The 336113-nt window shown below is 65.2% G+C and carries 311 protein-coding genes, 1 tRNA gene and 5 pseudogenes (1 of these 317 running past the window's edge); 151 read left to right on the plus strand and 166 right to left on the minus strand.

Annotated features, from left to right (window positions below; all coding sequences use genetic code 11):
- A protein-coding gene (locus VF716_RS15465) for a LysR family transcriptional regulator (RefSeq protein ID WP_011911798.1) crosses the window boundary here: on the minus strand, nucleotides 1-478 show its 5' portion. It extends 422 nt beyond the left edge of the window; 478 of the gene's 900 nt are visible here — the first part of the coding sequence; the start codon lies at nucleotides 476-478; the stop codon falls past the left edge of the window.
- 229 nt (nucleotides 479-707) lie between these two features.
- Between VF716_RS15465 and VF716_RS15470 the strand changes: the two genes are divergently transcribed.
- Nucleotides 708-1934: an MFS transporter gene (locus VF716_RS15470; RefSeq protein ID WP_049326262.1), complete on the plus strand. Its 1227-nt coding sequence runs from the start codon at nucleotides 708-710 to the stop codon at nucleotides 1932-1934.
- A 58-nt stretch (nucleotides 1935-1992) separates the two neighbouring features.
- Here VF716_RS15470 and hemE read toward each other — a convergent pair whose 3' ends face one another.
- The 11 genes from hemE to VF716_RS15525 form a co-directional block, all read right to left on the minus strand.
- The gene (gene hemE / locus VF716_RS15475; protein ID WP_440552789.1) at nucleotides 1993-3057 is read right to left on the minus strand and encodes a uroporphyrinogen decarboxylase; all 1065 of its coding nucleotides are present in this window, start codon (nucleotides 3055-3057) and stop codon (nucleotides 1993-1995) included.
- Nucleotides 3058-3196: 139 nt separating this feature from the next.
- Nucleotides 3197-4615, minus strand: a complete 1419-nt coding sequence (locus VF716_RS15480) for an FAD-dependent oxidoreductase (RefSeq protein ID WP_020307768.1) — start codon at nucleotides 4613-4615, stop codon at nucleotides 3197-3199.
- Between the two features lie 107 nt (nucleotides 4616-4722).
- The gene (gene gltB, locus VF716_RS15485) at nucleotides 4723-9171 is read right to left on the minus strand and encodes a glutamate synthase large subunit (protein ID WP_440552790.1); all 4449 of its coding nucleotides are present in this window, start codon (nucleotides 9169-9171) and stop codon (nucleotides 4723-4725) included.
- Nucleotides 9172-9344: 173 nt separating this feature from the next.
- Nucleotides 9345-10940, minus strand: coding sequence for an AAA family ATPase (locus VF716_RS15490; RefSeq protein ID WP_440552791.1), 1596 nt, complete (start codon nucleotides 10938-10940; stop codon nucleotides 9345-9347).
- A gap of 10 nt (nucleotides 10941-10950) precedes the next feature.
- The gene (aroB, locus tag VF716_RS15495) at nucleotides 10951-12054 is read right to left on the minus strand and encodes a 3-dehydroquinate synthase (RefSeq protein WP_440552792.1); all 1104 of its coding nucleotides are present in this window, start codon (nucleotides 12052-12054) and stop codon (nucleotides 10951-10953) included.
- Between the two features lie 23 nt (nucleotides 12055-12077).
- On the minus strand, nucleotides 12078-12623 hold the full coding sequence (gene aroK, locus VF716_RS15500; protein WP_041755271.1) for a shikimate kinase AroK: 546 nt from the start codon (nucleotides 12621-12623) through the stop codon (nucleotides 12078-12080).
- 6 nt (nucleotides 12624-12629) lie between these two features.
- Entirely contained in the window at nucleotides 12630-14729 is a 2100-nt protein-coding gene (pilQ, locus tag VF716_RS15505; RefSeq protein WP_041755270.1) for a type IV pilus secretin PilQ, read from the minus strand.
- Between the two features lie 53 nt (nucleotides 14730-14782).
- Entirely contained in the window at nucleotides 14783-15310 is a 528-nt protein-coding gene (pilP, locus tag VF716_RS15510) for a type 4a pilus biogenesis lipoprotein PilP (RefSeq protein ID WP_011911789.1), read from the minus strand.
- The gene (gene pilO / locus VF716_RS15515) at nucleotides 15307-15930 is read right to left on the minus strand and encodes a type 4a pilus biogenesis protein PilO (RefSeq protein WP_011911788.1); all 624 of its coding nucleotides are present in this window, start codon (nucleotides 15928-15930) and stop codon (nucleotides 15307-15309) included. Before pilO ends, pilP begins: the two co-directional genes overlap by 4 nt.
- Nucleotides 15927-16499, minus strand: a complete 573-nt coding sequence (gene pilN, locus VF716_RS15520; RefSeq protein WP_011911787.1) for a type 4a pilus biogenesis protein PilN — start codon at nucleotides 16497-16499, stop codon at nucleotides 15927-15929. The genes pilO and pilN overlap by 4 nt, the downstream gene beginning before the upstream one ends.
- Nucleotides 16499-17563: a pilus assembly protein PilM gene (locus VF716_RS15525; protein ID WP_045159370.1), complete on the minus strand. Its 1065-nt coding sequence runs from the start codon at nucleotides 17561-17563 to the stop codon at nucleotides 16499-16501. Before VF716_RS15525 ends, pilN begins: the two co-directional genes overlap by 1 nt.
- Before the next feature lie 179 nt (nucleotides 17564-17742).
- Here VF716_RS15525 and VF716_RS15530 point away from each other — a divergent pair, with 179 nt between their 5' ends.
- The gene (locus VF716_RS15530) at nucleotides 17743-20166 is read left to right on the plus strand and encodes a penicillin-binding protein 1A (RefSeq protein WP_041755269.1); all 2424 of its coding nucleotides are present in this window, start codon (nucleotides 17743-17745) and stop codon (nucleotides 20164-20166) included.
- A gap of 66 nt (nucleotides 20167-20232) precedes the next feature.
- Here the strand turns inward: VF716_RS15530 and VF716_RS15535 are convergent, their stop codons facing one another.
- The 3 genes from VF716_RS15535 to rpmE all read right to left on the minus strand — a co-directional run bounded on the left by VF716_RS15535 (nucleotide 20233) and on the right by rpmE (nucleotide 22670).
- Complete coding sequence (locus VF716_RS15535) at nucleotides 20233-21501, minus strand: malic enzyme-like NAD(P)-binding protein (RefSeq protein WP_011911783.1); 1269 nt, start codon at nucleotides 21499-21501, stop codon at nucleotides 20233-20235.
- 141 nt (nucleotides 21502-21642) lie between these two features.
- Nucleotides 21643-22437 carry a thermonuclease family protein gene (locus VF716_RS15540; protein ID WP_041755268.1) on the minus strand — a complete coding sequence of 265 codons (795 nt, stop codon included), beginning with the start codon at nucleotides 22435-22437 and terminating at the stop codon, nucleotides 21643-21645.
- A 20-nt stretch (nucleotides 22438-22457) separates the two neighbouring features.
- Entirely contained in the window at nucleotides 22458-22670 is a 213-nt protein-coding gene (gene rpmE, locus VF716_RS15545; RefSeq protein ID WP_003301052.1) for a 50S ribosomal protein L31, read from the minus strand.
- Between the two features lie 194 nt (nucleotides 22671-22864).
- Between rpmE and VF716_RS15550 the strand changes: the two genes are divergently transcribed.
- From VF716_RS15550 to VF716_RS15560, 3 genes are all read left to right on the plus strand, one after another.
- Nucleotides 22865-25087 carry a primosomal protein N' gene (locus VF716_RS15550; RefSeq protein ID WP_041755266.1) on the plus strand — a complete coding sequence of 741 codons (2223 nt, stop codon included), beginning with the start codon at nucleotides 22865-22867 and terminating at the stop codon, nucleotides 25085-25087.
- A gap of 114 nt (nucleotides 25088-25201) precedes the next feature.
- Complete coding sequence (gene argS, locus VF716_RS15555; protein ID WP_011911780.1) at nucleotides 25202-26941, plus strand: arginine--tRNA ligase; 1740 nt, start codon at nucleotides 25202-25204, stop codon at nucleotides 26939-26941.
- On the plus strand, nucleotides 26942-27607 hold the full coding sequence (locus tag VF716_RS15560; RefSeq protein ID WP_011911779.1) for an SPOR domain-containing protein: 666 nt from the start codon (nucleotides 26942-26944) through the stop codon (nucleotides 27605-27607).
- A gap of 55 nt (nucleotides 27608-27662) precedes the next feature.
- On the opposite strand, the gene VF716_RS15565 is transcribed toward VF716_RS15560, so the two are convergent.
- From VF716_RS15565 to trxA, 4 genes are all read right to left on the minus strand, one after another.
- Nucleotides 27663-28634, minus strand: a complete 972-nt coding sequence (locus VF716_RS15565; RefSeq protein WP_013981645.1) for a CDP-6-deoxy-delta-3,4-glucoseen reductase — start codon at nucleotides 28632-28634, stop codon at nucleotides 27663-27665.
- 73 nt (nucleotides 28635-28707) lie between these two features.
- Nucleotides 28708-30174, minus strand: coding sequence for a 4-hydroxy-3-polyprenylbenzoate decarboxylase (ubiD, locus tag VF716_RS15570; RefSeq protein ID WP_440552793.1), 1467 nt, complete (start codon nucleotides 30172-30174; stop codon nucleotides 28708-28710).
- A 122-nt stretch (nucleotides 30175-30296) separates the two neighbouring features.
- Nucleotides 30297-31556 carry a transcription termination factor Rho gene (gene rho, locus VF716_RS15575; RefSeq protein ID WP_011911776.1) on the minus strand — a complete coding sequence of 420 codons (1260 nt, stop codon included), beginning with the start codon at nucleotides 31554-31556 and terminating at the stop codon, nucleotides 30297-30299.
- Nucleotides 31557-31789: 233 nt separating this feature from the next.
- On the minus strand, nucleotides 31790-32116 hold the full coding sequence (gene trxA, locus VF716_RS15580) for a thioredoxin TrxA (protein ID WP_013981643.1): 327 nt from the start codon (nucleotides 32114-32116) through the stop codon (nucleotides 31790-31792).
- Nucleotides 32117-32299: 183 nt separating this feature from the next.
- Between trxA and ppx the strand changes: the two genes are divergently transcribed.
- Entirely contained in the window at nucleotides 32300-33802 is a 1503-nt protein-coding gene (gene ppx, locus VF716_RS15585) for an exopolyphosphatase (RefSeq protein ID WP_019405690.1), read from the plus strand.
- A 55-nt stretch (nucleotides 33803-33857) separates the two neighbouring features.
- Here ppx and ppk1 read toward each other — a convergent pair whose 3' ends face one another.
- Nucleotides 33858-36074, minus strand: coding sequence for a polyphosphate kinase 1 (gene ppk1 / locus VF716_RS15590; protein WP_125866319.1), 2217 nt, complete (start codon nucleotides 36072-36074; stop codon nucleotides 33858-33860).
- 20 nt (nucleotides 36075-36094) lie between these two features.
- Nucleotides 36095-37108 (minus strand): porphobilinogen synthase, encoded by a 1014-nt coding sequence (gene hemB, locus VF716_RS15595; protein WP_011911773.1) that lies wholly within the window; start codon nucleotides 37106-37108, stop codon nucleotides 36095-36097.
- Between the two features lie 303 nt (nucleotides 37109-37411).
- Between hemB and elbB the strand changes: the two genes are divergently transcribed.
- The 3 genes from elbB to VF716_RS15610 all read left to right on the plus strand — a co-directional run bounded on the left by elbB (nucleotide 37412) and on the right by VF716_RS15610 (nucleotide 40932).
- On the plus strand, nucleotides 37412-38077 hold the full coding sequence (gene elbB, locus VF716_RS15600; RefSeq protein ID WP_049326248.1) for an isoprenoid biosynthesis glyoxalase ElbB: 666 nt from the start codon (nucleotides 37412-37414) through the stop codon (nucleotides 38075-38077).
- 143 nt (nucleotides 38078-38220) lie between these two features.
- Nucleotides 38221-38688, plus strand: coding sequence for a thioesterase family protein (locus VF716_RS15605; protein WP_013981640.1), 468 nt, complete (start codon nucleotides 38221-38223; stop codon nucleotides 38686-38688).
- Between the two features lie 111 nt (nucleotides 38689-38799).
- Entirely contained in the window at nucleotides 38800-40932 is a 2133-nt protein-coding gene (locus VF716_RS15610) for a putative bifunctional diguanylate cyclase/phosphodiesterase (protein WP_440552794.1), read from the plus strand.
- Here VF716_RS15610 and VF716_RS15615 read toward each other — a convergent pair.
- Genes VF716_RS15615 through VF716_RS15635 form a run of 5 tightly spaced genes read right to left on the minus strand, consistent with a single transcriptional unit; the run spans nucleotide 40907 to nucleotide 45296 of the window.
- Nucleotides 40907-41362 carry a YaiI/YqxD family protein gene (locus tag VF716_RS15615; protein WP_014595692.1) on the minus strand — a complete coding sequence of 152 codons (456 nt, stop codon included), beginning with the start codon at nucleotides 41360-41362 and terminating at the stop codon, nucleotides 40907-40909. The two genes, VF716_RS15610 and VF716_RS15615, sit on opposite strands and share 26 nt — an antisense overlap.
- A 14-nt stretch (nucleotides 41363-41376) precedes the next feature.
- Nucleotides 41377-42009 (minus strand): LysE family transporter, encoded by a 633-nt coding sequence (locus tag VF716_RS15620; protein ID WP_011911768.1) that lies wholly within the window; start codon nucleotides 42007-42009, stop codon nucleotides 41377-41379.
- Between the two features lie 30 nt (nucleotides 42010-42039).
- A complete protein-coding gene (locus tag VF716_RS15625) occupies nucleotides 42040-42798 on the minus strand; it encodes a TerC family protein (RefSeq protein WP_125870550.1) in 759 nt (252 codons plus the stop codon).
- Between the two features lie 9 nt (nucleotides 42799-42807).
- Complete coding sequence (locus VF716_RS15630; RefSeq protein ID WP_045159363.1) at nucleotides 42808-43389, minus strand: mechanosensitive ion channel domain-containing protein; 582 nt, start codon at nucleotides 43387-43389, stop codon at nucleotides 42808-42810.
- Nucleotides 43386-45296, minus strand: coding sequence for an ATP-binding cassette domain-containing protein (locus VF716_RS15635; RefSeq protein WP_049326246.1), 1911 nt, complete (start codon nucleotides 45294-45296; stop codon nucleotides 43386-43388). Before VF716_RS15635 ends, VF716_RS15630 begins: the two co-directional genes overlap by 4 nt.
- Before the next feature lie 69 nt (nucleotides 45297-45365).
- On the opposite strand from VF716_RS15635, the gene VF716_RS15640 reads away from it, so the two are divergent.
- Nucleotides 45366-45842 (plus strand): TIGR02444 family protein, encoded by a 477-nt coding sequence (locus VF716_RS15640; protein WP_011911764.1) that lies wholly within the window; start codon nucleotides 45366-45368, stop codon nucleotides 45840-45842.
- Here VF716_RS15640 and VF716_RS15645 read toward each other — a convergent pair.
- The 9 genes from VF716_RS15645 to VF716_RS15685 form a co-directional block, all read right to left on the minus strand.
- On the minus strand, nucleotides 45818-46663 hold the full coding sequence (locus tag VF716_RS15645) for an AlgP family protein (protein ID WP_045632874.1): 846 nt from the start codon (nucleotides 46661-46663) through the stop codon (nucleotides 45818-45820). The genes VF716_RS15640 and VF716_RS15645 overlap by 25 nt on opposite strands.
- 104 nt (nucleotides 46664-46767) lie before the next feature.
- Nucleotides 46768-47229 (minus strand): Rsd/AlgQ family anti-sigma factor, encoded by a 462-nt coding sequence (locus VF716_RS15650; protein ID WP_011911762.1) that lies wholly within the window; start codon nucleotides 47227-47229, stop codon nucleotides 46768-46770.
- Nucleotides 47230-47492: 263 nt separating this feature from the next.
- Complete coding sequence (locus VF716_RS15655; protein WP_011911761.1) at nucleotides 47493-47984, minus strand: disulfide bond formation protein B; 492 nt, start codon at nucleotides 47982-47984, stop codon at nucleotides 47493-47495.
- A gap of 118 nt (nucleotides 47985-48102) precedes the next feature.
- A complete protein-coding gene (locus VF716_RS15660; protein ID WP_045159360.1) occupies nucleotides 48103-49323 on the minus strand; it encodes a heme biosynthesis HemY N-terminal domain-containing protein in 1221 nt (406 codons plus the stop codon).
- Nucleotides 49320-50504: a uroporphyrinogen-III C-methyltransferase gene (locus VF716_RS15665; RefSeq protein ID WP_125841768.1), complete on the minus strand. Its 1185-nt coding sequence runs from the start codon at nucleotides 50502-50504 to the stop codon at nucleotides 49320-49322. The genes VF716_RS15660 and VF716_RS15665 overlap by 4 nt, the downstream gene beginning before the upstream one ends.
- 16 nt (nucleotides 50505-50520) lie before the next feature.
- Nucleotides 50521-51291, minus strand: a complete 771-nt coding sequence (locus VF716_RS15670; protein ID WP_049326243.1) for a uroporphyrinogen-III synthase — start codon at nucleotides 51289-51291, stop codon at nucleotides 50521-50523.
- Nucleotides 51288-52226, minus strand: coding sequence for a hydroxymethylbilane synthase (gene hemC, locus VF716_RS15675; protein ID WP_049326242.1), 939 nt, complete (start codon nucleotides 52224-52226; stop codon nucleotides 51288-51290). Before hemC ends, VF716_RS15670 begins: the two co-directional genes overlap by 4 nt.
- Nucleotides 52227-52380: 154 nt before the next feature.
- Nucleotides 52381-53127: a LytR/AlgR family response regulator transcription factor gene (locus tag VF716_RS15680; RefSeq protein WP_013981629.1), complete on the minus strand. Its 747-nt coding sequence runs from the start codon at nucleotides 53125-53127 to the stop codon at nucleotides 52381-52383.
- Entirely contained in the window at nucleotides 53124-54182 is a 1059-nt protein-coding gene (locus VF716_RS15685) for a sensor histidine kinase (RefSeq protein ID WP_013981628.1), read from the minus strand. The genes VF716_RS15680 and VF716_RS15685 overlap by 4 nt, the downstream gene beginning before the upstream one ends.
- A gap of 206 nt (nucleotides 54183-54388) precedes the next feature.
- Here VF716_RS15685 and argH point away from each other — a divergent pair, with 206 nt between their 5' ends.
- The 8 genes from argH to VF716_RS15725 all read left to right on the plus strand — a co-directional run bounded on the left by argH (nucleotide 54389) and on the right by VF716_RS15725 (nucleotide 62255).
- Nucleotides 54389-55783: an argininosuccinate lyase gene (argH, locus tag VF716_RS15690; protein ID WP_019405701.1), complete on the plus strand. Its 1395-nt coding sequence runs from the start codon at nucleotides 54389-54391 to the stop codon at nucleotides 55781-55783.
- A gap of 55 nt (nucleotides 55784-55838) precedes the next feature.
- Nucleotides 55839-56987, plus strand: coding sequence for an NnrS family protein (locus VF716_RS15695; protein ID WP_049326241.1), 1149 nt, complete (start codon nucleotides 55839-55841; stop codon nucleotides 56985-56987).
- Nucleotides 56988-57064: 77 nt separating this feature from the next.
- Entirely contained in the window at nucleotides 57065-57592 is a 528-nt protein-coding gene (locus tag VF716_RS15700; RefSeq protein ID WP_011911752.1) for a hypothetical protein, read from the plus strand.
- Nucleotides 57593-57662: 70 nt separating this feature from the next.
- Nucleotides 57663-58103 carry a hypothetical protein gene (locus tag VF716_RS15705; protein ID WP_011911751.1) on the plus strand — a complete coding sequence of 147 codons (441 nt, stop codon included), beginning with the start codon at nucleotides 57663-57665 and terminating at the stop codon, nucleotides 58101-58103.
- Between the two features lie 78 nt (nucleotides 58104-58181).
- Nucleotides 58182-58427 (plus strand): TIGR02647 family protein, encoded by a 246-nt coding sequence (locus VF716_RS15710; protein ID WP_011911750.1) that lies wholly within the window; start codon nucleotides 58182-58184, stop codon nucleotides 58425-58427.
- Between the two features lie 150 nt (nucleotides 58428-58577).
- Nucleotides 58578-61394, plus strand: a complete 2817-nt coding sequence (locus VF716_RS15715; RefSeq protein ID WP_011911749.1) for a class I adenylate cyclase — start codon at nucleotides 58578-58580, stop codon at nucleotides 61392-61394.
- An 85-nt stretch (nucleotides 61395-61479) separates the two neighbouring features.
- Complete coding sequence (locus tag VF716_RS15720; protein WP_014595680.1) at nucleotides 61480-61947, plus strand: sigma factor-like helix-turn-helix DNA-binding protein; 468 nt, start codon at nucleotides 61480-61482, stop codon at nucleotides 61945-61947.
- Between the two features lie 77 nt (nucleotides 61948-62024).
- On the plus strand, nucleotides 62025-62255 hold the full coding sequence (locus VF716_RS15725) for a FecR/PupR family sigma factor regulator (RefSeq protein ID WP_017246181.1): 231 nt from the start codon (nucleotides 62025-62027) through the stop codon (nucleotides 62253-62255).
- An 83-nt stretch (nucleotides 62256-62338) separates the two neighbouring features.
- Here VF716_RS15725 and rnk read toward each other — a convergent pair whose 3' ends face one another.
- Nucleotides 62339-62743, minus strand: coding sequence for a nucleoside diphosphate kinase regulator (gene rnk, locus VF716_RS15730; RefSeq protein ID WP_049326239.1), 405 nt, complete (start codon nucleotides 62741-62743; stop codon nucleotides 62339-62341).
- Nucleotides 62744-62903: 160 nt separating this feature from the next.
- Nucleotides 62904-63236 carry an iron donor protein CyaY gene (cyaY, locus tag VF716_RS15735; protein WP_440552795.1) on the minus strand — a complete coding sequence of 111 codons (333 nt, stop codon included), beginning with the start codon at nucleotides 63234-63236 and terminating at the stop codon, nucleotides 62904-62906.
- 187 nt (nucleotides 63237-63423) lie between these two features.
- On the opposite strand from cyaY, the gene lptM reads away from it, so the two are divergent.
- The 6 genes from lptM to VF716_RS15765 are packed head-to-tail and all read left to right on the plus strand — an operon-like array spanning nucleotide 63424 to nucleotide 68008.
- The gene (gene lptM, locus VF716_RS15740; protein ID WP_003283423.1) at nucleotides 63424-63564 is read left to right on the plus strand and encodes an LPS translocon maturation chaperone LptM; all 141 of its coding nucleotides are present in this window, start codon (nucleotides 63424-63426) and stop codon (nucleotides 63562-63564) included.
- A gap of 12 nt (nucleotides 63565-63576) precedes the next feature.
- The gene (lysA, locus tag VF716_RS15745; RefSeq protein WP_013981624.1) at nucleotides 63577-64824 is read left to right on the plus strand and encodes a diaminopimelate decarboxylase; all 1248 of its coding nucleotides are present in this window, start codon (nucleotides 63577-63579) and stop codon (nucleotides 64822-64824) included.
- A 10-nt stretch (nucleotides 64825-64834) separates the two neighbouring features.
- A complete protein-coding gene (dapF, locus tag VF716_RS15750; protein ID WP_014595678.1) occupies nucleotides 64835-65665 on the plus strand; it encodes a diaminopimelate epimerase in 831 nt (276 codons plus the stop codon).
- Nucleotides 65662-66354, plus strand: coding sequence for a DUF484 family protein (locus VF716_RS15755; RefSeq protein ID WP_197860987.1), 693 nt, complete (start codon nucleotides 65662-65664; stop codon nucleotides 66352-66354). The genes dapF and VF716_RS15755 overlap by 4 nt, the downstream gene beginning before the upstream one ends.
- Before the next feature lie 56 nt (nucleotides 66355-66410).
- The gene (gene xerC, locus VF716_RS15760; protein ID WP_197860986.1) at nucleotides 66411-67310 is read left to right on the plus strand and encodes a tyrosine recombinase XerC; all 900 of its coding nucleotides are present in this window, start codon (nucleotides 66411-66413) and stop codon (nucleotides 67308-67310) included.
- Entirely contained in the window at nucleotides 67307-68008 is a 702-nt protein-coding gene (locus VF716_RS15765; RefSeq protein WP_192475552.1) for an HAD family hydrolase, read from the plus strand. The genes xerC and VF716_RS15765 overlap by 4 nt, the downstream gene beginning before the upstream one ends.
- Before the next feature lie 69 nt (nucleotides 68009-68077).
- On the opposite strand, the gene sutA is transcribed toward VF716_RS15765, so the two are convergent.
- The 5 genes from sutA to glnK all read right to left on the minus strand — a co-directional run bounded on the left by sutA (nucleotide 68078) and on the right by glnK (nucleotide 72071).
- Nucleotides 68078-68407: a transcriptional regulator SutA gene (gene sutA / locus VF716_RS15770; protein ID WP_011911739.1), complete on the minus strand. Its 330-nt coding sequence runs from the start codon at nucleotides 68405-68407 to the stop codon at nucleotides 68078-68080.
- Between the two features lie 77 nt (nucleotides 68408-68484).
- Nucleotides 68485-68910, minus strand: coding sequence for a secondary thiamine-phosphate synthase enzyme YjbQ (locus VF716_RS15775; protein ID WP_011911738.1), 426 nt, complete (start codon nucleotides 68908-68910; stop codon nucleotides 68485-68487).
- Nucleotides 68911-69011: 101 nt separating this feature from the next.
- Nucleotides 69012-70262, minus strand: a complete 1251-nt coding sequence (locus VF716_RS15780; RefSeq protein ID WP_014595677.1) for an ammonium transporter — start codon at nucleotides 70260-70262, stop codon at nucleotides 69012-69014.
- A 116-nt stretch (nucleotides 70263-70378) separates the two neighbouring features.
- Nucleotides 70379-71695 carry an ammonium transporter gene (locus VF716_RS15785; protein WP_011911736.1) on the minus strand — a complete coding sequence of 439 codons (1317 nt, stop codon included), beginning with the start codon at nucleotides 71693-71695 and terminating at the stop codon, nucleotides 70379-70381.
- Between the two features lie 37 nt (nucleotides 71696-71732).
- The gene (gene glnK / locus VF716_RS15790; protein ID WP_003096476.1) at nucleotides 71733-72071 is read right to left on the minus strand and encodes a P-II family nitrogen regulator; all 339 of its coding nucleotides are present in this window, start codon (nucleotides 72069-72071) and stop codon (nucleotides 71733-71735) included.
- 396 nt (nucleotides 72072-72467) lie between these two features.
- Here glnK and VF716_RS15795 point away from each other — a divergent pair, with 396 nt between their 5' ends.
- The 3 genes from VF716_RS15795 to VF716_RS15805 all read left to right on the plus strand — a co-directional run bounded on the left by VF716_RS15795 (nucleotide 72468) and on the right by VF716_RS15805 (nucleotide 76364).
- Entirely contained in the window at nucleotides 72468-72728 is a 261-nt protein-coding gene (locus VF716_RS15795) for an accessory factor UbiK family protein (RefSeq protein ID WP_013981620.1), read from the plus strand.
- A 36-nt stretch (nucleotides 72729-72764) separates the two neighbouring features.
- Nucleotides 72765-74261 carry a YifB family Mg chelatase-like AAA ATPase gene (locus tag VF716_RS15800; protein ID WP_045632861.1) on the plus strand — a complete coding sequence of 499 codons (1497 nt, stop codon included), beginning with the start codon at nucleotides 72765-72767 and terminating at the stop codon, nucleotides 74259-74261.
- A 129-nt stretch (nucleotides 74262-74390) separates the two neighbouring features.
- Complete coding sequence (locus tag VF716_RS15805; protein ID WP_011911733.1) at nucleotides 74391-76364, plus strand: BCCT family transporter; 1974 nt, start codon at nucleotides 74391-74393, stop codon at nucleotides 76362-76364.
- Between the two features lie 39 nt (nucleotides 76365-76403).
- Here the strand turns inward: VF716_RS15805 and VF716_RS15810 are convergent, their stop codons facing one another.
- Entirely contained in the window at nucleotides 76404-78041 is a 1638-nt protein-coding gene (locus VF716_RS15810; protein ID WP_017246172.1) for a putative bifunctional diguanylate cyclase/phosphodiesterase, read from the minus strand.
- Between the two features lie 244 nt (nucleotides 78042-78285).
- Between VF716_RS15810 and rep the strand changes: the two genes are divergently transcribed.
- The gene (gene rep / locus VF716_RS15815) at nucleotides 78286-80295 is read left to right on the plus strand and encodes a DNA helicase Rep (RefSeq protein ID WP_049340584.1); all 2010 of its coding nucleotides are present in this window, start codon (nucleotides 78286-78288) and stop codon (nucleotides 80293-80295) included.
- 95 nt (nucleotides 80296-80390) lie between these two features.
- Complete coding sequence (gene trhA / locus VF716_RS15820) at nucleotides 80391-81008, plus strand: PAQR family membrane homeostasis protein TrhA (RefSeq protein WP_049340586.1); 618 nt, start codon at nucleotides 80391-80393, stop codon at nucleotides 81006-81008.
- Here trhA and VF716_RS15825 read toward each other — a convergent pair.
- The 5 genes from VF716_RS15825 to gap form a co-directional block, all read right to left on the minus strand.
- Complete coding sequence (locus VF716_RS15825; RefSeq protein WP_095460880.1) at nucleotides 80996-81790, minus strand: IclR family transcriptional regulator; 795 nt, start codon at nucleotides 81788-81790, stop codon at nucleotides 80996-80998. The two genes, trhA and VF716_RS15825, sit on opposite strands and share 13 nt — an antisense overlap.
- Before the next feature lie 91 nt (nucleotides 81791-81881).
- Nucleotides 81882-83384: a CoA-acylating methylmalonate-semialdehyde dehydrogenase gene (locus VF716_RS15830; RefSeq protein WP_125866326.1), complete on the minus strand. Its 1503-nt coding sequence runs from the start codon at nucleotides 83382-83384 to the stop codon at nucleotides 81882-81884.
- 4 nt (nucleotides 83385-83388) lie between these two features.
- Nucleotides 83389-84555: an iron-containing alcohol dehydrogenase gene (locus tag VF716_RS15835; RefSeq protein WP_125866327.1), complete on the minus strand. Its 1167-nt coding sequence runs from the start codon at nucleotides 84553-84555 to the stop codon at nucleotides 83389-83391.
- A 159-nt stretch (nucleotides 84556-84714) separates the two neighbouring features.
- Nucleotides 84715-85302 carry a cyclodeaminase/cyclohydrolase family protein gene (locus tag VF716_RS15840; protein WP_256043804.1) on the minus strand — a complete coding sequence of 196 codons (588 nt, stop codon included), beginning with the start codon at nucleotides 85300-85302 and terminating at the stop codon, nucleotides 84715-84717.
- Nucleotides 85299-86309 carry a type I glyceraldehyde-3-phosphate dehydrogenase gene (gene gap / locus VF716_RS15845; protein WP_440552796.1) on the minus strand — a complete coding sequence of 337 codons (1011 nt, stop codon included), beginning with the start codon at nucleotides 86307-86309 and terminating at the stop codon, nucleotides 85299-85301. The genes VF716_RS15840 and gap overlap by 4 nt, the downstream gene beginning before the upstream one ends.
- Before the next feature lie 186 nt (nucleotides 86310-86495).
- On the opposite strand from gap, the gene VF716_RS15850 reads away from it, so the two are divergent.
- From VF716_RS15850 to VF716_RS15865, 4 genes and pseudogenes are all read left to right on the plus strand, one after another.
- Nucleotides 86496-88031 (plus strand): alpha-amylase family glycosyl hydrolase, encoded by a 1536-nt coding sequence (locus tag VF716_RS15850; RefSeq protein WP_017246165.1) that lies wholly within the window; start codon nucleotides 86496-86498, stop codon nucleotides 88029-88031.
- A gap of 2 nt (nucleotides 88032-88033) precedes the next feature.
- A pseudogene (locus tag VF716_RS15855) lies at nucleotides 88034-89658 on the plus strand (alpha-amylase family protein).
- Nucleotides 89659-89667: 9 nt separating this feature from the next.
- Complete coding sequence (locus VF716_RS15860; protein WP_049326231.1) at nucleotides 89668-90252, plus strand: 3-keto-disaccharide hydrolase; 585 nt, start codon at nucleotides 89668-89670, stop codon at nucleotides 90250-90252.
- Nucleotides 90253-90388: 136 nt separating this feature from the next.
- Nucleotides 90389-90961 carry a xanthine phosphoribosyltransferase gene (locus VF716_RS15865; RefSeq protein ID WP_013981607.1) on the plus strand — a complete coding sequence of 191 codons (573 nt, stop codon included), beginning with the start codon at nucleotides 90389-90391 and terminating at the stop codon, nucleotides 90959-90961.
- Nucleotides 90962-90978: 17 nt separating this feature from the next.
- Here the strand turns inward: VF716_RS15865 and VF716_RS15870 are convergent, their stop codons facing one another.
- The 5 genes from VF716_RS15870 to dadA form a co-directional block, all read right to left on the minus strand.
- On the minus strand, nucleotides 90979-91515 hold the full coding sequence (locus VF716_RS15870; RefSeq protein ID WP_049340597.1) for a cupin domain-containing protein: 537 nt from the start codon (nucleotides 91513-91515) through the stop codon (nucleotides 90979-90981).
- A 133-nt stretch (nucleotides 91516-91648) separates the two neighbouring features.
- Nucleotides 91649-92074 (minus strand): c-type cytochrome, encoded by a 426-nt coding sequence (locus tag VF716_RS15875; protein ID WP_011911719.1) that lies wholly within the window; start codon nucleotides 92072-92074, stop codon nucleotides 91649-91651.
- A gap of 159 nt (nucleotides 92075-92233) precedes the next feature.
- Nucleotides 92234-92782: a cupin domain-containing protein gene (locus tag VF716_RS15880; RefSeq protein ID WP_011911718.1), complete on the minus strand. Its 549-nt coding sequence runs from the start codon at nucleotides 92780-92782 to the stop codon at nucleotides 92234-92236.
- 111 nt (nucleotides 92783-92893) lie between these two features.
- Nucleotides 92894-93268, minus strand: a complete 375-nt coding sequence (locus VF716_RS15885) for a RidA family protein (RefSeq protein WP_014595665.1) — start codon at nucleotides 93266-93268, stop codon at nucleotides 92894-92896.
- On the minus strand, nucleotides 93243-94541 hold the full coding sequence (gene dadA, locus VF716_RS15890) for a D-amino acid dehydrogenase (protein WP_197860984.1): 1299 nt from the start codon (nucleotides 94539-94541) through the stop codon (nucleotides 93243-93245). Before dadA ends, VF716_RS15885 begins: the two co-directional genes overlap by 26 nt.
- 147 nt (nucleotides 94542-94688) lie before the next feature.
- On the opposite strand from dadA, the gene VF716_RS15895 reads away from it, so the two are divergent.
- The 4 genes from VF716_RS15895 to VF716_RS15910 all read left to right on the plus strand — a co-directional run bounded on the left by VF716_RS15895 (nucleotide 94689) and on the right by VF716_RS15910 (nucleotide 99163).
- Complete coding sequence (locus VF716_RS15895; protein WP_003295466.1) at nucleotides 94689-95177, plus strand: Lrp/AsnC ligand binding domain-containing protein; 489 nt, start codon at nucleotides 94689-94691, stop codon at nucleotides 95175-95177.
- A 103-nt stretch (nucleotides 95178-95280) separates the two neighbouring features.
- Nucleotides 95281-96615, plus strand: coding sequence for an NAD(P)/FAD-dependent oxidoreductase (locus VF716_RS15900; protein ID WP_049326229.1), 1335 nt, complete (start codon nucleotides 95281-95283; stop codon nucleotides 96613-96615).
- Between the two features lie 60 nt (nucleotides 96616-96675).
- Nucleotides 96676-98223 (plus strand): phospholipase D family protein, encoded by a 1548-nt coding sequence (locus VF716_RS15905; protein WP_041755261.1) that lies wholly within the window; start codon nucleotides 96676-96678, stop codon nucleotides 98221-98223.
- 202 nt (nucleotides 98224-98425) lie between these two features.
- Nucleotides 98426-99163 carry a hypothetical protein gene (locus tag VF716_RS15910; protein WP_011911714.1) on the plus strand — a complete coding sequence of 246 codons (738 nt, stop codon included), beginning with the start codon at nucleotides 98426-98428 and terminating at the stop codon, nucleotides 99161-99163.
- A 6-nt stretch (nucleotides 99164-99169) separates the two neighbouring features.
- Here VF716_RS15910 and VF716_RS15915 read toward each other — a convergent pair whose 3' ends face one another.
- The 3 genes from VF716_RS15915 to VF716_RS15925 form a co-directional block, all read right to left on the minus strand.
- A complete protein-coding gene (locus tag VF716_RS15915) occupies nucleotides 99170-99694 on the minus strand; it encodes an Mpo1 family 2-hydroxy fatty acid dioxygenase (protein ID WP_013981601.1) in 525 nt (174 codons plus the stop codon).
- Nucleotides 99695-99795: 101 nt separating this feature from the next.
- Nucleotides 99796-101208 carry a methyl-accepting chemotaxis protein gene (locus VF716_RS15920; RefSeq protein ID WP_440552797.1) on the minus strand — a complete coding sequence of 471 codons (1413 nt, stop codon included), beginning with the start codon at nucleotides 101206-101208 and terminating at the stop codon, nucleotides 99796-99798.
- Nucleotides 101209-101379: 171 nt separating this feature from the next.
- Nucleotides 101380-102903: a 3-hydroxyacyl-CoA dehydrogenase gene (locus tag VF716_RS15925; RefSeq protein WP_440552798.1), complete on the minus strand. Its 1524-nt coding sequence runs from the start codon at nucleotides 102901-102903 to the stop codon at nucleotides 101380-101382.
- 114 nt (nucleotides 102904-103017) lie between these two features.
- Here VF716_RS15925 and VF716_RS15930 point away from each other — a divergent pair, with 114 nt between their 5' ends.
- Nucleotides 103018-103446, plus strand: coding sequence for a PaaI family thioesterase (locus tag VF716_RS15930; RefSeq protein WP_019405727.1), 429 nt, complete (start codon nucleotides 103018-103020; stop codon nucleotides 103444-103446).
- Between the two features lie 3 nt (nucleotides 103447-103449).
- Nucleotides 103450-104778 carry a hypothetical protein gene (locus VF716_RS15935; protein ID WP_014595660.1) on the plus strand — a complete coding sequence of 443 codons (1329 nt, stop codon included), beginning with the start codon at nucleotides 103450-103452 and terminating at the stop codon, nucleotides 104776-104778.
- Between the two features lie 6 nt (nucleotides 104779-104784).
- Here VF716_RS15935 and radC read toward each other — a convergent pair whose 3' ends face one another.
- Nucleotides 104785-105459 carry a RadC family protein gene (gene radC, locus VF716_RS15940; protein ID WP_011911708.1) on the minus strand — a complete coding sequence of 225 codons (675 nt, stop codon included), beginning with the start codon at nucleotides 105457-105459 and terminating at the stop codon, nucleotides 104785-104787.
- Between the two features lie 137 nt (nucleotides 105460-105596).
- Between radC and coaBC the strand changes: the two genes are divergently transcribed.
- Genes coaBC through argB form a run of 4 tightly spaced genes read left to right on the plus strand, consistent with a single transcriptional unit; the run spans nucleotide 105597 to nucleotide 110798 of the window.
- Entirely contained in the window at nucleotides 105597-106805 is a 1209-nt protein-coding gene (gene coaBC, locus VF716_RS15945) for a bifunctional phosphopantothenoylcysteine decarboxylase/phosphopantothenate--cysteine ligase CoaBC (protein WP_011911707.1), read from the plus strand.
- A gap of 1 nt (nucleotide 106806) precedes the next feature.
- A complete protein-coding gene (gene dut, locus VF716_RS15950) occupies nucleotides 106807-107262 on the plus strand; it encodes a dUTP diphosphatase (protein WP_011911706.1) in 456 nt (151 codons plus the stop codon).
- A gap of 46 nt (nucleotides 107263-107308) precedes the next feature.
- Nucleotides 107309-109879 (plus strand): phosphomannomutase/phosphoglucomutase, encoded by a 2571-nt coding sequence (locus VF716_RS15955; protein ID WP_011911705.1) that lies wholly within the window; start codon nucleotides 107309-107311, stop codon nucleotides 109877-109879.
- A gap of 16 nt (nucleotides 109880-109895) precedes the next feature.
- Nucleotides 109896-110798 (plus strand): acetylglutamate kinase, encoded by a 903-nt coding sequence (gene argB, locus VF716_RS15960; RefSeq protein ID WP_045159331.1) that lies wholly within the window; start codon nucleotides 109896-109898, stop codon nucleotides 110796-110798.
- 56 nt (nucleotides 110799-110854) lie between these two features.
- Here the strand turns inward: argB and VF716_RS15965 are convergent, their stop codons facing one another.
- The 3 genes from VF716_RS15965 to pyrE all read right to left on the minus strand — a co-directional run bounded on the left by VF716_RS15965 (nucleotide 110855) and on the right by pyrE (nucleotide 113789).
- The gene (locus VF716_RS15965) at nucleotides 110855-112330 is read right to left on the minus strand and encodes a DUF3360 family protein (protein ID WP_011911703.1); all 1476 of its coding nucleotides are present in this window, start codon (nucleotides 112328-112330) and stop codon (nucleotides 110855-110857) included.
- A gap of 204 nt (nucleotides 112331-112534) precedes the next feature.
- Nucleotides 112535-113101, minus strand: a complete 567-nt coding sequence (locus VF716_RS15970) for a DUF4124 domain-containing protein (RefSeq protein WP_017246152.1) — start codon at nucleotides 113099-113101, stop codon at nucleotides 112535-112537.
- Nucleotides 113102-113147: 46 nt separating this feature from the next.
- Entirely contained in the window at nucleotides 113148-113789 is a 642-nt protein-coding gene (gene pyrE, locus VF716_RS15975) for an orotate phosphoribosyltransferase (protein WP_013981594.1), read from the minus strand.
- A gap of 85 nt (nucleotides 113790-113874) precedes the next feature.
- Between pyrE and VF716_RS15980 the strand changes: the two genes are divergently transcribed.
- Entirely contained in the window at nucleotides 113875-114654 is a 780-nt protein-coding gene (locus VF716_RS15980; protein WP_011911700.1) for an exodeoxyribonuclease III, read from the plus strand.
- A 73-nt stretch (nucleotides 114655-114727) separates the two neighbouring features.
- Here the strand turns inward: VF716_RS15980 and VF716_RS15985 are convergent, their stop codons facing one another.
- A complete protein-coding gene (locus VF716_RS15985) occupies nucleotides 114728-115096 on the minus strand; it encodes a DUF4870 domain-containing protein (protein WP_011911699.1) in 369 nt (122 codons plus the stop codon).
- A gap of 17 nt (nucleotides 115097-115113) precedes the next feature.
- The gene (rph, locus tag VF716_RS15990; protein ID WP_011911698.1) at nucleotides 115114-115836 is read right to left on the minus strand and encodes a ribonuclease PH; all 723 of its coding nucleotides are present in this window, start codon (nucleotides 115834-115836) and stop codon (nucleotides 115114-115116) included.
- Nucleotides 115837-115985: 149 nt separating this feature from the next.
- Between rph and VF716_RS15995 the strand changes: the two genes are divergently transcribed.
- The 5 genes from VF716_RS15995 to VF716_RS16015 all read left to right on the plus strand — a co-directional run bounded on the left by VF716_RS15995 (nucleotide 115986) and on the right by VF716_RS16015 (nucleotide 120613).
- On the plus strand, nucleotides 115986-116849 hold the full coding sequence (locus VF716_RS15995; RefSeq protein WP_013981589.1) for a YicC/YloC family endoribonuclease: 864 nt from the start codon (nucleotides 115986-115988) through the stop codon (nucleotides 116847-116849).
- A gap of 61 nt (nucleotides 116850-116910) precedes the next feature.
- The gene (gmk, locus tag VF716_RS16000; RefSeq protein ID WP_011911696.1) at nucleotides 116911-117531 is read left to right on the plus strand and encodes a guanylate kinase; all 621 of its coding nucleotides are present in this window, start codon (nucleotides 116911-116913) and stop codon (nucleotides 117529-117531) included.
- A gap of 119 nt (nucleotides 117532-117650) precedes the next feature.
- Complete coding sequence (rpoZ, locus tag VF716_RS16005; protein ID WP_003295433.1) at nucleotides 117651-117914, plus strand: DNA-directed RNA polymerase subunit omega; 264 nt, start codon at nucleotides 117651-117653, stop codon at nucleotides 117912-117914.
- Between the two features lie 60 nt (nucleotides 117915-117974).
- Entirely contained in the window at nucleotides 117975-120083 is a 2109-nt protein-coding gene (gene spoT, locus VF716_RS16010; protein WP_011911695.1) for a bifunctional GTP diphosphokinase/guanosine-3',5'-bis pyrophosphate 3'-pyrophosphohydrolase, read from the plus strand.
- 149 nt (nucleotides 120084-120232) lie between these two features.
- A complete protein-coding gene (locus VF716_RS16015) occupies nucleotides 120233-120613 on the plus strand; it encodes a RidA family protein (protein ID WP_011911694.1) in 381 nt (126 codons plus the stop codon).
- 40 nt (nucleotides 120614-120653) lie between these two features.
- Here VF716_RS16015 and VF716_RS16020 read toward each other — a convergent pair whose 3' ends face one another.
- Together VF716_RS16020 and VF716_RS16025 are read right to left on the minus strand one after the other, a co-directional pair.
- The gene (locus VF716_RS16020; protein ID WP_440552810.1) at nucleotides 120654-121217 is read right to left on the minus strand and encodes an OmpA family protein; all 564 of its coding nucleotides are present in this window, start codon (nucleotides 121215-121217) and stop codon (nucleotides 120654-120656) included.
- A gap of 11 nt (nucleotides 121218-121228) precedes the next feature.
- Complete coding sequence (locus VF716_RS16025) at nucleotides 121229-121687, minus strand: FecR domain-containing protein (protein WP_106442710.1); 459 nt, start codon at nucleotides 121685-121687, stop codon at nucleotides 121229-121231.
- Nucleotides 121688-121951: 264 nt separating this feature from the next.
- On the opposite strand from VF716_RS16025, the gene VF716_RS16030 reads away from it, so the two are divergent.
- From VF716_RS16030 to VF716_RS16040, 3 genes are read left to right on the plus strand one after another with little or no spacing between them, the layout of a single operon-like run.
- A complete protein-coding gene (locus VF716_RS16030) occupies nucleotides 121952-122404 on the plus strand; it encodes a (2Fe-2S)-binding protein (protein WP_011911691.1) in 453 nt (150 codons plus the stop codon).
- Nucleotides 122405-122415: 11 nt separating this feature from the next.
- The gene (locus VF716_RS16035) at nucleotides 122416-124614 is read left to right on the plus strand and encodes a xanthine dehydrogenase family protein molybdopterin-binding subunit (protein ID WP_125852369.1); all 2199 of its coding nucleotides are present in this window, start codon (nucleotides 122416-122418) and stop codon (nucleotides 124612-124614) included.
- A gap of 11 nt (nucleotides 124615-124625) precedes the next feature.
- Nucleotides 124626-125855, plus strand: a complete 1230-nt coding sequence (locus VF716_RS16040) for a c-type cytochrome (protein WP_125852371.1) — start codon at nucleotides 124626-124628, stop codon at nucleotides 125853-125855.
- A gap of 35 nt (nucleotides 125856-125890) precedes the next feature.
- On the opposite strand, the gene VF716_RS16045 is transcribed toward VF716_RS16040, so the two are convergent.
- Together VF716_RS16045 and VF716_RS16050 are read right to left on the minus strand one after the other, a co-directional pair.
- Entirely contained in the window at nucleotides 125891-126457 is a 567-nt protein-coding gene (locus VF716_RS16045) for a substrate-binding periplasmic protein (RefSeq protein WP_260465161.1), read from the minus strand.
- Nucleotides 126415-126633, minus strand: coding sequence for a hypothetical protein (locus VF716_RS16050; RefSeq protein ID WP_260465162.1), 219 nt, complete (start codon nucleotides 126631-126633; stop codon nucleotides 126415-126417). The genes VF716_RS16045 and VF716_RS16050 overlap by 43 nt, the downstream gene beginning before the upstream one ends.
- Before the next feature lie 506 nt (nucleotides 126634-127139).
- On the opposite strand from VF716_RS16050, the gene VF716_RS16055 reads away from it, so the two are divergent.
- Nucleotides 127140-129113: an AAA family ATPase gene (locus tag VF716_RS16055; protein WP_125852373.1), complete on the plus strand. Its 1974-nt coding sequence runs from the start codon at nucleotides 127140-127142 to the stop codon at nucleotides 129111-129113.
- A gap of 26 nt (nucleotides 129114-129139) precedes the next feature.
- On the opposite strand, the gene VF716_RS16060 is transcribed toward VF716_RS16055, so the two are convergent.
- Nucleotides 129140-130219, minus strand: coding sequence for a GlxA family transcriptional regulator (locus VF716_RS16060; protein ID WP_084902286.1), 1080 nt, complete (start codon nucleotides 130217-130219; stop codon nucleotides 129140-129142).
- A 111-nt stretch (nucleotides 130220-130330) separates the two neighbouring features.
- Here VF716_RS16060 and VF716_RS16065 point away from each other — a divergent pair, with 111 nt between their 5' ends.
- Nucleotides 130331-131608 carry a tetratricopeptide repeat protein gene (locus tag VF716_RS16065; protein WP_125856099.1) on the plus strand — a complete coding sequence of 426 codons (1278 nt, stop codon included), beginning with the start codon at nucleotides 130331-130333 and terminating at the stop codon, nucleotides 131606-131608.
- A gap of 50 nt (nucleotides 131609-131658) precedes the next feature.
- Here VF716_RS16065 and VF716_RS16070 read toward each other — a convergent pair whose 3' ends face one another.
- Genes VF716_RS16070 through VF716_RS16085 form a run of 4 tightly spaced genes read right to left on the minus strand, consistent with a single transcriptional unit; the run spans nucleotide 131659 to nucleotide 134661 of the window.
- Nucleotides 131659-132276, minus strand: a complete 618-nt coding sequence (locus VF716_RS16070; RefSeq protein WP_011911684.1) for a TPM domain-containing protein — start codon at nucleotides 132274-132276, stop codon at nucleotides 131659-131661.
- Nucleotides 132277-132294: 18 nt separating this feature from the next.
- On the minus strand, nucleotides 132295-133047 hold the full coding sequence (locus VF716_RS16075; RefSeq protein ID WP_013981578.1) for a TPM domain-containing protein: 753 nt from the start codon (nucleotides 133045-133047) through the stop codon (nucleotides 132295-132297).
- Complete coding sequence (locus VF716_RS16080; RefSeq protein WP_185745885.1) at nucleotides 133044-133667, minus strand: LemA family protein; 624 nt, start codon at nucleotides 133665-133667, stop codon at nucleotides 133044-133046. The genes VF716_RS16075 and VF716_RS16080 overlap by 4 nt, the downstream gene beginning before the upstream one ends.
- 46 nt (nucleotides 133668-133713) lie before the next feature.
- Complete coding sequence (locus VF716_RS16085) at nucleotides 133714-134661, minus strand: LysR family transcriptional regulator (protein WP_125871499.1); 948 nt, start codon at nucleotides 134659-134661, stop codon at nucleotides 133714-133716.
- A gap of 101 nt (nucleotides 134662-134762) precedes the next feature.
- On the opposite strand from VF716_RS16085, the gene VF716_RS16090 reads away from it, so the two are divergent.
- Nucleotides 134763-135776 (plus strand): zinc-binding alcohol dehydrogenase family protein, encoded by a 1014-nt coding sequence (locus tag VF716_RS16090; protein WP_045633266.1) that lies wholly within the window; start codon nucleotides 134763-134765, stop codon nucleotides 135774-135776.
- Between the two features lie 17 nt (nucleotides 135777-135793).
- Here VF716_RS16090 and VF716_RS16095 read toward each other — a convergent pair whose 3' ends face one another.
- Together VF716_RS16095 and VF716_RS16100 are read right to left on the minus strand one after the other, a co-directional pair.
- A complete protein-coding gene (locus VF716_RS16095) occupies nucleotides 135794-137017 on the minus strand; it encodes a CaiB/BaiF CoA transferase family protein (RefSeq protein ID WP_125871562.1) in 1224 nt (407 codons plus the stop codon).
- Nucleotides 137018-137082: 65 nt separating this feature from the next.
- Nucleotides 137083-138264 carry an acyl-CoA dehydrogenase gene (locus VF716_RS16100; RefSeq protein ID WP_013981573.1) on the minus strand — a complete coding sequence of 394 codons (1182 nt, stop codon included), beginning with the start codon at nucleotides 138262-138264 and terminating at the stop codon, nucleotides 137083-137085.
- A 174-nt stretch (nucleotides 138265-138438) separates the two neighbouring features.
- Here VF716_RS16100 and VF716_RS16105 point away from each other — a divergent pair, with 174 nt between their 5' ends.
- Complete coding sequence (locus VF716_RS16105; protein WP_125871500.1) at nucleotides 138439-139341, plus strand: LysR family transcriptional regulator; 903 nt, start codon at nucleotides 138439-138441, stop codon at nucleotides 139339-139341.
- A 147-nt stretch (nucleotides 139342-139488) separates the two neighbouring features.
- Here the strand turns inward: VF716_RS16105 and VF716_RS16110 are convergent, their stop codons facing one another.
- The 10 genes from VF716_RS16110 to glcD all read right to left on the minus strand — a co-directional run bounded on the left by VF716_RS16110 (nucleotide 139489) and on the right by glcD (nucleotide 150313).
- Nucleotides 139489-139863: an SCP2 sterol-binding domain-containing protein gene (locus VF716_RS16110; protein WP_011911676.1), complete on the minus strand. Its 375-nt coding sequence runs from the start codon at nucleotides 139861-139863 to the stop codon at nucleotides 139489-139491.
- A 142-nt stretch (nucleotides 139864-140005) separates the two neighbouring features.
- A complete protein-coding gene (locus tag VF716_RS16115; RefSeq protein WP_003283322.1) occupies nucleotides 140006-140278 on the minus strand; it encodes an HU family DNA-binding protein in 273 nt (90 codons plus the stop codon).
- Nucleotides 140279-140427: 149 nt separating this feature from the next.
- Nucleotides 140428-141612 (minus strand): NAD(P)/FAD-dependent oxidoreductase, encoded by a 1185-nt coding sequence (locus tag VF716_RS16120; RefSeq protein WP_019407572.1) that lies wholly within the window; start codon nucleotides 141610-141612, stop codon nucleotides 140428-140430.
- Between the two features lie 35 nt (nucleotides 141613-141647).
- Nucleotides 141648-141815: a rubredoxin gene (rd, locus tag VF716_RS16125; RefSeq protein ID WP_011911673.1), complete on the minus strand. Its 168-nt coding sequence runs from the start codon at nucleotides 141813-141815 to the stop codon at nucleotides 141648-141650.
- Between the two features lie 114 nt (nucleotides 141816-141929).
- Entirely contained in the window at nucleotides 141930-143633 is a 1704-nt protein-coding gene (locus tag VF716_RS16130) for an L-lactate permease (protein ID WP_014595644.1), read from the minus strand.
- Between the two features lie 216 nt (nucleotides 143634-143849).
- Nucleotides 143850-146030 (minus strand): malate synthase G, encoded by a 2181-nt coding sequence (locus VF716_RS16135; RefSeq protein WP_125865563.1) that lies wholly within the window; start codon nucleotides 146028-146030, stop codon nucleotides 143850-143852.
- A 20-nt stretch (nucleotides 146031-146050) separates the two neighbouring features.
- Nucleotides 146051-146455, minus strand: coding sequence for a heme-binding protein (locus VF716_RS16140; protein WP_011911670.1), 405 nt, complete (start codon nucleotides 146453-146455; stop codon nucleotides 146051-146053).
- A gap of 73 nt (nucleotides 146456-146528) precedes the next feature.
- Entirely contained in the window at nucleotides 146529-147746 is a 1218-nt protein-coding gene (gene glcF / locus VF716_RS16145; RefSeq protein WP_013981567.1) for a glycolate oxidase subunit GlcF, read from the minus strand.
- A 6-nt stretch (nucleotides 147747-147752) separates the two neighbouring features.
- Complete coding sequence (glcE, locus tag VF716_RS16150) at nucleotides 147753-148814, minus strand: glycolate oxidase subunit GlcE (protein WP_125886313.1); 1062 nt, start codon at nucleotides 148812-148814, stop codon at nucleotides 147753-147755.
- Nucleotides 148814-150313, minus strand: coding sequence for a glycolate oxidase subunit GlcD (gene glcD / locus VF716_RS16155; protein ID WP_015278497.1), 1500 nt, complete (start codon nucleotides 150311-150313; stop codon nucleotides 148814-148816). Before glcD ends, glcE begins: the two co-directional genes overlap by 1 nt.
- Before the next feature lie 233 nt (nucleotides 150314-150546).
- On the opposite strand from glcD, the gene glcC reads away from it, so the two are divergent.
- From glcC to VF716_RS16190, 7 genes are all read left to right on the plus strand, one after another.
- Complete coding sequence (gene glcC / locus VF716_RS16160) at nucleotides 150547-151320, plus strand: transcriptional regulator GlcC (protein WP_011911666.1); 774 nt, start codon at nucleotides 150547-150549, stop codon at nucleotides 151318-151320.
- 120 nt (nucleotides 151321-151440) lie between these two features.
- Nucleotides 151441-151980 carry a chorismate--pyruvate lyase family protein gene (locus VF716_RS16165; RefSeq protein WP_125856108.1) on the plus strand — a complete coding sequence of 180 codons (540 nt, stop codon included), beginning with the start codon at nucleotides 151441-151443 and terminating at the stop codon, nucleotides 151978-151980.
- 41 nt (nucleotides 151981-152021) lie between these two features.
- Nucleotides 152022-152915 carry a 4-hydroxybenzoate octaprenyltransferase gene (gene ubiA, locus VF716_RS16170; protein ID WP_125856109.1) on the plus strand — a complete coding sequence of 298 codons (894 nt, stop codon included), beginning with the start codon at nucleotides 152022-152024 and terminating at the stop codon, nucleotides 152913-152915.
- 118 nt (nucleotides 152916-153033) lie between these two features.
- Nucleotides 153034-153723, plus strand: coding sequence for a phosphate regulon transcriptional regulator PhoB (gene phoB / locus VF716_RS16175; RefSeq protein WP_011911663.1), 690 nt, complete (start codon nucleotides 153034-153036; stop codon nucleotides 153721-153723).
- 62 nt (nucleotides 153724-153785) lie between these two features.
- A complete protein-coding gene (phoR, locus tag VF716_RS16180) occupies nucleotides 153786-155087 on the plus strand; it encodes a phosphate regulon sensor histidine kinase PhoR (protein ID WP_013981562.1) in 1302 nt (433 codons plus the stop codon).
- Nucleotides 155088-155187: 100 nt separating this feature from the next.
- Nucleotides 155188-156531 carry a hemolysin family protein gene (locus VF716_RS16185; protein WP_019407567.1) on the plus strand — a complete coding sequence of 448 codons (1344 nt, stop codon included), beginning with the start codon at nucleotides 155188-155190 and terminating at the stop codon, nucleotides 156529-156531.
- A gap of 173 nt (nucleotides 156532-156704) precedes the next feature.
- Nucleotides 156705-157466: an outer membrane protein gene (locus VF716_RS16190; RefSeq protein ID WP_125852390.1), complete on the plus strand. Its 762-nt coding sequence runs from the start codon at nucleotides 156705-156707 to the stop codon at nucleotides 157464-157466.
- Nucleotides 157467-157518: 52 nt separating this feature from the next.
- Here the strand turns inward: VF716_RS16190 and VF716_RS16195 are convergent, their stop codons facing one another.
- Together VF716_RS16195 and VF716_RS16200 are read right to left on the minus strand one after the other, a co-directional pair.
- Nucleotides 157519-158415, minus strand: a complete 897-nt coding sequence (locus VF716_RS16195) for a peptidoglycan DD-metalloendopeptidase family protein (protein ID WP_013981559.1) — start codon at nucleotides 158413-158415, stop codon at nucleotides 157519-157521.
- A gap of 142 nt (nucleotides 158416-158557) precedes the next feature.
- Nucleotides 158558-159472 carry a response regulator gene (locus VF716_RS16200; protein WP_108241377.1) on the minus strand — a complete coding sequence of 305 codons (915 nt, stop codon included), beginning with the start codon at nucleotides 159470-159472 and terminating at the stop codon, nucleotides 158558-158560.
- 198 nt (nucleotides 159473-159670) lie between these two features.
- Between VF716_RS16200 and VF716_RS16205 the strand changes: the two genes are divergently transcribed.
- The 6 genes from VF716_RS16205 (at nucleotide 159671) to VF716_RS16230 (ending at nucleotide 165444) form a co-directional block, all read left to right on the plus strand.
- Nucleotides 159671-160468 (plus strand): universal stress protein, encoded by a 798-nt coding sequence (locus tag VF716_RS16205; protein WP_011911657.1) that lies wholly within the window; start codon nucleotides 159671-159673, stop codon nucleotides 160466-160468.
- Nucleotides 160469-160871: 403 nt separating this feature from the next.
- The gene (locus tag VF716_RS16210; RefSeq protein ID WP_011911656.1) at nucleotides 160872-162077 is read left to right on the plus strand and encodes an ABC transporter substrate-binding protein; all 1206 of its coding nucleotides are present in this window, start codon (nucleotides 160872-160874) and stop codon (nucleotides 162075-162077) included.
- Complete coding sequence (locus VF716_RS16215) at nucleotides 162074-162874, plus strand: ABC transporter ATP-binding protein (protein WP_011911655.1); 801 nt, start codon at nucleotides 162074-162076, stop codon at nucleotides 162872-162874. The genes VF716_RS16210 and VF716_RS16215 overlap by 4 nt, the downstream gene beginning before the upstream one ends.
- The gene (locus VF716_RS16220; RefSeq protein ID WP_011911654.1) at nucleotides 162867-163571 is read left to right on the plus strand and encodes an ABC transporter ATP-binding protein; all 705 of its coding nucleotides are present in this window, start codon (nucleotides 162867-162869) and stop codon (nucleotides 163569-163571) included. Before VF716_RS16215 ends, VF716_RS16220 begins: the two co-directional genes overlap by 8 nt.
- Nucleotides 163571-164458: a branched-chain amino acid ABC transporter permease gene (locus VF716_RS16225; RefSeq protein WP_011911653.1), complete on the plus strand. Its 888-nt coding sequence runs from the start codon at nucleotides 163571-163573 to the stop codon at nucleotides 164456-164458. Before VF716_RS16220 ends, VF716_RS16225 begins: the two co-directional genes overlap by 1 nt.
- Nucleotides 164458-165444, plus strand: a complete 987-nt coding sequence (locus VF716_RS16230) for a branched-chain amino acid ABC transporter permease (RefSeq protein WP_011911652.1) — start codon at nucleotides 164458-164460, stop codon at nucleotides 165442-165444. The genes VF716_RS16225 and VF716_RS16230 overlap by 1 nt, the downstream gene beginning before the upstream one ends.
- 5 nt (nucleotides 165445-165449) lie before the next feature.
- Here the strand turns inward: VF716_RS16230 and VF716_RS16235 are convergent, their stop codons facing one another.
- From VF716_RS16235 to VF716_RS16250, 4 genes are all read right to left on the minus strand, one after another.
- Nucleotides 165450-166223 carry a ParA family protein gene (locus VF716_RS16235; protein WP_011911651.1) on the minus strand — a complete coding sequence of 258 codons (774 nt, stop codon included), beginning with the start codon at nucleotides 166221-166223 and terminating at the stop codon, nucleotides 165450-165452.
- Nucleotides 166224-166453: 230 nt separating this feature from the next.
- Nucleotides 166454-167248, minus strand: a complete 795-nt coding sequence (locus VF716_RS16240) for a thymidylate synthase (RefSeq protein ID WP_014595629.1) — start codon at nucleotides 167246-167248, stop codon at nucleotides 166454-166456.
- Nucleotides 167249-167353: 105 nt separating this feature from the next.
- Nucleotides 167354-168154: a prolipoprotein diacylglyceryl transferase gene (gene lgt, locus VF716_RS16245; RefSeq protein ID WP_011911649.1), complete on the minus strand. Its 801-nt coding sequence runs from the start codon at nucleotides 168152-168154 to the stop codon at nucleotides 167354-167356.
- 10 nt (nucleotides 168155-168164) lie between these two features.
- Complete coding sequence (locus VF716_RS16250; RefSeq protein ID WP_019407553.1) at nucleotides 168165-168947, minus strand: sulfite exporter TauE/SafE family protein; 783 nt, start codon at nucleotides 168945-168947, stop codon at nucleotides 168165-168167.
- 142 nt (nucleotides 168948-169089) lie between these two features.
- Here VF716_RS16250 and VF716_RS16255 point away from each other — a divergent pair, with 142 nt between their 5' ends.
- Nucleotides 169090-169845 carry an NRDE family protein gene (locus VF716_RS16255; protein WP_095460852.1) on the plus strand — a complete coding sequence of 252 codons (756 nt, stop codon included), beginning with the start codon at nucleotides 169090-169092 and terminating at the stop codon, nucleotides 169843-169845.
- Nucleotides 169846-169866: 21 nt separating this feature from the next.
- On the opposite strand, the gene ptsP is transcribed toward VF716_RS16255, so the two are convergent.
- Entirely contained in the window at nucleotides 169867-172140 is a 2274-nt protein-coding gene (gene ptsP / locus VF716_RS16260; protein ID WP_011911646.1) for a phosphoenolpyruvate--protein phosphotransferase, read from the minus strand.
- 25 nt (nucleotides 172141-172165) lie between these two features.
- Nucleotides 172166-172645, minus strand: a complete 480-nt coding sequence (locus tag VF716_RS16265) for an RNA pyrophosphohydrolase (protein ID WP_011911645.1) — start codon at nucleotides 172643-172645, stop codon at nucleotides 172166-172168.
- Nucleotides 172646-172838: 193 nt separating this feature from the next.
- On the opposite strand from VF716_RS16265, the gene VF716_RS16270 reads away from it, so the two are divergent.
- Both VF716_RS16270 and VF716_RS16275 read left to right on the plus strand, forming a co-directional pair.
- Nucleotides 172839-173495, plus strand: a complete 657-nt coding sequence (locus VF716_RS16270; RefSeq protein WP_125459933.1) for an HAD family hydrolase — start codon at nucleotides 172839-172841, stop codon at nucleotides 173493-173495.
- Between the two features lie 114 nt (nucleotides 173496-173609).
- A complete protein-coding gene (locus VF716_RS16275; RefSeq protein WP_011911643.1) occupies nucleotides 173610-174836 on the plus strand; it encodes an MFS transporter in 1227 nt (408 codons plus the stop codon).
- On the opposite strand, the gene VF716_RS16280 is transcribed toward VF716_RS16275, so the two are convergent.
- Both VF716_RS16280 and ilvA read right to left on the minus strand, forming a co-directional pair.
- Nucleotides 174837-175265 carry a DUF2269 family protein gene (locus VF716_RS16280; RefSeq protein ID WP_013981545.1) on the minus strand — a complete coding sequence of 143 codons (429 nt, stop codon included), beginning with the start codon at nucleotides 175263-175265 and terminating at the stop codon, nucleotides 174837-174839. It abuts the gene before it with no gap.
- 20 nt (nucleotides 175266-175285) lie between these two features.
- Entirely contained in the window at nucleotides 175286-176800 is a 1515-nt protein-coding gene (gene ilvA, locus VF716_RS16285; protein WP_014595623.1) for a threonine ammonia-lyase, biosynthetic, read from the minus strand.
- Nucleotides 176801-176965: 165 nt separating this feature from the next.
- On the opposite strand from ilvA, the gene rpiA reads away from it, so the two are divergent.
- Nucleotides 176966-177637 carry a ribose-5-phosphate isomerase RpiA gene (gene rpiA, locus VF716_RS16290; protein ID WP_011911640.1) on the plus strand — a complete coding sequence of 224 codons (672 nt, stop codon included), beginning with the start codon at nucleotides 176966-176968 and terminating at the stop codon, nucleotides 177635-177637.
- Nucleotides 177638-177725: 88 nt separating this feature from the next.
- Nucleotides 177726-178073, plus strand: coding sequence for a YegP family protein (locus tag VF716_RS16295; RefSeq protein WP_014595622.1), 348 nt, complete (start codon nucleotides 177726-177728; stop codon nucleotides 178071-178073).
- A 33-nt stretch (nucleotides 178074-178106) separates the two neighbouring features.
- Here the strand turns inward: VF716_RS16295 and VF716_RS16300 are convergent, their stop codons facing one another.
- The 4 genes from VF716_RS16300 to VF716_RS16315 form a co-directional block, all read right to left on the minus strand.
- Nucleotides 178107-179003, minus strand: a complete 897-nt coding sequence (locus tag VF716_RS16300) for an SdiA-regulated domain-containing protein (RefSeq protein WP_045157933.1) — start codon at nucleotides 179001-179003, stop codon at nucleotides 178107-178109.
- Between the two features lie 77 nt (nucleotides 179004-179080).
- Nucleotides 179081-179983, minus strand: a complete 903-nt coding sequence (locus VF716_RS16305) for an SdiA-regulated domain-containing protein (protein WP_013981540.1) — start codon at nucleotides 179981-179983, stop codon at nucleotides 179081-179083.
- 95 nt (nucleotides 179984-180078) lie between these two features.
- Entirely contained in the window at nucleotides 180079-180744 is a 666-nt protein-coding gene (locus VF716_RS16310; protein WP_011911636.1) for a fumarylacetoacetate hydrolase family protein, read from the minus strand.
- Nucleotides 180745-180771: 27 nt separating this feature from the next.
- On the minus strand, nucleotides 180772-182166 hold the full coding sequence (locus VF716_RS16315) for an FAD-binding oxidoreductase (RefSeq protein ID WP_011911635.1): 1395 nt from the start codon (nucleotides 182164-182166) through the stop codon (nucleotides 180772-180774).
- 199 nt (nucleotides 182167-182365) lie between these two features.
- Between VF716_RS16315 and serA the strand changes: the two genes are divergently transcribed.
- Nucleotides 182366-183595: a phosphoglycerate dehydrogenase gene (serA, locus tag VF716_RS16320; protein WP_020306786.1), complete on the plus strand. Its 1230-nt coding sequence runs from the start codon at nucleotides 182366-182368 to the stop codon at nucleotides 183593-183595.
- Between the two features lie 82 nt (nucleotides 183596-183677).
- Here serA and VF716_RS16325 read toward each other — a convergent pair whose 3' ends face one another.
- The 4 genes from VF716_RS16325 to VF716_RS16340 form a co-directional block, all read right to left on the minus strand.
- A complete protein-coding gene (locus VF716_RS16325; protein WP_013981536.1) occupies nucleotides 183678-183974 on the minus strand; it encodes a hypothetical protein in 297 nt (98 codons plus the stop codon).
- 150 nt (nucleotides 183975-184124) lie between these two features.
- Nucleotides 184125-184478, minus strand: a complete 354-nt coding sequence (locus VF716_RS16330) for a hypothetical protein (protein WP_017244078.1) — start codon at nucleotides 184476-184478, stop codon at nucleotides 184125-184127.
- A gap of 122 nt (nucleotides 184479-184600) precedes the next feature.
- Nucleotides 184601-185671: an AI-2E family transporter gene (locus VF716_RS16335; protein ID WP_125881855.1), complete on the minus strand. Its 1071-nt coding sequence runs from the start codon at nucleotides 185669-185671 to the stop codon at nucleotides 184601-184603.
- A 70-nt stretch (nucleotides 185672-185741) separates the two neighbouring features.
- Entirely contained in the window at nucleotides 185742-187454 is a 1713-nt protein-coding gene (locus VF716_RS16340) for an OPT/YSL family transporter (RefSeq protein WP_125866359.1), read from the minus strand.
- Between the two features lie 262 nt (nucleotides 187455-187716).
- Between VF716_RS16340 and VF716_RS16345 the strand changes: the two genes are divergently transcribed.
- The 8 genes from VF716_RS16345 to VF716_RS16380 all read left to right on the plus strand — a co-directional run bounded on the left by VF716_RS16345 (nucleotide 187717) and on the right by VF716_RS16380 (nucleotide 193747).
- Nucleotides 187717-188301, plus strand: a complete 585-nt coding sequence (locus tag VF716_RS16345) for a helix-turn-helix transcriptional regulator (RefSeq protein ID WP_014595614.1) — start codon at nucleotides 187717-187719, stop codon at nucleotides 188299-188301.
- Between the two features lie 195 nt (nucleotides 188302-188496).
- Complete coding sequence (locus VF716_RS16350) at nucleotides 188497-188988, plus strand: curli production assembly protein CsgB (protein WP_014595613.1); 492 nt, start codon at nucleotides 188497-188499, stop codon at nucleotides 188986-188988.
- A 17-nt stretch (nucleotides 188989-189005) separates the two neighbouring features.
- Entirely contained in the window at nucleotides 189006-189887 is an 882-nt protein-coding gene (locus VF716_RS16355; RefSeq protein ID WP_014595612.1) for a hypothetical protein, read from the plus strand.
- A gap of 44 nt (nucleotides 189888-189931) precedes the next feature.
- Complete coding sequence (locus VF716_RS16360) at nucleotides 189932-190342, plus strand: hypothetical protein (protein WP_014595611.1); 411 nt, start codon at nucleotides 189932-189934, stop codon at nucleotides 190340-190342.
- 133 nt (nucleotides 190343-190475) lie between these two features.
- Entirely contained in the window at nucleotides 190476-191081 is a 606-nt protein-coding gene (locus VF716_RS16365; protein ID WP_013981528.1) for an outer membrane beta-barrel protein, read from the plus strand.
- A gap of 74 nt (nucleotides 191082-191155) precedes the next feature.
- Entirely contained in the window at nucleotides 191156-191833 is a 678-nt protein-coding gene (locus tag VF716_RS16370; RefSeq protein WP_011911625.1) for a response regulator, read from the plus strand.
- A complete protein-coding gene (locus tag VF716_RS16375) occupies nucleotides 191830-193227 on the plus strand; it encodes an ATP-binding protein (RefSeq protein WP_013981527.1) in 1398 nt (465 codons plus the stop codon). Before VF716_RS16370 ends, VF716_RS16375 begins: the two co-directional genes overlap by 4 nt.
- Nucleotides 193228-193303: 76 nt before the next feature.
- The gene (locus VF716_RS16380; RefSeq protein ID WP_014595610.1) at nucleotides 193304-193747 is read left to right on the plus strand and encodes a ketosteroid isomerase-related protein; all 444 of its coding nucleotides are present in this window, start codon (nucleotides 193304-193306) and stop codon (nucleotides 193745-193747) included.
- Here VF716_RS16380 and VF716_RS16385 read toward each other — a convergent pair whose 3' ends face one another.
- From VF716_RS16385 to VF716_RS16420, 8 genes are read right to left on the minus strand one after another with little or no spacing between them, the layout of a single operon-like run.
- On the minus strand, nucleotides 193748-195397 hold the full coding sequence (locus VF716_RS16385) for a complex I subunit 5 family protein (protein ID WP_111481896.1): 1650 nt from the start codon (nucleotides 195395-195397) through the stop codon (nucleotides 193748-193750).
- Nucleotides 195394-196890 carry a complex I subunit 5 family protein gene (locus VF716_RS16390; protein WP_011911620.1) on the minus strand — a complete coding sequence of 499 codons (1497 nt, stop codon included), beginning with the start codon at nucleotides 196888-196890 and terminating at the stop codon, nucleotides 195394-195396. The genes VF716_RS16385 and VF716_RS16390 overlap by 4 nt, the downstream gene beginning before the upstream one ends.
- Entirely contained in the window at nucleotides 196887-198311 is a 1425-nt protein-coding gene (locus VF716_RS16395) for a complex I subunit 5 family protein (protein ID WP_440552799.1), read from the minus strand. The genes VF716_RS16390 and VF716_RS16395 overlap by 4 nt, the downstream gene beginning before the upstream one ends.
- Nucleotides 198308-198589, minus strand: a complete 282-nt coding sequence (locus VF716_RS16400) for an NADH-quinone oxidoreductase subunit K (RefSeq protein ID WP_013981524.1) — start codon at nucleotides 198587-198589, stop codon at nucleotides 198308-198310. Before VF716_RS16400 ends, VF716_RS16395 begins: the two co-directional genes overlap by 4 nt.
- Complete coding sequence (locus VF716_RS16405) at nucleotides 198586-199494, minus strand: Na(+)/H(+) antiporter subunit B (RefSeq protein ID WP_125920636.1); 909 nt, start codon at nucleotides 199492-199494, stop codon at nucleotides 198586-198588. Before VF716_RS16405 ends, VF716_RS16400 begins: the two co-directional genes overlap by 4 nt.
- Nucleotides 199487-199780, minus strand: a complete 294-nt coding sequence (locus tag VF716_RS16410) for a cation:proton antiporter (protein WP_125868687.1) — start codon at nucleotides 199778-199780, stop codon at nucleotides 199487-199489. The genes VF716_RS16405 and VF716_RS16410 overlap by 8 nt, the downstream gene beginning before the upstream one ends.
- Nucleotides 199773-200024: a monovalent cation/H+ antiporter complex subunit F gene (locus VF716_RS16415; protein ID WP_063539478.1), complete on the minus strand. Its 252-nt coding sequence runs from the start codon at nucleotides 200022-200024 to the stop codon at nucleotides 199773-199775. Before VF716_RS16415 ends, VF716_RS16410 begins: the two co-directional genes overlap by 8 nt.
- Entirely contained in the window at nucleotides 200024-200515 is a 492-nt protein-coding gene (locus VF716_RS16420) for a Na+/H+ antiporter subunit E (RefSeq protein WP_440552800.1), read from the minus strand. Before VF716_RS16420 ends, VF716_RS16415 begins: the two co-directional genes overlap by 1 nt.
- Before the next feature lie 263 nt (nucleotides 200516-200778).
- Between VF716_RS16420 and VF716_RS16425 the strand changes: the two genes are divergently transcribed.
- The 4 genes from VF716_RS16425 to VF716_RS16440 all read left to right on the plus strand — a co-directional run bounded on the left by VF716_RS16425 (nucleotide 200779) and on the right by VF716_RS16440 (nucleotide 204802).
- Nucleotides 200779-202455, plus strand: a complete 1677-nt coding sequence (locus VF716_RS16425; protein WP_013981519.1) for a carbon starvation CstA family protein — start codon at nucleotides 200779-200781, stop codon at nucleotides 202453-202455.
- Nucleotides 202452-202718 carry a cory-CC-star protein gene (locus VF716_RS16430; protein ID WP_013981518.1) on the plus strand — a complete coding sequence of 89 codons (267 nt, stop codon included), beginning with the start codon at nucleotides 202452-202454 and terminating at the stop codon, nucleotides 202716-202718. The genes VF716_RS16425 and VF716_RS16430 overlap by 4 nt, the downstream gene beginning before the upstream one ends.
- Nucleotides 202709-203701 carry an ArsA family ATPase gene (locus VF716_RS16435; protein WP_440552801.1) on the plus strand — a complete coding sequence of 331 codons (993 nt, stop codon included), beginning with the start codon at nucleotides 202709-202711 and terminating at the stop codon, nucleotides 203699-203701. Before VF716_RS16430 ends, VF716_RS16435 begins: the two co-directional genes overlap by 10 nt.
- A 93-nt stretch (nucleotides 203702-203794) precedes the next feature.
- Nucleotides 203795-204802 (plus strand): SDR family oxidoreductase, encoded by a 1008-nt coding sequence (locus VF716_RS16440; RefSeq protein ID WP_049325267.1) that lies wholly within the window; start codon nucleotides 203795-203797, stop codon nucleotides 204800-204802.
- Nucleotides 204803-204824: 22 nt separating this feature from the next.
- Here the strand turns inward: VF716_RS16440 and VF716_RS16445 are convergent, their stop codons facing one another.
- Nucleotides 204825-205478 carry a dienelactone hydrolase family protein gene (locus VF716_RS16445; protein WP_013981515.1) on the minus strand — a complete coding sequence of 218 codons (654 nt, stop codon included), beginning with the start codon at nucleotides 205476-205478 and terminating at the stop codon, nucleotides 204825-204827.
- Entirely contained in the window at nucleotides 205475-206143 is a 669-nt protein-coding gene (locus tag VF716_RS16450; protein ID WP_013981514.1) for a phosphoribosyltransferase, read from the minus strand. Before VF716_RS16450 ends, VF716_RS16445 begins: the two co-directional genes overlap by 4 nt.
- A gap of 220 nt (nucleotides 206144-206363) precedes the next feature.
- Here VF716_RS16450 and VF716_RS16455 point away from each other — a divergent pair, with 220 nt between their 5' ends.
- The 3 genes from VF716_RS16455 to VF716_RS16465 all read left to right on the plus strand — a co-directional run bounded on the left by VF716_RS16455 (nucleotide 206364) and on the right by VF716_RS16465 (nucleotide 210408).
- Nucleotides 206364-207449 carry an ABC transporter substrate-binding protein gene (locus VF716_RS16455; RefSeq protein ID WP_017244089.1) on the plus strand — a complete coding sequence of 362 codons (1086 nt, stop codon included), beginning with the start codon at nucleotides 206364-206366 and terminating at the stop codon, nucleotides 207447-207449.
- Nucleotides 207436-209802 (plus strand): putative bifunctional diguanylate cyclase/phosphodiesterase, encoded by a 2367-nt coding sequence (locus VF716_RS16460; RefSeq protein ID WP_017244090.1) that lies wholly within the window; start codon nucleotides 207436-207438, stop codon nucleotides 209800-209802. The genes VF716_RS16455 and VF716_RS16460 overlap by 14 nt, the downstream gene beginning before the upstream one ends.
- A 126-nt stretch (nucleotides 209803-209928) precedes the next feature.
- Entirely contained in the window at nucleotides 209929-210408 is a 480-nt protein-coding gene (locus VF716_RS16465; protein ID WP_014595600.1) for a BCAM0308 family protein, read from the plus strand.
- 16 nt (nucleotides 210409-210424) lie between these two features.
- Here the strand turns inward: VF716_RS16465 and VF716_RS16470 are convergent.
- From VF716_RS16470 to VF716_RS16495, 6 genes and pseudogenes are all read right to left on the minus strand, one after another.
- Nucleotides 210425-211100, minus strand: a pseudogene (locus tag VF716_RS16470) (DUF1028 domain-containing protein).
- A 70-nt stretch (nucleotides 211101-211170) separates the two neighbouring features.
- Entirely contained in the window at nucleotides 211171-211512 is a 342-nt protein-coding gene (locus tag VF716_RS16475; protein WP_011911605.1) for a c-type cytochrome, read from the minus strand.
- A gap of 56 nt (nucleotides 211513-211568) precedes the next feature.
- Nucleotides 211569-212836 (minus strand): annotated as a pseudogene (locus VF716_RS16480) (PQQ-dependent sugar dehydrogenase).
- 152 nt (nucleotides 212837-212988) lie between these two features.
- Nucleotides 212989-213447 carry a DUF1456 family protein gene (locus VF716_RS16485; RefSeq protein ID WP_011911603.1) on the minus strand — a complete coding sequence of 153 codons (459 nt, stop codon included), beginning with the start codon at nucleotides 213445-213447 and terminating at the stop codon, nucleotides 212989-212991.
- 63 nt (nucleotides 213448-213510) lie between these two features.
- Nucleotides 213511-214899, minus strand: a complete 1389-nt coding sequence (locus tag VF716_RS16490) for a sigma-54-dependent transcriptional regulator (RefSeq protein WP_011911602.1) — start codon at nucleotides 214897-214899, stop codon at nucleotides 213511-213513.
- Entirely contained in the window at nucleotides 214892-216370 is a 1479-nt protein-coding gene (locus tag VF716_RS16495; RefSeq protein WP_111481885.1) for a sensor histidine kinase, read from the minus strand. The genes VF716_RS16490 and VF716_RS16495 overlap by 8 nt, the downstream gene beginning before the upstream one ends.
- Nucleotides 216371-216519: 149 nt before the next feature.
- Between VF716_RS16495 and VF716_RS16500 the strand changes: the two genes are divergently transcribed.
- A complete protein-coding gene (locus VF716_RS16500) occupies nucleotides 216520-216909 on the plus strand; it encodes a DUF4168 domain-containing protein (protein WP_013981505.1) in 390 nt (129 codons plus the stop codon).
- A 160-nt stretch (nucleotides 216910-217069) separates the two neighbouring features.
- On the opposite strand, the gene VF716_RS16505 is transcribed toward VF716_RS16500, so the two are convergent.
- Nucleotides 217070-217951 (minus strand): alpha/beta fold hydrolase, encoded by an 882-nt coding sequence (locus VF716_RS16505; RefSeq protein WP_440552802.1) that lies wholly within the window; start codon nucleotides 217949-217951, stop codon nucleotides 217070-217072.
- Nucleotides 217952-218410: 459 nt separating this feature from the next.
- Between VF716_RS16505 and VF716_RS16510 the strand changes: the two genes are divergently transcribed.
- Complete coding sequence (locus VF716_RS16510; RefSeq protein WP_013981503.1) at nucleotides 218411-218857, plus strand: DUF2147 domain-containing protein; 447 nt, start codon at nucleotides 218411-218413, stop codon at nucleotides 218855-218857.
- Nucleotides 218858-218940: 83 nt separating this feature from the next.
- Here the strand turns inward: VF716_RS16510 and VF716_RS16515 are convergent, their stop codons facing one another.
- Both VF716_RS16515 and dcuS read right to left on the minus strand, forming a co-directional pair.
- A complete protein-coding gene (locus tag VF716_RS16515; protein ID WP_014595594.1) occupies nucleotides 218941-219666 on the minus strand; it encodes a response regulator in 726 nt (241 codons plus the stop codon).
- A complete protein-coding gene (dcuS, locus tag VF716_RS16520; protein ID WP_019407522.1) occupies nucleotides 219663-221270 on the minus strand; it encodes a DcuS/MalK family sensor histidine kinase in 1608 nt (535 codons plus the stop codon). The genes VF716_RS16515 and dcuS overlap by 4 nt, the downstream gene beginning before the upstream one ends.
- A 266-nt stretch (nucleotides 221271-221536) precedes the next feature.
- Between dcuS and VF716_RS16525 the strand changes: the two genes are divergently transcribed.
- The gene (locus VF716_RS16525) at nucleotides 221537-222850 is read left to right on the plus strand and encodes a 2-hydroxycarboxylate transporter family protein (RefSeq protein ID WP_440552803.1); all 1314 of its coding nucleotides are present in this window, start codon (nucleotides 221537-221539) and stop codon (nucleotides 222848-222850) included.
- Nucleotides 222851-222926: 76 nt separating this feature from the next.
- Here the strand turns inward: VF716_RS16525 and VF716_RS16530 are convergent, their stop codons facing one another.
- From VF716_RS16530 to thiI, 3 genes are all read right to left on the minus strand, one after another.
- Nucleotides 222927-224564 (minus strand): methyl-accepting chemotaxis protein, encoded by a 1638-nt coding sequence (locus VF716_RS16530; protein ID WP_279641167.1) that lies wholly within the window; start codon nucleotides 224562-224564, stop codon nucleotides 222927-222929.
- 327 nt (nucleotides 224565-224891) lie between these two features.
- Nucleotides 224892-226712: a translational GTPase TypA gene (gene typA, locus VF716_RS16535; RefSeq protein WP_011911593.1), complete on the minus strand. Its 1821-nt coding sequence runs from the start codon at nucleotides 226710-226712 to the stop codon at nucleotides 224892-224894.
- Nucleotides 226713-226879: 167 nt separating this feature from the next.
- Nucleotides 226880-228334: a tRNA uracil 4-sulfurtransferase ThiI gene (gene thiI / locus VF716_RS16540; RefSeq protein ID WP_125856122.1), complete on the minus strand. Its 1455-nt coding sequence runs from the start codon at nucleotides 228332-228334 to the stop codon at nucleotides 226880-226882.
- 340 nt (nucleotides 228335-228674) lie between these two features.
- Here thiI and glnA point away from each other — a divergent pair, with 340 nt between their 5' ends.
- The 5 genes from glnA to ntrC all read left to right on the plus strand — a co-directional run bounded on the left by glnA (nucleotide 228675) and on the right by ntrC (nucleotide 234111).
- The gene (gene glnA, locus VF716_RS16545) at nucleotides 228675-230081 is read left to right on the plus strand and encodes a glutamate--ammonia ligase (protein WP_108241358.1); all 1407 of its coding nucleotides are present in this window, start codon (nucleotides 228675-228677) and stop codon (nucleotides 230079-230081) included.
- A 164-nt stretch (nucleotides 230082-230245) separates the two neighbouring features.
- A complete protein-coding gene (locus VF716_RS16550) occupies nucleotides 230246-230800 on the plus strand; it encodes a DUF4124 domain-containing protein (protein ID WP_108241357.1) in 555 nt (184 codons plus the stop codon).
- Nucleotides 230797-231426 carry a DUF4124 domain-containing protein gene (locus tag VF716_RS16555; RefSeq protein ID WP_125856123.1) on the plus strand — a complete coding sequence of 210 codons (630 nt, stop codon included), beginning with the start codon at nucleotides 230797-230799 and terminating at the stop codon, nucleotides 231424-231426. Before VF716_RS16550 ends, VF716_RS16555 begins: the two co-directional genes overlap by 4 nt.
- 169 nt (nucleotides 231427-231595) lie before the next feature.
- Entirely contained in the window at nucleotides 231596-232678 is a 1083-nt protein-coding gene (gene glnL, locus VF716_RS16560) for a nitrogen regulation protein NR(II) (protein ID WP_125856124.1), read from the plus strand.
- Entirely contained in the window at nucleotides 232675-234111 is a 1437-nt protein-coding gene (ntrC, locus tag VF716_RS16565; RefSeq protein WP_108241354.1) for a nitrogen regulation protein NR(I), read from the plus strand. Before glnL ends, ntrC begins: the two co-directional genes overlap by 4 nt.
- 83 nt (nucleotides 234112-234194) lie before the next feature.
- Here the strand turns inward: ntrC and VF716_RS16570 are convergent, their stop codons facing one another.
- A complete protein-coding gene (locus VF716_RS16570) occupies nucleotides 234195-234641 on the minus strand; it encodes a hypothetical protein (protein WP_043942085.1) in 447 nt (148 codons plus the stop codon).
- Here VF716_RS16570 and VF716_RS16575 point away from each other — a divergent pair.
- The 6 genes from VF716_RS16575 to VF716_RS16600 all read left to right on the plus strand — a co-directional run bounded on the left by VF716_RS16575 (nucleotide 234640) and on the right by VF716_RS16600 (nucleotide 242268).
- Nucleotides 234640-235122 carry a tRNA (cytidine(34)-2'-O)-methyltransferase gene (locus VF716_RS16575; RefSeq protein ID WP_011911585.1) on the plus strand — a complete coding sequence of 161 codons (483 nt, stop codon included), beginning with the start codon at nucleotides 234640-234642 and terminating at the stop codon, nucleotides 235120-235122. The genes VF716_RS16570 and VF716_RS16575 overlap by 2 nt on opposite strands.
- 89 nt (nucleotides 235123-235211) lie before the next feature.
- On the plus strand, nucleotides 235212-237584 hold the full coding sequence (locus VF716_RS16580) for an FdhF/YdeP family oxidoreductase (protein WP_011911584.1): 2373 nt from the start codon (nucleotides 235212-235214) through the stop codon (nucleotides 237582-237584).
- Between the two features lie 120 nt (nucleotides 237585-237704).
- The gene (hslV, locus tag VF716_RS16585; RefSeq protein WP_011911583.1) at nucleotides 237705-238241 is read left to right on the plus strand and encodes an ATP-dependent protease subunit HslV; all 537 of its coding nucleotides are present in this window, start codon (nucleotides 237705-237707) and stop codon (nucleotides 238239-238241) included.
- Between the two features lie 27 nt (nucleotides 238242-238268).
- Nucleotides 238269-239612 carry an ATP-dependent protease ATPase subunit HslU gene (gene hslU / locus VF716_RS16590; RefSeq protein WP_011911582.1) on the plus strand — a complete coding sequence of 448 codons (1344 nt, stop codon included), beginning with the start codon at nucleotides 238269-238271 and terminating at the stop codon, nucleotides 239610-239612.
- A gap of 48 nt (nucleotides 239613-239660) precedes the next feature.
- The gene (locus tag VF716_RS16595) at nucleotides 239661-240035 is read left to right on the plus strand and encodes a gamma-butyrobetaine hydroxylase-like domain-containing protein (RefSeq protein ID WP_011911581.1); all 375 of its coding nucleotides are present in this window, start codon (nucleotides 239661-239663) and stop codon (nucleotides 240033-240035) included.
- Between the two features lie 301 nt (nucleotides 240036-240336).
- The gene (locus VF716_RS16600) at nucleotides 240337-242268 is read left to right on the plus strand and encodes a methyl-accepting chemotaxis protein (RefSeq protein ID WP_125856125.1); all 1932 of its coding nucleotides are present in this window, start codon (nucleotides 240337-240339) and stop codon (nucleotides 242266-242268) included.
- Between the two features lie 37 nt (nucleotides 242269-242305).
- On the opposite strand, the gene VF716_RS16605 is transcribed toward VF716_RS16600, so the two are convergent.
- A complete protein-coding gene (locus tag VF716_RS16605) occupies nucleotides 242306-242581 on the minus strand; it encodes a polyhydroxyalkanoic acid system family protein (protein ID WP_013981490.1) in 276 nt (91 codons plus the stop codon).
- 186 nt (nucleotides 242582-242767) lie between these two features.
- Here VF716_RS16605 and ubiE point away from each other — a divergent pair, with 186 nt between their 5' ends.
- From ubiE to VF716_RS16655, 10 genes are all read left to right on the plus strand, one after another.
- A complete protein-coding gene (gene ubiE / locus VF716_RS16610) occupies nucleotides 242768-243538 on the plus strand; it encodes a bifunctional demethylmenaquinone methyltransferase/2-methoxy-6-polyprenyl-1,4-benzoquinol methylase UbiE (protein WP_017244765.1) in 771 nt (256 codons plus the stop codon).
- The gene (locus VF716_RS16615) at nucleotides 243538-244161 is read left to right on the plus strand and encodes a ubiquinone biosynthesis accessory factor UbiJ (RefSeq protein WP_013981488.1); all 624 of its coding nucleotides are present in this window, start codon (nucleotides 243538-243540) and stop codon (nucleotides 244159-244161) included. Before ubiE ends, VF716_RS16615 begins: the two co-directional genes overlap by 1 nt.
- The gene (ubiB, locus tag VF716_RS16620; RefSeq protein WP_125856126.1) at nucleotides 244158-245765 is read left to right on the plus strand and encodes a ubiquinone biosynthesis regulatory protein kinase UbiB; all 1608 of its coding nucleotides are present in this window, start codon (nucleotides 244158-244160) and stop codon (nucleotides 245763-245765) included. The genes VF716_RS16615 and ubiB overlap by 4 nt, the downstream gene beginning before the upstream one ends.
- A gap of 49 nt (nucleotides 245766-245814) precedes the next feature.
- A complete protein-coding gene (hisI, locus tag VF716_RS16625; protein WP_014595583.1) occupies nucleotides 245815-246210 on the plus strand; it encodes a phosphoribosyl-AMP cyclohydrolase in 396 nt (131 codons plus the stop codon).
- Nucleotides 246203-246535, plus strand: a complete 333-nt coding sequence (locus VF716_RS16630) for a phosphoribosyl-ATP diphosphatase (RefSeq protein ID WP_045157968.1) — start codon at nucleotides 246203-246205, stop codon at nucleotides 246533-246535. The genes hisI and VF716_RS16630 overlap by 8 nt, the downstream gene beginning before the upstream one ends.
- A 20-nt stretch (nucleotides 246536-246555) precedes the next feature.
- Nucleotides 246556-246786: a twin-arginine translocase TatA/TatE family subunit gene (gene tatA / locus VF716_RS16635; RefSeq protein WP_011911573.1), complete on the plus strand. Its 231-nt coding sequence runs from the start codon at nucleotides 246556-246558 to the stop codon at nucleotides 246784-246786.
- A gap of 67 nt (nucleotides 246787-246853) precedes the next feature.
- Nucleotides 246854-247273: a Sec-independent protein translocase protein TatB gene (tatB, locus tag VF716_RS16640; RefSeq protein WP_019407513.1), complete on the plus strand. Its 420-nt coding sequence runs from the start codon at nucleotides 246854-246856 to the stop codon at nucleotides 247271-247273.
- Complete coding sequence (gene tatC / locus VF716_RS16645) at nucleotides 247270-248073, plus strand: twin-arginine translocase subunit TatC (RefSeq protein ID WP_011911571.1); 804 nt, start codon at nucleotides 247270-247272, stop codon at nucleotides 248071-248073. The genes tatB and tatC overlap by 4 nt, the downstream gene beginning before the upstream one ends.
- Nucleotides 248070-248777, plus strand: a complete 708-nt coding sequence (locus VF716_RS16650; protein ID WP_013981485.1) for a 16S rRNA (uracil(1498)-N(3))-methyltransferase — start codon at nucleotides 248070-248072, stop codon at nucleotides 248775-248777. The genes tatC and VF716_RS16650 overlap by 4 nt, the downstream gene beginning before the upstream one ends.
- Nucleotides 248778-248963: 186 nt before the next feature.
- Nucleotides 248964-249383, plus strand: coding sequence for a UPF0158 family protein (locus VF716_RS16655; RefSeq protein ID WP_020306822.1), 420 nt, complete (start codon nucleotides 248964-248966; stop codon nucleotides 249381-249383).
- Between the two features lie 3 nt (nucleotides 249384-249386).
- Here VF716_RS16655 and dtd read toward each other — a convergent pair whose 3' ends face one another.
- Complete coding sequence (gene dtd / locus VF716_RS16660; protein WP_011911568.1) at nucleotides 249387-249824, minus strand: D-aminoacyl-tRNA deacylase; 438 nt, start codon at nucleotides 249822-249824, stop codon at nucleotides 249387-249389.
- Nucleotides 249821-250795 carry a prolyl aminopeptidase gene (gene pip, locus VF716_RS16665; protein WP_125856127.1) on the minus strand — a complete coding sequence of 325 codons (975 nt, stop codon included), beginning with the start codon at nucleotides 250793-250795 and terminating at the stop codon, nucleotides 249821-249823. The genes dtd and pip overlap by 4 nt, the downstream gene beginning before the upstream one ends.
- A 78-nt stretch (nucleotides 250796-250873) precedes the next feature.
- Between pip and VF716_RS16670 the strand changes: the two genes are divergently transcribed.
- Nucleotides 250874-251299, plus strand: a complete 426-nt coding sequence (locus tag VF716_RS16670; protein WP_011911566.1) for a hypothetical protein — start codon at nucleotides 250874-250876, stop codon at nucleotides 251297-251299.
- Between the two features lie 22 nt (nucleotides 251300-251321).
- On the opposite strand, the gene VF716_RS16675 is transcribed toward VF716_RS16670, so the two are convergent.
- The 5 genes from VF716_RS16675 to VF716_RS16695 form a co-directional block, all read right to left on the minus strand.
- Nucleotides 251322-251855, minus strand: coding sequence for a lipocalin family protein (locus tag VF716_RS16675; protein ID WP_125856128.1), 534 nt, complete (start codon nucleotides 251853-251855; stop codon nucleotides 251322-251324).
- Between the two features lie 25 nt (nucleotides 251856-251880).
- On the minus strand, nucleotides 251881-252135 hold the full coding sequence (gene bamE / locus VF716_RS16680) for an outer membrane protein assembly factor BamE domain-containing protein (protein ID WP_011911564.1): 255 nt from the start codon (nucleotides 252133-252135) through the stop codon (nucleotides 251881-251883).
- A gap of 80 nt (nucleotides 252136-252215) precedes the next feature.
- Nucleotides 252216-252818, minus strand: a complete 603-nt coding sequence (locus VF716_RS16685) for a DUF924 family protein (RefSeq protein WP_014595579.1) — start codon at nucleotides 252816-252818, stop codon at nucleotides 252216-252218.
- A gap of 3 nt (nucleotides 252819-252821) precedes the next feature.
- On the minus strand, nucleotides 252822-253832 hold the full coding sequence (locus tag VF716_RS16690; RefSeq protein WP_011911562.1) for a class 1 fructose-bisphosphatase: 1011 nt from the start codon (nucleotides 253830-253832) through the stop codon (nucleotides 252822-252824).
- Nucleotides 253833-254015: 183 nt separating this feature from the next.
- Nucleotides 254016-256466, minus strand: a complete 2451-nt coding sequence (locus VF716_RS16695; protein ID WP_017244758.1) for a glycogen/starch/alpha-glucan phosphorylase — start codon at nucleotides 256464-256466, stop codon at nucleotides 254016-254018.
- A 204-nt stretch (nucleotides 256467-256670) separates the two neighbouring features.
- On the opposite strand from VF716_RS16695, the gene VF716_RS16700 reads away from it, so the two are divergent.
- The gene (locus VF716_RS16700; protein ID WP_125856129.1) at nucleotides 256671-257072 is read left to right on the plus strand and encodes a YkgJ family cysteine cluster protein; all 402 of its coding nucleotides are present in this window, start codon (nucleotides 256671-256673) and stop codon (nucleotides 257070-257072) included.
- A gap of 173 nt (nucleotides 257073-257245) precedes the next feature.
- Entirely contained in the window at nucleotides 257246-257698 is a 453-nt protein-coding gene (locus VF716_RS16705; protein ID WP_013981477.1) for a thioesterase domain-containing protein, read from the plus strand.
- A gap of 58 nt (nucleotides 257699-257756) precedes the next feature.
- Here the strand turns inward: VF716_RS16705 and cysQ are convergent, their stop codons facing one another.
- Nucleotides 257757-258575, minus strand: a complete 819-nt coding sequence (gene cysQ / locus VF716_RS16710) for a 3'(2'),5'-bisphosphate nucleotidase CysQ (protein WP_186415873.1) — start codon at nucleotides 258573-258575, stop codon at nucleotides 257757-257759.
- On the minus strand, nucleotides 258572-259138 hold the full coding sequence (gene nudE / locus VF716_RS16715) for an ADP compounds hydrolase NudE (RefSeq protein WP_011911556.1): 567 nt from the start codon (nucleotides 259136-259138) through the stop codon (nucleotides 258572-258574). The genes cysQ and nudE overlap by 4 nt, the downstream gene beginning before the upstream one ends.
- A 115-nt stretch (nucleotides 259139-259253) precedes the next feature.
- Between nudE and yrfG the strand changes: the two genes are divergently transcribed.
- The 4 genes and pseudogenes from yrfG (at nucleotide 259254) to VF716_RS16735 (ending at nucleotide 264227) form a co-directional block, all read left to right on the plus strand.
- Nucleotides 259254-259934, plus strand: coding sequence for a GMP/IMP nucleotidase (gene yrfG, locus VF716_RS16720; RefSeq protein ID WP_019407507.1), 681 nt, complete (start codon nucleotides 259254-259256; stop codon nucleotides 259932-259934).
- A gap of 166 nt (nucleotides 259935-260100) precedes the next feature.
- The gene (locus tag VF716_RS16725; RefSeq protein WP_125870583.1) at nucleotides 260101-262656 is read left to right on the plus strand and encodes a hybrid sensor histidine kinase/response regulator; all 2556 of its coding nucleotides are present in this window, start codon (nucleotides 260101-260103) and stop codon (nucleotides 262654-262656) included.
- A gap of 98 nt (nucleotides 262657-262754) precedes the next feature.
- Nucleotides 262755-263600, plus strand: coding sequence for a formate dehydrogenase accessory sulfurtransferase FdhD (gene fdhD / locus VF716_RS16730; protein ID WP_017244756.1), 846 nt, complete (start codon nucleotides 262755-262757; stop codon nucleotides 263598-263600).
- A gap of 162 nt (nucleotides 263601-263762) precedes the next feature.
- Nucleotides 263763-264227 (plus strand): annotated as a pseudogene (locus VF716_RS16735) (hypothetical protein).
- 110 nt (nucleotides 264228-264337) lie between these two features.
- On the opposite strand, the gene VF716_RS16740 reads toward VF716_RS16735, so the two are convergent.
- Genes VF716_RS16740 through VF716_RS16755 form a run of 4 tightly spaced genes read right to left on the minus strand, consistent with a single transcriptional unit; the run spans nucleotide 264338 to nucleotide 269027 of the window.
- Nucleotides 264338-264769, minus strand: coding sequence for an acyl-CoA thioesterase (locus VF716_RS16740; RefSeq protein WP_013981471.1), 432 nt, complete (start codon nucleotides 264767-264769; stop codon nucleotides 264338-264340).
- A 38-nt stretch (nucleotides 264770-264807) separates the two neighbouring features.
- Nucleotides 264808-265971 carry an iron-containing alcohol dehydrogenase gene (locus VF716_RS16745; protein ID WP_254162293.1) on the minus strand — a complete coding sequence of 388 codons (1164 nt, stop codon included), beginning with the start codon at nucleotides 265969-265971 and terminating at the stop codon, nucleotides 264808-264810.
- A gap of 24 nt (nucleotides 265972-265995) precedes the next feature.
- Entirely contained in the window at nucleotides 265996-267786 is a 1791-nt protein-coding gene (locus VF716_RS16750; RefSeq protein ID WP_095460822.1) for an acyl-CoA dehydrogenase C-terminal domain-containing protein, read from the minus strand.
- A gap of 2 nt (nucleotides 267787-267788) precedes the next feature.
- Nucleotides 267789-269027, minus strand: coding sequence for a 3-hydroxyacyl-CoA dehydrogenase (locus VF716_RS16755; RefSeq protein WP_011911548.1), 1239 nt, complete (start codon nucleotides 269025-269027; stop codon nucleotides 267789-267791).
- A gap of 100 nt (nucleotides 269028-269127) precedes the next feature.
- On the opposite strand from VF716_RS16755, the gene VF716_RS16760 reads away from it, so the two are divergent.
- From VF716_RS16760 to VF716_RS16790, 7 genes are all read left to right on the plus strand, one after another.
- Nucleotides 269128-270027, plus strand: a complete 900-nt coding sequence (locus VF716_RS16760; protein ID WP_026012604.1) for a LysR family transcriptional regulator — start codon at nucleotides 269128-269130, stop codon at nucleotides 270025-270027.
- Nucleotides 270028-270221: 194 nt separating this feature from the next.
- On the plus strand, nucleotides 270222-271070 hold the full coding sequence (locus VF716_RS16765) for an STAS domain-containing protein (RefSeq protein WP_254162291.1): 849 nt from the start codon (nucleotides 270222-270224) through the stop codon (nucleotides 271068-271070).
- Entirely contained in the window at nucleotides 271070-271432 is a 363-nt protein-coding gene (locus VF716_RS16770) for an STAS domain-containing protein (protein ID WP_041015300.1), read from the plus strand. The genes VF716_RS16765 and VF716_RS16770 overlap by 1 nt, the downstream gene beginning before the upstream one ends.
- Nucleotides 271429-271833 carry an ATP-binding protein gene (locus tag VF716_RS16775; RefSeq protein WP_254162289.1) on the plus strand — a complete coding sequence of 135 codons (405 nt, stop codon included), beginning with the start codon at nucleotides 271429-271431 and terminating at the stop codon, nucleotides 271831-271833. Before VF716_RS16770 ends, VF716_RS16775 begins: the two co-directional genes overlap by 4 nt.
- The gene (locus tag VF716_RS16780; RefSeq protein WP_053527136.1) at nucleotides 271830-272840 is read left to right on the plus strand and encodes an ATP-binding protein; all 1011 of its coding nucleotides are present in this window, start codon (nucleotides 271830-271832) and stop codon (nucleotides 272838-272840) included. Before VF716_RS16775 ends, VF716_RS16780 begins: the two co-directional genes overlap by 4 nt.
- Nucleotides 272833-273705, plus strand: coding sequence for a sensor histidine kinase (locus VF716_RS16785; protein WP_254162287.1), 873 nt, complete (start codon nucleotides 272833-272835; stop codon nucleotides 273703-273705). The genes VF716_RS16780 and VF716_RS16785 overlap by 8 nt, the downstream gene beginning before the upstream one ends.
- A complete protein-coding gene (locus VF716_RS16790) occupies nucleotides 273695-275644 on the plus strand; it encodes a response regulator (RefSeq protein ID WP_019407497.1) in 1950 nt (649 codons plus the stop codon). The genes VF716_RS16785 and VF716_RS16790 overlap by 11 nt, the downstream gene beginning before the upstream one ends.
- A 550-nt stretch (nucleotides 275645-276194) precedes the next feature.
- Here VF716_RS16790 and VF716_RS16795 read toward each other — a convergent pair.
- From VF716_RS16795 to VF716_RS16825, 7 genes are all read right to left on the minus strand, one after another.
- The gene (locus VF716_RS16795) at nucleotides 276195-277406 is read right to left on the minus strand and encodes an aldose 1-epimerase family protein (protein ID WP_125852736.1); all 1212 of its coding nucleotides are present in this window, start codon (nucleotides 277404-277406) and stop codon (nucleotides 276195-276197) included.
- Nucleotides 277407-277531: 125 nt separating this feature from the next.
- Nucleotides 277532-278092 carry a histidine phosphatase family protein gene (locus VF716_RS16800; RefSeq protein ID WP_011911540.1) on the minus strand — a complete coding sequence of 187 codons (561 nt, stop codon included), beginning with the start codon at nucleotides 278090-278092 and terminating at the stop codon, nucleotides 277532-277534.
- Between the two features lie 111 nt (nucleotides 278093-278203).
- Complete coding sequence (locus tag VF716_RS16805; RefSeq protein WP_011911539.1) at nucleotides 278204-278626, minus strand: HPF/RaiA family ribosome-associated protein; 423 nt, start codon at nucleotides 278624-278626, stop codon at nucleotides 278204-278206.
- Nucleotides 278627-278686: 60 nt separating this feature from the next.
- Nucleotides 278687-279997 carry an NTP/NDP exchange transporter gene (locus VF716_RS16810; protein ID WP_125856136.1) on the minus strand — a complete coding sequence of 437 codons (1311 nt, stop codon included), beginning with the start codon at nucleotides 279995-279997 and terminating at the stop codon, nucleotides 278687-278689.
- A 10-nt stretch (nucleotides 279998-280007) separates the two neighbouring features.
- Entirely contained in the window at nucleotides 280008-280925 is a 918-nt protein-coding gene (locus VF716_RS16815; protein ID WP_125884110.1) for an aldo/keto reductase, read from the minus strand.
- A gap of 450 nt (nucleotides 280926-281375) precedes the next feature.
- Nucleotides 281376-283010, minus strand: coding sequence for a methyl-accepting chemotaxis protein (locus VF716_RS16820; RefSeq protein ID WP_239330284.1), 1635 nt, complete (start codon nucleotides 283008-283010; stop codon nucleotides 281376-281378).
- Complete coding sequence (locus tag VF716_RS16825) at nucleotides 282991-283158, minus strand: hypothetical protein (protein WP_013981455.1); 168 nt, start codon at nucleotides 283156-283158, stop codon at nucleotides 282991-282993. The genes VF716_RS16820 and VF716_RS16825 overlap by 20 nt, the downstream gene beginning before the upstream one ends.
- A gap of 192 nt (nucleotides 283159-283350) precedes the next feature.
- Between VF716_RS16825 and VF716_RS16830 the strand changes: the two genes are divergently transcribed.
- Nucleotides 283351-285372, plus strand: a complete 2022-nt coding sequence (locus tag VF716_RS16830; protein ID WP_125865542.1) for an FIST N-terminal domain-containing protein — start codon at nucleotides 283351-283353, stop codon at nucleotides 285370-285372.
- On the opposite strand, the gene VF716_RS16835 is transcribed toward VF716_RS16830, so the two are convergent.
- Nucleotides 285369-287294, minus strand: a complete 1926-nt coding sequence (locus VF716_RS16835; protein WP_125856140.1) for a RecQ family ATP-dependent DNA helicase — start codon at nucleotides 287292-287294, stop codon at nucleotides 285369-285371. The genes VF716_RS16830 and VF716_RS16835 overlap by 4 nt on opposite strands.
- Before the next feature lie 294 nt (nucleotides 287295-287588).
- On the opposite strand from VF716_RS16835, the gene VF716_RS16840 reads away from it, so the two are divergent.
- Nucleotides 287589-287831 (plus strand): DUF2790 domain-containing protein, encoded by a 243-nt coding sequence (locus tag VF716_RS16840; RefSeq protein WP_013981452.1) that lies wholly within the window; start codon nucleotides 287589-287591, stop codon nucleotides 287829-287831.
- Nucleotides 287832-287905: 74 nt separating this feature from the next.
- Here the strand turns inward: VF716_RS16840 and VF716_RS16845 are convergent, their stop codons facing one another.
- The 3 genes from VF716_RS16845 to hslO form a co-directional block, all read right to left on the minus strand.
- Nucleotides 287906-288508 (minus strand): nitroreductase family protein, encoded by a 603-nt coding sequence (locus VF716_RS16845; protein ID WP_013981451.1) that lies wholly within the window; start codon nucleotides 288506-288508, stop codon nucleotides 287906-287908.
- Between the two features lie 162 nt (nucleotides 288509-288670).
- Complete coding sequence (locus VF716_RS16850) at nucleotides 288671-290215, minus strand: phosphoenolpyruvate carboxykinase (protein WP_440552804.1); 1545 nt, start codon at nucleotides 290213-290215, stop codon at nucleotides 288671-288673.
- A 218-nt stretch (nucleotides 290216-290433) separates the two neighbouring features.
- A complete protein-coding gene (gene hslO, locus VF716_RS16855) occupies nucleotides 290434-291321 on the minus strand; it encodes an Hsp33 family molecular chaperone HslO (RefSeq protein ID WP_126189262.1) in 888 nt (295 codons plus the stop codon).
- Nucleotides 291322-291517: 196 nt separating this feature from the next.
- Here hslO and VF716_RS16860 point away from each other — a divergent pair, with 196 nt between their 5' ends.
- Entirely contained in the window at nucleotides 291518-292309 is a 792-nt protein-coding gene (locus tag VF716_RS16860) for a phosphatase PAP2 family protein (protein WP_440552805.1), read from the plus strand.
- Here VF716_RS16860 and VF716_RS16865 read toward each other — a convergent pair.
- On the minus strand, nucleotides 292306-292704 hold the full coding sequence (locus tag VF716_RS16865; RefSeq protein WP_440552806.1) for an RNA-binding S4 domain-containing protein: 399 nt from the start codon (nucleotides 292702-292704) through the stop codon (nucleotides 292306-292308). The genes VF716_RS16860 and VF716_RS16865 overlap by 4 nt on opposite strands.
- 101 nt (nucleotides 292705-292805) lie before the next feature.
- On the opposite strand from VF716_RS16865, the gene rimB reads away from it, so the two are divergent.
- Together rimB and rimK are read left to right on the plus strand one after the other, a co-directional pair.
- On the plus strand, nucleotides 292806-293273 hold the full coding sequence (gene rimB / locus VF716_RS16870; protein WP_014821964.1) for a retropepsin-like aspartic endopeptidase RimB: 468 nt from the start codon (nucleotides 292806-292808) through the stop codon (nucleotides 293271-293273).
- A complete protein-coding gene (rimK, locus tag VF716_RS16875; RefSeq protein WP_011911526.1) occupies nucleotides 293270-294175 on the plus strand; it encodes a 30S ribosomal protein S6--L-glutamate ligase in 906 nt (301 codons plus the stop codon). The genes rimB and rimK overlap by 4 nt, the downstream gene beginning before the upstream one ends.
- Nucleotides 294176-294197: 22 nt before the next feature.
- On the opposite strand, the gene VF716_RS16880 is transcribed toward rimK, so the two are convergent.
- Both VF716_RS16880 and ompR read right to left on the minus strand, forming a co-directional pair.
- Nucleotides 294198-295529 carry an ATP-binding protein gene (locus tag VF716_RS16880; protein WP_011911525.1) on the minus strand — a complete coding sequence of 444 codons (1332 nt, stop codon included), beginning with the start codon at nucleotides 295527-295529 and terminating at the stop codon, nucleotides 294198-294200.
- 76 nt (nucleotides 295530-295605) lie between these two features.
- The gene (ompR, locus tag VF716_RS16885; protein WP_045633100.1) at nucleotides 295606-296340 is read right to left on the minus strand and encodes an osmolarity response regulator transcription factor OmpR; all 735 of its coding nucleotides are present in this window, start codon (nucleotides 296338-296340) and stop codon (nucleotides 295606-295608) included.
- 225 nt (nucleotides 296341-296565) lie between these two features.
- Here ompR and VF716_RS16890 point away from each other — a divergent pair, with 225 nt between their 5' ends.
- From VF716_RS16890 to VF716_RS16905, 4 genes are all read left to right on the plus strand, one after another.
- Nucleotides 296566-298878 (plus strand): Tex family protein, encoded by a 2313-nt coding sequence (locus VF716_RS16890; protein WP_440552807.1) that lies wholly within the window; start codon nucleotides 296566-296568, stop codon nucleotides 298876-298878.
- A gap of 2 nt (nucleotides 298879-298880) precedes the next feature.
- On the plus strand, nucleotides 298881-299270 hold the full coding sequence (locus VF716_RS16895; protein WP_053527124.1) for a PaaI family thioesterase: 390 nt from the start codon (nucleotides 298881-298883) through the stop codon (nucleotides 299268-299270).
- A 126-nt stretch (nucleotides 299271-299396) separates the two neighbouring features.
- The gene (gene gshA / locus VF716_RS16900) at nucleotides 299397-300974 is read left to right on the plus strand and encodes a glutamate--cysteine ligase (RefSeq protein WP_053527123.1); all 1578 of its coding nucleotides are present in this window, start codon (nucleotides 299397-299399) and stop codon (nucleotides 300972-300974) included.
- Between the two features lie 208 nt (nucleotides 300975-301182).
- Nucleotides 301183-302919 (plus strand): alpha/beta hydrolase, encoded by a 1737-nt coding sequence (locus tag VF716_RS16905; RefSeq protein WP_053527122.1) that lies wholly within the window; start codon nucleotides 301183-301185, stop codon nucleotides 302917-302919.
- A gap of 33 nt (nucleotides 302920-302952) precedes the next feature.
- Here VF716_RS16905 and argA read toward each other — a convergent pair whose 3' ends face one another.
- The 4 genes from argA to VF716_RS16925 all read right to left on the minus strand — a co-directional run bounded on the left by argA (nucleotide 302953) and on the right by VF716_RS16925 (nucleotide 307551).
- Nucleotides 302953-304251, minus strand: coding sequence for an amino-acid N-acetyltransferase (gene argA / locus VF716_RS16910; protein ID WP_013981432.1), 1299 nt, complete (start codon nucleotides 304249-304251; stop codon nucleotides 302953-302955).
- A gap of 45 nt (nucleotides 304252-304296) precedes the next feature.
- Complete coding sequence (argE, locus tag VF716_RS16915; RefSeq protein ID WP_053527121.1) at nucleotides 304297-305448, minus strand: acetylornithine deacetylase; 1152 nt, start codon at nucleotides 305446-305448, stop codon at nucleotides 304297-304299.
- 118 nt (nucleotides 305449-305566) lie between these two features.
- Nucleotides 305567-306832 (minus strand): inorganic phosphate transporter, encoded by a 1266-nt coding sequence (locus tag VF716_RS16920; RefSeq protein WP_014595539.1) that lies wholly within the window; start codon nucleotides 306830-306832, stop codon nucleotides 305567-305569.
- A gap of 41 nt (nucleotides 306833-306873) precedes the next feature.
- Nucleotides 306874-307551, minus strand: coding sequence for a TIGR00153 family protein (locus tag VF716_RS16925; protein WP_015278654.1), 678 nt, complete (start codon nucleotides 307549-307551; stop codon nucleotides 306874-306876).
- A 113-nt stretch (nucleotides 307552-307664) separates the two neighbouring features.
- Here VF716_RS16925 and VF716_RS16930 point away from each other — a divergent pair, with 113 nt between their 5' ends.
- Together VF716_RS16930 and VF716_RS16935 are read left to right on the plus strand one after the other, a co-directional pair.
- Nucleotides 307665-309029 carry a CYTH domain-containing protein gene (locus VF716_RS16930; protein WP_053527120.1) on the plus strand — a complete coding sequence of 455 codons (1365 nt, stop codon included), beginning with the start codon at nucleotides 307665-307667 and terminating at the stop codon, nucleotides 309027-309029.
- A gap of 96 nt (nucleotides 309030-309125) precedes the next feature.
- Entirely contained in the window at nucleotides 309126-310910 is a 1785-nt protein-coding gene (locus VF716_RS16935; protein WP_048328270.1) for a GspE/PulE family protein, read from the plus strand.
- Between the two features lie 97 nt (nucleotides 310911-311007).
- Here VF716_RS16935 and VF716_RS16940 read toward each other — a convergent pair whose 3' ends face one another.
- Complete coding sequence (locus tag VF716_RS16940; protein ID WP_011911507.1) at nucleotides 311008-311721, minus strand: murein L,D-transpeptidase catalytic domain family protein; 714 nt, start codon at nucleotides 311719-311721, stop codon at nucleotides 311008-311010.
- Nucleotides 311722-311941: 220 nt separating this feature from the next.
- Here VF716_RS16940 and VF716_RS16945 point away from each other — a divergent pair, with 220 nt between their 5' ends.
- From VF716_RS16945 to VF716_RS16960, 4 genes are all read left to right on the plus strand, one after another.
- Nucleotides 311942-313522: a L,D-transpeptidase family protein gene (locus tag VF716_RS16945; RefSeq protein WP_053527119.1), complete on the plus strand. Its 1581-nt coding sequence runs from the start codon at nucleotides 311942-311944 to the stop codon at nucleotides 313520-313522.
- Between the two features lie 181 nt (nucleotides 313523-313703).
- A complete protein-coding gene (locus tag VF716_RS16950) occupies nucleotides 313704-318398 on the plus strand; it encodes a PAS domain S-box protein (RefSeq protein WP_053527118.1) in 4695 nt (1564 codons plus the stop codon).
- Nucleotides 318399-318467: 69 nt separating this feature from the next.
- On the plus strand, nucleotides 318468-318776 hold the full coding sequence (locus VF716_RS16955; protein ID WP_045158014.1) for a DUF2388 domain-containing protein: 309 nt from the start codon (nucleotides 318468-318470) through the stop codon (nucleotides 318774-318776).
- A 41-nt stretch (nucleotides 318777-318817) separates the two neighbouring features.
- The gene (locus VF716_RS16960) at nucleotides 318818-319243 is read left to right on the plus strand and encodes an OsmC family protein (RefSeq protein WP_013981424.1); all 426 of its coding nucleotides are present in this window, start codon (nucleotides 318818-318820) and stop codon (nucleotides 319241-319243) included.
- A 76-nt stretch (nucleotides 319244-319319) separates the two neighbouring features.
- Here the strand turns inward: VF716_RS16960 and VF716_RS16965 are convergent, their stop codons facing one another.
- Complete coding sequence (locus tag VF716_RS16965; protein ID WP_014595533.1) at nucleotides 319320-320426, minus strand: TRAP transporter substrate-binding protein; 1107 nt, start codon at nucleotides 320424-320426, stop codon at nucleotides 319320-319322.
- Nucleotides 320427-320721: 295 nt separating this feature from the next.
- Between VF716_RS16965 and VF716_RS16970 the strand changes: the two genes are divergently transcribed.
- The 6 genes from VF716_RS16970 (at nucleotide 320722) to VF716_RS16995 (ending at nucleotide 325992) form a co-directional block, all read left to right on the plus strand.
- A complete protein-coding gene (locus VF716_RS16970) occupies nucleotides 320722-321267 on the plus strand; it encodes a TRAP transporter small permease subunit (RefSeq protein ID WP_013981422.1) in 546 nt (181 codons plus the stop codon).
- On the plus strand, nucleotides 321260-322636 hold the full coding sequence (locus VF716_RS16975) for a TRAP transporter large permease (protein WP_013981421.1): 1377 nt from the start codon (nucleotides 321260-321262) through the stop codon (nucleotides 322634-322636). Before VF716_RS16970 ends, VF716_RS16975 begins: the two co-directional genes overlap by 8 nt.
- A 90-nt stretch (nucleotides 322637-322726) precedes the next feature.
- A complete protein-coding gene (locus VF716_RS16980; RefSeq protein WP_440552808.1) occupies nucleotides 322727-323959 on the plus strand; it encodes a methyltransferase in 1233 nt (410 codons plus the stop codon).
- A 70-nt stretch (nucleotides 323960-324029) separates the two neighbouring features.
- Nucleotides 324030-324105 (plus strand) — tRNA-Thr (locus VF716_RS16985).
- 171 nt (nucleotides 324106-324276) lie between these two features.
- Complete coding sequence (locus VF716_RS16990) at nucleotides 324277-325602, plus strand: tyrosine-type recombinase/integrase (protein WP_020306872.1); 1326 nt, start codon at nucleotides 324277-324279, stop codon at nucleotides 325600-325602.
- A gap of 162 nt (nucleotides 325603-325764) precedes the next feature.
- Nucleotides 325765-325992 carry a helix-turn-helix transcriptional regulator gene (locus VF716_RS16995; protein WP_020306873.1) on the plus strand — a complete coding sequence of 76 codons (228 nt, stop codon included), beginning with the start codon at nucleotides 325765-325767 and terminating at the stop codon, nucleotides 325990-325992.
- Between the two features lie 1236 nt (nucleotides 325993-327228).
- Here VF716_RS16995 and VF716_RS17000 read toward each other — a convergent pair.
- The 5 genes and pseudogenes from VF716_RS17000 to VF716_RS17020 all read right to left on the minus strand — a co-directional run.
- Nucleotides 327229-328039, minus strand: a pseudogene (locus VF716_RS17000) (ISL3 family transposase); the annotation flags it as partial.
- A 128-nt stretch (nucleotides 328040-328167) separates the two neighbouring features.
- Nucleotides 328168-328689, minus strand: coding sequence for a signal peptidase II (gene lspA, locus VF716_RS17005; RefSeq protein ID WP_008930575.1), 522 nt, complete (start codon nucleotides 328687-328689; stop codon nucleotides 328168-328170).
- A gap of 53 nt (nucleotides 328690-328742) precedes the next feature.
- A complete protein-coding gene (gene lnt, locus VF716_RS17010; RefSeq protein ID WP_043942082.1) occupies nucleotides 328743-330182 on the minus strand; it encodes an apolipoprotein N-acyltransferase in 1440 nt (479 codons plus the stop codon).
- A 294-nt stretch (nucleotides 330183-330476) separates the two neighbouring features.
- Entirely contained in the window at nucleotides 330477-331235 is a 759-nt protein-coding gene (locus VF716_RS17015) for a ZIP family metal transporter (RefSeq protein ID WP_440552809.1), read from the minus strand.
- A 145-nt stretch (nucleotides 331236-331380) separates the two neighbouring features.
- A complete protein-coding gene (locus VF716_RS17020) occupies nucleotides 331381-332277 on the minus strand; it encodes a cation transporter (protein ID WP_008928737.1) in 897 nt (298 codons plus the stop codon).
- Nucleotides 332278-332375: 98 nt separating this feature from the next.
- Here VF716_RS17020 and cadR (VF716_RS17025) point away from each other — a divergent pair, with 98 nt between their 5' ends.
- Entirely contained in the window at nucleotides 332376-332810 is a 435-nt protein-coding gene (cadR, locus tag VF716_RS17025) for a Cd(II)/Pb(II)-responsive transcriptional regulator (protein WP_008175821.1), read from the plus strand.
- Nucleotides 332811-333078: 268 nt separating this feature from the next.
- Nucleotides 333079-333486, plus strand: a complete 408-nt coding sequence (gene cadR, locus VF716_RS17030) for a Cd(II)/Pb(II)-responsive transcriptional regulator (RefSeq protein ID WP_014595525.1) — start codon at nucleotides 333079-333081, stop codon at nucleotides 333484-333486.
- A gap of 81 nt (nucleotides 333487-333567) precedes the next feature.
- Here cadR (VF716_RS17030) and VF716_RS17035 read toward each other — a convergent pair whose 3' ends face one another.
- The 3 genes from VF716_RS17035 to VF716_RS17045 are packed head-to-tail and all read right to left on the minus strand — an operon-like array spanning nucleotide 333568 to nucleotide 336018.
- A complete protein-coding gene (locus VF716_RS17035) occupies nucleotides 333568-334857 on the minus strand; it encodes a YfjI family protein (protein WP_014595524.1) in 1290 nt (429 codons plus the stop codon).
- Nucleotides 334854-335735: a toprim domain-containing protein gene (locus VF716_RS17040; protein WP_020306875.1), complete on the minus strand. Its 882-nt coding sequence runs from the start codon at nucleotides 335733-335735 to the stop codon at nucleotides 334854-334856. Before VF716_RS17040 ends, VF716_RS17035 begins: the two co-directional genes overlap by 4 nt.
- Nucleotides 335728-336018 (minus strand): hypothetical protein, encoded by a 291-nt coding sequence (locus VF716_RS17045; RefSeq protein ID WP_020306876.1) that lies wholly within the window; start codon nucleotides 336016-336018, stop codon nucleotides 335728-335730. The genes VF716_RS17040 and VF716_RS17045 overlap by 8 nt, the downstream gene beginning before the upstream one ends.
- Between the last annotated feature and the right edge of the window lie 95 nt (nucleotides 336019-336113).

Below are 336113 nucleotides of genomic sequence, written 5' to 3' on the forward strand. Positions count from 1 at the left end.
CGACGGTCTGCAGGCCCGCAGGCAACGCGAACGGGCGAATCATGCCCACTTGCAGCGTCTCGTCCTGGACGGCATCGACCACCTGCTTGCTGGTCATCTCCTGCAAATCCAGATGCACCGCAGGAAAGGTGCGGCGAAAGGCCAGAATCGCCCGCGGCAGGATCGAGGTGAACGGCGCCGATGAGGTGAACCCCACCTTGAGCTCACCGATTTCGCCCTGTTCGGCGCGCCGGGCCACGTCTACCGACTTGTCGACCTGCGCGAGCGTGCGCCGCGTTTCCTCGAGAAACAACCGGCCCGCGTCGGTCAGCGCCACGCGCCGGTTGGTCCGATCGAACAGCCTTACGCCGAGTTCCTGTTCCAGCGCCTGGATCTGCTGGCTCAACGGCGGCTGTGAAATGCGCAGCTGTTCGGCGGCGCGACCGAAGTGCAGTTCCTCGGCGACCGCCACGAAGTAGCGGAGATGACGCAGCTCCATGAGGATTCCTTATGAGTCGCAAAACATATCATTCAGGTCGAATAATATATTGGATAGCTTAAACAAAGCTTCCTATCATTTCGTCCATAAACCCAAACAACAGCAATCGCGCCCGTCGATCGAAAAAGCGATCACAGGCGTAACGGGCCGCTTTTGGCCGGAAAAAGCGAATCGGACAGAGGTCTTCATCGTGAGCAGTACGCACGACGCCAGCGACGCGTCAGCAGAGATACCGGCGCCTGGCGCGCCCATCAGCCATACAGAGAAAGGCACCCCGCGCTTCACGCGCACCGCCCTGGCGCTGTTCGCCGGCGGCTTCGCCACCTTCGCCCTGCTCTACTGCGTGCAGCCGATGATGCCCATGCTGTCGCAGGCATTCGGCATCAACGCAGCGCAGAGCAGCTTGATCCTTTCGCTCTCGACGCTGACCCTGGCCGTCGGCCTGCTGATCACCGGGCCGATCTCCGATGCCATCGGCCGCAAGCAGGTGCTGGTCGCCTCCCTGCTCGCTGCCGCGGTGTTCACCGTCGGTAGTGCGCTGGCGCCCAGCTGGCATGGCGTTCTGCTGATGCGCGCACTGGTCGGCCTGGCGCTCAGCGGCGTGGCTGCAGTGGCCATGACCTACCTGAGCGAGGAGATCCATCCCCACCATCTGGGCCTGGCAATGGGGCTGTACATCGGCGGCAACGCCATCGGCGGCATGAGCGGACGCTTGCTGAGCGGCGTGCTGGTGGACTACCTGTCCTGGCATAGCGTGCTGGGACTGATGGGCGGGCTGGCGCTGCTGGCGGCCCTGCTGCTCTGGCGCTTTCTACCGGAATCGCGGCACTTCCGTCCGCGACCGCTGCGCCCGCAGGGATTGCTGCAGGGCTACCGCCTGCACTTCCGCGATGCCGGCCTGCCCTGGCTGTTCCTGCAGGGCTTTCTGCTGATGGGCAGCTTCGTCACGCTGTACAACTACATCGGCTATCGGCTGATTGCCGAGCCGTTCCACCTCAGCCAGACCATGATCGGTCTGCTGGCGGTGCTCTACCTGTCGGGCATCTACAGCTCGGCTCAAGTCGGCGCACTGGCCGATCGCTTCGGCCGGCGCCGGGTGTTCTGGCTGGTGATCGCCCTGATGCTGGCGGGCGTGGGCCTGACCCTGTTCGACCGGCTGCCGCTGGTGCTGCTGGGCATGCTGCTGTTCACCTTCGGTTTCTTCGGCGCCCACTCGGTCGCCAGCAGCTGGATTGGCCGCCGCGCCCGGCAGGCGCGCGGCCAGGCCTCCTCGCTCTATCTGTTCAGTTACTACCTGGGCTCGAGCATCGCCGGCACGCTGGGTGGGGTCTTCTGGCACGCCGCCGGCTGGGATGGCGTCGGCCTGTTCATCGCCTCGCTGCTGCTGATCGCCTTCGCCGTGGCGCTGCACCTGGCGCGCCTGCGTCCGCTGCCGGAGCCGCAGACGGCACACTGAACCCGCAATGCAAAACGCCCCGCTGATGCGGGGCGTTTCGTTTCGAGCCGTTGAAAAATCAGGCGTGGTATTGCGCGGACAGTTCGTGCACCGACTCGATGAAGGCGCCGGCATGGGCTGGATCGACTTCCGGCGTGATGCCGTGGCCCAGGTTGAACACGTGGCCATTGCCATGACCGAAGCTCGCCAGGATACGCGCGACCTCGGCGCGGATGGCGTCGGGCTTGGCATAGAGCACGCTCGGGTCCATGTTGCCCTGCAGCGCCACCTTGTCGCCGACGCGGCGGCGCGCCTCGCCGATGTCGCAGGTCCAGTCCAGCCCCAGCGCTTCGGCACCGGCGTCGGCCATGGACTCCAGCCACAGCCCGCCACCCTTGGTGAACAGGATCACCGGCACGCGGCGGCCGTCATGTTCGCGGATCAGACCGTCTACGATTTTGCGCATATAGGCCAGGGAGAACTCCTGATAGGCCGCGGCCGACAGGCTGCCACCCCAGGAATCGAAGATCTGCACCGCCTGGGCGCCGGCCAGGATCTGGCCGTTGAGGTAGCTGGTAACCGACTGGGCCAGCTTGTCCAGCAAGGCGTGCATTGCCTGCGGGTTTTCGTAGAGCATCGCCTTGGATTTGCGGAAGTCCTTCGAGGAGCCGCCTTCGACCATGTAGGTCGCCAGGGTCCAAGGGCTTCCGGAGAAACCGATCAGCGGTACGCGGCCGTTGAGTTCGCGGCGAATGGTACGCACCGCGTCCATCACGTAGCCCAGATCCTTCTCCAGATCGGGAATCGGTAGCGCCTCGATGTCCGCCGCACTGCTCACCACCTTCTTGAAGCGCGGACCTTCACCGGTCTCGAAGTACAAGCCGAGCCCCATGGCGTCCGGCACGGTGAGGATATCGGAGAACAGGATAGCGGCATCCAGCGGATAGCGATCCAGCGGCTGCAGGGTTACCTCGCAGGCGAGCTCCGGATTCATGCACAGGCTCATGAAGTCACCGGCCTTGGCGCGGCTGGCCCGGTATTCGGGCAGATAGCGGCCGGCCTGGCGCATCATCCACACAGGGGTGACGTCGACAGGCTGCTTGAGCAGGGCACGAAGGAAGCGGTCGTTCTTCAAGGCAGTCATGGCAGGGTTCCAGCGAAAAAGTGCCGTGCATTGTCGCAAAGCGGAAAAAAAAAGGCACGGCGAGTGCCGTGCCTTTTACCTTTGGGCTTGATTCAAATCAGGCCGTTCCGAGCCCCTGTCGGCGCTCGATCAACACCGATCAGACGCCGAGGTAGTCCATGATGCCTTCGGCAGCCTGGCGCCCTTCGTAGATCGCGGTCACCACCAGATCGGAGCCGCGAACCATATCGCCGCCGGCGAAGATCTTCGGGTTGCTGGTCTGGTGCTTGAACTGACCCCGCTCCGGGGCGACGACGCGGCCCTGGTTATCCAGTTGGATACCCTGGCCCTCGAACCACGGTGCCGGGCTCGGCCGGAAACCGAAGGCGATGACCACCGCATCGGCAGGCAACACCTGCTCGGAGCCCGGGATCGGCTCGGGGCTGCGGCGGCCACGGGCATCCGGCGCGCCGAGACGGGTCTCGACTACCTTCACACCTTCGACCTTGCCTTCGCCGACGATGGCGATGGGCTGGCGATTGAAGAGGAACTTCACGCCCTCTTCCTTGGCGTTCTTCACTTCACGGCGCGAACCCGGCATGTTTGCCGCATCACGACGATAGGCACAGGTCACGCTCTTGGCGCCCTGGCGGATGGAAGTCCGGTTGCAGTCCATCGCGGTATCACCGCCACCCAGAACCACGACCTTCTTGCCCTTCATGTCGATGAAGTCCTCGGCGGACTTTTCGAAGCCGAGGTTGCGGTTGACGTTGGCGATGAGGAAATCCAGCGCATCGTACACGCCCGGCAGATCCTCGCCAGGGAAGCCGCCCTTCATGTAGGTGTAGGTGCCCATGCCCATGAACACGGCATCGTAGTCAGCCAGCAGCTGATCGATGCTGATGTCCTTGCCCACTTCGGTGTTCAGGCGGAACTCGATGCCCATGCCGCTGAAGATCTCGCGGCGGCGGCTGAGCACGGTCTTTTCCAGCTTGAACTCAGGGATGCCGAAGGTCAGCAGGCCACCAATCTCGGGGTTCTTGTCGAACACCACCGGGGTCACGCCGTTGCGCACGAGGATATCCGCGCAACCGAGGCCCGCCGGGCCGGCACCGATGATGGCGACCTTCTTGCCGGTCGGCTTGACCTTGGACATGTCCGGCCGCCAGCCCATGGCGAAGGCGGTGTCGGCGATGTACTTCTCTACCGAGCCGATGGTCACCGCACCGAAACCGTCATTCAGCGTGCAGGCACCTTCGCAGAGGCGATCCTGTGGGCATACGCGGCCACAGACTTCCGGCAGGGTGTTGGTCTGATGAGCCAGCTCGGCAGCGGCGAGGATGTTGCCCTCGGAAACCAGCTTGAGCCAGTTGGGGATGTAGTTGTGGACCGGGCATTTCCACTCGCAATAAGGGTTGCCGCAGCCCAGGCAGCGATGGGCCTGCTCGCAAGCCTGCTGCGGCTTGAAGGGTTCGTAGATTTCGACGAACTCCTTCTTGCGCTGGCGCAGCAGCTTCTTCTTCGGATCCTTGCGCCCGACCTCGATGAACTGGAAGTCGTTATTCAGACGTTCAGTCATTTCATAACCTCTCAACAGCGGCCGTAGACGATACATACGGCTGCAAGACAATCAGGGTGAGCAGCGGCCCCAGCCAAGGCGGGGCCGCTGCCTGAAGCGGCTTCTTGTTATTGCGGGTTGGCCCGGGTGCTCGACAGCAGCGAGGCCAGGTTGGCCGCCTTGGGCTTGACCAGCCAGAAACGACGCAGATAGTCGTCAAGATTATCCAGCAGTTCTGCCCCCCACTCGCTCGCGGTTTCGGCAACGTACTCGCGCAGCACATCCTGCAGATGGCTGCGATGGGCTTCCATCGCCTCGCCGGTGATGCGCTGCAGGTTGACCAGTTCGTTGTTCACGCGGTCGACGAAGCTGTTGTCCATGTCCAATACATAGGCGAAACCACCGGTCATGCCGGAACCGAAGTTGTGCCCGGTCTTGCCCAGCACACAGACGAAACCGCCGGTCATGTACTCGCAGCAGTGGTCACCGGTACCCTCGACGACCGCATGGGCGCCGGAGTTGCGCACGGCGAAACGCTCACCGGCAGTACCGGCGGCGAACAGCTTGCCACCGGTGGCGCCGTACAGGCAGGTATTGCCGATGATGGCCGAATCCTGCGAACGATAGGCAGCGCCCTGCGGCGGGGTGACCACCAGCTTGCCGCCGGTCATACCCTTGCCGACGTAGTCGTTGGCGTCGCCTTCCAGGTACAGGTTCAGGCCGCCGGCGTTCCAGACCCCGAAGCTCTGCCCTGCCGTGCCCTTGAAGCGGAAGGTAATCGGCGCATCCTTCATGCCCTGGTTGCCATGCTGACGGGCGATCTCGCCGGAGACGCGCGCACCGATGGAACGGTCGCAGTTGCAGATCTCCAGTTCGAACTCGCCGCCGCTCTTGGCGTCGATGGCGCTCTTGGCCAGCTTGACCATCTCCTCGGCCAGCAAGCCCTGGTCGAACGGCGGGTTCTTCTCCACTTCGCAGAACTGCGGCTTGTCGGCCGGGATGTTGCTGCCGCCGAGCAGCGGCGTCAGGTCGAGATTGTTCTGCTTGGCGGTGTCGCCCGGCAGCACTTCGAGCAGATCGGTACGGCCGATCAGCTCGCCGAGGCTGCGCACGCCCAGCTTGGCCAGCCACTCGCGGGTTTCCTCGGCGACGAACTGGAAGAAGTTGACCACCATGTCGACGGTGCCGATGAAGTGATCCTTGCGCAGCTGCTCGTTCTGGGTTGCGACGCCGGTGGCGCAGTTGTTCAGGTGGCAGATGCGCAGGTACTTGCAGCCCAGGGCGATCATCGGCGCGGTCCCGAAGCCGAAGCTTTCGGCGCCAAGGATCGCGGCCTTGATCACGTCCAGGCCAGTCTTCAGGCCACCATCGGTCTGCACCCGGACCTTGCCCCGCAGGTCATTGCCGCGCAGAGTCTGGTGGGTTTCCGCCAGGCCCAGCTCCCACGGCGAACCGGCATAGCGGATCGAGGTCAGCGGCGAGGCACCAGTGCCGCCGTCGTAACCGGAGATGGTGATCAGGTCGGCGTAGGCCTTGGCCACGCCGGCGGCGATGGTGCCCACGCCCGGCTCGGCCACCAGTTTGACGGACACCAGCGCCTGCGGATTGACCTGCTTGAGGTCGAAGATCAGCTGCGCGAGGTCCTCGATGGAATAGATGTCATGGTGCGGCGGCGGGGAGATCAGGGTCACGCCGGGCACGGCGTAACGCAGACGCGCGATCAGGCCATTGACCTTGCCACCGGGCAGCTGGCCGCCTTCACCCGGCTTGGCGCCCTGGGCGACCTTGATCTGCAGCACTTCGGCGTTGACCAGGTATTCCGGGGTCACACCGAAGCGGCCGGTTGCGACCTGCTTGATCTTCGAGCTGCGCTCGGTGCCGTAGCGGGCCGGGTCTTCACCGCCCTCACCGGAGTTCGAACGCGCCCCGATGCGGTTCATCGCCGCGGCGATGGCTTCGTGGGCTTCTGGCGACAGTGCGCCCAAGGAAATACCAGCGGAGTCGAAGCGCTTGAGGATGGCATCCAGCGGCTCGACCTCCTCCAGCGCCAGCGGCTGATCGGCCAGCTTGACCTTGAGCAGGTCACGCAGCATCGCCACCGGGCGCTGATCGACCAGCGCCGTGTACTCCTTGAAGCGGCTGTAGTCACCGCTCTGCACGGCGAGCTGCAGCGCGCTGACCACGTCGGGGTTGTAGGCGTGGTACTCGCCGCCGTAGACGAACTTCAGCAGGCCACCCTGCTGGATCGGCTTGCGGCTGCTCCAGGCTTCGACCGCCAGCGCCTTCTGCTCGGCCTCGAGGTCCTCGAAGCGGGCACCCTTGATGCGACTGGCGACGCCGCGGAAGCTGAGCTCCACGACCTCGTCGGACAGGCCGACGGCTTCGAACAGTTGCGCGCCGCGGTAGGACGCGATGGTCGAGATGCCCATCTTGGAGATGATCTTCATCAGCCCCTTGGAGATGCCCTTGCGATAGTGCTTGAACACTTCGTAGAGATCGCCCAGCACCTCGCCGGTACGGATCAGGTCACCCAGCACTTCGTAGGCGAGGAACGGGTAGACAGCTGTCGCACCGAAACCGATGAGCACTGCGAAATGATGCGGATCGCGAGCGGTGGCGGTTTCCACCAGGATGTTGCAGCTGCAGCGCAGCCCGGTCTCGACCAGGCGGTGGTGTACCGCACCGACCGCCAGCGAAGCATGCACCGGCAGTTTGCCCGGAGCGATGCGGCGATCGCTCAGCACCAGCAGCACCTTGCCCCCGCGCACGGCCTCTTCGGCCTGATCGGCGATGTTGCGGATCGCCGCCTCGAGGCCGGTACCTTCCTCGTAGTTGAGGTCGATGACCAGACGCTCGAAGCCGGGCCGCTCGAGGTTCATGATCGTGCGCCATTTGGCGGGCGAGATCACCGGCGTGGTCAGGATCGCCCGATTGGCGTGTTCGGCGGTTTCCTCGAAGACGTTGCGCTCGGCACCCAGACAGGTTTCCAGCGACATCACGATGGCTTCGCGCAGCGGGTCGATCGGCGGGTTGGTCACCTGGGCGAACTGCTGGCGGAAGTAGTCGTAGGGCGAACGCACGCGGCGCGACAGCACGGCCATGGGCGTGTCGTCGCCCATCGATCCGACCGCTTCCTGGCCCTGTTCGGCCAGCGGGCGCAGCACCTGGTCACGCTCCTCGAAGGTGACCTGGTACATCTTCATGTACTGCTTGAGCTGGTCGGCATCGTAGAAAGCCGAACCGTGATCGTTGTCATCCAGCGTCGACTGGATGCGCAGCGCGTTCTGCCGCAGCCACTTCTTGTAAGGCTGCTGCGCCTTCAGGTGGTTGTCGATGTCATCGGTGTGCAGCACCTTGCCGGTGTGGGTGTCCACCGCGAGGATCTGCCCCGGGCCGACACGACCCTTGGCAAGCACATCTTCCGGCTTGTAATCCCAGACGCCGACTTCGGACGCGAGGGTGATATAGCCGTTCTTGGTGGTTACCCAGCGCGCCGGACGCAGCCCGTTGCGGTCGAGCAGACAAACCGCGTGGCGGCCATCGGTCAGCACCACGCCGGCCGGGCCATCCCAGGGCTCCATGTGCATGGAGTTGAATTCGTAGAAGGCACGCAGGTCGGGGTCCATGGTCTCGACGTTCTGCCAGGCCGGCGGAATGATCATGCGCAGGCCACGGAACAGATCCATTCCTCCGGTGACCAAGAGTTCGAGCATGTTGTCCATGCTCGAGGAGTCAGAACCGGTGCGGTTGATCAGCGGCGACAGGCTTTCGAGATCCGGCAGCAATTCGTTGGCGAACTTCAGGCGGCGCGCCTGGGCCCAGTTGCGGTTACCGGTGATGGTGTTGATTTCGCCGTTGTGCGCAAGAAAGCGGAACGGCTGAGCCAGCCGCCACTGCGGCATGGTGTTGGTGGAGAAACGCTGGTGGAACACGCAGATCGCGGTCGCGAGGCGCTCGTCACCCAGGTCCGGGTAGAACTGGGCCAGGTCGGCCGGCATCATCAGGCCTTTGTAGATGATGTCCTTGTCCGAGAGGCTGCAGACATAGAAGGCGCTGTCGTCGGCCAGTGCGACTTCGGCGCGGCGGCGGGCGAAGAACAGCTTGATGCCGAACTGACGCTCATCGAGCCCGTCGCCGGAAACGAACACCTGTTCAATGCGCGGCAGACGCTCGAGCGCCAGCTGCCCGAGAACGCTGGTGTCCACCGGAACCTCACGCCAGCCAACCAGGGTAAGCCCCTGCGCCTGGATTTCCTCGCTCAGCTGAGCACGAGCGCGATCCGCCTTGCTGGCGTCCTGATCGAGGAAGACCATGCCAACCGCATATTGGGCCGGCAGCTCGGCGTTGAAATGCTCCAGGGCCTTCGCGCGCAGAAAGGCGTCAGGCTTCTGCATCAACAGACCGCAGCCGTCGCCGGTCTTGCCATCGGCGTTGATGCCGCCGCGGTGAGTCATGCATGTCAGGGACTGAATGGCAGTCTTTAGCAGGTGATGGCTTGCCTCGCCCTGCATGTGGGCAATCAGACCGAAGCCGCAGTTATCCTTGAACTCTTCAGGACGAAACAGACCTGCTCTCATAGGCACTCCACCAGCTAAATGCGTTGTAAATCAACCCCTTATTGACGGCGCAGCGACTCACCCCGTCATTCACGTGGGCAAAAGGGGGAGCAGTTTACAAAGCCCGCTAGATCGGCACAATTTATTTTTGCAAGCCCCAAAACAGTGCATTGCGCACTTTTTTGGGGCATTTTTTATCGAGCTGGCGCCAATTCCTGCTGGACGCTGGCGAAACTTCGTACCCATGGCTTGCCGGCCTGGAGCGAAGCGGGCAGCGCCTTCACCGCTGCAACCGCTGCCGCTCGGTTGGCAAAATTGCCGTAGGTGACGACGTAGAGCGGCTTGCCTTCGTGCGTCTTGGTGAAGTAGCGATAGCTGGCGCCATGCTGCTGAACGATCGCTTGAGCATTCTTTTCGACACGTGTCCCGAGGATCTGGACCAGATAGTTGCTGCCCGGCTGACTGGCATACCAAGACCGATTGCCTGAAGCGCTGGGCGCAGCAGTAGGCGCTGGCGTACGCTCAGCGACATTCTGCCGCACCTGCGGCGATGCCGGAGCAGGCGCCTGTGTCGGCGCCGGCGTCGGCACCGTTGCAACAGGCGGAGCAGGCTGGACACGCTCCACCGGTGCAGGTGCAGGTGCAGGTGCAGGTGCAGGTGCAGGTGCAGGTGCAGGTGCAGGTGCAGGTGCAGGAATTGTCGATTCGCGCGCACCGGGAAGCGCAACCTCAGCATCGTCTTCGCCACCTGCAGCGGCAGCGAGCGGCTCTCGAATCACCGGCTGCGCATCACCGCCCAGCGGCAGCGACAACGGCCGTTCCTCAGCATCGAACTCGATCGCGGTTTGCCCGCCCTGCTCAGACGAAGCCGCTGATGAGCCCGCCGGAGCATCGAGCGGCAACTGAGTGGCTTGCGGCGCAACCGACCGCTCACCCTCGCCACCACGCAGAACCAGAAAGCCAATCGCGACCACCACAATCACGGCCAGCGCCGCCAACAGATGTTTCTTCGGCAGCGGCAATGCCATTGCGCTGGACTTCCGCCGTCCGCGACTGCTCTGCATCGCCGCGAGAAGTTCGTCACGCGCCACCTGGTTGATCGCTCCAGGCCAGCCGCCCGACTGATCATGGATACGCGCAATCTGCTCCTCGTTCAGGCACTCGATGCCGCTACCCGCACCTTCGAGCCGCAACGCCAGATACTCGCGCGTCTCATCTTCTTCATAAGGTTGCAAGGCGATGGCGTGATGTCGTTCTTCGCCTTCGCTCAGGGCTTCAAGTCGCCCGGCCAGCGCAGGCTCGCCAAACAGAAAGACGTGCGGGCGCGCTTCAGGTGTCCCCGCAGCCAGACGCAGCAGGGTCTCCACCGCAGCGCCAGTCAGGCGCTCGGCATCATCCACCAACAGATAGACTTCCTGCCCCGTCAGAGCCAGCTGGACTACCTGCGCCATGATGCCATCGAAATCGGCGTCCTGACTGTTGAGTGCCTGAGCGATCTGCGCCAGCAGCGCACTGGCGTCCATGGTGCTCTGCGGAGTGACGACTACGCTCTGCACAGCCTGCTTGTTGCTGCTGGCGACAAGCGCCTGGCGTAGCAACGTTTTGCCGCTGCCTTCCGGCCCGGTCACCAACAACAGCAACTGGCTGTAACGGGCCAGGTGGTGCAGCTGCCCAAGCACCGGCTTGCGCTGAGCGGGAAAGAACTTGAACCCCGGAACACGGGCCGCGAAAGGGTCATGGCTGAAGCCATAGTGAGTCAGAAACGCGTCGTCCGCGGACAAACTGTTCATGGAAATTTTCTTACGCTCCCAAGTGTTCCGTCATAGCACCGTAATCGGCGCTCAAGGTGGTTTCGAGCACGCCGCGAGGGAAGTCGCCTGTGACAACCGCCTCCCCCATCTGCCGAAGCAGCACGAGACGGAGACAACCATCCAGGACCTTCTTGTCCACCGCCATGTGCTCAAGGAAATCTTGCGGCTGCATCTCGGCAGGAGGCACCACCGGCAGCCCGGCTCGCTGCAAAAGCCGGATGGCGCGATCACGATCCGCCTGGCCGATCCAGCCGAGCTGAGAGGACATCTCAAGCGCCATCACGGTTCCCGCCGATACCGCCTCACCATGCAGCCAGACCCCATAACCCATATGGGTCTCTATGGCATGACCAAAGGTATGGCCCAGGTTGAGGGTGGCGCGCACACCCGATTCTCGCTCGTCCGCATTGACCACCTTGGCCTTGGCTGCGCAGGAACGGTGGATCGCCTCGGTCAGCGCCAGGGAATCCAGCGAGCGAATCCGATCGATATTGGCTTCAAGCCAGGTCAGGAAGGGCTCGTCGCAGATCAGCCCATACTTGATGACTTCGGCCAGCCCTGCAGACAGCTCGCGAGACGGCAACGTCGCCAACGTGGCGGTATCGATGACCACTGCACGAGGCTGGTAGAACGCGCCGATCATGTTCTTGCCCAGCGGGTGGTTGATGCCGGTTTTGCCACCAACCGAGGAGTCCACTTGCGAGAGAAGCGTGGTCGGCACCTGGATGAAGTCCACACCACGCTGGTAGCTGGCGGCCGCGAATCCCGCCATGTCGCCGATGACGCCGCCGCCCAACGCCACGACCGTTGTATTGCGATCGTGCCGAGCACCGAGCAGTGCGTCGAAAATAAGCTGAAGCGTCTCCCAATTTTTGTGGCTTTCGCCATCAGGCAGGATTATGGGGGTAACGGAATAGCCGGAAAGCGTGCTCGTCAGACGATCGAGGTACAGTGGCGCAACCGTTTCATTGGTCACGATGGCGACTTGGCGGCCGCGAATCTTGCTTGCAAAAAGATCGCTGCGATCGATCAATCGCTCGCCGATATGAATGGGATAGCTACGCTCGCCGAGATCGACCTGAAGAGTCTGCATGGGGCCCCCAACAATAAAGGGGGCTAGGATAGCGCAGATTCATCCTGGCTTTCACGGGGAGGCAATGAAGCGAGCCTATCGAGAATTTCCATGACCACCAGCCGCGGCGGACGCTCGTCTGTCTCGATGATGATATCCGCAATGGAGCGGTACAGCGGGTCGCGAATAGCCATGAGCGCAGCAAGAACGCTACGGGGATCGCTTGCCTGAAGCAACGGACGATTGCGGTCGCGCGACGTGCGCTCGAGCTGCTGATCGACAGAAGTGCAGAGATAGACGACGCGACCACCGGAGCGAAGTGCCTTGCGATTGTCCTCGCGCAACACCGCGCCCCCACCCGTAGCGAGCACCACCCCGTCCTGCTGACAAAGATCGGCAATCACTGCACGTTCACGCTCGCGAAAACCGGCCTCACCCTCTACATCGAAGATCAGAGGAATGCTGGCGCCGGTCCGCTGCTCGATTTCCTTGTCGGAATCCTTGAACGGCAGACGCAGCTCCTTGGCAAGCAAGCGCCCGATGGTGCTTTTACCAGCTCCCATCGGGCCTATGAGGATGAAGTTGTGCATTAACGGTCAATATGAGCGGCTAGCTTGGATTGACTGATTATTCATGATCCTAGGAGTAATGAACACAAGCAGCTCAGATTTTCGATCTTGCACTAGGTCGCGACGGAAAAGGCGTCCAAGATATGGCAAATCCCCAAGGAATGGCACCTTATCGACCGATTTGCTTTGCGTATTAGAGAAGACTCCGCCGATAACAATCGTCTCGCCATCAGTGACAAGCACTTTCGCGTTCACTTCATTCTTGCGGATAGCCGGCACGCCGGTTGTCGCTGCCTGTGAAAAATCCGGCTCATCCTTTGTGACCTTTACTTCCATGATGATTCGGTTATCCGGCGTAATCTGCGGCGTCACCTCTAGCGAAAGCGCAGCCTCTTTAAAGGATGTGCTAGTTGCCCCACTGGAACTAGCTTCCTGATAGGGAACTTCCGAGCCTTTGAGAATTTTTGCAGTTTCCTTATCGGCAGTAACCACTTTAGGCTGAGAAACCACCTCGCCATTTCCCGTCTTCTCCATCGCCGAAAGCTGGAGGTCAAGGATCGCGTTATCCGTTACAAATCCGAGTCCAATGCCAGAAGTAGAACCGACAGCCCCCATATCTACAAACGGCGTATTCATAGGCCATGTAATCTGTTGGCCGCCGTCTTCACCATCCTCAATATCCAGATTGCCGTTCTTTCCCCAAGCGCTCCATTTGTTGCCAGCTCCAAGATTTCCCCCCCAGCGAACGCCGAGACTCTTGTCGTAGTCAACGTTCGCCTCGACGATCCGCGCTTCGATCATGACCTGCCGCACCGGGATATCGAGCTGAGCAACAATACGACGCAACTCATCTAGCCGCTCTTGCGTTTGATAAGCGATGATGTTGTTAGTACGGTCGTCCACCGCAATCGATCCACGCTCTTCCGCCACGCCGCCATTGTTCGTCACCGACTGAAACAGGCGGGCAATGTCCGCAGCCTTGGCATAGTTGACCTGCACAACCTCGCGACGCAACGGTGCAAGCTCGGCAATTTGGCGCTGCGACTCAAGCTCTTGGCGTTCACGTGCCGCGATTTCATCAGCGGGCGCAACGAGCAGTACGTTACCGACTTGCCGCTTATCCAGCCCTTTGGTTTTCAAAACGAGGTCGAGTGCTTGGTCCCAAGGCACGTTCTGCAAACGAAGGGTGATGTTGCCACTGACGGTATCGCTGGCAACCAAGTTCAGGTCAGTAAAATCAGCGATCAACTGGAGTACGGAACGAACATCAATATCTTGGAAGTTCAGCGACAGCTTTTCACCGGAATAGGCAAAACGGTCTGTCTTGCGCTTATCGGCCTCTTCTTCTGTAAGGGGCTTTACGCTGATGGTCAGCTTGTTGTCTGTCTGGTAGGCGAGATAATCGTATCGCCCAGTAGGCTCGATGGCGATACTGGCACCGCCTGCCTGAGCGGTCGAGTCGACAAACTTCACCGGCGTAGCGAAATCCTGGACGTCAAGCCGAACACGCAGCGCTTCAGGCAGCTCCGCCTTGGCGAACACAACGCGGATCTTTCCTCCCTGCTCTTCGATAGTCGAACCTACCGACGGATCGGACAGTGTGATTACCACGTTTCCGGCACCATCTTCACCGCGGCGAAAATCGATATTGTCGATCGCCTTGCCGGCCGCCATCGGCTTTACCGGAGCAGGCTTGGCAATCGGAGCAGTGACCGCGGCGGATGCAGCCGCAGGGCTGGTCGTCCCCGAGCCCTCTCCCAGCACGACAAACAGATTGTTCCCATCCACTCGAGTGGAATACGGAACAAGCGCGGTCAGATTGACGATGAGCCGGGTGCGCCCTTGAGCCTCGACGACCGTTACGCTGCGCGCATTACCAACGCCTAGCTCTCGGTTTTTAGCCCCCAGGTTGTTGGATACACCTGGAAGATCCAGGGCAATGCGCGCGGGCTGATCCAGCGTGTAGCCACGAGGTGACGCGACAGGCTCGTCAAATGCCAGTTTCAACTCAACCCGATCGCCCGGCAAAGCAGCCACATCCAAAGCGTTGAGATTGGCCGCCAGCAGTGCTGGCGAAATAAATACCGCCAGCAGGGATACGCCCAGACGGGAAAGGGTAGTGTTCATAAGTTGCTTCCGTTGTGCAGACCGGTAAAGGTTTTCCATTCTTTTGCCCCGCGCTAGGTGCGCTCTTTCAAGGTCAGACTGCGCGGGCGCTCAAGCCACCCACCCTCTCCATCAGGGACGATTTCAACCACATCCACTGCGGCCTCGCTGATCTCGACGATGCGCCCGTGGTTACGCCCCAGGTAATCGCCAATCTTGACCCGGTGAACACCATCGCCCCCCTTGATTAGCGCATACCGGCCACCTCCATTGGCCAGCGTGCCAACCATGGTGAAATTCTCGATATTGAATCCCTCGAGAAACTGCTTGACCCGCGACTCGTCGGGCTGAATGTCTTTCGACCCCCGCTGCCGCTGCGCCAAGTCAAGTTTTACAGGAGGCTGGAACGGATGACGCAAGGCTGCCGCGCTATAGGTAAACGCCTCGTAGGGGATGAAGGCAGGCAATGGCTCAATTGTACCCTTCGGCCTAGTACGCACCTCATCCATATACATCTGCAAATCGTTGAAGTCTGAGCTGCCACCGCAGCCCGAAATCACCGCCAGGCTCAAGCCTAGCGCAGTGAGCCGCGCCCGTTTCATTTCTGCAGCCCCTTGTCGTTATATCGATAGGTCTTAGCCACGATGCTCATCCGCAGCTTATTCGCAGCGTCGCCCTTCTCCGGTTTTATTTCAAAGTCATGCAGCGTAACAATACGAGGCAGACTCGACACCCCACTAACAAAAGTGGCCAAATCGTGATACCCACCTACTACTTTTATATTGATCGGCAGTTCGATATAGAACTGCTGAGCCACTTCGGGCTGCAACTTGATCTCCTCGAACTCCAACCCGCTACCTAAACCAGTACGAGTGATGTCTTCCAGCAGCCCCGGGACCTCGGTATCGCTTGGCAGCTGTCGAAGCAGCGCACCGAATGATGTTTCCATTTCGGCCATCTGCTCTTTGTAAGCTTCTAGGTTAGCGGCCTGAAACGCCTTGGTTGAAAACTGTTGTTTTAGAGTTACCTCTTGGGCACGGTGCTGCTCGAGTTGCAACTGCAGATCCTGCAAGTGAAAGTAATACCCCAGGCCGAGCACTGCCGCGAGCACTATCACACCAGTAATAAATTTAACCGGCGCTGGCCACGATCCCAGGTTATTCAAATCCAGATCGGCAAGATCAACCTTGCGAAGACTTTCCAACGACTCAGCCAGACTCATGGCTTAGCTCCTTCCGTAGATGCGCCCGGCTGGGTCTGCTGCACTGTCAACTGGAAGACATTTTCCTGATCGACGGCCCCCGCAGTAACCGCCTTCACCTCGTTCAGATTCGGCGCTTCAAGCCAATCGGAGCCGTCGAGATTACGCATGAGGTTTGAAACCCGATTGTTCGACTCGGCAGCACCAACGATCGCGATGTTCTTTCCGGTCATTTTGAGCGACGTAAAATAAACACCGTCCGGCAGCGTTCTAACGAGCTGATCGAATACCCGGCCAATGATGGGGCGATTCCCCTGAAGATCTTGGATAATCTTCATTCGCTCCAGAAGTTGTTGGCGACGCTCCCTCAACTCTTTGATTTCCGCGATCCGAGCATCCAGAACTGCAATTTCTTTTTTGATGAACTCGTTCCTCGCATTCTGCTGTTCGATCGCACCCTGAAAATAGCGATCGCCTAGGAATACCAAGCCGGCAGCGACGACAAGCACGCCCATGAGGGAAGCCAGAAAGCGCTGCTTACGCTCTTCCCGCAGCTGTTCGCGCCACGGAAGTAGGTTGATCTGAGCCATCAGTCAAAGCTCCTCAGCGCCAAACCGCATGCAATCATTAATGCAGGCGCATCACTAGCCAGCGCCCCGGCGTTCACCTTGCCGCTCAAAGCCATATCGGCGAAGGGATTAGCCACTAGAGTTTGCGTTCCGATCTTTTGCTGAATCATGTGATCGAGACCTGGAATGGAGGCCGTCCCGCCCGCGAGCAGAATGCAGTCGACGTCGTGGAACTGCCCTGCAGCGAAGAAGAACTGCAACGAGCGGGATACCTGCTGCACCACCGCCTCCTTGAACGGAAGCAGGACTTCACTGTCGTAGTCATCTGGGAGACCGCCTTGCTTCTTGGCAAGGCCGGCTTCTTCCTGAGACAGACCGTAGCGGCGCTGGATCTCTTCGGTCAGTTGGCGACCACCGAACAGCTGCTCGCGCGTGTAGATGGTACGCCCGTTATGCAGCACGCTCAGGGTTGTCATGGTCGCGCCGATGTCGACGACGGCAACGGTCAGCTCGCCGTGCCCTGTACCCAACTGTGAAGCGAGCAATCCGTAGGAGCGCTCAAGCGCATAGGCCTCGACATCCACCACTTTGGCGGTAAGTCCAGCCAAGGCCAGCGCGGCTTCACGGATCTCGACATTCTCTTTACGGCAAGCGGCGAGGAGAACCTCTACCCTGCCAGGCGCGCGAGGCGCAGGACCTTGCACCTCGAAGTCGATCGCGACTTCCTCCAGTGGGTAGGGGATGTACTGATCTGCCTCGATCTTGAGCTGGTTCTCGAGCTCTTCATCAGAAAGCCCGGCATCCATCTCAATCATCTTTGTGATGACGGCAGACCCGGAGACAGCGACAACAGCGGACTTGCAGCCGGTCTTGGCCTTGGCAACGACTCGCTGCAGGGCCTGACCGACACCCTCAAGTTCGGCGATGTTCTTTTCGACGACGGCATTCGGCGGTAGCGGCTCGACGGCATAAGCCTCGACGCGGTACCGATTACCCGATCGACTTAATTCGAGGAGCTTGACTGAGGTCGAACTGATATCGATCCCAAGCAGCGTGTTCGCTTTCTTAGTGAAGAGCCCTAGCACGACCGATTTCCTATCTTTATCCGCAACTTACGGATTAATTATGTTTATCCACATTAGATAACAGCCTTGACAGAAGCGCAAATGGCTACCCGGCAAAAAAAGCGCATATAATGTGAACGGTTTTCCCTTTCAGCATCGTCGCCGCTCCCCCTCCCAAATCCTGGATTCCAAGAACCCCGATGCGTTTTTTGAAATTTCTTATCTGGTCGTGCTTCGCAGTTTTTTGCGCCCTGTTGCTCAGCATCAGCGGTGCATTTCTCTACCTCAGCCCTAACCTGCCCTCGGTCGATTCCCTTCGCAGCATCCAGCTCCAGATCCCGCTGCGAGTCTACAGCGCCGATGACAAGCTGATCGCGGAGTTTGGCGAGATGCGGCGCTCGCCCATTCGCTTCGACGACATACCGCAAGCCTTCATCCACGCGCTGCTTGCCGCGGAGGATGACAATTTCGCCAATCATTATGGCGTCGACATAACCGGCCTGATGCGCGCTGCCACGCAATTATTGAAAAGCGGGCAGATTCAGACCGGTGGCAGCACCATCACCATGCAGGTTGCAAAGAATTACTTCCTGACCAGTGAGCGGAGCTTTTCACGCAAAATCAACGAAATTTTGCTGGCCCTGCAGATCGAGCGAGAGCTGAGCAAAAACGAGATCCTCGAGCTGTACGTCAACAAGATCTACCTCGGCAATCGCGCCTATGGAATCGAGGCCGCCGCTCAGGTCTATTACGGCAAGCCCATCTCCGAGCTGAGCGTTGCCCAGCTGGCGATGATCGCCGGCCTGCCGAAGGCTCCATCCGCATTCAACCCATTGGTCAATCCGGCGCGCAGCAAGGAGCGACGGGATTGGATCCTCGGTCGCATGTATCGCCTTGGCTCCCTGGATGAGTCAAGCTATCGGCAGGCCCTGGCCGAACCTGAGACCGCTCGGTACCACGGAGCAACGCCGGAGCTCGACGCCTCCTATATCGCCGAGATGGCACGCGCAGAAATGGTCGGCCGCTTCGGCAGCGCCGCCTACACGGATGGCTTCAGGGTCTACACCACGGTTTCCAGCGAGCGCCAGATCGCGGCCAATAATGCGCTGAACAGCGGACTGATCGAGTACGACCAGCGCCATGGCTATCGGGGGCCGGAAGCCAATCTGGCCAACGCGCCCCGCGATACCTGGCTTCAGGAACTTGCCAAGTACCGAAGTCTTTCCGGCCTGCAGCCTGCCGCGGTCACCCAGGTAGAGACCAGTGGAATTCTCGTCATCACCCGCAATGGTCAGGAACACACGGTGAGCTGGGATAGCATGAAGTGGGCTCGGCCGTACCTCGGCATCAATAGCATGGGGCCTCGCCCGCAGCGTCCGGCGGACGTGGTGAAGGTGGGAGACGTGGTGCGCATTCGCTGGCAGGACGAAGCCGCCGTGTTCAGCCAGGTTCCGCAGGCACAAGCGGCACTGGTTTCGCTCGACCCTGAGGATGGTTCGATCGAAGCGCTGGCGGGCGGCTTCTCCTTCGGCCAGAGCAATTACAACCGTGCCATCCAGGCCAAGCGCCAACCTGGTTCCAGCTTCAAGCCGTTCATTTATAGCGCCGCACTGGACGCCGGTTATACCGCGGCGAGCCTGGTCAACGACTCGCCCATCGTGTTCGTCGAGCAGGGCATGGACCGCATCTGGCGGCCGAAGAATGACAACAACACATTCCTGGGGCCGATCCGCATGCGCGAAGCGCTGTACAAGTCCAGGAACCTGGTGTCGATTCGGCTGCTGCAGACCATGGGGGTCGACTACACGATCAACTACATCACCCGCTTCGGCTTCAACGCGCAGGACCTGCCGCGAAATCTTTCCCTGGCGCTAGGCACGGCAACGCTCACGCCAATGGAGATCGCCACCGGCTGGACCACCTTCGCCAACGGCGGCTACAAGATCGAGCCCTACCTGATCCAGCGCATCGAGGATCGCGAGGGCAACCTGCTGTTCGAAGCCAATCCGGCACGCGTCCCGCCGCGAGAAACGCAGACTGCAGATGTCGAGGTCCATCCGGTGCAGAGCAACCCGGTCATTGCGGACGGTGAACAAATGCCAGCCGCGCCGCGCTTTGCCGAACAGGTACTCGACGAACGCACCGCCTACATCATGACCAGCATGCTCCAGGATGTGATCAAACGAGGCACCGGGCGTCGCGCGCTAGCCTTGGGCCGTGACGACATCGCCGGCAAGACGGGCACGACCAACGACTCCATCGACAGCTGGTTCTCCGGCTACAACGCCGATCTGGTCACTACCGTTTGGGCCGGCTTCGATCAACCGCAAAGCCTCGGACGCAACGAGTATGGCGGAACGGTCGCGCTGCCGATCTGGATGAACTACATGGGCGCCGTGCTCAAGGACATGCCTGAGCATCCTCCGGCTGAGCCCGACGGACTGCTCAAGCTGCGGATCGATCCTGTCAGCGGCCGGGCTGCCACGCCTAGCACACCCGATGCGTACTTCGAAGTGTTCAAGAGCGAAGACTCACCACCGCCGATGGGCGAGTTCGATCCTGGCTACCAGGCGCCGGGCAGCCCGCTGCCCGCTGACGAAGCCGCGCCACTCGATCTGTTCTGATCCAGAGGCGGACTTCGCAGCCAAAAAAAACCCCGCCTCGGCGGGGTTTTTCTTTTTCAGAGCGAATCAGCCGTTGAACACATCGCCGACCGACTGCAGCGGATAGTGCGATGGGTATGGCAGCGTGGCCACACCACTCTCGATCGCCGCCTTGGCCACGGCATCCGATACCAACGTGATCAGACGCGGATCCATGGGCTTCGGAATGATGTACTCGCGACCGAACTCCAGGCTGTCCACACCATAGGCAGCGGCAACTTCGGCCGGTACCGGCAGCTTGGCCAGATCACGAAGAGCCAGCGCGGCGGCGATCTTCATCTCTTCGTTGATGCGCTTGGCACGAACGTCCAGCGCACCGCGGAAGATGAACGGGAAGCCGAGGACGTTGTTGACCTGGTTCGGGTAATCGGAACGACCGGTCGCCATTATCACGTCCGAACGGGTCGCATGTGCCAGCTCAGGACTGATCTCCGGATCCGGGTTGGAGCAAGCGAAAACGACCGGATTGGCCGCCATGCGCTTGAGGCCTTCCGGGCTCAGCAGGTTGGCACCCGACAGGCCGACGAAGACATCAGCACCATCCAGCGCGTCATCCAGGGTGCGCTTGTCGGTTTCGTGGGCGAACACGGCCTTGTACTGGTTGAGGTCGTCGCGGCCGGCGTGGATCACGCCCTTGCGGTCGATCATGAAGATGTTTTCGATCTTCGCGCCCATGCTGACCAGCAGCTTCATGCATGAGGTAGCGGCAGCGCCGGCACCAAGGCAGACGATCTTCGCCTGTTCCAGCGTCTTGCCGGCGATCTCCAGTGCGTTGAGCATGCCTGCCGCCGTCACGATGGCGGTGCCGTGCTGGTCGTCGTGGAAGACGGGGATGTCGCACTGCTCGATCAGCGCGCGCTCGATCTCGAAACACTCCGGCGCCTTGATGTCTTCAAGGTTGATGCCACCGAAGGTGATCGAGATGCGCTTGACGGTATCGATGAAGGCCTGCGGGCTCTCGGCGTCGACTTCGATGTCGAACACGTCGACACCCGCGAAGCGCTTGAACAGAACGCCCTTGCCTTCCATTACCGGCTTGGAAGCCAGCGGACCGAGATTACCCAGACCGAGAATAGCGGTGCCATCGGAGATAACCGCCACCAGGTTGCCCTTGCCGGTGTAGCGGTAAGCCAGCTCCGCATCGCGAGCGATTTCGCGAACCGGCTCGGCGACGCCTGGGCTATAGGCCAGAGAAAGGTCACGAGCGGTGGCGGTCGGCTTGGTGAGCTCGACGCTCAACTTTCCCGGACGGGGCTGGGCATGGTATTCGAGCGCGGCAGTTTTCAGGTCAGTCATGTGGCATTTCCGCTTATTTTTACTGGGACAGACAGGCGGTCGAGCATACGCCAAGAACGAGCGCGCTCACAAGCCAACGTGCGGAGCAGGCTGTCAAGCCCAGGCCAATACGACTTTTCGGGTAGAGCACTGACTGCCCGGTCAGCGTGGCAACCCGAGCATTGCGGGATGGGTCACCCGCAACATCCAGCGAGCCTGCCCTGTCCCAGCCCGTCCGCGCCGATCTACCAGCCAACCTCTGGGTTCGAGCGTCTTGCCAGCAAGCCTGGGTAACTGCGCCAGGTCGAAGGCACTGAACGCCTGCGGCGGAATGTGAACCACCAGCGGGCCCTCCATCTCCAGCCAGTAGCCGCCGCGATTATGCTCGACCCGCTCGACCATCCCCTGCAACAAGGCGAACCCACCCTGCCTCACGGCGCGAGTCGAACGCGGCGTCAACTTGCGCCAGACACCCAGGCGAGATTGACGCGCCTGCTGCTCGGCCCGCCGGTGGCAAGCCACCAGCGCCGTATTGGGGGCGATCGCCACCATCAGGCCAAGGCCCTCGGCCAGCAAGGCCGATTCCAGATTACGGCCCTGCTCGTCATAGGCGTGGGCCAGGGTACGACCGTAGCGATCCTTTGACTCGCGCCCGGGGACCAGCCCCACTCGCCCATTGCTGGCCTCGACCAGCGCGCGCAACCGGCGCTGCGCCGCCACGGCGAACGGCTCGGCCTTGCGCCCATCACGCCCCAGTTCCGGCGTGTTGATACCGATCAGGCGCACGCTTCGCCCATCGACCAGACGCAGCGTATCGCCATCGACCACCTTTGCCACGCCCACCAGCGGCAGTGTCCCGGGCGAGGGACAGAACGCAAGGGCCTGCAGGTTGCAGAAGATGGAAACGAAAAAGGCGCCCACGAGGGACGCCTTTTTCATGTACTCGGAAAACCTCATCGGATTCCCGCCGTGTCGGCTTACTTGGCGCCGAACACACCGAAACGCTGCTTGAAGCGATCGATACGACCGCCGGTATCCAGCACCTTCTGCTTGCCGGTGTAGAACGGGTGGCACTCGGAGCAGACGTCGATGTTCAGGTTCTTGCCCAGGGTGGAGCGGGTCTTGATGACGTTGCCACAGCTGCAGGTGGCTTCGATTTCGACGTAGTTCGGATGGATATCGGCTTTCATGGTGAATCCTCTGGGATTGCGTGCCGCCACCCGACCCTATGTCGAGTACCGCACGAAGTAGGGCGCGAATCATACCAGAGCAAAAAGGTGATGCAAGCGCAGGCGACCGGCGTCCCGCCACCCGGATCGCGCTATGGGACGGCGGCGAGCGCCGCGATCGTTTACCATCGTCGCTCAATATCAAGGATCACCGCGTGCCTTCCTGCATCCTCCGTCTGGCGCTGCCTTCGCCGCTGCGCCGCCTGTTCGACTACCTGCCACCGCACGGCGCAACTGCCGGCTCATTGCAGCCGGGCATGCGCCTGCGCGTGCCGTTCGGCCGGCGCGAGGTCATCGGTGTGCTGGTAGAGCTGAGCGATCAGAGCGAAGTGCCGCTGGAAAAGCTCAGACCGGCCATCGAGCTGCTGGACAGCACGCCGCCGCTGCCGCCCTCCCTGTTCAAGCTCTGTCTGTGGACCGCCCAGTACTACCAGCACAGTCTGGGCGACACCCTGAGCTGGGCACTGCCGGTCCTGCTGCGCCAGGGTGAACCGGCCGAAGCCCGTCTGGAGCGCTACTGGCGCCTGGCGGAAGGCGCCAACCCGGACGATCCCCGACTGGCGCGCGCTCCGCGTCAGCGCGAAACCCTGAAGATCATCGCGCAGCATGCCCACGGCCTGCCCCATGCCCTGTTGGGCAAACTGCAGCTGAACAAGGACAGCCTCGATCTGCTGCTGGAAAAAGGCCTGGTGCGAGTCGAATCGCGTCGCTCCAGTCCGCCGCGACAGCACAGCGGCAGCTGGCTGCTGCAGGCCGAGCTGACGCTGAATGCGCAGCAGCGCGCGGCGTTCGAAGCGATCAGCGCCGGCCTTGGTGGTTTTCAGGCCTTCCTGCTGGCCGGCGTCACCGGCAGCGGCAAGACCGAGGTCTATCTGCAGCTGATCCATCGAGTGCTCGCGGCCGGCAAGCAGGCCCTGGTGCTGATTCCGGAAATCAACCTGGGCCCGCAGACACTGGCCCGCTTCGAGCAGCGTTTCAATGCCCGGATCGCGCTGCTGCACTCCAACATCAACGACCGCGAGCGGCTCGATGCCTGGCTCGCGGCCCGCGATGGCGAAGCGGACATCATCATCGGCACCCGCTCAGCCCTATTCACGCCGATGAAGAATCCCGGCCTGATCATCATCGACGAGGAACATGACGCTTCCTATAAACAGCAGGAAGGCCTGCGCTACCACGCTCGCGACCTGGCGCTGGTCCGTGCTCGCCAGGAAAACCTGCCGATCGTGCTCGGCTCGGCGACGCCCTCTCTGGAAAGCCTGCACAACGCCCACAGCGGACGCTATGCGCTACTCAAGCTAAGCCAGCGCGCCGGCAATGCCCAGCAGCCGCGTTTCCTGCGGCTGGATGTGAAAAGTCGCCCCCTGGACGCCGGCATATCCGGCCCGCTGCAACAGGCCATCGGCCAGACACTCGCAGCCGGACAGCAGGTACTGGTCTATCTCAACCGCCGCGGCTTCGCCCCAACCCTGCTCTGCCACGACTGCGGCTGGCTCAGCCAATGCCAACGCTGCGATGCGCGCATGACCCTGCACCAGCGGCACAACGAACTGCGCTGCCACCACTGCGGGCATGTCGAGCGCCCGCCGCGCAACTGCCCCGATTGCGGCAAGGTGGACCTGCGTCCGGTCGGCGCCGGGACCGAGCGCGCCGAAGAGCGGCTCGGCGTCCTGTTCCCCGATTACCCGGTGCTGCGCATCGACCGCGACAGCACGGCGCGCAAGGGCGCGATGGAAAAAATGTTCACCACCATCAACCGTGGCGACCCCTGCCTGCTGGTCGGCACCCAGATGCTCGCCAAGGGCCACCATTTTCCCCGGGTGACCCTGGTGGCAATTCTCGATGCCGACGGCGGGCTGTTTTCCGCCGACTTCCGCGCCAGCGAACGCATGGCTCAGCTGATCGTGCAGGTCGCCGGGCGCGCCGGACGCGCGGAGGAGCCGGGCAAGGTGATCATTCAAACGCACCTGGCCGATCACCCGCTGCTGGTGCAGCTGACCGACCAGGGCTATTTCGCGTTCGCCGAGCAGGCGCTGTCCGAACGGCGCGCGGCCGGCCTGCCGCCCTTCAGCCACCTGGCATTGCTGCGGGCCGAAGCGCAGAAGCCCGGCCAGGCCGAGGCCTTTCTCGACGAAGCCTGCACGCTGGCGGAGCAGACGTTTGGGCAGCTGCAGCTCAGCGGCATCGAGCTGCTCGGTCCGGTGCCGGCGCCGATGGAGCGTCGCGCCGGGCGCTACCGGGCGCAGTTGCTGCTGCAGGGCAACGCCCGTGCAGCCCTGCATCGTCTGATGGATGCCTGGGTGCCGCTGCTTGAGCAGCTGCCCGGCGGTCGCGCCGTGCGCTGGAGCCTGGATGTCGACCCGATCGATCTGTTCTGATTATGCCGTCGGAACCATGACTTTCCGGCAGCGCGAACCACACGGCTTGAAGCCGCCCCCATCACGCCCCGATAATGCCGGGTTTTCGCGCACTTCCTGCGGACCGAGCCGACCATGAAAGACAGCATTCGCCACCTGATCCAGCAAGCCCTTGTCCGCCTGACCAGCGAGGGCGTGCTGCCGGAGGGACTGACGCCTGCGATCCAGGTGGAAAACACCAAGGACAAGAGTCACGGCGACTTCGCCAGCAACATCGCCATGATGCTGGCCAAGCCGGCCGGCATGAAGCCGCGGGAGCTGGCCGAGAAGCTCATCGCCGCATTGCCCCAGGACGCGCAGATCAGCAAGGTCGAGATCGCCGGCCCCGGCTTTCTCAACTTCTTTCAGAACAGCGACGCCCTGGCCCAGCGCCTCGAAACCGCGCTGGCCGATGCGCAACTTGCCGTGCACAAGGCGAGCGCCAAGCAGCGTGTGGTGATCGACCTGTCCTCGCCGAACCTGGCCAAGGAGATGCATGTCGGGCATTTGCGCTCCACCATCATCGGCGATGCGGTGGGCCGGGTGCTGGAGTTCCTCGGCGACGAGGTGATCCGGCAGAACCACGTCGGCGACTGGGGGACCCAGTTCGGCATGCTGCTGGCCTACCTCGAGGAGAAGCCGGCCGCCGCGGAAAGCGAGCTGGCCGACCTCGAGCAGTTCTACCGCGCCGCCAAGCAACGCTTCGACGAGTCGCCCGAGTTCGCCGATCGCGCCCGTGAGCTGGTGGTCAAGCTGCAGGCGGGCGATGCCCAGTGCCTGAGCCTCTGGACGCGCTTCAACGATATCTCGCTGTCGCACTGCCAGAAGATCTATGACCGCCTCAACGTCAAGCTGACCCCGGCTGACGTCAAGGGCGAAAGTGCCTACAACGCCGACCTGGCGGACATCGTCGAGGCCCTGCGCGAGAAAGGCCTGCTGACCGAGGACAATGGCGCCCAGTGCGTCTTCCTCGATGAATTCAAGAACGCCGAAGGCAACCCGCTGCCGGTGATCGTGCAGAAGGCCGGTGGCGGCTATCTCTACGCCACCACCGACCTGGCCGCCATGCGCTATCGCAGCCAGCAACTGCACGCCGATCGCGTGTTGTATTTCGTCGATCAGCGCCAGGCCCTGCATTTCCAAATGGCCTTCGAAGTGGCCCGCCGCGCAGGCTTCGTCCATGAAGGCATGCAGCTGGAGCACATGGGCTTCGGCACCATGAATGGCGCCGACGGCCGCCCGTTCAAGACCCGCGATGGTGGCACGGTCAAGCTGATCGACCTGCTCGACGAAGCCGAGCAGCGCGCCTATACCCTGGTCAAGGGCAAGAACCCCGAACTCGACGAGGCCGAGCTGCGTCAGATCGCCCGTGCGGTGGGCATCAGCGCGGTCAAGTACGCCGACCTATCCAAGCATCGCACCAGCGATTACCGCTTCAACTTCGAACTGATGCTGAGCTTCGAAGGCAACACCGCACCTTACCTGCTCTATGCCTACACCCGCGTAGCCAGTGTGTTCCGCAAGCTGGGCAAGGGTATCGACGAGATCAGCGGACAGATCCAACTGGACGCCGAGCAGGAACTCGCCCTGGCCGCCAAACTCGCCCAGTTCGGCGAGGTGCTCAACAGCGTCGGCGAGAAAGGCGAACCGCATCTGCTATGCGCTTACCTCTACGACCTGGCCGGGCTGTTCTCCAGCTTCTATGAGCACTGTCCGATTCTCGGTGCCGAACAGGAGGCGCAAAAGCAGAGCCGCCTGCGCCTGGCTGCCTTGACCGGCCGTACCCTCAAGCAGGGCTTGGAACTCCTCGGCCTGGAACCACTGGAGCGCATGTAAGTGGCAGCAAGGAAGAAAGCCGCACCCAAGCGGGGCGCCAGCCGTTACCAGGCGCCGGCCAAGCAGCCCGTGCCTGGCTGGATTTGGCTGGTCTGCGGCCTGGTCATCGGCGGATTCATCATGTTCCTGATGAGCCTCGAACCGGGCGGTGAAGAGGTCAAACGCGCCAAGGAAGCACCCAAGACCGCCGTGAAGGAACAGCCCAAGCGCACGCCAGCCACTGAGCAGCCACCCAAGCCGAAGTATGATTTCTACACCCTGCTGCCCGAGTCCGAAGTGATCCTGCCGCCGGAGGCCAAGCAGCCCGAGCCGCCGAGCGCGCCGGTCACACCGGAAGAAGCGGCGAAGATCGACGAGGCTCGCGCCCAGGCCGCGCTCAATGGTCAGGTGCCACCGCCGCCACCGACCGTGGCCAAGGCGCCGGTGACGCAGTTCTTCCTGCAGGCCGGCTCGTTCCGCCAACAGGCGGAGGCCGACCGGGTACGCGCACAGATCATCCTGCTTGGCCAGGATGTGCGGGTGGAAAGCGTCAAGGTACGTGACGAGCCCTGGTACCGGGTGCTGGTCGGCCCGTTCGGCAGCCGCGAGCAGCTAAACGCTGCGCAGAAGACGCTGGCCGCCAGCGGCTACAAGAATCTACTACTGCAGCAACGGCAAGCGCGCTGACAATAAAACGCCGGGCATGTCCCGGCGTTTTTCTAAGTTAGCGGGAAGGCTCCGCTCAGCTTTCCCGGGGCGCATAAGCGAAGACATCGGCTCGCATCTGATGCGGGTCCATCCCCGCGGCCACCAGCGCATCCAGCGTGCCGTACACCATCGACGGCGAGCCACTGGCATAGATATGCAGCGGCTTGAGGTCACTGAAATCCTCGCGAATCGCCTCGTGCAGCATGCCGCAGCGCCCTTCCCAGCCGCAGACGTCGCTAACCACACGGTGCAGGTGCAGATTGCTCATGCCCTGCCACTCTTCCCAATGCGGCAATCGGTAGAAATCCTCCGGCCGCCGCACACCCCAGTACAGATGCACCGGATGCGGGAAACCGGCAGCCCGGCAGTACTCGATCAGGCTGTGCATCTGCGCCATGCCCGTACCGGCGGCGATCAGCACCAGTGGACCCTCCGGCAGCTCGGCCAGGTGCGTGTCGCCGAAGGGCATCTGGATTCGGGCGAAGCCCTGGCGACGCAGGAAGGCCAGCAGTTCGACGGCCGACTCCTCGCGAGCCAGCACGTGCAGTTCCAGCTCGCGGCCACTGCCCGGCGCCGACGCCAGGGAGAAGGCCGACCATTCGCCGTCCTCGCGCTGCAGCAACAGGTACTGTCCGGCGTGGTAGCGCGGCTGACGCCCGGCCGGCAGGCGCAAGCGCAGGCGCACCACGTCGCCACCCACATCCTCGTAGCCGCTGATCTGACAGCTCAGCTCGCGCACCGGCAGCTCGCCGGGTGCCAGCACGCCATCCCAGAGCAACACACAGTCTTCCAGCGGTTCGGCCAGGCAGGCCAGCAGCTCGCCATGATCCCGCACCTCGCCGGCCTGCCGCACGCTGCCCTCGACCAGCAGCGAGGCGCAGATATGACAATTGCCGTTGCGGCAGCTCTGCGGGCATTCGTAGCCCAGCCGCTTGGCTGCATCGAGGAGGCGTTCGCCGGGGCGTACATCGAGCACGGCGCCGGAGGGCTGCAAGGTCACTTTCATCTGCACGTCTTTTCTGTGAACGGGATAACCCGCCAAGGCTTCGGACGGGCTCGGGCCCGCCTCTTCGGTTATGTCAGTCGATACCCAGCTGCAACCAGAGTTCATCGACCCGCCGCTTTACTGCCGGATCCTGGACGATGGCCCGCCCCCACTCACGATTGGTCTCGCCCGGCCACTTGTGTGTCGCATCCAGGCCCATCTTCGAGCCCAGCCCGGAGATCGGTGAAGCGAAATCCAGGTAGTCGATCGGCGTGTTGTCGATCATCACCGTGTCGCGCTTGGGGTCCATGCGCGTGGTGATGGCCCAGATCACGTCGTTCCAGTCGCGGGCATTGATGTCGTCATCGGTGACAATGACGAACTTGGTGTACATGAACTGCCGGAGAAAGCTCCACACGCCGAGCATCACCCGCTTGGCGTGGCCGGGATACTGCTTCTTCATCGTCACCACCGCCATGCGGTAGGAGCAGCCTTCCGGCGGCAGATAGAAGTCGACGATCTCCGGGAACTGCTTTTGCAGGATCGGCACGAACACCTCGTTCAGCGCCACACCGAGAATCGCCGGCTCATCCGGCGGACGCCCGGTATAGGTGCTGTGGTAGATCGGATTCTTGCGGTGGGTGATGCGCTCGACGGTGAACACCGGGAAGCGGTCCACCTCGTTGTAGTAGCCAGTGTGATCGCCGTAGGGCCCCTCATCGGCCATCTCGCCGGGATGGATATGCCCTTCGAGGACGATCTCGGCATAGGCCGGCACCTGCAGTTCGGAGCCGATGGCCTTGACCAGCTCGGTGCGCGAGCCGCGCAGCAGGCCGGCGAAGGCGTACTCGGAGAGCGTATCGGGCACCGGCGTGACCGCGCCGAGAATGGTTGCCGGATCGGCACCCAGCGCCACCGCTACCGGGTAGGGTCGATCAGGGTACTTCTCGCACCACTCGCGGAAATCCAGCGCTCCGCCGCGGTGGCTCAGCCAGCGCATGATGACCTTGTTACGGCCGATCACCTGCTGACGGTAGATGCCGAGGTTCTGCCGTTCCTTGTTCGGCCCCTTGGTGATGGTCAGGCCCCAGGTGATCAGCGGCGCGGCGTCCCCCGGCCAGCAGTGCTGCACCGGAATCTTCGTCAGGTCGACGTCGTCGCCCTCGACGATCACTTCCTGACAGGGCGCATCCTTGAGCACCTTGGGCGCCATGCTGATGACCTTCTTGTAGATCGGCAGCTTGCTCCAGGCGTCCTTCAGCCCCTTCGGCGGCTCCGGCTCCTTGAGAAAGGCCAGCAGTTTGCCGATCTCGCGCAGCTCGGAGACATCCTCGGCGCCCATGCCCAGTGCCACCCGTCCCGGCGTGCCGAACAGATTGCCCAGCACCGGCATATCGAAGCCGGTCGGATTTTCGAAGAGCAGTGCCGGGCCTTGCCTGCGCAAGGTGCGGTCACAGATTTCGGTCATTTCCAGGACGGGAGACACAGCAGCCGTGACGCGCTTGAGCTCACCACGTTTTTCCAGGCCGCTGATAAAGTCGCGCAGATCGCGATACTGCATGCTTGAGCCTCGCATGGGCCGGCAGGTCGGGGCGCAGAGTTTAGCGCCAGCGCCGGGTTTTCCAAAACCTGCAGACAGACAAAGGCCGGGTTTCCCCGGCCTTGTTGGCAACAACGAATCGCTTACTTGCGCTTCATGGACATGAAGAATTCGTCGTTGGTCTTGGTGTCCTTGAGCTTGTCGAGCAGGAACTCGATGGCGGCGATCTCGTCCATCGGATGCAGCAGCTTGCGCAGGATCCAGATGCGCTGCAGCTCGTCCTCGGCGGTCAGCAACTCCTCGCGGCGGGTGCCGGAGCGGTTGATGTTGATGGCCGGGAACACACGCTTTTCAGCGATGCGGCGGTCCAGTTGCAGCTCCAGGTTACCGGTGCCCTTGAATTCCTCGTAGATCACCTCGTCCATCTTCGAGCCGGTTTCCACCAGCGCGGTGGCGAGGATGGTCAGCGAGCCGCCCTCCTCGATGTTGCGCGCGGCGCCGAAGAAACGCTTGGGCTTCTCCAGCGCGTGGGCGTCGACACCACCGGTGAGTACCTTGCCGGAGCTCGGGATCACGGTGTTGTAGGCACGCGCCAGGCGAGTGATGGAGTCGAGCAGGATGACCACATCCTTCTTGTGCTCGACCAGGCGCTTGGCCTTCTCGATCACCATCTCAGCGACCTGCACGTGGCGGGTCGGCGGCTCGTCAAAGGTGGAGGCCACCACTTCGCCGCGCACAGTGCGCTGCATCTCGGTCACTTCTTCCGGGCGCTCGTCGATCAGCAGGACGATCAGGTGGCACTCGGGGTTGTTGCGGGTGATGTTGCTGGCGATGTTCTGCAGCATGATCGTCTTGCCCGCCTTCGGCGGCGCGACGATCAGGCCGCGCTGACCCTTGCCAATCGGTGCGCAGAGGTCGATCACGCGACCGGTGAGGTCTTCGGTGGAGCCGTTGCCGGCCTCCATCTTCAGGCGCTCGTTGGGGAACAGCGGGGTCAGGTTCTCGAAGAGAATCTTGTTCTTCGCGTTTTCCGGCCGATCGTAGTTGATCGAGTCGACCTTGAGCAGGGCGAAGTAGCGCTCGCCTTCCTTCGGCGGGCGGATCTTGCCGACGATGGTGTCGCCGGTACGCAGGTTGAAGCGACGGATCTGGCTGGGCGACACATAGATGTCGTCCGGGCCGGCCAGATAGGAAGAATCCGCGGAGCGCAGGAAGCCGAAACCGTCCTGGAGAATCTCCAGCACGCCGTCACCGGAGATTTCCTCGCCGCTTTTCGCGTGCTTTTTCAGCAGGGAGAAAATCACGTCCTGCTTGCGCGAACGGGCCATGTTGTCGATGCCCATCTGTTCGGCCATTTCCAGCAGTTCGGTGATGGGCTTTTGCTTGAGTTCAGTCAGATTCATAGAAAGAGATCAGGAAGGATGTAGAAAGCGATTAGCTTGAGAAGCCGCGCAGCAGGAGACGAACGAGGTTCGTTGTGCTTTATGAGGCTGAAGTGCGTCGGCGACGGCATGCAGAGGGCGACGGAAGAAAGCGTCGCGTGGCCGAATTTAGCACCGTGCAGGCGAAGCGTCCACCCTGCAGATGAAAAAAGCCCCCGCATCTGCGAAGGCTTTGGAGGCGATCTTCGTCGTACTCAGATGTTGCTGTCGAGGAAGGCGGCCAGCTGCGATTTGGACAGCGCACCGACCTTGGTCGCTTCGACGTTGCCGTTCTTGAACAGCATCAGGGTCGGGATACCGCGCACGCCGTACTTCGGCGGGGTTTCCTGGTTCTCGTCGATGTTCAGCTTGCAGACCTTCAGACGGCCCTCATAGTCCTTGGCGATCTCGTCGAGTACCGGCGCGATCATCTTGCAGGGGCCACACCACTCGGCCCAGTAGTCAACCAGCACGGGACCGTCGGCCTGGAGGACGTCCTGCTCGAAGCTGCTGTCGCTGACATTGTTGATGTAGTCGCTCATGGATTTTCTCCAGGGTCGGAACGGAAAGGTCGCCATCATAGCCCTACTGCGTGCGGACCGAAAGCTGCAGACCGGTCGGCGGCCGACGAGCGCCCGTCCGGAGCAGGCCGCTGCGGCGATGACTGCGTTGGCGGATGGGGTCGATCGTGTCAGGATGTCGGGGTTTTGCATCGAGACCGCCCAATGCGCCAGAACACCGCTGAATCCTTTCCCATGATCGCCGCCCTGGATCTGGGCTCGAACAGTTTTCACATGGTGCTCGCGCGCACCAGCAACGGTGAAATGCGCATCCTCGAACGACTCGGCGAAAAGGTGCAGCTGGCTGCCGGCATCGACGAGAACCGCCTGCTCGACGAGGCCGCCATGCAGCGTGGCCTGGACTGCCTGCGGCGCTTCGCGCAGATGGTCAACCACCTGCCCCAGGGCGCGGTACGCATCGTCGGTACCAATGCCCTGCGCGAGGCGCGCAACCGCGCCACCTTCATTCGCCGCGCCGAAGAGATCATCAACCATCAGGTGGAAGTCATTTCCGGCCGCGAAGAGGCGCGCCTGATCTACCTCGGCGTGTCACATACCGTTCCGGCCAGTCAGGGCCGGCGCCTGGTCGCCGACATCGGCGGCGGCAGCACCGAGTTCATCATCGGCGAAGGCTTCGAGTCGCAGCTGCGTGAAAGCCTGCAGATGGGCTGCGTGAGCTATACCCAGCGCTTCTTCCGCGACGGCAAGATCACCCCGGCGCGCTACGCCCAGGCCTACACGGCGGCACGCGTCGAATTGATGGGTATCGAACACGGCCTGCGCCGGCTTGGCTGGCAGGAATCCATCGGCGCGTCCGGCACCATTCGCGCCGTCGGTCTGGCGATCAAGAGCGGTGGTTTCGGCAACGGTGAGGTCAACGCCGAAGGTATCGGCTGGCTCAAGCGCAAGCTGTTCAAGCTCGGTGACGTGGAGAAGATCGATATCGACGGCGTCAAGCCGGACCGCCGCGGAGTATTCCCGGCGGGCCTGGCGATTCTGGAGGCGATCTTCGATGCCCTCGAGATCAGCAGCATGACCCACTCCGAAGGCGCGCTGCGTGAAGGCGTGCTCTACGACCTGCTGGGCCGCCATCACGACGAGGACATTCGCGATCGCTCGCTGAGCTTCCTGATGGAGCGTTATCACGTCGACATGGAGCAGGCCGCACGGGTCGAAGCCAAGGCGCTGGAGGCCTTCGACCAGGTGGCCGAAGCCTGGAACCTGGATCAGGACTGGCACCGCGAGCTGCTCGCCTGGGCCGCGCGCGTGCATGAAGTGGGTCTGGACATCGCCCACTATCACTACCACAAGCACGGCGCCTATCTGATCGAGCACTCCGACCTGCCCGGCTTCTCGCGGCAGGACCAGCTCATGCTGGCGCTGCTGGTGCGCGGCCACCGGCGCAATATTCCGCAGGACAAGTTCGGTGAAACCGGGGCCGACGCCGACGCCCTGGTTCGTCTGTGCATCCTGTTGCGCTTCGCGATCCTGTTCCACCACATCCGCGGCGCCAATGCCGTCTCCGACGTGCAACTGAAGGCCGACGAGCGCAGCCTGGAACTGATCTTCCCGACCGACTGGCTGAACGCCAACCCGCTGACCCGCGCCGACTTCGAGGCCGAAGCCGCCTGGCTCGCGCGGGTGGGCTACGACCTGCGCATGAAATGAAACAAGGGCCCGCTGGGGCCCTTGTTCATTCAGTCAACCGGCAGCCAGTCCGAACTCAACGCGTCCCGACCTGCGGTCCGGTGAGACGCTCGAGCAAGGTGCTCTGCACGTTGCGCGCGTTCTGGTTGCCGGTCGGGCTGTTGCGCACGTAGCTGCCGTCAGGCTGCAGGATCCAGCTCTGGGTGTTGTCGCTGAGGAAGCCCTCCAGCTCTTTCTTCACCCGCGTCACCAGCTTCTTGCTCTCGACCGGGAAGCAGGTTTCCACCCGCCGATCGAGATTGCGCTCCATCCAGTCCGCACTGGAGAGATAGAGTTTCTCGTCGCCATCGTTCTGGAAGTAGAACACCCGGCTGTGCTCGAGGAAGCGACCGATGATCGAGCGCACATGAATGTTGTGCGAGACCCCGGCGATGCCAGGCCGCAGGCAGCACATGCCGCGCACGATGAGGTCCACACGCACGCCGGTCTGGCTGGCCTTGTATAGCGCCTTGATCATCTTCGGATCGGTCAGTGCGTTGATCTTCAGGATGATGTGCGCCGGCCGGCCCTCGGCCGCATGCTGGGTCTCCTGGGTGATCAGGTCGAGCAGCGTCTTCTTCAGCGTGAAGGGCGCGTGCAGCAGCTTCTTCATGCGCATGGTCTTGCCCATGCCGATCAGCTGGCTGAACAGCTTGGAGACGTCCTCGCAGAGCGCGTCGTCCGAGGTCAGCAGGCTGTAGTCGGTGTACAGCCGCGCGTTGGCCGCGTGGTAGTTGCCGGTGCCCAGGTGCGCGTAGCGGCAAAGCTCGCCGTTCTCGCGACGCAGGATCAGCATCATCTTGGCGTGGGTCTTGTAGCCGACCACGCCGTAGATCACCACCGCGCCGGCCTGCTGCAGGCGGCTGGCCAGCTGCAGGTTGGATTCCTCGTCGAAGCGGGCGCGCAGTTCGATCACCGCAGTGACCTCCTTGCCGCTGCGTGCTGCATCCACCAGCGCGTCGACGATCTCGGAGTTGGCGCCGGAGCGGTACAGCGTCTGCTTGATCGCCAGCACGCAGGGGTCCTTGGCGGCCTCGCGCAGCAGGTCGACCACCGGCGTGAACGACTCGAAGGGGTGCAGCAGCAGGATGTCCTGTTTGTTGATCACGCTGAAGATCTTGTCGCTGTTCTGCAGGAGCTTCGGAATCGACGGGGTGAACGGGCTGTATTGCAGCTCCGGGTGGCTATCCAGGCCGGTGATGCTGAACAGCCGGGTCAGGTTGACCGGGCCGTTGACCCGATACATCTCGCTCTCGCCGAGGCTGAATTGCTTGAGCAGGAAGTCCGCCAGGTGTTGCGGACAGGTGTCGGCCACCTCGAGACGCACGGCGTCGCCGTAACGACGGGAGATCAGCTCGCCACGCAGCGCACGGGCCAGGTCCTCGACGTCCTCGGTGTCCACCGAAAGGTCGGCGTTACGAGTGAGGCGGAACTGGTAGCAGCCCTTGACCCGCATGCCATGGAACAGATCGTCGGCGTGCGCGTGGATCATCGAGGAGAGGAAGACGAAGTTGTCGCCCGCACCGCCGACCGACTCCGGCACGCGGATCACCCGCGGCAACAGACGTGGCGCCGGAATGATCGCCAGACCGGAGTCGCGACCGAAGGCATCGACGCCCTCCAGCTCGACGATGAAGTTCAGGCTCTTGTTCACCAGCAGCGGAAACGGATGGGTCGGGTCAAGCCCGATGGGCGTGACGATCGGTGCGATCTCGTCGCGGAAATAGCGACGCACCCAGGTCTTGAGCTTGGCCGTCCAGTGCCGGCGGCGGATGAAGCGGATCTGATGTTCGGCAAGCGCCGGCAACAGCACGTCGTTGAGGATCGCGTACTGGCGGTCGACCTGTTCATGCACCAGCTCGGAAATGCGTGCCAGCGCCTGATGCGGCTGCAGACCATCGGCGCCGGCCTGCTCGCGGGCGAAGGTGACGCGCTTCTTCAACCCGGCCACGCGAATCTCGAAGAACTCGTCGAGGTTGCTGGAGAAGATCAACAGGAACTTCAGCCGTTCCAGCAGCGGATAGGACTCGTCCAGCGCCTGCTCCAGCACGCGGATATTGAACTGCAGCTGGGAAAGCTCGCGGTGGATGTACAGCGCGCTGTCATCCAGATTGGTCACCGGTGCGACCGGCGCCTCCTCGACGACTTCCGGCGGCGCGGAAGGCACCGCTACCGCTTCCGGCTCGACCACCTCCAGCGCCTCGCTGACGACGGCGTCCTGCAGATCCTTTTCGCTGAGTCCCTGGTTGATCATCGCTTTGCCTCGAAAAGAGCTCACTGGCCCCGTTTTAATTGTTGTGCCGCCTGCTTGGCGAAGTAAGTGAGGATGCCATCGGCCCCGGCGCGCTTGAAGCCGACCAAAGACTCAAGAATGACGGCCTCGCTCAGCCAGCCGTTCTGGATGGCAGCCATGTGCATGGCGTACTCGCCGCTGACCTGATAGACGAAGGTCGGCGCCTTGAAAGCCTCCTTTACCCGCCAGACGATGTCCAAGTACGGCAGGCCGGGCTTGACCATGACCATGTCGGCGCCTTCGGCCAGGTCCGCGCCCACCTCGTGAAGTGCCTCGTCGCCGTTGGCCGGGTCCATCTGGTAGGTGTTCTTGTTGCTCTTGCCGAGATTCGCCGCTGAACCCACCGCATCGCGGAACGGGCCGTAGTAGGCACTGGCGTACTTGGCCGAATAGGCCATGATGCGCACGTTGTGGTGCTCGGCCACTTCCAGCGCCTCGCGGATCGCCTGAATGCGGCCATCCATCATGTCCGACGGCGCGACCACCTGAGCACCGGCCTCGGCATGGGAGAGCGCCTGCTTGACCAGCGCATCGACGGTGACGTCGTTCTGTACGTAGCCGTTGTCGTCGAGGATGCCGTCCTGACCGTGAGTGGTGAACGGATCGAGGGCGACGTCGGTGATGATGCCCAGCTCCGGGAAGCGCGCACGCAGCGCACGGGTGGCACGTTGGGCAATACCGTCCGGATTCCAGGCTTCGGCGGCATCCAGGGATTTCTTCTCCAGCGGTGTCACCGGGAACAGCGCCAGTGCCGGGATGCCCAGCGCCACCAGTTCCTCGGCCTCCTCGAGCAGCAGGTCGATGGACAGCCGCTCGACGCCGGGCATCGACGGCACGGCTTCGCGACGGTTCTCGCCATCGAGCACGAACACCGGGAGGATCAGGTCATCGACCGTCAGCACGTTCTCACGCACTAGGCGGCGGGAAAACTCATCGCGACGGTTGCGACGCAGGCGAGTGGCAGGGAACAACCGGCTGGCAGGAACGAAACTCACAACGGACTCCTGGCCCGCAAAACGGGCGAATATGACGTTTTATAGGCCCGGCGCATGACGAAATGATGACAACGCCATGCCGCCGGACCAGCGAAATTGTCCCATTGTCGCCAGCCCCGCCCACGACTGCCAGTGCTTTGAGCGGGCGCAAAGTCGCGTGCCAGACCTGCGGCAATGAACACCGGCGGGTCAGGCGAATCCAAACCAGCATGCGGGGCTTACCTGGAACCGCCCCAGGTATTAGCATCGAGCCCATCCGCAGCGCCCACCCCAGGGCCGTTGAAACTGACCAGGAGTATCGCTATGAACAAGAAAGTCGCCGTGATCCTATCCGGCTGTGGCGTCTACGACGGCTCGGAGATCTATGAGAGCGTCATCACCCTGCTGCGCCTGGACCAGCGCGGCGTCAAGGTACAGTGCTTCGCACCGAACATTGCGCAGATGCACGTGATCAACCACCTGACTGGCGAGGAAATGCCGGAATCGCGCAACGTACTGACCGAATCGGCACGCCTGGCCCGTGGCGAAATCAAGGATCTGCGCGACGCACGCGCCGAGGATTTCGACGCGCTGATCATGCCTGGCGGCTTCGGTGCCGCGAAGAACCTCTCCACCTTCGCCACCGAAGGTGCGAACAGCAAGGCCCTGCCGGACGTGGTGGCGCTGGTCAAGGCCTTCGCCGAGGCGCGCAAGCCGGTCGGCATGATGTGCATCGCGCCGACCATGGCCGCGGAGATCTTCGGCGCCGGCGTGATCTGCACCCTCGGCAGCGACGACGCCGACGCCGCCAAGGCGGTCGGCCAGATGGGAGCCAGCCACCAGGCCTGCGAGGTCAGCGACATCGTGGTGGACAAGCAGCACCGCCTGGTCACTACTCCGGCCTACATGCTGGCGCAGTCCATCAGTGAAGCGGCGTCCGGCATCTACAAGCTGGTCGACCGAGTGCTGGAGATGACCACCGAGGACTGAGTCTTCGAACAGACCGTAATCCCGGGGCAACCCGGGATTTTTTTGCGCGAAAGTCGCCAAAGCCGCGGGTGCTCTTGCCGTCGACCTGTTCAGCCCGGACGACCTCGGGCAGTTTGGTCCGACCCTTTTCAGGAATGCCGACCATGAACCATGACGATGCGCTGCTCGCCGAGCAGGCCCAGGCGGTACGCCAGATGTTCGAGCGCATCCCCTTCAACCAGGCCCTGGGCATCGAGCTCGATGAGATATCCACGTCGCGGGTGGTGATGCACCTGCCAATGAAGCCCGAGCTGGTCGGCAACTTCGTCCATGGCATCCTCCACGGCGGCGTGATCGCCTCGTTGCTCGACGTCGCCGGTGGCGCCATGGCGATGCTGGGCGCCTTCGACAAGCATCGTCACCTGACCATGCAGGAACGCGCCGCCCGCCTGTCCCGCCTCGGCACCATCGACCTGCGCATCGACTATCTGCGCCCCGGCCGCGGTACGCGCTTCACTGCCAGCGCGACCCTGCTGCGCTCGGGCAACAAGGTCGCGGTGGTGCGTTCGGAGCTGCACAACGAATCGGACACGCTGATCGCCGTGGGCACCGGCACTTATCTTTGCGGCTGAACGGCCGATAGGAGATTGGCGGCCGGGGTGCGCTCTCGTACACTCTGCCGAACATGGCCATGAGCCATCATCTCCACGAGGCAGGACGCCCGACAGTTCGAGTGCCGCCGCGTGTCCAGACTGCTGTTTTCCGACCTGCCCGCCGACCAGGTTGCCCTGCTCGGGCATAGCCACGACCCGATGCTGGTCGTGCTCTCCTATCTGATCGCCAGCGCCGCGGCCTTCACCGCCCTGGCCCTGGCCAAGCGGGTCAGCCGCAGCAGCAGCCCGCGCGGGCGCGAGCTATGGCGCTGGGTCGGCGCCTTCGCCCTGGGAGGCGGTATCTGGTCGATGCATTTCATCGGCATGCTGGCCTTCCGCGCGCCGCTGGACATTCGCTACGAGCACGGCATCACCGCCCTTTCGCTACTGATCGCCGTGGCGGTGTCCTACGTGGTGATGCGCGTGCTCGGCCGCGATCACCTGAGCGTGGCGCAGTATGCCCTGGCCGGAACCGCTGCCGGCATCGGCATTGCGGCGATGCACTACACCGGGATGGCCGCGATCCGTTCGCTGGCCACGCTGTACTACGCGCCGCTGGCGTTTGCCGCCTCGGTGCTGATTGCCATTGGCGCTTCCATCGCCGCGCTGGTACTGGGCTTTCATTTTCGCACCAGCCAGAGCCGCCATCAGCGCTGGCAGCGCCTGCTATGCAGCCTGGTGATGGGTGCGGCAATCGTCTCCATGCACTACACCGGCATGCACGCGCTGACCCTGGCTGTCCCCGCCGGTCTCGTGGAGCACGCCGCGCCATTCGGCAGCCACACCGGCCAGGGCGCCCTCGCCTCGGCGATCGGCTTGGTAGCCCTGCTGGTGATCGTCACCGGCATCGCTGCGAGCTGGGCCGAACAGCGCTTCAGCGAGCAGCGCGAGGCGCTCGATCTGGCCGAGCACCAGCTCAACGCCATGACCCACTACGACCCACTGACCAACCTTTTCAACGGCCGCGCTTTCACCGAGATGGTCACCCAGGTGCTGGCCGCACGCGAGGAGCGCCAGGCACTGGCGGTGCTGGTGGTGGACCTGGACAACTTCAAACGCATCAACGACAGCCTCGGTCACCGCAGCGGCGACCTAGCACTGCAACAGGCGGCGCAACGCATTCGCGCGGTGCTCGGTCAGCACGACATGCTGGCGCGCTTCTCCGGCGACGAGTTCTGCGTGCTCACCCTGGGCGCCTGGGAGCATGCCCAGGCGACCGCCGAGCGGATCCTCGACCAGCTGCGCCCGCCGTTCGTCCTGGGCGACACCCAACTGCGCCTGACAGCCAGCATCGGCATCAGCCAGTACCCCGAGGACGGCCTCAACTTCGATGCCCTGTTCCGTCACGCCGGCCTGGCCGTCGGGCAGTGCAAGGTCAGCGGCCGCAACCGCAGCCTGCGCTTCAATCCGGCACTGGAACTGCGCGCCCAGGAGGACCTGTCGCTGGAGCAGGACCTGCGCCGAGCGCTGAACGAGAACCTGCTCAGCGTGCACTACCAGCCCATCGTCGACGGCCGCAGCGGGCGCCCGGTAAGCCTCGAAGCGCTGGTGCGCTGGCAGCATCCGCAGCAGGGGTTCATCAGTCCGGAGCGTTTCGTCGGGCTGGCCGAACAGCATGGCTTCGTCGCCGAGCTGGACACCTGGGTGGCGCGCCGCGCCTGCGCCGACCTGGTCGGGCTGCTGGAGGGAGGCCACGATCTGCGCATGGCGGTCAACTGCTCGGCGCTCAACCTGTCCAACCCGCAGATGCCCGCGGTGGTTGCGCGGATCCTCGAACGCACGGGGCTGGAGCCCGCGCGGCTGACCGTGGAAGTCACCGAGAACGCCCTGATGAACAGCCTCGGCGCGGCGATCCGCACGCTGGACGCGGTGCGCGAGCTGGGCGTGAAGGTTTCGATCGATGACTTCGGCAGCGGCTATTCCTCGCTGACCTACCTGCGTCAGCTGCCGGTCGATACGCTCAAGGTCGACCGTGCGTTCGTTCGGGAAATTGCCGAGCAGGCCAACGACCGCGCCATCACCGCAGCGATCATCGCCATGGCGCACAAGCTGGGTTTGAAGGTGGTGGCCGAAGGGGTGGAAGAGGCAGTGCAGCTCGATTATCTGCGCGAAAACGGCTGCGACTTCATCCAGGGTTACTACTACAGCCGGCCGCTGCCGTTACCGGCGCTGCGCGACTGGCTGGCCGAGCGGCCACTCACTGCGACCGTGACAACCGCGTAAGCAGTCGGTCCAGCGCATTGGCGAACGTCTGACGGTCACGCTCGCCGTAAGCCGCCTGGCCGCCACCCACCTGCCCCTGATCCCGCAGATCGGTGAACAGGTTGCGCACTGCCAGGCGCTCGCCCATGTTGCGCTCGTCGAACTCGCGCCCGCGCGGGTCGAGCGCGGCGACCCCCTTCTTCACCAGCCGGTCGGCCAGTGGCACGTCGCTGCAGATCACCAGGTCACCGGGCTCGGCATGCTCGACCAGATAGTCGTCCGCGGCATCCGGCCCGCTCGGCACGACGATCAGGCGCACGCAGGCGAATGCCGGCTTGACCTGGCTCTGCCCGGCGACCAGCAGCACCTCGAACTTGCGCTTGAGGGCGAACTTGATCACCTGATCCTTGGCTGCGCGCGGGCAGGCATCGGCGTCGATCCATACGCGCATCGGAACCGCCTCGCTCATGCCGCGGCGCGCCGAACGGTCGCCAGCAGGGCCGCCGCCCCGGCGAACATGGTGGCAAAGCTGCGGTTGACCAGGCGCTGCTGACGCGGCGTACGCAGCAGGCGCAACACCTTGGCGGCAAGCCCGGTGTAGCCGGCCATGACCACCAGATCGACCACCACCATGGTCGCGGCCATCTCGCTGTACTGCAGCAGCAGCGGCCGCTGCGGATCGAGGAACTGCGGCAGCACCGCAAGAATGAAGACGATCGCCTTGGGGTTGCTGGCATTGACCAGGAAGCCACGCAAGACCAGGCTCAGCGGCCGGCCGATGGGCCGCGGCGCCGCCGAATCATCCAGCGCTTCGGGCTGCGCCTGCCATTGCTTCCAGGCCAGCCAGAGCAGGTAGCAGACGCCGAACCACTTGATCAGGCCGAACGCCAGTTCCGAGGTGGCCAGCACCGCGCCGACGCCGGCGGCGACCACGGCAATCTGCAGTACCAGCGCCAGCTGCAAGCCGATGGCGTTCCAGTAGCCGCGCCAGAAGCCGTACTGCAAGCCGCAGGACATCGACGCGATGGCCCCGGCGCCCGGCGACAGGCTGATCACCCAACAGGCGACAAAGAATGCGAGCCAGGTTTCCAGTGTCATCGTGATGCCCTCCGTTTCAGACGCGTGGGTTCAGTCCGGCGAGCCCTTGCCCAGCTTCACCGGTTCCTTGAGCTTGCGCTTCATGGCCTTGCGCATGCGGATGTTCAGCGCCTCGACGCCGAGCGAGAAAGCCATGGCGAAGTAGACGTAGCCCTTGGGCACGTGCACATCGAAGGCTTCGGCGATCAGCAGCGTGCCGACGACGATGAGGAACGACAGCGCGAGAATCTTCAGCGTCGGATGCTTGTCGATGAAATCGGCGATGGTCCCGGCCGAAACCATCATCACCAGCACCGCGATCACGATTGCCGCGACCATCACCGGCACATGCTGCACCAGGCCTACCGCGGTGATCACCGAATCCAGCGAGAAGACGATGTCGATCACTGCGATCTGCAGGATGATGCCAACGAAACCCGCCTTGGCCGCGCCGCCGGCGGTCTGTTCTTCCTCCTCGCCTTCGACGCTGTGCCAGATTTCCAGGGTGCTCTTGAACAGCAGGAACAGGCCGCCGAAGAACAGGATCAGGTCACGCCCCGATACGCCCTCCCCCAGGACCGTGAACAGGTCGTTGGTCAGACGCATCACCCAGGCGATCGACAGCAACAGCAGGATGCGTGTGCCCATCGCCAGCGCCAGGCCGAAGAAGCGCGCCTTGGGCTGCTGTTCCTTGGGCAGGCGGCTGACCAGAATGGAGATGAAGATGATGTTGTCGATGCCCAGGACGATTTCCAGGGCAGTCAGCGTCAGAAACGCGACCCAGATTTCCGGGTTGCCGAGCCATTCCATGATGGTGTTCTACTCGTTGAGATTACGGTTGAAGAGCTGGACGTCGGCACCACGCCAGCGGCGCACGGCTTTCTGGAAGAACAGGCTGTTGGGCACCTGGACGATAGCCCCGGTAACCGGCTCGGCCACTTCTTCCAGGGTGGTATAGAGCAGGTTGATATCGATGACACGCCCTTTGACGATCGGCTTGTCGAACGCCTCGACGATTTCCACCACATCTCCCAGACGGAACGGCCCGACAGTCAGGATCAGCACCGCACACAGCAGGTTGGACAGCACGCTCCAGATGGCGAAGAAGGCGATCGCGGCTACCGCGACGAAACCGGAAATGGCCGTCCAGAGCACCGTGGCGGACACCCCGAAGCGCTCCAGCACCATGATCAGCGCGCCGCCGATGATGAACCAGCGGATGCCGCCGCGCACCGGGATCAGCAACTCCGGCGGCAGCGGATAGCGCGACGAAACCCGCGTCAGACCGCGTACCACCAGCCGTTGCAGCACGTAAGCCACCAGCAGGATCAGCAATACCTGCAAGCCCAGCATCCATTGCAGGCGCCATTCCTCGACCAGGGTCAGCCAGGGTTCGCTCATGCGCTGGCCTCCAGCTGCGCCTGCAAGGCTTCCAGGGTTTCCAGTGCCTCCAGCCAGGCCTCCTCCAGCTCGCCTTCACGAACCTTGAGCTCGGCCTGCTGGGCCAGCAACTGGCGCAGCTCGTCCTTGCGCGCCGCTTCGTAGAGTGCACTGTCGCCGAGTCGCGTTTCCAGGGCGGCCAGCTTTTCGTGCACGCCAGCCAGGTCCTTCTCCAGCTTGTCAGCCTGGCGCTTGTGTGGTGCCAGCTGCTGGCGCAGCGCGGCGGCGGCCTGGCGCTGGGCGCGCTTGTCGGTCTTGTCGGCGATCGCTTCAGCGGCAACAGCCGGCTGCTGCCGCGCACGGTAGTCCACCAGCCAGCGCGCGTAATCCTCGAGATCGCCGTCGAAGTCCTGCACCCGGCCGTCTGCCACCAGCAGGAACTCGTCGGTGGTGCTCTTGAGCAGATGCCGATCGTGGGACACCACCAGCACCGCGCCTTCGAAGTCCTGCAGCGCCAGGGTCAGCGCCAGGCGCATCTCCAGATCCAGATGGTTGGTCGGCTCGTCGAGCAGCAGCAGGTTGGGCTTGCCCCAGGCGATAAGCGCCAGCGCCAGGCGCGCCTTCTCGCCACCGGAGAAGTTCAACACCGGCTCGTCGCAACGATCGCTGCGGAAATCGAAGCCGCCGAGGAAATCGCGCAGGGTCTGCTCGCGCTCGTTGGCGGCGATGCGCTGCAGGTGCAGCAGCGGGCTGGCCTTGGGGTCGAGCGAGTCGAGCTGATGCTGGGCGAAGTAGCCGACCACCAGGTTCTCGCCGCGCTGCAGGCGGCCGCCGAGGGGCGAAAGCTCGCCGGAGAGCGTCTTGATCAAGGTCGACTTGCCGGCACCGTTGGGACCCAGCAGGCCGATCCGCGCGCCAGGCACCAGCTGCAGCTTGACCTTGTCCAGAACCAGCTTGTCGCCATAGCCGAGGCGGCCCTCGGCCAGATCCAGCAACGGACTGGAGACCTTGTCCGCTTCGCGGAAACGAAAGTCGAACGGCGAATCCACGTGCGCCGGGGCCAGCTCTTCCAGCCGCTCCAGCGCCTTGATCCGGCTCTGTGCCTGGCGCGCCTTGGTCGCCTTGGCCTTGAATCGGCGGATGAAGCTTTCCATGTGCGCGCGCTGCGCCTGCTGCTTCTCGTAGGCCTGCTGCTGCTGGGCCAGACGCTCGGCGCGGGTGCGTTCGAACGCCGAGTAGCCGCCGCGATAGAGGGTCAGCTTGCGCTGCTCCAGGTGGATGACGTGGTCGACCACCGCATCGAGAAAGTCGCGGTCGTGGGAAATCAGCAGCAGCGTGCCGGGGTAGCCCTTGAGCCAGTCCTCCAGCCAGAGGATCGCATCCAGATCCAGGTGGTTGGTCGGTTCGTCCAGCAGCAGGAGGTCTGACGGGCACATCAGCGCCTGCGCCAGGTTCAGACGCATGCGCCAGCCGCCGGAAAAGCTGCCGACCGGCAGCACCATCTGCTCATTGGAAAAGCCCAGCCCGGCGAGCAGCTTGCGCGCCCGCGCATCGGCGCTGTAGCCGTCGGCGTTGTCCAGTTCGGTGTGCAGGCGCGCCAGGGCGTTGCCATCATGGGCCTGCTCGGCGGCAGCCAGTTCGGTCTGGATGCGCCGCAGCTCAACATCGCCATCGAGCACATAGTCCACCGCCAGGCGCTCGAGGGTCTCGATCTCCTGGCGCATGTGCGCGATGCGCCAGTCCGGCGGCAGCTGGCAGTCGCCACCATCGGGCACCAGCTCGCCACGCAGCAGGGCGAAGAGTGTGGATTTGCCGGCACCGTTGGCACCGACCAGGCCGGCCTTCTGGCCGGGATGCAGGGTCAGCTCGGCGCCTTCCAGCAGTCGCTGGGGCCCGCGCTGTAGAGTGAGGTTCTGAAGTCGGATCATAATGGCCGCGAGTTTATCAGTTCGCCTGGAAAGCCAGCCGGGCGGTCGACAAAAAAAGGCGCCACTCGAATGCGAACCCCTGACCTTTGGACCTTCGCCCTAGCCTGCTATGCCCGACCAGGTGTCGAAACGGCCTGCCTGGAGCTGCAGAACCAGGGCGCGGACGTGTGCCTGCTGTTGTGTGGCGCCTGGCTGCAGGCACGCGGCGTCGCCTGCAGCCAGGCGCGTCTGCAGGCGTTGACGGCGCTTGCCGCGCCCTGGCGCGGGGACGTGATCGAGCCGCTGCGGGGGTTGCGTCAGGCATGGCGATCGCAGGCCGAACAGGACCTGGCGTTACACAGCCTGCGTGAAGCGTTGAAAACGCTGGAACTGCAAGCCGAGCGCGAACTGCTCGAACGGTTGCAGAAGATCAGCCAGGACTGGCCTTCGAACGGCGCTGCCGACGCCTGGCTGGAAACCCTCGTCCCGGTAGCGCACAACCGCGCCGCGCTGGAAGTCCTGCGCAGCGCGGCGCTGCAGACTCAGCTGGAGCTGGCTGCTGGCTGAGCGGCGGCGCGCTTGGCCGCTGGCTTGCGCGCCACCGGCTTCTTGGCTGTGGCCTTGGTTGCAGGCTTGGCAGCTGCCGCCTTGTCCGGCGCCTCTGCCGACGCGGCAGTCTTTTTCTCCGCCGACGCGGGTGCCTTCGAACCGGCAGCCGCACGTGAACGGGCCGGCGCCTTGCTGGCGCTCGCCCCCGTCGTGGCGGGCTTGGCCGCGGCACTGGCGGGCGCTTTCGCAGCCGGTTTGGCCGCAGTCTTGGCTGGCGATTTTGCCGCAGGCTTGGAGGCAGTCGCGGTCGTGCCGGCTTTTGCTGGGGCACTGTCAGCCTTGGCTGCGGAAGCTCTGGTCGTAGAGGTGCGGGGCTTGGCGGCCGCCGGCGCGGACTTGCCGGCCGCCGGGCGCGCTGCTGCAGGCTTGGGTGGCTGCTGACGACCTTGCAGCGCCTGGTCTGCAGCATCGGCAACCTGACGGATGCCCTGCGCCAGCTTCAGGCTGTGCTCGGCGTCGCGCTTGAGCTCCGCCAGGTAATTCAGCGTTTCGCTCTGACGGGTCTGCAGCAGGATAAGGGATTCTTCCAGTTCGCCGAGTCGGGTACGTGCCTTGGTCTGCGCCTTGGGCTTGCCAGTGCTGCCCGCCTCGTCCAGCTTGGCCCGGGCCTTGGTCAGCTTGTCCTGCGCCTTGCCGCGCTGCTTCTGCAGCTTGGCGAGCGCGCCCTCGGCGTCCTTGATCGCCTGGCTGCAGGCCTTGTCCAGATGTTCGATAAGACTGTGGGAAAGCTGCTGCAACAGATGCAGCGGGGTGGTAACCGACTTCTTCTTCGCGGGCATGAAGGTGCCTCCTGGCAGGAACGGTGCACCCATACTAGACGGCCCGCCAGGTGGCCGCCAGGGGACGCGAAGCGTTGCACCCGCCGCAGCGGGTGGCTCGGTTCTCAGGCCGGAGCAGCCGCTTGCTTGTGCGCCGTATGCAGCACTTCGATCAGGCAGTCTTCCAGTTCGAAACGCTCGTGCAGAAGCTGCCCGAGCTTCTTCAGCTCATCGGCCAGACCGGGGCTGCCGAGGCAGTCACCCTTTTCGCAACGATCGTTGAAGCTCAGCGCCACCTGGGTGATGGTCTCGATGCGCGGGTAGATCTGCTTGGCCAGCTCGATGGCGCGCGCATCGCCGAACGCCTCGGCCTCGGCAAGCAGTTGTTCGTAGATTTCGAAATGGCCGGCCGAGACGTAGTCGACCAGATATTCGCAGAACCTCTGCAGGGCCTGGCGAGCGTCGTCGCGCTCGATATGCAACCGGTCGTAGGCGTTGATCAGCGCATGGCGTTCATGCAGCCAACGGTCGATCAGCAGATGTACACCGCCCCAGCGTTCCTGGGCATTCCGACAGCTCTCGAGCATGATGACCTCACTTCCCTAATCGATGATGCTTGTACGCCATTCCGAGACGTTTTTTTGTCTTTCGGTAGCGGCCTTGGGTGAGTGGCGGCGCGAATGGCAAGAATCCGTCACCGCACGAGCAGACTATGCCGCGCCGCTCGATGCATCAAGCAAAATGCCCAACGAATCGCGCGAGCGCACAGGCAGCCGCAGCTGCGCCGCACGTCCATGAGAAGACCGTGCAAAAGCAGCAGGAGTTCGGCGGGGGAAAGAGAAAAGTCCGATCAGTCTCGGCGCAGCAGCTGCCAGAGGCAGACGATCGCCATGCCGATGAAGCCCAGTAGGCTCCACTCGGGAATGCTCATGCCGAGCATGGTCCAGCTGACCTCGGCGCATTCGGCGGTGCCGTGCAGAACAAGGCGGGCGATTTCCTGGAAGGGCAGCGCCTCCATCATGTATTCCAGGCTTGGCAAGCAGCTCGGCAGCTGATCGGCCGGCACGCTCTGCAGCCAGATCTGGCGGATCGCGGTAGCGGCACCGGCAGCCACGAACAGCGCGGCGATGGCCGCATAGACGCGACGCCCCACCTTCGCCGGCCCATGGATCGCCGCCACCAGGCAGACCAGGCCGAAGCCAATCACGCAGATGCGCTGAACGATGCACAGCGGGCATGGCGCAAGGCCCATCACGTGCTCCATGTAGAGCGCGATGGCGATCAGCAAGGCGCTGCCCAGGAAGGCGATGACGAACAGGGAACGAGGGCTGGCCAGGCGCATGGAGGCTCCGCTAGCAGGAAAAGTTCGCTACGGTAGTGGAAACCCCGTCGTGGTTACAAGCGCTCGCAGGCCTGCAGGAAGCCGTCAAGCCCGCCGCATGGCGGACCTGACGAAACGGTCACAGCGTAGCCGGAAGATTGCGATCGAGCAGACCGACGCCCTGCTGGAACAACCGGTTGCTGCTTTCGGTATCGCCCAGCTGCGCGAGCAGACGTGCCAGCTCGGCGCAGGTTTCCGGACGATGATCGAAACGCAGGCTCGCCTCCAGATAGTCGCGCGCCTTGCCCCACAGCGCATTGCGCAGGCTGAGCCGCCCGAGAGCCAGCAACAGGACGGCATTCTGCGGGTGATCCTTCAGCCAGCCCTCGGCATTGGCCAGCTGGCGCGCCGGATCGCTGCCCTGCACACGCCCATAGCGTTCCACCAGGCGATCGTCGTACTGCCGTTTGATCGCCGCGTAGAGCACCTCTTCGGCCTTCGCCTGCGCACCCAGACGGGCGAGCCCGTCGGCATAGGCACGCACCACCAATGGCTCCCCGCGCTGCGCGCTGGGAACGGTTTGCCAACGCTGATTCAGCGCCTCCAGGCTCGCCTCCGCGGTCAGTTCGGAAGGTTGCCCGGCCTGCTCTACCGCCGCCGTCCACGCCAGTACTTCCAGTTCGCTCAGGCGCGCCGGTGGCAGCACTCGATGCTTGCGCAGCTCCGGCAGCAGGCGGCACAGCGCCGCCCAGTCCTCGAGCTGCACGTAGAGCTGCTGCAACAGTGTCAGCACGTAGGGGTGCCGTGGATGATCGCTTTGCAGTGCGCTGAGAGACGCCCGCGCTTCGACATACTGGCCACGGGCGATCTGCAGCTGCGCCTGGGTCAGGCCGATCGCCAGCGCGGCTTCGGGTTCGCGCTCGCGAGCCTTCTGCAGCAACTCGTCGCTCTGTGCGTACTCGCCCAGCTCGTTGGCTGCCCGTGCCGCGCCCAGGTAGTGGACCAGCGGCTGACGATCCCTTTCCGCAGCCAGCTGCAGATGGCCGAGCGCCGGCCCCCACTGCCCTTCGGCAAGTTCGCGCAGGCCACGTCGAGAGGCCTTCTCGACACGGCGCTCACGATGGCGACGCGACCAGGGATTGATCAGCGCGCCGGACACGTGCAGCAGCCCAAGCACCCAGTGCACCGCCAGCGCCAGCAACCACAGACAGCCAATCAGCGCGAGGAAGACCCAGAAACTCGATTCGTAGCGGAAGCGGTCATAGGTGATCAGCACATAACCGGCGCTCTGGCTGATCGCCCAGCCGAGCAGACCTGCGATCGCGAGCAGCAGAATGAAGACTAGAACCAGACGTCTCATGTGCGCTGGGCCTCCTGCTCCGCGTCCTGCGCCTCGGGCTGAGCGGACGTCTCGCCCGCATCGCTTTCATCGCGGCGCTCACGTTTCTGCACGTAGGCCTGCAGCGCCTGCAGGGCGGGTGCGAGATCGGGCAGGCTCACCTCAACCTCGCGCTGGGTAAGGGCTTCCAGGCGCTCGCGCAGGCCACGGGCCTGGCCGTTATCATCGCTGAAATGATCCTTGAGCAGTGTGCTCGCCTGCTCCAGCGACAGCCGATAGACCCGGGTGTTGCCATTGAGCACGGCCCACTGCGCCTGCTCGATGGCCAGCGACAAAGCCAGGCGCACCTGCCCCAGGGTCTGGCCGGCGAGCAGCGGCTTAACGTCAGCACTGGCATCGAAGTCCACCCGCACGTAGCGCGTCAATTCGTTCAGCCAGCGCTGCCAGCGACTGTCCTGGGCGTTTTCCGGCAGCGCCTCGCCGTTGACGAATTCGGGGGCGAGCGCGCTGAGCTGGCCGGTCTGCCCACGCAACGCCCCCAGCTGCAGGAACAGCCCGGTACGGTCCAGCTCCGGCAGGCTGCGCAGCGCTTCGAGACCTTCGAGCAACTTCTGCCGGGTGCCATAGGCACCGGGATCGTCCTGCTTCTGCAGAATCAGATCGGCTTCGTGAACCAGCATCTCGGCGCTTTTCACGTCCTGCATGGCCGAGAGTCGCAGCATCGCCATGCGCAGCAGGTGCTCGGCTTCGGCCAGGCGCCACTCCTCGCGGCTCGCGCCCAGCACCTGCTCGACCCGCCCGGAAAGGCGCTGCTGATCACTCTGCAGCGCGGCCAGCAGGCGACGGCGCTCCTCCAGCTCGCTGGCCGACGGCAGCTGTTCCAGCCGACCGAGCCGCGCAGCCAGCTGGCGTTCGCGCTCGGCCAGCTGACGCGTCTGCTCGGCAGCCCCCTGCATGGCTTCGAGCCGCTGGTCTTGCTGAGCACCGAGCTGTTGCAGCTGCCAGATGCCATAACCACCGAGCGCCACGCCGCCCAGGCCGACCAGCAGCGCCAAGGCTGCCAGGGACTTGGCGCCGCCGTTGGCGGCAGGCTTGGATGGGACGGGCTTGGCGGGCTTTGCGGGTTTCGCAGGCTCGGTCGCGGGGGCCGGCTCGCTGGCGGGGGGTTGCAGCGGTTCTTTCTTGGAATCTGCTTCGCTCACGTTTCCATCCTTTGCATCAGGAAGCGGCCACCGCGGTTTCCCGCAAGGCCGCCAGCAAGGCCGCAGCTCCTGCGCCACGGCAATCCACAATTCGTTTGGCGCCCAGCTGTCGAGCCATCTCCGCCACCCGCGGACTGGGTACGAACAAGGGTAGCTCACACAATTCGGGCCAGGTATCGGCTGCCAGCTCATGCAGCGACAGCAGACCCTGCCCACTGCTGACCACCAGGCCGTTGAGCCGTTCCGACCGAACGACCTGCGCCAGCGTTCCAGGCGGATAGTCGGGCAGGCTGCGGCGGTATAGCTCGAGAAAGTCTACCTGCACGCCACGCCCGCGAAGCGTCTCGGCGAGGAACTCGCGGCCGCCCTCGCCGCGCATGATCAATACCTTTGGATCGGGCCTGGCCAGCGCCTGCGCCAATCGTGGCAGCGCCAGCAGCGCTTCACTGTCGTCACCCCGCTCGGGCCAGCTGACGTCCAGCCCGTAGGCTTCGAGGATCGCCCCGGTGGCGCCACCGACGCTGAACCAGGCCTGACCGAACGGGGGCTGCAGCCAGTAGCGATCGAGCAGTTCCAGGCCCAGGCGGGCGGCCGGCTTGCTGACCACGACGACAGCGCAATAGCGATCCAGCTCGAGGATCATTGCACGCTGCTCGGCGGACTCCGGCAGCGGCTCGATCGCCAGCAGCGGCAGGCTGGAGCTGTGCACACCAGCCTCGGCGAGAGTCGCGGCCAATGCCTCGCATTCCTCGGCCGGCCGGGTCAGCAGCAGGCGCCAGCCGGTCACGCGTGACCAGCCTCGCCATAGACTGCCTTGAGGATCTGCTCGGCACCCTGGCCCAGCAGTTCCTCGGCGACCTGCACGCCCAGCACCTCGGCTTCTGCGGCCGGCGCACGACCTTCGGCGCGCAATAGCAGAGTACCGTCCGGCTGCCCGACCAGCCCACGCAGCCACAGCTGCTCGCCTTCGAGCACCGCATAACAGGCGATCGGCACCTGGCAGCCGCCGTTCAGGCGCTTGTTCAGCGCGCGCTCGGCGACGACGCGGGTGGCAGTCGGCGCATGGTTGAGGCAGGACAGCAGCGCATGCACTTCGCTATCGCCGGTGCGGCACTCGATGCCCACCGCACCCTGTCCGCCGGCCGGCAGACTTTCATCGACGCCGATGCTGGAACGGATGCGCTCACCGAAACCAAGGCGGATCAACCCGGCGGCAGCGAGGATGATGGCGTCGTATTCGCCGGCGTCGAGCTTGGCCAGCCGAGTGTTGACGTTGCCGCGCAGGAACTGGATTTTCAGGTCAGGTCGGCGCGCCAGCAGCTGGGCCTGGCGACGCAGCGACGAGGTGCCGACCACGCTTCCCGGCGGCAGCGCGTCAAGGCTGTCGAAGCGATTGGAGACGAAGGCATCGCGCGGATCTTCCCGCTCGCAGATGCAATACAGGCCCAGCCCTTCAGGGAATTCCATCGGCACGTCCTTCATGGAGTGCACGGCGATGTCTGCCTCGTTTTCCAGCAGCGCGGTTTCCAGTTCCTTGACGAACAGCCCCTTGCCGCCGATTTTCGCCAGCGGCGCATCGAGCAGCTTGTCACCACGGCTGACCATCGGCACCAGGCTGACCTTCAGCCCTGGGTGCGACGCCTCCAGGCGTGCCTTGACGTATTCGGCCTGCCACAGGGCCAGGGCACTCTTGCGGGTGGCGATGCGAATTTCGCGAGACATGGGCAATTCCAGAACAGTGAATTGCCGGCGATGATAACAGGCCGGACGTCCGGGCTGGGTTGGCCGGAATCAAGGAAAGCGCGGGCGCGACGCAGGTCAGCGCTGGCGCCCGCGACCCTCGGGCCGCGGACGCCAGCGCCACCGGCGGGATGCTTCAGAGGTTCTGCATCAGCTTGCGCACACCGGCCACGTGGCGCCGACTCACGGTCAACGCCTCGCCATCGAGTCCCTTGAGGAACAGCTGGAAGTGCCCGAGCGGCGTGCGCTGCAGACGCTCGATCCGATCGCGGAACACCAGCGCGTTGCGATGGATGCGCACGAAGCGTTCACCGAACTCGTCTTCCAGGGATTTGAGCGGCTCGTCCAGCAGCACCTCACCGCCAACATGGCGCAGGGTGACGTACTTGTGGTCGGCGATGAAGTAGATCACCTGATCCAGCGGAATCAGCTCGATGCCCTTGCGGGTACGTGCGCTGATGTGGCTGCGCGGCCCGGCACCGGAAACGGCGGCCGGTCGGGTCAGCGCCGCCAGCTGCATGCGGTTGGGCCGCTCGGCCTTCTTCAGCGCCTCCGACAGATGCTCCGGGCGCACCGGCTTGACCAGGTAGCCAACCGCGCTGACCTGGAACGCCTCCAGGGCGAATTCATCATGGGCAGTACAAAAGATCACCGCCGGCGGCGCATCCGTCTCGCAGAGCCTGGCTGCGACCTGCAGGCCATCGAGCCCGGGCATGCGGATATCCAGCAGCACGATATCAGGGCGCAGTTCCTCGATCAGCGTCAGTGCTTCTTCGCCATTGCTGGCGGCAGGCTCGAGGACACGATAGCCGTCGAGGTCACCTACCAGTCGGCTCAGGCGCTCGCGGGCTAGAGGTTCGTCATCGACAATCAGGACATTCATATAGATCTGGCTTCCTGCGGTTGTCTCGCACACGGATAGCGTAGACATGTGTAATGGCGGCCTTCACGGCGCTCCACGCTGAGACTCGCTAGCGGACCGAAAAGTGCCGCTAATCGTGCGTCGATGTTCTGCAAACCCTGCCGTGTGCCCCGTGAGGCCTGCGCTTGAGCGGCTTCGTCGAACGGGTTGCTGACCACCAACTGAAACATGCCGTCGACATAATCGGCGGTTACGCTGACCACGCCCCCCTCGATACGTGGCTGAATGCCATAGACCAATGCGTTCTCCAGCAGCGGCTGCAGCGTCAGCTGCGGAATCGGCAAGTCGTCCGGCACGCCATCGACCCGCCAGTCCATCTGCAACCGGTCGCCCAAGCGGTATTGCTCGATCGACAGGTAACGCCGCGACAGCTCCAGCTCATCCCGCCAGGCCACCAGTGTGCCCGGCCGCGCGAGGCTCGCACGGAACAGGTCGGACAGGTCCAGTACAGCCTGCTCCGCCTTGGCCGGATCGCTCGCCACCAGTGCGGCGATGCTGTTGAGGCTGTTGAACAGGAAGTGCGGACGAATGCGCGCCTGCAGCGATTCGATCCGCGCCCGCAGCTCGGCCTGCTCCTGGCGCCGCCACTGGCTCTGCAGATAGAAATAGCGTAGCAGCAGACCCGACATGATCAGGCTGATCAGCGCGTGGCGCAGGTAGAGATTGACCTCGCCGTCGCGCGAGAGCGGCCCCCCGAGCTGGTAGATGTCCGCCACGGCGGTGCAGGCCAGGGTCAGCCCGACCACCAGCGCGCAGCACGCCAGCCCGGCGAATGCCGCTCTGAGCCTCGCCAGCAGAGGACGCAGCAGGCACATGGTGCCGGCGGACAGCAGCACGATCCACTGCACGAACAGCGAGGTCAGCGCCAGGCGCATCCAGTTGAAGCCCGGCTGCATAGGCTCGGCCAGCACCAGCACGAAAACCAGCAGCTCGGCGAGCAGGACGAGGCCGAGCAAGGCCTCGGGCTGGCACAGCTCGGGCACGAAAAAATCATCGGATACGGCAGTGGATTTCACAGGTTCAACCCGGCGGTTCGACTGCCCGGCAGTTTCCGTGCAGGCCCGGACAACGGCAAGCCGCGTGTCGGGCTGCGCGGGCGGAATAATGCGAAAATGCCAGCCAGCTCACCCTTCGCCGACGCCTGCCGCCGTGCCCGCCAAGGGCGCCATCCCTGCTATCATCGCCGCCTTTCCACAGCCTTCGGATTTCAGCGAGCGCATTCATGAGCACCGACAAGACCAACCAGTCCTGGGGCGGCCGTTTCAGCGAGCCCGTCGACGCCTTCGTCGCCCGATTCACCGCCTCCGTCGAGTTCGACAAGCGCCTCTATCGCCACGACATCATGGGCTCCATCGCCCACGCCACCATGCTCGCCAAGGCCGGCGTGCTGACCGATGCCGAGCGCGACCAGATCATCGCCAACCTGAAGGACATCCAGGGCGAGATCGAGGCCGGCACCTTCGACTGGCGCGTGGACCTGGAAGACGTGCACATGAACATCGAGGCGCGTCTGACCGACCGCATCGGCATCGTCGGCAAGAAGCTGCACACCGGACGCAGCCGCAACGACCAGGTCGCCACCGACATCCGCCTGTGGCTGCGCGACGAAATCGACGTGATCCTCGGCGAAATCACTCGTCTGCAGCAGGGTCTGCTGGGTCTCGCCGAGGCCGAAGCCGACACCATCATGCCCGGCTTTACGCACCTGCAGACCGCCCAGCCGGTGACCTTCGGCCATCACCTGCTGGCCTGGTTCGAGATGCTCAGCCGCGACTACGAGCGCCTGGTCGACTGCCGCAAGCGCACCAACCGCATGCCGCTCGGCTCGGCCGCACTGGCCGGCACCACGTACCCGATCCAGCGGGAAATCACCTGCGAGCTGCTGGGTTTCGAAGCGATTTCCGGCAACTCGCTGGACGGCGTCTCCGATCGCGACTTCGCCATCGAGTTCTGCGCCGCCGCCTCCGTGGCGATGATGCACCTATCGCGCTTCTCCGAAGAGCTGGTGCTCTGGACCAGCGCCCAGTTCCAGTTCATCGACCTGCCGGATCGCTTCTGCACCGGCTCCTCCATCATGCCGCAGAAGAAGAACCCGGACGTGCCCGAGCTGGTACGCGGCAAGACCGGCCGCGTGTTCGGCGCGCTGACCGGTCTCCTCGCGCTGATGAAGGGCCAGCCGCTGGCGTACAACAAGGACAACCAGGAAGACAAGGAACCCCTGTTCGACGCCGCCGACACCCTGCGCGACTCGCTGCGGGCCTTCGCCGACATGGTCCCGGCGATCAAGCCCAAGCGCGAAATCATGCGTGAAGCGGCGCTGCGCGGCTTCTCCACCGCCACGGACCTGGCCGACTACCTGGTGCGCAAGGGGCTGCCGTTCCGCGACTGTCACGAGATCGTCGGCCACGCGGTGAAGTACGGCGTGCAGACCGGCAAGGATCTGGCCGAGATGACGCTGGACGAGCTGCGCCAGTTCAGCGGAGAGATCGGCGACGACGTCTTCGCCGTGCTGACCCTGGAGGGCTCGGTCAACGCCCGCGACCACATCGGCGGTACCGCGCCGGCGCAGGTGCGCGCCGCAGTCAAGCGCGGTCAGGCGCTGCTCGCCGGCCGCTGATGGCCATTCGGTGACGGGGCTCAGGCCCCGTCACGCATCCCGCAGGAGGTGCGCAATGCACCCACGCCAACCGCGCCTGCCGTTCGCCAACGCCTGGTTCTTCCCCGTCGCCGCACTCTATGCGGCCTTCATCCTGCCGATCTCGGTATTCGCGCTGCTCGGCCTGATCCCCGCACCGCCCGGCCTGAGCACGCCCAGCGGGCACGCCCACGAAATGCTCTTCGGCTTCGCCCTGGCGGTGGTCGCCGGTTACCTGCTCGGTCCGCAACCACTGCGCCTGATCCTCTCGCTGCTCGGCTGTTGGGCACTGGCGCGCCTGAGCTTCGTGCTCTGGCCGGGCTCCTGGCTGGCGCTGGCGAGCGCCGCGACCTTCGCCGGCGCAGTGGCCTGGAAGGTGCTGCCGCGCTTTTTCGGCGCCGCGAAGAAATGGCGCAACCAGAGCGTCGCGCCACTGCTGGCCGGGCTCGCCCTGCTCAGCGCCATGGCCGGCAGCGGACTGGGGGTGGCCGTTGAGCGGCTGCTGCTGGTCGAAGCCTTGCTGCTGTTCGCCACGCTGATGGCCTTCATGGGCGGCCGGATCATCGCGCCGGCGATGGCCGGTTATGCGCAGAGTGAGGGCCGGCGGCTGGATGCTCGGGTACAGCCTGGCCTGGAAGGCGCCGTCCTGATTCTGCTGGGCCTCGCCTTCGTGCTGAATCCGCTGCCCTGGCCGCTGCTGCGTCAACTCGCGGCCGCGCTGGTGATCAGCACCGGCGTGCTCAGCGCGATCCGCCTGCTGCGCTGGCAGCCGTGGCGTTGCGCGCGCGCGGACCTGCTGATCCTGCTGCTCGGTTACGCCTGGCTGGCGTTCGGCCTGCTGCTGCTCGGGCTGGGCCTGCTGCTGCCAGCGCTGTCGCTGAGCGCAACGCTGCATGCGCTGAGCGTAGGCGCTCTGGGCAGCCTGACCTTCGCGGTGATGGCACGCACGCGTCTGCTCTACCGCTTCCGCGACCCGGCTGCGCGGCCTTGGATCCAGGCCATGGCGCTGCTGATCAGCCTGGCCGCCCTCGCCCGCGTCGTGCCCGCGCTGCTGGCGCTGCCACAGCCGGGTTGGCTGCTGATCGCGGCAGGCTGCTGGTCCCTGGCTTTTCTCAGCCTGGCCTTGCTGCTCTGGCAGTGCCGCGCTGCGCACGTCGACAGCCCACGTGCCCAGCCTGACCGATAGCGCATCGCTCGGAACTCTCGCGCTCCACGCTTGACCTACATGCAGCAACCGCCATTCACCGATGACACGGAACCCGCATGCCCGACCTGCGCACCCTGCTGTTGAATCAGGACACCCAGGGCGGCGAGCTCTTCGAGTCGCCCAAGGAGCGCCTGCTGTTCTACCGCTCCGAAATCCACTTCGAGTCCAGCCTGCTGGCCGAACGCACCAGCGCCTACCTGGCCTCGCAGTCGTTCCTGATGATCGCCTTCGCGTCGTCCATGGCCAACAGCAACCCCGAATGGGGCGACCTGTTCCGCCTGGTGGTGCCGGCCATCCTGTCGCTGCTCGGCCTGCTCACCTCGATCCACGCCATGCCCGGCATCAAGGCCAACTTCGACGTCATCGAGCGCTGGCATCAGAAACAGGCCGAGCTGCTGCAGATCGAAGGCCGGGTCGGCATGCTGCCGAACAACGAATCGGCACTGTTCGGCGAGGGCAACAGCCCGGTCGGCGGGCATCGCTACAAGCGCACGCTGCTGTTCTCTCTACGCACGCCGATCATCTTTTCGCTGGTCTGGGGCGCGTTCGGCCTGCTCTGCCTGGCGCTAAGCTTCATGGATTGAGCCCGCGGCACGGCATGCATTGCTCTCGACGCGTGCGGGTGCTTAGCTGGAAAGAGCCAGGAGGTGCACCATGACCGCCCCAGACCGCCCGCGTTACCGCGTCGATGCCGATCGCCAGGCGGCCCAGCGGCGGGTACGCTACGTCGAAACCAACCGGCCGGACGACGGCAGCTGTACGCTCTGTCAGCTGGACGAGGAAAATCCGGCGCCGCTCGATAGGAATCCCATGACCAACGACACGCATACCAGCGACGAAGACGAAGCCTTCGCCGAAGAAGCCCTGCTCCAGGCCATCGAGAACCAACTGGAGAGCGGCGAGCCGGCGGCCACCCAGGCGACGCTGAACAAACTGACCCTGGTCGGCTACGAGCGCGACGAGTGCCTGCAGATGATGGCGCTGGTGCTGGCGCACGAGATCCGCGCCATGCTGCGCGACGATCGGCCCTTCGACGGCGCCGCCTATGAAACCATGCTGCGCAAGCTGCCGGAATTGCCGGAAGCATCCGAATAGGATCTGGATCAAGGCAGGGGCGCCGACAGCATCTACACTCAGCGAACAGGGCATGAGCCCACCATCCGAGGAGCGAGCATGTCGTACACCCCTGAGTTGGTCGCCGAGCTGGAAGTCCTCTGCCAGTTCAATCTGGAAAACCTGCAGGAAGGGCTGAAGGTGCACCACAACGCCAGCCCCTCCACCATCGCCGCCTTCAGCCGCTTGCATGCCAAGGGCCTGATCACCCAGGCCGACGGCGGCTATCTCACCAGCCTCGGGCGCGACGCCGCCGAACAGGCACAGACGCTGCTGACCATTCTTTCGGAGACCGTTCCGGCCTGATCCGCCACTGCGTTTTGCTTCGCTTGCCCGGGCCGCGGATAATGTGCGGCCGCGGGCAGGGGCAGCCACCGGTCGGCGGGCGCCCTGCCGGGCTCAAGCCCGGCTCATACCGGCCGATCAACAGGGTTAGCCTCGCCTGCACGAAGCCCCATGACCCGTACTCAGCACATCCACCTGGTTCTCGAAGAAGGCATCGACCGCAAGGTGCTGGCCACCCTGCGCACGCGCTTTCTGGCAGTCAACGCTGCACGCCTGGAACGGGCCCTGGCCGCCATGTCGACCCGTCAGCAGCAGGTGCTCAAGCTCCTGCCGCTGCTGTTTCACGTCAATCATCCGATTCTGCCCGGTTACATCTCGGCCACCACGCCGGCCGGTCTCGCCAACTTCGAGCCGGACGCCGAGCAGCTGGCCGAGGCGCAGCGCCTGAGCCGCTCCTTCGCCTACAAGCCCGTGCGCGGCAAGGCACCTCAGCCGATTCTCGGCCTGTTTCTGATGGGCAGCCTAGGCACCGCTGCCCAGGACGAGCACAGCGATCTGGATGTATGGGTCTGCCATGATCCGGAACTCGACGAGCGACAACTCGAGGAACTGCGCCGCAAATGCGAGTCGCTACGGGCCTGGGCGGCGAGCCAGGGCAGCGAGGCGCACTTCTTTCTGGTCGACCCCGAACGTTTCACCCAGGGCCAGCGCGACGCCAAGCTGACCTCCGACGACTGCGGCACCACGCAACATTATCTGTTGCTCGACGAGTTCTACCGCACCGCGCTGTGGCTCGGCGGGCGAACGCCACTGTGGTGGCTGGTGCCCGACTACGAGGAGCATCGCTACGACGATTACGTGGCGACGCTGCTGGCCAAGCGCTTCGTGCGCGCCGACGAGGTGCTCGATCTCGGTCATCTCGGCCAGGTTCCGCCAGGCGAGTTCGTCGGCGCCGGCCTGTGGCAGCTGTACAAGGCCATCGACTCGCCATACAAGTCGCTGTTCAAGCTGCTGCTGGTGGAGGTCTACGCCAGCCGGTACCCGCAGCTGCGTTGCCTGGCGCTGGATTTCAAGCAGGCCATCTATCATGGTCGCACCGACCTGGACGAGCTCGATCCGTATATCGCCGCCTATCACGCCATCGAACGCTACCTGTGCGAGCGCGGTGCTCAGGAGCGGCTGGAGCTCGCCCGACGCTGCCTGTACCTGAAGATCAACCGACCGCTGAGTCGTCCACCGGTCAACCGCAACAAGAGCTGGCAACGCAGCCTGCTCGAACGCCTGACCCGCGACTGGCGCTGGGACGAGCGGCAGTTCGTTCTGCTCGACAATCGCAGCCAGTGGAAGGTGCGCCAGGTCAGTCAGGAACGCCGCGCGCTGGTCAACGAACTGACCTATGGCTATCGCTTCCTCAGCGATTTCACCCGGCGCGTGCAAGCGACCAGCCCGCTCACCAGTCGCGATCTCGGCGTACTAGGCCGCCGCCTGTACGCGGCCATCGAACGCAAGGCTGGCAAGGTGGAGGTGGTCAACCTCGGCATCTCGCCGGACATGTCCGAGGACAGCCTGACGCTGGTGCACGGTTATGACGGTGCGGGCGACGTGCACTGGTCGCTCTACCAGGGCCAGCTCACGGCGCCGGAACTGCCCAATTACGCGCCATTGAAGCGCGCCCGCGAACTGCTGGCGCTACTCGCCTGGGGCCACCGCAACGGCGTGGTGGATACCGGCACCCATCTGTCGCTCTTCCCCGGCGACAGCGGCTTGAGCGAAGCCGAGCTGTTCGCGCTGCTGAGCGACCTGCGCCGTGCGCTGCCCATGCCGCTACCGGCCGTGGACGAGGAGGCGCTGCTCGCACCGAGCAGGGCCAGCCGTGTGTTGCTGCTGGTCAACATCGGGATGGATCCCGCGCTGCATGCCGCCGGACTGGCCAGCAGCGAGTCGATCCTCGCCGGCGCCGTTGAGAATCTGGTGCAGAGCGTGGATCAGGTGACGCTCAACAGCTGGAACGAGATGCTGGTAACGCGCTACGAAGGGCCGAAAGCGCTCGCCCTGTGCCTGCGCGACAACCTCGTCGACCTCGGAGCCAGCGACCAGCCCCCGCAACTGCAGGTGTTCTGCTTTGCCCGCAACCGTGGGCAAGCCATTGCGCGACGCCTCGAGCAGATCTTCGATGACGCTCGACGCAGCCTGGCCGGCGCTACTCACGGCCGCTATCTCTTGCAGATCCGCCAGCACTTTCATGTGCTGCAGCGCGACGGGAGCGACCTGCGGCTGACCAGCCTGGTCGACCGGGCGGCACTGCTGGAATACCTTGGCGAGGCCCATCATCTCTACAGCCCTCTGCAGCTCGATCGCGCGGCGCTGGCCGGCGACGACCTGGCGCTGATCCTGACCCAGGGGCGGCCTGGCTGCATGCAGGTGTTCTACCGTGCGGAGGACGGCATCGCCGAACTCAGTGTGCTCGACGAGTGCAACGCCTTGTGGCGCCAGCAACTGCCCTATCGCGATGAACGCACGCTGCTGCGCCCATTGCTGCGTTTTCTCGAATCACTGATGTTCCGCCGCGCCGCGCAGCAGCCGGGTGAGGGTGTCGCCCCGCTGGATCCGACGATTCTGGTCTACCGCATCCAGCCCGGTCAGGGTCCGCAACCGTCGACGCTGGAGCGGCGTCCAGCCCCCCTGGGCGAGGTCACCGATCCGTTCTATGAGGTGCAGGCGATCGTCGAAGCCGGCGACAACGGTCGTTCGCAGGTCACGCTGTACTGCAACCAGCAGGAGTTCTCCGGCCTTGAATACGGCAACGACCTGTTCGCCGCCGTGACACGTACGATCGTCGCCCGCCGCCGCGACGGCGAACGCTATCCCTGTTACATCACCGATATCGATCTGTCCGGGCTGCACGGCAATGGGCGCAGCCAGACCGTCCAGTACCTGCGCTACAAGTCGCGGCTGGAGGCCGCGCTGAACGCCGCCATGGACGCCTGAATGATAACTATTCTTGCTTGATGTCATTTTGCCTTCAAGCTAGGATGCCCGGGCCATCCGCGCATTTCTTCGAGAGCGCACCATCGTGAACGAGCAAGACAACAAAACCGATCTGTTCGCGGCTGATCACGGCATCCTCGTCGGCTCATTGCCGGCGAACCGAGCGCCGACAAGCCAAACCGCCATGGATGGCCACAAGACGTCGCGCCGGGTCGCTCAAGCCCGCTTCTGGCTGAGCAAGGCCATGAGCATCTTCCTGCATATCGTGACCAAACCCGCGCCCACCAGGGCGGACGACCACGCGCCTCGCGTACGAGAGCATAGGGCCGAGCAGGTATCTGCACAGCCGGACGAGCTCAGGCTGATCGCCGACGCTCTGGCACAGCTGCCGGCGCATACCCGCATGGCCTTCGAACTGCATCGCCTGCGCGGCTACACGCTGGAGCAAGTCGCAAGGGAACTGGACATCACCGCCGGCATGGCCCACCAGGCGATACGCACGGCACTCAGCCGCTGCGCGGCCGCGTTGGACGGAGCGACAAAGCGGCCGTAACAAGCCAAATCTGGGTTTATTCCAACCGCCGGTGAACTCGAATGAGTGAAATTCCCGCACCTCAATGGAATTGCGCCATGGAATGGCTTATCTGGCTGCAGGCTTCGCCCGACGACCAGGAATTGCGTGCTGCCTGCGAGGCCTGGCAGCGGGCCTCGCCTGTCAATGCCAGCGCCTGGCAACGAGCGGAGCAGATATGGCGGCTGACCGGACAGCTTCCGCCGGAAGCCCAACGGCAGCCACGAACTGACGAGAACGCTGGCGCCTGGATCGTCAGAACCTTCTGCCGTCGCGCTCGGCGAGCCTGACGCGCCCACCCTTGCAGCAGGCGCCGCCCCACATCGATGGGAACCGGCGGGACGCCGGTCCTATAGAGCGGACAACCACAGGATCAGAACGGATCGCCGGCTGCTTCGGGCTGATACTCGATGGCCAGCAGGGTGAGCTTGATCATCTTGCCGCCCGGGGCTGGCCAGTCGATGTGCTGACCGACGCTCATGCCCAGCAGCGCGGTGCCGACCGGAGCGAGGACGGACACGGTGCCTTCCTTGCCGGCATCGTGCGGGTAGACGAGCGTCAGGTGGTAGTCCTTGCCGCTGCCCTCGTCGCGGCAGTGCACGCGCGAGTTCATGGTCACGACACCGGCAGGCATCTCGCTGCGTTCCACGACCTGCGCCCGCGACAGTTCCTGCTCGAGCGCTTCGGCGGCCGGACCGTAATCGTCCAGGCTGTCGAGCAGCCGCTCGAGGCGCTGCAGGTCGAGTTTGGTAAGGATGATCGACGGTGCACTGGTCATGGGCTCTGGCTAGCTCCTGGGAAAATGAAATGCTGAAAAAAGCAAAACCCCGCCCGAAGGCGGGGTTTTGCTGACCTGCCGGAGACACTATCACAGCAGCCCGAATAAGCAAGACCCCAGCCCGCAGGCCAGCAAACTCGCGGGCTGCAGACCAGCCGGATCAGATATCCTCGAACTCCAGCGCCTCCCCACCCTGCTCCTGCGTGACCCGCGTCAGGAGTTCGCCGAGGCGCTCGCCGCTGGCATCGCACAGCCACAGCTGGCTGCCTTCGTCATAGTCGAAATGAAAGCCGCCGGAACGTGCCGCCACCCACAGCTGACGCAGCGCCGGCTGCCGACTGAGGATCAGCTGGCTGCCGTTGTCGAAACGCACGGTCAGTACGCCACCGGAGTTCTCCAGGTCGACATCCAGGCGGGTGTCGTCGAACACGTCCTCGACGCTCTCCTGCACGGCATCGACCAGGTCGTGGTAACGGGCTTCGCTCAGGCTCATGCAACTTTCCTCGATGATTCTGCGCGCGACGCAGGTCGCGCTCGACGGCGGCGAGCTTAGCAGGGCGCGGACGGGTCAAGCGAGCCGACCGCCAGGTCAGCCGCCGTGTGACGTGCGGCTCGCATAGGCAATCCGGCGGGTGCTGGGTATACTCCGGCGATTAGATTTTTCAAGGATTCCAGTCCCCATGAAGCGCCTTCTGCTTCCCTTCATCGCTCTCGCCGTCTTCGCCGCCGCGCTCAGCGGCTGCGGCCAGAAAGGTCCGCTGTATCTGCCGGATGACGAGCAGACCGTCAAAGAACGTTCCAAAGACCGTTTCGAACTCTAAAGGAGGCTGTTCATGGAGGCCTTCTCGTACCGCGACGGTCAACTCTTCGCGGAGGGCGTGGCACTGCCCGCACTCGCGCAACGCTTCGGCACGCCGACCTACGTCTATTCCCGCGCCCACATCGAAGCCCAGTACCGGGCTTACGCCGATGCGCTGGAAGGCATGCCGCATCTCGTCTGTTTTGCCGTCAAGGCCAACTCGAACCTCGGTGTACTGAACGTGCTGGCACGTCTCGGCGCGGGCTTCGACATCGTCTCGCGCGGTGAACTGGAGCGCGTGCTCGCCGCCGGCGGCGAGCCGGGCCGCATTGTCTTCTCCGGCGTCGGCAAGACTCGCGACGACATGCGCCGTGCGCTGGAAGTCGGCGTGCACTGCTTCAACGTCGAGTCCACCGACGAGCTGGAGCGTCTGCAGCAGGTCGCCGCCGAACTGGGCATGAAGGCGCCGGTTTCCCTGAGGGTCAATCCAGACGTGGATGCCGGCACCCATCCCTACATCTCCACCGGGTTGAAAGAGAACAAGTTCGGCATCGATATCGACAACGCCGAGGCGGTCTACGCCCGCGCGGCCGAGCTGCCGAACCTGGAAGTGGTCGGCGTCGACTGCCACATCGGCTCGCAGCTGACCAGCCTGCCGCCCTTCCTCGATGCCCTCGACCGCCTGCTGGCGCTGATCGATCGGCTCGCCACGCGCGGCATCCAGATCCGTCACCTGGACCTGGGCGGCGGTCTCGGGGTGCGCTATCGCGACGAACAGCCGCCGCTGGCCGGTGACTACATCCAGGCCGTGCGCCAGCGCATCGAAGGCCGTGGCCTGGCGCTGGTGTTCGAGCCGGGCCGCTCCATCGTCGCCAACGCCGGCCTGCTGCTGACCCGCGTGGAGTATCTCAAGCACACCGCGCACAAGGATTTCGCCATCGTCGATGCGGCGATGAACGACCTGATCCGTCCGGCGCTGTACCAGGCCTGGATGAACGTGGTCGCGGTGCAGCCGCACGAAGGCGATGCGCGCCGCTACGACATCGTCGGGCCGATCTGCGAGACCGGCGACTTCCTCGCCAAGGATCGCGAGCTGGCACTGGCCGAAGGCGACCTGCTTGCGGTGTGTTCGGCCGGCGCCTATGGCTTCGTCATGAGCTCCAACTACAACACCCGCGGCCGCGCCGCCGAGGTGCTGGTGGATGGTGACCAGGCCTTCGAAGTGCGCCGTCGCGAGAGCGTTCAGGAGCTGTACGCCGGCGAAAGCCTGCTGCCCACTTGAGGCCACGATCATGCTTCTGCGCTTTACCAAGATGCACGGTCTGGGCAACGACTTCATGGTCATCGACCTGGTCAGCCAGCACGCGCACATCCAGCCCAAGCACGCCAAGCAATGGGGCGATCGTCACACCGGCGTCGGCTTCGACCAGCTGCTGATCGTCGAGCCGCCGCAGAATCCGGACGTGGATTTTCGCTACCGCATCTTCAACTCCGACGGTTCGGAAGTGGAGCAATGCGGCAACGGCGCGCGCTGCTTCGCCCGCTTCGTGGTCGACAAGCGCCTGACTGTCAAACGCAAGATCAAGGTGGAAACCAAGGGCGGCATCATCGAGCTGGACATCCGCCCCGATGGACAGATCCGCGTCGACATGGGCCCGCCGCGCCTGGTGCCTGCCGAGATACCGTTTCAGGCCGAGCGAGAAGCCCTGAGCTATTCGCTCGAGGTGGACGGGCAGCAGGTCGAACTGGCCGCGGTATCCATGGGCAACCCCCATGCAGTGCTGCGGGTGGACAGTGTCGAGCGTGCGCCGGTGCATGAACTGGGGCCGAAGATCGAGCATCACCCGCGCTTTCCGCAGCGGGTCAACGTCGGCTTCCTGCAGGTGGTTGATCGCCGCCATGCGCGGCTGCGCGTATGGGAGCGCGGCGCCGGTGAGACCCAGGCCTGCGGCACCGGTGCCTGTGCGGCCGCGGTAGCCGCCATTCGCCAGGGCTGGATGGACTCGCCGGTGCAGATCGAACTGCCCGGCGGCCGTCTGTCCATCGAATGGGCAGGTCCGGGGCAGCCGGTTATGATGACCGGCCCCGCCGTTCGCGTTTTTGAAGGACAGGTTCGCCTATGACCGACCAGACCCAGGGCAGCACTCCGCTACCCGACGCCGAAGCCGTCGCCGCCTACCTGCGCGCCCATCCGGAGTTCTTCGTCGACCACGACGAGCTGATCCCGGAATTGCGTATCCCACACCAGCCGGGCACCGCCGTGTCGCTGGTGGAACGCCAGGTCAAGCTGCTGCGCGAGCGCAACATCGAGATGCGCCATCGCCTGTCGCAGCTGATGGACGTGGCCCGCGACAACGATCGCCTGTTCGACAAGACCCGCCGCCTGGTGCTCGACCTGCTCGACGCCGGTAGCCTGGAAGAGGTGGTCAGCGCGGTGGAAGACAGCCTGCGCCATGAGTTTCAGGTGCCCTACGTCAGCCTGATCCTGTTCAGCGAGGGGACATTGCCGGTCGGCCGCTGCGTCAGCACCGCCGAGGCCAAGCAGAACATCGGTGGCCTGCTCGAGGGTGGCAAGACCATCTGCGGCGTGCTGCGTCCCCACGAGCTCAGCTTTCTGTTCGGCGAGGATGGCCCCAGCGTCGGCTCCGCCGCGGTGGTCAGCCTCGACGACCAGCTGGGGGTTCTCGCCATCGGCAGCCGCGACCCGCAGCACTACAAGAGCTCGCTGGGCACCCTGTTCCTCGGTTATATCGCCGAAGTGCTCGCGCGCGTCTTGCCGCGCTTCGGCACCCCGCTGCGCTCGGTACGCTGAGCGCAGCCGCCGGCGTCGGCTGGCGTGGCCGTTCTTTTCGCGAGCGAGGGAGCCCGGTGCAGAACGAACTCGACGCCTACTTCGAATACCTGCGCAGCGCGCGACAGCTGTCCGCCCATTCGCTGGATGCCTATCGTCGCGATCTGGACAAGGTTCTCACCTACTGCGAGCGCGAGCGCATCGCCGGTTGGCGTGACCTGCAGGGCCGCCATCTGCGCCACCTGATCGCCGAACAGCATCGCCAGGGACAGTCCAGCCGCAGCCTGGCACGCCTGTTGTCATCGGTGCGCGGACTGTATCGCTACCTCAACCAGGAAGGGCTCTGCGAGCACGACCCGGCCACCGGCCTGTCCGCCCCCAAGGGCGAACGCCGGTTGCCGCGCCTGCTGGATACCGATCGCGCCATGCAGCTGCTCGATGGCGGTGTCGAGGACGATTTCATCGCCCGTCGCGATCAGGCGATGCTCGAACTGTTCTATTCCTCCGGTCTGCGCCTGTCCGAACTGGTCGGTCTGAACCTCGATCAGCTCGACCTCGCCGCCGGTCTGGTGCGGGTACTGGGCAAGGGCAACAAGGTGCGCGAACTGCCGGTCGGCAGCAAGGCGCGTGAGGCGCTGCAGGCCTGGTTACCGTTGCGAACGCTGGCCGGGCCCGCCGACGGTGCGGTGTTCATCGGCCAGCAAGGGCGTCGCCTCGGCGCCCGTGCCGTGCAGCTGCGGGTGCGCCAGGCCGGTGTGCGCGAACTCGGTCAGCATCTGCACCCGCACATGCTGCGCCACAGTTTCGCCAGCCATCTGCTGGAATCCTCGCAGGACCTGCGCTCGGTGCAGGAGCTGCTCGGCCATGCCGACATCGGCACGACGCAGATCTACACCCACCTGGATTTCCAGCACCTGGCCAAGGTCTACGACCATGCGCATCCGCGCGCCAAGCGCAAGCAGGACACCGACACATGAGCATCCGCCTGATCACCTTCGACCTCGACGACACCTTCTGGGAAACCACGCCAGCCATCCAGAGCGCGGAAACCGCACTGCGCGACTGGCTCGCCACCTATGCACCGCGGCTCGGCGATTTTCCCATCGAGGCGCTGGGTGCAATACGCCGCATGCTGGTGGAGCAGGAGCCGGCGCTGCGCCACCGCATCAGCGAGCTGCGCCGGCGCATTCTGCAACATGCCCTGCAGGATGCCGGCTACCCTGCCGACGAGGCGAACGGCCTGGCCGAGCAGGCGTTCCAGGTGTTCCTCGATGCTCGTCACGAGGTACAGATCTTCCCCGACGTGCAACCCACCCTGGAATTCCTGGCCAATCACTACACCCTCGGCGTGATCACCAACGGCAATGCGGATGTGCGCCGTCTGGGCCTGGCGGACTACTTCCAGTTCACCCTGTGCGCTGAGGATCTGGGCGTCGGCAAACCGGATCCGCATCCATTCCAGCAGGCCCTGCGCCTGGGTGATGCGCGCCCGGAACAGGCGGTGCACATCGGCGACCATGCCCTGGACGACATCGCCGGCGCACAGCAGGCTGGGCTACGCGCGGTGTGGTTCAACCCGAAGCGGATCGCCTGGGCGCACGACTACCAGCCTGACGCCGAGATCCAGCGCCTGGCCGACCTGCCCAAGCTGCTGCTCGCCTGGCGCGACAACTGAGCCACCGCCAGCGCGCCGCTGAAACGAAGAAGCCCGCTCAATAGCGGGCTTCTTCGTGATCCGTGCAGCTCAGATAGGACGGCTGCCGTACTTGCTATCCGGCTTCTTCGGCGGGTCGGCGACCACATTGGGTTCGACCTCCTGAACGCGGCCGCCACGTGCCAGGAACTCTTCCATGGCCCGCGCCAGCGCTTCGCGCTCCTTCTGCTTGGCTTCCAGGCTCGGCAGCTCGTCCGGCTCGGCGGACTTGGCCTTGGCCTTCTTGGTCGGCGTGGCCCGCTCGCTGTCGGTGCCCTCCTCGTCGAGGCTGTCGTCGCCGTCATCGGCAGCGTTCAGCTCCTCCCCTTCCTCCTCGTCGCCCACTTCCAGATCGTCTTGTTCTAGTTCTTCGTCGCTCATGTTCTACCTCATGGCTTGCCAAAGCGGAGTAAGTTATAGCCCAGCGATGCGGAATGACCGACATCACCAAAAAAAATTCAACTTGCCGTCCCGTGCAGCGTTGCCACTATCTGCCGCGCGCCACCCTGGTCGCGGTGCTCTCCGAGATAGACGCCCTGCCAAGTCCCCAGTGCCAGGCGCCCCGCGCTTACCGGCAGGCTCAGCTGGCAGCCGAGCAGGCTGGCCTTGAAGTGTGCCGGCAAGTCGTCCGGCCCTTCGTAGTCATGCTCGTAACCGTCCTCGCCCTGCGGCACCAGACGATTGAAGAACCGTTCGAAATCGCGCCGTACCGCTGAGTCGGCATTCTCGTTGATCGTCAGCGAGGCCGAGGTATGCCGCAGCCACAGGTGTAACAGACCGACCTGACATTGCCGCAGTTCCGGCAGCGCGGCGAGCAGCTCGTCGGTGATCAGATGAAAACCGCGTGGGCGCGCGCGCAAGGTGATCAGGGTCTGTTGCCACATGTGCAGCACTCATGTTCGACGGCTGGTCGCGCGCATTCTAGCGTGGCGCCGGAAAAAACAAAGGGCGCCAAAAGGCGCCCTTGTCATGTATCAGCGAAACATTACTGGCGAGTGAACTCCGGGTACGCCTCCAGGCCGCACTCGACCACGTCCACGCCCTCGTACTCCTCTTCCTCGCTGACGCGCAGGCCCATCACCGCCTTGATGATGCCCCACACGATCAGGCTGGCGATGAACACCCAGAGGAAGATCGACACCAGGCCCAGCAGCTGCGCGCCGAAAGAAGCGTCGGCATTGGTCAGCGGCACGGCCAGCAGGCCCCACATGCCGGCGACACCATGCACGGAGATGGCACCGACCGGGTCATCGAGCTTGAGCTTGTCCAGACCGAGGATGCTGAACACCACCAGCACACCGCCCACACCGCCGATCAGGGTGGCTTGCAGCGCGCTCGGGGTCAGCGGTTCGGCAGTGATCGCCACCAGGCCGGCCAGGGCGCCGTTGAGCACCATGGTCAGGTCGGACTTGCCGAACAGCAGGCGCGCGGTGATCAGGGCCGCGATCAGGCCACCAGCGGCACCCATGTTGGTGTTGACGAAGACCTGGGCCACCGCGTTGGCGTCCTCGATGGTGCTCATTTTCAGCTGCGAGCCGCCGTTGAAGCCGAACCAGCCCATCCACAGGATGAATGCCCCGAGGGTCGCCAGCGGCATGTTGGCACCCGGAATGGCATTGATCTGACCGTTCGGGCCGTACTTGCCCTTGCGCGCCCCGAGCAGCAGGACACCGGCCAGGGCCGCAGCGGCACCGGCCATGTGCACCACACCGGAACCGGCGAAGTCGAGGAAGCCGGCCGCGTCGAGGAAGCCGCCGCCCCATTTCCAGAAGCCCTGGATCGGGTAGATGAAGCCGGTCATCACCACCGCGAAGGCGATGAAGGCCCACAGTTTCATGCGCTCGGCCACCGCACCGGAGACCACCGACATGCAGGTCGCGGCGAAGACGATCTGGAAGAAGAAGTCCGCGCGGGCCGAGTAGTAAGGCGCGTCCTCGCCGCCGGCGGCGACCAGGTCGACCGCATGCTCGTCACCGATGAGGAAGCCCAGGCTCGGGAAAATGCCGCCTTCCGGACTGGAGTACATGATGTAGTAGCCGACCAGCAGGTACATGATCGACGCCAGCGCGTAGAGCACGATGTTCTTGGTCAGAATCTCGGCAGTGTTCTTGGCCCGCACCAGACCGGCCTCGAGCATGGCGAAACCCGCCGCCATCCACATCACCAGCGCTCCGCAGATCACGAAGTAGAAGGTATCGAGTCCGTACTGGACGGGTATCAATGCAGTGCTATCCATGTGTCACCTCTTGCTGTCGCGCTGTGTGCGCTGTTCGGTCCGCAGGCCGCCGCACGCTGCTCCGGCGGGCCTGCCCTGACCCCGGTGTTGGCTCCGGGGTACTGCGCTGAAATGGGTTACAGGTTGTAGCCGCGCTCGTTGTGCAGGCTGAGGTCGAGGCCGATGGTCTCTTGCTCCTCGTTCACCCGCAGGCCCATCACCAGGTCGATCGCCTTGAGGATCAGGTAGGTGACGATGCCGGTGTAGACGACGGTGAAGAGCACGCCCTTGAACTGAATCCACAGCTGCAGGCCGATGTTCTCCACCTCACCGAAACCGCCCAGCATGGGTGCGGCGAAGATGCCGGTGAGCAGCGCACCGACGATGCCGCCCACGCCGTGCACGCCGAAGGCATCCAGCGAATCGTCGTAGCCGAGCTTGCGTTTCAGGCTGGTGGCGCAGAAGAAGCAGACCACCCCCGAGACCAGGCCGATGATCAGCGCGCCCATCGGCCCGACGGTGCCGGCAGCCGGGGTGATGGCGACCAGACCGGCGACCACGCCCGAGGCGATGCCCAGCGCGCTGGGTTTGCCGTGGCCGATCCACTCGGCGAACATCCAGCCCAACGCAGCCGCGGCGGTGGCGATCTGGGTGACCAGCATGGCCATGCCGGCGGTGCCGTTGGCAGCCACGGCCGAACCGGCGTTGAAGCCGAACCAGCCAATCCACAGCATCGCCGCGCCGACCAGGGTCAGCCCCAGGTTGTGCGGTGCCATCGGCGTGGTCGGGAAGCCCTTGCGCTTGCCCAGGACCAGGCAGGCCACCAGACCGGCGATACCGGCATTGATGTGCACCACGGTGCCACCGGCGAAATCCAGCACGCCCCAGTCCCACATCAGGCCACCGTCACCGCCCCAGACCATATGCGCGATCGGCGCATAGACCAGGGTGAACCACACGCCCATGAACACCAGCATCGCCGAGAACTTCATGCGCTCGGCGAAGGCGCCGACGATGAGCGCCGGGGTGATGATGGCGAAGGTCATCTGGAACGTGATGAAGACGCTTTCCGGGAAGGCGCCGACCAGGCTGTCAGGAGTCAGGCCGCTGAGGAACGCACGATCCAGACCACCGACGAAGGAATTGAAGTTGGTGACGCCCGCTTCCATACCGGTGGTATCGAATGCAAGGCTGTAGCCATAGACCATCCAGAGGATGCTCATCAGGCCGGTGATGGCGAAGCACTGCATCATCACCGAGAGGATGTTCTTCGAGCGGACCATGCCGCCGTAGAACAACGCCAGTCCGGGGATGGTCATGAACAGCACCAGCGCAGTGGCCGTCAGCATCCATGCCGTATCGCCTGAATCCAGCGTTGCCTCCTGCGCCATGGCCAGGCCTGGGCTTAACAGAGACAAAAGGGCTCCTAGCCCTGCGAATCTTCGCAGAGTCATGGTTTTACTCCTGGGGCGTGGGGTTCGGAGGTGCTGCTTAAATCGCGTCGGTATCGGTTTCGCCGGTACGGATGCGGATGGCCTGTTCCAGGTTGACCACGAAGATCTTGCCGTCACCGATCTTGCCGGTGTTGGCCGCCTTGGTGATGGCCTCGATCACGCGATCGAGCTGATCGTCGGCGATGGCCACGTCGATCTTCACCTTTGGCAGGAAGTCGACAACGTATTCGGCGCCGCGGTACAGCTCGGTGTGACCCTTCTGACGGCCGAAGCCCTTGACTTCGGTGACGGTGATGCCCTGTACGCCAATCTCCGACAGCGACTCGCGCACGTCGTCCAGCTTGAACGGCTTGATGATGGCAGTGACTAGTTTCATGAAAACTTCTCCCGTTTAGGTGGACTTGCCCCAGAAGTACGAACCCGGCTCAAGTCTAAGCTCAGTGTCTGGCTCTTGTAACGCTCCGGCTTCAGCCGGGCCGCGGACCGACACCACCAATCTCGCCGACGAAGCGTCGCGAATCGCCCATGCACCGCAACGAACCGGTGCGTGCGTCAACGGGGACAAAGCAGAATCGATGCCAGCTTTGCGCGAGCCGCTTGCTGCGGGGGCTCGGCCGCAAACGAAGCGGCCCGACGGACGGTTGAGCACAGCGAACGCACGAAAATGGTGCGCAGCTGCACCATGGCCTGCTCATTTTTTGTGCACCGCAGCCGAGAAAGGCGAAAAAAACGCCGTGCTACACTGCGCCCCGTTCAAAGACAGGTGTTTTCAATGTTGCCGCCAAAAGCTTTCCTAGATGCCATCGGCTCCCAGGCCTCGCGCCTGTTCAACGGTGAAACGCCGCTGCCGCGCGGCGAGTTCGAAGCCCAGCTCAAGGGCGTGGTGCAGGGTGCACTGAACAAGCTCGACGTGGTCAGCCGCGACGAGTTCGACAGCCAGATGGTGGTGCTCGCCCGCACCCGCGCCCGACTCGAGGCGCTCGAAGCCAAGGTCGCCGAACTGGAAGAGAAGCTCACACCGCCCGCGTCCTGACCGACCGGGCCGTGACACGATCAAAGGAGTGATCGCATGTCCCTGGCCATCGTCCATAGCCGCGCTCAGATCGGCGTCGAAGCCCCGGCGGTGACCGTCGAGGCGCATCTGGCCAACGGCCTGCCGGCGTTGACCCTGGTCGGCCTGCCGGAAACCGCCGTCAAGGAGAGCAAGGACCGGGTGCGCAGCGCCATCCTGACCTCCGGTTTCGATTTCCCCGCCCGGCGCATCACGCTCAATCTCGCCCCTGCCGATCTGCCCAAGGACGGTGGTCGCTTCGACCTGGCCATCGCGCTGGGCATCCTCGCCGCCAGCGGACAGCTGCCCGGCGAACGTCTGGAGCAGCTGGAATGCCTGGGCGAACTGGCGTTGTCCGGCGCCTTGCGCCCGGTCCAGGGCGTGCTGCCGGCCGCCCTCGCCGCGCGTGCCGCCGGCCGTGCGCTGCTGGTGCCGCGAGCCAATGCCGAGGAAGCCAGCCTCGCCTCGGGCCTGACCGTGTTTGCCGCCGAGCATCTGCTGGAAGTTGCCGCCCACTTCAACGGCGTTACCCCGCTCGAGCCCTACGTGGCCCAGGGGCTGCTGCGGCAGGTCCAGCCCTACCCCGACCTGGCCGACGTACAGGGCCAGCAGGCGGCCAAACGCGGCCTGCTGATCGCCGCGGCCGGCGCACACAACCTGCTGTTCTCCGGACCGCCCGGCACCGGCAAGACGCTATTGGCCAGCCGTCTGCCCGGCCTGCTGCCGCCGCTGGATGAGCAGGAGGCGCTGGAAGTGGCTGCGATTCATTCGGTGGCCAGCCACAGCCCGCTGCAGCACTGGCCGCAGCGCCCGTTCCGCCAGCCCCATCACAGTGCATCGGGCCCGGCACTGGTGGGTGGCGGCAGCCGGCCGCAACCGGGCGAGATCACCCTGGCGCATCAGGGTGTGCTGTTTCTCGACGAGCTACCGGAGTTCGACCGCAAGGTGCTGGAGGTGCTGCGCGAGCCACTGGAATCGGGCCATATCGTCATCGCCCGGGCGCGGGACAAGGTGCGTTTTCCGGCGCGCTTCCAGCTGGTGGCGGCAATGAACCCCTGCCCGTGCGGCTATCTGGGCGACCCTAATGGTCGCTGCCGCTGCACGCCGGAGCAGATCCAGCGCTACCGCAACAAGCTCTCCGGACCGCTGCTCGACCGCATCGACCTGCATCTGACCGTGGCGCGCGAGGCCACCGCCCTCAACGCAGCGCCACAGACCGGCCAGAGCAGCGCCGTGCTCGCCGCACAGGTGGCCGAGGCGCGGCGACTGCAACTCGCCCGCCAGGGCTGCGCCAACGCCTTTCTCGACCTGGCCGACCTGCGTGAGCACTGCCAGCTGACCGCCGAGGACCAGACCTGGCTGGAGCGCGCCTGCGAGCGTCTCGCACTGTCCCTCCGCGCCGCACACCGGTTGCTCAAGGTCGCACGCACCCTGGCCGACCTGGAGCAGGCCGAACGCATCGGCCGGCAACATCTTGCCGAAGCGCTGCAATATCGCCCCGGCAGCCAGGCCTGAGCCCCTCCGGCCGGGGCATTCGACGTTGCCGGATGCCTGCTGACAAGCGGACGCTTTTGCGGTCTGTGTTAAGTTGCCTGGCTTTCGCCACAGGCGGCCACTCCCCAGACACAACCGAAGGAGCGCAGCATGGAGGCAAAACAGCCCTCGTCTTCTCACCTCAACGCCCCGGTCTTTTACGGCTCGGCAGTCATCATCCTGGCACTGGTGATCTACAGCGTCGCCTTTCAGGAACACGCGCAGGCCCTGTTCGGCGACGCCCAGGCCTGGATCATCGCCAATGTCAGCTGGCTGTACATTCTCGCCGTCGCACTCATCCTGCTGATGGTGGTGCTGCTGGCCTTCAGTCGCTACGGCGACATCAAGCTCGGCCCGGATCACAGCGAACCGGACTACAGCGCCCTGACCTGGTTCGCCATGCTCTTCTCCGCCGGCATGGGCATCGGCCTGATGTTCTTCGGCGTAGCCGAGCCGGTCATGCATTTCCTCTCGCCGCCGGTGGGCGAAGGCGGCACGACGCTCGCCGCCCGCGAAGCAATGAAGATCACCTTCTTTCACTGGGGCCTGCACGCCTGGTCGATCTACGCCATCGTGGCGATGATCCTCGCCTACTTCGCCTACCGTCACGGCCTGCCGCTGACACTGCGCTCGGCGCTCTACCCGCTGATCGGCGAGCGCATCTACGGTCCCATCGGGCACGCGGTGGACATCTTCGCCATCATCGGCACGGTGCTCGGCGTCGCTACCTCGCTGGGCCTGGGTGTCACCCAGATCAACACCGGGCTGAACCACCTCTACGGCCTGCCGGTGACCATTCCGGTGCAGATCGGCCTGATCGTCGCCACCACCCTGCTCGCCACCATTTCGGTGGTGACCGGGCTCGACAAAGGCGTGCGGCGGCTGTCCGAGCTGAATCTGTCGCTGGCCGGCCTGCTGATGCTGATGGTGCTGATCGCGGGGCCGACGGTGTTCATCCTGCAGACCTTCGTGCAGAACATCGGCAGCTACCTGTCGGACATCGTCAACAAGACCTTCAACCTCTACGCCTACGAGCCGAACGACTGGATCGGCGGCTGGACGCTGTTCTACTGGGGCTGGTGGCTGGCCTGGTCGCCCTTTGTCGGCCTGTTCATCGCGCGCATTTCCCGCGGGCGGACCATCCGCGAATTCGTTGCAGGTGTGCTGCTGGTACCCACCGCCTTCACCCTGTTGTGGATGACCGTGTTCGGCGATACCGCCATCCACATGATCCTCTGGGAGCACGTGAGCAGCCTCGGCGAGGCCATCGAACAGGACAGCTCACTGGCACTGTTCGCCTTCTTCGAACATTTTCCGTTCTCGGCACTGATCTCCCTCGTGGCGATCATCATGGTGGTGGTGTTCTTCGTCACCTCCGCCGACTCCGGCGCACTGGTGGTGGACATGCTCGCGTCCGGCGGCAAGCAGGGCACGCCGATCTGGCAGCGCATCTTCTGGGCGGTGTCCATGGGCGGGGTGGCCATCGCGCTGCTGCTGGCCGATGGCCTGACCGCGCTGCAGACAGCGACCATCGCCAGCGCCCTGCCCTTCACCATCGCCCTGCTCTGCTCCATGTGGGGTCTGCTCAAGGCCCTACGCCTTGACGCCACCAAGCAGGGCCTGCGTTATCAGGCGCTGAGCATCTCGCCGAGCGCAGCGCCAACGGCCGGAGGCTGGCAACGGCGCCTGCGCACGTTGATGCTGTTCCCGCGGCGCGCCCATGTGGTGCGCTTCATCGCCGAGGTGGTGCGTCCGGCCTACGAGGCCATCGCCGAAGAAATGCGCAAGCAGGGCTACGAGGTGGAGATCAGCGAAGGCGAAGACCGCCGCCTGCGCTTCGAGATCACCCACGAAGGCGAGCCGGACTTCATCTACGAGGTACGCCCGCGCGCCTACGCCATGCCCAGCTTCGTGGTGACCAGCGAGGACGACGAGCGTGAGGAGCGCAAGTACTTCCGCGCCGAGGTGCATCTCAAGGAAGGCGGCCAGGACTACGACGTGATGGGCTGGAGCCGCGAAGACGTCATTGGCGACATCCTCGGCCAGTACGAGAAGCACATGCACTTCCTGCACATGGTGCGCTGATGGCGGCGCGTCCCGGCCGTAGTGCCGGGGCGCCTCGACTCAGTGCGCCAGGCCGGCGGTCTGGCGCTCGGCGCTCATGAAGCTCAGCAGTTCGGCCAGCGGCAACGGCTGGCTGACCAGATAGCCCTGAACCTGCTGCGCACCAAACTGGCGCAGCAGCTCCAGCTGCTCGGCGGTTTCCACGCCCTCGGCCACCACCTCCAGCCGCAGGTTGTGCGCCAGCCCGACCATCGCCTCCACCAGCTGCCGCTTTTCCGGGCGGGCGCCCATGCTGGCGACGAAGCTCTTGTCGATCTTGAGCAGCGTGATCGGCAGGTTGGACAGGTGGACGAAGGAGGAAAAGCCGGTGCCGAAGTCATCCAGCGAGAAGCGCACGCCCAGCTGGCCAAGCGCCTGCATGGCGGTCTGCACCTGCTCGCTGCGGCGCATGACGGCGGTTTCGGTAAGCTCGAACTCGAGCCAGTGCGGATCGATGGCGCGCTCGTCGATCAGCCGCGTCAGTGTCGGCAGCAACTGGCTGTCCTGGAACTGCCGGAACGACAGGTTGACCGCCATGTGCAGCGAGTCCGCACCCTGCTCGTGCAGGCTCTGCAGGTCGCGCAGGGCGCGGGCGATGACCCAGTAGCCGAGCGGCACGATCAGGCCGCTTTCCTCGGCCATGGGAATGAAGGCGTCCGGCCCGAGCAGACCGCGTTCGGGATGCAGCCAACGCACCAGCGCCTCGATGCCGACCACGCGGCCCGTGTCCAGACACAGCCGCGGCTGGTAGTGCAGCTCCAGCTCACCACGGCGCAGCGCGCGGCGCAGCTCGCCCTCCTGGTCGGCCAGGCTGCGGGCACTGCGGCTGACGTGCTCGTCGTACAGGCACCAGGTGCAGCCCTGGCTGGCCTTGGCCTGACGCATCGCCAGTTGCGCATGCCAGAGCAGCGCATCGGCCGAGGTGCCGGCGCTGGCTCGCGCCAGCCCGAGGCTGCAGCCGAGCATCAGGCTTTCGCCATCCACCCAGTAGGGTTCGGCCAGCGCCTCGACGATGCGATCGGCGATCGCATCGGCGCGCCCGGCATCGTCACGGGTGTCGAGCAGCAAGGCGAACTCGTCGCCACCCAGCCGCGCCAGCAGATCGCCCACTTCCAGCTGCGCCTTGAGCCGGGCGACCACCTGCAGGATCAGGCGATCTCCGGCATCGTGGCCGAGGGCGTCGTTGACGTGGCGGAAATTGTCCAGGTCCAGGTAGCCGAGCTCCAGGCCATGACCGTCGTGCTCGCTCAGGGCGTCGAGCAGCTGCGCCTGGAAGCCCTGACGATTGGCGATGCCGGTGTGCGGGTCGCGCACCGCAAGCTTCTGCAGGGTGCCCTGCAGGTTGCAGCGCTCGCGCACGTAGCGCAGACAACGGCGCAGCACCTCGGCGCTGAGCTGGTCGGCCACCAGCCAGTCGACCGCACCTTCCGGGGTTTCTTCCGGCTCCTCGTCGAGCAGCAGGATCAGCGGCCAGGGAAAGCGCCCCGGTGCGGGTCGGCATTGCGGCGTCGCCAGGACCAGACAGGGAGATTCGAGCTGCTGGCTGACGGTTTGCCAGTCCGTCGCCACGACCAGCTGTTCGGCGTGGGCCGAACCCTGCAGGCAGGCGCGCAGCCGCACCGCCCAGTCTGGGCGATGCGCCAACAGCAACAATGGCATGGGTTGGGCAGGCGCTGGCAAGCGGCCTCCGGACTCTTGAGCTGTTGAAGACACCAAAGGGTCTCCGATCCCACCAGTCCCTGTGCAACCACCCCAGCATCCTGCAGCGCGACAAGACTAATCGATTCTTGCCATTAGCCAAGCCCCACGCGCGACGACCGGCGTTTTATTGCGTCTGTAACGCGCCTGCATCACCCTTTCGGCCTGTTAAACTCGCGCCCCCGTTTCGAACGACCTGAACAACATGTCCCGACTCAATCCTCGGCAGCAGGAAGCCGTGAACTACGTCGGCGGCCCCCTGCTGGTGCTCGCCGGTGCCGGCTCCGGCAAGACCAGCGTGATCACCCGCAAGATCGCCCACCTGGTGCAGAACTGCGGCATCCAGGCCCGTCACATCGTCGCCATGACCTTCACCAACAAGGCGGCCCGGGAGATGAAGGAGCGCGTCGGCACCCTGCTCAAGGGCAGCGAGGCGCGCGGCCTGACGGTGTCCACTTTCCACAACCTGGGCATGAACATCATCCGCAAGGAATACGCGCGCCTGGGCTACAAGCCCGGCTTCTCGATCTTCGATGACGGCGACATCAAGGCGCTGCTCACCGACATCATGCAGAAGGAATACGCCGGCGATGACGGCGCCGACGAGATCAAGAACCTCATCGACAGCTGGAAGAACGACCTGATCCTGCCCGACGAGGCCCTGGCCAAGGCGCGCGGCCCCAAGGAGCAGACCGCCGCCATCGTCTACCTGCACTACCAGCGCACGCTCAAGGCGTACAACGCGGTGGACTTTAACGACCTGATCCTGCTGCCGGTCAAGCTCTTCCAAGAACACCCCGACATCCTCGAGAAGTGGCAGAACCGCATCCGCTACCTGCTGGTGGACGAATACCAGGACACCAACGCCAGCCAGTACCTGCTGGTGAAGATGCTGGTGGGCATGCGCAACCAGTTCACCGTGGTCGGCGACGACGACCAGTCGATCTACGCCTGGCGCGGCGCGCGTCCGGAAAACCTGATGCTGCTGAAGGAGGACTACCCGTCCCTGAAGGTGGTAATGCTGGAGCAGAACTACCGCTCCACCAGCCGCATCCTCAAGTGCGCCAACATCCTCATCGCCAACAACCCCCACGTGTTCGAGAAGCAACTGTGGTCGGAAATGGGCCATGGCGACGAGATCCGCGTGATCCGCACGCGCAACGAAGAGGCCGAGTGCGAGCGGGTGGCACTGGAAATCCTCACCGAGCACCTGCGCACCCAGCGCCCCTACAGCGACTTCGCCATCCTCTACCGCGGCAACTACCAGGCCAAGCTGATGGAGCTGAAGCTGCAGCACCACCAGATTCCCTATCGCCTGTCCGGCGGCACCAGCTTCTTCGCCCGCCAGGAGGTGAAGGACCTGATGAGCTACTTCCGCCTGCTGGTCAACCCGGACGACGACAACGCCTTCCTGCGGGTGATCAACGTGCCGCGACGGGAGATCGGCTCCACCACTCTGGAAAAGCTTGGCAACTACGCCAGCGAGCGCGGCATCAGCATGTACGCCGCCGCCGACGAAATCGGCCTCGGCGCGCATCTGGACAGCCGCTATGCCGAGCGCCTGGCGCGCTTCAAGTACTGGATGGACAACGTGCGCCAGCAGTGCGCGCAGAACGACCCGATCGCCGCCATCCGCAGCATGGTGATGGACATCGACTACGAGAACTGGCTCAGGCAGAACGCCTCCAGCGACAAGGTGGCCGACGCGCGCATGGGCAACGTCTGGTTTCTCGTCGATGCGCTGAAGAACACCCTGGAAAAAGACGAAGACGGCGACATGACCATCGAGGATGCCATCGGCAAGCTGGTGCTGCGCGACATGCTCGAGCGCCAGCAGGAAGAGGAAGAAGGTGCAGAGGGCGTACAGATGATGACCATGCACGCCTCCAAGGGCCTGGAATTCCCTTCGGTGTACATCATCGGTTTCGAGGAGGAAATCCTTCCGCACCGTTCCAGCATCGAGGCCGACACCATCGAGGAAGAGCGGCGCCTGGCCTACGTCGGCATCACCCGCGCCAAGCGCAACCTGGCGCTGACCTTCGCCGCCAAGCGCAAGCAGTATGGCGAGGTGATCGACTGCACGCCGAGCCGCTTCCTCGACGAGCTGCCGCCCGAGGATCTGGTCTGGGAAGGCATGGAAGAAGCGCCGGTGGAGGCCAAGGCCGCGCGCGGCAACGACGCCCTGGCAGCGATGCGGGCGATGCTCAAGCGCTGACGGCTCGCCGCGCCGATCTTTTTTTCGCGGCCGGTTTGAATCCCGTAACGCTGGCGCGGCATGCTGCTGGCATCGTGGTTTTCGGGAGGGTTGGGATGTATCACGGCGAACGCTTCAATGCCTGGACGCACCTGGTCGGTGCTGCGCTGGCGTGTCTCGGCGCGATCTGGCTGCTGGTCCTCGCCGCGCTCGACGGCTCGCCGGTGAAGATCGTCAGCGTGGCGATCTACGGTCTGAGCCTGATCCTGCTGTATAGCATCTCGACGCTGTACCACAGCCTGCGCGGGCGGGCGAAGGTGGTCATGCGCAAGCTCGATCACCTGTCGATCTACCTCTTGATCGCCGGCAGCTACACGCCGTTCTGCCTGGTCACCCTGGCCGGCGTCTGGGGCTGGACGCTGTTCGGCATCGTCTGGGGCCTCGCGGTGATCGGCATGCTGCAGGAGATCAAGCCGCGCTCCGAAGCACGGGTGCTGTCACTGGTGATCTACGCCGTGATGGGCTGGATCGTGCTGGTGGCGGTCAAGCCGCTGTTCGCCGCCCTGGGTGGCGCCGGTTTCAGCTGGTTGCTGGCCGGCGGCATCTGCTACACGGTGGGCATCGTCTTTTTCGTCTTCGACGACCGCTTCCGGCACTGGCACGGCATCTGGCACATCTTCGTGATGGTCGGCAGCCTGCTGCACTTCATCGCCATTCTGTTCTACGTGCTCTGATCGGCCTCCAGCGCCGCCGCGCTGCCGAGCACCGCCTCCAGTTCGCGTGCAGCGGCACGCATCCGTGGCACGAACGCCAGCAGCTGCGCCATCGAACAGCGGATCACCGGCGCGTGGCTGAACAGGCAGGCCAGCAGCTCGCCGTCGGAGGCACGTACCGGCACCGCACAGGCGACCATGCCGTCGATGAACTCCTCGCAGTCGGTTCCCAGCTGTTCCTCGCGCACGCGGGCCAGGTCATCGCGCAGCGCGCTGAGATCGGTAAGGGTGTTGCGCGCCATCCGTTGCAGCGGCAGGTGCGGCAGCACCCGTTCCAATTGCTCCGGCGGCAGCGAGGCCAGATAGAGCTTGCCGCTGGCGGTGCACCAGAGCGGCGTGTGGCTGCCGATCGGCAGGTTGATCTGCAACGGCCAGTTGGTCTGCACTCGATCGAAATAGAGCATGTCCAGCCCGTCCGGGATGGCCAGCCCGCAGGTCTCGCCGATGGCTTCGGAGAGCTGGCGCAGGATCGCCTGGCGCAGCGCCTTGTGCCGGCTGCTGCGCAGAATGTTCAGCGCCGCGACATGCAGGCGCTCGCCCGGCAGCAGCCCGCCGCGCAGGCCGAACTGCAGGAAGCCTTCCTTTTCCAGAGTCTGCACCAGCCGGTGCGCGCTGGCCTTGGGGATGTCCAGGCGCTCGGCCAGCGCGGTCGGGCTGAGCGGCTCCTTCGCCGCCGCCACCGCCTCGATGATTTCCAGCACGCGGGTGATGGAAGAGCCTTTCTCGCGGGAAGTGCTGCGCATCGTCTGCCTTGTCGTTCGATAGAGATGGACGCCCCGCAGGGCGCCCGGGAGTGTAGCGACCGGCACCGCCAGTGCAACGGTACCGCGCGGGCTACTTCATGGTCGGCATGGCGAACTCGGTGCCGGCACGGATACCGGTGGGCCAGCGCCGGGTCACGGTCTTCATCCGGGTGAAGAAACGCACCCCATCCGGGCCGTGCATGTTCAGCGGGCCGAACACCGAGCGCTTCCAGCCGCCGAAGCAATGGAAGGCCATCGGCACCGGAATCGGCACGTTGACGCCAACCATGCCAACCTTGACGTTCTCCTCGAACTGCCGCGCGGTATCGCCGTCACGGGTGAAGATCGAAGTGCCGTTGCCGAACTCGTGGTCGTTGATCAGCTGCAGCGCCTCGTCGAACGACGCAACCCGCACCACGGCCAGCACCGGGCCGAAGATCTCCTCGCGGTAGATGCGCATGCTCGGCGTGACCCGGTCGAACAGCGTCGGGCCGACATAGAAGCCTTTCTCGTAGCCCTCGACCTTGATGCCGCGGCCGTCGCAGACCAGCGTTGCACCTTCCTCCACGCCCAGATCGATGTAGCCGCTGACCTTCTGCTGGTGCTCGCGGGTCACCAGCGGGCCCATGTGCGGCTCGGGCTCGACGCCCAGGCCCGGGCCGGTGCGCATCTGGCTGATTTCGCTTTTGAGCATTTCGACCAGCTTGTCAGCCACCTCGTCGCCGACGCACACCGCTACGGAAATCGCCATGCAGCGCTCGCCGGCAGAGCCGTAGGCCGCGCCCATCAGCGAGCTGACCACCTGCTGCGGATCGGCGTCGGGCATCACCACCATGTGGTTCTTCGCCCCGCCCAGCGCCTGGCAGCGCTTGCCGTGGGCCGAGGCGGTGGCATAGATGTATTCGGCGATGGGCGTCGAGCCGACGAAGCTGACCGATTGCACCCGCTCATCGGTGAGCAGCACGTCCACCGCCTCCTTGTCGCCGTTGACGATGTTCAGCACACCAGCCGGCAGCCCCGCCTCGGCCAGCAGTTCGCCGATCAGCATCGTCGCGCTGGGGTCTTTTTCCGAGGGCTTCAAGACGAAGGTGTTACCGCAGGCGATGGCCACCGGCAGCATCCACAGCGGCACCATGGCCGGGAAGTTGAACGGGGTGATCCCGGCGCAGACACCGAGCGGCTGCATCAGCGAATTCGAATCGATGTCGCGGCCGACGTTGGAAGAAAACTCGCCCTTGAGCAGATGCGGGATGCCGCAGGCAAACTCCACCACTTCCAGCCCGCGGGTCACTTCGCCCTGGGCGTCGGAAAACACCTTGCCGTGCTCGCTGGTGATCAAGCGGGCGACGTCGTCGCGGCGGCGCTCGAGCAGTTCCTTGAAGCGGAACATGACCCGCGCGCGCACCAGCGGCGGCGTCTTCGACCAACCATCGAAGGCGGCCTGGGCAGCGGCAATCGCTTCGCGGGTTTCGTCCGCCGAGGACAGCGAGACATACAGGCGCGGCTCACCGGTGGCCGGGTTGTAGACGGTGGCATGGCGCTCGGAGCGGCCGGCGACGGCCTCGTTGTTGATCAGGTTGCCGAGGGTCTGCATGGCTTCACTCCTGGTTCCAGACGGTTTCGTAGAGGTCGATGATTTCCGCTTCCGTGGGCACGCGCGGGTTGTTGCCAGGCGAGCCGGAGGCCAGCGCCTGCTTGGCCATGGTCGCGCGCAGCTCGAAGAAGCGTTCGCGGGCGATGCCGAATTGTTCCGGGCTCGGCACTTTCAGTTCCTGATTGATCGCCCGCAGCTCGGCGAGCAGCTTGTCGTTCGCCACTTCGACGCTGTCGGTCTGTGCGGCGACGCCCATGGCCCGCGCGCAGTCGGCGTAGCGCTCGGGCGCCGCGGGAATCGAGAAAGCGGTGATCGCCGGCAGCAGCATGGCGTTGGACAGCCCGTGCGGCACGTGGAAGAAGGCACCGATCGGCCGGCTCATGCCGTGCACCAGCGCCACCGAGGCGTTGGAGAAGGCGATTCCGGCCAGGGTCGCGCCGAGCATCATCGCTTCACGCGCGGCGCGGTCGTCCGGCTGGTGGAAGGCTGTGCGCAGGTTCGGCGCCAAGAGGCGCATGGCTTCCAGCGCCTGAGAGTCGCTGTAGAGGCTCGCCTTGCGGCTGACATAGGCTTCGATGGCGTGGGTCAGCGCGTCGATGCCGGTGTCGGCGGTGACCCGCGGCGGCAGCGAGAGGGTCAGCTCGTAGTCGATCAGCGCGGCGATGGGCATGAAGCCGAGGCCCGCGCAGAGCATTTTCTCGTCGCTGGTCTCGTCGGTGATGATGGTGAAACGCGTCGCCTCCGAGCCGGTGCCGGCGGTGGTGGGGATGGCGATCAGCGGCAGGCCGGCTTCGCTGACATCGCGCGGGAAGCGGTAGTCGCGCATCTCGCCGCCGAACTTGCCGAGGATGCCGATGGCCTTGGCCGAATCGATCGGGCTGCCGCCGCCGAGGGCGACGATGGAATCGAAATCGCCCTGGCGGACCATTTCGACGCCGGCGCGAATGGAGGCAGCGGTCGGTTCGGGCAGGGTATCGGCGAAGCACTGGCTGGCGATGCCGGCCTCTTCCAGCTGACCGGCGATGCGCGCGACATAGCCGAGCTCGACCATCATGCGGTCGGTGACGATCAGCGGGCGACTGCAGCCCAGTTCCTGCAACACGCGGGCGAGTTGCCCGCTGGCGCCAGCGCCGACTTCCATCAGGCGCGGCAGGACGATGCGGTGGCTCATGAGCATTCTCCGAGGTGGGCCGCCTGAGGCATGGCGACTTCTTATTCTGAGACTTTATGTCTCACTATCGAGCCTGGAGAGTAGAAAGCGAATGGGTAGACGTCAATAAAAAACGAGACCGACGGTCTCGTTTTATTTGCTGCGCAGTGTGCGCGCTGATCAAACCGAACGTTGCCGATGCCGCTCCACTGCCATGGCCAGCCGCTCGGCCCGCACCTGCACTCGCTCGCGCGCCTGCGCGTCGTCCAGCCCTTGCAGGTCGGCGTCGACATTGAGCAGCACGGCATCGACACAGGCGACCAGCAACAGGACGGCAGCCTCGACGTCGCACCGTAGCGCGGGGTCGACCAGCAGCAAGGCACGCTCGGCAATGCCCAGCGCCTCGATACAGGCATGGGCCGTGGCCAGCGGCACAGCACAGGCCTGGCGCGCCGCCGAGGACGCCAAGCGATCATCGTGCTGATCCTTGAGCACCTCGCGGAACACCGCCACATCGTCGTCGGCAAAGGCACCAGGACGGCCGAGCAGTGCCCGCGCCTCGTCGAGCAACGCGCTGCAGCGGTCATCGTCACGCTGCCCGGCCGTGACCCGCAGCGCCTTGACGATCAGCGCTACGGCGAGGTCCGCGGTCACCGCCGCGACCGCGCCGCAGCCGGGCAGCGCGCGCTCGGCCACGGCATTGCGAAACTGCGCGAGGGGCAGTTGCCAGAGCCCCTGCCCCACACCAGGTCGGTCGGCGTCGGTCATCCGGCGTTGGCGCCTTGCCAGTGCAGCAGCACATCGAGCATGCGGTTGGAGAAGCCCCACTCGTTGTCGTACCAGGCCATCACCTTGACCAGCTCACCCTGCACGCGGGTCTGGCTGAGGTCGGCGACGCAGGAGGCGGGATAGCCGTTGAAGTCGCAGGACACCAGCGCCTCGTCGTTGCACTCCATCACACCGGCCGGCAGCTTCTGCGCACCGTCGCGCAGGATCTGGTTGATCGCCTCGACGCTTGCCGGCGCGTTCTCGGCGATGAAGGTCAGGTCCACCAGCGAGACGTTCGGCGTCGGCACACGCACCGACAGCCCGTCCAGCCGCCCGGCCAGTTCCGGAAGCACCAGGCCGATGGCCTTCGCCGCACCGGTGGTGGACGGAATCATCGACAGCCCGGCGGCGCGGGCTCGATAGAGGTCCTTGTGGGCCTTGTCCAGCAGGTTCTGGTCGTTGGTGTAGGAGTGCACGGTGTTGAGCAGCCCCTGGCGGATGCCGACCGCCTCGTGCAGCACCTTGGCCAGTGGTGCCAGGCAATTGGTGGTGCACGAGGCGTTGGAGATCACCCGCTGATCGGCCAGCAGCTGATGGTTCACGCCGTAGACCACGGTCAGGTCGCCGCCATCCAGCGGATGCGAGGCGAACACCCGGCTGGCACCGGCCTGCAGGTGCTGCTCGATGGCCGCGCGCTGCTTGAACTTGCCGGTGCACTCGAGCACCACATCGACGCCCAGCTCCTTCCACGGCAGTTGGGTGGCGTCGCGTTCGGCCAGCAGGCGGATGGACTGACCGCGTACCACCATCGAGTCGCCCTCGAGCGTCACCGGCTCGGGAAAACGACCGAAGGTCGAGTCGAAACGGGTCAGGTGCACCAGCGTGTTGTGTTCGCTGAGGTCGTTGATGGCGACCACCTGCACCTGATTCTGCAGTCCGCGCTCGAACAACGCGCGCACCACCGCGCGACCGATACGCCCATACCCATTGATGGCAATACGCAGCATGGCAAATCTCCTCGGAGGGGTTGAAAGTCAGTCGTTAGCTTAGGCGCAGTATCCACCCTTGCGTTCTCCATGAACCGACCGGGATCAAGGGAAGTGGCGAACCCGTGTCCCGCTTGCCAGTCGTATGGCTGACGAGGCGGCGTTGCCGAGCCGCCGCGACCTCAGACGAATCAGGGGGTACGCTGCATGAGCGAGACAACGCGAACGCCGTGGTGGATGGGTGCGACCGTTTATCAGATCTACCCGCGATCCTTCGCTGACAGCAACGGCGACGGCATCGGCGACCTCCAGGGCGTACTGCGGCACCTCGACTACCTCAAGCGGCTGGGGGTCGATGCCCTGTGGCTATCGCCGATCTTCCGCTCGCCGATGGCCGATGCCGGCTACGACATCAGCGACTACTGCGACATCGACCCGCTGTTCGGCTCGCTGGCCGACATCGACCGGCTGATCGCAGAGGCCCATGCCCGCGATATTCGCGTGCTGCTGGACTTCGTGCCCAATCACACCTCCGACGAGCATCCCTGGTTCGTCGAGTCGCGCAGCTCGCGGGACAACCCCAAGCGCGACTGGTACATCTGGCGGGACCAGCCGAACAACTGGCGCGCTGCGCTGGGTGCCGGCAGCGCCTGGACCTGGGACGAGCACACCCAGCAGTACTACCTGCACCTGTTCCTGGCCAAGCAGCCGGACCTGAACTGGCGCAACCCCGAAGTGGTCGCGGCAATGCACGACGTGCTGCGCTTCTGGCTCGATCGCGGCATCGATGGCTTTCGCATCGACGTCATTCACTGCACCGGCAAGGATCCGAGCTTCGCCGACGATCCGCGCTGCCAGGCCGGTCAGCCGCTGTCGGATTTCAACGACCAGCCCTACAGCCACGAGGTGCTGCGCGGCCTGCGCAAGCTGGTCGACAGTTATCCCGGTGATCGCATGCTGGTCGGCGAGGTGAACATCCGCTCCACCGAGCGCGTGCTGCAGTACTACGGCGCCGGCGATGAGCTGCACCTGGCCTTCAACTTCAATCCGCTCGATGCGCCCTGGGACCCGGTGCTGTTTCGCACCTGCATCCGTGAGGTCGAGCACTGGCTGCAGCCGGCCGGCGCCTGGCCGACCTGGGTGCTGTCCAACCACGACAATGTGCGCCAGCGCAGCCGCTACCAGGGCTCCGAGCGCGCCGCCCGCGCTGCCGCGGTGCTGTTGCTGACGCTGCGCGGCACACCGTTCATCTACCAGGGCGAGGAACTGGGCCTGGAAGACGCACACATCGCCGACGAGGCGCGCATCGACCCGGGCGGCCGCGACGGCTGTCGTGCTCCCATTCCCTGGCTGGCCGAACCGCCCCATGACTGGAATGGCGCGTCACCCTGGCTGCCCTTTCCGCCCGATGCCGACGAGCTGGCCGCGGAACGGCAGGTCGGCGCGGCGAACTCGATGTTCGCCCTCTATCAGCGCCTGCTCGCAGCGCGCAAGGCCAGCCCGGCGCTGCTGCACGGCGACTTCGAGGAACTGCCCTCGCACCCCGAGGTGCTCGCCTACCGCCGGCAGCTGGGCGATGACCTGCGGCTGGTCTGCATCAATTTCGCCGAAGCGGCGCATGCCTGCCCGCAGAGTGGCGACTGGACGGTGGAAATCGCCAGCGACGGCCTCGGCGAAGGCGAGCCCTATGCCGGTACCCTGAACCCGGGCCAGGCACTCGTACTGCGCCCCACGGAGGCCTGACCATGCGCCCGCTCTGGTACCGCAACGCGGTGATCTATCAGATCGACCCCTCGCTGTTCCGTGACAGCAACGGCGATGGCTGCGGCGATCTGCGCGGCATCACCGAGCGCCTCGACTACATTTTCGCGGCCTCGGTTGCACCGCGATCTGGCTCATGCCCTTCTACCAGTCGCCATTCGAGGATGCCGGCTACGACATCAGCGACCATCTGCAGGTGGCCGAGCGCTTCGGCGACCTGGCCGACATCGTTGCCCTGCTGGAGAAGGCCGAGGAACTGGGTCTGCACGTGATCATCGAGCTGGTCGTGCAGCATACCTCCAGCGAACACCGCTGGTTCCAGGAAGCGCGCCGCGACCGCGATTCGCCCTATCGCGACTACTACATCTGGGCCGACGAGCCGGACGACGCCATCGGGCCGATCTTTCCCACGGTGGAAGACAGCGTCTGGACCTGGGACGAGCAGGCCGGCCAGTACTATCGCCATCTGTTCTACAAGCATGAGCCGGACCTGGACCTGACCAACCCGCGGGTGATCCACGAGATCGAGCGGATCATGTCGTTCTGGCTACGCCTGGGCGTGTCGGGCTTTCGCATCGACGCCGCGGTGCACATGGTGCGCCAGGCCGGCGGTGGCGACCTGCGCCAGGGTTACTGGCTGCTGGAACACATGCGCGACTTCGTCACAATGCGCCGCCCGGAGACTGTATTGCTCGGCGAGATCGATACCGATCCGGAGAAGTACATCGAGTACTTCGGTGACGAGGCCGACCGCGTCACCCTGCTGCTGGATTTCTGGGTCAACAACCATCTGTTCCTCGCCCTCGCCAGGCAGCAGGCCGAGCCGCTCTGTCGCGCGCTGAACAGCCAGCCGCTGCCACCCAGCCATTCGCAATACGCCCTGTGGATTCGCAACCACGACGAGCTGAGCCTGGACCGGCTGGAGGAGGATGAGCGCAACGAGGTGCTGGATACCTTTGCCCCCGACCAGAACATGCGCGCCTACAACCGCGGTATTCGCCGACGCCTGGCGCCCATGCTCGACGGCGACGAGCGACGCATCGCCGCCACCCACGCCCTGCTCTTCTCCCTGCCCGGCACGCCGATCATCCGCTACGGCGAGGAAATCGGCATGGGCGACGATCTCGAGCGCCCGGAACGGCTGGCGGTGCGCACGCCGATGCAGTGGTCCAACGAGCCCAACGCCGGCTTCTCCTGCATCGACGCGCAACGGCTGATCGCCCCGGTGATCGATGAAGGGCCCTTCGCCTTCGACAGGGTCAACGTATTCGCCCAGACCCTGCGCAGCGACTCACTGATGGCGCGCACCGGCAACATGATCCGCACCCGCATCGGCCTGCGCGAGATCGGCATCGGCAAGCGGCGCACGGTGGAGGTGGACGACCCGAGCGTGTTCGCCATTCGCCACGACAACGATTCCACGGTGCTGATGCTGGTGAATCTGGCGGACCGCGAGACCACCGTGACGATCACCGACGACGACCTGCAGGACATGGTCGATGTACTCGCCGACTGCGACTACGGGCAGCCCGAGGGCACCCCGCTCCAGCTGCGGCTGGGGCCGTACGGCTACCGCTGGCTGCGGCGCAAGCAGCAACTGTTCGGATAGGAGCGACGCATGATTCTCGACGCAACACAGTGGCGTGCCTGGCACGGCGCCGATTTTCCCGAGGGCAGCTGGTACCGCGACGAGGAGCAGCTGTGCGCCATCGTCGGTGCGCCGCGGATCGACCTGATATCCCGCGAGCGCTACGCGAACTTCATCCTGCGTTTCGAATACGCGCTGCCGGTCGGCGGCAACTCCGGGGTGTTCTACCGCGTCGACGAGGCCGCCGAACTCGCCTGGCACAGCGGGCCGGAAATGCAGCTGCTGGACGATGCCGTGCATCCTGACGGCGCCGAGCCGACCACACGCAACGGCGCCCTGTACGGCCTGCGGGCAACGCAGCAGGAAACGCCGATCGAACCGGGCAGTTTCATGGAAGGCGCGCTGGTGGTTCGCGACGCGGACGTCGAACACTGGCTGGACAACCGCATGGTGCTTTCTTATCGCCTGGATGACCCGGATCTGCGCATGCAGATTCGGACCAGCAAGTTCGCCGACAAGCCGTTGTATGCACAGGCCACCGCCGGCCACATCGTGCTGCAGCACCATGGCGAGGCCGTGCGCTTTCGCCGCCTGTCGATCGAACCGCTCAGCTGAACGTCGCCCTTGGATCGGCGCCGCGAATTGAGCGAGAATGCGCGGCTTTTCCAGGCTGCGAAACGCAGTGACGGCAGAAGCGCCACCGCGCCGAGCGTCAGGCAAGCCGCGGCCGCCCACGCTTGAGGTAGCGTTCGTGGAACAGCTGAAAGATAAGATTCGCAGTCATGGCATCGTGCTTTCCGACCGGGTTCTCAAGGTCGACGCGTTCCTCAATCACCAGATCGACCCGGTGCTGATGCAGGCCATCGGCCGAGAATTCGCTCGTCGCTTCCGCGATGACGGGATCACCAAGATCGTCACCATCGAGGCCTCGGGCATCGCACCGGCCGTGATGGCCGGCCTGGAGCTGGGCGTACCGGTGATCTTCGCCCGCAAGCATCAGTCGCTGACCCTGCATGACAACCTGCTCACCGCGACCGTCTATTCGTTTACCAAGCAGGTGGAAAGCACCATCGCTGTATCGACGCAGCACCTGTCTGCCAACGATCGCGTGCTGATCATCGACGACTTCCTGGCCAACGGCAAAGCCGCCAAGGGCCTGATCTCGATCATCAACCAGGCCGGTGCCAGCATCGCCGGTCTCGGCATCGTCATCGAGAAATCCTTCCAGACCGGTCGCAAGGAACTGGAAGAGGCTGGCTACCGCGTCGAGTCACTCGCCCGGGTCGCCTCGCTGGCCGATGGCGCGGTGCAGTTCATCGACTGAGCGCGACCGGCGCCGACTCATCGGCTGACAGGCACGGCCTCCCCGCGCCAGAGCGTCACCAGTGCGCCCTGCGTGCCGGCCAGCGGATCGCTGACGGGCACGCCGACGCGGGCGATGCGTGCCCGCGAGGCATCATGGCTGGCCGCATCGGGGCGCTGCATGTCGTACTGCTGGTCCAGCGGATAACCGGCTACCACCTGAAAATCCTCGCTGGCCTCCAGTGCGCAATGGCCAGTGCCGGCAGGCAATACCAGCGCATCGCCGGCACGCAGCTCGACTTCCTCGCCTTTCTCCCCGCCGAGCATCAGCCGCGCCCAGCCGCTGGCCACGCCGAGCACTTCGTGGGCGGTGGAATGGTAATGGTGGTAGTCGTAAACCGTTCCGCGCCAGGCGGAGGGCCACAGATGGCTGTCGAACAATCGCTCGAACGCCTCGGCCGGGCTCGGCCCCGGCAAGGGTAGCTGGCGATAGATCAGCACCGGGTGCGGGCTGTTGGGCGTGCGCCCGTCACTGCAGAGCTGCAGCTGTTCGGGATGCGGTGCGGTACTGGGCATGCGGGGCCTCCTGCTCGGGTCGATGAGTCAGGCCGATCGGCCTATCGGTTTCGACTCGAGGCAGCCGCGCTTTGCTCCCTCCAGAAACGACAAAGCCGCCCGGAGGCGGCTTTGCTGATGACGCGGCGCTCGATCAGAGGCCGGACATGTGCTGGATGGCGGCCTTCAGCTCGTCATCGGAGCAGTCGCCACAGGTGCCCTTCGGCGGCATGGCGTTGATGCCGCTGATGGCGTGCTTGAGCAGGCCGTCCAGACCACCGGCAGCGTCGGCACGGGCGGACCAGGCGGCGCTGTCACCGGTCTTCGGTGCGTTCAACAGACCGGAGCCGTGGCAGGCAGTGCAGAACTTGCCATACACGTCGGAACCGCTGCGAGCTGCACCACCGGCGGCTGCGGCAGCACCGGCACCAGCGGCTGCGCACTCTTCACCTTGGATACATACTTCGCCCACCGGCTTGAGGCGCTCGGCGATTGCTTCGTCGGTCGCAGCCTGAGCGCTCATTGCCCACAGGGCCAATACGGCAGTCTGTGCTACCAGGATCTTCTTAATCAGGTTCACCTTACACCCTCATTGTGGCTAGACACGCCCGCGGCCACGGTATCGCGAGCGGCGGTCAGTATACCGGCAAGCCATGCCGGCTGAAACAATACGAAAGGCCCAGCTATTCCCAGCGACGCTTTGTCGCATCGAACTTTCGAACGAGACGCGCTGCCCGCGTTAGAAATTCGCCGGTGTGGTGGCGCTGATCAGCCGCGCCGGCACATCGAACGGATTGCGGAAACGATGCGGCTTGCTGCTCTCGAAGTAATAGCTGTCGCCGCTTTCCAGCACGTAGACCTGGCCGCTCACCGTCAGCTCCAGGCGCCCCTCGACCAGCATGCCGGCCTCTTCGCCCTGGTGCGACAGCATGTCCATGCCGGTATCGGAGCCCGGCGGATAGGTTTCGTCGAGAAAGGCGATGGCACGACCGGGGTGCGCCTTGCCCACCAGCTTCATGCTCACCGCGCCGTCGGAAATATCGATCAGTTCGCTGCCCTTGTAGACCACCTGGGTATCGCTGTCCTGATCGAAGTCAGGGGAAAAGAATTCCACCAGCGACATCGGAATGCCGCTCAGCACCTTTTTCAGCGAGCTGATGGACGGGCTGACGCTGTTCTTCTCGATCATGGAAATGGTGCTGTTGGTGACGCCGGCGCGCTTGGCGAGTTCGCGCTGGGACAGGCCCTTGAGCTTGCGGATGGTTTGCAGTCGAACACCGACGTCCAATACGGGAGCCCCCTTTCAAGAGCGAAGCGATGAGGGGGCTTATGATGGCAATGGCGTTCAGAATTTACAACACGCGTACCGGCGGCTCGTCGCGCGGCACGCGGCCGATGGTCAGAGTACCGGGCCTGCCAAGTCAGGCATCGCAGCGACGACCGTGATTTCCACCCGCACATCAGGGGCGTACATCAGTGCCTGAACGGTGGTCCGCGCCGGCGCGGTGCCCGAGGGCAGCCAGGCGTCCCATACCTCGTTCATCCCGGCATAGTCGCCCGCGATATCCTTGAGGTGGATGGTCGCCGAGAGCAGGCGGGCCTTGCTGGTGCCCGCCTCGTCCAGCAGGCGTTCGATGCTGGCGAGCGTCTCGCGGGTCTGCTGACGGATGTCTCCGGTCAGGTCATCGGCCAGTTGCCCGGACAGATAGACCGCGCCGTTGTGGATCACCGCCTCGCTGTAGCGCGTCTCAGTGTGCAGCCGCCGGATGGGCATGTTTGTGATTCTCCTTGTGCTTGCCGTAACGGAAAATATCCAGGCCCTCGGTGCTGATCTGCGGGCGCTTGGAGGCGAGCAGATCGGCGAGCACCCGGCCAGAGCCGCAGGCCATGGTCCAGCCCAGTGTGCCGTGACCGGTGTTGAGGAACAGGTTGCGATATGGGGTCGCGCCGATGATCGGTGTGCCATCGGGCGTGGCCGGTCGCAGGCCGCTCCAGAATACCGCGTCGGACGGATCCCCGCCCTGCGGATAGAGGTCGCCCACCACCATTTCGAGGGTCTCCCGCCGACGCGGGTTGAGCGACAGGTCGTGGCCGGCGATCTCCGCCATGCCACCGACGCGGATGCGCTGGTCGAAGCGGGTAATGGCGACCTTATAGGTCTCGTCGAGCACGGTGGACTGCGGCGCCATCGCTGGATCGCTGATCGGCACGGTCAGCGAATAGCCCTTGAGCGGGTAGACCGGCGCGCGGATGCCCAGCGGCTTGAGAATCTGCGGGCTGTAGCTGCCCAAGGCCAGCACGTAGCGATCGGCAGTTTCCAGCTTTCCGTCGATCCACACCCCGGCGATGCGGTCGCCGGCATGTTCCAGACGCTGGATGTTCTGCTCGAAACGGAACTCGACGCCCAGGGCTCGGGCCATCTCCGCCAGGCGGGTGGTGAAGAGCTGGCAGTCACCGGTCTGGTCGTTGGGCAGACGCAGGGCCCCACTGAGCTTGTGCGAGACCTTGGCCAGGGCGGGTTCGACCCGTGCGATACCGGCGCGATCGAGCAGTTCGTACGGCACGCCGGAGCGCTCCAGCACGGCGATGTCCTTGGCCGCTGCATCCAGCTGGGCCTGAGTGCGGAACAGCTGCGTGGTACCGAGCTGGCGCCCTTCGTAGGCGATACCGGTTTCGGCGCGCAGCTCGTCGAGGCAGTCGCGACTGTACTCGGACAATCGCACCATGCGCTCCTTGTTCACCGCATAACGCGCCGCAGTGCAGTTGCGCAGCATCTGCGCCATCCAAAGGTACTGGTCGATATCACCGGTAAGCTTGATGGCCAGCGGCGCATGACGCTGCAGCAGCCACTTCATCGCCTTCAGCGGCACACCCGGTGCGGCCCAGGGAGAGGCATAACCCGGCGACACCTGGCCGGCATTGGCGAAGCTGGTTTCCATTGCCACGGCCGGTTGCCGATCGACCACAACCACCTCGAAACCGGCCCGCGCCAGATAGTAGGCGCTGGCGGTGCCGACGACTCCGCTACCCAGTACCAGTACACGCATTGCAGCCTCCCGCCCGCTCGAACAGGCTTTTCCGGATTCACTATTGATTCGGAGTATAAAAAGGCTGAAGCAGTGTTATTCACCATATAAAAAGCTATCTTTGGCCATAATTCACGCCAGAGCCGCTTTATTTGGAGCGTATTTCCCTTGCGAACTCGCCATCAGACCCGACGCGAACTGGACAAGATCGATCGTCATATCCTGCGCATCCTGCAAGCCGAGGGGCGTCTGCCGTTCACCGAACTGGGCGAGCGCGTCGGCCTGTCCACCACGCCCTGCACCGAGCGGGTCCGGCGCCTTGAGCGCGAGGGCATCATCATGGGCTATTCGGCGCGGCTGAATCCGCAGCATCTGAAGGCCGGTCTGCTGGTGTTCGTCGAGATCAGCCTGGCGTACAAGTCCGGCGACATTTTCGAGGAATTCCGCCGCGCGGTGCTCAAGCTACCCCATGTACTGGAGTGCCATCTGGTGTCCGGTGATTTCGATTACCTGGTCAAAGCGCGCATTTCGGAGATGGCCTCCTACCGCAAGCTGCTTGGCGACATCCTGCTGAAGCTGCCCCACGTGCGGGAATCGAAGAGTTATATCGTGATGGAAGAGATCAAGGAGTCCCTCGACCTGCCGGTCCCGGACTAGAGCCTCCGGGTGCACATCCGGACGTACCGGGACAAGCCAGTCGTGGCACCGTCGGTCCAGCTCGCCTTTGCCCCGCGGCACCGCTCCGGTCTACCCTAGGAAGATGCAGACCTTTCATGACACTTCAGTGAATCATCGTGCATCCGCTTCGAACACCAGCGACCATGCACCTTCCTACTATGCCGCGAGCGTCAACCGCGAGCTGTCCTTCGAGCCCCTGCAGGGCGAACAGCGGGCCGACGTGTGCATCGTCGGTGGCGGCTTCTCCGGCCTCAATACCGCCATCGAACTGGCCGAACGCGGGCTCAGCGTCATCCTGCTGGAAGCGCACTGCATCGGCTGGGGCGCCAGCGGGCGCAACGGCGGCCAGCTGATCCGCGGCGTCGGCCATGATGTCGAGCAGTTCACCAACATCCTCGGCGAAGAGGGTGTGGATGAGCTCAAGCGCATGGGCTTCGAGGCGGTGGAGATCGTTCGCCAGCGCATCGAACGCTATGCCATCGATTGCGACCTGACCTGGGGTTATTGCGACCTGGCAACCAAGCCGCGTCACCTCAAGGGCTTCGACGAGGACTATTCCGACCTGCTGCGCCTGGGTTATCCGCATCCGCTGCAACGGGTATCGCGACCGAACCTGGCCACCGTGATCGGCTCGCAGCGTTACCTCGGCGGCCTGCTGGATATGGGCTCCGGGCACCTGCACCCGCTGAATCTGGCGCTTGGCGAGGCGGCCGCGGCGCAGTCGCTGGGCGTACGCCTGTTCGAGCATTCGAAGGTCGAACGCATCGAGTATGGCCAGCAGGTCAAGGTCCACACGGCCAATGGCGTGGTGCAGGCAGAAACCCTGGTGCTCGCCTGCAACGCCTACCTCAACGGCCTGCAGCCGAAGCTCGCCGGCAAAGTGCTGCCGGCCGGCAGTTACATCATCGCCACCGAGCGCCTGCCCGAACCGCTGTGCCGCGAACTGCTGCCGCAGAATACGGCAGTCTGCGACCAGCGCGTGGCGCTCGACTACTTCCGCCTCTCGGCTGACGGCCGTCTGCTGTTCGGCGGCGCCTGCCACTATTCGGGCCGCGACCCGAAAGACATTGCCGCCTACATGCAGCCGAAGATGCTCGAGGTGTTCCCGCAGCTGATCGGCATCGGCATCGACTACCAGTGGGGCGGCATGATCGGCATCGGCGCCAATCGCCTGCCGCAGATCGGGCGCCTGCCCGAGCAGCCCAACGTGTTCTACGCCCAGGCGTATTCCGGGCACGGGCTGAATGCCACTCATCTGGCTGGTCGCCTGCTGGCCGAAGCCATCACGGCGCAGCAGAGCCATGGCTTCGATCTGTTCGCCAAGGTGCCGCACCCGACCTTTCCCGGTGGCCGCCTGCTGCGCTCGCCGCTGCTGGCCATGGGCATGCTCTGGTATCGGCTGAAGGATCGCTTCTGAATTTTCCGACGAAGCGCAGCGTCCAAGCATGGAACGAATGGATGCAGACCCGGAGAAACCTTGCGCGCCTATCTGACGCTGTTGCTGCTCGTGCTGCTGGCCGGTTGCGCCAGCCATCCAGCCCCGACCGAGTCCTACTCGGTCGCCCCCGACGCCTCTCCCCTCGGCCGGCGGATACAGCAGCTCGCTGCCTCCCAGCCGGACGGCTACTCCGGCTTTCGCCTGCTGGCCGAGAGCACCGAGGCCTTCACGGCCCGCAGCGAAATGATCCGCGCCGCCCAGCTCAGCCTGGACGTGCAGTACTACATCGTCCATGACGGCCTGACCACCCGCGCACTCATCGACGAGCTGCTGCAGGCGGCTGACCGTGGCGTTCGTGTACGCCTGCTGCTGGACGACACCACCAGCGACGGCCAGGACTACCGCATCGGCGCCCTCGCCGCCCATCCCAACGTCCAGATCCGCGTCTTCAACCCGCTGCACCTGGGCCGCAGCAACGCGATTACCCGAACCATGGGCCGCCTGCTGCACCTGTCGTTGCAGCATCGGCGCATGCACAACAAGCTCATGCTGGTCGACGGCAGCCTGGCCATCGTTGGCGGGCGCAACCTGGGGGACGAGTACTTCGAGGCCGACCAGGCGATGAACTTCACCGACATCGACCTGCTTGGCGCCGGCCCGGTGGCCGAGCAGCTGGCGCGGAGTTTCGACGAGTACTGGAACAATCAGCTGAGCGTGCCGATCCAGCGCTTTCTCTGGTGGCAACCGAAGGCCAGCGGCCTGGACAAGGCCCGCCGGCAACTGCGCGACTACCTGCAGCAGGCGCGGCAGGACAACAGCGAGCAGTACCAGCGGTTGATGCAGTACAAACAGGAGCCGCAGCTGCAGCAATGGCTCGATGAGCTCATCTGGGCACCGGGCGAGGCGATGTGGGATGCCCCGGAGAAGCTGCTCGCCGAGGGCATACCGGCCACCTCGCTGCTGCTGACCACTCAGCTGGCACCGACCATGCAAGCGGTGAGCCGCGAGCTGACACTGATATCGGCCTACTTCGTGCCGACCGCCAGTGGCGTGGAGTACCTGGCCGAGCGCGCCGGTGCGGGGGTGACGGTACGCATCCTCACCAATTCGCTGGAGGCGACCGACGTGCCGGCCGTGCACGGTGGTTATGCACCCTACCGCCGCGAACTGCTGGAGCATGGCGTGCGCCTGTTCGAGCTGCGCCGGCAGCCGCAACAGGAGCCGTCCTACAGCTTTCTCGGCGAGTCCGAATCCAGCCTGCACAGCAAGGCGGCAGTGTTCGATCAGGAAAAGGTATTCATCGGCTCGCTGAATTTCGATCCGCGCTCGGTGCTCTGGAACAGCGAAGTCGGCGTGCTGGTGGAAAGCCATGAGCTGGCCCGCGAGGTCCATCGCCTGACCCTGGAGGGCATGTCGCCCGCGCTCAGCTACGAGGTACGCCTGGAGGAGCGCGACGGGCGCCAGCAGCTGGTCTGGATCGCCGAGGACGGCGGTCGCCTGCGCGTGCTGGAGAAGGAGCCCGGCGGGCTCTGGCGACGCTTCAACGCCTGGTTCGCCGACGTGATCGGACTGGAGAAGATGCTCTAGCATCCGCTCTGGACCGCCCTGCCGCCGGTGACTGCACAGCGAGTACCTGCCGGCGCGTCAGCTGCAGCACATCTCCGCCCTTCTGTCCTCCCCCTGCAAATCATTCTTTGGGGTGATACCAGATAGCCAGTGGTCCGTTAGGCTCAGGAATGCTGCTGCCACGCACGCATCGCTTCTATAAAAATAAAAAAGGAGCACGACAATGGACCGTTTCACTCGCTTCTGGTTATTGCTGATCCTCGGCATGCTGCCCGGCCTCACCGAGGCTGCCGAGCCGACCACCCCGCTGCAGAACATGCAGATTCACGCCAACCGCGCCACCAGCAGCCTGCTGCTCTACCGTGGCGAAGGGTTTCAGAAGGCACACCTGCTGCGCTTGGAAGACGATCTGCGGGCGCTGAACGCCGCCCTGATGCAGGTACCCAACCCCACCAGCGCATTACGCGAAAGCCATCAGGAACTGCTGGCCCGGCTTCGCGAAGGTGCGAGCTTCGGCACCGCCGAAGACGACATGCCCTGGGGCTTTCCGCTGCAGATGAGCAAGGCGCTACGCGATTTCCTCACGGCCGTGCGCGCCCAGCAGGGCGCCGACAGCCAGGCCGAACTGCCGGCCAAGGTCGAATACCTTGCCGTGCAATACCTCAGCCGCGCCTATATCGGCTCCTTCGAGATCGCCCGCGAACAGCCGGATACCTACCTCGGCCAGGATGAGCGCCACCTGGTGCCGGCCATCGACGCCCAGCTCGCCGAGCTGGACGGCAAGCGCGACCCGCTGTTGGCCAAGCTCAAGACCCGCTGGGATTTCCTCCGGGTGGCGCTGCAGGACATGAACAGCGCCAGCAACAACCTCACCACCGCCTCGGGCCGCCCGTTCGCGCCGATCATGGTCGACCGCCATACGCGCAGCCTCAGCGACCAGTGGATGGCCGCCAAGCCCTGAGGACCCTCAGCCGTGAGCGGCCGAGTGGCGCAGACGCACCGGCCCGACCCGCGCCTCGATGGCGAGGCGCAGCGGCTCGCGCAACCCGAGCATGAAGCCGAGCTCGGCCGCGACGAACAGCGGCCCGATGATCAGCCCGCTGAGGTCGTCGACGAACGCCGGCTTGCGCCCCTCGAAATAGTGGCCGACGAACTGGATGATCCAGCCCACTACGAACAGCCCCACGCCGATACCCAGCCAGAGCGCCGTGCCCGCTCCGGCGGTCAGCGCACCCAGCCACAGGCAGAGCGCCAGCACGGCGCTCATCAGCATGCCGTAGCGCAGGTCCAGACGCAGATAGAACAGCGCGGCGACAAGCGACACCAGCGCCGCCGGACTGAGCCACAGGCCCGCCCAGGCGATGCCGGGGCGCGACAGCAGCACGGCCACGGCCACCACGATCAGGGGAATGCCAACGAAATGGGTGAGCAGGTTGCGCGGGTCGCGGTGGTAGGCCGCGTATTGCGCGAGGTGATCGGTGAGCGTCTTCATCGGCTGCATCTCCGCAGAACCAGTAGCGAGCAAGCTTAGTCGCTTCCTGGCCCGTGCAGCTGCACAGGGCCAGGGCGATCGCGCCAACCTCGGGATCGGCCTTATTGCTCGGGGCGATAGCCCAGGCGCAGCCCACCCCAGTGGCGCCCGCGAACCATGATCGGCACCGACAGATCATGCATCAGCTCGCCGGTGTCGCGACTGTAGGTCTGCAACAGCAGGCGCCGCTGATGACTGCCGCAGCGGCCGCCGGTGCGATCGTTGAACAGCCGCTTGCTGCGGCTCTTGACCCGATCGATCTCCGGATTGCCCACCGGCGGCTGGCTGAAGGCCCGGTTGTGGGTCGGCACATAGCCTTCCGGGGTCGTCGCGATGGCGTAGACCAGTGCCGGATGCCGCTGCAGCAGCGGCTCCTGGATCGCTGGCAGAACCTCGTCGGCATACTTGTCGAAGCGCGTCTGGTACTTCACCGGGTCGGTATTGGGCAGCGCCCGGTAGTTGCGATCGAAGAGATCATCGAGGCTGACCCTCCCGGCCTGGATGTCCGCCTCGAACCGCTCGGCGATGGCCGCAGCACCCTGCCGCGCCAGGTCGAACATGGCCTGGTGATAGTCGTCCAGCTGCACCTCGGCGAGCTGCTCGCTGGCACTCTCGGCCTGGGCCACCAGCCGCTCGGCGGCCTGCTCCAGCTGGCGGGTCTGTTTCTCGCTGTCCAGTGCGTCGGCGCGCAGCTGGTCGAGGGCGACGAACTGCCCGGTCAGGCGCTGATGGTTGTCGGCGGTGCCGGTGGTGATCTGCTCCACCTGGGACTCGACGCTGCCGGCCAGCCCGGCGATGCCGCTGAGCTGCTCGCCGGTGGTGGCGATCTGCTCGGCGGCGGCGTCCAGCTCGCCGGCGCGGGCGGCCTCGATGGCGGCGTTGAGCGCGAGCAGATTGGTCTGGCTGGCAATGGACTGGATCACGTCGGTGATCCGGCGAATCTCTTCGGTGCGGGCGGACAGGCCGTCGATCAGCTCGCGACTGGCATGGGTCTGCGCGCTGAGCTGCTGCATCCGCTCGATGGCGCGCTGCAACTCGGCCTGACCGGCATCGCTGCGCTGGCGCACCGACTGCGCGGCGTCCAGCGTGTGTCGGGCGCGCTCGGCGCTGTCCTGCTCGGTGGCCGCAATCGCCTCGGCACCGTTGGCGATTTCGCTCACTGCCTTGAGCTGCGACTGCAGGCGGCTGGCGAGCTGCTCGGCGCTGAAGGCGACCTGAGCGGCGGAAAGCGCGTTGTGGCAGGTGTTGCGCGACAGATTCTTGGTCAGCTCACTGAACGCCGGCGGCGTATCGGCAGCCGTCGCGCCGTCGTCTGCCGCGCGCCAGACGGTGAACCAGGGCCATAGAGCCGCGGCGAGCAGCAACAGCGCCGTCAACAGCAGGGGCGGGGCAAGCCAGTAATGCATGAGCAGCAGACCGACGATCAGCGCTACATGGAACACGATGGCCTTGGGGTGGCGGTTGGCGGGGCTCATGGACGGGCCTCTTGTTCTTGTCGGATTGATCCGACGTTGTACCCACAGCCTCCGACAAAGAACAGTAGTGCCTTAGTAGCACCGTGCCGTTATCGAAGGCTCACCCCAGGCTTAACGGCCGCGGCCGGACAAACTGAAGGCGCCGGCGCGCGCCTCCGGTCGCCTCGACAACTAGGGTGCCGACGCCCGCTCCGGCGCGCTCAGGGGCAGCGCGAGCTGTACCCGCCGGCGCAGCCAGGGGCTCGGCCGGTAGCGCGCCTCACCGCCATAGCAGGCCTGCATCGCCTCGAGAATGGCGAGGACGCGCGCCGCACCATAATGCTCGGCGAAACCCAGCGGTCCCTTCGGGTAGCCCAGCGCCAAGGTAATTGCCCGGTCCAGCGTATGCGGATCGGCGATGCCCTTCTGCGCGATCTCGCAGCCCAGGTTGACGATGCTGGCCACGACGCGCTGACTGACGAACCCCGGCGAATCGTTGATCACCTCCACCGGCACGCCGTCGCCACCCAGCGCCTGCCGCGCCTGGGCTTCCAGCGCGGGGTCGAGCGCAGGCGTACGCATCAGCACGTGCCGCCGTTCGCGATCGCTAAACAGGTCGTAGGCGACACAACGCGCCGCCGGCAAACCCAGACGCGCGATCATCGAGCTGGCGTCCTCACCCAAAGGAGTGATCAGGCAGATGGCCCGTTCCGACGGCGTCTCACCCGACTCCAGCTGCGCACCCGTCTGGCCCAGCAAGACTGCCAGCCAACCGCGCAGCTCGGCGTCCTGGCTGTCCAGCCAGAACGGGCGGTCCACCGGGACTGGCTCGACGGCCGGCGCCGGCGTTCGCATCTGCTGGCCATTGTCGTAGCGGTAATAGCCCTGGCCGCTCTTGCGCCCGAGCAGACCGGCGGCGACCCGCTGCGCGGCCTGGTAGGACGGCGTATAGCGTGGGTCCTGGTAGAACTGCTGGTACACCGACTCCATCACGGCGTGAGAGACGTCCAGGCCGGTGAGGTCGAACAGTTCGAACGGCCCCATGCGAAAGCCCGGGCCGTCGCGCAGGATGCGGTCGATCTGCTCGGCATCAGCGATGCCCTCGGCGAGGATGCGCTGCGCCTCGGTGCTGTAGGCGCGACCGGCATGGTTGACCAGAAAACCGGGAGTATCGGGTGTGATCGCAGGGAAATGCCCGGCCTCTTCGGCCAGCTTGACCAGCCGCTCGATCACCTGCGGATCGCTGCGCTCGCCGCGCACCACTTCCACCAGCTTCATCAACGGCACCGGGTTGAAGAAATGAAAACCGGCCACCCGCTGCGGGTGCCGGCAGGCCGCGGCGATCCGCGTGACCGACAGTGACGAAGTATTGGTTGCCAGCACCGCGTCCTCGGCAACCAGCGCCTCCAGCTCGACGAACAGCGCCTGTTTGGCCTCGAGATTCTCGACGATGGCCTCGATCAGCAGGTCGCAACCGGCCAGCTCCTGCAACGTCGACGCCGGCCGCATCCGTGCCAGGGTTGCGTCGAGCGCCTCGGCGCTCAGGCGACCCTTGGCGAGACTGCGCTGCAGCAGATCGCGATTGAAACGCAGCGCCTCGGCGACCGACTCGCCGCGCGCATCGTAGAGCCACACCTGCTTGCCCGCGCTGGCAAACAGCTGAGCGATGCCCCGCCCCATGGCGCCGGCACCGATGATTCCGATACGTCCGAACATCCCAAACCCTCCTCACACACCGCATATTCCGCAGTGCGGAATGGCATTCCGTCAGATTGACCAGCAGGCTAAAGGCTGCCACTCTGCGGCGCAACTTCCTACCGATACGCCCTTATGTCCGAGCATTCACGCCAGCAGGTCGAAGCCTCCATAACCGGCTTCTTTCAGGATCTCGGCTGCCGCCTGACCGAGTACGGCCCCGAGCGGGTGGTGATCGAACTGCTGCTGCAGCCGCGCCACCTGAACAACGCCAGCAACCTGCACGGCGGCGTCAGCGCAACCTTGCTCGACGTGGCGATGGGCCTGTGCGGCACCTGGACCGAGCAGGCGGACCAGCGCCGCGTGGCGACCACCCTGTCGATGAACGTCAACTTCAGCGCACCGGCGCCAGCCGGCAGCCGCATCCGCGCGGTGGCACTCTGCCGCTCCTCCGGGCACAAGGTATTCATGGCCAGCTGCGACCTGCTGGACGAGCAAGATCGCCTGCTGGCCTTTGGTGAAGGCGTCTACCAGCGCGGCAAGCTGCGCAGCGAGCTGCCCTGACCGATGCTGGCCCTGCTGCCACTGGCGCTCGCTTGCGAGCTGTTCGCGCTGGTCTCCCGCCTGCAATGGCCGAGCGTGATCAGCGGCGCCCTGCTGGTACTGTTCTTCCTCTGGCACTGGCGCTCGCTGATGCCCTACCCGCGCCGGCTGGGGCTGGTCACGCTCGGCCTGCTCGCTTACTGGTTGCTGCTTGGCACGCCCAGCTGGGAACAGGCGCAGCGGATGCTGGCTGCCGCTGCCTATTACGGCGCGTTCATCGGCGCGCTGGGGCTCGCGCACTGCGCAGTCAAGCGGCTGCCACAACTGGGCGAGCTGCACCGCTTGCTGCTGCGACAACCGCGCCGGCGCCTCTACCCGAGCTATCTGCTGAGCACCTTCGCCATCAGTTCGGTGCTGAGCTTCGGCATGCTCAACCTGGTCTGCGGCTCGCTGGAACGTCATCTGGACGGCCGCGGCTACAGTCCGACACAGCGGCGCGAGGGCGCCCGCGGGGTGATGGTCACGGCGCTGCGCGGCTTCGCCCTGGTGCCTCTGCTGGCGCCCACCAGCGTTGCCGTGGCGATCCTCACTCGCGAGCTGCCGGGGCTCAGCTGGAGCGCACTGCTGCCGTTCGGGCTGCTCTGTGCGGCAATTCTGCTAGTGGTCGGTTGGACGATGGACAATCACCGGCTGCATCAACTGCAGATGGGCAGCGAACGGCCGCCCGCGCCGGCCGGTGAGCTGCGCAGGCTGCTGTATGGCAGCCTCCTGGGCATTGCGCTGATCGCCCTGCTGGCCAGCCTGACCTGGCTGTCAGCGACCCAGGCAGCGATGCTGCTGGTGCCGCTCGCCGTGATCGGCCTGCTACTGCACCAGGGCGGCTCGCCAACCGCCGTCTATGGCGAGGTACGTGACACCCTTGCCGGAATGCGTAACGAGACCTTCATCTTCGCCTGCTCCGCCTTGCTGGGCGGGCTGACCGCCATCCTGATTCCGGTCGAACGTCTGGCAGGTCATTTCAGCAGTACGCCCCTGGCGCTGTTCGGCCTCGGCGCCATCGGCATGCTCGCCATCATCGCGCTGGCGCTGCTGGGTGTCGCGCCGATCATCTCGCTGAGCCTGTGCGCCGCACTGCTGGCCCAGCTGGCGGGCCACGGCGTCGCGGTGATGCAGCCGGCGGTGGCGCTGCTGGTGGGTTTTTCTCTGGCGATGCTGCTGTCGCCCTATGGGCCGTCGGCGCTGATGCTGGCGCGCCACGCGGGGATCTCCCCGTGGCGCATCGCCTTCGGCTGGAACGGCCGCTTCGTGCTGCTGGTGCTCGGTCCGCTGCTGCTGGTACCGCTGCTGGCGTAGCGACGCTCACATCCAGCCATATTCGGCCATCGACAGCGGCTCGCCGTCACCGACGATGAAATGATCGAGCACCCGCACGTCGATCAGCGCCAGGGCGTCTTTCAGCCGCTGGGTCAGCTGACGGTCGGCCTGGCTCGGCTCGGCCACGCCCGACGGGTGGTTGTGGGTGAGGATCACCGCCGCCGCGTTCTGCGCCAGGGCACGCTTGACCACCTGCCGAGGGTAGACGCTGGCGCCATCGATGGTGCCGTGGAACAACACTTCGAAGGCCAGGACCCGGTGCTTGGCGTCGAGAAACAGGCAGCCGAACAGCTCGTGCGGTTCGTGGCGCAGGCGCGCCTTGAGGTAATCGCGTACCGCCTGCGGCGATTCCAGTGCCGAATCGCGGCGCAGCCGTTCGGCCAGGTGCCGGCGCCCCATCTCCAGCACGGCCTGTAACTGGGCGAACTTGGCCGGTCCAAGCCCCAGGTGTGCGCTGAACTGATCGAGATCCGCCTCCAGCAACGCGCGCAGGCTGCCGAACTCGGCGAGCAGGTAGCGCGCCAGGTCCACCGCGCTCTTTCCGGCGACGCCGGTGCGCAGGAATATCGCCAGCAATTCGGCATCGGAAAGCGCGGCCGCGCCCTGATCGAGAAGCTTCTCCCGCGGCCGCTCCGACGCCGGCCAGTCACGTATGCTCATGTCATCTCCCTGTCGAGCAGGCCCACTTTTCCGCTGTGGGCGCTGTGCTATCTTAGCCCGTCATTTTTCCGGGGCACCGGGCAACTTCAGACCTGGTTCTCACTCCGGACATCCCTACCAGATAACAAGGCAGGCCTATGCAGCGGCTGTATCGTAAACGCATCGTCCTGGGCGTCGGCGGCGGCATCGCCGCCTACAAGAGCGCCGAACTGGTCCGCCGCCTGCGCGACCATGGCGCCGAAGTCCGGGTGGTGATGACCCAGGGCGGGCGCGAGTTCATCACCCCCCTCACCCTGCAGGCGCTCTCCGGCCATCCCGTCCACCTGGACCTGCTCGACCCCGCGGCGGAAGCGGCCATGGGGCACATCGAACTGGCTCGCTGGGCAGACCTCGTGCTGATCGCGCCGGCCACCGCCGACCTCATGGCCCGCCTTGCTCAGGGCGTCGCCAATGATCTGCTGACCACAGTGGTGCTGGCGACCAACGCCCCAGTCGCGCTGGCACCAGCCATGAACCAGGCCATGTGGGCCGACCCCGCTACCCAGGCCAATCGTGAGCAGCTGCTGGCACGTGGCATTCGCCTGTTCGGACCCGGCTCTGGCAGCCAGGCCTGCGGCGACATCGGCATGGGGCGCATGCTCGAAGCCGAGGAGCTGGCGCGCGCCGCCGCCGACTGCTTCGAGACCGGCATGCTGACCGGCAAGCATCTGCTGATCACCGCCGGCCCCACCCAGGAAAACATCGACCCGGTGCGCTACATCACCAACCACAGCTCGGGAAAAATGGGTTTCGCCCTCGCCGAGGCCGCTGCCGAAGCCGGCGCGCGGGTCACCCTGGTGACCGGCCCGGTGTTCCTGCCCACTCCCGATCGTGTGCAGCGCATCGACGTGGTCAGTGCCCGTGACATGCTCGCGGCCTGCGAAGCGGCGATGCCCTGCGACATCCTCATCGCCGCGGCAGCCGTCGCCGATTACCGTCCGGAAGTGGTAGCCCCCCATAAACTGAAGAAAGACCCCAGCACTGGCGATGGCCTGCTGCTGCAGATGGTGCGCAACCCGGACATCCTCGCCACCCTCGCAGGCCGTGCGGATCGCCCGTTCTGCGTCGGCTTCGCCGCGGAGACCGAGAATCTTCTCGAATATGCCGCCCGCAAGCTGCGCGACAAGAACCTCGACCTGATCGTCGCCAACGACGTAGCCAACCCCAGCATCGGCTTCAACAGCGAAGACAACGCGGTCAGCGTGATCGACCGCCAACAGCACGAAACCCGCTTCGGCCAGGCCAGCAAGGGGCATATTGCCCGTGCGCTGGTGGCCTTCATCGCCGAGCGCTACAAAGAGTCCTGACATGCACGCACTCCAAGCCAAGATCCTCGACCCGCGCCTCGGTCGGGACTTCCCACTGCCCGAATACGCCACACCCGGCTCGGCCGGTCTCGACCTGCGCGCCATGCTGCAGCAGGACACCGTCCTGGAACCCGGCCAGACCCTGTTGATCCCCACCGGCCTGGCCATCCACATCGCCGACCCGACCCTGGCCGCGCTGGTCCTGCCGCGTTCGGGCCTCGGCCACAAACACGGCATCGTACTCGGCAACCTGGTCGGGCTGATCGACTCGGACTACCAGGGTGAGCTGATGGTGTCCTGCTGGAACCGCGGCCAGAGCGCATTCACCATCGCCGTCGGGGAGCGCATCGCGCAGCTGATGCTGGTGCCGGTGGTGCAGGCGCGTTTCGAACTGGTCGACAGCTTCGACAGCAGTGATCGCGGCGCCGGCGGATTCGGCCACTCCGGCAGCCACTGAGCGATACCCCCCCGCTTACTTCTTTCAGGATGATCCGAGGAGCTTCATGGCACTCTTCAAGCGCACCGCCAAGGATTCAGGCGTACTGAACCCGGCCGAGACCCGCAGCAAGCGCAGCGGCATCAACATCAAACCCTTGCTCGGCGGCCTGGCGAGCAGCCTGATCGGCCTCGGCGCAGCGGCAGCGCTGCTCTGGCTGGGCCTGCAGAATGCCGAGCAGGAGCAACGGACGCAGCTGGCCAGCGCCTGGGGCCAGAGCCAGGCCAGCGCGCTGCAGCAAGCGCTGCGTCAGCTGCAGGGCGATACCCAGGCGGTGACGGAGCGACTGATGCTGGTCGAAGCGCTGCGCGGCGACGGCGAACGTCGACGCGATGCCGAGCAGCGCCTGCTGGACCTGCCCGGCGTAGTCGACGCGCATCTGAATGTCCGCGGCCGCGCCGTACCCGACACCAGCCGCCCGGGACCGCTGAACTTCGCCGCGCTCGATCTGCTGCAGCGTGCGGAAGCCGGCCACGCGCCCGCCCCCGAAGCGTACAAGGTCGACAACCGCTGGCTGCTGTACAGCGCCGTCGCCCTGCGCGGCGAAGGTCAGCAGGCGATTCGCGGCACGCTGCTGCTGGTGACTGACCTCGAACGCCTCTTCGCCGGCCTCCCGACGCTGCCCGCCGGCGCCGGGCAACTGCGGTTGAGCCAGCAGTTCGCCGGCGCACCGGAGCAAGTGCTGCTGCAGCGCGGCACCCCAGGCAATGCCACAGCCCTGACACTGCCCAGCGGCAATTCCAACTGGACGCTGAGCTACGTTCCGGGCAGCGAAGCCGCGCCGGCCATGCTGACGCCCCTGCACCTGATCGCCGCGGCGCTGCTGGCACTGGCCGGCGTACTGATCGGCCTGCAACTGGTGCTCGGCAGCCAGCAACGCAAGCTGCGCGAAGACGTCCTGCGGATCAGTCGCCTGCTGCAGGAACTCTCCACGGGCAAGACCATCCAAATACCGGCCTTGAGCCTGCCGGTCCTCGACGCACTGGCCAGGAACATGGTCCGACTGCCCGTCCGCCCCGCCGGATCGGCTCCGACTCAGGCACCTGCCGCGGCCCCCGCCGTACGGCCCGCCAAACCTACCGAGTACGTCGCTCCGCCCCTGCCGGAGACCGATATTCTCGACATCGACATTCTCGACGAGGACCAGGACATCTTCGGCCTCGACACCAAGGAGCGAGAAACCGCAATGAGCAGCGCCAAAGCCCCGAACTTGCCCGCCAGTATCTTCCGCGCCTACGACATCCGTGGCGTTGTCGGCGACAGCCTGACCACCGAAACCGCGTACTGGGTCGGCCGCGCCATCGGGTCCGAGAGCCTCGCCAAAGGTGAACCCAACGTCTCCGTCGGCCGCGACGGTCGCCTGTCCGGCCCGGAGCTGGTCCAGCACCTGATCCAGGGCCTGCTCGACAGCGGCTGCGACGTCAGCGACATCGGCATGGTGCCGACGCCGGTGCTCTACTACGCGGCCAACATCCTCGCCGGCAAGTCCGGGGTGATGCTCACCGGTAGCCACAACCCGCCGGACTACAACGGCTTCAAGATCGTCATCGCCGGAGACACCCTGGCCAACGAGCAGATCCAGGTGCTGCGCAAGCGGATCGAGACCAACGACCTGTCCAGCGGTGTCGGCAAGGTCGAACAGGTCGATGTACTGGAGCGTTACTTCGAGCAGATCCGCAGCGACATCGCCATGGCCAAGCCGATGAAGGTGGTGGTCGACTGCGGCAACGGTGTGGCCGGCGTCATCGCGCCCAAGCTGATCGAGGCCCTGGGCTGCACGGTGATCCCGCTGTACTGCGAGGTCGACGGCAACTTCCCCAATCACCACCCCGATCCCGGCAAGCCGGAAAACCTGGTCGACCTGATCGCCAAGGTGAAATCCGAGAAGGCTGATCTTGGTCTGGCCTTCGACGGCGACGGCGATCGCGTCGGCGTGGTAACCAACGCCGGCACCATGATCTACCCGGACCGCCTGCTGATGCTGTTCGCCAAGGACGTGGTTTCGCGCAATCCAGGCGCCGACATCATCTTCGACGTCAAATGCACCCGCCGCCTGACCCCGCTGATCAGCGGCTATGGCGGCCGCCCGGTGATGTGGAAGACCGGCCATTCGCTGATCAAGAAGAAGATGAAGGAATCCGGCGCGCTGCTGGCCGGCGAGATGAGCGGCCACATCTTCTTCAAGGAACGCTGGTTCGGCTTCGACGACGGCATCTACAGTGCTGCGCGCCTGCTGGAAATCCTCAGTCAGGACAAGCGTGACGCCGAACAGGTGTTTGCCGCCTTCCCCTGCGATATCTCGACGCCGGAGATCAACATCACGGTGACAGAGGAAAGCAAATTCACCATCATGGACGCCCTGCAACGCGACGCCAAATGGGGCGAAGCCAACCTGATCACCCTCGACGGTGTGCGGGTCGACTATCCCAAGGGCTGGGGCCTGATCCGCGCCTCCAACACCACCCCGGTGCTGGTACTGCGCTTCGAGGCCGACAGCGAAGAAGAGCTCAGCCGCATCCAGGACGTCTTCCGCGGCCAGCTGCTCAGCGTTGCACCCGACCTCAAACTGCCGTTCTGATTTTGCGGAGTCCTGCATGACCCTCAGCCGTGAAGCTGCCACCCAATTCGCCAAGGTCCTGTCCGAAGCGCTGCCCTACATCCGCCGATTCGTCGGCAAGACGCTGGTCATCAAGTACGGCGGCAACGCGATGGAGAGCGAGGAGCTGAAGACCGGCTTCGCCCGCGACATCGTGCTGATGAAGGCGGTGGGCATCAACCCGGTGGTGGTGCACGGCGGCGGCCCGCAGATCGGCGATCTGCTCAAGCGCCTGAACATCGAAAGCCACTTCATCGACGGCATGCGGGTCACCGACAGCCAGACCATGGATGTGGTGGAGATGGTCCTCGGCGGCCAGGTCAACAAGAGCATCGTCAGCCTGATCAACCAGCATGGCGGCAGCGCCATTGGCCTGACCGGCAAGGATGCCGGCCTGATCCGCGCCAGGAAGCTCAAGGCGACCCGTCAGACGCCGGAGATGACCAAGCCGGAAATCATCGACATCGGCCATGTAGGCGAGGTTACCGGCGTCAACGCCGAGCTGCTGGAAATGCTGGTGCAGGGCAACTTCATCCCGGTCATCGCGCCGATCGGCGTGGGCGAGAACGGCGAGTCGTACAACATCAACGCCGATCTGGTCGCCGGCAAGGTGGCAGAGGCGCTGAAGGCCGAAAAGCTCATGCTGCTGACCAACATCGCCGGCCTGATGGACAAGCAGGGCAACGTGCTGACCGGGCTGTCCACCGCTCAGGTCGACGCGCTGATTGCCGATGGCACCATCTATGGCGGTATGCTGCCGAAGATCCGCTGTGCGCTGGAAGCCGTGCAGGGCGGCGTCAACAGCGCGCATATTATCGACGGCCGCGTGCCCAATGCGGTGTTGCTGGAGATTTTTACTGACGTAGGGGTCGGCACGCTGATCACCAACAATCAGCGCTGATACCCATACATGAAAAAGGGGAGCCCAGGCTCCCCTTTTTCATGTGCGCTAGAACCTCAGAGATCGATGCGGAACGATTCGAGCATCGCCGGAATGCCTGGGAACATGCCGATGCCCAGCATCACGGCGCACAGCACGATGAACACGATCGTCGGAATCACCCAGCGGTGCAGATGGCTCAGCGACTGACCGCGCTCCTTGTCACCGATCAGACCGAGGTTGTCCAGCAGCACGGTGAGTGACCAACCGAACACCGGATTGACCAGCGCCGAAGAGAAAATCACGATGGCTGCCGACTGCGAGGTCTTGCCCTCGCGGGTCATCTGCATGCCGGCTTCCAGCAGCGGCAGGAACACGCCGACCATCAGCGCCACGCTCAGTACCGGTGGCCAGATGGCCAGGTCCATCGGATAGCCCCAGAGCGCGGCGACCACGCAGAGCAGGCCGGTGAGCAGCGCACCTGCGGGGATCGGACGCTTGGCGATGGCCGCCGGGACCATGAAGGTACCCCAGGACGACGCCAGATTGCCCCCGCCCAGCGAAGTGCCGACGATCTGCCGCGCTGCCGCGACGCACATGGTGTCGTCAATGTTCATCAGCACCTTCTTCGCCTTGGGCGGATAGTTGAGCTGCTGGAACACCCGATGACCGAGGAAGTCCGGTGACCACATGGCCACCGCCAGCACGGCGAAAGGCGCGACCGCGATGAAATGATGCAGGTCCGGCAGGCCGATCTGCCAGCCGGTGTCCTCGCCCCACCAATACATTGGATTGAGATTCGGCACGCCGGGCTCGGTGGTGAACTCGAACGGAGCGCCCATCACGAAGGCGATCAGCGCAGCCAGAGCCGAGCCCAGCGGAATCGCCAGCCAGCGCATGCGGATATGCTCGAGATAGGCATACATGACGATGGTCGCGAAGACCACGACAAAGGCGATATAGCCCATGTCGAAGCTGTCGGCCCAGCCGAACAGCTTCTTGATCTGCGAGGTGATGCCGATGAAGCCGAGGTAGAGCAACAGACCGCCGCACACCCCGTCGCTGGTCAGCCGCGCCAGCAGGCTGCCACCCTTGAACACGCCGAGGGTAAAACCGAGCACCCCAACCATGATGCCCAGCGCCATCGGATGGCCGCCCGAGGCGACGATCAGTGGAATCAGCGGGATCAGCGGGCCATGGGTTCCGGCCAGGTTGGCGGTGGGATTGAGGAAGCCGGAAAACAGTACCACGAACAGCAGCGCGGCAATCAGCATCTCGTAGCGCGCGTTCTCGATCACGAACTCGTTGGACAGCCCCATCGGACCGGCGAACGCTGCGACCACTGCGGCCACCATGACAATCTTGCCGATGGTTGCCGCCATGGCTGGCACCCAGTCTTCGTACTCGAAACGGTAGTCACGAAACGGCAGGTTCACGCCCCAGCGTTTCGGCGCCATGATCTCCAATTCGTGTTCAAGGTATTCAGCGCGAGTCGCGAAATTTCCCTTCGGCTTGTGAAGCTCCTGATAACTGCGTAGGTTCCTATCATTCATGCCAGTCAGCCATACCGAAAATTTTGCGCAACGGTACAGACTGACTCCAAGCAACTCATCACGACCTTGAAACTATTGAGTTAGAGCGGTCTTTTGTGATAGTAAGCAAGCTACGCATTCATCCGGAAAAATGGCGAAACGCCATTAATGCGTCGAGATTGCTTTCAGCAGGAAGTTTCGAAGGGGCGCGCCAGGTCGACGCGCTTATGGATTCTGCCCGAGCAGCTCGGCGACTCGCTGCCGATCCTGGGCGAAGCTGACCTCCGCCTCGGCACGCGTCTTCTCGAAACGCGCCAGGTCTCGCAACAGGCTCTGCTCTTCCTTCTCGAGGTTTTCGATCTGCGCCAGCAGGTTCTCAGGGACATTGCGCCCCGCCCGCTCGTGGTTCGCCGCCTGCTTGCGCAGACTGCTGTGCTGACTGCGGATGGATTGCAGGTTGCCCTGAGACAAGCCGATCACGCTATCGAGCTCGGCCAGTTTGCGCGTTTCAGCTCGCTCGACATCCTCTACGCTGGCATAGAGACGCAGCAGCTGTGCATCCGACGCATCGCGCGCCTTCTTCGCCTGCAGCCGGGCGAACTCTTCGGCGGTCGGCGCCGGCGGCACCTCGCGGACCACGCGTCCCTGCTCGTTGAGCACCTGATAACCGCGGGAGATATGCTGCGGCGGCACGCCGTGGCGATCGAGAACCACCACGCCTCGTTCGTCGACATAGCGATAAAGCTCGGCAGCCGAGGCCAATACCGGACAGATGACCCCCAACAGGAGCATCGTTCGAGTGGCTACCGATCTACGCATGTGCAATACCTACCCTGGGTCAGATTCCGTACTGCTCGCGATAAGCCTGAACCGCGGGCAGGTGCTGTTTCAGCTGAACATCATCGGCGAGATATTCCAGCACTTGCTCCAGGGACACAATACTGATCACCGGCATTCGATAATCACGTTCAACTTCTTGAATCGCCGACAGCTCGCCCTGCCCTCTTTCCTGCCGATTCAGAGCAATCAGCACACCTGCCGCCTCGGCATTCTGCGCCCGAATGATCTGCATGACTTCACGGATGGCGGTGCCGGCGGTGATCACATCGTCAACGATCAGCACGCGGCCAGTCAGCGGGGCGCCGACCAAGGTGCCGCCCTCGCCGTGATCCTTGGCTTCCTTGCGGTTGAAGCACCATGGCAGATCACGCTGATGCTGCTCGGCCAGCGCGATGGCCGTGGCTGCGCCGAGCGGGATACCCTTGTAGGCCGGACCGAAGATGACGTCGAAATCCAGGCCGCTCTCGATCACCGCCGAGGCGTAGAACCGCCCGAGCTGTGCCAGCGCGCTGCCGCTGTTGAACAGGCCGGCATTGAAGAAATAGGGACTGGTACGCCCCGACTTGAGGGTGAACTCACCGAAACGCAGAACGCCGCGCTCGATGGCGAAGCGGATGAACTCGCGCTGGTACGCCTGCATGAAGAAATTTCCCGGAAAACCACTGTTTTAGCTAATTGCGAAGAGCTTGGGTTATCATACACGCACGTGTTTTTAGGGGCCATTTATGCGGATCATCAGCGTCAACGTGAATGGCATTCAAGCGGCGGCACAGCGGGGATTGCTCAGCTGGCTGCAAGCGCAGAATGCCGATGTCATCTGCCTGCAGGATACCCGCGCCTCCGCCTTGGAACTCGACGACCCCGCCTACCAACTGGATGGCTACTTCCTCTACGCCTGCGATGCCGAGATTCCGGAGCAGGGAGGCGTGGCGCTCTATTCCAGGCTGCAGCCCAAAGCCGTGATCACCGGTCTGGGCTTCGAGACGGCGGATCGCTACGGGCGTTATCTGCAGGCCGACTTCGACAAGGTCAGTATCGCCAGCCTGCTGGTGCCTTCGGGTCAGGGCGGCGATGCCAACCTGAACCACAAGCTCAAATTCATGGATGACTTCGCCCACTATCTGGACAAGCAGCGCCGCAAGCGCCGCGAGTACATCTACTGCGGCTCGCTGTACGTCGCCCACCAGAAGCTGGACGTGAAGAACTGGCGCGACTGCCAGCAGGATCCGGGCTTCCTCGCGCCCGAGCGCGCCTGGCTGGATGAGATCTTCGGCAACATGGGCTATATCGACGCGCTGCGCGAGGTCAATCGCGAAGGCGACCTGTTCAGCTGGTGGCCGGATACCGAGCAGGCCGAGATGCTCAACCTCGGCTGGCGCTTCGACTACCAGATCCTGACCTCAGGCCTGCGCCGCTTCGTGCGTAGCGCCCGCCTGCCGCGCCAACCGCGCTTCTCCCAGCACGCCCCGCTGATCGTCGATTACGACTGGACGCTGAGCCTGTAATCCCGCGATTCGCAACGGTGGCCGGCACGCGATGTGTCGGCCGCCGTTCAGCTGTCAGGGAATCGAAACCGTCCTATCTGACGATCCGCCAGCAGAAGGGGTAGCGATAGGGCTTGCCTTCGTTGGCACGGATGCCGGCGATCACCACCAGCACCAGCGCCACCACGCTCACCAGCACCATCAGCGGAAAGCCGATGAGGATCCAGGCCAGCACGCCACAGATCATCATCGCAAGGCTGAAGGTCAGCTGGAAATTCAGCGCCTCCTTGCCCTGTTGGTCGACGAAGGGGTCCATGTCCTTCTTCAACTGCCAGACGATCAGCGGGCCGAGCACGTTGCCGATCATCGGCGCCAGGAACCAGAAGAACGCCGAGTAGTGGCAGAACATCGCCCACTGACGCGCTTCGCGGCTGGGCAACGGCACGAGATCCTGATCGCTCATTTCGCCTTACCTCTCGCTCAGTCCGCCAGCGCCGCGCGCTGCAGTTCGAACAGCTGACGCACACCATCGTGTGCCAGCGCCAGCATGGCGTTGAGCTCGTCGGCATGGAACGGCGCGCCCTCGGCCGTGCCCTGAACCTCGATGAAGCCACCGGCGTCGGTCATCACGACGTTCAGATCGGTTTCGGCAGCCGAGTCTTCCAGATAGTCCAGATCGAGCACCGGCTCGCCCTGATAGATGCCGACCGAAACGGCGGCAATCATCTGCTTGACCGGATCGCCGCCCTTCAGACCGCCGCGCTTCTTCAGCACCTTGAGGGCGTCGATCACGGCCACCATGGCGCCGGTGATCGAGGCGGTGCGCGTACCACCGTCTGCCTGGATCACGTCGCAGTCGATGTACAGGGTGTTCTCGCCGAGCTTGCTCATGTCCAGCGCGGCCCGCAGCGAACGGCCGATCAGACGCTGGATTTCCAGGGTACGCCCGCCCTGCTTGCCCCGCGCCGCTTCGCGCTGGTTACGCTCACCCGTGGCGCGCGGCAGCATGCCGTATTCGGCGGTCAGCCAGCCCTGACCCTGCCCCTTGAGGAAGCGCGGTACGCCTGTCTCGATGCTGGCTGTGCAGATCACCTTGGTATCACCGAACTCCACCAGCACCGAGCCTTCGGCATGCTTGGTGTAGTTGCGGGTGATGCGGATCGAGCGCAGCTGGTCGGCGGCACGGCCACTGGGTCGCTTCATGGGTAGGTCCTGCTAGAGAAGAATGTGAGCGGCATTATAGAGCCCCTTGGCCGGGAAAGGGTCGCGACAGTCCGGTCGTCTCTGCAGCGATTGCCGGTTTCCTTTACAATCCTCCGCCTTTCGCAGTCCGCATCCGAGAGGTTAACCCGATGGTCCACAGCATGACGGCCTTTGCCCGCAGCGAGCAGGCCGGCGCCCATGGCACCCTCAGTTGGGAAATCCGCTCGGTCAATCATCGCTATCTGGAGCCGCACCTGCGCCTGCCGGAAGCCTTTCGCGACCTCGAAGGCCAGGTGCGCGATGCCCTGCGCAAAGGACTCTCGCGCGGCAAGGTGGAATGCACCCTGCGCTTCGCGGAGGAAGGCCAGCGCGGCAACCTGCAGGTCGACCAGGAGCGCGCCAGCCAGCTGATCGCCGCCGCTGAAAGCGTTGCCGCGCTGATCCGCCAGCCTGCTGCCATTGATCCGCTGCAGGTGCTCGGCTGGCCTGGTGTGCTGGTCGGCGATGCGCTCGATCCGCAAGCGCTCAACCAGAGCGCACTCGAGCTGTTCCACAAGGCGCTGGAGCAGCTCAAGGAAGGTCGCCGCCGCGAGGGCGAGGAGCTGGCCAAGCTGCTCGGCGAACGCCTGGACAGCATCCTCGAGGAAGTCGCCACGCTGCGTGAGCAAGTGCCACAGATGCTCGCCACCCAGCGGCAGAAGATTCTCGACCGTTTCAGCGAGGTGCGTGCCGAGCTGGATCCGCAGCGCCTCGAGCAGGAAATGGTTCTGCTGGCGCAGAAGAGCGATGTCGCCGAGGAACTCGACCGCCTGAGCACCCACGTCAGCGAAGTGCGGCGGGTGCTCAAGGCCGGCGGTGCCGCCGGGCGCCGCCTCGACTTCCTCATGCAGGAGCTCAACCGCGAGGCCAACACCCTCGGCTCGAAAGCCTTCGACCCGCGCAGCACTCAGGCCGCGGTAAACCTGAAAGTCCTCATCGAGCAGATGCGCGAACAGGTACAGAACCTCGAATAACTGCCAGCAGCCGTTGCGGCTGGTCTATTTTTTGTCCCACAGCGTTTTCCAGGAAGCCGTCATGTCCGCCACCACCGGTACGCTCTATATCGTTTCCGCGCCTTCCGGGGCCGGCAAGACCAGCCTGGTCAAGGCCCTGGTCGATGCACAGCCGCAGGTGCGGGTGTCGGTCTCCCACACGACCCGCGCCATGCGTCCGGGTGAGGTAGACGGGGTCAACTACCACTTCGTCAGCCGCGAGGAATTCCTGGCGCGCCTGGAGCGCAACGAGTTTCTCGAACACGCCGAAGTGTTCGGCAATCTTTACGGCACCTCTCAGCGCTGGCTGGAACAGACGCTGGCCGAGGGCTACGACCTGATCCTCGAGATCGACTGGCAGGGCGCGCAGCAGGTGCGCCGGCTGATGCCCCAGGCGAAATCGATCTTCATCCTGCCGCCGACCCAGGAGGCCCTGCGCCAGCGCCTGAACAACCGCGGCCAGGACAGCGACGAGATCATCGAGAAGCGCATGCGCGAAGCGGTCAGCGAGATGAGCCACTACGTCGAGTACGACTACCTGGTGATCAACGACGACTTCGCCCACGCGCTGATCGATCTGCAGTCGATCTTCCGCGCCAATCAGCTCAAGCAGCAGGCCCAGCAGCAGCGCCATGCGCGCCTGCTCAGCGAATTGCTGGCCTAAGCCGGCACGGCGCTACCGCCTGAGAAACAGCGCTTCCATTACGGCTGGTGATTTTTTAGACTACTCCGTCCGCTCGCCCATCCGGGCATGCTCTACCGTTACTGATCACGAGGAACACCATGGCCCGCGTTACCGTTGAAGACTGCCTGGACAACGTTGATAACCGCTTCGAGCTGGTCATGCTTGCCACCAAGCGCGCACGTCAACTGGCGACCGGCGGCAAGGAGCCGAAAGTGGCCTGGGAAAACGACAAGCCGACCGTTGTCGCGCTGCGCGAGATCGCTTCCGGCCTGGTCGACTACGATGTCATTGCTCAGGACGAAATCGTTGACGATGAACCGCTCTTCACCCAGTACGAGGAAGAGCCGAACGAGGCCATCTGATTAAATGCCAGGTCGAAGTCGAACCGAGAAGATCGAAGTCAGCCGGCAGGGAGTACGACCTTGCCAGCCATAGACGCACTCGCGGATCGCCTGTCGACCTATCTCGTCCCGGACCAGGTCAACCTGGTTCGCCGAGCCTATTTCTATGCCGAGCAGGCCCATGACGGGCAGCGCCGGCGCAGCGGTGAAGCCTACGTCACCCATCCCCTCGCGGTAGCCAATATCCTCGCCGACATGCACATGGACCATCAGAGCCTGATGGCCGCGATGCTGCACGACGTTATCGAGGATACCGGCATTCCCAAGGAAGCTCTGGTCGCCCAGTTCGGCGAAACCGTCGCCGAGCTGGTCGATGGGGTCAGCAAGCTGACCCAGATGAACTTCGAGACCAAGGCCGAGGCCCAGGCCGAGAATTTCCAGAAGATGGCCATGGCCATGGCCCGCGACATCCGCGTGATCCTGGTCAAGCTCGCCGATCGCCTGCACAACATGCGCACCCTGGAGGTGCTGGCCGGCGAGAAACGCCGGCGCATTGCCAAGGAAACCCTGGAAATCTACGCACCGATCGCCAATCGCCTCGGTATGCACACGATGCGCGTGGAGTTCGAGGACCTCGGCTTCAAAGCCATGCACCCGATGCGCTCCGAGCGTATCCGCGCCGCGGTGCGCCGCGCTCGCGGCAACCGCAACGAGATCGTCGAGAAGATCGAGCAGTCGCTGATTCACTGCCTCGAGCGCGATGGTCTGGAAGGCGAGGTGCTGGGTCGCGAGAAGCACCTGTACAGCATCTACAAGAAGATGCGCGGCAAGCGCAAGGCGTTCCACGAGATCATGGACGTCTATGCCTTCCGCATCGTGGTGGACAAGGTCGATACCTGCTACCGCGTGCTCGGCGCAGTGCACAGCCTGTACAAGCCGTTGCCAGGGCGATTCAAGGACTACATCGCGATCCCCAAGGCCAACGGTTACCAGTCGCTGCACACCACCCTGTTCGGCATGCACGGCGTGCCCATCGAGATCCAGATCCGCACCCGCGAAATGGAAGAGATGGCCAACAACGGCATCGCTGCGCACTGGCTGTACAAGTCCAACGAGGATGAAGTGCCCAAGGGCACCCACGCCCGCGCACGGCAATGGGTCAAGGGCGTGCTTGAGCTGCAGCAGCGCGCCGGCAACTCGCTGGAATTCATCGAGAGCGTCAAGATCGACCTGTTCCCGGACGAGGTCTACGTCTTCACGCCCAAGGGCCGCATCATGGAACTGCCCAAGGGTTCCACCGCGGTCGACTTCGCCTACGCGGTGCACACCGATGTCGGCAACACCTGCATCGCCTGCCGCGTCAACCGTCGCCTGGCGCCGCTGTCGCAACCGCTGGAAAGCGGCTCGACGGTGGAGATCGTCACCGCACCGGGGGCTCGGCCGAACCCGGCGTGGCTGAATTTCGTCGTCACCGGCAAGGCGCGCACGCACATTCGCCATGCGCTCAAGCTGCAGCGCCGCTCGGAGTCCATCAATCTCGGCGAGCGGCTGCTGAGCAAGGCCCTCAGCGGTTTCGAGACGAGCCTGGACAAGATCAGCCCCGAGCGCATCCAGCAGGTGCTTGCCGAATACCACATGGAATACGTCGAGGACCTGCTGGAAGACATTGGCCTGGGCAACCGCATGGCCTATGTCATCGCCCGGCGTCTGATTGCCCGGGACGACGAACAGGCACCAGCGCTCGAAGGGCCGCTGGCTATCCGCGGCACCGAAGGGTTGGTACTCAACTACGCCAAGTGCTGCACACCGATCCCCGGCGACCCCATCGTCGGGCACCTGTCGGCCGGCAAGGGCATGGTGGTGCACCTGGAAACCTGCCGGAACATCGCCGACGTCCGCCACAATCCGGACAAGTGCATCCAGCTGTCCTGGTCCAAGGACGTCACCGGCGAGTTCAACGTCGAACTGCGCGTCGAACTGGAGCACCAGCGCGGCCTGATCGCCCTGCTCGCCGGCAGCGTCAATGCCGCCGACGGCAATATCGAGAAGATCGGCATGGACGAGCGCGACGGCCGCATCAGCGTGGTCCAGCTGGTGGTCAGTGTGCATGACCGCGTGCATCTGGCCCGCGTGATCAAGAAGCTGCGCACCATCAAGGGCGTCACCCGCATCACCCGCGTCAAGGCCTGATCGCCTACCCCACTCACGGCGGCGGTGCTGTCGCCCCGCCGCGCCCGCCTGCCCTGATACTTGTCCACCCAGACGGCTGGCGCGGGTGGCCGCTGCCGGCATCAGCCATTATGCTGGCTGCCCGTTGCCCAATTCCCAGAGGAGTTTCCATGAGCAAGACCGTGATCAACACCGACAAGGCCCCGGCCGCCATCGGCACCTACTCCCAGGCCATCAAGGCCGGCAACACCGTCTACCTGTCCGGGCAGATCCCGCTGGACCCCAAGACCATGGAGCTGGTGGAAGGCTTCGAGGCGCAGGCCGTGCAGGTGTTCGAGAACCTCAAGGCGGTGGCCGAAGCGGCTGGCGGCTCGCTGAAGGACATTGCCAAGCTCAACATTTTCCTCACCGACCTCGGCAACTTCGCCACCGTCAACGAGGTGATGAGTCGTTACTGCCAGCAGCCTTATCCGGCGCGCGCCGCCATTGGCGTTGCTGCGCTGCCGAAAGGCGCGCAAGTCGAGATGGACGCGATCCTGGTCATCGACTGACCCGCTCCTGCCGGCGTGGCCCGCGCCGCGCCGGTGCCCTTCAGCGCACCTGCACCTCGACCCGCCGATTGCGCGGTTCGGCGGTGGCATCCGGCGTCGCCACCAGCAGGTTGCGCTCGCCGTGGGACTCCACCCGCAGCTCCATCGCCTCCAGCCCCCGGGCGCGCAGCAGCTCGGCCATGCGCAGGGCTCGGCGCATGCCGACCTGCTCGTTGGCGGCACGGTGGCCCAGGGTGTCGGTATGGCCGATCACGGTGACCACCGGATAATCCCGGCGGCGCGCGGCAAGCAGCACGCTGTCCAGCAGCTGCTCCGCACCGGCATCCAATTCGCCGGAAGGCGCCAGATGGAAGGTGAAACGCTCCGGCAATGCGGGCTGCGCCGAAAGCGCCTTGGCGAAATCGGCCTTGCGCTGCATGTCCGACACCGCAAAGGCCTGCCCGCCAGGAGCAATCGCCATGCCCTGCCCCGGCATGTCCAGCACCCGTTGTTCGTCGCCCAGCACGGCAGCGCCACGCCCGCCAGAATCATCCGCCAGCATCACGTAGGAATGCTGCGCGCAGCCGCCCAGCGCGGCCATTGCCAGCAGCAGCGTGCCGCTCATCAACCGGGCTTTCACGGTTTCACCTTCAGCAGCACCTGCCCGCCACGCACTCCGACTCGGCCCTCCGGGGTCTCGACGGCGATGGCCTGGGGATCGAGCCGAGCCATGTCGCCAGCGATCAGGCTGAGCGTGCCGCGGTTGAGCGTCGCGCGCAGACGCAGCTCATCGCTCGCCGGTGCGAAGCGGTAATCGTCCAGCGTCAGCTCGCTGTCCGGGCCGAACGACAACACGCTGCCGTCGCCCATGATCACCCCCAGCCCACCCTCGGCACCGGTACTCAGGGCAACGCCCGGGATGATCGCCTGGCCGACCTTGGCCGCATTGGTATGGCCGCGGCTGCTGACGAAGGCCGCACCCTCCACACGGGCCACGTGACCGACGGGCTCGGGCAAGGTGCTGCCGGAGGCCGGCACCAGCCAGACGGCCGCCAACGTGCAGAACGCGCGCATGTAATGATCCAGACAGGTCATCGAAGCTCTCGAATCGACAGAATTGCACAAGGGAAGGGTCCCGCTCGACTCCAGAGAACTAAGGCAGTCCAAATCGGCAAAAAATCCCGCAGCGTTCCGTTTTCTGCGCTCCACCGCTGGCAGCGCTTCGCAAATGCCATGGCGTCGGCTGCGCGGAGCAGAAAAATTTCGCGATTTTTGCCGCTCCCGTTGTCTCGATCTAACGCGCGCATCCAACCAGACATAAGCGCGCCGTTTCCGAGCCTGACGTGAGGTCCCCGTTCCATGCTGACGCTTTCCATCAACGGCACCGACCTGCAGGTCGACGTGCCCGAAGACATGCCCCTGCTCTGGGTCCTGCGCGACGTGCTAGGGCTCACCGGCAGCAAGTACGGCTGCGGTATCGCCCAGTGCGGCGCCTGCACCGTGCACCTGGACGGCCAGGCGGCGCGCGCCTGCGTCTTGCCGGTCGGCGAGGTGAAGGGCCGCAAGGTGGTGACCATCGAACGCATCGGCAACACGGAGCTCGGCCGTAAGGTGCAGCAGGCCTGGCTGGAGGATGAGGTGGTGCAGTGCGGCTACTGCCAGTGCGGGCAGATCATGTCCGCCGTTGCCCTGCTGGAGCAAAACCCGCAGCCCGACGACCGCGCCATCGACCAGGGCATGGCCGGCAACCTCTGCCGCTGCTGCACCTATACCCGCATCCGCAGCGCCATCAAGCGCGTCGCCCAGGCATGAGGAGGCGCGAGATGAGCCAACCCGACACGACCCTGCAGTCCCCTTCGCGCCGCACCTTGCTCAAGGTCGGCAGCCTGGCCCTGGGCGGGCTGGTGATCGGCTTCACCCTGCCGTTCGCCGGACGCAGCTTCGCCGAGCAGGTCCTGAACGAAGGCCCGGAAGACCAGCCGATGTCCAACGCCACGGCGCTGGATGCCTTCATCAGCATCGACCGCGACGGCCAGGTCACCTTCACCGTGCCGAAGATCGAGATGGGCCAGGGCGCGCAGAGCGGCCTGGCGGTGATGGTCGCCGAGGAGCTGGAGATCGGCCTCGAGCAGATCACCCTCAAGGAAGCCCCGCCGAACGAGCAGATCTACAACGACAAGCTGCTGAATTTCCAGGCCACCGGCGGCTCGACCTCGATCCGCAGCAACTGGGAGCCGCTGCGCCAGGCCGGCGCGGCGGCGCGCCTGCTGCTGATTCAGGCCGCGGCCCAGCGCTGGCAGCTGGGCGCCGATCAGCTGCGCGCCGAGAACGGCCGCGTACTGGGCCCGGACGGCCAGAGCCTCGGCTATGGCGAGCTGGTCGAGGACGCCGCGAAGTTGCCGGTCCCCGAAGACATTCCGCTCAAGCCGGCCGATCAGTTCAGGCTGATCGGCAAGCCGACCCGGCGCCTGGACACACCGGCCAAGGTCGACGGCACCGCGCGCTTCACCATCGACCTGGTGGTGCCGGGCATGAAGTACGCCTCGATCCGCGCCTGCCCGGTGCTCGGCGGCACCCTGCGCGAGGTCGACGAACGCGCGGCCCGGCAGATCCCGGGGGTGATCGAGGTGGTGCGACTGGACAATGCCGTGGCGGTCATCGGCGAGCACACCTGGGCCGCCTTCGCCGGCGTGCGCGCACTGGAGATCGACTGGGCGCTGGGCGACAACGCCGGCATCGACTCGGCGCAGATGGAGCGCGAGATCAGGGCGGCGCTGGACAAGCCCGGCGCCATCGCCAACGAGCAGGGCGACATCGATGCAGCACTGAAGGACGCGGCCAGGACGTTCGAAGCCGGATACGAAATGCCCTTCCTCGCCCACGCCGCGCTGGAGCCCATGACCTGCGTCGCCGAGGTGCGCGCCGATGCCGTCGAGCTGTGGGTCGGCACCCAGGTGCCGGTGCGCGCGCAGACGGCCGCCGCCGAGGCCGCCGGGCGCCTGGTCGAGCAGGTGATCGTCAACAACCAGCTCATCGGCGGCGCCTTCGGCCGGCGACTGGAGGTGGACTTCATCAGCCAGGCGGTAGCGATCGCGGCCCAGGTCGATTATCCGATCAAGCTGACCTGGACGCGCGAGGAAGACACCACCCACGACATGTACCGCCCGCACTACATCGACCGTTTCGCTGCCGCGCTGGATGCCGAAGGTCGCCTGCAGGGCTGGCGCCACACCATCGCCGGCGCCTCGGTGCTGGCCCGTTTCGCGCCCGAGGCGGTGCCGGAGAACGGCCTCGACGGCGATGCGGTGGAAGTCGCCATGCATCCGATCTACGCGATGCCGAACCTGCGGGTGAACTACGTGCCGGTACCACCCCGGGCACTGCACCAGTCCTGGTGGCGCGGCGTTGGCCCGCTGCGTAGCACCTACATGCTGGAAAGCTTCATCGACGAGGTAGCCCGCAGCGTCGAGCAGGACCCGGTCGACTACCGCATGGCCCTGCTCGGCAGCCATCCCCGTGCCCAGGGCGTTCTGCGTCTGGCGGCGGAAAAGGCCGGCTGGGGCGAACCGCTCGAGGCCGGGCACGGTCGCGGCGTGGCCGTGCAGGAGGTCTTTGGCAGCTTTCTCGCCACCGTGGTCGAGCTGCAGGTCAGCGAGGACAAGGGCATCAGGCTCAAGCGACTGGTGGTGGCCATCGACTGCGGGCAGGTGATGAACCCGGTGTCGGTCAAGTCGCAGATCGAGGGCGGCACCCTGTTCGGTCTGTCGGCCGCGCTGTTCAACGAAATCACCGTGCGCGAGGGCCGCGTCGAGCAGACCAACTTCCACGACTACCGGCAGTTGCGTATCAGTGATGCGCCGCCAGTGGAAACCTACATCGTCGAAAGTCGCGAGGCGCCCGGCGGGGTCGGCGAGGCCGGCACGGCGATGATCGCCCCAGCGCTGGTCAACGCCCTGGCGGCCGCCAACGGCACGCGCATCCGCCGCCTGCCGCTGGCGCGCGCCGGCTACTACGTGATCTGAGGAGCCCCAGCATGAACAATCGATTCACAACCGGCAGCCTGCTGGGCGCTGCCCTGGCCCTGTTCGGCACGGCGGCCTTGGCGCAGCAGGCGGACGACGCCCTGCTCGAACGCGGCGAATACCTGACCCGCGCCGCGGACTGCCTGGCCTGCCACGTCACCGAAGGTGGCAAGCCCTACGCCGGCGGCCTGCCGGTGGAGATGCCGTTCGGCACGCTGTACTCGACCAACATCACGCCGGACAAGGAAACCGGCATCGGCAACTGGACCGACGATGAGTTCGTCGAGGCCATGCAGAAGGGCGTCGGCCCGGATGGCCGCCACTACTACCCGGCCTTTCCTTACACCTCCTACACCCTGATGCCGCGCGAGGACATCCTCGCCATCAAGGCCTACCTGTTCAGCCTGGAACCGGTGAACCAGCCGAACCGGGAGAACGACATCGGCTTTCCGTTCAACCAGCGCTGGGGCATCGCCCTGTGGAACCTGCTGTTTCTCAATGACGAACGCTTCGAGCCGGACCCGCAGCAGTCCGAGCAATGGAACCGCGGCGCCTACCTGGTGGAAGGGCCGGGGCACTGCGGTGAATGCCATACGCCACGCAACTTCATGCAGGCGAAGCAGAGCTCCAAGGCGCTCGGTGGCGCGACCATCCAGGGCTGGGCCGCCTGGAACATCACCGGCGACGAGCAGAGCGGCATCGGCGGCTGGCCGGACGAAGCCCTGGCCGCTTACCTGGCCACCGGCGTCGCACCGGGCTACGGCGTGGCGGGCGGGCCGATGGCCGAGGTGGTCAACCACAGCCTGCGCCACCTCACACCCGAGGATATCCAGGCCATGGTCGTTTATCTCAAATCGGTGCCCGCCCAGCCGGCGGACGTGAAACGCCCCGAAGCCCGCTCACTGGCCAATCAGCCGCCCGCCGAAAGCCAGCACCCGCTGGGGCAGAAGCTCTTCGCCGACGCCTGCGCCAGCTGCCACCAGTGGGACGGCAGCGGCCGCCAGAGCGACTACGCCGCGTTGCGCGGCCTGCGCACGCTGAACGACCCGCAGGGCCTGAATCTGGTCAAGGTCATCCTCGATGGCGACGCCCTGCACGGCCCCAGCGGGCATCACCTGATGCCGGCCTTCAACCGGCACTTCAATGATCGGGAAGTGGCAGAGCTGGCCAACTTCATGCTCGAGCATTTCGGTGCGCAGCCCGGAGCGCTGAGCGCACAGACAATTTCCGAGCGGCGCTGAAGCCCGTCGCGCCGCCCCCGCGGCGCGGGCTGACTTCAGTTCACGTAGCGGCGCGCAGCCTGTTGCAGCAGGCCTTCCTGCTTCATCTGATCGAGGGTGCGCTGCAGCTTCTCGACGACCTCGTCGGGAGTTTCCTTGTTCATCGCCAGGTAGAGGTCGACCCGACTCAGGGTCAGGGCCACCGCCAGCGGGCCGACGCCGGCCTGCTTGGCTTCGTATTCGCCGGAGGGGTTGGTGGTCGCCCAGAGATCGAACTGGCCGGCCTTCAGCTTGGCCGGCGTATCGATCAGCGAACTCTGCACCTCGATACCCCGGCTGATCAGGTACTGGCTGCCGACGCTGCCGTCCTTCGAGCCGATGCGGTACTGCCGGGCCTCCTCCAGGCTGGATATCTGGATCGGGCTGTCGGGGCGCTTGAGCAGCACGATCTGGATCTCGCTGAGCGGGCCGACCCACTTGTATTTCGGCTCACGCTCAGGCGTACGGCTGAGGGAGAACACGGCGAAGCCGGGCGTTTTTTCCGCCAGCTGCTGCAGGCGGCTCCAGGGGAAGCGCAGGGTCAGCGTGTAGGGTATGCCGGCACGCTTGAACAGAGCGGCCACAACCTCGGCGTCGATACCTCCTTCGCGAAGTTCTTGCCGTCATTGGCCATGCTGAACGGCGGGAAGTTCTGCGTGAGCAGGTTGACCGTATCCTGGGCGTTGGCCGAGGCGAACGGGAGTAGTGCGAACAGCGTGCCCAGAACGGCAGAGCGCAGGGTCTTGTTGCGGGTTGGCATGTTGAAGTCTCGGGTCGATCGAACGTTGTTTTTATGAGCGCGCCCGGCATCGTGGCAGGGTCGGCTGTCGGCAGTGTGTCGCATGTCCGCAACGGAGCGTGACGGACGTCCATGCGGCGTCGAACGGTAACAGGCCCTTGCGCGGCAATCTCTGCAGCCGGTCACTTATGTGGCACGTGCCGCTGCGGCGCGTCGACGCAATGCCGCTGCACCAGCAGCCCTGCCGTGCTTGTGCAGCGACGATTTCGTTCCCGGCGCGAACGGTCATTCGTCGAAAACCTGCCGTCCGTTCGTCGCACAGCCGCCCCCATGGTGGCACTTGCCGTATTCTCGCCGGCTATCGGAGTCTGCCGATCCGAGACACAGTCGGGCATATAAATCGCATCCAACACATCCGAACTGTGGCGCGCCATACCTTTGGCGCCGCGGGTTTCCCGCACAACAACTGTGGTCCGCCTGCGGGCGGTGGTTTGTCGAAACATCGGGCCTTCCCGATTGGATGTGAAATGAAAACACCACGTCTGCTACAAGGTCGTCGCGGCCCTGTGCTCTCCGTTTTCCTGCTTCTGCTGATCGCCGCCTGCGTGGCCTATTGGCAGCTGCGCCCAGCCGCGCCGTCGACGCCAGCCACTGGCGCGGCGGCGAGCATGCTCGAAGCCCTGCAGGAGTCCACCGCCCCCTGGCAGGCCAATCGCCGCGATCTCTCGGTTCTGCTGGCCGACCTGCGTGGCGCCAGAATCGCCAGCGCCGCGCTGGGCAAGGATGCGGTCTACGTCAGCTTGCACGACGGCCTGCGCTACTGGGTGCCGGACCAGTCCGGACGCGTGGCTGGATTGCTGCTCGAGCAGTACGCGCAGAGCAACGGCGAGCTGTTCCCGCTGGCGATGTTCCAGACCGACGCGGAAAAGCCCTTCTACACCTACCTGCTGCCCTACTCGCCGATCGCCCTGCTGCTGCTCGGCGCGGCAATCTTCTTCGCCATGAAGACGCGCAGCTTCGAGGTGCAGCGCAAGGGCAGCGGCATCACCTTCGCCGACGTGATCGGCGCCGCCGAGGCCAAGCAGGCGCTCAGCGACGTCACCGCCTACCTGCGTGACCCGGGCGCCTATGCACGTCTCGGCGCCCGTCCGCCCAAGGGCGTGCTGCTGACCGGCGAGCCGGGCACCGGCAAGACCCAGCTGGCCAAGGCGCTGGCGAGTGAATCGAATGCCAGCTTCATCCAGGTCACCGGCAGCGATTTCTCCTCGATGTACTTCGGCGTCGGCATCCAGAAGGTCAAGGCGCTGTTCCGCACCGCGCGCAAGCAGGCACCATGCATCATCTTCATCGACGAGATCGACGGCATCGGCAAGCGCGCCGAGCAGACGCGCTCCAGCGATGCCGAGAGCAACCGCATCATCAACCAGTTCCTCGCCGAGATGGACGGCTTCGACGGCGCCAGCGGCGTGCTGGTGCTCGGTGCCACGAACTTCCCCAACTCGCTCGACCCGGCGCTGGTGCGCGAAGGCCGCTTCGACCGCTCCATCGCCGTCGGCCTGCCGGGACTGGATGACCGCGAGGCGCTGTTCCGCCTCTACGCCGGCAAGCTCAACGCCGCCGACGACCTGGATTTCCCGCAGCTGGCGCGCAATACCGTCGGCCTGACGCCGGCGGCGATCGCCTACATCGCCAACCATGCCGCACTGCTGGCCGCCCGTACCGGCGCGCAGCAGGTGAACATGGCCCACTTCGTCGATGCAGTGGAAACCTGCCGCATCGGTGAGCAGCCGTCCGGCGTGACGCCGATGTCGCCCACCGACCGCAAGCGCATCGCCGTGCACGAGGCCGGCCACGCGTTGGTGGCCGCGGCGTTGAATGTCGGCCGGGTGGAGAAGGTCACCATCCTGCCTCGCGGCCAGGCACTGGGCGTGACCCTGGTGACGCCGGTGGAGGACAAGCGCCTGCACATGTATTCCGAGCTGCGCAACCGCATCCAGATGCTGCTGGCCGGGCGCGGTGCCGAGCAGCTGTATTTCCACGAAGTCTCCTCCGGCGCCGGCCAGGATCTGCAGGAAGCCTCGAAGATCGCGCTGTCGATGGTCGGCGCGCTGGGCATGGGACCGAACGGCTCGCTGCTCAGCCTGCAGGCCGTGCGCGACGCCCATATCGAGTTCGACTCCGGCGAGTCCATCCGCGCCGCCGACCAGTTGCTGCAGCAGCTCTACAGCGACTGCATCGCCTTGCTGCAGCGTCTGAAGCCGGCCCTGGACGAGATCGCCGACAAGCTGCTGGCCGAGGAAACCGTGCCGGGCGAAGACGTGCTGGCGGCCATCGAGCGACTGCCGGCGCAGCATCACGAAGCCAGCGTCAGCTCCATCATCGGCCATGCGCTGAGCAGCATCGACCGCGTCGCCGCCAGCGCCATGGAGGGGGCCGACCGTTTCGAACTGGCTCCGGTGGTCTCACCGGACGAGGACGACGAAGGCCCGACCCGGCTCTGAGCCGGGCATAACCGGGTGCCGGCCGCTCAGTGCAAGGCCGGCGCCCGCTCCTCCTGCAGCGTGGCGATGCCCGCCAGACGCCGCGACAGCACGCCGAAGCGTCGGCGGTACTGTGCCGGGGTCAGGCCGACCTTGCGCCGGAACAGCCGGCCGAAGAAGCCCGCATCCTGATAGCCCACCTCCCAGGCGATCGCCTCCACCGACAGCTCGCCGCTCTCCAGCAATTGCTTGGCCTCCTCCAGACGCAGGGTGTGGATGTAGTCCAGCGGCGTCAGCCCGGTGGCCAGGGCGAAGCGGCGCTGGAAGGTGCGCTCCGGCAGGCCGCTGATGCGCACCATGGCACTCACCGGCGCCTCCTCCTCGTAATGCTGTGCGGCCCATTCCTGGCAGCGGGCGATGATCGGATCGGCCAGCTGACCGGTGCGCATCATCGCCGCGTAGGCCAACGGACTGGTCGCGTCCCAGTCGAACAGGTTCAGCCGCGCCACTTCCATCGCCTCGCGTGCACCGACGAAACGGGCGATGAGAAACAGCCCCAGCGCGTGCCAGCTGCTGCCGCTGCCGGACATCACCAGGCGCTGGCCGATGCCGGTACTGACCAGCGCCTTGTCCGGATGCCAGTGCACGTCCGGATACTCGCGGCGCAGGCAATCGCAGTAACCCCAGTGCGAGGTGCCTTCGCAACCGGCCAGCAGCCCGGTCTGCGCCAGCAGCATCGCCCCCGAGCAGGCCGCGGCCAGCGTCGCCCCGGCCGCGTAGCGCTCGCGTAGCCATTGCGCCTCGGGCGCATAGCGCTCGTCCAGGGGCTCCCAGGGGCTGACGGCTAGATTGCTGACGATCACCACGTCCGCCGGCGGAGCCTCGGCGAGGCTCGCATGGGGCTGGACCGGAATGTCGTTGTATACCCGCAGCAGCCCGCCGTCACGGCTGACGATGAGTGGCCGGAACGGCGACGCCACATCGCAGCGGTGCATCAGCTGCTGCCAGTCGCGACGGGTGCCAAGCAGCAGGTCATAGAGGCCGAAGAGCGTCGAGGCCGTGCTGTCCGGCGTCGCCAGCAGGGCGACGATCAATGGCGGACGTTCGGCGATCTCGGAGCGGGCCATGGCGGAAATAGCCGTTTTGTTTCCAGGATGACTGGGGTGCAAAGCAAGCGTAACCCCGAGTATTGGCGCGTTGGCCGACACCAACGAACCGGACTCATGGAGCATAGAACAATGAAAGACGCACACGGGTACCAACTGACCGGCTGCAACGGCGAGGCGCAGGCCCTGCTCGACCAGGCGCTGGCGCAATTTCGCTGCCTGCACGCCGCCTCGCTGGCAACCACCGAGGCCGCGCTGCAGGCCTCGCCTGAACTGGTGATGGGCCATGTCCTGCACGCCTGGCTCTATCTGCTTGGCACGGAGGCAGCTGCCCTCCCGGTGGCCCGGGCCTCGCGTGACCGCGCCCTGGCCTTGCCGCACAACGAGCGGGAAGCGCGTCACCTGCACGCCCTGGGGCTGCTCATGGATGGCCGCTGGTACGCCGCCGGCCGCGCGCTGGAAGACCTCAGCGTCGACTACCCCCACGACCTGCTCGCCCTGCAGGCCGGCCACCAGATCGACTTCTTCACCGGCGACGCCCGCATGCTGCGCGACCGCATCGCCCGCGTGCTGCCAGACTGGTCGCTGGAAGTGCCGGGCTACCACGCCCTGCTCGGGCTGTACGCGTTCGGCCTCGAGGAAACCGGCGACTACCGCCTTGCCGAGCGCCTGGGCCGTGAAGCGGTGGCACTGCAGCCCGACGATGCCTGGGCCCAGCACGCCGTTGCGCATGTACTGGAAATGCAGGGGCGGCGCGAGGAAGGCATCGCCTGGATGCGCGGCAATCCGGCCTGGCAGCAGGACAGCATGCTCGCCGTGCACAACTGGTGGCACCTGGCGCTGCACCATCTGGAAATGGATGACTTCGACAGCGTCCTGGCCCTGTTCGACGGCCCGCTGAACGGTCACGGCAGCACCCTGGCGCTGGAGCTGATCGACGCCAGCGCGCTGCTGTGGCGCCTGCAGCTGCGCGGGGTGGAGGTCGGCCAGCGCTGGTCCGGCGTGGCCGAGCGCTGGGCGGCGATGGCCGCGGATGGCTGCTACGCCTTCAACGACTTCCATGCGGCGATGGCCTTCGCCTGCGCCGGCCGCGACGACCTGCTCGACCTGTTGCACGACGCACAGCGGCGGGCCCGCGGGCGCGCTGACGACAACGCACGCTTCACCGCCCAGGTCGGCGCTCCGGGAGTCGCGGCGGTCGAAGCCTTCGTCGAGGGCGACCATGCGCGCTGCGTCGAGCGGCTGCGGGGCATCCGCAATCAGGCGCAGCTGTTCGGCGGCAGCCACGCCCAGCGTGACCTGATCGACCAGACGCTGATCGTCGCCGCCCAGCGTGCGGGCCTGCAGGGTCTCGCTCGTGCGTTGCAGCGCGAACGCCAGATGCTGGCCGAGCAGCGGCGCATGCAGTGAAGGAAGGGAGTGAGGGGGAGAGGCAATGCACGCCTCCCCCGTTGCGTGACCTAAGGCAGCAGCACCAGGCGGTTGGGCAGTTCGTTGCGCTCGTGGGTCTTGGGTACATGCTGCGCCAGCAATGCACCGCTGGCTTCGATGCAGCCGAGGAAACCTTCGAGCACCTGTCCCTGCTTCACCCGCTCGGTGAAGCAGCCGACGATGGATTCCCAGGCGGCGTTGTCGATGCGACTTGAGATACCGCGATCCACCAGGATTTCCACATAGCGTTCGGCTTCGGAGACGAAGATCAGCACGCCGGTATCGGCCTCGGTGTGGTGCAGATTGAGTTCGATGAACTGCCGCCGCGCCAGATTGCAGGCGCGCCAGCAGCGCACCGAACGCGGAATCAGTCGGCTGGTCACCCCGGGCAGCCTGAACAGCAGCGCCAGCACGATGAAGGTCGCCCATTGCACCAGCAGCAGCTGCCAGGCGCTCAGCCAGCCGCTGAAGAACAGTAATGCACCAGGCAGCAGCAGCGCGATCAGGCTGGCCCAGAGCAGTGGGATGTAGTGGTAGTCGTCGGCCTGCGCGGCGAGCACCGTCACCAGTTCGGCGTCGGTGCTGCGCTCTACGCGCTCGATCGCCTCGGCCACCTGCCGCAGTTCGCTTTCGCTGAGTAAGGTCATCGTTCGTCCATCGTCCGTTTACCAGCCACCGGAAGCGCCGCCGCCACCGAAGCCACCACCGCCTCCACCGAAGCCTCCGCCGCCGAAACCGCCACCGCCAAAGCCACCTCCGCGCCCCATGCCACCGAGCAGCGCGCCGAGTAGCAGGGCGCGACGTCCACCGCCGCGACCGCCACGGCCACCGCCGAGCACGAAGATCGCCACCAGCATCAGGAAGAACGCCAGCACGCCGAAGCCACCGGGTTCCTGCTGGCCCATCGGCATGACCGGCCGCAGCTCCGCCGGCAGCGGATCGCCACCGAGCACGGTGATGATCGCCTGCGTGCCTTCGGTGATGCCGGCCGTGAAGTCGCCGCGCTGGAAGGCCGGCGCGATGACCCGGTTGATGATCACCGAAGACTGCGCGTCGGTCAGGCGATCCTCCAGCCCGTAGCCGACCTCGATGCGGATCTTGCGGTCGTCACGGGCGACGATCAGCAGTGCGCCGTTGTCCTCGCCCTCCTGCCCGATACCCCAGGTGCGACCCAGCTCCAGGCCGAATTCCTCGATGCTGCGCCCGCCCAGGTCCGGTACGGTGACCACCACCACCTGCTCGCCGGTAGCCTGCTCGTGGGCCGCCAGCATGCTGGTCAGGCGCGCCTCGGCCTGGGTATCGAGCAATTCGGCGCGATCGACCACGCGACCGGTCAGCGCCGGCAGCTCGGCCTGCTGCGCGAACAGGCTGCCGGCCCAGAGCAGCAGGGCCAGCAGCAGCGGAAACCGGCGCGTCATTGAAACTGCACTTGCGGCGCCTGCTCGGCGTTCTCGGCCGTCGCCTCGAAGTTTTCGCGGATCGGCATGTCGCTGTACATCAGCTTGTGCCAGATGCGGCCGGGAAAGGTGCGGATCTCGGTGTTGTAGCGCTCCACCGCTGCGATGAAGTCACGCCGGGCCACCGCGATGCGGTTCTCGGTGCCTTCGAGCTGCGATTGCAGGGCAAGGAAGTTCTGGTTGGATTTGAGCTCCGGGTAGCGCTCGGAGACCGCCATCAGCCGGCTGAGGGCGCCGGTCAGCTGGTTCTGTGCCTGCTGGAACTGTTGCAGCTTCTGCGGATCGTCGAGGGTATTGGCATCGACCTGGATCGAGGTCGCCCGGGCCCGCGCCTCGACCACCGCGGTGAGGGTTTCCTGCTCCTGGCGCGCGAAGCCCTTGACCGTTTCGACCAGGTTGGGAATCAGGTCGGCGCGCCGCTGGTACTGGTTCTCTACCTGCGACCAGGCAGATTTCACCTGCTCGTCGTAACGCGGAATGTTGTTGATGCCGCAGCCGGCCAGCAGCCCGGACATGAGGACCACAACCGCCAGTTGCCAGGTGTTTCGAAAACGCTGCGTCTGCATGATGCGCTTGTCCATTCTGTTAACCAGTACGCAGATAAGAATAGCCAAGGGCCATAAGAGTTCAGGCCGACGATGAAACTCCCTCCGCCGCACGCTGCGCCCACGGTGCCCGCGTCAGCAGGGCTGCACAACGTGCCTGCAGATGCTCGTGGAGCAGCCGTACCGGCTTGCTCAGCTGAGCCCGGTGGGCGCAGAGCAGGCCCAGTGGCGCCGCTTCGCCGAGGCACTCCGGCAACAGCACCCGCAGGCGACCGGCCGTCACGTCATCGGCGATGTCCAGCCAGGACTTGTAGGCCAGCCCGAGGCCGGCCAGGGCCCAGCGTCGCACCACATCGGCATCATCGCTGACGCGGTCGCCACTGACCTGCACGGTGCGCGCGCGGCGCCCTTCCTGAAAGCACCAGCGGTCGTGCACGCGTCCGGCGAGCATGAAGCGCAGGCAGTTGTGCCCGGCCAGTTCGTCCAGCCGCTGCGGCGCGCCATGGCGCTGCAGGTAGGCCGGCGAAGCGCACAGCACCCGGCGATTGCCAGCCGCCACCGGCAGCGCCACCAGGCTGGAATCCTGCGGCTCACCGTAACGCAGGACCAGGTCCACCGGCTGCCGGAACAGGTCGGTCAACCCGTCGCCCAGCAGCAGGCGCAGCTGCAACTGCGGGTGGCGCGCCTGGAATTCGTCGAGCCAGGGCAGCAGGACGTTGCGACCGAAGTCCGATGGTGCCGACAGCTGCAGCACGCCGCGGATCGCCTCGCGCCCGCCAGCGAGGGTCTGGGCGCCCTCGTGCAGGCTGGCCAGTGCCGCCCGGGCATGCAGCAGATACGCCTCACCCTCGGCAGTCAGGCGCAGGCTGCGGGTGGAGCGCACGAACAGTCGCGCCCCCAGGCTCGCCTCCAGGCGCTTCAAGGCCGCACTGGCCACCGCCGGCGACACGTCGAGCCCGCGCGCGGCCGCGGAAAGGCTACCGCTGTCGGCGGTGCGGACGAACAGCTGGAGGTCGTCGATACGCAGCATTTTCAAAATCCTGTTGAAAGAGCCTCGCTTATCACCCCGTTTTTCCGCCGAGTCAAATAGCTGAGCATTCCCTCCCACCCGAATCCATACGGAGCAACAGCATGAAAGCGGTCGCCTACTTCGAATCCCTCGCCATCGACGATCCCCGCGCACTGCAGGACGTGGAACTGCCCGAGCCGGTACCCGGCCCGCGCGATCTGCTGGTGGAGGTGCGCGCCATTTCGGTCAACCCGGTGGATACCAAAGTACGCCGCAACACGCAGCCCGAGGGCGGTCAGCCGAAGGTGCTGGGCTGGGACGTCGCCGGTGTGGTCGTCGGGGTGGGCAGCGAAGTCAGCCTGTTCAAGGTCGGCGACGAGGTGTTCTACGCCGGCTCCATCGCCCGCGCCGGCGGCAACAGCGAACGCCATCTGGTGGACGAGCGCATCGTCGGGCGCAAGCCGCGGAGCCTGAGCTTTGCCGAGGCCGCCGCACTGCCGCTGACTGCCATCACCGCCTGGGAGCTGCTGTTCGAACGCCTGCAACTGGTGGAAGGCCAGGGCGCCGGGCAGCAGTTGCTGATCGTCGGTGCCGCCGGCGGCGTCGGCTCGATCATGCTGCAGCTGGCCCGTCAGCTCACGAAGGTCAGCGTGATCGCCACCGCCTCGCGCCCGGAAACCCAGGCCTGGGCCCGCGAACTCGGCGCCCATCATGTCATCGACCATAGCCAGCCGCTGCACGCCGAGCTGCAGCGCGCCGGTTTCGCCAGCGTCAGCCATGTCGCCAGCCTGACCCAGACCGATCAGCATTTCGACCAGCTGGTCGAGGCACTGACGCCCCAGGGCCGCCTGGCGCTGATCGACGATCCGGCCCAGCCGCTGGACGTGATGAAGCTCAAGCGCAAGAGTCTGTCGCTGCACTGGGAGCTGATGTTCACCCGCTCACTGTTCGAGACGCCGGACATGATCGAGCAGCACCACCTGCTGCAGCGCGTCAGCCAGCTGGTCGATCTGGGCGTGCTGCGCACCACCCTCGGCGAGCACTTCGGCACCATCAATGCGGCCAACCTGCGCCGCGCCCATGCCCTGCTGGAAAGCGGCAAGGCCAAGGGCAAGATCGTGCTGGAAGGCTTCTGAGCTAGATAGCCCCCAGGCTAGACCACTCCGGCCGCGCGTAGGCCGGCGATCTGCTCGTCGTTCATGCCCAGCAGGCGCTGCAACAGCGCCTCGCTGTGCTCGCCGAGCAGCGGCGGCGGGTTGCGGTACGCCACTGGCGAAGCGGACAGCCGCAGCGGGCTGGCCACCTGCGGCACACGGCCGGCCAGCGGATGCGGCATCTCCACGCTCAGCCCGCGATGCTGCACCTGTGGGTCCGCGAACACCTGCGCCAGGTCGTTGATCGGCCCGCAGGGCACGCCGGCCTGCTCCAGCGCACTGACCCATTCGGCCGTGGTGCGGAACACCGTGACCTGGCGGATCAGCGGAATCAGTTCGGCGCGATGGGCAACGCGCGCGCGATTGGTGGCGAAGCGGGCATCAGCCGCCCACTCGGGACGCCCGGCCACCTCGCAGAACTTGCGAAACTGACCGTCGTTGCCGACGGTGAGGATGATGTCGCCGTCGGCAGTGGGGAAATCCTGATAGGGCACGATGTTCGGATGGGCATTGCCCATGCGCCTGGGCGCCACGCCGGTGGTGAGGTAGTTGAGCGCCTGGTTGCCGAGGCAGGCGACCTGCACGTCGAGCAGCGCCGTGTCGATATGCTGGCCCTCGCCGCTGCGTTCGCGATGTGCCAGCGCAGCGAGCACGCCAACGGTGGCGTACAGACCGGTGAGGATATCGGTCAGCGCCACGCCGACCTTCACTGGCCCGGCGCCCTCCTCCGCATCGCTGCGGCCGGTCAGGCTCATCAGCCCGCCGAGTCCCTGGATCATGAAGTCGTAGCCGGCACGTGTGGCGTAGGGGCCGTCCTGGCCGAAACCGGTGATCGAGCAATAGATCAGCCGGGGATTGATCGCCTTCAGGCTTTCGTAATCCAGCCCGTAGGCGGCCAGCCCGCCGACCTTGAAGTTCTCCAGCAGCACATCGCACTGCGCCACCAGCTCGCGGATGACGCGCTGGCCCTCGGGCCGGGTGAAGTCGACGGTCAGCGACTGCTTGTTGCGGTTGGCGGTCAGGTAATAGGCGGCCTCCGAGGTGTTCTCACCGTGCTGGTCCTTGAGATAGGGCGGGCCCCAATGGCGGGTATCGTCGCCCGTGCCAGGGCGCTCGACCTTGATCACCTCGGCGCCGAGATCACCGAGGATCTGCCCGCACCAGGGCCCGGCGAGCACGCGCGACAGGTCGAGAACACGGATATGGGACAGGGCGCCGGGCATGGACGGAACCTCGAAGGCTATTGGACGGAGCAAGCACCCTCTCCTTCTGGGAGAGGGGTGCAGTTTCAGAAGAACGCCTGAATGCCTGTCTGCGCGCGGCCGAGGATCAGTGCATGCACATCGTGGGTACCCTCGTAGGTGTTCACCACCTCCAGGTTGACCAGGTGCCGGGCCACGCCGAACTCGTCGCTGATGCCATTGCCGCCCATCATGTCGCGCGCCATGCGCGCCACGTCGAGCGCCTTGCCGCAGCTGTTGCGCTTCATGATCGAGGTGATTTCCACCGCGGCGGTGCCCTCGTCCTTCATGCGGCCGAGGCGCAGGCAACCCTGCAGGGCCAGGGTGATCTCGGTCTGCATGTCGGCCAGCTTCTTCTGGATCAGCTGGTTGGCCGCCAGCGGCCGGCCGAACTGCTGGCGGTCGAGCACGTACTGGCGCGCGGTGTGCCAGCAGAACTCGGCGGCGCCCAGTGCGCCCCAGCTGATGCCGTAGCGGGCACTGTTCAGGCAGGTGAACGGGCCCTTCAGCCCGCGCACGTCGGGGAAGGCGTTCTCTTCCGGGCAGAACACGTTGTCCATGACGATCTCGCCGGTGATCGAGGCGCGCAGGCCGACTTTTCCGTGAATCGTCGGGGCGGACAACCCTTCCCAGCCCTTTTCCAGCACGAAGCCGCGAATCTCGCCAGCGTCATCCTTGGCCCAGACCACGAAGACATCGGCGATCGGGCTGTTGGTGATCCACATCTTGCTGCCGGACAGGCGATAGCCGCCGTCGACCTTTTTCGCCCGGGTGACCATCGAGCCAGGGTCGGAGCCGTGGTTCGGCTCGGTGAGGCCGAAGCAGCCGATGTATTCGCCGCTGGCCAGCTTGGGCAGGTACTTCTGCCTGGTCGCCTCGTTGCCGAACTCGAAGATCGGCACCATCACCAGCGAGGACTGCACGCTCATCATCGAGCGGTAGCCCGAATCGATGCGCTCGACCTCGCGGGCGATCAGGCCGTAGCACACGTAGTTCAGCCCGCTGCCGCCGTAGGCTTCGGGAATGGTCGCGCCGAGCAGGCCGGTCTCGCCCATCTCGCGAAAGATCGCCGGATCGGTGCGCTCATGGCGGAAGGCTTCCAGCACCCTCGGCGCCAGCTTGTCGGCGGCGAACTGCGCGGCGCTGGCCTGCACCATGCGTTCTTCCTCGGTCAGCTGCTGGTCGAGCAGCAGCGGGTCGATCCAGTTGAAGCTTGCTTTGCCGGCCATTCGGGAGGCTCCTCTTGTTGTCTTCGGCACCGCGGGCGCGGGGCGGGATGAGCTGATCCTAGGCGCCGCAACGGTGCGTCGCAAACGAGGATTTCGCACCAAACTGTGCGTTTCGCTCACTCCGAGATAAGCTGAGGGTCCATTGTCAGGCTTATCCCGTGAGGTCTTTGCATAATGCGCCGCAAGATTCCCAGCACCACCGCGCTGATCGCCTTCGAGGCCGCTGCCCGCCATGAGAGCTTCACCCGCGCGGCCGACGAGCTGGCACTGACCCAGAGCGCCATCTGCCGGCAGATCGGCGGGCTGGAGGAATTCCTCGGCCTGGCGCTGTTCCGCCGTTCGCGGCGCGGCGTGAAGCTCACCGCCGCCGGCCAGTCCTACGCCCGCCGCATCGCAGCGCAGCTGGATGCGGTGGAGCGCGACACGCTGTCGGTGATGGGCCAGCAGGGCGCCATGAGCCTGGAGCTGGCCGTGGTGCCGACCTTCGGCACCCAGTGGCTGGTGCCGCGCCTCAGGCATTTCCAGGCGCTGCATCCGGAAATCACGGTGAACCTGACCAACCGCACCCGGCCCTTTCTCTTTGCCGATACCGAGTTCGATGCTGCCATCTACTTCGGCGATGCCGACTGGTCCGGTACCGAGGCGCACTACCTGATGCCCGAGGACCTGCAGCCAGTCTGCAGCCCCGCCCTGCTGCGCGACGGTCAGCCGTTCACGACCCAAGCCCTGGCCGAACTGCCGTTGCTGCAGCAGACCACCCGACCCTATGCCTGGCGGCAGTGGTTCGATTCGCTGGGGCTGAAAGTCGCCCGCGACATGACCGGCCCGCGGCTGGAGCTGTTCTCCATGCTGGCGCAGGCGGCCGAGCACGGCATGGGGGTAGCGCTGATTCCGCCGTTCCTGATCCAGCGGGAACTGGCCGAGGGGCGGCTGGTGCTGGCGCATCCCCACGCCTATCGCAGCGAGACGCGGGCGTACTACCTGATGATTCCGGAGCGCAAGGTGGAGTCGGCGGGGCTGGTGGCGTTTCGGGACTGGCTGAAGGATGAGGCGAAGGTCTGGCGGGAGGGGGCGTAGGAAGGTGTAGGAATCTGGCACCGGGAAGGCGGCAGGGTGGAAGCCGCGCAGCGTTTTCCACCACAAGTGACCTGCAGGCTTGGGTCTGACGAGCCGGGTGCCGGACATCCAGAAATGAGCGCGCCGAATCGCGGGCTCAGGGCGACACTACTTCTTCTTTTTCGGCTTCAGGTATTTGGTCAGCCCCTGGAACCACATCACCAGCGCCGGGTTCCCCTGGATCTGGATGTCCTTGTTCTGAATCCCCTGCATGAACGCCAGCTGCTTGTTCTTCGCCGTCATGGTGGCGAAGCCATAGGCGGCATCCTTGAACCCCAGGGAGAACGCCGGCTCGCTCGCCGGGCCGCGCTTGCTGGTGACGCGCTGGTCCTTCACCACGAAGTGCCGGGCGACCTTGCCATCCAGGGTGTGCAGCTGGAAGCTCAGGTCCTTGTCGCCCAGCTGCTGCTGGAACTCGGGGTTGGTGCGGCTGGCCTTGGCCATCAGGCGGCCCAGCATCCAAAGCAGAAAGCGGAATTTCATGACGTGTTGTCCCGACCGGTACGAGAGGAAGGCCGCATTGTAGTGGCTTGGTCGGCGGGGGGAAGGACGGGTACGAACGGGTCCGGGGAAGACCAGTCGGTCAGGTTTACCCGGAGCCGATCGGCTCCGGGTCGGCGCAGCGTCAGTTGACGGCGTCTTTGAGCATCTTGCCCGGTTTGAACGCGACGGTATTGCTGGCCTTGATGGTGACCGGTTGCCCGGTCTGCGGGTTTTTCCCGGTGCGGGCGCCACGGTGGCGCTGAACGAAGGTGCCGAAACCGACCAGGGTGACGCTGTCCTTGCGGTTCAGCGCATTGGTGATTTCATCCAGCACGGCGTTGAGTACGCGATTGGCCTGGTCCTTGGACAGATCAGCCTTCTCGGCAATGGCTGCGGCGAGTTCCGGTTTACGCATTGGGAGCCTCTGAGACGTTTTTGTTGTTGTGTCCGTACTGTTCACAAGAACAGCGCTAAAGGCGCTGCAACAGCTCTAGGCTGGGGCAGACCCATGGAGAATGGCACGGCGCTAGCACCTGCGCCAGTCCCCGCGGACGCCCTGCAAGCTCAGTTGGGGGACTTTAGCGACAGAATTTGCGGTAGTTCCGCCAATACCGGTGGCAACTGCTTGTTCAGCGCCAGTCGCTCCTGCACCGCCGCGCCGGTCAACGCGTAGCCGAGCAACTCCCCGCAAGCCCCGAGATAGAGCGCCTTGACGTCGTTGCCCCGGGCCTCGACGGACCAGCTGCCGGCACTGCCCACGGCGGGCATCGAGACCACTACCGGACAGGCCGGGGTCTTCACGGTTACCGGCATGGGGCCATAACTGACAAAGGTCGGATTGCCAAACAGCGTTTTAGCCAAGGCCCGTGCCCCAGCCATCAGCGGCATCACGTAGAGCAGGCTGAGCCCTTCGACTTCGGCGCAATCGCCCAGGGCATAGACGTGTTCCGCCGAGGTCTTGAGCAGGCGATCGACGACGATGCCACGCTTGACCTCGAGCCCCGCCTCGGCGGCCAGCTCGGTACGTGGGCGCAGGCCGACGGCACTGACCACCAGATCGCAGGCCCGCTGCGAGCCGTCGGACAGGGTCGCCTGCAAACCGTCGGTGCTGCGCTGCAGGCGCTCCAGCGTGGCCCCGAGATGAAAGCGCGCGCCGATGCCCTCCAGGCCGCGCTTCACCGCCTCGGCGGCCTGCAGCGGCAGCAGGCCAGGCATGACCTGCTCGCTGGGGGCGACCAGATCCACCTCGTGGCCGCCCTGCAGCAGGTCGTTGGCGAACTCGCAGCCGATCAACCCGGCGCCGAGGATCAGCACGCGGCGTTTGCCGGCGGCAGCGGCACGGAAGCGTCCATAGTCGTGCAGGTCGTTGATCGGATAGACCGCATCCGCCGCATCGCCCTCCACCGGCACACGGATCGTCTGCGCGCCCCAGGCCAGCACCAGATCCCGGTATGGCACCGGCTCGTTGCCGATCCAGACACGGCGGTGCGCCGGGTCCAGACGGGTGACGCGGGTGTGCGTGCGAATCTCCGCGTTCAGCTGCTCGGCCATGGCTCCGGCGGTGGCCATACCCAGGCTGTCGGCGTCCTTGTTGGCGGCAAAACCGGTGGACAGCAGTGGTTTGGAATAGGAACGACCGTCGTCGGCGGTGATCAGCAACAGCGGCGTCTGCGGGTCCAGCTTGCGGAACTCCCGCGCCAGGTTGTAACCGGCCAGGCCGGTGCCGATGATGACTACGGGTGCGCTCACGTCAGGTCCTCATGGGGTAGGTTGGCGAAACGGAATCAGCCGATGGCGATCATCTCGAAGTCCAGCTTGCCGACGCCGCAATCGGGGCAAACCCAGTCTTCCGGCACATCTTCCCAGGCCGTGCCGGGGGCGATGCCCTCTTCCGGCGCGCCCAGCGCTTCGTCATAGATATAGCCGCACACCACACATTGCCATTTCTTCATGGGTAACCTCGATGATCCGTCGACTGCGACGCACGCTATACCAGAACGGCGCGCCGCACCAACTGCGCAAATGAAAACGGGCGGCCTGGGCCGCCCGTCAAACTACCGCCTGGCTTAGCCTGCGGCACCCACCAGCGGATCGCTGATGCCCATCACGTAGAACCCGATCAGGCCGATGGTGCCGGCCAGGATGAGGTAGTACAGGGTTGGCAGCATGGTCTTGCGCAGGGTGATCCCTTCGCGACCGAGCAGGCCGACGGTGGCCGAGGCCGCCACCACGTTGTGGATGGCGATCATGTTGCCCGCCGCCGCACCGACCGACTGCAGCGCCACCATCAGCGCACCGGACAGCCCCAGCAGGCCCGCGGTGTTGAACTGGAACTGCGACAGCATCAGGTTGGACACGGTGTTGGAACCGGCGATGAAGGCGCCCAGCGCACCGACCGCCGGCGCGAAGAACGGATAGACATCACCCACGCTGTTGGCCACCAGCTGCGCCATGGCCACCGGCATGGACACCAGGTCGGAGCCGTTCACGCCCGAGTTGATCAGGATGCGCACCATCGGGATGGTGAAGATCAGCACGAAGCCCGCGCCGAGCAGGGTCTTGCTCGACTCGGAGATCGCCGCGCCCAGTTCCCGCGCGCTCATGCGATGCAGGAAGAAGGTGATCAGCACCACGATGCAGAGAATGCCACCGGGCAGGTACAGCGGCTCCAGCGTGCCGGAGACGCCGGTCTCACCGAGAATGTCCTTCCAGCCGAACGACAGCGACATCAGCAAGGCCTTGAAGTCCGGGAACACCCGCGAGGCCACCAGCAAGCCGGCCAGGATCAGGTACGGCGCCCAGGCCATCGGCACGGAAATCGGCGTCTTGCCGGCGACGTCCTCGATCTTCATCTCGATCTTGCCCATCCACTCGGATGGCCACTCGCTCGCTGGGGCAAAATCCCAGCTGTCCTTCGGCAGCAGGAAACCGGCCTTGGCCGCGGGCACGACGATGGCCAGACCGACCAGCGCACCGATCATCGACGGGAATTCCGGCCCGAGGAACACACCGGCAGCGGCATACGGAATGACGAAGGCCAGGCCGGTGAACACCGCGAACGGTGCGATTGCCAGACCTTCGGTCCAGGATTTGTTGCGGCCGAAGTAGCGGGTCATGATGCTGACCATGATCAGCGGCATGAGGATCCCGCACAGCGCATGAATGATCGCGACGCGCGAGAAGATCAGGTGGAAGAACACCTCCCAGTTACTGCCCACCGCCGCCAGCTGCTCGCTGATGCCGGTCTTGTCCAGACCGGCACCGACACCCACCAGAATCGGCGTGCCCACCGCACCGAAGGACACCGGCGTGGACTGCACCATCATCCCCATCACCACCGCCGCCAACGCCGGGAAGCCCAGCGCTACCATCAGCGGTGCCGCCACCGCCGCTGGCGTACCGAAGCCCGAGGCCCCCTCGATGAAGCAGCCGAACAGCCAGGCGACGATCAGCACCTGGACACGACGGTCAGGGCTGATGTTGGAGAAGCCACGCCGAATCGAACTGATCCCCCCGGAATGTTTCAGCGTGTTGAGCAGCAGGATCGCACCGAAGATGATCCAGAGGATCGCCGCGGTGAGGATCAGGCCCTGGAAGGTCGAGGCGATGACCCGGTTGAGGGTCATGTCCCAGGCCAGCAGGCCGATCAGCGCAGTGAGGACGAAAACCAGCGGCATGGCGTACTTGGCCGGCCAGCGAAAGCCGATCAGCAGCACACCCGCCAGCACCAGCGGCACGAAGGCCAGGATGGACAGTAGTGTTTGACTCATTTGTTGGGTCCCTGCGTTTTTTGTTGTGAACCACTTCTATTGTGTCCGGGCGTGCCCGGTGCTTCGCATGAAGCGCAGCCACGCGGTGCGCTTCCCGACGGCCCGGCCGAAGCCGTGCCGCTCATGCTCGAAAGCCCCGGGCGCCGTTGGACGCCTGGGGCTCCTGTCCTCACCGCGGGGGCCGAACCTCCGGCCGCACGCGGTTCCCCCTGTTCATCAGCCCTGGGCGGCCTTGAAGCGCTGGCGCCACTGGTGCAGCAGCGGCTCGGTATAACCGGACGGCTGCTCGCGGCCCTTGAACACCAGATCGGACGCCGCCTGGAAGGCGATCGACTGAGTGTAGTCGCTGGACATGGCGCGATAGAGCGGATCGCCGGCATTCTGCTGGTCGACCACCTTGGCCATGCGCTCCAGGGTTTCCTGCACCTGCTCGCGGCTGACCACGCCGTGGTGCAGCCAGTTGGCGATGTGCTGACTGGAGATGCGCAGGGTGGCGCGGTCCTCCATCAGGCCGACGTTGTGGATGTCCGGCACCTTGGAGCAACCGACGCCCTGCTCGACCCAGCGCACCACGTAGCCGAGGATGCCCTGGCAGTTGTTGTCCAGCTCCTGCTGCTTCTCCTCCGCGCTCCACTTGTCTTCGGCGACCACCGGGATGGTCAGCAGATCGTTGAGCAGCTGCTCGCGCTCGGCGGCCAGGTCGACCTTTTCCAGCTCGCTCTGCACGGCCTGCACGTTCACCTGGTGGTAATGCAGCGCATGCAGGGTGGCGCCGGTGGGCGACGGCACCCAGGCGGTGTTGGCGCCGGACTTCGGATGGCCGATCTTCTGCTCGAGCATGGCCGCCATCAGGTCCGGCATGGCCCACATGCCCTTGCCGATCTGCGCCTTGCCGCGCAGGCCGCAGGCCAGGCCGACCAGTACGTTGTTGCGCTCGTAGGACTGGATCCACGGGGTGGATTTCATGTCGCCCTTGCGCAGCACCGGTCCGGCTTCCATGCAGGTGTGCATCTCGTCGCCGGTACGGTCGAGGAAGCCCGTGTTGATGAACGCCACGCGGTGCTTGGCCGCGGCGATGCAGGCCTTGAGGTTGGCGCTGGTACGGCGTTCCTCGTCCATGATGCCCATCTTCAGGGTGTAGCGCGGCACACCGATGAGGTCCTCGACGCGACCGAACAATTCGTCGGCGAAGGCGACTTCCTTCGGCCCGTGCATCTTCGGCTTGACGATGTAGACGCTGCCGGTGCGCGAGTTGCCCTTGCGCTTGAGGTCATGCTTGGCGATCAGGCTGGTGAACACGCCGTCCATGATGCCTTCCGGGATCTCGCGGCCGTCTTCCAGCAGGATCGCCGGATTGGTCATCAGGTGACCGACGTTGCGGATGAACAGCAGCGAGCGGCCGTGCAGCTTCAGCTCGCCGCCGTTGGGCGCGCTGTATTCGCGGTCCGGATTCAGGCGGCGGACGAAGCTCGAGCTGCCCTTGGCCACTTCCTCGCTGAGGGTGCCCTGCACGATGCCCAGCCAGTTGCGGTAGGCCAGCACCTTGTCGTCGGCATCCACCGCGGCGACCGAATCTTCGCAGTCGAGAATGGTGGAAACCGCGGACTCGATCAGCAGGTCCTTCACGCCGGCGGCATCGGTCTGGCCGATCGGGCTGTTCGGGTCGATCTGGATCTCGATGTGCAGGCCGTTGTTCTTCAGCAGCACGGCCTTCGGCTCGACCGCTTCGCCCTGGAAGCCGACGAACTTCTCTGGCTGCTCGAGGCCGGTGACACTGCCGTTCTCCAGGGTGACCTTCAGCTGGCCGTCCTGCACGCGATAGGCGGTGGCGTCGGCGTGGCTGCCTTCGGACAGCGGCGCGGCCTGATCGAGGAAGGTGCGCGCATAGGCGATGACCTTGGCGCCACGGACTTCGTTGTAGCCCGGGCCCTTCTGCGCACCGCCCTCTTCGGAGATGGCGTCGGTGCCGTAAAGCGCATCGTACAGCGAGCCCCAGCGGGCATTGGCGGCGTTCAACGCATAGCGCGCATTCATGATCGGCACCACCAGCTGCGGCCCGGCCTGGGTGGCGATCTCGCTGTCGACGTTGGCCGTCTCGATCTTCACCTCACCCGGCACCGGCAGCAGGTAGCCGATGGACTCGAGGAAGGCGCGGTAGGCCGCCATGTCCTTGATCGGGCCCGGGTTGGCCTTGTGCCAGCCGTCCAGTTCGACCTGCATGCGGTCGCGCTCGGCGAGCAGCTCACGGTTCTTCGGCGCCAGGTCGTGGACCAGGGTGTCCAGCCCCTGCCAGAAGGCGGCGGCTTCGATACCGGTGCCCGGCAGGACTTCGTCTTCGATGAATCGCTGCAGATTGGCCGCGACCTGCAGGCGGCCCAGGGTTACACGCTCGGTCATCTGTCGTTCTCCTTGTCTGTTCAGTTGGCCAGGGCGGCGACGCCGGCCTTGGCGATCTGGGCGTCCTGCGCGGCGGTCACGCCGGATACGCCGACCGAACCGATGACGTGGCCGTCGACCACCACCGGCACGCCACCCTCCAGCGAGCAGACCACCGGCGCGGAGAGGAAGGCAGTGCGGCCGTTGTTGACCATGTCTTCATAGCCCTTGGTTTCGCGGCGGCCGAGGGCCGAGCTGCGGGCCTTCTCGGTGGCGATGTAGGAGGCGATCGGCGCGCAGCCGTCCAGACGCTCCAGCGCCAGCGGATGGCCGCCGTCGTCGGCGACGACGATGGTCACGGCCCAGCCGTTGGCCTGCGCTTCGGCACGGGCGGCGGCGAGGATGGTGGCGACTTCGGTCTGGCTCAGTACGGCTTTGCTTTTCATCTCGATTCTCCTGTCTTCGTATTTCGGTTGTTCGTTGGCCGCCCTGTCTGGGCGGCCGAACCATGAGGCATTGCTACTGCATCGATTCCTCGACCACTTCGATCCAGTGCTTGACCGGCGTGCGGCCGGCGCCATCGAGGTGGGTCTGGCAACCGATGTTGGCGGTGACGATCACTTCCGGCTTGCCGCTCTCCAGCGCGTTGAGCTTGTTGTCGCGCAGCTGGTGGGAAATCTCCGGCTGGGTGATCGAATAGCTGCCGGCCGAGCCGCAGCACAGGTGCGCATCGGGCACCGCAGTGAGCTGGTAGCCCAGACGGGTGAGCACGTCTTCGACCGCGCCGCCGAGCTTCTGTGCGTGCTGCAGGGTGCACGGGCAGTGAAAGGCCATGCGCTTGTCGGCACGCACGTCGAGCTTTTCCAGTTCGGCGCTGCGCAGCACTTCGACCAGGTCCTTGGCCAGCTCGCTGACACGGGCGGCCTTGGCCGCGTAGGCCGGGTCGTCCTTGAGCAGATGGCCGTATTCCTTGACGAAGGCGCCGCAGCCGCTGGCCGTCTGCACGATGGCTTCGGCACCGGCCTCGATGGCCGGCCACCAGGCGTCGATATTGCGCCGCGCGCGGTCCAGACCGGCCTCCTGGGCGTTGAGGTGGTAGTCCACCGCACCGCAACAGCCGGCCTCACGCGCCGGGCTGACGCTGATGCCCAGGCGGTCGAGCACCCGTGCAGCGGCGGCGTTGGTGTTCGGCGACAGGCTCGGCTGCACGCAGCCTTCGAGCATCAGCACGCGACGCTGGTGCATGACCTGCGGGCGCGGTTTGGCCGGGCGAATCTCGCGCGGCAGGTGATCCTTCAGCGAGGCCGGCATCAACGGCTTGAGCGCATTGCCGGCACCCAGCAGTGCCTTGAACAGGCCCGGTCGCGGAATCACCGTGCGCAGGCCGCCGCGCACGACGCGCTCGCCCAACGGGCGCTGCACCTGCTGCTCGATGAAGTCGCGGCCGATGTCCAGCAGGTTGTGGTACTTCACCCCGGACGGGCAGGTGGTCTCGCAGTTGCGGCAGGTCAGGCAGCGGTCCAGGTGCAGCTGGGTGCTCTCGGTCACCTCACCGCCCTCGAGCATCTGCTTCATCAGGTAGATCCGCCCGCGCGGGCCGTCCAACTCGTCGCCCAGCAGCTGGTAGGTCGGGCAGGTGGCGTTGCAGAAGCCACAGTGCACGCAGGAGCGCAGGATGCTTTCGGCTTCCTCGGCGCGCGGCAGTTTTTTCGCGGCTTCGCTCAGATTCGTTTGCATACGTCGTCAGACCTCGGAATACATGCGGCCGGGGTTGAAGATCCCCTGCGGATCCAGCGCGGCCTTGAGCTGGCGGTGATAGCGCAACAGCGGCGCCGACAGCGGCTGGAACGGATTGCTCGTGGCGCCTGCGGTAAAGCAGGTGGCGTGGCCGCCGACCTCGATGGCGATGCCGCGGATGGTCACCGCATCGGCGTCGGACTTCAGCCAGCGCTGGGCACCGGCCCAGTCCACCAGCTGGTCGCCCGGCAACGCCACGGCTGGCGTGTTGTTCGGCAGCGACAGGCGCCACAGCGGGCGCGGGTCGGCGAAGAACGCCAGGCGCTGCTCGCGCAGCTCGTTCCAGTAGCCAGGGTCGAGATCCTCGCCGCCGATGCGTTCGCGCGCGGCATTGACCGACCCTTCGCCACCTTCCAGGCGCAGGTAAAGGGCCTTGCCGTCATGGCTGGCGGCGCTGATCGGTACCGGCTGCTGGCCCCATTCGGCGAGCTTGAGCAGCGCACGTTCGAGATCGATTTCCAGACGCAGGCTGGTGCACAGGCGTGGCTTGGGCAGTACCTTGAGCGAGATTTCGGTGAGCACGCCGAGGCAGCCGAAGCTGCCGGCCATCAGGCGCGACAGGTCGTAACCGGCGACGTTCTTCATCACCTCGCCGCCGAAACGCAGGTGCTTGCCCTGGCCGGTGATGACCCGCGAGCCGAGCACGAAATCGCGCACCGAACCGCTCCACGGGCGACGCGGCCCGGACAGCCCGGCGGCGATCATGCCGCCGACGGTGGCGCCTTCGCCAAAGTGCGGCGGCTCGCAAGGCAACATTTGCCCGGCCTCGTCCAGCGTGGCCTCGAGTTCGGCGAGCGGCGTACCGGCACGCGCTGTCACTACCAGCTCGGTGGGATCGTAGCTGACGATGCCGCGGTGCTCGCGCACGTCGAGCAGCTGGCCCTCGGCCGCGCGGCCGAGGAAGGCCTTGCTGCCGCTGCCCTGGATGCGCAGCGGGGTCTTGGCGGCGAGCGCCTGGTTGACCTGGTCCAGCAACAGCGCGCTGGCGTCGTTGGCGATTACGGACATCAGAAACGCTCCAGTTCGGGGAAAGGCAGCTGGCCGTTGTGGATGTGCATGCGGCCGAATTCGGCGCAGCGATGCAGGGTCGGGATGTTCTTGCCGGGGTTGAGCAGGCCGCTCGGATCGAAGGCCGCCTTGACCGCATGGAACAGCGTCAGCTCGTCGGCGTTGAACTGCGAGCACATCTGATTGATTTTCTCGCGGCCGACGCCGTGTTCGCCGGTGATGCTGCCGCCCACCTTCACGCAGAGTTCGAGGATCTTGCCGCCCAGGTCTTCGGCGCGTTCCAGCTCACCGGGCTGGTTGGCATCGAATAGGATCAGCGGGTGCATGTTGCCGTCACCGGCGTGGAACACGTTGGCCACGCGCAGGCCGAACTGCTCGGACAGATCGGAAATGCCCTTGAGCACGCCCGGCAGCTCGCGGCGCGGGATGGTGCCGTCCATGCAGTAGTAATCCGGCGAGATACGTCCAACCGCCGGGAAGGCATTCTTGCGCCCGGCCCAGAAGCGAACGCGCTCGGCTTCGTCCTTGGCCAGGCGCACTTCGGTGGCGCCGGCCAGCTTGAGCACTTCGCTGACGCGCGCGCAGTCGTCGTGCACGTCGGCTTCCACGCCATCCAGCTCGCAGAGCAGGATCGCCTCGGCATCCACCGGGTAGCCGGCGTGGATGAAGTCCTCGGCGGCGCGGATCGACAGGTTGTCCATCATCTCCAGGCCGCCGGGGATGATGCCGGCGGCGATGATGTCGCCGACCGCACGACCGGCCTTCTCCACCGAGTCGAAGGCAGCGAGCAGCACCTTGGCCACCTGCGGCTTGGGCAGCAGCTTGACCGTCACCTCGGTGACGATACCGAGCATGCCCTCGGAGCCGGTGAACAGCGCCAGCAGGTCGAAGCCCGGCGAATCCAGTGCGTCGGAACCGAGCGTCATGCGCTCGCCCTCGACGGTGAGGATGTCCACCTTGAGCAGGTTGTGCACGGTCAGGCCGTACTTCAGACAGTGCACGCCGCCGGCGTTCTCGGCGACGTTGCCGCCAATCGAACAGGCGATCTGCGACGAGGGGTCCGGCGCGTAGTACAGCTCATAGGGGGCCGCGGCCTGGGAGATCGCCAGGTTGCGCACACCGGGCTGGACGCGGGCGAAGCGGCCGGCCGGGTCCACTTCGAGAATCTTGTTGAAGCGCGCCATCACCAGCAGGATGCCCTGCTCCAGCGGCAGCGCACCGCCGGACAACCCGGTACCGGCGCCGCGAGCGACTACCGGAACGCCGCGCTGGTGACACAGTTTGAGCAGCGTCTCGACCTGCTCGATGCGCTCGGGCAGCACCACCAGCAGCGGCGTGGTGCGGTAGGCGGAAAGCCCGTCGCACTCGTAGGGCTTGAGGTCCTCGCTGCGGTGGAGGATGTCCAGATCGGGCAACTGCGCCTGCAGCTCGGCCAGCAGGGCGGCCTTGTCGACCTTGGGCAACGCACCATCGACGCGTTCGTCGTAGAGAATGTTCATGGCAGGTTCCGCTTTCGTGAGTCACCGCCAGCGCGGGCAGCTGCGGTGGAATGACGCATCTTTAGCGCCGATGGCCGCGAGCCGTCCATGCCCGCACCAACTGGTCCTACCAGTTTTTTGTAGTCATCCCGTTCAAAGCACTACCTGAAGCCCCTCCAGACCGCGCCGTTAGGTGCTTTTCAGCATTCGAGGTAAACTGCCCGCCAACTGGTCCTACCAGCTGGAGAAGTGGCATGTCGAACGAACCCAACAATGACCGCCGTCAAGTCGCCGACGTGGTGGCCGAGCGCATCGAACGGCTGATCGTCGACGGCGTGCTCAAGGTCGGCCAGGCGCTGCCCTCCGAGCGCCGCCTGTGCGAGAAGCTCGGCATCTCCCGCTCGGCACTGCGCGAGGGCCTGCGCGTTTTGCGCGGGCGCGGCATCATCGAGACCTCCCAGGGCCGCGGCTCCTTCGTCGCCGAGCTGTCCGGCAACCACGACGCCAGCCCATTGATGCACCTGTTCAACTCGCAGCCGCGCACCCTCTACGACCTGCTGGAAGTGCGCGCGCTGCTGGAAAGCGAATCGGCACGGCTCGCCGCACTGCGCGGCACCGACGCGGATTTCGTCCTGCTGCGTCGGCGCTACGAGGAGATGCTCGCCGCCCACGCCAGCGAGCAGGGTGCCGACCCGCGTGAACACGCGCGCCTGGACCATGCCTTCCACCTGGCCATCTGCGAGGCCTCGCACAACCCGGTACTGGTGCATACGCTGCAGTCGCTGACCGACTTGATGCTCAGCACCGTGTTCGCCTCGGTGAACAACCTCTATCACCGGCCGGCGCAGAAACGACAGATCGACCGCCAGCACTCGCGGCTCTACCACGCGGTGATCGAACGCCTGCCCGAGCAGGCCCAGCGTGCCGCGCGCGACCATATCCACGGCATTCGCGACAATCTCAAGGAGATCGAGCAGGAAGAACAGCGCCTGGTGCGCGCCACCATGCGCCTGGAAGGCTGGACCTGAACCCCTGTAGCATCCCGCCCGCGCCGCTACAGGCCGCGCGCCGGTACAGGGACGCATGCAGCCGCCCGCCAGCCAGGCGCATGCTAGACTCGCCGCTCTTTCCGTCATGCCCGAATCGCCGTGTCCCCGAATCCAGACTGGCTGAGCCCCGACCGCCTGCCCTTCCCGCTCGACCCCGCCCTGCACGACTGGCTTTACGTCGACAAGGGCTCACTGACCCGCCGCCTGACCGAGGTGGCCGATGGCGCCTTCAGTGTGATTCCCCTGCACCAGGCCTGGCAGCCCCTGCGCGCCGACGAGTGCGCCGCGCTCGGCGTGGCCGAGGCGAGCGAGGGATGGGTGCGCGAGGTCTACCTGTGCGGGCATGAACAACCCTGGGTGTTCGCCCGCAGCGTCGCTGCGCGCGCCCAGCTGGACGCCGCCGGGCTGGACCTGCAAAGCCTCGGCAATCGCTCCCTGGGCGAACTGCTGTTCAGCGACCCGGCCTTCGCCCGCGGGCAGCTCGAAGCCTGTCACTACCCGGCGCAATGGCTGCCGCAAGCACAGCGTGTCGACGGCCTCTGGGCGCGGCGCTCGTGCTTCCGCCAGAATCGACTCGGCGTGCTGGTCGCCGAGGTGTTCCTGCCCGCGCTGTGGCAGGCCGCTGCCGTCACACCCTGAGCGAACCGCTGCATGTCCCCCTTCGCCAAGGAGAGCCGCTGATGTATTTGAAGTTGCTGCAATCGTGCAATCGCCTGCACCCGCGCGCCTGGGATTTCATCCAGCTGATGCGCCTGGACAAGCCCATCGGCACCTATCTGCTGCTGTGGCCGACGCTGTGGGCACTGTGGATCGCCGCCGAAGGCGTGCCCAGCGCGAAGAACCTGTTCATCTTCGTCACCGGGGTGATCCTGATGCGCGCCGCCGGCTGCGTGGTCAACGATTTCGCCGACCGCAACTTCGATGGCCACGTGCAGCGCACCCAGGCGCGCCCCATGGCCGCCGGGCGGGTCAGTTCGCGGGAGGCCTGGACGCTGTTCGCCATCCTGGTGGGACTGAGCTTCGTGCTGGTGCTGCTGACCAACGCAACCACTGTCTATCTGTCCTTCGGCGCGCTGGCGCTGGCCGCCTGCTACCCGTTCATGAAGCGCTACACCTTTTACCCTCAGGTGGTGCTCGGCGCGGCATTCTCGTGGGGCATGCCGATGGCCTTCACCGCCGAGACCGGCAGCCTGCCGCCGGAAGCCTGGCTGCTGTTCATCGCCAACCTGCTGTGGACCGTGGCCTACGACACCTACTACGCCATGGCCGATCGCGAAGACGACCTGAAGATCGGCATCAAGTCCACCGCCATCCTCTTCGGTGAAGCGGACCGCATCATCATCGTCACCCTGCAGGGGCTGGCGCTGTTCTGCCTGATCCTCGCCGGAGTGCGTTTCGAGCTGGGCCAGTGGTTCCACCTGGGGCTGGTGGTCGCAGCCGGCTGCTTCGCCTGGGAATACTGGAAGACCGCCTCGCGCAAGCCACAAGCCTGCTTCAAGGCGTTCCTGCACAATCACTGGGCGGGCCTGGCGATTCTCGCCGGCATCGTGCTGGATTACGCGACGAAGGCCTGAGCAAAACGCCACTATCGAAGGCAATCTTTCTTGCTCCGGCTTGCCGTCTGCCTGTCACATGGCTGCAATATTTCCGTTATCTAATGCCGAGCGACAAGAACGGACCCGAGGCGTGACCATGAATGGCAAGAGCATACTGATCGTCGATGACGAGGCGCCGATTCGGGAGATGATCGTCGTCGCCCTGGAAATGGCCGGCTATGACTGTCTCGAAGCGGAGAACACCCAACAGGCCCACGCGCTGATCATCGACCGCAAACCGGACCTGATCCTGCTCGACTGGATGCTGCCCGGCACATCGGGCATCGAACTGGCGCGACGGCTCAAGCGCGACGAGCTGACCGCCGACACGCCGATCATCATGCTCACCGCCAAAGGCGAAGAGGACAACAAGATCCAGGGCCTGGAGGTCGGCGCCGACGACTACATCACCAAGCCCTTTTCGCCACGCGAACTGGTGGCCCGGCTGAAGGCCGTGCTGCGCCGCGCGACGCCGGTGGACAGCGAGGCGCCCATCGAGATCGGCGGCCTGCTGCTCGACCCGGTCAGCCACCGCGTCACCATCGACGGCAAACCGGCCGAGATGGGCCCGACCGAATACCGCCTGCTGCAGTTCTTCATGACCCACCAGGAACGCGCCTACACCCGCAGCCAGCTGCTCGATCAGGTCTGGGGCGGCAATGTCTACGTCGAGGAGCGCACCGTGGATGTACACATCCGCCGGCTGCGCAAGGCCCTCGGCGAGGCCTACGAGAACCTGGTGCAGACCGTACGCGGCACCGGCTATCGTTTCTCCAGCAAGAGCTGAGCGCGCCGCTTTAGCATGCGTTCCCAACCGCGCACCGTCGCGTTCTCTTCGGAGTACATCGCTTGAATCAGGACTGGCAAGGAGCCCTCGTTCGCCGCCTGCTGCTGTTGCTGGGCGGCTGCCTGCTGCTCGGTCTGATCAGTGGCGAATACGCCTGGGCACTGGTGCTCGGCCTGAGCGGTTACCTCATCTGGACCCTGCGCCAGCTGCTGCGCCTGCAGCGCTGGCTGCACCGCAGCGATCCGGACGAACCACCGCCCGATTCGGCCGGCATCTGGGGCGACGTGTTCGACAACCTCTACCAGCTGCAGCGCCGCGACCTGCGCCTGCGAGGCGAGCTGCAGGGCATCATCGATCGCGCCCAGGGGTCCACCGCAGCGCTCAAGGATGCGGTGATCATGCTCGACAGCGATGGCAACCTGGAGTGGTGGAACCCAGCCGCCAACCGCCTGCTCGGGCTGAAGAAGCCCCAGGATGCCGGCCATCCGATCGGCAATCTGGTGCGTCACCCGGCGTTCAAGGAGTACTTCGACAGCGGCAACTACGACCAGCCGCTGGAGCTGGCCTCGCCGGTGGACGATCGCATCCGCCTGCAGTTCAACATCACCCGCTATGGCAATCGCGAGCACCTGCTGCTGGTCCGCGATGTCACCCGGCTGCATCAGCTGGAGCAGATGCGCAAGGATTTCGTTGCCAACGTCTCCCATGAACTGCGCACACCGCTCACCGTCATCGCGGGTTATCTGGAAACCCTGCTGGAGCATGCCGAGGGGGTGAACCCGCGCTGGCTCCGCGCGCTACAGCAGATGAACCAGCAGGCCGGGCGCATGCAGCACCTGCTCAACGACCTGCTGTTGCTGGCGCGACTGGAGACCAGCAGCCGCCCGACCGACAACCAGCCAGTGGCGGTCGGATTGCTGCTGCAGTCGATCATCAGCGATGCTCGCGCGCTCTCCGGAGCCCGCGCCCACCTGATCAGTCTGGATGCCGATCCGCAGCTGCAGCTCAAGGGCAGCGAGACGGAACTGCGCAGCGCTTTCTCCAACCTGGTCTTCAACGCGGTGAAATACACCCCCGACGGCGGCACCATCCATGTGCGCTGGTGGGGCGACGAGGCCGGTGCGCACCTGAGCGTCGAGGACAGCGGCATCGGCATCGAACAGAAGCACCTGCCGCGCCTGACCGAGCGCTTCTACCGCGTCGACTCGAGCCGTGCCAGCAGCACCGGCGGCACGGGCCTTGGCCTGGCCATCGTCAAGCACGTGCTGCTGCGCCATCAGGGCCGTCTGGACATCACCAGCGCGCCGGGCCGGGGCAGCTGCTTTTCCTGCCACTTCCCCACCGCCCAGGTGCCCGGACGCTGACCGATTAGCCGACGGCGAGGCGGGAATTTCCCGCTTCGTCGCTTGAAAAGCCGCTGCGCCGCCGCCATCCTGTCGCGATCATTGGCCACCCGACCCCTTCATGGACCCTTCCCCTAGTTACACCGCCTCCTCCTACTTCGCCGATTTCGGTCTGATTCTCTTTGCCCTGTTCCTCGTGCTGCTCAACGGCTTCTTCGTCGCCGCCGAGTTCGCCATGGTCAAGCTGCGCGCCACCAAGGTGGAAGCCATTGCCAGCCGTCACGGCTGGCGCGGACACATCCTGCGCACCGTGCACCAGCAACTGGACGCCTATCTCTCGGCCTGCCAGCTGGGCATCACCCTGGCCTCGCTGGGGCTTGGCTGGGTCGGCGAGCCGGCCTTCGCCCACCTGCTCGAACCCGTGCTGGCCAGCTTCGGCATCCAGTCGCCGGCACTGGTGCACGGCATCGCCTTCTTCACGGCGTTCTTCATCATTTCCTACCTGCACATCGTCATCGGCGAGCTGGCGCCCAAGTCCTGGGCGATCCGCAAGCCCGAGCTGCTGTCGCTATGGACGGCCGTGCCGCTGTACCTGTTCTACTGGCTGATGTACCCGGCGATCTACCTGCTCAACGCCAGCGCCAATGCCATCCTGCGCATCGCCGGCCAGGGCGAGCCAGGCGCACACCACGACCATCACTACAGCCGCGAGGAGCTCAAGCTGATCCTGCACTCCAACCGCGCCCGCGACCCGAGCAACCCGCAGATCCAGGTGCTGGCCTCGGCGGTAGAGATGAGTGAACTGGAGGTCGTCGACTGGGCCAACTCTCGAGAGGACCTGCTGCAGCTGGAGCACGACGCTCCGCTGAGCGAGATTCTGGAAGTCATCCGCCGCCACAAGTACAGCCGCTACCCGGTCTATGACGGGATCAAGGGCGAGTACGTCGGCCTGCTGCACATCAAGGACCTGCTGCTGGCGCTGGCGGCCGACGATCGCCTGGCCGAGCATTTCTGCCTGGACGAGCTGCTGCGTCCGCTGGAGCGGGTGTCCAAGCACATGCCGCTGGCCAGCCTGCTGGAGCAGTTCCGCCAGGGCGGCGCGCATTTCGTGCTGGTGGAAGAAGGCGACCACAAGGTGATCGGCTTCCTGACCATGGAGGATGTGCTGGAAGTGCTGGTCGGCGACATCCAGGACGAGCACCGCAAGACCGAACGCGGGGTTCTCGCCTACCAGCCCGGCAAGCTGCTGGTGCGTGGCGACACGCCGCTGTTCAAGCTGGAGCGCCTGCTGGACATCGACCTCGATCATGTGGAGGCCGAGACCCTGGCCGGACTCGTCTACGAAACGCTCAAGCGCGTTCCCGACGAAGATGAAGTGTTGCAGGTCGAAGGCCTGCAGATCGTCATCAAGAAGATGCGCGGCCCCAAGATCGTACTGGCCAAGGTGCTGAAATATCAGGGCTAGCGTCGCTGGCCCGATATTTACATTCTGCTTTACATGCCGCTCGCTAATACTTGATTTACAAGAATTTACGACCGCTCATCGTGATCTCGAGAATTTTGCCGCCTCGCCCTGCTCCACGGCATAGGCGCCTCGCCCGGGGCGCCATGGCTTTCAAGTGACGATGGAGCAATCTCATGCGCATCAACGGTTTGACCACCACGGCGGCGCTGGCCCTGTGCCTGGCCGGCACGTCCCACGCCTTCGCCCAGTCCGCTACCGGCCCGATCTCCAACATCGGCGTCATCGGCTCGCACAATCAGTACAAGCTGACCATCGATGACGAGAGTGACAAGGAGCGCCTGAACCAGGGCGGCCTGTACTACAACTTCGGCAACAAGCTCACCGGCCAGGAAGGTTTCATCTACCAGGCCGGCATCGAGGGGCAGTACCGCGACAAGGATGATGTCGAGTTCCTCTCCGCTCGCGCCGATCTCGACCTGGGCCTGCGCGCAGCGTTGAGCACCAACAACTACGTGGATGTGATCGTCGGCGGTGGCTACGACTGGGGCCGCATCGAGCAGGACGACGTTCGGGTCGGTCCGTTCGAGGAAGACGTCAAGCTGACCACGCACTCACCTTTCGCCAAGGCCGGCCTCGGCTACAACTACCTGACGCCCGACTACACCGTGCGCCTGGAGGTCGGAGCCCGCTATTCCATCGAGGCCGACAGCAAGCTCAAGGTCGGCGGTGAAAGCGATACCGTCGACCTGAAGGACAAGGTCAACCCCTACGGCGAGCTGACCGTGCTGTGGAACAAGGGCATCAACAACATGCCGATCAGCACCAGCCTGTACTACACCCAGACCCGCTACGAACTCGACAGCAACAGCGAGCTCGCCGAGAACAGCAAGCTCAAGCAGGAGCAGGTCGGCCTGAAGGTTGGTCTGGCGTTCTAAGCCTCTAGGCGATACCAGCCTGCCGGATCATGCTTTGGGGGGTAGCCAGCGGCTACTCCCCACCCACGGCGAAGTTCGGCAGGCTGTTGACCGGCTGGGAGAAGTCGAACGGGATCGACTCGATGGCCAGGCCCACGTTGCGCTGCACCACGAAGTGCAGGTGCGGGCCGGTGCTGTTGCCGGTGTTGCCGGAGCGCGCGATGCGGGTGCCAGTCTCGACCCGCTGGCCTTCGCGCACGGCCACCGACCCTTTCATCAGGTGCAGATAGACGCCCATGGTGCCGTCGTCGTGCAGGATGCGCACGAAGTTGCCGGCAGGATTGTTGCCGCGGCCGCTCTGCTCGTTCTCGATCTTCACTACCATGCCACCGCGCGCGGCGACGATCGGCGTGCCCTCGGGCATGGCGATATCCACGGCATAGCGGCCCTTGGGTGTGAAGTGGCTGTACTGGCCGTTGGCGCCCTGGGTCAGGCGGAACGGGCCACCGCGCCAGGGCAGCGGGTACTTGTAGGGCTTGGGTATCAGCCGCGGATCGCCCAGCGCATGACGCAGCTTGGGCGTGTACTTGAGCGGCTTGCTGGCGTCACGCGGCGCCAGGGTCGCCAGGCGGATCTGGCTGCGTGGCGGCAGCACCCAGCGGATCGGCTTGGTCGGTGCGCCCACGGCGTTCTCGACGTTCTCCAGCTTCAGCTCGATATCCACCGGCGCGAACAGGTCGTTGCGCACCAGCAGCGTTTCGCCCGCATCGTGCTTGCGGGTTTCCAGCTTTACCTGAGTGTCGAGCTTTTCCACCATGCGGTCGCGGAAGACGAACACCTGCGCACCAGGCGCGGCCTGGTCGCTATAGGTCACGACTCCATTGGCGTCGGTGTATTTGTAGATGGTCAGGGCCAAGGCCGGCGAGGCCAGCAGCGGCAGCCCGAGCAACAGAAGAATGCGCCCCAGCATAACGGCAGATTTCTAGTGATTATGGTGTTGGAGCGCAAAGACTAGCAGTGGCGGTTGGCCTGCGCGAGCCACCGACCGTCGGGGTGTGAAGCTTGTCAGCTTGTCGCGTGGACCAGGCGCCGAACGGTCGCCTGGCCCGCATTCAGGCGCCGGGCGTGAAGTGGCGTTGAGCGGTGCCGCGGGCGATCAGGCGCGACAGGTAGTCGAGCTTCTGCGGATCGCGATCGACGAAGCGGAACGAGAGCTGCAGCCAGTCGCTGTCGGGCTTGGGCTCGAACGCCGCGACGGCATGCAGATAGCCATTGAGCCGCGCGATCTCGCCGCCCTCGCCCTGCTCCAGGTCGAGCACGGCACTTTCCAGCACTTGCGGCAGCGGCTCGCCACGCTTGACCACCAGCAGCGCCTCCTTGAGGCTCAGCGCCTTGATCACACAGGCAACGCTGCCATGGGCCAGCCGCAGCTGGCCCTGGCCGCGCCCGGACGAGGCGGCACCCGGGGCCGCGGCAGGGGCTGCCGATGAGGGCTGGATCAGTGGCGCAGCCTTCGCTTCCGGAGCAGGAGCGGCAGCGGGACGGACGACCTCCGCCTTGCCGCCGGTCAGTGCGGCCAACGAGTCATTGGCCACGCCGGTGGACAGGACCCGTGTCGGTGCGCTGGCAGCCAACGCATCCAGCTTGCCGGCACGGCCGAGGGCCTTGCGCACCTTGCTGGTCAGTTGTTCGTTGGAAAAGGGCTTGCCGATGAAGTCGGATACGCCGGCCTGGATGGCCTGTACCACGTTCTCCTTGTCGCCACGACTGGTCACCATGATGAACGGCACGGACTTCAGCGCGTCCTGAGTACGGCACCAGGTCAGCAGCTCCAGGCCGGACATCTCCGGCATCTCCCAGTCGCAGAGGATCAGGTCGAAGCGCTCACGGGCGAGCATCTGCTGGGCCTTGCGTCCATTCACCGCATCCTCGGTGCGAATCCCGGGAAATTGGCTGCGCAGCGCCTTCTTCACCAGGTCGCGGATAAAGGGCGCGTCATCCACTACCAGCACACTGACCTTGCTCATCCTTCACTCCTGCTCGAATGCCGGCAAGCATAGCCGCAGGAGCGTATCGACAAAAGCGCGCAAGGGCATGGATGCGCAAGTTGTTGCGCCGGATCAGCCAGAAACCGCCGCGACGCCCCCTCCGCTGCTGGCTTGCAGCAGGACAGCCTTGCCGCGGCGCGGCATACTCGCCTCTTCTCCAGCTTCGCGAGGCCAGTCATGTTCCAGCACATTCTCGTCGCTCACGATCTCAGCCCGGACGCCGATCTGGCCCTGCAGCGTGCCGTCCAGCTGGCGCGACAGACAGGCGCACGGCTCAGCCTGCTGCACGTGCTCGACGAGCGCGATCCGTCCGCCGACGAGCACGCGGCACGCGCCTGGCTGCAGGAGCGTCTGCGCGAGCAGCAGCTGGACCAGCTCGAGCCCTGGATTCGCCGCGGCCCGGCGGTGGAGGAAATCCTCACCCAGGCCGAAGGGCTGGAAGCCGACCTGCTGGTCCTGGGCCGCCACCACCGTGGCTCCAGCCAGGGCTTCGCCGGCACCACGCTGGAACGCATCATGCTCGAGAGCACCGCGCCGCTGCTGCTGGTGGTCGCGCCGGCCGAGGCGCCGTACCGTCGCGCGATGGCCGCGCTGGACTTCTCCCGCTGCGCCACCCGCGCCATGCAGTGCGCCTGGCAGCTGCTGGATGGCGACGCCGAGCTGCATGCCCTGCACGTGCATGAGATGGCCGAGGTGCACGGCCCGGACCCCGAGGGTCTGGTGCTGCAGCAGGAGCTGTTCGATCAGCTGGTGGAGGATATCCAGCAGCAACTGCCGCAAACCGGTGCGTTGCTGAGCTACAGCCTGCATCAGGGCGAGCGCAGCAACTGCCTGGACGCCGCCCTGCGCGACTGGCAACCGCAGCTGCTCGCCTTGGGCAGCCACAGCCGTGGCGAGATGAGCAGTGCGCTACTCGGCAGCCTGGCGCGGCAGTTTCTCGACCAGCCGCCCTGCGACATCCTGATCGCCCGCTGATCCCCCGCCCGCCTGCGCCCGTGGCCCCGCTACGGGCGTGAATCTGCGCCGCAGCGCCATCATCGCAGCGGCATGGAGTTGCGTCCCGTCGAAGCCCTGCTACGGTTAGAGCCAGAACAACAATAAGAAGAAGACGCCCATGTGCCCTGCTTCGACTGACTCTCGCCCTACCCTTTCGCTATCCAGCCATTCGACTTCGCAGCATGACGCGACGGCGGCAGCCTGCCTGATGCGCGGATTGCCACGCACCGCCGTCCGCCGGTGCACCACGGCGGCCCTCGCGCGGAGCGAGCCCGGCGTTGCGTTGTTACCCGCCTCCCCAGCTTTCCCCTAACCCGTCCGTACGGCTCGCCTCGCATCGGCGCGCGCCCGTATGCCGAGCAACCCGTGCAAGGAGATACGCATGAAGCTTTCAGCAATCGCAGCGGCAACCCTGACGGCCGCGGTCGCCGTTCCCGCCTCGGCCGAGATTTCCGACGGCAAGGTGAAGATCGGCATCCTCAACGACCAGTCCGGCGTGTACGCGGACTTCGGCGGCAAGTGGTCGTTCGAAGCGGCGAAGATGGCGGCCGAAGACTTCGGCGGCAAGGTGCTCGACGCACCCATCGAGATCGTCACCGCCGATCACCAGAACAAGCCGGACATCGCCTCCAACATCGCGCGGCAGTGGTACGACCGCGAGCAGGTCGACTCGATCATGGAGCTGACCACCTCCTCGGTGGCGCTGGCGGTACAGGGCATTTCCAAGAGCAAGAAGAAGATCAACCTGGTCACCGGCGCTGCCACCACCGAGCTGACCGGCAAGCAGTGCTCGCCCTACGGCTTCCACTGGGCCTATGACACCCATGCGCTGGCGGTCGGCACCGGCGGCGCGCTGGTGTCCCAGGGCGGCGACAGCTGGTATTTCCTGACCGCCGACTACGCTTTCGGCTATTCGCTGGAGGAACAGACCTCCAAGTTCGTCAAATCCAAGGGTGGCGAGGTCAAGGGCGCGGTGCGCCATCCGCTGGCGAGCACCGATTACTCCTCGTTCCTCCTGCAGGCGCAATCCTCCGGGGCCAAGGTCATCGGCCTCGCCAACGCGGGTCTGGACACCGCCAACAGCATCAAGCAGGCGGCCGAGTTCGGCATCGTCGCCGGCGGCCAGCGCCTCGCCGCGCTGCTCTTCACCCTCGCCGAAGTGCACGGCCTGGGCCTGGACGCCGCCCAGGGCCTGACCCTGACCGAGAGCTTCTACTGGGACCGCGACGACAAGTCCCGCGAGTTCGGCGAGCGTTTCTTCAAGCGCACCGGGCGCATGCCGAACATGGTCCACGCCGGCACCTATTCCGGCGTCATGCAGTACCTCAAGGCGATCGAGAAGGCCGGCACCGACGCCACCGAGCCGGTGGCCAAGGCGATGCACGAGCTGCCAGTGGACGACGTCTTCGCGCGCAACGCCAAGGTCGGCGCCAACGGCCGGCTGATCAGCGACGTCTATCTGATGGAAGTGAAGAAACCCGAGGAGAGTTCGCGGCCTTGGGACTACTACAAGGTGCTGGCCACCGTGCCGGGCGATGAGGCCTACATCAAGCCGGCCGACAGCGGCTGCGAGCTGGTCGGGCAATGAGCATGGCCGCCGTTCAGCCCAGCGCGGCTGGCGACGTCGGACGGGATACTCCCGTGATGCTCTCGGCGCGCGGCCTGCGCAAGGAGTTCGGCGGCTTCGTCGCGGTCAACAACGTCGATCTGGACGTGCACCATGCCCGGGTACACGCCCTGATCGGCCCTAACGGGGCGGGCAAGACCACGGTGTTCAACCTGCTGACCAAGTTCCTGCAGCCCACCGCCGGGAGCATCCGCCTGCTCGACCATGACATCACCCGCACCGACCCGGCCAAGGTGGCGCGCATGGGGCTGGTTCGCTCGTTCCAGATCTCCGCGGTGTTCCCGCACCTCTCGGTGCTGGACAACGTGCGCGTCGCCCTGCAGCGCCCGGGCGGGCTGGCCACCCAGTTCTGGCTGCCGATGCGTTCGCTGAACCGGCTGAACGAACGTGCCATGCAGCTGATCGAGTCGGTCGGCCTGGCCGACAAGCGACACGAACCGGCCGCCGATCTGTCCTACGGGCGCAAGCGCGTGCTGGAAATCGCCACCACCCTGGCCTTGGAGCCCAAGGTTCTGCTGCTCGACGAACCCATGGCCGGCATGGGCCATGAAGACGTGCACGTGGTGGCCGAGATCATCCGCGAAGTGGCTACCCAGCGTGCGGTGCTGATGGTCGAGCACAACCTCAAGGTGGTGGCCGACCTCTGCCATCAGGTGACCGTGCTGCAGCGCGGCGAAATCCTCACCTCCGGCGACTACCGCACAGTCAGCCAGGACGAGCGCGTGCGCGTGGCCTACATGGGGACCGACGATGACTGAACCGCTGCTCAGCGTGCGCGAGCTGAATGCCTGGTATGGCGAAAGCCATGCCCTGCACGGCATCGACCTGGACGTCCATGCGGGCGAGACGGTGACCCTGCTCGGCCGCAACGGGGTGGGCAAGACCACCGCGCTGCGCGCCATCGTCGGCATCATCCGCAAGCGCAGCGGGACGATCCGCTTCGACGGCAAGGACATGCTGCGGGTGCCATTGCACCGCACTGCCCGCCACGGCATCGGCTACGTGCCGGAGGAGCGCGGCATCTTCTCCACGCTTACCGTCGAGGAGAACCTCACCCTGCCGCCGGTGATCGCCAAGGGCGGCATGAGCCTGGCGGAGATCTACCAGCTGTTTCCCAACCTCGAGGAACGCCGCAAGAGCCCGGGCACCAAGCTCTCCGGCGGCGAGCAGCAGATGCTCGCCATGGCGCGCATCCTGCGCACCGGCGCCCGGCTGCTACTCCTCGACGAGCCCACCGAAGGCCTGGCGCCGGTGATCATCCAGCGTATCGGAGAGGTGCTGCAGACGCTCAAGCAGCGCGGCATGACCATCCTGCTGGTGGAGCAGAACTTCCGCTTCGCCAGCAAGGTGGCCGACCGCTTCTACGTGGTGGACCACGGCCAAGTCATCGACACCTTCGATGTTGCCGATCTGCCTGGCCGCATGAGCATGCTCAACGAAGCCCTGGGGGTCTGATGACAACGATTTTCGATGTGCCGATCCAGGCGTTTCTCGGCCAGCTCCTGATCGGCCTGATCAATGGCTCGTTCTACGCCATGCTCAGCCTGGGCCTGGCGATCATCTTCGGCATGCTGAAGATCATCAACTTCGCCCACGGTGCGCAGTACATGATCGGCGCCTTCGCCGGCTACCTGCTGCTGGCCACCCTGGGCATCGGCTACTGGCCGGCACTGATCCTTGCGCCGATCGTCGTCGGCCTGTGCAGCGCGGTGATCGAGCGCCTGGCGCTGTCGCGGCTGTACAACCTCGACCACCTCTACAGCCTGCTCTTCACCTTCGGCCTGGCGCTCGCCCTGGAGGGCGCCTTCCGCTACTTCTACGGCTCCTCCGGGCAACCCTATGCGGTGCCCAAGGAGCTGGCCGGCGGCTACAACCTGGGCTTCATGTTCCTGCCCAAGTACCGCGCCTGGGTGGTGCTGGCCTCGCTGGTGATCTGCATCGCCAGCTGGCTGCTGATCGAGAAGACCAAGCTCGGCGCCTACCTGCGCGCCGCCACCGAGAACCCGACCCTGGTGCGCACCTTCGGCATCAACGTGCCGCTGTTGCTGACCTTCACCTACGGCATGGGCGCGGCACTGGCCGGGCTGGCCGGCATGCTCGCCGCGCCGATCTACCAGGTCAGCCCGCTGATGGGCTCGAACCTGATCATCGTGGTGTTCGCCGTGGTGGTGGTCGGCGGCATGGGCTCGATTCTCGGCGCCATTATCACCGGCTACTTGCTGGGCATCCTCGAGGGGCTGACCAAGGTGTTCTATCCGGAAGCGTCCAATATCGTGATCTTCGTGATCATGGCGATCGTGCTGCTGGTACGCCCGGCCGGCCTGATGGGGAGAGATGCCTGATGAACAGCCAGCTGAGCGTCACCCCGACCACCAAACGCCCGCTGCTGCGCCTGGAAACCGTGCTGATCCTGATCGGCGTGGTCGCCCTGACCCTGGCGCCGTTCTACTTCTACCCGATCTTCCTGATGAAGGTGCTGTGCTTCGCCCTCTTCGCCTGCGCCTTCAACCTGCTGCTCGGCTACACCGGCATCCTCTCGTTCGGCCATGCGGCCTTTTTCGGCGGCTCCGCCTATTTCACCGCCCATGCGGTGAAGGAATGGGGACTGACGCCGGAACTGGGGATTCTCGTCGGCGTTGCCGGCGCGGCGTTTCTCGGGCTGATCATAGGTTTCCTGGCAATACGCCGGCAGGGCATCTACTCCACGATGATCACCCTGGCACTGTCGCAGATGTTTTTTTTCTTCTGCCTGCAGGCTTCGTTCACCCACGGCGAGGACGGCATCCAGAATATCCCGCGCGGCCACCTGTTCGGCCTGATCGACCTGGAAGAGCCGCTGTACATGTACTTCTTCGTGCTCTCGGTGTTCCTCGCCGGCATGCTGCTGATCTGGCGGGTGATCCATTCGCCGTACGGCATGATCCTGCGCTCGATCCGCGAGAACGAAAACCGCGCGATCTCCCTCGGCTACACGGTGTCGCGCTACAAGCTGGGCGCCTTCGTGATGTCCGCCGCGCTGGCAGGGCTCGCCGGTGGCTTGAAGGCGCTGGTGTTCCAGTTCGCCACGCTGACCGACGTCAGCTGGCAGATGTCCGGCGAAGTGGTGCTGATGACGCTGCTTGGCGGCATCGGCACCCTGGTCGGGCCGGTCTTCGGCGCCGCACTGGTGACCACGTTGGGCAACTACTTCGCCACCTCGGAACTGCCGGTGACGTTGGTCACCGGGATCATCTTCATGGTCTGCGTGCTGGTGTTCCGCCGTGGGATGATCGGCGAACTCTATGCCTCGCGGCTGGGCAAGAAGCTGGAGCGGCGCGCCGAGGACTGATTTCCTCAGCCGGCAGACTCGAGCAGGTCGTGCAGCTCGACGAACTGCTGGCTGAGCTTGTGCCGCGGATCCAGGTACACCAGCGGCGTACAGGCCTGGTGCGACTCGCGCATCTTCACCGAACTCATCAGGTTGATCGGCAGCACCGGCAGGCCTTCACCCAGCAACTCGTCGATCATCTGCTGCGGCAGCGCGGCCCGTGGCTGGAACTGGTTGACCACGATGCCCTCGACTTCGAGCGCCTCGTTGTGGTCGTCCTTCATTTCCTCGATCTCGTTCAGCAGGCCGTACAGGGCCTGACGGGAAAAGCTGTCGCAGTCGAAGGGGATCAGGCAGCGGTCGGCCGCGATCAGCGCCGAAACGGTGTAGAAGTTCAGCGCCGGCGGGGTGTCCAGGTAGATCCGGTCGTAATCCTCGGCGAGGCCTTCGAGCAGCTTTCGCAGCTTGTTGATCTTGTGCTTGGCCTCCAGCTTGGGCTGCAGGTCGGCCAGTTCGGCCGTGGCGCTGATCAGGTGCAGGTTGTCGAACGCTGTTTCGAGGATCGGCGGGCGCGCCTTCTTGCCCGCGTTGCCGCCAGCGAGAATCTGCTTGAAGAAGTCGGCAATGCCGGTAGGAATGTCATCGCCGGTCAGGCCGGTCAGGTAGTGCGTGGAGTTGGCCTGGGCGTCCAGGTCCACCAGCAGAGTGCGGTAGCCCTGCGATGCGCTGACCGCGGCCAGATTGCAGGCGATGCTCGACTTGCCGACACCACCCTTCTGATTGAACACGACCCTGCGCATGACTTGGCTCCCAAGAAACCCCGAGGGCCTGCTCACGATCTACTGCGCGTCGGCCCTGCTGCGTTAAAGAACCGGCTCGGAATGCTCATTTACATAAGTAAATTCCGCTTCCTCACCGGTTTTTGCCTTGCAGGACTCTAGCTCGCGAGATCGTGAAAAGGCCCTGAGCGGTCGAGTCTATACGGCAAATATGACAGCCGCGTTATCCGCGGCGGCAAACCCGACCAAAGTCAGACGGCGACGGGCGCCTTGATGTGCGGGTGCGCCTCGTAGCCGACCAGCTCGAAGTCCTCGAAGCGGAAGGCGAACAGGTCCTTCACCTCGGGATTGAGCTTCATGGTCGGCAGCGGCAGCGGCTCGCGGGTCAGCTGCAGATCGGCCTGCTCCAGGTGGTTGGCGTAAAGGTGGCAATCGCCGCCACTCCAGATGAACTCGCCCGGCTCGAGGTCGCAGACCTGCGCCACCATCAGCGTCAGCAGGGCATAGCTGGCGATGTTGAAGGGCACGCCGAGGAAGATGTCGGCCGAGCGCTGGTACAGCTGGCAGCTGAGCTTGCCATCGGCGACGTAGAACTGGAACAGGGCGTGGCACGGCGGCAGCGCCATCTGCTCGACCAGCGCCGGATTCCAGGCCGAGACGATCAGCCGGCGCGAATCCGGATTCTTCTTGATCATCGCCAGCAGGTTGGCAATCTGGTCGATGGACTCGCCGTTCGGCGCCGGCCAGGAGCGCCACTGGTAGCCGTAGACCGGGCCCAGCTCGCCGTTCTCGTCGGCCCACTCGTCCCAGATGCGCACGCCGTTTTCCTTCAGGTACTTGATGTTGGTATCGCCCTGAAGGAACCACAGCAGCTCGTGGATGATGGATTTGAGGTGACACTTCTTGGTGGTCACCAGCGGGAAGCCTTCGGCCAGGTCGAAGCGCATCTGGTAGCCGAACACGCTATAGGTGCCGGTGCCGGTGCGGTCGCTCTTGAAGGTGCCGTGTTCGCGCACGTGGCGCATCAGGTCGAGATACTGTTTCATCGATTGACTCGAAGCAGGCGCCAAAGCGCGGTGAAAAAAGGCTGCGCGAATAGTAAAAGGCGACGCCCGGCTTGTCGCGTGTGCGGCGACAAGCCGGGAGCAGATTCAGGCCGGTGCCCGGCCGGCTTCGCGCCGGTAACCCCAGGCAATCATCCCGGCGCCCAGCAACACCATGGGAATGCACAGCACCTGGCCCATGGTCAGCCAGCCGAACGCAAGGTAGCCCAGCTGCGCATCAGGCACGCGGACGAACTCGACGATGAAACGGAAAATGCCGTAGCACACCGCGAACAGTCCGGACACCGCCATGGTCGGCCGCGGCTTGCGCGAATACAGCCAGAGGATGACGAACAGCGCGACGCCTTCCAGGGCGAACTGGTAGAGCTGCGACGGATGCCGCGCCAGCTGCTGCGGATCGGTCGGGAAGACCATCGCCCAGGGCACATCGGTGGCCTTGCCCCACAGCTCGGCATTGATGAAGTTGCCGATGCGCCCGGCACCCAGGCCGATCGGCACGAAGGGTGCGATGAAGTCCATCAGTTCGAAGAAGCTTTTGCCGTTGCGCCGGGCGAAGATCCAGCTGCACAGCAGCACGCCGATCAGGCCACCGTGGAACGACATGCCGCCTTTCCACACCTGCAGAATCAGACTCGGCTGATTGATGTAGGCGGCCAGGTCGTAGAACAGCACGTAACCCAGGCGGCCGCCGACGATCACCCCCATGGCGACCCAGAACACCAGGTCGGAAAGTTTGTCCTTCGGCCATTCCGGCGCGAAGCGCTGCACCCGCAGCGAGGCCAACCACCAGGCGCCGCCGATGCCGATCAGGTACATCAGGCCGTACCAGTGAATCTGCAAGGGGCCGATGGCGATGGCCACCGGATCGATCTGCGGATAGGGCAGCATCCGTTACTCCTCAAACCAGAAAGTTGATGCCGACGCTCAGCAGCAGCAGAGCGAACAGCCGTTTCAGAACCTTGGCCGACAGGCGATGCGCCAGCCGCGCGCCGAGCCGTGCGAAGAACATGCTGGTGGCGGCGATGCCCAGCAGGGCTGGCAGGTAGACGAAACCCAGGCTCCACTGTGGCAGGTGCGCCTCGTGCCAGCCTACCGCCATGAAACTCAACGCCCCGGCGACGGCGATCGGCAGCCCGCAGGCCGCCGAGGTCGCCACCGCCTGCTGCATCGGCACGCTGCGCCAGGTCAGGTACGGGACCGATAACGAGCCGCCGCCAATGCCGAAGATCGCGGACGCCCAGCCGATCACCACGCCCACCAGCGACAGTTCGGGTCGTCCCGGTACACGACCGGTGGCCTTTGGACGCAGGTCGAAGCCCATCTGTACCGCCATCGCTAGGGCGAACACGCCGATGATCTTCTGCAGCATCGGCCCCTGGATCGCCGCCGCGGTCAGGCTGCCCAGCGCCGCGCCGAGCAGGATGCCGAAGGTCATCCAGAGCACCATCGGCCAGCGCACCGCACCCAGGCGATGGTGGGTGAGAATCGAGTTGACCGACGTGAAAACGATGGTCGCCAGCGAGGTTCCAACCGCCAGGTGGGTGAGAATGTCCTGGGAAAAGCCCTGCGCGCTGAAGCTGAACACCAGCACCGGCACGATGATCAGCCCGCCACCCACGCCGAACAGACCGGCCAGCACTCCGGCGAAGCCGCCCAGCAGCAGATAAAGCAGAAACTCCATGCGCCCCGTCCCGGCGAAACAAACCGGCATGGTAGCGAAAATGCCCGACTGGCGCTTGCACGCCGACGCTGCCGCCGGCAGGCCATGCCCTTTCCGCCGCCGCGCCTGTACCCTTGCAGGTCTGCAACTGCGAAGGTGTCCCATGTGCCTGATCGTTTTCGCCTGGCGCCCCGACCACTCCCAGCCATTGGTGGTGGCGGCCAATCGCGACGAGTTCCACGCGCGTCCCAGTCTGCCGCTCGGCTGCTGGGAAGACGCACCCTGGATCATCGGCGGACGCGATCTGCAAGCCGGCGGCACCTGGATGGGCGTCACCGCCCGCGGCCGCTTCGCCGCGCTGACCAACATCCGCGCACCCGGCCAGCCGATCGGCGCGCGCTCACGGGGCGAGCTGCCGGAACGCTATCTGCGGGGTGAATTGCCGCCGGCCGACTACCTGGCCGCACTGGCCGAGCGTCGCGGCGACTACGCCGGCTACAACCTGCTGGTAGGCGATCGGCAGACACTGTGGCATCTGAATTCCCATGACGGCGAGCCCAAGGAACTGCAGCCCGGCGTCTACGGCCTGTCCAATGCCGGGCTGGATACGCCCTGGCCCAAGCTGAGAAGAGCCCGCGCAGCACTCACCGCCATCCTTCAGCAACCGGAGCCGGAACGCCTGCTGGCATTGCTCGCCGATGCCGAGCCGGCCGCCGAGCATGAGCTCCCACAGACTGGGGTGCCACTGGAGTGGGAGCGGCGGCTGTCGAGCATCTTCATCGCCAGCCCTGAGTACGGCACTCGCGCCAGTACGGCGCTGATCCGCCATGCAGACGGTTCGCTGGACATCATCGAACGCAGCTTCGGCCCGGCCGGTCCCTCGGGCGAGGTGCGCTACCGCCACCCACCCGCCAGCTGATGGCGCGCGACCGCGGCGGGCTCAGACCGCGGCGGACGGGTTGATCAGCTTGTTAAGTCCGAGGTTGCGCAACGTCAGCTGCACCGTGCTGTGGATGACCTGCGGGCTGTCCAGCAGCATGACGCGGGCGAGCAGCTGCTGGGCGGTGTCCATGCTGATCTGACGCAGCAGCCATTTCACCTTGGGCAGGTTGGTGGCGTTCATCGACAGGCTGTCGAAGCCCATCGCCAGCAGCAGCATGGCCGCCGCCGGATCGCCAGCCATCTCGCCGCAGATGCTCACCGGCTTGCCCTCGCCATGGGCTTCCTTGACCACCCGCTGCAGCGCCTCGAGCACGGCCGGATGCAGATAGTCGTAGAGATCGGCGACCCGTGGATTGTTGCGGTCCACCGCCAGCAGGTACTGGGTCAGGTCGTTGGAGCCGACCGAGATGAAATCCACCATGCGCGCCAGCTCGCGGGTCAGGTAGACAGCCGCCGGCACCTCGATCATCACGCCGACCGGCGGCATGATCACGTCCAGCCCCTCGTCGCGCACCTCGCACCAGGCGCGATGGATCAGGTGCAGCGCCTCTTCCAGCTCGCGGATGCCGGAAATCATCGGCAACAGGATGCGCAGGTTGTTCAGCCCGGCGCTGGCCTTGAGCATGGCGCGGGTCTGCAGCAGGAAGATCTCGGGATGATCGAGGGTGACGCGAATGCCGCGCCAGCCGAGGAACGGGTTCTCTTCCTTGATCGGGAAGTACGGCAGGCACTTGTCACCGCCGATGTCGAGGCTGCGCATGGTCACCGGCAGCGGATGGAAGGCTTCCAGCTGCTCGCGGTAGATGGCCATCTGCTCCTTCTCGCTGGGGAAGCGCTCCTTGATCATGAAGGGCACTTCGGTGCGATACAGCCCCACGCCTTCGGCGCCACGCTCCTGGGCGCGCACCACATCGGCCAGCAATCCGGTATTGACCCACAGCGGAATGCGGTGACCATCGGTGGTTTCGCAGGGCAGCTCGCGCAGTACGTCGAGGCCTTCGGAGAGCTGCCGCTCCTGCTCGGCGAGCACCTCGTACTGCTCGCGCAGCACCTTGCCGGGGTTGGTGATGATCTCGCCGCGGTAGCCGTCGACGATCAGCTCGATGCCGTCGACCTTCGAGTAGGGCAGGTCGACTGCGCCCATCACCGTCGGAATGCCCATGGCACGGGCCAGGATGGCGACGTGGGAGTTGCTCGAGCCCAGCACCGAGACCATCCCCACCAGCTTGCCTTCGGGTACCTCGCCGAGCATGGCCGGCGACAGTTCCTCGCTGACCAGGATGGTCTTGTCCGGATACACCAGAGCCTGCTGGCGTGCCTCCTGCAGATAGGAGAGCAGGCGCCGGCCGATGTCCTTGACGTCCGAGGCGCGCTCGCGCAGGTAGGCATCGTCCATCATTTCGAAGCGCCGAACGTGCTCGGTGACCACTTGGCGCAGCGCGCCCTGGGCCCACTGGCCGGTGCGGATGACCTTGGTCACCTCGCCACCGAGGGCCGAGTCATCGAGCATCATCAGGTACACATCGAACAGCGCGCGCTCTTCCTTGCGCATCTGCGTGGCGAGCTTTTCCGACAGGTTGCGCATGTCCGCGCGCACCGCCTCCAGCGCCGCCTCGAACAACGTCAGCTCGGCCTCGATATTATCGATGTGCTTGTCCGGCACTACGTCCAGATCGGCCGGCGGCAGCACCACCAGCGCGGTCCCCACCGCGGCGCCCGGGGCGCCGGGAATGCCGATGAAGCGGGTTTCCTGAATGCCTTTGCCCTGGCGGCCGAGGCCGCGGATCGAACCGGTCGCCTCGGCATGGGCGATAACCCCGGCGAGCTGCGCGCTCATGGTCACCAGGAAGGCTTCCTCGCCTTCATCGAACTGGCGGCGTTCCTTCTGCTGGATGACCAGTACGCCCATCACCCGACGGTGGTGGATGATCGGTGCACCGAGAAAGGAGGCGTAGCGCTCCTCGCCGGTCTCGGCGAAGTAGCGGTAGCGCGGATGTTCGGAGGCGTGTTCGAGGTTGAGCGGCTCCTCACGGGTGCCCACCAGGCCCACCAGACCCTCGTTGGGCGCCATGCTGACCTTGCCGATGGCGCGCTTGTTGAGACCTTCGGTGGCCATCAGGACGAAGCGTTCGGTTTCCGGATCGAGCAGATAGACCGAGCAGACCTGGCTGCCCATGGCCTCCCTGACTCTCAGCACGATGATGCCCAACGCCGCCTTGAGGTCCTTGGCGGCATTCACTTCCTGGACAATCTTGCGCAGCGTGCCGAGCATGCTCAGAGGCTTTCTCCCCGATTTTTCAGTCCCGCACCGGCAGACGCGGCGCAAGTTCTTTGAGTGCGCGACGATAGACCTCGCGCTTGAAGGTGACCACCTGCCCCAGCGGATACCAGTAACTGACCCAGCGCCAGCCATCGAACTCGGGCTTGCCGGTCAGATCCATGCGTACACGGTCCTCGGCGCCGGTCAGGCGCAGCAGGAACCACTTCTGTTTCTGGCCGATGCACAGCGGCTGGCTGTGGGTTCGCACCAGGCGTTGCGGCAGACGATAACGCAACCAGCCACGGGTGCAGGCGAGGATCTTCACATCCTGCTCTTCCAGGCCCACTTCTTCGTTGAGTTCGCGAAACAACGCCTCTTCCGGCGTTTCACGGGCGTTGATACCGCCCTGGGGGAATTGCCAGGCATCCTGATTGATCCGCCGAGCCCACAGCACCTGACCGACATCATTGGTCAGGATGATGCCGACATTGGGGCGAAAACCATCGGAATCGATCACGGCATACCACCTCGCAGACGCATGTCGCGGCATTGTTCCACAAAACCGCAACAAGCCGAAAGCGCAGCAAGCCGCCGTTCGGCCCGCGCTCCTGACCCGCGCTGCACCGCCTGGCAGATGGGCCGAGACTGCACCGCGGACGATCTAACCGCTATGCTTGGCGCTGCCCTGACCATCCCCGAGGAAATCTTCCGTGCGCCTGGCTCTATTCGATCTCGACAACACCCTGCTGGCCGGTGACAGCGACCATGCCTGGGGCGAATACCTCTGCCAGCGCGGCATCGTCGATGCGAGCCACTACCGGGCCCGTAACGATGCCTTCTATCAGGACTACCTGGCCGGCACCCTCGACGTGCACGCCTACCAGAACTTCTGCCAGGAAATCTTGGGGCGCAGCGAAATGGCGCAGCTGCAGGCCTGGCACGAGGAGTTCATGCGCGAGCACATCGAGCCCATCGTGCTGAGCAAGGGCGAAGCGCTATTGCGCCAGCACCTGGAAGCCGGTGACAAGGTGGCGATCGTCACCGCCACCAACCGTTTCATCACCGGACCGATCGCCGCACGCCTGGGCGTCGACACCCTGCTGGCCACCGAATGCGAGATGCGCGACGGCCGTTACACCGGCCGCCTGACCGACATCCCCTGCTTCCAGGAAGGCAAGGTCCAGCGTATCGAGCGCTGGCTGGCGGAAACCGAGCAGAGCCTGGAAGGCAGCTATTTCTACAGCGACTCGCGCAACGACCTGCCGCTGCTCGAGCGGGTCACCCATCCGGTGGCGGTCGATCCCGACCCGGTCCTGCGCCAGATCGCCAGCGAGCGCGGCTGGCAGATCATCTCGCTGCGCCCGTGATCCGACGAATGACGCGCCGTGCTGCGGCGCGGCGCTAATGCGACACCCCAAAGGAACCCGACACCGCGGTCAGCCTGCCCGGGACACCGCTCGCACGCTCACAAGAGGAGCAGCATGCCCGCGTCCCTCGAACAACGCAGTTCCCGACCGATCGTGGTGGTCGCCCTGGCCACCGCACTGTGCCTGACCGGCGATTCCATGCTGTACATCGCCCTGCCGATCTACTGGCACGAAGTCGGCCTCGAGGCGCTCTGGCAGGTGGGCGTACTGCTCTCCGTCAACCGCCTGATCCGCCTGCCGTTCAACCCGCTGATCGGGTGGCTGTACCAGCGCATCAGTCTGCGCGCCGGCCTGCTGCTGGCCACCACGCTCGGCACCCTGACCACCCTGGGCTACGGCATCGCCAAGGGGTTCATCGCCTGGCTGCTGTTGCGCGCGCTGTGGGGCATCGGCTGGTCGTTCTTCCGCATCGGCGGCCTATCGGCGGTGGTCTACTGTGCCGCCGGCCAGTCGCGCGGCCAGGCGATGGGCCTGTACAACGGTCTCTATCGACTCGGCAGCCTCGTCGGCATGCTGCTCGGCGGCCTGCTGGTGCCGGTCTACGGCCTGCCGGCACTGGCTCTGAGCTTCGCCGCCATGGCCCTGCTGGGCCTGCCATTGCTGCTGCGCCACTTCCAGCCGCCGGCGGCGCTCGACGAGCGCCAATTGCCGGCGGCGCCCGCCGCCGACACCCCGCCACGGCTCGCACGGCTGAACGGCAAATACCGGGTGATCGTCAGCGGCTTCTGCACCGCCATGCTGATCCAGGGCGTGCTGGCGGCGACCCTGAGCGCACTGATCGAACGCTTCTACGGCAACCGGCTCGACCTGTTCGGCCTGCTGCTCAGCGCGACCGCGCTGTCTGGCATCCTGCAGGCGCTGCGCTGGTCATGGGAGCCTTGGCTGGGTCGGCGCTTCGGTGCCTGGTCCGACGGCCCGCGCGGCCGCTCGCGGCTCTATGGCGGAACGCTGCTGGTGGCGGCGCTGAGTTTCGGCCTTATGGCCAGCGGCCTGCCGCTGCTGCCCTGGCTCGCCGTGACCCTGCTGGTGATGCTGCTGGCGACGGCGCTGACCACCCTTACCGATGCGCTGGCCAGCGACGTCGCCAGCGCCGGCAACGTCGTCGCCTTCATGACGCGCTATTCGATCGCCCAGGACCTGGGCGCCGCCCTCGGGCCGCTGCTCGCCTACCTGCTGATCGGGCTGGCCGACGGCTTCGCCTGGCTGTACTGGGGCGGCTCGGCGATCTACCTGCTGCTGGCCCTGGCCTGGCTGCGCCGCAGGGGCCGTGCGGGCGATTGATCAGACCGGCTTGGCGCCCATCAGCGCCGTGATTGCGATCAGCACCAGCAGTACCAGCACGCCGTAAATGCCGGCATTGCGTGCGGCGGTGGCGTTGCCCGGTGCCTGCCAGGCGGCGAGGCGGCCGGCCAGCAGCGGCACCAGCGCTACCAGCACGACGAACAGCACGGAGCTGGCCAGCAGCCATAGCTGGCCCAGCGGCCATCCGGCCAGATGTGTCATCCACCATCCGGTCAGCGGCAATGACAGGCCGATCACCGCCAACAGCGGCAGGGACAGCCGGCGGGTGCGTTGCAACTTGCGCTGCAGCACGGCCTGGTCGCCGCCGCGGGCCGCCTTCCACAGCATCAGCAAGTGCACGATCACGCCCAGCAGCAAGAGCACTGCGGTGGCGCCATGCACGATGCGGAGGGTCAGGTAGTGTTCCATTGGCTTTCCTTTATCTGCGCTCAGCCGAGAAACAGCTTGTAGGCGGGGTTGTCGCTTTCATCCCAGTAGCGGTAGCCGATCTTGTCCAACGCCGCGGGTACCAGGTGGCGCTCCTCGGCCGGCACCTGCAGGCCGGCGACCACCCGGCCATCGGCCGCACCGTGGTTGCGGTAGTGGAACATTGAGATGTTCCAGCGCCCGCCCAGCTTGTTGAGGAAGTTGAACAGCGCGCCGGGCCGCTCCGGGAATTCGAAGCGCAGCACCATCTCGTCGCTGACCCCGGCCGCGTGCCCACCGACCATGTGTCGGGTGTGCAGCTTGGCCAGTTCGTTGTCGGTCAGATCGAGCACCGGGAAGCCCTTGTCACGCAGGCCCTGCACCAGCGCCGCGCGCGGGTCGTTTTCCGGATGGGTCTGCACGCCGACGAAAATGTGCGCCTCGCGGTCGGTGTGGTAGCGGTAATTGAATTCGGTGATCTGGCGCTTGCCGATCGCCTCGCAAAAGGCCTTGAAGCTGCCGGGCTGCTCGGGAATGGTGACGGCGATGATCGCTTCGCGCTTCTCGCCCAGTTCGGCGCGCTCGGCGACATGGCGCAGGCGGTCGAAATTGACGTTGGCGCCCGAGTCGATGCCCACCAGCACCTGACCGCTGACGCCGTCGCGCTCGACATACTTCTTGATCCCGGCCACGGCCAGGGCACCGGCCGGCTCGGTGATCGAGCGGGTGTCGTCGTAGATGTCCTTGATCGCCGCGCAGATCTCGTCGGTGCTGACGGTGATCACCTCATCGACGTAATGCTTGCAGACATCAAAGGTGTGCTGGCCGATCTGCGCCACGGCCACGCCGTCGGCGAACAGCCCGACCTGCTCCAGCACCACCCGCTCGCCGGCCGCCATGGCCGCCTGCAGGCAGTTGGAGTCGTCCGGCTCGACACCGATCACCCGGGTCTGCGGATAGAGGTATTTCACGTAGGCGGCGATTCCCGCCACCAGCCCGCCACCGCCCACCGGAACGAAGATCGCATCGATCGGCCCCTGATGCTGGCGGAGGATTTCCATCGCCACGGTGCCCTGTCCGGCGATCACGTCGGGATCGTCGTACGGGTGGATATAGACGTAGCCTTTCTCTTCCACCAGCTTCAGCGAATAGGCCAGCGCCTCGGGGAAGGCATCGCCATGCAGTACCACCTTGCCGCCACGGGCTCGCACGCCCTGCACCTTCAGCTCCGGCGTGGTGCGCGGCATAACGATGGTGGCCTTGATCCCCAGTTGCTTGGCCGCCAGCGCGACGCCCTGGGCATGGTTGCCGGCCGACGCGGTGACCACACCGCGCGCCAGTTCCTCGGGCGAAAGCTGCGCCAGCTTGTTGTAGGCGCCACGCACCTTGAAGGAGAACACGGGCTGCAGATCCTCGCGCTTGAGCAGAATCTGGTTGCCGATCCGTTCGGAAAGCTGGCGGGCGGGTTGCAGCGGCGTTTCGACGGCGACGTCATAGACGCGCGAAGTGAGGATCTTCTTGACGTAGTGTTCGAGCATTCTGGCTATCTTGGGCGGGCCTTGCGGGGAACGCCGAGTCTACCCTCGCGAGCGCCCCGGCGACCACCGGCAATCCGCGAAGGCCTCGGCATGCCGCAGCACACGAGACCGGTCGCCGGCGCGGGGCTATAATCCGCGCTTCGTCTTTCCCGCCCGGATTCCCCCATGACCCAGGACCAGCTCAAGCAGGCCGTCGCCCAGGCCGCTGTCGACCATATCCTTCCCAAGCTCAACGATCGCAGCATCGTTGGCGTCGGTACCGGCTCCACCGCCAACTTCTTCATCGACCTGCTGGCCAAGCACAAGGGCTTCTTCGACGGTGCCGTGGCCAGCTCCGAAGCTACCGCCGAACGTCTCAAGCAGCACGGCATTCCGGTCTACGACCTGAACTCGGTGAGCGAACTGGAGTTCTACGTGGATGGCGCCGACGAGGCGAACAAGCACCTGGAGCTGATCAAGGGCGGCGGTGCGGCACTCACCCGCGAAAAGATCGTCGCGGCGGTGGCCAAGACCTTCATCTGCATCGCCGATGGCAGCAAGCTGGTCGAGCAGCTGGGCGCCTTTCCGCTGCCGGTGGAGGTCATCCCGATGGCGCGCAGCCATGTGGCGCGCGAGCTGGTCAAGCTCGGCGGCGACCCGGTCTACCGCGACGGCGTGGTGACCGACAACGGCAACGTCATCCTTGACGTGCACAACCTGATGATCGGCTTCGCCCCGGAGCTGGAAGGCAAGATCAACGACATCGTCGGCGTGGTCAGCAACGGCCTGTTCGCCATGCGCCCGGCCGACCTGCTGCTGCTCGGCACCCAGGACGGCGTGCAGACCCTCACGCGCTGACCGTCACACAGCGGCGCCTCTCGCCACGGGCGACTACGCTTGAATTGCTGCGCCGAGTCCGTCGCAGCAATTCACAGGAGGTGTCGCCATGTCCGGCAAATTCCAGCTGAAACGCGCCAGCAATGGCCAGTTTCATTTCAATCTGCTGGCCAGCAACGGCCAGGTCGTGTTGTCCAGCGAACAGTACAAGGCCCACGCTTCGGCGCTCAACGGCATCGATTCGGTACGCAAGAATGCCGTGCGCGAAGAGGCGTTCGAGGTCAGGGAGTCGAGCAACGGCAAGCATTACTTCGTGCTCAAGGCCACGAATGGCCAGGTCATCGGTCAGAGCCAAATGTACGCCAGCCTGCACAGCGCCGAGCAGGGCTGCGACTCGGTCCGTCGCCACGCCCCGAACGCCGCCCTGCAGGACGAAAGCGCCTCGCCGGTCGCCTGATCGCTGGTGCCAGGTGATCGGCTGGTCGTCCGATCACCTGGCCGGTTTGCGAAACACGTAGAACAGGTTCGGCTCGCTGACCAGATAGAGCGTGCCGTCCGGTCCCATCGCCATCCCCTCCGCCTGCGGCACGTCCCGCTCCAACCCGTGCCGGCCCGCGCTCAGCGACAGGCTGCTGAGCGGCTGGCCATCGGCGTCCAGCTCGACCACCAGGCGGGACTCGTCGGAAAGCGCCAGCAAGTGGCCGGTCTGCTCGTCGAACTGCAGGCTGGAAAGGTCGCGCACGAACAGTCGCGCCTGGTGCTCACTGATATGCACCGAGGGCGTCGGCTCGGCAAATGGAAAGCCGGATATCTCGTAGATGCGCACCGGGTTGCGCTCCTTGGCGACGTACAGGCGCTGGCCCGCCGTATCGTAGGCGAGCCCCTCGAAGCCCTTGTTGCCGTTGAGGTCGATCCCCAGCGACAGCTGTTGCGCCTGCTCGGCATCGATGACGCTCGTCTGCTCATTGACCTCGACGCGCAGCAACCGCTGCAGGCGTTCATCGCTGATCACGTAGACGCCTTCGGAGATATACTCGATGGCCTCCGGATCGCCGAAGCCGACCAGCGGAATGGCGCGCAGCAGATCGCCTTCCAGGCTGAGTTCCAGCCAGTGCGGATCACCGTTGGTGACGGCGATCAGGCTGTTGCGATCCGGGTCGAAGGTCAGCGCCGACAGGTCATCGTCGATACCGGCGACGACCTTGCCCTGGATCGCGACCCGGTAGTCCGGCAGCCACAACGACGCGCTGCCGCTCTGCTCGCCCTGCTGCCACTGGGTGAAGTGGAACCAGCCGCGCTCGAACAGGCGGTAGTGAACGCCGGCCGCCACGGCCAGTAACAGGGCAACGCCGAGCAGCGCAGCCAGAAGGATCTTCAACGCACGCATGACACCCACTTTCTTCTAATTCTGAAATCGCGATTGTGTCGGGCCTGGCTTACACCAGGCTTAACGGGCGCAACGTCTCAGCGCTTGCGGCTGAACACGTAGAAGCGGTTCGGCTCGCCTACCACATAGATGTTGCCTTCGCCGTCCATGGCGACGCCCTCCGCCTGCTCGATGCCCTGCACCAGGCCATTCAGACCACCGAACAAGGCGATGAAGCTGCGTGGCTTGCCTTGCAGGTCCAGCTCCACCAGCAGCCGGGACTCGTCCGAGAGCAGCAGCGTATGACCGCTGCGCGGATCAATCGTCACCGATGACAGGTCGCGCACCAGCAGCGGCTGGCTGGGCAATGCCTTCAGCGCGCCGACGGCACCGTCCTCGCCGGGGAATGGCAGCTCGAACAGCCCCTGCGGGTCGCGTTCCTTGGCCAGCAGCAGGCGTTGCGTATGCGGATTCCACGCCAGCCCCTCGAAGCCCTTGTTGCCGGCCTCGGCGAACCCGAGGTCATAGCTGGCGAGGTCGTCCAGCTCCAGGCTTTCCACGCCCGGCTCCAGGCGGAATACCGCGACCAGCCGGCGGCGCTCGTCGACGATCGCCAGGCGGCCATCATCCAGCGCCTCCACCGCTTCCGGATCGGAGAAGCCGGTCAGTGCGATGCGCCGCAATACGACACCGGCCGGGGTGAACTCGATCAGCTGCGGATGTTTGCCGGTAACGGTGAACAGCGTGCCGGTCAGCGGGTTCCAGGTCAGCCCGGAGGTTTCGTCGTCCTCGAGCCCGGCCAGCGTGGTCTCCAGCGCCAGCTCATAGTCTGGCAGCCAGATGCCGGCGGCACGCTGTTCGGCAGTGACCGAGCGCTCGCTCCAGTACAGCCGCAGCTGGTCATCCCAATGCAGCAGCCGACCGGCGATGAGCAGCGCAACGAACAGCAGCAACAGGACGACAGCGACGAGCAGGCGCCAACGGGAATAACGAACGGGCATGAAAAGCGTTCCAGCGGAGGGTGCCGGATTACAACACGAGAACGGTTCGCAAAGAAGCGGCAAACGCGGCGGGTGAATCCCGCCGCGTCGATGGATCAGAGCACGCGGCTCTCGAAGCGGGACAGGCCGACCAGCTCCAGCACCAGCTCATCGCCTTGGTTGAGCGGGCCGACACCGGCCGGCGTGCCGGTCAGTACCACGTCACCCGGCTGCAGGCTGAAATGCCCGGCGATGTGCTGCAGCAGCGGCAGGATGGCATTGAGCATCTGGCTGCTGTTGCCGTCCTGGCGGACTTCGCCGTTGATGCTCAGGCGGATGCCGATGTCGCCCAGATCCTCCACCGCGTCGCCCGGCACGAACGGTGCCAGCACGCAGGCGCCGTCGAAGCTCTTGGCGATTTCCCACGGGTGACCCTTTTCCTTGAGCCTGGCCTGCACGTCGCGCAGGGTCAGATCCAGCGCCGGGGCGAAGCCGGAGATGGCATCGCGCACCTCTTCCTCGTTGGGCTTGCGCGACAGCGGCTTGCCGATCAGCACGGCGATTTCCGCTTCGTAATGCACCGCACCACGATCGCTCGGGATGCTGAAGCCGCCTTCCAGCGGCACGGTGCAGCTGCCGGCCTTGATGAACAGCAGCGGCTCGGTGGGCACCGGGTTGTTCAGTTCCTTGGCGTGCTCTGCGTAGTTGCGGCCGATGCAGACCACCTTGCCCAGCGGGTAGTGGATCGGCGTGCCGTCGGTGTAGTGGTGCTGGTAGCTCATCGATGACTCCTTGGGTCGGTGGGCGACTCAGGCCGCGAAGATCTTGCCGGGGTTCATGATGCCGTTCGGATCGAACACCGCCTTGACCGCTTTCATGTATTCGATTTCCGCCGGCGAGCGGCTGTACTCGAGGTAGTCACGTTTGGTCATGCCGACGCCGTGTTCGGCAGAGATCGAGCCGTTGTACTTTTGCACGGTCTCGAACACCCATTTGTTCACCGTCGCGCACTTGCCGAAGAACTCGTCCTTGTCCATGGCGTCGGGCTTGAGGATGTTCAGGTGCAGGTTGCCGTCGCCGATATGGCCGAACCAGACGATCTCGAAATCCGGGTAGTGTTCGCCAACGATCGCATCGATTTCCTTGAGGAAGGCCGGCACCTTGCCGACGGTGACCGAGATGTCGTTCTTGTACGGTGTCCAATGACTGATGGTCTCGGAGATGTACTCGCGCAGCTTCCACAGGTTCTGCAGCTGCTGCTCGCTCTGGCTCATCACGCCGTCGAGCACCCAGCCCTGCTCGACGCAATGTTCGAAGGTCGCCAGCGCCTGCTCGGCACGCTCCTCGGTGGTGGCCTCGAATTCCAGCAGCGCGTAGAACGGGCAGTCGGTCTCGAACGGCGCCGGCACGTCACCGCGGCCGAGCACCTTGGCCAGCGCCTTGTCGGAGAAGAACTCGAAGGCGGTCAGGTCCAGCTTGTCCTGGAAGGCGTGCAGCACCGGCATGATCGAATCGAAATCCGGGGTGCCCAGCACCAGTGCGGTGAGGTTGGTCGGCTGGCGTTCCAGGCGCATGGTGGCCTCGACGACGAAGCCCAGCGTGCCCTCGGCGCCGATGAACAGCTGGCGCAGGTCGTAGCCGGTGGCGTTCTTGATCAGGTCCTTGTTCAGCTCCAGCAGGTCGCCCTTGCCGGTTACCACCTTCATGCCGGCGACCCAGTTGCGGGTCATGCCGTAGCGGATCACCTTGATGCCACCGGCATTGGTGCCGATGTTGCCGCCGATCTGGCTGGAGCCGGCGGAGGCGAAGTCCACCGGGTAGTACAGGCCCTTGTCCTCGGCGAACTGCTGCAGCTGCGCGGTGACCACGCCGGGCTGGCAGACGGCGGTGCGATCCATCTCGTTGAATTCGAGAATCTGGTTCATGTAGTCGAAAGACACCACCACCTCGCCATTGGCTGCCACGGCGGCGGCCGAGAGTCCGGTGCGACCGCCCGACGGCACCAGCGCGACCTTGTGGGCGTTGGCCCAGCGCACGATGGCCTGCACCTGCTCGATGCTCTTGGGGAAGACGATGGCCGACGGCGCGGGAGCGAAATGCTTGGTCCAGTCCTTGCCGTAGGCGTTCAGCGAATCGGCGTCGGTCAGCACTTTGCCGGGCTCGACCAGGGTTTTCAGCTCATCGATCAGGGCGGGGTCGGTCATCACGGGAACTCTCATACGATTCATGGTCACCCTGAGCACGCTTCAGCACAGGGGTGGGGGTGTTTCGAGGGGCTCGTATGCTAGCATACGCACCCCTTTGAAACGTGCCTCGGCAGACTCCCGGCACCGGCATTGCCGGGTCGGCCAGCCTTCGCTGGACACTTCAGTCCTATCCTTCGGCCTTAAGGTTTTAATGCAGATGAGCCAGACCTCTCTCGACAAGAGCAAGATCAAGTTCCTTCTTCTCGAAGGCGTGCACCAGAACGCTGTCGATACCCTGAAGGCGGCCGGCTACACCAACATCGAGTACCTCAAGACCGCGCTGTCCGGCGATGAGCTGAAGGAAAAGATCGCCGACGCCCATTTCATCGGCATCCGCTCGCGTACCCAGCTCACCGAGGAAGTCTTCGACTGCGCCAAGAAGCTGATCGCCGTCGGCTGCTTCTGCATCGGCACCAACCAGGTCGACCTCAACGCCGCCCGCGAGCGCGGCATCGCGGTGTTCAACGCGCCCTATTCCAACACCCGTTCCGTGGCCGAACTGGTGCTGGCCGAAGCCATCCTGCTCCTGCGCGGCATCCCCGAGAAGAACGCTTCCTGCCATCGCGGCGGCTGGATCAAGTCGGCAGCCAACTCCTTCGAGATCCGCGGCAAGAAGCTCGGCATCATCGGCTACGGCTCCATCGGCACGCAGCTGTCGGTACTGGCCGAAGCGCTGGGCATGCAGGTCTTCTTCTATGACGTGGTGACCAAGCTGCCGCTGGGCAATGCCACCCAGATCGGCTCGCTGTACGAGCTGCTGGGCATGTGCGACATCGTCTCGCTGCACGTTCCGGAGCTGCCGTCCACCCAGTGGATGATCGGCGAGAAGGAAATCCGCGCCATGAAGAAAGGCGCCATCCTGATCAACGCCGCCCGCGGCACCGTGGTCGAGCTGGATCACCTGGCCGCCGCGATCAAGGACGAGCACCTGATCGGCGCCGCCATCGACGTGTTCCCGGTCGAGCCGAAGTCCAACGACGAGGAATTCGAAAGCCCGCTGCGTGGCTTGGATCGCGTGATCCTGACCCCGCACATCGGTGGTTCCACCGCCGAAGCGCAGGCCAACATCGGCCTGGAAGTCGCCGAGAAGCTGGTCAAGTACAGCGACAACGGCACCTCGGTGTCTTCGGTCAACTTCCCGGAAGTCGCCCTGCCGTCGCACCCGGGCAAGCATCGCCTGCTGCACATCCACCAGAACATTCCGGGCGTGATGAGCGAGATCAACAAGGTCTTCGCCGACAACGGCATCAACATCTGCGGCCAGTTCCTGCAGACCAACGAGAAGGTCGGTTACGTCGTCATCGACGTGGACAAGGAATACTCCGACCTGGCGCTGGAGAAGCTGCAGCACGTCAACGGCACCATCCGCAGCCGCGTGCTGTTCTGACGCCGCGAAGCGCTCGAGTGAAAGGGAGGCTTCGGCCTCCCTTTTTCATTCCCGCAGCCTTCGCTTGGCACGCAGCGGCGTGCTAGCTGCGCAGCACGCGCGGGCCGGCCGCGTCCACATCGCTACCGGGCTGCTCGTCCACCGGATCGAGCTGAGGCGGAACATCGGTTTCGATCGGTGACTGGCGCGGTTGCAGCGTCGGCGGCTGATCGAGCTGCTGTTGCTGCCTCGGCTGCTCGGCCGGTTCGTCACGGGGCTCGCTGTTGTCCAGCGGGTGCTGGCGCGCCTTGTCGGGCTGGGTGGGGCCGGTGCCTTCTGCCATCACGCCCGAGGCGAATGCCAGCGAAAGCAGCAGGATGCCGTAGCGCACAAAATTCATCGTCGCACCTCCGATCGTCTCTTGCGCTTTCGGCACATCCGCGCCGCCAAGGTTTCGCCGGCGCCACGGTCTTCGGCCGAGCGGTCACCGGCAGGACGCGAAACGGCCCGGAAGCCAGAGGCTTGCCGGGCCGTCGTGCTGTTCGCGGAATCAGTAAGCGCCGCGCTCGCCGCCCTCGCCGCCGGTACCAGTGGTACCCGGCGCACCGGTGGCGCCATCCGCACCGGTATCGGCACCGGTGCCCTGGTCACTGCCGGTCGTGGTGGCCGGACGATCTGCCGAACCCGGCATATCGGTCGTGCCTGTGCCCGTACCGGTTCCGCTGTCCATGCCGCCGGTGCCGGTGCCAGTGCCAGTGCCAGTGCCAGTGCCACCCATGGTGCCCTGCTCATGGGTCCCGTGATCCATGGAATTGTGCGTGCCGGTGCCGGTGTTGTCCGCCGCGAACGCCGCGCCGGAAAGCAGACCCGCCAGGGTGAATGCCGCGATCTTGTGCATGTTCATGATGCGTCTCCTGCCATTTTTTCAGGGGGTACACAGGTTCCGGCAGCAGGGCTGGCCAGGGGTTTCCTCGCCAGCCTTTACAAAACATGACATGCCCGCCAGGCGGCGGCGCAGAGCGGCCGCTACGACGAACCGTCGGTCACCTGCTCGCGATCACCCAGCAGATCCTCCACGTACAGCATGCGCACCAGCACCATGCCGAGCGCCGCCAGCGGTGTGGCCAGCAGCAGGCCGAGGGTGCCGGCGAGCAAGCCGAACAGCAGCTGAACGCCGATGGTCAGCGCCGGAGGGATCGAAACGATGCGTTGCTGCATGAACGGCGTGAAGACGTAGCTCTCCAGCGCCTGGACGAACAGGTAGAGCCCGGCGACATAGAGCACCGTGCGCCCACCCTCCAGCGAGGCCAGCAACAGCGCGGGAATCACCGCCAGGACGGGGCCGAAGTTGGGGATGAACGACAGCAATCCGGCGATCAGCCCGAGCACCAGGGCCAGCTCGATGCCCAGCAGCCAGAGGCCGAGGGTGGTCAGCACGCCGATCAGCAGCATCTCCAGCAGCTTGGCCAGCAACCAGGCACGCAGCGTCGCGCCACTCTCGTCGAGCACCTCGGCGGCACGCGGGCGATAGCCCTGCGGCACCAGCTTGAGCAACCCGCTGCGGTAGACCCGCGGGTCGATCGCCAGGCAGATGCCAATGGCGAAGGCGATGACGAAACTGCTCAGCGCGCCCGCCACCGAGCCCATCACCTTGGTCACCACGCTGAAGGCGCTGGAGCCCTCCGGCAACGAATCCGCCAGCCGATCGCTCTGCTGCAGCAGCTCGTTGGCCCAGGGCAGTTGCTCGGCACGCTCACGCAGCCGCTCGACCGCCTCCGGTAGCGAATCGGACAGCGCATCGGCCTGCTCGACGATGCTCGGCGCCACCAGCCAGCCCCCGCCGCCCAGGCCCAGCAGCAGGACCACGAAGAATGCGCCCATCGAAGCCTTGTAGGGCAACGGGGTGTGCCTGCTCAGCCAGCAGCTCACGCCGTGGATCAACACGCCGAACAGGATGGACGCGAACAGCAGCAAGAGAAAGTCGAAGGCCAGCCAGGCGACGATGCACAGCAGCACCACAGCGGCCAGGACGGCCGCCTGCACCATGGCGCGGTTGGCGACCTGCTTGTTGTCGTCCGGCGATGTTGGCTTGGTCATGCCTCTCCCCCAGATGAGTACAAGGGGTACGACCGACCACGCGGCGCTTTAATTCAGGCGTTTCGCTAAATCAGCGCAGCAATTGCCAGAGCGACGCACCGACGCCCGCCATGCTTTCGCCGGCCACCAGCCCCGCGGCGGCGACGATCACGAAACGCTCGCCGAGACTGCGCCAGCGCGAGGTGAAGGCCCAGGCGAGCACGGCGCCGAAGGTCATCAGCAGCGAGATCGAAGCGGGAATGATGAATGCCAGGCCGAGCGCTGCCGAACTTGGCAGCCAGCGCAGCTGCGCCTCCGGCAACAGACCTTCCAGCGCACCCAGCAGTATTCCGCAGAGCGCGCCGACCAGCATCGCCCAGCGCACATCGACCGCCAGCGCACCCAACCCGCCAGTCAGCGCTTCGGCCACCGCTTTCCAGGTCGCCACCGCCGGCGCCGGCCACTCGGGGGTGATCAGCATCGCCTGCGGGTCCGGGATCAGCAGCTGATAGGCCAGCACTCCCACCACACTGCCGAGCAGGATACCGGCGCATTGCGCCACCGCCTGGCGCGCCGGCGTGGCACCGATGGCGTGCCCGACCTTGAAATCATTGAGCAGGTCGGTGCACTGCCCGGCCGCGCCGCCGGCGGTGTTGGCGCTCATCAGGTTGACCGGCACCTGCCCGGGTGCGAACACGCCGAAGCCAAGCTGCGACAGCTGCCCGATTGCGCCAATCGGTGGAATCCCGGTAGCGCCGACCACGCGCGCGGCGACCATCGCCAGCAGCAGCGCCAGCGGGATCGAAAGCAAGGCCAGCGCCGGGGCGATGCCGAACAGGCTGATCTGCAGCGCCACCACCAGCGTGATCGCCAGCGCCAGGCCAGCGGCCGGCCAGCCCTGTGGACGCCACCGGCGTGACCCGCGCCGTGTCGCCGTGCGCGAACGCAGCAGGCGCAGCCCCAGCGAGGTCAGCGTGGCGCAGACCATCAGGCTGACCCCGGGCCACAGCAGCCACTCGATCAGCGTGGCGAACTGCGGCCCCGTGGCAGCGGCTGGCAGGCGCATCAGACCCTCGGCGAGCAGCCAGGGCGCCAGCAGCCCCCACGCCAGCAGTGCGCCGAGCAGCAACGACAAGCCGACGCGCAGGCCGACAATGCCACCGAAGCCCACCAGCAGCAGCGACGGCTCGAAGGTGAAGGTCAGTCGCTCGAGCTGCGCCGAGGGTGCCCAGCGCGGCAGGCTCCAGAAGAAGGTATCGATCAGTTTGGTGCCGGCGGCGAGCAGCGCAGCGCTGCCGAGCACCCACAGCCGGCGCCCGGCTTCGGCACCCTGGCTGTAGATCTGCTGCAGGGTGGCCAGCGTCGCCATGCCTTCGGGAAAGCGCAGCCCGGAGCCGGCGATAAGCCCCGGGCGCAGGTACCAGGCCACCCAGATGCCGAGAAAGCTCACCGAGAACACCCAGGCCATCAGCGCCAGGCTGTCCAGCTGCTGACCGGTGAGCAGCGTGTAGGCCGGAATCGGCGCCACCAGCCCGCCGGAGATGATCGAGGCGCAGGACGAGGCGGTGGTCTGGTTGATGTTGCTCTCCAGCAACGACCAGCGCGGGCGCCCGAATGCCCTGGCGATTCCCTGCCAGAAGGCGAAGCCGACCAGCAGCGCAATGATCGACATATTGAACGACCAGCCGATCTTGAGGCCCGAGTAGACATTCGATGGCGCCAGCAGCGCACCCAGCAACAATCCGGTCGCCAGAGCGCGTGCGCTGAGTTCGCGAGGTGAAACGGCAGCAGAGGTTTGGCTCATGCAGCTACCTTAGCAGCCGTTCCGTGCAAAAACGCGCGGCCTTACCGGCGGCTCGCCCGTCTCTGGGCCAGGTTGCGCACCTGCTGGCCGGATAGTGCCCGTTCGCCATCTCTGGGCTGAACTTCGCTGCAAGGTGCTGGTCGTTTAGTAGCTTTTTAAACGATTACGCCCGACTGACTAGGTACCGAACATGGACGCGGATCTTACGCGGGGCAACACATCCCCAACCGTCACGCTATTAACCGGCAACGAACTGCTTGGCTTGTTCTTCCGCCACTTCCTCGGCGAACAGGCCCAGGTCGAAGTCTCCCTCGCCGGCCTGGAACCGCCGGAGCAGCATGATGCCGACCTGTTTCTGGTGGACGCCGGCCACAGCGAGGCCGAACAGATTTCCAGCCTGATCGACCAACTGGACGACCACACCCCGGTGGCACTGGTGAACATCGTCCCGGAACAGGCCGAACAGCTGGTGGAGAAACACCCGGTCATCCGTGGGGTGTTCTACAGCCACGCCACCCGCGAACACCTGCTCGAAGGCATTCGCGTCTTGCTCAAGGGCGGCGACTGGCTGCCGCGGGTGCTCACCGAGCGGCTACTGGGCCAGTGGCGGCGCATGCGCCAGCTGGCGGAAAGCAAGACCAGCCTGACGCTGCGCGAGCGGGAAATCCTCAGCCTTGCCGGCAAGGGCCTGTCCAATGCCGAGATCGCCGAGCAGCTGTGCCTCAGCCCGCACACGATCAAGAGTCATATCCACAACCTGCTGCGCAAGATCGGCGCCTCCAACCGCGCCGAGGCGGCCTACCTGCTGCGCAGCCATCTGGACTGGGATAAGTCCTGCAGCGTCTGAGCGCGGGCCGCCCCGGCAGCGCACGCCGAGCAGGCGGCACTGCCGGGGGGCGTTCGAGCTGACTGGCGCCCCATGGCACCGCTGGGATTAATCCATGAACCGCCTTATTCAGGCGGTTTTTTACATCATCCGATGGATATCCAAGGTTGCGCGCGGCGTTCAAGAATCGCCTCCACTGTCATCCGGTATCTACCAATGACCCCTTGCTCTCCGCCCCGCGCCGCACTGCTGCTGGCCCTGATCCTCAGCCTGATCGGCTCCCCGCTGCTCGCTGCCGACCTGATGGACAACGGCGACCTCGCGCCGGGCGGCATCCCGCTCGGCGCCGCACCGTCCCGACTGACACAGGCGGCCGGTGCGCAGCAGGCCTATCTGCAGCAGCTGGGTCAGGGCAACCTGGCCGAACTGCGGCAGAACGGTCAGGCGCTCAGCGCCCAGGTGCTGCAACAGGGCAGCGACCAGGAAGCCTTCATCCTGCAGCACGGGGAAGACCTGCTGGCCGTCATCGAACAGGTCGGCCACGGCAATTACGCCGAGATCCGCCAGACCGGCAGCGACAACCAGGCCAGCATCAGCCAGTACGGCGCCTACAACGACGCGCGTATCGAACAGGTCGGCGACGGCCTGCGCAGCACCGTCACGCAATATGGCTACGGCCAGCAGATCAATATCGTGCAGGGCCGCTAGAGGCCATGGAGAATCGCATGTTGAAACCCGCAGCAATCGCTACCTTGCTCGCCTTCGGCGCCACCCAGGTCATGGCGCAGAACAGCACCGAGCTGGAGCAGACGGGTACCGGCAATGTCGCCGTGCTCCAGCAGATCGGCCTGGTGCAATCCAGCGACATCGCCGTCAGCCAGGTGGGCGACTTCAATGACGCCAGTGTCACCCAGGTTGGCGAAAGCCATTTCAACGTCGCCAATCTGCAGCAGACCGGCAACCTCAACGTCGCCTCACTGGAGCAGACCTGGCGAGCCAACACCCTGACCGCCAGCAGCACCGGTGACGGCAACCAGCTCAGCGGCAGCCAGACCGGCTTCGCCGTGGCCGAGATCACCCAGCGCGGTGACAACAACTCGCTCAGCTTCAGCCAGCAGACCTACTACGAAGGTTCGCGGCTGAGCGTCAGCCAGGACGGCGTGAGCAACCAGGCCGAGATCGCGCAGGGTGACGGCAATCGCCTGGCGCTCGTGCAGGATGGCAACTACAACGACGCCGACATCCGCCAAGGCGACTACCACAACGAACTGAGCTTCACCCAGAGCGGTGACGACAACCGCCTGACCGTCGACCAGAACGGCTATGGCGGCGTCATCAGCGGCTCGTCCACCGGCAACCGCAACAGCGTGGACATCGATCAGCGTTTTGCTTCGAACCGTGCATCGGTGACACAGAACGGCGACGACAACCTGGCCAGCATCGAGCAGGGCAATTGGGGCCATCAGGCCACCATCACGCAGCTGGGCAGCGCCAACGAGGCGATGATTCGCCAGGGCTTCCCGGCGAACGACAACACGCGCCTGCCGGGCGTCGCGACGATTCATCAGAGCGGCACCGGCAACAGCGCCACCATCATCCAGCAGTAGCACCATCATCCAAGGCCACGGACCGGCTCGCAGGAACCACAAGGATGCTCGTCATGACCCTCGCCCCCTGGCTGCTGGCGGCCGCCGCCGCCGCGACAACCGACGCCCCGGTGCAGGTCCGCCTCGACCTGCAGCCCGCCGCCGCCGAGCAACGACTGACGCTCTCGCTATGCTTCAAGGGCAGCGGCCAGCAGGTCCGCTACCGTCTCAAGGTCCGCTCCAGTGGCACCGCCGGCACGGGCCAGACCACCCAGAGCGGCAGCCTGACTGCCGGCGAAAGCGAACAGTGCCCGCTGCGCAACCGGCTCGGCATCGCCGCCGATACCGCCGTGGAGGCCGAACTGCAGTGGTGGATCGATGATCAGGAGCAGCCGACGCTGCTCGAGCGCTATCCGCCGCGCGGCGGCGACAGCGACGAAGAGCCCGATCCGGACCAGCCGCAACAGCTGGCCTGAAGGTCGCGACCGACCAATGGCAGCCCATGGGGCATCCGTTCAGCGCAGGTTCAGGCAAGGTTCAGTCTGGGTTCAGTGATACCCGTTCAGGCTAGGGGCCGTCAGTATCCCGCTGCCTGAAAAGGAGTCACCGATGAAAAAACTCAGCACCCTGGCCATCGCCACCACCTTCGGCATCTTCAGCCTCGGCACCCATGCCGCCGAGAACTTCGCCGGTTTCACCTGGGGCGAAAGCACCGTCAATACCGACCGTTCCAGCTCGCTGAAGCAGAACATGGACGGCAAGAACCGCTTCGATGACGTGATCAAGAACAGCGGCACCTGGGGCGTGCGCGCCGGTCAGATGACCGACGAAGGCCGCTACTACATGACCTACGAGAACGTTTCGGACGACTACGGCAGCAGCCTCAAGCTGCGTCAGCAGAACCTGATCGGCAGCTACGACATGTTCGTCCCGCTGGGCGACACCACCCGCCTGTTCGGCGGTGCCAGCGCCGGTCTGACCAAGCTGGAGAACGAGTCCAAGGGCTACAGCCGTGACACCGACATCGGCTACCTGGTCGGCCTGCAGGCCGGTATCCTGCAGAAGCTCGGCGACAACACCTCGGTGGAAGCCGGTTACCGCTACCTGCGCAGCAACGCCGGTACCGAGGTCTCCGAGCGTGGGGTCGGCAAGCTGGGCTCGATCGACGTGCACAGCAGCAAGCAGGCCTACCTGGGTCTGAACTATCACTTCTGATGGCGTTTCGCTGACAGAATGTCGAACGACGGCCGGGACAAACCCGGCCGTTTTTTGCACTGGGAGCACAAAACATGAAAGTGCTGGTGGTGGAAGACGAGGCGCTGCTGCGTCACCACTTGCAGACGCGGCTCGGTGAAAGCGGGCATATCGTCGATGCCGTGCCCAATGCCGAAGAAGCGCTGTATCAGACCCACGAATTCAATCATGACCTTGCCGTCATCGACCTCGGCCTGCCGGGCATCAGCGGGCTGGATCTGATCCGCCAGCTGCGCAGCCGCGGCAAGACCTTTCCGATCCTGATCCTCACGGCCCGCGGCAACTGGCAGGACAAGGTCGAGGGGCTGGCGGCCGGCGCCGATGACTATGTGGTCAAGCCGTTCCAGTTCGAGGAACTGGAAGCCCGGCTGAACGCCCTGCTGCGCCGTTCCAGCGGCTTCACCCAGGCCACCATCGAAGCCGGCCCGCTGCTGCTGGACCTCAACCGCAAACAGGCCACGGCCAACGGCGAGCCGCTGGCGCTGACCGCCTACGAATACCGCATCCTCGAGTACCTGATGCGTCATCAGCAGCAGGTGGTGGCCAAGGAGCGGCTGATGGAACAGCTCTACAGCGGCGACGAGGAGCGCGATCCAAACGTGATCGAGGTGCTGGTCGGACGGCTACGTCGCAAGCTCGAGGCGCAGTGCGCGATGAAACCCATCGAAACCGTACGCGGCCTCGGCTATCTGTTCACCGAGCGCTGCCGATGAGCCGACGCTGGCGCCGGCTGCAGGCGCGCGTGCGAACCCGCCTGACCGGCGCGATGTCGCTGCGCCTGCGGCTGATGCTCGGCGCCGCGAGCCTGGCCGCGCTGTTCATGCTGGCACTGCTGCCCGCACTGCAGGGCGCCTTCAGCCTGACCTTCGAGAAGGTCATCGAACAGCGCCTGGCGGCCGATGCCAGCACCCTGATCACCGCCGCCCAGGTCGAAGGCGGCCGGCTGCAGATGCCCGAGCGGTTGCCGGACGAGGAGTTCGACCTGCCGGATGCACAGCTGCTCGGCTTCATCTACGACCGCCGCGGCGAGCTGATCTGGCATTCCCGCTCGGCTGCCGACGAGCGCATCGACTACCGTCCGCGCTATGAGGGTGGCGCCACCGAATTCCTGCGGGTGCGCGATGCCGATGGTGTGGAGTACTTCGTCTACGACGTGGAACTGCACCTGGCCGGTAGCCGCGACAACGCCTTCAGCTTCGTCACCATGCAGCCAACCAGCGAATACCTCAGCCTGTTCGAGGAATTTCGCCGACAGCTCTATCTCTGGCTGGGCAGCGGTCTGCTGGTGCTGCTGGCGCTGCTCTGGCTAGGCCTGACCTGGGGCTTTCGCACGCTCAAGCGGGTCAGCGCCGAACTCGACCAGGTCGAAGCCGGGCAGCGCGAGCGACTGAGCGACGACCACCCGCGCGAACTGCTGCGCCTGACCCGCTCGCTGAACCGCCTGCTGGACAGCGAGCGTCGCCAGCGCGAGCAGTACCGCAACTCCCTGGGCGATCTGGCGCACAGCCTGAAAACCCCGCTCAGCGTGCTGCAGGGCGTCGGCGAGACGCTCTCGGCGCAGAGCCAGAGCCGCGAGCAGGCGCAGGTGATGCAGGCGCAGATCGAGCGCATGAGCCAGCAGATCGGCTATCAGCTGCAGCGTGCCAGCCTCGGCAAGAGCGGCCTGGTGCGCCACCGGGTCGAACTGCGGCCGTTGCTCGACAGCCTGTGCAGCACGCTGGACAAGGTCTATCGCGACAAGCGCGTGCAGATCGACGTGCAGCTGGTCGAGCCCTGTGTCGTACCGATGGAACAGGGCGCGCTGATGGAGCTGCTCGGCAACCTGCTGGAAAACGCCTACCGGCTGTGCCTTGGACAGATTCGCATCAGCGCCCGTACGCATGACGGCGACCTGCTGCTGGGCATCGAGGACGACGGCCCCGGCGTGCCGGTGGACCAGCGCGCACGGATCATCCGTCGCGGCGAACGCCTCGACGCCCAGCATCCCGGCCAGGGCATCGGCCTGGCCGTGGTCAAGGACATTCTCGACAGCTACGGCGGCGAACTCAGCCTGGGCGAGTCGCCCCTGGGCGGCGCGGCTTTCCAGGTACGGCTGCGCGCCGACTGAACGAACGGCACTCCCGTTGCGTCCCGGCCGCTGCTAGAGTTCGCTACCGAGCCACCTGCAGCCTCATGGAACGCGCATGTCACTGGATGACCGCAAGAAACTCGTCCGTCAGCACATCGACCTGACCTGGAACCGCGGGCACCTGGCGCTCGCCGAGCATCTGCACAGCAAGGATTTTCTCTACAAGAGCTCCTTTATCGGCCGGCCGCTGGTCAGTGCCGAGTTTCTCGACATGGTCCGACAGATCCGTCACGCCATGCCGGAGCTGGAAGTGGTGGTCGAAGAATGCATCGCCGAAGGCAACCGGGTGGTCACCTGGAGCACGCTGATCGGCACCATCGAGCATGCGGCGTTCGGCTACCCGCCCAGCGACAAGGTGCTGAGCATCTCCGCCATGGCGTTCTGGTCCATCACCCCGACGCAGCAGGTGCAGGAGATCTGCACCATGTTCGACATGGAAAGCTTCCGCGCCCAGCTGGGCCTGGATACCCGCCCCTACGCCGACAAGGCGTTGCCCTGATCACCACCACCAGCCCAGCCAGAGCAACAGCACCAGCAGCCAGGCGCTGAGGGTCAGCGCGCCGCCTTCCCAGCGGCGATTCCAGCGCCGTTCACGCTGTCGCCAGCGGCTCCCATCGAGGCGGACCGACGGCTCGGGCAATGGCGGCTGCCGCAGCAGCCGGGTCAGCGCCAGCGAAGCCAACAGTGCCGGATTCGGCAGCCGGGCCAGGCGCGCCGGCACACGCCAGTGGCGCTGCCGGGCCAGCCCCGCCAGCACGACGGCCAGCAGCAATGGCCACAGCGCTGCCCACAGGCCGGCCGGATACAACCCCGCCAGCAACGGCTCGCGCAGGGCCGACCACAGCCAAGGCAGCGCCACCGACGCCAGGCTGAGCAGCGCCCAGGGCAGCCATTGCCCGGCCGCCGGTGGTGCGCTGGCATGTTGCTGGTCGCGCCACATCAGCCAGAGCGCGCGCAACAGCAACAGCGCGGTGGCGAAGCTGGCCAGCGTCAGCCAGGGCGCCCAGGCGGCGAAAAGGCTGTCGTGCAGGGCGTCCTTGAACAGGTATTTCACCGCCGCCCCGCTGGTCAGCGGCGCCCCCATGATCGCCAGCGCCGGCAGGACCAGCAGCAGCCAGCCCGGGCGTGGCAGGCGCCCCTCGTGCACCATCCCGGCGGCCAGGAACAGCGCACCCTTGGCCAGCCCGTGATGTACGCCGAACAGCACCAGCAGCGTGAGCAGCGCGGGGGACGGCGCCTCGAGGCTCCAGGCCAGCGCCAGGACCATCAGCAGCCAGCCCATCTGGCTCACCGACGACCAGGCCAGCACAGCCTTGGACTTGCCGGCACAGAGTCCCAGCGCCGCGGCATAGAGCGCACCGAACAGGCCGATCAGAAGCAGCGGCATGCTCCAGGCGGTCAGCGTCGGGTCGGTCTCCGGCACGCAGCGCCAGATGCCGAGGATGCCGGCCTTGAGCATCGCCCCGGAGAGCACCGCGCTGGCCGGCGCCGGCGCCTCGGGGTGGGCCAGCGGCAGCCAGACGTGCAGCGGCCAGAAGCCGGCCTTCAGGCCGAGGCCGAGCAGCAGCAGGGCCAGGGTCAGATGATCGATCGGTTGTGCCTGCCAGCTGGCGAAGTCGAAGGCCTGGCCGGTGGAATGGGTGCGCAACAGCAGACCGGCGAGCAGCAGCATCTCACCACAGATCGCCAGCTGCAGATACAGCCGGCCGGCGCGCCGCGGTCCCGGGCCGCCACGGTGGACGATCATCCCGTAGGCGGACAGGCTCATGGCACTGAAGCCGAGGTAGAAACTCAGCGCGTCGGTGGCGATGATCAGTAACAGGTTGCCGGCCAGAGCGAGCTGCCAGAACGCCCAAAAGCGCAACCGACGCGGGTCCCGGCTCAGGCTGCTGTTGGCGAAAACTGCTGCGCAGCCCCAGAGCAATGCGGAAAAACCCAGCCAGGCGCGGGTCAGCGAATCGCTGCCGCCCCAGCGTACGCCTTCCCACAGCCAGGGCAGTTCGAGCGCCGCCGGGGGCTGCAGCGCCACCAGCAACGCCGGCACGCAGGCCAGCCACAACCACGGCAGGCTGCGTTCACGCAGGCACAGCAGCAGCACGCCGCCGAGCAACGGCGCGAATGGCACCAGCAACCACAGCCAGGCATTCATATGGCGAACTCCCGCTCGACGATCAACTGGCTCCAGCCCAGCGGGCTGAGCGCCGTGGCGGCCAGCAACCCGACCAGCAGCGACAGCAGCGCGGTGAGCAGGGGCGGTAGCAGCAGCATCCAGTGAGTCTCGAAGCGCTCGCCGGCCCAACGGTCCTCGTGCCAGTCGGCCGGCTCGGCGAACCAGCCGCGCCACAGCAGCGGCAGGAAGTAGGCGGCGTTGAGCAGCGCGGAGCCGAGCAGCACCAGCAGCACCCAGTCCTGCCCGACCTCCAGCGCGCCGAGGCCCAGCGTCCATTTGCTGATGAAGCCGGCGATTGGCGGAATGCCGATCATGCCCAGCGCACCGATGGAGAACGCCGCCATGGTCCAGGGCATGCGTCGGCCAACGCCATCCATCTCGCGGATACGGTGAATCCCCAGGGTTTCGGCGAAGTTGCCCGCACAATAGAACAGCGTCACCTTCATCAGCCCCTGATGCACCAGATGCACCAGGCCGCCCACCGCGGCGATCGGTCCGAGCAGCGCGACGCCCAGCGTCACGTAGGACACCTGACTGATGGTCGAGTAGGCCAGGCGCTTCTTCAGCTCCTGCTGCTGCAAGGCGCGCAGCGAGCCGTAGAGGATGGTGGCCGCGGCCAGCCAGAGCAGCGGCCTGGTGAGATCCAGCCGGGTCAGCGCTTCGGCACCAAAGACGTCATAGACCACCCGCACGATACCGAACGCCCCCGCCTTCACCACCGCCACCGCATGCAACAGCGCACTGACCGGCGCCGGCGCGACCATCGCCTGCGGCAGCCAGCCATGCAGCGGGATCAGCGCGGCCTTCACCCCAAGCCCGAGAATCAGCAGGACGAAGGCCACCTGCAGCGGCACCTCGTGCTCGTCGACCTGCTCCAGCAGATAGCCGGCGGCCTGGAAATCCGGCGTGCCGGCCAGGCTGTGCAGCAGCCCCACCCCCATCAGCACCAGCGTGCCGCCGCCCACCGTATAGGCCAGGTAGACGCGCCCGGCGGTCAGCGACTCCGGCGTGCCGCGGTGCACCACCAGTGGGAAGGTGGCCAGGGTCAGCAGCTCGTAGAACAGCAGAAAGCTGACCAGGTTGCCCGCCAGCGCCAGGCCCACGGTGGCGCTGACGCACAGGCTGAAATAGCCGAAGAAGCGCGAGCGCAGCGGCGAGTTTTCCAGGTAGCCGATGGCGTAGATGGTGGTCGCCGCCCAGAGCAGCGAGGACAGCGCGACGAACAGCAGTGACAACGCATCGGCCTGCAGCACCAGCGGTGCGCCTGGCAGCAGCGGCACACTGAAACGATACTCGCTGCCCTGGCTGACGCCGTAGAGCATGCCGCCGACCAGCAGCAGCTTGAGCGTCACGCCGAGCAGGTTGAGCGTGACCCGCAGGCGCTGCTGGTCCTCGCGCAGGGCGAAGATCACCAGGCCCGGCAATAGCGAGCTGAGTACGATGCCGAGCGGCAGCAGGCCGTGCCAGTTCATCGTCCGAGCCCCCCGAGCCAGAGCAGCAGCGGCTCGCTGATCAGCGCCAACCCCCAGACCAGCAACGCCGGCAGCAGCGCCAGCCACTGCGCCAGGCGATCGGGATGGATGCTCGGCGAATTGGGCCGCGCGCGATCGAAGCCATGGGCCACCACGCGGAATACGTAGGCGGCCGACATCAGCGTGCCGAACAGCACGCCCAGCGCCCACGGCCAGTGCTGCGGCTGTTCGAACAGCGGCTGCAGCAGCAACCATTTGGCCAGAAAGCCGCCGCTGGGCGGCAGGCCCACCAGGCTGCCGCCGGCCACGGCGAACGCGGCCAGGGCGATCGGCACGTTCTGACTGGCGCCCTTCATGCCCTTGACCCGCTTGCTGCCGAGAATGGTCTGCAACTCGCCAGCGGCGAGAAACATCGACACCTTGGCCAGCCCATGGGCCAGCACGAACAGCCACAGCGCCGCATGCAGCCGCGGCTCGGGCAGATGCAACAGCAGGCCGAGGGCCAGCAGCGCATAGCCCAGCTGGGCAACCGTGGAATAGGCCACCAGCGTCTTCAGCCGCGGCGCGCGCAGCGCCGACCAGCCACCGGCGACCAGCGCCAGCACCCCGGCAGTGCCGAACAGCAGGCCGGCGTCGCGGCCGAATTCAGCCGGGGCAATCTCGCTCCAGATCAGCCAGAGGATGTACAGCGGCCCCTTGACCACCAGCGCCGAAAGCAGCGCGCTGACCGCTGTCGGCGCCGCGGCGTGGGCTGGCGGCAACCACAGGTGCAACGGCCAGAGCGCGGCCTTGAGCATCAGCCCCACGCTCATCAGCAGCAGCGCCAGACGGGTCGCGCCGTCGGCCTCGCTCAGGCGCGCCAGCAGGGCCAGATCGAGCAGCCCGTAGCGCCCGTAGAGCAGCGCCACACCGAGCAGGTAGGCCAGCGAGCCGGCCAGCGACAGCAGCAGATAGTTCAGCGCCGGCTTCCAAGCTTTACGCCCGGCCAGCGACACCAGCGCCACGGCCACCAGACTGAGCAGTTCCAGGGTCACGTAGAGGTTGAACAGATCGGCCGACAGCCACAGCGCCGCCAGCGCCGCATGCAGCAGGCAGGACAGCGGCCAGTAGTCCGCCTTGCCGGTGGCATGGGCGATGCGCGCGGCATACAGCGCCACCAGCAGGTGCAGCCCGGCGGTGAACACCAGCAACAGCGCGGCCAGGGGCGTCAGGCGGAAACGAATCGCCAGCCCGGCCTCCCAGCCACCGATGAACAGGCTGCGTTCGCCATGATCGAGCACCACCTGCAGCGCCATGATCGCCGCCAGCAGCGCGCCGAGGCTCAGCGCGATCACCCAGCGCCCGCCGCGGGCCGGGCGCAGCAGGATCAGCAACAGGCCGCCGCCCAGGGGCAGCAGCAGGCTGGCCAACGCGGCGTTCATCGCTCGTGCTCCTTCGCTGCGGCCAGCGCACTGCTCAGCCGCAGCGCCAGCGCGGTGGCACTCACCGCCACCACCAGCCCGGTGACCACCAGCGCCACCAGCAGCGGGTCGCTCGGATCATGACGCGCCGCCAGGGCAATCATCACCAGGAACACGCCACTGCCCATCAGGTTGATCGCGATGATCCGCCGCAGGGCATGACGCAGCGTCAGCAGACCATGCAGGCCGAGCAGCCAGAGGGCGAAACCGATGGCGATCCAGAACAGCGTGGCGTTCATGACTGCGGCTCCGGATCGTCGCCGATCACCAGCAGGCTCAGGCTGGCGGCGATGGATAGCGTCGCCGTGGCCTCGATGAAGACGATCAGCGGCTTGGCCCAGCCGACCGGGTAGTGCAGCCAGCCATCGCCGAACCAGGCGCAGGCGGCGGCCACGCCGACGAACAGCAGCAGCCCGATCAGCACCAGCAGACGCAGCGGCCAGAAACTCCAGTACAGCGCCGGCAGCGCACCCGCCAGGCGCAGCAGGACGATGCCGGAAGCCAGCAGCGCGCCAGCCTGAAATGCGCCACCCGGCGAGGCCGCACCGCGCCAGAGCACATAGCCACCGGCGAGCACCAGCAGCGGCGCGAGGGTGCGGCCCCAGGCGCGCAACAATGGCCAGGGCTCGCTCAGCTGCGGCTGCAGCGTGCCGAGCTGGCGCGCGCCAAGCAACGCCAGTAGCAGCACCGCCAGTTCCAGCAAGGTGTCCCAGGCACGGAAGTTCAGCAGCACCGCCGTCACCGGATGCTCGACGCCGCTCTGCGCCAGCGCAGCATCGATCTGCGTCGGCACGCTCGGCTGCAATTCGGCCAGCGGCGCCAGCTGCGGCAACACCATCAACAAGAGCGGCAGCAGCACCGCCACCGCAGCCAGGCGCCGGCGGCGCGACAGACTCGGTTCGCTGCTGGCCCGGGGCTGGCGCGCCAGCGCGGCGAACAGCAGCACACCGGTCAACCCGGCACCGATGGCGGCTTCGGCCAGCGCCAGGTCGGCGGCTCCCAGCCGCGCCCAGACCAGCGCCAGCACCAGGCCGAAGGCGATGAACAGCAACACGCCGGCATACAGCTGGCGCACATGCAGCGCGCCGCCGGCCAGACCGAGCAGCAACAGGCCGAGCACTGCATCCAGCAGCCAGTCAGTCATCCTCGCCCTCCTCGCCGGCCTGGCGCGCCAGCAACTGGCAGGCGGTGGCACCGGAGGCCAGCACCAGCAGCCAGATCAGCAGCATCTGCGCCACTTCCAACAGGCTGGTCGCACGCACCGCGAGCCCGGCGACCACCAGGCCGAGGCCGAGGGTATCGGCCTTGGTCAGCGCATGCAGCCGGCTCAGGGTATCGGGAAAGCGCAGCAGGCCGACGCTGCCAGCAAAGAAGAACAGCAGGCCGCCGGCCAAGAGCAGCCAGCTGAAGACACTCAGCAGCTCATTCATGGCGACTGCGCCGCAACAGTTGCACCAGCGCGGCGCTGACGATCGCCGCCAGCAGTGCCAGCACCAGCGCCGCATCGCGCAACGCCGGAGCGCCCTGCCACTGCGCCAGCACCAGCAACAGCGCGGTGCCAGTGGTGCCGAACAGCTGCACGGCGAGCAACCTGTCGACCCGGCCGGGTCCGAGCAGCACGCGCCAAAGCCCGACCAACAAGGTCAGCAGCAGGAGCGCCGCGAAGACCGCCATCACGACGCATCCCCTGCAGCGAGCAGCTGATCGAGGCGTTGCTCCAGCTCATCGACGGCGGCCTGCCAGGGCTGGCGCTCGTCCAGCACGTGCACCCACATCCGTTCGCCCTCGATACGCGAAGCCAGTGTGCCGGGCAGCAGCCCGACCATCGCCGACAGCAGCAGGCGTACCCGCGGCGAACGGCTGCTGAAGGCGTAGGGATGCCACGCCGGCTGCAGTGGGCAGCTCGGCCGCAGGGCACGGAGGGCCACGTCCCAGCCACCCAGCAACATGTGCTTGAGAAACAGACCGACAAACGCCGGCAGCGCAGCCAGCCGGATAGTCAGCGGCCGCAACCCAAGCCAGAGGCTCAGGGCGACCGCCAGCAGCACCGTCGGCGCACCCAGCAACCAACCCTGCCCGGCGGCGAACAGGGCCCAGAGCGCGGTGTAGATCAGCAACCAGAAGAGCGCGTCGGCAGCTCCGCGACGCAGTGTGGCCTGAGTCATCACATCCTCCATGGCAGTCCGATCTTTGTAACAAGTCGAGGCCAAGAGTTCGCCGCTGTCCACAGGCGGCGGCGAAAAGCCTTGTATCAGCAGATTGCCGCTGGGCTTGCCCGCGCGCCCGCTCGCGCGCGGGCGGAACGTCCGTGGCGAGCGCTGGTCTGTCCCCTGAGGCCGCGGCGTGGACGCCCGGTCATAACAATCACCCCATGAGGGCCAAACAGGACTGCGTGTCGCCGGCGAGCGGCACGCCGAGGAATCCCCAGATGAGTGCAATCGCGTTGTTGCTGGTCGGCCTGGGCGCCATGGCGCTGGGCTACGTCTTCTACTCCCAGTTCATCGCCGAACGAATCTACCGGCTCGATCCCAACTATCGGACGCCCGCGCACACCATGCGCGACGGCGTGGACTACGTACCGACCAACAAATTCGTGCTCTGGGGCCACCACTTCACCTCGGTGGCCGGCGCCGCGCCCATCGTCGGCCCGGCCATCGCGGTGATCTGGGGCTGGGGTCCGGCCTTCGCCTGGGTGGTCTTCGGCACCATCTTCTTCGCTGGTGTGCATGACTTCGGTGCGCTCTGGGCCAGCGCCCGCAGCCGCGGCCAGTCGGTGGGCATGCTCAGTGGTCGGCTGATCGGCTCGCGCGGGCGCAGTCTGTTCCTGGTGGTGATCTTCCTCGTGCTGCTGATGGTCAACGGTGCCTTTGCCGCGGTGATCTCCAACCTGCTGGTGTCCACGCCGACCTCGGTGATCCCGGTGTGGGGCGCGATCCTGGTGGCGCTGGTGATCGGCCAGATGATCTACCGCTACAACATGAAGTTGCTCTGGCCTTCGCTGGGCGGGGTGATCGTGCTCTACGCGCTGATCCTGATCGGCAACCAGTACCCCATCGTGCTGCCGGACGAGATCATGGGCCTGTCGGCCAAGTCGCTGTGGATCCTGCTGCTGTTCGTCTACGCCGCCATCGCCTCGCTGCTGCCGGTGTGGGTGCTGCTGCAGCCGCGCGACTACATCAACGGCCTGCAACTGTTCGTCGGCCTCGGCCTGCTCTACCTGGCGGTGCTGTTCGGCGCGCCGGAGCTGGTGGCGCCGGCCTTCAACCAGGAGCTGCCGGCCGATACCCCGAGCATCGTGCCGCTGCTGTTCGTCACCATCGCCTGCGGCGCGATCTCCGGTTTCCACGGCCTGGTGGCCTCCGGCACCACCTCCAAGCAGCTGGACAAGGAAACCGACGCCCGCTTCGTCGGCTACTTCGGTGCCATGGGCGAAGGCATGCTCTCGCTGGCGGCGATCATCTGCTGCACCGCCGGCTTCGCCACCCTGACCGACTGGCAGCAGGTCTATACCGCCTTCGGCAGCGGCGGCGTCACCGCCTTCGTTCAGGGTGGCGGCACGCTGCTGGCCAACGGTCTGGGCCTGCCTGCCGAGCTTGGCGGGACCATTCTCGCAGTGATGGCGATTCTCTTCGCCGGCACCACCATGGACACCGGCCTGCGCCTGCAGCGCTTCGTCATCCAGGAAGCCGGCGAGCTGGCCGGAATGAAGGTCAACACCCTGGTGGGCACGCTGATCGCGGTCGGCGTGTGCATGGCGCTGGCCTTCGGCGCCGGCTCCGATGGCACCGGCGGCATGGTCATCTGGCCGCTGTTCGGTACCACCAACCAGCTGCTGGCCGGCCTGACCCTGGCGGTGATCACCGTCATCCTGATCAAGCTCGGCCGCTCGCCGGTGTACACCCTGGTGCCGCTGGTGTTCCTGCTGGCCATGTCGATCTACGCGCTGCTGGTGCAGATGGGCCAGTTCTACCGCGCCGAAAACTGGCTGCTGCTGGGCATGGACGTGATCATCCTGATCGCCGCACTGTGGGTCACACTCGAGGCGATCATCGCCATGCGCAAGGGCCGCGACCCGGCCGAGCGCGCCTTCGAGGCGCAGCCGTGAGCGAGCCGCTGAGCATTCTCGGCAAGGTTTCCGCGGGGCTGCGCGAGTTCTACGTCGCGCCCTATCGGCGAACCTTCGCCCGGGCCAGGCGCGACGAGGACGACCTGTTCATGCTGCTGGTGTTCAGCGAAACCCTGGGCGTGCCGAACCCGGCCGCCTGGTACACCCTGGAGCTGATGCCGGCGCTGTACGAGCGCTTCCACGACTGGCACCGGCGCATGGGAATGGAGCACTCGCCACTGGACCATATCGCATGCTGCTAGACCTGGCGGCCGAGCGTCGCGTGCTGTTCTTTGGCGGCAAGGGTGGCGTCGGCAAGACCACCGTGGCCGCCGCCACCGCCCTCGCCCAGGCGCGGGCCGGGCGCCGCGTGCTGCTGGTCTCCACCGATCCGGCACACAACCTCGGGCACCTCTGGCAGCGCCCGGTGGGCCCGCAGAAGGTGCGCCTGGCGGCCGGGCTCGACGGCCTGGAGCTGGACCCGGAACTCACCGTGCAGCAGCACCTCGAGGACGTCGGCGCCGCCCTGCGCAAGCTGATGCCGGCGCACCTGGCCGGCGAAGTGGACAAGCACATGGCGCTGTCGCGCGATGCCCCTGGAATGCACGAGGCGGCGCTGCTCGAACGCATCGCCGAGACGCTGGAGCAGGGCCTGGCGGACTACGACCTGCTGGTGTTCGATACCGCCCCGTCCGGGCACACGGCACGGCTGATGGCGCTGCCGGAAATGATGAGCGCCTGGACCGAAGGCCTGCTGCGCCGGCAGGAGCGCGGCTCGCGCTTCAGCCAGGTGTTGAAGAACCTCGGCCAGGATGATCGCGGCTTCGGCCAGTCCATACTCGGCCAGGGCGATGGCGAGGCTGCGCCGGATCGCGACAGTCGTATTCGCCAGATCCTCGACCGTCGCCGCGAGCGCTTCAACCGGCTGCGCGAGGTGCTCGGTGATGCGCAGCAGTGCGCGTTCGTCATCGTGCTCGCCGCCGAGCGGCTGCCGGTGCTGGAAACCATCGAACTGCATGCGCAGCTGCAGCGCGCCGGCACGCCGGTCGGCGCGCTGGTGGTGAACAAGCGCTCGCCGGCCGATGCCGGCGCCTTTCTCGCCGAACGCCACGCCCTGGAAGAACAGCATCTCGCCACCCTGCGCCAGGCGCTGGGCCAGCTACCACTGCTGGAGCTCCCGCTTTTGCCCGGTGACGTGGTCGGCGAAGCGTCGCTGGAGGCCTTCGCCCGCAGGCTGGTCGACTGACCCGGACCGCCCGTCACACCGACTGAACGGCCTCGTCGCGCCCTTTTCCATACGCCATGCCATATCCATTGCAAAGCGCGACAGGAGGGTTCCATGAAGCTGCATCTCAAACCCCTGAACCAACAGGTCATCGTCATCACCGGCGGCTCCAGCGGCATCGGTCTGGCCACCGCACGCATGGCCGTCGAGCAGGGCGCCCGCGTGGCGCTGATCTCCCGCAACGAGGAAGCACTGGCGCAGATCGAACAACAGCTGGGCGCCGGCGAACGGGTCATGCACGTGGTGGCCGATGTCGGTGAGCGCGAGCCGCTGCAACATGCTGCCGACCAGGTGATCGAGCGTTTCGGCGGCTTCGACACCTGGATCAACAACGCCGGATCATCGGTCTGGGGTCGCCTCGGCGACGTCAGCGACGAGGATCACCAGCGCGTCATGCAGACCAACTTCTGGGGCACCTTCTATGGCTCCAGCATCGCCGCGGCGCATCTGCGCCCACGTGGCGGCTCGATCATCAACATAGGCAGCCTGGAGTCGGTGGTGGCGCTGCCCTTCCACGCCAGCTACAGCGCCAGCAAGCACGCGGTGAAGGCGCTGACCGACGTGCTGCGGCTGGAGATGGAACAGGATCGCGCCCCGGTCTCGGTGACGCTGGTGCGGCCGGTGGCGACCGATACGCCATTCATGGATCACTCGAAGAACGAGCTGGAGAGCGCACCGAACTTCCCACCGCCGGTGTACGCGCCGGAGGTGGTCGCCCAGGCCATCCTGCATGCGGCCGAACACCCACAGCGCGACGTCTACATCGGCAACGGCAAGCTGCTCAGCCGCCTCGAACAGAATGCGCCGCGCCTGGTGGACTGGCTGCGCCGCCGCTTCATCGCCCCGACAATCGTCAGCGGCCGTCCGGATGCCAACCGTCGCGGCCAACTGCACGAAGCCGACAGCAGCCAGGGCGGCGCCGGGCATGCCCATGGCGCCTATCCCGGAGTGGTACTGCAGCACAGCCTGTATACCCGCGCCTCGCAACACCCGGTGGCGACCACCGCCGCCCTGGCGCTGGGCGCGCTGACGGTGTTCTCGTTGCTGCGCCGCCGCGGCTGATCGGGCGGTGACCGGCGTGCGGCTATACCAGGTGCCGCACGAACCAGTCGCCGGCCAGGCGCGCCACCTCTTCCAGCGTGCCGTGCTCCTCGAACAGGTGGCTCGCGCCGGGCACCACCACCAGCTGGTGCTCGCACTGCAGTCGTGCCGCGGCGGCACGGTTGAGCTCCAGCACCTCCAGGTCGCGGCTGCCGACGATGAACAGCGAAGCGGCGTGGACTCGTGCCAGTGACGGCTCGGCGAGGTCGACGCGCCCCCCGCGCGAGACCACTGCCGCGATGTCGGCTGGGCGGGAAGCCGCGGTGGTGAGGGCCGCGGCCGCACCGGTGCTGGCACCGAACAGGCCGATGCGCAGCTCGCGCAGCTGTGCATCGCTGCTCAGCTGATCGATCACGCCCGTCAGGCGTTGGCTGAGCAAGGGGATGTCGAAGCGCAGCTGGCGGGTGATCTCGTCGATGGGTTGCTCGTGCTTGGTCAACAGGTCGAACAGCAGGGTGGCCAGGCCCATTTCGTTGAAGCAGCGCGCCACGCTCTGGTTGCGTGGGCTGTGCCGGCTGCTGCCGCTGCCGTGCACGAAGACCACCAGTCCACGCGCCGCAGCCGGCACGCACAGGTCGCCGTGCAGGCGGGCCTTGCCGAGGGTGAAGCGCATCGGGGTCGCGGATGACTGGCTCATGCCGGCTGCCCTCCCCGGCTCCAGGCGCGCTGCAGCAGATCGACCACCAGGCGGTCCGGGGTCTGATCGAAGTTCTGGTACCAGCGGCCGATTGCATAGAGGTCATGGGGCATGTGCAGGCAGATGATGCGGTCGGCCAGCGGCTCCAGTTGCGCGACGCTGTCCGGAGCTGCCACCGGCACCGCCACGGTGATGCTCGACGGCTCCAGCTGGCGCACCGCCTTCACCGCGGCGCGCATGGTGGCGCCCGTGGCCAGGCCGTCATCCACCAGGATCACCGCACGCCCGGCGACCACCGGCCGCGGGCGGTCACCGCGATAAGCCTGTTCGCGGCGCTGCAACTCGTGGCTCTCCTGAGCGATGGTGCCGTCGATCTCGGCCCTGGAGGCGTGAACGTAGCGCACGATGTCCTCGTTCATCACCCGCACACCACCGCTGGCAATGGCGCCCATGGCCAGCTCGCGATTGCCGGGCGTGCCGAGCTTGCGTACCACCAGAATGTCCAGCTCCAGGCCCAGGCGTTGCGCCACCTCGAACGCCACCGGCACACCACCGCGCGGCAGCGCCAGCACCAGGGCATCGGTCCAGTCGCCTTCCTGCGCCAACCGCTCGGCCAGTGCCTCGCCTGCATGTATTCGATCGGGGAAAGGGATCATCAGGGTCATGGCCGGTTCCTCGCTACGCTGCCGAATGCATTGGAGTCTGGCTCAAGAATGGGAGGTCCGTCGGCCGCTGCGACAAACAACGCAGAACCGCCGCCGATCGGGGCGTAAGCGGCGGTCGACGAAAGGCATTGCCGTCATATGTCTGGCGCCATTAAAGTGCCAGCACTGCAACCATGCCGGGACGCCGGCTGGTTCGACCTCTGCCAGCGGAAGGATGCCCATGCCGAACAACAAAAAACCCCGGGTCGCCTGGTGCGTACGCAGCGCAGTGCTGATGACCGTGAGCCTGCTGTTTCCCTCTACCTCGCTGCACGCGGCACAAAGCCTGACGCTGCTGACCTGGGAGGAATACCTCAGCGAGGCGGTGATCGAGCGCTGGCAGGCCGAGACCGGGGTCGAGATCCAGCAGATCTTCTTCGACAGCGGCGACAAGCGTGACGAGATCCTCGCCAAACCCGACCACCAGATCGACATCGCCCTCACCGAGCTGATCAGCTCGTCGCGCTTCGGCGCGCGCAAACTGCTGGAGCCGATCGAGCAAGCCCGCCTGCCGGCGCTGCGTCATGTGGCCCGGCGCTGGCGCGACAGCTGCGGCCGTTACGCCGTGCCGTACCTGTGGGGCACGCTGGGCATCGCCTATCGCAGCGACCGCATCGAGCAGGCGCCACGCTCCTGGGCGGACCTGCTCAAACCGGCGCGACCGGACGAGCCGCACATCGTGATGATGGAAGACCACGAGGACATCCTCGCCAGCCCGTTGATCCTGCTCGGCCACTCGATCAATACCTCTGACCTCGACCAGCTCAAGGCAGCGTTCGAGCTGCTGCGCAGCCAATCCGAGGCAGTGCTCACCTACGAGTACGTGATCACCGCGCTGCGCAGCCAGCGGCATCTCGACCGCGCCGACATGGCGCTGGCCTACAGCGGCGACCAGCAGGTGCTCAACGCGGTCGAGGGCGTGCACGGCGAGCCCTGGCGCTACGTGGTGCCGGAAGAAGGCACACTGCTCTGGGTCGACTGCCTGTCGGTGCCGAGCAACAGCCCGAACCAGGCGCTGGCCTACCGCTTCCTGGACTTCCTCAACCGGCCCGAGATCGCCGCCCTGAATGCCGAGGACCTGGGCGTCGCCACGCCGAATGCCGCAGCCCGGGCGCTGCTGCCGGAGGACGTGCGCGCGGATGCGACCATCTACCCGCCAGAGGCGGTCCTGGCCCGCAGCCAGGTCTACGAGGAGCGGCCGCTGGAAGGCACGCAGACCCGGCGGCGCATCATCAGCGCACTGATCAACGCCCATGACGCTCGGTAAACGCGCGCTGCTGGTGATCTTCCCGGTCATTCTGATCATCCAGCTGGTTGCCTCGACCACCGCCTACCTGACCCAGCGCGCCTCGCTGCTGGGCCTGGAGCAGGCGCGTCTGGAGCAGCAGCTGTCGGCGCTGAAGTCGGCCTATCTGGACTACGAGGCGTTCAACCGCAGCGTGCTCTACTCGATCATCGACAGCGAGGCGTTGCTGCACTTCCTGCGCGAGTCGGACACCGCCTTTCGCAACGACACCCTCGGGCTTCGCCTGCAGCAAAGCATTCGCTCGCTGTCGAACACCGAACTGTCGTTCGTTTCCTTCGCCATCGTGCAGCCCGATGGCCAGCCGGCCTACTACTTCGAGAGCAGCCTGTCGCCGTTCGGCTCGATGGATGCCTCGCAGCAACGGATCGTCCAGCAGGCCCGGCAATCGGCTTCCAGCGCGACGATCTACCTCGAACAGGCCGATGGCGCTCCGCTGCTGGTCAACACCGACTTCGTCCTGCCGGCCAGCGGCAGTAGGCCGCTGCCGAGCCAGCGCGGTGAGGCCTTCGCCATCCAGCTGGCGGTACGCCCCGAGCGATTCATCAAGCTCAAGCGGGCACTGGAGAGCGAATACGGTGCGCCGGTGGAGATCGCCGACCAGCAGTTGCCGGTGGACGTCGGCCTGTCCGCCGAGATTCCGCTGTCGCGCTCGCTGCGCGCCCGCCTGACGCCGGCGCCGGACTACACCGCCGAGCGCCTGCAAAAGCTCGGGCTGGCCTTTCTCGCGGGCGGTTCGCTGATCGGCCTGCTGTCCATCGGGCTGCTGCTGTGGCTGATCCGCCGCTACATCACCACGCCCATCAGCCAGCTGGACGACCAGCTCACCGACCTGCTGCTGTGCAAACGCGCGGCCCTCGACGAGCCCAGCGACGGCGGCGAGATCGGCCGCCTGACGGTCAACATGAAGACCCTGCACGATCGCAGCACCGCCGCGCTGCAGCGCATCCAGGAGATCTCCTGGACCGACAGCCTGACGCAGATCAGCAACCGCGCGCACTTCGGCATGCTGGCCAACGCCATGTATGAACAATGTCTGCAGGAGGACAAGCGCCTGTCGCTGCTGTTCATCGACTTGGACAACTTCAAGCAGGTCAACGACCGCCACGGCCACGATGCCGGCGATGCCCTGCTGCGCCTGTTCGCCCAGCGCGCCCAGACGCTGCTGGAACGGCATCGCCAGCAGCATCCGCACACCTATTCGGCGTTCGCCCGGCTGTCCGGCGACGAATTCGCCATCCTCCTGCTGAGCGATGCCGAGCCCGGCCTCGACGCACTGTGCGACGCGCTGCTCGGCCTGTGCCGCGGCGGATTCCGCCTGGAGGAGCGCACCTACCCGGTCAGCCTCAGCATCGGCACCGCCTGCTATCCGGACGATGCCGACTCCATCACCCAGCTGCTCACCCGCGCCGACACCGCCATGTACCAGGCCAAGGCCGAAGGCAAGTGCATGGCGGTGGCATTCAGCAACGAGCTGGAACAGCGCAACGAGCGAATCCGCCTGATCGAGGACCAGCTGCGCGCACTGGACGGCGACAACCAGCTGCGGCTGGTCTACATGCCGGCACTCAACCGCGACGGTGCGGTGGTCAGTTGCGAAGTGCTGCTGCGCTGGCATTCGCCGGTGCTGGGCACGGTCTCGCCCGCCGAGTTCATCCCCATTGCCGAGCGTGCCGGGCTGTTCCCGAAGATCGACAGCTGGGTCATCGACCACGCACTGGCCGAGTACCCGCAGCTGGTGCGGCTGTTCGGCGAGCAGGTGATCCTGGCGATCAACGTGTCCTCCGCGCAGCTGGCCGACGACCGCATCTGCCGCTATCTGGCCGAGCGCGCCGCCCATCACGGGGTGGCCCCGGGCAGGATCGAGATCGAGCTGACCGAGACCTACGCGGCCGAGCTGAACAAGGACACCATGGCCGTGGTGCAGGCAATTCGCCGGGCCGGCTTTCGCGTCGCCATCGACGATTTCGGCGTCGGCTACACGTCGATCCAGCAATTGCTGGAGTACCCGGCCGACACCATCAAGCTGGACATGGCGATCATCACGCGGCTGACACGGCCGGACATGCAGCACAGCCTCAGCGCCCTGGTCGCCTTCTGCCATGCCCAGGGCAAGCGGGTGAATGCCGAAGGCGTGGATGACATGGAGAAGCAGTCGGCGCTGCTGCAGGCCGGTTGCGACCTGTTCCAGGGCTACCTGATCTCTCCGCCACGGGCATTGCCGGCACTGGAAGACTGGATGGCCGTGCGCAACCGCGCCCAGGTTGCGCTGCGCCTGGAGCAGCTGGCGCCGCGGGTGGTGCCGCAACCCTTATGAGCGAGTCGCGCGAGCCCTTGCGCGACCGATCATCGCAACCGGCGGCCGCCACGTCCCGCAGGCGGAAGAGCGCGGTGGCCTGATCTACGCTGCAAAGGCACCCTCCCGATCATTGAGGCCTTTGCCATGGACAAGACGCGCGACAAGCTTCTACAACCCGAACACCACGACCCCTACCTCAAGGCGTGGCACCAGCGCAGCGACACCCTCTGCCCACGATGCGGCGCCGCCTACCAGGCCGGACGCTGGACCTGGCACGGCCTGGTCGATGCGAGCAACGCCCAGGAAGCCCTCTGCCCTGCCTGCCAGCGTATCGCCGAAGACGTGCCGGCCGGCACCATCAGCCTGCGTGGTGCGTTCGTCAAAGCGCATGCCGACGAACTCAGCGGACTGATCCGCAACACCGAAGAAAAGGAAAAGGGCGAACATCCGCTCGAGCGCCTGATGGCCATCAGCGACCAACCCGATGGATTGCGCGTGACCACCACCGGCCTGCACCTGGCTCAGCGCATCGGCCACGCCCTGGAAGCCGCCTACGACGGCGATCTGAAGATCCTCTACGACGGTGAAGCGTATTACGTCGACGTGCACTGGCTGCGCGACTGAGCCTGCAAACCCCGGCTCAGATGGTCTCCTCGCCGGCCGCCCCGGCCGGATTGGCGCGGGTCGGCATGGCGAGGATTTCCGGCACCACCTCGCGGGCGAACACCTCGTGCAGCCGGCGCAGCTCGGCGAAGGGGTCACGATGATGGTCGACGCGGATATCCCACAGCGGGTATTGCTCCTGGTCGACCACATACACCGTCGCCGAGGATTCGCCATGGCGGTCGCCACCCTCGGCGTCGCCAGCTGCCAGCGCGGCCATCAACCGCTCCACCAGCGGCAGCTGCACGCTGCCGACATAGGCTTCACAAGCCGCCTCCAATACCTCCCCGCCCCTTGAGCCGGTTGCCCTGCACGCAGAACTGCTCGCCGGCGATGGAGCCGGCCCAGGGCAGGCAGCGCTCGCCGGTCCAGCAGGCGGTGCGCCCGCTACTGTCGATGACCGCGCACTGGCGCAGCTCCATGCACGGATCGGTGCGCCGCAGCCGCTCGAGCACTTCGCCGGCCGGACTGAACTCGCGCAGGAAGCGCAGGCCATCGATGCCCAGGTACGGATTGATCTGCGCCTGAGTCGCCACCGCGCCCACACGTGCCGCCGCGTGGGTCAGCAGCTTGCCCACGGCAGGCATGGCGGTGGCGGCGGCGACACCGATCTGCCCGGTGCGCGGGCAGCGGGCGACGATGGAAAAGGTCATGGGCGTGCTCTCTGGACTGGTCGCACGTTAGGCCGATGCCGAGGGGCAAACGTTCAGGCGGCCCCGTGTTTCATTCCGGCAGCTCGACACTGACCTTGATCGAGGAATACCAGCGCGTCACCGCGGCGATGTCGTCATCGCCCAGCCCCGCAGCGATCACGCTCATTTGCGGATGCTTGCGCTCGCCGGAGCGGAACGCCTGCAGCTGGCGGGCCAGGTAGAGCTCGCCGTTGCCGGCCAGGTTAGGTGCGTCGGCGACCTTGGCGAGGCCGTCGATGCCATGACAGGCGGCGCACATCTTCGCCTTGGCCTTGTCCGCCGCAAGGTCGGCGGCCTGCAGCGACGGCGCCAGGCACAACAGCAGCGGCAGCGCGCAGCACAGGCGCCGGCGCGAATCGGAAACGATGGGCATGCGGTACTCCTCGGATGGACGCCGGGCCGCGGCAAGGCACGGCCCGGCGCGGCGGCTCACTTGCCCTGGTAGGAGATGCGATAGATGGCGCCGGCGGTGTCGTCACTGACCAGCAACGAGCCATCCTTGAGCTGCGCGACATCGACGATGCGGCCGTAGTACTCGCCGGTTTCCTCGTCCAGCCAGCCTTCGGCGAAGGGCACCGTCTCGCCGGACGGACCGCTGCCATCGGCCGCAAACGGCGTGAACATCACCCGCGCACCCGCCGGCACGGTGCGGTTCCAGCTGCCGCGCTGGGCGCTGAAAAGCCCGCCGCGGTACTGCTCGGGAAACTGCTTGCCGGTGTAGAAGGTCAGGCCCATGTCGGCGGCGTGGGCAATGGTTTCCACCACCGGCGGGGTCAGGCCTTCCGGCGGCGTTTCGTCGGCGTACTCGTTGGTACGCACCTGGCCGCCGCCGTACCAGGGCATGCCGAACTTCATTCCGGCCTTGGGTGCACGATTGATCTCGCCTGGCGGCGTGTCGTCGCCCATACCGTCGACCTGGTTGTCGGTGAACCAGAGCTCCTTCGTCGTCGGGTGATAGGTGATGCCCACCGAGTTGCGCACGCCGGTGGCGTAGACCTCGCGCTTGCTGCCGTCGCGCTCCATGCGCACGATGCCGCCGATGCCGTGCCGCTCGTACAGCTCCAGCTTGTCCTTGGGCGGCACGTTGTGCGGCTGGCCGAGGGAGATGGTGAGCTTGTTGTCCGGGCTGATGGCACAGACCCGCGCGCCGTGGTTGTAGCTCTCTTCATCCTTGGGGATCAGCTCGCCGGTCGGCACCACGATGTCCGCCGCCACGTCCGGCCCCTCGTAGAAGAACTCGGCGGCCGGGAACACCAGCACGCGGTTGTGCTCGGCGACGAAGAGAAAGCCGTCCGGGCTGAAACAGGGGCCAGGCTGGGTGAAGGAGATCGCCGGGGCGAAGCGCTTCACCTCGTCGGCGGTGCGGTTCTTGGTGCGATCGGTGACCGCCCACAGGTCGGTCTTGCGGGTGCCGACGAAGACCACTCCGCTGGACGGCCCGACTGCCATATGGCGGGCATCGGGCACTACGGCGTAGAGGTCAATGCGAAACCCTTCGGGCAGCTTGATGCGTTTGAGGTTCTCGCGGATGGCATCGGCGGTGGGGCCGTCCTGGGCAATGGTCTTCATGTCCAGGGACTGGCGGTGGTCTTCATCGAGCGCATGCGCTCCAGGGCTTCGTCACTGGTCGGCGCCGCGATGGCAGCGGCGCAGCTCAGCGCAAGCAGGGCGCTCAGGGTCAGGCGGAAGGTCTTCATGGCACGCACCTCGGGGCACCGCCACAGGGGGCGGTCATCTTGTTGTTATGGCGTTCCCGGCGCCGAGCTGCGCACCGGGCATGCGGCTAGCTGCCTGCTTCAGCGTAGCGGCCGCCCGGCCATTTACCACTCGAGGTGCCCTGCGGTGCAGCTCAGCCCTGGCGCAGCGAAAGCCCCTTGAGGAAATTGCGCAGCAGCTGGTCGCCGCAGGGCCGATAGTTGCTGTGCCCGGGCTTGCGGAACAGTGCGCCGAGCTCGGATTTCGACAGCTGCAGATCGGCGGCATGCAGGATCGCCTGCAGGTCTTCGTCGCGCAGCTCGAAGGCCACCCGCAGTTTCTTCAGGATCTGGTTGTTGCTGACCGGCAGTTCCAGCGGCGGTGCCGGGCGGCTTTCATCCTTGCCACGCTTGAAATAGATCAGCCCGTCGAGAAAACGCGCCATCGCCTCGTCGGGGCATTCCTGATAGCCGTCCTCGTCCTCGCGGCTGAGCCAGGCGCGAACCTCGGCCTCGGCAACCGTGCAACCACCCAGGGCCGCGATTTCGGCCATCTGCGCATCGCTGACCTTGAGGGTGTAGCGCAGGCTGCGCAGGACGTCGTTGTTGAGCATGTTCGCTCCTCACTGGGAAAAGGCCGGCAGTGTGCGCCTTCGGGCGCCCTGCGGCGAGCCCGATCAGCCTTCCTCGCGCTCGCCGAGGCGTCTGTACAGCGTGCGCCGTCCGATGCCGAGCAAGGCCGCCGCGCGGCGCTTGTTGCCATCCACCAGCTTGAGCACGTGCTCGATATAACGCAGTTCCAGCTCTTCCAGGGTCGGCAGCAACGGGCCATCGCTGAGCTCGGCGAGCAGCTCGGCCCCGGCGCTGCGGGCCTTGTCGTCACGGTAGCTGGCGATGCGGCTGGGCAGGTGCTCCAGCTCGATGCTGCGCCCGTGGCAGAAGGTCACCGCCCGCTCGATGGCGTTCTGCAGCTCGCGCACGTTGCCCGGGAACGGATAGCGGCGTAGCTGCTCCAGCGCCGCCGGCGCGATGCCGCGCACCGGCCGTCCGCCGCGTGCGGCAAAGTGGGCGACGAAGCCGGCGGCCAGCAATTCGAGGTCCTCCTCGCGATCACGCAACGGCGGCACCTGCAGAATGAAGGTTTCCAGACGGAAGAACAGGTCTTCGCGGAACGCCTCGCGCCCGGCCTCGGTTTCCAGCGGGCGATTGCTGGCGGCGATGATGCGCACGTCCACGCTGAGTTCGCGCTCGGCACCCACCGGGCGGATCGTGCCTTCCTGCAGCACGCGCAGGAGCTTGGCCTGCAGCGGCAGCGGCATCTCGCCGATCTCGTCGAGAAAGAGCGTACCGCCGTCGGCCTGTTGGAACAGCCCCTTGTGCGCGCGATTGGCGCCGGTGAAGGCACCGGCGACATGGCCGAAGAACTCGCTTTCCAGGAGCTCGGCCGGCAACCCGGCGCAGTTGATGGCCAGGAACGGGCCGCCGGCGCGCTCGCTCTCGGCGTGCACCGCCCTGGCCACCAGTTCCTTGCCGGTGCCGCTCTCACCGATCACCAGTACCGGCCCTTCGGCACGGGCGAGCTGGCGGATCTGGTCGAACAGCCCGCGCATCACCCGGCTGCGTCCGAGCATGCCGTGGAAGCGATCATCGCTGAGCAGCTGCTGAAAGCGCCGCACTTCGTCGCGCAGGCGCCGCGTCTCCAGCGCGCGGCCGACCGCCAGGGCGAAGTGCTCGAGGTCCAGCGGCTTGGTGAGGAACTCGTCGGCGCCTTCCTTGAGCGCCGCCACCGCCTGCTGAATGCTGCCGAACGCGGTGATCACCAGAAAGGCCGGTGCCGCCTGCATGCTCTTCACCCGCCGCAGCAGCGCCATGCCGTCAGCGCCGGGCAGGCGCAGGTCGCTGACCACCAGCGCCGGCTCCCAGCTTTCCAGGGAACCCACCGCCTCCTCGGCGCTGGCCAGCGCGCGCACCTGCAGCCCGCGATCCTCCAGCTCCTCAACCAGCAGCTGGCGCAGGCTGTCATCGTCCTCGACCAGCAGCACACGCTCCTGCACCGCGTCAGTCATGATTCTCCTCCTCGCTCAATGGCAGCGCGATGCGAAATGCCGCACCCGGCAGCCGGCCGTGGACCAGCTCGATACGCCCGCCGCACTCGCTGACCACCCCATGGGCCACAGCCAGGCCGAGGCCGCTGCCTTCGCCCACCGCCTTGGTGGTGAAGAACGGCTCGAACAGCGCTCCGCGATGGCTTTCAGTAATGCCCGGGCCGTCATCCTCGACCTGCATGAACAACTCGCGACCGTCGCCCCACCAGCTCAGCCGTACCTCGCCTCCCGGGCTGGCCTGGGCGGCGTTGCGCAACAGATTGGTCAGCGCCTGCTCGAAACGCGGCGGGTCGACCCGGCAATGCAGTGTCTGCGGCGGCGCCTGCAGCTGCAGGCGGACTTCGAGCACGGCCAGCTCGTCGGCCACCGCCGCAGCGGCCGAATGCGCCAGCACCTCGGCCGGCACACGGCGCGGGGGTGAGCCGGCGGCCCGGCCGAAATCCAGCAGCTGACGGACGATCGCGCTAAGCCGCGCCACCTGCTGGCGAATCTGCAACAGCGCGCGGCGATGGCTTTCGGCCAGCTCGTCGTCGCGCAACACCCGCTGCGCCTTGCCATCGATCACGCTCAGCGGGCTGCCCAGCTCGTGGGCCACGCCGGCTGCCAACCGCCCCACTGCCGCCAGCTGCTGGCTCTGACGCAGGCGCGCCTGCAACTGCTCCTCGCGGGCCTGCTGCTCGGCGACCTGGCGTTCGGCGGCGGCGATGCTGTCGAGCATCTGGTTCAGCGCGCCGGACAGCACCATGATCTCCTGCGGCCCGCTGCGCGGTGCACGATGCTCGCGGTCGCCGGCCGCGACCCGCGCCATGCTACGCGCCAGCTGCTGCAGGTGCTTGCCCACGGCCGAACGGTGGCCAAGCAGGATCACCACCAGCGCCACGCCGGCCAGCAGCCCACCCAGCCCGGCAGCGATCAGCCGCAGGCGACGGATGTCGCGTTCGAAGTCACCCCAGCGCCGGGTCACCTGCAGCAGGCCATTGATCTGCCCACCGCTCTCTTCCAGCGGAACGAAATAGGAATACACCGGGCGACCGTTGATGCGCTGGTACTCGCCGGTCAGCTCGCCGCCTTCGGTGAGCTGCTGAATCGCCGACGCATCCTGATCCGGCTCCACCGCACCGGCATAGGCAGCCAGCTTGCCGTCACGGTCGTAGACGTAGGCGCCATAGACGCGGCCGACGCCAAGCACCGATTCCAGCACCTGCTGCAGGGTGCGCTCATGGTTCTTCTCCAGGCTGGCGCTGAGCGGCAGGCGCACCGCCCGCGCCACCAGCTCCACCTCGGCCTGCAGCCGCCGCTCGCTGTTGCGCTCCACCGTCCAGAGCACGACCGAACTGAAGCCGAACATGATTGCCATGAGCGGCACGATGACCTTGAGCAAGAGCGCGCCGCGCAGGCTGGCTGGCCGCTGCCAGAGTGATACATGTGTCATACCGGCACACTACAGACCGCTGCCCGACAGGTCCACCGCACCCCGACGAAACGAAAAATGCCATTCAAATCAATGACATGAATTTTTATCTAAAAGCTGGCACGGCTACTGCACCAGCGAACCCGTCTTTAACCGAAGCAGGAATGAACATGACCCAGCACAACGCTCGTCTCGCCTTCGCCGGTATCTTTTCGCTGTTCCTCGGCCTGGCCGCCCCCCTCGCATCGGCCCAATCAGCCAACCCGGCACCCGCTGCCCAGCCCGCCGCTGGCGCGCAAACGCAGCAGTTCAGTGAAAAGAAACTGGAAAGCTTCGCCGAGTCGCTCGGCGAGATCATGCAGATCCGTGAGGAGTTCACCGGCAAGCTGCAACAGACCGAAGACGCCAACAAGGCCCGCGACCTTCAGCAGCAGGCCAACGAGAAAATGCTTGGTGTGATAGAGGAAAACAACATCAGCATCGAAGAATATAACGCCATCAACGAAGCCGTGCAGACCGACCCGGAGCTGCGCAACCGCGTGATTGCGATGATGCAGTAAGCCGTCCCGGCGCTGCTGCCAGAGCAGCTCGCCCGAACGATCGGAGCCCCGTCCGGCCGATGCCGGCGGGGCTCTTTGGGTTTTGGATAACGACAACCTGATACGCCACGCTTCAACAGCGGCGTGCTTCGAGAAGCGTTGGGCAGAGGTGCGGCGGCGGTCACCGCCCGTGCAGTCCCTGCCTGAAGGCAAAGTAGTGTTCGAGCACCCGCTCTGGCGCCTCGACCTGCGGGTAGTGACCGATGCCCTCCAGCAGCACGGTGTCGGGCGCGGGAATCAGCTCGCGGTAGCGGGCCACCATGTGCGCGCCGGAGATCGGATCGGCCGCGCCGTCGATCACCCGCATCGGCACATCGCAGCGCTGCATGGCCGCCACCCAGCGCTCGCGTTGCGCGACCCGCTCCGGCATGTAGCGGATCAGCCGGTGCATCACCGCAGGTCCGTTGCCTTCGGCGATCAGTCGCCAGTAATCGTCCAGTTCAGCATCGCTCGGCTGCGTCTGCGCACCGAACACCCGGCCGAACGTCGCCCCTAGCGTACGCCGCGAGAACAGCCTGCCCAGCAGAAAGCCGAACGGGCCGAGCAGCAGTTTCTGCATCCGCACCGGATGATGGGTTTCAGGGAACAGCCCGCCATTGAGGAACACGCAGCTGGCCAGCGTGATGCGCCCTTCACAATGCCGCGCCAGCAGCTCCTGGGCGACGCTGTCGCCATAGTCATGTGCCAGCACATGGATCGCACCGCCGATACCCAGCTCCACCAGCAGTGCCTGCTGCAGGTCAGCCTGTTCGATCAGGCTGTAGGTGTGCCCGCGCGGCTTGGCCGAATAGCCGAAGCCGAGCATGTCGCAGGCAATCAGCCGGTAACGCGCCGCCAGCGGCTGCCAGACCTTGTGCCAGTCCCAGCTGGCGGTGGGAAAGCCATGGATCAACAGCAGCGGCTCACCTTCGCCGGCCGTCCAGTAGCGAATGCGCTTGCCGCCGAACGAGAATTCGCGAGCGTTCGCGCGCCACGTGTCCAGTGCCATGCCTTCGGTGCTCATACGCGGTAGCTCGCGTCACTAATGCCAGCGCTCCCCGGCACGCCCGCGCCTGCGGCCGTGCCCTTCCAGGTGAAGGCAGTAACCGGCCGAAAACCAGCAGGCAGACCAATACGGGGCTGCCCCTCGATAGAGGTCTTTTCGTTGAGATGAAGCGGATGCAGCGTAAGGGCGACGGTCACGAGGGTTTCTCTTCTTGTTCTGGCGACGGAACAGTCTAGCGGTACGGAATGGCATGCAGACTCGCGCTGCCGGCCAGCTTAGTGGCCCCGCGAGTCAGCCACGCGCGCAGGCGTGACATCGCCTTCACCGCCATTTGGTCTCAGCCATGCCGAACCCAGCCGAAACAGGACGACTAAAAGGGCGTATGTGACGAGAACCAACCGGTCAGCCGGCAAGCCGCAACCGGGCTGTATCGCCGGTGATAGAGTCGGTGCCACCTATTCGATCATTGGAGAAACCATGCGCCCATTGTTCAACGCCCTGCTGCTGGCCCTGCCGCTCGCATTCTCTTCGCTGGCCTCAGCCGCCGACTCGCCCGCCGGGCGCTGGCAGACCATCGACGACGAAACCGGCAAGCCCAAGTCCATCGTCGAGATCCAGCAGGCGGCCGATGGCAGCCTGACCGGCAAGGTGGTGGAAATCCTGCAGTCGGACCATGGCCCGAACCCGCTGTGCACCGAGTGCGAAGGCGAGCGCAAGGACCAGCCCATCACCGGCATGACCATTCTCTGGGACCTCAAGCCGGACGGCGAGCAGGTCTGGAGCAACGGCACCATCCTCGACCCGGCCAAGGGCAAGACCTACCGCTCCAAGGCCAGGTTGCTGGATGGCGGCAACAAGCTGGAGGTACGCGGCTACATCGGCATCGAGGCGCTGGGTCGCAGCCAGACCTGGGTGCGCCAGTAAAGCCACCGCCGCCCCGGCTGGCCATGCCGCGGGTCGGGCGTCTTCAACGGGCTAGCCGGCTGGCGGGCCGGCGACAGCCACCGTCAGCCCTGTGCCAGCCGCTGCAGCGCAACACGGTCGAGGCAGCGATAGCGGAACGACGGCCGGCCGATCTGCCCGTAGTGGAAGGATTCCTCCAGCAGCTGCGCGTCCGTGAGGTGCTTGAGGTACTTGCGCACCGAGACGCGGGACATCCCGGTGGCGGTCAGCAGGTTTTCGCTGGTGAAACTATCTTCCTCCAGCGCCAGGATCGCCTGCGCCACCTGGGCCAGCGATGCCGGCGTCAGCCCCTTGGGCAGGTCACCGGGACGACGCACGTCCGCCGCGGCAGGCTGGCCGAACAGCCGGTCGATGTCGCCCTGGCCGAGCTGTTCCGGCAACCGCGATAGCGCATCACGGGCGCGCCGGCAGCTCTCCACGGCATCGCGGAAGCGTTCGAAGCTGAACGGTTTGACCAGGTAATCCCGCGCGCCGAGGCGCTGGGCGGCACGTACCGTCTCGATCTCCGATGCCGCAGTGATCAACACGGCATCGGTGTTGCGGTCCTCGGCACGCAGGTAGCGCAGCACCTCGAGGCCGGAGCGGTTGCGCAAGTAGACGTCGAGCAGCAGCAGGTCCACCGTCTCGTTCGCCAGCAGTTCGAGTGCCGCCGGCACGCTGGCACACTGGCCGACCAGCTCGATGCCGTCGAGACGGGCCAGATAGTCCACGTTCAGGCGCATGACCATCGGGTCGTCCTCGACGATCAGCACGCGCAGGGCGGTTTTCATGGTGTTCCCTCCGTGGCGGCGGTGCGATAGGGCAGCTCGACCTCGAACAGGCTGCCGCGGCCCGCTTCCGAGTAGACCGCCAGGGTACCGCCCCAGGCGTCGACCTGTTCGCGCACCGCGGCCAGACCGATGCCGCGCCGCTCGCCCTTGGTCGATACACCGCGCTCGAAGATCTGCTCGCGCACCTCGGGCTGGATGCCGCCGCCGCTGTCCTGTACGTGCAGCGAGAGCAGCGCCTCGTCGTAGTCGAGGGTCAGGCTGACACGCTGCTCGGCCTGCTCGGCGACGGCCTCGAAGGCGTTCTCCAGCAGGTTGCCGAGGATGGTCACCAGGCCGTGGATCCGTTCCGGCGCGGCGGCCGGCACCGGATGTTCGACCTCCACCTGGAAAACGATGCCGCGCTCGCGGGCTTCGCTCTGCTTGCCCAGCAGGAAGCCGGCCAGGACCGGTTCGCCGATGCCCTCCACCAGCGCCGTGGCGGGCGCCAGCTGGTGATCGGCGAGGTCGCGCAGGTAGGCGCGCAGCGCATCCAGATCACCCATCTGCGCCAGCCCGAGCAGCACGTGCAGCTTGTTCTTGAACTCGTGGGTCGCCGCGCGCAGCGCTTCGGCATAGCGGCTGACGCCAGTCAGCTGTTCGGCCAGCGCGTTGACTTCACTCTTGTCGCGGAAGGTGGCGATGGCCCCGATCACCCGGCCCTGGTGACGAATCGGCGCGCGGTTGGCAAGGATGGCCAGGCCGTTGAGGCTGAACTCGCGATCCAGCTGCTCGCTGGCGCTGGCCAGCACTTCGGGCAGGCCGCTGGTGGGCAGATACTCGGCGATCGGCCGCCCCAGCGGAGGCTTGCCCAGCCCGGTGCTAACCAGCAGGCGCTCCGCCGCCGGGTTGACCAGGGTGATGCGCGCCTGATCGTCGACCGCCAGCACGCCCTCGCGTACCGAGGCCAGCATCGCCTGGCGCTCTTCCACCAGGCGGGTGATTTCATAGGGCTCCAGCCCCAACAGCACGCGCTTGATATAGCGCGCCAGCAGGTGCGCGCCGAGCACGGTCAGCAGCATCAGCACGAGCACGCCGACCACCACGTCGCGCCGATGCTCGCTGAGCAGCTCACCAAGGGAGGCCAGGGTCACACCGACCGATACCGCGCCGAGCACGTCGCCCTGTGCGTCCAGCACCGGAGCAAAGCCGCGGATGCTGGTACCCAGGCTGCCTTCGGCGCGCGAACTGTAGGTTTCGCCGGCCAGCGCCGGGCCTTCATCGTCACCGCGAAAGGCCTGGCCGATGCGTGCCGGTTCCGGATGGGTGAGGCGCAGGGCATGCCGATCCATTACCACGATGAAATCGACCCCCAGCCGCTGGCGCAGATCGTCGATATCGCGTTGCAGCGGGTTGTCGGCGGTGAAATCCATGGTCATCCCGACCAGCGCCTGGCGCACGTCGTCACGCGCCGCAACGCTCTGTGCGACGTTGGTCACCCGCGCGGCCTGGCCTTCTTCGAGGGTGTCCTGCAGCTGGACGTTGAACAGCCAGAGCGCAAGACCGAGGGCCAGCACCAGCATGACGGCGACCAGCAGCGAGATCAGGGTGTTCAGGCGCAGGCGCAAGGTCGTTCTCCAGTGGCTGAGCGGCGCTCAAGGGCCGCGATAGAGGGCTGGATCGAGCCAGCGGGGCGCCGGCGGGTCAAGCTCGGCGGCGCTTTTTTTAGTTTCGTAATGCTTTTTTAACTTCGCCAAACATTGGCCGCGATGCATCTCTGCTTAAGGTAGCCGCGCACGGTTGTCCGGCTGTGCACGTCCGCCCGCATCGGGCGCTATCGCAACCATGACCCGTACGCGCGCCGCCTGGCTGCCGCGTTCGAAGGAGTACAACAATGAATCGGACCCCGTTGAGCACTGCCGTGCCTGACTGCAACCCGTCCCTGTCCGTGTTTTCCCAGCGCATCTTCAATCTGCCGCTGCCACTGTTCGCCATCGCCCTGCTCGTCATGGTCGCCGCCATCGCTACCGATACCCTGCCCAGCGGGATGATCGGCGCGCTGCTGGTGATGATGCTGCTAGGCGAATTGCTCGGCTTTGCCGGCGACCGCTTGCCGATCATCAAGACCTACCTGGGCGGCGGCGCGATCCTGGCGCTGTTCGGTGCCGCGGCCATGGTCTATTTCGGCTGGCTGCCCAAGGCGGTGGCGGACGACGTCGCCAGCTTCATGAAGGGCGGCGGCTTTCTCGACTTCTATATCGCCGCGCTGATCACCGGCAGCATCCTCGGCATGGACGCCAAGGTGCTGGTCAAGGTCGGCTCGCGCTATGCGCTGCCGCTGCTCTGCTCGGTGCTGTTCGCGGCGCTGTTCGCCATGGCCGTGGGCGCGCTGCTCGGTTTCTCGCCGCAGGATGCGGTGGTGGTCATCGCCATGCCGATCATGGGCGGCGGCATGGGTGCCGGTGCGGTACCGATGAGCCAGATCTACGAGCAGCTGCTCGGACAGCCGGCCAGCTACTACATCTCGATCCTGGTGCCGGCCCTGGCCCTGGGCAATGTCTTCGCGATCATCATCGCCGGAATGCTCAACGGCCTGGGTAATCGCTACCCGTCACTGACCGGCAACGGCCAGATGATGCCGGGCGTGGATGTCAGCGACAAGGAAGGCCCGATCACCCTGCCGGCGCTGGGCATCGGTCTGGTCGCGGCACTGAGCTTCTTCATCGCCGGGCAGATCCTCGGCAAGTTCGTGCCGTTGCATCCCTATGCGCTGATGATCGTGCTGGTGGCGCTGCTCAAGATCAGCAACCTGGTGCCCGAGTCGATCAACGACGCCGCCTCCCAGTGGTTCCGCTTCGTCGCGCGCAACTGGACCTTCGCCCTGCTGTTCGGCATCGGCGTGGCCTTCACCGACCTCGGCCAGGTGATCGACGCCATCTCGCTGACCTATGTGCTGATCGTCTTCGCCGTGGTTGCCGGTGCGGCGTTCGGCGCCGGCCTGGTGGGCAAACTGGTGGGCTTCTATCCGATCGAGTCGGCCATCACCGCCGGCCTGTGCATGGCCAACATGGGCGGCACCGGTGATGTCGCGGTGCTCTCCGCCGCCCGGCGCATGTCGCTGATGCCCTTCGCGCAGATCTCCTCGCGCCTGGGCAGTGCATTGATCCTGCTGATTTCCAGCGTCGTGGTGCCGCTGTTCTTTACCTAACCGGCATTCCAGATCGTCGGAAAGTGAAAAGCCCCGGCCTTGTGGTCGGGGCTTTTCTGTTCAGCCAACGGGGTCGTCAACCGCGGAAGTAGTTGACCTTGCGATTCAGCTCCTCGGCGAGCAGGGTCAGGTCCTGGCTGGAAGACGCCACCTGGTTCGAGGCGGCGGAACTGGCGACGGTGGAGTCGTGGATACGCGTGACACTCTGATTGACCTCTTCCGCCACTGCGCCCTGCTCCTCGGAAGCCGTCGCGATCTGCGCGTTCATTTCGTTGATCGAACCCACTTCCTGACGAATCTTGGCCAGCGCATTCTCCGCCTGCAGCGTCTGCTCGACGGTCTGCTGCGCCAGCTGCTTGCTCGACTGCATCACCTCCACCGCTCTGCCGGCGCCAGCCTGCAGCGAGGCGATCATCTCGCTGATTTCGCTGGACGACAGCTGCGTGCGGTTGGCCAGCGAGCGCACCTCGTCGGCCACCACTGCGAAGCCGCGACCATGCTCGCCGGCACGCGCCGCCTCGATCGCCGCATTGAGCGCGAGCAGGTTGGTCTGCTCGGCGATGGCGGTGATGACCTGCAAGATCTTTTCGATATCGCCGCTTTGCGCCGAGACCTGGTTGACGGTTTCGGTCGCGCTTTCCAGCACTTTGGCCAGGTTATGGATGGAGACGGCTGTTTCGCCGACGATTCGCGTTCCGGTCTCGACCTGCTCGTCGGCGCTCCTCGCCGCTGCGGCGGCACGGGCAGCGAAGCTCGCCACCTCGTTCACGGTCGTGGCCATCTGATTGATCGCCGTGGCCACCTGCTCGGCCTCGGCCGACTGATGCTGGATCTGCTGATTGCTGTTCGCCGACGAGGTACGCAGCTCGCCCGAAGCGACACCGACGCCGTCGGCGGCAGCGCGCACCTCGGCAATAATCGCGGTGAGGCGGCTGGCCATCTTGGCGGTCGCCCCCATGACGCTGTCCGGGTACGGGGTGACGATTACCTGGCCGAGATCGCCATTGGCCAGGTTGCCGATCACGCGGGCCACCTCGTCGGGCTCGGCGCCGAGGGTCGAGCGCAGCTTGCGGATGATTACGACGGCAATGGCTACCCCGAGCAGAACCGCCACGCCAGTCACCGCGACGATGAGCGCGAGGAAGCCGCTGGCGGTTTCCCGGACCACGGCCACGTCCTGATTGATGCTCGCTTCCTGGTGATCGATGAATGCATTGATCAGTCGCAGCCATTCGGTATAGGCCCCGGCGACATTGTCCAAGAGGAATTCGTGGGCACGCGCCGAATCCTCGCTGAAGCGCAGTTCGACCACCTGCTGGGTCAGCGCATTGGTCTTCGCCTCGATGGTCTCGATCTGCTGCATCAGCTGCTTTTCTACGGTATCGGCGGAGGGCTGCGCGAGCATCGTCTTCATCGGCGCCGCCGAGTCAGCATACAGCTGCGCCAGGCGCTCGATCTCCGCCACCTGCCCGCGAGCGAACGCGGGATCAGCAGCACTGACGGCGTCGCGCACGGCAATCGCGCGGTCGTGCACGCTGCCACGGAAGTTGATCGCATAGCGTTGTTTCAGACCAGCCTGCGAGCTGATCTGACTCATGCTCCGGTCTATGACGTCGACTTTGAGCGCGCTGACCACGGCGACCGCCACCATCAACGCCAGAATCACGAAAAATCCCAGGCCCAGACGCATGGAAACCGACATCTGCTTGTTCATCGAACACTCCCTTTGCGAGGCTGCTCGGCAGCCAATCGGTCAGTCATCGAGGACCCGGACACATTTGCACCGAGCCAAAACTTGTACAACATCATGTCATTGTGACATTACTTGTACAAGTTTTATTGCCGCCTGGACGGGCGCTAACTGCTGGCGATGAGCCCGGCTGATAGGAATCTGGCTAAGCGATACTGCTGCAAAAGGGTTGTACAACTTTCAATGCAACGTCCTCACAGATCCCGGCGCCGCTGCGCTGGCCGATGTGCGGCGTGCGTGAAAACGCAAAAAGGCGCCCGAAGGCGCCTTTTTGCAGCTTCGCAACGGGGATTACACCTTGCTGCGCTCGTAACGCTTGCGGTCGTTCTCGTTCAGCATCTTCTTGCGCAGACGGATCGATTTCGGCGTCACTTCCACCAGCTCGTCATCAGCGATGAATTCCAGCGCCTGCTCGAGGGTGAACTTGATCGGCGGAACCAGGGCGATGACCTCGTCCTTGCCGGACGCGCGCATGTTGTCGAGCTTCTTGCCCTTGGTGGGGTTGATCACCAGGTCGTTGTCACGGCTGTTGATGCCGCACAGCTGGCCTTCGTAGATGTCCTGGCCGGGCTCGAGGAACAGCTTGCCGCGAGCCTGCAGGGTTTCCAGCGAGTAGGTCAGTGCGGTACCGGTGGCCATGGAGACCAGCACGCCGTTCTGGCGGTTGGTGACTTCGCCGGCCTTGATCGGGCCGTAGTGGCTGAAGGTCGAAGTCAGGATGCCGGTACCCGAGGTCAGGGTCAGGAAGTTGTTGCGGAAACCGATCAGGCCGCGCGCCGGGATGGTGTACTCCAGGCGGATGCGACCCTTGCCGTCGGGGATCATGTTGGTCAGATCGCCCTTGCGCAGGCCCATCTGTTCCATCACCGGCCCCTGGTGCTGCTCCTCGATGTCGATGGTGACGTTCTCGTAGGGCTCCTGCTTCTCGCCGGCCTCGTTCTCGATGATCACCACTTCCGGGCGGCCGACGGCCAGCTCGAAGCCTTCGCGGCGCATGGTTTCGATCAGTACCGACAGGTGCAGCTCACCACGGCCGGAGACCTTGAACTTCTCCGGGCTGTCGCCCTGCTCGACACGCAGCGCCACGTTGTGCAGCAGTTCCTTGTCCAGACGGTCCTTTATGTTGCGGCTGGTGACGAACTTGCCTTCCTTGCCGGCGAAGGGCGAGTCGTTGACCTGGAAGGTCATGGACACGGTCGGCTGGTCGACGGTCAGCGGCGGCAGCGCCTCGACGGTGTTCTGGTCGCAGAGGGTGTCGGAGATGTACAGCTCGTCCATGCCGGATACGCAGACGATGTCGCCGGCGGTGGCTTCCTGGACTTCCACGCGCTGCAGACCGGAGTGACCCATGATCTTCAGGATACGGCCGTTACGCTTCTTGCCGTCGGCGCCGATGGCGGTCACCGGGCTGTTGGCCTTGATGGTGCCGCGAGCGATGCGGCCGATACCGATCACACCGAGGAAGCTGTTGTAGTCCAGCTGGGAGATCTGCATCTGGAACGGGCCGTCGACGTCCACCTTTGGCGCCGGAACATGGTCGATGATGGCCTGGAACAGGGCATCCATGTTGTCGTCCATGTTCTCGTGGTCCATGCCGGCGATGCCGTTCAGGGCACTGGCGTAAACGATCGGGAAGTCCAGCTGCTCGTCGCTGGCGCCGAGGTTGTCGAACAGGTCGAAGATCTGGTCGATGACCCAGTCAGGACGCGCGCCCGGACGGTCGATCTTGTTCACCACCACGATCGGACGCAGGCCGGCCTTGAACGCCTTCTGGGTCACGAAGCGGGTCTGCGGCATGGGGCCGTCCTGGGCGTCGACCACCAGCAGTACGGAGTCCACCATGCTCATCACGCGCTCGACTTCACCGCCGAAGTCGGCGTGGCCGGGTGTGTCGACGATGTTGATGTTGTAGCCGTTCCACTTCAGTGCGGTGTTCTTGGCCAGGATGGTGATGCCGCGTTCCTTTTCCTGGTCGTTGGAGTCCATCACGCGCTCGTTTTCCGCTTCTTTGCGGTCCAGGGTGCCGGACAGGCGCAGCAGCTTGTCGACGAGGGTGGTCTTGCCATGGTCGACGTGGGCGATGATGGCGATGTTGCGAAGATTCTCGATCACTGATTCGTTTCTCTGTAGATGGCTTCGAGCTCGGGCTGGAAGCTGGGAATAGTCCGGACGACGTCAGGCTGTCCGATTGGTTACGACTGGGGCCTTGCGATCAGCAGCGGTCGGGAGGGCGGTGGCGAATGCTGCCACCCAATAGCCCCGGCTGTTTCACCGATGCGTCAGGCCGGACGATAGACGCGAACATTTACATGCCCCTCGCTCAGCAGATGGTGAGCATGCAGGCGGCTCATGACACCTTTGTCGCAATACAGCAGGTACTGGCGGTTTTCATCCAGTTCCTTGAAACGGTTGTTCAGCGCGTAGAACGGCAGAGTCTGAACTTCGATGCCGGACAGTTCGAGGGGTTCGTCCTCGGTGGCATCGGGGTGACGAATGTCGAGGATGACCTGGCCGGCCATCGCCTCGCTGACTTCCTCGACCTTGATGTCTTCGCCCAGCTCGTCGATCACCCGGTCGATCGGTACCTGACGGGCACTGGCCAGAGCGCGCTCGAGGATGGCCATGTCGAACTGCTTTTCCTCGTGCTCGACGCGATAGCGCTTGGCGCGGGTGGTGGGGTTCTTGGAGATCACGCCGCAGTACTCGGGCATGTTCTTGGCGAACTCGGCGGTGCCGATCTGGAAGGCGGTGTCGATGATGTCCTGCTTGTGGCTGGCGATCAGCGGGCGCAGCACCAGCATGTCGGTGGCCGAATCGATCACCGAGAGGTTCGGCAGGGTCTGGCTGGACACCTGGGAAATCGCCTCGCCGGTGACCAGTGCGTCGATGTGCAGGCGCTCGGCGATCTCGGTCGAGGCGCGCAGCATCATGCGCTTCAACACCACGCCCATCTGGCTGTTGTCGACCTTCTGCAGGATTTCGCCGACCACTTCCTCGAACGGCACGCTGATGAACAGCACGCGGTGCGAGCTGCCGTACTTCTTCCATAGATAGTGGGCCACTTCCATCACGCCCAGCTCATGGGCGCGGCCGCCGAGGTTGAAGAAGCAGAAGTGGGTCATCAGGCCGCGACGCATCATCTGGTAGGCGGCAACGGTGGAGTCGAAACCACCGGACATCAGCACCAGGGTCTGCTCCAGCGCACCCAGCGGATAGCCGCCGATGCCATCGTGCTGCTCATGGACGACGAACAGGCGCTGGTCGCGAATTTCCATGCGCACCTCGATCTCCGGTGCCTTCAGCGAGATGCCGGCGGCACCGCACTGCTGACGCAGCTGGCTGCCGACATGGCGCTCGACATCCATGGAGCTGAACGAGTGCTTGCCGGCGCGCTTGCAGCGCACGGCGAAGATCCTGCCCGGCAGGCGCTCGGCGTAATGCGCCTTGCACCTGGCGACGATGTCGTCGAGATCACCCAGCGGATATTCGTGCACTTCCAGACAATGGGCGATGCCGGGCGTGCAGCGCAGGCGCTCGATCATCTCGCGCAGCGGCTTGGGCTCGCTGAGCGCGGTTTCCACCTCGATGTTGTCCCACACGCCTTCGACCCGCACCTCGGGGTCGAGCTCGCGCAGCACGGTGCGGATGTTCTTCGCCAACTGGCGAATGAAGCCCTTGCGCACCGGCGGGCTCTTGATGGTGATTTCGGGAAAAACCTTGACGATCAGCTTCATGGAAACAGCGCGGGTGCCGGTATGGCTGGAAAAGAGGGGCGCGGAGTATAGCGGAAACTGCTCAAGATTTAATCGCTTTCTTTGAGGCCGGGCGCCGCGCACCAAAACAATGCGCAGCCACGACCGCTCGCACCATTAACGCGCACGCTTTGGCCATGACGACTAGCATTTAGCACGGCCAAACGCCGCGGCAGCGCTGTTGCGGGCCTGCAGTCCCAAGAAGGAGCACTGGCATGCAATTTGCTCCCTTGTGAGGCAGGTCGCCTTGGCGGAACATCGCCGCCCGGCTTCACCCTGATTCGGAAGCTCACTGTCACGCTTCCACCACTTGGAGAACACCATGTCGAAGTCGCTTCAACTGATCAAAGATTACGATGTGAAGTGGATTGATCTGCGCTTCACCGATACCAAAGGCAAGCAGCACCACGTCACCGTCCCGGCTCGTGATGCCCAGGATGAAGACTTCTTCGAGCACGGCAAGATGTTCGACGGTTCGTCCATCCATGGCTGGAAAGGCATCGAAGCCTCCGACATGATCCTGATGCCGGTCGACGAGACCGCGGTACTCGATCCGTTCACCGAAGAGCCGACCCTGATCCTGGTCTGCGACATCGTCGAGCCGAGCACCATGCAGGGCTACGACCGCGACCCGCGCTCCATCGCCAAGCGCGCCGAGGAGTTCCTCAAGTCCACCGGCATCGGTGACACCGTATTCGTCGGCCCGGAGCCGGAGTTCTTCATCTTCGACCAGGTCAAGTTCAAGTCGGACATCTCCGGCTCGATGTTCAAGATCTACTCCGAGCAGGGCTCCTGGATGACCGACCAGAACGTCGAAGGCGGCAACAAGGGCCACCGCCCGGCCGTCAAGGGCGGCTACTTCCCGGTTCCGCCGTGCGACCACGACCACGAAATCCGTACCGCCATGTGCAACGCCATGGAAGAGATGGGCCTGGTCGTCGAAGTGCACCACCACGAAGTGGCCACTGCCGGTCAGAACGAAATCGGCGTGAAGTTCAACACCCTGGTCGCCAAGGCTGACGAAGTTCAGACCCTGAAGTACTGCGTGCACAACGTCGCCGACGCCTACGGCAAGACCGCGACCTTTATGCCGAAGCCGCTGTACGGCGACAACGGTTCGGGCATGCACGTACACATGTCGATCTCCAAAGACGGCAAGAACACCTTCGCTGGCGAAGGCTATGCCGGCCTGTCCGAGACCGCTCTGTACTTCATCGGCGGCATCATCAAGCACGGCAAGGCGCTGAACGGCTTCACCAACCCGTCGACCAACTCCTACAAGCGTCTGGTCCCGGGCTTCGAAGCACCGGTCATGCTGGCCTACTCGGCGCGCAACCGCTCGGCCTCGATCCGTATTCCGTACGTTTCCAGCCCGAAAGCCCGTCGTATCGAAGCGCGCTTCCCGGACCCGGCTGCCAACCCGTACCTGTGCTTCGCTGCACTGCTGATGGCTGGCCTGGATGGCATCCAGAACAAGATCCATCCTGGCGATGCCGCCGACAAGAACCTGTACGATCTGCCGCCGGAAGAAGGCAAGCTGATCCCGCAGGTCTGCGGCAGCCTGAAGGAAGCCCTGGAAGAGCTGGACAAGGGCCGCGCGTTCCTGACCAAGGGCGGCGTGTTCTCCGACGAGTTCATCGATGCCTACATCGAGCTGAAGTCCGAGGAAGAGATCAAGGTGCGCACCTTCGTGCACCCGCTGGAATACGATCTGTACTACAGCGTCTGATCCAGTTCGCGTGACAGGAAGGCCACCCTCGGGTGGCCTTCTTCGTTTCTGCCCGGCGACCGTGATCCGTGCAGCTTGTCACGCCTCGCAAATCGCAGCGATCGTGCTTGCCTGAAGGCCGTTGCAGTGCAAGGCTTCGGCAGTCAAACTCCGCGGAGCCTCCCATGCGTAGCGCCCTGTTCAGCCTGCTGTTCATCCTCAGCGTCCCGGCCTTCGCCGAGATCTACAAGTACACCGACGCGCAAGGCAATACGGTGTTCACCAACCAGCCGCCGGAAGGCGTGCAGGCCGACACGGTGGACCTGCCGCCGGCCAACACCGTGAACATCCGCACGCCCGAGCCGCCGCCTCCTCTGCCGGACCGTCAGCAGAACCAGCAGGCGCCCTACCAGACGCTGATGCTGAGCGGCATTCCCGACGCCGAGGCACTGCGCGCCAACAACGGCACCTTCGTCGTCAGCGCCCTGCTGGAACCGCCGCTGCAACCGGGCCATACCTTGCGCTTCATGCTCGATGGCATCCCTCAGGCCGCCGCCAGCGCGGCCACGTCCCTGCAACTGAATAATGTCGAACGCGGCGACCATCGCCTGCACATCGAGGTACTGAGCGGCGAGCGCATCATCCAGCGCAGCGAGCCGGTGTTGTTCACCGTGCAGCGGGTCAATACCTCGAGCCCCGCACTGCGTCCGCCGCCACCGAAGCCGAGACCTGCTCCTTGAGCATCCTTCGCAACGTCACAACCATCCTGCTGCTCGGCACCGCCCTGCCTGCGCTGGGCGGCATCTATTCCTACACGGATGCCGAGGGCAACCGGGTCTTTACCGACCGACCTAGCGGCCAGGCAGTGGAAGAGGTGCAGCTGAAGCCCTCCAACAGCATGGCAACTCAGCCGACAACCGCCCCGCGTACGGTCCAGCCGCCGAAGCAGCAGGCGGCGGCCATCCGCTATCAGCTGCAGATCCTCAGCCCGGCCGCAGACGAGGCGATCCGCAACAACGCCGGCACGGTCAGCGTCACCGTAGAGGCCGAGCCCGCGCTGCAGCCCGGCCATTTCTACCAGCTGCTCCTCGATGGCGAGCCATTCGGCGCCCCAGGCGAACAGACTTCCTTCGCCTTGAGTAACGTCGATCGTGGCACCCATCAGCTGGCGGTGGCTGTCGTGGATGAACAGGAGCGCGTGCTGCAACGCACCGCGAATCAACCCTTTCACCTGATCCGCACCTCGCTGGCCCAGCGGCGCATGGTCAATCCTTGCCAGAAGGCCGATTACGGCGTTCGCCCGGAATGCCCGCTAAAGGACAAGCCGGTGGAAAAACGCGACATTCCCTTCGTGCCCTTTCTATGATCATGGGGTGCACCTGTTTGGTGCGCCCATCAGGTGAGCGGATCGCTCGTCACCAATTTGGGTCACCGGACAGCCCGTAGGGCTGCAGCATCACGCCGATCCGCGCCGCAATGGCGCGCTTGGTTTGGTTCTTGCATTTCCTGCCTGAACTTCCGGACGCAGACCAGCCATGATCAACGAAGCCCTGCAACGCCTGCTGATCGAGAATCTGACTACCGCGACGCTGTTGCTCAACTCGCGCCTGCGCCTGGAGTACATGAACCCGGCTGCCGAAATGCTGCTGGCCGTCAGTGGCCAACGCAGCCACGGACAGTTCATCAGCGAGCTGTTCACCGAGTCGCCGGAAGCCCTGGCGGCCCTGCGCCAGGCGGTTGAAGAAGCCCATCCGTTCACCAAGCGCGAAGCCACCCTGACCTCCGCCACCGGCCAGACACTGACCGTGGACTACGCGGTGACCCCGGTACTGACCCGGCAGGAAACCATGCTGCTGCTGGAAGTGCTGCCGCGCGACCGCCTGCTGCGCATCACAAAGGAAGAGGCCCAGCTGTCCAAGCAGGAAACCACCAAGATGCTGGTGCGCGGCCTGGCCCACGAGATCAAGAATCCGCTGGGCGGCATTCGAGGTGCGGCACAACTGCTGGCCCGCGAGCTGCCCGAAGAACACCTGAAGGACTACACCGAAGTCATCATCGAGGAGGCCGACCGTCTGCGTAATCTGGTCGACCGCATGCTCGGCTCTAACAAGCTGCCGTCGCTGTCGATGACCAACATCCACGAAGTGCTCGAACATGTGGCCAGCCTGATCGACGCCGAATGCCAGGGAAGCATCATTTTGGTGCGCGACTATGACCCGAGCATTCCCGAAGTCCTGATGGACCGCGAACAGATGATCCAGGCCGTGCTCAATATCATGCGCAACGCCATGCAGGCACTGGCCGGGCAGAACGAGCTGGGCCTCGGCCGTCTCACCCTGCGCACCCGCACACTGCGGCAGTTCACCATCGGCCATATTCGTCATCGCCTGGTGACACGCATCGAGATCATCGACAACGGCCCGGGGATTCCCGCCGAACTGCAAAACACGCTCTTCTACCCGATGGTCAGCGGCCGCCCGGACGGAACCGGCCTGGGCCTTGCCATCACCCAGAACATCATCAGTCAGCACCAGGGTCTGATCGAATGCGAGAGCCATCCTGGCCACACCGTGTTCTCGATCTTCCTACCGCTGGAACAAGGAGCCACATCAGCATGAGCCGAAGCGAAAACGTCTGGATCGTCGACGACGACCGCTCCATCCGCTGGGTCCTGGAAAAGGCCCTGCAACAGGAAGGCATGGCCACGCAGAGCTTCGACAGCGCCGACGGTGTGCTGGCCCGCCTCGCCCGCCAGCAGCCGGACGTGATCATCTCCGACATCCGCATGCCCGGCCTCAGCGGTCTGGACATGCTCTCGCAGATCCGCGAGCAGTACCCTCGCCTGCCGGTGATCATCATGACCGCGCATTCGGATCTGGACAGCGCGGTGGCCTCTTACCAGGGCGGCGCCTTCGAATACCTGCCCAAGCCGTTCGACGTCGACGACGCCGTCTCGCTGGTGAAGCGCGCCAATCAGCACGCCCAGGAGCAGCAGAACCAGCAGGAACCGGCCAACCGCCACCACACTCCTGAGATCATCGGCGAGGCGCCAGCGATGCAGGAGGTGTTCCGCGCTATCGGCCGGCTCAGCCATTCCAACATCACCGTACTGATCAACGGCGAGTCCGGCACCGGCAAGGAGCTGGTGGCCCATGCCCTGCACCGCCACAGCCCGCGTTCGGCGTCGCCATTCATCGCGCTGAACATGGCGGCCATCCCCAAGGACCTGATGGAGTCGGAGCTGTTCGGCCACGAGAAAGGCGCCTTCACCGGTGCGGCCAATCAGCGCCGCGGGCGCTTCGAGCAGGCCGACGGCGGCACCCTGTTTCTCGACGAGATCGGCGACATGCCGGCCGACACACAGACCCGCCTGCTGCGCGTACTGGCCGATGGCGAGTTCTACCGGGTCGGCGGCCACACGCCGGTACGCGTCGACGTGCGCATCATCGCCGCCACGCACCAGGACCTGGAAACGCTGGTGCAGGCCGGCAAGTTCCGCGAGGACCTGTTCCACCGCCTGAACGTCATCCGCATCCACATCCCACGCCTGTCCGATCGTCGCGAGGACATCCCGGCGCTCGCCGAGCACTTCCTCGCCAGCGCCGCGCAGGAGCTCTCGGTGGAAACCAAGGTGCTCAAGCCGGAAACCAAGGAGTATCTGCAGCATTTGCCCTGGCCGGGCAACGTGCGCCAGCTGGAGAACACCTGCCGCTGGATCACGGTCATGGCGTCCGGGCGCGAAGTGCATGTCGACGACCTGCCACCGGAGCTGCTCAACCAGCAGGCCGAGGCGCAGCCGGCGCACAACTGGGAACAGGCGCTGCGCAACTGGTCGGATCAGGCCCTGGCGCGCGGCCAGAGCAACCTGCTCGACGAGGCGGTGCCGGCCTTCGAGCGCATCATGATCGAGACCGCGCTCAAGCACACCGCCGGTCGCCGACGCGATGCCGCCCTGTTGCTCGGCTGGGGTCGCAACACCCTGACGCGCAAGATCAAGGAGCTGGGCATGCGCGTCGATGGCAGCGATGACGATGAAGGCGACGACAGCTGATCAGACGTTGATCCGACCTGCGACAAAGAACCCCGCCACTGGCGGGGTTCTTCTTTCTGACGCACCAGCCATGTGCGAATCCGTCATGGCCGCCAGGGCGACACGCTGACCTCCACCTGCCAGCCGCCGTCGACGCGCGCGCCCTGCCACTGCCCCTGCAGCCGGCGCGCCGCCACCAGATGCAACAGCAGGCCCTTCTCGGTCTGCTGCACGCGCCAGGCCACAGGCATGCCGTCGATCTGCAGCTGCCCGGATTGCGCCTCGCCCTCGGCCTGGAACAACAGGGCGAACGCCCCCTCCAGATGCTCGTCATAGGTCTCCGGCTTGCGGTCGAAGCGCAGCGACAGCCCCTGTGGCAGCACCTGCACCGCCTCCAGCTGCACCGGCCCGGGCGCGGTGAGCCGGCCGATCATCAGCCCCACCAGCAGCCCGATCAGCACCAGCGAACCGAAAAAGGTCCGGCGTATGCGGCGCATCGGGTCCTTCGCCCCGGTAGAATGCCGCCGGTCTTCAACCTCGGTGCTGCGCATGTTTCACGTGATCCTGTTCCAACCGGAAATACCGCCCAATACCGGCAACATTATCAGGCTCTGCGCCAATACCGGCTGCCACCTGCACCTCATCGAGCCGCTGGGTTACGAGCTGGACGATAAACGCCTGCGCCGCGCCGGCCTGGATTATCACGAATATGCCACGCTGGAGCGCCACGCCGATCTGCCGAGCTGCCTCGCGCGGATCGGCATCGACGCCGCCAACCCGGACGGCCCACGGCTGTTCGCCTTCACCACCAAGGGCTCGCAGCCCTTCCACGAGGTGCGTTACCGGCGCGGCGACGCCCTGCTGTTCGGCCCCGAAAGCCGCGGCCTGCCGCCAGATATCCGCGATGCCCTCCCCAACGAGCAGCGCTTGCGCCTGCCGATGCGTCCCGACAGCCGCAGCCTGAACCTGTCCAACACCGTGGCCATCGCGGTCTACGAGGCCTGGCGTCAGCACGGTTTCGCCATGGAGTGAATCGCACAACCTTGTGACAAAGCGCCCTGAACGATCCGGCGCGGGCCCCGTCGTAAACAGACAAGCTCCCTTGCGAAAGGAGGAACGACGTGTCCCAGACCAAGTTCAAACCCTACCGTGCACCGGCCGGTGGCTGGGGATCGGCCTACTCCGTCGCCAACATCCTGCTGCGTGAACGCGTCTCGCCGGCCGGCATCGGCCTGCTGCTCAAGCAGAACAAACCCATCGACGGCTTCGCCTGCGTCAGCTGCGCCTGGGCCAAGCCGCACCCCTCGCGGCCGCTGTCGTTCTGCGAGAACGGCGCCAAGGCCACGGCATGGGAAAACACCTCGTTGCGTTGCGGCCCGGAATTCTTCGCCAGGCACAGCGTCAGCGAGCTGCTCAACTGGAGCGACTTCGACCTGGAACAACAGGGCCGGCTGACCCATCCGCTGCGCTACGATGCCACCAGTGACCATTACCAGCCGGTCAGTTGGGACAGCGCCTTCGCCGAGATCGGCGCCGAACTCAAGGCCATGGACGATCCCGACCAGGTGGTGTTCTACATGTCCGGGCGTGCGGCGCTGGAGACGGCCTACATGTATGGCCTGCTGGCGCGCCTGTACGGCACCAACAACCTGCCGGACAGTTCCAACATGTGCCACGAGAGCACCTCGGTGGCCCTGCCGGAAAGCATTGGCGTACCGGTGGCCACGGTCACCCTGAACGACCTCGAGCACACCGACGGACTGTTCTTCTTCGGCCAGAATACCGGCACGTCCAGCCCGCGCATGCTCCATGAACTGCAGGCCGCGCGCGAGCGCGGGGCCGAGATCGTCACCTTCAACCCGCTGCGTGAGCGCGGCCTGGAACGTTTCGTCAACCCGCAGTCGCCGCGCGAGATGCTGACGCCGGACAGCACGGTGATCAGCACCCAATATCACCAGCTGGCCATCGGCGGCGACATGGCGGCCATCGCCGGGATGTGCAAGGCGCTGTTCGCCATGGACGGCCTGGCCATCGCCGAAGGGCGCCAGAGGGTGCTCGATGTCGCTTTCATCGAGCAGCACACCCATGGCTTCGAGGCCTTCGAAGCACGCATCCGCAGCTACACCTGGGAGCAGCTGGAACGTCGCTCCGGCCTCACCCGCGCAGCGATGGAAGCGGCAGCCACCGCCTATGCCCGCTGCGAGCGGGTGATTGCCCCCTATGGTATGGGCCTGACCCAGCACCGCCACGGCGTGCAGACCATCCAGATGCTGGTCAACCTGCTCCTGCTGCGCGGCAACATGGGCAAGGAGGGCGCGGGCATCCTGCCGGTGCGCGGCCACTCCAACGTGCAAGGTCAGCGCACCGTCGGCATCACCGAAAAGGCAGCGAAGGTGCCGGTGGACAACCTGCGTCGGCAGTTCGGTTTCGAGCCGCCGAGCGAAGATGGCGTGAATACGGTAGAGGCCTGCGAGGGCATCCTCGACGGCAGCATCCGCGGCTTCATCGGCCTGGGCGGCAACTTCGTCCGCGCCATTCCTGACACCCTGCAGATGGAGCCGGCCTGGCGCAAACTGCGGTTGTCGGTGCAGGTGTCGACCAAGCTCAACCGCAATCACCTGATCACCGGCGAAGTGTCTTATATCTTGCCTTGCCTCGGTCGCACCGAGATCGACCGCCAGGCCACCGGCGAGCAACGCCACACAACCGAGGACAGCACCGGCTGCATCCGGGCCTGGCGCGGCGCCGCCGAGCCGGCTGGCGAACTGCTCTTATCGGAACCGGCGATCATCGCGCGACTGGCCAAGGCCACGCTCGCGCCCAACCCGATGCTGGACTGGGACGCCTGGGTCGCGGACTACAGCCTGATCCGCGACGCCATCGCCGAGAGCTACCCGGAGATCTTCCACGACTTCAATGTGCGCATGATGGAACCCGGCGGCTTCCATCGCCCGCTCGGCGCCAGCCAGCGGCGCTGGGACACCGAGACCGGCAAGGCCAACTTCATCAACCCGCCTTCGCTGAGCATGGACCCGGATACCGAGGAAGGCGGCCACGAACGGCACGACGTGCTGCAGATGATGACGCTGCGCAGCAACGACCAGTTCAACACCACGGTCTACGGGTACGACGACCGCTTCCGCGGCATTCACGGCACCCGCGCGGTGATCCTGATGAACCGCAACGACATCGTCCGCCTGGGCCTGGCCGAGAACGACCGCATCGAGGCGATCACCGTGGTCGATGACGGCGTACACCGCGCGGTCGGCCCGCTGCGGGTGACGCCCTACAGCATTCCGGAGGGCTGCTGCGCAGGCTACTACCCCGAATGCAACGCCCTGCTGCCGGTCTGGCACCATGCCGAACGCAGCAAGGTGCCGGCGGCCAAGTCGATTCCGGTCCGGCTGCGCAAGATGATCGCCGCGGCGGTAGCCGGCGACGTGCCGCGCCAGCCCAGCCGCCCGCAACGCAGCGAACAACCAGGGCCTGCGTAGCGCCTCGTGCAGAACCACGGCTGTCGATGAACCTCACCGACAGCCGTTGAAAAGCCGGAAGCAGTCCCCCATATCAACCGCATTCGGGCATTCATCGCCCCGCAGTGTGGAGATTTTCCTTTGACCACCATCGTTTCAGTGCGCCGCAACGGCAAAGTCGTCATGGGCGGCGACGGCCAGGTTTCCCTCGGCAACACCGTCATGAAAGGCAACGCCAAGAAGGTCCGCCGCCTCTATCACGGCCAGGTCCTGGCCGGCTTCGCCGGCGCCACCGCCGATGCCTTCACCCTCTTCGAGCGCTTCGAAGGTCAGCTGGAGAAGCACCAGGGCCATCTGGTGCGCGCCGCCGTCGAGCTGGCCAAGGACTGGCGCACCGACCGCTCCCTGAGCCGTCTGGAAGCCATGCTCGCCGTCGCCAACAAGGATGCCTCGCTGATCATCACCGGCAACGGCGACGTGGTGCAGCCCGAAGACGACCTGATCGCCATGGGCTCCGGCGGCGGCTTCGCCCAGGCCGCGGCCAAGGCCCTGCTGCTCAAGGCCGGCGCCGACATGTCGGCCCAGGAAATCGCCGAGACGGCGCTGAACATCGCCGGCAGCATCTGCGTGTTCACCAATCAGAACCTGACCATCGAGGAGCTCGACAGCGCGGTCTAATCGCCTGTCGTTCCGGAGTACCGCACCATGTCCATGACGCCCCGCGAGATCGTCCACGAACTCAACCGCCACATCATCGGCCAGGACGACGCCAAGCGCGCCGTGGCCATCGCCCTGCGCAACCGCTGGCGGCGCATGCAGCTGCCCGCCGAGCTGCGCCAGGAAGTCACCCCGAAGAACATTCTGATGATCGGCCCCACCGGCGTCGGCAAGACCGAAATTGCCCGCCGCCTGGCCAAGCTGGCCAACGCGCCGTTCCTGAAAGTGGAAGCCACCAAGTTCACCGAGGTCGGCTATGTCGGCCGTGACGTCGAATCGATCATCCGCGATCTGGCCGACGCGGCGCTGAAGATGCTGCGCGAGCAGGAGGTGCACAAGATGCGCCACCGCGCCGAAGACGCCGCCGAAGAACGCATCCTCGACGCCCTGCTGCCGCCGGCGCGCCCGGTAGGCTTTTCCGAAGAGCCGGTGCAGAGCGGTGATTCCAACACCCGGCAGCTGTTCCGCAAGCGCCTGCGCGAAGGCCAGCTGGACGACAAGGAGATCGACATCGAGGTCGCCGAGAGCCCGGCCGGGGTGGAGATCATGGCCCCGCCCGGCATGGAGGAGATGACCAACCAGCTGCAGAACCTCTTCGCCAACATGGGCAAGGGCAAGAAGAAGAGCCGCAAGCTGAAGATCAAGGAAGCCTTCAAGCTCATCCGCGACGAGGAAGCCGCGCGCCTGGTCAACGAAGAAGACCTCAAGGCCCGCGCCCTGGAGGCGGTGGAGCAGAACGGCATCGTCTTCATCGACGAGATCGACAAGGTTGCCAAGCGCGGCAATACCAGCGGCGCCGACGTTTCCCGCGAGGGCGTGCAGCGCGACCTGCTGCCGCTGATCGAGGGCAGCACGGTCAACACCAAGCTGGGCATGGTCAAGACCGACCATATTCTCTTCATCGCCTCCGGCGCCTTCCACCTGTCCAAGCCCAGCGACCTGGTGCCGGAACTGCAGGGTCGCCTGCCGATCCGCGTGGAGCTCAAGGCGCTGTCACCGCAGGACTTCGAGCGCATCCTCACCGAGCCGCATGCGGCGCTCACCGAGCAGTACCGCGAGCTGCTGAAGACCGAAGGGCTGCACATCGAGTTTCTCGAGGACGGCATCAAGCGCATCGCCGAGATCGCCTGGCAGGTCAACGAGAAGACCGAGAACATCGGTGCCCGTCGCCTGCACACCCTGCTCGAGCGTCTGCTGGAGGAGGTCTCCTTCAGTGCAGCCGACCTGGCCGGCAAGCAGCAGGGCGAACCGATCCGCATCGACGCCGCCTACGTCAACGAGCACCTCGGCGAACTGGCTCAGGACGAAGACCTGTCGCGCTACATCCTCTGACCGTCACGGCCGTGGCCATTCCCACGGCCGATTTTTCCGGAGCGTCGCATGCGCATCCCCACTGCAATCAAACTGCACAAGGCGTCCAGAACGCTGGAACTGGAATACGGCGCCGACGAGCGCTACGTGCTGCCCGCCGAGTTCCTGCGCGTGCATTCGCCATCGGCGGAAGTCCAGGGCCACGGCAACCCGGTGCTGCAGACCGGCAAGCTGAAGGTCGCGCTGGAGCAGATCGAGCCGGCCGGCCAGTACGCCCTGAAGCTGACCTTCAGCGACGGCCACGACAGCGGCCTCTACACCTGGGACTACCTCGAACGCCTGGCGCTGAATCAGCAGGCGCTATGGGACGCCTATCTCGCGGCACTGGCGGCCGCCGGCAAGTCCCGCGACCCCGATGAGTCCGTGGTCAAGCTGATGCTCTGAGCCGCCGCGGCGAGGATTGCGCCCTCCCGCTCCTGCGCGCCTGACCGATTCAAAGTCGTAGCCGCAGGCGCCTCCCCGCCTGCTTCATGCCTTGCCCCACCGCTTCCAGAGCCGTACGACCACAGCGCGACCCTGCGGTCGAAAAACGACAGCCGAGCCGCACAAGCGCTTAAGAAACCTCCGAGGCCGGCCGCTAAGTGCAGGGACACTTACGCGCCGCTAATGCGGCGACCCGGCACAAGACGCCTCGCTGCAGTGTTCTTGCGACTGCGCCTGCCTCGACTTTCTGGAGCGTTCACACATGATCTCCCGCTTTTTCACCGACCTGGCCGTCACGCGCAAGCTTGGCCTGGGCTTCGGTTTCATGGTCCTGCTGACACTTCTGGTTGCCGCCATCGCCGTCACCAGCCTGAACGGGTTGCTGGAGCGCAACCAGAAGCAGACCCGCCTGTCCCAGGTCCAGGAAGCCTCCTACGCGGTAGATACCGCACGCACCCTGTTCGAACAAAGCGGCAGCGACGCCCACGCCCAGCAGGTGACCGGCAAGATCGGCGAAGTCCGCAACCACCTGCAGGACATCCGCACCACCCTGACTGCCGCCGATGATCAGCGCGACATCGCCTCCGCGCTCCAGTATGCCGAGCGCATCGAACGCAGCTTCCAGGAGCTGAAGCAGGCCCGCGAAAGCCGCGAACAGAGCCGGGGCGTGATGGTCAGCAGCGCCGGCGAGGCCCTCAAGGCGCTCGGCGAACTGGAAGAGCAGATCTACCAGACCCTCGAACAGTCCGCCGACGACCCGCTCGTCGTACAGCAGGCCCGCGCCCTCGCCGAACTAACCCGGCGCGTACTGGAGAGCCGCTACCTGGTGCGTGGCTACATCTTCCAGCACACCGAAGAGTCTGCGCAGCTCGCCTATGCCGGCCTCGATCGCTCCCGTGAACAGGCCGATCTGCTGCGCGGCCTGCTACCCGTCGATCAACACAGCCATCTCGACCGCATGACCAGCGCCCTGCAGCGCTACCGTGCAGCGATCGAGACCTTCAAGGTCGGCATGGATGCGACCATCCAGGCTCGCACGGCGCTGGCCTCCGAAATCGGCGGTCTGCTGGAAATCAACGGCAATCTGTACCGCAACCAGCAGACCAAGATGCTCGGCGAAACGCAGCAGGCGCGCATCCAGACGATGCTGACCGCCTTCGCCAGTGCACTGCTCGGCCTGCTCGCGGCCTGGTTCATCGCCCGCCAGATCATTCTGCCGTTGCGCCACACCCTGGCCATGGCCCGGCGCATCGCCGACGGCGACCTCTCCGGCCCGGACAGCGCGCAACGCCGCGACGAGCTGGGCCAGCTGGAAAGCGCGATGCAGGACATGCGCCAGAGTCTGCGCAAGCTGATCGGCAGCATCGGCGACAGCTCGACGCAGATCGCCGCCGCTGCCGAGGAGCTGTCTGCCGTCACCGAGCAGACCAGCGCCGGCGTCAACGATCAGCGCCAGGAGACCGATCAGGTGGCCACGGCGGTGAACGAGATGGCCGCCACCGTTCAGGAAGTGGCGCGCAATGCGGTCGATGCCGCACAGGCCACTGCCGAAGCGGACCAGCAGGCGGTACAGGGCGAGAAGCTGGCAGGCGACGCCGTCGCCCAGATCGAGCGCATGGCGATGCAGGTCGCCAATACCGGCGAGGCGATGGAGCACCTACGCCGCGACAGCGATGCCATCGGCAGTGTGCTGGACGTGATCAAGGCAGTCGCCGAGCAGACCAATCTGCTGGCGCTCAATGCCGCCATCGAGGCGGCGCGGGCTGGTGAAGCCGGCCGCGGCTTCGCCGTGGTGGCAGACGAAGTACGCGCCCTGGCGCAACGCACCCAGCAATCGACCGAGGAGATCGAGAAGCTGATCGGCACCCTGCAGAACAGTGCCCAGAGCGCCAGCCAACTGATGCGCGACAATCAGCAGCTGAGTGACAGCACGGTCGAACTGACCCGCCGGGCCGGAGACGCCCTGAGCGTCATCGCCCGTACCGTGTCGACCATCCAGAGCATGAACCAGCAGATCGCGGCGGCGGCCGAGCAGCAGAGCGCCGTGGCCGAGGAGATCAACCGCAGCGTGGTCAGCGTGCGTGACATTTCCCTGCAAACCGCCACCGCCAGTGACGAGACGGCGCGCGCCAGCACCGAACTGGCCCAGCTGGGCAACGCGCTCCAGCAGCAGATCGGCCGCTTCCGCCTCTGACTGCCAGGCGCAGGGCCACGTGGCCCTGCGCCGCCGTTCAGGCCAGCGCCTTGTCCAGTGCCCGCTCGATCTGGCCCTGAATGCTGCTGCCCATGGCCGAAAGCAGCAGGCCGAGGTTGAGCAGCACCTTCACGCTGTCCTCGCGCACTTCGATGCGCCCGTCCGCGCCACTGCGCCTGACCGCCAGCACATCACCCTGCCACTGACAGCTCACGCCGAACTCGCGGGCCAGGCGTGCGGCGAGCTCGTCGGCCTTTTCGCGGGCCGCATCGCGGCCGAGGTTGTGGGAACGTTCGACGATGATCTGCGCCATGACGGCTCCTGGCTGCGCCCGAAAAGGCGCGCACTATAGCAAAGTGGCAAGTCTGCTCCGCGGCACCCCGAGCTCGACCCTGCGACATGTCGCCGCTAGACCTTTTGCCGGCCGCCACCTGCTCGACGCTTATCAGCCGCCTTTTTAGGTTTAGAATGCCGGGCACATTCTTCGGGTGAAAGTGACATGACCGATCCTCGCAAAGCGCATGACGCAGAACCGACCACCCATTTCGGCTACAAGAACGTGCCGGAAAGCCAGAAGGCGCAGAAGGTGGCCGAGGTGTTCCATTCCGTTGCCGCCAAGTACGACCTGATGAACGACCTGATGTCCGGCGGCATCCACCGACTGTGGAAGCGCTTCACCATCGAGCTGTCCGGCGCGCGCCACGGCAATCGGATTCTGGACATCGCCGGCGGCACCGGCGACCTGACTCGCCAGTTCTCCCGCATCGTCGGCCCCACGGGTGAAGTGGTGCTGGCCGACATCAATGCCTCGATGCTCAAGGTCGGCCGCGACAAGCTGCTGGACAAGGGCGTGGCCGGCAACGTCAGGTTCGTCCAGGCCGATGCCGAGAAGCTGCCCTTCCCGGACAACTACTTCGACGTGGTCACCATCGCCTTCGGCCTGCGCAACGTCACCCACAAGGAAGACGCCATCGCCTCGATGCTGCGCGTGCTCAAGCCGGGCGGCCGGCTGCTGGTGCTGGAATTCTCCAAGCCGACCAACCAGCTGTTCTCCAAGGCCTACGATGCCTACTCGTTCAGCCTGCTGCCGATGATGGGCAAGCTGATCACCAACGATGCCGACAGCTACCGTTACCTGGCCGAGTCGATCCGCATGCACCCGGATCAGGAAACCCTCAAGGGCATGATGGAAGCTGCCGGTTTCGAGCGCGTCAGCTACCACAACATGACCGGCGGCATCGTCGCCCTGCACCGCGGCATCAAGCCCTGATGCTGCGCGCTGCCCTGCTGGCCGGCGCCGAGCGCGGCATCAATCGCGTCCTGCGTCTGGACCCGACCGCACTGCCGCGGCTGGCGCGCCTGAGTGGCCGGGTCATCGAGATCGACTGCACGGCCCCGGCCTGGCGCCTGTTTATCCTCGCCGACGATGAAGGGCTGCGTCTGGCCGGCACCTGGGGTAGCGATGCCGACTGCCGGCTGCGCGCGCCGGCGAGCAGCCTGCTGCGCCTGGCCGCCAGCCGCAACAAGACCGCGGTGCTGCATGGTCCGGACGTCGAGATCGAGGGCGACAGCGGCTTGCTGATGAACCTCGCGGAGGTGCTGCAGGACCTGGAGCTGGACTGGGAGTACGAGATTTCCCGCTGGCTCGGTCCGGTCGGTGCACAGCTGCTCGGCTCCAGCCTGCGCAACCCGCTGGACTGGCTGCGCGACAGCGCCGGCTCGCTGCGCCAGGATCTGGCCGACTATCTCAGCGAAGAGTCGCGCACGCTGGTCGGCCAGGCCGAAGCCCAGGCGCGCTTCGACGAACTGGATGACATGAAGCTCGCCCTCGACCGACTCGAGGCGCGCATCGAGCGCCTCGCCCTCAACCTGAATCCAGATCGCTCCGAATGAAGCTGTTCGCCGCCGCACGCCGCCTGTTCCGCATCCTGCTGGTGGTGATCCGCTACCGCCTCGATGACATCATCCTCGACCTGCCGATGCCCTGGTGGCTGCGCGGCACCAGCTATCTGCTGCCCTGGCGCTGGGTTCCGCGGCGGCGCAGCGCGCTGTCGCGGGGCGCTCGTCTGCGCCTGGCGCTGGAAGGGCTGGGGCCGATCTTCATCAAGTTCGGGCAGATTCTCTCGACCCGTCGCGACCTGCTGCCGCCGGATATCGCCGAAGAACTGGCGATGCTGCAGGACCGAGTACCCCCATTCGACTCGGCCGTCGCCACGGCGCTGATCGAGCAGCAGCTGGGTGCCCCGGTCGGCGAACTGTTCGCCCGCTTCGACAGCAAACCGCTGGCCTCCGCGTCCGTGGCCCAGGTGCATGCCGCCAAGCTGCGTTCCGGCGAGGAAGTGGTGGTCAAGGTGGTACGGCCGAACCTCAAGCCGATCATCAGCCAGGACCTGGCCTGGTTGTTCATGCTGGCCAATACCGCCGAACGCATCTCCATCGACGCGCGCCGCCTGCACCTGGTGGAAGTGGTCGACGACTATGCCAAGACCATCTACGACGAACTCGACCTGCTGCGCGAAGCGGCCAACGCCAGCCAGCTCAGGCGCAACTTCGAAGGCTCGGCACTGCTCTACGTGCCGCAGGTGTACTGGGACTATTGCCGGTCGCAAGTGCTCGTCATGGAGCGCATCTATGGCGTACCGGTGACGGACATGGCCGGTCTGGCACGGCAGAACACCGACATGCGCCAGCTGGCCGAACGCGGCGTGGAGATCTTCTTCACCCAGGTATTCCGCGACAGTTTCTTCCATGCCGACATGCACCCCGGCAACATCTTCGTCAGTACCCACCAGCCCTGGAGCCCGCAGTACATCGCAGTGGACTTCGGCATCGTCGGCAGCCTGACGCCGGAGGACCAGGACTACCTGGCGCGCAACCTGATGGCCTTCTTCAAACGCGACTACCGCAAGGTGGCGCAGCTGCACATCGACTCGGGCTGGGTACCGGCGGAAACCAAGGTCAACGAGTTCGAGGCGGCGATCCGTACCGTCTGCGAGCCGATCTTCGAGAAGCCGCTGAAGGACATCTCCTTCGGTCAGCTGCTGGTGCGTCTGTTCCAGGTGGCGCGGCGCTTCAACATGGAGGTGCAGCCGCAACTGGTGCTGCTGCAGAAGACCCTGCTCAATATCGAGGGCCTTGGCCGCGAGCTGTATCCCGATCTCGACCTCTGGAGCACCGGCCAGCCCTACCTCGAGCGCTGGATGCGCGAGCGCATGGGCCCGCGCCAGCTGCTGAAGAATGCCCAGGCGCAGATCGAACAGCTGCCGCACCTGGCGCACATGACCCGCGAACTGCTCGAACGCATGTCGCATCCCCACGCCAACAACCCGCCGCCACCATGGCGCGAGCGCCGACACTGGCCGCTGCGGCTGGTCGGCGCGATCCTGCTCGGCAGCGGCGCGACGCTCGCCACCGGCGCCGAGAGCTTTACCGCCCTCAACGCCTGGCCGGCCTGGATCATGCTCGTCGCCGGCACCTTCATCGTGGTGCGCCGATAGCCATCGCTGGTGGGGGCTGGCACACTTGACGCATTGAGCGGAGAATCCGATGAACTGGCTGGACGAAATCAACTGGAACGCCGATGGCCTGGTCCCGGCGATTGCCCAGGACCACAAGACCGGTCGCGTGCTGATGATGGCCTGGATGAATCGCGAGGCGCTGCAGCTGACCGCGCAGGAAAGCCGCGCCATCTACTGGTCACGTTCGCGTGGCAAGCTGTGGCGCAAGGGCGAGGAGTCCGGACATGTGCAGCAGCTGCACGAACTGCGCCTGGACTGTGATGCCGACGTGATCATCCTGATGGTCGAGCAGATCGGTGGCATCGCCTGCCACACCGGTCGCGAAAGCTGCTTCTACCGCGTGTTCGAGAACGGCGCCTGGAAAGTCGTCGAGCCGGTGCTCAAGGACCCGCACGCCATCTACGCGGAGCACAAGCATGAGTGACACCCTCACCCGCCTGGCCGAGGTGCTGGAGGCCCGCAAGGGCGCGGCGCCGGACAGCTCCTACGTCGCCAGCCTGTATCACAAGGGCCTGAACAAGATTCTCGAGAAGGTCGGCGAGGAATCGGTGGAAACCATACTCGCCGCCAAGGATGCCGCCGTCAGTGGCGACTCCAGCGACCTGATCTACGAAACCGCCGATCTCTGGTTCCACAGCCTGGTCATGCTCGCTGCCCTCGGCCAGCACCCGCAGGCCGTGCTGGATGAACTGGATCGACGCTTCGGTCTCTCCGGGCACGCGGAAAAAGCCGCGCGTCCGCAATCCTGATTCACATCGGAGATATCACCATGGGTTTTGGCGGCATCAGCGTCTGGCAACTACTGATCATCCTGCTCATCGTCATCATGCTGTTCGGCACCAAGCGCCTCAAGGGCCTGGGCTCCGACCTCGGTGATGCGATCAAGGGCTTCCGCAAATCCATGGGCACCGACGAGGAAAAGCCTGGCGTGGAAGACAAGCAGAATCACACCATCGATGCGCAGGCGCGCAAGGTCGAAGAACCGACCAAGAAAGACTAGTCCCTGGCTCGACGCGGGCGCGCAGTTGCTGCGCGACCGCTCTCTCTATTGATGTGAGCACGTCCTGATGTTCGATATCGGTTTCACCGAACTGCTACTGGTCGGCCTGGTGGCGCTGATGGTGCTCGGCCCGGAGCGCCTGCCGGGTGCGGTGCGGACCACCGGGCTTTGGGTTGGCCGGCTGAAGCGCAGCTTCAGCAACATCAAGGCCGAAGTGGAGCGCGAAATCGGCGCCGACGAAATCCGCCGGCAGTTGCACAACGAGCGCATCCTCGACCTGGAGCGGGAGATGAAGCAGAGCATCATGCCGCCGCCCGCCAGCAACCCGACCGCCACGCCGCCGTCGCCCCCCAGCGAGGGCGCCGGCCAGCCCGCGAATGCCGCGAGCAGCAGTCCCGGCGATACGGTGACGCCCGCTGCGAACCCGCCCGCGCCGAGCACCGAGACCGCTCAGCCCCTTCGCTCCGACAGACCATCCGAACCATGAGCAAACCCTCCATCGACGACCAGGAAATGCCGCTGGTTGCGCACCTGACCGAGCTGCGCAAGCGCCTGCTGCGCTGCGTGGTGGCCATCGCCCTGCTCTTCGCCGGGCTGTTCTACTTCTCGCAACAGATCTACGCGCTGGTCGCCGCGCCGCTGCGGGCCTACCTGCCCGAAGGCGCGACGATGATCGCCACCGGCGTCGCTTCGCCGTTCCTGACGCCATTCAAGCTGACCCTGATGGTCGCGCTGTTTCTCTCGATGCCGATCATCCTGCACCAGATCTGGGGGTTCATCGCACCCGGCCTGTACAAGCACGAGAAACGCATCGCCGTGCCGCTGCTGGTGTCGAGCATCTTCCTGTTCTACGCCGGCATGGCCTTCGCCTATTTCGTGGTGTTCCCGATCATGTTCGGCTTCTTCGCCAGCGTGACGCCCGAAGGCGTGTCGATGATGACCGATATCGGCCAGTACCTGGATTTCGTCCTCACGCTGTTCTTCGCCTTTGGCGTGGCCTTCGAAATCCCGGTGGCGACCTTCCTGCTGATCTGGGTCGGCATCGTCGACGTTGCCACCCTGCGCAAGAGCCGCCCTTATGTGATCGTCGGCTGCTTTGCCGTCGGCATGGTGCTGACGCCGCCGGATGTGTTCTCACAGTCGCTGCTGGCCGTGCCCATGTGGCTGCTGTTCGAAGCCGGCGTGATCTGCGGCAGCATGATCCGAAAGCGCGAGGAGCATTTCCGCGGCGATGCCGAGGATGACGTCCCGCCATCCGGCGACCAGCCGCCCGCACCACGCCCGTGAACCTCCTGCTGCTCGAGGAAGGCGACTTCGTCGCCGCCGACCGGGTACGGCTGCGCGACCGCCGCCTGACCCACATGCGCGACGTGCACCGCGTCGAAGTCAATGAGAGCCTCAGGGTCGGCCGGCTAGGCGGCCAGATGGGCAGCGGTCGGCTGCTGCGCCTGGACGCCACCGAGGCCGAGCTGCAGGTGAGCTTCGACCAGCCGCCGCCGGCCAAGCTGCCGGTGACCCTGCTGCTGGCACTGCCACGACCGAAGATGCTGCGCCGGGTGCTGCAGACCGTCGCTGCCATGGGCGTGCCACGACTGGTCCTGCTTAACAGCTACCGGGTGGAAAAGAGCTTCTGGCAAACGCCCTTCCTCGAACCGGCCGCCATCCGTGAACAGCTGATCCTCGGCCTCGAACAGGCGCGCGATACCGTGTTGCCCGAGGTCATCATCGAAAAACGCTTCAAGCCCTTCGTCGAGGACCGTCTGCCGCAGCTCGCGGCAGGTACCTGCGGGCTGGTCGGTCATCCCGGCGATTTCCCGACCTGCCCACGCGCGGTCGGGGGGCCGGTCACCCTGGCGATCGGTCCGGAAGGCGGCTGGATTCCCTACGAGGTGGAGAAATTTACCGCCGCCGGACTGCAACCGGTGCAGCTGGGCGAACGCATTCTGCGCGTGGAGACGGCGGTCAGCGCCCTGCTGGCCCGGTTGTTCTAGCGCCGCCTGGAGGCGGCGCAGCGCTGCACCCGCGACGGGCGCGACGACCGACGCAGACGGCACTCCGATGAACGTAGCGCACCCACCCGGTGCGAGAGAGTCAGAGATTGGGACTGCTCACGCTTCGGCGCGTCTGCGCCGCGGCCTAGACATTTCAACGAATCCCTAAAAAGAGCCGTTCTTGCCATGCGACCACTGACCATCGACATGCACCGTCTGGAATTCGCTCTGGACGGGCGCGACATCGCCGAATACTACCTGGACCTGGAAAGTGGCGAGATCCGCGCCATCTTTCCCGGCGATCCGCCTCCCGGAGCCATGGACAAGTACGACGTCAAGGACGATCGCTACCTGCACATCGAACCACTGGACCTCGCCCAATCGATCGCCATGCGCGAGGCGTTCCTGTTCACCCAGCACGATCCCATCGCCCATGCGGTCCTGAGCAATGCGCTCAAGGGCCGCAAGCCGCTACGTACCTTCGACTTCAAACTGGAAGACTTTCCCGAGGTCAGGGAAGCCTGGCTGCGCTACCAGACGGTGCAGCTGCGCGAATACGCCATCACCTGGTTGCGCGACAACGATCTGGAGCCGGTCCGCCACTGACACTCAGCTTTCGAGGAGGAACGTCACCGGCCCGTCGTTGACGAGGTGCACCTGCATCTCGGCGCCGAAACGCCCACAGGCCACCTCTGGATGCTGGTCGCGGGCACGCGCCAGCAGGTAGTCGTACAGCGCCTCGCCGTGGGCAGGCGGCGCTGCACTGGAGAAGCTCGGGCGCAGGCCGCTGCGGGTGTCCGCGGCGAGGGTGAACTGCGACACCAGCAGCAGGCCGCCGCCGATGTCCTTCAGCGACCGGTTCATCTTGCCCTGCTCGTCCCCGAACACACGGTAGTTGAGCAGCTTGTGCAGCAGCTTGTCGGCGCGCGCCTGGTCGTCCTCGCGCTCGACCCCGACCAGCACCAGCAAACCCTGATCGATGGCACCGACTATCTCGCCGGCCACCTCGACCCGCGCGTGGCGGACCCGCTGGATCAGCCCCTTCATTCGGCATCCGCCGGCGGCAGGTCGAGCAGGCGGTGGGCGATCTCGCCGGTCGCGCGGACCAGCGCATCGGCGATGCCCACCTCCGCAGCCGAGTGTCCGGCATCGCGGATGATCTGCAGCTCACTGTTGGGCCAGGCCTGGTGCAGTGCCCAGGCGTTGTCCAGCGGACAGATGGCATCGTAGCGACCATGCACGATGATCCCTGGCAGATGGGCGATCTTCGGCATGTCGCGCAGCAACTGGTCGGGTTCGAGAAAGGCCTGGTTGACGAAGTAGTGGCACTCGATGCGCGCCATCGACAATGCCCGGTGCGGATCGGCGAAACGCTCGACGACGTTGGGGTTGGGTCGCAGGGTCGCCGTGCGGCCTTCCCAGGATGACCAGGCCTTGGCCGCATGCATCTGGGCGATCTGGTCGCTGCCGGTGAGCCGGCGGTAGAACGCCTGCATCAGATCGTCGCGCTCCTCGGGCGGAATCGGCGCGACGAAGTCCTGCCAGTAATCCGGGAACAGCCGGCTGGCGCCTTCCTGATAGAACCAGGACAGGTCTTCCGGCCTGCAGAGGAAGATGCCACGCAGGATCAGCGCGTGCACGTGCTCGGGAAAGGCCTGGGCATAGGCCAGTGACAGCGTCGAACCCCAGGAGCCGCCGAACAGCACCCATTTGTCGATGCCCAGATGCTCGCGGATGCGCTGCATGTCGGCGATCAGGTGCGCGGTGGTGTTGTTCTCCAGGCTGGCATGCGGCGTCGAGCGACCGCAGCCCCGCTGGTCGAAGGTGATGATGCGATAGAGGCTCGGATCGAAGAAGCGCCGGCTGATGGCATCGCAGCCACCGCCAGGGCCGCCATGGACGAACAGCACGGGCAGGCCATCCGGCGATCCACTCTCGTCGACGTAGAGCACATGCGGTTCTTCCACCGCCAGCTCGTGCCGGGCGTAGGGTTTGATCTCCGGATACAAGGTCTGCATGGCACACTCCTGATCTGCGGCGGGCCGGCCGGCCCGCATGACGTTTGCGGCATCATAGCGAGGTTCGGGGAGTTGAGCATGTCAGCATGGAAAATAGCGGCGCTGGCGGTATTGCTGGCACTTGTCGGCTGCGGTCGGGACGATCCGCAGGCGGCGTTGCAGCAGGCGGCAGAGCAGTTGCAGGCGAGCCTGGAAAGCAAGCAGACCGGGGAGCTGATGGCACTGCTGCACGCCGATTTCCAGGCCCAGCAGCAGTACGATCGCGACTGGGCCCGGCGCACGGCGACGCTGATGTTCATGCGCCATCGCAACGTCCGGGTGATCGCCCTGAGCCAGCGCAGCTGGATCGATGCAACCTACCCGGACCGCGGTCATACCGAGGCGCAGGTCGCGCTGACCGGTGCCGAGGCCCTGCTGCCGCAGCAGGCCGGGCACTATCAGGTCAGGCTGGAATGGCGACAGGAGAACGGCAGCTGGCAACTGGCGCGCCTGCAGTGGCAGTGAGCAGCGCCGGTTGCAGGCCACCTCACTGGCGCCAGATCAGCTCAGAGGTGTCGTAGCCTCTGCGTTCGGCCTCGCTGAGCAGACGGGCGCGCGTCGCCTGGTCGACGTCGGCATCGCGGGCCAGCAGCCAGAGATATTTGCGGTCGGGGCTGCCGACCAGGGCGGTGCTGTACCCTTCATCCAGATAGAGCACCCAGTAGTGCCCCTTGGTCAGATCCGGGAACAGACGGCCAAACCAGTTATCGAAGCGCACCCACAGCCGATCGGTGCGACCGGCCTGCTGCGGTACCGCCTCGCCCTTGGCTTCCTGCCATTGGCCATCTTCCGTCTCGCAGCGATTGGTGACCGCTACCTTGCCGTTGGCCTGCAGCTGGTAATGCGCTTCGGAACGCAGGCAGTCGCGCTGGAAGAACATCGGCAGGCGCGCCAGCTCGTACCAGGTGCCCTGGTAGCGCGCCAGATCCACCTCGCCCACGGTTTCCGGCGGCCGCTCACGCCCGCCTCCCACACAGCCGCTCAACAGGATCAGGCACAGCAGGGCGACACTCGCACGCATGGGAATCTCCAGACGGTTTCGGCGTTTACTTCAGCCCCTTGCCGGAAAACATCATCACCTTGTCGCCGGCGAACTGGACGCTGATGAAGCGGTTCTTCTCACCCCAGGTACAGCTGGACATGCCCAGCGCACCGGCGCATTCCGAAGGCTTGCCCAAGAGCTTCTCCACTTCCACCCGTTCCATGCCGGGCTTGAGCTTGGCGAAGTTCTCCTGGGTGATCGGGCTGCAGGCGGCCAGCAGAACCGTGCAGGCGATCAACAATGGGGTACGCAATGACATATCGAGCTCCTTGCTTCTTTTTAAGTTCAGCGCTGCAGAGCGGGTTCTGCGGCGCCAGCCCAACGACGGCGGCGGCGGGGCTAGAACGACGAACCTGGCTGCTGCAGGAACGATTGTTCGGCATCGCTGCTGTCGCGTCCGAGAATGGCGTTGCGATGCGGGAAGCGCCCGAAGCGGGAGATGACCTCCCGATGGCGTTCGGCATAGTCGAGGAAGTCGCGGAACAGCGCCTGTTCGTGCTCGGCGGCAATGTCGCGCAGGGCGGTGAAGTGCGCCACTGCCAGATCCTGCACCGCCAGATTCTCCGCGTGTTCGAGCACCAGATAGATGAATACGCGCTGGATCGGCGAGAGCAGCATGTCGCCGCCATGGGCAAGACCATCGCGAACCAGCTGCTGTGCGCGCTCATCGCCGGCGAAGGCCCGCGGGGTGTCGCGATGGATCATCCGGGGCAGCTGGTCAAGCAGCAGCACCAGGGCCAGCCAGCCCTCGGGCAGTTCGGCCCAGTCCTGCAGGTCGCCGTTCAGCGCCTGCTCGACCAGCGCGCCGAAGCGCTCGCGCGCCTCGGCATCCTGTTGTGGACGGTAGCCGAACCAGAGCCGCTGTTTTTCAGCCGCGATCTCGGTTGCGCTGGTGCCCTGGCCGAACCACCAGTGGAGCAAGTCCTGCCAGGGCGCCTGCACCGGTCAGCCCTGATGGTAGCCGGTGACGCGCTCGACTTCTTCCTTCGAGCCGAGGAACACCGGCACGCGCTGGTGCAGCGATTGCGGCTGGATCTCGAGGATACGCTGGGTACCGGTGGTGGCGGCACCACCGGCCTGCTCGATGATCATCGACATCGGGTTGGCTTCATACATCAGGCGCAGCTTGCCGGCCTTGTCCGGCTCGCGGGCGTCACGCGGATACATGAAGATGCCGCCACGGGTGAGGATGCGGTGCACGTCGGCGACCATCGAGGCGATCCAGCGCATGTTGTAGTTCTTGCCCAGCGGGCCTTCCTTGCCGGCGAGCAACTCGCCGACGTAGCGCTGCACCGGGGCTTCCCAGTGGCGCTGGTTGGACATGTTGATGGCGAATTCGGCAGTGCTCTGCGGCACGCAGAGGTTCTCGTGGGTGAGCACGAAGCTGCCCAGCTCGCGGTCGAGGGTAAAGCCCATCACGCCGTGGCCAAGGGTAAGCACCAGCATGGTCTGCGGGCCGTAGATGGCGTAACCGGCAGCGACCTGCTTGGTGCCCGGCTGCAGGAAGGCTTCCTCGCCGAGGGCGTCGTTTTGGCTGAAGCAGGCATCCGGGCAGCGCAGCACCGAGAAGATGGTACCGACCGAGACGTTCACGTCGATGTTGCTGGAGCCGTCCAGCGGGTCGAAGACCAGCAGATAGGCGCCCTTCGGGTATTTGCCGGGAATCTGGTAAGCGTTGTCCATTTCCTCGGAAGCCATGCCGGCCAGGTGGCCGCCCCATTCGTTGGCTTCCAGCAGGATTTCGTTGGAGAGCACGTCGAGCTTTTTCTGCACTTCGCCCTGCACGTTCTCGCTGCCGGCGCTGCCCAGCACGCCGCCCAGCGCGCCCTTGGAAACCTGGTGGCTGATCGCCTTGCACGCGCGCGCCACGACCTCGATGAGAAAGCGCAGATCCGCCGGGGTGTTGTTGCTGCGAGTCTGCTCGATGAGGTAGCGACTGAGGGTTACGCGTGACATGGAAATGGCTCCGGAGGAAGGATAAACCCGCGCAGTTTAGCAGGCCGTAGGAAAACTAACTCCCCTCAGACCGGTCGGCCCCCCGCAGAGTTCAGCGCAGCGGCGAGCAGATTGCCAGCACGAGCGCGTCACCCCGCAGGTTCTGGCTGACCGCCGGCGGAAAAGCGCCGACGGGCCAGCCACTTACATCACTTTCCAGATCTCCCGGGCGTATTCGCGGATGGTGCGATCGGAGGAGAACCAGCCCGTGCGCGCGGTATTGAGCACCGACGAGCGCCACCAGCGGGCCGGGTCGCGCCAGCGCTCTTCGACCTCCAGCTGGGCCTGCCAGTAGGCCTCGAAGTCGGCGCAGACCATGAAGGTATCGTGCCAGCTGATACCGTCCACCAGGCCGACGTAGCGACCCGGATCGCCCGGTGAGAAACCGCCGCCGCGGATCGCCGACAGCACTTCGCTGAGACGATGCGACCCCGCGATGATGGCCTCGGCGTTGTACTCGTTGCCCTGCTTGCGCGCATTCACCTCCTGCGCGGTAAGGCCGAAGATGAACATGTGTTCCAGGCCTATCTGTTCGCTCATTTCCACGTTGGCGCCGTCCAGGGTGCCGATGGTCAGTGCGCCGTTGAGGGCAAACTTCATGTTGCTGGTGCCGGAGGCTTCGAGTCCGGCGGTGGAAATCTGCTCGGACAAGTCGGCCGCGGGAATGATGTCCTCGGCCAGGCTGACGTTGTAGTTGGGCAAGAACACCACCTTGAGCAGCCCGCGCACGGTCGGGTCGGCGTTGATGGTATTGGCGATGTCGTTGGTCAGCTTGATGATCAGCTTGGCCTGGTGATAGCTGGCCGCCGCCTTGCCGGCGAAGATCTTCACCCGTGGCACCCAATTGCCACCCGGATCGGAGCGGATGGCCTGGTACAGCGCCACGGTGTGCAGCAGGTTGAGCAGCTGGCGCTTGTACTCGTGGATGCGTTTGACATGCACGTCGAACAGCGCGGTCGGATCGACACTGATGCCCAGCCGCTCCTGGATCACATTGGCCAGATGGCGCTTGTTGGCGAGCCGCTGTTCGGCGAAGCGCTGGCGGAAGGCCGCCTGTTCGGCATAGGGCTCGAGCTGGCGCAGGCGGGTTTCCGGCTCGTCGAGGACTTCCTCACCGAGATGCTCCACCAGCAACTGGGTCAGCTGCGGATTGGCCTGATAGAGCCAGCGGCGGAAGGTGATGCCATTGGTCTTGCTGTTGATGCGCTGCGGATAGAGGCGATGCAGGTCGGTGAACACGGTCTTGCGCATCAGCTGAGTGTGCAGCCCCGACACGCCGTTGGTGCTGTGCGAACCGAGGAAAGCCAGGTTGCCCATGCGTACCCGGCGGCCATGGTCCTCCTCGATCAGCGATACCGAACGCAGCAGCTCGGCGTCGTGGATGCCGCGCTCGCGCAGGTTGTCCAGATGGTAGGCGTTGATCAGGTAGATGATCTGCATGTGCCGTGGCAGCAGCCGCTCCATCAGCCCCACCGGCCAGGTCTCCAGCGCCTCGGGCAGCAGGGTGTGGTTGGTGTAGGACAGGGTGGCGGTGGTCAGCCTCCAGGCGTGCTGCCATTCGTAGCTGTGCACATCGACCAGCAGCCGCATCAGCTCGGCCACGGCGATAGCCGGGTGGGTATCGTTGAGCTGAATCGAGGTGTACTCGGGCAGGCTGTCCAGCGAGCCGCGTTGCTTGAGATGGCGGCGCAGCAGGTCCTGCAGCGAGGCAGCGACGAAGAAGTACTCCTGGCGCAGACGCAGCTCCTGCCCCGCCTCGGTGCTGTCGGCCGGATAGAGCACCCGCGAGATGCTCTCGGCACGCGCCTCCTCCGCCGCGGCGCCGATGTGATCGCCAGCATTGAAGCGCGCCAGGTGGAAGTCCGCTTCCGGCCGCGCGCGCCACAGGCGCAGCGTGTTCACCCCGGCACCACGCCAGCCGACGATGGGCGTGTCATAGGCGATCGCGCGCACGCCTTCGGCCCAGTGCCAGAAATGCTGAACCTCACCCTGCTCGTTGGTAGTAGCCGTGACACTACCGCCGAAGCCGATCAGGTACTTGACCTCGGAGCGCTCGAACTCCCAGGGGTTGCCGAAATCCAGCCAGGTCTCGGTCTGTTCGTGCTGCCAGCCATCGACGATCGCCTGGCGGAACAGGCCATGGTCATAACGGATGCCGTAGCCATGGGACACCACGCCAAGGGTGGCCATGCTTTCCATGAAGCAGGCCGCGAGCCGCCCGAGGCCGCCATTGCCGAGCGCCGCGTCCGGCTCCAGCAGGCGGATGCGATCGATGTCCACGTCCAGTCCGGCCAGCGCCTCGCGCGCCACCTCGAACAGGCCCAGGTTGCTCAGGCTGTCCACCAGCAGACGGCCGATCAGGAACTCCAGGGAAAGGTAGTAGACCCGCTTCTGCCCGCCGGTATAGGCCTCGCGCGTGCAATCCATCCAGCGATCGATGGTGCTGTCGCGGGTGGCCAGGGCGACCGCATGGAACCAGTCATAGTCGGAGGCGTTCTCCGGATCCTTGCCCACCGAGTAGGTGAGCTTGCGCAAAACCCGCTCACGGAAAGCGGCGACTTCTTGGGCAGTGGCGTTGGCTGATTCCTGCGTCATGGACAGACCTCGGTTAGCGAAGACACACAAGAGGGACTCGCGGCAGCCGCGCCCGTTCACCTCCGTTCGGCGTTCCTGAAAAAGGGTTGCAGGTTTCCTTTACATCTGCGCTACCGCCTGTCCGGTCACCGGCGCCGGAAGGCACTGGTAATCGGCGCGCGAGCCGCTATGATCCGCGCGCCCAACCGCACTTGAAGACATCCCGTGAAGACAAGACTGATCGCCTCCGCCGACCCGGAACGCCTGGAAACCTGGGTACGCTACAGCGCCAGCCTGTGCCGTGACTGCCACGCGACCTGCTGCACCCTGCCGGTGGAAGTGCGCATCGACGATCTGATCCGCCTGGAACTGGTCGATGCCTTTGAGCGCGACGAGCCGGCGAAGAACATCGCCAAGCGCCTGAGCAAGGCGGGCATCGTCGAGCACTTCAATCACAAGCACGAAATCTTCACGCTGACGCGCCTGACCAATGGCGACTGCCTCTATCTGGACCGCAAGACGCGCCTTTGCACGGTCTATGCCAAGCGGCCGGACACCTGCCGCAACCATCCGCGCATCGGGCCACGCCCCGGCTACTGCGCCTATCGCAGCAAGAGCGGTGGCTGAGCGGCGCACCAGCGAACGCCGCCGACAGCACGCCGGGCACCGATCCGGAACACCGCCGCACAGCGACCTCTACCAGGCCGGGCAAATGCCGTGAACGGACTGGCCAAACCGTGACTCAGGAGTCATGCTTGGCGTCTGTCTGTATCTTCGTAACATTTAGGAACCTGCCCGGCATGAGCCGCGATAGCCGCTACCTGGAAGCCATCCTTCACCACGACATTCCGCTGACCCGCTCGCTCGGGTTGCGTGTCGAGCAGTGGGAAAACCACGAGCTGCGCCTGCAGGTCCCGCTGCAGCCGAACATCAACCACAAGAGCAGCATGTTCGGCGGCAGCCTCTACTGCGCCGCCGTACTGGCAGGCTGGGGCTGGCTGCATCTGCGCCTGCGCGAAGCCGGCATCGAAGACGGCCACATCGTCATCCACGAAGGCAAGATCGAATACCCGCTGCCGGTGGTCGACGACGCCATGGCCATCTGTTCGGCACCGAGCCCCGAGGCCTGGGAACGTTTCGAGTCGATCTACCGCCGGCGCGGGCGCTCGCGCCTCGAGCTGCACAGCCGCATCCTCGCCTCCGACGGTCGCGACGCCGTGCGCTTCACCGGGCAGTTCGTGCTGCACAAGTAACTGCTCGGCTGCGCCCGAGCGGCGCAGCCCTGCTTATCCTGCCTCGGGCGTAGCGCGGTCAGCTGCGGTTGGCCAGCTCGATCAGCATCTCGCGCCAGTCCGCGCCAGCCGGAAGCGCCAGGAACGATGGGTTGAGATACGTCTCCCGCGCCTCGTAGCGTAGCGGCGCACCTGCCACCTCCAGCACCTCGCCACCGGCACCTTCCAGCACCCCCTGTGCCGCCGCTGTGTCCCATTGCGACGTCGGCGCCAGCCGCGGATAGCAGTCCGCCGAGCCCTCGGCGAGCAGACAGAACTTCAGCGAGCTGCCGACATTGGCCAGCGCCAGCTCACCGAAGCGTCCGCGCAGGCTGTCCAGCAGCCGCTCCTGCGCCGGGCTGCTGTGGCGCCGGCTGGCCACCACGGTAAAGCTTCCGGCGGGATGCGGCCGCACGCGCAAGGGCTGCGTCGCGCCATCGGCCTCGCTGCGCCAGGCGCCGAAATCCTTGCCGCCGTAATAGCAGCGCCCGGACGCCGGAATGCCAACCACACCGAAGCGAACCTCGCCCTGCTCGATCAGCGCCACGTTGACGGTGAATTCCTCGCTGCCGGCGATGAATTCCTTGGTGCCGTCCAGCGGGTCGACCAACCACCAGCGCGTCCAGCCGGCGCGCTCGGCCAGCGGCACCGCGCAATCTTCCTCGGAAAGCACCGGGATGCTGCCGTCCAAGGCCTGCAGGCCGTCCAGCAACACATGATGAGCCGCCATGTCCGCCGCCGTCACCGGCGAGGCATCGGCCTTGGCCTGCACCTCCAGTTCGCTGCGCCAGTGCGGCAGGATCGCCTCGCCAGCCTGACGCACCAGATCGATCACTGCCGACAGGTAGGGATGACTCATTGGCCGAACTCCCCACGCTGGGTGAGAAGATCCCGCGCCAGATACAGCGCGGCGAGCGCGCGCCCCTCGCTGAACTGCGGATGCTGCACCAGGCTCGACAGCTCATGCAGGCTGACCTGCTCCAGGCGCATCGGCTCCGGCTCGTCGCCGGGCAGCTGCTCCGGGTAGAGATCGCGCGCCAGTACCACCTGGATCTTCTGGCTCATGTAGCCGGGCGACAGCGACAGCTCGGTGAGCAGCTCCAGACGCCGGGCGCCGAAACCGGCCTCCTCCTTCAGCTCGCGGTTGGCCGCTTCCAGCACATCCTCGCCCGGCTCGATCAGCCCCTTGGGCAGCGACAGCTCGTAGCTGTCGGTACCGCCGCAGTACTCCTCGACCAGCAGCGCGTTCTCGGCGTCGGCCAGCGCCACGATCATCACCGCTCCGTAGCCGCTGCCCTTGCCGACCAGGCGCTCGTAGGTGCGTTCCACACCGTTGGAGAAGCGCAACTGCAATTCCTCGACGCGGAACAGGCGGCTGCTGGCGACGATTTCACGGGCGAGCACGGTGGGTTTCTGGCGCATGGGGAACTCCTGGAAACGCGAGCGGCTATCATAACCCGTGTTCCTGCACTGGCCGTGAGCGCTTTGCGACCAGCTGAACGCCCTGCCTGCCCTCACTAGGTCACTTGAGCCGCCCATGATCGCCACCCTGCCCTGGCCCGACATCGATACCGTCCTGCTCGACATGGACGGCACCCTGCTGGATCTTCACTTCGACAATCACTTCTGGCTCGAGCTGCTGCCGCAGCGCTATGCCGAACTGCACGGCATCAGCCGCGCCATGGCCGAACTGGAGCTCGCGCCGCTGTTCAACGAACACGTCGGCAAGCTCACCTGGTATTGCCTGGACTACTGGACACGCGAACTGAACCTGCCGATCCGCGAGATGAAGCGTGAGGTAGCCGAGCTGATCGCCCTCAGACCCAGCGCCGACGAGTTTCTCTCGGCGCTGCGCCAGGCTGGCAAGCGCGTGGTGCTGATCACCAACGCCCACCGCGACTCGTTGTCGCTCAAGCTGGAGAAGATCGAACTGGCGCCCTGGTTCGATCGCCTGATCAGCTCCCACGACTATGGCTATCCGAAGGAGGCGGCGCAGTTCTGGTACGCGCTGCGCCAGGATCTGGCGTTCGACCCATCTCGCACGCTGTTCATCGACGATAGCCTGCCGATCCTGCGCAGTGCCCGGCATTTCGGCGTTGCCCATCTGCTCGCGGTGCGTGAGCCTGACAGCCGACGCGCGCCCAAGGACACCGAGGAATTCGTCGCCGTCGATGACTACCGCGAGCTGATCGCCAGCCTGCACGGCAATCAGGCGTGACGTCCGGCGCTGCCGCCGGGCAGCGGGAAGCTTTACACTACGCAACAGTTACCGTCGGCGGGAACCGGCTCAGGAAGAGCGCGGGCCGACACGCATCGAAACGCGATCCGCAGGCACCGCATGCCTGTATTCGTAGTTCAGCCACGGATGATCGATAGGAAGCAACATGGCAGTAGGCGCGGAGCTCTGGCCCCAGAGTCACAGCGAAATGAGCGAGCGGATCCGCCGGCACGACTGGGGCGTGACCGTGCTCGGCGTGCCCGACAGCTGGCCGGCGGCCCTGCGGCTGCTGCTCGAGACCGTCCTCGAGGCGCCCGTGCCCATGTGCATCCTGTGGGGCGAGCAGGCACTGCAGCTCTACAACGATGCACACGCCGCACTGATCGGTGATCGTCATCCTGCCGAACTCGGCCAGCCTGCCTGTCGTCGCTGGGGTGCCACCTGGGAGCTGCTGAACCCCGCTTGCGATGCGGCCCGGCGAGGCGAGGCAAGACTGCTGCGCAACCAGCGCGTGGCGATCGAGCGCGGCGGCGCCGCGGAAGATGCCTGGTTCGACCTTGCCCTGAGCCCCATCCGCAACGCACCGCACGGCATCGGCGGGCTGCTGCTCTGCCTCAGCGAAACCAGCGAGCGTGTGCGCACCGAAACCCGCCTGTCGCAGACCGCCCTGCACTACAAGCTCAGCGCCGAGGTGCACCGGGCGAGCGAGCAGCGCCTGCAGCTGGCGCTCGAAGCCAGCGACCTGATCGGCATCTGGGACTGGGCCCTCGGCAGCGAGGGGATTCCGCCCGGCGCCGAGCTGTCGCGCATCCTGCCGGTGGAGCAGTCGGGGCCCAAGGGCCTGAGCAGCGAGGCCTTCTTCGATCATGTCCATCCCCAGGACGCGCCCCGGCTGCGTGCCGCGCTGGAACGCTGCATCGCCGAGCGCGGCGCCCTCGACCAGCGTTATCGACTGCAGCTGCCCAATGGCGAGACACGCTGGGCCCTGGCGCGCGGCCGCTGTCACTGCGACGAGCAGGGCCGCCCGCTGCGCTTTCCCGGCGCGGTGATGGACATCAGCCGCCAGCAGGCCAGCGAAGATGCGCTGCGCCAGAGCGAAGCGGAACTGAAGATGATCACCGACGCCCTGCCGGTGCTGATCGGCTACCTCGACCACAAGGAGCGCTTCCGCTTCAACAATCGCTACTACACCGAGTGGTTCGGCTATCCGACCCAGTGGCTGCTCGGCAAGACCGCCCGCGAGGTGCTGGGCGAGCAAGGCTATGCCGAGCGCGAGCAAAGCATTCGTGCCGCACTGGCCGGCCAGCAGGTGGTGTTCGAAGCCTACAGCCCGCACCGCGACGGCCAGGCCCGTCGGATGCTGGTGCACTATCTGCCGCGCCGCGATGCACAGGGTGCCGTGCTCGGCTTCTTTGTCATGGCCCTGGACGTCACCGAGCGCTGGCGCGCCGAGCAGGCCCTGCGCGAGCTCAACGAGACGCTGGAAAGCCGCATCCAGGAGCGCACCCAGGCGCTGGCCGAAGTCTACGAGCGACTGCTCAAGGAGATGGCCAGCCGCGAACAGGCGCAGGAAGCGCTACGCCAATCGCAGAAGATGGAAGCGGTGGGCCAGCTGACCGGCGGCATTGCCCACGACTTCAACAACATGCTGACCGGGATCATCGGTGGCCTGGACCTGATCCAGCGCTATATCCAGTCAGGCCGGCACGGCGAAACCCAGCGCTTCATCGATGCCGCGGTGACCTCGGCCAACCGCGCCGCGGCATTGACCCACCGCCTGCTCGCCTTCGCCCGGCGTCAGCCACTGAACCTCAAGCGCGTCGAACTCAATCAGCTGATCGAATCGATGCACGACCTGCTCAGCCGCACGCTGGGCCGCCATATCCAGATCCGCAACCAGCTGCAGGCCGGCCTGTGGCCGGTCTCCAGCGACGAGAACCAGCTGGAAAGCGCTCTGCTCAACCTGGTCATCAATGCCCGTGACGCGATGCCCGACGGCGGCACGCTGCTGCTGGAAACCCGCAACACCGAGCTGCGCCAGGGCGAGGTGGGCGACCTTGCCGCTGGCCGCTACGTCAGCCTTTGCCTGACCGATACCGGCTGCGGCATGAGCGCCAAGGTGCTGGCCAGCGTGTTCGAGCCGTTCTTCACCACCAAGCCGATCGGCCAAGGGACCGGCCTCGGCCTGTCGATGGTCTACGGCTTCACCCGCCAGGCCGGCGGTCATATCCAGATCGCCAGCGAACCGGGTGTCGGAACGCAGGTCAGCCTGTACCTGCCGGTGTTCGACGAGCAGGACGCCGTTGCGGCGCCGGCAGCGGAAACCGAGGGGCCGCTCCGGGCCCAGCAGGGGGAAACGGTGCTGGTGGTCGAGGACGATCCCGCGGTGCGGCTGCTGGTGATCGACGTGCTGCAGATGCTCGGCTACCAGACGCTGGAGGCGGCGGATGGCAATGCGGCGATCCGCATCCTGGAAAGTGCGACAGCGGTGGACATGCTGGTCACCGATGTCGGCCTGCCGGGAATGAACGGCCGCCAGCTCGCCGATGTGGCGCGCCAGCAGTACCCGGGTTTGCCGGTGCTGTTCATGACCGGCTACGCCAGGCAGGCCGCCAGCCCCGACTTCCTCGAGCCGGGCATGGACATGATCAGCAAGCCGTTCAACCTGGACGCTCTGGCCAAGCGGGTCAGTGACATGCTGATGGAGCGCGACCAACGGTGAATCGTCCGCGGCCGGCCGGGGTCATAACCCTATCCGCCGGCCGCCGCTGTCACAGGCGTCGACCGGCTCGGCATCCACCACACTGAACGAGCCTGCCGATGAATGCCCCGTCTCGCCTGACCGCCTCCTTCGCCGGCACGGCGCGCGCGCCATCCGGCGCCAGCCAGCGCTACTGCTACCAGCCCATCGACGAGGACGGATCGTGCTGCGTCGACCTCGCCGAAGAGTGCGCCCTGGCCATCGCCTACAACGGGCTCAGCCAGGCGGTGATGATGATCTCACCGGCCAACCTGGAAGATTTCGTGGTCGGCTTCAGCCTGGCCAACGGCTTCGTCGAGTCGCTAAGCGACATCTATGACATCCGCCTGCATGGGCGCGGTAATGCGCGACGCGCGGAGGTGGAGATTTCCAGCCGCGCGTTTTGGCGGCTGAAGCAGCAACGCCGCCAACTGCCCGGCACCAGCAGCTGCGGCCTGTGCGGCGTCGAAGCGCTGGAGCAGGCGTTGCCGCAGCTGGCCAAGCTGCCGTCCTCGGCCCTGCCGCCTTCCCACTGGCTGCTGGATCTGCGGCAACGCATCGGCGAGTTCCAGCCACTGGGTCGCGACTGCGGCGCGGTGCACGCCGCGCTGTTCATGGATGCCACCGGCGAGTTGCGTCTGGGCCGCGAGGACATCGGCCGACACAACGCGCTGGACAAGCTGATCGGCGCCATGGCGCGCGTAGGCTGCGAGCCCGCTGGCGGCCTGGCGATCGTCACCAGCCGCTGCAGCCTGGAGCTGGTGCACAAGGTTCAGCGCGCCGGCATCCCGACGCTGGTCAGCCTGTCCTCGCCCACAGGGCTCGCCGCACAATGGGCTCAACGGCACAACCTCAACCTGATCCACCTGCCACAGCACAGCCCGCCGCGGGTCTACAGCCCGGCTGCAGGTGACGGCTGCGCCTGACCCGCACAAGCGAGCTGAGACCTGCGTTTCAAAACCAAGTTCCAGCCAGAAATCAAAGAGTTAGCAAACAGGAACTGGGTCACGCATTTCATCGGGAAGCCCTTGCCGGAAGCGAAGCGGCACGTGAGGATCACGCCGCAATTCCTCATACGGGATCACACCATGAAGTACGCCTCGATTTTCCTGTTGTCCACCAGCCTGCTCAGCGCCGCCGCCTTTGCCGGCAGCAACACCTAAGCCGCCGTTGGCGGTGCCCTCGGTGGCGCGCTCGGTTCCGTGGTGGGTGAGCATCTGGGTGGCTCGACTGGCGCGACCATCGGCGCCGGCGTCGGCGGTGCGGCAGGTGGCATGGTCGGCGCCGACAAGCGCAGCCGCACCGAAGCGGCCATCGGCGGTGGCCTGGGCGCGGCAGGCGGTAACGTCATCGGCCAGAAGGTCGGCGGCAGCACCGGCGGCCTGATCGGCGCGGCCGTTGGCGGCGGTGCCGGCGGCGCGATCGGCAACGCCTACGGCGACGATGACGACGACCGTTATCGGGGCGACCGCCGCTACCGGGATGATCGCCGCTACTACGGCCATCCAGGCAAAGCCAAAGGCCATTACAAGCACAAACACAAGCACCACTGAGTGCCGCAGACAGCGCCGTTGCCGTCTCGTAGCAACCACCGCATCGCCCGGATCGGCCCAGCCGCTCCGGGCGATCTCGTTTACGGCTTCAGCTTTCCGCGCCGAGCGGATTAGCTCAAGGCCTCCAGCGCGGCGCGCAGGCGCCCAGGGATGGCAGTGGGACGATTGCTTGCGCGTTCGACGAAAACATGCACGAAGCGGCCCGCCGCGCAGGCCTCCTGCTCGCCCTCGCGGAAGATCGCCAGCTCGTACTGCACCGACGAGTTGCCCAACCTGGCCACCCGCAGACCTACCTCGATCAGGTCCGGATAGGCGATCGAGGCGAAGTAGTCGCAAGCCGAACTGACCACGAAGCCGACGATGTCGCCATCCTGGATATCCAGCCCGCCCTGCTGGATCAGATAGTTGTTCACCGCCGTGTCGAAAAACCCGTAATAGACGACGTTGTTCACATGACCGTAGATGTCATTGTCGTGCCAGCGCGTGGTGATGGGCTGAAAGTGCTTGTAGTCGCGGCGCAGGTGTTTGGGTTGCTCGGGCATGGTCGTTCTCGCGGTACGCAATGAAGAGGAAGACTGGCTCAGAAGGCAGCCTGATAGATCGCCAGCGCATCGGCCTCGCTGACCTCGCGCGGATTGTTGACCAGCAGCCGCTGCTGCAGCATCGCCTCCTTCGCCAGCTGCGGCAGCATGTCCTCCGGCACGCCGGCGTCGCGCAGGCGGGTCGGCAGGCCGACGCGGGCACTCATCTGCTCGAACTCCGCGATCAGCTGCTCGGCGTAGGTGGACGGATCACCCGTGCGCAGGCGCTCGCCGAGAATGATCGGTGCCAGTTCGCCGTAGTGCGTGGCCGCCGCGCTGACGTTGAAACGCAGCACCTGCGGCAGTACCAGGGCGTTGGACAGGCCGTGGGGAATGTGGAAATTGCCTCCCAGCGGATAGGCCAGCGCGTGCACGGCGGCGACCGGCGCATTGGCGAACGCCTGTCCGGCCAGGCAGGCGCCCAGCAGCATGGCCTGGCGTGCCTCGCGGTTGCTGCCGTTGTGCACCGCCTCGTCCAGATTGGCCGCCAAGAGGCGCAGCGCCTCGCGGGCCAACAGGTCGGACATGGGGTTCTTCTTCAGCGCGCTGGTGTAGGCCTCGATGGCATGCACCATGGCGTCGATGCCGGTGGCCGCGGTCACCGCCGGCGGCAGGCCGAGGGTGAGATCGGCGTCGAGCAATGCCAGGTCCGGCAGCAGCAGGGGCGAGACCACGCCCATCTTGGTCGTCTCACCGGTGGTGATGATGGCGATCTGCGTGACTTCCGAACCGGTGCCGGCGGTGGTCGGCACCTGGATCAGCGGCAGGCGCTGGCCCTTGGCGTTGCCGACACCATAGATATCCTGCAGCAATTGCGCACAATCAGGATGTGCCAGCAGCGCGACCAGCTTGGCCACGTCCATGGAGCTGCCGCCGCCGAAGCCGATGATCAGATCGACCCGGGACGCCCTGGCCTGCGCCACCGCCGCCAGGACGATGTGCTCGGGCGGGTCGGCAACGACCTGATCGTAAACCGCGACCTGCAGCCCTTCCGTCTCGAAGCCCGGCAGGACTTCGTCGAGCAGGCCGAAACGGGTGATGCCCGGGTCGGTCACCACCAGCACCGAGCGCGCCCCACGCTCCTTGCAAAGGCTGGCCAGCCGGCGTGACGAGCCAGGCTCGCAGATCAATTGAGCGGTTGTGGCAAAGCTGAACGGATGCATCGGTGCCTCCTGTGATCAATTAGCTCAAAACGCGAAGTCGCTTTCCGGCAGCGCCATCAAACAATCCGCGCCACCCTGAATGGCTTCCCGATGCGCACTCGCCCGCGGTAACACACGGCGCAGATAGAAATCCGCACTGGCCAGCTTGGCCTGATAGAAAGCCTCCTCACCGGCGCCCTGCTCCAACGCATCCTGTGCACGCGCCGCGGCCTGCAGCCAGAGACCGGCCAACAACACATAGGCCGAGTACTGCAGGAAATCCACCGACACCGCGCCGATCTCCTGGGGATCGCGACCGGTGGCAGCGATGATCTCGGCCGTCAGCTCGCGCCACTCACCGAGACGCATCTGCACCTTGCTGGCCAGAGCGTGCAGCGCAGGGCGATCGATCTGCCGGTCGCAAATCTCGCTGAATTCCGCCTGTAGCGCCGACAGTTCCGCGCCGCCGTCACCGAGCAGCTTGCGGCGGATGTAATCCAGCGCCTGAATGCCATTGGTGCCCTCGTAGAGCTGGGTGATGCGGCTGTCGCGCATCAGCTGTTCCATGCCCCATTCGCGGATATAGCCGTGGCCGCCGTAGACCTGCACGCCGAGGCTCGCCACCTCCTGGCCCATGTCGGTGAAGAACGCCTTGACGATGGGGATCAGCAGCGCAGCGCGCTTGCTCGCCGCCTTGCGGTAGCTCGGCTCGGGATGGCCGTGTTCGAGGTCCAGCTGGCGGGCGCAGTAGGCCGCCAGCATGCGGCTGCCTTCGACCAGCGTCTTTTGCGTCAGCAGCATGCGGCGCACGTCGGGGTGCACGATAATCGGGTCGGCTGGCTTGTCCGGATGCTGCGCGCCTGCCAGCCCACGAGACTGCAGGCGCTCGCGGGCATAGGCCAGCGAGCCCTGATAGGCCTGTTCGGCAATGCCAAGCCCCTGCAAGCCGACCTGGAAGCGCGCGTCGTTCATCATGGTGAACATGCACGCCAGGCCCTGATTGGGCTCGCCGACGATCCAGCCGGTGGCGCCGTCGAAGTTCATCACGCAGGTCGCCGCGCCCTTGATGCCCATCTTGTGCTCGATGGCGCCGCAGCTCAGCGCGTTGCGCGCGCCCGGCGTGCCGTCGGCATTGGCGATGAACTTGGGCACCAAGAGCAGGCTGATGCCTTTCACCCCGGCCGGCGCATCCGGCAGGCGCGCCAGCACCAGATGCACGATGTTCTCGCTCATGTCGTGCTCGCCGCCGGAGATGAAGATCTTGCTGCCACTGACCTTGTAGCTGCCGTCCGCCTGCGGCTCGGCGCGGGTGCGCAGCAGGGCGAGGTCGGTACCGGCCTGCGGCTCGGTCAGGCACATGGTGCCGCTCCAGCGGCCGCTGACCAGCTTCTCCAGATAGGCATTCTTCAGTTCATCGCTGCCGTGCTTGTACAGCGCCAGCACCGCGCCTTCGGTGAGGCCGGAATAGATGCGAAAGGACAGCGACGCGCCCATCAGCATCTCGTGGAAGTTGCAGGCCACCAGCTGCGGGAAGCCCTGGCCGCCGTATTCGGTCGGCCCGGTCATGCTCGCCCAGCCGTTGTCGACGTACTGCTTGTAGGCCTCGACGAAGCCCTGCGGCGTGCGCACTTCGCCGTTTTCCAGGGTCACGCCTTCTTCGTCGCTGTTGCGATTGAGCGGCGCGATCTCGCCGCCGGTGTAGCGCGCCGCTTCTTCCAGCACACCGTCGATCAGCTCGCGGTCCAGGCCGTTGCCGAGCAATTCGCAATGGCCGGTGGCGTCGAACAGCTCGTGCAGCACGAAGCGCATGTCACGCAGGGGAGCCTTGTATTCCATGCTCATGCCTCCTTCTTGTAGTCGGCGAAGCGGCCGCCGAGTGTGGCCAGGCTGTCGATCAGTCCGGCCGGCTGCCAGTGCTCGCCGTGGCGCTCGGCCAATGTGTTGAGGCGCTCACGAATGGCCGGCAGACCTTGACGGTCGGCCCAGGTCATCGGGCCACCAACTTCGGCCGGGAAGCCGTAACCGTAGAGGTAGACGGTGTCGATATCGGCGCTGGACTCGGCCATGCCTTCCTCGAGAATCTTGGCGCCCTCATTGACCAGCGCCAGCAGGCAGCGCTCGAGGATTTCCTCCGGGCCGATCTCGCGGCGCTCATAGCCGAGGCGCTCGGACTCGCGCTGCACCAGGGCGTCCACTTCCGGATCGTGCTCGGCCTGGCGGCTGCCTTCGGCGTAGCGGTAGTAGCCCATGCGCGACTTCTGGCCGAAGCGGCCCAGTTCGCAGAGACGGTTATCCACCTGCACCTCGGCCTCGTCCTGGCCCTTGCCGGCCAGCTCGCGGGCGCGCCATTCCAGGTCGATACCCACCACGTCATACATGCGGAACGGGCCCATGGCGAAGCCGAAGCCTTGCAGCGCGGCGTCCACCTGATGGGGATAGGCGCCTTCGAGCAGCATCATCCGCGCCTCGCGCACGTAGGTGGCGAGCATGCGGTTGCCGATGAAGCCCGGGCAGTTGCCGGCGATCACGCTGACCTTGCCCATACGCTTGCCGAGGGCCGTGGCAGCCTCGAGCACTGCTGGCGCCGTCTTCGTTCCGCGGACGATTTCCAGCAGCTTCATGATGTGCGCCGGGCTGAAGAAGTGCAGGCCTACTACCTGCTCCGGACGCTTGGTGACCGCGGCGATGGCATCGATATCCAGCGCCGAGGTGTTGCTGGCCAGGATGCCGGCCGCCTTCACGATGCCGTCCAGCTCGCGGAAGATCTTCTGCTTGAGTTCGAGGTTTTCGTAGACCGCCTCGATCACCAGGTCCACGTCGGCCAGCGCCGGGTAATCCGCCGCCTTGGCGATGCGGGCCCGGCGCGCCGCCGCTTCGGCCTCGTCGATCCGCCCCTGACGCACGTTGTGTGCGTAGGTGTCGGCCACCGCGCCCAGCGCCTGCTCGAGCATCTCGGGATTGTTGTCCAGCCACAGCACCTGCACACCGGCATTGGCGAGGCTCATGACGATGCCGCGGCCCATGGTGCCCGCGCCGATCACGGCGGCGGTCTGGATATCGAAGCGGGGTTGGCTCATGTGAACGGTCCTCGTCGCAGGCTGGAAAAAGGGAGACCAACCATAGACGAAGACGCTACTATTTTTGAAATTTAGTCTTGTGATGTTTCGGATTCACCAAGTGAATATCTACAACTTCGACCTCAACCTGCTTCGCGTGCTCGACGCCCTGCTGCGTGAGCGCAACGTCTCGCGTGCCGCCGAGCGCCTGTCCCTCAGCCAGCCGGCGGTCAGCAACGCTCTTGCCCGCTTGCGCGAACTGCTCGATGACCCGCTGCTGGTGCGTGCCGGCCGAGCCATGCAGCCAACGCCGCGGGCACTGAGCCTGGAGGCGCCGATCCGTCATGCGCTGCAACAGATCGAACACAGCCTGATCGCCGGCGAGGCCTTCGATCCGGCGCGCAGCCATCAGCGTTTTCGCATCGCCGTGACCGATTATGTGGAGCTGATCTGCATGCCGGCGCTGATGCGGCGCCTGGCCGAACGCGCGCCGGGCATCCAGCTGGCGATCCAGCACCTGACCCCGACCCTGCCCACCGACGCGCTGGACAATGGTGAGGTCGACCTGGTGCTGGGGCGTTTCCTCGACGTGCCTTCGCGCTTTCATGTGCGCCACTGGGCCAGCGAAACGCTGCAGGTGGCGGTGCGCCGCGACCATCCGCTGCTCTCCGGGCGGCTGACCCTCGACGCCTTCCTGCGCCTGCGGCATCTGTGGGTGCACGGCGGTCAGACCCGCGGCATGGTCGACCAGTGGCTGGAGGGCCAGGGGCTGGAGCGCGAGGTGGTCTACACGACACCAAACTACCTGCAGGCCGCGCACATCGTCGCCAGCAGCGACCTCGCCGCGGTGCTGCCGACGCAGCTGGCGCGCCACTTCGCCAGGCTGCTGCCGCTCGAGTTGTTCGATCTGCCGTTCGACCTCGGCCCCTTCGGCCTGGACATCGTCAGCGTGGCGCAGCGGCAGAACGATGCAGCCTTGCAATGGCTGATCGAGCAGATCGACGGCGTCGCGCCTGCCTGATAGCGCTTAAGCGGAACGACTTGCCTGCCGCCAATATCTATTTGCTACAATCCGGCCCACTTCCATCGGCAACGCTCGGAAAAGTTTTCACGTTCCGCTGCGATTCGCGGAACATCGACGCAAGGCCGAAATCTATCCCTGATACTTCGCCATGGTGACATGGACGACCCAGACAACTCCGGAGCTATTACCCTATGGCGGCCCTGCTACAACGCACCATCGACACCATTGCACGCAACCAGACCGAGCTGCTCGGCAGCTGGAAAAGCGACCTGCAGGAGATGGGCGGATTCCATAACGTAAAACCCGAAGAACTGACCCAGCAGACCGCCGAATTCATCCACCTGCTGATCAGCGGCACCGCCGACGGCTCGGCCGACATCGCCGGCCCGGCCTGGGACGCCATGCGTTCCTACCTGGAGCGCCTGTCGCGCAGCCGCGCCCTGCTGGGTTTCGACTCGCAGCAGACCGCCGGCTTCATCTTCGCCGCCAAGCGCCCGCTGATGTCCCTGCTGCAGAGCGAATACGCCAACGAACCCGCAGTATTCGCCGAGCAGCTGTGGGCCGTGTCCGAGCTGCTCGACCATCTGGGTCTGCACACCGTACGCACCTTCCAGCAGTCGCGTGAAGACGTGATCAAGCGCCAGCAGGAAGAGCTGCTGGAGCTTTCGACCCCGGTGGTCAAGCTGTGGGATGGCGTTCTCGCCCTGCCGATGATCGGCACCCTCGACTCGCAGCGCACCCAGGTGGTGATGGAGTCGCTGCTGCAACGCATCGTCGACACCGGCTCGGAAATCGCCATCATCGACATCACCGGCGTGCCCACCGTCGACACCCTCGTTGCCCAGCACCTGCTCAAGACCGTCACCGCCATTCGCCTGATGGGCGCCGACTGCATCATCAGTGGCGTGCGTCCGCAGATCGCGCAGACCATCGTCCACCTCGGGCTCGACCTGCAGGGCATCGTCACCAAGGCCAGCCTGGCCGATGCCCTCGCGCTCGCCCTGCGCCGTTCCGGCCTCACCGTCACCAGGACCGCCTGATGGATCGAATTCCTATTCTGCGGATGGGCGAGTTCCTGCTCGTCACCATCCAGGTCGACATGCACGACCAACTGGCGATGACCCTGCAGGACGACCTGGCCGAACGCATCAGCGCGACGTCGGCAAAGGCCGTGCTGATCGATATCTCCGCACTGGACATGGTCGACTCCTTCATCGGCCGCATGATCGGCACCATCTCCGGCCTGTCACGGATCATGGACGCCGAGACCGTAGTGGTCGGCATGCAGCCGGCCGTGGCCATCACCCTGGTCGAACTCGGTCTCGAACTGCCCGGCGTCAGCACCGCGCTGAACGTCGAGCGCGGCATGCAGCTGCTGCGCGCCCGCGTGGCCGCGCAATGATCGTGCGCAGCAGCGGCAGCCAGCCGGTGCGCCTCGAACAGGATGTCGTGCTGGCGCGGCAGACCGTGCGCAAGCTGACCCAGGAATGCGCCATGCGCCTGATCGACCAGACCAAGCTGGTCACGGCGGTCAGCGAGCTGGCGCGCAACACCATGGTCTACGGCGGCGGTGGCGACATGGATTGGCAGCTGATCGAGGATGGCACGCGGGTCGGCGTGCGGCTGACCTTCCGCGACGAAGGCCCGGGCATCGCCGACATCAAGCTGGCCATGACCGACGGTTGGACATCCGGTAGCGGCCTCGGCCTGGGGCTGACCGGCGCCAAGCGGCTGGTTGACGAGTTCGAACTCGACAGCACGGTCGGCGCGGGCACCCGAATCACCATCACGCGGTGGACATGAACGTTCAGGGAAGCGTCACCCAGGTCCTGCTGATCGAAGACAACAGCCAGATCGGCCACGCCCGCCGGGTCGCCCAGCGGCTGGCCGAACAGCACGACTTCGACACCACCGATGCCGGGCGCGCCGCCCTGCTCGCCACCGAGCTGGGCAGTAACCTGCTCAAGCACGCCGGGCGCGGCGAACTGCACCTTCGCGTAATTCCTGGACGAGCGGGGTGCGGCGTCGAAATCATCGCGGTCGACCGCGGACCGGGCTTCGACCTCGATCAATGCCTGACCGACGGCTTTTCCACCCGCGGCACCCAGGGCATCGGGCTCGGCGCGCTGGCGCGTCAGGCCCAGGTGTTCGACGCCTATTCCGATGCCCGCGGCTCGGTGGTGCTGGCGCAGCTGTTTCCTCGCGGCGTGCAGCCGCCGCCGTGGCGCTACGGCGTCAGCCAGCATCCCTATCCAGGCGAAACAGCCTGTGGCGACGCCTGGCAGCTGGCCTTCGACGGGCAGCGCTGCAGTGCCCTGGTCATCGATGGCATCGGCCATGGCGAGCTTGCCCAGCAGGCCGCAGTGGCAGGTGCGGTGGCGTTTGCAGAATCCCCGCTGGATTCCCCCTTCGCCCTGTTCAGCAATATGCACCAGGCGATGAACGGCACTCGTGGCGGCGCCGCAGCCATCGCGCACTTCGACGGCCAGCGTCAGACGCTGGATTTCGCCGGCATTGGCAATATCGGCGCCAGCCTGATCGCTAGCGAGGGCTCGCGTGGCCTGGCCTCGCATCCCGGCATCGTCGGCGTGCGCTTTCGCAAGGCGCATGTCTTCGACTACCCGCTGGGCGAGGCGCGGCTCCTGGTGCTCTACAGCGATGGCCTGCAAACACGCTGGAATCTGCGCGACTACCCCGGTCTCGTTCACCGTCACCCGGCCATCATTGCCGCACTGCTGCATCGCGACTTCTGCCGCGGTCGCGACGACGTGACAGTGCTGGCACTCAATCTGGAGGCTCCCCGTGGCTGATCCGACGTCCCCCGAGACCGGCGACGCCGGCCAGCTCGAACAGCTGCGCCGGGCGAATGAATCGCTGCGCGCCGAACTGGAAGAAACCAATCAGGGTGTACTGGCGCTGTATGCCGAGCTGGACACCCAGGCCGAGCAGCTGCGCCAGGCCTCGGACCTGAAGAGTCGCTTTCTGTCGTACATGAGCCACGAGTTCCGTACGCCGCTGGGCTCGATCCTCAGCATCACCCGCCTGCTCAGCGACGAACTGGACGGCCCGTTGAGCCCGGAACAGCACACGCAGGTGCGTTTCGTCAGCTCGGCCGCCAGCGAGCTGAGCGAAATGGTCGATGATCTGCTCGATCTGGCGAAGATCGAGGCCGGTCGCGTGAGCATCTCGCCGGCCTGGTTCGACATGCTCGACCTGTTCTCGGCATTGCGCGGAATGTTCCGGCCCATCGTCGAGGGCTCGCCGGTGGACCTCATCTTCGAAGAACCGCAGGGGCTGCCGCGCTTCTACACCGACGACAAGAAGCTCGCGCAGATTCTGCGCAACTTCATTTCCAATGCGTTGAAATTCACCACCCAAGGGGAAGTGCGTGTCTCGGCACGGATGGAGACCCCGCAGCAGGTGCGCTTCGCGGTCACCGACACCGGCATCGGCATCGCACCCGAGCTGCACGATCGCCTGTTCGAGGACTTCGCCCAGGTCGATTCCCCGCTGCAGAAGCGCCTGCGCGGCACGGGTCTGGGACTCGCCCTGTGCAAACGCTTCGCCGAGTTGCTGGGCGGTCGGGTCGGCCTGCAGAGCGAGCCCGGCAAGGGTTCGGAGTTCTACGTGATCATCCCGTTCAGCATCGAGGCGGAGGGAAGCGATGGGGCGTGAAAGCCGTCTGCTGATCGTCGACGACAACGCCACTACCCGCTACGCGATGCGCCGGGTGCTGGAGCGCCATGGCTACCAGGTGCTGGAGGCGGGCACCGGCAGCGACGGGCTGGCGCTGGTGGCCGGCGCCATGCCTGATGCCCTGATTCTCGATGTCAACCTGCCGGACATGAGCGGCTTCGACATCGCGCGCCAGCTTCGCACCGACCCGAATACCGCGCTGCTGCCACTGATCCATGTGTCCGCAGCCTCCATCGAGACCGGCGACATCATCACCGGCCTCGATGCCGGCGGCGATGCCTACCTGATTCACCCGGTTGACCCGGATGTGCTGCTGGCGACCCTGCGCACACTGCTGCGGGTGCGTGACACCGAGCGCGCCCTGCGCGAAAGCGAGGCGCGCTTTCGCGAGATATTCATTCACGTCGCAGCGCCCATCGCAGTGCTCGACGCCCAGCTGCAGCTGCACGAATGCAACCATGCCTTCGAGCGCCTGATCGGCACCGAGGACCGTTCAGCTCCACTGGCCGACTGCGTCCTCCCCGGGCAGGACGCCGTGCTGGACGAGCTGCGCACCCAGCTTCAGGCCGGCAACCGCTGGCGCACGTCCCTGGCGATGCGCGTCAACGGCGAAACGCGGGAGACCGAATGGCAGATCTCGCCCTATCGCACTCAGGGGCTGGGCCTGGTGTTCGTCGAGGACGTCACCGAGCAGCGCCACCGTGAGCGCGCCCAGCGGCAGGAAATCGCGACCACCACCAGCCAGCTGGCCCATGAGGTGGCCGAGCGCGCGCGTACCGAAGAGCAGCTGCTGCAGGCGCAGAAGATGGATGCCCTGGGCAAGCTGACCGGCGGCATCGCCCACGACTTCAACAACCTGCTCACCGGCATCATCACCGGCATCGAGCTGATGAAGCAGCGCATCATCGAAGGCCGCGCCGACAGCGTGCTGCGCTTCGCCGACGCCGCACTGAGTTCGGCGCGCAGTGCCGCATCGCTGACCAACCGCCTGCTGGCCTTTGCTCGCAAGCAGCCGCTGGACGCACGCGCGCTGGACATGAACGAGCGCATCCGCTCGCTGGAGGATTTGTTGCGGCGCACCATCGGCGAGCGCATCACCCTGAGCTTCGACTTCACCGCGGGGCCGGCCGTGGCACGGGTGGATGTCAGCCAGTTCGAAAGCGCGCTGCTCAACCTGGTGATCAATGCCCGCGACGCCCTGCCCGAAGGCGGCCACATCGGCATCCGGACCTTTTCCACCGATGCCAGCCAGCACCCTGAACTGGCCGCCGGCCGTTACATTGGTCTGTGCGTCAGCGACGATGGCACGGGCATCGATCCCGCCGTCCTCGACAAGGTGTTCGACCCCTTCTTCACCACCAAGCCTCAGGGCCGCGGCACCGGCCTGGGACTGTCGAGCATCTACGGTTTCGCCCTGCAGTCGGGCGGCGACGCGCACATTCGCAGCACCCTGGGCGTCGGTACGGACGTGACACTGCTGCTGCCGGCCGCCGACGGCGAAACGAGCCTGGCACCCAGCGCGGCGCCCGAAGATTCGGCGCGTCTGGCCGGCCATGAGCACGTGCTGGTGGTGGAAGACATGCCCAGCGTGCGCATGCTGATCGCCGAGACCCTCATCGAGGCGGGTTATCGCTGCAGCCAGGCCGGCGATGTGGAAACCGCCCAGGCACTGCTGGAGGCCGACCCGTCCATCGATCTGCTGCTGACCGACGTCGGCCTGCCACGCCTGTCCGGTCGACAGCTGGCCGAATGGGCCCGGCGCTCGCGACCGGCGCTGCCCGTGGTGCTGATGACCGGTTACGCCGAAAAGGCCTCCAGCCGGGAGGGATTCGTCGACGAGCGCATGGAGCTGGTACTCAAGCCGTTCGAGGGTGCCGACCTGCTCGGCAAGATCCGCGCATTGCTGGACAACGGCTGAGGCAGCAGCGAGCTCCTTGCCGTTTCGAATGCGTGGCGGCCGCTTTTCCTGCAGGCAACAAAAAACCCGCCGAAGCGGGTTTTTGTGACCATTCCGAATCCTTCGGCGCGCCTCCTGGCAGTGGTCGATCATCCATGATCCCGAGCGCGTCCTGCGCTGCAGAGATGGGCATAGAATACGCAGCCGCCTAAGACGTTAGAACAGCCAAAAACTTCGATCCGTGTAAGCCTTTTGCCATAGATGGAACCGGCACAGCATTTCGTTGTCTTGCATCGCCGCGTGTTCCGCTGAAAAAGCAAAAACCCGCCGAGGCGGGTTTTTTCTGACCGGTCCGAATTCCCTTCGAATGCCTTCCTGGCTTAGGTCGATCATCCTGATCCTGAGCGCGTCCTGCGCATCAGAGTGGGTGTAGATAAATTACCCGGCAGAGCGGGTAGAAGTGGAAAACGGCGCGGGTATTTGTAAGCCATTTGCCATAGCGACGAACGGTTTACCTCCACGCAGACAACGAAGCGGCCTGAGCCGCCCAGCCGGAGCCGACCATGGCCGCCTAGTCCTTGCTCAGGTCGACCAGCGGTTGCTCGCGCACCTCGGTTTCCCGTCCTGCCTGCAATGCCTCGATTCGCTGGCGCACGCGTTCCACTGCAGCGCTGTCGGCCAGCAGTTCGTAGCTCACCCGGAAATGTTTCTGCTCGCCCGGCTCGATCTTCGGCACCAGGCCGAGGGCACGCTGATAGCGGCGGTTGTAGGAATAGCTGGTGCCCGGCTCCAATCCGGTGACGTAACCCTGCTGCTCGGTATCGGTGTTCTTCCACAGCGAGAAAACCGGCAGCTCGCCGGTATTGAAGCCCACACTGACCCCCAGGCTGCCGGCACGGTTGTGCAGCATGGTGAGGGTTTCGCCTTGCTCGTCGGCATACGGCACCAGGTTGAATACCGTCTCGTCGTAGTCCCTGGTGGGCCCGCGGTAGCGCTGCCAGTCGTTCAGTTCATTCGCCGCGCGCGGGTTGAACGGCGATACCTGCTTGACCGGCGCAACGAAGCGCGCCCCTTCCTCCAGCAGCGGCGTGCCGAAGTTGGTGTGGTACAGCGCCTGATATTCCTTGGCATAGTCGCCCTGGTTGGTCAGGGTGTCGTGCAGCGAGAAGCCGGCGCGCCCCGGCTCGGTGCTGAGCTCAGTGTGAATGGCGAAGTCGAGCTTCTTGAAAGCCTTTTCCTGCAACTCGCCGCGCAGGCGGATGGCGTACGGCGGCTTTTCGTCAATGGTCAGCACAACGCGTGAAGCCGGAATGTTGGCTGCACGGCCATGCAGCGTAAGCAGCTCACCGTTGTCCTCGCCCGGATGCCCGACCCATTCGAAGCCACAGCGGGTCACCAGCTCGTTGAAGCCCTCGAGCCATCCCAGACCGCCGCGCCCGTTGAGTTCGATGAAGGCCGGATTGACCACCTCCTGCACCGGCGAATCCCAACCCAGCCGGACGTCACCGGCAACCGCTTCGAGCACGTTCATGCCACGCGTGGGGACGACTGTCATGCGCATGGTGCCATTGTCGATCTCGATCAGGCTGACCCCTTCCTGCCGCCCGCCGTGCAGCGTGCGCATGCTGACCGAAAACGGCTTTGCCGAATCGATGCCCAGTTCCTCGCTGGTGACGCGCCAGTTTTTCGCGGGCTTGTCGTGGTCGATCAGAACCTGTTCCCAGGCCATGGCCGGAGTAGCCAGGCAGATGCTCAGGCCGAGCAGGCGTTGCAAACGTGTCATGAGTGTTCCCTTTGTTGTTATGCCTCCCGCACACGTTAGCTGAAACGTTTCATCTGGCAAGCCAAAGCGACTCTCGCCGCCTTGCAACTGTGAAGGGGCCATCGACCTGCTGATTTTTTTCTGAGCTATGCGCGGGTGTAACGGCTCGGCTGCCAGTAGCCCGAAAGCAGTGGAAACATGGGGCCCTTCCAGCCCCGTCGGCGCAGCTCGCGAGCGATCAGCGCGTTCATGATCTTGTGGCCCATCAGCAGCACGCTGCCATGTTCCTCAGCGAGTGCGATCAGCCGATCCGCCGCCGCACGGGCTCGTTCGGTTGATTCGCCGACAGGCTCGGTGTGACTGGAGAAGCCGAGAAACCAGGCGCCACGGAATACCAGTCGCCAGAACCGCGAGGGCAGCAATGGCAGGCCCCAGTCCGGATAGGGCAGATGGGCCTCGGCAAACAGCGGGTCGGGCTCCTGGCAACAATCGCAGGCCAGCTGGGAACGCGATTCGACGCAGCGCTGCAACGAACTGCACACCACGATGCCCACCGACCCGGCCAGCTCCACCAGGCTATCCGGACGCTCGCCCGTGGCCACCGCCGCGGCGTTGTAGCGCGCAACCCAGGCTTTCATCCCGATCGGCGTGCTCCAGCGTGCCGCGCCATGGTCGGGTCTGCCGTGCCGCACGAGGATGATCTGCATGTCTGTAAACCGGGACGGATCGAGTGATATCGCCTGCTGCATCATCGCGATGCGAGACGCGGGAAGATCTGAGTAGTGCGAGTCGCCCCGACCGCAGCCGGGGCGTCGTGCTCACTTGTCGAGCTCGCTCTGCTTTTCCAGGAACTCCTCTTCCAGCATCGCGTCCTTGACGGATTGCGGCGGCTCGTCCAGCAGCGGATCGTTCAGTTCACCGCTGGATTGCACGCGAGTGTCCAGCTTGCCCATCAGGTTCTCCAACGCGTGCTGCATCTTGTCGGCCGCGCCATCGACCGCCAGCTGCAGCGATTCGGCCTTGTGCGTGACCGACACCGCCTGATGCCCCTTCGGCCGCGCCTCGATCTGGCAGCGCTTGTCGTCGGCACCCGCCTTCTGCGCATTCTCGTCGCTGATATGCACTTCCACACGGGTGAGAAAATCGTCGAAGCGCTCGAGCCGATCCTCTACCGTCGTGCCGACCCACTCATGCAATTCGACACTGCCGGGAATGTGGTTGCTGTTGACCTGAACATGCATACGAGTACTCCTGATAGATGACGTACCTACTAGAGTTCGAGGCGTACGCGGGGTCGAGGTTCAGCGGCTTCGTCCGGGAGCAGACTGCACCGCCGCTTTACGATCGGCCTGGCCGCCGATAAACCAGCCCACCACGCCCCAGATCGCGGCGCAGACAGCGCCCACCACGGCCACCAGCCAGGCGCCGTGGCCGAGGCTGTCGAGCAGGCTCTTGGCCCAGCCGCTCAGCGCATCGCCGCCGCGATAGACCACGGTGTCGATGAAGTTCTTCGCCTTGTACTTGCTCTGCGCATCCAGCGGTGCGAAAAGCATCTCGCGCCCCGGGCGGACGAAGGCGTACTCGCCGATCCGGCGCACGATCATCACCGCCGCCAGCACGGCGAAGGTCGGCGCCAGCGCCAACCCGACGAAGCCCAAACAGACCAGCGCCGGCACGGCGGCAAGCAGCACGCGCACGCCCAGACGCTGGGCAATGCGCCCGGTGATGAACAACTGCGACAGCAGCGCGCCGGCCTGCACCACGAAATCGATGGCGCCGAACACCCGCACCTGCCCGACACGGTCGGGAAACAGCTCGGCAACCAGGCGCGCCTGTTCGAAATAGAGGAAGGTGCTGGCTGTGGTCAGCAACAGCACGAACACCGCGACGCCCAGCAGATAGCGCGATCCCAGCACCCGCGTCAGGCCGCTGAACGGGTTGCCGGCCACCGGCCGCTTCGGGCTTTCCGCGTGCTCGGCACCGGGCCGACCGGCGCCGTGTACCTCGCGCCAGGTCATCAGGAAGTGCTTGAGCGCCACCGCGGCTAGCAGGAGCAGCGCCGCCAGCAGCATCAGCCCGAACTGCCCGAGCACGCCGACCAACAGCGCGCTTGCCGCGGGGCCGACGAGGCCGCCCACGCTGGCCCCGGCAGCGATGAAGGCGAACAGCCGGCGTGCCTGCGGCGCATCGAACACATCAGCCATCAGGCTCCAGGCCACCGAGACCACGAACAGGTTGTAGACCGAGATCCACACATAGAACACACGCGCCAGCCAGACGCTGTCACGCAACGCGAAGAACAGCGCGGCAAACAGCAGCAGGTTGAGGCAGAAGAAGCCGTACACCCAGTCGATGTAATGGATGCGCGCCACCCGCGAGTTGAGCCAGGCGAACAGCGGCACCGCCACCAGCATGGCAACGAAGGTCGCGGTAAACAGCCACTGCAGATTCTCCACGCCGCCCTGAATGCCCATGGACTCGCGGATCGGGCGCAGCATGAAGTAGCCGGCGAACAGGCAGAAGAACAGGCCGAAGCCGGCCAGCGCCGCGCGCAGTTCGCCGGGGCGGGCGTTGATCAGCGCGGCGAGGCGCGCGGCGGAGGCGACGGGCATGCGGCCCGGCTCAGCGGAAGGCGTCGACGATCATCTGCCGCTGCCGCGCGTCGGGCAGACGGCCCTGGCCGGCGAGCAGGTTGTCGGCCATGTAGCGCGGATTGGAGGTGGCCGGGATGACCGCCGTCACCGCCGGCTCGGCGAGGATGAACTTGAGCAGCAGCTGCGCCCAGGAGCTGGCGTCGATCTCGGCGGCCCAGTCCGGCAACGGCTTGTCCCGGACCTTCGACAGCAGGTTGCCGCGGGTAAAGGGCCGGTTGATCAGGGTGGCGATGCCGTGGTCGGCACAGTAGGGCAGCAGCTGCTTCTCGGCGTTGCGCTCGCTGACCGAATAGTTGAACTGCACGAAGTCGACCTGCTCCTTTTTCAGCGTGTCCAGCAGGCGATCGTGGGCCGACTCCACATAGTGCGTCACGCCGATGTAACGCACCCGCCCCTCCTGCTTGAGCTCGCGCAGCGGGCCGAGTTGGGTGCGGGTGTCCTGCAGGTTGTGCACCTGGATCAGGTCGATGGTGTCGGTCTGCAATGCCTCGAAACTCGCATCGATCTGCGCCAGGCCGCGCTCGCGTCCGGTCGAGGACACCTTGCTGGCAAGAAAGACCTTGTCGCGCTGGCCCAGGCGGTTGACCAGTTCGCCGACGACGCGCTCGGCATTGCCGTAGCTCGGCGCGGTGTCGATCAGCGAGGCACCGCCTTCCACCATCACCCGCAGCACCTCCAGCAGGCGGTCCATCTGTGGGTCATCGAGGCTCACGTTATGCGTAATGGAGGTACCGAGACCGATCACGGGCAGCGTTTCACCGGTGGCAGGAATGGCTCGCCGCAGCACGCCCTGGGCGGCGAAGCTCAGCGCAGGCAGCAGCGGGCCGAGGGCAGCGAGCGTGGCGATCAGGGCGGAACGTTGCAGCAGCTGACGGCGCGTGAACATGAGCAAATCCTCCAAATTTGGCAAGCTGACCTGCATGACCCGGCCCATGAGTATGGTCGAGCCATGCAGGCTCGCGAGCCAGCTGGCGTACCGGAGCTTTTCTCGATGTTTCAGTCACGCTGGGTAGCTACACCCAACCCAGACACTCGCGACGAGCAGCGGCAATAAGCCTCCATTTAGGTTCTACTGCGCCGCTCGATGTCCGCAGCAGAACAGCGGGCACAATAGATGAGGCCGCCATGTCCTTTTCGCTTCGCCAGCCACGCGAACAGAACACAGTAACAAGCTCGCAGTCACCTCTTCGCGCAAAACAGACGAACCCTGCCGTCGGGTTAGGCGCCCTCAGCTACGCGGTCGGACTGCTGCTGGTGCTTGTCCTGAGCCTACTCCTGCTGCCTGCGGACAGCGGCTTGGGCAGGTTGTTGTGGGGGTCGTTGTAGTACGACGCGATCACGTACGGAACCGCCCGACTAGGTCAGCCAGCGTCTTAGCCAAGCCGGAAAGCTGTTGGCTGGCGAGCTTGCCCTGGGATGAATAGGTCGCCGCCTCATTCGACAGATCGCGGATGTCAGTGATGTTGCGGGCAATCTCCTCCGTGACGCAGCTCTGCTCCTCACATGCAGTAGCGATCTGCGCGGCCATGTCGTTGATGCGCTGTACCGACGCCGACGCCTCTGCCAGCACCTGATCGACCCCCTCGGCCCGTTCGACACTGTCGCGCGCCTTGCTGCTGCCGGTATGCATCGCCTGCACCGCCTTGTCGACGCCGCTCTGCAGCCGCTCGATGCGGGACTGGATATCCTTGGTCGAGTCCTGCGTCCGCGCCGCCAGCGCCCTCACCTCATCGGCCACGACAGCAAAGCCGCGGCCCTGCTCGCCAGCGCGCGCCGCCTCGATGGCAGCATTGAGCGCGAGCAGATTAGTCTGCTCGGCAATACCACGGATCACCTCGAGAACCGCTCCGATGCTGGCGGTCTCGTCGGCCAGCGCGCCGATGGTCTGCGACGCGCCTTCGACATCCTGCGCCAGTTGGCGGATCGATTGAATGGTGCTGCCGACCACCGCCGCACCTTGGTTGGACTGCATATGTGCCGCATGCGCGGCGTCCGAAGCATGCTGCGCGTTGAGCGCAACCTCATGCACCGCCGCGCTCATTTCGGTCGCTGCCGTAGTCACCTGATCGACGGCGGCGTGTTCGCTGCTGATCAGGCGGTCATTGGTCTCAGCCATGCTGGCCATGCCACGAGCAGCGGTTTCGACCTCGGCAGTGACGCGTCCAACCTCCGCGATCAACGGCTGCAGCTTGTCGAGAAAGCGGTTAAAGGCTGTGCCGAGCTGGCCCAGTTCATCGGCAGAGCGCACCTCAAGGCGAGCCCGCAGGTCGCCATCGCCTTCGGCGATCTGCTGCAGGCGGTCAAGCAGCCGCCGCATCGGCCGCAGCACCACCAACGGGAGGCCAAGAATCAGCACAACGCAGCCTAGCAGGCCGATCAGCAACACCACCCCTTGCTGGGTCGCGGTGGCCGCGCCCTCGGCCAATGCGGCCTGGCCCTCGGCATCGGCTGCAGCCTCTTCCAGTTCGCCGAGCTTGTCGATGGCGTCGCGCATGGCGTTGAAGCGCGACTCGCTGTCGCCAAAGCTCAATGCACTGGCAGCCTGAGGATTCTGTTCGACCTGCTCTATTACACGCTTGGACACCGTCGACCATTGCTCGAAACCGCGGTTGAACTGCTCGACCAGGGCCAGCGCGTCACGGCCGGGCTGCATGGCAGCATATTTCTGCACCCGATCGTAGGCCTGCTTGAGGTTCTCCGCGTGGCTGGCTTTGAGCGCCTGGACGTGTGCGCCGGCATCGCTGTCCAGCAAACTGCGCTCGGCGACGAAAGCCTGATAGAGATCGCGGTCGGCATTGAGCAGCAAGCCGATCGCTGGTAGATGCCGAGTAGCCAGCAACTCGCTGGAATCTGCGACTCGCTCAATGCCACGCATACCGACGGCGCCCATCAGCACCAGCAGAATGGCAAGCGCAGAGATAGGCAGAGTGATTTTCCAACGGAATCCGAGATCACTGAACAGGCGAGTCATGGCATCGCTCCTTGGGAGGCTTGTCCTTGGCTATCGGCCGCAACGTCTGCGGCAAGAGGTCGCTGGTCGACAATTGCATAACCACAGCAACCGGCAGTTGAGCCATATCAAACGCCGTCACTGACAAAAGCGTGGCCAGGTTGCCCATTCAGTACTTCCGGATGAAGACCATGGTGGTATGGCGATCCCCGGCTCGGCGGCCGATAACCTGGCTGTCAGCGACGCCACCGCACGGCCTACAGAGCGCCGTTCCGGCTGCCGATAACGATGAACAGCCTGCGATGGCTAGTGCGGGAGCGGCCGAGTTTCCCGCTCCGTCCCTCAAGCGTGAGTACTGCCCATGATTTCGTTCTCCCGTTTCAAGCCTGGCCATACGCAATCCAGCGGTACGGCGAGCCTGCTCTGCACGGCGTCGCAACTGAGCCAGCAGTTAACGGCCCTGCGCTTCGAGCCGACATACATCGCCGGTTTCGTCTCGCCGCACGTCGACCTGGACGCTGTCGCGCGGCAGGTATCGCAGCGCTTTCCACGGGCGACGATCAGCCTGTGCACCACTGCCGGCGAGCTGTCCAGCGAGGGCCAGCGGCTCTACTGCGCCGCCGGCGCGCAATGGGATCGGGTGGTATTGCAGCTGTTCGACGCCAGCGTCATCGCGGCCGCGGAGATCGTCCGGGTACCGCTAGAGTGCGAGGATATCCGCGGCCAGGGCCAGCGCCTGCCCATGAGCGAGCGCATCGCCCGGCTCACGGCATCGATCAAGCGCGTGCAGGTATCGATGAAGATCGACTACCGCGACACCCTGGCCAACATCTTCTTCGACGGCCTGTCCGCCTCGGAGTCGTTCTTCATGGAAGCGCTGTACGAGTCAGGGCGCTTCCCCTGTCTGTTCGTCGGCGGCTCGGCGGGCGGCAAGCTGGATTTCCAGCGCACGCAGTTGCACGACGGCCAGCGCAGCTACCAGAACCACGCACTGATCGTCTTTCTCAAGTGCGCCCGTAACGTCCGCTTCGGGGTGTTCAAGAGCCAGAACTTCGAGCCCACGCCGCTCAGTCTGAGCGTGCTCAGCGCCTCCCTGGAGGATCGCTACATCAGCCAGGTGGTCGATGCCCGCGGCAACATTCGCAGCATGGTCCAGGCGCTGTGCGAGGCGCTGCGGTGCGTGCCGCAGGAGCTGGAACAGCGGCTCGCCGACTATTCCTTCGCCATCCGCGTCGGCGAGGAGGTGTTCGTCCGTTCGATTTCGCAGATCGACTTCGCCAACGAACGAGTCCACCTGTTCTGCGACGTGGCCCCAGGTGAGGAGCTGATCATGGTCAAGCGCACGCCGCTGGCCGAAACCACCCGCCGCGACTATCAGCAGTTCATGCGCAACAAGCCCGGCAAGCCGCTGGTGGGCATCCTCAACGACTGCATCTTGCGCCGGCTGAACAACGAGCAGGCACTCGGCGGCATGGACCCGGTGTTCGACGACGTACCGGTGGCCGGTTACTCGACCTTCGGCGAGATCCTCGGTCTCAATCTCAACCAGACGCTGACCGCGGTGTTCTTCTTCCGCACCAACGGCAAGGACGAGTTCCACGACGAATACACCGACAACTTCATCGCCTACCACGGTGAATTCAAGGCGTTCTTCCTGCGTCGGCAGATCAAGAAGCTCACCGGCCTGAGCCAGGTGGTGGTCAAGCAGATCGAGCAGTTCAAGCGCCAGGACTACAGCAGCGCGGTGGACATCAACGGCCTCGACGAGCATATCCGCCCGGTGTTCCGCGGCCTGGCCGACCTTGGCCAGGTGCTCTCGCAGGCTGACGAGGAGCGCCGCTCGATGTCCGAACAGCTGAGCCAGTGCGCCACCGAGCTGCACGGTTCGATGGATGACCTGACGCTGAACATCAACCAGCAGGGCACCGTCATCGAGCAGGCCGGCAGCTCGGTCAAGCAGATGGTTCACCAGGCCGACGAGGTGGTCAGCAGCGCCCGCGACCTGGCGCAGTCGAGCCAGCGAATCCAATCGGTGGTGCAGACCATCCAGCAGATCGCCGGGCAGACCAACCTGCTGGCGCTCAATGCGGCGATCGAGGCAGCGCGGGCCGGCGACATGGGGCGCGGTTTCGCGGTGGTGGCCGACGAGGTGCGCAAGCTGGCCGAAATCACCGGCAGGAACGCCGAGGAGATCGGTACGGATATCGACCGTCTGGCCAGCGAAATCCGCGCGGTGGCGCAGCACATCGAGGCGCAATCGGCGGGCGTCGGCTCGCTTACCGGCCTGCTCGACGCGCTGGAGAACTCCAGCAACCTGACGGCGGACACATCGCGGCAGACCAAGGGCGTGGCCGACCGGCTGATCGGCCTGACCGCGCGCTAACCTGCCAGGCGCGCACGAACCTCGGCGTAGGGATAGGCCTCCAGCGAGGCGAAACCGGGGAGCTGGCGCGCCTTGAGCTTGGCGAACACCGGTACGCTGATGCCGCAGAGAAAGCGCGTCAGGCACTCGGCGCTCGGCGCACCGCCCTTGAGCTGCGTGTAGCGCTGACTGAATTCGGCGCAGCGGGCGGCCAGGTCGATCTGCTCCAGCGGCGCCAGTGTCGGCGGTTCCGGCAGCTTCGCGACCTGTCCGCGGCAGACCGAGCAATGCCCACAGCGCTGTGGTGCCTGGCGATCACCGAAATAGGCGGCCAGTCGCTGGCTCAGGCATTCGGCGGATTCGAACAGGGCCAGCATGTTGTCGATGCGGGCGATCTCGCTGGCTTCGTGCTCCTTGAAGTAGGCGTGCAGCTCGCCGCTCAGAGCCTCGGCATCGAAGCGCGTGTCGAGCAGCGCGTAGACCTCGGTCATCTGCTTGCTCTCGAGCTCGATCCAGCCCTTCTCCTGGAAATATTCCAGCGCCTTGACCACCCGCGCGCGGTCGGCGCCGTGCTGCCCGTAAAGCGCTTCGAAATCCAGCGTGCACCAGGTCCGCGCCCGCGCCGAGGTGTGCACGATGGCTTCGACGAACTGTCGCCGCTCGCCTTCGAACTTCGCTACCAGCGCCTCGGGCTCGAGCAGGTACTTGAAGCGGTACTCGGCGAAGTAGGCAAAACGCGGTGCGATGATGCCGCGCAGCTCCAGCTGCACCAGCAGGGTTTTCAGCGGCAGTTGGCGGATGTTGCTCTGATCGGACAGCTGGTTGAGCATCAGCTCCCATTGCCCCCCGGCGCCGGCCTGCAGCAGCTCGTCGAGCACGCAGCGGATGCCCTCGCGTTCCGGCGTATCGCCGTAGACGAAGTTCTGCAACACGCTGAGGCTGTCGCGATTGGCCAGCACCAGGCAATCCGAAGCGTTGCCGTCGCGCCCTGCCCGACCAATTTCCTGACTGTAATTTTCCACCGACTTGGGCAGGTCGTAGTGCACCACATTGCGGATATCGGCCTTGTCGATGCCCATGCCGAACGCGATGGTGGCGACGATGCAATTCAGTTCACCTGCCATGAAGCGCCGCTGGATCGATTCACGCAGCTCGTGCGCCATGCCCGCGTGGTAGGCGCTGGCCGGAAAGCCCCGTTGCGCCAGGTGTTCGGCAATCTGCTCGGCGGCCTTCTGCTGGGTGACATAAACGATGGTCGGTTGCCCCGCCCTGTCCGTCAGCCATTCCACCAGCCGGCGCTGCTTGTTGAAGCCGCTGACCGGCTCCACCAGCAGATTGAGATTGGGCCGGTAGAAGCCGGTGGTCACCACGTCCGGGGAGGAGATGGCGAACTTGCGCTGCATGTCGGCGATCACCGGCGGCGTCGCGGTGGCGGTCAGCAGCAGCACCTGGGGAATGTTGAACTGGCGCTGGTAGTCGGGGAGCTTGAGATAGTCCGGGCGAAAGTTGTGGCCCCACTCGGAGATGCAGTGCGCCTCGTCCACCACCAGCAGGGAGATCGGCACCTGGCTGATGAAGTGGCGGAAGCGCTCGTTCTTCAGCCGCTCCACCGAGATCATCAGGATCTTCAGCTCGCCGGACTTGGCGCGGGCCATGGTCTCGCTCGTCTGCTCGCGGCTCTGCGCCGAGTCGATGCTGGCGGCGGCAATGCCATGGCGGTGAAGGAACGCCAGCTGGTCCTGCATCAGCGCCAGCAAGGGTGAGACCACCAGGGTCAGGTGCGGCAACAGCAGCGCCGGCAGCTGGTAGCACAGGGATTTGCCCGAGCCGGTAGGAAAGATCGCCGCCGCAGAGCGCCCCGCCACTACGGCGCGAATGGCCTGCTCCTGGCCGGCGCGGAAGCCGTCGTAGCCGAATGTCTGCCTGAGGGTCTGTTCGATCATGCGGCGTCGCTCCTGTGACGGGAGGCAGGAGGGTAGCAAAAGACAGCAGAGGGCACTGCGCATCGACCCGCCTCGTCGGCCGGGTGCGACGCCGAGGCTCCTTGGGGACGGTGCAGCAGCGGAACGGCCAGGCATTTCCATCAATCGCGCGGATTGGAAACCGCAATTACCGTTAGGCGCCTATCTACTTCTACGATGCCTGAGCTCCTGACAACAAGCACAAGCGACGCCGGGTCAGGTGATCCGGCAGGCAAAAACAGGACGGACCTATGAACCAGAACAGGATGCCCCGCCATGCGTGCAACCCTTATTGCCACTGCCCTGCTGTTTACCTCGCTGGCCCAGGCTGATGATGCCAAGGCTCAGCCCTACACCTACGGCACCCGACTGGATGTCGCCTCGGTGCTGTCGGTGAAGATCAAGCCGACCCCCTACTGCGAGGTGACCGACGCGGAGATGACCTATCGCGATTCCACCGGTACCGAACGCAAGCTGGCCTACCGGACGCTGTCCGAGGCCTGCAGGAATCAGAACTGAGCGCCACGAACAGGGACGCTGGGGCCGGGCGGGAGCACGCAACGCGCCGTCCCGCCGGGTCTTGATGAGCGCGATCAGAAGCGGTCGCGAATCACCACCTCGTCGAACGGCAGCTTGCCGACACGCGGCTTCGGCTCGGCGGCGCGCTTGCCCACCGCGACCATCAGCGCGATGACATGGTTGTCCGGCAGGTTGATCAGCTTGCCGACCGCATCGAAATCGAAGCCATCCATGGGGCAGGAATCCAGGCCCTTGGCCCGTGCCGCGAGCATCAGCGTCTGCGCCATCAGACCGCAGCTGCGCATGGCCTCGTCACGCTGCACCTGCGGCTTGCCGCGGTAATAGGCATCGATGGCGCCGGCCATGTAGTCCTGCACCTCGCTCGGTGCGCCTTCCCAGACGCGGCGGACATTCTTTTCCCAGCTGTCGACCTGGGCGCAGATCACCACCAGCATCGAGGCGTCGGTCATCTGCGCCTGGTTCCAGCCCACCTCGCGGATCTGCGCGCGCAGCGCCGGGTCGCTGACCTCGACGAACCGCACATGCTGCAGATTGAAGGCAGAAGGCGCCAGCAGCGCCAGTTGCAGCAGCTCGTCCTTTTCTTCACGGCTCAGCTGGAAGCTGGGGTCGTAGGCCTTGACGGCGCGGCGGGTGCGAATGGCTTCTTCGGTATGCATGGCGAGTCCTCACGGGAGAAAGGTGGCGCCATGCTAAGGGTGTCGACCGATCGAATCCACGGGACTTCACCGATCACAATCATCGAGCCGCTCGATGCGTTTCCGGTGCTGCATAAACGAAAAGCCGCCCGAAGGCGGCTTTTCGATGACTCGGCAGGCAGCTTAGAGCTGCGGACCGGCGTTGCGGATGGCGTCGGAAACATCGAACTTCTTGAAGTTATCGATGAACTTGCCAGCCAGTTCCTTCGCGGCCTGGTCGTAGGCACTCTTGTCGGCCCAGGTGTTGCGCGGGTTCAGCAGCTGGGTATCGACGCCGGCAACGGCCTTCGGCACGTCCAGGTTGATGATCGGCAGGTGCTCGGTTTCGGCACCGATCAGCGCGCCGCTCTGGATCGCGGCGATCACCGCACGGGTGGTCGGAATGTTGAAGCGCTTGCCGACACCGTAGCCACCACCGGTCCAACCGGTGTTGACCAGATAGACCTTGGAGCCGAAGCCGTTGATGCGCTTGATCAGCAGCTCGGCATATTCACCGGCCGGACGCGGGAAGAACGGCGCACCGAAGCAGGTGGAGAAGGTCGACTTGATGCCGCTACCCGAACCCATTTCGGTGGAACCGACCAGCGCGGTGTAGCCGGACAGGAAGTGGTAGGCAGCCTGCTCGTTGTTCAGGATCGATACGGGCGGCAGTACGCCGGTCAGGTCGCAGGTCAGGAAGATCACCGCATTCGGCTCGCCGCCGAGGTTCTTCTCGGAACGCTTCTCGACATGCTGCAGCGGGTAGGCCGCGCGGCTGTTCTGGGTCAGGCTGGCATCGGCGTAGTCCGGCAGACGGGTGCGCTCGTCGAGCACCACGTTCTCCAGTACGGCACCGAACTTGATGGCCTTCCAGATCACCGGCTCGTTCTTCTCGGACAGGTCGATGCACTTGGCGTAGCAACCGCCTTCGATGTTGAACACGCGGCCAACGCCCCAGCCGTGTTCGTCGTCACCGATCAGGTAGCGGCTCTCGTCGGCCGACAGGGTGGTCTTGCCGGTACCGGACAGACCGAAGAACAGGGTGGTGTCGCCGTCTTCGCCGATGTTGGCGGCGCAGTGCATCGGCAGCACGTCGACGTCCGGCAGCAGGAAGTTCTGCACGGAGAACATGGCTTTCTTCATTTCACCGGCGTACTGCATGCCGGCGATCAGCACCTTCTTCTCGGCGAAGTTGATGATCACGCAGCCATCGGAATTGGTGCCGTCACGCTCGGGTACGCACTGGAAGAACGGGGCGTTGAGGATGCGCCACTCGCTCAGACCGGCCGGGTTGAACTGCTCGGGGGTAATGAACAGGCAGCGGCCGAACAGGTTGTGCCAGGCGGTCTCGGTGGTCATCTTGACCGGCAGGTAGTGCTCGGGATCGGCACCGACATGGACATGGGACACGAAGCTGTCACGCTCGCCGATATAGGCTTCGACGCGGCTCCACAGGGCTTCGAAGTTGCCCGCCGGGAACGGACGGTTGATCGGGCCCCAGGCGATCTTGTGCTGGGTGCTGGGCTCTTCGACGATGAAGCGGTCAGCCGGAGAACGACCCGTGCGGTGCCCGGTCTTCACCACCAGAGAGCCATTGGCGGACAGTTCGCCCTCTCCGCGCTTGACGGCTTCTTCAATCAGTTGAGCGGTGCTGATGTCGGTGTACACGGCGTTGGTGGCTTGCGTCATGAGTGTTCCCGTCGGCCCTGGGCCGATTCCTCCATGCTGTTGTAGCCCGCCAAAGAGCGAACTACATCGAAAAAAGTGCGCGCGATTATGCCAGATAATGCGCCGCGCTGGGTATGAGGCCGTGATGGCCAAATAGTTCATTACCTGGCTACCGTTCCACCCCCGCCTCGTTCCCATCCCACCAGCACCAACGGCTGACAGGCGCGCAGCCGCTGACTTCAGTGACGCGTGTCCGATGGGCTGTCGCTGCCACCCCCGGCGAACAGCTGGGCCACATCGGCAGCGTCGTAGGTGTATTTCTCGTTGCAGAACTGGCAATCGATACTCACCGCCCCGCCCTGCTCGGCCACGAGCTGCTGCGCATCTTCCTCACCCAGGCTGATCAATGCACGAGCCGAGCGCTCGCGCGAACAGCTGCAGCGGAAACGGATCGGCAGTGCATCGAACAGGCGCAGCTGCTCTTCGTGATAGAGACGGTGCAACACCGTCTCGCCATCCAGGCCCAGCAACTCTTCGGCTGTCAGCGTATCGGCAAGGGTACGCAGGTGCTGCCAGCTGGCGTCGCGCTCCTCGGCATCCCGGATGCGGTCGGCCGGCAGCTGCTGCAACAGCAATCCACAGGCGCGACGGCTGTCGGCATTGAGCCAGAAGCGCGTCGGCAGCTGCTCGGAAGCGGCGAAGTAGTTGGTCAGGCATTCCGCCAGATTGACGCCATCCAGATCGACGATGCCCTGATAGCGCTGACCATTGGCGGGGTCGACGGTGATCGCCAGCATGCCTTCGGGCATCAGCTCGCCCAGGGTGGCACCAGCCTGGATCTGCTCGGCATGGTAGCGGGCGATACCGCGCACATCACGGGCGCTGGAACACTCGACCATCAACAGCGGCACGGCGCCGCTGGAGCGCGCCTGGAGAATCAACAGCCCGTCGAACTTGAGCGTGCCAACCAGCAAGGCAGCGGCAGCCAGCAATTCGCCAAGCAGCTGAGCGACGGGTTCTGGGTAGCTGTGCTTGGCCAGGACATGCTGGAAGCTCTGGTCTAGCGTGGCGATCTCGCCGCGAACATCGGAATCATCGAAGAGAAAACGCTGGGTCTGGTCGGACATGCCGGGGCTCGCAGGAAACGGCGGAGGAAGCGGCGATTTTAGGCACAAAGCAAGCGCGGACCAAGGGTGACCGCCGGATGGCAGCCCGAAGCCCGCCGAAGCTGAACCGCGGCTGAACGGCTGGCAGATGGCCAGGACAGGCGCAATGGCGCGCACTACCATCGCGCGCCATCGAAATCCGCAGTCGAAATCAGCCATGTCCATGACTACCCCGCAGGCCCGCTGGCGCCCGCTGCCATTGCTCGTCTCGCATCTGTTCGCCGGGCTGCTGTTGCTCAGCTGGCTATGGCCGACCACCCGGGCGTTATGGGACGCCGTCGACCACGCAGTGTTTCACCTGCTCAACGGCTCGCTAGGGGCTGTCGGATGGTGGGACTGGCTGTGGGCGCTGAGCAGTATTCGCGTATTCGACATCCTTGTCGGCGCGCTGCTGCTGACCCTGCTGATTCGCCGCGACTGGCTGTTCGCCCAGCACCAGCTGCGCCCGGCGCTATTCACCTTCATCGGCTTGTTGCTGGTGCTGCTGGTCATCCGCGTGCTGGTGACCAAACTGGCCAGCCACTTCGGCTGGCAGCATGCCAGTCCGTCGCTCGAGATCCCCGCTGCCTACCACCTGAGCGATCACTTTCCGCTGCTCGAGCGGGTGTTCGAACTCAAGGATCGCTCCAGCCGCAGCTTCCCTGGCGACCACGCCTCGGTGCTGCTGATCTGGGGCCTGTTCATGGCGCTGTTTGCCCGTGGCGCACGGCTCGCCGTGGTGCTAGGCGTCACGCTGCTGTTCATGCTGCCGCGCCTGGTCGCCGGCGCGCACTGGTTCAGCGACGATTTCGTCGGCGGCCTGCTGATCGCAGCGCTGGCACTCGGCTGGGGTTATTGCACGCCGGTCGCCGCGCATATCGCGGCACTGCTGCAATGGATCGCCCGCCCGCCGATGCAGCTTGCCGGCAAATTACCGCTGCTACGACGCATGGCTGTGCTGCGTGACTAGCCAGGTTTGAAATCGCGCAGCAGCTGGATCTGCCGACGCTGCTTCTTGCTCGGCCGGCCGTCGGTCTGCATGCCGAGAGCACCTGCCTTGCGCTGGGCTGCCGCTTCCTCGCGAGCGGCCAGACTCTGCGGCGTCTCTTCATAGAGCGTCTGCGCCTCGGGTGCGCCGCGGCGCACCGCCGACAGCGCGCGGATAACCACCGTACGCGCGTCGAAGCCAACGCGAATCACCAGCTCATCGCCGATCTTCGGTTCCTTGCTCGGCTTGCAACGCTCGCCGCGACAGTGCACCTTGCCACCTTCGATGGCCGCCTTGGCCAACGCGCGGGTCTTGAAGAAGCGCGCGGCCCACAGCCACTTGTCCAGGCGCACCTTGTCGTCGTCTTTTTCAGCCATCGTCCAGCTCTAACTCCTACACATCGTTCTAGGGTGTTACAGACGGATGCAGTTGTCATGCACCCCAACTAGAATGCCGGCAAATTCTTCGGACACGCCCATTGAAGAGACTCGACCCCCACACCGTGATCGGACTGCGTGAATGGATCGCCCTGCCGGATCTCGGCGTGGTGGGCCTGCGCGCCAAGGTCGATACCGGGGCCAGCACCTCGGCGCTGCACGCCACCGACATCAGCGAATTCGAACGCGATGGGCAGCGCTGGGTTCGATTCACCGCGCACCTGGGCACGCTGGTGCAGCGCCGCCATCGCTGCGAGGCGCCGCTGGTCACCCGCAAGCTCATCAAGAGTTCCAATGGCCAGGTCCAGACCCGCTACGTGGTGCGCACCCTGCTGGCGCTGGGCAGCCATGTCTGGCCGGTGGAGTTCACCCTGACCTGCCGCAAGACCATGCGCTACCGCCTGCTGCTCGGCTCCAAGGCGCTGGTCGACGGCCAATGGCTGATCGATCCGTCGCGAACCTATATCCAGGACAAACCCCAGATCCTCACTTCTTCCGGTGCTCAATGAAAATCGCCGTGCTGTCGCGCAATCCGCGCCTGTATTCCACCCGTCGTCTGGTCGAAGCCGGCGAGCAGCGTGGCCATGAAGTGGTGGTGATCGATACGCTGCGTGCGTACATGAACATTGCCAGTCACAAGCCGCAGATCCACTACCGCGGCAAGCCGCTGGAGGGCTTCGACGCGGTGATCCCGCGCATCGGCGCCTCGGTGACCTTCTATGGCTGCGCGGTGCTGCGCCAGTTCGAGATGCAGGGGGTGTTCCCGCTCAACGAGTCGGTGGCCATCGCCCGCTCGCGCGACAAGCTGCGCGCCCTGCAACTGCTGTCGCGCCGCGGAGTCGGCCTGCCGGTGACCGGCTTCGCCCACTCGCCGGACGACATCCCCGACCTGATCCGCATGGTCAACGGCGCCCCGCTGGTGATCAAGGTGCTGGAAGGCACCCAGGGCATCGGCGTGGTGCTCTGCGAAACCGAGAAGGCCGCCGAGTCGGTGATCGAGGCCTTCATGGGCCTCAAGCAGGACATCATGGTGCAGGAGTACATCAAGGAAGCCGGCGGCGCCGATATCCGCTGCTTCGTGGTTGGCGACAAGGTCATCGCCGCGATGAAGCGTCAGGCCAAGCCTGGGGAATTCCGCTCCAACCTGCACCGCGGTGGCTCCGCCAGCCTGATCAAGATCACCCCGGAAGAGCGCATGACCGCCATTCGCGCCGCCAAGGTCATGGGCCTGAACGTCGCCGGCGTCGACATCCTGCGCTCCAACCACGGTCCGCTGGTGATGGAGGTCAACTCCTCGCCGGGCCTGGCCGGGATCGAGGAAACCACCGGCAAGGACGTCGCCGGGCTGATCATCCAGTACCTGGAAAAGAACGGCGGCCCGCACCTGACCCGCACCAAGGGCAAGGGCTGATCCCACCGCGCTGCGAGCCGGCTTATTCGGCCGGCTTGCCCTGCACCGCATCGCGCGGCAGCAGCAGCCCCAGCGGCAGGCTGACCCGTGCTTCCAGACCACCGCCCTCGCGATTGCGCAACTCGACCACCCCGCCATGCTGCGAGGCGATGCGCTTGACGATCGCCAGGCCCAGCCCGGCGCCCTGCCCGCCACGGGCACGATCGCCGCGAATGAACGGATTGAAGATGCCTTCCAGCTCGGCCGGATCGACCCCCGGGCCACGGTCCAGCACGCTGAGCACCACGTAGGGCGCGTGCTGGTCGCCGGAGACATAGGCAGCCACTTCGACGCCGCCACCGGCGTAACGCAGGGCGTTCTCGATCAGGTTCACCAGCAGGCGCTTGATCGACACCCGGCGCAGGGCGAACGGCGGCATCGGCTCGACGCACAGGCGCACGGTTTCCTGCTGCTGGTTATAGGGCGCCACCACCTCGCGGATCAGCTCGGCAAGGTCGGTGGTTTCCACCGGCTCGTCGCTGCCATCGCGGACAAAGGCGAGAAACTGGTCGAGGATGGCGTTCATGTCCTCGACGTCGCGGATCATGTCCTCGGTCAGCTCGTCATCACTGGCCATCAGCTCCAGCGACAGGCGCAGGCGCGTCAGCGGCGTGCGCAGGTCGTGGGACACCCCGGCCAGCATCAGCTCGCGCTCGCGACCGGCCTGCTCGACGTCTTCGGCCATCTGGTTGAAGGCACGGTAGACCTCGGTCATCTCGCTCGGCGTGTCGCTGATCGGCAGGCGGACGCGCCGGCCCTTGCCGATCTGCCGCGCGGCGAAGACCAGCCGCTTGAGCGGCAGGTTGAGCTGACTGACGAATATCCAGGCCGCGCCGGTGGACAGCAGGCCGATGCCCAGGAACCAGCCGAGCACGCTCCAGATGCGCTGGCCGCGCAGCGGATAGGCATAGAGCGGCACCTGCACCCAGTCCGGCCCCAGATTCGGCGCGCGCACCCAGATCGCCGTGGACGGCTGGATGCGCACGCGCACCTCGGTGTCGTCGCCCAGTTCGTCGCGCATCTGGCGCTGGAAGATCTCGGTGTAGGGCCAGTGATACTCGCTGCGCGGCACGTTCTGCTCGGCCACCAGTTGCAGGCCGGCGGCTCGGCCGATGCGGTCGCGGTCCTCCAGGTCGGCAGCCCAGTAGGCGCGCAGGGTCAGCGCCGCCCCGTGGCTGTACTGGCGGTCCACCAGCACGTCCTCGTTGGTCATCAGATAGACCAGCGTCAGGACCTTGGAGAACAGCACCACGATCAGCACCATCCACAGGGTGCGGGCGAAGAAGCTTTGCGGGAACCAGAGCGGAGTCTTCATGAAAAAGCGGCGGCAAGCCCGGGACGGCAGGTTGCGAGCCTGACACGCTCGCAGCCTGAAACAGGCCGCAGCCGACTCACTTGTTGCCGTCCGGCACGAATACGTAACCCACACCCCAGACGGTCTGGATATAGCGCGGCTTGGACGGGTCCGGCTCGATCAGCCGGCGCAGGCGGGAAATCTGCACGTCGATGGAGCGCTCCAGCGCATCCCACTCGCGGCCGCGGGCGAGGTTCATCAGCTTGTCCCGGGTCAGCGGCTCGCGGGCGTGCTGGACCAGCGCCTTGAGCACGGCGAACTCACCGGTGGTGAGCATGTGCACTTCGTTGCCCTTCTTCAGCTCACGGGTGGCCAGCGACAGCTCGTACTCGCCGAAGGTGACGGTCTCGTCCTCGCTGGCCGGTGCGCCAGGCACCTGCGGTGCCTGCCGGCGCAACACCGCACGGATGCGCGCGAGCAGCTCGCGGGGGTTGAAGGGCTTGGCCAGGTAGTCGTCGGCACCCTGCTCCAGGCCCTGGATGCGACTGGTCTCGTCGCCCTTGGCGGTGAGCATGATGATCGGAATCTGGTTGTTACCCTCACGCAGCCGGCGGCACGCGGAAAGCCCGTCCTCGCCCGGCATCATCAGATCGAGCACCACCAGCTGGAACAGCTCGCGACTGAGCAAACGGTCCATCTGCTCGGTGTTTTCCACGGTACGGACGCGGTAGCCCTGCTCGTCGAGAAAACGCTCGAGCAGACGTCGCAGACGGGCATCGTCATCGACGATGAGGATTTTTTCGCCTTCGCTGGCTGGCGCAGTGCTGCTCATGGAAACTCCCAGATGGTCGACGGCGCATTATTGCGCAGTGTGGATCGGCCCTACTGACAGCCATTGTTAGCAGATTTTTCGTCGAACGGCTGACTCCAGCAGCATCCGATCGTGACTGGCGGCCGCTCACCGGCAATCGGTTGAGGCCAATCGCCGCAGTTCCCCTATAATCGCCGGCTTTCGCGCAGGCCCGGCCTGCATGCCTTGACTGACCCAGGTAGGTTCATGGACAGCATCAATTCCCGTATCGCCAACGAGCTGGGCGTACGCCCGCAACAGGTCGCCGCCGCCGTGGCGCTGCTCGACGAAGGCTCCACCGTTCCCTTCATCGCCCGCTATCGCAAGGAAGTCACCGGCAGCCTCGACGATACCCAGCTGCGTAACCTGGAAGAGCGCCTGCGCTACTTGCGCGAGCTGGACGAGCGACGCGTCTCGATCCTCGCCAGCATCGAGGAACAGGGCAAGCTGACCCCCGAGCTCAAGCGCGAGATCGACCTCGCCGACACCAAGACCCGCCTCGAAGACCTCTACCTGCCCTACAAGCAGAAGCGCCGCACCAAGGGCCAGATCGCCCTGGAAGCCGGTCTCGGCGAGCTGGCCGATGCGTTGTTCGGCAATCCCGAGTTGAATCCTGAAAGCGAAGCCACCCGTTTTATCGACGCTGAGAAGGGCTTCGCCGATGTGAAGGCCGTGCTCGAAGGCGCCAAGTACATCCTCATGGAGCGCTTCGCCGAGGACGCCGACCTGCTGGCCAAGCTGCGGGACTTCCTCAAGCACAACGCCACCCTCAGTGCCCGCGTCGTACCGGGCAAGGAAACCGAAGGCGCCAAGTTCAGCGACTACTTCGAACACGACGAGGTGCTGAAGAACACCCCCTCGCACCGGGCATTGGCGATCTTCCGCGGACGCAACGAGGGCATCCTCAGCGTCAGCCTCAAGGTCGGCGATGAGACCCCGGGCAGCATGCACCCGGGCGAAGGCATGATCGGCGAGCGCTTCGGCATCGCCAACCGCGGCCGCGCCGCCGACAAGTGGCTGGCCGAGGTGGTGCGCTGGACCTGGAAGGTCAAGCTCTACACCAGCCTGGAAACCGACCTGCTCGGCGAGCTGCGCGACAAGGCCGAAGACGAGGCGATCTCGGTGTTCGCCCGTAACCTGCATGACCTGCTGCTGGCTGCGCCGGCCGGCCCGCGCGCGACCCTGGCGCTGGACCCGGGCCTGCGCACCGGCTGCAAGGTCGCAGTGGTCGACGCCACCGGCAAGCTGCTGGAAACCGCCACCGTCTACCCGCACGCCCCGCGCAACGACTGGGACGGCACCCTGGCAATCCTCGCCAAGCTGTGCGCCAAGCATGCCGTCGATCTGATCGCCATCGGCAACGGCACCGCCAGCCGCGAGACCGACAAGCTGGCGGGCGAGCTGATCAAGAAGGTACCGGGTCTGAAGCTCACCAAGATCATGGTCAGCGAAGCCGGCGCCTCGGTGTATTCGGCCTCGGAACTGGCGGCCAGGGAATTCCCGGATCTGGACGTCTCCCTGCGCGGCGCCGTGTCCATCGCCCGCCGCCTGCAGGATCCGCTGGCCGAGCTGGTGAAGATCGACCCGAAATCCATCGGCGTCGGCCAGTACCAGCACGACGTCTCCCAGCTCAAGCTGGCGCGTTCGCTGGATGCCGTGGTCGAGGACTGCGTGAACGCCGTCGGCGTCGACGTGAATACCGCTTCCGCCGCGCTGCTGGCCCGCATCTCCGGCCTCAACGCGACGCTGGCGCAGAACATCGTGCAGTTCCGCGATGCCAACGGTGCGTTCAAGTCTCGCAGCGAGCTGAAAAAGGTCCCGCGCCTGGGCGAGAAGACCTTCGAACAGGCCGCCGGATTTCTCCGCGTGATGAACGGCGACAACCCGCTGGACGCCTCGGCGGTGCACCCGGAAACCTATCCGCTGGTCAAGCGCATCGCTGCCGACACCGGTCGCGATATCCGCTCGCTGATCGGCGACTCGGCGTTTCTCAAGCGCCTAGACCCCAAGCAGTTCACCGACGAAACCTTCGGCCTGCCGACCGTCACCGACATCCTCAGTGAACTGGACAAGCCGGGTCGCGACCCGCGCCCCGAGTTCAAGACCGCCGAATTCCAGGACGGCGTGGAGAAGCTCAGCGATCTGGAGCCGGGCATGGTGCTCGAAGGCGTGGTGACCAACGTGACCAATTTCGGTGCCTTCGTCGACATCGGCGTGCACCAGGACGGTCTGGTGCACATCAGCGCGCTGTCGGAGAAGTTCGTCAAGGATCCCTACGAGGTGGTCAAGGCCGGCGACATCGTCAAGGTCAAGGTCATGGAAGTGGACATCCCGCGCAACCGTGTCGGCCTGTCCATGCGCATGAGCGACACGCCCGGCGAGAAGACCGACGGCCCGCGCGGCGGCAAGCCACGCGGCAACGCGCCGCGTAGCGAGCGTCATGCCAGGGAAGACAAGCCGGCACCGGCCAATGCCGCCATGGCCGCGCTGTTCGCCAACGCCAAGCAGCTGAGGAAGTAGGCATGAGCATTCAAGTCGAGGCGGTGGGTAACTCCAGCGCCTTCGGCCGCCTGCTCGGCCTGGAGATTCACCAGGTCGGCAATGGCGAGGCCGTGCTCAGCCTGTCCATGCACGACGGCCTGCGCAATCTGCACGGCAAGCTGCACGGCGGCGCGCTGTTTTCGCTGATCGACACCGCCATGGGCCAGGCCAGCCACAGCCTGGGCGATGGCTCGCCGAACAGCGTCACGCTCGAATGCAAGGTCAACTACATCCGCCCGGTGACCGATGGCGAGCTGCGTTGTCGCGCCTGGGTGGTGCACGGTGGCCGGCGGACCCAGGTGCTGGAAGCCGAAGTGCATCAGGGCAACAAGCTGATCGCCAAGGCCCAGGCGACCTTCGCCTGCCTCTAACGGCCTGTGCCACCAGCCGCTCGCGGAGTCGGCACGCCTGGCCTGTGGTCGAAGCAACGCTGCCTCTTGTGAAGCGGCGTTTCCATCCCCATATTGGGGCGACTGTCGCGTGAAGGAATCCACAAGTTGAGCGCTCTTCTCACCCACCGCCTGGCATTGCTGGCCGAGGCTCCACACCTGCCGCTGCTCAACCAATGCCTGCACGGAATCGAGCGCGAATGCCTGCGCGTCGATGCCCACGGCCATCTGGCCATGACGCCGCACCCCATCGCGCTGGGCTCGGCGCTGACCCACCCGCAGATCACCACCGATTATTCCGAGGCGCTGCTGGAGTTCATCACCGGCACCGACCAGGACCCTCGCAATACCCTGGCCGAGCTTGAAGCGATCCATCGCTTCACCTACGCCAAGCTCGGTGATGAATACCTGTGGAGCCCGTCGATGCCCTGTCCGCTGCCGAGCGAAGCGAACATCCCCATCGCCGAATACGGCAGCTCCAACATCGGGCGGCTCAAGCATGTCTATCGCCAGGGCCTGGCGCTGCGCTACGGCAAGACCATGCAGTGCATCGCCGGCATCCACTACAACTTCTCGCTGCCGGAGGCGCTGTGGCCGGTGCTGCAGGCCGATGATGGCGATACCCGCACCGAGCGGGACTACCGCTCCGCGCGCTACATCGGGCTGATCCGCAACTTCCGCCGCTACAGCTGGCTGCTGATGTACCTGTTCGGCGCCTCGCCGGCACTGGACGCCGGCTTCCTGCGCGGGCGCCCGCATCAGCTCGAAGCGCTCGACGCCGACACCCTGTACCTGCCCTACGCCACCAGCCTGCGCATGAGCGACCTGGGCTACCAGAACAATGCCCAGGCCGGCCTCACGCCCTGCTACGACGACCTGTCGAGTTATACCGAAAGCCTCTACCGCGCAGTTTCCACGCCGTATGCACCCTACGAGGCAATGGGCATCAAGGACGCCGCCGGCAACTGGCAGCAGCTCAACACCAACGTGCTGCAGATCGAGAACGAGTACTACTCGAACATTCGCCCCAAGCGCGTCACCGCCACCGGCGAACGCCCGCTGCAGGCCCTGCGCGCCCGCGGCATCCAATACATCGAAGTGCGCTGCCTGGATATCAACCCGTTCCTGCCGCTGGGCATCGACCTCAACGAAGCACGCTTCCTCGACGCCTTCCTGCTGTTCTGCGCGCTGGCCGACAGCCCTTGCCTGGCCGATGGCGAGTGCGGCGCGGCCACCGACAACTTCCTCAAGGTGGTCAAGGAGGGCCGACGCCCCGGGTTGCAGCTGCAGCGCTGCGGCGAGGCCGTCCCGCTCGGCGAGTGGGCCGGCCAGCTGCTCGACGAGATCGCCGAAGTCGCCGCCCTGCTCGACCGCAGCCATGGCGACAGCCGGCATGCCGAAGCACTGGCCGAACAGCGCGCCAAGGTCGCCGACAGCAGCCTGACGCCCTCGGCGCGCGTGCTCGAGCAGTTGCGCACGAACGGCGAGAGTTTCAGCCAGTTCGCCATGCGCCAGACGCTTGCCCACGCCGACTACTTCCGCAGCCAGGCGCCAAGCGCCGATGAACTGCAGCAGTTCGAAACGGCGGCGCGGCAGTCGCTGGAGCGCCAGGCGGCGATGGAAGCTGCAGACGAGCCGGACTTCGACAGCTTCGTCGCCGATTACCAGCGCAGCCTCAGCCTCTGATCTCAGCCTTCATCAGCCAGATTTATAGGGCGTCATAGACGCTCTAGCTTGAGCGCCGCGTGACCAGCCCCGCGCGGCGACGCCGCTCTACGAAATTTTCCCCGCCCAGCCTCGCTCTAACGTTCGGTCATGCGTGCATCCGGGGCGCCTCGGCGCGTCTGCCCGGTCAACCGAAACAAGCCAGAACAACAACAGAAAGAGGTGCGTTATGTCCCTGCATTGGATGCTGCGCCGCCTGCGTGGCACATCTGTCGCCGTCCTGTTGGGTGGTCTGCTGGGTTTGAGCCAGCCTGCAACCGTCGACGCCGCCAGCCCCCCGATCGCCGGTGCGATCAGCGGCGGCGGACCGGCACTCACGGCCCTGCGCTACGACCTGACCATCACATCCTTCGATGGTACCCCGATAGCAGTCACCGTCTTCCAGCCTGCACTGAGCAAAGGCCAGGCCGCGCCACTGCTGATGTACAGTCATGGCTGGGGCGGCAGCCGCTCCACCGATCTCAGCGAAAGCGACTCGCTTACCGCCACGGCACGCAAGGCCTGGGAAAACGGCTACTTCGTCATGACATTCGACCAGCGCGGGTTCGGCGAAAGCGGCGGTCGGGCCAATGTTCAGGATCCTCAGATAGAAGGCCGTGACATCAAGACCCTGCTCGACTGGGCCGAGGGCGCGCTGACGCCGCATTTGGCCTATCTGCGTGGCGACCCGCTGGTGGGTGGCATTGGTCTGAGCTATGGCGGCGGCTTCCAGCTGATCGGCGCAGGTGTCGATCCGCGCTTCGATGCGCTGGTGCCGATGATCACCTGGAATGACCTGTCCTACAGCCTGACGCCCGGCACGGTGCCGAAAACCCTCTGGCTGACCTTCCTCAGCGCGATCGCGATCGACGACCAGGCCCCCTGGGTCACCCAGGCCTACGCCCAGTCGCTAGGCGGCAACGTCGACGAAAGTACCCGCCAGCGCCTGGCCGGTCACGGCCTCGGGGCATTCTGTGGCATGAACACGCCACGGGTGGATGCCTTCATCATTCAGGGCATCAACGACACCCTGTTCAACGGCAACGAGGCGGTGTGGAACTACAACTGCCTGCGCGAAGCCGGCAATGATGCCTATCTGCTGATGTCCGACGGTGGCCATGTACTGCCGGGCCTGCAGATCGGCCAGATCGGCTCGGTGGCCGCCCGGGTGCGCTGCGGCGCGCAGGACTATCAGGTCGCTGATCTGGCGTATGGCTTTCTCGATGGCAAGCTGCGCAAGCTGCAACAGCGCATCGAGATGCCGCGGGTGTGCTTCACCCAAGGCAACGAGCACGGCGTGATTGGCGATGAGGTCATGCGCGGCGGCCAGCGCTTCGCCACGCAGAGCGGCAGTCTGCTGGTCGGTCCGCCGTCCATCGATCTGGTGCTGAACCTGCTGCGCAAGCTCGATCCCGCGACGCTGTCGGACGTCCTCAGCCGCGTCTCGGCAGACGCGGTACGCGTGCTGCTCGGGGCGCTGAGCGGCATCGGTTCCGGCAGTCCGGATCAGGTCAGCAAGATCCTCACCGAACTGGTCACCACGCTGCCTCCGCATCTGATCGCCGAACTCGGTACCGCTCCACGCTTCGTGCCGCTGTACCAGGCCAGCGGCGAGCAGACCCTGGCAGGCATTCCCCTGGCAGACTTCAAAATGGAAGGTCTCGGCAAGCTGGATCCGCGCGTGTTCGTCGGCATTGGCGTGAAGCGCATGGGCAGCGGCCGCACCGAACTGCTGAACGATCAGGTGCTACCGCTGCGCGGAGTCGGCAGCCGACAGACCGAGCTGATCGGCGTCAGCACGCGCCTCAATCACGGCGATCAAGTGGGGCTGATGCTTTATGGCTTCCATCCCCAGTACACGCTGAGCTTCTCCCGCGTACCGAGTACCGTGCAACTGAGCGGAACGGTCGAACTGCCCCTGCACTGACGGAAAAGGCGGGCCCATGGGCCCGCCTTCGGTTCAGAGCGGCTTTTCGAAGATCTTCGAATTCCGCTGGAAGTTGTACAGCGAGGCCCGCGCGGCCGGCAGACGGTCGACGCTGATGGGCTCGAAGCCGCGCTCCTGGAACCAGTGCGCGGTACGCGTGGTGAGCACGATCAGCTTCTTCAGCCCCAGCGCCCGGGCACGTTCCTCGATGCGTTCGAGCAACTCGTCGCCGCGCCCGCCATGACGGTATTCCGGATTGACCGCCAGGCAGGCCAGCTCGCCGGCATCCGAGTCGGCGATCGGATAGAGCGCTGCGCAGGCGATGATCAACCCGTCGCGCTCGACGATGCTGAACTGCTCGACCTCGCGTTCCAGCACCTCGCGTGAGCGCCGCACCAGAATGCCCTGCTCTTCCAACGGGGTGATCAGATCGATCAGCCCGCCGACATCCTCGATGGTCGCCTCACGCAGTTGCTCGAACTGCTCCTGGGTCACCAGCGTGCCCGCACCGTCGCGGGTGAACAGTTCGTTCAGCAGCGCACCGTCGTCGACATAGCTGACCACGTGGCTACGCCGCACGCCGCCGCGGCAGGCCTGCGCCGCCGCATCCAGCAGCTCGGCCTGGTACTGGCTGCCGAGGCGCTCGACGTAGGCAGGGATCTGCTGCGGACGCAGCTCACGCACCAGCTTGCCGCTTTCGTCGAGCAGGCCGGTCTCGGCGCCGTAGAGCACCAGTTTGTCGGCCTGCAGATCGATGGCGGCGCGGGTGGCGACGTCCTCGCAGGCCAGGTTGAAGATCTCTCCGGTGGGGGAGTAGCCCAGCGGCGACAGCAGCACGATGGTGCGCTCGTCCAGCAGTCGACCGATGCCCTTGCGATCGATGCGCCGCACCTCGCCGGTGTGGTGCAGGTCAACGCCATCGAGCACGCCGATCGGTCGCGCGGTGACGAAGTTGCCGCTGGCCACCCGCAGGCGTGCGCCCTGCATGGGCGAAGCGGCCTTATCCATGGAAAGCCGCGCCTCCAGGGCGATGCGCAGCTGGCCGACGGCATCGATCACGCATTCCATGGTCGGACCGTCGGTGATGCGCAGGTCGCGGTGGAAGCGCGGCGTGATACCGCGCGCCGCCAGCCGCGCCTCGATCTGCGGACGCGAACCGAACACCAGCACCAGGCGCACGCCAAGGCTGTGCAGCAGCACCAGGTCGTGGACGATATTGGCGAAGTTGGCATGCTCCACGCCGTCGCCCGGCAGCATGACGACGAAGGTGCGATCACGGTGCGAGTTGATGTAGGGCGAGGAATCGCGGAGCCAGGTGACGTAGTCGTGCATGGAAAAGCCTTTGTGGCAGGTCTTGTTCGTCGGGTGGGCGGCCGGTCAGGCCTGGGGTTGCAGGCAGTAGTGCTCAATCATCCGACGCAGCAGCTGCACGGTCGGTTCGATGCGCTCGAGCTGCAGGTACTCGTCGGGCTGGTGTGCGCAGGCGATGTCGCCGGGGCCGAGCACCAGGGTCTCGCAGCCGAGCTGCTGAAGATAAGGCGCTTCGGTGGCAAACGCCACCGCCTCGGCACGGTGCCCGGTGAGGCGCTCGGCCAGGCGCACCAGCTCGCTTTCGGCCGGCTGTTCGAAGGGTGGCACCGCCGGAAACAGCGGCGCCAGTTCGATCTTCACCTGGTGCTGCTCGGCCAGCGGCTGCAGGCGCTGGCGAATGATCCCGCGCAGCTGCTGCGGGTCCATGCCCGGCAGCGGGCGCAGGTCGAACTCCAGCGCGCACTGCCCGCAGATGCGGTTGGGGTTGTCGCCGCCGTGGATGCAGCCGAAGTTGAGGGTCGGCTTGGGCACGTCGAACAGCGGATTGTCGTACTCGGCCTGCCACTGCCGACGCAGCGTCATCATCTCGCCGATCACGCCGTGCATGGCCTCCAGCGCGCTGTGGCCGTAGGCGGGGTTGGAAGAATGTCCGCTCTGCCCGAGGATGTCGATGCGCTCCATCATGATGCCCTTGTGCAGACGCACCGGCCGCAGACCCGTGGGCTCGCCGATCAGCGCCGCGCGGCCGAGCGGCTGGCCGGCTGCGGCCAGGGCGCGGGCACCGGACATGGAGCTTTCTTCGTCGCAGGTGGCAAGGATCAGCAGCGGACGACGGAACGGCTGCTCCAGCAAAGGCCGCACCGCCTCGATGATCAGCGCAAAGAAGCCCTTCATGTCGCAACTGCCGAGCCCGTACCAGCGGTCATCGGCCTCGCGAAGGCGCAGCGGATCGGCCGTCCACAGTTCACCATCGAACGGCACGGTGTCGCTGTGTCCGGCCAGCACCAGGCCACCGGGACCGCTGCCGTAGCTGGCCAGCAGATTGAATTTGCCGGGCGCGACCTCCGGCGTCTCGCAGGCGAAGCCCAGCTCGCCGAGCCAGGCGGCCAGCAGCTCGATCACGGGACGGTTGCTCTGATCCCAGCCAGGCTGCGTGCAACTGACGGAGGGCGCAGCAATGAGCGCGGCGAACTGCTCCTTGAGCGAAGGAATGGGCACCGGTGACCTCCCGTGATGCGATCGGAACGAAGGTGCAGTGAAGCACGAAACGCGCGACGGCGGGACCCGCAAACGAAAACGCCCCGCCGAGGCGGGGCGTCGATCGCGTCGGCTCGACTCAGGTAAAGATGAACTTGAGCACGGTGAAAAAGACGATCGCGAGGAAGGCACCGGCCGGCAGGGTGATCAGCCAGGACATGAAGATCGAACCGACCACGCCCAGGTTCAGCGCACCGATACCGCGGGCGATACCAATGCCAAGCACGGCACCCACCAGCGTATGGGTGGTGGAAACCGGCAGGCCGATGGCCGAGGCGCCGACCACGGTGGTCGCGGTGGCCAGTTCGGCGGCGAAGCCACGGCTCGGGGTCAGCTCGGTGATCTCCTTGCCGATGGTGGCGATCACCTTGTAGCCGTAGGTGGCCAGACCGATGACGATACCGAGCGCGCCCAGCAGCAGCACCCAGCCCGGCACTGCGGACTTGGCGGCGATGTCGGCAGCACCACCGGATTCGATCACACCGACGATGGCGGCCAGCGGGCCGACGGCGTTGGCGACGTCGTTGGCACCATGGGCGAAGGCCATCGAACAGGCGGTGAAGATCATCAGCACGGCGAAGACCTTCTCCACGCTGGCGAAGTGGAAGGTCTTGTCCGCCTCCACGTCCAGCTTGATACGGCTGAGCAGTGCCACGCCGAGCAGTGCTACCAGCAGGCCGATGCCGAAGGCGATGACCACGCCCTGCTGGCTGCTCAGGTGCAGACCGACATGCTTGAGACCTTTGGTCACCGTCATCAGGGCGACCATGAAACCGGTGAGAAACATGTACAGCGGGACGAAGCGTTTGGCGTTCTCGAAGGGATGATCGGTGTTGATGATCAGTTTCTGCACGCTCATGAACAGGCCGAAGGCGACGACCCCCGAAAGCATTGGCGTGACCACCCAGCTGGCGACGATCGGCCCGATGGCCTCCCAGTGCACCGCATCGGTGGATACGCCGACGGCAGCGAAGCCGATGACGGCGCCGATGATCGAATGCGTCGTGGAAACCGGCCAGCCCTTCATCGTCGCGATCATCAGCCAGGTACCAGCCGCCAGCAGCGCCGACATCATGCCCAGCACCATCAGATCGGGCGAGATGACCTCGGCATCGACGATGCCGTTCTTGATCGTCTCGGTAACCTCGCCACCGGCCAGGTAGGCGCCGCAGAACTCGAAGATCATCGCCACGATGATCGCCTGCTTGATGGTCAACGCACGGGAACCCACCGAAGTGCCCATGGCGTTGGCGACGTCGTTGGCACCGACACCCCAGGCCATGAAGAAACCGAATGCGCAGGCGAGAATCAGGAGTACGAAGCCGTAATCCGCAATAAGAGACATAAGGAAAACTACCTGTTGAACCCAGAAAGGACGCTGGCGCCTCAGCGCGCCAGCAATTGTTCCAGACGGTTGCCGACGCGCTCGGCGCGGTCGGCTACATCACCGATCCATTCGATGATCTTGTAGAGAAAGATCACGTCGACTGCTGGCAGGTCCTTTTCCAGATTGAACAGCGCACGGCGTACCGTGATCTGCATGCGGTCGGTTTCGCGCTCGATCTCCTCGAGCTCCTCGACCATCTTTTCGACGAGTGTGGCTTCGCGGCCACTGAAACCGGTTTCCAGCAACGAATCCAGTTCCTTGAGCGCCTTGAGCGCCTGAGCGCTGGCGTCGACGGTGCGTTGTACATAGGCCAGCATCTGCGGCTGCAGCGGCTGCGGGATCGTCATGCAGCGACCCAGCATCAGGCCGGCGATGTCCTTGGCGCGGTTGGCGATCTTGTCCTGTACACTCAGCAGATCAAGCAGATCGGAGCGCGGCACCGGCAGGAACAGGCTCTTGGGCAGGTGCTGGCGTACGCTCTTCTTCAGTTTGTCGGCCTCGTTCTCCAGCTGCGCCATCTGCTGCTGGATCTGCTCGACCTTTTCCCAGTCCTCGGCCATTACCGCCTGGAACAGCGGCACCAGGTTCGCTGCACATTCATGCGACTTGGCCATATGCTGCTGCATCGGGCCGATTGGCGAACGTCCGAACAAGCTGACGAAAGGATTGACTGGCATAGGGTATGGCCCCGGCTTGAAAGAGGCGGCAAGTATACGGACAGGCCATCACGCCTGCTACCGTGCGTCATCAGGCTGCAACATCAACACATCATAGGCACCCAGTCGGCACCATGCAGAAAGAAACCGAAATCAAGCTACGCGCCAGCCGCGAGACTCTGCTCGCCCTGCGCGAACATCCGCTGCTGAAGAAGCGCAACAAGAGCGGCTGGTCGCGCCATGAGCTGTTCAACCAGTATTACGACACCGCCGAGCGCGATCTGGCTCATGCCCGCGTGGCGTTGCGCCTGCGGCGCGACGGCGAGCAGTTCATCCAGACCCTGAAAAGCCGCGGCCAGAGCATCGCCGGCCTGTCCGAACGCAACGAGTGGGACTGGTACCTGGACAAGGCCAAGCTGGACATCAAGAAGCTCGGCGATGACTGCTGGCCGGCCAGCCTCGCCGACCTGGACAAGAAGACCCTGAAACCGATCTTCACCACCGATTTCGTCCGCGAGAAGGCCGAGATCGCCTGGGGCCGCGGAAAGACCAGGGTCGTCATCGAAGCCGCACTGGACCTGGGCCAGGTCAAGGCCGGCAAGCAGTCCGAGGAGATCTGCGAGCTGGAGCTGGAACTGCGCCAGGGCGAGCCCGAAGCGCTGCTGGAACTGGCCGCCGAACTGGCCGCCGACCTGCCGCTGATGCCCTGCGACATCAGCAAGGCCGAACGCGGCTACCGCCTGTATGACGCCGATGGCTACAGCCTGCAGCTGCCCGTACCCGAACTGGTGGCGAGCATGCCGCTGGACGATGCCGTCGTCGCGCTTGGCTGGCAGCTGCTCGGCAATAGCCAGCGACTGGCCGAGCAGTACCGCTTCAATGGCCGCTGGAAGCTGCTGGGCGAATGGCTGCAGCAGCTCGTCGAACTGCGCGCCCTGCTCGGCAGCCTCGGCCAAGCCGCCCCACGTGCAAGCAGCCGAGAGCTGCGCGAACTGCTCGACATGCTGATCCAGGACTGGCGTCCGCGAGTCGAAGCCGGTCAGGACGATGAGGGGGTGCGCAAGGCCGCACCGACGCAGTTCACCGAAGAACTGGGTCAGACCCGCTGGGGCCTGCTGTCGCTCAAGGCGTCCCTCTGGCTGCTGCAACGCAGCTGGACCCAAGGCCGCAACGCCCGTGGCGATCGCCAGGGTGCCGCCGAGCTGGGCAAATGGCTGCCGCACCTGCTGGCCGAAGAAGCCAAGGCTCTGCAGTTGCCGCGCTACCAGCAGCAGCCGGAAGACCTGGCCGAGCAGAGCCCACGCATGGAGCGCATGCTGGTATGGCTGCACCTGGCGCGCGGCGTGCTGGAGCTGCCGGAAACCGACCGTCTCTACGGCGAACTGGCCAAGCTCCACGAAATGGCCCGTCAGCCGCTGGACGAAGCAGCGCGCGAGCAACGCGTCGAGCAGGCCCATCGGGTATGGACGCTCAAGGCCTGGAAGCTGCTGGAAAAATAACGGCATAACGCTGCGCAAAGTTGAACCCCGGCGGCAGACAACGCCGGGTGTTTAACGGCAAGCTTGGATTTTTGCGCGCCACGTCGAAGGAACACCATGTCCGTGCTGAACTCGCCCCCCCAGGACCGCCCTCTCGATCTTGCCGACCTGTTGCGCGAGCTGGTTGCCCAGGGGCGGGTCGCGCAGGACAGCGCCGAGCAGTGCCTGACGGTACGCCGCAGCGCGGTGGCCAACCAGCAGCATCCGCTGGAATTCCTCGCCGCCCAGCAGCTTGACGACCTGCAGCGGCCGGGCAAGAAGCTCGATCTGGAAACCCTCACCGTCTGGCTGGCCGAACGTGCCGGCCAGCCTTACCTGCGCATCGATCCGCTGAAGATCGACGTCGCCGCCGTCACTCCACTGATGTCCTACGCCTTCGCCCAGCGCCACAGCATTCTGGCCGTGGCGGTGGATGCCAGCGCCGTGACCATCGCCAGCAGCCAGCCTTTCGTGCATGGTTGGGAAGCCAACCTGACCCACGTGCTCAAGCGGCCGATCAAGCGTGTGGTGGCCAACCCGACGGACATTCAACGTTTCACCGTCGAGTTCTACCGTCTGGCCAAGTCGGTCAGCGGTGCCAGCAGCACGGATCAGAAGATCAGCGGCGTCGGCAACTTCGAGCAGCTGCTCAACCTCGGCGCCAGCGATCAGGAGCCGGATGCCAACGACTCGCACATCGTCAACATCGTCGACTGGCTGTTCCAGTACGCCTTCCAGCAGCGCGCCAGCGACATCCACATCGAACCGCGCCGCGAGCAGGGCACGGTGCGCTTTCGCATCGATGGCGTGCTGCACAACGTCTATCAGTTCCCGCCGCAGGTAACGATGGCGGTGGTCAGCCGGCTGAAATCCCTCGGCCGCATGAACGTGGCCGAGAAGCGCAAGCCGCAGGATGGTCGGGTCAAGACCAAGACGCCGGATGGCGGCGAGGTGGAACTGCGCCTGTCGACCCTGCCGACCGCCTTCGGCGAGAAGATGGTGATGCGCATCTTCGACCCCGAGGTGCTGCTCAAGGGCTTCGACCAGCTGGGCTTTTCCGCCGATGATCTGCGTCGCTGGCAAAGCATGACCAGCCAGCCCAACGGCATCATCCTGGTCACCGGGCCGACCGGTTCGGGCAAGACCACCACCCTCTACACCACGCTCAAGCAGCTGGCGACGCCGGAGGTGAACGTCTGCACCATCGAGGACCCGATCGAGATGATCGAAGGCGCCTTCAACCAGATGCAGGTGCAGCACAACATCGACCTGACCTTCGCCAGCGGCGTGCGCGCGCTGATGCGTCAGGACCCGGACATCATCATGGTCGGCGAGATTCGCGACCTGGAAACCGCGGAGATGGCCATCCAGGCCGCGCTGACCGGCCACCTGGTGCTCTCCACGCTGCATACCAACGACGCGCCCAGTGCCATCACCCGCCTGCTGGAGCTGGGCGTGCCGCATTACCTGCTCAAGGCCACCCTGCTCGGCGTCATGGCGCAGCGCCTGGTGCGCACGCTGTGCCCGCACTGCAAGGCGCCGATGCAGCTCGATGCAGACGACTGGAGTGCATTGACTAAACCCTGGAACGCCCCGCTACCGAGCACCGCGCAACGGGCGGTCGGCTGCCTGGAATGCCGGGACACCGGTTATCGCGGGCGTGCCGGTGTCTACGAGATCATGCTGCTCAATGACGCGATCAAGCCGCTGATCACCGCCGATACCGACATCGTCGCCCTGCGTCGCCAGGCGTTCAAGGACGGTATGCGCAGCCTGCGCCTGTCCGGCGCGCAGAAGATCGCTGCCGGCCTGACTACCGTCGAGGAAGTGTTGCGGGTGACGCCGCAGAGCGAGCAGAAGTAGCCCATTCAAGCGGGCGCTGTAAGAGCGGCCTCGGCCGCGAACCGCTCAGCGCAGCACCGAACGATCTGAGGCGCCTGCCTGCATGCGGAACGACGATTCAGCCGTCCGATCGCGCCGCGAGGATGCTCGCCACCTGATTGGGCTTGCAGTTGAGGTAGGCCGAGGACTGCAACCACTGCTGGTCCGGGTACCAGGAGAACATGAACTGGCCACCCTTGAGGCTGTCGACCACCATCCGTGCCACCTCGGGCCGAACCGCCGGACAGCCCTGGCTGCGGCCGATGCGGCCTTGGGTAGCGATCCAGGAGGGGTTCACGTAGTCGGCAGGGTGAATGACGATGGCGCGCTCACGGGCGCGGTCGTTGATGCCCGGCTCCAGCCCGTCCATGCGCAGCGAGTAGCCGTGCTTGCCGCTGTAGCTTTCGGCAGTGCGAAACAGGCCGATGCTGGACTGGTGGCTGCCCACCGCATTGGAGAAACGCGTGGCGTGGTTATCGCCGGATTTCTGCCCGTGAGCGACCAGGTCCTCGAGCAACAGCTGCTCCCTCTCCAGGTCGAAGATCCACAGGCGTTTCTCGCTGGAAGGCAGTGAATAATCGATCACCGCCAGACGCTGCGCGGCTCCGGCGCCATTGTTGACCGCGCACTGCATCGCTGCGACCGCGTGGGTCAGGACCTGCCGGTCCAGCTTGGGCGCCAGCCGCGCCAGGCTGTCGACCATCGGCTGATAGGTGGCGGTGGCCGCCCAGAGCGGCGCGGCGAAGACGAGAAGGCCCGCCGCCAGGCAGGCACGTCGAAGCACTGAAATCATCACAAGCAACCCCACGGGCACGACCTGACGACTTCCTGTCTGGTCGGCGCCTTATACTCGCTACTCAATGCAGCAGCGCGACGAAGCCGGGCCGGACGGGCGAAGCCCACATGCCCGGCACGATATGTTCTTATGGTCCGAACGGTCACCGGCCGATGCCGGAGCCGCAGCCCTATAGCGGCGCAGTCTAGCAGCCACCGCAGCGGTCTGGAGCGAAACGTTGTTCAGAAAATGTGCATCCCGTCTGGCCATCTGGCTATGCCTCGCCTCCGGCCTGGCCCTCGCCACGTCTGCCTCCGCCCAGCAGGCGACATTGCAAAGCGTGCTGGAAAGCCTGCCGCAGAGCTGCCCGCAGCTGCCGGTCAGGTCCGCGATTAGCGAACACCTGAACGCGTTCTACCAGGCCCGCCAGTTCCACCCCGCCTGGACCTCCCGCTCCCTGCTCGAAGGCCTGCTGCAGCAGCTCGCACAGCTGGCCGACGATGGCCTGGACCCTGCCTACTACCAGCCGGAGCGGATACGCGAGCAGCTCTACCCGGTCGCGTCTTCCCCACGCCGGCCCGAATGCGACGACCTGCTTGCCAGCCAGGCCTACCTCCAAGCGCTGCACCACCTGGCCCGCGGACGGCTGCGACAGGCGGACATCGAACCCATCTGGCGCAGCCCGGATGCGCCGGAGGCGGATGATCGCCAGCGGCTTCTGCAGATCGCCGTGCAGGGCCTAGCCGATCTGCCCGCCGCATTCGATCGCGCGCGCCCGCCGCACGCCCTGTACCGCGACCTGCGTGCGGCCTATGCCAGGCAGCGCCAGGCAGCCCTGCCGGCCTGGCGCCCGTTGCCGAGCGGCCCGACGCTGCGCCCCGGAATGCGTGACGAGCGCAGCCCGCTGCTGCGCGAACTGCTGCTCGCCGGTGCCGGCAGCACGCCCGCGCTGGACCTGCGCTACGACGACGAACTGGTCGAGGCCGTACGTGGATTCCAGCTGCAGCACGGGCTGGAGGCCGATGGCGTCGTCGGCGTCGCCACCCTGGCGGCGCTCAATGTCAGCCCGGCCAGCCGCCTCGATCAGTTGCGCATCAACCTCGAGCGCCTGCGCTGGATCAGCCGCGACCTCGAGCCGCAATCGCTGCTGGTGGACATCGCCGGGGCACGGCTGATCTATTTCCGCGACAGCTGTCCGTTCTGGCAGACGCGCACCCAGGTCGGCCGCGAGGCGCGGCAGACTCCGCCGCTGAAATCGCGGATCTCACGCCTCACCCTGAACCCCACCTGGACCGTGCCGCCAACCATTCTCAAGCAAGACAAGCTGCCGCTGATTCGCGAGGACATCGCCTACCTGGCGCGCCACCAGATGCGCGTGATCGACGCCCAAGGTCATGCCGTGGACCCCTACGCCGTGGACTGGGCCAACCCGCGCGGCATCCTGCTGCGCCAGGACGCCGGCCCGGCCAACCCTCTCGGCCAGGTGGCGATCCGCTTCGCCAATCCGTTTTCGGTGTACCTGCACGACACTCCGAGCAAGCCGCTGTTCGAACGTGCCGCCCGCGCGGTCAGCTCCGGCTGCGTACGGGTCGAGTCCGCCCTGCAGCTGGTCGATCTGCTGCTCGAGGCGGACGAGCGGGACACCGTCGCCAGGCTGTTGCAAAGCGGCGAGACCCACGAATACCGGCTCGCCCGGCAGACACCGATCCTGATGGCCTACTGGACGGCGGATGCCGACGACAGCGGCCTGCCCCGCTACCGCCCGGACATCTACAAGCGCGATGCAGCCTTGCTGCGGGCCCTGGATGCGGCCCGCTGAATGCGCGATTCGGGTGACTTCGACGTGCTCCGTTCGTCGGGAGTTTTGTTACCCGCCGTCTGAACCTCGCGGCCTCGGCGTAGTCTTTTGCTGACCACTCGACAACGACCGCCGCTGCCGGGTGCTTAACTACCGAAACCGTCTGAATTACTCAGTGCCATGGATAGCCGAGCAGGACACTTTGAACGCCGAACACTGCGCTCCCGCAGCGACCTGGAATGAAGCTGAACGGCTGATCGCATTGGCTCGCTACACCGCGCTCGACGCTCTGTGCATAACGGACCTCGAGGCGCTGGCCGCCATGGCTGCAGATCTCTGCGCCTGTCCGGCGGCAGCGATTCATTTCGTCGACGACCAGTACCAGCATTGCATGGCTGCGTTCGCACTGGAGCGCGAAGCTGTCGTGCGCGAACGGTCGCCGTCGGCCTGGGCGATCCGTCAGGAAGGCGCGCTGGTTCTCCCCCATACCGACACCCTCGCCCAGTTCGAACTGCCGCGGCTGGCCGATGGCCAGCCCACCGGTTTCTACGCCGCGGTGATCCTGCGCAGCAGTGACGGGCTGCCACTGGGCACCTTGAGCGTCTTTGACCACCAGCCCCGCGAACTCACGCCGCGCCAGGGCACTCAGCTGCTGGCGGTGGCGCGCCAGGTCATGGCCCTGCTGGAGCTCAGCAGACTGCGCGGCGAGCAGGAACGCAGCCGGCAGATCATCGACAGCGCCCAGGATTACGCCATTCTCGCCACCGACCTGCAGGGCCGCATCACCAGCTGGAACAGCGGTGCGCAGCGGCTGCTGGGCTGGTCGCCGGAGGAAGCCATCGGCCGCGACGTGGCGTGCATCTTCAGCGAAGCCGATCGCACCGCACAGGTCCCCCAGGCCGAAATGCGCACGGCGCTGGAGCAGGGGCGTGCCGGCGACGAACGCTGGCATCTGCGCAAGGACGGCTCGCGCTTCTGGGCCAGCGGCATCCTCACGCCACTGCTGCACGACGGCCAGACGCAGGGCTTCGTCAAGATCCTGCGCGACCTAACCGAATCCCGTCAGCAGCAGGCGGCGGCGCGCGAAACCGAGGAGCGCTACCGCGCCCTGGTCGACCTCAGCCCGCAGATCATCTGGCAATGCGATGCCGCGGGTGGCCTCACCTTCTGCAACAGCTACTGGTGCGAGTTCACCGGGCTCGGCGAGGCGAGCTCCACCGGCGAAGGCTGGCTGGCCGCTGTGTCGACCAGTGATCGCCAGCGCGTCGCCGAGCAATGGCAAGCCGCATTGCGCCGGGAGCTGCCCTTCAAACTGGAGCTGCCGCTGCGCGATGTCGACGGCAACCTGCGCTGGTTCCAGGCCAACGCGGCGCCTACCTACGACGCCGACGGACAGCTGCTGCGCTGGGTCTGTGTCGCCCAGGACATCGACAGCCGCCGGCGTTCGGAAATGCAGCGACTGGAGAGCGAGGCCTTTACTCGCCTGCTGCTGGATTCGGCCAACGAAGGCTTCTACTCCATCGACCGCAACGGCGCCGTTACGCTGTGCAACGACGCCTTTCTCAAGATTCTCGGCTTCGCCAGCCGTGAAGAGGTACTGGGCAGGCACCTGCACCATGTGATCCACCACAGTCGCCCCGATGGCAGCCCCTATCCGGTGCAGGAGTGTCCGATCCAGCATACGGCGGTCACCGGTCAGCCGCGGCATGTGGAACACGAGCTGTTCTTCCGCGTCGATGGCAGCAGCCTGCCCGTCGAATACCGGGTCGCACCGATCTTCCGTGACGGCGAACTGCAGGGGGCGATCTGCACCTTCAGCGACATCAGCGAGCGCACCCAGCACCAGGCCCTGCAGGCGTTCCTGCTGGAACTGAGCGACTGCCTGCAGGCCAACAGCGAACAGGTGGACCTCTGCTGCGTACTGGATGAACGCCTGGCACGTCTGACACGCAGCGACTGCATCGCCTGGGCCTGCCTGGAACAGGATGCACTGGTGGTACAGCAACAATGGTTGGCGCCAGGCACACCGAGCCGGCTCGGCCGGCACGCCCTGGCGGACGGCGCGACGCTGACCGAGCGCCTGCGCCGCGAGCATCTGGTCGTACTCGACCGGGATGAGTCGCAACCTGGGCTGCACGAGCGGCTGGCCAGCATGGGGCTGCTGATGGCCGAGTTACCGGCGATCGGCACCCAGCCGCTGGTGTTGCTGTTCATGCGAGGCCAGGCGCAAGCCTGGACCAGCGATGACGTCACCCTGGTGCGTGAAGTTCTCGAACGGCTGCGCAGCAGTGCCGAGCGCATCCGCGCCAACAAGGCGTTGCGCGAGGCGGAACAGCGCATCAGCCTGGCCAACGAGATCGCCTCAATCGGCGTGTGGGAGTACCGCGACCATCAGCATTCCCTGCACTGGGACGCCCAGCTCAAGGCGATGGCCGGCATACCACCCGAGCAGCCGGGGCTGGATGTGCATGAGGTGCTGGCACGGGTGCATCCGGACGATCGCGGCAAGCTGATCCGGGCGCTGGGTGAAACCCTGGCCGGGGAGGGCGACGGCGAGTTCCAGCTCGACTACCGAATCTACGACACCCGCATCGACGACTTCGTCTGGCTGGCCAACCGTGGCCGCCGGCTGCTCGACCCCAGCGGCGAGGTCCGCATCCTCGGTACGGCGCGCAACATCACTGCCGAACGCAACGCCGCCGAGCGCATGTTGCGCATGAACGAGATGCTCGAAGAGCAGATCAAGGATCGTCAGCAGGCCGAGCAGCGGCAGACGGCGCTGATCGAACTGGGCGACCTGCTGCGCGAACAGCACGACAGCCAGACCATCGCCCATGCCGCCGTCAGCGTGATCGGCCGGACCATCGGCGTATCGCGGGTGCTGTTCGCCAGTGTCGACGCCTCCAGCCAGAGCGCCACCATCGAGCGCTACTGGAGCGACGGCGGTTCCGACAGCAGCAATGAGATGGTCTATTTCGCCGACTACGGGGACTTCTTCTACGACCTGCAGGAAAACGAGCTGGTGGTCATCGAGGACGTGCTGCACGACGCCCGCACCGCCAGCCACGCCGAGAACTTCGCCGAAAGCCTGATCCGCAGCATCGTCTGCGTGCCACTGTTCGAGCAGGGCCGCATCTCCGCCGTGATGATGCTGCTCGAGGAGCAGCCGCGCGCCTGGCTCGACGAGGACATTTCGTTCATCCGCGAAGTGGCCGACCGCGCCTGGACCGCCGACGAACGCATGCGCGCCGAACGCGCATTGCGCGAGAGCGAAGAGCAGTTCCGCACCCTGGCCGACAACATGAGCCAGTTCGCCTGGATGGCCGACCCCGCCGGGCGCATCTACTGGTACAACAAGCGCTGGTACGACTACACCGGCACCACCAGCGAGGCCATGCGCGCGCTGGGTTGGCGCGCGGTCAACCATCCCGATCATCACGAGCGGGTCAGCGCCTCGATGAAGCGTGCCTTCGCCATCGGCTCCATCTGGGAGGAGACCTTCCCGTTGCGCGGCAAGGACGGCAAGTACCGCTGGTTCCTCTCCCGGGCGCTGCCCATTCGCGACGACTTCGGCCAGGTTACCCACTGGTTCGGAACCAACACCGACGTGACGGCCCAGGTTGCCGCCGAAGAAGCCCTGCGCGAACTCAACGAAAGCCTGGAACGGCGGGTGGCCGAACGTACCCGCGAGCTGGCGGCGATCAACAGCCGCCTCCATATCGAGATGGCCGAACGCGAACGCGCCGAGGAAGCACTGCGCCACGCGCAGAAGATGGAAGCCATCGGCCAGCTGACCGGCGGCCTGGCTCATGACTTCAACAACATGCTGACCGGCGTGCTCGGCTCGCTGGACCTCATCCAGCGCCGCGTTGCCAGCGGCAGCACCGGCGACCTGGACCGCTACATCGACGCCGCCACCACCTCGGCCAACCGCGCCGCGGCGCTGACCCATCGCCTGCTGGCCTTTGCCCGGCGCCAGTCGCTGGATCCCAAACCGGTGGACGTGAACATGCTGGTGGTGTCGATGGAAGACATGCTGCGCCGCACCATGGGCGAGCACATCCAGCTGGAAGTGGACCTGCAGGCCGATGCCTGGCTCGCCTACACCGATGGCCACCAACTGGAAAACGCCCTGCTCAATCTGGTGATCAATGCCCGCGATGCCATGCCCAACGGCGGCCGCCTCGGCGTGCACACCGAAAACCAGCGCATCGAGCAGCACCAGCCCGACGCGCCGGAGCCCGGCGACTACGTGGTGCTCTGCGTCACCGACAACGGTGCCGGCATGTCGGCGCAGACCATCGCCAAGGCGTTCGATCCGTTCTTCACCACCAAGCCGATCGGCCAGGGCACCGGCCTCGGCCTGTCGATGGTCTACGGCTTCGCCAAGCAGACCGGCGGCCATGTACGCATCGACAGCGCCCTCGGCGAGGGCACCCGGGTCACGCTGTATCTGCCACGCAATCTGAGCGACGACCAGGCCCAGCCCGGGCCGGCGCAAGCGACCGACATGCCAGGTGCCAGAAGTGGCGAGATCGTACTGGTGGTGGAGGACGAAGCGGCGGTACGCATGCTGGTGGTGGAAGTACTGCAGGAGCTCGGCTACCAGGTGCTGGAAGCCTGCGATGCGACCAGTGCGCTGCCCTACCTGCACGGCGATCAGCGCCTCGATCTGCTGGTCAGCGACTTCGGTCTGCCCGGGCTCAACGGTCGGCAGCTGGTGGAAAGCGCCAGGCAGCATCGCCCGGAACTGAAGGTGCTGTTCATCACCGGTTACGTGCCGGACGAGGAAATGCGCAACGACTTCATCGGCCCCGGCATGGATATCCTCGCCAAGCCGTTCAGCATCGACATCCTCGCGGCGCGCATCCGCAGCCTCATCGACACGGGCGTCTGAGCGGCAACCGGAACTCTGCGCAACGGCTCGCACTCTCAACAGAGGACGATAGCAAGGAGGTTTCCGCTCATGCGCAAGACATTTATCGCCGCATTCGCCCTGGCCCTGGCGCCGCTCGGCAGTGCCGTGGCCGATGGCCTGGTACGTGACATCCTGTCCTCGGGCGCGACCACCGCGTCCACCTACCTGACGTTCAAGGACAACAAGCTGGTGATTCCGGCCCGTGAGGATGCCGGCACCTTCGTTGCCAGCAATGGCGAGATCCGTGGTCCGTATCTGGAAGCGATGCTGCAGCAACTGCGTAGCGAACAGCCGCAACTGCAGGCGACCGACATGGAGCTGGCCAGCGCGATTCTGGCGGCGGAACAGCCTCGCTGAGCGGTGCGCTGACCATCCACCCACCCACGCGAGGACCGAACATGAAGAAGAGCGCTTCCGCCGTCTGGCAAGGCGGCCTGAAAGATGGAAAGGGCACCATCAGCACCGAAAGCGGTGCCTTGAAGGACAACCCCTATGGCTTCAACACCCGTTTCGAAGGCGCACCCGGAACCAATCCGGAAGAACTGATCGGTGCCGCCCATGCCGGCTGCTTCTCAATGGCCCTGTCGATGATGCTCGGCCAGGCCGGCCTCACCGCCGAGCGCATCGAGACCCGCGCCGAGGTGACCCTGGACAAGGACGGCGAGGGCTTCAGCATCACCGCGATCGACCTGACCCTCAAGGCCCGCATTCCGGGTGCGGACGATGCGCAGTTCCAGCAGATCGCCAACCAGGCGAAGGAAGGCTGCCCGGTGTCCAAGGTACTCAACGCACGCATCAGCCTGAACGCGACGCTGGAAGGCTGACAGACACGGCGACGTTCCGCCCCGCAAAAAAAAACGCCACCCTGTTGCCAGGGTGGCGTTCTTGCATCCGCCGTGATCAACCGCGGATGTTGTAGATGTCCTTCTCGTTCAGCTCGGCGTACTCATACAGCCGCTTGAGATAGGCGCTCTGCTGCTCCCACACCTTGGCGGCCACCGGGTCGGCCTTGGCGGAAGCATCGACCACTTCCGCGGCGACTTCCTTCAGGCGAGCCAGCACTTCGTCCGGCAGACGACGGACTTCCACGCCCTGCTCGCGCAGCTGCTCCAGCGCTTCCATGTTCTTGGCGTTGTAGTCGTCGAGCATGTCGCCGTTGACGTCGCGTGCCGCGGCACGAACGATCGCCTTCAGGTCGTCTGGCAGGGTTTCCCAGGCCTTGAGGTTGACGTCCAGTTCGAAGGTGACGTTCGGCTCCTGCCAGCCCGGGGTGTAGTAGTACTTGGACGCCTTGTGCAGGCCCAGCGCCAGGTCGTTGTACGGACCGATCCACTCGGTGGCGTCGATCGCACCGGTCTGCAGCGCGGTGAAGATTTCGCCGGCCGGCATGTTGACTACGGTACCGCCCATCTTGGTCAGCACTTCGCCACCCAGGCCCGGGGTGCGCATCTTCAGGCCCTTGAAGTCGTCCACCGAGTTGATTTCCTTGTTGAACCAACCCGCGGTCTGCACGCCGGTGGCGCCGCAGGCCATCGGCAGCACGCCGAACGGCTTGTAGACCTCTTCCCACAGCTGCATGCCGCCGCCGCGGTGCAGCCAGGCGTTCATTTCCTGGGCGTTCGGGCCGAACGGCAGTGCGCAGAAGAATTGCGCGGCCGGAACCTTGCCCTTCCAGTAGTAAGGCGCGCCGTGGCCCATTTCCGCCGTGCCGCGCGACACCGCATCGAACACTTCCAGTGCCGGAACCAGCTCACCCGCCGCGTAGACCTTGACCTTCAGGCGGCCGCCGCTCATCTCGTTGACCAGCTGCGCGAAACGCTCGGCACCGACGCCCACGCCCGGGAAGTTCTTCGGCCAGGACGTGACCATTTTCCAATTGAAGGTTTGCTGCTCGCTCGCCTGCTTGCTCTCGCCCGCGGCTGGTTTTTCGCTCTTGTCATTGCAACCGGCCAGAGCGGTAGCCGCCAGGCCCACGCCAGCGGCGGTGAGAATGTCACGACGTTTCATGAGGGTAACTCCTTGTTATTTGTTCTTATTGCGCATTGGCAAGGCCACGCGTTGTTGCCGGACCGCCTGCGCTTCTCGATCCGTGTGCGCCCACCAGCCTGACTGGCAGCGGGCTCATGCGGCGAAACCTGCGCCGGAGGTGCAGACACCACTCCGGGCTCGACTAACATTAGAGCCTTCGGCGTCTCAAGCCTAGCGCATAAGCTAAAAGTCGTAGGCCGATTGCTGCAAAGCGCCAGTACTGCAAGAATCGCCGTCTCCCGCCAACCTTGCGTCTACCTAAGAAGGACTAAAAATGTCCCAGAGCCCCCCGCCCCTGCTGCGCGTGGCTGGCCTCATCGATGCGTTCAACATGCGCCTCGGCCAGCTCTGTGCCTGGATCACCCTGTTTCTCGTCATCGGCACCGCCATCGTGGTGGTGCTGCGCTACGGTTTCGGCATCGGCGCCATCGCCCTGCAGGAAGCGGTGATGTACGGCCATGCGCTGGTGTTCATGGGCGCCGCGGCCTGGACCCTGCAGCGCAACGGCCACGTGCGCGTCGACATCTTCTACCAGAAGTTCAGCAGCCGCCGGCAGGCGACGGTGGACGGCCTCGGCCATCTGCTGTTCCTGCTGCCGGTATGTCTGTTCATCGGCTGGAACAGCTGGGACTACGTCAGCAACTCCTGGGCGACGCGCGAGGGCTCGAACGAGTCCGGCGGGCTGAAGTTCGTCTACCTGCAGAAGAGCATCATCCTCCTGCTGGTCGGCAGCCTGACGCTGCAGGCACTGTCGGATCTGGTCAAGGTGGCCTATCGCATCGCGGGTCGCCTGCCGGAGCCGGAGGTGAAGCATGGCTGAGTTCATGGCTATCGCGCTGTTCATCAGCATCTGCCTGGCCCTGATGTCGGGCTACCCCGTGGCCTTCACCCTGGGCGGCATGGCGCTACTGTTCGCCGGCATCGGCGTGGTCACTGGCTCATTCGACGTCGGCTACCTGCATGCGCTGCCGAACCGCATCTTCGGCATCATGAACAACCAGACGATGCTGGCCGTGCCACTGTTCGTCTTCATGGGCGTGATGCTGGAGAAATCCAGGGTTGCCGAGGACCTGCTGGAGTCGATGTCGCGCCTGTTCGGCACCATGCGCGGTGGCCTGGCGATCTCGGTCTGCGTGGTCGGTGCGCTGCTCGCCGCGAGCACGGGCATCGTCGGCGCCACCGTGGTCACCATGGGCCTGCTGGCGCTACCGACCATGCTGCGCCGCGGCTATGACCCGGCCATCGCCACCGGCACCCTGGCCGCCACCGGCACCCTCGGCCAGATCATCCCGCCATCGATCATCCTGGTCCTGCTGGGCGACGTGATGTCCAGCGCCTTCCAGCAGGCGCAGCTGAAGATGGGCATCTTCTCGCCGAAGACCGTCTCGGTCGGCGACCTGTTCGTTGGTGCGCTGATCCCCGGCCTGGTGCTGGTCGGCCTGTACATCCTCTACCTCGTCGCGGTGGCGATCTTCCAGCCGAAGAAGCTGCCGGCGCTGCCGCAGGAAGAGCTGGGGCCGATCGAGTGGGGCAAGCTGATCGGTGCGCTGCTGCCACCGCTGGCGCTGATCACCGCGGTGCTCGGTTCTATTCTCGCCGGCTACGCCACACCGACCGAGGCCGCCGCCATCGGCGCGCTGGGCGCGACGCTGCTGTCGATCGCCAAGGGTCAGCTGAATTTCGCCCAGCTCAAGCAGGTCGCCTTCGGCACCACCGAGATCACCTCGATGGTGTTCCTCATTCTCATCGGTGCCTCGCTGTTCTCCCTGGTCTTCCGTGGCTTCGGCGGTGAAGCGCTGATCGAGGATGCCCTGCACTCGCTACCCGGCGGCGTGCTCGGCGCCTTCCTGGTGGTGATGCTGGTCATCTTCCTGCTGGGCTTCATCCTCGACTTCATCGAGATCATCTTCGTGGTGGTGCCCATCGTCGGCCCGATCCTGCTCGCCATGGGCCTGGACCCGGTCTGGCTCGGTGTGATGTTCGCCATCAACCTGCAGACCTCGTTCCTCACCCCACCCTTCGGCTTCTCGCTGTTCTACCTGCGCGGCGTCACGCCACGCAGCGTGCCCACCAGCGTGATGTACAAGGGTGTGCTGCCTTTCATCATGATCCAGATCGGCATGCTGGTGGTGGCGTACATGTGGCCGGGCCTGGTGACCTGGCTGCCGGAACAGGTCTACGGCAAGTAGCCCGACACAACGCCCGTCCTCGACGGGCGTTGTGCTTTATGGCAGGCGCTCCCGCTACAATCGGCGCCTGTTCATATACCCGCCCCGCCGATGTCCGCCGCCCCCAACCTGCTCGAGCGCTTCCAGGCACTGGACCGCTTCCTCACTGCACACCAGTCGCTCTGGCGGCCGCGGCCGTTCGTCTGCCAAACGCTGCCATGGGAAGCCGAGCACCCCGAACTAGCCGCCTGGCTGCGAAGCCACTCGCTGGCCGATGCCGAGGCCGCGCACAACCAGCCGACGACGCTCGGCGCACCCGCACCTTTTCCTGAGCTGGCTGACCTCGCCGACCGACTGAGCCATCTCGACGCGTTGCCCGCCGGCGAATCGCCAGCCATGGACCATCGCCACGCGGTGGACGTGCCAGGCCGCAAGGCCCTGCAGATTCAGGCCTTCGGCGCCCGCCTACGGTTCGCCGAAGCGCCGACGCACTGGCTGGACTGGTGTGCCGGCAAGGGCCATCTCGGGCGCTATCTCGCCCGCGATGGCGCCGCGCTGACCTGCCTGGAATGGGATGAAGCACTGGTACGGACAGGCACGCATATGAGCGAGCGGCTCGGCATCCCGGCCCGACACCGCTGCCAGGACGTGCTCGCAGCCGATGCCGGCGACCAGCTACAGGCCACGCACACCCCCGTCGCACTGCACGCCTGCGGTGATCTGCATGTACGCCTGCTGCGCCTGAGCATTGCCAAGGGCTGTCGCCAGCTCGCCATCGCCCCCTGCTGCTACAACCGCACCCGGGACGAAATCTACGTGCCACTCTCCGAAGCCGGCCGGGCCACGGCGCTGCAACTCAGCCGCGACGACCTCGGCCTGCCGCTGAGCGAAACCGTCACCGCTGGCGCGCGAGAACGGCGCAACCGTGACCATTCGATGGCCTGGCGGCTGGGTTTCGATCTGCTGCAGCGACGCTTGCGCCAGCAGGACGACTACCTGCCGACGCCCTCGCTGCCCAGCGCCTGGCTGAAAAAGGGCTTCGCCGACTACTGCCGCGATCTGGCCGACCTCAAGCAACTGCCCGCCCCGGGCGAGCAGGACTGGGCCGCACTGGAGCGGGCCGGCTGGCAACGCCTCGCCGAAGTGCGCAACCTCGAACTGGTGCGCGGCCTGTTCCGCCGCCCGCTGGAACTCTGGCTACTGCTCGACCGCGCCCTGCTGCTGGAGGAACAGGGCTACCGCGTACACCTCGGCACCTTCTGCCCAAGCGAGCTGACACCGCGCAACATCCTCCTGCTGGCCGAGCGCAGCCACAGCGCACCAAATGTGAAGCGGCCTGAATAAGCCAGCGCAAGTGACCGTCAGCTAACGGTTTACTCGCCGCCCGCAATGGATATAATGGCGACCCTCACTTGCCGGTATAGCTCAGCTGGTAGAGCAACTGACTTGTAATCAGTAGGTCCCGGGTTCGACTCCTGGTGCCGGCACCATCTCTATGCTTTCAGATGGGTTCGTATGATCCGAAAGCGTGCTCAAAGCCCCGCCATGTGCGGGGCTTGTCGTTTCTAGGTAGGTCTGTAAGCGTTCATATGGGGTTGTACAGCGCGCCGACTAAGGTATACGAGTGGGTATATGTCGATTCGACAAGGATTCATATACCTATGGCACGTGTTGTAACCCCGCTAACCGATCCCAAATGCGAAGCTGCCAAACCCCGCGACAGCGATTACACCCTGTTCGATGGACAGGGACTTTTCCTGCTGGTCAGGAGAAATGGCACGAAGGTGTGGCGCTTCAAGTACCGACGGCCTGATGGCCGTGCAGGGCTGGCGACCTTTGGCAATTACCCTGCCCTTGGCTTGAAAGCCGCTCGTGCTCGTCGGTCCGAAGCCCTGGGGTTGCTGGCGGCCGGGCATGACCCCATGGAAGCGGCCAAGGAAGCAAAAATTCAGGCAGCTAATGCCCGTATCAATACCTTCGAGGCCGTAGCCAGAGCCTGGCACAGCGTCTGCGCTCGGAAATGGAAGCCACACCACGCCACCACCGTTTTACGTCGGATGGAGCAGCACCTGTTCCCCACTCTCGGAGCGCGCCCTGTCTCGGAACTGAAAACGCGGGACCTGATGGCGCCACTTAAGGTAGCTGAGGGTCGCGATACCCTGGAAACGGCCAGCCGACTCCGTCAGTACATCACCAGTATCTTGCGTATGGCCGTACAACAAGGACTTATCGATACTAATCCTGCCAACGATTTGCACGGCTCTACTGCGACCCGCAAAACCGTTCACCGACCCGCTCTGCCGATGGAGCGACTGCCTGAGTTGCTAGCGCGCTTGGATACGTACCGCGGGCGACCGCTAACACGCCTGGCTGTTCAGATCACTCTGCAGGTATTCATCCGCTCTAGTGAGTTGCGCTTTGCGCGTTGGGATGAAGTTGATTTTGCACGCGCATTGTGGACGATCCCCGCCGAGCGCCAGGCTATCGAGGGCGTAAAACATTCCGGCCGAGGAGCCAAAATGGGTACTCCACATCTTGTGCCCCTGAGCCGGCAAGCACTGGCGCTGCTGGAACGTGTTCATCAGCTTACCGGGCGTTTCGAGTTGATCTTCCCAGGTGACCATTCGTACTGGAAACCGATGAGCGAGAACACGGTAAATGCTGCCCTGCGGCGCATGGGGTATGACACCGGATCCGAGGTTTGTGGTCATGGTTTCCGAGCTATGGCTTGCTCGGCACTCATGGAGTCAGGATTGTGGAGCCGTGATGCAGTAGAACGACAGATGAGTCACCAGGAGCGCAACGGGGTGCGTGCTGCCTATATCCATAAGGCGGAACACTTGGAGGAGCGGAGGCTAATGTGCCAGTGGTGGTCTGATTATCTGGATGCCATCCAGGGAGGTTTCATAACGCCCTATGACTTTGCCAACCAGGCGACAGTTTCTCGAAACGTAGTGAGGCTCAAGATCCCTCGCCAAGGCGCGTGATATGGAATTGCCGGCAGCTCATCGCAAGTCAGTCGCATGCAAACAGGCTCAGCATGCTGAGAAAAGCAAGGGGGGAAACTTCGTGAGATGCGCAATTAGCCGTGACTCTGAGCCTCTGCGCATGCGGAAAATAACGAGCGTCATCACTATGGAGACGTTCAAATGTCATCACCGATCGCTTACCACGAGCAGGCTCTGATTCCCCAAGCGCAGCTGAAAGAAATTTACGGTCTCACCCCCGGCCGTATTAAAACGCTTCGCAAAAACGACCCCTCCTTCCCGAAGCGCATCAAGTTCGGTGATACTCGCCAAGCCGCGTGCTACTACGTCGCTCGCGAACTTGACGCCTGGCTGCTCGGTAAGATCAAGGAGCGGGATTCGGCGAACTGAAGCATGGTTTCTGGTTGCCCGGAGATTCTACCCAGGGATACCGCCAACGCAGTATTGAATTGGACGTTGATGCGCCTTGAGTCCATGGTTGCGAACGAGCAACGCTGTCTGCCGGCGTAGCTGGGCTTTCGGTCACGTCAGTCGATAACGACTCGTCATATCGCGAAAAGTGCGCGCGCCCCTGAGTCGGAGGCAAACCATTCAGGTTTAAACTCATGGCGCGCTGCCGGTGTTAAGGGCACCGCCGGCTGGCCCAGCCGCTTAACCGGCGACTTCGGCTGCAATTGCGCTCAATTTATCGGAACTCGCAGCTGTAGCAAGAGCGGCTCTGGAAGCTGGCCAGTTGCGTCACGATCTCGCTCGCCGAGCAGCCATCCGGTCTGCTTCAGACAGACAGCACCGCATAGTTTCTACTATCCGACTGGGCGTTCTCTCCAAGTTTATGAGCCGCCACACCAAAAACCGATCTGGTTATCCGCAAGGGCCGGGGCCGAATCCTCTTGCCTCGGACACACAAAGCGGCAACGCGCTGAATAATCGTGTAATCGCTATAGCCAGCGCTTCACCTAGGCGGCCAGCTGAATGCTGGCGAACAACTAACAGGCCCGACAGACGATCCGACTCTACCTATGCCATCTCGACCGGCTGCCGTACGACGCTTGCCGGAACAACTTGTAGGGCGAATCGATGGTTCCCTGGGAATCCATGGCTAAGTAATCGCGTAGCCACCCCGGGCCTACGATGCCGCCGCTGCGTCGTTGCGCCCCGACTGCCTGGCCGGATGGCCGTGGAACGGGTGACTGAATGGCGTGGAATACGCACGTGGAGCACGCATTCGGCACACCAGACAGTCCTGCGACAGCGGCGACGGCGGCGACAAGCCCCCTTTTACGGCGGGCATCGTGAGCGAGATAGCTGCGACACCCGGCGACATATGGGTAAGGCCGTGTCCCTGTCGCAGTAGGTCGCCAGCGCGTCGCCATCATTAGACCACCGTTCGCGGTTCAGTCGCCGATGTCGCCAAAGTCGCCAGTGGGTTCACTCGGAAGTGCTTACCATCCGCCGTTAAAACCTGGCGGTGTTGTGCCAGCACGGTCAGCAGAAGGTCGCGCTTTTTTGCGCTCTTCCGAACGAAGCGAGGTCCATCGCGCTGCAAACTTCTTGCGTCGAACATTAGCCAGTTTTTTTGGGTATCCGGATTAAGTGGTTGATGGGCCTTCCAGCCCCATCCAACCCTTAGTCCTTCCAGAAGGTTGATAGATCGACACCGAAGTTCTTCTCAGGCTCGGGGAGTCCCATGTTGTAGGTCATGGTGGCTCTGCCCAGAAACGGGGATTCCTTGACTTGTGGCGCCTTCTTCTTGTGCTTGGTGGTATAGAGCATCCGGGCTCGCATTACCTCGAACGAATAGCCCCGGCCATCACGGTTTTTGTCCTTGGCTAGGCGGTTTATCGACTACGTGAAAGCGTTGGTGATCGGGATGTCGGTCTCAAAGTAGGTCAGCATCTCTTCACGCCAGCCACTGACGGCGCTGACGAGATCCTTCCAAACCTCCTTCTGCCCCTGAGGGATGTTGTCAATCCAGGTGGCGAGAGCCTGTTCGGCACCACGCCGATTGGTACAGTCCCAGATATGGTAGAAGCGCTCCTTGTGCTCGTAAGCCGCCAAGAGCTGGGGGGAATGCTCCTGTCCAGGTCTCCATGATGAGCCGTTCGCGGTCTGAAACGTCGTGAGCGCGCTTCAGCAGGATTTTCCGGTCACCTTTGAGGGTCCGGCGCTGATTGGGCTTCAACTCCTTCCTTAGGCCTTTGCGGATCTTCTCTAAGGCCTCGTTGGCCATGCGCACGACGTGGAACTTATCGACCACGATACGGGCCTGTGGCAGCACCGTCTGGAAGGCGCGGCGGTAGGGCTTCCACATGTCCATGCTGACGATCTCGACCTGGTGGCGGTTGGCCATGCTCATGAGGCGTCTTGTCACCCTCTCTTGCTGACGACCGGGTAGCAGGTCCAGCAGGGTGCGCTCTTCCAGATTGGTTAGGATGCAGCAGAGCCCTTGGCAGCAGTCGTGCATCAGGAACGTACAGCTGGCTCATGAAGGCGTGCCGCCTTATCAAGGCCCAGGACGCGCCTATTCCGGAAGTCAAGCATGCGATAGCGAAGACGCTAGGCGATTCAGCGGCGGCGGCTGCCTGGTTGATGTCGTATTTCCGCCCAAATAAAGAGGGCGACACCGAGGAAGATCCATACGTCCGCTAGGTTGAACGATGGCCAGTGCCACTGGGCATAGTGAAAATCGAGAAAATCCTCTACGTAGCCTAACCGCAAGCGATCTGCGACATTGCCCAACGCGCCGCCGAGGATCGCACTGAGGGCGAGCCGATAACTCAGTACGCGTGGTGAACGCCAAAGCCAGTACACCAGTAATATCGAGATAACCAGGGCCAGTCCGATGAAAAGCGGCTGCTGCCAACCGCCGACATCCGCGAGAAAGCTGAAGGCCGCCCCCGTATTGTGGCGGTGGACCCAATTGAAGAAGGGTGCGGCAGGCACGCTTTCACCATGCGCTAGCATGGTGCTGGCAAGGTACTTGCTCGCCTGATCGACAAACAGTAACAGGAGCGAGAGCCACAGCCAGCGCATCGCCTTTCCCGGCTCGTGGGCTTTCTCTGCGAGCCGACTGCCATAAGTAGACATATCCCCTTCCTCCTGACCCAATCTAGAATTTGCTCGCTGCTAAATAACAAGCGTCATGTACCCAACCGATGATGCCGACGAATTCGACGGAGCAGGAGCAGGCCGAGTCCGAGTGCGGTCAGGCCAAGGACAGGCCAATCCCGCCAGCGCACATAAGGGGGCGCGCCAGTTCGCGGTGTCACTTCGGCGCTGAGGGTGGCCACTTCGAACTGCGGAGCACGCTTGAGCACTTTGCCCTCATGATTGATGGCTGCTGTGATACCGGTGTTCGTGGCTCGAAGAAGGTCACGTCCGGTTTCGATGGCACGCATGCGTGCCATCTGGAAATGCTGGAGGGGGCCGAGCGAGCTGCCGAACCAGGCATCGTTGCTGACATTCACCAGTAACTGCGCTTCGGGCAGAAGCTCAGTGACTTCGGCACCAAAGACCGCCTCGTAGCAGATGAGTGCCCCTACGGGCACCCCTGCTGCATTCAGGACGTGCGCTTCCCGTCCCGGTGTGAAGTCGGACATGGGCGCCCCGAGCACGTCGAGGGCCGACCCCAAAAGATCCCGAAACGGAACATATTCACCGAAGGGCACCAGGTGGCGTTTGTAGTAGAAGCCTGAGGGATCGGAGAGGCTTACCACGGCGTTGTAGGTACGGCCCTCCGCCTCGCGTACCGGGACGCCAATCATTAACGATGTGCCTGCCTGATCGGCTAACGCCTCAAGCTCAGCAAGATATGCTTTGGCCTGGTCATGCCACATCGGGATTGCCGCTTCTGGCCAGATCACGATATCGGCTCCGAGATGCTGCGCGGTAAGCGCCTGATAGCGCTCAAGTGTGATGTCCCGGTATCTCGGGTCCCATTTCTTGTCTTGCGCGATGTTTCCTTGCAAGAGGACGACATCGATCGGGTCAGCGGCTGGCTGCGTCCATTCACGATCCAGCAGTTGCAAGCCGGCGAGGGTAGCGACTAACACGGCACCGACTACCGCAGCACGGCGCTGGCTTGGCCCCTGGACAACCCAGGCAAGCCCGCCAGCGAGAAGTGCCACCAGTAAACTCACGCCAAGCACGCCAAAGACGGGAGCGATAGTGGCAAGTGTGGTGTCGGTCTGGCTGTAGCCAATGAAGAGCCAGGGAAAGCCGGTCAAGAACCAGGTGCGCATCCATTCACTCAGCACCCATGCCGCAGGTAGCCCTAGCCAGAGTGCCATTGCATCCATCTCAGGGCGCAGGCAGCGCACGAGGTACGCGACGCCCCATGGAAAGAGGGCGAGCAGCGAGACAAAGGCCGCCGTGACTAACACCGCCACCACGGGGCCATTGCCGTACTGGCTAATGCTGATAAAGACCCAGGAGACACCCACGCCGAAGTAGCCGAGGCCAAAGAGGTAGGCCGACCACAGCGCCTGACGCCTTGAAGACTGCGCGGTCAGGACAAAAAATGTTGCCAGAGCGATCACCGCAAGCCATGCCCAGCCCACAGGGGCAAAGGCAAGCGGCATGGCGCCTCCAGCAAGTAGAGCCATCCCCCCTGTCAGAAGCGGCTTATAGCGCACGCCCGTGTATAGGCTAGAGGGTAGCGCGCACTTATCACCCAATGCTCTCTCGCCTCCGAATCCAGGATCAACCCTGTGGCTCATGCTTTCTTGCTCCGCTTAATCAAGCTGCGTCAATTCATTCGGCCGGCTGGCCAGGGTGGCAAAGTGAATGTTTCTGGACTCGACTAGGTGCGCCGTAAGCTGGGAGCTGCTTCGTATTCGGCCAGCACGACAGTGGCTGTGTTGGGGAGCAGTACGTTAGCTTTGCGATACCACCCCTTCCAAGCCCGCTGATACCAGAACGAACAGGACGAAGCCGCCTATGAAAGCCAGCGGTGAGATGTGCGTATCGTCACCGCTCTCGTGAGCCTCGGAGACCATATCTTCGATGGCAGCGACCGTGAGAAGGCCTGCCGTGAACGTCAGTGCCGCTAGCTTAAATGCCTCCGGCTGGTTCCTGAGTACGAAGTAAGCAAAGACGGCTGCCGAGAGCACAGGAATCGCGAAGGAAGCAGAGAGCAGTATCCGCTTGCTACGAGGGATTCCTTTATCTTTCATGGTGGCGATCGTCGCAAAGCCCTCAGGAACATCGGCGAGAACCTGACCCGCCGCCAGGATTATCGCGACCGACGGTGAGACCGCCGACCCCGCCCCGATCAGGAGGCCATCGCTGAACAGGTCGATGGATACGGCGATATAGATCATCCAGACACTCGTCTGACCGCCTTCTCCCTGCTGGCCTTGTCGCTTCTGGAGACTCTCAACGAGCTTCTCGATACCTACGTAAGCAATGCCGCCCAGCGCGAAAGCGAGGGCGATTACCCAGGCTGAGAGGTTCTCTAGCACGCGCGGCATGATTTCAACCGCCACCACCGCAATGACGAGGCCGGCAGCGCCGTCAAGGGCGTAATTGAGACGGCGCCCGGTAGTTCGGGAGGCCTCCGCAGCGAGCCCACCACTAAAATTGCCTAAGGCGGGCAACAGCGCCAGGCCGAGTACCAGCCAGATACTATCCATCATCTTCCTTCCTTGGTTGATTCCTAGATACGCTACCTTGCTGGCTCCGAGCCTTCGCGCTATATGCTGTCGTTCAGGCCTAGCGCGCTTGTACAGCCACTTCGATCAAGTGTCCCAGGCATCGATAGCTGCGTACCGTGCAGCCTCACCCCTTGAGCGCCAGGATGCGCCGAGCGCCGTTGAGGACGATCAGGCCCACGATGGTACCGATAATCAGGTCAGGGTAGCTGGACCCCGTCCAGGCGACCAAGGCACCGGCGGCGATGACGCCCATGTTGATCACCACATCATTGGCCGAGAATATCCAGCTTGCCTTCATATGCGCGCCGCCTTCGCGGTGCTTGGATATCAACAGCAGGCAACCGGTATTGGCGATCAACGCGACGAAGGCGATCGCCATCATCATCAGCGATTCAGGCTCACTACCGAAAACAAAGCGTCGCACCACCTCGACGAGTACGCCGATAGCCAAAATCAGTTGCAGTACCCCTGCCAGATGCGCGGCACGTACCTGCATTTTCGCACTGCGCCCTACGGCATAGAGAGCCAGGCCATAGACGGCTGCATCGGCAAACATATCCAGGGAATCAGCGATCAGGCCGGTAGACTGGGCGATCAGGCCAGCAGTCATTTCCACCACGAACATGATCGCATTGATACCGAGCAACACGCGCAGAGTGCCTGACTCCTGCGTAGCAGAGACTGCCGAGCTCTCAGCGGCCTTGATCGTCTCTGGGTCGGCAATGACGGTTTCCTGAAGAGAGGCGCCTAGCCCCAAGGTCGCCAGTTTCGCGGTAATGGGCTCAGCCTCGCCGTCATGCACGACCTCCAATCGGCGGTTCGACAAGTCGAAGGACAGCGTTCGAATCTCATCAAAGCCGTTCAGCGCCAAGCGGATCATCCGTTCTTCTGAGGGACAATCCATCTTCGGCACAGCATACACGCTGACCCATTCCCCTGACGCTTCGGAGGAGACCGGCATATCGGTATCCGCTGCAGGCGTTGCATCGCAGCTACATGGGCCACCACAGGCTTTACTCACGATACGGCTCCAGTTAACCAACATAGATTGCTAGTATTAAAAACTATATAGCTACTATAAGGTCAATGGGACAGATGATCCGTTGAGGAGTAAGCCTGATGCGCATTGGTCAGTTAGCCCAGATAGCGGGTATCGACACGCAGACGATCCGCTTCTATGAGCAGCAGGGCCTGTTGCCGCCGCCAGAACGGCAGGAGAATGGTTACCGTGTCTATACCGAGAAGCATGGCGAGTGGCTTGCCTTTATCCGCCGCTGCCGAATTCTGGACCTGTCACTGACAGAGATTCGCGAGCTACAGAGCTATCAGGACGACCCTCGCCAGCCTTGTACCGCCGTCAACGCCATGCTCGATGACCACATCTCTCATGTGCGGTCGCAGATAACTGCTCTGCAAGCGCTTGAGCAACAACTCGTTTCACTGAGGGCGAGTTGCAACGAGGGTCGGGAGATCAATGCCTGCGGCATCCTGACGGGGATCAGCGAGGAGAGCAAACAACAGCTGTATAGGGCTAGCTCAGGCCGTAAGGACTGAGCAGAGACATGCCGGACCTTGCAGTGACATTGTGAATGCATGGTGTGTTGATCGCGAAGCCTCACTGCGTATCTCGGCATGCGAACCTGGGCGTTGCTGCAAACTTGCAGGGGCCGTGAAGAAGAGTCGTCATCAACCAGGTAATCCGCTGAGCTGATGGTTGGTTCCGTCATCATGATATGAGCCAATCAACCAAAAAATCCGGATACCCAAACTATAAAGCTACTATAAGGTCAATAGAGTAAAGAATCCGTTGGGGAGGAGGCTGATGCGCATTGGTCAGTTGGCGCAGTTGGTAGGGGTCGAAACACAGACGATCCGCTTCTATGAACAGCAGGGCTTGTTGCCGCCGCCTGATCGGCAGGGCAACGGTTACCGTGTCTATACCGAGAAGCATGGTGAGGGGCTGGCCTTCATCCGTCGCTGCAGAATCCTGGGCCTGTCACTGGCTGAGATTCACGAACTACAGAGCTATCAGGACGACCCTCATCAGCCTTGTACCGCCGTCAACGCCTTGCTCGATGATCACATCTCTCATGTGCGGTCGCAGATAACCGCTCTGCAAGCGCTTGAGAAACAACTCGTTTCACTGAGAGCGAGTTGCAACGATGACCGGGAAGTTGAGGCGTGTGGGGTTCTTGCTGGAATTAGCGAAGGAAACATGCACCAGCAGTAGGTGAAGCATCAACCAGATAATCCGATGAGATGCCGGTCTGTCTCACTCTCATGCAAAGGTAAGATCAACCATTTAATCCGCTTACCCGTTTTTTTCAAGCAACCAGTCGAGCAGCTGCTGCGATAGCAGCAGATCAGGGTCGATGACCACCGGGCTTGTCAGGCGTAGTGCCTCGGTCAGATACCAGCGAACGAGTTCGGTAGCCTGGCTCAAATGCGGCTCAGCCAGCAGAGTGGTGTTTTCAACGATCGCCAGAATTCCTGCGATACGCAAAATGTGCTCTGCTCCTTTCGCAGCGGTGCCTTTTATTTCTTGGAAGTCACCTCCTCGCCCGAGAGCAGTCTCGATCTCATCATGAGCCTCGACCCAAGCTCTTTTTGCCGGCGCATCCATCGTTAGCGTTGGTGGATCCAGATCCCCCCGACTATCGATGCGAGGGCCTAGGCTCAAAAGCTGATTCATACGCTCCCAGTAGCGCACGAAGCGTGGGTCGTTGTTCGGGTCAGCACTGCGGTAAAGCCGAGTCCCCGCTAACGACTGCGGCCAAGCGATCAAAAAGCGAGCCAAGAAGCCTTGCCCTCGCATTACGGGGTTACGCAGCACGCTCTCAGCCACGATTGGCTGGATCATCAAATGAGCGCTTAGCCGACATCCACAACGGGCTGCGCTCTCGCCTTCAGCCGCGCGCATCCTGCTAATTGGCGCACCGTCCCAAAGCTTCGACAGACCCGCGACGCTCTTCAGCAGGTTCTCCGGCTTGTTCGAATATCCGCCGAAAAACTGCCCCCCTTCGTCACTGAATAGCCCCTGGGAGGGTTGACCTTGTAATAGAGACTTCTGCAGCCCCTCCAATGTTGGCTCTTCGGAAAGCACAAATGGCAGAGGCGGAGCCTTGGGCTCCTGCAGCGTGTCCAACTTGGCGGCGATGACATCAGGGTCGCCCTTGTTAGCGTCCAGAACAGCGGCGCGAGCTTTCAAGTAGGCATCGCGGCGATTTTGATATCTTTTCAGGTTTTCGCCGTGGCTTTCCAGCAGAGCCTGCTGGTAAAAGTGATGAGCTCGCAGTGCCAGGCGATCTGCAGCCGTTTTTCGGTCACCAGATTCCGCGATGGTAAGAGCGAAAAGCGAAACTGGGATGAGCTGACCATCTCGCGCGACATTGCCGTGAGGCTGTGCAGCCAGCGCCGCCGCAGCCAAAATCGATTGCGCAGCCAGCGCTTCAGGCACCTGCACCGCCTCAACGATAGCGGCAGCGGCGCCCCCCAAAACTTCCCCCAACGCCTTAAGCGGAAAAGGAGCCGCCGCTTCGTGGTCAGGCAATAACCTTAGCGGTTCAGGGTAGGTGGGCTCGGTCATCAACGGTGCGTTCATGCTCGCCCCTCCTGCCACTGGCGCAAGTCGTTGAAGTCGGTCAGCGTCAGCGGGGCTCCCTCAGGCCATGCAGGGAAAACCAAACCGATGCCGAGGGCATCAGCTGCTTTCGTAGCAGCAGCACGGCCAGGATTACCACTTGTTCCCCGATCATCATCACCTGCAACGATCAAAGTCATTTGAGGGTAGCGCCGACTGAGCTCCTGGCCGGCTGGCAGCAGGTTGCCGGCATTCATGGCAGCGGCTACCGGGGCTCCAGTCGTCTCGTGAATGGTCGCCCCGGTTGCCCAGCCTTCGCAGATATAAAGCGGCATACCTTTTGTGAACGCCCCAATAGGCGAGTAACAACCGTTGACCCGCCCCCCACCCAGGAACCGTTTGGTACCGTCAAGAAAGATACGCTGCACGTTCACGAGCTGGCCTTGGTAGCAGAGCGGGACTAACAAGACTTCGCCCTGCTGACGCAACCCGTGCACGTCACAGCGTTTACTAACCAGGTAAGGATGGTGCGGGTCAGCATGCCCCGCCTGGCACCACAGCCGCCGCGCAAACTGGGCGGCTTCCTGCTGCCTCCGACTACACTCAATTTCTCGCTGACTACGGCATTGCTCTGCTCGCTGGTGGCGAATTGCGGCGTCGATGGGCGCCTCAGACTGCCGGCTGCTCCATGCATGCCTGTCGCCGCTCTTCCAGCTCCCAAAAGCGCCGTACGCCAGATCGGCGGAGTCGGCGTGCAAGACATACCAGCCGTTCTTCGACCCAGCGCGATCACCCGGCACATGAAATCGATGCACTCCACCGTCGGGGACGGGCAAAACATCAACCGGGCCGAGCTTTCCGCGAATTTCTTCCTGAAACTGCGTGCGGACATCAGCCATCGTCACCGACCTCATTAGTGCGAGCCCGATGACGGTTGGCCAAAAGCCTGATGATATCGTTCAGGCGATACCATACTGAGCTGCCAAACATGATGAAAGGGAGGCCGTGATGAGGCGGACAAGCTTCAAGCTCAACCGACTCCACTTCGAGAATCCTCGCGACCTCGTCAGGCCTTAACACGATGGGCAACTCATCGCGATCACAACCAAGCAGCGCAGCGATTTCGGAGCGAACGCCTTCTTGGGTAAGGGCATCAACGTGGAACTTACCTTTGATATCCATAAAAGTCCTGCGTGAACGGTGGGTTACGTCACACAGTTTTTTACATGGCGCTCCTGCCGTGTTCCGTCAAATTGCGGAATTACTGTAATTACTCA

Source organism: Stutzerimonas sp. Brlt_14 (assembly GCF_051948915.1).
Classification (GTDB): domain Bacteria; phylum Pseudomonadota; class Gammaproteobacteria; order Pseudomonadales; family Pseudomonadaceae; genus Stutzerimonas; species Stutzerimonas stutzeri.

Excerpts from the sequence above, each read along its gene's own strand:
- hemE (WP_440552789.1), bottom strand. The coding sequence starts at position 3,057 with ATGACTGCCTTGAAGAACGACCGCTTCCTTCGTGCCCTGCTCAAGCAG.
- VF716_RS15480 (WP_020307768.1), bottom strand. The coding sequence starts at position 4,615 with ATGACTGAACGTCTGAATAACGACTTCCAGTTCATCGAGGTCGGGCGC.
- gltB (WP_440552790.1), bottom strand. The coding sequence starts at position 9,171 with ATGAGAGCAGGTCTGTTTCGTCCTGAAGAGTTCAAGGATAACTGCGGC.
- VF716_RS15490 (WP_440552791.1), bottom strand. The coding sequence starts at position 10,940 with ATGAACAGTTTGTCCGCGGACGACGCGTTTCTGACTCACTATGGCTTC.
- aroB (WP_440552792.1), bottom strand. The coding sequence starts at position 12,054 with ATGCAGACTCTTCAGGTCGATCTCGGCGAGCGTAGCTATCCCATTCAT.
- aroK (WP_041755271.1), bottom strand. The coding sequence starts at position 12,623 with ATGCACAACTTCATCCTCATAGGCCCGATGGGAGCTGGTAAAAGCACC.
- pilQ (WP_041755270.1), bottom strand. The coding sequence starts at position 14,729 with ATGAACACTACCCTTTCCCGTCTGGGCGTATCCCTGCTGGCGGTATTT.
- pilP (WP_011911789.1), bottom strand. The coding sequence starts at position 15,310 with ATGAAACGGGCGCGGCTCACTGCGCTAGGCTTGAGCCTGGCGGTGATT.
- pilO (WP_011911788.1), bottom strand. The coding sequence starts at position 15,930 with ATGAGTCTGGCTGAGTCGTTGGAAAGTCTTCGCAAGGTTGATCTTGCC.
- pilN (WP_011911787.1), bottom strand. The coding sequence starts at position 16,499 with ATGGCTCAGATCAACCTACTTCCGTGGCGCGAACAGCTGCGGGAAGAG.
- VF716_RS15530 (WP_041755269.1), top strand. The coding sequence starts at position 17,743 with ATGCGTTTTTTGAAATTTCTTATCTGGTCGTGCTTCGCAGTTTTTTGC.
- VF716_RS15535 (WP_011911783.1), bottom strand. The coding sequence starts at position 21,501 with ATGACTGACCTGAAAACTGCCGCGCTCGAATACCATGCCCAGCCCCGT.
- VF716_RS15540 (WP_041755268.1), bottom strand. The coding sequence starts at position 22,437 with ATGAGGTTTTCCGAGTACATGAAAAAGGCGTCCCTCGTGGGCGCCTTT.
- rpmE (WP_003301052.1), bottom strand. The coding sequence starts at position 22,670 with ATGAAAGCCGATATCCATCCGAACTACGTCGAAATCGAAGCCACCTGC.
- argS (WP_011911780.1), top strand. The coding sequence starts at position 25,202 with ATGAAAGACAGCATTCGCCACCTGATCCAGCAAGCCCTTGTCCGCCTG.
- VF716_RS15565 (WP_013981645.1), bottom strand. The coding sequence starts at position 28,634 with ATGAAAGTGACCTTGCAGCCCTCCGGCGCCGTGCTCGATGTACGCCCC.
- ubiD (WP_440552793.1), bottom strand. The coding sequence starts at position 30,174 with ATGCAGTATCGCGATCTGCGCGACTTTATCAGCGGCCTGGAAAAACGT.
- rho (WP_011911776.1), bottom strand. The coding sequence starts at position 31,556 with ATGAATCTGACTGAACTCAAGCAAAAGCCCATCACCGAACTGCTGGAA.
- trxA (WP_013981643.1), bottom strand. The coding sequence starts at position 32,116 with ATGAGCGACTACATCAACAATGTCAGCGACAGCAGCTTCGAGCAGGAC.
- ppx (WP_019405690.1), top strand. The coding sequence starts at position 32,300 with ATGCGCCAGAACACCGCTGAATCCTTTCCCATGATCGCCGCCCTGGAT.
- ppk1 (WP_125866319.1), bottom strand. The coding sequence starts at position 36,074 with ATGATCAACCAGGGACTCAGCGAAAAGGATCTGCAGGACGCCGTCGTC.
- elbB (WP_049326248.1), top strand. The coding sequence starts at position 37,412 with ATGAACAAGAAAGTCGCCGTGATCCTATCCGGCTGTGGCGTCTACGAC.
- VF716_RS15605 (WP_013981640.1), top strand. The coding sequence starts at position 38,221 with ATGAACCATGACGATGCGCTGCTCGCCGAGCAGGCCCAGGCGGTACGC.
- VF716_RS15615 (WP_014595692.1), bottom strand. The coding sequence starts at position 41,362 with ATGCGCGTATGGATCGACGCCGATGCCTGCCCGCGCGCAGCCAAGGAT.
- VF716_RS15620 (WP_011911768.1), bottom strand. The coding sequence starts at position 42,009 with ATGACACTGGAAACCTGGCTCGCATTCTTTGTCGCCTGTTGGGTGATC.
- VF716_RS15625 (WP_125870550.1), bottom strand. The coding sequence starts at position 42,798 with ATGGAATGGCTCGGCAACCCGGAAATCTGGGTCGCGTTTCTGACGCTG.
- VF716_RS15630 (WP_045159363.1), bottom strand. The coding sequence starts at position 43,389 with ATGAGCGAACCCTGGCTGACCCTGGTCGAGGAATGGCGCCTGCAATGG.
- VF716_RS15635 (WP_049326246.1), bottom strand. The coding sequence starts at position 45,296 with ATGATCCGACTTCAGAACCTCACTCTACAGCGCGGGCCCCAGCGACTG.
- VF716_RS15640 (WP_011911764.1), top strand. The coding sequence starts at position 45,366 with ATGCGAACCCCTGACCTTTGGACCTTCGCCCTAGCCTGCTATGCCCGA.
- VF716_RS15645 (WP_045632874.1), bottom strand. The coding sequence starts at position 46,663 with ATGCCCGCGAAGAAGAAGTCGGTTACCACCCCGCTGCATCTGTTGCAG.
- VF716_RS15650 (WP_011911762.1), bottom strand. The coding sequence starts at position 47,229 with ATGCTCGAGAGCTGTCGGAATGCCCAGGAACGCTGGGGCGGTGTACAT.
- VF716_RS15655 (WP_011911761.1), bottom strand. The coding sequence starts at position 47,984 with ATGCGCCTGGCCAGCCCTCGTTCCCTGTTCGTCATCGCCTTCCTGGGC.
- VF716_RS15660 (WP_045159360.1), bottom strand. The coding sequence starts at position 49,323 with ATGAGACGTCTGGTTCTAGTCTTCATTCTGCTGCTCGCGATCGCAGGT.
- hemC (WP_049326242.1), bottom strand. The coding sequence starts at position 52,226 with ATGTCTCGCGAAATTCGCATCGCCACCCGCAAGAGTGCCCTGGCCCTG.
- VF716_RS15680 (WP_013981629.1), bottom strand. The coding sequence starts at position 53,127 with ATGAATGTCCTGATTGTCGATGACGAACCTCTAGCCCGCGAGCGCCTG.
- argH (WP_019405701.1), top strand. The coding sequence starts at position 54,389 with ATGAGCACCGACAAGACCAACCAGTCCTGGGGCGGCCGTTTCAGCGAG.
- VF716_RS15695 (WP_049326241.1), top strand. The coding sequence starts at position 55,839 with ATGCACCCACGCCAACCGCGCCTGCCGTTCGCCAACGCCTGGTTCTTC.
- VF716_RS15700 (WP_011911752.1), top strand. The coding sequence starts at position 57,065 with ATGCCCGACCTGCGCACCCTGCTGTTGAATCAGGACACCCAGGGCGGC.
- VF716_RS15705 (WP_011911751.1), top strand. The coding sequence starts at position 57,663 with ATGACCGCCCCAGACCGCCCGCGTTACCGCGTCGATGCCGATCGCCAG.
- VF716_RS15710 (WP_011911750.1), top strand. The coding sequence starts at position 58,182 with ATGTCGTACACCCCTGAGTTGGTCGCCGAGCTGGAAGTCCTCTGCCAG.
- VF716_RS15715 (WP_011911749.1), top strand. The coding sequence starts at position 58,578 with ATGACCCGTACTCAGCACATCCACCTGGTTCTCGAAGAAGGCATCGAC.
- VF716_RS15725 (WP_017246181.1), top strand. The coding sequence starts at position 62,025 with ATGGAATGGCTTATCTGGCTGCAGGCTTCGCCCGACGACCAGGAATTG.
- rnk (WP_049326239.1), bottom strand. The coding sequence starts at position 62,743 with ATGACCAGTGCACCGTCGATCATCCTTACCAAACTCGACCTGCAGCGC.
- cyaY (WP_440552795.1), bottom strand. The coding sequence starts at position 63,236 with ATGAGCCTGAGCGAAGCCCGTTACCACGACCTGGTCGATGCCGTGCAG.
- lptM (WP_003283423.1), top strand. The coding sequence starts at position 63,424 with ATGAAGCGCCTTCTGCTTCCCTTCATCGCTCTCGCCGTCTTCGCCGCC.
- lysA (WP_013981624.1), top strand. The coding sequence starts at position 63,577 with ATGGAGGCCTTCTCGTACCGCGACGGTCAACTCTTCGCGGAGGGCGTG.
- dapF (WP_014595678.1), top strand. The coding sequence starts at position 64,835 with ATGCTTCTGCGCTTTACCAAGATGCACGGTCTGGGCAACGACTTCATG.
- VF716_RS15755 (WP_197860987.1), top strand. The coding sequence starts at position 65,662 with ATGACCGACCAGACCCAGGGCAGCACTCCGCTACCCGACGCCGAAGCC.
- VF716_RS15765 (WP_192475552.1), top strand. The coding sequence starts at position 67,307 with ATGAGCATCCGCCTGATCACCTTCGACCTCGACGACACCTTCTGGGAA.
- sutA (WP_011911739.1), bottom strand. The coding sequence starts at position 68,407 with ATGAGCGACGAAGAACTAGAACAAGACGATCTGGAAGTGGGCGACGAG.
- VF716_RS15775 (WP_011911738.1), bottom strand. The coding sequence starts at position 68,910 with ATGTGGCAACAGACCCTGATCACCTTGCGCGCGCGCCCACGCGGTTTT.
- VF716_RS15780 (WP_014595677.1), bottom strand. The coding sequence starts at position 70,262 with ATGGATAGCACTGCATTGATACCCGTCCAGTACGGACTCGATACCTTC.
- VF716_RS15785 (WP_011911736.1), bottom strand. The coding sequence starts at position 71,695 with ATGACTCTGCGAAGATTCGCAGGGCTAGGAGCCCTTTTGTCTCTGTTA.
- glnK (WP_003096476.1), bottom strand. The coding sequence starts at position 72,071 with ATGAAACTAGTCACTGCCATCATCAAGCCGTTCAAGCTGGACGACGTG.
- VF716_RS15795 (WP_013981620.1), top strand. The coding sequence starts at position 72,468 with ATGTTGCCGCCAAAAGCTTTCCTAGATGCCATCGGCTCCCAGGCCTCG.
- VF716_RS15800 (WP_045632861.1), top strand. The coding sequence starts at position 72,765 with ATGTCCCTGGCCATCGTCCATAGCCGCGCTCAGATCGGCGTCGAAGCC.
- VF716_RS15805 (WP_011911733.1), top strand. The coding sequence starts at position 74,391 with ATGGAGGCAAAACAGCCCTCGTCTTCTCACCTCAACGCCCCGGTCTTT.
- VF716_RS15810 (WP_017246172.1), bottom strand. The coding sequence starts at position 78,041 with ATGCCATTGTTGCTGTTGGCGCATCGCCCAGACTGGGCGGTGCGGCTG.
- rep (WP_049340584.1), top strand. The coding sequence starts at position 78,286 with ATGTCCCGACTCAATCCTCGGCAGCAGGAAGCCGTGAACTACGTCGGC.
- trhA (WP_049340586.1), top strand. The coding sequence starts at position 80,391 with ATGTATCACGGCGAACGCTTCAATGCCTGGACGCACCTGGTCGGTGCT.
- VF716_RS15825 (WP_095460880.1), bottom strand. The coding sequence starts at position 81,790 with ATGCGCAGCACTTCCCGCGAGAAAGGCTCTTCCATCACCCGCGTGCTG.
- VF716_RS15830 (WP_125866326.1), bottom strand. The coding sequence starts at position 83,384 with ATGCAGACCCTCGGCAACCTGATCAACAACGAGGCCGTCGCCGGCCGC.
- VF716_RS15835 (WP_125866327.1), bottom strand. The coding sequence starts at position 84,555 with ATGAGCCACCGCATCGTCCTGCCGCGCCTGATGGAAGTCGGCGCTGGC.
- VF716_RS15840 (WP_256043804.1), bottom strand. The coding sequence starts at position 85,302 with ATGACCGACGCCGACCGACCTGGTGTGGGGCAGGGGCTCTGGCAACTG.
- gap (WP_440552796.1), bottom strand. The coding sequence starts at position 86,309 with ATGCTGCGTATTGCCATCAATGGGTATGGGCGTATCGGTCGCGCGGTG.
- VF716_RS15850 (WP_017246165.1), top strand. The coding sequence starts at position 86,496 with ATGAGCGAGACAACGCGAACGCCGTGGTGGATGGGTGCGACCGTTTAT.
- VF716_RS15860 (WP_049326231.1), top strand. The coding sequence starts at position 89,668 with ATGATTCTCGACGCAACACAGTGGCGTGCCTGGCACGGCGCCGATTTT.
- VF716_RS15870 (WP_049340597.1), bottom strand. The coding sequence starts at position 91,515 with ATGCCCAGTACCGCACCGCATCCCGAACAGCTGCAGCTCTGCAGTGAC.
- VF716_RS15885 (WP_014595665.1), bottom strand. The coding sequence starts at position 93,268 with ATGCCCATCCGGCGGCTGCACACTGAGACGCGCTACAGCGAGGCGGTG.
- dadA (WP_197860984.1), bottom strand. The coding sequence starts at position 94,541 with ATGCGTGTACTGGTACTGGGTAGCGGAGTCGTCGGCACCGCCAGCGCC.
- VF716_RS15900 (WP_049326229.1), top strand. The coding sequence starts at position 95,281 with ATGCAGACCTTTCATGACACTTCAGTGAATCATCGTGCATCCGCTTCG.
- VF716_RS15910 (WP_011911714.1), top strand. The coding sequence starts at position 98,426 with ATGGACCGTTTCACTCGCTTCTGGTTATTGCTGATCCTCGGCATGCTG.
- VF716_RS15915 (WP_013981601.1), bottom strand. The coding sequence starts at position 99,694 with ATGAAGACGCTCACCGATCACCTCGCGCAATACGCGGCCTACCACCGC.
- VF716_RS15920 (WP_440552797.1), bottom strand. The coding sequence starts at position 101,208 with ATGAGCCCCGCCAACCGCCACCCCAAGGCCATCGTGTTCCATGTAGCG.
- VF716_RS15925 (WP_440552798.1), bottom strand. The coding sequence starts at position 102,903 with ATGTTCGGACGTATCGGAATCATCGGTGCCGGCGCCATGGGGCGGGGC.
- VF716_RS15930 (WP_019405727.1), top strand. The coding sequence starts at position 103,018 with ATGTCCGAGCATTCACGCCAGCAGGTCGAAGCCTCCATAACCGGCTTC.
- VF716_RS15935 (WP_014595660.1), top strand. The coding sequence starts at position 103,450 with ATGCTGGCCCTGCTGCCACTGGCGCTCGCTTGCGAGCTGTTCGCGCTG.
- radC (WP_011911708.1), bottom strand. The coding sequence starts at position 105,459 with ATGAGCATACGTGACTGGCCGGCGTCGGAGCGGCCGCGGGAGAAGCTT.
- coaBC (WP_011911707.1), top strand. The coding sequence starts at position 105,597 with ATGCAGCGGCTGTATCGTAAACGCATCGTCCTGGGCGTCGGCGGCGGC.
- dut (WP_011911706.1), top strand. The coding sequence starts at position 106,807 with ATGCACGCACTCCAAGCCAAGATCCTCGACCCGCGCCTCGGTCGGGAC.
- VF716_RS15955 (WP_011911705.1), top strand. The coding sequence starts at position 107,309 with ATGGCACTCTTCAAGCGCACCGCCAAGGATTCAGGCGTACTGAACCCG.
- argB (WP_045159331.1), top strand. The coding sequence starts at position 109,896 with ATGACCCTCAGCCGTGAAGCTGCCACCCAATTCGCCAAGGTCCTGTCC.
- VF716_RS15965 (WP_011911703.1), bottom strand. The coding sequence starts at position 112,330 with ATGAATGATAGGAACCTACGCAGTTATCAGGAGCTTCACAAGCCGAAG.
- VF716_RS15970 (WP_017246152.1), bottom strand. The coding sequence starts at position 113,101 with ATGCTCCTGTTGGGGGTCATCTGTCCGGTATTGGCCTCGGCTGCCGAG.
- pyrE (WP_013981594.1), bottom strand. The coding sequence starts at position 113,789 with ATGCAGGCGTACCAGCGCGAGTTCATCCGCTTCGCCATCGAGCGCGGC.
- VF716_RS15980 (WP_011911700.1), top strand. The coding sequence starts at position 113,875 with ATGCGGATCATCAGCGTCAACGTGAATGGCATTCAAGCGGCGGCACAG.
- VF716_RS15985 (WP_011911699.1), bottom strand. The coding sequence starts at position 115,096 with ATGAGCGATCAGGATCTCGTGCCGTTGCCCAGCCGCGAAGCGCGTCAG.
- rph (WP_011911698.1), bottom strand. The coding sequence starts at position 115,836 with ATGAAGCGACCCAGTGGCCGTGCCGCCGACCAGCTGCGCTCGATCCGC.
- VF716_RS15995 (WP_013981589.1), top strand. The coding sequence starts at position 115,986 with ATGGTCCACAGCATGACGGCCTTTGCCCGCAGCGAGCAGGCCGGCGCC.
- gmk (WP_011911696.1), top strand. The coding sequence starts at position 116,911 with ATGTCCGCCACCACCGGTACGCTCTATATCGTTTCCGCGCCTTCCGGG.
- rpoZ (WP_003295433.1), top strand. The coding sequence starts at position 117,651 with ATGGCCCGCGTTACCGTTGAAGACTGCCTGGACAACGTTGATAACCGC.
- VF716_RS16015 (WP_011911694.1), top strand. The coding sequence starts at position 120,233 with ATGAGCAAGACCGTGATCAACACCGACAAGGCCCCGGCCGCCATCGGC.
- VF716_RS16020 (WP_440552810.1), bottom strand. The coding sequence starts at position 121,217 with ATGAGCGGCACGCTGCTGCTGGCAATGGCCGCGCTGGGCGGCTGCGCG.
- VF716_RS16025 (WP_106442710.1), bottom strand. The coding sequence starts at position 121,687 with ATGACCTGTCTGGATCATTACATGCGCGCGTTCTGCACGTTGGCGGCC.
- VF716_RS16030 (WP_011911691.1), top strand. The coding sequence starts at position 121,952 with ATGCTGACGCTTTCCATCAACGGCACCGACCTGCAGGTCGACGTGCCC.
- VF716_RS16035 (WP_125852369.1), top strand. The coding sequence starts at position 122,416 with ATGAGCCAACCCGACACGACCCTGCAGTCCCCTTCGCGCCGCACCTTG.
- VF716_RS16040 (WP_125852371.1), top strand. The coding sequence starts at position 124,626 with ATGAACAATCGATTCACAACCGGCAGCCTGCTGGGCGCTGCCCTGGCC.
- VF716_RS16050 (WP_260465162.1), bottom strand. The coding sequence starts at position 126,633 with ATGCCAACCCGCAACAAGACCCTGCGCTCTGCCGTTCTGGGCACGCTG.
- VF716_RS16055 (WP_125852373.1), top strand. The coding sequence starts at position 127,140 with ATGAAAACACCACGTCTGCTACAAGGTCGTCGCGGCCCTGTGCTCTCC.
- VF716_RS16060 (WP_084902286.1), bottom strand. The coding sequence starts at position 130,219 with ATGGCCCGCTCCGAGATCGCCGAACGTCCGCCATTGATCGTCGCCCTG.
- VF716_RS16065 (WP_125856099.1), top strand. The coding sequence starts at position 130,331 with ATGAAAGACGCACACGGGTACCAACTGACCGGCTGCAACGGCGAGGCG.
- VF716_RS16070 (WP_011911684.1), bottom strand. The coding sequence starts at position 132,276 with ATGACCTTACTCAGCGAAAGCGAACTGCGGCAGGTGGCCGAGGCGATC.
- VF716_RS16075 (WP_013981578.1), bottom strand. The coding sequence starts at position 133,047 with ATGACGCGCCGGTTTCCGCTGCTGCTGGCCCTGCTGCTCTGGGCCGGC.
- VF716_RS16080 (WP_185745885.1), bottom strand. The coding sequence starts at position 133,667 with ATGGACAAGCGCATCATGCAGACGCAGCGTTTTCGAAACACCTGGCAA.
- VF716_RS16085 (WP_125871499.1), bottom strand. The coding sequence starts at position 134,661 with ATGCTGCGTATCGACGACCTCCAGCTGTTCGTCCGCACCGCCGACAGC.
- VF716_RS16090 (WP_045633266.1), top strand. The coding sequence starts at position 134,763 with ATGAAAGCGGTCGCCTACTTCGAATCCCTCGCCATCGACGATCCCCGC.
- VF716_RS16095 (WP_125871562.1), bottom strand. The coding sequence starts at position 137,017 with ATGCCCGGCGCCCTGTCCCATATCCGTGTTCTCGACCTGTCGCGCGTG.
- VF716_RS16100 (WP_013981573.1), bottom strand. The coding sequence starts at position 138,264 with ATGGCCGGCAAAGCAAGCTTCAACTGGATCGACCCGCTGCTGCTCGAC.
- VF716_RS16105 (WP_125871500.1), top strand. The coding sequence starts at position 138,439 with ATGCGCCGCAAGATTCCCAGCACCACCGCGCTGATCGCCTTCGAGGCC.
- VF716_RS16110 (WP_011911676.1), bottom strand. The coding sequence starts at position 139,863 with ATGAAATTCCGCTTTCTGCTTTGGATGCTGGGCCGCCTGATGGCCAAG.
- VF716_RS16115 (WP_003283322.1), bottom strand. The coding sequence starts at position 140,278 with ATGCGTAAACCGGAACTCGCCGCAGCCATTGCCGAGAAGGCTGATCTG.
- rd (WP_011911673.1), bottom strand. The coding sequence starts at position 141,815 with ATGAAGAAATGGCAATGTGTGGTGTGCGGCTATATCTATGACGAAGCG.
- VF716_RS16130 (WP_014595644.1), bottom strand. The coding sequence starts at position 143,633 with ATGAGTCAAACACTACTGTCCATCCTGGCCTTCGTGCCGCTGGTGCTG.
- VF716_RS16135 (WP_125865563.1), bottom strand. The coding sequence starts at position 146,030 with ATGACCGAGCGTGTAACCCTGGGCCGCCTGCAGGTCGCGGCCAATCTG.
- VF716_RS16140 (WP_011911670.1), bottom strand. The coding sequence starts at position 146,455 with ATGAAAAGCAAAGCCGTACTGAGCCAGACCGAAGTCGCCACCATCCTC.
- glcF (WP_013981567.1), bottom strand. The coding sequence starts at position 147,746 with ATGCAAACGAATCTGAGCGAAGCCGCGAAAAAACTGCCGCGCGCCGAG.
- glcE (WP_125886313.1), bottom strand. The coding sequence starts at position 148,814 with ATGTCCGTAATCGCCAACGACGCCAGCGCGCTGTTGCTGGACCAGGTC.
- glcD (WP_015278497.1), bottom strand. The coding sequence starts at position 150,313 with ATGAACATTCTCTACGACGAACGCGTCGATGGTGCGTTGCCCAAGGTC.
- glcC (WP_011911666.1), top strand. The coding sequence starts at position 150,547 with ATGTCGAACGAACCCAACAATGACCGCCGTCAAGTCGCCGACGTGGTG.
- ubiA (WP_125856109.1), top strand. The coding sequence starts at position 152,022 with ATGTATTTGAAGTTGCTGCAATCGTGCAATCGCCTGCACCCGCGCGCC.
- phoB (WP_011911663.1), top strand. The coding sequence starts at position 153,034 with ATGAATGGCAAGAGCATACTGATCGTCGATGACGAGGCGCCGATTCGG.
- VF716_RS16185 (WP_019407567.1), top strand. The coding sequence starts at position 155,188 with ATGGACCCTTCCCCTAGTTACACCGCCTCCTCCTACTTCGCCGATTTC.
- VF716_RS16190 (WP_125852390.1), top strand. The coding sequence starts at position 156,705 with ATGCGCATCAACGGTTTGACCACCACGGCGGCGCTGGCCCTGTGCCTG.
- VF716_RS16195 (WP_013981559.1), bottom strand. The coding sequence starts at position 158,415 with ATGCTGGGGCGCATTCTTCTGTTGCTCGGGCTGCCGCTGCTGGCCTCG.
- VF716_RS16200 (WP_108241377.1), bottom strand. The coding sequence starts at position 159,472 with ATGAGCAAGGTCAGTGTGCTGGTAGTGGATGACGCGCCCTTTATCCGC.
- VF716_RS16205 (WP_011911657.1), top strand. The coding sequence starts at position 159,671 with ATGTTCCAGCACATTCTCGTCGCTCACGATCTCAGCCCGGACGCCGAT.
- VF716_RS16210 (WP_011911656.1), top strand. The coding sequence starts at position 160,872 with ATGAAGCTTTCAGCAATCGCAGCGGCAACCCTGACGGCCGCGGTCGCC.
- VF716_RS16215 (WP_011911655.1), top strand. The coding sequence starts at position 162,074 with ATGAGCATGGCCGCCGTTCAGCCCAGCGCGGCTGGCGACGTCGGACGG.
- VF716_RS16220 (WP_011911654.1), top strand. The coding sequence starts at position 162,867 with ATGACTGAACCGCTGCTCAGCGTGCGCGAGCTGAATGCCTGGTATGGC.
- VF716_RS16225 (WP_011911653.1), top strand. The coding sequence starts at position 163,571 with ATGACAACGATTTTCGATGTGCCGATCCAGGCGTTTCTCGGCCAGCTC.
- VF716_RS16230 (WP_011911652.1), top strand. The coding sequence starts at position 164,458 with ATGAACAGCCAGCTGAGCGTCACCCCGACCACCAAACGCCCGCTGCTG.
- VF716_RS16235 (WP_011911651.1), bottom strand. The coding sequence starts at position 166,223 with ATGCGCAGGGTCGTGTTCAATCAGAAGGGTGGTGTCGGCAAGTCGAGC.
- VF716_RS16240 (WP_014595629.1), bottom strand. The coding sequence starts at position 167,248 with ATGAAACAGTATCTCGACCTGATGCGCCACGTGCGCGAACACGGCACC.
- lgt (WP_011911649.1), bottom strand. The coding sequence starts at position 168,154 with ATGCTGCCCTATCCGCAGATCGATCCGGTGGCCATCGCCATCGGCCCC.
- VF716_RS16250 (WP_019407553.1), bottom strand. The coding sequence starts at position 168,947 with ATGGAGTTTCTGCTTTATCTGCTGCTGGGCGGCTTCGCCGGAGTGCTG.
- VF716_RS16255 (WP_095460852.1), top strand. The coding sequence starts at position 169,090 with ATGTGCCTGATCGTTTTCGCCTGGCGCCCCGACCACTCCCAGCCATTG.
- ptsP (WP_011911646.1), bottom strand. The coding sequence starts at position 172,140 with ATGCTCGGCACGCTGCGCAAGATTGTCCAGGAAGTGAATGCCGCCAAG.
- VF716_RS16275 (WP_011911643.1), top strand. The coding sequence starts at position 173,610 with ATGCCCGCGTCCCTCGAACAACGCAGTTCCCGACCGATCGTGGTGGTC.
- VF716_RS16280 (WP_013981545.1), bottom strand. The coding sequence starts at position 175,265 with ATGGAACACTACCTGACCCTCCGCATCGTGCATGGCGCCACCGCAGTG.
- ilvA (WP_014595623.1), bottom strand. The coding sequence starts at position 176,800 with ATGCTCGAACACTACGTCAAGAAGATCCTCACTTCGCGCGTCTATGAC.
- rpiA (WP_011911640.1), top strand. The coding sequence starts at position 176,966 with ATGACCCAGGACCAGCTCAAGCAGGCCGTCGCCCAGGCCGCTGTCGAC.
- VF716_RS16295 (WP_014595622.1), top strand. The coding sequence starts at position 177,726 with ATGTCCGGCAAATTCCAGCTGAAACGCGCCAGCAATGGCCAGTTTCAT.
- VF716_RS16300 (WP_045157933.1), bottom strand. The coding sequence starts at position 179,003 with ATGCGTGCGTTGAAGATCCTTCTGGCTGCGCTGCTCGGCGTTGCCCTG.
- VF716_RS16305 (WP_013981540.1), bottom strand. The coding sequence starts at position 179,983 with ATGCCCGTTCGTTATTCCCGTTGGCGCCTGCTCGTCGCTGTCGTCCTG.
- VF716_RS16310 (WP_011911636.1), bottom strand. The coding sequence starts at position 180,744 with ATGAGCTACCAGCACCACTACACCGACGGCACGCCGATCCACTACCCG.
- VF716_RS16315 (WP_011911635.1), bottom strand. The coding sequence starts at position 182,166 with ATGACCGACCCCGCCCTGATCGATGAGCTGAAAACCCTGGTCGAGCCC.
- serA (WP_020306786.1), top strand. The coding sequence starts at position 182,366 with ATGAGCCAGACCTCTCTCGACAAGAGCAAGATCAAGTTCCTTCTTCTC.
- VF716_RS16325 (WP_013981536.1), bottom strand. The coding sequence starts at position 183,974 with ATGAATTTTGTGCGCTACGGCATCCTGCTGCTTTCGCTGGCATTCGCC.
- VF716_RS16330 (WP_017244078.1), bottom strand. The coding sequence starts at position 184,478 with ATGAACATGCACAAGATCGCGGCATTCACCCTGGCGGGTCTGCTTTCC.
- VF716_RS16335 (WP_125881855.1), bottom strand. The coding sequence starts at position 185,671 with ATGACCAAGCCAACATCGCCGGACGACAACAAGCAGGTCGCCAACCGC.
- VF716_RS16340 (WP_125866359.1), bottom strand. The coding sequence starts at position 187,454 with ATGAGCCAAACCTCTGCTGCCGTTTCACCTCGCGAACTCAGCGCACGC.
- VF716_RS16350 (WP_014595613.1), top strand. The coding sequence starts at position 188,497 with ATGACCCCTTGCTCTCCGCCCCGCGCCGCACTGCTGCTGGCCCTGATC.
- VF716_RS16355 (WP_014595612.1), top strand. The coding sequence starts at position 189,006 with ATGTTGAAACCCGCAGCAATCGCTACCTTGCTCGCCTTCGGCGCCACC.
- VF716_RS16360 (WP_014595611.1), top strand. The coding sequence starts at position 189,932 with ATGCTCGTCATGACCCTCGCCCCCTGGCTGCTGGCGGCCGCCGCCGCC.
- VF716_RS16365 (WP_013981528.1), top strand. The coding sequence starts at position 190,476 with ATGAAAAAACTCAGCACCCTGGCCATCGCCACCACCTTCGGCATCTTC.
- VF716_RS16370 (WP_011911625.1), top strand. The coding sequence starts at position 191,156 with ATGAAAGTGCTGGTGGTGGAAGACGAGGCGCTGCTGCGTCACCACTTG.
- VF716_RS16375 (WP_013981527.1), top strand. The coding sequence starts at position 191,830 with ATGAGCCGACGCTGGCGCCGGCTGCAGGCGCGCGTGCGAACCCGCCTG.
- VF716_RS16380 (WP_014595610.1), top strand. The coding sequence starts at position 193,304 with ATGTCACTGGATGACCGCAAGAAACTCGTCCGTCAGCACATCGACCTG.
- VF716_RS16385 (WP_111481896.1), bottom strand. The coding sequence starts at position 195,397 with ATGAATGCCTGGCTGTGGTTGCTGGTGCCATTCGCGCCGTTGCTCGGC.
- VF716_RS16390 (WP_011911620.1), bottom strand. The coding sequence starts at position 196,890 with ATGAACTGGCACGGCCTGCTGCCGCTCGGCATCGTACTCAGCTCGCTA.
- VF716_RS16395 (WP_440552799.1), bottom strand. The coding sequence starts at position 198,311 with ATGAACGCCGCGTTGGCCAGCCTGCTGCTGCCCCTGGGCGGCGGCCTG.
- VF716_RS16400 (WP_013981524.1), bottom strand. The coding sequence starts at position 198,589 with ATGAACGCCACGCTGTTCTGGATCGCCATCGGTTTCGCCCTCTGGCTG.
- VF716_RS16405 (WP_125920636.1), bottom strand. The coding sequence starts at position 199,494 with ATGACTGACTGGCTGCTGGATGCAGTGCTCGGCCTGTTGCTGCTCGGT.
- VF716_RS16410 (WP_125868687.1), bottom strand. The coding sequence starts at position 199,780 with ATGAATGAGCTGCTGAGTGTCTTCAGCTGGCTGCTCTTGGCCGGCGGC.
- VF716_RS16415 (WP_063539478.1), bottom strand. The coding sequence starts at position 200,024 with ATGGCGGTCTTCGCGGCGCTCCTGCTGCTGACCTTGTTGGTCGGGCTT.
- VF716_RS16420 (WP_440552800.1), bottom strand. The coding sequence starts at position 200,515 with ATGACTCAGGCCACACTGCGTCGCGGAGCTGCCGACGCGCTCTTCTGG.
- VF716_RS16425 (WP_013981519.1), top strand. The coding sequence starts at position 200,779 with ATGAGTGCAATCGCGTTGTTGCTGGTCGGCCTGGGCGCCATGGCGCTG.
- VF716_RS16435 (WP_440552801.1), top strand. The coding sequence starts at position 202,709 with ATGCTGCTAGACCTGGCGGCCGAGCGTCGCGTGCTGTTCTTTGGCGGC.
- VF716_RS16440 (WP_049325267.1), top strand. The coding sequence starts at position 203,795 with ATGAAGCTGCATCTCAAACCCCTGAACCAACAGGTCATCGTCATCACC.
- VF716_RS16445 (WP_013981515.1), bottom strand. The coding sequence starts at position 205,478 with ATGAGCCAGTCATCCGCGACCCCGATGCGCTTCACCCTCGGCAAGGCC.
- VF716_RS16450 (WP_013981514.1), bottom strand. The coding sequence starts at position 206,143 with ATGACCCTGATGATCCCTTTCCCCGATCGAATACATGCAGGCGAGGCA.
- VF716_RS16455 (WP_017244089.1), top strand. The coding sequence starts at position 206,364 with ATGCCGAACAACAAAAAACCCCGGGTCGCCTGGTGCGTACGCAGCGCA.
- VF716_RS16460 (WP_017244090.1), top strand. The coding sequence starts at position 207,436 with ATGACGCTCGGTAAACGCGCGCTGCTGGTGATCTTCCCGGTCATTCTG.
- VF716_RS16465 (WP_014595600.1), top strand. The coding sequence starts at position 209,929 with ATGGACAAGACGCGCGACAAGCTTCTACAACCCGAACACCACGACCCC.
- VF716_RS16475 (WP_011911605.1), bottom strand. The coding sequence starts at position 211,512 with ATGCCCATCGTTTCCGATTCGCGCCGGCGCCTGTGCTGCGCGCTGCCG.
- VF716_RS16485 (WP_011911603.1), bottom strand. The coding sequence starts at position 213,447 with ATGCTCAACAACGACGTCCTGCGCAGCCTGCGCTACACCCTCAAGGTC.
- VF716_RS16490 (WP_011911602.1), bottom strand. The coding sequence starts at position 214,899 with ATGACTGACGCGGTGCAGGAGCGTGTGCTGCTGGTCGAGGACGATGAC.
- VF716_RS16495 (WP_111481885.1), bottom strand. The coding sequence starts at position 216,370 with ATGACACATGTATCACTCTGGCAGCGGCCAGCCAGCCTGCGCGGCGCG.
- VF716_RS16500 (WP_013981505.1), top strand. The coding sequence starts at position 216,520 with ATGACCCAGCACAACGCTCGTCTCGCCTTCGCCGGTATCTTTTCGCTG.
- VF716_RS16505 (WP_440552802.1), bottom strand. The coding sequence starts at position 217,951 with ATGAGCACCGAAGGCATGGCACTGGACACGTGGCGCGCGAACGCTCGC.
- VF716_RS16510 (WP_013981503.1), top strand. The coding sequence starts at position 218,411 with ATGCGCCCATTGTTCAACGCCCTGCTGCTGGCCCTGCCGCTCGCATTC.
- VF716_RS16515 (WP_014595594.1), bottom strand. The coding sequence starts at position 219,666 with ATGAAAACCGCCCTGCGCGTGCTGATCGTCGAGGACGACCCGATGGTC.
- VF716_RS16525 (WP_440552803.1), top strand. The coding sequence starts at position 221,537 with ATGAATCGGACCCCGTTGAGCACTGCCGTGCCTGACTGCAACCCGTCC.
- VF716_RS16530 (WP_279641167.1), bottom strand. The coding sequence starts at position 224,564 with ATGAACAAGCAGATGTCGGTTTCCATGCGTCTGGGCCTGGGATTTTTC.
- thiI (WP_125856122.1), bottom strand. The coding sequence starts at position 228,334 with ATGAAGCTGATCGTCAAGGTTTTTCCCGAAATCACCATCAAGAGCCCG.
- glnA (WP_108241358.1), top strand. The coding sequence starts at position 228,675 with ATGTCGAAGTCGCTTCAACTGATCAAAGATTACGATGTGAAGTGGATT.
- VF716_RS16550 (WP_108241357.1), top strand. The coding sequence starts at position 230,246 with ATGCGTAGCGCCCTGTTCAGCCTGCTGTTCATCCTCAGCGTCCCGGCC.
- glnL (WP_125856124.1), top strand. The coding sequence starts at position 231,596 with ATGATCAACGAAGCCCTGCAACGCCTGCTGATCGAGAATCTGACTACC.
- ntrC (WP_108241354.1), top strand. The coding sequence starts at position 232,675 with ATGAGCCGAAGCGAAAACGTCTGGATCGTCGACGACGACCGCTCCATC.
- VF716_RS16575 (WP_011911585.1), top strand. The coding sequence starts at position 234,640 with ATGTTTCACGTGATCCTGTTCCAACCGGAAATACCGCCCAATACCGGC.
- VF716_RS16570 (WP_043942085.1), bottom strand. The coding sequence starts at position 234,641 with ATGCGCAGCACCGAGGTTGAAGACCGGCGGCATTCTACCGGGGCGAAG.
- hslU (WP_011911582.1), top strand. The coding sequence starts at position 238,269 with ATGTCCATGACGCCCCGCGAGATCGTCCACGAACTCAACCGCCACATC.
- VF716_RS16595 (WP_011911581.1), top strand. The coding sequence starts at position 239,661 with ATGCGCATCCCCACTGCAATCAAACTGCACAAGGCGTCCAGAACGCTG.
- VF716_RS16600 (WP_125856125.1), top strand. The coding sequence starts at position 240,337 with ATGATCTCCCGCTTTTTCACCGACCTGGCCGTCACGCGCAAGCTTGGC.
- VF716_RS16605 (WP_013981490.1), bottom strand. The coding sequence starts at position 242,581 with ATGGCGCAGATCATCGTCGAACGTTCCCACAACCTCGGCCGCGATGCG.
- ubiE (WP_017244765.1), top strand. The coding sequence starts at position 242,768 with ATGACCGATCCTCGCAAAGCGCATGACGCAGAACCGACCACCCATTTC.
- VF716_RS16615 (WP_013981488.1), top strand. The coding sequence starts at position 243,538 with ATGCTGCGCGCTGCCCTGCTGGCCGGCGCCGAGCGCGGCATCAATCGC.
- ubiB (WP_125856126.1), top strand. The coding sequence starts at position 244,158 with ATGAAGCTGTTCGCCGCCGCACGCCGCCTGTTCCGCATCCTGCTGGTG.
- hisI (WP_014595583.1), top strand. The coding sequence starts at position 245,815 with ATGAACTGGCTGGACGAAATCAACTGGAACGCCGATGGCCTGGTCCCG.
- VF716_RS16630 (WP_045157968.1), top strand. The coding sequence starts at position 246,203 with ATGAGTGACACCCTCACCCGCCTGGCCGAGGTGCTGGAGGCCCGCAAG.
- tatA (WP_011911573.1), top strand. The coding sequence starts at position 246,556 with ATGGGTTTTGGCGGCATCAGCGTCTGGCAACTACTGATCATCCTGCTC.
- tatB (WP_019407513.1), top strand. The coding sequence starts at position 246,854 with ATGTTCGATATCGGTTTCACCGAACTGCTACTGGTCGGCCTGGTGGCG.
- tatC (WP_011911571.1), top strand. The coding sequence starts at position 247,270 with ATGAGCAAACCCTCCATCGACGACCAGGAAATGCCGCTGGTTGCGCAC.
- VF716_RS16655 (WP_020306822.1), top strand. The coding sequence starts at position 248,964 with ATGCGACCACTGACCATCGACATGCACCGTCTGGAATTCGCTCTGGAC.
- dtd (WP_011911568.1), bottom strand. The coding sequence starts at position 249,824 with ATGAAGGGGCTGATCCAGCGGGTCCGCCACGCGCGGGTCGAGGTGGCC.
- pip (WP_125856127.1), bottom strand. The coding sequence starts at position 250,795 with ATGCAGACCTTGTATCCGGAGATCAAACCCTACGCCCGGCACGAGCTG.
- VF716_RS16670 (WP_011911566.1), top strand. The coding sequence starts at position 250,874 with ATGTCAGCATGGAAAATAGCGGCGCTGGCGGTATTGCTGGCACTTGTC.
- VF716_RS16675 (WP_125856128.1), bottom strand. The coding sequence starts at position 251,855 with ATGCGTGCGAGTGTCGCCCTGCTGTGCCTGATCCTGTTGAGCGGCTGT.
- bamE (WP_011911564.1), bottom strand. The coding sequence starts at position 252,135 with ATGTCATTGCGTACCCCATTGTTGATCGCCTGCACGGTTCTGCTGGCC.
- VF716_RS16690 (WP_011911562.1), bottom strand. The coding sequence starts at position 253,832 with ATGTCACGCGTAACCCTCAGTCGCTACCTCATCGAGCAGACTCGCAGC.
- VF716_RS16695 (WP_017244758.1), bottom strand. The coding sequence starts at position 256,466 with ATGACGCAGGAATCAGCCAACGCCACTGCCCAAGAAGTCGCCGCTTTC.
- VF716_RS16705 (WP_013981477.1), top strand. The coding sequence starts at position 257,246 with ATGAGCCGCGATAGCCGCTACCTGGAAGCCATCCTTCACCACGACATT.
- cysQ (WP_186415873.1), bottom strand. The coding sequence starts at position 258,575 with ATGAGTCATCCCTACCTGTCGGCAGTGATCGATCTGGTGCGTCAGGCT.
- nudE (WP_011911556.1), bottom strand. The coding sequence starts at position 259,138 with ATGCGCCAGAAACCCACCGTGCTCGCCCGTGAAATCGTCGCCAGCAGC.
- yrfG (WP_019407507.1), top strand. The coding sequence starts at position 259,254 with ATGATCGCCACCCTGCCCTGGCCCGACATCGATACCGTCCTGCTCGAC.
- VF716_RS16725 (WP_125870583.1), top strand. The coding sequence starts at position 260,101 with ATGGCAGTAGGCGCGGAGCTCTGGCCCCAGAGTCACAGCGAAATGAGC.
- fdhD (WP_017244756.1), top strand. The coding sequence starts at position 262,755 with ATGAATGCCCCGTCTCGCCTGACCGCCTCCTTCGCCGGCACGGCGCGC.
- VF716_RS16740 (WP_013981471.1), bottom strand. The coding sequence starts at position 264,769 with ATGCCCGAGCAACCCAAACACCTGCGCCGCGACTACAAGCACTTTCAG.
- VF716_RS16745 (WP_254162293.1), bottom strand. The coding sequence starts at position 265,971 with ATGCATCCGTTCAGCTTTGCCACAACCGCTCAATTGATCTGCGAGCCT.
- VF716_RS16750 (WP_095460822.1), bottom strand. The coding sequence starts at position 267,786 with ATGGAATACAAGGCTCCCCTGCGTGACATGCGCTTCGTGCTGCACGAG.
- VF716_RS16755 (WP_011911548.1), bottom strand. The coding sequence starts at position 269,027 with ATGAGCCAACCCCGCTTCGATATCCAGACCGCCGCCGTGATCGGCGCG.
- VF716_RS16765 (WP_254162291.1), top strand. The coding sequence starts at position 270,222 with ATGGCGGCCCTGCTACAACGCACCATCGACACCATTGCACGCAACCAG.
- VF716_RS16770 (WP_041015300.1), top strand. The coding sequence starts at position 271,070 with ATGGATCGAATTCCTATTCTGCGGATGGGCGAGTTCCTGCTCGTCACC.
- VF716_RS16775 (WP_254162289.1), top strand. The coding sequence starts at position 271,429 with ATGATCGTGCGCAGCAGCGGCAGCCAGCCGGTGCGCCTCGAACAGGAT.
- VF716_RS16780 (WP_053527136.1), top strand. The coding sequence starts at position 271,830 with ATGAACGTTCAGGGAAGCGTCACCCAGGTCCTGCTGATCGAAGACAAC.
- VF716_RS16790 (WP_019407497.1), top strand. The coding sequence starts at position 273,695 with ATGGGGCGTGAAAGCCGTCTGCTGATCGTCGACGACAACGCCACTACC.
- VF716_RS16795 (WP_125852736.1), bottom strand. The coding sequence starts at position 277,406 with ATGACACGTTTGCAACGCCTGCTCGGCCTGAGCATCTGCCTGGCTACT.
- VF716_RS16800 (WP_011911540.1), bottom strand. The coding sequence starts at position 278,092 with ATGCAGATCATCCTCGTGCGGCACGGCAGACCCGACCATGGCGCGGCA.
- VF716_RS16805 (WP_011911539.1), bottom strand. The coding sequence starts at position 278,626 with ATGCATGTTCAGGTCAACAGCAACCACATTCCCGGCAGTGTCGAATTG.
- VF716_RS16810 (WP_125856136.1), bottom strand. The coding sequence starts at position 279,997 with ATGCCCGTCGCCTCCGCCGCGCGCCTCGCCGCGCTGATCAACGCCCGC.
- VF716_RS16815 (WP_125884110.1), bottom strand. The coding sequence starts at position 280,925 with ATGTTCACGCGCCGTCAGCTGCTGCAACGTTCCGCCCTGATCGCCACG.
- VF716_RS16820 (WP_239330284.1), bottom strand. The coding sequence starts at position 283,010 with ATGACTCGCCTGTTCAGTGATCTCGGATTCCGTTGGAAAATCACTCTG.
- VF716_RS16825 (WP_013981455.1), bottom strand. The coding sequence starts at position 283,158 with ATGGGCAACCTGGCCACGCTTTTGTCAGTGACGGCGTTTGATATGGCT.
- VF716_RS16830 (WP_125865542.1), top strand. The coding sequence starts at position 283,351 with ATGATTTCGTTCTCCCGTTTCAAGCCTGGCCATACGCAATCCAGCGGT.
- VF716_RS16835 (WP_125856140.1), bottom strand. The coding sequence starts at position 287,294 with ATGATCGAACAGACCCTCAGGCAGACATTCGGCTACGACGGCTTCCGC.
- VF716_RS16840 (WP_013981452.1), top strand. The coding sequence starts at position 287,589 with ATGCGTGCAACCCTTATTGCCACTGCCCTGCTGTTTACCTCGCTGGCC.
- VF716_RS16845 (WP_013981451.1), bottom strand. The coding sequence starts at position 288,508 with ATGCATACCGAAGAAGCCATTCGCACCCGCCGCGCCGTCAAGGCCTAC.
- VF716_RS16850 (WP_440552804.1), bottom strand. The coding sequence starts at position 290,215 with ATGACGCAAGCCACCAACGCCGTGTACACCGACATCAGCACCGCTCAA.
- hslO (WP_126189262.1), bottom strand. The coding sequence starts at position 291,321 with ATGTCCGACCAGACCCAGCGTTTTCTCTTCGATGATTCCGATGTTCGC.
- VF716_RS16860 (WP_440552805.1), top strand. The coding sequence starts at position 291,518 with ATGTCCATGACTACCCCGCAGGCCCGCTGGCGCCCGCTGCCATTGCTC.
- VF716_RS16865 (WP_440552806.1), bottom strand. The coding sequence starts at position 292,704 with ATGGCTGAAAAAGACGACGACAAGGTGCGCCTGGACAAGTGGCTGTGG.
- rimK (WP_011911526.1), top strand. The coding sequence starts at position 293,270 with ATGAAAATCGCCGTGCTGTCGCGCAATCCGCGCCTGTATTCCACCCGT.
- VF716_RS16880 (WP_011911525.1), bottom strand. The coding sequence starts at position 295,529 with ATGAAGACTCCGCTCTGGTTCCCGCAAAGCTTCTTCGCCCGCACCCTG.
- ompR (WP_045633100.1), bottom strand. The coding sequence starts at position 296,340 with ATGAGCAGCACTGCGCCAGCCAGCGAAGGCGAAAAAATCCTCATCGTC.
- VF716_RS16890 (WP_440552807.1), top strand. The coding sequence starts at position 296,566 with ATGGACAGCATCAATTCCCGTATCGCCAACGAGCTGGGCGTACGCCCG.
- VF716_RS16895 (WP_053527124.1), top strand. The coding sequence starts at position 298,881 with ATGAGCATTCAAGTCGAGGCGGTGGGTAACTCCAGCGCCTTCGGCCGC.
- VF716_RS16905 (WP_053527122.1), top strand. The coding sequence starts at position 301,183 with ATGTCCCTGCATTGGATGCTGCGCCGCCTGCGTGGCACATCTGTCGCC.
- argA (WP_013981432.1), bottom strand. The coding sequence starts at position 304,251 with ATGCACGACTACGTCACCTGGCTCCGCGATTCCTCGCCCTACATCAAC.
- VF716_RS16920 (WP_014595539.1), bottom strand. The coding sequence starts at position 306,832 with ATGTCTCTTATTGCGGATTACGGCTTCGTACTCCTGATTCTCGCCTGC.
- VF716_RS16925 (WP_015278654.1), bottom strand. The coding sequence starts at position 307,551 with ATGCCAGTCAATCCTTTCGTCAGCTTGTTCGGACGTTCGCCAATCGGC.
- VF716_RS16930 (WP_053527120.1), top strand. The coding sequence starts at position 307,665 with ATGCAGAAAGAAACCGAAATCAAGCTACGCGCCAGCCGCGAGACTCTG.
- VF716_RS16935 (WP_048328270.1), top strand. The coding sequence starts at position 309,126 with ATGTCCGTGCTGAACTCGCCCCCCCAGGACCGCCCTCTCGATCTTGCC.
- VF716_RS16940 (WP_011911507.1), bottom strand. The coding sequence starts at position 311,721 with ATGATTTCAGTGCTTCGACGTGCCTGCCTGGCGGCGGGCCTTCTCGTC.
- VF716_RS16955 (WP_045158014.1), top strand. The coding sequence starts at position 318,468 with ATGCGCAAGACATTTATCGCCGCATTCGCCCTGGCCCTGGCGCCGCTC.
- VF716_RS16960 (WP_013981424.1), top strand. The coding sequence starts at position 318,818 with ATGAAGAAGAGCGCTTCCGCCGTCTGGCAAGGCGGCCTGAAAGATGGA.
- VF716_RS16965 (WP_014595533.1), bottom strand. The coding sequence starts at position 320,426 with ATGAAACGTCGTGACATTCTCACCGCCGCTGGCGTGGGCCTGGCGGCT.
- VF716_RS16970 (WP_013981422.1), top strand. The coding sequence starts at position 320,722 with ATGTCCCAGAGCCCCCCGCCCCTGCTGCGCGTGGCTGGCCTCATCGAT.
- VF716_RS16975 (WP_013981421.1), top strand. The coding sequence starts at position 321,260 with ATGGCTGAGTTCATGGCTATCGCGCTGTTCATCAGCATCTGCCTGGCC.
- VF716_RS16980 (WP_440552808.1), top strand. The coding sequence starts at position 322,727 with ATGTCCGCCGCCCCCAACCTGCTCGAGCGCTTCCAGGCACTGGACCGC.
- VF716_RS16990 (WP_020306872.1), top strand. The coding sequence starts at position 324,277 with ATGGCACGTGTTGTAACCCCGCTAACCGATCCCAAATGCGAAGCTGCC.
- VF716_RS16995 (WP_020306873.1), top strand. The coding sequence starts at position 325,765 with ATGTCATCACCGATCGCTTACCACGAGCAGGCTCTGATTCCCCAAGCG.
- lspA (WP_008930575.1), bottom strand. The coding sequence starts at position 328,689 with ATGTCTACTTATGGCAGTCGGCTCGCAGAGAAAGCCCACGAGCCGGGA.
- lnt (WP_043942082.1), bottom strand. The coding sequence starts at position 330,182 with ATGCCGCTTGCCTTTGCCCCTGTGGGCTGGGCATGGCTTGCGGTGATC.
- VF716_RS17015 (WP_440552809.1), bottom strand. The coding sequence starts at position 331,235 with ATGGATAGTATCTGGCTGGTACTCGGCCTGGCGCTGTTGCCCGCCTTA.
- cadR (WP_008175821.1), top strand. The coding sequence starts at position 332,376 with ATGCGCATTGGTCAGTTAGCCCAGATAGCGGGTATCGACACGCAGACG.
- cadR (WP_014595525.1), top strand. The coding sequence starts at position 333,079 with ATGCGCATTGGTCAGTTGGCGCAGTTGGTAGGGGTCGAAACACAGACG.
- VF716_RS17035 (WP_014595524.1), bottom strand. The coding sequence starts at position 334,857 with ATGAACGCACCGTTGATGACCGAGCCCACCTACCCTGAACCGCTAAGG.
- VF716_RS17040 (WP_020306875.1), bottom strand. The coding sequence starts at position 335,735 with ATGGCTGATGTCCGCACGCAGTTTCAGGAAGAAATTCGCGGAAAGCTC.
- VF716_RS17045 (WP_020306876.1), bottom strand. The coding sequence starts at position 336,018 with ATGGATATCAAAGGTAAGTTCCACGTTGATGCCCTTACCCAAGAAGGC.